General features: G+C 50.4%; 407 protein-coding genes, 10 tRNA genes, 1 other RNA gene, 3 pseudogenes and 1 riboswitch (1 of these 422 cut by a window edge). Of the genes and pseudogenes, 210 read left to right on the forward strand and 211 right to left on the reverse strand.

Features of this window, described 5'->3' with window-relative positions:
- Window positions 1-24 precede the first annotated feature (24 nt).
- A complete protein-coding gene (gene rdgC, locus KKH3_RS04045; protein ID WP_039356068.1) occupies window positions 25-954 on the reverse strand; it encodes a recombination-associated protein RdgC in 930 nt (309 codons plus the stop codon).
- A 418-nt stretch (window positions 955-1372) separates the two neighbouring features.
- Between rdgC and mak the strand changes: the two genes are divergently transcribed.
- Entirely contained in the window at window positions 1373-2284 is a 912-nt protein-coding gene (gene mak / locus KKH3_RS04050; protein WP_039356070.1) for a fructokinase, read from the forward strand.
- 3 nt (window positions 2285-2287) lie between these two features.
- Here the strand turns inward: mak and KKH3_RS04055 are convergent, their stop codons facing one another.
- A complete protein-coding gene (locus KKH3_RS04055; protein ID WP_039356074.1) occupies window positions 2288-5971 on the reverse strand; it encodes an AAA family ATPase in 3684 nt (1227 codons plus the stop codon).
- Complete coding sequence (sbcD, locus tag KKH3_RS04060) at window positions 5968-7194, reverse strand: exonuclease subunit SbcD (RefSeq protein WP_039356076.1); 1227 nt, start codon at window positions 7192-7194, stop codon at window positions 5968-5970. The genes KKH3_RS04055 and sbcD overlap by 4 nt, the downstream gene beginning before the upstream one ends.
- A 295-nt stretch (window positions 7195-7489) precedes the next feature.
- Between sbcD and phoB the strand changes: the two genes are divergently transcribed.
- The 6 genes from phoB to proY all read left to right on the forward strand — a co-directional run bounded on the left by phoB (window position 7490) and on the right by proY (window position 15116).
- Window positions 7490-8179, forward strand: a complete 690-nt coding sequence (gene phoB / locus KKH3_RS04065) for a phosphate response regulator transcription factor PhoB (RefSeq protein WP_005975981.1) — start codon at window positions 7490-7492, stop codon at window positions 8177-8179.
- A 27-nt stretch (window positions 8180-8206) separates the two neighbouring features.
- Window positions 8207-9529, forward strand: a complete 1323-nt coding sequence (phoR, locus tag KKH3_RS04070) for a phosphate regulon sensor histidine kinase PhoR (RefSeq protein WP_039356080.1) — start codon at window positions 8207-8209, stop codon at window positions 9527-9529.
- Between the two features lie 15 nt (window positions 9530-9544).
- A complete protein-coding gene (locus tag KKH3_RS04075; protein ID WP_039356083.1) occupies window positions 9545-10483 on the forward strand; it encodes a PstS family phosphate ABC transporter substrate-binding protein in 939 nt (312 codons plus the stop codon).
- A gap of 242 nt (window positions 10484-10725) precedes the next feature.
- Window positions 10726-11832, forward strand: a complete 1107-nt coding sequence (locus KKH3_RS04080) for a cobalamin-independent methionine synthase II family protein (protein WP_039356086.1) — start codon at window positions 10726-10728, stop codon at window positions 11830-11832.
- Between the two features lie 452 nt (window positions 11833-12284).
- Entirely contained in the window at window positions 12285-13604 is a 1320-nt protein-coding gene (brnQ, locus tag KKH3_RS04085; protein WP_039356089.1) for a branched-chain amino acid transport system II carrier protein, read from the forward strand.
- A gap of 141 nt (window positions 13605-13745) precedes the next feature.
- Window positions 13746-15116: a proline-specific permease ProY gene (gene proY, locus KKH3_RS04090; RefSeq protein ID WP_039356093.1), complete on the forward strand. Its 1371-nt coding sequence runs from the start codon at window positions 13746-13748 to the stop codon at window positions 15114-15116.
- A gap of 187 nt (window positions 15117-15303) precedes the next feature.
- On the opposite strand, the gene KKH3_RS04095 is transcribed toward proY, so the two are convergent.
- From KKH3_RS04095 to KKH3_RS04105, 3 genes are all read right to left on the reverse strand, one after another.
- Window positions 15304-16578 (reverse strand): mechanosensitive ion channel family protein, encoded by a 1275-nt coding sequence (locus tag KKH3_RS04095; RefSeq protein WP_039356096.1) that lies wholly within the window; start codon window positions 16576-16578, stop codon window positions 15304-15306.
- A 223-nt stretch (window positions 16579-16801) separates the two neighbouring features.
- Complete coding sequence (locus KKH3_RS04100) at window positions 16802-17404, reverse strand: peroxiredoxin C (protein WP_010299049.1); 603 nt, start codon at window positions 17402-17404, stop codon at window positions 16802-16804.
- A 331-nt stretch (window positions 17405-17735) separates the two neighbouring features.
- Window positions 17736-18317: an acyl carrier protein phosphodiesterase gene (locus KKH3_RS04105; RefSeq protein WP_039356099.1), complete on the reverse strand. Its 582-nt coding sequence runs from the start codon at window positions 18315-18317 to the stop codon at window positions 17736-17738.
- A 178-nt stretch (window positions 18318-18495) separates the two neighbouring features.
- On the opposite strand from KKH3_RS04105, the gene queA reads away from it, so the two are divergent.
- The 5 genes from queA to secF all read left to right on the forward strand — a co-directional run bounded on the left by queA (window position 18496) and on the right by secF (window position 24123).
- Window positions 18496-19563, forward strand: a complete 1068-nt coding sequence (gene queA, locus KKH3_RS04110; protein ID WP_039356102.1) for a tRNA preQ1(34) S-adenosylmethionine ribosyltransferase-isomerase QueA — start codon at window positions 18496-18498, stop codon at window positions 19561-19563.
- Between the two features lie 96 nt (window positions 19564-19659).
- Complete coding sequence (gene tgt / locus KKH3_RS04115; protein WP_039356106.1) at window positions 19660-20805, forward strand: tRNA guanosine(34) transglycosylase Tgt; 1146 nt, start codon at window positions 19660-19662, stop codon at window positions 20803-20805.
- A 126-nt stretch (window positions 20806-20931) separates the two neighbouring features.
- Window positions 20932-21264 (forward strand): preprotein translocase subunit YajC, encoded by a 333-nt coding sequence (gene yajC / locus KKH3_RS04120; RefSeq protein ID WP_010282033.1) that lies wholly within the window; start codon window positions 20932-20934, stop codon window positions 21262-21264.
- Window positions 21265-21291: 27 nt separating this feature from the next.
- Window positions 21292-23139, forward strand: coding sequence for a protein translocase subunit SecD (gene secD, locus KKH3_RS04125; RefSeq protein ID WP_072034498.1), 1848 nt, complete (start codon window positions 21292-21294; stop codon window positions 23137-23139).
- 72 nt (window positions 23140-23211) lie between these two features.
- A complete protein-coding gene (secF, locus tag KKH3_RS04130; protein WP_052201365.1) occupies window positions 23212-24123 on the forward strand; it encodes a protein translocase subunit SecF in 912 nt (303 codons plus the stop codon).
- A gap of 72 nt (window positions 24124-24195) precedes the next feature.
- Here the strand turns inward: secF and KKH3_RS04135 are convergent, their stop codons facing one another.
- Window positions 24196-24765 (reverse strand): SadB/YajI family lipoprotein, encoded by a 570-nt coding sequence (locus KKH3_RS04135; RefSeq protein WP_039356115.1) that lies wholly within the window; start codon window positions 24763-24765, stop codon window positions 24196-24198.
- Window positions 24766-24982: 217 nt separating this feature from the next.
- On the opposite strand from KKH3_RS04135, the gene nrdR reads away from it, so the two are divergent.
- From nrdR to pgpA, 6 genes are all read left to right on the forward strand, one after another.
- Entirely contained in the window at window positions 24983-25432 is a 450-nt protein-coding gene (nrdR, locus tag KKH3_RS04140) for a transcriptional regulator NrdR (RefSeq protein ID WP_010282042.1), read from the forward strand.
- A gap of 35 nt (window positions 25433-25467) precedes the next feature.
- The gene (gene ribD, locus KKH3_RS04145; protein WP_039356118.1) at window positions 25468-26604 is read left to right on the forward strand and encodes a bifunctional diaminohydroxyphosphoribosylaminopyrimidine deaminase/5-amino-6-(5-phosphoribosylamino)uracil reductase RibD; all 1137 of its coding nucleotides are present in this window, start codon (window positions 25468-25470) and stop codon (window positions 26602-26604) included.
- Window positions 26605-26714: 110 nt separating this feature from the next.
- A complete protein-coding gene (ribH, locus tag KKH3_RS04150; protein WP_012773708.1) occupies window positions 26715-27191 on the forward strand; it encodes a 6,7-dimethyl-8-ribityllumazine synthase in 477 nt (158 codons plus the stop codon).
- Between the two features lie 24 nt (window positions 27192-27215).
- A complete protein-coding gene (gene nusB / locus KKH3_RS04155; RefSeq protein WP_010282066.1) occupies window positions 27216-27635 on the forward strand; it encodes a transcription antitermination factor NusB in 420 nt (139 codons plus the stop codon).
- A gap of 68 nt (window positions 27636-27703) precedes the next feature.
- On the forward strand, window positions 27704-28684 hold the full coding sequence (gene thiL / locus KKH3_RS04160) for a thiamine-phosphate kinase (RefSeq protein WP_039356122.1): 981 nt from the start codon (window positions 27704-27706) through the stop codon (window positions 28682-28684).
- Window positions 28659-29195, forward strand: a complete 537-nt coding sequence (gene pgpA, locus KKH3_RS04165; RefSeq protein WP_039356125.1) for a phosphatidylglycerophosphatase A — start codon at window positions 28659-28661, stop codon at window positions 29193-29195. The genes thiL and pgpA overlap by 26 nt, the downstream gene beginning before the upstream one ends.
- Before the next feature lie 68 nt (window positions 29196-29263).
- On the opposite strand, the gene dxs is transcribed toward pgpA, so the two are convergent.
- The 3 genes from dxs to xseB are packed head-to-tail and all read right to left on the reverse strand — an operon-like array spanning window position 29264 to window position 32304.
- Window positions 29264-31129: a 1-deoxy-D-xylulose-5-phosphate synthase gene (dxs, locus tag KKH3_RS04170; protein WP_039356128.1), complete on the reverse strand. Its 1866-nt coding sequence runs from the start codon at window positions 31127-31129 to the stop codon at window positions 29264-29266.
- 18 nt (window positions 31130-31147) lie between these two features.
- The gene (ispA, locus tag KKH3_RS04175) at window positions 31148-32059 is read right to left on the reverse strand and encodes a (2E,6E)-farnesyl diphosphate synthase (RefSeq protein WP_039356131.1); all 912 of its coding nucleotides are present in this window, start codon (window positions 32057-32059) and stop codon (window positions 31148-31150) included.
- Window positions 32056-32304 (reverse strand): exodeoxyribonuclease VII small subunit, encoded by a 249-nt coding sequence (xseB, locus tag KKH3_RS04180; RefSeq protein ID WP_005976008.1) that lies wholly within the window; start codon window positions 32302-32304, stop codon window positions 32056-32058. Before xseB ends, ispA begins: the two co-directional genes overlap by 4 nt.
- Window positions 32305-32556: 252 nt before the next feature.
- Here xseB and thiI point away from each other — a divergent pair, with 252 nt between their 5' ends.
- A complete protein-coding gene (thiI, locus tag KKH3_RS04185; RefSeq protein WP_039356134.1) occupies window positions 32557-34005 on the forward strand; it encodes a tRNA uracil 4-sulfurtransferase ThiI in 1449 nt (482 codons plus the stop codon).
- A gap of 266 nt (window positions 34006-34271) precedes the next feature.
- Here the strand turns inward: thiI and yajL are convergent, their stop codons facing one another.
- Window positions 34272-34862 (reverse strand): protein deglycase YajL, encoded by a 591-nt coding sequence (gene yajL, locus KKH3_RS04190; protein ID WP_039356137.1) that lies wholly within the window; start codon window positions 34860-34862, stop codon window positions 34272-34274.
- A complete protein-coding gene (gene panE / locus KKH3_RS04195; protein ID WP_039356140.1) occupies window positions 34825-35733 on the reverse strand; it encodes a 2-dehydropantoate 2-reductase in 909 nt (302 codons plus the stop codon). The genes yajL and panE overlap by 38 nt, the downstream gene beginning before the upstream one ends.
- A gap of 188 nt (window positions 35734-35921) precedes the next feature.
- Between panE and KKH3_RS04200 the strand changes: the two genes are divergently transcribed.
- On the forward strand, window positions 35922-36413 hold the full coding sequence (locus KKH3_RS04200) for a YajQ family cyclic di-GMP-binding protein (RefSeq protein ID WP_039356142.1): 492 nt from the start codon (window positions 35922-35924) through the stop codon (window positions 36411-36413).
- A gap of 56 nt (window positions 36414-36469) precedes the next feature.
- On the opposite strand, the gene KKH3_RS04205 is transcribed toward KKH3_RS04200, so the two are convergent.
- From KKH3_RS04205 to KKH3_RS04240, 8 genes are all read right to left on the reverse strand, one after another.
- Window positions 36470-37834, reverse strand: coding sequence for an MFS transporter (locus KKH3_RS04205; RefSeq protein ID WP_039356145.1), 1365 nt, complete (start codon window positions 37832-37834; stop codon window positions 36470-36472).
- A 178-nt stretch (window positions 37835-38012) separates the two neighbouring features.
- A complete protein-coding gene (gene cyoE / locus KKH3_RS04210) occupies window positions 38013-38903 on the reverse strand; it encodes a heme o synthase (protein ID WP_039356147.1) in 891 nt (296 codons plus the stop codon).
- A 14-nt stretch (window positions 38904-38917) separates the two neighbouring features.
- Window positions 38918-39250 (reverse strand): cytochrome o ubiquinol oxidase subunit IV, encoded by a 333-nt coding sequence (locus KKH3_RS04215; protein ID WP_010282099.1) that lies wholly within the window; start codon window positions 39248-39250, stop codon window positions 38918-38920.
- Entirely contained in the window at window positions 39250-39864 is a 615-nt protein-coding gene (locus tag KKH3_RS04220; protein ID WP_039356148.1) for a cytochrome o ubiquinol oxidase subunit III, read from the reverse strand. Before KKH3_RS04220 ends, KKH3_RS04215 begins: the two co-directional genes overlap by 1 nt.
- Window positions 39854-41845, reverse strand: coding sequence for a cytochrome o ubiquinol oxidase subunit I (gene cyoB, locus KKH3_RS04225; RefSeq protein ID WP_039356149.1), 1992 nt, complete (start codon window positions 41843-41845; stop codon window positions 39854-39856). Before cyoB ends, KKH3_RS04220 begins: the two co-directional genes overlap by 11 nt.
- A 4-nt stretch (window positions 41846-41849) precedes the next feature.
- A complete protein-coding gene (gene cyoA / locus KKH3_RS04230; protein ID WP_039356151.1) occupies window positions 41850-42812 on the reverse strand; it encodes a cytochrome o ubiquinol oxidase subunit II in 963 nt (320 codons plus the stop codon).
- Between the two features lie 423 nt (window positions 42813-43235).
- Entirely contained in the window at window positions 43236-44723 is a 1488-nt protein-coding gene (gene ampG / locus KKH3_RS04235; RefSeq protein ID WP_039356153.1) for a muropeptide MFS transporter AmpG, read from the reverse strand.
- Window positions 44724-44782: 59 nt separating this feature from the next.
- The gene (locus KKH3_RS04240; protein WP_039356154.1) at window positions 44783-45361 is read right to left on the reverse strand and encodes a lipoprotein; all 579 of its coding nucleotides are present in this window, start codon (window positions 45359-45361) and stop codon (window positions 44783-44785) included.
- A gap of 324 nt (window positions 45362-45685) precedes the next feature.
- Between KKH3_RS04240 and bolA the strand changes: the two genes are divergently transcribed.
- The 9 genes from bolA to KKH3_RS04285 all read left to right on the forward strand — a co-directional run bounded on the left by bolA (window position 45686) and on the right by KKH3_RS04285 (window position 56522).
- Window positions 45686-46000: a transcriptional regulator BolA gene (gene bolA, locus KKH3_RS04245; protein ID WP_039356156.1), complete on the forward strand. Its 315-nt coding sequence runs from the start codon at window positions 45686-45688 to the stop codon at window positions 45998-46000.
- A 316-nt stretch (window positions 46001-46316) separates the two neighbouring features.
- On the forward strand, window positions 46317-47621 hold the full coding sequence (gene tig, locus KKH3_RS04250; protein WP_039356158.1) for a trigger factor: 1305 nt from the start codon (window positions 46317-46319) through the stop codon (window positions 47619-47621).
- A gap of 558 nt (window positions 47622-48179) precedes the next feature.
- Window positions 48180-48803, forward strand: coding sequence for an ATP-dependent Clp endopeptidase proteolytic subunit ClpP (gene clpP, locus KKH3_RS04255; protein ID WP_010282141.1), 624 nt, complete (start codon window positions 48180-48182; stop codon window positions 48801-48803).
- 162 nt (window positions 48804-48965) lie between these two features.
- Complete coding sequence (gene clpX / locus KKH3_RS04260; RefSeq protein ID WP_039356160.1) at window positions 48966-50240, forward strand: ATP-dependent protease ATP-binding subunit ClpX; 1275 nt, start codon at window positions 48966-48968, stop codon at window positions 50238-50240.
- 191 nt (window positions 50241-50431) lie between these two features.
- Complete coding sequence (gene lon, locus KKH3_RS04265; RefSeq protein WP_039356163.1) at window positions 50432-52813, forward strand: endopeptidase La; 2382 nt, start codon at window positions 50432-50434, stop codon at window positions 52811-52813.
- A gap of 197 nt (window positions 52814-53010) precedes the next feature.
- The gene (hupB, locus tag KKH3_RS04270; RefSeq protein WP_005976031.1) at window positions 53011-53283 is read left to right on the forward strand and encodes a nucleoid-associated protein HU-beta; all 273 of its coding nucleotides are present in this window, start codon (window positions 53011-53013) and stop codon (window positions 53281-53283) included.
- 350 nt (window positions 53284-53633) lie between these two features.
- A complete protein-coding gene (gene ppiD, locus KKH3_RS04275; RefSeq protein WP_039356166.1) occupies window positions 53634-55514 on the forward strand; it encodes a peptidylprolyl isomerase in 1881 nt (626 codons plus the stop codon).
- A gap of 138 nt (window positions 55515-55652) precedes the next feature.
- The gene (locus KKH3_RS04280) at window positions 55653-56018 is read left to right on the forward strand and encodes a helix-hairpin-helix domain-containing protein (RefSeq protein ID WP_039356169.1); all 366 of its coding nucleotides are present in this window, start codon (window positions 55653-55655) and stop codon (window positions 56016-56018) included.
- A gap of 105 nt (window positions 56019-56123) precedes the next feature.
- Window positions 56124-56522, forward strand: a complete 399-nt coding sequence (locus KKH3_RS04285; RefSeq protein WP_039356172.1) for a YbgC/FadM family acyl-CoA thioesterase — start codon at window positions 56124-56126, stop codon at window positions 56520-56522.
- A gap of 80 nt (window positions 56523-56602) precedes the next feature.
- On the opposite strand, the gene queC is transcribed toward KKH3_RS04285, so the two are convergent.
- Window positions 56603-57298: a 7-cyano-7-deazaguanine synthase QueC gene (gene queC / locus KKH3_RS04290; protein ID WP_039356175.1), complete on the reverse strand. Its 696-nt coding sequence runs from the start codon at window positions 57296-57298 to the stop codon at window positions 56603-56605.
- Window positions 57299-57397: 99 nt separating this feature from the next.
- Complete coding sequence (locus KKH3_RS04295) at window positions 57398-58474, reverse strand: PLP-dependent cysteine synthase family protein (RefSeq protein WP_039356178.1); 1077 nt, start codon at window positions 58472-58474, stop codon at window positions 57398-57400.
- A gap of 344 nt (window positions 58475-58818) precedes the next feature.
- Between KKH3_RS04295 and KKH3_RS04305 the strand changes: the two genes are divergently transcribed.
- The 5 genes from KKH3_RS04305 (at window position 58819) to amtB (ending at window position 65049) form a co-directional block, all read left to right on the forward strand.
- The gene (locus KKH3_RS04305; RefSeq protein WP_005976040.1) at window positions 58819-59280 is read left to right on the forward strand and encodes an Lrp/AsnC family transcriptional regulator; all 462 of its coding nucleotides are present in this window, start codon (window positions 58819-58821) and stop codon (window positions 59278-59280) included.
- A 203-nt stretch (window positions 59281-59483) separates the two neighbouring features.
- Entirely contained in the window at window positions 59484-61253 is a 1770-nt protein-coding gene (locus KKH3_RS04310; RefSeq protein WP_039356184.1) for a SmdA family multidrug ABC transporter permease/ATP-binding protein, read from the forward strand.
- Entirely contained in the window at window positions 61246-63024 is a 1779-nt protein-coding gene (locus tag KKH3_RS04315) for a SmdB family multidrug efflux ABC transporter permease/ATP-binding protein (RefSeq protein ID WP_039356187.1), read from the forward strand. Before KKH3_RS04310 ends, KKH3_RS04315 begins: the two co-directional genes overlap by 8 nt.
- Window positions 63025-63384: 360 nt before the next feature.
- Window positions 63385-63723: a P-II family nitrogen regulator gene (gene glnK, locus KKH3_RS04320; protein WP_002208627.1), complete on the forward strand. Its 339-nt coding sequence runs from the start codon at window positions 63385-63387 to the stop codon at window positions 63721-63723.
- Window positions 63724-63762: 39 nt separating this feature from the next.
- Window positions 63763-65049 (forward strand): ammonium transporter AmtB, encoded by a 1287-nt coding sequence (gene amtB, locus KKH3_RS04325; RefSeq protein WP_039356190.1) that lies wholly within the window; start codon window positions 63763-63765, stop codon window positions 65047-65049.
- 135 nt (window positions 65050-65184) lie between these two features.
- On the opposite strand, the gene tesB is transcribed toward amtB, so the two are convergent.
- Window positions 65185-66048, reverse strand: coding sequence for an acyl-CoA thioesterase II (gene tesB, locus KKH3_RS04330; protein WP_039356193.1), 864 nt, complete (start codon window positions 66046-66048; stop codon window positions 65185-65187).
- Between the two features lie 213 nt (window positions 66049-66261).
- Here tesB and KKH3_RS04335 point away from each other — a divergent pair, with 213 nt between their 5' ends.
- The gene (locus tag KKH3_RS04335; protein ID WP_039356196.1) at window positions 66262-66843 is read left to right on the forward strand and encodes a YbaY family lipoprotein; all 582 of its coding nucleotides are present in this window, start codon (window positions 66262-66264) and stop codon (window positions 66841-66843) included.
- 19 nt (window positions 66844-66862) lie between these two features.
- Here KKH3_RS04335 and KKH3_RS04340 read toward each other — a convergent pair whose 3' ends face one another.
- Entirely contained in the window at window positions 66863-67183 is a 321-nt protein-coding gene (locus KKH3_RS04340) for an MGMT family protein (RefSeq protein ID WP_039356201.1), read from the reverse strand.
- 185 nt (window positions 67184-67368) lie between these two features.
- Between KKH3_RS04340 and ffs the strand changes: the two genes are divergently transcribed.
- An RNA gene (ffs, locus tag KKH3_RS21525) (signal recognition particle sRNA small type) lies at window positions 67369-67465 on the forward strand.
- A 459-nt stretch (window positions 67466-67924) separates the two neighbouring features.
- On the opposite strand, the gene KKH3_RS04345 is transcribed toward ffs, so the two are convergent.
- The 6 genes from KKH3_RS04345 to KKH3_RS04365 form a co-directional block, all read right to left on the reverse strand.
- Window positions 67925-68128, reverse strand: a complete 204-nt coding sequence (locus KKH3_RS04345; protein ID WP_005976087.1) for an HHA domain-containing protein — start codon at window positions 68126-68128, stop codon at window positions 67925-67927.
- Window positions 68129-68182: 54 nt separating this feature from the next.
- Window positions 68183-68551 carry an Hha toxicity modulator TomB gene (tomB, locus tag KKH3_RS04350; protein WP_005976089.1) on the reverse strand — a complete coding sequence of 123 codons (369 nt, stop codon included), beginning with the start codon at window positions 68549-68551 and terminating at the stop codon, window positions 68183-68185.
- Between the two features lie 625 nt (window positions 68552-69176).
- Window positions 69177-69320, reverse strand: coding sequence for a type B 50S ribosomal protein L36 (gene ykgO, locus KKH3_RS21530; protein WP_005976091.1), 144 nt, complete (start codon window positions 69318-69320; stop codon window positions 69177-69179).
- 17 nt (window positions 69321-69337) lie between these two features.
- Window positions 69338-69586, reverse strand: coding sequence for a type B 50S ribosomal protein L31 (locus KKH3_RS04355; RefSeq protein ID WP_039356204.1), 249 nt, complete (start codon window positions 69584-69586; stop codon window positions 69338-69340).
- 228 nt (window positions 69587-69814) lie between these two features.
- Window positions 69815-72943 (reverse strand): efflux RND transporter permease subunit, encoded by a 3129-nt coding sequence (locus tag KKH3_RS04360; protein WP_039356206.1) that lies wholly within the window; start codon window positions 72941-72943, stop codon window positions 69815-69817.
- A gap of 28 nt (window positions 72944-72971) precedes the next feature.
- Complete coding sequence (locus tag KKH3_RS04365; RefSeq protein ID WP_039356209.1) at window positions 72972-74165, reverse strand: efflux RND transporter periplasmic adaptor subunit; 1194 nt, start codon at window positions 74163-74165, stop codon at window positions 72972-72974.
- Between the two features lie 165 nt (window positions 74166-74330).
- On the opposite strand from KKH3_RS04365, the gene acrR reads away from it, so the two are divergent.
- Window positions 74331-74972 carry a multidrug efflux transporter transcriptional repressor AcrR gene (gene acrR, locus KKH3_RS04370; RefSeq protein ID WP_039356211.1) on the forward strand — a complete coding sequence of 214 codons (642 nt, stop codon included), beginning with the start codon at window positions 74331-74333 and terminating at the stop codon, window positions 74970-74972.
- 57 nt (window positions 74973-75029) lie between these two features.
- Here acrR and rsmS read toward each other — a convergent pair whose 3' ends face one another.
- The gene (rsmS, locus tag KKH3_RS21535) at window positions 75030-75200 is read right to left on the reverse strand and encodes a pleiotropic regulatory protein RsmS (RefSeq protein ID WP_072034499.1); all 171 of its coding nucleotides are present in this window, start codon (window positions 75198-75200) and stop codon (window positions 75030-75032) included.
- A 37-nt stretch (window positions 75201-75237) separates the two neighbouring features.
- Complete coding sequence (gene priC, locus KKH3_RS04375) at window positions 75238-75774, reverse strand: primosomal replication protein PriC (RefSeq protein ID WP_039356214.1); 537 nt, start codon at window positions 75772-75774, stop codon at window positions 75238-75240.
- 208 nt (window positions 75775-75982) lie between these two features.
- On the opposite strand from priC, the gene KKH3_RS04380 reads away from it, so the two are divergent.
- The 8 genes from KKH3_RS04380 to hemH all read left to right on the forward strand — a co-directional run bounded on the left by KKH3_RS04380 (window position 75983) and on the right by hemH (window position 84420).
- Entirely contained in the window at window positions 75983-76378 is a 396-nt protein-coding gene (locus tag KKH3_RS04380) for a DUF454 family protein (RefSeq protein WP_039356217.1), read from the forward strand.
- A 214-nt stretch (window positions 76379-76592) separates the two neighbouring features.
- Window positions 76593-77150 carry an adenine phosphoribosyltransferase gene (gene apt, locus KKH3_RS04385; protein ID WP_039356220.1) on the forward strand — a complete coding sequence of 186 codons (558 nt, stop codon included), beginning with the start codon at window positions 76593-76595 and terminating at the stop codon, window positions 77148-77150.
- Window positions 77151-77224: 74 nt separating this feature from the next.
- Window positions 77225-79288 (forward strand): DNA polymerase III subunit gamma/tau, encoded by a 2064-nt coding sequence (dnaX, locus tag KKH3_RS04390; protein WP_039356224.1) that lies wholly within the window; start codon window positions 77225-77227, stop codon window positions 79286-79288.
- Window positions 79289-79328: 40 nt separating this feature from the next.
- Window positions 79329-79658 (forward strand): YbaB/EbfC family nucleoid-associated protein, encoded by a 330-nt coding sequence (locus KKH3_RS04395; RefSeq protein ID WP_005976112.1) that lies wholly within the window; start codon window positions 79329-79331, stop codon window positions 79656-79658.
- Window positions 79658-80263 (forward strand): recombination mediator RecR, encoded by a 606-nt coding sequence (recR, locus tag KKH3_RS04400; protein WP_014914551.1) that lies wholly within the window; start codon window positions 79658-79660, stop codon window positions 80261-80263. Before KKH3_RS04395 ends, recR begins: the two co-directional genes overlap by 1 nt.
- Before the next feature lie 180 nt (window positions 80264-80443).
- The gene (gene htpG / locus KKH3_RS04405) at window positions 80444-82327 is read left to right on the forward strand and encodes a molecular chaperone HtpG (RefSeq protein WP_181939663.1); all 1884 of its coding nucleotides are present in this window, start codon (window positions 80444-80446) and stop codon (window positions 82325-82327) included.
- Between the two features lie 263 nt (window positions 82328-82590).
- Window positions 82591-83235 carry an adenylate kinase gene (gene adk, locus KKH3_RS04410; RefSeq protein ID WP_039356231.1) on the forward strand — a complete coding sequence of 215 codons (645 nt, stop codon included), beginning with the start codon at window positions 82591-82593 and terminating at the stop codon, window positions 83233-83235.
- A gap of 222 nt (window positions 83236-83457) precedes the next feature.
- Window positions 83458-84420 carry a ferrochelatase gene (hemH, locus tag KKH3_RS04415; RefSeq protein WP_039356235.1) on the forward strand — a complete coding sequence of 321 codons (963 nt, stop codon included), beginning with the start codon at window positions 83458-83460 and terminating at the stop codon, window positions 84418-84420.
- A gap of 104 nt (window positions 84421-84524) precedes the next feature.
- Here hemH and ybaL read toward each other — a convergent pair whose 3' ends face one another.
- Window positions 84525-86210 carry a YbaL family putative K(+) efflux transporter gene (gene ybaL / locus KKH3_RS04420; protein ID WP_039356238.1) on the reverse strand — a complete coding sequence of 562 codons (1686 nt, stop codon included), beginning with the start codon at window positions 86208-86210 and terminating at the stop codon, window positions 84525-84527.
- 668 nt (window positions 86211-86878) lie between these two features.
- Here ybaL and ushA point away from each other — a divergent pair.
- The 6 genes from ushA (at window position 86879) to KKH3_RS04450 (ending at window position 96239) form a co-directional block, all read left to right on the forward strand.
- A complete protein-coding gene (gene ushA / locus KKH3_RS04425; protein WP_039356242.1) occupies window positions 86879-88528 on the forward strand; it encodes a bifunctional UDP-sugar hydrolase/5'-nucleotidase UshA in 1650 nt (549 codons plus the stop codon).
- A 232-nt stretch (window positions 88529-88760) separates the two neighbouring features.
- On the forward strand, window positions 88761-90818 hold the full coding sequence (locus KKH3_RS04430; RefSeq protein WP_039356245.1) for a discoidin domain-containing protein: 2058 nt from the start codon (window positions 88761-88763) through the stop codon (window positions 90816-90818).
- A gap of 292 nt (window positions 90819-91110) precedes the next feature.
- Window positions 91111-93264 carry a carbon starvation CstA family protein gene (locus tag KKH3_RS04435; protein WP_039356247.1) on the forward strand — a complete coding sequence of 718 codons (2154 nt, stop codon included), beginning with the start codon at window positions 91111-91113 and terminating at the stop codon, window positions 93262-93264.
- Window positions 93265-93409: 145 nt separating this feature from the next.
- Window positions 93410-93613 carry a YbdD/YjiX family protein gene (locus KKH3_RS04440; RefSeq protein ID WP_005976130.1) on the forward strand — a complete coding sequence of 68 codons (204 nt, stop codon included), beginning with the start codon at window positions 93410-93412 and terminating at the stop codon, window positions 93611-93613.
- Window positions 93614-93629: 16 nt separating this feature from the next.
- On the forward strand, window positions 93630-94592 hold the full coding sequence (gene yjiA / locus KKH3_RS04445; protein WP_039356249.1) for a GTPase: 963 nt from the start codon (window positions 93630-93632) through the stop codon (window positions 94590-94592).
- Window positions 94593-94856: 264 nt separating this feature from the next.
- A complete protein-coding gene (locus KKH3_RS04450; protein ID WP_039356252.1) occupies window positions 94857-96239 on the forward strand; it encodes a glycoside hydrolase family 28 protein in 1383 nt (460 codons plus the stop codon).
- Between the two features lie 227 nt (window positions 96240-96466).
- Here KKH3_RS04450 and ybaK read toward each other — a convergent pair whose 3' ends face one another.
- Window positions 96467-96946 carry a Cys-tRNA(Pro)/Cys-tRNA(Cys) deacylase YbaK gene (gene ybaK / locus KKH3_RS04455; protein WP_039356254.1) on the reverse strand — a complete coding sequence of 160 codons (480 nt, stop codon included), beginning with the start codon at window positions 96944-96946 and terminating at the stop codon, window positions 96467-96469.
- 54 nt (window positions 96947-97000) lie between these two features.
- Window positions 97001-97834 (reverse strand): TraB/GumN family protein, encoded by an 834-nt coding sequence (locus KKH3_RS04460; RefSeq protein ID WP_039356256.1) that lies wholly within the window; start codon window positions 97832-97834, stop codon window positions 97001-97003.
- Between the two features lie 184 nt (window positions 97835-98018).
- Between KKH3_RS04460 and KKH3_RS21540 the strand changes: the two genes are divergently transcribed.
- A complete protein-coding gene (locus KKH3_RS21540; RefSeq protein ID WP_039485998.1) occupies window positions 98019-98201 on the forward strand; it encodes a type II toxin-antitoxin system HicA family toxin in 183 nt (60 codons plus the stop codon).
- A gap of 22 nt (window positions 98202-98223) precedes the next feature.
- Window positions 98224-98655, forward strand: coding sequence for a type II toxin-antitoxin system HicB family antitoxin (locus KKH3_RS04465; protein ID WP_039356258.1), 432 nt, complete (start codon window positions 98224-98226; stop codon window positions 98653-98655).
- A 92-nt stretch (window positions 98656-98747) separates the two neighbouring features.
- Here the strand turns inward: KKH3_RS04465 and copA are convergent, their stop codons facing one another.
- Complete coding sequence (copA, locus tag KKH3_RS04470; protein WP_039356260.1) at window positions 98748-101471, reverse strand: copper-exporting P-type ATPase CopA; 2724 nt, start codon at window positions 101469-101471, stop codon at window positions 98748-98750.
- Window positions 101472-101587: 116 nt separating this feature from the next.
- Between copA and cueR the strand changes: the two genes are divergently transcribed.
- Window positions 101588-101989, forward strand: coding sequence for a Cu(I)-responsive transcriptional regulator (gene cueR / locus KKH3_RS04475; protein WP_039356262.1), 402 nt, complete (start codon window positions 101588-101590; stop codon window positions 101987-101989).
- A 57-nt stretch (window positions 101990-102046) separates the two neighbouring features.
- Here the strand turns inward: cueR and KKH3_RS04480 are convergent, their stop codons facing one another.
- The 6 genes from KKH3_RS04480 to ubiG all read right to left on the reverse strand — a co-directional run bounded on the left by KKH3_RS04480 (window position 102047) and on the right by ubiG (window position 108428).
- Window positions 102047-102502 carry an NfeD family protein gene (locus KKH3_RS04480; RefSeq protein WP_039356263.1) on the reverse strand — a complete coding sequence of 152 codons (456 nt, stop codon included), beginning with the start codon at window positions 102500-102502 and terminating at the stop codon, window positions 102047-102049.
- On the reverse strand, window positions 102502-103416 hold the full coding sequence (locus KKH3_RS04485) for an SPFH domain-containing protein (RefSeq protein WP_010301277.1): 915 nt from the start codon (window positions 103414-103416) through the stop codon (window positions 102502-102504). The genes KKH3_RS04480 and KKH3_RS04485 overlap by 1 nt, the downstream gene beginning before the upstream one ends.
- Window positions 103417-103556: 140 nt before the next feature.
- Window positions 103557-103817 carry a class I ribonucleotide reductase maintenance protein YfaE gene (yfaE, locus tag KKH3_RS21545; protein ID WP_072034501.1) on the reverse strand — a complete coding sequence of 87 codons (261 nt, stop codon included), beginning with the start codon at window positions 103815-103817 and terminating at the stop codon, window positions 103557-103559.
- Between the two features lie 3 nt (window positions 103818-103820).
- Window positions 103821-104951 carry a class Ia ribonucleoside-diphosphate reductase subunit beta gene (gene nrdB / locus KKH3_RS04495; protein ID WP_039356267.1) on the reverse strand — a complete coding sequence of 377 codons (1131 nt, stop codon included), beginning with the start codon at window positions 104949-104951 and terminating at the stop codon, window positions 103821-103823.
- A gap of 122 nt (window positions 104952-105073) precedes the next feature.
- Entirely contained in the window at window positions 105074-107359 is a 2286-nt protein-coding gene (gene nrdA, locus KKH3_RS04500; RefSeq protein WP_039356270.1) for a class 1a ribonucleoside-diphosphate reductase subunit alpha, read from the reverse strand.
- 349 nt (window positions 107360-107708) lie between these two features.
- Complete coding sequence (ubiG, locus tag KKH3_RS04505) at window positions 107709-108428, reverse strand: bifunctional 2-polyprenyl-6-hydroxyphenol methylase/3-demethylubiquinol 3-O-methyltransferase UbiG (protein WP_039356273.1); 720 nt, start codon at window positions 108426-108428, stop codon at window positions 107709-107711.
- A 261-nt stretch (window positions 108429-108689) separates the two neighbouring features.
- Between ubiG and gyrA the strand changes: the two genes are divergently transcribed.
- Both gyrA and rcsC read left to right on the forward strand, forming a co-directional pair.
- The gene (gene gyrA / locus KKH3_RS04510) at window positions 108690-111410 is read left to right on the forward strand and encodes a DNA topoisomerase (ATP-hydrolyzing) subunit A (protein ID WP_039356276.1); all 2721 of its coding nucleotides are present in this window, start codon (window positions 108690-108692) and stop codon (window positions 111408-111410) included.
- Window positions 111411-111525: 115 nt separating this feature from the next.
- Window positions 111526-114381, forward strand: a complete 2856-nt coding sequence (rcsC, locus tag KKH3_RS04515; RefSeq protein WP_072034502.1) for a two-component system sensor histidine kinase RcsC — start codon at window positions 111526-111528, stop codon at window positions 114379-114381.
- Between the two features lie 37 nt (window positions 114382-114418).
- Here the strand turns inward: rcsC and rcsB are convergent, their stop codons facing one another.
- Genes rcsB through KKH3_RS04530 form a run of 3 tightly spaced genes read right to left on the reverse strand, consistent with a single transcriptional unit; the run spans window position 114419 to window position 118948 of the window.
- A complete protein-coding gene (gene rcsB / locus KKH3_RS04520; protein WP_005976164.1) occupies window positions 114419-115069 on the reverse strand; it encodes a response regulator transcription factor RcsB in 651 nt (216 codons plus the stop codon).
- Between the two features lie 8 nt (window positions 115070-115077).
- Window positions 115078-117762, reverse strand: coding sequence for a phosphotransferase RcsD (rcsD, locus tag KKH3_RS04525; protein WP_039356279.1), 2685 nt, complete (start codon window positions 117760-117762; stop codon window positions 115078-115080).
- 16 nt (window positions 117763-117778) lie between these two features.
- Entirely contained in the window at window positions 117779-118948 is a 1170-nt protein-coding gene (locus tag KKH3_RS04530) for an MFS transporter (RefSeq protein WP_039356283.1), read from the reverse strand.
- A 343-nt stretch (window positions 118949-119291) separates the two neighbouring features.
- Between KKH3_RS04530 and menF the strand changes: the two genes are divergently transcribed.
- The 6 genes from menF to menE all read left to right on the forward strand — a co-directional run bounded on the left by menF (window position 119292) and on the right by menE (window position 126597).
- Window positions 119292-120614 carry an isochorismate synthase MenF gene (gene menF, locus KKH3_RS04535; RefSeq protein ID WP_039356287.1) on the forward strand — a complete coding sequence of 441 codons (1323 nt, stop codon included), beginning with the start codon at window positions 119292-119294 and terminating at the stop codon, window positions 120612-120614.
- Between the two features lie 248 nt (window positions 120615-120862).
- On the forward strand, window positions 120863-122545 hold the full coding sequence (gene menD, locus KKH3_RS04540; protein WP_039356290.1) for a 2-succinyl-5-enolpyruvyl-6-hydroxy-3-cyclohexene-1-carboxylic-acid synthase: 1683 nt from the start codon (window positions 120863-120865) through the stop codon (window positions 122543-122545).
- Window positions 122533-123348, forward strand: a complete 816-nt coding sequence (gene menH, locus KKH3_RS04545; protein ID WP_052201289.1) for a 2-succinyl-6-hydroxy-2,4-cyclohexadiene-1-carboxylate synthase — start codon at window positions 122533-122535, stop codon at window positions 123346-123348. Before menD ends, menH begins: the two co-directional genes overlap by 13 nt.
- Window positions 123349-123353: 5 nt before the next feature.
- Complete coding sequence (gene menB / locus KKH3_RS04550; RefSeq protein WP_010301311.1) at window positions 123354-124211, forward strand: 1,4-dihydroxy-2-naphthoyl-CoA synthase; 858 nt, start codon at window positions 123354-123356, stop codon at window positions 124209-124211.
- Window positions 124211-125182: an o-succinylbenzoate synthase gene (menC, locus tag KKH3_RS04555; protein ID WP_039356295.1), complete on the forward strand. Its 972-nt coding sequence runs from the start codon at window positions 124211-124213 to the stop codon at window positions 125180-125182. Before menB ends, menC begins: the two co-directional genes overlap by 1 nt.
- Window positions 125170-126597, forward strand: a complete 1428-nt coding sequence (gene menE, locus KKH3_RS04560; protein ID WP_039356298.1) for an o-succinylbenzoate--CoA ligase — start codon at window positions 125170-125172, stop codon at window positions 126595-126597. The genes menC and menE overlap by 13 nt, the downstream gene beginning before the upstream one ends.
- A gap of 17 nt (window positions 126598-126614) precedes the next feature.
- Here the strand turns inward: menE and KKH3_RS04565 are convergent, their stop codons facing one another.
- Complete coding sequence (locus KKH3_RS04565; RefSeq protein WP_234991489.1) at window positions 126615-126815, reverse strand: catalase; 201 nt, start codon at window positions 126813-126815, stop codon at window positions 126615-126617.
- A gap of 238 nt (window positions 126816-127053) precedes the next feature.
- On the opposite strand from KKH3_RS04565, the gene KKH3_RS04570 reads away from it, so the two are divergent.
- The gene (locus KKH3_RS04570; protein ID WP_039356301.1) at window positions 127054-127593 is read left to right on the forward strand and encodes a YfaZ family outer membrane protein; all 540 of its coding nucleotides are present in this window, start codon (window positions 127054-127056) and stop codon (window positions 127591-127593) included.
- Between the two features lie 367 nt (window positions 127594-127960).
- Here KKH3_RS04570 and tyrP read toward each other — a convergent pair whose 3' ends face one another.
- A complete protein-coding gene (gene tyrP, locus KKH3_RS04575) occupies window positions 127961-129169 on the reverse strand; it encodes a tyrosine transporter TyrP (RefSeq protein ID WP_039356304.1) in 1209 nt (402 codons plus the stop codon).
- 219 nt (window positions 129170-129388) lie between these two features.
- On the opposite strand from tyrP, the gene KKH3_RS04580 reads away from it, so the two are divergent.
- On the forward strand, window positions 129389-130582 hold the full coding sequence (locus KKH3_RS04580) for a nicotinamide mononucleotide deamidase-related protein YfaY (RefSeq protein ID WP_039356307.1): 1194 nt from the start codon (window positions 129389-129391) through the stop codon (window positions 130580-130582).
- 427 nt (window positions 130583-131009) lie between these two features.
- Here KKH3_RS04580 and KKH3_RS04585 read toward each other — a convergent pair whose 3' ends face one another.
- The 3 genes from KKH3_RS04585 to tesA form a co-directional block, all read right to left on the reverse strand.
- The gene (locus tag KKH3_RS04585; RefSeq protein ID WP_039356309.1) at window positions 131010-131870 is read right to left on the reverse strand and encodes a co-chaperone YbbN; all 861 of its coding nucleotides are present in this window, start codon (window positions 131868-131870) and stop codon (window positions 131010-131012) included.
- 110 nt (window positions 131871-131980) lie between these two features.
- A complete protein-coding gene (locus KKH3_RS04590) occupies window positions 131981-132751 on the reverse strand; it encodes an SDR family oxidoreductase (RefSeq protein ID WP_039356311.1) in 771 nt (256 codons plus the stop codon).
- 28 nt (window positions 132752-132779) lie between these two features.
- A complete protein-coding gene (gene tesA, locus KKH3_RS04595) occupies window positions 132780-133463 on the reverse strand; it encodes a multifunctional acyl-CoA thioesterase I/protease I/lysophospholipase L1 (RefSeq protein ID WP_072034552.1) in 684 nt (227 codons plus the stop codon).
- On the opposite strand from tesA, the gene ybbA reads away from it, so the two are divergent.
- Window positions 133386-134117, forward strand: a complete 732-nt coding sequence (ybbA, locus tag KKH3_RS04600) for a putative ABC transporter ATP-binding protein YbbA (protein ID WP_010307452.1) — start codon at window positions 133386-133388, stop codon at window positions 134115-134117. The two genes, tesA and ybbA, sit on opposite strands and share 78 nt — an antisense overlap.
- Window positions 134114-136543, forward strand: coding sequence for a putative ABC transporter permease subunit YbbP (ybbP, locus tag KKH3_RS04605; RefSeq protein ID WP_039356318.1), 2430 nt, complete (start codon window positions 134114-134116; stop codon window positions 136541-136543). The genes ybbA and ybbP overlap by 4 nt, the downstream gene beginning before the upstream one ends.
- Before the next feature lie 331 nt (window positions 136544-136874).
- Here ybbP and speG read toward each other — a convergent pair whose 3' ends face one another.
- The 5 genes from speG to purM form a co-directional block, all read right to left on the reverse strand.
- The gene (gene speG, locus KKH3_RS04615; RefSeq protein ID WP_039356324.1) at window positions 136875-137450 is read right to left on the reverse strand and encodes a spermidine N1-acetyltransferase; all 576 of its coding nucleotides are present in this window, start codon (window positions 137448-137450) and stop codon (window positions 136875-136877) included.
- A gap of 167 nt (window positions 137451-137617) precedes the next feature.
- Window positions 137618-139768, reverse strand: coding sequence for a TonB-dependent siderophore receptor (locus KKH3_RS04620; protein WP_139338610.1), 2151 nt, complete (start codon window positions 139766-139768; stop codon window positions 137618-137620).
- Window positions 139761-140867 carry an ABC transporter substrate-binding protein gene (locus KKH3_RS04625; protein WP_039356328.1) on the reverse strand — a complete coding sequence of 369 codons (1107 nt, stop codon included), beginning with the start codon at window positions 140865-140867 and terminating at the stop codon, window positions 139761-139763. The genes KKH3_RS04620 and KKH3_RS04625 overlap by 8 nt, the downstream gene beginning before the upstream one ends.
- A 284-nt stretch (window positions 140868-141151) precedes the next feature.
- The gene (purN, locus tag KKH3_RS04630) at window positions 141152-141790 is read right to left on the reverse strand and encodes a phosphoribosylglycinamide formyltransferase (RefSeq protein WP_039356330.1); all 639 of its coding nucleotides are present in this window, start codon (window positions 141788-141790) and stop codon (window positions 141152-141154) included.
- Window positions 141790-142827, reverse strand: coding sequence for a phosphoribosylformylglycinamidine cyclo-ligase (purM, locus tag KKH3_RS04635; RefSeq protein ID WP_010286490.1), 1038 nt, complete (start codon window positions 142825-142827; stop codon window positions 141790-141792). Before purM ends, purN begins: the two co-directional genes overlap by 1 nt.
- Window positions 142828-143164: 337 nt before the next feature.
- Here purM and upp point away from each other — a divergent pair, with 337 nt between their 5' ends.
- From upp to hda, 3 genes are all read left to right on the forward strand, one after another.
- A complete protein-coding gene (gene upp / locus KKH3_RS04640) occupies window positions 143165-143791 on the forward strand; it encodes a uracil phosphoribosyltransferase (protein WP_010286492.1) in 627 nt (208 codons plus the stop codon).
- A 216-nt stretch (window positions 143792-144007) separates the two neighbouring features.
- The gene (gene uraA, locus KKH3_RS04645; protein WP_010286494.1) at window positions 144008-145297 is read left to right on the forward strand and encodes a uracil permease; all 1290 of its coding nucleotides are present in this window, start codon (window positions 144008-144010) and stop codon (window positions 145295-145297) included.
- Window positions 145298-145395: 98 nt separating this feature from the next.
- The gene (gene hda, locus KKH3_RS04650) at window positions 145396-146103 is read left to right on the forward strand and encodes a DnaA inactivator Hda (protein WP_039362136.1); all 708 of its coding nucleotides are present in this window, start codon (window positions 145396-145398) and stop codon (window positions 146101-146103) included.
- Window positions 146104-146153: 50 nt separating this feature from the next.
- Here hda and arsC read toward each other — a convergent pair whose 3' ends face one another.
- The 6 genes from arsC to KKH3_RS04680 all read right to left on the reverse strand — a co-directional run bounded on the left by arsC (window position 146154) and on the right by KKH3_RS04680 (window position 151209).
- Window positions 146154-146546, reverse strand: coding sequence for an arsenate reductase (glutaredoxin) (gene arsC / locus KKH3_RS04655; protein WP_052201290.1), 393 nt, complete (start codon window positions 146544-146546; stop codon window positions 146154-146156).
- A 14-nt stretch (window positions 146547-146560) separates the two neighbouring features.
- Window positions 146561-148024 carry a beta-barrel assembly-enhancing protease gene (gene bepA / locus KKH3_RS04660; protein ID WP_039356333.1) on the reverse strand — a complete coding sequence of 488 codons (1464 nt, stop codon included), beginning with the start codon at window positions 148022-148024 and terminating at the stop codon, window positions 146561-146563.
- 151 nt (window positions 148025-148175) lie between these two features.
- Window positions 148176-148838, reverse strand: coding sequence for a DUF4276 family protein (locus tag KKH3_RS04665; RefSeq protein ID WP_039356336.1), 663 nt, complete (start codon window positions 148836-148838; stop codon window positions 148176-148178).
- A 2-nt stretch (window positions 148839-148840) separates the two neighbouring features.
- Entirely contained in the window at window positions 148841-149938 is a 1098-nt protein-coding gene (locus KKH3_RS04670) for an AAA family ATPase (protein ID WP_039356339.1), read from the reverse strand.
- Window positions 149939-150136: 198 nt separating this feature from the next.
- The gene (gene bcp / locus KKH3_RS04675; protein WP_039356343.1) at window positions 150137-150604 is read right to left on the reverse strand and encodes a thioredoxin-dependent thiol peroxidase; all 468 of its coding nucleotides are present in this window, start codon (window positions 150602-150604) and stop codon (window positions 150137-150139) included.
- A 53-nt stretch (window positions 150605-150657) separates the two neighbouring features.
- Complete coding sequence (locus KKH3_RS04680) at window positions 150658-151209, reverse strand: glycine cleavage system transcriptional repressor (RefSeq protein ID WP_039356346.1); 552 nt, start codon at window positions 151207-151209, stop codon at window positions 150658-150660.
- Window positions 151210-151437: 228 nt separating this feature from the next.
- Here KKH3_RS04680 and KKH3_RS04685 point away from each other — a divergent pair, with 228 nt between their 5' ends.
- The 7 genes from KKH3_RS04685 to KKH3_RS04715 all read left to right on the forward strand — a co-directional run bounded on the left by KKH3_RS04685 (window position 151438) and on the right by KKH3_RS04715 (window position 158417).
- Complete coding sequence (locus tag KKH3_RS04685; protein WP_039356349.1) at window positions 151438-152250, forward strand: AraC family transcriptional regulator; 813 nt, start codon at window positions 151438-151440, stop codon at window positions 152248-152250.
- Window positions 152251-152326: 76 nt separating this feature from the next.
- On the forward strand, window positions 152327-152689 hold the full coding sequence (locus KKH3_RS04690; protein WP_039356352.1) for a cupin domain-containing protein: 363 nt from the start codon (window positions 152327-152329) through the stop codon (window positions 152687-152689).
- Between the two features lie 214 nt (window positions 152690-152903).
- Window positions 152904-153782 (forward strand): 4-hydroxy-tetrahydrodipicolinate synthase, encoded by an 879-nt coding sequence (gene dapA, locus KKH3_RS04695; RefSeq protein ID WP_039356354.1) that lies wholly within the window; start codon window positions 152904-152906, stop codon window positions 153780-153782.
- 16 nt (window positions 153783-153798) lie between these two features.
- On the forward strand, window positions 153799-154836 hold the full coding sequence (gene bamC, locus KKH3_RS04700) for an outer membrane protein assembly factor BamC (protein ID WP_039356356.1): 1038 nt from the start codon (window positions 153799-153801) through the stop codon (window positions 154834-154836).
- A gap of 143 nt (window positions 154837-154979) precedes the next feature.
- Window positions 154980-155693 carry a phosphoribosylaminoimidazolesuccinocarboxamide synthase gene (purC, locus tag KKH3_RS04705; protein ID WP_010301568.1) on the forward strand — a complete coding sequence of 238 codons (714 nt, stop codon included), beginning with the start codon at window positions 154980-154982 and terminating at the stop codon, window positions 155691-155693.
- A 199-nt stretch (window positions 155694-155892) separates the two neighbouring features.
- Window positions 155893-156345 (forward strand): DUF441 domain-containing protein, encoded by a 453-nt coding sequence (locus tag KKH3_RS04710; protein WP_039362141.1) that lies wholly within the window; start codon window positions 155893-155895, stop codon window positions 156343-156345.
- Window positions 156346-156362: 17 nt separating this feature from the next.
- Entirely contained in the window at window positions 156363-158417 is a 2055-nt protein-coding gene (locus KKH3_RS04715; RefSeq protein ID WP_052201291.1) for a tRNA(Met) cytidine acetyltransferase TmcA, read from the forward strand.
- Window positions 158418-158491: 74 nt separating this feature from the next.
- Here KKH3_RS04715 and KKH3_RS04720 read toward each other — a convergent pair whose 3' ends face one another.
- The 7 genes from KKH3_RS04720 to KKH3_RS04750 all read right to left on the reverse strand — a co-directional run bounded on the left by KKH3_RS04720 (window position 158492) and on the right by KKH3_RS04750 (window position 164299).
- Window positions 158492-158863 (reverse strand): hypothetical protein, encoded by a 372-nt coding sequence (locus tag KKH3_RS04720; protein WP_039356359.1) that lies wholly within the window; start codon window positions 158861-158863, stop codon window positions 158492-158494.
- A gap of 188 nt (window positions 158864-159051) precedes the next feature.
- Window positions 159052-160317, reverse strand: coding sequence for a thioredoxin (gene trxA, locus KKH3_RS04725; protein WP_039356362.1), 1266 nt, complete (start codon window positions 160315-160317; stop codon window positions 159052-159054).
- Window positions 160318-160585: 268 nt separating this feature from the next.
- A complete protein-coding gene (locus KKH3_RS04730; RefSeq protein WP_234991490.1) occupies window positions 160586-160867 on the reverse strand; it encodes an ExbD/TolR family protein in 282 nt (93 codons plus the stop codon).
- Between the two features lie 14 nt (window positions 160868-160881).
- Complete coding sequence (locus KKH3_RS04735) at window positions 160882-161622, reverse strand: MotA/TolQ/ExbB proton channel family protein (protein ID WP_039356365.1); 741 nt, start codon at window positions 161620-161622, stop codon at window positions 160882-160884.
- A 78-nt stretch (window positions 161623-161700) separates the two neighbouring features.
- Window positions 161701-162582, reverse strand: coding sequence for an energy transducer TonB (locus KKH3_RS04740; RefSeq protein WP_039356367.1), 882 nt, complete (start codon window positions 162580-162582; stop codon window positions 161701-161703).
- Window positions 162583-162799: 217 nt separating this feature from the next.
- Window positions 162800-163768 (reverse strand): FecR family protein, encoded by a 969-nt coding sequence (locus KKH3_RS04745; protein ID WP_234991491.1) that lies wholly within the window; start codon window positions 163766-163768, stop codon window positions 162800-162802.
- Window positions 163769-163777: 9 nt separating this feature from the next.
- Window positions 163778-164299 carry a sigma-70 family RNA polymerase sigma factor gene (locus tag KKH3_RS04750; protein ID WP_010301596.1) on the reverse strand — a complete coding sequence of 174 codons (522 nt, stop codon included), beginning with the start codon at window positions 164297-164299 and terminating at the stop codon, window positions 163778-163780.
- A 410-nt stretch (window positions 164300-164709) separates the two neighbouring features.
- Here KKH3_RS04750 and KKH3_RS04755 point away from each other — a divergent pair, with 410 nt between their 5' ends.
- The 3 genes from KKH3_RS04755 (at window position 164710) to KKH3_RS04765 (ending at window position 171689) form a co-directional block, all read left to right on the forward strand.
- Window positions 164710-167085: a TonB-dependent siderophore receptor gene (locus tag KKH3_RS04755; RefSeq protein WP_039356374.1), complete on the forward strand. Its 2376-nt coding sequence runs from the start codon at window positions 164710-164712 to the stop codon at window positions 167083-167085.
- A 74-nt stretch (window positions 167086-167159) separates the two neighbouring features.
- Window positions 167160-168941, forward strand: coding sequence for an ABC transporter ATP-binding protein/permease (locus KKH3_RS04760; RefSeq protein WP_039356377.1), 1782 nt, complete (start codon window positions 167160-167162; stop codon window positions 168939-168941).
- A gap of 33 nt (window positions 168942-168974) precedes the next feature.
- Window positions 168975-171689, forward strand: coding sequence for a M16 family metallopeptidase (locus tag KKH3_RS04765; protein WP_039356380.1), 2715 nt, complete (start codon window positions 168975-168977; stop codon window positions 171687-171689).
- 90 nt (window positions 171690-171779) lie between these two features.
- Here KKH3_RS04765 and KKH3_RS04770 read toward each other — a convergent pair whose 3' ends face one another.
- The 3 genes from KKH3_RS04770 to KKH3_RS04780 form a co-directional block, all read right to left on the reverse strand.
- A complete protein-coding gene (locus tag KKH3_RS04770) occupies window positions 171780-172544 on the reverse strand; it encodes an AAA family ATPase (RefSeq protein WP_039356382.1) in 765 nt (254 codons plus the stop codon).
- 29 nt (window positions 172545-172573) lie between these two features.
- Window positions 172574-172945, reverse strand: a complete 372-nt coding sequence (locus KKH3_RS04775; protein WP_039356385.1) for a hypothetical protein — start codon at window positions 172943-172945, stop codon at window positions 172574-172576.
- 263 nt (window positions 172946-173208) lie between these two features.
- Complete coding sequence (locus tag KKH3_RS04780; protein ID WP_039356387.1) at window positions 173209-176172, reverse strand: autotransporter domain-containing protein; 2964 nt, start codon at window positions 176170-176172, stop codon at window positions 173209-173211.
- 228 nt (window positions 176173-176400) lie between these two features.
- Between KKH3_RS04780 and KKH3_RS04785 the strand changes: the two genes are divergently transcribed.
- The 3 genes and pseudogenes from KKH3_RS04785 (at window position 176401) to KKH3_RS04795 (ending at window position 179439) form a co-directional block, all read left to right on the forward strand.
- Window positions 176401-176628: a DUF1272 domain-containing protein gene (locus tag KKH3_RS04785; protein ID WP_039356390.1), complete on the forward strand. Its 228-nt coding sequence runs from the start codon at window positions 176401-176403 to the stop codon at window positions 176626-176628.
- A 164-nt stretch (window positions 176629-176792) separates the two neighbouring features.
- Window positions 176793-177410 carry an esterase gene (gene ypfH, locus KKH3_RS04790; RefSeq protein WP_039356393.1) on the forward strand — a complete coding sequence of 206 codons (618 nt, stop codon included), beginning with the start codon at window positions 176793-176795 and terminating at the stop codon, window positions 177408-177410.
- A gap of 363 nt (window positions 177411-177773) precedes the next feature.
- A pseudogene (locus KKH3_RS04795) lies at window positions 177774-179439 on the forward strand (methyl-accepting chemotaxis protein).
- 305 nt (window positions 179440-179744) lie between these two features.
- On the opposite strand, the gene KKH3_RS04800 reads toward KKH3_RS04795, so the two are convergent.
- The 6 genes from KKH3_RS04800 to KKH3_RS04825 form a co-directional block, all read right to left on the reverse strand.
- Window positions 179745-180923: an acetyl-CoA C-acetyltransferase gene (locus tag KKH3_RS04800; RefSeq protein WP_039356396.1), complete on the reverse strand. Its 1179-nt coding sequence runs from the start codon at window positions 180921-180923 to the stop codon at window positions 179745-179747.
- An 11-nt stretch (window positions 180924-180934) separates the two neighbouring features.
- Window positions 180935-181582 carry a 3-oxoacid CoA-transferase subunit B gene (locus KKH3_RS04805; RefSeq protein ID WP_039356399.1) on the reverse strand — a complete coding sequence of 216 codons (648 nt, stop codon included), beginning with the start codon at window positions 181580-181582 and terminating at the stop codon, window positions 180935-180937.
- A complete protein-coding gene (atoD, locus tag KKH3_RS04810) occupies window positions 181582-182238 on the reverse strand; it encodes an acetate CoA-transferase subunit alpha (RefSeq protein ID WP_039356402.1) in 657 nt (218 codons plus the stop codon). The genes KKH3_RS04805 and atoD overlap by 1 nt, the downstream gene beginning before the upstream one ends.
- A gap of 166 nt (window positions 182239-182404) precedes the next feature.
- Window positions 182405-182704 carry an AtuA-related protein gene (locus KKH3_RS04815; RefSeq protein ID WP_039356404.1) on the reverse strand — a complete coding sequence of 100 codons (300 nt, stop codon included), beginning with the start codon at window positions 182702-182704 and terminating at the stop codon, window positions 182405-182407.
- On the reverse strand, window positions 182704-184044 hold the full coding sequence (locus tag KKH3_RS04820; RefSeq protein ID WP_039356406.1) for an acyclic terpene utilization AtuA family protein: 1341 nt from the start codon (window positions 184042-184044) through the stop codon (window positions 182704-182706). Before KKH3_RS04820 ends, KKH3_RS04815 begins: the two co-directional genes overlap by 1 nt.
- Before the next feature lie 61 nt (window positions 184045-184105).
- Entirely contained in the window at window positions 184106-185428 is a 1323-nt protein-coding gene (locus tag KKH3_RS04825) for a CitMHS family transporter (protein WP_039356409.1), read from the reverse strand.
- A gap of 609 nt (window positions 185429-186037) precedes the next feature.
- Here KKH3_RS04825 and KKH3_RS04830 point away from each other — a divergent pair.
- On the forward strand, window positions 186038-186937 hold the full coding sequence (locus KKH3_RS04830; protein ID WP_039356412.1) for a LysR family transcriptional regulator: 900 nt from the start codon (window positions 186038-186040) through the stop codon (window positions 186935-186937).
- A 63-nt stretch (window positions 186938-187000) separates the two neighbouring features.
- Here KKH3_RS04830 and KKH3_RS04835 read toward each other — a convergent pair whose 3' ends face one another.
- The 4 genes from KKH3_RS04835 to KKH3_RS04850 are packed head-to-tail and all read right to left on the reverse strand — an operon-like array spanning window position 187001 to window position 189372.
- Window positions 187001-187192, reverse strand: a complete 192-nt coding sequence (locus KKH3_RS04835) for a YpfN family protein (protein WP_039356415.1) — start codon at window positions 187190-187192, stop codon at window positions 187001-187003.
- Between the two features lie 2 nt (window positions 187193-187194).
- Window positions 187195-187869 (reverse strand): M15 family metallopeptidase, encoded by a 675-nt coding sequence (locus tag KKH3_RS04840; protein WP_039356417.1) that lies wholly within the window; start codon window positions 187867-187869, stop codon window positions 187195-187197.
- Window positions 187866-188993: a succinyl-diaminopimelate desuccinylase gene (dapE, locus tag KKH3_RS04845; protein ID WP_039356419.1), complete on the reverse strand. Its 1128-nt coding sequence runs from the start codon at window positions 188991-188993 to the stop codon at window positions 187866-187868. Before dapE ends, KKH3_RS04840 begins: the two co-directional genes overlap by 4 nt.
- Window position 188994: 1 nt before the next feature.
- Window positions 188995-189372: an ArsC family reductase gene (locus KKH3_RS04850; protein WP_039356421.1), complete on the reverse strand. Its 378-nt coding sequence runs from the start codon at window positions 189370-189372 to the stop codon at window positions 188995-188997.
- Between the two features lie 233 nt (window positions 189373-189605).
- Between KKH3_RS04850 and ypfM the strand changes: the two genes are divergently transcribed.
- Entirely contained in the window at window positions 189606-189665 is a 60-nt protein-coding gene (ypfM, locus tag KKH3_RS22590; RefSeq protein WP_137739554.1) for a protein YpfM, read from the forward strand.
- A gap of 210 nt (window positions 189666-189875) precedes the next feature.
- Here the strand turns inward: ypfM and KKH3_RS04855 are convergent, their stop codons facing one another.
- On the reverse strand, window positions 189876-191762 hold the full coding sequence (locus KKH3_RS04855) for an autotransporter outer membrane beta-barrel domain-containing protein (protein ID WP_052201292.1): 1887 nt from the start codon (window positions 191760-191762) through the stop codon (window positions 189876-189878).
- A gap of 389 nt (window positions 191763-192151) precedes the next feature.
- Window positions 192152-192850: an aspartate/glutamate racemase family protein gene (locus tag KKH3_RS04860; RefSeq protein ID WP_039356424.1), complete on the reverse strand. Its 699-nt coding sequence runs from the start codon at window positions 192848-192850 to the stop codon at window positions 192152-192154.
- 217 nt (window positions 192851-193067) lie between these two features.
- On the opposite strand from KKH3_RS04860, the gene cspE reads away from it, so the two are divergent.
- A complete protein-coding gene (gene cspE / locus KKH3_RS04865; RefSeq protein ID WP_005976270.1) occupies window positions 193068-193277 on the forward strand; it encodes a transcription antiterminator/RNA stability regulator CspE in 210 nt (69 codons plus the stop codon).
- A gap of 60 nt (window positions 193278-193337) precedes the next feature.
- Here the strand turns inward: cspE and crcB are convergent, their stop codons facing one another.
- Window positions 193338-193721, reverse strand: coding sequence for a fluoride efflux transporter CrcB (crcB, locus tag KKH3_RS04870; protein WP_039356427.1), 384 nt, complete (start codon window positions 193719-193721; stop codon window positions 193338-193340).
- Window positions 193722-193805: 84 nt separating this feature from the next.
- A riboswitch (Fluoride riboswitch) is annotated at window positions 193806-193910 on the reverse strand.
- 230 nt (window positions 193911-194140) lie between these two features.
- On the opposite strand from crcB, the gene tatA (KKH3_RS04875) reads away from it, so the two are divergent.
- On the forward strand, window positions 194141-194338 hold the full coding sequence (tatA, locus tag KKH3_RS04875; RefSeq protein ID WP_039356431.1) for a Sec-independent protein translocase subunit TatA: 198 nt from the start codon (window positions 194141-194143) through the stop codon (window positions 194336-194338).
- An 82-nt stretch (window positions 194339-194420) separates the two neighbouring features.
- On the opposite strand, the gene lipA is transcribed toward tatA (KKH3_RS04875), so the two are convergent.
- From lipA to leuS, 13 genes are all read right to left on the reverse strand, one after another.
- The gene (gene lipA, locus KKH3_RS04880; protein WP_039356434.1) at window positions 194421-195386 is read right to left on the reverse strand and encodes a lipoyl synthase; all 966 of its coding nucleotides are present in this window, start codon (window positions 195384-195386) and stop codon (window positions 194421-194423) included.
- 225 nt (window positions 195387-195611) lie between these two features.
- The gene (lipB, locus tag KKH3_RS04885) at window positions 195612-196295 is read right to left on the reverse strand and encodes a lipoyl(octanoyl) transferase LipB (protein ID WP_181939647.1); all 684 of its coding nucleotides are present in this window, start codon (window positions 196293-196295) and stop codon (window positions 195612-195614) included.
- 148 nt (window positions 196296-196443) lie between these two features.
- Complete coding sequence (ybeD, locus tag KKH3_RS04890; RefSeq protein WP_005976281.1) at window positions 196444-196707, reverse strand: DUF493 family protein YbeD; 264 nt, start codon at window positions 196705-196707, stop codon at window positions 196444-196446.
- A gap of 134 nt (window positions 196708-196841) precedes the next feature.
- Window positions 196842-198053, reverse strand: a complete 1212-nt coding sequence (dacA, locus tag KKH3_RS04895; protein WP_010284040.1) for a D-alanyl-D-alanine carboxypeptidase DacA — start codon at window positions 198051-198053, stop codon at window positions 196842-196844.
- Between the two features lie 166 nt (window positions 198054-198219).
- A complete protein-coding gene (rlpA, locus tag KKH3_RS04900; RefSeq protein ID WP_039356437.1) occupies window positions 198220-199341 on the reverse strand; it encodes an endolytic peptidoglycan transglycosylase RlpA in 1122 nt (373 codons plus the stop codon).
- 13 nt (window positions 199342-199354) lie between these two features.
- The gene (mrdB, locus tag KKH3_RS04905; protein WP_039356439.1) at window positions 199355-200467 is read right to left on the reverse strand and encodes a peptidoglycan glycosyltransferase MrdB; all 1113 of its coding nucleotides are present in this window, start codon (window positions 200465-200467) and stop codon (window positions 199355-199357) included.
- A gap of 9 nt (window positions 200468-200476) precedes the next feature.
- Window positions 200477-202381 (reverse strand): peptidoglycan DD-transpeptidase MrdA, encoded by a 1905-nt coding sequence (gene mrdA, locus KKH3_RS04910; RefSeq protein WP_039356442.1) that lies wholly within the window; start codon window positions 202379-202381, stop codon window positions 200477-200479.
- 33 nt (window positions 202382-202414) lie between these two features.
- Complete coding sequence (gene rlmH / locus KKH3_RS04915; protein ID WP_005976291.1) at window positions 202415-202885, reverse strand: 23S rRNA (pseudouridine(1915)-N(3))-methyltransferase RlmH; 471 nt, start codon at window positions 202883-202885, stop codon at window positions 202415-202417.
- A 1-nt stretch (window position 202886) separates the two neighbouring features.
- A complete protein-coding gene (rsfS, locus tag KKH3_RS04920; RefSeq protein ID WP_039356444.1) occupies window positions 202887-203204 on the reverse strand; it encodes a ribosome silencing factor in 318 nt (105 codons plus the stop codon).
- A gap of 194 nt (window positions 203205-203398) precedes the next feature.
- On the reverse strand, window positions 203399-204088 hold the full coding sequence (gene nadD / locus KKH3_RS04925; RefSeq protein ID WP_052201293.1) for a nicotinate-nucleotide adenylyltransferase: 690 nt from the start codon (window positions 204086-204088) through the stop codon (window positions 203399-203401).
- Window positions 204055-205080, reverse strand: coding sequence for a DNA polymerase III subunit delta (gene holA / locus KKH3_RS04930; RefSeq protein WP_039356447.1), 1026 nt, complete (start codon window positions 205078-205080; stop codon window positions 204055-204057). Before holA ends, nadD begins: the two co-directional genes overlap by 34 nt.
- Complete coding sequence (gene lptE / locus KKH3_RS04935; protein ID WP_039356450.1) at window positions 205077-205631, reverse strand: LPS assembly lipoprotein LptE; 555 nt, start codon at window positions 205629-205631, stop codon at window positions 205077-205079. Before lptE ends, holA begins: the two co-directional genes overlap by 4 nt.
- Window positions 205632-205645: 14 nt before the next feature.
- A complete protein-coding gene (leuS, locus tag KKH3_RS04940) occupies window positions 205646-208228 on the reverse strand; it encodes a leucine--tRNA ligase (protein ID WP_039356453.1) in 2583 nt (860 codons plus the stop codon).
- Between the two features lie 309 nt (window positions 208229-208537).
- On the opposite strand from leuS, the gene KKH3_RS04945 reads away from it, so the two are divergent.
- Window positions 208538-209020 carry a zinc ribbon-containing protein gene (locus KKH3_RS04945; RefSeq protein ID WP_010298779.1) on the forward strand — a complete coding sequence of 161 codons (483 nt, stop codon included), beginning with the start codon at window positions 208538-208540 and terminating at the stop codon, window positions 209018-209020.
- A 49-nt stretch (window positions 209021-209069) separates the two neighbouring features.
- Here KKH3_RS04945 and KKH3_RS04950 read toward each other — a convergent pair whose 3' ends face one another.
- The 9 genes from KKH3_RS04950 to miaB form a co-directional block, all read right to left on the reverse strand.
- Window positions 209070-209795 (reverse strand): amino acid ABC transporter ATP-binding protein, encoded by a 726-nt coding sequence (locus tag KKH3_RS04950; protein ID WP_039356457.1) that lies wholly within the window; start codon window positions 209793-209795, stop codon window positions 209070-209072.
- Window positions 209795-210469 (reverse strand): glutamate/aspartate ABC transporter permease GltK, encoded by a 675-nt coding sequence (gltK, locus tag KKH3_RS04955; protein WP_039356460.1) that lies wholly within the window; start codon window positions 210467-210469, stop codon window positions 209795-209797. Before gltK ends, KKH3_RS04950 begins: the two co-directional genes overlap by 1 nt.
- 3 nt (window positions 210470-210472) lie before the next feature.
- Window positions 210473-211213, reverse strand: a complete 741-nt coding sequence (locus tag KKH3_RS04960) for an amino acid ABC transporter permease (RefSeq protein ID WP_010285409.1) — start codon at window positions 211211-211213, stop codon at window positions 210473-210475.
- Window positions 211214-211432: 219 nt separating this feature from the next.
- A complete protein-coding gene (locus tag KKH3_RS04965) occupies window positions 211433-212329 on the reverse strand; it encodes an amino acid ABC transporter substrate-binding protein (protein WP_039356462.1) in 897 nt (298 codons plus the stop codon).
- Between the two features lie 434 nt (window positions 212330-212763).
- Window positions 212764-214293, reverse strand: a complete 1530-nt coding sequence (lnt, locus tag KKH3_RS04970) for an apolipoprotein N-acyltransferase (protein WP_039356465.1) — start codon at window positions 214291-214293, stop codon at window positions 212764-212766.
- A gap of 7 nt (window positions 214294-214300) precedes the next feature.
- Window positions 214301-215179, reverse strand: coding sequence for a CNNM family magnesium/cobalt transport protein CorC (corC, locus tag KKH3_RS04975; protein ID WP_010298789.1), 879 nt, complete (start codon window positions 215177-215179; stop codon window positions 214301-214303).
- A 323-nt stretch (window positions 215180-215502) separates the two neighbouring features.
- Complete coding sequence (gene ybeY / locus KKH3_RS04980) at window positions 215503-215982, reverse strand: rRNA maturation RNase YbeY (RefSeq protein ID WP_039356467.1); 480 nt, start codon at window positions 215980-215982, stop codon at window positions 215503-215505.
- Window positions 215979-217037, reverse strand: coding sequence for a PhoH family protein (locus KKH3_RS04985; protein ID WP_039356469.1), 1059 nt, complete (start codon window positions 217035-217037; stop codon window positions 215979-215981). Before KKH3_RS04985 ends, ybeY begins: the two co-directional genes overlap by 4 nt.
- Window positions 217038-217380: 343 nt before the next feature.
- A complete protein-coding gene (miaB, locus tag KKH3_RS04990; RefSeq protein WP_039356471.1) occupies window positions 217381-218805 on the reverse strand; it encodes a tRNA (N6-isopentenyl adenosine(37)-C2)-methylthiotransferase MiaB in 1425 nt (474 codons plus the stop codon).
- 227 nt (window positions 218806-219032) lie between these two features.
- On the opposite strand from miaB, the gene ubiF reads away from it, so the two are divergent.
- On the forward strand, window positions 219033-220199 hold the full coding sequence (ubiF, locus tag KKH3_RS04995; protein WP_039356474.1) for a 3-demethoxyubiquinol 3-hydroxylase: 1167 nt from the start codon (window positions 219033-219035) through the stop codon (window positions 220197-220199).
- Between the two features lie 22 nt (window positions 220200-220221).
- Here ubiF and KKH3_RS05000 read toward each other — a convergent pair whose 3' ends face one another.
- The 12 genes from KKH3_RS05000 to nagB all read right to left on the reverse strand — a co-directional run bounded on the left by KKH3_RS05000 (window position 220222) and on the right by nagB (window position 227929).
- Complete coding sequence (locus KKH3_RS05000; protein WP_039356476.1) at window positions 220222-220836, reverse strand: hypothetical protein; 615 nt, start codon at window positions 220834-220836, stop codon at window positions 220222-220224.
- Window positions 220837-221039: 203 nt separating this feature from the next.
- Complete coding sequence (locus tag KKH3_RS22195) at window positions 221040-221315, reverse strand: hypothetical protein (protein WP_131591571.1); 276 nt, start codon at window positions 221313-221315, stop codon at window positions 221040-221042.
- Window positions 221316-221936: 621 nt separating this feature from the next.
- Window positions 221937-222011, reverse strand: a tRNA-Gln gene (locus KKH3_RS05010).
- A gap of 6 nt (window positions 222012-222017) precedes the next feature.
- Window positions 222018-222094: transfer RNA gene (locus KKH3_RS05015), tRNA-Met, on the reverse strand.
- A 54-nt stretch (window positions 222095-222148) separates the two neighbouring features.
- Window positions 222149-222223 (reverse strand) — tRNA-Gln (locus tag KKH3_RS05020).
- Between the two features lie 35 nt (window positions 222224-222258).
- Window positions 222259-222333: transfer RNA gene (locus KKH3_RS05025), tRNA-Gln, on the reverse strand.
- Between the two features lie 56 nt (window positions 222334-222389).
- Window positions 222390-222474 (reverse strand) — tRNA-Leu (locus KKH3_RS05030).
- 7 nt (window positions 222475-222481) lie between these two features.
- Window positions 222482-222558: transfer RNA gene (locus KKH3_RS05035), tRNA-Met, on the reverse strand.
- Between the two features lie 219 nt (window positions 222559-222777).
- On the reverse strand, window positions 222778-224442 hold the full coding sequence (gene asnB, locus KKH3_RS05040; protein ID WP_039356483.1) for an asparagine synthase B: 1665 nt from the start codon (window positions 224440-224442) through the stop codon (window positions 222778-222780).
- 203 nt (window positions 224443-224645) lie between these two features.
- Window positions 224646-225869 (reverse strand): DNA-binding transcriptional regulator NagC, encoded by a 1224-nt coding sequence (nagC, locus tag KKH3_RS05045; RefSeq protein ID WP_039356485.1) that lies wholly within the window; start codon window positions 225867-225869, stop codon window positions 224646-224648.
- Window positions 225870-225964: 95 nt separating this feature from the next.
- Window positions 225965-227110, reverse strand: a complete 1146-nt coding sequence (nagA, locus tag KKH3_RS05050; RefSeq protein ID WP_039356487.1) for an N-acetylglucosamine-6-phosphate deacetylase — start codon at window positions 227108-227110, stop codon at window positions 225965-225967.
- An 18-nt stretch (window positions 227111-227128) separates the two neighbouring features.
- On the reverse strand, window positions 227129-227929 hold the full coding sequence (gene nagB / locus KKH3_RS05055; protein WP_039356489.1) for a glucosamine-6-phosphate deaminase: 801 nt from the start codon (window positions 227927-227929) through the stop codon (window positions 227129-227131).
- 358 nt (window positions 227930-228287) lie between these two features.
- Between nagB and nagE the strand changes: the two genes are divergently transcribed.
- Window positions 228288-229784, forward strand: a complete 1497-nt coding sequence (gene nagE, locus KKH3_RS05060) for an N-acetylglucosamine-specific PTS transporter subunit IIBC (RefSeq protein WP_039356491.1) — start codon at window positions 228288-228290, stop codon at window positions 229782-229784.
- Window positions 229785-229974: 190 nt separating this feature from the next.
- Window positions 229975-231633, forward strand: coding sequence for a glutamine--tRNA ligase (gene glnS / locus KKH3_RS05065; protein ID WP_039356494.1), 1659 nt, complete (start codon window positions 229975-229977; stop codon window positions 231631-231633).
- 67 nt (window positions 231634-231700) lie between these two features.
- Here glnS and fur read toward each other — a convergent pair whose 3' ends face one another.
- Both fur and fldA read right to left on the reverse strand, forming a co-directional pair.
- The gene (gene fur / locus KKH3_RS05070; RefSeq protein ID WP_039356497.1) at window positions 231701-232150 is read right to left on the reverse strand and encodes a ferric iron uptake transcriptional regulator; all 450 of its coding nucleotides are present in this window, start codon (window positions 232148-232150) and stop codon (window positions 231701-231703) included.
- 329 nt (window positions 232151-232479) lie between these two features.
- Window positions 232480-233007: a flavodoxin FldA gene (gene fldA, locus KKH3_RS05075; protein ID WP_039356499.1), complete on the reverse strand. Its 528-nt coding sequence runs from the start codon at window positions 233005-233007 to the stop codon at window positions 232480-232482.
- Window positions 233008-233893: 886 nt separating this feature from the next.
- Here fldA and KKH3_RS05080 point away from each other — a divergent pair.
- The gene (locus tag KKH3_RS05080; protein ID WP_039356501.1) at window positions 233894-235561 is read left to right on the forward strand and encodes a methyl-accepting chemotaxis protein; all 1668 of its coding nucleotides are present in this window, start codon (window positions 233894-233896) and stop codon (window positions 235559-235561) included.
- 115 nt (window positions 235562-235676) lie between these two features.
- Here the strand turns inward: KKH3_RS05080 and ybfE are convergent, their stop codons facing one another.
- Together ybfE and ybfF are read right to left on the reverse strand one after the other, a co-directional pair.
- Window positions 235677-235958, reverse strand: coding sequence for a LexA regulated protein (gene ybfE, locus KKH3_RS05085; protein WP_039356503.1), 282 nt, complete (start codon window positions 235956-235958; stop codon window positions 235677-235679).
- A gap of 289 nt (window positions 235959-236247) precedes the next feature.
- The gene (ybfF, locus tag KKH3_RS05090) at window positions 236248-237015 is read right to left on the reverse strand and encodes an esterase (protein WP_039356505.1); all 768 of its coding nucleotides are present in this window, start codon (window positions 237013-237015) and stop codon (window positions 236248-236250) included.
- Window positions 237016-237433: 418 nt separating this feature from the next.
- On the opposite strand from ybfF, the gene seqA reads away from it, so the two are divergent.
- Together seqA and pgm are read left to right on the forward strand one after the other, a co-directional pair.
- Complete coding sequence (seqA, locus tag KKH3_RS05095) at window positions 237434-237970, forward strand: replication initiation negative regulator SeqA (protein WP_039356508.1); 537 nt, start codon at window positions 237434-237436, stop codon at window positions 237968-237970.
- A 246-nt stretch (window positions 237971-238216) separates the two neighbouring features.
- The gene (gene pgm, locus KKH3_RS05100) at window positions 238217-239860 is read left to right on the forward strand and encodes a phosphoglucomutase (alpha-D-glucose-1,6-bisphosphate-dependent) (RefSeq protein WP_039356511.1); all 1644 of its coding nucleotides are present in this window, start codon (window positions 238217-238219) and stop codon (window positions 239858-239860) included.
- 307 nt (window positions 239861-240167) lie between these two features.
- On the opposite strand, the gene KKH3_RS05105 is transcribed toward pgm, so the two are convergent.
- The 7 genes from KKH3_RS05105 to kdpF form a co-directional block, all read right to left on the reverse strand.
- Window positions 240168-240596 (reverse strand): EamA family transporter, encoded by a 429-nt coding sequence (locus KKH3_RS05105; protein ID WP_039356513.1) that lies wholly within the window; start codon window positions 240594-240596, stop codon window positions 240168-240170.
- A gap of 82 nt (window positions 240597-240678) precedes the next feature.
- Window positions 240679-241359: a two-component system response regulator KdpE gene (kdpE, locus tag KKH3_RS05110; protein ID WP_039356516.1), complete on the reverse strand. Its 681-nt coding sequence runs from the start codon at window positions 241357-241359 to the stop codon at window positions 240679-240681.
- Between the two features lie 5 nt (window positions 241360-241364).
- Complete coding sequence (kdpD, locus tag KKH3_RS05115; RefSeq protein ID WP_039356519.1) at window positions 241365-244112, reverse strand: two-component system sensor histidine kinase KdpD; 2748 nt, start codon at window positions 244110-244112, stop codon at window positions 241365-241367.
- Between the two features lie 227 nt (window positions 244113-244339).
- A complete protein-coding gene (gene kdpC / locus KKH3_RS05120; RefSeq protein WP_039356524.1) occupies window positions 244340-244915 on the reverse strand; it encodes a potassium-transporting ATPase subunit KdpC in 576 nt (191 codons plus the stop codon).
- 19 nt (window positions 244916-244934) lie between these two features.
- Window positions 244935-247079 (reverse strand): potassium-transporting ATPase subunit KdpB, encoded by a 2145-nt coding sequence (kdpB, locus tag KKH3_RS05125; protein ID WP_039356527.1) that lies wholly within the window; start codon window positions 247077-247079, stop codon window positions 244935-244937.
- 15 nt (window positions 247080-247094) lie between these two features.
- Window positions 247095-248783 (reverse strand): potassium-transporting ATPase subunit KdpA, encoded by a 1689-nt coding sequence (gene kdpA / locus KKH3_RS05130; RefSeq protein WP_039356531.1) that lies wholly within the window; start codon window positions 248781-248783, stop codon window positions 247095-247097.
- Complete coding sequence (gene kdpF, locus KKH3_RS22070; RefSeq protein WP_039290783.1) at window positions 248783-248872, reverse strand: K(+)-transporting ATPase subunit F; 90 nt, start codon at window positions 248870-248872, stop codon at window positions 248783-248785. Before kdpF ends, kdpA begins: the two co-directional genes overlap by 1 nt.
- 421 nt (window positions 248873-249293) lie before the next feature.
- On the opposite strand from kdpF, the gene KKH3_RS05140 reads away from it, so the two are divergent.
- From KKH3_RS05140 to KKH3_RS05190, 11 genes are all read left to right on the forward strand, one after another.
- On the forward strand, window positions 249294-249500 hold the full coding sequence (locus KKH3_RS05140) for a YbfA family protein (protein WP_010299142.1): 207 nt from the start codon (window positions 249294-249296) through the stop codon (window positions 249498-249500).
- Between the two features lie 277 nt (window positions 249501-249777).
- Window positions 249778-250737 carry a YbgA family protein gene (locus tag KKH3_RS05145; protein ID WP_039356533.1) on the forward strand — a complete coding sequence of 320 codons (960 nt, stop codon included), beginning with the start codon at window positions 249778-249780 and terminating at the stop codon, window positions 250735-250737.
- A 21-nt stretch (window positions 250738-250758) separates the two neighbouring features.
- Window positions 250759-252225, forward strand: coding sequence for a deoxyribodipyrimidine photo-lyase (gene phrB, locus KKH3_RS05150; RefSeq protein ID WP_039356536.1), 1467 nt, complete (start codon window positions 250759-250761; stop codon window positions 252223-252225).
- Window positions 252218-252961, forward strand: a complete 744-nt coding sequence (locus tag KKH3_RS05155) for a type 2 GTP cyclohydrolase I (RefSeq protein WP_039356539.1) — start codon at window positions 252218-252220, stop codon at window positions 252959-252961. Before phrB ends, KKH3_RS05155 begins: the two co-directional genes overlap by 8 nt.
- A gap of 155 nt (window positions 252962-253116) precedes the next feature.
- Window positions 253117-253773 (forward strand): 5-oxoprolinase subunit PxpB, encoded by a 657-nt coding sequence (pxpB, locus tag KKH3_RS05160; protein WP_039356542.1) that lies wholly within the window; start codon window positions 253117-253119, stop codon window positions 253771-253773.
- Window positions 253767-254711: a 5-oxoprolinase subunit PxpC gene (gene pxpC, locus KKH3_RS05165; protein ID WP_039356544.1), complete on the forward strand. Its 945-nt coding sequence runs from the start codon at window positions 253767-253769 to the stop codon at window positions 254709-254711. Before pxpB ends, pxpC begins: the two co-directional genes overlap by 7 nt.
- A complete protein-coding gene (pxpA, locus tag KKH3_RS05170; protein ID WP_039356547.1) occupies window positions 254701-255438 on the forward strand; it encodes a 5-oxoprolinase subunit PxpA in 738 nt (245 codons plus the stop codon). Before pxpC ends, pxpA begins: the two co-directional genes overlap by 11 nt.
- Window positions 255439-255467: 29 nt before the next feature.
- Window positions 255468-256115 carry a pyroglutamyl-peptidase I gene (gene pcp, locus KKH3_RS05175; protein ID WP_039356550.1) on the forward strand — a complete coding sequence of 216 codons (648 nt, stop codon included), beginning with the start codon at window positions 255468-255470 and terminating at the stop codon, window positions 256113-256115.
- 50 nt (window positions 256116-256165) lie between these two features.
- A complete protein-coding gene (gene nei / locus KKH3_RS05180) occupies window positions 256166-256957 on the forward strand; it encodes an endonuclease VIII (RefSeq protein WP_039356554.1) in 792 nt (263 codons plus the stop codon).
- A gap of 15 nt (window positions 256958-256972) precedes the next feature.
- The gene (locus KKH3_RS05185; RefSeq protein WP_039356557.1) at window positions 256973-257398 is read left to right on the forward strand and encodes a bleomycin resistance protein; all 426 of its coding nucleotides are present in this window, start codon (window positions 256973-256975) and stop codon (window positions 257396-257398) included.
- A gap of 147 nt (window positions 257399-257545) precedes the next feature.
- Complete coding sequence (locus KKH3_RS05190; RefSeq protein ID WP_039356559.1) at window positions 257546-257968, forward strand: hypothetical protein; 423 nt, start codon at window positions 257546-257548, stop codon at window positions 257966-257968.
- Window positions 257969-258071: 103 nt separating this feature from the next.
- Here the strand turns inward: KKH3_RS05190 and KKH3_RS05195 are convergent, their stop codons facing one another.
- Window positions 258072-259352 (reverse strand): citrate synthase, encoded by a 1281-nt coding sequence (locus KKH3_RS05195; RefSeq protein WP_039356561.1) that lies wholly within the window; start codon window positions 259350-259352, stop codon window positions 258072-258074.
- Between the two features lie 651 nt (window positions 259353-260003).
- Here KKH3_RS05195 and sdhC point away from each other — a divergent pair.
- The 22 genes from sdhC to KKH3_RS05305 all read left to right on the forward strand — a co-directional run bounded on the left by sdhC (window position 260004) and on the right by KKH3_RS05305 (window position 280655).
- Window positions 260004-260393 carry a succinate dehydrogenase cytochrome b556 subunit gene (gene sdhC / locus KKH3_RS05200; RefSeq protein ID WP_039275597.1) on the forward strand — a complete coding sequence of 130 codons (390 nt, stop codon included), beginning with the start codon at window positions 260004-260006 and terminating at the stop codon, window positions 260391-260393.
- The gene (gene sdhD / locus KKH3_RS05205; protein ID WP_010284997.1) at window positions 260387-260734 is read left to right on the forward strand and encodes a succinate dehydrogenase membrane anchor subunit; all 348 of its coding nucleotides are present in this window, start codon (window positions 260387-260389) and stop codon (window positions 260732-260734) included. The genes sdhC and sdhD overlap by 7 nt, the downstream gene beginning before the upstream one ends.
- On the forward strand, window positions 260734-262500 hold the full coding sequence (gene sdhA / locus KKH3_RS05210; protein WP_039356563.1) for a succinate dehydrogenase flavoprotein subunit: 1767 nt from the start codon (window positions 260734-260736) through the stop codon (window positions 262498-262500). Before sdhD ends, sdhA begins: the two co-directional genes overlap by 1 nt.
- A 16-nt stretch (window positions 262501-262516) precedes the next feature.
- Window positions 262517-263233 (forward strand): succinate dehydrogenase iron-sulfur subunit, encoded by a 717-nt coding sequence (locus KKH3_RS05215; RefSeq protein WP_039356566.1) that lies wholly within the window; start codon window positions 262517-262519, stop codon window positions 263231-263233.
- A 275-nt stretch (window positions 263234-263508) separates the two neighbouring features.
- Window positions 263509-266316: a 2-oxoglutarate dehydrogenase E1 component gene (gene sucA, locus KKH3_RS05220; RefSeq protein ID WP_039356569.1), complete on the forward strand. Its 2808-nt coding sequence runs from the start codon at window positions 263509-263511 to the stop codon at window positions 266314-266316.
- A gap of 15 nt (window positions 266317-266331) precedes the next feature.
- Window positions 266332-267558: a 2-oxoglutarate dehydrogenase complex dihydrolipoyllysine-residue succinyltransferase gene (gene odhB, locus KKH3_RS05225; RefSeq protein ID WP_039356570.1), complete on the forward strand. Its 1227-nt coding sequence runs from the start codon at window positions 266332-266334 to the stop codon at window positions 267556-267558.
- Between the two features lie 186 nt (window positions 267559-267744).
- Entirely contained in the window at window positions 267745-268911 is a 1167-nt protein-coding gene (gene sucC, locus KKH3_RS05235; RefSeq protein ID WP_010299192.1) for an ADP-forming succinate--CoA ligase subunit beta, read from the forward strand.
- Window positions 268911-269783, forward strand: coding sequence for a succinate--CoA ligase subunit alpha (sucD, locus tag KKH3_RS05240; protein ID WP_010285005.1), 873 nt, complete (start codon window positions 268911-268913; stop codon window positions 269781-269783). Before sucC ends, sucD begins: the two co-directional genes overlap by 1 nt.
- 729 nt (window positions 269784-270512) lie before the next feature.
- Window positions 270513-272081: a cytochrome ubiquinol oxidase subunit I gene (gene cydA / locus KKH3_RS05245; protein ID WP_039356576.1), complete on the forward strand. Its 1569-nt coding sequence runs from the start codon at window positions 270513-270515 to the stop codon at window positions 272079-272081.
- Between the two features lie 13 nt (window positions 272082-272094).
- Window positions 272095-273234, forward strand: coding sequence for a cytochrome d ubiquinol oxidase subunit II (cydB, locus tag KKH3_RS05250; RefSeq protein ID WP_039356579.1), 1140 nt, complete (start codon window positions 272095-272097; stop codon window positions 273232-273234).
- 16 nt (window positions 273235-273250) lie between these two features.
- Window positions 273251-273367: a cytochrome bd-I oxidase subunit CydX gene (cydX, locus tag KKH3_RS21575; RefSeq protein ID WP_011092952.1), complete on the forward strand. Its 117-nt coding sequence runs from the start codon at window positions 273251-273253 to the stop codon at window positions 273365-273367.
- On the forward strand, window positions 273364-273657 hold the full coding sequence (gene ybgE, locus KKH3_RS05255) for a cyd operon protein YbgE (RefSeq protein ID WP_039356581.1): 294 nt from the start codon (window positions 273364-273366) through the stop codon (window positions 273655-273657). Before cydX ends, ybgE begins: the two co-directional genes overlap by 4 nt.
- A gap of 133 nt (window positions 273658-273790) precedes the next feature.
- Window positions 273791-274195: a tol-pal system-associated acyl-CoA thioesterase gene (gene ybgC, locus KKH3_RS05260; RefSeq protein ID WP_010299208.1), complete on the forward strand. Its 405-nt coding sequence runs from the start codon at window positions 273791-273793 to the stop codon at window positions 274193-274195.
- Complete coding sequence (tolQ, locus tag KKH3_RS05265) at window positions 274192-274878, forward strand: Tol-Pal system protein TolQ (RefSeq protein WP_039275589.1); 687 nt, start codon at window positions 274192-274194, stop codon at window positions 274876-274878. The genes ybgC and tolQ overlap by 4 nt, the downstream gene beginning before the upstream one ends.
- Window positions 274879-274890: 12 nt before the next feature.
- Window positions 274891-275316 (forward strand): colicin uptake protein TolR, encoded by a 426-nt coding sequence (tolR, locus tag KKH3_RS05270; protein ID WP_010285025.1) that lies wholly within the window; start codon window positions 274891-274893, stop codon window positions 275314-275316.
- A gap of 64 nt (window positions 275317-275380) precedes the next feature.
- Window positions 275381-276556: a cell envelope integrity protein TolA gene (gene tolA, locus KKH3_RS05275; protein WP_039356585.1), complete on the forward strand. Its 1176-nt coding sequence runs from the start codon at window positions 275381-275383 to the stop codon at window positions 276554-276556.
- 137 nt (window positions 276557-276693) lie between these two features.
- The gene (gene tolB / locus KKH3_RS05280) at window positions 276694-277986 is read left to right on the forward strand and encodes a Tol-Pal system beta propeller repeat protein TolB (RefSeq protein ID WP_039356588.1); all 1293 of its coding nucleotides are present in this window, start codon (window positions 276694-276696) and stop codon (window positions 277984-277986) included.
- A 40-nt stretch (window positions 277987-278026) separates the two neighbouring features.
- Window positions 278027-278539: a peptidoglycan-associated lipoprotein Pal gene (gene pal / locus KKH3_RS05285; RefSeq protein ID WP_039356591.1), complete on the forward strand. Its 513-nt coding sequence runs from the start codon at window positions 278027-278029 to the stop codon at window positions 278537-278539.
- Window positions 278540-278548: 9 nt separating this feature from the next.
- Window positions 278549-279325 carry a cell division protein CpoB gene (cpoB, locus tag KKH3_RS05290; protein ID WP_039356594.1) on the forward strand — a complete coding sequence of 259 codons (777 nt, stop codon included), beginning with the start codon at window positions 278549-278551 and terminating at the stop codon, window positions 279323-279325.
- A gap of 174 nt (window positions 279326-279499) precedes the next feature.
- A tRNA-Lys gene (locus KKH3_RS05295) sits at window positions 279500-279575 on the forward strand.
- 51 nt (window positions 279576-279626) lie between these two features.
- Window positions 279627-279702, forward strand: a tRNA-Lys gene (locus KKH3_RS05300).
- 236 nt (window positions 279703-279938) lie between these two features.
- The gene (locus tag KKH3_RS05305) at window positions 279939-280655 is read left to right on the forward strand and encodes a DUF554 domain-containing protein (RefSeq protein ID WP_039356596.1); all 717 of its coding nucleotides are present in this window, start codon (window positions 279939-279941) and stop codon (window positions 280653-280655) included.
- Window positions 280656-280669: 14 nt separating this feature from the next.
- Here KKH3_RS05305 and KKH3_RS05310 read toward each other — a convergent pair whose 3' ends face one another.
- Window positions 280670-281068: a YjaA family stress response protein gene (locus KKH3_RS05310; RefSeq protein WP_039356599.1), complete on the reverse strand. Its 399-nt coding sequence runs from the start codon at window positions 281066-281068 to the stop codon at window positions 280670-280672.
- Between the two features lie 227 nt (window positions 281069-281295).
- On the opposite strand from KKH3_RS05310, the gene nadA reads away from it, so the two are divergent.
- Both nadA and pnuC read left to right on the forward strand, forming a co-directional pair.
- Window positions 281296-282357, forward strand: coding sequence for a quinolinate synthase NadA (gene nadA, locus KKH3_RS05315; RefSeq protein ID WP_039356601.1), 1062 nt, complete (start codon window positions 281296-281298; stop codon window positions 282355-282357).
- Window positions 282358-282416: 59 nt separating this feature from the next.
- Window positions 282417-283142 (forward strand): nicotinamide riboside transporter PnuC, encoded by a 726-nt coding sequence (gene pnuC / locus KKH3_RS05320; RefSeq protein ID WP_039356603.1) that lies wholly within the window; start codon window positions 282417-282419, stop codon window positions 283140-283142.
- A gap of 7 nt (window positions 283143-283149) precedes the next feature.
- On the opposite strand, the gene zitB is transcribed toward pnuC, so the two are convergent.
- A complete protein-coding gene (gene zitB / locus KKH3_RS05325; protein ID WP_039356606.1) occupies window positions 283150-284100 on the reverse strand; it encodes a CDF family zinc transporter ZitB in 951 nt (316 codons plus the stop codon).
- A 295-nt stretch (window positions 284101-284395) separates the two neighbouring features.
- On the opposite strand from zitB, the gene aroG reads away from it, so the two are divergent.
- Entirely contained in the window at window positions 284396-285451 is a 1056-nt protein-coding gene (gene aroG / locus KKH3_RS05330; protein WP_039356609.1) for a 3-deoxy-7-phosphoheptulonate synthase AroG, read from the forward strand.
- Window positions 285452-285513: 62 nt separating this feature from the next.
- Here aroG and gpmA read toward each other — a convergent pair whose 3' ends face one another.
- The 10 genes from gpmA to modE form a co-directional block, all read right to left on the reverse strand.
- Window positions 285514-286266, reverse strand: a complete 753-nt coding sequence (gene gpmA / locus KKH3_RS05335; RefSeq protein WP_039356611.1) for a 2,3-diphosphoglycerate-dependent phosphoglycerate mutase — start codon at window positions 286264-286266, stop codon at window positions 285514-285516.
- A 137-nt stretch (window positions 286267-286403) separates the two neighbouring features.
- Window positions 286404-289541: an efflux RND transporter permease subunit gene (locus tag KKH3_RS05340; RefSeq protein ID WP_039356614.1), complete on the reverse strand. Its 3138-nt coding sequence runs from the start codon at window positions 289539-289541 to the stop codon at window positions 286404-286406.
- Complete coding sequence (locus KKH3_RS05345) at window positions 289538-291040, reverse strand: efflux RND transporter periplasmic adaptor subunit (protein ID WP_039356617.1); 1503 nt, start codon at window positions 291038-291040, stop codon at window positions 289538-289540. The genes KKH3_RS05340 and KKH3_RS05345 overlap by 4 nt, the downstream gene beginning before the upstream one ends.
- A complete protein-coding gene (locus KKH3_RS05350; RefSeq protein WP_039356620.1) occupies window positions 291037-292296 on the reverse strand; it encodes a TolC family protein in 1260 nt (419 codons plus the stop codon). The genes KKH3_RS05345 and KKH3_RS05350 overlap by 4 nt, the downstream gene beginning before the upstream one ends.
- A 12-nt stretch (window positions 292297-292308) precedes the next feature.
- A complete protein-coding gene (locus KKH3_RS05355) occupies window positions 292309-292662 on the reverse strand; it encodes a copper-binding protein (protein ID WP_039356623.1) in 354 nt (117 codons plus the stop codon).
- 74 nt (window positions 292663-292736) lie between these two features.
- Window positions 292737-293189 (reverse strand): hypothetical protein, encoded by a 453-nt coding sequence (locus tag KKH3_RS05360; RefSeq protein ID WP_039356624.1) that lies wholly within the window; start codon window positions 293187-293189, stop codon window positions 292737-292739.
- 138 nt (window positions 293190-293327) lie between these two features.
- On the reverse strand, window positions 293328-294374 hold the full coding sequence (galM, locus tag KKH3_RS05365) for a galactose-1-epimerase (RefSeq protein ID WP_039356627.1): 1047 nt from the start codon (window positions 294372-294374) through the stop codon (window positions 293328-293330).
- 125 nt (window positions 294375-294499) lie between these two features.
- The gene (galE, locus tag KKH3_RS05370) at window positions 294500-295519 is read right to left on the reverse strand and encodes a UDP-glucose 4-epimerase GalE (protein WP_039356631.1); all 1020 of its coding nucleotides are present in this window, start codon (window positions 295517-295519) and stop codon (window positions 294500-294502) included.
- 198 nt (window positions 295520-295717) lie between these two features.
- A complete protein-coding gene (gene modF, locus KKH3_RS05375) occupies window positions 295718-297193 on the reverse strand; it encodes a molybdate ABC transporter ATP-binding protein ModF (RefSeq protein WP_039356634.1) in 1476 nt (491 codons plus the stop codon).
- A 40-nt stretch (window positions 297194-297233) separates the two neighbouring features.
- Window positions 297234-298025, reverse strand: a complete 792-nt coding sequence (gene modE / locus KKH3_RS05380; protein ID WP_039356637.1) for a molybdenum-dependent transcriptional regulator — start codon at window positions 298023-298025, stop codon at window positions 297234-297236.
- A gap of 196 nt (window positions 298026-298221) precedes the next feature.
- Between modE and KKH3_RS21580 the strand changes: the two genes are divergently transcribed.
- The 5 genes from KKH3_RS21580 (at window position 298222) to KKH3_RS05405 (ending at window position 302142) form a co-directional block, all read left to right on the forward strand.
- Window positions 298222-298377, forward strand: a complete 156-nt coding sequence (locus KKH3_RS21580; protein WP_010285329.1) for an AcrZ family multidrug efflux pump-associated protein — start codon at window positions 298222-298224, stop codon at window positions 298375-298377.
- A 146-nt stretch (window positions 298378-298523) separates the two neighbouring features.
- Window positions 298524-299294 (forward strand): molybdate ABC transporter substrate-binding protein, encoded by a 771-nt coding sequence (gene modA / locus KKH3_RS05390; RefSeq protein WP_039356641.1) that lies wholly within the window; start codon window positions 298524-298526, stop codon window positions 299292-299294.
- Complete coding sequence (modB, locus tag KKH3_RS05395; protein ID WP_181939664.1) at window positions 299294-299983, forward strand: molybdate ABC transporter permease subunit; 690 nt, start codon at window positions 299294-299296, stop codon at window positions 299981-299983. The genes modA and modB overlap by 1 nt, the downstream gene beginning before the upstream one ends.
- Entirely contained in the window at window positions 299983-301041 is a 1059-nt protein-coding gene (gene modC / locus KKH3_RS05400; protein ID WP_039356647.1) for a molybdenum ABC transporter ATP-binding protein ModC, read from the forward strand. Before modB ends, modC begins: the two co-directional genes overlap by 1 nt.
- A gap of 237 nt (window positions 301042-301278) precedes the next feature.
- Window positions 301279-302142, forward strand: coding sequence for a sugar phosphate isomerase/epimerase family protein (locus tag KKH3_RS05405; protein WP_180783180.1), 864 nt, complete (start codon window positions 301279-301281; stop codon window positions 302140-302142).
- Between the two features lie 74 nt (window positions 302143-302216).
- Here the strand turns inward: KKH3_RS05405 and KKH3_RS05410 are convergent, their stop codons facing one another.
- From KKH3_RS05410 to KKH3_RS05425, 4 genes are all read right to left on the reverse strand, one after another.
- Complete coding sequence (locus tag KKH3_RS05410) at window positions 302217-303200, reverse strand: LacI family DNA-binding transcriptional regulator (protein WP_010302756.1); 984 nt, start codon at window positions 303198-303200, stop codon at window positions 302217-302219.
- Between the two features lie 125 nt (window positions 303201-303325).
- Window positions 303326-304477, reverse strand: coding sequence for a Gfo/Idh/MocA family protein (locus KKH3_RS05415; RefSeq protein ID WP_039356652.1), 1152 nt, complete (start codon window positions 304475-304477; stop codon window positions 303326-303328).
- The gene (locus KKH3_RS05420; RefSeq protein ID WP_039356655.1) at window positions 304474-305544 is read right to left on the reverse strand and encodes a sugar phosphate isomerase/epimerase family protein; all 1071 of its coding nucleotides are present in this window, start codon (window positions 305542-305544) and stop codon (window positions 304474-304476) included. The genes KKH3_RS05415 and KKH3_RS05420 overlap by 4 nt, the downstream gene beginning before the upstream one ends.
- A 136-nt stretch (window positions 305545-305680) precedes the next feature.
- Window positions 305681-306925 (reverse strand): MFS transporter, encoded by a 1245-nt coding sequence (locus KKH3_RS05425; RefSeq protein WP_010302766.1) that lies wholly within the window; start codon window positions 306923-306925, stop codon window positions 305681-305683.
- Between the two features lie 187 nt (window positions 306926-307112).
- On the opposite strand from KKH3_RS05425, the gene glk reads away from it, so the two are divergent.
- Window positions 307113-308078 (forward strand): glucokinase, encoded by a 966-nt coding sequence (gene glk / locus KKH3_RS05430; RefSeq protein WP_039356659.1) that lies wholly within the window; start codon window positions 307113-307115, stop codon window positions 308076-308078.
- A gap of 69 nt (window positions 308079-308147) precedes the next feature.
- On the opposite strand, the gene KKH3_RS05435 is transcribed toward glk, so the two are convergent.
- Entirely contained in the window at window positions 308148-308969 is an 822-nt protein-coding gene (locus KKH3_RS05435; RefSeq protein WP_039356662.1) for a pyridoxal phosphatase, read from the reverse strand.
- A gap of 273 nt (window positions 308970-309242) precedes the next feature.
- Here KKH3_RS05435 and KKH3_RS05440 point away from each other — a divergent pair.
- A tRNA-Ser gene (locus KKH3_RS05440) sits at window positions 309243-309330 on the forward strand.
- A gap of 100 nt (window positions 309331-309430) precedes the next feature.
- On the opposite strand, the gene KKH3_RS05445 is transcribed toward KKH3_RS05440, so the two are convergent.
- Window positions 309431-309793, reverse strand: a complete 363-nt coding sequence (locus KKH3_RS05445) for a DUF4186 domain-containing protein (protein WP_039356664.1) — start codon at window positions 309791-309793, stop codon at window positions 309431-309433.
- A 243-nt stretch (window positions 309794-310036) separates the two neighbouring features.
- Between KKH3_RS05445 and pgl the strand changes: the two genes are divergently transcribed.
- The gene (gene pgl / locus KKH3_RS05450; protein WP_039356666.1) at window positions 310037-311035 is read left to right on the forward strand and encodes a 6-phosphogluconolactonase; all 999 of its coding nucleotides are present in this window, start codon (window positions 310037-310039) and stop codon (window positions 311033-311035) included.
- A gap of 55 nt (window positions 311036-311090) precedes the next feature.
- On the opposite strand, the gene KKH3_RS05455 is transcribed toward pgl, so the two are convergent.
- From KKH3_RS05455 to metG, 6 genes are all read right to left on the reverse strand, one after another.
- Window positions 311091-312341 (reverse strand): LVIVD repeat-containing protein, encoded by a 1251-nt coding sequence (locus KKH3_RS05455; protein ID WP_039356668.1) that lies wholly within the window; start codon window positions 312339-312341, stop codon window positions 311091-311093.
- A 14-nt stretch (window positions 312342-312355) separates the two neighbouring features.
- The gene (locus KKH3_RS05460; protein WP_010309950.1) at window positions 312356-313432 is read right to left on the reverse strand and encodes a sugar ABC transporter substrate-binding protein; all 1077 of its coding nucleotides are present in this window, start codon (window positions 313430-313432) and stop codon (window positions 312356-312358) included.
- A 455-nt stretch (window positions 313433-313887) separates the two neighbouring features.
- Window positions 313888-314523, reverse strand: a complete 636-nt coding sequence (gene fdnI, locus KKH3_RS05465; RefSeq protein ID WP_039356670.1) for a formate dehydrogenase-N subunit gamma — start codon at window positions 314521-314523, stop codon at window positions 313888-313890.
- Window positions 314516-315424 carry a formate dehydrogenase subunit beta gene (gene fdxH / locus KKH3_RS05470; RefSeq protein ID WP_039356672.1) on the reverse strand — a complete coding sequence of 303 codons (909 nt, stop codon included), beginning with the start codon at window positions 315422-315424 and terminating at the stop codon, window positions 314516-314518. The genes fdnI and fdxH overlap by 8 nt, the downstream gene beginning before the upstream one ends.
- A gap of 12 nt (window positions 315425-315436) precedes the next feature.
- Entirely contained in the window at window positions 315437-318484 is a 3048-nt protein-coding gene (fdnG, locus tag KKH3_RS05475; RefSeq protein ID WP_072034505.1) for a formate dehydrogenase-N subunit alpha, read from the reverse strand.
- 280 nt (window positions 318485-318764) lie between these two features.
- Window positions 318765-320795 (reverse strand): methionine--tRNA ligase, encoded by a 2031-nt coding sequence (gene metG, locus KKH3_RS05480; RefSeq protein WP_039362156.1) that lies wholly within the window; start codon window positions 320793-320795, stop codon window positions 318765-318767.
- A 223-nt stretch (window positions 320796-321018) separates the two neighbouring features.
- Between metG and apbC the strand changes: the two genes are divergently transcribed.
- The 5 genes from apbC to dcuC all read left to right on the forward strand — a co-directional run bounded on the left by apbC (window position 321019) and on the right by dcuC (window position 327425).
- Window positions 321019-322128: an iron-sulfur cluster carrier protein ApbC gene (gene apbC / locus KKH3_RS05485; protein ID WP_039356675.1), complete on the forward strand. Its 1110-nt coding sequence runs from the start codon at window positions 321019-321021 to the stop codon at window positions 322126-322128.
- Window positions 322129-322579: 451 nt separating this feature from the next.
- Complete coding sequence (udk, locus tag KKH3_RS05490) at window positions 322580-323221, forward strand: uridine kinase (RefSeq protein ID WP_010281304.1); 642 nt, start codon at window positions 322580-322582, stop codon at window positions 323219-323221.
- Window positions 323222-323328: 107 nt separating this feature from the next.
- Window positions 323329-323910: a dCTP deaminase gene (gene dcd / locus KKH3_RS05495; RefSeq protein ID WP_005974037.1), complete on the forward strand. Its 582-nt coding sequence runs from the start codon at window positions 323329-323331 to the stop codon at window positions 323908-323910.
- A gap of 62 nt (window positions 323911-323972) precedes the next feature.
- The gene (gene asmA, locus KKH3_RS05500; RefSeq protein WP_039356678.1) at window positions 323973-325808 is read left to right on the forward strand and encodes an outer membrane assembly protein AsmA; all 1836 of its coding nucleotides are present in this window, start codon (window positions 323973-323975) and stop codon (window positions 325806-325808) included.
- A 264-nt stretch (window positions 325809-326072) separates the two neighbouring features.
- Window positions 326073-327425 carry an anaerobic C4-dicarboxylate transporter DcuC gene (gene dcuC, locus KKH3_RS05505; protein ID WP_039356682.1) on the forward strand — a complete coding sequence of 451 codons (1353 nt, stop codon included), beginning with the start codon at window positions 326073-326075 and terminating at the stop codon, window positions 327423-327425.
- Window positions 327426-327468: 43 nt separating this feature from the next.
- Here the strand turns inward: dcuC and hepT are convergent, their stop codons facing one another.
- The 3 genes from hepT to KKH3_RS05520 all read right to left on the reverse strand — a co-directional run bounded on the left by hepT (window position 327469) and on the right by KKH3_RS05520 (window position 329968).
- Complete coding sequence (gene hepT, locus KKH3_RS05510; RefSeq protein ID WP_039356685.1) at window positions 327469-327888, reverse strand: type VII toxin-antitoxin system HepT family RNase toxin; 420 nt, start codon at window positions 327886-327888, stop codon at window positions 327469-327471.
- Window positions 327885-328268: a type VII toxin-antitoxin system MntA family adenylyltransferase antitoxin gene (mntA, locus tag KKH3_RS05515; RefSeq protein WP_039356688.1), complete on the reverse strand. Its 384-nt coding sequence runs from the start codon at window positions 328266-328268 to the stop codon at window positions 327885-327887. Before mntA ends, hepT begins: the two co-directional genes overlap by 4 nt.
- 113 nt (window positions 328269-328381) lie before the next feature.
- On the reverse strand, window positions 328382-329968 hold the full coding sequence (locus KKH3_RS05520; RefSeq protein WP_039356691.1) for a TerC family protein: 1587 nt from the start codon (window positions 329966-329968) through the stop codon (window positions 328382-328384).
- A 732-nt stretch (window positions 329969-330700) separates the two neighbouring features.
- Between KKH3_RS05520 and wecA the strand changes: the two genes are divergently transcribed.
- The 30 genes from wecA (at window position 330701) to adrA (ending at window position 364731) form a co-directional block, all read left to right on the forward strand.
- A complete protein-coding gene (gene wecA / locus KKH3_RS05525; RefSeq protein WP_052201294.1) occupies window positions 330701-331798 on the forward strand; it encodes a UDP-N-acetylglucosamine--undecaprenyl-phosphate N-acetylglucosaminephosphotransferase in 1098 nt (365 codons plus the stop codon).
- 117 nt (window positions 331799-331915) lie between these two features.
- A complete protein-coding gene (locus KKH3_RS05530) occupies window positions 331916-333052 on the forward strand; it encodes a polysaccharide export protein (protein WP_039356693.1) in 1137 nt (378 codons plus the stop codon).
- Between the two features lie 8 nt (window positions 333053-333060).
- Window positions 333061-333495, forward strand: a complete 435-nt coding sequence (locus KKH3_RS05535; protein WP_039356695.1) for an arsenate reductase/protein-tyrosine-phosphatase family protein — start codon at window positions 333061-333063, stop codon at window positions 333493-333495.
- 15 nt (window positions 333496-333510) lie between these two features.
- Window positions 333511-335682 carry a tyrosine-protein kinase Wzc gene (gene wzc / locus KKH3_RS05540; protein ID WP_039356698.1) on the forward strand — a complete coding sequence of 724 codons (2172 nt, stop codon included), beginning with the start codon at window positions 333511-333513 and terminating at the stop codon, window positions 335680-335682.
- Window positions 335683-335993: 311 nt separating this feature from the next.
- Window positions 335994-336869 (forward strand): glucose-1-phosphate thymidylyltransferase RfbA, encoded by an 876-nt coding sequence (gene rfbA / locus KKH3_RS05545; protein WP_039356701.1) that lies wholly within the window; start codon window positions 335994-335996, stop codon window positions 336867-336869.
- An 8-nt stretch (window positions 336870-336877) separates the two neighbouring features.
- The gene (gene rfbD, locus KKH3_RS05550) at window positions 336878-337750 is read left to right on the forward strand and encodes a dTDP-4-dehydrorhamnose reductase (RefSeq protein WP_039356703.1); all 873 of its coding nucleotides are present in this window, start codon (window positions 336878-336880) and stop codon (window positions 337748-337750) included.
- A gap of 10 nt (window positions 337751-337760) precedes the next feature.
- Window positions 337761-338306, forward strand: a complete 546-nt coding sequence (gene rfbC, locus KKH3_RS05555; protein WP_039356706.1) for a dTDP-4-dehydrorhamnose 3,5-epimerase — start codon at window positions 337761-337763, stop codon at window positions 338304-338306.
- 53 nt (window positions 338307-338359) lie between these two features.
- Window positions 338360-339976 (forward strand): aldolase catalytic domain-containing protein, encoded by a 1617-nt coding sequence (locus KKH3_RS05560; RefSeq protein ID WP_039356708.1) that lies wholly within the window; start codon window positions 338360-338362, stop codon window positions 339974-339976.
- Window positions 339960-340607 (forward strand): HAD family hydrolase, encoded by a 648-nt coding sequence (locus tag KKH3_RS05565; RefSeq protein ID WP_039356711.1) that lies wholly within the window; start codon window positions 339960-339962, stop codon window positions 340605-340607. The genes KKH3_RS05560 and KKH3_RS05565 overlap by 17 nt, the downstream gene beginning before the upstream one ends.
- A gap of 7 nt (window positions 340608-340614) precedes the next feature.
- Complete coding sequence (locus KKH3_RS05570; protein WP_039356715.1) at window positions 340615-341340, forward strand: 3-deoxy-manno-octulosonate cytidylyltransferase; 726 nt, start codon at window positions 340615-340617, stop codon at window positions 341338-341340.
- A 79-nt stretch (window positions 341341-341419) separates the two neighbouring features.
- Window positions 341420-342646, forward strand: coding sequence for an oligosaccharide flippase family protein (locus KKH3_RS05575; protein WP_072034506.1), 1227 nt, complete (start codon window positions 341420-341422; stop codon window positions 342644-342646).
- Window positions 342647-342680: 34 nt separating this feature from the next.
- Window positions 342681-343934: a hypothetical protein gene (locus KKH3_RS05580; protein ID WP_039356720.1), complete on the forward strand. Its 1254-nt coding sequence runs from the start codon at window positions 342681-342683 to the stop codon at window positions 343932-343934.
- 18 nt (window positions 343935-343952) lie between these two features.
- Complete coding sequence (locus KKH3_RS05585; RefSeq protein ID WP_039356723.1) at window positions 343953-344600, forward strand: acyltransferase; 648 nt, start codon at window positions 343953-343955, stop codon at window positions 344598-344600.
- A 7-nt stretch (window positions 344601-344607) separates the two neighbouring features.
- Window positions 344608-345738: an NAD-dependent epimerase/dehydratase family protein gene (locus tag KKH3_RS05590; RefSeq protein WP_039356726.1), complete on the forward strand. Its 1131-nt coding sequence runs from the start codon at window positions 344608-344610 to the stop codon at window positions 345736-345738.
- Entirely contained in the window at window positions 345735-346730 is a 996-nt protein-coding gene (locus KKH3_RS05595) for a WaaS/CpsH family glycosyltransferase (RefSeq protein WP_039356731.1), read from the forward strand. Before KKH3_RS05590 ends, KKH3_RS05595 begins: the two co-directional genes overlap by 4 nt.
- A gap of 36 nt (window positions 346731-346766) precedes the next feature.
- A complete protein-coding gene (locus KKH3_RS05600; RefSeq protein ID WP_052201295.1) occupies window positions 346767-347969 on the forward strand; it encodes a hypothetical protein in 1203 nt (400 codons plus the stop codon).
- Between the two features lie 49 nt (window positions 347970-348018).
- Window positions 348019-348894 carry a glycosyltransferase family 2 protein gene (locus tag KKH3_RS05605; protein ID WP_234991493.1) on the forward strand — a complete coding sequence of 292 codons (876 nt, stop codon included), beginning with the start codon at window positions 348019-348021 and terminating at the stop codon, window positions 348892-348894.
- A gap of 39 nt (window positions 348895-348933) precedes the next feature.
- Complete coding sequence (locus tag KKH3_RS05610; protein WP_039356734.1) at window positions 348934-349761, forward strand: glycosyltransferase; 828 nt, start codon at window positions 348934-348936, stop codon at window positions 349759-349761.
- 8 nt (window positions 349762-349769) lie between these two features.
- Window positions 349770-350723, forward strand: a complete 954-nt coding sequence (locus KKH3_RS05615) for an NAD-dependent epimerase/dehydratase family protein (protein WP_039356738.1) — start codon at window positions 349770-349772, stop codon at window positions 350721-350723.
- A gap of 355 nt (window positions 350724-351078) precedes the next feature.
- The gene (locus KKH3_RS05620; RefSeq protein WP_039356741.1) at window positions 351079-351975 is read left to right on the forward strand and encodes a sugar phosphate nucleotidyltransferase; all 897 of its coding nucleotides are present in this window, start codon (window positions 351079-351081) and stop codon (window positions 351973-351975) included.
- Window positions 351976-352202: 227 nt separating this feature from the next.
- On the forward strand, window positions 352203-353609 hold the full coding sequence (gene gndA / locus KKH3_RS05625) for an NADP-dependent phosphogluconate dehydrogenase (protein WP_039356745.1): 1407 nt from the start codon (window positions 352203-352205) through the stop codon (window positions 353607-353609).
- Between the two features lie 466 nt (window positions 353610-354075).
- Window positions 354076-354360 carry a hypothetical protein gene (locus tag KKH3_RS05630; protein ID WP_039356747.1) on the forward strand — a complete coding sequence of 95 codons (285 nt, stop codon included), beginning with the start codon at window positions 354076-354078 and terminating at the stop codon, window positions 354358-354360.
- Between the two features lie 75 nt (window positions 354361-354435).
- A complete protein-coding gene (locus tag KKH3_RS05635; RefSeq protein WP_039356749.1) occupies window positions 354436-355113 on the forward strand; it encodes a YjbF family lipoprotein in 678 nt (225 codons plus the stop codon).
- A gap of 9 nt (window positions 355114-355122) precedes the next feature.
- Window positions 355123-355905, forward strand: coding sequence for a capsule biosynthesis GfcC family protein (locus tag KKH3_RS05640; protein WP_039356752.1), 783 nt, complete (start codon window positions 355123-355125; stop codon window positions 355903-355905).
- Complete coding sequence (locus KKH3_RS05645; protein WP_039356755.1) at window positions 355902-358025, forward strand: YjbH domain-containing protein; 2124 nt, start codon at window positions 355902-355904, stop codon at window positions 358023-358025. The genes KKH3_RS05640 and KKH3_RS05645 overlap by 4 nt, the downstream gene beginning before the upstream one ends.
- A 525-nt stretch (window positions 358026-358550) precedes the next feature.
- A complete protein-coding gene (locus tag KKH3_RS05655) occupies window positions 358551-359108 on the forward strand; it encodes a chorismate mutase (protein ID WP_039356761.1) in 558 nt (185 codons plus the stop codon).
- A gap of 19 nt (window positions 359109-359127) precedes the next feature.
- Window positions 359128-360756 (forward strand): S53 family peptidase, encoded by a 1629-nt coding sequence (locus KKH3_RS05660; RefSeq protein ID WP_039356764.1) that lies wholly within the window; start codon window positions 359128-359130, stop codon window positions 360754-360756.
- A gap of 325 nt (window positions 360757-361081) precedes the next feature.
- Window positions 361082-362506, forward strand: coding sequence for a glycoside hydrolase family 1 protein (locus KKH3_RS05665; protein WP_039356766.1), 1425 nt, complete (start codon window positions 361082-361084; stop codon window positions 362504-362506).
- A 93-nt stretch (window positions 362507-362599) separates the two neighbouring features.
- Entirely contained in the window at window positions 362600-363436 is an 837-nt protein-coding gene (gene licT, locus KKH3_RS05670; protein WP_039356769.1) for a BglG family transcription antiterminator LicT, read from the forward strand.
- Window positions 363437-363669: 233 nt separating this feature from the next.
- Window positions 363670-364731, forward strand: coding sequence for a diguanylate cyclase AdrA (gene adrA, locus KKH3_RS05675; protein ID WP_039356771.1), 1062 nt, complete (start codon window positions 363670-363672; stop codon window positions 364729-364731).
- A gap of 115 nt (window positions 364732-364846) precedes the next feature.
- Here adrA and KKH3_RS05680 read toward each other — a convergent pair whose 3' ends face one another.
- The 3 genes from KKH3_RS05680 to KKH3_RS05690 all read right to left on the reverse strand — a co-directional run bounded on the left by KKH3_RS05680 (window position 364847) and on the right by KKH3_RS05690 (window position 367487).
- Window positions 364847-365950, reverse strand: a complete 1104-nt coding sequence (locus KKH3_RS05680; RefSeq protein ID WP_039356773.1) for an ABC transporter substrate-binding protein — start codon at window positions 365948-365950, stop codon at window positions 364847-364849.
- 326 nt (window positions 365951-366276) lie between these two features.
- Entirely contained in the window at window positions 366277-366582 is a 306-nt protein-coding gene (locus KKH3_RS05685) for a putative quinol monooxygenase (protein WP_039356774.1), read from the reverse strand.
- A 47-nt stretch (window positions 366583-366629) separates the two neighbouring features.
- Window positions 366630-367487 (reverse strand): MurR/RpiR family transcriptional regulator, encoded by an 858-nt coding sequence (locus tag KKH3_RS05690; RefSeq protein ID WP_039356775.1) that lies wholly within the window; start codon window positions 367485-367487, stop codon window positions 366630-366632.
- 439 nt (window positions 367488-367926) lie between these two features.
- Here KKH3_RS05690 and KKH3_RS05695 point away from each other — a divergent pair, with 439 nt between their 5' ends.
- The 11 genes from KKH3_RS05695 to iolB all read left to right on the forward strand — a co-directional run bounded on the left by KKH3_RS05695 (window position 367927) and on the right by iolB (window position 382159).
- Window positions 367927-369438 carry a CoA-acylating methylmalonate-semialdehyde dehydrogenase gene (locus KKH3_RS05695; RefSeq protein WP_039356776.1) on the forward strand — a complete coding sequence of 504 codons (1512 nt, stop codon included), beginning with the start codon at window positions 367927-367929 and terminating at the stop codon, window positions 369436-369438.
- Window positions 369439-369554: 116 nt separating this feature from the next.
- Window positions 369555-369728, forward strand: coding sequence for a hypothetical protein (locus tag KKH3_RS22200; RefSeq protein WP_167371719.1), 174 nt, complete (start codon window positions 369555-369557; stop codon window positions 369726-369728).
- 118 nt (window positions 369729-369846) lie between these two features.
- Window positions 369847-371778: a 3D-(3,5/4)-trihydroxycyclohexane-1,2-dione acylhydrolase (decyclizing) gene (gene iolD, locus KKH3_RS05700; RefSeq protein WP_039356778.1), complete on the forward strand. Its 1932-nt coding sequence runs from the start codon at window positions 369847-369849 to the stop codon at window positions 371776-371778.
- Between the two features lie 752 nt (window positions 371779-372530).
- Entirely contained in the window at window positions 372531-373517 is a 987-nt protein-coding gene (gene iolG, locus KKH3_RS05705; RefSeq protein WP_010308440.1) for an inositol 2-dehydrogenase, read from the forward strand.
- Between the two features lie 74 nt (window positions 373518-373591).
- On the forward strand, window positions 373592-374530 hold the full coding sequence (locus KKH3_RS05710; protein ID WP_039356780.1) for a substrate-binding domain-containing protein: 939 nt from the start codon (window positions 373592-373594) through the stop codon (window positions 374528-374530).
- A gap of 66 nt (window positions 374531-374596) precedes the next feature.
- The gene (locus KKH3_RS05715) at window positions 374597-376144 is read left to right on the forward strand and encodes a sugar ABC transporter ATP-binding protein (RefSeq protein WP_039356783.1); all 1548 of its coding nucleotides are present in this window, start codon (window positions 374597-374599) and stop codon (window positions 376142-376144) included.
- Window positions 376145-376156: 12 nt separating this feature from the next.
- Window positions 376157-377188: an ABC transporter permease gene (locus KKH3_RS05720; RefSeq protein WP_039356785.1), complete on the forward strand. Its 1032-nt coding sequence runs from the start codon at window positions 376157-376159 to the stop codon at window positions 377186-377188.
- A gap of 41 nt (window positions 377189-377229) precedes the next feature.
- Entirely contained in the window at window positions 377230-378363 is a 1134-nt protein-coding gene (locus KKH3_RS05725) for a Gfo/Idh/MocA family protein (RefSeq protein ID WP_039356788.1), read from the forward strand.
- Between the two features lie 40 nt (window positions 378364-378403).
- The gene (locus KKH3_RS05730) at window positions 378404-380308 is read left to right on the forward strand and encodes a bifunctional 5-dehydro-2-deoxygluconokinase/5-dehydro-2-deoxyphosphogluconate aldolase (RefSeq protein ID WP_039356792.1); all 1905 of its coding nucleotides are present in this window, start codon (window positions 378404-378406) and stop codon (window positions 380306-380308) included.
- A 33-nt stretch (window positions 380309-380341) separates the two neighbouring features.
- Window positions 380342-381232: a myo-inosose-2 dehydratase gene (gene iolE, locus KKH3_RS05735; RefSeq protein ID WP_039356796.1), complete on the forward strand. Its 891-nt coding sequence runs from the start codon at window positions 380342-380344 to the stop codon at window positions 381230-381232.
- A gap of 90 nt (window positions 381233-381322) precedes the next feature.
- Complete coding sequence (iolB, locus tag KKH3_RS05740; RefSeq protein WP_039356798.1) at window positions 381323-382159, forward strand: 5-deoxy-glucuronate isomerase; 837 nt, start codon at window positions 381323-381325, stop codon at window positions 382157-382159.
- Between the two features lie 114 nt (window positions 382160-382273).
- On the opposite strand, the gene KKH3_RS05745 is transcribed toward iolB, so the two are convergent.
- The 10 genes from KKH3_RS05745 to KKH3_RS05790 form a co-directional block, all read right to left on the reverse strand.
- Window positions 382274-382594 carry a type II toxin-antitoxin system RelE/ParE family toxin gene (locus KKH3_RS05745; RefSeq protein ID WP_039356801.1) on the reverse strand — a complete coding sequence of 107 codons (321 nt, stop codon included), beginning with the start codon at window positions 382592-382594 and terminating at the stop codon, window positions 382274-382276.
- Window positions 382594-382872 carry a ribbon-helix-helix domain-containing protein gene (locus KKH3_RS05750; protein ID WP_039356804.1) on the reverse strand — a complete coding sequence of 93 codons (279 nt, stop codon included), beginning with the start codon at window positions 382870-382872 and terminating at the stop codon, window positions 382594-382596. Before KKH3_RS05750 ends, KKH3_RS05745 begins: the two co-directional genes overlap by 1 nt.
- Window positions 382873-382949: 77 nt before the next feature.
- The gene (locus tag KKH3_RS05755) at window positions 382950-383639 is read right to left on the reverse strand and encodes an ABC transporter ATP-binding protein (protein WP_039356807.1); all 690 of its coding nucleotides are present in this window, start codon (window positions 383637-383639) and stop codon (window positions 382950-382952) included.
- Between the two features lie 21 nt (window positions 383640-383660).
- Window positions 383661-385358 (reverse strand): ABC transporter permease, encoded by a 1698-nt coding sequence (locus tag KKH3_RS05760; RefSeq protein ID WP_039356810.1) that lies wholly within the window; start codon window positions 385356-385358, stop codon window positions 383661-383663.
- Entirely contained in the window at window positions 385342-386388 is a 1047-nt protein-coding gene (locus KKH3_RS05765) for a Fe(3+) ABC transporter substrate-binding protein (protein WP_039356813.1), read from the reverse strand. Before KKH3_RS05765 ends, KKH3_RS05760 begins: the two co-directional genes overlap by 17 nt.
- Before the next feature lie 234 nt (window positions 386389-386622).
- A complete protein-coding gene (locus KKH3_RS05770; protein WP_039356818.1) occupies window positions 386623-387462 on the reverse strand; it encodes a PRD domain-containing protein in 840 nt (279 codons plus the stop codon).
- 95 nt (window positions 387463-387557) lie between these two features.
- A complete protein-coding gene (locus tag KKH3_RS05775) occupies window positions 387558-389021 on the reverse strand; it encodes a glycoside hydrolase family 1 protein (protein WP_039356820.1) in 1464 nt (487 codons plus the stop codon).
- Entirely contained in the window at window positions 389021-390883 is a 1863-nt protein-coding gene (locus KKH3_RS05780) for a beta-glucoside-specific PTS transporter subunit IIABC (RefSeq protein WP_052201296.1), read from the reverse strand. The genes KKH3_RS05775 and KKH3_RS05780 overlap by 1 nt, the downstream gene beginning before the upstream one ends.
- 343 nt (window positions 390884-391226) lie before the next feature.
- On the reverse strand, window positions 391227-391565 hold the full coding sequence (locus tag KKH3_RS05785; RefSeq protein ID WP_039356823.1) for a DUF1869 domain-containing protein: 339 nt from the start codon (window positions 391563-391565) through the stop codon (window positions 391227-391229).
- 10 nt (window positions 391566-391575) lie between these two features.
- Window positions 391576-391908, reverse strand: a complete 333-nt coding sequence (locus KKH3_RS05790; protein ID WP_039356825.1) for a TehB family protein — start codon at window positions 391906-391908, stop codon at window positions 391576-391578.
- Window positions 391909-392289: 381 nt separating this feature from the next.
- On the opposite strand from KKH3_RS05790, the gene KKH3_RS05795 reads away from it, so the two are divergent.
- Window positions 392290-392880, forward strand: a complete 591-nt coding sequence (locus KKH3_RS05795) for a flavin reductase family protein (protein WP_039356827.1) — start codon at window positions 392290-392292, stop codon at window positions 392878-392880.
- 95 nt (window positions 392881-392975) lie between these two features.
- On the opposite strand, the gene KKH3_RS05800 is transcribed toward KKH3_RS05795, so the two are convergent.
- Window positions 392976-394244, reverse strand: a complete 1269-nt coding sequence (locus tag KKH3_RS05800; protein WP_234991494.1) for an amidohydrolase — start codon at window positions 394242-394244, stop codon at window positions 392976-392978.
- A gap of 270 nt (window positions 394245-394514) precedes the next feature.
- Between KKH3_RS05800 and KKH3_RS21330 the strand changes: the two genes are divergently transcribed.
- From KKH3_RS21330 to KKH3_RS05840, 10 genes and pseudogenes are all read left to right on the forward strand, one after another.
- Window positions 394515-394832 (forward strand): helix-turn-helix domain-containing protein, encoded by a 318-nt coding sequence (locus tag KKH3_RS21330; protein ID WP_052201297.1) that lies wholly within the window; start codon window positions 394515-394517, stop codon window positions 394830-394832.
- Entirely contained in the window at window positions 394733-395275 is a 543-nt protein-coding gene (locus KKH3_RS21335; RefSeq protein WP_420892354.1) for an IclR family transcriptional regulator, read from the forward strand. Before KKH3_RS21330 ends, KKH3_RS21335 begins: the two co-directional genes overlap by 100 nt.
- Before the next feature lie 655 nt (window positions 395276-395930).
- Entirely contained in the window at window positions 395931-397115 is a 1185-nt protein-coding gene (locus tag KKH3_RS05810) for a dsDNA nuclease domain-containing protein (RefSeq protein WP_039356832.1), read from the forward strand.
- Entirely contained in the window at window positions 397112-397591 is a 480-nt protein-coding gene (locus KKH3_RS05815; protein ID WP_039356835.1) for a hypothetical protein, read from the forward strand. Before KKH3_RS05810 ends, KKH3_RS05815 begins: the two co-directional genes overlap by 4 nt.
- Window positions 397588-399339, forward strand: a complete 1752-nt coding sequence (locus KKH3_RS05820) for a hypothetical protein (RefSeq protein WP_039356838.1) — start codon at window positions 397588-397590, stop codon at window positions 399337-399339. The genes KKH3_RS05815 and KKH3_RS05820 overlap by 4 nt, the downstream gene beginning before the upstream one ends.
- 187 nt (window positions 399340-399526) lie before the next feature.
- Window positions 399527-399864: pseudogene (locus KKH3_RS05825) on the forward strand (transposase); the annotation flags it as partial.
- Window positions 399865-400113: 249 nt separating this feature from the next.
- Window positions 400114-400797, forward strand: coding sequence for a multiubiquitin domain-containing protein (locus tag KKH3_RS21590; RefSeq protein WP_080756519.1), 684 nt, complete (start codon window positions 400114-400116; stop codon window positions 400795-400797).
- Window positions 400772-401965, forward strand: coding sequence for a ThiF family adenylyltransferase (locus KKH3_RS05835; RefSeq protein ID WP_039356841.1), 1194 nt, complete (start codon window positions 400772-400774; stop codon window positions 401963-401965). The genes KKH3_RS21590 and KKH3_RS05835 overlap by 26 nt, the downstream gene beginning before the upstream one ends.
- Complete coding sequence (locus tag KKH3_RS21595) at window positions 401962-402369, forward strand: ubiquitination-like system serine protease family protein (protein ID WP_072034507.1); 408 nt, start codon at window positions 401962-401964, stop codon at window positions 402367-402369. Before KKH3_RS05835 ends, KKH3_RS21595 begins: the two co-directional genes overlap by 4 nt.
- A 1071-nt stretch (window positions 402370-403440) precedes the next feature.
- Window positions 403441-404388, forward strand: a complete 948-nt coding sequence (locus tag KKH3_RS05840) for an ArdC family protein (protein ID WP_039356844.1) — start codon at window positions 403441-403443, stop codon at window positions 404386-404388.
- A gap of 375 nt (window positions 404389-404763) precedes the next feature.
- Here the strand turns inward: KKH3_RS05840 and KKH3_RS05845 are convergent, their stop codons facing one another.
- Window positions 404764-405729 carry a hypothetical protein gene (locus KKH3_RS05845; protein WP_039356847.1) on the reverse strand — a complete coding sequence of 322 codons (966 nt, stop codon included), beginning with the start codon at window positions 405727-405729 and terminating at the stop codon, window positions 404764-404766.
- An 839-nt stretch (window positions 405730-406568) separates the two neighbouring features.
- On the opposite strand from KKH3_RS05845, the gene KKH3_RS05850 reads away from it, so the two are divergent.
- Both KKH3_RS05850 and KKH3_RS05855 read left to right on the forward strand, forming a co-directional pair.
- Entirely contained in the window at window positions 406569-407483 is a 915-nt protein-coding gene (locus KKH3_RS05850; protein ID WP_039356850.1) for an AbiJ-NTD4 domain-containing protein, read from the forward strand.
- 87 nt (window positions 407484-407570) lie between these two features.
- Window positions 407571-408899: a phage exclusion protein Lit family protein gene (locus KKH3_RS05855; protein ID WP_039356854.1), complete on the forward strand. Its 1329-nt coding sequence runs from the start codon at window positions 407571-407573 to the stop codon at window positions 408897-408899.
- A gap of 144 nt (window positions 408900-409043) precedes the next feature.
- Here KKH3_RS05855 and KKH3_RS05860 read toward each other — a convergent pair whose 3' ends face one another.
- The 8 genes from KKH3_RS05860 to virB11 all read right to left on the reverse strand — a co-directional run bounded on the left by KKH3_RS05860 (window position 409044) and on the right by virB11 (window position 417075).
- Window positions 409044-410384, reverse strand: coding sequence for a hypothetical protein (locus tag KKH3_RS05860; protein WP_139338614.1), 1341 nt, complete (start codon window positions 410382-410384; stop codon window positions 409044-409046).
- Between the two features lie 202 nt (window positions 410385-410586).
- Window positions 410587-411636, reverse strand: a complete 1050-nt coding sequence (locus tag KKH3_RS05865) for a DNA-methyltransferase (RefSeq protein ID WP_039356858.1) — start codon at window positions 411634-411636, stop codon at window positions 410587-410589.
- On the reverse strand, window positions 411629-412432 hold the full coding sequence (gene mobC, locus KKH3_RS05870; protein ID WP_039356861.1) for a MobC family replication-relaxation protein: 804 nt from the start codon (window positions 412430-412432) through the stop codon (window positions 411629-411631). Before mobC ends, KKH3_RS05865 begins: the two co-directional genes overlap by 8 nt.
- An 8-nt stretch (window positions 412433-412440) precedes the next feature.
- On the reverse strand, window positions 412441-414177 hold the full coding sequence (locus KKH3_RS05875; RefSeq protein WP_039356864.1) for a type IV secretory system conjugative DNA transfer family protein: 1737 nt from the start codon (window positions 414175-414177) through the stop codon (window positions 412441-412443).
- Window positions 414178-414956: 779 nt separating this feature from the next.
- Window positions 414957-415262 (reverse strand): hypothetical protein, encoded by a 306-nt coding sequence (locus KKH3_RS05880; protein ID WP_039356868.1) that lies wholly within the window; start codon window positions 415260-415262, stop codon window positions 414957-414959.
- A gap of 48 nt (window positions 415263-415310) precedes the next feature.
- Window positions 415311-415613: a TrbM/KikA/MpfK family conjugal transfer protein gene (locus tag KKH3_RS05885; protein WP_039356871.1), complete on the reverse strand. Its 303-nt coding sequence runs from the start codon at window positions 415611-415613 to the stop codon at window positions 415311-415313.
- Window positions 415614-415660: 47 nt separating this feature from the next.
- Complete coding sequence (locus KKH3_RS05890) at window positions 415661-416059, reverse strand: cag pathogenicity island Cag12 family protein (protein WP_039356874.1); 399 nt, start codon at window positions 416057-416059, stop codon at window positions 415661-415663.
- On the reverse strand, window positions 416056-417075 hold the full coding sequence (gene virB11, locus KKH3_RS05895) for a P-type DNA transfer ATPase VirB11 (protein WP_039356877.1): 1020 nt from the start codon (window positions 417073-417075) through the stop codon (window positions 416056-416058). Before virB11 ends, KKH3_RS05890 begins: the two co-directional genes overlap by 4 nt.
- A 37-nt stretch (window positions 417076-417112) precedes the next feature.
- Between virB11 and KKH3_RS05900 the strand changes: the two genes are divergently transcribed.
- Window positions 417113-418120 carry a hypothetical protein gene (locus KKH3_RS05900; RefSeq protein WP_039356881.1) on the forward strand — a complete coding sequence of 336 codons (1008 nt, stop codon included), beginning with the start codon at window positions 417113-417115 and terminating at the stop codon, window positions 418118-418120.
- Here KKH3_RS05900 and KKH3_RS21610 read toward each other — a convergent pair.
- From KKH3_RS21610 to KKH3_RS05980, 17 genes are all read right to left on the reverse strand, one after another.
- Entirely contained in the window at window positions 418051-418317 is a 267-nt protein-coding gene (locus tag KKH3_RS21610; RefSeq protein WP_234991496.1) for a hypothetical protein, read from the reverse strand. The genes KKH3_RS05900 and KKH3_RS21610 overlap by 70 nt on opposite strands.
- A 112-nt stretch (window positions 418318-418429) precedes the next feature.
- Window positions 418430-419671 carry a VirB10/TraB/TrbI family type IV secretion system protein gene (gene virB10 / locus KKH3_RS05905; protein WP_039356882.1) on the reverse strand — a complete coding sequence of 414 codons (1242 nt, stop codon included), beginning with the start codon at window positions 419669-419671 and terminating at the stop codon, window positions 418430-418432.
- Window positions 419672-419690: 19 nt separating this feature from the next.
- Window positions 419691-420596, reverse strand: coding sequence for a P-type conjugative transfer protein VirB9 (gene virB9 / locus KKH3_RS05910; RefSeq protein WP_039356884.1), 906 nt, complete (start codon window positions 420594-420596; stop codon window positions 419691-419693).
- Complete coding sequence (locus KKH3_RS05915) at window positions 420596-421279, reverse strand: VirB8 family type IV secretion system protein (protein ID WP_039356886.1); 684 nt, start codon at window positions 421277-421279, stop codon at window positions 420596-420598. The genes virB9 and KKH3_RS05915 overlap by 1 nt, the downstream gene beginning before the upstream one ends.
- On the reverse strand, window positions 421272-421409 hold the full coding sequence (locus tag KKH3_RS22205) for a putative periplasmic lipoprotein (RefSeq protein ID WP_039356888.1): 138 nt from the start codon (window positions 421407-421409) through the stop codon (window positions 421272-421274). Before KKH3_RS22205 ends, KKH3_RS05915 begins: the two co-directional genes overlap by 8 nt.
- Before the next feature lie 84 nt (window positions 421410-421493).
- On the reverse strand, window positions 421494-422558 hold the full coding sequence (locus KKH3_RS05925; protein WP_039356893.1) for a TrbL/VirB6 family protein: 1065 nt from the start codon (window positions 422556-422558) through the stop codon (window positions 421494-421496).
- A 10-nt stretch (window positions 422559-422568) separates the two neighbouring features.
- On the reverse strand, window positions 422569-422793 hold the full coding sequence (locus KKH3_RS05930; protein WP_039356896.1) for an EexN family lipoprotein: 225 nt from the start codon (window positions 422791-422793) through the stop codon (window positions 422569-422571).
- 11 nt (window positions 422794-422804) lie between these two features.
- Window positions 422805-423509, reverse strand: coding sequence for a TrbJ/VirB5 family protein (locus tag KKH3_RS05935; protein WP_039356902.1), 705 nt, complete (start codon window positions 423507-423509; stop codon window positions 422805-422807).
- 20 nt (window positions 423510-423529) lie between these two features.
- The gene (locus KKH3_RS05940) at window positions 423530-426274 is read right to left on the reverse strand and encodes a VirB4 family type IV secretion/conjugal transfer ATPase (protein ID WP_039356904.1); all 2745 of its coding nucleotides are present in this window, start codon (window positions 426272-426274) and stop codon (window positions 423530-423532) included.
- Window positions 426275-426284: 10 nt separating this feature from the next.
- Window positions 426285-426578: a TrbC/VirB2 family protein gene (locus KKH3_RS05945; RefSeq protein WP_039356906.1), complete on the reverse strand. Its 294-nt coding sequence runs from the start codon at window positions 426576-426578 to the stop codon at window positions 426285-426287.
- The gene (locus tag KKH3_RS05950) at window positions 426578-427285 is read right to left on the reverse strand and encodes a lytic transglycosylase domain-containing protein (protein WP_039356911.1); all 708 of its coding nucleotides are present in this window, start codon (window positions 427283-427285) and stop codon (window positions 426578-426580) included. Before KKH3_RS05950 ends, KKH3_RS05945 begins: the two co-directional genes overlap by 1 nt.
- 76 nt (window positions 427286-427361) lie before the next feature.
- On the reverse strand, window positions 427362-427595 hold the full coding sequence (locus tag KKH3_RS05955; RefSeq protein ID WP_039356914.1) for a hypothetical protein: 234 nt from the start codon (window positions 427593-427595) through the stop codon (window positions 427362-427364).
- Window positions 427596-427956: 361 nt separating this feature from the next.
- A complete protein-coding gene (locus KKH3_RS05960; RefSeq protein WP_039356918.1) occupies window positions 427957-428166 on the reverse strand; it encodes a TraR/DksA family transcriptional regulator in 210 nt (69 codons plus the stop codon).
- Window positions 428156-428740 carry a DUF2857 domain-containing protein gene (locus KKH3_RS05965; RefSeq protein ID WP_039356923.1) on the reverse strand — a complete coding sequence of 195 codons (585 nt, stop codon included), beginning with the start codon at window positions 428738-428740 and terminating at the stop codon, window positions 428156-428158. The genes KKH3_RS05960 and KKH3_RS05965 overlap by 11 nt, the downstream gene beginning before the upstream one ends.
- Before the next feature lie 14 nt (window positions 428741-428754).
- Window positions 428755-428949, reverse strand: coding sequence for an AlpA family transcriptional regulator (locus KKH3_RS05970; RefSeq protein WP_005967095.1), 195 nt, complete (start codon window positions 428947-428949; stop codon window positions 428755-428757).
- Between the two features lie 152 nt (window positions 428950-429101).
- Window positions 429102-430016: a hypothetical protein gene (locus KKH3_RS05975; RefSeq protein WP_039356925.1), complete on the reverse strand. Its 915-nt coding sequence runs from the start codon at window positions 430014-430016 to the stop codon at window positions 429102-429104.
- Window positions 430017-430691: 675 nt separating this feature from the next.
- Window positions 430692-431594 (reverse strand): AraC family transcriptional regulator, encoded by a 903-nt coding sequence (locus KKH3_RS05980; RefSeq protein ID WP_039356928.1) that lies wholly within the window; start codon window positions 431592-431594, stop codon window positions 430692-430694.
- 218 nt (window positions 431595-431812) lie between these two features.
- Between KKH3_RS05980 and KKH3_RS05985 the strand changes: the two genes are divergently transcribed.
- Window positions 431813-432406 (forward strand): NAD(P)H-dependent oxidoreductase, encoded by a 594-nt coding sequence (locus KKH3_RS05985; protein WP_039356930.1) that lies wholly within the window; start codon window positions 431813-431815, stop codon window positions 432404-432406.
- A gap of 310 nt (window positions 432407-432716) precedes the next feature.
- Window positions 432717-433394: an FMN-dependent NADH-azoreductase gene (locus KKH3_RS05990; RefSeq protein ID WP_039356933.1), complete on the forward strand. Its 678-nt coding sequence runs from the start codon at window positions 432717-432719 to the stop codon at window positions 433392-433394.
- 133 nt (window positions 433395-433527) lie between these two features.
- Here KKH3_RS05990 and KKH3_RS05995 read toward each other — a convergent pair whose 3' ends face one another.
- Window positions 433528-434523 carry an aldo/keto reductase gene (locus KKH3_RS05995; RefSeq protein ID WP_039356935.1) on the reverse strand — a complete coding sequence of 332 codons (996 nt, stop codon included), beginning with the start codon at window positions 434521-434523 and terminating at the stop codon, window positions 433528-433530.
- A 350-nt stretch (window positions 434524-434873) separates the two neighbouring features.
- Here KKH3_RS05995 and KKH3_RS06000 point away from each other — a divergent pair, with 350 nt between their 5' ends.
- The 5 genes from KKH3_RS06000 to KKH3_RS06020 all read left to right on the forward strand — a co-directional run bounded on the left by KKH3_RS06000 (window position 434874) and on the right by KKH3_RS06020 (window position 439844).
- On the forward strand, window positions 434874-435887 hold the full coding sequence (locus KKH3_RS06000) for a zinc-dependent alcohol dehydrogenase family protein (RefSeq protein ID WP_039362174.1): 1014 nt from the start codon (window positions 434874-434876) through the stop codon (window positions 435885-435887).
- A gap of 138 nt (window positions 435888-436025) precedes the next feature.
- Entirely contained in the window at window positions 436026-436664 is a 639-nt protein-coding gene (locus tag KKH3_RS06005) for a flavodoxin family protein (RefSeq protein ID WP_039356936.1), read from the forward strand.
- Window positions 436665-436967: 303 nt separating this feature from the next.
- On the forward strand, window positions 436968-438110 hold the full coding sequence (locus KKH3_RS06010; protein WP_039356938.1) for an NADH-dependent flavin oxidoreductase: 1143 nt from the start codon (window positions 436968-436970) through the stop codon (window positions 438108-438110).
- 204 nt (window positions 438111-438314) lie between these two features.
- Complete coding sequence (locus KKH3_RS06015) at window positions 438315-439076, forward strand: SDR family NAD(P)-dependent oxidoreductase (protein ID WP_039356941.1); 762 nt, start codon at window positions 438315-438317, stop codon at window positions 439074-439076.
- Window positions 439077-439100: 24 nt separating this feature from the next.
- Entirely contained in the window at window positions 439101-439844 is a 744-nt protein-coding gene (locus KKH3_RS06020) for an NAD(P)H-dependent oxidoreductase (RefSeq protein ID WP_080756520.1), read from the forward strand.
- 140 nt (window positions 439845-439984) lie between these two features.
- Here the strand turns inward: KKH3_RS06020 and KKH3_RS06025 are convergent, their stop codons facing one another.
- The 3 genes from KKH3_RS06025 to KKH3_RS06035 form a co-directional block, all read right to left on the reverse strand.
- The gene (locus KKH3_RS06025) at window positions 439985-440671 is read right to left on the reverse strand and encodes a DUF4405 domain-containing protein (RefSeq protein WP_039356944.1); all 687 of its coding nucleotides are present in this window, start codon (window positions 440669-440671) and stop codon (window positions 439985-439987) included.
- A gap of 20 nt (window positions 440672-440691) precedes the next feature.
- Window positions 440692-441351, reverse strand: coding sequence for a flavodoxin (locus tag KKH3_RS06030; protein WP_039356947.1), 660 nt, complete (start codon window positions 441349-441351; stop codon window positions 440692-440694).
- A gap of 105 nt (window positions 441352-441456) precedes the next feature.
- Window positions 441457-442581 carry an alpha/beta hydrolase gene (locus KKH3_RS06035; protein ID WP_039356950.1) on the reverse strand — a complete coding sequence of 375 codons (1125 nt, stop codon included), beginning with the start codon at window positions 442579-442581 and terminating at the stop codon, window positions 441457-441459.
- A gap of 304 nt (window positions 442582-442885) precedes the next feature.
- Between KKH3_RS06035 and bhsA the strand changes: the two genes are divergently transcribed.
- Window positions 442886-443140 carry a multiple stress resistance protein BhsA gene (gene bhsA, locus KKH3_RS06040; protein WP_039356952.1) on the forward strand — a complete coding sequence of 85 codons (255 nt, stop codon included), beginning with the start codon at window positions 442886-442888 and terminating at the stop codon, window positions 443138-443140.
- A gap of 90 nt (window positions 443141-443230) precedes the next feature.
- Here the strand turns inward: bhsA and KKH3_RS06045 are convergent, their stop codons facing one another.
- Window positions 443231-444619 (reverse strand): heavy metal sensor histidine kinase, encoded by a 1389-nt coding sequence (locus tag KKH3_RS06045; RefSeq protein WP_039356954.1) that lies wholly within the window; start codon window positions 444617-444619, stop codon window positions 443231-443233.
- Window positions 444620-444627: 8 nt separating this feature from the next.
- Window positions 444628-445323, reverse strand: a complete 696-nt coding sequence (locus KKH3_RS06050; RefSeq protein ID WP_012885296.1) for a heavy metal response regulator transcription factor — start codon at window positions 445321-445323, stop codon at window positions 444628-444630.
- Window positions 445324-445806: 483 nt separating this feature from the next.
- On the opposite strand from KKH3_RS06050, the gene KKH3_RS06055 reads away from it, so the two are divergent.
- From KKH3_RS06055 to KKH3_RS22425, 5 genes are all read left to right on the forward strand, one after another.
- A complete protein-coding gene (locus KKH3_RS06055) occupies window positions 445807-446700 on the forward strand; it encodes a LysR family transcriptional regulator (protein ID WP_039356958.1) in 894 nt (297 codons plus the stop codon).
- 190 nt (window positions 446701-446890) lie between these two features.
- A complete protein-coding gene (locus KKH3_RS06060; RefSeq protein ID WP_039356961.1) occupies window positions 446891-447268 on the forward strand; it encodes a DUF1330 domain-containing protein in 378 nt (125 codons plus the stop codon).
- 61 nt (window positions 447269-447329) lie between these two features.
- Window positions 447330-448406 (forward strand): alpha/beta hydrolase family protein, encoded by a 1077-nt coding sequence (locus tag KKH3_RS06065; RefSeq protein ID WP_039356964.1) that lies wholly within the window; start codon window positions 447330-447332, stop codon window positions 448404-448406.
- Window positions 448407-448553: 147 nt separating this feature from the next.
- Window positions 448554-448796 carry a Sec-independent protein translocase subunit TatA gene (tatA, locus tag KKH3_RS06070; RefSeq protein WP_039356967.1) on the forward strand — a complete coding sequence of 81 codons (243 nt, stop codon included), beginning with the start codon at window positions 448554-448556 and terminating at the stop codon, window positions 448794-448796.
- 13 nt (window positions 448797-448809) lie between these two features.
- Window positions 448810-449112, forward strand: coding sequence for a helix-turn-helix domain-containing protein (locus KKH3_RS22425; RefSeq protein WP_072034509.1), 303 nt, complete (start codon window positions 448810-448812; stop codon window positions 449110-449112).
- 135 nt (window positions 449113-449247) lie between these two features.
- Here the strand turns inward: KKH3_RS22425 and KKH3_RS06075 are convergent, their stop codons facing one another.
- The 8 genes and pseudogenes from KKH3_RS06075 to KKH3_RS06110 form a co-directional block, all read right to left on the reverse strand.
- Window positions 449248-450519, reverse strand: coding sequence for a tyrosine-type recombinase/integrase (locus tag KKH3_RS06075; protein ID WP_039356970.1), 1272 nt, complete (start codon window positions 450517-450519; stop codon window positions 449248-449250).
- Window positions 450520-450680: 161 nt separating this feature from the next.
- Window positions 450681-450756, reverse strand: a tRNA-Asn gene (locus KKH3_RS06080).
- Between the two features lie 142 nt (window positions 450757-450898).
- A complete protein-coding gene (locus KKH3_RS06085) occupies window positions 450899-452161 on the reverse strand; it encodes an MFS transporter (protein WP_039356973.1) in 1263 nt (420 codons plus the stop codon).
- Between the two features lie 340 nt (window positions 452162-452501).
- A pseudogene (locus KKH3_RS06090) lies at window positions 452502-455623 on the reverse strand (beta-galactosidase).
- A gap of 294 nt (window positions 455624-455917) precedes the next feature.
- Window positions 455918-456994, reverse strand: coding sequence for a LacI family DNA-binding transcriptional regulator (locus KKH3_RS06095; RefSeq protein ID WP_039356976.1), 1077 nt, complete (start codon window positions 456992-456994; stop codon window positions 455918-455920).
- A 461-nt stretch (window positions 456995-457455) separates the two neighbouring features.
- Window positions 457456-458514: a ferric ABC transporter ATP-binding protein gene (fbpC, locus tag KKH3_RS06100; RefSeq protein ID WP_039356980.1), complete on the reverse strand. Its 1059-nt coding sequence runs from the start codon at window positions 458512-458514 to the stop codon at window positions 457456-457458.
- A 5-nt stretch (window positions 458515-458519) separates the two neighbouring features.
- On the reverse strand, window positions 458520-460598 hold the full coding sequence (locus KKH3_RS06105) for an ABC transporter permease (RefSeq protein WP_039356983.1): 2079 nt from the start codon (window positions 460596-460598) through the stop codon (window positions 458520-458522).
- Window positions 460599-460967: 369 nt separating this feature from the next.
- Window positions 460968-461373, reverse strand: the final stretch of a protein-coding gene (locus KKH3_RS06110; protein ID WP_039356985.1) for an ABC transporter substrate-binding protein. It continues 629 nt past the right edge of the window; 406 of the gene's 1035 nt are visible here — the last part of the coding sequence; its start codon lies beyond the right edge, outside the window; it ends in the stop codon at window positions 460968-460970.

Consider the following 461373-nt stretch of genomic DNA (forward strand, 5'->3'; position numbering starts at 1 on the left):
CGATAGTATTAATAATCGACAGCATTAACGTTGGGCTTCTCCGCCCAACGCTTCAATCAGATTCGCAATCAATGCCGCCAGCTCGCTGGTCATCAGAATAAAATCGGCATCAAACCGCTGAGCAAAATCTTCCCGATCGATATCGTCGTTTTGTTCCCGCAGCGTATCGGAGAACTTCAACCGTTTTACTGAACCGTCCTCGGACAAGACCAACTGAATCCGTTCCTGCCAGTCCAGCGCCAGCTTGGTGACCAGTTTGCCTGCTTCAATGTGTACGGCGATTTCGTCGCAGACCAAATCCTGTTTTTTACAGCGGATAACGCCACCGTCTTCCAGAATGGCTTTCAGCTCTGCTTCGTCCTGTAGCGCGAAACCTGCCGCCGGTTCACCGGAGCGAACCCACTCGGTTAGCGTCAACTCGATGGGATTTTCCATCGTTAGCGGCACAACAGGCAGCGAGCCCAGCGTTTTACGCAGCAACGCCAGCGTATCTTCCGCTTTTTTGGCGCTGGCGGCATCGACCATAATCAGGCCGTTAACCGTATCGATCCACAACCAAATCTGACTGAAACGGCTAAATGCACGCGGCAAGAGACTATGCAGTACTTCATCTTTCAGCGAATCTTTTTCGGTTTTTTTCAGCTTGCGGTGCTGTTCCGCTTCCAGACGTTCAATCTTGGCCTGAAGGGTTTGCTTGATGACCGGGGAGGGTAGGATTTTTTCTTCTTTACGGACGCAGATAACGATTTGCCCATTCACGACGTGCGTTAATGCATCGCTATGGGATCCCATCGGCGATACCCAACCCGTCTTCATCATATCCTGACTGCCGCACGGGGTGAATGTGAACGCGCTGAGCCGTTTTTCCAGTTCATCCGCAGATAAAACGTTATCTTTGGACAGCACGCTGTCCCGGCTGAGGCGGTAAATCATTAAGTTCTTAAACCACAACATGGTGTTATCCCTGAGTGGGCGCGCAGGTTTGCACGCGGGTTTGTAATGTTGCGCGCATGATAACGAATTCGACGCGGTTATGTGGAATAAAATACCGGGATTCAGAGGAATACCTATCACGCTTTGAATTGCTGCTGATTGGTTTCTCTGGTTATACCCGTCATACTTCAAGCTGCATGTGTGTTGGCAATAACGGGCTCACTCTGGTCACTTACTGATGTAAGTTCCAGGGGATGAATGAGAGACATACAGTCTCTCACCGGAGGTCAGCTTTGGCTAAATTCGTCTTTAACGAATTTGTCGCTGTGTCGCTGCCTGCATGCAACTCGAATTATTTAGGGTACTTATCTATAAATAAGAACGTTTTCAGGTCGGTGACAGATTTACTCGGCCTATTTACAACACGCGGGGAGACATCATGAGAATCGGTATCGATCTAGGCGGGACGAAAACGGAAGTCATTGCGCTGGATGATGAAGGGCAGGAACGTTTTCGGCAGCGTATGCCGACGCCAAGAAATGACTACCCGGCAACGCTAAGGACTATCGCTGGGTTGGTGGAGATGGCTGAAAAAGCGACTGGCAGCCGTGGCAGCGTGGGGGTAGGAATCCCCGGTACGCTGTCGCCGTTTACCGGCAAGGTAAAAAATGCCAACTCCACCTGGCTCAACGGTCAGGCGTTGGATCTCGATCTCGCCGCACTGCTGAATCGACCCGTGCGGGTTGCCAATGACGCGAACTGTTTCGCGGTTTCAGAAGCGGTTGACGGCGCTGGAGCAGGGAAGCAGACCGTTTTCGCGGTCATCATTGGAACCGGCTGTGGGTCGGGCATTGCGCTGAACGGCCAGGCTCACGTCGGCGGCAACGGTATTGCGGGCGAGTGGGGGCATAACCCGCTGCCTTGGATGGATGACGATGAGTTGCGCTATCGGCAGACGGTGCCTTGCTACTGCGGTAAGTCCGGCTGCATTGAATCCTTTATTTCCGGTTCGGGGTTTGCGCAGGATTACCAGCGCCTGAGCGGTCAGCCGCACAAGGGTGAAGCAATCATTGCCTTAGCGGAGCAGGGCGACCCCATCGCAGAACTGGCGTTACAGCGCTATGAACATCGTCTGGCAAAATCGTTGGCGCATGTGATTAACCTGCTCGATCCTGATGTTGTGGTGCTGGGGGGCGGAATGAGCAACGTTTCTCGCCTTTATCAGACCGTGCCGGAAAAGATTAAGCCGTGGATCTTCGGCGGTGAGTGCGAAACGCCCGTGCGTCAGGCTCTACACGGCGACTCCAGCGGGGTACGCGGAGCCGCCTGGCTCTGGTCGAAGACGGAATAATGGCTAAACGGCGTACTGCGGTGCCAGCCTGCTGACGCCTAATCCGTTAACCTTCTGTACTTTGATCTGTACTGGAATACGCTCTTTCATGGCTTCGACATGGCTAATAACGCCGATGGTTTTACCGGAGGCGTTCAGGTTATCGAGCGCGTCCAGCGCGATATCCAGCGTCTCGGCATCCAGCGTGCCGAAGCCTTCATCCAGAAACAGCGAATCGATGCTGGCTTTATGGCTGACCAGATCGGATAGCGCCAGCGCCAGCGACAAACTTACTAAGAAGCTCTCGCCGCCGGACAGCGTACGCGTATCACGCTCGGCATCCGCTTGCCAGGTATCCATCACCAGCAGCTCCAGATCGTCACCGGGTTTCCGTTTCAGCATATAGCGCCCGTGCAGGCGCGAAAGCTGGAGATTGGCGAGATAAACCAGATGATCCAACGTTAGCCCCTGAGCAAACTTACGGAATTTATGCCCGCTTTGTGAGCCGATGAGCGTATTAAGACAGCTCCAGTCGTCATACATTTGCTGACTTTGGGCGATCTCATTGAGCAAATCCTGCTGGTTCTGACGCTGTTGTCGATCGTCAGTCAACTGACGCTGGAACTCGCCTTGCTGCCGCAGGTTGGTTTTCAGCGTTTCATCCAGCGCTGCTAACTGCTGCCGTACCGCTTCTTGTGTGGCGTCTTCCGTCAGGGAAGCGGGGCGCTTTTCTTGATGGGAGAGCAGATCCCGCTCAGCCTGCTGGTGAAGTGCCGCTGCCTGCTGCAAGTCTTGATACAGCTTTTCCTTCCATGCCTGCAACGTCTGACGTTCTTGCTCGTCAAGCAGCGCATTAAGGAATGTGGTTTCATCAGCGAACGTGCTTTGCTGTAAAGCCTGACCAAAACGCTCAGCCGCACTCTCATGCTGGCGGGTGCTCTGTTCATGCTGCTGTTGCGTGCTGCTCAGCTCTCCCGTCAGGCGGCTCAATGTCGTTTCGGTTTGCTGGCGAGCAGATTGGGCCACGCGAAGCGCATCGTCATACTGTTGGCTGGTTCGCTGTAGCTGTTCGCGTACAGCCACGATTTGCCCATCCCCAAACAGCGCCTGCCGCTCTTGTTGACTTGTGTTGAGCAACGCGAGGTGCTGTTCCAACTGCTGTTGCTGCGTTTGGAGCTGCTGTTTTGCCTCAGTCACGCTGCGATTCAGATGCTGAAGATCGCTGTCGAGCGTGGCTAATAGAGGAACTAAGCGAGATTGCTCCTGTTCTTTGGCTTTCCAGTCTTGCCATTCGCTTTCGCGCTGAGCTAGCCAGTCATCCTGTGTGTCAGCTTCCGGCAGCAGAAGCCCCACATTTTCCAGCGCCTGCGTGATTTCCTGAATGTGTTGTGTGAGCTGCTGCTGTACGTTTTGTAGCGATTGCTCGGTCTCTTGTTGCGTAATATTTAGCGACGTTTGTTGCTGGGTGTTGAGCGCAATTTTCTGGTCGAGTTCCCGCTGTAATGCCTCTGTGGCGGTCAGTAAATCCTTACTTTCCTGCCACTGTTTTTGCAATTGTTCGCGTGCGAAAATCTGCTGTCGAATAGCCTGTTCTTCAGCTTCATTTTGCGCCAGCCACGCTGCAACCTCGTCTGGCTGTTCCAGCGAGTAATTAACTTGTAAGCGCTCACTGACATCTTGCCATTGTTGCAGCAGGGTGTGATGCTCGCTATCGAGCTGAGCGATGTCCTGCTGCAACTGTTCCCGCTGTTGCTCTCGTGCGGTCAATTGTGCCGTCGTATTTGCCAGCGCCGTCGTTAACTGATTCACTTCCTGCTGTAGCGCTGTCAGGCGCTGTTGGGTTTCAGACGGCTGTAGTGCCTGATAGCGTTCGATGGCCGGATGCTCGGTCGAACCGCACAGCGGGCAAGGCTCGCCAGCCTGTAGCCGTTGCCGTTCGGCCTCCAGCTTAACGATATGCTCTTCCTGTCGGTGTAGCGTTTCCAGATCGGCAAGATGCTGGCTGCGCTGCTCATGCTCAGACTGCTGCTGTTTCTTTAAGACTTCTGACTGGCTGATATGCTCTTGTACCTCCCCCTGTTTGGCGAGGTATTGCTGCTTACGAATATGCAGACGCTGGAACTGGTCGCTGATGGTCGCGAGCTGTTGGCGTTCAGCGCGCTGGTCAATGCGTTGATTAAACTGCTGTTGCAGGACAGAAAGCGGCTGGTGCGCTTCCTGATGTTGCCGTGCTTCATCATGTTGTATGAACTGCTGACGCGCTGCATCAGCACCTGCTTGCTGTTCACGCTGCTGTGCCGCCAGCATCACAGCCTCTTGCTGTAACGTGGCTGACTGTTCGGTATGCTGTGCCTGTTTTTGTTTCAGCTTTTGCTGCTCGTCCTGAAGCTGGCACAATTGCCGAAACTGGGTGCGCCACAGAGGAAGCTGTTCTCCCCACTGCTGATGATGCGCGTATTGCTGGCGGTAAGACTGAATCTGTTCAAGCCGTTGCTTAGCCTGCTGCTGTTCCGCCGCTGCCTGTGTTTGTTTGCTTTCATCGGCGTGCAGGCGAGCCTGTGTTTTTGCCAGCTCGTCCTGTTGCTGCGTTTTTTGCTGCACCAGCGTGGTAATGCGATGGTCAAGTGGCACAACCTGTTCGTTGATCACCTGCTCTTGTTGCTGGCGTACCCGTTTGTGCTCACTCACATCCCGCTCTGCTTTTTCTTCCTGCTGGCGTAGCGCGGTTAACGTCACCTGCTCGGCGGCCTGCTTCCCGGTCAGTTGTTCAATACGCTGTGCCAGCGTAAGAGACTCCTGTCGATAGCGCTCGCGTTCCTGATGTAGCGGCCTCAGTTTTTCTGCCGGTTCGCTGTGAGTTAAGCGGTCGAGCTGCGGTTTAGCCTGCTGAATGGCAGATTCGGCGCTCGTATGCTGCGCCTGCGTGCTGCTTAACTGCGTGTGCTGCTGCGTCAGTTGCTCAAACCAGCGCAGCGTAGTCAGCGCTTGCTCACGTTCGATGTTGCCCCGTTGCTCCTGCTGGATCAGCTCGGCAAGCTGTTCTTCCACCTGCTGACGCTGCTCATCTGTTAACAGTTGAATGCCTGATGCGCGTGCCTGTAGCGTGTTCAATGCTACGTTTGCCTGTTTGTGTTTGTCATAGACGCGTTCGGAAATCAGGCCGTAAATATCCGTGCCGGTCAGCTCTTCCAGTAGTTCCGCTCTATCGTCTGCTTTCGCGTTGAGGAAGGCGGCAAATTGTCCTTGTGACAGCATCATCGAACGCGTGAAACGGCCGAAATCAAGCCCAGTGAGCTGTGTGATCATCTCTTTTTTATCATTGAGTTTTTCACACAGAATCTTGCCGTCTTCAATGAGGGCGAGTTCGGCCTTGGGGGACTGTAAGTTGCCGTCCGGAGCGTTTCTTGCCCGACGCTGGCTCCAGAAGGCGCGATATCCGATGCCTTTAACCTCGAATTCGACTTCGGCGAGACATTCAGCGGTATTACGCGTCATTAGGTCATTCTGGCTGGCGGAAAGCAGACCTAGCCGTGGCGTTTCGTGATACAGCGCCAGACAGATTGCATCCAGCAGCGTGGTTTTCCCCGCGCCGGTCGGGCCGGTAATGGCAAATAAGCCGTTGCTGGAAAACGGCTCCTGCGTGAAATCGATTTTCCATTCGCCTTTCAGCGCGTTGAGATTCTTTAAGCGCAGACTGAGGATTTTCATTGGGCTGGCTCGCTATTTTCCAGTTCATCAATAACCTGATTAAACAGCGTACGGACGCGCTGTTGGCGACTGTCTTCCATGTCTGTCTCCGTTGCCATACGACGTTCAAAAACGTCATGCACGCTCAGTTCGTTCAGCGTTTCCTTGTCCTGCCGCGTAATCGCTTGCAGGCGCTGTTCGCGCGTACGGCGCAGCAGCAGTACCTCAACGGGCAGATGTTCGGTCATCGCCTGAATGCGTTTTTGCATGTCGCTCAGATAATCCTGCGTGTTGAGTTCGATATCCAGCCACACGGACTTATCCCCCTGATAGTTCTGAAAGGCAGCCAACTGCTGCTCAATATCACTCAGGCTGCCTTTAATCAGCTGCATCGGCTGAGTGACGGGAATCGGCAGTATTTCTACTTGTGCTGGCGCGTCTGGTGCAAAACTCACCAGACAGACGGATTTCTCGCTGTTCAGTTCATCAAAACTTAGCGGGATAGGTGAACCGCTGTAGCGAATGTGCTCGCTTTGGGTCACACGCTGTGGGCGATGAATATGCCCCAGCGCGATATAATCCGCTGGCGGAAAAGCCTGAGCAGGGAAGGCATCGAGCGTACCAATATAGATATCGCGTACGGATTCTGAGGCGGTCGCGCCAATCGTCGTCAGGTGTCCGGTTGCAATAATCGGCAACGGTAAGCCTAGTTCGTCGCGCTTTTGGCAAGCCAGTTGGTAACACTGTTGGTAGTGCGCGGTAATCGCTTCCTGTAGCGCCAGCTGTTTTTCATCTCCGGATTGTCCGGCTTTGCTGGTTAACACATCACGCGGACGTAAAAAAGGAATGGCGCAGAGTAGGGCTCCGGGCTGCTGCTGACGGTTTTCCAACAGGATCACCTGTTGGGCAGGCTCATCACTGGCGCTGGCAATCACCTGCGTGTTCAGGCAGGCCAACAGCTCGCGGGATTCATTCAGCATGGCGACGGAATCGTGGTTGCCGCCGAGAATAACGAGCTGACAGCCCGTGCGTTGTAGTTCTACCACGAAGCTATAATACATTTCCCGTGCATAGCTGGGGGGCGAACCGTTATCAAAAATATCGCCTGCAACGATAATGGCATCGACCTGATGGTGTTCCACCTGAACGATGAGCCAGTGTAGAAAAGCCTGATGCTCAGCGCTTCGGCTTTTGGTATAAAAATATTGCCCTAAATGCCAATCGGCGGTGTGGATAATGCGCATCGTGTTCTCTCGATATTCATGCCGCGTGGCGGTGGATGACGTTGTCATTATTTATTATGTGAAAGGGTGTGTCGTCGCCAGAGTGCTTTGTCATCGTCATGCCATGATTATATATAGCAGGGACGGCGGCTGTCGCGGTGGAATCAGGAGTTTGGAAAGCGGCTCGAAAAATAGGATGTACGCGCTGTAACAATCGTGCGGAGAGGTCCGGGTGTTTTTCATAAATCTGTCATAAAACTGACGCATAATGCCTTTCGCCTGCTAACAGCGACGATGATTAACGACAGGATTAACAATGGCAAAACGCATATTAGTCGTGGAAGATGAAGCACCAATTCGTGAAATGGTCTGCTTTGTACTGGAACAAAATGGTTATCAACCCGTTGAAGCTGAAGACTATGATAGCGCGGTAACGCAACTGTCGGAGCCGTTCCCAGAACTGGTGTTGTTAGACTGGATGCTGCCAGGTGGGTCGGGCCTGCAATTCATCAAGCATATGAAGCGCGAGGCGCTGACGCGTGATATTCCGGTGATGATGTTGACCGCGCGTGGCGAAGAAGAAGACCGCGTGCGCGGGCTTGAAGTGGGGGCGGATGATTACATTACTAAACCGTTCTCACCCAAAGAATTGGTAGCGCGTATCAAAGCCGTGATGCGCCGAATTTCACCGATGGCGGTGGAAGAAGTGATTGAAATGCGTGGCCTGAGCCTCGATCCTTCCTCGCATCGCGTGACGACCGAAGAGCATGCGTTGGACATGGGGCCGACGGAATTTAAACTGCTGCATTTCTTTATGACGCATCCTGAGCGTGTTTATAGCCGGGAACAGTTGCTGAATCACGTTTGGGGCACTAACGTTTACGTTGAGGATCGTACTGTCGACGTTCATATTCGTCGCTTGCGTAAAGCACTGGAAACCAGCGGACATGACAAAATGGTGCAAACCGTTCGGGGAACGGGCTACCGTTTTTCAACGCGTTACTGAGGTGATCGTAACCGGAGAAATATTAACGTGCTAGAACGTTTATCCTGGAAAAGGCTGGCATTGGAGCTGGCTTTTTTTTGTTTACCTGCGTTGCTGCTGGGGCTGGTTTTTGGTTATCTGCCCTGGTTTCTGCTGGTCGCGGTATTAGGCCTACTCTGCTGGAATTTTTATAACCAGCTAAAACTCTCTTATTGGCTGTGGGTTGACCGCAGTATGACGCCACCGCCTGGTCGCTGGAGTTGGGAGCCGCTGTTTTATGGGCTTTACCAAATGCAGTTGCGGAACCGACGCCGCCGCCGTGAGCTGGCGCTTCTGATCAAACGGTTTCGTAGCGGTGCCGAGTCCTTGCCGGATGCTGTGGTGATCACTACCGAAGAAGGAACGATCTTCTGGTGTAATCATCTGGCGCAGCACCTGCTGAATTTCCGCTGGCCGGAGGATAACGGTCAGAATATCCTCAACTTATTGCGCTATCCCGAATTCACAAACTACATGAAAGGACAGGATTTTAGCCGTCCTCTCACGCTACAGTTGAATAATTCTCACCATGTTGAATTCCGCGTGATGCCCTATTCCGAAGGGCAGCTATTGATGGTGGTGCGTGATATTACGCAAATGCACCAGCTTGAAGGTGCCAGACGTAACTTTTTTGCCAACGTGAGCCATGAGCTGCGTACGCCGCTGACGGTGTTGCAGGGCTATCTGGAAATGATGCAGGAAGAAACGCTGGATGCGGCTCTGCGAGGGAAGGCGCTGAGCACCATGCAGGAGCAGACCCGACGCATGGATGGGCTGGTCAAACAGTTGCTGACCTTGTCCCGTATTGAGGCGGCGACGGCAATTGATCTGAATGAAAAAGTCGATATCCCATTGATGCTGCGCGTATTGCAGCGTGAAGCGCAGACGCTGAGTCAGGGGCGTCATGAGATCGTCTTTCGTGTGAATGAAAATCTCTGCGTGTTTGGTAATGAAGAACAACTGCGCAGTGCGGTATCCAATCTGGTGTATAACGCCGTCAACCATACGCCTGCGGGAACGCGTATCGAAGTCTGCTGGCAGAAGATCCCACAGGGCGCGCAATTTCAGGTCAGCGATAACGGGCCGGGGATTGCGGCCGAGCATTTACCGCGCCTGACGGAACGCTTTTATCGAGTGGATAAGGCGCGTTCGCGACAGACGGGCGGGAGCGGACTGGGGCTGGCGATTGTTAAGCATGCACTCAGCCATCATGATTCCCGTCTGGAGATCATGAGTGAGGATGGGCAAGGCTCACGTTTCGTCTTTACGTTGCCGAATCGGTTGATTGTCCCTGCCTCTCTGGCTGAAAATACGGTGAAACCTTCAGCTTGACGGAAAACGCTATCCATGACATCCGCCACTCGTATTGCGGGCGCTTTTTTACTGCTGCTCAGCGCGTTGTGCTCCGCACAGCCTCGCCAGATGTTGGCGGGTAATCTCTCCAGCGCGGGGTCGGATACGCTGGCTAACCTGATGGCCTTTTGGGCGGCGGATTTTGGCCAGCATTATCCGAACGTGAATTTACAGATTCAGGCCGCGGGTTCGTCCTCTGCACCGACGTCTCTGGCATCGGGAGCCGCGCAGCTTGGGCCGATGAGCAGGGCGATGAAGGCCAGCGAAATTGAGGCATTCGTCCAGCACTATGGCTATCCGCCGCTGGCGGTGCCGGTGGCAATGGATGCGCTGGTCGTGTTGGTCAATCAGGATAACCCGCTGCCTGGGCTGAACTTGTCGCAACTGGACGCCATCTTTTCGATTACGCAGCGCTGTGGTAACCACCAGTCGATAAAACAGTGGGGCGATCTCGGCCTGCATGGCAGTTGGGAAAAACGCACGCTACTGCGCTATGGGCGAAACTCTGCGTCGGGAACCTATGGCTTCTTTAAGCAAAAGGCGCTATGCCGTGGCGATTTCCTTCCTCAAGTCAATGAGTTGCCGGGGTCGGCGTCCGTTGTGCAGGCCGTTGCTGCGTCGAGCGATGCCATCGGCTATGCCAGCGTGGGCTTTCGTACTAGCGGCGTGAAAATGCTGCCGCTAGCCGCACAAGGCACCGACTACATTTACCCCTCGACTGAGAATATTCGCAGCGGTTTGTATCCCTATACTCGTTATCTCTATATTTATGTGAACAAAGCGCCCAACCAACCGCTGGAAGCGCTGACGGCGGCATTTTTAGCGAGTGTGCTGTCTGAAACAGGGCAAGCGTTGGTGAATCAGGATGGCTATTTGCCCTTGCCGGAAGAAACGCGTCGTCAGGCGCGCCAGTTGATCGGCCTGCCGGAATAATTCCTCTTTCCATCAAGAGTTGGCGACATTTTCACGTCACATGAACTTTCTTCATGTGACGTGAAAATTCTTCCATTGCTCTGCGATTCGCCACGTGACAGGATAGTTTTAAATTTAGACGTCCAGATGGCTAAATAAGATTAAATGTAACTATCCCTCTGGGCAAATATTTCATATTGAAACTATCTGTCAGTACGCTTCTTTCCTGAAGCGCCGTGCTGGCAACATGTCAGGAGCGACATATGGCGAATACCTTATCCCCTTTCCGTGCCGATACCGTTGGCAGTTTCTTACGTCCGGCAGCGATTAAGGAAGCACGTCTTCAGCATCAGGCGGGTGAGATTGATGATGTTGCACTGCGTAACATTGAAGATCGTGAGATTCTGCGGGTGGTAGAAAAGCAACGTGAAGCGGGCTTGCAGGTTGTGACAGATGGTGAACTGCGCCGTGCCTGGTGGCACTTTGATTTCTTTGCTGATTTGCACGGCGTGGAGCGCTACGAAGCCGACCACGGTATTCAATTCAATGGTATCCAGACCAAATCCCATGCGATTCGCGTCGTGGATAAAGTCAGGTTTAATCCTCAGCATCCGATGCTCGATCATTTCCGCTACCTGAACAGCATTTCTGGTGATGCGGTCGCGAAAATGACGATTCCGAGCCCTAGCGTGATGCATTTCCGTGGCGGACGAAAAGCGATTGATGCAACGGTTTACCCCGATCTGGCTGACTACTTCGACGATCTAGCGCAAACCTGGCACGATGCGATTCACGCATTTTATGATGCAGGCTGCCGCTTCCTGCAACTGGATGACACCGTGTGGGCTTACCTGTGCTCTGACGATCAAAAACGCCAGATTCGTGAACGTGGTGAAGATCCGGCACAGCTGGCACGGACCTATGCTGACGTGCTGAATAAAGCGCTGGCTGATAAGCCTGCGGATCTGGTTATCGGTTTACACGTCTGTCGCGGTAATTTCCGCTCAACCTGGATTTCTGAAGGCGGGTACGAACCTGTGGCAGAAATTCTGTTTGGCGAAGTGAATGTTGATGCGTTCTTCCTGGAATATGATACCGAGAGAGCGGGTGGGTTTGAGCCGTTACGTTTTGTTAAGCCAGGCCATCAGCAGGTGGTGCTGGGACTGATCACTACAAAGAACGGTGAATTGGAAGAGGCCGAAGTTGTGCAGGCGCGTATTGCGGAAGCGGCAAAATATGTCGATCTCAGCCAGATTTGCCTGAGCCCGCAGTGTGGTTTTGCCTCAACGGAAGAGGGCAATAGCCTGACGGAAGAGCAGCAGTGGAATAAGCTGAAGCTTGTCGTAGATATCGCCAATCGCGTGTGGTGATACCGAGAGTATAACCTTATCTCAACGATGGATATTACAAGGCTGGATCATATGATTCAGCCTTTTTTTATGGCCGTTATCCCGCTCTTCGTCTGCAACCTTTCTGTGTAATATGTTTTTTTTATGATCGAACAACGCATTTTGCTGCGGTTTTTGTCAGTTTTATTGCAATGAAATATCGATAAATGCGCAAATCATGTGTTATGCAAATCAGGACAAACCAATTTATATTCTTATTTTTTAGCATAATTAGGCTAAATACTCTGGTTTTTGGATCTCTGCTTGTCTTTTTACGCTATAAACGTTTTACTTAGCACCCAATATGGCTGTGAAAAAAAATAACTCCTCTTTACTCGTCATGCTTCGAGCTAGCCTTTTGTGAATGACTTCTGGCGGCGATAAACAGCACCGTTTTCTTTTTATCGATTTGATACAGGCAACACGACATAACTATGAGTCATCGTTTAACTTCCAAAGATATCGTGGCATTAGGCTTTATGACCTTTGCTTTATTCGTTGGGGCAGGAAATATTATTTTTCCGCCTATGGTGGGATTGCAGGCGGGAGAGCACGTTTGGACCGCAGCGATTGGCTTTCTGCTGACGGCGGTGGGTCTACCGGTGTTGACCGTGATCGCACTTGCCCGGGTTGGCGGTGGTGTTGATGCGCTGAGCTCGCCGATTGGTAAAAAGGCTGGTGTGGTTCTGGCGACTGTGTGCTATCTGGCTGTTGGGCCACTGTTTGCAACACCGCGCACGGCAACGGTGTCGTTTGAAGTCGGTCTGGCTCCTTTGGTCGGCAACGGCGCCTCTCCGCTGCTGATTTATAGCCTGATTTATTTTGCTATTGTGATCGCGATTTCCCTGTATCCGGGCAAATTGCTGGATACGGTCGGCCACGTGCTGGCACCGTTAAAAATTATTGCTCTGGCGGTACTGGGGATTGCGGCGGTGCTGTGGCCTGCCGGTTCACCTATCCCCTCGACAGAAACGTATGAGCAACTGCCGTTCTCTAATGGTTTCGTCAACGGTTATCTGACGATGGATACGCTGGGTGCAATGGTCTTTGGTATCGTGATCGTTAATGCGGCGCGCTCGCGTGGGGTGACCAGCTCTGTACTGCTGACGCGTTATACCGTATGGGCTGGGTTAATTGCGGGCATCGGTCTTACACTGGTTTATCTGAGCCTGTTCCAGCTCGGTTCTGTCAGTGGTGAACTGGTGCCGCAGGCGCAGAATGGGGCAGAGATTCTCCATGCCTATGTGCAACACACGTTCGGCAACATGGGAAGCAGTTTCCTGGCGTTGTTAATCTTCATCGCGTGTCTGGTGACGGCGGTGGGGCTAACCTGTGCCTGTGCTGAATTCTTTGCGCAATACCTGCCGTTGTCTTACCGCACGCTGGTGTTTGTGCTGGGAACGTTCTCGATGGTGGTGTCTAATCTGGGCCTGAGCCATCTGATTCAACTTTCTATTCCCGTACTGACGGCGATTTATCCACCGTGTATCATTCTGGTTTTATTGAGCTTTACGCTGCGCTGGTGGAATAGCGCTTCACGTATTGTGGCTCCCGTCATGTTAGTCAGCCTGTTATTTGGCATGATTGATGGTATAAAATCGTCGGCCTTCAAATCACTGTTGCCAGAGTGGAGCCTCAACTTGCCGCTGAGCGAGCAAGGGTTGGCCTGGCTGCCACCGTCGTTGCTGATTTTACTGGTAGCGGTGATTTACGACAGACTTTGTGGTCGTCAGGAAGTGACGGTACATCAATAATATCGTTAACACCTGATTGCGCTGGGGCGGTAGAAATAACGTACTACCTCAGCGCAACGTTGGGTTTCTGCACCACAGGTATTTGCCTGTGGTTTTTCTTTTTGTAATGTTTTTCTTTCTATAAGACAGGGTTGCTTATCAATGGAACAACCATCCTCTAAGCTCAAGCGTGGGTTAAGCACGCGGCATATCCGCTTTATTGCCCTTGGATCGGCGATCGGTACCGGTCTGTTTTATGGTTCCGCGAGTGCGATCCAAATGGCTGGCCCCAGTGTATTACTGGCTTATCTGATCGGCGGGGTTGTCGCGTATATCATCATGCGCGCACTGGGTGAGATGTCGGTGCATAACCCGCAGTCCAGCTCGTTTTCCCGCTATGCGCAGGACTATCTCGGGCCATTGGCGGGCTATATCACCGGCTGGACTTACTGCTTTGAGATGCTGATTGTCGCCATTGCCGATGTGACTGCGTTTGGCATCTATATGGGCGTCTGGTTCCCTGCCGTGCCGCACTGGGTGTGGGTTCTGAGTGTGGTACTCATCATTGGTGCCATTAACCTGATGAATGTGAAAGCCTTTGGTGAACTGGAGTTTTGGCTCTCTTTCTTCAAAGTGGCCACTATTATCATCATGATCGCGGCTGGGATCGGCATCATCATCTGGGGGATTGGCAACGGGGGCGAACCCACCGGTATCCACAATCTTTGGAGCAATGGCGGGTTCTTCAGTAACGGCGTGATGGGGATGATTCTCTCGCTGCAACTGGTGATGTTTGCGTATGGCGGCGTGGAGATTATCGGGATTACGGCTGGTGAGGCGAAAGACCCACAGAAGTCTATCCCTCGTGCGATTAACTCTGTGCCGTGGCGTATTCTGGTGTTCTATGTCGGCACGCTGTTCGTCATTATGTCGATTTACCCGTGGAATCAGGTTGGTACCAACGGAAGCCCGTTCGTACTGACGTTCCAGCATATGGGCATTACAGCGGCGGCAGGGATCCTGAACTTTGTCGTGATTACCGCGTCGCTGTCGGCGATTAACAGTGATGTCTTCGGCGTCGGCCGTATGCTGCACGGGATGGCGGAGCAGGGGCATGCACCGAAGGTGTTTAGCCGTATTTCCAAACGCGGTATCCCGTGGGTCACGGTGGTTGTGATGATGACGGCGCTGCTGGTCGCGGTGTACCTGAATTACATTATGCCCGGCAAAGTTTTCCTGGTGATTGCTTCGCTGGCAACGTTTGCAACGGTGTGGGTGTGGATCATGATTCTGTTTTCTCAGATCGCCTTCCGCCGCCGTCTGAGCTCGGATGAAGTGAAAGCGCTGGCGTTCCCGCTGCGTGGCGGTATCGCGACCTCCGTGTTCGGCATTATCTTCCTGTTCTTTATCATTGGTTTGATTGGCTACTTCCCGGACACGCGCGTGTCGCTGTATGTCGGCATCATTTGGATAGTGCTGCTTTTAGTCGGCTATGTCTGGAAGAAGAAGCGTCAGAACGCGGTAGCGGCATAGCATTAAGTTAGTCGCTTGCTATCAGAAGAAGCACTCCTGTTGGAGTAATACCGATCGTTTAAGGATCGAGATACCGGGGGCTACCACGGTGTGAGGCATCCCTACGGGAACCTCATCACCGTGTTTCCCCCTAAATCCAAGCTTAAGTGAGCGTTATTGCCACCTGAGCGCTTTTATTGAATCGATATTACGCTTTCGGAGCTGTCATTTGCTGGGCCATGACCCGCATATCGTGACCGGTTGGCGTTTGATGAACGCGGAGATCGAACTCCGGTAAGATCGCAAAGATATGGTCGAAAATGTCAGACTGAATACTTTCGTAATTGACCCAGGCAGTGGTGTTGGTAAACGCATAAATTTCCAGCGGTAACCCTTCTGACGTTGGCGCAAGCTGTCGCACCATCAGCGTCATCCCTTTATGAATGCCCGGATGGGTACGAAGATATACTTGAAGGTAGGCGCGGAACGTCCCCAAATTTGTCAGACGACGGCCGTTTAGCGGTGATGTCAGGTCGGAATCGGACTGTGCATTGTGCTGATCCAGTTCGCTCTTCTTATTCTGAATATAAGGCGATAGCAGCTTGCTGCGCAGCAATCGCGCCTGCTCGTCTTCCGTCATGAAATGCACACTGGTGGTATCAACATTGATACTACGCTTGATGCGCCGCCCCCCTGATTCCGACATTGATCGCCAGTTCTTGAAGGAGTCGGACACCAACGCATAAGTTGGAATGGTGGTGACGGTATTGTCCCAGTTTTTCACCTTCACTGTCGTCAGCCCGATGTCGATAACCGCACCATCAGCGCCGTATTTCGGCATTTCGAGCCAGTCTCCCAGCGTTAACATGTCGTTGGCGGAGAGTTGGATGCCCGCGACCAGCCCCATAATCGGATCTTTGAACACCAACATCAGGACGGCAGCCATTGCGCCTAACCCACTAATCAGAATCAGTGGCGATTTCCCGATGAGTAGCGACACCACCATAATGCTGATAACAATGGTGGCGATCAGTTTCAGACTTTGGAAGATACCGCGTAGCGGCAATTGGGTGGCGACTTTGGTTCGGGCGGAAACGTTGAGCAGAACATCGAGGAGCGAGAACAGGGACAGCAGCGCAAAAACCATGATCCACACTTGGGAACAGATGATGAGCGCTTCGCGGGTTTCACTCTGCGAAGGAAGCCACACAAAGACCTGAATATTCAGGATCACCCCTTGTAGCAAGAACGCCAGCCGGTTAAACAAGTTGTGTTGCGTCAGCGCCTGTTTCCATCCGCGCCCCTCGGTTTTTCCTGGCTTATTGAGTGAGCGCAGCACCATTCTTTTCAGCACAACCTGATGAAAAATCAGGTGGATGACGGCAGAAATGAGCAATATCAGCCCAAGAACAATCAGTAACGCAATGATGCTAGCGTGTTCTATCCCAGCTTCTCTGAGCCACAGCGCGAGATTTTGTTGCATGCGTTCTCCTTTTATTCCAATGAATCTGTCGTGCATTAACACGATGTGGCTTTAAGGCTAAGGATTTAGCGCCCCTAGTCAACCTTTTGTATTATTTAAGATATCGCCGGGAAGGTGGGGTGAGAGGTGAAGGAGAACAGAGGGATAAATTGCGGGCAAAGAAAAAGCCAACTGCATAGCAGCTGGCTTGGTCATCATATTACCATGTCGGCAGGATGAGGAATTACAGCTTGTCTGCGTTCTCAGACAGGTATTTCGCTACACCGTCTGGTGATGCGCCCATACCGGATTTTCCTTTTTCCCACTGTGCTGGGCACACTTCGCCGTGCTCTTCGTGGAATTGCAGGGCGTCAACGGTGCGCAGCATTTCATCGATGTTACGACCCAGCGGCAGATCGTTCACCACCTGGTGACGAACCACGCCGTTTTTGTCGATCAGGAAAGAACCACGCAGTGCAACACCGGCTTCTGGGTGCTCAATGCCGTAGGCCTTCTGGATTTCACGTTTAATGTCAGCAACCATCGCGTATTGCACTTCGCCGATGCCGCCTTTGTCCACAGGGGTTTTACGCCATGCATTGTGAACAAACTCGGAGTCGAAGGAAACGCCAACCACTTCTACACCGCGTTTCTTGAACTCGGCATAGCGGTGATCGAAAGCAATCAGCTCTGACGGACAAACGAAGGTGAAGTCCATCGGCCAGAAGAAGATCACGGCAGCTTTACCGTTGATGTGCTTCTTCAGGTTGAAATTTTCGACGATTTCGCCACTGCCTAAAACGGCAGCTGCGGTGAAGTCTGGGGCTTGACGAGTTACCAGGACCATAATTACTCCTGTAGATAGCGGTTAATGATCGGATGATATAAAAAACAGCGATCAGTATAGGGATTCTACCTGAGTGAATACAGGCAAAGAGACCAATCAATGAGATAGTTTTTGTCTATTGAACTCATCGCTGTTTCCTTTCAAGAAGCTACATTAGCCCTTTTGACGGAAAGGGCAATATCTCCGTTATATTTCAAGCTGCTTGTGCGGTTGCTGCGTTACATTGTCCTAAAGGACCAACGCAGAGCGTTGTTCAAAACGCTCACGTTTTGTCACGCAACTCGAATTATTTAGGGTATATATCGCGTAGAACAACGGAAAAATCGCGATCTTACAACTGCTGCGTTTTCGCTAATTGCATCATCCGTGGATAAAACTGCCAGAAGAGTGTTTCAAATTGGTGATAGTGCTGCTCGATATCCTGAAAAGAGCCGGACAGCGCGGCCAGTTTCGGGCGGCGTACCGACATTCTGTGCAGCACATCGGCGATAAACGGCAGCTCCGCATAGCGCGTCATCCAGCGTTCAGGCCACAGATAGCGATTGAGGTTCTGAAAGCGTTCAGGCGTTTGCGCCAGATGTGGCTCGATTTGTGATTGTGCATTGTCGATAAAGGCTTGCAAGGGGGTATCCGGCACCAACTGGAGCCAGTGACGTGCAAGATAGTGATCCCACAGAACATCCAAGGTAATTGGCGACACGCGGCGGAATTCATCGCTGAAATACTGTCGTGCCTGTTTGACTTCTGGCAGGCTGTCGGTCAGTGAATCAACACGACGGTGCAGACGAATACCCGCGACGATCTCGTCAGCGTAGCTATCCTGTGGATTGCCGCGCACGAAATCCGCCATCAGATTACCTAATAGAGAGCTGTCGGCCAGCGTGGCCAGATGGAGGTGAGCAAGAAAATTCATGGCGATAGTATATCCGCTTCTTCTTTATTGTGCAGGCCATCTTAGCGAGCAAAGTGGGAAGTCTCCGAGTGTGATTGTGATGTGTTACGCCCGCCGTGTGCTTATTTCTTGCAGCCATGCGCTTGCGGCTCTAGACTAGGCCGCCCATTTTTAATGTATTACAGCTAAGTGAATTGCCATGCGTGTTGCCGATTTTTCGTTTGAACTTCCTGAATCATTGATTGCCCATTATCCACAAGCGGAACGCAGTGGTTGCCGCCTGCTATCGCTGGACGGGGCGACGGGAAATCTGACGCACGGGGTGTTTACCGATTTGCTGGATAAACTGAATCCTGGCGATCTGCTGGTGTTCAATAACACGCGCGTAATTCCCGCTCGTTTGTTTGGCCGTAAAGCCAGCGGCGGTAAGCTGGAAGTGCTGGTAGAGCGCGTGTTGGATGAACATCGGGTGCTGGCGCACGTTCGGGCGTCAAAAGCGCCAAAGCCGGGTACGGAACTGCTGCTCGGCGATGACGAAAGCGTCAAGGCCACGATGGCCGCTCGTCACGATGCGCTATTTGAGCTGCATTTCGATGACTCCCGCGATGTCTTGTCGATTCTGAATGATATCGGCCACATGCCGTTGCCGCCTTATATCGACAGGCCTGATGAAGACGCCGACCGCGAGCTTTATCAGACCGTATATAGCCAACGTCCGGGCGCCGTAGCAGCACCAACGGCGGGCTTGCATTTTGATGAGCCGATGTTGGCCGCGCTGCGCGAGAAGGGCATCGACATGGCGTTCGTGACGCTGCACGTGGGGGCGGGGACGTTCCAGCCTGTACGCGTCGATACGATTGAAGATCACATCATGCACGCCGAATATGCCGAAGTACCGCAGGACGTCGTGGATGCGGTGCTCGCGTGCAAAGCGCGGGGAAACCGCGTGATCGCTGTTGGTACCACCTCGGTACGTTCACTGGAAAGTGCCGCACAGGCTAGCCAGAATGCGGCGATCGAACCGTTCTTCGGCGATACCAAAATTTTCATCTATCCGGGCTATCACTACCGCATTATCGATGCGCTGGTGACCAATTTCCATTTACCCGAATCGACGTTAATCATGCTGGTATCGGCCTTTGCTGGTTACCAGAACACAATGTCTGCTTACCGTCAGGCGGTGGCAGAGCAATATCGTTTTTTCAGCTACGGTGATGCGATGTTTATTACGCACAACCCGATGGCCGAACAGGAAAAAGTGGGATAAACCTGCTGTCCGCATAATAGGAACGTCACAGACCACGCTCTGTCAGGCGTTAATACATCATTACCATCAGACTGTTTTTCTGATGCCGGAGGCTAAGTGAAGTACGAATTACAAACAACGGACGGCCGTGCGCGACGCGGCAGATTGATTTTTGAACGTGGCGTGGTGGAAACCCCGGCTTTTATGCCTGTGGGAACGTACGGCACGGTGAAAGGCATGACGCCGGAAGAAGTGAAAGACACTGGCGCACAGATTCTGCTCGGCAATACCTTCCATCTGTGGCTGCGCCCCGGTCAGGAAATCATGAAGCTGCATGGCGATCTGCACGACTTCATGCAGTGGCACGGCCCGATTCTGACGGACTCCGGCGGTTTTCAGGTGTTCAGCCTCGGCGATATTCGCAAGATTACCGAACAGGGCGTGCATTTCCGTAACCCGATCAACGGGGACTCGATTTTCCTGAGCCCGGAAAAATCGATGGAAATCCAGCACGATCTCGGTTCCGACATCGTGATGATCTTTGATGAGTGTACGCCGTACCCTGCCGACTGGGATTACGCCAAGCGCTCGATGGAGATGTCACTACGCTGGGCGAAACGCAGCCGTCAGCGTTTTGATGAGCTGGAGAATAAAAATGCGTTGTTCGGTATTATTCAGGGAAGTGTTTACGAAGATTTACGTGATGTATCCGTAAAAGGGCTGGTAGACATTGGCTTTGATGGGTACGCTGTGGGCGGTTTGGCTGTCGGTGAGCCAAAAGAAGATATGCACCGTATTCTGGAACACGTTTGCCCGCAGATTCCAGAAGATAAACCGCGCTATTTGATGGGCGTTGGCAAACCGGAAGACTTGGTTGAAGGTGTCCGCCGCGGTGTCGATATGTTTGACTGCGTGATGCCAACGCGCAACGCACGTAACGGGCATCTCTTCGTGACTGATGGCGTAGTGAAAATCCGTAATGCGAAGCATAAGGACGACGTCAGCTCGCTGGATGAACACTGTGATTGCTACACGTGTCGCAATTATAGCCGCGCCTACTTGCATCATCTTGACCGTTGCAACGAAATACTCGGAGCACGACTCAATACCATTCATAACTTGCGTTATTATCAGCGTTTAATGGCAGGTTTACGTCAGGCCATTGAAGAGGGTAAATTAGAGCACTTTGTGGTGGATTTTTACCAACGCATAGGCAAACCGGTTCCGCCGCTTGCTGAAAAAAACGTTGCGGCAAGCAGCTGATAGCCCGTTTGCTATGCATTGTATTCTGTTATGAATTGTATTTTGCTGTGAAGCGTTTTTACGATTATAAGGTTGATAACTTATCTTTTTGATAGCTTATCTTTTGACAAAAAAGAGGATATTTACATGAGTCTTTTCATCTCCGATGCTGTAGCTGCAACCGGCGCTCCGGCTCAGGGAAGCCCGTACTCTCTGGTTATTATGCTGGCCGTTTTTGGTCTGATTTTCTACTTTATGATCCTGCGTCCTCAGCAAAAACGCGCCAAGGAACACAAAAAGTTAATGGATTCTATCGGCAAGGGCGATGAAGTCTTAACGACCGGTGGTCTGGTTGGTCGCGTAACCAAAGTGTCCGAAACTGGCTATATTGCGATTGCGTTGAACGAGACCAATGAAGTGGTTATCAAACGTGATTTCGTGGCTGCCGTGCTGCCGAAGGGCACGATTAAGGCCCTGTAATTTCCGATTTTCCCGAAGGGAACTGCCGTGTTAAATCGTTATCCTTTGTGGAAGTACCTGATGCTGGTCGTGGTGTTGTTTGTCGGCCTGCTCTACGCACTTCCTAACCTATATGGTGAGGATCCGGCGGTACAAGTTACTGGCGCGCGGGGAACCGCCGCCAGCGAAACGACGCTGATCCAAGTCCAGAATGTCTTAAAAGAACAAAATATTGCCAGCAAGTCGATTGCATTGGAAGACGGTGCAATTCTGGCTCGCTTCTCTAACCCTGATATTCAGATCCGTGCGCGTGAAGCGCTCGTTAATGAGCTGGGTGAAAAGTTCGTCGTCGCACTTAACCTGGCACCGGCTACGCCAAGCTGGTTGCGGTTGTTGGGCGCTGAACCGATGAAATTGGGGCTTGACCTGCGCGGCGGCGTTCACTTCCTGATGGAAGTGGATATGGATACGGCGCTGGGTAAACTGCAAGAACAAACCATGGACTCTTTGCGCAGCGATCTGCGTGAGAAGAACATTCCTTATGCCTCTGTGCGCAAGATTGATAATTACGGCGTCGAAATTCGTTTCCGTGATGCGCAAACGCGTGATGAGGGCATCAACTATCTGACGTCTCGTCATCGCAACCTGGTTCTCAGCAGCAGCGGCAGCAACCTGCTACGCGCAGTGATGTCTGATGAACGTCTGCGTGAAGCGCGTGAATACGCCGTACAGCAGAACATCAATATCCTGCGTAACCGTGTAAACCAACTGGGTGTTGCGGAACCACTGGTACAGCGTCAGGGTGCTGACCGTATCGTCGTTGAGTTACCGGGTATTCAGGACACCGCGCGCGCGAAAGAAATTCTTGGCGCAACCGCTACGCTGGAATTCCGTCTGGTCAACAGTAATGCTGATGCGACCGCAGCGGCGAACGGCCGCGTGCCGGGCGACTCTGAAGTGAAGAACATGCGTGATGGCTCACCGGTGGTGTTGTTCAAACGCGTGATTCTGACAGGCGACCATATTACCGATTCGACATCGAGTACGGATGAATATAACCAGCCTCAGGTGAATATTTCTCTGGACAGCGCGGGTGGCAACACCATGTCCAACTTCACCAAAGACAGTATCGGCAAGCTGATGGCGACGCTCTTTGTGGAATACAAAGACAGCGGCAAGAAAGATGCAACTGGCCGCTCGATATTGGAAAAACACGAAGAAGTGATCAACGTAGCGACGATTCAGTCGCGACTGGGTAACAGTTTCCGTATTACCGGTATTGATAACCCGAACGAAGCGCGTCAGCTTTCTCTGCTGCTGCGTGCGGGGGCGCTGATTGCACCGATCCAGATCGTTGAAGAACGTACCATTGGGCCAACGCTTGGGATGCAAAACATCACTCAGGGTCTGGAAGCCTGTTTGTGGGGCTTGATCGCATCGATCCTCTTTATGGTCTTCTTCTACAAAAAATTTGGTGTTATCGCGACCAGTGCATTGGTTGCTAACCTGGTGCTGATTGTCGGCGTGATGTCGCTGCTTCCAGGGGCGACACTGACTATGCCAGGGATCGCGGGTATCGTGCTTACGCTGGCGGTTGCAGTCGATGCTAACGTACTCATTAACGAACGTATCAAGGAAGAACTCAGTAATGGTCGCTCCGTGCAACAGGCCATTCATGAGGGCTACAAAGGTGCGTTCAGTTCGATTGTTGATGCAAACGTTACGACGTTGATTAAAGTCATCATCCTGTATGCGGTTGGTACCGGTTCTATCAAAGGGTTTGCGATCACGACGGCGATTGGGATTGCGACCTCAATGTTTACGGCGATTGTCGGTACTCGTGCCATCGTTAACCTGCTTTACGGCGGTAAACGTATCAACAAGCTGTCTATCTAGGAGTGCGTTGTGGCACAGGAACAGGAATACAACATTGAACAACTCAATCATGGGCGTAAAGTCTATGATTTCATGCGCTGGGACACATTGGCATTTGCCATTTCCGGTCTGCTGATCATCGCTTCTATCGTGGTTATGGGTGTGCGTGGTTTCAACTGGGGGCTCGATTTTACCGGTGGTACGGTTATTGAGATTAGCCTTGAGAAACCGATCGATCTCGATGTCCTGCGTAGTTCATTGGAGACCTCTGGGTTTTCAGAGCCGCAGGTGCAGAATTTCGGTAGCAGCCGTGACGTGATGGTGCGTATGCCACCGGTTTCTGGCAGCGAGAACGAAGCGCTTGGTAACAAAGTGCTGAAGGTAGTGAATGATACCTTCCAGCAGCATGCAACGGTGAAACGTATTGAGTTTGTTGGGCCGAGCGTGGGGAGCGATTTGGCTCAGGCGGGCGCATTGGCGCTGATGTCTGCGCTGATTGCGATCCTTATTTACATCGGTTTTCGTTTTGAATGGCGTCTGGCGATGGGAGCCGTGCTGGCTTTGGCGCACGATACGATTATCACAATGGGGCTGCTGTCTCTGTTCTCTATTGAGATTGACCTCACGATCATTGCGTCACTGATGTCGGTAATTGGTTATTCACTTAACGATAAGATCGTGGTATCTGACCGTATTCGTGAGAACTTCCGCAAGGTTCGTCGTGGCACACCTTACGAGATTACCAACATTTCTCTGACACAAACGCTGCACCGTACCATTATCACCTCAGCGACCACGCTGGCGATGATTGTGATCCTCATGGTCTTCGGTGGTGCTTTGTTGCATGGCTTCTCGTTGACGATGTTTATCGGTGTGATCATCGGTACGATCTCTTCTATCTATGTTTCTTCCGCACTGGCGTTGAAACTGGGTATGAAGCGTGAACACCTGATCGTTCAGAAAGTGGAAAAAGAAGGGGCGGATCAACCGTCTATCCTGCCTTAATCTGCTGACTGTAAACGTAAAAAACCCCGCATTGCGGGGTTTTTTGCATCTTAGGTCTGGGAAACGTGTTTACTAGGGGGACTCGGTTGCGGCAACGGGGGGCGGACTCTGTATTTCCTGAACCTGATGCACACGAACAAAGCCAAGTTCTTCCGGCGACAGGCCACTCAGGCGCAATTCAATAATCGCTTCGGTTTTTGGTAATAGTGTGGGGGAGACGACAAACGACTGTGTTTGCGTGTCGCCAGCTAAAGGCTTGCCGCTCACAGGATCGAGCCGTCCCCAGTCAAGCTGTGCGCCAAAGGCTGGTAGCCCCTTTGCGTCAAGCGTGCGAATGTGCAGCAACGCGCTTGTTCCGTTTGCTTCAGTCTCAATATTGCGTAACGAGACGTTGAGTCTGCCAATACTGCTCTCCAGCACGGTGTTGGTTTGTGCAGCAGGCAGTAAATAAACGCCGGAAGTGGACTGGGAATTCAACGCATTTTGTCGCTCTAATGCCGTGGCCTGATCGGTCAGCGTTTGTAATTGCTGATTGAGCTGACCTATCTGATTCTGCAATTTGGGCATCTGGCGCTGTTCAGCGCACCCTGCGAGCAAAACAAGCGCGGGCAGGAAGGTCAGTACGCGATATCGGGTTCTCATATCTGTGGTTCCCCTTTCGATGTTTTATTCATTGATCCGTTGATCCCTGTTGCTGAGTTTAGCTGCGATTAAGCCTAAGTCATAGGTGAGACAGCTTTTTTCATCCTATTACCGGAAGAGATGCGAAACCCTTCGCAACGTAGATCAGGAGTTTTGGTTAGTCCGTTAATTCAGGGTAAACTGTCGCTACGTTAAGGATTACTGGTCAGGACACATCATGCATTGCCCGTTTTGTTCCGCTGTTGATACCAAAGTCATTGATTCCCGTCTGGTCGGCGAAGGTTCGCAAGTACGTCGTCGTCGGCAGTGTCTGGTTTGTCATGAGCGCTTCACTACGTTTGAAGTGGCTGAACTGGTGATGCCGCGAGTCATCAAAAGCAATGAAGTGCGCGAGCCTTTTAATGAGGATAAATTGCGTAGCGGTATGCTGAAAGCACTGGAAAAAAGGCCAGTCAGTTCTGATGATGTCGAAATGGCGCTTAATCACATTAAATCGCATCTTCGTGCTACCGGAGAACGCGAGGTAACCACCAAGATGGTGGGGAACCTGGTGATGGAAGCGCTGAGAAAACTGGATAAAGTGGCTTATATCCGCTTTGCATCCGTGTATCGCAGTTTTGAAGATATCCGCGAATTTGGCGAAGAGATTGCGCGTTTGCAGGATTAAGTCGCGCCAACACGACGGAGATAAGAGGTTCGGGAATGAGTGCTTTTCAGGAGAATGGCCACTTGCCGCAGGATGAATTATACATGGCGCGCGCGTTAGAGCTGGCGCGCCGTGGCTGTTTCACGACAGCACCCAACCCCAATGTTGGCTGCGTGATCGTGCGTGATGGCGAAATTGTGGGTGAAGGCTATCATTTTCGTGCGGGTGAACCCCACGCAGAAGTGCATGCGCTGAGAATGGCGGGGGAACGTGCACGTGGCGCGACGGCCTACGTTACATTGGAGCCGTGTAGCCATCATGGCCGAACGCCGCCTTGTGCCGATGCATTGATTACTGCGGGTATTTCTCGTGTGGTTGCTGCGATGCAGGATCCAAATCCACAAGTGGCGGGTCGTGGTTTACATCGCTTACAGCAAGCGGGAATTGTTGTAAGTCATGGGTTGATGATGGCTGAAGCAGAGAAGGTGAATGTAGGCTTTCTGAAACGCATGCGGACAGGTTTTCCTTATGTGCAGCTCAAAATGGCGGCATCTTTGGATGGGCGTACTGCGATGGCGTCGGGAGAAAGCCAGTGGATTACCTCACCGCAGGCGCGGCAGGATGTGCAGCGTTTTCGTGCGGAGAGTGCCGCGATTCTGAGTAGTAGTGCGACGGTGTTAGCTGACGATCCTTCTCTCACGGTCCGCTGGTCAGAGCTGGGGGCTGATGTCCAGAAACGCTATGCAGAAGCGGATCTCAGGCAGCCCGTACGGGTGATTGTAGACAGTCAGCAACGTGTCACGCCGCAGCATCGTATTGTTAACCAACCGGGGGAAACTTGGCTGGCTCGCGTGCAGGCGGATGAACAAGCGTGGCCGCAGGGCGTTGAACAAGTGATGCTACCGCAGCACAATGGCGGCGTTGATCTGGTCGCGCTGATGATGGTACTGGGGAGACGGCAGATTAACTCTGTTTGGGTCGAAGCCGGAGCCAGTCTGGCTGGTGCGCTGCTTAATGCAGGTGTTGTTGATGAACTTATCGTTTATCTGGCGCCAAAACTGCTGGGTGAAAATGCCCGTTCACTGTGCCTCTTGCCAGGGCTGGATCAGCTGGCTCAGGCACCGGAATTTGATATTGCAGACGTTCGCCAGATTGGCCCAGATTTGCGATTGCGCCTGAAACCTAAATTCTGATGTGTATGTAAATACGTGGTGCACGTCCGACAAAACCGGATACGTGCCAACAAAAATTATGATAGAATCCGCCCCCCTGCGGGCCATAAAGACCAGATACAAGGAAAGCTATGAACGTTATCGAAGGTGTTGTTGCTACTCCTGATGCCCGTGTGGCGATTGCGATTGCGCGTTTTAACCATTTTATTAATGACAGCCTGCTGGAAGGTGCGATTGATGCATTGAAACGCATCGGTCAGGTTAAAGACGAAAACATCACCGTTGTCTGGGTGCCGGGTGCATACGAACTGCCATTAACGGTTCGTGCACTGACCAAAAGCGCGAAAAATGGCGGATATGATGCCGTGATTGCTCTGGGAACGGTTATCCGTGGTGGAACAGCGCATTTTGAATTTGTTGCTGGCGAGTGTAGCTCAGGCCTGTCCTCCGTTGCGATGGACAGTGAAATCCCTGTCGCTTTCGGCGTTCTGACGACGGAAAGCATTGAACAGGCGATTGAGCGTGCTGGCACGAAAGCGGGGAACAAAGGTGCAGAAGCCGCTTTGACCGCGCTAGAAATGATTAATGTATTGAAAGCGATTAAGTAAGCCTGATTAAGTAAGGGGAATTCCGTGAAACCTGCTGCTCGTCGCCGCGCTCGTGAATGTGCGGTTCAAGCGCTTTACTCCTGGCAGTTATCTAAAAATGATATTGCCGATGTTGAACACCAATTCCTGAGCGAGCAGGATGTCAAAGATGTCGACATTACCTATTTCCGTGAATTGCTGGCGGGTGTTGCCACTCAGGCTGAGAAGCTTGATCAACTGATGGCACCTTTCCTGTCTCGTCAAATTGAGGAATTGGGACAGGTTGAAAAAGCGATTCTGCGTTTGGCGATGTTTGAGCTGAGCAAGCGCGAAGACGTTCCTTACAAGGTGGCGATTAACGAGGCCATCGAACTGGCTAAAATCTTCGGTGCTGAAGATAGCCATAAGTTTGTGAATGGCGTGCTGGACAAAGCTGCTCCGAGTGTACGGAAAGGCAAGAAGTAAAATGAATCGAATCAGGGCCGGATATCCGGCCCTGATCGCTTTTGAATGATAGGCTGGCTGGAAAGGTTATGGTTGAAGGTGAGTTTGACCTTATTGCCCGCTATTTTAATCGGGTCCGAAGTTCACGTCGCGATGTTGAATTAGGCATCGGTGATGACTGTGCGTTACTGACGGTGGCAGATAAGCAGATGCTAGCGGTGAGTACCGACACGCTGGTGTCTGGCGTTCATTTCCTACCTGATATCGATCCCGCCGATCTGGGGTACAAATCTCTGGCGGTCAATTTAAGCGATCTGGCTGCGATGGGCGCCGATCCTGCCTGGCTTTCTCTGGCCATTACCCTACCTAAAAGCAATAGTCAGTGGCTATCCGCATACAGCGACAGCTTGTTTGAGTTGCTTGATTATTATGGCATGCAGTTGGTGGGGGGCGATACGACGCGCGGCCCACTGAGCCTGACGCTGACTATTCACGGTCTGGTACCAGCAGGTCGGGCATTGACGCGGCGCGGGGCCAGAATTGGTGACTGGATTTATGTTACCGGTTCATTAGGCGACAGCGCGGCGGGTCTGGCTATCCTCCAGAATACACTGCACGTTGATGATGAAGAGACGCGTCAGAGATTGATCCAACGTCACCTCCGTCCTCAGCCGAGAATCCTGCAAGGGCAGGCGTTGCGCGATCTGGCCAATTCGGCTATCGATCTTTCTGACGGCCTCATTTCCGATCTACAGCATATACTTAAAGCCAGCGAGTGCGGCGCGCGTATTAATCTGGACGCGATCCCCCAATCTGATTGGCTGCGGGGTTGCGTCGGTGAAGAGCAGGCGCTGCGTTGGGCGCTATCTGGCGGCGAAGACTATGAACTGTGCTTTACCGTGCCGGAAATTAACCGTGGTGCGCTGGAACTGGCCTTGGGGCATCTCGGCGCTGACTACACCTGTATCGGGCAAATCGGACCTTCCTCTGAAGGGCTACGCTTTTTCAGGGATAATAAAGCGACCGAGCTGAACTGGAAGGGGTATGACCATTTTAGCGAGCAAAACTGATTCCGCGAATAAGACGAAAGGCGCTGAAGTGGCAAAACGCCGCTTACGGCTAAGTAACCCGTGGCACCTGCTGGCGACAGGGTTTGGCAGCGGTCTGTCTCCCTGGATGCCGGGTACGGTAGGGTCATTGGCCGCGATTCCCCTGTGGTATCTCATGTCCTACCTGCCGCTTGAATTGTATTCGCTGCTGGTCATGCTGAGCATTTGTATCGGTGTTTACCTGTGTCATCAGACAGCGAAAGACATGGGCGTTCACGATCACGGCAGCATCGTCTGGGACGAGTTTGTCGGTATGTGGATTACCCTGATGGCGATTCCGGTGGATAAGTGGCAATGGGTGGCGGCAGGGTTTGTCGTCTTCCGCTGTCTGGATATTTGGAAACCCTGGCCGATTCGCTGGTTCGATCGCAACGTGCACGGCGGCATGGGCATTATGATCGATGATATCGTCGCGGGGGTGATCTCTGCGGGGATTATCTATTTTATCGGCTATCACTGGCCGGCATTCTGACGTTACTGTGTTATTGAATCACTCACATTATTGAACCGGGGCGATGTGCCCCGGTTATCGTGAGTTGCTTATTTCATCCACTGCGTGATTCTGCGCTCGATGCCTGTGGCATCCAAACCCAGATCGGCTCGGATTTCTTCCTGCGAGCCTTGTGGGATAAAGACGTCCGGTAGCCCAATGTTCAGCACCGAGACGGCAAGGCGTTTCGCCATCAGGAATTCATTCACGCCGCTCCCTGCGCCGCCCATGACCGCATTCTCTTCCAGCGTCACAAACGTGCTGTGGGACTGCGCCAGCTCTTCAAGTAACGCTTCATCCAGCGGTTTCACAAAGCGCATGTCGACGAGGGTGGCGTTTAACTTCTCTGCCGCAGCCTGAGCTTCCTGCAATAGCGTACCGAAGTTCAGAATCGCGATCGTTTCGCCCTGACGACGCACCACACCTTTACCGATTGGCAGCTCTGAGAGCGGCGTCAGTGCCGTACCGGTACCATTTCCCCGTGGATAGCGCACCGCTGTCGGGCCTTTCTGGTAGTGATAGCCCGTGTGCAGCATCTGGCGACACTCATTTTCATCGCTAGGCGTCATGATGATCATGTTCGGGATACAGCGTAAGAAAGAGAGATCGAACGCCCCCTGATGCGTTTGTCCATCCGCACCAACAATACCGCCGCGATCGATAGCAAACAGAACGGGCAGATTCTGGATCGCCACATCGTGGATGACCTGATCGTAAGCACGTTGCAGGAAAGTCGAGTAAATGGCGACAACCGGATGATAACCGCCGACAGCCAGACCGGCAGCAAACGTGACGGCATGCTGTTCGGCAATCGCTACGTCAAAATATTGCTGTGGGTAGTCGCGGGAGAATTGCACCATGCCAGAGCCTTCGCGCATGGCAGGCGTGATTGCCATGAGCTTGCTGTCTTTGGCGGCCGTTTCCTGTAACCATTGACCGAAGATTTTGGAATAGGTTGGTTGCGCACCTTCTTTGCTTTTCGGTAGCGTGCCGCTGGCAGGATCGAATTTCGGCACGGCGTGCCAACTGATCGGATCCTGCTCAGCAGGGGCGTAACCTTTTCCTTTCTTCGTCATGATGTGCAGGAGCTGTGGGCCTTTCAGATTACGCATGTTCTTCAGCGTATGTGCCAGCGCCTGAACGTCATGACCGTCAACCGGGCCGATATAGTTAAAACCCAGTTCCTCAAATAGCGTACCCGGCACGACCATGCCTTTAAGGTGCTCTTCGGTGCGCTTCACCAGCTCTTTGATGGGCGGCAGGCCGGATAAGACCTTTTTACCGCCTTCGCGCAGGCTAGCGTAGAGCTTGCCGGATAGCAGCTGTGCCAGATGGTTGTTCAGTGCGCCGACGTTTTCTGAAATCGACATTTCATTGTCGTTCAGTACCACCAGCAGATCGGATTTGATGTCGCCTGCGTGGTTCATCGCCTCAAAGGCCATGCCTGCGGTAATCGCGCCGTCGCCGATCACACAAACGGTACGACGGCCTTTGCCTTCACGCTCGGCCGCAACGGCCATGCCCAGCCCGGCACTGATTGAGGTGGATGAATGGCCGACGCTTAATACGTCATAGTCGCTTTCATCGCGCCACGGAAAGGGGTGCAAACCGCCTTTTTGACGGATCGTTGAAATACGATCGCGGCGGCCTGTGAGGATCTTGTGCGGGTAAGCCTGATGACCGACATCCCACACCAGATGATCGAAAGGGGTGTCATAGACGTAATGCAGTGCAACCGTTAATTCAACCGTCCCTAACCCTGAAGCAAAATGGCCGCTTGAACGGCTGACGCTGTCCAGCAGATATTGGCGCAGCTCATCGCACAGCTTTGGCAGGCTCTCTTTCGGTAGCAACCGAAGTTCATCCGGTGTTTCCACTAACGCCAATGTAGGGTACTTCGCGGTATCAAAACTCATTAGAGACTCATTAGGTAATTACTTATCGCGTTCAACGATGAAATTCGCCAGCGCTTGTAATGGGGCAATATTCAGGGGAATCGGGCTGGATGCGACAAGATCGTCCAGCGATGCCAGTGATTCCTGATAGAGCTCCTGTGCTTTTTTTCGTGCGTTATCTAACCCCAGTAAGCTGGGATAGGTGCTTTTACCTAGCTGCTGGTCTGCACCCTGACGTTTGCCTGTTGTCGCGCTGTCGCCAACAACATCGAGAATATCGTCCTGAACCTGAAAAGCGAGCCCAATCGCGTTAGCGTAGCGATCCAGATGGGGTAAAGCGGCGCGGCCTGTTTCACCGGCTGCCAGTGCGCCGAGTCGGACAGCGGCGCGAATTAATGCACCGGTTTTGTGGCGGTGAATCCGCTCTAACGCGGCCAGATCGACCTGATGGCCTTCCGCTTCCAGATCGAAAGCCTGACCACCGCACATGCCTGCTACACCACTGGCGTGAGCCAATTCTGAGATCATCGCCACTCGATCGCGGTCAGAGACCTGCGGCATTGGCGCGTCGGCCAGAATGGAGAATGCCAGCGTTTGCAATGCATCACCCGCAAGAATGGCAGTAGCTTCACCAAACTTGATGTGGCAGGTTGGCTGTCCGCGTCGCAAATCGTCGTCATCCATTGCTGGTAGATCGTCATGAATCAATGAATAAGCATGGATACATTCGACTGCCGCAGCAGGCGCATCCAGACTCTCTAACGACATGCCAAACAGTTCACCCGTAGTATAAACCAGAAACGGGCGCAGGCGTTTGCCTCCTAAGAGTGAGCCATACTCCATCGCATTGACCAGTGGACTACTCTGAAAGGGGAGGCTGGCGATGAAATGCCCCAACATACGGTTCGTGCGTTGGTAATGCGCATTCAGTTGCGTGCTGAAATCGGTCATAGCGAGTCGTTATCCGGCGTAAACGGTGACAGCGGCGCATCGGGATCGTCGCTCAGCAGGATTTGAACGCGCTGTTCCGCCTGTTGCAGTTTTTGCTGACCCTGACGAGCGAGCTGGATGCCATGCTCAAACTCATTTAGCGCATCGTCCAGTGGCAGTTCGCCTGATTCGAGGCGGGTAACGATTTTTTCCAGTTCGTTCAGCGAGCTTTCAAAGCTGACTGGCTGCTCGGTCTTCTTAGGCATAGTGGTTTCAGAATCCTGGTGTTATACGCCGTTGGCTTGTGGCGGCAGAGCGTGGTGTTGCGTGTGGTCATCCGTGGATGCGCAACAATTATACGGTTAAAGCGCACAGTATATCTTCATATAATGATATACTCCGCGCCCTGGATGCTATTGGTAAAATCATCTCTATTTTGGCTGATTTTACCGATAACGTGATTTTAGTGCTCAGGGTAAATTTATTTACGCCTTTCTGACCAAGTAACGACAGCCACCATGAAGTTTATCATTAAATTGTTCCCGGAAATCACCATCAAGAGCCAATCTGTGCGGTTACGCTTTATCAAGATTCTAACCGGAAACATTCGCAACGTATTAAAACACTATGATGAAGCGCTGGCGGTTGTCCGTCACTGGGATCATATCGAAGTTCGAGCCAAAGACGAAAGCCAGCGTGAGGCGATTCGTGATGCGCTGACGAGAATTCCGGGCATTCACCATATTCTGGAAGTTGAAGATCACGCCTACACCGATGTGCACAATATCTTTGAACAAGCGCTGGCGCTGTACCGTGAGCGGTTGGAAGGCAAGACGTTTTGCGTGCGAGTGAAACGCCGCGGTAAGCATGAATTCAGCTCACAGGATGTCGAACGTTACGTCGGTGGTGGCTTGAATCAACACATTGAAACGGCACGGGTCAATCTCACTGCCCCGCAGGTCACCGTGCATCTGGAAATCGAGCAGGACCGTCTGCTATTGATTAAAGGGCGCTATGAAGGTATCGGCGGCTTCCCAATCGGTACGCAGGAAGATGTGTTGTCATTGATTTCTGGAGGTTTTGACTCCGGCGTCTCCAGCTATATGTTAATGCGTCGTGGATGTCGTGTGCATTACTGCTTCTTCAACCTGGGTGGCGCAGCACATGAAATTGGGGTGAAACAGGTCGCACACTATCTGTGGAACCGCTTTGGTAGCTCGCATCGGGTGCGTTTTATTGCTATCGACTTCGATCCCGTCGTGGGTGAAATTCTCGAGAAGGTCGACGACGGTCAAATGGGCGTTGTGCTGAAGCGCATGATGGTGCGTGCGGCCTCAAAAATGGCTGAGCGTTACGGTGTTCAGGCGTTGGTAACGGGTGAAGCGTTAGGGCAGGTGTCCAGCCAGACGCTGACCAACCTGCGTTTGATCGATAACGCCTCTGATACCCTGATTTTGCGCCCGCTGATTTCTCACGATAAAGAACACATTATCAAACAGGCTCGTGAATTGGGGACGGAAGATTTTGCCAAAACGATGCCAGAATACTGTGGTGTGATCTCTAAAAGCCCGACGGTGAAGGCGGTAAAAGCGAAGATCGAGGCTGAAGAAAGCCACTTTGATTTTGCCATTCTGGATCGCGTGGTGAGTGAAGCCCGTAATATTGATATCCGTGAGATCGCCGAACAGACCAAGCAAGAGGTGGTTGAAGTAGAGACAGTCGCGTCGTTTGCGCCAACGGACGTGCTGCTGGATATCCGCGCGCCGGATGAACAGGACGATAAGCCGCTTGAGCTGGAGCAGGTCGAAATCAAATCCTTACCGTTCTACAAGCTGGGTACGCAGTTCGGCGATTTGGATCAGAGTAAAACCTATCTGCTTTACTGCGAGCGTGGTGTGATGAGCCGCTTGCAGGCACTGTATCTGCGTGAGCAAGGTTTTACCAATGTGAAGGTATACCGTCCGTAATAGGAATAAGGCGCGCAAGCGCCTTAGACTTGCTGACAAAGTGCGCCGAGCGGTGGTAATGGATAGATCGTAAAGACGCTGCAAGTACCTCCCTGTAAGCTCGAGCCGCGCAGATATGAATCTCATCCATGAGATTCCCCCTTTCAGGGCCGTCGCAAGCGACGTTCAAAAACGTTCCTGACGTTTTTGTCCTTGGCGCGGACGCTTTACTCTTCTATTCCATTATCACCGTTTTCGTTCCCCAAATAGATTTATCAACGACAGAATTAATCGCGGTAATTATGAATGCCCGGCGGCAGGATGAGCTGCTCAGCAACCTCGGCGGCTTTTTCTTTCCCTAGCAGCAAATCGATGATCTTCAGCGCGAAATCCATGCTGGTGCCTGGCCCTTGTGTCGTTAATAGATTTACGCGCGGATCGTAAACGACACGCTTTTCCATCCATTTTTCTGGCGCAATCTTATCCTTAAACGCAGGATAGCCCGTCATGTTTCCTACGGGGAACAGCTGGTGATATTCCAGCACCAGTGCAGGCGTTGCACACATCGCGGCGACAATTTTCCCTTCCAGATGCGCTTGTCGAATGCATTCCACCAGTATTGGGCTATCACGGAAGCACTCCGCACCTTGCAGGCCACCCGGTAACACCAGCACATCGAAAGGCCGATCGGCAACGGTAGCCAGTGGAGCATCCGCCAGCAGCCTTACCCCACGTGAGCAGACGATTTCCAGATTGCCATCGCTGGCTACGCTGGCAAGCGTGACCTGAATACCCGCCCGGACAAGCAAATCGATGGTCGTGACGGCTTCAGTTTCTTCACTACCAGGTGCCAGACACACCAGTGCCGATGCGGTCATAATCATTTTCCTTTTGCTTAATGTAGTCAAACAGACGGGCATTTTCGGGGAGCGTCAGACCGTGGAGACGCGCACGGTGCAGTAAATACCCGGTAATGTAGTCAATTTCGGTATGTCGCTGAGCGATGATGTCCTGCAACATTGATGAGGTGTTTGCCGCGGTGTTCTGAATAATTTGATTCACATAGAGCAGCAGGCTATCTCGCGATGTATGGAAGCCTTCCCGTTCCATGACGCTGGTCACTTCCTGACAAAGCGACGCAATCAGTTCCGGGTACGCAGAAAGCTCGCCATTAGTGCAGTGATATTTCACCGTAAGCGGATTGATGACGCAGTTAGCCGCCAATTTCAGCCAGCAGGTGGCGCTAATGTTGGTGTGCCAGGCGACATCAGGCAAGGCCTGATGCAACACTTCAGCTAAATAGCTTTGGCTACTGTCACCGTTAAATGTGCCGATATGCGTTGTGCCTGCCGCAACGTGTACGACGTTATTTGCGTCGCGTCGGGCGGCGTGAGTGGTGATACCGAGTACGAGTGGTTGCTGAAGCGACGGCAATTCTTCTCGCGTGCCCATCCCGTTGTGTAAAAGCAGAATCGTGCAATGTGGGTTGAGCTGTGGCAACAGCATGGTGACGGCATCGGAAACCTGCCAGGCTTTTAGCGTCACCAGCAGAAGTTCGCTTTGGGCAAGATGATCGGGATCGTTCGCCGTCAGGTTGAGATTACAGTGCTGACCGTCCAGCAGGGTGACATTAACCGGACAATACGGTTGCGGAATGCGCAGCCATCCCTGGACATCATGCCCTTGCTGATGTAACGCGGCGAGCCAAAGTTGGCCCAGCGCGCCACAGCCAAGAACGGTGATTTTCATGTGCGTCTTCCTTATTTGATGCGGGCGCTGTCGTTCTGCCATCATAGGCTATCATTCACATCGTGATCTTGTGTTATTCGGCCTGTTTACCTGATGCCGCGTAAAAACCGGGATCGTGTCTGGCATCTTGCTTATCGCAGAAGAGCGGTTATTATGCTCGCCAGCCAAATTTGTCAGGAGAGCGAATTATGCCATCTTTCGATATTGTTTCGGAAATTGATATGCAGGAAGTCCGTAACGCGGTGGAAAATGCGACGCGCGATTTGAGCACCCGTTGGGATTTTCGTAATGTTCCGGCTAGCTTTGAACTGAATGAGAAATCACAGAGTATCAAAGTGGCCAGCGAGTCAGATTTTCAGGTACAACAGCTGGTTGATATTCTGCGCGAAAAGTTGCTGAAACGCGGGATTGAAGGCGGTGCGTTAGACGTCCCGGAAGCGTTCGAGCATAGCGGTAAAACGTACAGCGTGGAAGCGAAGCTGAAGCAGGGCATTGAGACTACGCAGGCGAAGCAAATCGTCAAGCTGATCAAAGACAGCAAGCTGAAAGTGCAGGCGCAGATTCAGGGTGAACAGGTTCGCGTCACCGGTAAATCACGTGATGATTTGCAGGGTGTGATGGCGCTGATTCGTGGTGGAAATCTGGGGCAACCGTTCCAGTTTACCAACTTCCGCGATTAATGCTTTTGAGTCATCCGCCTATTAATAGTAAGGCCAGCGAAAGCTGGCCTTACTATTTAGTTCTGTCCGACCAACTGCTCTAACTGCTGCCGATTGGTTTTCTTATTATCAATCTTCACATAGGCACTCTGCTCATCCAACACGACCACAACGTCGGCAACGCCGGGTTGGGTACGTATTTTCTGTTCCAATTCACTATCGCGTAGTGCTAAATCAGGCAGTGTAATTCTCAGGCTGCTGAGATAAGGCGGTTCTTGCATGGTGAAGCTGACCAGTAGCCAGATGGTCGAAATGGTTGCGCCAGCTATAAACACGGCAGAAGCACCATAAAGCTCAAACAGTCCGCCGCCGAGGCTCCCGCCAATTGCCACACCAATAAACTGCGTGGTGGAGTAAACGCCCATCGCGGTGCCTTTATATCCCGCAGGTGATTCCTTGCTAATCAGCGATGGCAGCAGTGCTTCCATGACGTTGAAGGCCAGAAAGAACAGCTGTATGCCGATGATAATCTGCCAAAGATGGTTACCCGCCGCCCACAAGACAACTTCTGCGGCGATCAACACCACGATACAGCCGATGAAGACCTGCCTCATTCGTCTTTTGACTTCGGCATAAATGATGAAAGGCACGACGCCGGCAAAAGAGATCAGCATGGTGGTCAGATAGACTTTCCAATGGTCCTGCGGCGCTAGCCCCACAGATTCCATTACGCGCGGTAGAGCGACGAAGCTCGACATCAATAAAATATGCAGACACATAATACCGATATTCAGTTTCAGCAGGCGGCTATTGCCGAGCACTTTGCGGAAACTGCCACGCACCATCGCTGATTCTCGATTCAGAATGTGCTCAGGTGCGGAAGGAATCAGTGTCAGGGTAATGACAATACCTGCGAGTGACAGCAGGGTGATGCCCCAGAAGAGCGCTTGTAAGCCGAAGGCATGGGTAATGATCGGCCCCACGACCATCGCGATAGCAAAGGTGACGCCGAAGCTCACGCCGATAAATGCCATCGCTTTAGTGCGGTTCTGTTCACGCGTCAGGTCGGAAAGCAACGCCATAACGGCGGCGGAGATTGCACCAGCGCCCTGCAACGCCCGGCCAAGGATGATACCCCAGATAGAATCGCTCAGTGCGGCGATGACGCTACCGAGAGCAAAAATCAACAGCCCCCCGACGATAAGGGGTTTTCTGCCGATGCGGTCAGAGGCAAGGCCAAAGGGAATCTGGAAAATAGCCTGCATCAGGCCATAAATACCAATTGCAATACCGATCAGCGCTTCACTGGCACCCTGTAAGGCCATGCCGTAAGTGGTCAGGACAGGCAACACCATGAACATGCCAAGCATGCGTAGTGAAAAAACGGCCCCCAAGCCCCATGTGGCGCGTAATTCGCCAGGGGTCATTTTATTATCGTTCATTCGTACCTCGGAAAACAATTGGCGCTATTTTAGTGCGTTATTGACCAAACAGTAAACGATAGGTTTGTTACGTGATTTGGCTGGGGGATGCAGGGGAGGGCAGGAGAAGAAACAGGTGGACGAGCCACCTGTTTTGCTTAGTAAATCTCTTTCTTAATGCATTTAACGCTGTTGGCGATTAACGCAGGTAGGTCAACATGATTTCATGCGCTGGTGCCATTGAATCCACAGACATCATGACGCTCAGTGACGTAATCGCGACAATGGAGAAAACAAACAGTTTTCTTGCCCACACGCGGTCATCAATCGCATTTTTATAGCCGGACAGCGCCATACCCAACCACCAGACGCTAACTGCTGCGGCAACGACCAGATATTTGTAACCAGCATAGCCGCCGAGAGACAGCATCAGCGTTGCAACCGCAAACGCCACGATGTACAGCGTGATGTGGTGTTTCGCAACGGAGATGCCTTTCACAACTGGCAGTACCGGGATATTGGCAGCCTGATAATCCTTAAAGCGGAAAATCGCAATCGCGTATGAATGCGGCATCTGCCACAGGCTAAAGATCAGCAGCAGGATCAACGCGCCAGCGTCGAACTGGTTGCTGACGGCGCAGTAACCGATAACCGGTGGTGCCGCGCCAGACAGGCTGCCAATCAACGTGCCATAAACAGAATGCCGCTTCATGTACAGGCTATACACACCGACATACACGATAAAGCCCATCACCGCCAGCCACATGGCCAGCGGGTTAGCCGCGATGTATAGCAGAGCAAAGCCCGCAATACCTAACAGCGATGCGTAAACCAGCGTTACCTTCAGTGAAATCAGTCCCTTTACCAGAACCCGATTTTTGGTTCTCTCCATTTTCTTGTCGATGTCGCGGTCAATGACGTTGTTAAACACGCAGCCAGATGCAACGACTAACGACACACCCACGAGGGTGGCGAAAAACAGGGGATAATCAATGCGGCCTTGAGCCGCAAGGAGAAATCCACCGATAACGGAAATCAGATTTCCGAAAATAATTCCTGGTTTAGTAACTTGCAGGTATTGCTTAATCATCTTTTACGGCTCTGTTACTGGATCATCATATTGTGGTGTGCGCTCATCATAATCCAGATGGAGCCCACGACGACAATAGCGATAATCAGGACGGCAAACACAAGAGCCACCACGTTCCAGCGCTCTTCTGAGGACGTATTCAGGTGCAGGAAGTACACCAGATGTACCAGAATCTGAACCACTGCACATCCCACCACCGTGAAAAGGATGGCGCTATGCGAGGCAGTACCGCTCATGACCATACTGAAAGGAATGACTGTCAAAATTACAGACAGAACAAAACCTATCACGTATGACTTAACGCTACCGTGGCTGGCACCTGAATGATCGGTTGTTGAATGACTCATTACATCGCCCCCAGCAGATAAACAACGGTGAAGACACAGATCCATACCACGTCGAGGAAGTGCCAGAACAGGCTCAGGCACATCAGACGTGTTTTGTTGGTTGCAGTCAGGCCACGTTTAGAGACCTGAATCATCATGATGACCAACCAAATCAGACCGCCCGTTACGTGAATCCCATGGGTACCGACCAGAGCAAAGAAGGCAGACAGGAACGCACTGCGATCCGGGCCATAGCCTTCCACGATCAGGTGATGGAATTCATAGATTTCCATCCCGATAAATACCAGGCCGAACAGGAAAGTCACGCCCAGCCAGGCATTAACCTGGGATTTGTTGCCCTTGTTCATGGCGATCATCGCCATGCCGTAGGTAATACTACTAAACAGCAGGGCGAACGTTTCCACTAATACGAAGGGCAGTTGGAAAAGCTCTTTCCCGCTTGGGCCACCCGCAGTACCGTTAACCAGTACCGCATAGGTTGCGAAGAGTGACCCGAAAATAATCAGGTCGCTCATCAGGTAGACCCAGAAGCCGAATACCTTGGTAGCGCCTGTGTCGTGGTGCCCATGCTCGGCATGGGCAGTATTGTGGTTAGTCAGAGTTTCAGTTGACATGTTTCACGCCTGCCTTACTGAGTTGATCAAAATTCTGATTCTCAATTTGCTCAATTTCTTTAACCGGTACGTAGTAATCCACGTCTTGATTAAAGCTATGCACAATCCAGGTCACAATCATGCCAGCGAAGCCTACGATGGCAAGCCACCAGATATGCCAGATCATGGCAAAACCGAATACCAGGCTGAATGCGGAGATAATCACACCGGCGCCGGTGTTTTTCGGCATGTGAATTTCTTCATAGCTGGCAGGGCGCTTGTAAGCTTCACCTTTCTCTTTTGCTTCCCAGAACGCATCACGCTCGTTGACGTGTGGCACGATAGCAAAGTTATAGAACGGTGCAGGAGAAGAGGTTGCCCACTCCAGCGTGCGTCCACCCCACGGGTCACCCGTCAGATCGCGGTTCAGATGACGGTCGCGGATACTGACGTAGAACTGGATAAGCTGACACAGTACTCCGAGGCCGATCAGCACGGCACCGATGGAAGCCACGACCAGTAAGGCGTGGAATTCAGGGTTGATTTGCTGACTCAGACGACGCGTCATGCCCATGAAGCCGAGAATATACAGCGGCATAAAGGCAACGAAGAAGCCGATAATCCAGAACCAGAACGCGCGTTTACCCCAAGTTTCATTCAGGGTGAAACCAAAGGCTTTCGGGAACCAGTAGGTAATACCTGCGAAGCAACCAAACACCACGCCGCCGATGATCACGTTATGGAAGTGAGCAATCAGGAACAGACTGTTGTGTAGGACGAAGTTCGCGCCCGGTACGGCCAGCAGTACCCCAGTCATCCCACCAATGGTAAAGGTGATGATGAAGCCCGTCGTCCACAGCATCGTGGAGTGAGACTGAATACGACCTTGATACATGGTGAACAGCCAGTTGAAGATTTTAACCCCGGTCGGGATTGAAATAATCATGGTGGCTATACCAAAGAAGGCGTTGACGTTCGCGCCGGACCCCATGGTAAAGAAGTGGTGCAGCCAAACGATGAACGACAGAACCGTAATCGCAATGGTTGCCCATACCAATGACGTGTAGCCAAACAGACGTTTTTTACAGAAGGTCGCAACCACTTCGGAGTAAACACCGAATATCGGCAGCACCAGAATGTAAACCTCAGGATGACCCCATGCCCAAATCAGGTTGATGTACATCATCATGTTGCCACCCATATCATTGGTAAAGAAATGGGTGCCGAGGTAACGGTCAAGCGTCAGCAGCGCGATGGTAACGGTCAATATCGGGAATGCGGCGATGATCAGCACGTTGGTACACAGTGCCGTCCAGGTAAATACTGGCATTTTCATCAGCGTCATGCCTGGCGCACGCATCTTCAGAATTGTCGCGAAGAAGTTAACACCAGTCAGCGTGGTACCGACACCGGATATCTGTAGACTCCATATCCAGTAATCGACCCCGACGCCGGGACTGTACTCCTTCCCTGAAAGCGGTGGATATGCAACCCAACCCGTCTGTGCAAACTCACCGACCCCAAGAGAGAGGTTGATCAAGATAACACCGACGACAAACAGCCAGAAGCTGAGGGAGTTCAGGAAGGGGAAAGCAACGTCACGCGCACCGATCTGCAAGGGAACCGCAAGGTTCATCAGGCCAACGACAAACGGTGTCGCCACGAAGAAGATCATGATGACACCGTGCGCGGTGAAAATCTGATCGTAGTGGTGAGCGTTTAGGAAGCCTTCTTGCCCGGCAGAAGCCAGCACCTGCTGGCCGCGCATCATGATAGCATCGGCAAAACCACGTATCATCATCACCAGACCGACGATGATGTACATGATACCGATTTTCTTGTGGTCGACAGAGGTGAACCATTCAGCCCACAGCCATTTCCACTTACCGAAATAGGTTATTGCCGCCAGCAGCGCAAGGCCGCCAACGATGATCGCCGCCACGGTGACCATAATAATGGGTTCGTGGTACGGAACCGCATCGAGTGTAAGTTTTCCGAACATCGTATTATCCCTCGGCTCCTTTGTGCGAGCTATGCTCGCCCATGTTCATACCCTCACTGTGTTGCATGTTTTCGTCGTGCTTCATGCCTTCACCATGATGTTGCATGTTCATGTCGTTGCCTGTGAATTTGCGAATAATATTATTAAACAAATCCGGCTGGACACTGGAGAAGTATTCAACAGGATGGAATTCACTTGGTTTAGCAAGAGTGTTGAATTCATCCATAGTATTCAGTGTCTTGGAGGACGCACGAACGTTCGCAACCCACTGGTCGAACTCTTGTTGAGTTGGCGTGGCGATTGCGGTGAACTTCATACCAGAGAAGCCTTTACCACTATAGCCGCCAGAGATACCGTCATATTTGCCCGGTTCGTTAGCGATCAAGTGGAGCTTCGTCTGCATTCCGGCCATGGCATAGATTTGTCCACCAAGACGAGGAATGAAGAAGGAGTTCATCACGGAGTCGGAGGTAATCTTGAACGCAACAGGCACGTTGGCAGGGAAAGCCAGTTCGTTAACCGTCGCGATACCCAGATCCGGGTAAACAAACAGCCATTTCCAGTCAAGCGAAACAACTTCGACATTGATAGGTTTGACGTCTGACACCAGTGGCTTATAGGGATCAAGCGAGTGGGTCGTCTTCCAGGTAATCGTGCCAAGAATGACGATAATGATAATTGGTACAGTCCAAACTACAGCTTCTATCTTATTGGAGTGTGACCAGTTCGGGGTGTATTTTGCCTTTTCATTGGAAGCACGGAACTTCCAGGCAAAAGCTATCGTCATAACGATAACGGGAATCACAACGATCAACATCAGCCCGATGGCAGTCAGTATTAACGATCTTTGCTCTAACCCGATCTCTCCTTTGGGGTTCATCAGCGCCATATCGCAACCGCTCAGTAGAGCAGTGGCTGCAAATAAAGACAGCATCCCAAAAATTGTATTGTATTTCTTGAGTCTCATCTAGCGACCTCAATAACAAGGGCTCTATTGTCATTTTACGCGAGCGGGCATTTTACGGGAAGGTTACTGCACTGTAAACATGATTAAGGTTATGTCAGCCGTTTGTTGCTGCTTTTTGCCCTTAATGTCACAAAGATAGCCAAAATAAAAATGATATTGAAAAACAGCAAATTATGAGGCTATCCAGATAAGAGTATGGAAGGATAATAAGAAATTACAACTCACCGTAACGCTTATTTTCTATTTTTAGTTTGGTGAAATTTTTGCTCAGCCTGCGTTTTTGGTAACAAATGAAATTAGTTCTGGAGAATTTTACAAGGAAATAAAATTCCTTCTAGCAAGATATTATGAGAAAAATAATTAAATAAAGGAACGGTGTAATAGGTTCAGGCAACAGATGGACGCTGCCTGAACGAATATTCGCTAGTGTACTGACGGTTTTGACGCCCGTCTGAGTGACAGATAATCCAACAAACTGCCGAAGAAAATGCCCAACAAGGAGAACGTGCCGCCTGCGGCGAGCAGGTATTCTGCTAGTTGAGGCAGTGAGGACCATTCCAGCGCATTACTGATTAGCAGCATGAGCCACAGCGTTAGCAAAATCACACCTAGTCCCAACACATGCAGGGCCTTCTTGTAATAGTTTTGGAAGTTTGTCCGTAACTGAAACGTATCGGTTTTCTGGGTAAATTCCAACGTCTCACGGCAGATCAGCAGGATGGCCAGACCTGGTAATGCGGCAAAAATCGAAAACAGATAGAACCATGCCCAGCCGTAGGATTCGACAAACCAGCCAGCGATAGGGCCAACGTAAACCCGTCCGACGGCGGCAAGGGCGGAAAGCAGAGCAAACTGTGTGGCTGAGAATGATTTATTACATAGCGTCATCAATAGCGCGACAAACGCAGCCGTTCCCATGCCTCCGCAGAGATTTTCCAGAAAAACCGCGCTGGCCATGGTGAACAGACTTTTATCCGTGATAGCCAGCAGCCAGTATCCCGCGTTGGACACGGCCTGAAGAACACCAAACAGCATCAGCGCTCTGAACAATGAGAGTCGCTGCATCAATAATCCGCCGTAAATGGCTCCCACGATGGTAGCGAATAGCCCGAGTGTTTTATTTACCAGCCCGACATCGCCCGCATTAAAACCAACGCCACGTATCAGGAAGGTTGTCGTCAAACTGATCGCAAAAGCGTCACCAAGCTTGTACAACACGATAAGCAGAAGAATGAGCCAGGCATTGTTACGTGCGAAGAAGTCGCGTAGAGGGGCTACAATTGCCTGCTCCATACTGCGCGGCGCTGGCTGGCTATTCACGGGTTCCGGTGCTAACAGGGTCGCGAACACACCGATCAGCATTAACCCTGCCATTAACCAATAGGTGGCCTGCCAGCCGAAATAGCGATCGGCCATCCACAGCGCCAGCCCACCAGAAACCAGCATCGCCAGACGGTAACCCAATACCGAGGTCGCTGCACCTGTTCCGCGTTCTTCTGGAGGAAGTAAATCCGTCTTATAGGCATCAAAAACAATATCCTGAGACGCAGAGCAGAACGCGACCAAAACCGCCAGTGCGGCCAGCCACCAGAGATCGCGTGCCGGATTCATCAATCCCATACCAATAATGGCCGCAATCAGCAGAAGCTGACTGAGAATCAGCCAGCCACGACGTCGGCCAAGGAACGGCGGGGTATAGCGATCCATCAGGGGGGACCACAGAAACTTGAATACGTAGGCTTGCCCCACCAAAGAGAAGAAACCAATGGTTTTCAGATCGACGTTCTCGACGGTCATCCAGGCTTGCAACGTGCCGGATGTCAAGGCCAGTGGTAAACCGGAAGCGAAGCCAAGTAACAGCATAAAAAGCGAATTACGTTGGCTGAACAAAGCAATGATGCGACTAAACATGAAGAGTCCTTTCCCTTGCTCCGCGAGCATTCAGGAGCAAGGGAAGCGGCGTACAGAAATTAACGGGCGTTTTCTTTGATAAAGCTACTGACTGTCGTGTCTTGCGCCATGTCGTTAATGACATCGCCTAACACCGTGTTAACGGCATTAGTAATGTTTTCATTATTGGCAGTAAACGCGCCCTGAACGTTATACGTTGAGCGGTAGTTTTTCACCTGTTTGTTGCCATTTGCTGCCTGAGAAATGATGGAGATATCCGCTTTGGTCGTGATGTTGTAACGCAGGTTTCCTTCGGAGACATCAGCGTACAGGTGATTAACCACGATCTGCAAGGCTACCGGGCCGCCGGTTCCGATCATGTAACCACGCGCGGTCATTTGTTTCTCCAGGGCTTCTTGCAACAAGAAACGCAGATCGCGAGAAGGCGTCAGCGTAATCAGTTGACCATCGCGATTCACTTTCGCCAGCGCTTGATCGGCACGCTGGTCTGCACCATTGATGCTAATCGTTACGCCCATCAGGGTCGGATCCTGGGAAGGTACGCTAATTTTTGGGGAGATGTTCAGTGTGTTGCTTTTTGCTGCACATCCTGCGAGCAGGATGACGGCCAGAAGAGGGAAAAATAATTTTTTTAACATTCGTATTTTCTCAGTAATGATTAGTGTGGTGAGCTGACAAATATTGTTGATATCATATCATCGCCACAGGCAGGAAAAAGAGCCGATAGCAGGTAAATTGTCCTGAAATTCATCTTTTTCATGCCGTTGACCCGGAAAAACCGTTTTTATCACATCAAGACCGGCGATGATATATCCACCCTTCGCGACCCCTTTTCCTCTTTGTTAAGCCGCTTTTGCGCATAACAGGTTGAAAAACGCTAAGGTTATAATGATTCGGGCATCGGTGAATGACAGCAATGTCGCGTTGATATCAAATTTTCCCCAAGCCGAAAGGGTAGCCGTATGATGCGTGAAACGATAGAAGAAAAGCTGCGTGTAGGTTTTGAACCCGCTCATTTAGACGTGACTGATGAGAGCTATCGTCACAACGTGCCTGCGGGAGCAGAAAGCCATTTTAAAGTTGTGTTGGTCAGCGATAAATTCATGGGAGAACGTGTGATTGGGCGTCATCGTGCCGTCTATGCCGTACTGGCAGCGGAGCTGGCGGGGTCGGTGCATGCATTAGCGCTACATACGTATACAACAAAAGAGTGGATCAGTTTGCAAAATGCCGTCCCTTCTTCACCGCCTTGCGGTGGTGCGGGCATTCTTTCGTAAGTCATTAATATGGCCCGTTCCTGACATATTCAGGGCGGGGTACTGACAAAAGTGTGAATCCGTTATTGTAATAGTCTGCCCGCCGTTCTCGACTCATCCCCTCTATATCGCTATAATGCTGCGTCTATTTTTTCCTGAATGTATTCGGGACGCTTCTGACTACAGGGACGGGGTTGGCAATTTCCCGGTTCTGCGAGGTTGAGTTGAACTTGTGCGCTTTGGTGCCAGCTCTGAATCAGCCTTGCTGTCGTGAAAGTTTTCGTCGCGAGAATAGTTTTGGGGTTGACCGATCACTGTGATTTTTTGAGGTAACAAGATGCAAGTTTCAGTTGAAACCACTCAAGGTCTGGGACGTCGCGTAACGATTACCGTTGCTGCTGACATCATTGAGAGTGCGGTGAAGAGCGAGCTGGTCAACGCGGCCAAAAAAGTACGTATTGACGGTTTTCGTAAAGGCAAAGTGCCGATGAATGTTGTTGCTCAGCGTTATGGTGCCTCTGTGCGTCAGGACGTATTGGGTGACCTGATGCAGCGCAACTTTGTTGACGCGATCATCAAAGAAAAAATTAATCCGGTTGGCGCGCCTAACTATATCCCTGGCGAATATGCTGTAGGCGGCGACTTCACTTACTCTGTTGAGTTTGACGTGTACCCGGAAATCGAACTGAAAGGTCTGGATGCGATCGAAGTTGAAAAACCGGTTGTTGAAGTGACTGATGCTGACGTTGATACCATGCTGGACACGCTGCGTAAGCAACAGGCAACCTGGAAAGAAACTGACCGCGCTGCGGCAGCGGAAGATCGCGCAACAATCGATTTCACCGGCTCTATCGACGGTGAAGTCTTTGAAGGCGGAAAAGCATCCGACTTCGTTCTGGCAATGGGCCAGAACCGCATGATCCCAGGCTTTGAAGATGGCATCGTTGGACACAAAGCAGGTGAAGAATTCACTATTGATGTGAACTTCCCAGAAGATTACCACGCTGAAAACCTGAAAGGAAAAGCGGCTCAGTTCGCTATCGTCCTGAAGAAAGTTGAAGAGCGTGAGCTGCCTGAACTGACTGAAGAATTCATCAAACGTTTCGGCGTGGCTGATGGTTCTCAGGAAGGTCTGCGTGCTGAAGTTCGTAAAAATATGGAACGTGAGCTGAAAGGCGCGGTGCGTAACCGCGTGAAAACTCAGGTTCTGGACGGACTGATCAACGCAAACGAAATCGACGTGCCAGTTGCACTGATCGATGGCGAAATCGACGTTCTGCGTCGTCAGGCTGCACAGCGTTTTGGCGGCAACGAGAAGCAAGCGCAGGAATTACCGCGTGAGCTGTTCGAAGAGCAAGCTAAACGTCGTGTTGTTATCGGTCTGTTGCTGGGCGAAGTGATCAGCAGCAATGAACTGAAAGCTGACGAAGCACGCGTTACTGCGCTGATCGAAGAGATGGCTTCTGCTTACGAAGATCCGCAGGAAGTTATCGAGTTCTACAGCAAAAACAAAGAATTGCTGAACAACATGCGTAACGTTGCTCTGGAAGAGCAAGCGGTAGAAACCGTGCTGGCTAAAGCGAAAGTCGTTGAGAAGTCAGTAAGCTTCAACGAACTGATGAATCAAACGACTACGGCATAAACTTTGTTGATATAACATTGTTTATTGCGTAGCGGGAATGCTTCCCTATCAAAAGCCCGTGCCTTATGGCGCGGGCTTTTTGCTTATAGCCTTACGCGATCTTGATATCGATACTTATCGTTTAGGTAGCACCTAACTCTGGCGTTGATTCACTGCTACTTCCGTCAGTGAGCCGACGAGAAATGGTCACCTGAAATTGCACTACTATTAAATCAGGTAGAGAATTTGTTAGGTCAGGCAACGAGTTAAACCACAGTGTTGCCGTGCCGATAACGTGTTAAGAATAAAATAATTGGCTCTTTAATAGAGAACGATTGATAGTGTAAGCTTGAAATACAATGCGTGTGCCCCCACTCACTGAAGAGGGAAAGTGGGCACAGCAGGTAAGGATTCTCGGCCGTATGAGTTGTTCAACTAGGGCGGGGCAGGGTTCCATAGTCATCCCTCTCTATCTCTAGTAGAATTGAGTAATACTATGATTGAACAGCGCAATGATTGAACAGCGCAATGATTGAACAACGCTAAGAGTGCCGGACGCATTTTATCTAGGAGACGTGAATGTCATACAGTGGCGAACAAGAAAGACAAGCACCTCATATGGCATTAGTGCCGATGGTGGTTGAACAGACCTCGCGTGGGGAACGTTCTTACGATATCTATTCCCGTCTGCTAAAAGAACGGATAATCTTCCTGACTGGTCAGGTAGAGGATCACATGGCGAATCTGGTTGTGGCACAGATGCTGTTTCTGGAAGCCGAAAACCCAGAAAAAGACATTTATCTGTACATTAACTCTCCAGGTGGCGTCATTACTGCCGGTATGTCCATTTACGACACCATGCAGTTTATCAAGCCAGATGTGAGCACGATCTGTATGGGACAGGCCTGTTCCATGGGCGCATTCCTGTTGACGGCGGGAGCCAAAGGTAAACGTATTTGCCTGCCTAACTCGCGCGTCATGATTCACCAGCCATTGGGTGGTTTCCAAGGGCAGGCAACGGATATTGAAATCCATGCCAAAGAAATACTGAAAGTGAAAGCCAAGATGAATGAACTGATGGCGAAACATACGGGTCAGCCTCTCGAAGCGATAGAGAGAGACACCGAGCGTGATCGTTTCCTCTCTGCCAGTGAGGCTGTAGACTACGGTTTGGTAGACTCCGTATTCACTAACCGTGGGTAATAATTCGCCATATTAGCGGTCTGGTGTAGCTAAAATCAGTGTTCGACCGATAGTCTGTTGTGCGGGGTTATTTTACGCGTATTGGCTATAAGTATCGGCGTTCGTTGTAGCGGTATCGCTGTGGTTAGCCTGCGGGCAAAAGACGAAAAAGAGGTTTAACTCATGACAGATAAGCGCAAAGACGGTTCAGGAAAGTTACTGTACTGCTCTTTTTGCGGCAAAAGCCAGCATGAAGTGCGTAAGCTGATTGCCGGGCCGTCGGTGTATATCTGCGATGAATGTGTTGACTTGTGTAACGACATTATTCGCGAAGAGATTAAAGAAGTGGCGCCACACCGTGAGCGCAGTGCGTTGCCGACGCCACACGAAATTCGCCGCCACCTTGACGATTACGTCATTGGTCAAGAACAGGCCAAGAAGGTGTTGGCTGTTGCGGTGTATAACCACTATAAACGCTTGCGTAATGGTGACAGCAGCAACGGGATCGAACTGGGTAAAAGTAACATCCTGCTGATCGGTCCGACAGGTAGCGGTAAAACGCTGCTGGCTGAAACGCTGGCGCGCTTCCTGGATGTTCCGTTCACCATGGCGGATGCGACCACGCTGACTGAAGCGGGTTACGTCGGTGAAGACGTTGAAAACATCATTCAGAAGCTGTTGCAGAAGTGCGATTACGATGTGCAGAAAGCGCAGCGCGGCATTGTCTATATCGATGAAATCGACAAGATTTCTCGTAAGTCAGACAACCCGTCGATCACCCGCGATGTATCTGGTGAAGGCGTGCAGCAGGCGCTGCTGAAGCTGATTGAAGGCACCATTGCAGCGGTTCCACCGCAGGGTGGCCGTAAGCATCCGCAGCAGGAGTTCTTGCAGGTTGATACTTCCAAGATCCTCTTTATCTGCGGCGGCGCGTTCGCGGGTCTGGACAAGGTGATCGAGCAGCGTACTGATACAGGACGCGGCATCGGTTTTAACGCAACGGTTAAAGGCTCGGCTGACAAAGCAACAGAAGGCGAGCTGCTAAGCAATGTGGAACCGGGGGACTTGATTAAATTCGGTTTGATTCCTGAGTTTATCGGTCGTCTGCCAGTCGTTGCGACGCTGAGAGAATTGAGCGAAGACGCATTGATTCAGATTCTGCGTGAGCCGAAGAATGCACTGACCAAACAGTATCAGGCGCTGTTCAATCTGGAAGGTGTTGAGCTGGAATTCCGCGATGAAGCGCTGACGGCGATTGCCAAGAAAGCGATGGCGCGTAAAACCGGTGCACGTGGCCTGCGTTCTATCGTTGAAGCTGCTCTGCTGGATACTATGTACGACCTGCCATCGCTGGAAAGCGTTGATAAAGTCGTCATTGATGAATCCGTTATTGCGGGTCAGTCCGAGCCATTGCTGATCTATGGCAAACCTGAGACACAGCAGGCTTCCGGCGAATAATTAATCAATTTGGCTGTATCAAAAAATAAAAATGGGGGATTTATCCCCCATTTGTTTTTTACACGCATGCTGGTCGTTGAATGTGAGACATTTATCCCCATATACTCAAATACCTATTTGATGAAACCCGTGAAAACCGCGTTTCATGAGATTCCCATAACCTGGCGGAAACGAAACTAAGAGAGAGCTCTATGAACCCTGAGCGTTCCGAACGCATAGAAATCCCCGTATTGCCATTGCGCGATGTGGTGGTTTATCCGCACATGGTCATTCCGTTGTTTGTTGGTCGTGAGAAATCGATTCGGTGCCTTGAAGCCGCAATGGATCATGATAAGAAGATCATGCTGGTGGCACAGAAAGAAGCCTCAACGGATGAGCCAAGTATTAACGATCTTTTCTCGGTAGGGACGGTAGCCTCAATTCTTCAAATGCTGAAACTGCCGGACGGCACGGTAAAAGTGCTGGTCGAGGGGTTACAGCGTGCGCGTATTACGACGCTTTCTGACAGCGGTGAGCATTTCGCTGCACACGCAGAATATCTTGATTCTCCTGCGATTGATGAACGCGAGCAGGAAGTGCTCATGCGTACGGCGATCAATCAGTTTGAGGGATACATCAAGCTAAACAAAAAGATCCCACCAGAAGTGCTGACGTCTCTGAACAGCATTGATGATGCTGCGCGTTTAGCCGATACCATTGCTGCGCACATGCCGCTGAAATTGGCTGATAAGCAGTCTGTACTTGAAATGTTCGATATCACTGAACGTTTGGAGTACCTGATGGCGATGATGGAATCTGAAATCGACCTGTTGCAGGTAGAAAAACGGATTCGTGGCCGCGTTAAGAAGCAAATGGAAAAAAGCCAGCGTGAGTACTATCTGAATGAGCAAATGAAAGCCATTCAGAAAGAGCTGGGTGAGATGGATGACGCTCCGGATGAACACGAAGCGTTAAAGCGCAAGATTGAAGCGGCGAAAATGCCGAAAGACGCGCGTGAAAAAGCTGAAGCTGAGCTACAAAAGCTGAAAATGATGTCACCGATGTCGGCAGAAGCGACGGTAGTGCGCAGCTATATCGACTGGATGGTGCAGGTGCCGTGGAATGCGCGCAGCAAAGTGAAGAAAGACTTGCTGAAAGCGCAGGAAATGCTGGATACCGACCATTATGGTTTGGATCGCGTGAAAGAACGTATCCTCGAATACCTCGCGGTACAGAGCCGTGTCAGCAAGATTAGAGGGCCGATTCTGTGTCTGGTGGGGCCTCCTGGCGTGGGTAAAACCTCGCTCGGTCAATCCATCGCCAAAGCGACCGGACGTCAATATGTGCGCATGGCGCTGGGTGGCGTGCGTGACGAAGCGGAGATCCGCGGGCATCGCCGTACCTATATCGGTTCAATGCCGGGCAAGTTGATCCAGAAAATGGCGAAAGTCGGTGTGAAAAACCCTCTATTCCTGCTGGATGAGATCGACAAGATGTCTTCCGATATGCGTGGCGATCCGGCTTCTGCTCTGTTGGAAGTGCTCGATCCTGAGCAGAACGTAGCGTTTAACGATCACTATCTTGAAGTCGACTACGATCTGTCCGATGTGATGTTTGTTGCGACGTCTAACTCCATGAACATCCCGGCACCGCTGCTTGACCGTATGGAAGTCATTCGTCTTTCCGGCTATACCGAAGACGAAAAACTGAATATCGCCAAACAGCATTTGCTGCCGAAGCAGATCGAACGTAATGCGCTGAAAAATGGCGAGCTGTCTGTAGAGGACAGTGCGATTGTTGGCATTATCCGTTATTACACGCGTGAAGCTGGCGTGCGTAGCCTTGAGCGTGAAATCTCCAAGCTATGCCGTAAAGCAGTAAAAACGCTGTTGATGGATAAATCGACTAAGCATATCCAGATTACGGGCGATAACCTTAAGGATTTCCTTGGGGTACAGCGCTTTGACTATGGTCGTGCGGACGATGAAAATCGCGTAGGGCAGGTGACTGGTCTGGCCTGGACGGAAGTTGGCGGCGATCTGCTGACGATTGAAACCGCATGTGTTCCGGGCAAAGGTAAACTGACGTATACCGGTTCGTTGGGTGAGGTCATGCAGGAGTCGATTCAGGCTGCGCTTACCGTCGTTCGTGCCAGAGCGGAAAAATTAGGCATCAATGCTGATTTTTACGAGAAGCGTGATATCCATGTTCACGTTCCAGAGGGTGCGACGCCGAAAGACGGCCCGAGTGCGGGGATCGCGATGTGTACTGCATTGGTTTCTTGTTTGACAGGGAACCCGGTGCGTGCCGATGTGGCGATGACAGGGGAAATTACCCTGCGTGGTTTGGTGCTGCCGATTGGTGGTCTGAAAGAGAAGCTGCTGGCCGCACACCGTGGTGGTATCAAGACAGTATTGATTCCAGATGACAACAAGCGCGATCTGGAGGATATCCCACAGAACGTGATTGCCGATCTGGAAATCCATCCGGTGAAACGTATTGAGGAAGTGTTAGCGTTCGCGTTGCAGAATGCGCCTTCTGGCATGCAAGTGGTCTCGACACCGAAAGCCAAGACCAAAGCCAAGGCAAAATAGTGACCTGTCGCAAAAACCCTTGAGAAAATCAGGGCTGGTGAGTGAAATCGTGCTTGCCAGCTTTTTTTTGTACCGCTAAGTTAGAGCACTGTTAGTTTTAGCCGTAACGGGCTGAGCATGACAGTATTGATAATAAGTTACGTGTCGCGTCTTGGGACATTGAAGCGCGATAAGAGAATTCCAGAGGGGATGACAGAGTGAACAAGTCACAATTGATCGACAAAATTGCCGCAGATGCTGATATTTCCAAAGCGGCAGCAGGGCGTGTGTTAGATGCAATTATTGGTTCCGTTACCGAATCCCTGAAAGAAGGGGATGATGTTGCTTTGGTTGGTTTTGGTACTTTCTCAGTGCGTGAACGTGCTGCTCGTACCGGCCGTAACCCGCAAACGGGTAAGGAAATCAGTATCCCTGCGGCGAAAGTACCAGGATTCCGTGCTGGTAAAACGTTGAAAGACGCCGTTAACTGATTATTACGTCACAGGTTTGGCTGATAACCACTTTGGGTGCCAAACAATACCTGACGCAATGATATTGGTAGGGTAAGATACGAGGCGCATCATTTTATGATGTGCCTTTTATTTATATAGGACTATACATACCCGACACGCGACAGAACGTAGCGAAGGCGACGTTAAAACCGATGGTATTGTTTTTTAAACATCAACATTGTTTCTAAACATCGTAGCTGGCCGTTCTGGTGGCGGGCAATAAGCTTAGTGCGCCCTAGCCTTGTATTGGGCTATAGCAATCGCAAGGATGCATGGCTCCGGCCAGCGCAGGGAGTTTTATCCATTCTACAGCGGAGTGTTGTCACATTATGATGGACAATTTACGTACGGCCGCGAATAACGTCGTGCTCAAAATTATTCTTGCTTTGATCATCGCATCATTCGTTCTAACTGGCGTTGGTGATTATCTTATTGGTGGTTCAGGAGATTACGCTGCAAAGGTGAACGGGCAGGAAATTACCCGCGCACAGCTTGAGCAGGCGGTACAGAACGAACGTAGTCGTCAGCAGGAAACCTTGGGTGAGAATTTCTCTCTTCTGGCGAGTAATGACGGCTACATGCAGCAATTGCGTAAGCAGGCACTCTCCCAACTCATTGATGAAACGTTGTTGGATCAGTATGCCAACAAATTGGGACTGAACATCAGTGATGAGCAAATCAAACAGGCAATCTTTGACGTTCCGGCGTTTCAGACCAACAACCGTTTTGATAATGAAAAGTATCTGGATCAGGTTCGTCGCCTTGGCGTAACGCCGGATATGTATGCTCTGATGCTGCGTAAGCAACTGACTTCACAGCAGCTGATTCGCGGCTTTGGTAATACCGCATTCCTGCTGCCGCAGGAGATCGATAATCTGGTGAAACTGGCGGCACAAGATCGCGTGGTTCGTGTCGCAACCATTGATATTGCTGCCAAGGCGAAAGCCCAGACGGTTGCTGACGATGAAGTCCAGAGTTATTACGATCAAAACAAAGGGAATTTCATCGCACCAGAAGAATTCAAAGTCAGCTATATCACGCTGGATGCGGCAAGCATCATGGACGGCGTGAAAGTAGACGATGCTGCCATCAACGATTTCTACGAACAGAACAAGAACGATTACTCCCAACCTGAGCGCAAAAAATTCAGTGTTATTCAGGTGAAAAATGAGGCTGATGCAACGTCTGTTCTGGATGCGCTGAAGCAAGGTGGCGATTTCGCTACGTTGGCGAAAGAAAAATCAACGGACGTTATCTCGCGTCGCAACGGTGGCGATCTGGGATGGATGGACGAAAACAGCACAATTGATGAGCTGAAGCAGGCAAAACTGACGGAGAAAGGTCAGGTTTCTGACGCGATTAAATCTTCTGTTGGCTATCTGATTGTGCGTCTGGATGATGTTCAACCTCAGCAGGTCAAACCGCTGAGCGAAGTGCGTGCCGAGATCGCTGAGAAAGTGAAGCATGAGAAAGCGCAGGATGGTTACTATGCGCTGCAACAAAAAGTCAGCGAAGCGGCAAGCAATGACAACGAATCTCTGGCCTCAGCAGAAGAAGCTGCCGGTGTGAAAGCCACGCAGACCGACTGGTTTACGCGTGAGAAAGTTCCTGCTGCGCTGAACTTCCAGCCGGTAACGCAGGCTATCTTTAGCGGTGCACTGTTGGGCGAAAACGGTGCTGCGGGCAACAACTCTGATGTGATTAATGTCGACGGCGATCGTGCTTTTGTTCTGCGTATCACGGAGCACAAGCCTGAAAGTACTCGCCCTCTGGATCAGGTGCGTACTGAGATCGTTGAGGTGTTGAAACGTCAGAAGGCTGAACAGCAGGCTCGTGTAGACGCTGAAAAAATTCTGGCTGAGCTGAAGCAAGGTAAAGACGATGCGCTTAAAGCGGCAGGTCTGAGCTTTGGTGAAGCAAAAACGATGTCTTCTATCTCTCAGGGTGATGCAACGGCCGAGGCAATTTTTGCTATGCCTCATCCAGAAAAGGATAAGCCATCTTATGCAATTACTCAGGATCAGGCTCGTAATGTCGTGCTGGTGGCGTTGGATAGCGTGACACCACATCAGCTAAACGACGAGCAGAAAACACAGTTTGCCAGCCAGGTTCAGCAAGGTTCTTTGGGCGCACTGTTTGATTCTCTGCTGTCCAGCTTGCGTAGTGAAGCGAAAATCAAGATGGGCAATGCGGCGCAAGAACAGCAATAAGCTCCGCAAAAATTTGCAAATCGTTGCAACAACAGAAGGCCGCTTTCGCGGCCTTTTCCACATTTAAATTCTGCTGTTTGCGGTGTTGATGGGTCTGCGGCAAGGTAGCGGTGCTGTCACACACAAGGAGGAAACAGCATGAAAAAATCAGGAATAAAAGCACTGTGCTTAATCATTGGAATGAGTTTGTCTGGGTTGCCATTGCTGGGTCAGGCGGCACCTAAATCGGCCGACAGTACGGCGACAGCGGTGAAGTCTGCGCCAGCAGATCAGAAAGCGGAAAAAGCAACGCTTCCTGATGGTGATGAAGATAAGGTGAGCATTAATGCCGCAAGCGCCGCTGAATTGGCGGAAATAATGAATGGCGTCGGCCTTAAAAAGGCAGAAGCGATCGTTAGCTATCGTGAGCAAAATGGCCCTTTTACCCAGGTCGATCAATTAACGGAGGTTCCAGGAATTGGGGCGGCGTTGGTTGAGCGAAATCTCACTCGTTTAAAACTGTGATATTAGTCGCAGCCCAGTCGAGCATTTCTTCTGGGCTGTGAACCTCTGCTAGGCTAATTATCAGGTCATACCAGTTATTGGTGTTGTCACAGGAGTATTACCGCTATGCAGACTTTCATTACCGTTCGTGGTTATCACATTGATGTTTATCAGCACGTTAATAACGCGCGCTATCTGGAATTTTTGGAAGAGGCGCGTTGGCAATGGCTGGAAACATTGCCTGCTTTTGGCTGGATGCATCGCAACAAGATTGCTTTCGTCGTGGTGAACATCAATATCAACTATCGCAAGCCTGCCGTTCTCGGTGACGTGCTGCGTATTGATAGCGAACTGCTACAGATGAATACGAAAAGTGGCGTGATCAGTCAGAAGATAACCCGGGTATCTGATGAAAGCGATGTGGCGGATGCCACGTTGACGTTTGTTTGCATCGATTTATCGACGCAAAAAGCACTGCTGCTGGAGGGCGAACTACTGGAACACTTAAATGAGATTCGCCGTTAACATGAAACAACAGGCCATTGCTGCACGGCGTGGCCTGTTTTTTTACTTGGTGTGGCGTTTCTGCGTGGTGACGTGAAGTATCAGCGTAACCCTGTTTTCTGTTTTAGTAATGCCATGACAGCGGCGGCGTCGTTTTGATATTGCGCGAGCCCATTTGCCCGTAAATGGCAGGCGGCACACTGACCACAACCATCACCCTTGATGCCGTTATAGCAGGTCAGCGTGTGGTAACGAACGGTATCGAGTTGCTGGTAATAATCCGCCAGCGCCCAGGTTTCAGCCTTATTAAGCCACATCAGCGGGGTTTCAAAACGAATATCGCGGGCAATGCCTAAAACAATGGCCTGATTCAGTGCCTTGACGAATTCGTCGCGACAATCTGGATAGCCGGAAAAGTCGGTCTCACATACACCGGTAATGACTGCCTCTGCACCAACCTGATAGGCGTAGATAGAGGCGAGCGTCAGGAAGAGAATATTTCTTCCTGGAACAAAGGTGTTGGGGATGCCCTGTGAATTGGCGTCGTAATCGGGGACTGGAATATTGTCACGCGTCAGGCTGCTGGTGGCGAGTTCATTCAGTAAACCGACGTCCAGAACCTTATGTGCTGTTGCCCCCAGTCTCTGGCTGAGTTCCCGAGCGACATCAATTTCAGCACGGTGACGTTGCCCATAATCGAAGGTGATGCAGTGGACGTCATCATAATCTTGCAGAGCCTGAATCAGGCAGGTTGTGGAATCTTGTCCACCGCTAAAAACGACAACAGCACGCTTCATTCTTCATTCACCTTAGTGCGGGGTGTGATGCAAAGCCGCTATGTTACCTGAAAAATAGCCCGTATTCAGCGCTGCGGCTGTGCGCTGAATACACCAGCCTTACACCGGGCTGAGTTCCGGCATGAGAGATGACATTTCTGGGGTGTTCAGGGCATCAAGGTACGGGGTTATGTCGCCGATATTTTTTTCTACCCAACTGCTGTTGTAGTAGGTGTCCAGATAGCGTTCGCCGCTGTCGCACAGCAGGGTCACAATCGCGCCTTTTTGACCTCGGTTCACCATCTCTTTGGCCAGTTGCAGCATACCCCAGACGTTGGTGCCGGTAGAGGCTCCCGCTTTGCGGCCTAACACGCTTTCCAGCCAGTGCAGCGTTGCGATGCTGGCAGCATCTGGCACTTTGATCATGCTATCAATGACGTCAGGAATAAAAGACGGTTCGGCACGCGGGCGACCAATACCTTCTATCCGGCTACCACATGGGCCAGTGATGGAGCGATCACGCTGTTGGTAACAGTCGTAGAAGACAGAATGTTCTGGATCGACGACGACCAGTTGCGTATCCAGCCCCTGATAGCGAATGTAGCGTCCGAGCGTGGCTGACGTTCCGCCAGTTCCTGCGCTCATCACGATGTAATCCGGCACGGTATGCGGTTCACGTGCCATTTGGCGGTAAATGCTGTCGGCAATATTGTTGTTGCCGCGCCAGTCGGTGGCACGTTCGGCGTAGGTGAACTGATCCATATAATGGCCGTTCATCTCTTGTGCGAGCTGTTCGGATGCGGCATAGATTTGTCCTGCCTGTTCGACAAAATGGCAGCGTCCGCCATAGAAAGCGATTTGCTCGATTTTTCTTTTTGCAGTGCAGGAGGGCATGACGGCGATAAACGGCAGGCCAAGTAAACGGGCAAAATAGGCTTCTGACACGGCTGTGCTGCCGGATGACGCTTCGATAATTGGCGTGCCTTCTTTAATCCAACCGTTGCACAGCCCGTAGAGAAATAAGGAACGAGCCAGGCGATGCTTCAGGCTACCGCTGGGGTGCGTGCTTTCATCTTTGAGATAAAAATAGATCCCGGGATAGTCCGGTAGGGTCAGTCGGATAAGATGCGTATCAGCCGAACGCTGAAAATCTGCTTCGATAGCGCTGATGGCATTTTTAACCCAGGCATTGGTCATGATGAAAACTCGGTTAGGCTGTGATGTAAATAGAGTAACGAGTTTTTAGGATAAAAAAATTACCTTTTTATCTCCTTATGGGTAATTTAAGGGAATTATTTACTCTTTTTATATCTAAGTATGGGGTATTTTTCCACATGCGGGGCATGGTGAGTTACTATCTCGAAATTGATGGGAACGGCGGGGTTTATGCAACGCAGGTCGGTAGGGTCATCACCATGCCAATGGTGCTATCGCCGCAATTTTTCGGCGGAAGAGTATTACTTTTCTCTTTTAATGGGGGAGAGTAGGAAACGTTTTCTATCGATGGCGCCATATTGGGTAAAACTATATTAGGTAGAACTATGCTGGATAAAATTGATCGCACACTGCTGAATATGTTGCAACAGGATTGCACGCTTTCGCTACAGACGCTGGCCGATGCGGTTAACCTGACATCTACGCCATGCTGGAAACGGCTGAAACGTCTGGAGGAGGAAGGGATCATCCGGGCTCGGGTGGCGCTGTTGGATAATGAACGTCTGGGTCTAGGGCTGACGGCGTTTGTCTTATTGAAGACGCAGCAGCATAACCGTGACTGGTATCAAACCTTCACCCGTGTAGTGTCTGACATGCCGGAAGTGCTGGCTTTCTATCGCATGGCTGGTGAGTACGACTATCTGATGCAGGTTCAGGTTGCTGATATGAAAAGCTATGATGATTTCTATAAGCGGCTGGTGAATGGTATTCCTGGGCTGGTCGATGTAACATCAAGCTTTGCTATGGAACGAATCAAACATACCACGGCACTGCCTTTATCCCTGTGATTCATCGTTCATACTCGTCATACTTCAAGTTGCATGTGCGTTGGCAGCATTCAGTCACCCGAATCACTTACTTGAGTAAGCTCATCGGGATTCCTTCTCTTGCCGCCTTCCTGAAACTTGAATTATTTAGTGTATATCCGTCTTTTGTATAATCACCTTTCTGAGTCTGTCATGACCCGTCTGGCTATTGGAATGAAAACCGCGTGAGACTGTTTGCTCAACTGAGTTGGTATTTTCGCCGCGAATGGCGGCGCTATCTGGGCGCTATTGCGCTATTGATTGTGATTGCCATTCTGCAATTGCTCCCCCCTAAACTGGTCGGCGTAATTGTCGATGGCGTGACGCAACACGGCATGTCGATGACCGAAATGATGAAGTGGATTGGCGTAATGCTGCTCACGGCTATCATGGTGTATCTGCTGCGCTACGTGTGGCGCGTGTTCCTGTTTGGTGCGTCATACCAGTTGGCGGTTGAGCTACGAGAGGATTTTTACCGTCAACTGAGCCGCCAGCATCCGGCGTTTTACCAACGTCACCGTACTGGCGATCTGATGGCGCGTGCGACTAACGATGTCGATCGTGTGGTCTTTGCCGCCGGAGAGGGCGTGCTGACGCTGGTCGATTCGATGGTAATGGGCTGCGCTGTGCTGGTTGTCATGTGTACGCAGATCAGTTGGGAACTCACTCTGCTGGCGTTGCTTCCGATGCCGTTTATGGCGATTTTCATCAAACGCTACGGCACACAGCTGCATAACCGTTTTAAATCCGCACAGGCGGCGTTTTCTTCGCTGAACGATCAGGCGCAGGAAAGTTTGACCAGCATTCGGATGATTAAATCCTTTGGGTTGGAAAACTATCAATCTGCACGTTTTGCGCAGGTTGCGGCGGACGCCGGTGCTAAAAATATGCAGGTCGCCCGTGTTGATGCCCGCTTCGATCCCACCATTTATATTGCCGTTGGGCTTTCGAATTTGCTGGCGATTGGCGGCGGTAGTTGGATGGTGATTAACGGTTCGCTGACGTTAGGTTTATTGACCAGCTTCGTTATGTATCTGGGATTGATGATCTGGCCAATGCTAGCGCTGGCCTGGATGTTTAATATTGTTGAGCGTGGTAGCGCGGCATATAGCCGTATTCGACAGTTGCTTGCGGAAGAACTCGTGGTGAAAGACGGTGAGGAATCCTTGCCTGCCGAGCGAGGCGTGCTGGACGTGAATATCTCTGCGTTTCGCTACCCGGATAATACCCGTGATGCGTTACAACATATTCAGTTTACGCTGGCGCCGGGCAATATGCTGGGGCTATGTGGGCCGACAGGTTCGGGTAAAAGTACGCTGCTGGCGTTGATTTTGCGTCATTTCGATACCCAATCGGGAGAGATTCGTTATCACGATCGCCCATTGAGCGCTATTCGGTTGGATGAGCTTCGGAGTCGTTTTGCTGTTGTAGGGCAAATGCCCTTTTTGTTTTCCGATACGGTGGCACAAAACATCGCACTGGGTCGGCCTGATGCTACCCAACAACAAATTGAACAGGCAGCGCGGCTTGCCAGCGTTCATGACGATATTCTGCGTTTGCCTCAGGGTTACCAGACTGAAGTCGGAGAGCGCGGCGTGATGTTATCAGGCGGTCAAAAACAGCGGATCGCGATTGCCCGAGCATTACTGCTGGATGCAGAAATTCTGGTGTTGGACGATGCGCTGTCTGCGGTTGATGGGCGAACGGAACACCAGATTTTGCAGAATCTCAAAACGTGGGGCGAAAAACGGACGCTGATTATTAGTGCACATCGCCTGTCAGCCCTAACCGAAGCGAATGAAATCGTGGTATTGCAGCAAGGGCAAACCGTGCAGCGTGGTACACATCGGACGCTGGCGGCACAGCCTGGTTGGTATCGGGATATGTACCGTTATCAACAGCTGGAGGCGGCGTTGGATGATGTGCCGCAGTTGGAAGGAACGAAAAATGAATAGCCCTCAACAGTTTTGGCCAACCCTGAAACGTCTGCTGGCCTACGGTTCACCCTGGCGAAAACCATTGTTACAGGGTGTCCTGATGCTGTGGATTGCTGCAATCGCTGAAGTCTCAGGCCCCGTATTGGTGAGCTATTTTATTGACGACTTGGTAGCAAAAGGCCAGTTCCCGCTGGCGATTGCGGCTGGCCTGGCAATAGCTTATATCCTGCTGCAAATTCTGGCGGCCTCGTTGCACTATTTTCAGACGCTGCTGTTTAATCGTGTTGCGGTGGGTGTCGTTCAGCAATTGCGTATTGATGTGATGGATGCGGCGTTGCGCCAGCCACTGAGTACATTTGATACGCAACCTGTCGGGCAACTGATTTCACGCGTCACCAATGACACTGAGGTGGTGAAAGACCTGTACGTCATGGTGGTGTCAACGGTGTTACGCAGTGCGGCGCTGGTTGGGGCGATGCTGGTGGCGATGTTCAGCCTGAACTGGAAGATGGCGCTGGTTGCGCTGATGATTTTCCCTGCGGTCGCCACGGTCATGGTGCTGTACCATCGTTTTAGTACGCCGATTGTGCGCAAAGTGCGGAGCTATCTGGCCGACATTAATGATGGTTTCAATGAAGTGATTAATGGCATGGGCGTCATTCAGCAGTTTCGCCAGCAGGCTCGCTTTGGCAAGAAGCTGGGTGCCGCTAGTCACGAACATTATGAAGCGCGGATGATGGCCTTGCGTCTGGAAGGTTTCCTGCTGCGGCCGCTGCTGAGCCTGTTTGCTGCGATGGTACTGTGCGGTCTATTGATCCAATTCGGTTTTAGCTCGATCGGAGCGGTTGGCGTTGGGGTCTTATACGCCTTTATCAACTATTTAGGCCGTCTGAATGAACCGCTGATTGAGCTGACAACTCAACAATCCATGTTACAGCAGGCCGTTGTTGCCGGTGAACGTATCTTTGAGTTGATGGATGGCGCAAAACAGGGGTACGGCGATGATGATCGTCCGCTTGCTTCGGGGCGCGTCGATATTGACGATGTTTCTTTCTCATACGGTACAGAAAAACGCGTGCTACAGAATATCTCGCTGACGATCCCGGATCGCGGGTTCGTCGCGCTGGTCGGGCATACCGGTAGTGGGAAAAGTACGCTAGCCAGTTTGCTTATGGGGTATTACGCGCCAGATGAGGGCGAGATTCGGCTCGATGGCCGTCCGCTATCGACGCTCTCTCATGCGGTTTTGCGCCAAAATGTGGCAATGGTGCAACAGGATCCGGTTGTGTTGGCGGAATCCATGTTTGTGAATGTGACGCTGGGGCGTGATATCAGCGAGGGGGACGTCTGGCGCGTGCTGGAAGTGGTTCAACTTGCTGAACTGGTTCGGGCTTTCCCTGAAGGATTGCATACGCGCATTGGTGAGCAGGGAAATAACCTGTCTACCGGACAAAAACAGCTGTTGGCGATTGCGCGGGTGCTGGTGCAAACGCCTAAGATCCTGATTCTTGATGAAGCGACTGCGAATATTGACTCAGGTACGGAGCAGGCGGTACAGAAGGCGCTGCGCATTATCAGGGAACAAACGACCTTGATTATTATCGCCCATCGGCTCTCCACTATCGTTGAGGCCGACACGATTATGGTGCTCCATCATGGGCAAACCGTTGAGCGGGGAACGCATGAGCAGTTGCTGCAACAGCAGGGTCGCTATTATCAAATGTATCAGTTGCAACTCGCGGGAGAGGATCTTGCTGCTACCAGTACTGAATCTTGCCCTGCGCACTGAGACTTACCTGAGGTAGTATCCAGGTCTGCACCGCCTTGTGTGGTGCAGACTGACAGTCTATTCATGGCTTCGCACCATCAATAAGCATCGTGATTCTGGTTTTCGCCCGAGTTGCACTGAAAATACTCTTCATGCACTTATTTGGTGCAATTCTTGCCCGAATTTTCCTACATTCCTTTCCCATACTGTTTTCTTTTTGCCCTGTCTTATCGTTAATAGCGTCCTCTTTCCTGATTTATGCCAGATAAATCATTTATGGCACACCCTTTGCTTTAATCATGACGTAGACCTACTTCATAGAGCATGTAATCGAACAAGTGACGGGCGAAAGCCTGAACGTAATGGCTAGGGGGAAGATAAATGAAACTGGTTACTGTGGTGATAAAACCATTCAAGCTGGAAGATGTACGTGAAGCGTTATCTTCTGTCGGCATCCAGGGACTCACCGTCACTGAGGTGAAAGGATTTGGTCGTCAGAAAGGACATGCGGAGCTATATCGTGGCGCGGAATACAGCGTTAATTTTTTACCCAAGGTGAAAATTGATATCGCCATTGCAGACGATCAACTGGATGAAGTGATCGACGTCATCAGCAAAGCCGCGTACACCGGAAAAATTGGTGATGGCAAAATTTTTGTTGCCGAGTTGCAAAGGGTTATCCGTATTCGTACGGGTGAAACTGACGAAGCCGCACTTTAAAAACACCTAGCGTAGATACGTAAATAGGGATGGATGAAAATGAAAAAACGACTCTCTTCATTAGGTCTCGGTGTGGCGGCATTACTCCCGTCCTGGGCAATGGCTGCGACACCGACGATTGATAAAGCGGATAACGCTTTTATTATGATTTGTACCGCACTGGTACTCTTTATGACTATACCGGGCATTGCATTGTTTTACGGCGGCCTGATCCGTTCTAAGAACGTTCTGTCTATGATGACGCAGGTGAGCGTAACGTTCGCGATGGTTTGTATCCTGTGGGTCGTTTACGGATATAGCCTGGCCTTCAGTGAAGGTAACGCCTTCTTCGGTGGCTTCAGCACGTTTATGCTGAAAGGCATCGGGATTGAGTCCATCAGCGGCACCTACTATCAATTTGTACATGTGGCCTATCAGGCTTCATTTGCCTGCATCACCGTCGCACTGATTGTCGGTGCGATTGCTGAGCGTATTCGTTTCTCTGCTGTGCTGATCTTCGTTGCGCTGTGGCTGACGTTCTCCTACCTGCCGATGACGCACATGGTATGGGGCGGTGGTTATTTGGCTCTGGATGGTGCGCTGGACTTCGCGGGCGGTACAGTGGTTCACATCAACGCCGCAGTTGCTGGGTTGGTGGGGGCTTACCTGCTGGGCAAACGTGCTGGTTTTGGCAAAGAAGCCTTCAAACCGCATAACCTGCCGATGGTATTTATCGGTACGGCGATCCTGTACATCGGCTGGTTTGGTTTCAATGCCGGTTCTGCGGGGGCTGCGAACGGTGTCGCCGCTCTGGCTTTCCTGAATACGGTTGTCGCCACGGCTGCTGCGATTCTGGCATGGGTTGGCGGTGAGTGGATGGTGCGCGGCAAACCTTCTCTGCTGGGCGCGTGCTCTGGTTGTATCGCCGGCCTGGTAGCAATCACGCCAGCGGCGGGTACGGTTGGTGTGGGTGGCGCACTGATAATCGGTCTGGCTGGCGGTATTGCAGGCCTGTGGGGCGTAACGGTACTGAAAAGATGGCTGCGTGTCGATGACCCATGTGATGTGTTCGGTGTTCACGGCGTGTGCGGTATCGTCGGCTGTATCCTGACTGGCGTATTCTCTTCGGCTTCGCTGGGTGGTACTGGCTATGCAGAAGGCGTGACGATGGCGCATCAGGTTTGGGTTCAGTTGTTCAGCGTCATTGTTTGTCTGGTGTGGTCGGGCGTGGTGGCATTCGTTGCCTTCAAAGTGGCGGATATGATTGTCGGCCTGCGTGTACCTGAAGATCAAGAACGCGAAGGTTTGGACGTCAACAGCCATGGCGAGAGCGCTTACAACCAATAAGCGCGCTAAAATTAGTCAGTGAGATGGCTTAATACAAGTAGACAGGCGTGGGATTGACTCCACGCCTGTTTTATTATCAGTCTTAAACCACCTCCTAATGAGGTGGTTTTTTATGTTACGAGGCTGCCGCAAGATTTACTGCTGGCGGCGACGTATGACGCCTTCCTGCACGCTGGATGCAACCAGCACGCCTTCCCGAGTATAAAATTGCCCACGTACGAAACCACGAGCACCGGATGCGGACGTGCTTTCCACGGTATATAACAGCCAGTCATCTAGCCGGAAATCACGGTGGAACCACATCGAGTGATCGATTGTGGCGACCTGCATACCCGGTTCCAAAAAGCCAACGCCGTGAGGCTGCAAGGCCGTAAGTAGGAAATTGCAGTCAGACGTATAGCCGAGCAGGTATTGGTGAATACGCTTATCGTCCGGCAGCGGGCTGCTGGCACGGCACCAGACGTGTCGCACTGGCTCATCCACTTCACCTTTTAGTGGATTATGGAATTTAACCGGACGCATCTCAATCGGGCTGGCCTGAATAAATTTATCGCGAAAGCGGGGGGGCAGAAGGTGCTGCATGTCTTGTGCGATTTCCTGCTCGGATTTCAGATCCTCAGGTGGTGCGACGTTTGGCATCACATTTTGGTGCTCAAACCCTTCTTCATGACTTTGAAATGAGGCCGTCATATAAAAAATAGGGCGACCATTCTGGATAGCCCTCACGCGTCTGGCGCTGAAACTGTTGCCGTCACGTAGGTTTTCAACGTCATAAATAATAGGTTTCTGACTGTCTCCTGGTAGTAAAAAGTAGCTGTGGAAAGAGTGAATGTTGCGCTCGACGGGGACAGTTTGTTTGGCAGCCGACATGGCCTGGCCGACGACTTGTCCGCCAAAGACCTGACGCAGTCCCAAATCATCGCTTTGTCCGCGAAATAGCCCTTCTTCGAGCTTCTCTAAATGCAGGAGGTCGAGAAGATGTTGTAGTGATTGACTCATGGTATCGGCCCCAATAGATGCGAATGGCTAGTCATCTGTTTGTTTTTTAATGTGTAAAATGTCTTCTTGTGAGTTTTTTACTACAATAAATGTGTGGGTTTCAGGAAAATATCAGAATATTGCACCATCATTATGGTGTTGGTTGAATCATACTATTTATTAGTACCGGTTTTCGATACCGGTAGTCTGACAATAATAAAGGAGACTGACCGAATGAAATTATGGCATATCTTAGGCGGTATCACGTTATCAATGACTCTGGCTGCATGCGCACAGAGGGGTGATTATGGCGTTTCTCCTCAGACAGGTGCACCTGTCACCTCTGCTTCTTCACAGCGCCCGGCTGTCGCGATGCCTGCGGTAACCGGTACTGTGAATATTCGTCAGCGTATTGCGCTACCTCACAACGCCGTTTTGACCGTTACCGTGTCTGATGCATCGCTGGCGGATGCGCCTTCAAAAGTGATTACCCAGCGTGTAACACGTACAGAAGGAAAGCAGGCACCTTTCCAATTCGAACTCCCGTATAATCCGGCAGATATTCAGCCCAACGCGCGCATTTTACTCAGCGCAGCTGTTGCGATCGATAATCGCATTGTGATGGTGACGGAGAACGTCTTGCCAGTTATTAGCAACGGGGTGAATAACGCCGATTTGGTGCTGGTACCTGTCGCCTCTGTTCCCTTACCAGCGAAAAATCAGGGATCAATGATATCTAATCCGGCGAATCAGACACCTCACATGCTTCAGGGGCAGTCTGGCGCATCATCCGTGGCTCCTCAGCCAGTCTGGTAATTTATCTGGATACGCGCCGTTATGGCGCGTATTGCCAGCGATATTTCGCAAGATCAACTTTCCCCTGATGATTGAAAATGATTCCCTCCGCCTGTAGCGCTGATTTCTGGCGTACATAGTCTCCACCGACCAGCGATATTTCGCCTTTACGATTAATTACCCGATGCCAGGGGAGTTTGCTGTCTTTCGGCAGGCGTTTTAATACCCCGCCGACTTGTCGGGATGCTCTGGGGGAATCGGCAAGCTGTGCAATGTCGCCATAGGTGGCTATTTTTCCGTAAGGAATCGCTGCGACGATTTGAAAAACGCGCTGGCGAAAATTATCGTGTTCTTCTGACATCAGCGGATGTTCCTGCTGTTCCTAAATCGATTGAACATCATAGTGGCACAGTGGGGTGGGTAAGAAAACAACGGTTAGTCTGTGTTAGCTTGCAATTGCTTATCCCATCGCCGATAATGCCCACCGCTTTGTGACACGTTGCGATTATCATGTGCATGCTGTTATAAAGTCGTCAATGGAGGCCCTGTCGGTTCTCCCGCAACACTAACCTGTGGATTCGGTCAGGTCCGGAAGGAAGCAGCCGCAGCAGGAGACGTGTGTGCCGGGATGTAGCTGGCAGGGCCTCCACCATTTCTGACTTCGTTAGCCACCTTCATCGTCAGGCTGGTCTTTATCTCCTGCACGTAAACCACATTCTCTGCCAAACCCGTTTTATGATATACATAAACGCCCAGCCGCCATTCTTTGCTCGATAGATGTCATTTACCGATCGCTGTTTCTTCAAGGAGATGAGCGAGCATCTTTACTCAGCGAGTAATAATTGTGGTAATTATTACCTCCTCTGTTTTCATCACGGGATATACTGTTAGTGGATCCTATCAATGCGATTGTTATAAACGATAATTGCAGGAGAAATAAGCGTGAGGTGTGAGGAAGAATTCGTTTTTACTTAATATGAAAAATACAATTTGTTACAAGTCTTATGCAATTAATACGTTAAAAAGATAATAAAAACAAAGGCCGATAATATTATCGGCGCAGTGTATTTAATGTCAGTTTTTGTATACGCTTTGTTAGGAATTAACGGACGTATCGCCATACTGCGGTAGGAACTTTATCGTAGAGTTTGTTCATTGTCAGTTCAGCCAGACGATGATCGGCTGCGGAAAAGAACATCTCCAGTTCATCATTAGAGAGTTCATACTTGTTTTTTTCTATAACGCGTTCGAGAGTGTCAATGGTTGTGCATTTACGCAAACGCATCAAATAGTCGATTTTTTTCATAATAGCCTATGCAAACAGTACCTGGTGGTTTAAAAAATATAAATAAATTATTGCTTAAGTTTTAGCAGGCGTACAGACGTTCTCCCCTGAGAACATTCCGAATAATTTTGCTTTGGACTTCTGCCAACGCCGTAGTTCCGCATCATTAATGCCGTAGTTGCTAAACAAGACGTAAGTATCATCCAAATACTTTTCAACCTGCTCTGAAAGTTCACTTTCGTTAGGGTATTTTATTTTAAATGTGAGAATAAACGTAGCGATATGCTCAATAAGTTCATTTAATTGGAGATTGATCGCAGATGTTGGATCATTGACCCAGCCGTGACTGCTATCGCCTAACGTCGCTATACTTTCGTCACACAGATTCTCACATAAGAATCTGAGTTGGGCAATATCATAATGTTTTGGTGTGTACTCATCCATATCAATCCCTCCGTTAAGCCGTTATTCAGTGTTACTGCGGTTAACACCTGGTAAACAGGTAGACTGATGAAGCTTGCAAGATAACAGGTAGACTGATGAAGCTTGCAAGATAAAGACATTAGCATTGTTTCGTATTCATGCTGTTACAAATAATGCGTCGAGCCATTGTGATTTGTTCAGCAATGAATGAGATAACAAAGATTTTGTACCTCCTACTATCTACTATGTCGCGAAATAGGGCTGGCGTAAATACCAACATATCATGACTTAACCTTAAGTATAGTTCTACCAAGCTGGCTACGATTACGTCATTCTATATATGACTATAGCAAAAGCGTCCGTAGAATTCGCGGATAATAGATAAGGTTTTTATTGCTATTTATTTTGATTAAAGCTCGGATTTTTTGTTGTAACAACGAGCATAGAATAAACTCGGCTGTTGCTTATTTAATTATTTCTATCTGAAAATCTGAGAAATGGCAGAAGGAATGCAAGGGATTGTTCAGTTGATAAGGCTGATTGATGCTCGTTATCTTATTGTTTCAGCAGTTTTTTCGTGCAGATTATCCCGTACAGTCTGGTTAGCGTCATAACACAGGCTGTATCGGGATATGGTCGAGAAAGATTAACCTTTTTTCTTTTTTCCGCCTTGCACGGCCTTAAAGCGCGGGTTTGATTTGCATATAACGTAAACTCGTCCGCGACGGCGGACTACAATACAATCCTTATGGCGGTTTTTTGCTGAACGTAGTGAACTAAGCACCTGCATTTAATAGCCCTCTCTGATTACTTGAAGAAGTTCCCAAAGCGCTGCTGGAAGCGCGCTGTGCTACCTTCTTTGGAATATTCTTTTTGCTTCCCGGTGTAATAGGGATGCGATGCCGAAGAAACGTCAATCGTGACGTAAGGGTAGTTGGTTCCCTCTAGTTCGATGGTACGATCGGTTTTAATCGTTGACCCTGTCTTGTAATAGACATCCGCGCTGGTGTCATGGAATACCACCGTGCGATAGTCAGGATGAATGCCTGCTTTCATAGTTACCTCATTTGTTATGTTATAACATATCTATTATGTTGCGCTTTTTTGACATCCGGATCAACCATTATGTTGTCGTGAGGCCGTAACATCCTCTGAGCCACTATGGGTACGGATAAAGATGTAATCAGAGCTACACGGCGTGAATCGATTTGAAAGGGGTAGGGTGCAGGAAAGTAAAAAAGGCCGCTAGGCGGCCTTTTAGGGGATATAGAAGGGTATTCTGTCTTAGTGTGCTGTTGTGTCGTCGACTTTCTTACCGAAACGACGGCGGACAACCACAAAGAACACTGGAACGAAGAAGATAGCCAGCACGGTTGCTGTAATCATCCCGCCCATTACGCCAGTACCAACGGCGTTTTGTGCACCGGAGCCTGCACCACTACTGATGACCAGCGGCATAACACCGAGGATAAAGGCAAGTGATGTCATCAGGATTGGACGCAAACGCATACGAACGGCATCGAGCGTTGCTTCTATGAGCCCTTTCCCTTCTTTTTCCATCAGATCTTTAGCAAATTCGACAATCAATATGGCGTTCTTCGCCGATAGCCCTATGGTTGTCAGCAGGCCCACCTTAAAGTAAACGTCGTTTTCAAGACCTGTCATATTCGCCGCAATTAACGCACCGATGATCCCCAATGGAACAACCAGCATGACGGAGAACGGTATTGACCAGCTTTCATAAAGCGCTGCCAGACACAGGAACACGACAATCAGTGAAATAGCATAGATTGCAGGTGCCTGGTTGCCTGATAACCGCTCTTGATAGGACATGCCCGTCCATTCGTAACCGATACCCTGCGGTAATTTGGTGACGAATTCTTCCATCAACGCCATGGCTTCACCGGTACTCTTACCTGGAGCTGCTTCGCCCTGTATCTGCATGGATGGTTGGCCGTTATAACGCTCCAGACGCGGTGAACCGTATTCCCAGTGGCTCTGCGTGAATGCGGAGAATGGCACCATTTGTCCGTTGCTACCGCGGATGTACCAGTTTTTTATGTCATCTGGCAGCATACGGAAAGGCGCATCGGCTTGAACGTAAACTTTCTTCACGCGACCGCGATCGATGAAGTCATTCACATAGGATCCGCCCAGCGTTGTTGCCAGCGTTGAACTGATATCCGACAGTGACACACCAAGCGCTTGCGCTTTTTCCTGATCGATATCGAGGCGGAACTGCGGTGTATCTTCCATCCCGTTAGGACGAACTTGCACCAGCGTATCAGGATGTTGTGCTGCCATACCTAGCAGTTGGTTACGTGCTTCTGTCAGTTTTGCATGGCCAAGGTTAGCTTGGTCAATCAACTGGAAGTCGAAACCTGTTGCGGTACCCAGTTCGATAATCGCAGGGACGTTGGCTGCAATCACGATAGCTTCTTTATATTGACTGAAGGCCGCGTTAGCCCTGCCCGCAATTGCCTGGACTTTATTCTCTGCACCGCTTCGTTCACTCCAGTCACTCAGACTGGCGAAGGCCAGACCGGCGTTTTGCCCACGACCTGAGAACCCGAAGCCCGTCACGGTAAACACAGATTTGACGTTATCTTTCTCATTTTCGAGATAGTATTGCGTCATTCTGTCCATGATTTTCTGGGTATTTTCCTGCGTCGCACCTGAAGGCAACTGAACAATGTTCAGCAGAACGCCCTGATCCTCGTCTGGTAGGAAGGAGGTCGGTAAACGTAAGAACAACAATGCCAGACCTACAACAATCAACAGATAGATGACCAGATAACGACCCGTGCTGCGCAGAATATTTGCCACGCTATCGGTGTAGTGACTCGTGCTTTTCTCGAACAGTCTGTTGAACCAGCCGAAGAAACCTGTTTTCTCACCGTGATCGCCTTTGGCAATCGGTTTCAACAGCGTTGCACAAAGCGCTGGCGTCAAAATTAACGCAACCAGAACCGACAGCACCATCGCAGAAACGATTGTGATGGAGAACTGGCGGTAGATTGCCCCTGTAGAACCACCAGTAAAGGCCATCGGGACGAATACTGCGGACAGGACCAGCGCAATACCAACCAACGCGCCTTGAATCTGTTCCATGGACCGTTTTGTGGCTTCTTTAGGCGGTAGACCTTCTTCCGCCATGACACGTTCCACGTTTTCCACGACGACAATCGCGTCATCCACCAGAAGCCCGATGGCGAGCACCATCGCGAACATCGTCAAGGTGTTAATGGAATAACCAAACGCGGAGAGGATAGCAAACGTCCCGAGCAAGACGACGGGCACCGCGATGGTTGGGATCAGCGTGGCGCGGAAGTTCTGCAAGAACAGATACATGACCAGGAATACCAGTACGATGGCTTCCACCAGTGTTTTCACCACTTCGTTGATGGAGATTTTAACGAAGGGGGTGGTATCGTACGGATAAACGACTTTCAGGCCAGCAGGGAAAAATTCTTCCGCTTTGGTCAGTGCATTTTTTACGGCGGTTGCGGTATCCAGTGCGTTCGCACCTGTTGCCAGTTTGATACCGATACCGGCAGCGGGCTTACCATTAAAACGTGCTATGACGTCGTAGCCTTCTGCACCCAGTTCAACGCGCGCGACATCTCCAAGGCGAACCTGAGAACCATCAGCATTGACTTTCAGCAGTATTTTAGAAAACTCCTCTGCTGAATTCAGACGGGTTTGCGCAATGATCGAGGCGTTCAACTGCTGACCGGGAACCGGTGGCGAACCACCCAACTGCCCTGCGGCGATCTGGTTGTTTTGCACTTGGATCGCAGTGGTAACATCGCCTGCTGTTAACTGGTAATTATTCAGTTTGTTCGGATCCAGCCAGATACGCATCGCGTACTGGGAACCAAACAGCTGTGCGTCACCTACGCCGGATGTACGGCTGATGGGGTCTTTAACGTTAGCGGCCACGTAGTCAGCGATATCTTCCTGCGACATTTTACCGTCTTCACTGATGAAGGCGGCAACCATGAGGAAGCTGCTACTTGATTTCTGAACGTTAACCCCTTGCTGCTGTACTTCTTGCGGCAGCAGCGGCATGGCCAGTTGCAGTTTGTTCTGCACCTGAACTTGCGCGATATCTGCATCCGTAGCAGCATCAAAAGTCAGCGTAATCTGAACCGTACCTGAGGAGTCGCTGCTTGATGACATGTACATCAGGTTATCGATACCGTTCATATTCTGTTCGATAACCTGCGTCACGGAATCTTGCAGCGTTGATGCATCGGCCCCTGGATACGTTGCTGTGATGTCAATCGCGGGTGGTGCGATCGTTGGATACTGGGCAATAGGTAACTTAACAATTGCCAGCAACCCCGTCAGCATCACCATGATGGCGAGTACCCATGCAAAAATGGGTCGATCTATAAAAAACTTAGCCATGAATTATACCGGCTCCTGTTAGAACGTCTTAAGACTTCGCGGGTTCTGCTGACGCTTGTTGCGCCTGCTGATTTTCTTGAGCGACTTCTTGAGCTTTCACCTGCGCACCAGGTCTGATTTTTTGCAGACCAGTGACGATAACGCGATCGCCCGCTTTCAAGCCTTCGGTAACCAACCATTTGTCACCAATTGCCTTACTGGTTTTAAGCGTGCGAGGTTCCACTTTATCGCCTTCCCCAACCACCATCGCCGTGGCCTGACCACGTGGATCGCGGGTAACCCCCTGTTGCGGCACTAATAAGGCACTTGGGTTAACGCCGGAATCGAGACGAGCGCGTACGAACATACCGGGGAGAAGGTTGTGCTGTGGGTTAGGGAAAATGGCGCGCAGCGTGATGGAACCGGTGGTTTCATCTACCGTAACATCAGAGAATTCTAATGTACCTGCTTCAGCATATTCAGTACCGTTTTCCAACAGTAGGCGGACATTTGCCTTGCCTTCGCTTTGTTTCAGCGTGCCGTTTTCCAGCTCTTTCTTCAGTTGCAGGAAATCGTTACTGGACTGCGTGACGTCAACATAGATTGGATCAAGCTGCTGAACGGTTGTTAATGCCGTTGCTTGTCCGGTTGACACCAATGCGCCTTCCGTCACAGTGGATTTACCCACACGGCCTTCGATTGGCGAGTTAACTTTGGTGTAAGCCAGATTGATTTGTGCGGTGTCTACTGCCGCTTTAGCGGCTTGAACCGCGGCATCAGCCTGACGAGAAGTCGCGACAGCCTGATCGTAATCTTGCTTGCTGACGTAGTTGGTGCCCAAGAGTGGTTTGTAGCGGTTAACTGTCAGGCGGGCAATTTCTGCCTGAGCCTGAGCCTGAGCGAGTGAGCCTTTGGCGCTATTGTAGCTTGCCTGATAGGTCGCAGGATCGATCTGATACAACGATGCGCCCGCTTTAACGTCAGAACCTTCAATAAAATTGCGTTTGAGGATAATTCCGCCGACCTGTGGGCGAACCTCGGCAATGCGGTAAGCACTTGTACGGCCCGGCAGCTCGGTCATCACATTCAGTGCTTCTGTTTTCAACGTAACAATACCCACTTCAGGCATCTGCTGTTGCGCGCCGCCTTGCTGATTATTGCCGCCATCACATCCTGCGAGCATTAAGCCGCCAGAAAGCATCAGAACTGCCGCCAGAGGCGTTAGCCCTCTGTTTTTGTTCATAGATAAACCTCAAGTGTCCGATTTGAAATTGACCAATGGATCACAAGCTCAAAAACCCATTGCTGCTATAGTCTTATGTTCGTGCTATGTTACATACATACTTGAATGTATGTAAATCTTACTTTCCTTCAAATACAGCGATATGGCACGAAAAACCAAATTATCATGGCACGAAAAACCAAAAAACAGGCTCAGGAAACCCGACAACATATATTGGATACTGCGTTAAGAGTCTTCTCTGAGCATGGTGTTTCCGCGACCTCATTGTCTGATATTGCGACTGCTGCTGGTGTGACACGGGGTGCTATTTATTGGCATTTTAAGAACAAAGCCGAAATCTTTGATGAGATTTGGGCGTTGGCAGAGTCAAAAATCAGCGAATTTGAAATAGAGTATCAGACAAAATTCCCTGATAATCCACTCCGCGTGATGCGTGAATTATTGATTTATATGCTGCGTTTAACCGTTAGTGATACACATTGGCGATCCATTATGGAAATCGTTTTTCACAAATGTGAGTTTGTCGGTGAAATGTTGCAATCGTACAATGCGCGCAAAGAGCTTTATCTTTCCTGCTACGTCGATATTGAAGAAAACCTGATTAAGTGCATCCGGGTGGGGATGTTGCCGACGGACATTCATCCCCGTCGTGCGGCGATCGCGATGCGTGCCTATTTTTCTGGCGTGATGGAGAATTGGCTATTTATGCCAGAAAGTTTCGATCTCAATCAGGAAGCCCCGGCGCTGGTGGATGCCTTTATTGATATGTTGCATTTTAGCCCGGCACTACGTAAACCCGCAGAGTAAGCCGTTGAACGACGGCGCTAACACCGCTTGCCTTTAACCACCTGAGCTATTTTTATCTTAGGCGGAGGATTTAGCGTCCTTCTCTTCTTGCGAAAGCTTTTTCTCAAAATCACTACGTACAATCTCCAAGGCGGCCAGTGCGATACGCGGTTCGATCTGGTTTTCTTCCAGCAACATAATCAAATCGACCGCCAGCTTGATCTCGGGTGGGGCGTTTTCAAGTGACATGAATGAGTTCCTCTTATTTCTTGGCGAAGCCGGTACGCTACAATCCTTGCTCACGGCGTTCGATCTGACGTTCCAGACGTAACAGCGCCTGACGGCAGCGTGACAGCCGTCCTTCCAGCGCTGCCAGCTCTTTTTGCAGCCGTTGCTGCTCGCGCAAGAGCGTCTGTGTGGTGAGCAGGCTTTCTCTATCCTGAATCATGGAAAGCAGGCGGCGTTCATAATCCTGATGTTCCGCGAGCTTGTGATACAGATCCTCCGGCTGTGGTACGTTACTTTGCTCCTGCCTGCGTAATGATTGCGTTGCCAGCTCACGCTGCAATGCGGCTATCTGGCTGACCAGTTTTTCGGCCAGAAACGCCACGCGATCGGTTCGCTGCTCTGCAACTAACTGCTTTATCGCGTGCAGATTTTGTTCCAATTCGGCGCGATAATCACGTAGCCGGGTGCCATAGCAGCTAAAAAGCTGACGATCAAAACGTGATTGCGGCACGGCTTTATCCGCCAGTGGTTCAAGCTCTCTCGCCAGCGTGCTAATTTGTTGTTCAAGCGCCAGCAGCAATCGATGCGTGTTCACTTTATTCCCTTACGCTAAGGCTGATGATTCAGCGAATTGACGCGTGGTAGATCGACATAGTAAATCTACGTCGCCTTAATATACTGCATGAGGATATCTTAACTAATCCATCGGGCAAGGTGGTGATAAAGTGTGATGGACATTGTCGCAGAAAAAATATATTGAGCAGACAAAAGATAGTGGTAGTGAACAAAGCAGAAAGGTGAATATGTATCGCGTGTTGCTGATGATATTGGGGTGGGTTTCCGTTGTGCTGGCAACGTTGGGGGTCGTGTTGCCTTTATTACCGACTACGCCTTTCTTGCTACTGGCCGCCTGGTGTTTTGCTCGCTCGTCCCCACGTTTCCATGATTGGTTATTGTACCGCTCCTGGTTTGGTAGCTATCTGCGTCATTGGCAGCAACATCGGGCGTTGCCGCCGGGGGCAAAATGGAAGGCTGTCACCATGATTCTGTTAACGTTCGCGCTTTCGCTCTGGCTGGTTAAGCTCGTCTGGGTCAGGATTTTGCTGTTGGTCATTTTGGCTATTTTGCTGACCTTCATGCTTCGTTTACCTGTCATTGATCCAGAACAACAAACGCAGGGCGCGAATCCGAAAAGATAGCGTAAGCGGCAGCCTCTGTGACGGGAATACAAAAAATACGCACCCAGAGTGCGGACAGTTGCATTTATCCGTCACTTTGACTAGATTTGACCGTTTTCGTGCACGGGTCGCCATTTTCCTCTTTGTCATAATGCCTCTTCATCACGTCATGCGATGATGGAAGCCTTGTGGCGACCGGCATTTGTATGTTCAGAACGTTTTATCAGGCACAACTATGACGACCGTAATAGCGCAGCAGCAGGCAGAATTGATTAAAAACAGTATCAAAAGCATCCCCGACTATCCGAAGCCGGGCATACTGTTCCGTGATGTCACCAGCCTGCTGGAAGATCCTGTGGCCTATGCGGCCAGTATTGAGATGCTGGCAAACCGTTACCGCAACTCCGGTGTGACGAAGGTTGTCGGGACGGAAGCGCGTGGTTTCCTGTTTGGCGCTCCAGTGGCTCTGGCGCTGGGCGTGGGTTTTGTTCCCGTGCGTAAACCGGGCAAGCTGCCACGTCCGACGATCAGTGAAAGCTATGAACTGGAATACGGTTCAGATACGCTGGAAATTCATGCGGATGCCATCTCCGCTGGCGATAATGTGCTGGTGATCGACGATCTGCTGGCAACAGGCGGTACGCTTGAAGCGACGGTGAAATTGATTCGTCGTCTGGGCGGTACGGTCAACGATGCCGCATTTATCATTAATTTGTTCGATCTGGGCGGCGAGCAACGCCTGACCGAGATGGGCGTCACCTGCTATAGCCTGGTTGACTTCCCCGGACATTAATCATAACAGTCTCGCCGATAGCGGCGTGGCTGTGTTAGCATGATCGCCTCAATAACTCGACTGTTGCGGTATTGATGAGCTATCAGGTTCTTGCCCGTAAGTGGCGTCCCCAAACCTTTGCCCATGTTGTCGGTCAGGAACATGTCCTGACCGCGTTGGCTAACGGCCTTTCTCTAGGCAGAATCCATCACGCTTATTTGTTTTCTGGCACCCGTGGTGTCGGGAAGACGTCGATTGCCCGTTTGCTGGCAAAAGGGCTGAATTGCGAACAGGGCGTGACGGCAACGCCCTGTGGTCAGTGTGACAACTGCCGCGAAATCGAACAGGGCCGTTTTGTCGATTTAATCGAGATCGATGCTGCATCTCGCACTAAAGTCGAAGACACGCGCGATCTGCTGGATAATGTGCAGTACGCCCCTGCGCGTGGGCGATTCAAGGTGTACCTGATTGACGAAGTACACATGCTATCGCGCCACAGCTTTAATGCGCTGCTGAAAACGCTGGAAGAACCGCCTCCGCACGTTAAATTCCTGCTGGCGACCACCGATCCGCAAAAACTGCCTGTGACCATTCTGTCACGCTGCCTGCAATTTCACCTCAAAGCGCTGGATGTCGAACAGATTCGCGCGCATCTGGAACAGGTATTACAGGCAGAAAACCTCGTCAGTGAACCTCGGGCGCTACAGCTTCTGGCACGCGCTGCCGATGGGAGCTTGCGTGATGCGCTGAGTCTGACCGATCAGGCCATTGCCATGGGGCAAGGACAGGTCACGACTGCTTCAGTCAGCCAAATGTTGGGCACGCTGGACGATGAGCAACCGCTGGCACTCATTGAAGCACTGGCGAAAGGCGATGGGGCTCAGGTCATGTCGCTGTTAGACCAGGTTGCGGCACGGGGAGTGGACTGGGAATCGTTGCTGGTGGAAACCCAAACGCTATTACATCGTATTGCTATGGTTCAACTGCTGCCTGCGGCGTTGGGTGATGATTACGCCGCAGTTGAAGCGCGTATGCGAGATTTGGCTCGTGCGCTGCCGCCCGCAGAGGTGCAGCTTTATTACCAGACGATGCTCATTGGCCGCAAAGAACTGCCTTTTGCACCCGATCGCCGGATGGGCGTTGAAATGACGCTACTGAGAGCGCTGGCGTTTCATCCCAGCCAGATTATCGCCGAACCGGTAGCGCCAGTGAATGCCGCGCCTGTTCAGGCTACGCGTGCGCCTTCTACTCAGCCTCCTGTGCAGCAACCCGTTGCTACGGGAGCGGCGACGGTTCGTGCGGGAGTGCCGCAAAATACAGCATCTCCCGAAGACATGCCGCCGCCATCATACTCTCATGAGCCGCCGATGGATGCCTCTGCCTATGCACCGCCGTTAGGGGAGGCACCAGCTCCCGCGGAGCAGCATGGTGAGAGCGAATTGCCTGATGCGACGTCTCAGTTATTACAGGCGCGTAGTCAGCTCTTGCGAAAACAGGGGAGTACGCCACCAAAAAAGGCTGATCCGGCAGCGTCTGACAACACGCGGCCGGCAACCTCAGCGCTGGAGCGATTGGCTTCGGTAACTGAGCGCAGCATTCAACGGCAAAACGCGAAAACCTCTCCCAACGAGCCTAAAAAGCCGGAAGCATATCGTTGGCGGGCGCAGAATAAAGTCGAAGAAGAGAAGGTCGACGTCGCAACGCCCAAAGCGTTGCGTTCGGCATTAGAGCACGAAAAAACGCCGGAGCTGGTGGCACGGTTGGCGGAAGAGTCACTGGAGCGAGATGCATGGGCGGCGGAAATTCATCGCCTGACGTTACCAAAGCTGGTACAACAGCTGGCACTCAATGCGTTTAAAGAGAGCGAAGAGGCAGACAAGATTCATCTGCATCTGCGTTCATCCCAGCGGCATCTGAATTCGCCTGCGGCGCAAAAGACGCTGGCGGATGCATTGACGGCTCACTACGGGCATCCTGTAGAATTACTGATTACTGAAGACGATAACCCGGCGGTGCGGACGCCGCTGGAGTGGCGTCAGGCTATATATGAAGAGAAGCTGGCGCAGGCGCGTCAGTCAATTCTGGCCGATACAACGATTCAAACGCTGCGGCGTTTCTTTGATGCGGAACTGGACGAAGAAAGTATCCGCCCTGTTTAACCGCTGCGAGTGCGCAGCCCGACGTGATAGAGAGAAAACTATGTTTGGTAAAGGTGGAATTGGCAACCTGATGAAGCAAGCCCAGCAGATGCAGGAAAAAATGCAGCAGATGCAGGAAGAAGTGGCGAATCTGGAAGTCACGGGCGAATCGGGTGCGGGTCTGGTGAAAATCACGATCAACGGTGCGCATAACTGCCGCCGTGTTGAGATCGATCCAAGCCTGATGGAAGACGACAAAGAGATGCTGGAAGACCTGATCGCTGCGGCGTTCAACGATGCAGCTCGTCGTATTGCTGAAACGCAAAAAGAGAAAATGGCGTCTGTTTCCAGCGGTATGCAACTGCCGCCGGGCTTCAAGATGCCGTTCTGATGCAGACCAGTCCGCTTCTTGAATCACTGATGGAAGCGCTGCGTTGCCTGCCGGGCGTTGGACCCAAGTCGGCGCAGCGCATGGCGTTTCAACTCCTGCAACGTAACCGCAGTGGCGGTATGCGTTTGGCGCAGGCGTTGACGCGGGCGATGTCCGAAATCGGTCACTGTAGCGACTGTCGGACATTTACCGAGCAGGACGTTTGTGCGATTTGCTCGAACCCGCGCCGCCAGCAAAATGGGCAGATTTGCGTGGTAGAAAGCCCGGCTGATATTCATGCCATTGAACAGACGGGGCAGTTTGCCGGTCGATACTTTGTATTGATGGGGCATTTGTCACCGCTGGATGGCATTGGCCCGGACGATATCGGTTTGGGGCGGTTGGAAGAGCGCTTGCAGGTGGAATCGATAAGCGAAGTTATTCTGGCTACCAACCCAACGGTTGAAGGCGACGCCACGGCAAACTATATCGCGGAACTGTGCGCGCAACACGGCGTGATGGCCAGCCGCATTGCACACGGTGTTCCCGTTGGCGGTGAACTGGAAATGGTCGATGGCACCACGCTGTCCCATTCTCTCGCGGGTCGTCAGCCTTTCCGTTTTTAATCTGTCGGCTGCCAGCATTATTATCTGGCAGCCGCAGTCTTGTTTTCCTCTTTCATCTCATCGTTTTCTTTTTTCGCTGAAATTTACCCCTTGAAATCCCCTTGGTTTATCCCCACTTGCTACTTATCGTCAGTTTAATCAGCCTGAATAATATTAGGATTGAGGTAAGCAATAATGAGTATGAAAGGCCAAGAAACTCGCGGGTTCCAGTCCGAAGTTAAGCAACTCCTGCATTTGATGATCCATTCGCTTTATTCCAACAAAGAAATTTTTCTGCGTGAATTGATCTCCAACGCCTCCGATGCGGCAGACAAGCTACGTTTCCGTGCGCTGTCCGCACCAGAGCTGTATGCGGGTGATGGCGATCTGCGCGTGCGTGTGTCTACGGATAAAGAAAAACGTACGCTGACGATTTCTGACAACGGTATCGGCATGAGCCGTGACGAAGTCATTGATAATCTGGGTACGATTGCGAAATCTGGCACCAAGGCCTTTCTGGAATCGATGGGTTCCGATCAGGTTAAAGATAGCCAACTGATTGGTCAGTTCGGTGTGGGTTTCTACTCCGCCTTCATCGTGGCGGATAAAGTGACCGTACGTACCCGTGCTGCGGGGGCAAATGCCGATCAGGGCGTGTATTGGGAATCTGCCGGGGAAGGTGATTACACCATTGCCGACATCACCAAAGACGATCGCGGAACGGAGATCACTTTGCATCTACGTGAAGGCGAAGACGAATTCCTGGATGACTGGCGCGTGCGTTCCGTTATCAGCAAATATTCTGACCACATCGCGCTGCCGGTAGAAATCCAATCCCAGACAGAAAGCGAAGAAGAAGGCGGTGAGTCCACTGTTAGCTGGGAAAAAATTAACAAGGCACAGGCTCTGTGGACGCGCAGTAAATCTGAAGTCAGCGATGAAGAATACAACGAGTTTTATAAGCATATTTCCCATGACTTTACCGATCCGCTGAGCTGGAGTCACAACCGTGTGGAAGGTAAGCAGGAATACACCAGCCTGCTCTATATTCCCGCGCGTGCGCCGTGGGATATGTGGAACCGCGATCATAAACACGGCTTGAAACTATACGTTCAGCGCGTCTTTATTATGGATGATGCCGAGCAGTTCATGCCGAACTACCTGCGTTTTGTGCGTGGCCTGATTGATTCCAACGATCTGCCATTGAACGTTTCCCGTGAGATTTTGCAGGACAGCCGTGTGACGCAGAATCTGCGTAATGCGCTGACTAAACGCGTGCTGCAAATGCTGGATAAACTGGCGAAAGACGACGCGGAAAAATACCAGACGTTCTGGCAACAGTTTGGGCTGGTGTTGAAGGAAGGTCCGGCGGAAGACGGTAGCAACCGTGAGGCGATCGCGAAACTGCTGCGTTTTGCCACGACACAATCCGACAGCTCCGCACAGACGGTGTCGCTGGAAGATTACGTTAGCCGGATGGTGGAAGGTCAGGACAAGATTTACTACATCACCGCAGACAGCTATGCGGCGGCGAAGAGCAGCCCGCACCTGGAGCTGTTCCGTAAGAAAGGTATCGAGGTATTGCTGTTGTCCGAGCGCATTGACGAATGGATGATGAGCTACCTGACCGAGTTCGACGGTAAATCCTTCCAGTCGGTTAGCAAAGCGGATGACACGCTCGACAAACTGGCTGATGAAGAAAACGATGCTCAGAAAGAAGCACAGAAAGCGCTGGAACCATTTGTTGACCGTGTGAAGACTCTGCTGGGCGAGCGCGTTAAAGATGTGCGTTTCACCTACCGTTTGACCGATACGCCTGCGATTGTCGTAACGGATGCGGACGAGATGAGTACACAGATGGCGAAACTGTTCGCCGCGGCGGGGCAGCAAGCACCGGAAGTGAAGTACATTTTTGAACTGAACCCGGAGCACGCGCTAATTAAACGTGCGGCTGATGTTTCTGATGAAGCCGAGTTTGGCGAGTGGGTCGAGCTGCTGCTGGATCAGGCTCTGTTGGCTGAACGCGGCACGTTGGACGATCCAAACCAGTTCATTCGTCGTATGAATCAGCTATTAAGTGCTTGATAGTCATATCCTCCAGACCCCGGAATCATCCGGGGTCTTCCCCTCGGTTTCATTCTTCCTTCCGCTATCGAGAGTTTCTTCGTCTACACTGAATGGCAACATTGGGCAGACGGCAAACCGTATTTTTAGGTATCTGGCTTTTTTTCATCTGCCTACGCGTTGCTGAAGCGAGCCCGTTCCTTGAGCATAAGCGTCTGGAATGGTATGGTTTAGCGTTTTTCAAATTTATTTTATAAATATTACATAGCAAGGGGATTTACGCGATGCGTATTATTCTGCTGGGCGCTCCGGGCGCAGGCAAAGGTACTCAGGCTCAATTCATCATGGAGAAATACGGTATTCCGCAGATTTCCACGGGTGACATGCTGCGTGCAGCGGTAAAAGCGGGTACTGAATTGGGCAAGCAGGCTAAAGAAATCATGGACGCAGGTAAGCTGGTCACTGATGAGCTGGTCATTGCTCTGGTTAAAGAGCGCATCGCCCAGGAGGATTGCCGTAACGGTTTTCTGCTGGATGGCTTCCCACGCACCATTCCACAAGCTGATGCGATGAAAGATGCAGGCATCAATGTGGATTACGTTATCGAGTTTGCCGTTCCTGACGAACTGATCATCGATCGTATCATTGGCCGTCGCGTTCATGCGGCGTCCGGTCGTGTCTACCATGTAAAATTCAATCCGCCTAAAGTTGAAGACAAAGACGATGTGACGGGCGAAGATCTGACTATTCGTAAAGACGATCAGGAAGATACCGTACGTAAGCGTCTGGTTGAGTACCATCAGCAGACTGCACCACTGGTTTCTTACTATCAGAAAGAAGCTGACGCGGGCAACACGCGCTATTTCAAAGTAGAAGGCACGCGTAAAGTGGAAGAAGTTCGCGCTGAGCTGGAAACCATTCTGGGCTAATTTTTCTACGCGAATCTGACCCAAACATCTGAATGCCAGACGACTGTCTGGCATTTTTTCGTTCTGAAATCCTCGTTTGCTTTGTTTCCTCTATTGATAGCATCGGCGTTATCCCTGCTATCTACCCGTATTTGTTTAGCTTTTTTTCGCTACAATAGACATCTGATGTTACGCACTGGCGGGCTGAGAGAAAGCCTGCTTCTCCATAAAAGGAAGACGGCGATGAAACAAGAGAAATACGGCGTGCTGATGGTGAACTTAGGGACACCCGATGCCCCGACGCCGCAGGCGGTGAGGCGTTATCTGGCGGAGTTTCTCAGCGACCGACGCGTGGTGGACACGCCGCGTCTGCTATGGTGGCCGCTGCTGCGCGGTATCATCCTGCCAACTCGCTCACCACGAGTGGCGAAACTCTATCAATCGGTCTGGATGGAAGGGGGATCACCTCTGTTAGTGATTAGCCGTCGACAGCAGCAGGCTCTGGCAGCACGTATGCCGGAAACGCCTGTTGAGCTGGGGATGAGCTATGGTTCGCCCAGTCTGCGTTCGGCGCTGGATAAGCTACTGGCGCAGGGCGTCACGCAACTGGTGGTCTTGCCGATGTATCCGCAATATTCCTGCTCAACGACCGCTGCGGTGTGGGATGGTCTCGCTGCACAGCTGCGTGATAATCGCCAGTTGCCTGCGATTCGCTTTATCCGTGATTACGCCGAGCATCCTGCTTATATTGCGGCGTTGAAGCATCGTGTCGAGCAGTCTTTTGCTGAACACGGTGAACCAGACAGATTAGTGATCTCCTATCACGGCATCCCTGTGCGGTATGCCAATGAAGGGGATGACTATCCGCAACGCTGTCGGGCGACGACGGAGGCGCTGATTGCCGCGCTTGGGCTGCCGGAAGGCAAAATAATGATGACTTTCCAGTCGCGTTTTGGCCGTGAACCCTGGCTGACGCCATACACAGATGAAACCATGCAAGGGCTACCGGCGCAGGGAATCAAGCATATTCAGATCATGTGCCCCGGTTTTTCCGCTGACTGTCTGGAAACGTTGGAAGAGATTCAGGAACAGAACCGTGAGATTTTCCTGCACGCAGGCGGAGAGGCATTCCACTATATTCCTGCGCTCAATGACGATCCGCTGCACATCGATCTGCTGGAACAGTTAGTGAGTAAAGCAGAGTAGGGGCAAGATAGTTTTTGTCTGGTGACGTTTGACGGTATATAGCACAACGTAAAAAAATGGCGGACCTAATAGGCCCGCCATTTTTGTCTCTAACGTGTAGGCATTTAAATAGGACACGCCTGAGGTGCAGGGGGAGTCTCATCCAGCCTCAACATCGTGATCATGCTGTTGGCGATTTCCCGTTCTCCCATTACCACTTCGTTGGCACCGTGCTCCATAATGTAGCTGACTTCATCGTCATAGTGCGCGCGGGCGATAATCTCCAGATCGGCACGCTTATCACGGGCCGCAGCGACGATTTCACCTGCTTCATAACCGTTCGGGATGGTCAGCAATAGCCAACGTGCACAGTCCAGACGCGCAATATCCATGATTTCAGGCTTGGTCGCATTACCTAATACGGCTTTAATTCCCTGTTCACGCAGTGCGTCAACGCGTGTACGTGAATTCTCAATGACAACGATGGGAATACCGGCCTGATGCAGTTTGGCACCAATCAGGCTACCAACACGACCGTAGCCGACCAGCAGGGCATGGTTGCACATATCGACAGGAATCTGTTTTTCTTCCTCAATGGCTTCTTCCACGATCTGCTCTTCGATGGTTTCATGTTTCGCCAGATAGCGTTCAAGCAGCGTAAACAGCAGCGGGTTTATCATGATGGAGAGGATAGCGCCGGCCAGTACCAGATTCCGTCCTTCTTCAGACAGCAGCCCCAGCACAATGCCGAGTCCAGCCAAAATAAAGGCAAATTCACCGATTTGCGCCAGACTGGCGGAAATCGTTAATGCTGTCCGCTTAGAGTGACCAAAAAGTCGAACCAGCACGAAAGCAGCGGCTGATTTACCGAACACGATAATAGCCAGAGTGATCAGCACGGAAATCGGGTCGTTCAGCAGGATCATTGGATCAAACAGCATCCCGACGGAAACGAAGAACAGTACGGCGAAGGCATCGCGCAGCGGCAGCGTGTCGTGCGCCGCACGCTGGCTGAGCTCAGATTCGTTCAGTACCACACCAGCGAAGAATGCGCCCAGTGCAAAGGAGACATCAAACAATTTCACCGCGCCAAAGGCGATACCCAGTGCCATTGCCAAGACCGCTAGCGTGAAAAGCTCACGTGAACCGGTGCTGGCGCTTTTTGCCAATACCCACGGTACCAGACGGCGGCCGACGACAATCATCAGGGTAATAAACGCAATCACTTTACCGATGGTCCAGGCCAAATCGGTTAGCAGTTTGCTGGTGTCGGCATGCTCAGAGCCGATCATGTCGCCGAAGGCTGGCAGCAGAACCAGCGTAAGGACCATTGCCAGATCTTCCACAATCAGCCAGCCGATGGCGATTTGACCGCGCTGGCTATCAATAAGCTGTCGTTCCTCCAACGCGCGTAGCAGAACCACGGTACTCGCGGTGGACAGGCAAAGGCCGAAAACCAGGCCGCTCGCCAGGCTCCAGCCCAGCATCGCGGATAGCCCCATTCCAAGCAGCGTAGCCACGGCAATCTGGGCTATCGCGCCGGGAATGGCGATGGACTTTACCGCCATGAGATCTTTCAGTGAGAAGTGTAGGCCGACGCCAAACATCAGCAGGATGACGCCAAGTTCAGCGAGTTCTGATGCCAGTGAGGTATCGGCAACGAAACCGGGGGTAAAAGGACCGACAAGTACGCCTGCGGCAAGGTAACCAACAAGGGGAGAGATACGCAGGCGGTTTGCCAGAATACCAAGGAGGAAAGCAAGAACCAGCCCCCCAGCGATAGTAGAAATTAGCGGTGTTGCAGCATGCATCCCAACTCCTTGTGCCATAGATGAAACGTAATTGAGCGGATTTACCCTTCTTGCCTTGAAGCTACAGCGTGGTGAGCGGCGCTTACGTACCCTTATCACTCTTATTATGCATCGAAAAGCGTATTGGGATTCGTTCGTTTGCTGTCTGGCTGCAACGCCAATTATTCTGGGTATACACAAATTCTATTGCATATAGCGAAATGTTGCTTGGATAAAAGTGGTATTTTATGAAAAATATCAGTTTACCCAACTAAAGGTAGTGTAACACAGATTTAAGGGTGGTTTCTCACGATAAGCATTGATAAACATGCGTAATTATTCTGATGGCGTGATGTTCTTGGCCGTAATGCCTCACTGCTCTCCTGTGTATTCAGTGGAATAATTTTACCCACCGGCGTAAAACACCGGAAAACAGGGAATAAACGGTGTGATGCCGAATTATTCCGATGAAGCATCCATATTAGCAAGAGTTCGTGACGGGACGACGACAGTGTCGAGTCAGCGCGATATCACGCTAGCGGTTAGACCTAATCTGATTTTATCGGCAATCGCACATTGCTGACGAACCGCGTGAATGCGCCTCGCGCATTGTTCATCTTGCTGTGCTAATTTGTGTGGTGAGTTTCTCAGTGGTTCCACTGGGTCGTTAAAATAAACGGAGATTTATCATGCGCTTTTCAATAAAAGCTCTGGGATGTGCGCTGGCGGTGTCCCTGGCGCTAACGCCTGTTATGTCAATGGCTTGGGAAAAAGATAAAACATACGCTATCACTATTTTGCATACCAATGACCATCACGGCCACTTCTGGCATAACGACCACGGTGAATATGGGCTAGCGGCGCAAAAAACGCTGGTCGATCAGATTCGTCAGGAAGTGGCGAGTAAAGGGGGCAGCGTACTGCTGCTTTCCGGCGGTGATATTAATACTGGCGTGCCAGAGTCCGATTTACAGGATGCAGAGCCAGATTTCCGCGGTATGAACATGGTCGGCTATGATGCCATGGCACTCGGCAACCACGAATTCGATAATCCGCTGTCTGTCCTGCGTCAACAGGAGAAATGGGCGAAATTCCCGCTGTTATCGGCCAACATTTACCAAAAAAGCACTCACCAGCGCTTATTTAAGCCTTATGCCCTGTTCGACAAGCAAGGTGTGAAAATCGCGGTTATCGGCCTGACAACAGACGATACGGCCAAATTAGGCAATCCTGAGTATTTTACCGATATCGAATTCCGTAACCCTTCTACGGAAGCCAAGCAGGTTGTTGAGCAATTGCGGAAGAGTGAAAAGCCAGATGTGATTATTGCCGCGACGCACATGGGGCACTATGACGATGGTAATCACGGATCGAATGCGCCAGGTGATGTGGAAATGGCGCGTAGCCTGCCGGCTGGCTATCTGGACATGATTGTCGGTGGTCACTCGCAGGATCCAGTCTGTATGGCGCAGGAAAATAAAAAACAGGTGGATTATGTGCCGGGCACGCCTTGTGCTCCCGATCGCCAGAACGGCACCTGGATTGTTCAAGCGCATGAGTGGGGTAAATATGTCGGCCGTGCCGATTTCACATTCCGCAATGGTGAATTGAAACTTGAGCACTATCAGCTGATACCGATCAACCTGAAGAAAAAGGTAGAGAAAGACGGCAAGACCGAGCGTGTTTTCTATACAGATGAAATCACGCAGGATCCTGATGTCATGAAAATGCTGACGCCGTTCCAGGAAAAAGGGCAAGCGCAGCTAGGTATCAAGATCGGTAGCGTGAAAGGGAAATTGGAAGGTGACCGCAATCAGGTGCGTTTCCGTCAGACCAATCTGGCACACGTACTGCTGTCAGCACAGCTTGAGCGTGCCGGGGCTGATTTTGCCATCATGAGCGGCGGCGGTGTGCGTGACTCGATTGAATCAGGTGATATCACCTATAAAGATGTCCTGAAGGTTCAACCGTTTGCCAACACGCTGGTTTATGTGGATATGAAAGGCAGCGACGTTGAGAAGTATCTGGCCGTCGCCGCCAATAAAAAGGTGGATTCCGGTGCCTATGCGCAATTCCTCAATGTCAGCCTGACGGCAGATGGGCAGGGCGTGCAGAATGTGAAAATCAAAGGTGAGCCGTTGCAGGCAGATAAGGTTTACCGCATGGCAACGCTGAACTTTAATGCGATGGGCGGTGATGGTTACCCACGCCTTGATAACCTTCCTGGCTATGTCAACACGGGATTCGTTGATGCTGAAGTGCTGAAACAATACATCGAGAAGCACTCTCCGCTGGATGCGGAAGCTTACGCGCCGAAAGGCGAAATTGTTTATAAATAACCAATAGTGATGGCGGTTTTTGTCTCCTAACTGATGACATAAACCGCCTTTTTTCTGGGCATTATTCTGAGACGCCGCGCTGCATTTAAGCCTTTCACTGCCAAAAAGGAATGAATCCAACTTTCTGATTTAATTCATTAAAAACTTATGTTTAGTAACGCGCTTTAAAATATCAGGCTTGCTAAATACACGATACTCCTGAAACACCTTCACCAACGGAGTAGTCGGTACGATGAAAAGCGTAAATATTGAAATTAACGTCTGCGGCAACGCGGAAAAACCAACCTGTACTGTTAATCCCCCCATTCAAGCTGATTCCCATACTTGTTGCCATGTGGATATGGATAATAAGTGCGAACCTCAACCCGGTGTTTCTGGCGTTACCTCTGTATTCGGACGTACCGGTATCGTGACTGCACAACCTGGTGACTATACCGCCGATCAGATTACCGAAACGGCCACCAGAAAATTTGCCTCGCCGGATGAAAAAGCAGTGTGGAATGCAAAGCAGGCTGAATTAATTTCTGGCACGACTATCCGTACGCTCTTTGGTCAATCGCTGCTGGGCAGTGGTGATATTTCACCGACGCCAGCGCAGATGGGGGTTGCGGCTGCGAATCACACTCACACCACATCAGAAATCACCGACTACACACAAAAAACGAAGCAGCTGATTCATTCCTCGCTGGAAGCTGGGGTAGGCGTGACGCTGAGCTATAACCCGGTGAATGAAAAAACCATTATCAGTGCAACAGGCGGGGGAGCCGGCGGCGGTTCTGGCTATATCGTCGCCGAGCGACTGGGCGCAACGGCAGGACAAAACCATGCGTTCAGCATTAATCCACAAAATGCATTTAATCTCGCGGCGTATGCGCTAAAAGAAGAAGCCGGAGCGGCGAATCAAACTTACGTTGTTGATGATTTTGACGCATCCAGTGAAGCCAATTACTATGCAACAGATGATGTTATTTTTGATGGTGTGGCCAATCTTTATACGGGATCAAACTATCAATTAACATCGGATGGAAAATTTTATTCTGCCGAAATAAAATCTGATGGTGAAGCGATAAGTATTTTTCAGAGAACGCCAACAACACCAGCAACGGTGGAAAATATTATCCCTGCAATGACGGCTAATAACGTCCCAACTGGCTATGAAGCCATCGCGAGTTCAAATAACAGAGACCCTGGCGCTGTGTCTGCGATATATAAAGCCTTTAATCGATCACAGGTAGGTGGATCTGATTCATGGACTAGTGATGCTGCTCCTTCAACCTCATCCCCACAATGGGTAGGAATAAAACTTCCCACACCTTTCCGCATACAGGGGTACTCTGTTGTTACCCGAAATCAATCTGGGTATTCAAATTCGCCGCGTACCTGGACGTTTCAGGGGAGCCACGACGGCTCCACGTGGACGGTATTGCATACTATTGCAAACGATACTCAAAATACCCCAGGCCAGAAACGTACGTATGTAATTAATAATGATGTTAGTTTTCAATATTATCGTATTCACATAACATTAGCGAATTATGGGGTTTTATCATCATTCGTTGGTGTTGAAGAACTGGAGATCTATGATTCTCTGGAAAAATTTGTAATTAGCCATGATGGTAAGAATTACAGTGTTAATAATGGTTTGTTATCAGAAATCGAGGGTGAATTAACAGCAGAAAAAATTAATATGCTGGGGGTGAGTAGTTTGAGTAACCTGCCATTATTGTTTACTAATCCAGTGAAAGTAATATCAAATTCGGCAATGAAGATTGAAACGCAATATACTCCATATTCACAAATCATGATCCAATCCGCGTCGGCTTCACTAGCGAGTTACAGCCAGATCAATTCCGCCACACTAACGGCCACGCAGACGGGTAACGGTAAAGTACGTATCGCTGTCACGCGTGATTTGGTTAATTGGCATGTATTGCAGAACGGGGCGTGGGTTGATGTTGGTATGCTGTCAGCAGATACCGCAGGTGCAGAAGCATTGGTTGCGGACGGTATGACGCCAGCAGAGCTCGGCGGTATTACTGAGGCACAATGGACGCAGCTGTTTTCATCCAATAACGGCGTGCCGGACTCGCTTGCGTTCGCGTTTGCACTCGATATCACCGACCCGGTAACAGACGTTGCGACCATTGACCGACTGGTGTTGAACGTTAACGATGCTTCCAACTGGAAAGTGCAATCTCCTGAGGAAGTGGAAATCCGCTGGCGCACCGACAGTGTGACATTCCGCACCGCGACGGCGGGTAATTACAAACTGGCATATCAGGTTCCGTAATCGCGCACTACATTTAACACTCTATTGGCCGCGGACGTCGCGGCCTTTTCGTTTTATACCGCCCAAATTATCCCCAGCCACTTACTGCGTCATTCTAACCGCTTAGCTCGCTATTCTGCCGCCTACCCAAATACCCACCACACGCGCGTACGCGATGGCGTAATGTGCCGCCATTATCTTCCTTTATCTGAAATACGCGATAACCCACGTTATCGCATGACGCATTACCAGGGTTTATTTTTCTATAGCTAACAAAATCAAACGATTGTGATTTTTAATTGAAGGATGTCTTATGAAGAGCAGTTCCATTCTTAAACACATCCCCTGGATGATTCTTGGAATCATTGGGGCTGCCTGCCTCGGCGTAGTCGCACTACGTCGCGGTGAGCATATCAGTGCATTATGGATTATTGTTGCTTCTGTCGCTGTTTACCTCGTGGCCTATCGATACTACAGCCTGTATATCGCACAAAAAGTCATGCAGTTAGATCCGACCAGAGCAACACCCGCCGTTGTGAATAACGACGGTCTTAACTATGTGCCAACGAACCGTAACGTCCTGTTCGGACACCACTTTGCTGCTATTGCAGGCGCAGGTCCGCTGGTTGGGCCGGTACTGGCTGCGCAGGTCGGCTACTTGCCGGGCACCTTATGGCTGCTGGGCGGCGTGGTGCTGGCGGGGGCGGTACAGGACTTCATGGTACTGTTTATTTCGACCCGTCGTAACGGCGCGTCGTTAGGCGAGATCGTTAAGAAGGAATTGGGCCCGGTACCGGGTACAATTGCGCTGTTCGGCTGCTTCCTTATCATGATCATCATTCTTGCCGTATTGGCACTGATCGTGGTTAAAGCGCTGGCAGAAAGTCCGTGGGGCGTCTTTACCGTGTGTTCTACGGTGCCGATCGCGCTGTTTATGGGCGTTTACATGCGCTTTATCCGCCCAGGTAAAGTCGGTGAAATCTCGGTGATCGGGATCGTGCTGCTGGTGCTGGCAATCTGGTTTGGTGGCGTAGTAGCACATGACCCGTACTGGGGGCCGGCACTAACCTTTAAAGATACCACCATCACCTACACGCTGATTGGTTATGCTTTCGTTTCCGCACTGCTGCCGGTATGGTTGATTCTGGCACCGCGTGACTATCTGGCGACCTTCCTGAAAATTGGTGTCATCGTCGGTCTGGCAATTGGTATCGTGATTCTGAATCCCGATCTGAAAATGCCAGCGGTAACACAGTTTGTGGATGGCACCGGTCCGGTCTGGAAAGGTACGCTGTTCCCATTCCTGTTTATTACGATTGCCTGTGGCGCGGTGTCTGGCTTCCACGCGTTGATTGCTTCCGGTACTACGCCGAAATTGATGGCTAACGAAAACGATGCACGTTTCATCGGTTACGGCGCCATGCTGATGGAGTCTTTCGTGGCGATCATGGCGCTGGTTGCGGCGTCTATCATCGAACCGGGTCTGTACTTTGCGATGAATACTCCGCCGGCGGCGTTGGGTATTACGATGCCGGATCTGCACCGACTGGGCACAGCAGATGCGCCGATGATTCTGGCACAGTTGCAGGACGTATCCGCCCACGCGGCAGCGACGGTCAGCTCTTGGGGCTTCGTGATTTCTCCTGAGCAGATTCTGCAAACGGCGAAAGATATCGGTGAACCTTCCGTTCTGAACCGTGCAGGCGGCGCACCTACGCTGGCTGTTGGTATCGCACACGTGTTCCACCAGATCATTCCAGGTGCCGACATGGGCTTCTGGTATCACTTCGGTATTCTGTTTGAAGCGCTGTTTATTCTGACGGCACTGGATGCAGGTACGCGTGCTGGTCGTTTCATGCTGCAAGATCTGTTGGGTAACTTCGTTCCGTTCCTGAAGAAAACCGATTCTCTGGTTGCTGGTATGATCGGTACGGCGGGCTGTGTCGGTCTGTGGGGCTACCTGCTGTATCAAGGTGTGGTTGATCCACTGGGCGGCGTGAAGAGCCTGTGGCCGTTGTTCGGTATCTCTAACCAGATGCTGGCTGCCGTGGCGCTGATTCTGGGTACGGTTATCCTGATTAAGATGAAACGTACGCAGTACATCTGGGTAACGCTGGTTCCGGCGATTTGGCTGCTGATCTGTACTACCTGGGCGCTGGGTCTGAAACTGTTCAGCGACAATCCTCAGTTGGAAGGCTTCTTCTACATGGCTAACATGTTCAAGGGCAAAATTGCGGAAGGTGGTGCCGAGCTAAGCGCGCAGCAGATTTCGAACATGAACCATATCGTGACTAACAACTATACCAACGCCGGTCTGAGCATTCTGTTCCTGATCGTGGTGTACAGCATTATTGCGTACGGTATTAAAGCGGCACTGGCTGCACGTAAAGTGGCTGAACGTACCGATCAGGAAACACCGTATGTTCCGGTTCCTGAAGGTGGCGTGAAAGTCTCTTCCGGCCACTAAGTGACTCGCGCCCGTCAGATTTTGCGAGACAGCTAGCAAGGCTGAACGTGAAAGATGACGGGTACAGATACCCTGTATAATGTATAACGTTATACAGGGTATTTTTTATCTAGCCGCTATTGCAGGCGATGGTCTGGAGGTAATGATGTTCGGCAATCTGGGAAAAGCAGGAAAATATTTGGGCCAGGCGGCGCGTATGCTGGTCGGTATGCCAGATTATGATACCTATGTGCAGCATATGCAGACTAATCACCCGGATAAACCTGCGATGACGTACGAAGAATTCTTCCGCGAACGCCAGCAGGCGCGTTACGGCGGAGACGGCAAAGGCGGGATGCGTTGCTGTTAACGACTTGGGATCTGTTATGACTCAACCACTTTATGTCACCATTCTGACCGGGTTTCTCGGTGCTGGGAAAACCACCTTATTACGGCATATCCTGAATGCCGAGCACGGCTACAAGATTGCCGTGATTGAAAATGAATTCGGCGAAGTCCCGATTGATAATACGTTGATCGGTGAACGTGCCAGCCAGATTACGACGCTGAGCAACGGTTGCATCTGCTGTACGCAGTCCAATGAGCTGGCCGATGCGCTGCTCGATCTGATCGATGGCGTGGATAACGGCACGTTGGATTTTGATCACGTCATCATTGAATGCACCGGTATGGCCGATCCGGGGCCGGTGGCGCAGACCTTCTTCTCGCACGACGTTATCTGTGAACGCTTTGTTTTGGATGGGATTATCACGCTGGTGGACGCAGTACATGCCCAGCAGCAGCTCGATCAATTCACCATTGCACAGTCGCAGATTGGTTACGCCGACCGCATACTATTAACTAAAACCGACGTGGCAAGCGAAGACGAGACGCTGCTACCACGTCTTCAGCGTATTAATGCGCGTGCACCGATCTACCCTGTGGTACATGGCGATATCGATCTGAGCGTGCTGTTTAACATCGACGGTTTTGTCCTCAGCGACAAGCTGGACGTGAAAACGCCAGTATTTCGCTTTGTTGCCCCTGCGCAGAATAACGTGCAATCAATCGTTGTGTATCTCGATAAGGCGGTTGAGCTTCAGTCTGTTTCTGATGTGATGGAAAACCTGCTGCTGCAATTCTCTGATAATTTGCTGCGTTATAAAGGCATTCTAGCCATCAACGGTGATGATCGCCGCCTGCTGTTTCAGGGCGTTCAGCGCTTGTATAGCGCTGACTGGGACAGAGAATGGCACGCTGATGAAGAAAGAAAGAGCGTTCTGGTATTTATCGGTGTGGATTTACCTGAACAGGAAATCCGTGACGCTTTCGCTCGCCTGACGGCATAACGCCATTTATCTTCTCTGTGCTGGTCGCTCAGGCCAGCACTATTCCCCTCGATCCTACTTTCTTTTACATTCCTTGTTTATGTGGCGCACAGCCTCTCTACCATAGGTAGATTTGCAGCATGGGAATTGTGCAATTGCATGAAAAAAATCCTACCTTATTGTAATTATTACGAATACATCTAAAACGTGATCGCCTCTCGTTTTTTAATGGAATAGGAGTGGTATTTTATTAAAACGATATTTCATTATTTAGTGGGGTTAAGTATGCGTAGTGGTCTTGCTCTGTCATTAATGGCTTCCTGCATCACATTGGGTATTCAGGCTGGTTCGGCACAAGCGGCCAGTTCAGTAAAATTCCCAGATAAAATCTGTGACGTCACGCAATACGGGGCCGAAGGCCACCGCCTACAGATCGCACTGAACACCCAGGCTTTCCAGAAAGCGATTGATGACTGTGCTGCGGCTGGCGGCGGAACGGTACACGTTCCTCGCGGTAACTATCTGGTTGATCCGCTGTTCCTGAAAAGTAACATCAGGCTGGATCTGGCAAAAGATGCGACCATCGTCGCGTCGACCGAAGAAACTGCCTATCGTGCGACGGAAAAAACCAAGTACGCAGAAGCGGAAAATGGCTGGCTTCCCTTTATCAGTATTGCCGATGCACAGAATGTGGCGATTACCGGCCAGGGAACCATTGATGGGCAGGGCGCTGTCTGGTGGGAGCGCTGGCGTGCCAATATTCGTGCAACCGGCAAGAAAGGCGGCACCGATCGTCCACGTCTGATTTATATCAAAAGCTCGAGTAACGTGCTGGTGGATGGCGTCACGCTCACGCATTCCCCGAGCTTCCACGTTGTAATGCGTTACTCGCATGATGTGGATGTGAACGGTACTCGGATTCTGTCGCCATGGCATGCGCCAAATACTGATGCTATCGACCCGATCGACAGCCAGAATATCCGTATTACCAACAACTATATCGACTGTAATGACGACCATATTGCGATAAAAGCCGAAAAGCCGGATAGCCGCTTCCCGAATGGCGTCGTGGATAACATCTATATCGCCAACAATATCCTGAAGCAGGGGCGCGGTATTTCTATTGGCAGTGAAACCTCTGGCGGCGTGAATAATGTGCTGGTTGAAAACAATCAGTTCGAAGGTTCCATGTACGGTATCCGCATTAAAACCTTGCGTGGTAAAGGCGGCGAAGTGAAAAACATCACCTACCGTAATATCAAAATGGTTGATGTCGAAATCCCGCTGGTTTTTGCTGCTTACTACAAAGCCGCACCGATTGTGCAGGCTGAAGTCGACAAGATGCTGGCCGAAGGCGGCTTCACGATGGGTGAGCAAATTTATCCGCCGGATACCGATCCAGAGCAGCCGTTCGATCAGTACAAGACGCCGCATTTTAGCAATGTGACGATCGAGAATCTGGAGTCGACCGGTAAGACCAAGGCTGCGGCCTATATTATCGGCGTACCTGAAGCCCCACTCAGTGGTTTCCACTTTCATAATGTGCGTATTGATGCGGACAAAGGCATTCGCGTAAGGAACGCTGAGCTGCAAACCAAAGGCCTGACGCTGAATGTGAAAGAAGGCCCGGTGATGCAGTTGGATAAAGGGGCGAAAGTCGATCAGTAATCGATTATACCCTAAATAATTCGAGTTTCGGGAAGGCGGCAAGGGAAGGAATCCCGATGAGCTTACTCAAGTAAGTGATTCGGGTGACTGAGTGCAGCCAACGCACATGAAACTTGAAGTATGACGAGTATATGAAGCGGTAGCAGGGGACACACTGGTCGTGGAGTCCTCTGCTACCTGCTTCGCTCTAATACTACATCGTCAGGCAGGTTGTTTAATGACGAGCCTTAATCATGCCTGGCGATATCGGCAAAGGTGGCGCGCAGCAGTCGCGCCAAATCGTCTGCCGATAGTTCTATATCCAACCCACGTTTACCACCGGAAATGAAAATAGTACCGAACTGGCGTGCTGGTTCATCGATCACGGTTGGTAACCGTTTCTTCTGCCCAAGTGGGCTGATTCCTCCTACCAGATAACCAGTGACACGCTGAGCGATGACTGGATCGGCCATATCCGCTTTTTTAGCCGACAGTGCACGGGCAACTTTCTTGAGATCCAGCATGCCGGCGACTGGCGTAACGGCCACGGCGAGATTTTTCGCATCACCATTCAGAGAAACGAGCAGCGTTTTATATACCTGTTCTTTATTCAGTCCCAGCTTTCTGGCCGCTTCCTCGCCAAAGTTGGTTTCATCGCTGTCGTGGTGGTAGCTGTGTAGCGTAAAGGCGACCTTGTTTTTTTCGAGCAGATTGACTGCGGGTGTCATGATTTCACTATCCTTAACCCTGTTGCGGGCCTATCTTACCGACGCGGCTACGCGTCATTGCATGTTCTTTGATGGGATTACGGTATGACCGTTTTTAAGCAGCGTGGGTAAATTCTCATCGCCATACAGATGCAGTGCGCCTACGGCCACAACGTAATTTCCGGGCGGTAGCGCCTGAAGTTGCTGTTGCCAGCGGCGGTTACGCTGGCCCATCAGCAGGTCGGTCATTTCATTGCTGAACGTCGCGGGGATATCCGGCGTATATTTGCCGGGCCTGCTGTCTAGCCACCAGCCCACCATCGTTTGTAGCAAATGTGCGTTAGTGCGCCAGTGTTTAATCGTATCCTCTAACAACAGTAGGCCGCCCTGTGGCAGTTGTTGTAATAAATCAACCTGTGTCTGCTGTCCTTCCAGCTCGATAACCTGAATACCGTGAGATTTCGCGACGTTAATCAACTGATAATCGATGCCGTAATCGGGGCGTAAGCCCAGCAACTGTGCCTGTCTCGCTTGGAGCATCAGTGCGGCCTGCCAGGCAGGGAGCGTACTGATGTTACTCTCATCGAAAGAGAGCGACTCGCAGATTTTTTGTAGCTGACGGTAATTTTCCGGGCTGAGGCGCTGTACGAGCGGTGGCTCGGCGTCATTGTGTCCGAAGGGGGAATGTGAATCGGATATATCGGCTTCGACAATGAGTGCGGTCGCCTGCCGGAGTTGTTGCAACAGCGTATCGGGTAGCGGTGCCATATCCTTGCTACCCATATGAATGCTACCGACCAGATGCAGTTGTCGTTCATTGTTAAGCCGAACGTCTATCGCTGGGTAGGCGTAAGCCAGTGGTGAGATAAAGCCAAGAAAAGTCGCGATTCTACGCAGCAGTTGCCCCATTGATTCCGTCTCCTGATGTGGAATAACTATGCTAAACGCTAGATGCGGAACAATACAAGGTATACCGATCTTAAGGGTATGGAGGCCTATGTGTTTGGTTACTCATTCTCTATTGATTCTCCCTATGCGTAAATATTGATGAGTGTGTATTGGTGTGTATAATAAAATCAGGTTAGGAGGATACATGAAATCAACTGACCTGATAAAGGAGCTGGCAGCGGCAGGTTGTGAGTGCAAACGGCATAACGGCGGGAGTCACCAAATATGGTGGTCACCCATTACTGGAAAAACATTTCCAGTGCCGCATCCAAAAAAGGATTTACCACTTGGAACTGTCAAATCCATCAAAAAAATGGCGGGGATCTGATCCCCGCCTTTTCGGAGGCAATATGTTTTTTTCAGTCGGTGTAGAAACGCCAAAAGATGATGCTACGGCATATGGGCTGATCGTTCCGGCGTTGTGTACTGATGATTATGGCTGTTTCTCAGCAGCTGACAGCCAACAAGATATTGCACGCATGGCGCGGGAAGCGATTTTAACGCTTATTGATGAAGCGATGAGCTGCGGAAATCTGGATATTAAACGACTTAATGACGCTGGACACCTTATCTATGCGGCGATGCCAGATTTTGCGGACTACGATAGTTGGTTCGTGCTGGATGTGGATTTATCGGCTTTTGAGGGAAAACCGCAGCGATTGAATATTTCTCTTCCCGATACGTTGATACAGCGTATTGATAATCGCGTGCGAGAGCAGCCGGGTACTTATCGCGATCGCAGCCATTTTTTGGCAGAAGCCGCACGCCATGAACTGGAGTAAGTGCGGCTGAATGGTCTGGTTGCAGTGATAAGATCACGATAATTTTCGGCAAAGGAAAACGCGGCACGTCTCAACAACGCGCCGCGTTTGTATTACTGGCTTTTAGGTTTAAAACGTAGCAGGCGGTTAGCGTTGCTGACCACCGTGATGGAGGAGAGTGCCATCGCCGCACCGGCCACCACCGGGCTGAGTAGCGTTCCGGTCAGCGGGTAAAGCATGCCTGCGGCAATGGGGATTCCCAGCGAGTTATAGATAAACGCGCCAAGCAGATTCTGCTTCATGTTGCGCAGCGTGGCATTGGAGAGCGCCAGCGCATCGGCGACGCCGTGCAGGCTGTGGCGCATCAGCGTGATAGCCGCGGTTTCAATCGCGATATCGCTGCCGCCGCCCATCGCAATACCGACATCGGCCTGCGCCAGCGCCGGCGCATCGTTGATGCCATCACCAATCATGGCGACGCGCTTGCCCTGAGCCTGTAGTTTTTTGATGGCCTCCGCTTTGCCGTCTGGCAGCACCCCTGCAATCACCTGATCGATACCCGCTTCTTTAGCGATGCTCTTCGCCGTGAGCGGATTGTCTCCCGTTAGCATGACGAGCTGATAGCCCTGCTGGTGGAGACGCTGCAAGGCGCTGACGCTATCCGCTCGCAGCGGATCGTGGATGGAGAACACCGCAATGATGTGACCATTCGCCGCAAGCAATACTGGCGTGATACCGCGCTGAGCCTGTTCGTCGATCAGCGTTTCGCCTGCGGTGGTATCGATCTGATGCTGTTTGAGCAGCACAGGATTCCCCAACAGCAAATGTGCATCACCGATCTTGCCGCTGACACCGAGGCCGCGCAGCGTGCGGAACTGTTCGGCTTGCGTGAGCGTCAGACTCTCTGCTCGTTCAAGAATCGCTTTTGCCAGTGGGTGATTCGAGCCTTGCTCCAGCGAGGCCGCCCAGGTCAGCGCCTGAGCTTCCGTCACGTTGGCGAAGGTATGAATCGCCACAACGCGCGGCTGTCCTTCGGTTAGCGTGCCGGTTTTGTCGAACACCAACACATCCAGCTTGCTGGCCTGCTGTAAGGCATCGGCATCACGCACAAGGACGCCAAACTCCGCAGCCCGCCCGACGCCAGAAATAATCGACATCGGCGTTGCCAGCCCAAGTGCACAGGGGCAAGCAATGATCAGAACGGTCGTGACGATAATGAGCGTGTAAACAATTTGCGGCTGTGGCCCTACGAAGAACCAGACTGCGCCGCTGAGAAGCGCGATGGCCAGGACGACAGGAACAAACACGGCAGAAATACGATCCGCCAACTGGCCGATCGCGGGTTTGCTACTTTGCGCCTGCCTGACCAGTCTGATGATTCGCGATAGGGTGGTTTGGTTGCCGATCGCATCCGCACGAAAGAGGACGCTGCCGTCGGAAACCAGCGTGCCTGCGTGAACCGTATCGCCGGATGTTTTGGCTTGCGGGATCGGTTCCCCGGTCAGCATGGCTTCATCCACCCACACTTCGCCTTGTAAGATCTCGCCATCGACAGGAATACGGTCGCCGGTTGTCAGGCGCAGCGTCATGCCGGACTGTACCTCGGATAGCGGAATGGCTTTTTCGCCTTCTGGCGTTACGACGCGGGCGGTGGGGGGCGTCAAATCCAGTAACCGTTCCAGCGCCCGCGAAGAGCGTTGACGGGCGCGCTGTTCCAGCGCATGACCGAGGTTGATTAAACCGATGATCATGGCGCTGGCTTCATAGTAAAGGTGACGCGCCGCCATGGGGAAAAGATCCGGCCACAGGTTGACGGTAATAGAGTAAAGCCAGGCAGCACCCGTTCCCAGCGCGACCAACGTATCCATGGTCGCGGTGCCGTTTTTCAGGCTGCGCCAGGCGTTACGGTAAAAATGACTGCCGGCGAACACCATCACCGCTAGCGTCAAAATACCGATGACCAGCCACGGCGTTTGGCTTTCCGGCGTCAGGCTCATGCTGCCGCCGAGAACACCCCACAGCATCAGCGGTACACCCAACAGTAATCCCAGCGCGGCCTGCCATTGGAAGCGGCGAATAGCCTGCTGAGAGGTTTGCTGCTGGCGCGCGCGGCGTGCGTCTTTGTCCTGAATAATTTCCGCGCCATAGCCCGCTTGCTCAACGGCGGCGATCAGTGCTTCTGGCTCGGCGTGACCGTTGACCAACGCGCTACGTTCGGCCAGATTCACCCGCGCCTGCGTGACGCCGCTGACGTTTTGTAGCGCCGTTTGTACGCGGTTCACGCAGCTGGCGCAGCTCATCCCTTGAAGCAGGAGCTGTACGCTATCGTCATCGCGGGTGGCGAGTGGTGTCATTGCCGGAAGAATACTCTCGGCCGCTGGCAGCGCTTCCGACGTCGTCGCTACCTGTGCCAGCGGCTCAGTTTTTGGGTGAACGCTCTCCTGTACGCTGGCGTGATAGCCGGCTTCTTCAATGGCACTAATTAGTGTTGTGGCTTCAACGTTGCCGTACACGGTTGCCTGCTCTGTGGTGACCTCCGTCGCCACGACGCCGGGAATGGCCTCCAATACTTTACGTGTAGCGGCGACGCAGTGATTGCAGCTCAGGCCGGAAAGCTGGAGTGAGACATCCGGCGTGGTAGCAAGCTGTGCTTCGTAGCCAGCCTGCTCAATAGTGTCAATCAACGTCTGGGAATCAACGTCACCGCTGACGCTGGCGTACTGCTGTGTGACATCGGTCTGTTCGACCGCAGGCAGCGCGTCCAGTGCTTTTTTCACGCGTTGGACACAGTGTCCGCAGGTCAGCCCCTGCAATGACAACAAGATGGTTTGTGACATAATAATTTTCTCCCGTGATCACAGCCGGCGGTGAAAGACGTTGACCGGCCATCTGATTTCTACTAGTTATTGAGTAAGGTAAACCTTCTAGCAAGGGGAGGGTCAAGGGGGAAATCATGAATATCAGTGATGTTGCGAAAAAAACCGGTCTTAGCAGTAAAACCATTCGCTTTTATGAAGAGAAAGAACTTCTGACTACGCCGCTGCGTTCTGAAAATGGTTACCGCAGCTACGACGACCATCACGTCGAAGAGCTGACGCTGCTGCGTCAGGCGCGTCAGGTTGGTTTTAATCTGGATGAATGCCGCGAGCTGGTGACGTTATTTAACGATCCGCTGCGGCGAAGTGCGGATGTCAAAGCGCGAACGTTGCAGAAAGTGCAGGAAATCGAGATGCATATCGAAGAGCTGAAAACGATGCGTGAACATTTGCTGGCACTGGCTGAACAGTGTCCCGGAGATGGGGGCGCGGACTGCCCGATAATCAATAATCTGGCGGGCTGTTGTCAAAAAAGATAGTGTCAAAAGGATAGCATCATAAAGGGGAGACCGGCTCCCCCCAAATAATGCGTTATGTTAGCGCTCAGCCGGGCGCACATGCAGCGTGATACCATCGATGGCAATCACTTCAACATGCGTACCGGCGGGCAGATCCTGTTCTGATTTCACTCGCCAACTGCTGTCACCGATGTTTACTCGCCCGAAACCGTTGATCACCGGGTCAGTCAGCGTTGCGCGCAGTCCAACTAGTTGTTGCCCGCGTTGGTTGAGCGTCGACTGTGGACGTGACAGCGTTCGTTTACGCAGCCAATACCACCAGAGTAGCGCAGTAACTATTGTCAGGATGGCGAAAATCGTTCCCTGCAACGGCCATCCCAGTGGCACCACCCACGTTACTAGCCCAACCAATACGGCCGATAAACCGCTCCACAGCAAATAGCCACTGGCACCCAGCATTTCGGCGGCCAACAGCAGACCGCCGAGCGACAGCCAGAACCAGTGCGCATTTTCCATCACCAGTTCAATGCCCATTATTGACCTCGGCTGTTTTTGCTATCTTTAATCAGTTCCGTGATGCCACCGATAGCCCCCATCAGGTTGCTGGCTTCCAGCGGCATCATGATCACTTTGCTGTTATTAGAAGAACCGATCTGCTGTAACGCATCGGTATATTTCTGTGCGACAAAGTAGTTAATCGCCTGAATGTTACCTGCCGCGATGGCTTCGGATACCATTTTAGTCGCCTGTGCTTCCGCTTCTGCTGCACGCTCACGCGCTTCCGCTTCAAGGAAGGCAGATTGGCGTTGGCCTTCGGCTTTCAAAATCTGCGACTGTTTTTCCCCTTCGGCTTTCAGAATCGCCGCTTGACGTACCCCTTCGGCTTCCAGAATATCGGCACGCTTGTTACGTTCTGCTTTCATCTGCGCGTTCATGGCAGCAATCAGTTCAGCCGGCGGGCGTACGTCGCGAATCTCGATGCGGGTGATTTTCACGCCCCACGGATTAGTGGCTTCGTCAACAATGTGCAGCAGGCGGGTGTTGATGCTATCGCGCTGAGACAGCATCTCGTCCAGCTCCATGGAACCCAGCACCGTACGGAAGTTGGTCATGGTGAGGTTCACGATAGCCTGTTCCAGATTGCTAACTTCATAGGCGGCGCGCGCCGGATCGATTACCTGAATAAAACACACAGCATCAATGGCCACATTGGCGTTATCGCGTGAGATAATTTCCTGAGAGGGGATATCTAATACCTGTTCCATCATGTTGATTTTACGACCAACGCGATCCATAAACGGCACGACCAGATTCAGCCCTGGCATCAGCGTTTTGGTATAGCGACCAAACCGTTCCACAGTCCATTGATATCCCTGAGGTACGATTTTGATGCCTGACCAGACGATGATGAGTGCAACAAAGATCAAAATAGGAATGACGGTGAGCATATTTTAAAACCTCCAGGTTGTTTTATTTCGGTCAAAAGGCTATTTCAGCGGATAGTGTAACTCACTTGAGTATGAAAGCGGGCAGTAAATCCGCCCGCCAGTAAACGCGGTAAGGAGAATGTCCTTTGAAGGATCGGGGGCTAGATATCGAGTTCGATGTCGCCTTGCGGCATACAGCAGCAGGGGAGAATTTCATCCTGTTGGATGCAGGCCAGCGGGGTTTGACGATATGCTACTCTGCCTTTTACCAGACGCAATCGACAGGAGCCGCAATAGCCGGAGCGGCACTGATATTCAATGCTGACTCGGTTAGATTCCAGCACATCCAGCAGGGAAGCGCCGTCGTCTGAACAGGAAAACTGCGCACCAGATGTGCGCAGTGTGATCGTTGGATTGTTCATCGATTACAGTTGGAAATCGCTCAGATCGTCGTCGCTGATTTCTGAATCGATTTGGCCGACCAGATAAGAGCTGACTTCAACTTCCTGCGGCGCGACCTGTACGTTATCGGACACCAGCCAGGCGTTGATCCACGGGATTGGGTTGGTGCGCGTCTGGAACGGCAGCGGCAGCCCAACCGCCTGCATGCGGATGTTGGTAATGTATTCCACGTACTGGCACAGAATATCTTTGTTCAGACCAATCATCGAACCATCACGGAACAGGTATTCAGCCCACTCTTTTTCTTGCTGAGCAGCGAGCACAAACAGGTCATAACACTCCTGCTGACACTCTTCGGCAATCTGCGCCATTTCTGGGTCGTCATGGCCCGAACGCATCAGGTTCAGCATGTGTTGCGTGCCGGTCAGGTGCAGCGCTTCATCACGGGCGATCAGCTTGATGATTTTAGCGTTGCCTTCCATCAGTTCGCGTTCTGCAAAAGCAAATGAACAGGCGAAGCTGACGTAGAAACGAATGGCTTCCAGCGCGTTTACGCTCATCAGACAGATATACAGCTGTTTTTTCAGCGTATGCAGGTTCACGGTCACGCTCTTGCCGTTAACCTGATGCGTTCCTTCACCCAGCAGATGATAGTAGCTGGTCATCTCAATCAGCGAGTCGTAGTAACCGGAGATATCTTTGGCACGTTTTAGAATCTCTTCGTTCGTGACGATATCGTCGAACACCAGCGATGGATCGTTAACGATATTACGAATGATGTGCGTGTAGGAGCGTGAGTGGATGGTTTCCGAGAAAGCCCAGGTTTCCACCCAGGTTTCCAGCTCAGGGATAGAAATCAGCGGCAGCAGCGCCACGTTCGGGCTACGTCCCTGAATCGAATCCAGCAGCGTTTGGTATTTCAGGTTGCTGATAAAGATGTGTTTTTCATGATCGGGCAGCGCCTGATAGTCGATGCGATCGCGGGATACGTCGACTTCTTCTGGACGCCAGAAGAAAGACAGCTGTTTTTCGATCAGTTTTTCGAAAATTTCATACTTTTGCTGATCGAAACGCGCGACGTTAACCGACTGGCCGAAGAACATCGGTTCTAGCAGTTGGTCATTTTTATTTTGTGAAAACGTGGTATAGGCCATGAGTCTCTCCAAAAAAATGCTGGGCGCATTTTTTAACGCCGCTTGTAAAGGCCCATAAGGGGCGGGCAGCGACGCCTGCTATAAAAGATGAAAGGCTGCATCGGCAGCCTTTCATTATTGGCTTAAATCTTACACGCGCCGCCTTCGCAGCCGTCGTCCTGTGGTTCTGCTAACAGATCGTCTTGTACATCTTCAGCGCCGTCACGGGTGTTTTGGTAATACAGCGTTTTAACACCGAATTTGTAGGCTGTGACCAGATCTTTCAGCAGTTGTTTCATCGGTACTCGACCTGATGGGAAACGTGACGGATCGTAGTTGGTGTTGGAAGAGATCGCCTGATCGACAAATTTTTGCATCAAACCAACCAATTGCAGGTAACCATCGTTGCTTGGCATATCCCACAGCAGTTCGTAAGCGTCTTTCAGTGTCTCGTACTCCGGCACCACTTGACGCAGAATGCCGTCTTTGGATGCTTTAACGCTGATGTGGCCGCGCGGCGGTTCAATACCGTTGGTGGCGTTGGAGATCTGAGATGAGGTCTCAGATGGCATCAGCGCGGACAGCGTGGAGTTACGCAGACCGTACTCTTTGATGTCGTTACGCAGCGCTTCCCAGTCGAGATGCAGCGGTTCGTTACAGATCGCATCCAGATCGCGCTTGTAGGTATCGATAGGCAGAATGCCCTGCGAATAGGTGGTTTCATTGAACCACGGGCAGGCTCCTTGCTCACGTGCCAGCACATTCGATGCCTTCAACAGATAATACTGAATAGCTTCAAATGTTTTGTGTGTCAGGCTGTTGGCGCTGCCGTCAGAGTAGCGCACGCCGTTTTTCGCCAGATAGTAAGCGAAGTTGATCACGCCAATACCTAATGTACGGCGACCCATTGCACCACGTTCTGCCGCGGTAATCGGGTAGTCCTGATAATCCAGCAGGGCATCCAACGCGCGTACGGCCAGCGTCGCTAGCTCTTCCAGATCGTCTAAGCTATTGATGGCACCGAGGTTGAAAGCAGACAGCGTACACAGCGCGATTTCACCGTTTTCATCATTCACGTCGTCCAGCGGCTTGGTCGGCAGCGCAATTTCGAGACACAGGTTGGACTGGCGAACGGGCGCAATCTGTGGATCGAACGGGCTGTGCGTGTTGCAGTGGTCAACGTTCTGAATATAGATACGGCCTGTAGAAGCACGCTCCTGCATCATCAGGGAGAACAGCTCGACCGCTTTGATGCGCTGTTTGCGGATGCTGTTATCCTGCTCATATTGCACATACAGGCGCTCGAATTCATCCTGATCGGCGAAGAAAGCGTCGTACAGTCCGGGGACGTCAGACGGGCTGAACAGCGTGATGTCTTCACCTTTTACCAGACGCTGATACATCAGTTTGTTCAACTGCACGCCGTAATCAAGGTGACGAACGCGGTTACCTTCTACGCCACGGTTGTTTTTCAATACCAGCAGGCTTTCTACTTCCAGATGCCACAGCGGGTAGAACAGTGTAGCAGCCCCGCCGCGTACGCCACCCTGAGAGCAGGATTTAACCGCCGTCTGGAAGTGTTTGTAGAAAGGAATACAGCCAGTGTGGAAGGCTTCACCGCCGCGAATCGGGCTACCGAGCGCACGGATACGTCCCGCGTTGATGCCGATACCGGCACGCTGGGAAACGTATTTCACGATCGCGCTGGAGGTCGCGTTGATGGAATCCAGACTGTCGCCACATTCGATCAGCACGCAGGAGCTGAATTGACGCGTTGGCGTACGCACGCCTGCCATAATTGGCGTCGGCAGAGAAATTTTGAACGTAGAGATCGCGTCATAAAAACGTTTAACGTAATCCAGACGCGTCTCACGCGGGTAGCCGGAGAACAGGCAGGCGGCGACCAGAATGTACAGGAACTGGGCGCTTTCGTAGATATCACCGGTGACACGGTTTTGTACCAGGTATTTCCCTTCCAGCTGTTTCACCGCCGCATAGGAGAAATTCATGTCACGCCAGTGATCGATGAAACCGTCCATTTGGGCGAATTCTTCGGCGCTATAGTCTTCCAGCAGGTGCTTGTCGTACTTGCCCAGTTCAACCATCTTGGTGACGTGAGTGAGCAGGGATGGCGGCTCAAATTGGCCGTAGGCTTTCTTACGCAGATGGAAGATAGCCAAACGCGCGGCCAGATATTGATAATCCGGGCTTTCGCGAGAGATCAGGTCGGCTGCGGCCTTGATGATAGTTTCATGGATATCAGAGGTTTTGATGCTGTCATAAAACTGAATGTGTGAACGCAGTTCGACCTGAGAAACGGAGACATTGTGTAAATCTTCTGCGGCCCAAGCAATGACGCGGTGGATTTTATCCAAATTGATTTTTTCTTTACTGCCATCGCGTTTGGTAACGAGCAAGCTCTGGTTCATGTTGGGATTTACCTGTTGGTGAAAATAAAAAATATCCCCTGTTTATTCACAGAAACACGCCTGTGACTAACTCTGTGGATAAATACTAGATATAGATATTTTTTAATAAATGGCTACTACATGGTGAGTATTCTAGTCTGGATTCGTTTGAGTACAAGGCTTGATTTTGGTGTTAATTTCAGGGTGCCGAAGCGTTGGTTTCTCGAAATCCTGATTTTGTAAGGGCTAAGAGGATGTCAATATTCTGTAAAAAAAATAAGTCGTGGTCATTTTGTTGGTTTTTCAGGTAAAACCTGGAAAATTGCGCGGTGAAAAACCACGCAATTTTTAAGAGTATTCTTAATCGGTTCTATTTGTCGTGCCGAGTGTGCAGCATGTAGTTCACGTCCACGTTTGGACCCAGTTTAAAGTGGTCCGTTAGCGGATTGTAGTGCAGCCCGGTGATATGCCTTTCACGCAGCGGTGTACTGTCAACCCAGTGCATCAGCTCTGCTGGGCGAATGAATTTCTTAATGTCGTGTGTGCCGCGCGGCACCATTTTTAGTATGTACTCGGCACCGATAACGGCCATCATCCACGCTTTCGCATTGCGGTTGATGGTGGAGAAAAAGACGTGTCCGCCGGGTTTGACCAACCTGGCACAGGCCTGCACCACGGACTGCGGGTCGGGAACGTGCTCCAGCATTTCCATACAGGTGACGACGTCGTAGAGGCCCGGATGCGCGTGTGCATGCGCTTCTACGGTTTCCTGCACGTAATCGACGGCGACACCGCTTTCCAGCGCATGCAAACGCGCGACCTGCAACGGCTCTGCGCCCATATCGAGCCCGGTGACGTCCGCGCCTTCACGCGCCATGCTTTCGGCCAAAATGCCGCCGCCGCAGCCAACATCCAGCACTTTCTTGCCGAACAGGCCTTCCGCGTGCTGCGAAATATAGCCCAGACGCAGCGGATTAATACGGTGCAATGGTTTGAATTCACCTTCTAAATCCCACCAGCGTGAAGCGATAGCCTCAAATTTGGCAATCTCCTGATGGTCAACGTTCGGAGTTTGATTCTCTACATTCATGTGTCATCACTGCCTTTCGTTATCTTCTACTGCGGCGAGTATACTCCCTTCGTGCTGCAACGTGCAGCGGTGTCCGTTTTCTCTGAGAGATATCCGGTGAATAAAAGTCCATTGGGAAAACAGTCTGTTCAGGGCGGAAGGGAGTTTCCCCCGAAACGGCGGTTTGTGATATAATTTTTCACCTTTTGAACAGTTCACCTAATCTGAACGGTTCACTTTTCTGAACACGGGTAGATGCCTAAATAGAGGGATAGCGGCTCCATGAGCGACCTTGCCAGAGAAATCACACCGGTCAACATTGAAGAAGAGCTGAAAAGCTCGTATCTGGATTATGCGATGTCCGTTATTGTCGGGCGTGCATTACCAGATGTTCGTGATGGACTGAAACCGGTACACCGCCGCGTACTGTATGCGATGAGCGTACTGGGTAACGACTGGAACAAACCGTATAAAAAATCCGCCCGTGTCGTCGGGGATGTCATCGGTAAATACCACCCGCACGGCGACTCTGCCGTTTATGAAACCATCGTACGTATGGCGCAGCCTTTCTCACTGCGTTACATGCTGGTTGATGGTCAGGGCAACTTTGGTTCGATTGACGGCGACTCCGCGGCAGCGATGCGTTATACCGAAATTCGCATGTCGAAAATTGCTCATGAACTGCTGGCCGATCTCGAAAAAGAGACGGTCGATTTTGTGCCGAACTATGACGGCACCGAGCAGATTCCTGACGTCATGCCTACGCGTATTCCGAACCTGCTGGTTAACGGTTCTTCCGGTATCGCTGTCGGGATGGCAACGAACATTCCACCGCACAACCTGACGGAAGTCGTGAACGGCTGCCTGGCGTATATCGACGATGAGAACATCAGCCTTGAAGGGTTGATGGAGCACATCAAAGGTCCGGATTTCCCGACGGCGGCGATCATCAATGGCCGACGCGGTATTGAAGAAGCCTATCGTACCGGGCGCGGTAAAATTTACATCCGTGCGCGTGCTGAAGTTGAAGCTGACGCGAAAACCGGACGTGAAACCATCATCGTGCATGAAATTCCCTATCAGGTGAACAAAGCACGCCTGATCGAAAAAATTGCCGAGCTGGTCAAAGATAAACGTATCGAAGGCATTAGCGCGCTGCGTGACGAATCCGATAAAGACGGTATGCGTATCGTCATCGAGATTAAACGTGACGCCGTGGGCGAAGTGGTTCTGAATAATCTGTATTCCCAGACGCAGCTTCAGACGTCATTCGGCATCAACATGGTCGCTCTGCATCAGGGGCAGCCGAAGATCATGCCGCTGAAGGACATTCTGGTCGCGTTTGTACGCCACCGCCGTGAAGTGGTGACGCGTCGTACCATTTTTGAATTGCGTAAAGCCCGTGACCGCGCTCATATCCTGGAAGGTCTGGCCATTGCGCTGGCGAACATCGATCCGATTATCGAACTGATTCGCCGCGCGCCATCACCTGCTGAAGCGAAAGCCTCGCTGATCGCACAAGCATGGGAACTGGGTAGCGTGGCGGCCATGTTGGAACGTGCGGGTGATGATGCCGCGCGTCCAGAGTGGCTGGAGCCAGAGTTTGGCATCCGTGACGGTCGCTACTACCTGACAGAACAGCAGGCACAGGCGATTCTGGATCTGCGCTTGCAGAAACTGACCGGTATGGAGCATGAAAAGCTGCTGGATGAATATAAAGCGCTGTTGGCAGAAATCGCCGAGCTGCTTTATATCCTCAATAGCCCTGAGCGCCTGATGGAAGTTATCCGCGAAGAGCTGGAAGCGATCAAAACACAGTACAGCGACGAGCGTCGTACGGAAATCACGGTGAACACCGCCGACATCAACATCGAAGATCTGATCAATCAGGAAGATGTTGTCGTCACGCTGTCTCACCAGGGTTACGTGAAGTATCAGCCGCTGAGCGACTACGAAGCACAGCGTCGCGGTGGCCGCGGCAAGTCCGCCGCGCGTATAAAAGAAGAAGACTTTATCGATCGTCTGCTGGTGGCCAACACCCACGACACGATTCTGTGCTTCTCTAACCGTGGAAAGGTTTATCAGATCAAGGTCTATCAATTACCGGAAGCCAGTCGTGGCGCGCGCGGTCGCCCGATCGTCAATCTGCTGCCGCTTGAAGCGAATGAACGTATCACCGCAATTCTTCCTGTACGTGAATATGAAGAAGGGCATCACATCTTTATGGCCACCGTTAACGGTACCGTGAAGAAAACAGCGTTGTCGGAATTCAAGAATCTTCGTTCAAATGGCATTATCGCCATTAAACTTAACGAAAGCGACGAATTGATTGGCGCGAGCCTTACCAGCGGTAAAGATGAAGTGATGCTGTTCTCTGCGGAAGGCAAAGTAGTTCGCTTCTCTGAAGATGCTGTACGCTCAATGGGCCGTAATGCTGCTGGAGTTCGTGGTATTAGGCTTTCTGATAGTGACAGCGTTGTTTCCCTGAATATTATTGAAAAAATGCCAGCGCCGACATTCTCTATAAATGTAGGGATTTATCGCTATGAAAATATTCGATATGACAGAGAAAAGGAAACTGGTGACATCCTCACAGTGACACAAAATGGTTTCGGTAAACGAACTGCCGTGAGTGAGTACCCGACCAAGTCGCGTGCGACGAAAGGGGTTATCTCTATCAAGGTCAGCGAACGTAACGGTAAAGTGGTTGGCGCGGTTCAGGTAGAGGAAATAGATCAGATTATGATGATCACCGATGCCGGAACCTTGGTGCGTACTCGCGTATCTGAAGTCAGCATTGTTGGCCGTAACACGCAGGGCGTTAGGTTGATTCGTACGGCGGAAGACGAACATGTTGTGGGGCTTCAACGTGTTTCTAAAGAAGATAAAATAGAAGATGAAGAGCTGGATGGCGTAGTAAAAGTTGAAGGCGAAGTTGCCGAAGACGATGATGCTATCGATGACATTGATGGCGATGATGATATCGCTGAAGATGACGAATAAGCCTTTTCATTAAACCGGAATGAGCAGAGTAAGCCAGCGCGATGCGCTGGCTTTTTTTATCGACACTCGGTAGTGTATCAGCCAACAGGTTCTTCCATTATTCAACGGTATCCACTTGAAATATCTCGCCTCATTCCAGACCACATTAAAAGTGTCCCGCTATTTGTTTCGGGTTCTGGCGGTCATGCTGTGGGTGTTGGGCGCGCTGATATCCGTTTTTTATGTCACTAAAGTATTGAATGAAAAAGAATCAGAGCTGCGGCAGGAGTATAACCTCAGCTTTGATCAGTCGCAGGGTTACATTCGACACGCGTCGGATATTGTGCGCGAACTCCAGTATCTGGCGGCAAATCGCCTCATGCTGGCAAGGGAAAAGGCCGAACCGCCAATGGAAGGGGGCCCCGGCGTCTCCGTTTATGCGTTGGCTCCCGGTGCAACCTGTTCCACGCAATATGGTGGAAATTCGGCGCTGCTCTCATTGAGCCATTTTTTCAATGGCTGGCAGGATAATTTCTCTGCCGTCTACGATCTTAATCGGGTCTTTTTTATCGGCGGCGATCGGCGCTGTATGGTTGATTTTGGTATCCGTAACCAGTCGCTCGACCGTGATAATTTGCTCAAAAACGTGCAGGATCGATTTCAGGAACAGAAGAAGAGTCGCACCCAAAGCGGACGCGATGAAACGGTCTATTGGATTACCCCTGCGTCTATCCCTGACGTCGGCTATTTATATGCGCTGACGCCGATTTATGTGGATAACAAGCTGGAAGTCATCATGGGGATTGAACAGACGATTCGTCTGGATGATTTCGTCACCATCGGTAAATTTCCGATCGGTGCCCGGCTACTGGATCAATATAATCAGGTCGTTTTGCAGTTTTCCGATGATAAGGGGCGTTACGCTTCGTCGGTAGACGGTTATCCCTCCGATCATAACTATTTTGGCTATGTGAATGGTTATGATGAACTCATTTTGAAGAAGTCGCTGCCGCCCACTTCATTCAGTATCGTGTATTCGCTACCGTTGAAGGTGCTGCTCTCTCATATCAGCGCACTGATGATCAACATGCTGATGCTGAATATGCTATCGGCTGTCTTGCTGTTTGTGCTGGCGCTGGTGTTTGAGCGGAAAATGCTGTTGCCAGCAGAAGTGAATGCGTTCCAACTGGAAGAAAACGAGCAATTCAACCGCAAGATTGTCGCGTCGGCACCGGTGGGCATTTGTATCCTGCGTATTAATGACGGCACGAACATCCTCAGTAACGAACTGGCGCACAACTATCTCAATCTGCTGACCCATGAAGATAGGCTGCGAATTACCCGCATCATTTGCGAGCAGCAGTCCAAGTTTGTGGATGTCATGACCAGCCGTAATCACCACCTGCAAATCAGCTTTGTCCATTCGCGCTATCGTAATGAAAACGTGGCGATTTGTGTGCTGCTGGATGTCAGCGCGCGCGTCAAAATGGAAGAATCGCTACAGGAAATGGCGAATGCCGCCGAGCAGGCCAGCCAGTCTAAATCGATGTTCCTTGCTACCGTTAGCCATGAATTGCGTACGCCGCTTTATGGAATTATCGGTAACCTCGATTTGCTGCAAACCAAATCTCTGCCGCAGGACGCCAACCGTCTGGTTGCGGCGATGAATAACTCTTCCGCGCTGCTGCTGAAAATCATCAGCGATATCCTCGATTTTTCCAAGATTGAGTCGGAGCAGTTGAAGATCGAGCCCTGTGAATTTGCACCGCATGAGGTCATTAGCCATATCACCAGCAACTACCTTCCACTGGTGGTCAAGAAACGTCTGACGCTCTACTGTTTTATCGATCCCAATGTGCCGGTCAGCCTGTTCGGCGATCCCGTACGTTTGCAGCAGGTGTTATCTAACCTGCTAAGTAACGCCATCAAATTTACGGACACGGGCTGCATCATTTTCGAAGTCGGCTGCCGCGATGGTTATCTGGAGTTTGTGGTTCGTGATACTGGCGTGGGCATACAACCTCGCGAGGCGGTGAAGTTGTTCGACCCGTTCTTCCAGGCTGGTAGCGGTGTTCAGCGGCATTTTCAAGGTACGGGATTAGGGCTGGCGATTTGTGAAAAGCTGGTCAATCTGATGGATGGAGACATTACCATCGAATCGGAACCTGGGCTCGGCAGCTTGTTTGGCGTCAGAATTCCGCTGTATAAAGCGCGCTATGCCCCAGCGGCGATCAACGCCAGTCTGCAAGGGAAAATGTGCTGGTTGAAGATACGCAATGCCCGGTTGGAGGCTTACCTGCTGACGCTGTTGCAGGAACAGGGTGGGCAGGTGGCGCGTTATCAGAATCAAACCGTGTCGCCTGATGATGTGATGATTAGCGATTCGGTGCCGGAAGAGGACGTTAACGTTCGGGCGCATATCGTGATGAGCGGCGCACATACCGGCTTGGCGCAGGAAGTGAGTGACGGGCTCTGGCTGCAAGGGACGTCCACACCTCAACATCTGCCTGATTTGCTGGAAAAAATTTATCGCTCCGAAAGCGAAGACAGAAATCGCATCGACATTTCACCGCCGCTGACTAGCTACGTACGGGCTGAGAATGGCGATATTATGATTCTGGTGGTTGACGATCACCCCATCAACCGTCGGCTGCTGGCGGATCAACTGGGTTCTTTGGGCTACCAAGCGATGACGGCGAATGATGGCGTAGACGCGCTGGGTGTACTGAGTAAAAATCATATCGATATCGTACTGACGGATGTCAACATGCCGAACATGGATGGTTATTTGTTTACGCAGCGTATGCGCGAGCAGGGGTTACGTTTCCCGGTTATCGGCGTGACGGCCAATGCGTTGGCGGAAGAACGAGAGCGTTGTCTCGGGGCTGGCATGGATCACTGTTTGTCAAAACCGGTTACGCTGGACACGTTGCAGCAGGCGCTGGCGCATTACAGTAATGTGGTGCGTCAGGCGAGAACCTCTGAGGAATGACCTGCACCAGCGGTGGCCGGTGCAGGAGAGGAAACCCTTAATCTACCTGCGTTGCGCCGCCGTTAACGGAGGACAGGTAGTTCAGCAGGGCGATATCGTTCTCTACGCCCAGCTTGGTCATCGCTGATTTCTTCTGGCTACTGATCGTTTTGATGCTGCGATTCAGTTTCTTGGCGATTTCGGTAACCAAAAAGCCTTCTGCAAACAGGCGCAGCACTTCACTTTCTTTCGGGGACAGGCGTTTGTCGCCGTAGCCGCTGGCGCTGATTTTCTCCAGTACTTTAGAGACGCTGTCTGGTGTGAATTTCTTCCCTTTTTGCAGGGCAGCCAGCGCTTTGGGTAAATCGGTCGGTGCACCTTGTTTCAGTACGATGCCTTCGATATCCAAATCCAGCACTGCGCTCAGAATCGCCGGATTATTGTTCATGGTAAGAACAATAATAGAGAGGTGGGGAAAATGGCGCTTAATGTATTTAATGAGGGTAATACCATCACCGTATTTATCGCCTGGCATGGATAAATCGGTGATTAAAACATTAGCGTCCAGCTTAGGTAGGTTATTGATCAGCGCTGTTGAGTCTTCAAATTCGCCAACCACATTGACCCATTCAATCTGCTCAAGCGATTTTTTGATGCCAAAAAGGACAATAGGATGGTCGTCGGCAATAATTACGTTTAAGTTACTCATCGTTTTGGTTACTCATCTTGTTGGCTACCTTGCTGCCCTTTAGGTTCTTCTGGGGATAGTAATGCACTGACAAACCAATCAATTTCACGAAGGCTAGCCTCGATCTGTTCACTATCATGCGCGGTAATATGCTGCTCAAGCTGTTCACACAACTGTTTACCAGGATGCAGGTTAAGCATGGCAAACACGCCTTTCAGCCGGTGTGCCGTCTGCGAAAGCGACGGGAAATCGCCTGCTTCCACTTCAGTATACAGCCTCTTTAAATCATCCGGTACTGTCTCCACGAACAGCGAATAATAGTCGCTTGATGCTAATTGCGCGGCGTAAAATTCGACATTATCGGGTTCCCTTTCCTGTAGCGTATCGGGTGATGTTTCCAGTTGTAGCTCAATCAGCTTAAGTAATGCCTCCAGCAGGAGGTGGCTGATATTGTAATTCACCCGCAAACGGCGCGAGCCCAAAGGTGTTATTGTGTCGTCATCATGACTCAGGAGCAGCGTATAATCTGCTTTTTTCTCCGGGTCGTCAGTCATGCAGATATCTGCTTCCTGATTAATCTGGCGTTCATCGCTAACCAGATAATTTGCGCCCCAGCCCGTCAGCATATTGCCGACAATGTGCTGTACTTCATCAGACGTCACATCCAGCAGAACGGTAATCCCATCCAGCAGTTTTTCTTCCTCAACGGGCAGCGCTTCCGGTTCCAGTTTTAGCGTCAGGATATAGTGTGTGCCTAACCCAGCCTTACTGTTGATGGTTAATGCGCCGCCCAGTTTATTACAGAGTTGATTACACAAAAATAAGGTCAATCCTGAATTTTGTCCGAAACGGTCAGAAGTTGCAGGGTGCAGGAAAGGGTGTCGAATATTTTCCTGCTCTTTGCCTGAGACATTCGTTCCCGTATCGCTGATCTGAATAATCAGCGTATCCGACTCATTATTTTTTCTATCAATCGACACCGTAATCTTGCCGTAATCCGTATTGGTCACCGAATAATTCAGCAGCAGCGCTAGCGTCTTTTTCAACAGCTCGGCATCGCCCACGTAGGTTTGATTCATATCCAGATTGTAATGATGGAATAGGGTCAGGCCTTTTTGATTCAATCGTGGCAGCAGCTCAAGGAGAACATGGTCGATAAGCGTCAGCAGTGAAAAACTCTCGTTGACCACGGTCCATTCCTGCGCTTCCAGTTTTTCATGCAAAGCGATATTTTCCAGCAGTTCGATCGCGCAGCGGGTATCTGCCGTTAGCTGATCCAGCATCGGTGTCGGTACGGTTGCTGTATCGCTGTGGCGTAGCGCATGAATATGCTGTCGCAGTGAAATTAGCGGCTGTTTGAATTCGCTGAGCAGGTTTTGGAATAACCGTTTTCTGGCATGAATGTTCTTTTCGTATTCACGCTGGGCGAGCAGTAATCTCCGCTGCACCAGAATCTCTTTATCCTGTTCACGCAGCAGGAAGAGACAATAGTCAGACGAATATTGGCTGCGGATTTGGCGTATTTCATACATCTCATTATTAATCGTGACCTGAATAACGCCCTGATGCTCTTCCGCCATATTGGTGATTTTTTGCAGACTCAGGTGCGGAAGCAACTGCTCTGCGCGCTCATTCTGTATGACGACTTTATTATTGCTGAAATCATAAACCAGTACGCCCATCGGGATTCTGCCCGTTGTTTCGCGGTAAATATTCAGCGTCTTTTCCAACTGGTGGGAGACATCCTCGCCGGGATGCGCATACTGCCGACGGAAAAGATAAAAGCCGATGATGGATAAACTCAGCAGAACCAGATTCAGCAGCAGAAGCCAGACGTTATTACGCAATGAATCCATAATCAGGACTTTTATCGGCATCTGAAAAACGATTTTTATCGGTGCATTAACAAGCGTGGCGGAGATTTCAAGATTGGAGCCATGAAGCTGAATGTCAGCCGTGCCTTCGCCATTACTGTTGTCCATATTGCTGGCCGACGGCGTATCCGGCTTCAGCATAAGATGCTCACGTGGAATGGTGTCTGGGATTAAATCGTTAATCGGTAAGTCGAATGCCAAAATCGTCGCCAGATGGCCCGGCTGATTGAATGTGGTGCGCAGCGTAAAATAATAGTCGTTATAGAAGCGTAATTTACGCAGCGGGGAAAAACTTTCGCGCTCGTCTAACACATTTGCCTGTTGCAGCATTTCCGTCCGGCGAGCTTCGGCGATGACCGTAATATAGTTCCCACGGAACTGCGAGGAGATATCTTTCAGCGTCTGTGTGGAAATCATCGTCAGGCTGTTGTCGATGCCATTCAGGTAATACATGGAATAGACGCTATTCTCCGCTCCCCAGAGAATATCGAGATAACGTGATATCCGGCGAACTGAGGTGAGTGTCCCTTTATCATGTTGCCCAAAAATCAGCGCGTCCGTTTTCTGACCGTTTTTTTCTACATAGAAAACATTCGGCATTAAATTAATGGCGGTAATGTTGGTGTCGCTAGTGGCTGGTTCGCTGTTCAGGCTGCCATATATTTGGTAGGTGAAAAAACGATAGGTATCGACGCGTTTTTGTATGCCCTGCGCAATGGTCGTCAGCGAATTTTTTTTTCCCGCCAGCAAATCGTTGATGTAGTTATAGCCGAACGTTCCGGTAATAAGGAACGATAGTACCGTGAGGAGTGAAAAATAACGCAGGATCATAGCTGGCATCAATTAACGCTCCTGATTAGCGGATAACGGCACGCGCACTGGCGCTAACGCCTAGCAATAGCAGTGCGACAAACCCGAATGCGGTAGCCAAATTGCTGAACTGTGCAATAAAGCCGAGAATGGTCGGGCCGATCAGAATACCGGCATAGCCCACTGTGGTAATGGAGGCGATGGCCAAGTTCGGCGGCATGATCTTTTGATTCCCTGCGGCGCTGAAAAGGATCGGAACCACATTCGAGGCGCCGATACCCACCATCACAAAGCCAATAATGGCGGTTATCGGGTTATCAATGCTGATCGTTAACACCAGACCGAGTGCGGCGCAGAGGCTGCCACCGGTCAGAATCGCGTAGCGACCGAGCGCATTAACGATGCGATCGCCGTTCAGCCTGCCCAGCGTCATCGCGACGGAAAACGCCGCATAGCCCATGCCCGCCTGCGCGCCGCTCAGGTTGCGTTCAACCGTTAAAAAGAGCGCGCTCCAATCCAGTATGGAGCCTTCGGCTAAGAACATGATAAAGCACAGTGAGCCAATGAACATCACCCAGCCGCGTGGGATGACAAACAGAGGGCTGTTGTCATCTTGATTTGTGGTGCGCAGCAGGTGTTTATGCGCCGTTGCCACAAATATCAGTATGAGTGCGACAATCGCCAGAATTGCCATCAGCGGAGACAGACCAAGCCACAGCAGGGCGCTGACGCCGCCCGCACCGACAATCCCCCCGATGCTAAAGAAACCATGAAAACCGGACATCATCGCCTGGCCGCTCGCCCGTTCTACGATGACGGCCTGAATATTCATCGCGACATCAATCATCCCCATGGACGCGCCGAAAAAGAGCAGCGTTATCGCCATCAGAGGCAATGTTTCTGCTTGTGTCAGCGCGGGCAAGACCAGACAAAGCAGCGCGCTTGCCAGCAAAATAACGCTGCGGCACCCCAGTTTGCTGGTGAGGAAACCGGTAAGCGGCATGGCTAAGAGTGAGCCGATACCAAGAGAAAGCAGCAACATCCCCAGAGAGGCATCGCTGATAGCCAGCCGCGTTTTGACAAAGGGCACCAGCGGCGCCCAGGAAGCCATAGCAAAGCCCGCAACAAAGAAAACGATGCGCGTGGCTGCCTGTGCTTTTTTGCCTGGCAGATTCTGATTAATGCATAACGGGTTGGAATTCAGCGTTGTACTCATCCTGAACGAGGCTATCCGGTCGACGTAACAAGGGCCTATTTTTACCATAATTAGCGGTCTGAATGGAAAGAATCCTGGTATGCGGTTTTGGCGTGAGGGAAGAAAAGAGATGTGGGGCCGTGGAGCAGGCAAAAAAATGCCGATTAGATAATCGGCAAAATAATCGGTCAATTGAAGCAATAATGATGATGTAAGAGGATTTTAGAGCGGTGCACGAGATCCGTTTTGCCGTTTGGTGCGATTTTAGTTCATGTTCACCGTTATGGTCTTGCGTAACCTCTCACCCACGGCGTGTTTTTTTCCCGTATAATCCCCTACTTTGTGTTAGGTCTCCGGGGTAACGGTGAAACAACTTTCCGACTTGCTGCGGCATATGCAGCAGGATTTACGCGAGCCACTGCCTGAACGCGCAGGTTTCAGACAAATAACGCGCTCGTTGGTCCTCAGCGACGCGTCTGAGCTATTGCCGTGGTTGGCTACCCAGCCAGTGTACCCCCAATTCTATTGGCAGCATCGTCAAGATCGTGAAGAAGCCGCTGTTTGCGGCAACGTGTGCGGGTTTCGCCACATTCAGGATGCCGAGGCGTTTCTTGCTCAGCAGCCGTGCGATTCCGATGTGCGTATCTGGGGGCTGAACGCGTTTAATCAAACGAAAGAGGGCGGTGTTTCGTCGCCTGGCTACCTGTTTCTGCCCCGTGTGGAACTGCGACGTCAGGATGATACGCTCAGCCTGAGTATTAACCTGTTCAGTGATACGTCATTGCAACAGGATGCCGTTGAAGCCTCGGCGTTTCTTAACCTGCTTTTGCCACCCGCCTCGCAGCCTCTTTTACATGCGGAAGTGCAGTCCGTCGGGCATCAGCCGGCGCGTCAGGGGTGGATTACTTTGCTCCAGCGGGCGCTGCATGACATCAATAATGGGTTGATGGAAAAGGTCGTTCTGGCGCGGGCAACCACGCTAACGTTGACGCAGCCGCTACAGGCAACCACCTTTATGGCTGCCAGCCGCGCGGCAAACCATCACTGCTTCCATTTCATGCTGGCGCACGACGCGCGTCATGCCTTTCTTGGCTCCAGCCCGGAACGGCTTTATCGGCGCCGGGGTAGTGAACTGGAAACGGAGGCGTTGGCGGGGACGGTGGCCAGCGATCGCGATGCACACAAAGCCGCTGAGCTGGCTGACTGGCTGATGAATGACACCAAAAACCAGTGTGAGAACATGTTGGTGGTGGATGATATTTGTCAGCGGCTACAGCAGTCCGCGCTGTCGCTGGATGTCATGCCGCCGGAAATTGTACGCCTGCGTAAAGTACAGCATCTGCGCCGTACCATTCACGCTACGCTTCGCAACGCGTCTGATAGCGTGTGCCTGAATGCATTACAGCCCACGGCAGCCGTCGCGGGTCTGCCGAGGCAAGAGGCTCGCCGTTTTATTGCCGAACATGAATCGTTTGAACGCAACTGGTATGCGGGTTCCGCAGGTTACCTTTCGCGTCAGCAGTCTGAATTCAGCGTGGCGCTACGTTCGGCTGAAGTGCGGGATCATATTTTAACGCTTTATGCCGGTGCCGGAATTGTGGCGGGTTCTGATCCAGAACAAGAATGGCAGGAGTTAGAAAACAAAGCAGCAGGGCTACGATCCCTGTTAGACGGTGATATGTCATAGTTTTGTTTTATGGTTGTTGTGCGAGGTACTGGTTTATATCAAAGTCAGCGTAATAAAAAAAAATATAATAAGGCTGATCTTGATGTTTGCTGAAGGGCAACCAGACTGCCAACAGTGTGATCATGAGTATTTGCTAAATACCCTAAATTATTCGAGTTGCGTGACAAAACGTTAGCGTTCTGAACAACGACGCTATGCGGCTTGAAGTATAACGGATATAACCTGCAACCTGAGTTGTTGAGTACAACATGTCAACAAGTGTATTTAATCGCCGCTGGGCTACATTACTGCTGGAATCGCTGACCCGCCACGGTGTCCGGCATGTCTGCATCGCGCCTGGTTCTCGCTCCACTCCGTTGACGCTGTCGGCGGCGGATAATCGCGCACTCATTTGCCACACGCATTTTGATGAGCGAGGGCTCGGGCATTTGGCATTGGGGCTGGCAAAAGCCTCGCGTGAACCGGTTGCGATTATCGTGACCTCAGGCACTGCCGCTGCGAATCTGTACCCAGCCATTATTGAAGCGGGGTTGACCGGTGAACGTCTGGTGGTTTTGACGGCCGACCGTCCGCCGGAGCTGATTGACTGCGGTGCGAATCAGGCGATTCGGCAACATGCACTGTATGCTTCACACCCCACGCTGGCGCTGGATTTGCCGCGTCCTACTCCCGATATTCCTGCTAGTTGGCTGGTTTCCTCTGTGGATAGCGCCATGGCGCGGCTGACGCACGGCGCGTTGCACATTAATTGCCCCTTTGCTGAACCGTTGTACGGTGCCGATGACGGCACGGCGTACCAGGACTGGCTGATGACGCTGGGCGACTGGTGGAATAGCCGTGAGCCCTGGCTACGTGAAATGCGCCAGAGTACGCTGGCGGTACAACCGGACTGGTTGCAGTGGCGACAGAAGCGGGGCGTCGTGCTTGCTGGGCGCGTGAGTCCTGAACAAGGGACGCAACTCGCCGCGTGGGCGAACGAACTGGGTTGGCCGCTGATTGGCGATGTCCTGTCGCAAAGTGGACAGCCGCTGCCCTGTGCGGATATTTGGCTGGCGCATCCTGACGCCGCGGCTCGCTTACAGCAGGCGGACATCGTCTTGCAGTTCGGCGGTAGCCTGACGGGTAAGCGCCTGCTGCAATGGCAGGAACAGTGCCAGCCGCAAGAATTCTGGTTAATCGATGATCTGCCGGGACGGTTGGATCCGGCTCACCACCGCGGACGCCGTCTGGTGGCGGACGTGGGCGAATGGCTGTCTGCGCATCCGGCACAAAAACAGGCATCGTGGGCAGATTTGCTGGCGGATATTGCCGACAGAACGCAGCGGCAGGTCGACGCACATCTGGCTTCCCGTTTTGGTGAGGCGCAATTGGCGCAGCGCATACCGGCGCTTTTGCCGCCGGACGGTCAGCTGTTTGTTGGCAACAGTCTCGTAGTGCGTCTGATCGACGCGTTGGCACAGCTCCCACAGGGATATCCGGTGTACGGTAATCGTGGTGCCAGCGGTATTGATGGCCTGATCTCCACGCTGGCCGGTGTACTGCGTGCCACGTCAAAAGCCACGCTGGGCATCGTCGGCGATCTTTCCGCGTTATACGATTTGAATGCGCTGGCGCTGCTGCGTCAGTCTCCCGCGCCGCTGGTGTTGATTGTGGTGAACAATAATGGCGGCCAGATATTTTCCCTGCTGCCGACGCCGGTTGCACAGCGTGAAGCGTTTTACTGCATGCCGCAAAATGTGGAATTCGGACACGCTGCTGCGATGTTTGGCCTGAATTACGTGCGCGCCGAGAGTTGGGAACAACTGGCGGGGAAGGTGGCGGACTGCTGGGCTCAGGGAGGTGTCACGCTGTTGGAAGTGGTGGTTGAGCCGAAAGACGGCGCGGAAACGCTCAATGAACTGGTCGCTCAGGTGGCGACGTGGGCGCACTAGATTCTCAGGGGATAGATTTTCAAGGGCTAGGCTGCCGGAAAGTGACGCATGGCGCGGTGGCTTCTGGGCAGCCGTGGCTGGTGTGTCTGCATGGTTTATTAGGGAGTGGTGAGGATTGGCTACCCATCCTGCCGTTTTGTCGTGACTGGCCCGTGCTGCTGGTGGATTTACCCGGGCACGGCGCGTCACGAACGATTTCCACAACAGATTTTGCCGATGTCAGTCGGCAGCTTAGCGCGACACTTTTAGAGCAGGGCATCGAGCGCTATTGGCTGCTGGGCTATTCGCTCGGTGGGCGTATAGCGATGTATCACGCCTGCAACGGGCAGCATGACGGCCTGCTCGGGCTGCTGGTCGAAGGCGGACATCCCGGCCTGGCAACGCCGGAGCTGCGTATGGAACGTATCCACCATGATGCCCGCTGGGCGCAGCGCTTTCGTCAGGAACCGCTGCCAGCGGTTTTGCAAGACTGGTATCAGCAGGCGGTCTTTGCCGATGTGGGTTCTACTCAGCGTGAACAGCTGATTGTGCGCCGCAGCGCCAATCACGGTGCGTCCGTTGCCGCGATGCTGGAAGCCACATCGCTGGGGCGACAGCCTTTTTTGGTGGAACGCCTCCGGCACCTGCCGATACCTTTTGTTTACTTATGCGGTGCCAGCGACGTCAAATTTCAAACGCTGGCGGCGCAATACGGCCTGCCGTTACTGAGCGTGGCTCAGGCGGGTCATAATGCTCATCAGGCGAATCCAACGGCCTATGCCGAGCGGGTTCGCTCTTTTCTTTTGCACCCCGTTAAGGATTGATAACTATGCTTTATCCGAGTGAAGACCTGCTTTACGCACCGATTGAATGGCACGATTGCAGCGGCGACTTCGCCGATATCCTCTACCATAAATCCATCGATGGTATTGCCAAAATCACCATTAACCGTCCTCAGGTACGCAATGCGTTCCGCCCGCAAACGGTAAAAGAGATGATTCAGGCGCTTGATAATGCGCGTCATGACGACGGTATCGGAACGATTATCCTGACCGGCGCTGGCGATAAAGCATTCTGCTCCGGTGGCGATCAGAAAGTTCGTGGTGACTACGGCGGTTATCAAGACGACAGCGGCGTGCATCACCTGAACGTGCTGGATTTCCAGCGCCAGATTCGTACCTGTCCCAAGCCCGTCGTCGCGATGGTGGCGGGATATTCCATCGGCGGTGGACACGTTCTGCACATGATGTGTGACCTGACCATTGCGGCAGAAAACGCCATCTTCGGTCAAACGGGGCCGCGCGTCGGTTCCTTTGACGGCGGCTGGGGCGCATCTTACATGGCGCGCATCGTGGGTCAGAAGAAAGCGCGTGAAATCTGGTTCCTGTGTCGCCAGTACGATGCTGCGCAAGCGTTGGATATGGGGCTGGTGAACACGGTAGTACCGTTGGCGGATCTGGAAAAAGAAACCGTGCGCTGGTGCCGTGAAATGCTGCAAAACAGCCCAATGGCGCTGCGCTGCCTGAAAGCGGCGCTGAACGCAGACTGTGACGGTCAGGCGGGCTTGCAGGAGCTGGCGGGTAACGCCACCATGCTGTTCTACATGACAGACGAAGGGCAGGAAGGCCGCAACGCGTTTAATGAAAAACGTCAGCCTGACTTCAGCAAATTCAAACGGAATCCGTAATGCGTCAGGTCACTCTCTATCGTTACAGCGTGCCGATGGAAGCTGGAGTGGTGCTGCGTAATCAGCGTCTGAAAACCCGCGATGGCCTTATTGTTCGCCTGCAAGAAAGCGAGCGGTTGGGGTGGGGCGAGATTGCGCCGTTGCCGGAATTCAGCGTGGAAACGCTGGCAGAGGCGGAATCAGCCGCGCTTGAACAGCTAAAATCATGGGCGGCAGGGGCGGCATTTTCTGATGATCTTCCGCCGTCGGTTGCCTTTGGCCTGAGCTGTGCGCAGGCCGAGTTGGATCGGTATCTGCCGCAGGCGGCGGACTATCGCAAAGCGCCGTTGTGCAGCGGCGATCCTGACGAGCTGTTTGAGATGCTACAGGCGATGCCGGGCGAGAAAGTGGCAAAGATCAAGGTCGGCCTGTACGAGGCGGTGCGTGACGGCATGATCGTTAACGTGCTGCTGGAAGCCTTGCCGGATCTGAAACTCCGTCTGGATGCCAACCGCAGTTGGACACGTGCCAAAGCGGACGGCTTTGCTCGCTACGTCGCGCCGTCATTGCGTTCGCGCATTGCCTTTCTCGAAGAGCCTTGCAAAACCCGTGAAGAATCTCGCGAGTTTGCGCGGGAAACGGGCATCAACATTGCCTGGGACGAAAGCGTGCGTGAGGCGGATTTTCGGGTAGAAGCCGAGCCGGGCGTGAGTGCGATTGTGATCAAGCCTACGCTGGTTGGCAGCCTCGCACGCTGCCAGCAACTGGTGCAAGAAACGCATCTGGCTGGATTAACGGCGGTGATCAGCTCCAGCATCGAGTCCAGTCTGGGCTTAACGCAGCTGGCGCGTTTGGCGCACTGGCTGACGCCGGATACGGTTCCTGGGCTGGACACGTTGGATCTGATGCAGGCGCAGGTGATTCAACGCTGGCCGGATAGCGCGTTGCCGCTGCTGACTACTGAGCAACTGGACGTGGTATGGCGCTCCTGACTGACTGGCCGTGGCGATACTGGGCAAGCCAGACGCCCCAGCCTGTCGCATTGATTGAAGATGAAATCCGCTGGAGCTGGCAGTCGCTGGCCCAGCGGGTGGACCATCTGGCCGATCATTTCACACAGCAAGGTGTTACGGCTGACAGTACGGTCGCGCTACGCGGGAAAAATAGCGTCCAGATGCTGTTCAGCTATCTGGCGCTGTTACAGTGCGGCGTGCGTGTACTGCCGCTGAATCCACAGTTACCTGATACATTAACTGAGACGCTGCTGCCCGCGCTGAATGTAACGTATGGCCTGTGCCTGAATGATAAATCGTGGCCGAATGCTGTACGCCCGCTTTCTTTGCCACCCATTTCTTTGTCATCAGATTCTTCGCCATCAGGTAATACCGAAGGAAGTTACTGCACTGACCGATTACGCTGGCAGGCTGAACGGCTGGCGACACTGACGCTGACATCCGGTTCCAGCGGCATGCCGAAGGCGGCGGTACATTCATTGGCAGCCCATCTCTCCAGCGCGCAAGGCGTGGTTGAGATGATGGCGTTTTCCGCCAACGACAGCTGGCTGTTGTCACTTCCGCTCTTTCACGTTTCTGGGCAGGGTATTGTCTGGCGCTGGCTTGCTACTGGGGCAACGATTGTTGTCCGTGCGCATCAGCCTCTGGATAGTGCGCTGCGCGATTGCAGCCATGCTTCTCTGGTTCCGACGCAACTGTGGCGACTGCTGTCGGAAGAAACATTGCCCATGGCATTAAAGGCCGTATTGCTCGGTGGCGCGATGATCCCGCAGGCGCTGACGCAACAGGCGGAAGCAAGAGGTGTCAGTTGCTGGTGTGGCTATGGTCTGACGGAACTGGCGTCCACGGTCTGCGCGAAACGTGCTGACGGGCGTTCGGGCGTCGGTATGCCGCTGCACGGGCGAGAGATCCGGTTGGTAGAGGATGAAATTCTGCTGCGTGGCAGCACGCTGGCTGCGGGCTATTGGCGTGACGGAGAACTGATTCCACTCGTCGATGATGATGGCTGGTTTCACACGCGGGATCGCGGGCTATTTGCCGAGGGCGAGTGGCACATTCTGGGGCGTCTGGATAATCAATTCTTCAGCGGCGGGGAAGGGATTCAGCCGGAGAATATCGAAGCCGTACTGTTGGCACACCCCGATGTTCAACAGGCATGCATTGTGCCCGTTGACGATGCGGAGTTCGGCCAGCGTCCTGTTGCGGTATTGGAGGTAGCACAAACCACGACGCTCGATGCGATACGTGAGTGGCTACAGCCGCAGCTTGCCGGCTTTCAGCGTCCGGTCGCGTATTATGCGCTGCCCGTTGAACTGAAAAATGGTGGGATTAAGCTTTCTCGCCAGCAGGTGAAAAATTGGGTGAATACGCTGTCTCACCCGTTTACAAGGTAGTGCGGCTCGGCGGGACGCTATTTATCAGGAGCATTGCTGCCGGAACCCGTCGTGCTTCGCTGGTGAGTGTTGCTGGTTTCGCGATCAAACTGCGCCAGTTTTTCCAGAAACCACAGATCCTGAAACTGTATTGGGCTGTGCCTCTCGTAACTCGTTGTGCGACGGTTATCCATCGCTGCGTTGTTCTTCGCTGTCGCTACTTCTTTTTCGCTCACCATCACGTCCTTCTGTTTATTTATTCATCATCCGTGATGAATACTATTATTCACTTTAGGTTTTCTGGGCAAATAGGTGGCGCTTATTACTGCTATTGTCAGCTGCGCTGAAAAGATTCTTAAAAGAATAAATCCCTGCTCAGGGTAATTTCATACTGGAGTGAAAGGGCGTTTCGGGTAGAATCGGCAGCGATAACACCTTTACACGCGCGTTTAACGACGGTTTTTAAGGATATTGAAAATGAAAAAATTTGTGATTGCCTGTGCAGGGAGCCTGTTGCTTGCAAGCGCTTCTGTACATGCCATTAGCCTTTCCGGGGAAGCGGGTCGCGATTACGTTGGTGCCAATGCGGGCTTCGGTCTGGGCATTCCTGGACTGGCGGGCAATGTGAGTTACGCCCACGGCGACAACAGCAATGATGTATACGGCTTCGGTCTGGGATACACCATTCCTGTTGGTCCACTCAAACTGACTGTGGGTGGTAAGGCACTGTATTTAAACCAGGATCACGGTAATGATGGCTATGGTGTTGCACTGGGCGGTGGCGTGCAGTGGCCGCTGAGCCGCCAGTTCTCGCTGTATGGCGAAGGCTATTATTCACCAGATGCTTTCTCCAGCCATGTTGACCACTATGTTGAAGGGAAAGCGGGCGTTCGCTGGCAGGTATTTGGACCGCTGAACGTTGATGTCGGCTACCGCTACATCAATATGGCGCGTGAGAACGGCCCGGATAATAGACTGGCGGATTCTGCCTATGTCGGCGTTGGTCTGAATTTCTGATATACCCGTCATACTTCAAGCCGCAGGTGTGTTGGCAATACTCGGCTCATATCTGAGCCTCGCCCTGAAGGGCCGCCGCCAGCGGCGTTCAAATTGGCTAAGCCAATTTGTCCTCGCTTACCCCAGTCACTTACTTGTGTAAGCTCCTGGGGATTCACTGCGTCGCCGCCTGCCTGCAACTCGAATTATTTAGGGTATAGTGGTTCGAAAGAAAAAAGAGCGTGAATGTTGAGTTCACGCTCTTTTTTTATGACGGACATCCTTGTCCGTCCCCCTTCGGGCTGTCGCAAGCGACGTTGAAAAACGCTCCCGGCGTTTTTTTATGGCGGACATCTTTGTCCGTCACCCAGCATTTTTATGCTCAAGATTAGCTGATTGATGGCAGCCAGCCTGCCGCCATCGCCAGTTGGATCAAGATGATGGCTACGCCGCTGGAAAATACCAGAGCCAGAATCGGTGCACCACCGCGCGTCGCGCGTATTTCAGGATGCTGTTTGCGTACCTGCCAGCTCAGCAGGACAGGAATAAGCAATGCCAGCACGGCCAGCGCAATCGCCGCATAGCCCAGTGCCATTACGAACCCTTGCGGATAAAAGAGGGCAAACACCAGCGGGGGAATAAAGGTCAGCAAGCCCGTTTGCGCACGCCCGATGCCACTATTTTTACGTTTAAACAGATCGGCTAAATAATCGAACAGTCCAAGTGCCACGCCGAGGAAAGAGGTTGCCAGCGCCAGATCGGCAAACAGGTGGACGGCCAGTTCAACGTGCGGTGAGGCAACCAGCGTGCGAATAGCCTGCATCAGCCCATTCAATCCCGCCTGATCGGCCAAAATCGCGTTGAACGTTGAAGAACTCAGGCTGCCCAACATCACGAGCTGCCAGAAGATATAGGCAATCAGCGGTATCACGCTACCGATCAGGAATATCCGGCGCAGCTTACCGCTGTCACCACCCATGTAGTGCACGATGCTGGGGATACTGCCGTGAAAGCCGAACGAGGTCAAAATCACCGGTAGCGCCGAGAGCGTCAGACCCTGTTGTAGAGGCAGCGTTAACAGGTTGACGCGCTGAATATGGGGAACCATGACGGCCAGCATGATGACGAGCATCAGCACTTTGCCGCTAAACAGGATACGGTTAAACAAATCGACGGAGGATGTCCCGATACAGACGATGCCGCCAGCCACCAGCGTGAAGAGCAGAATACCTGCGGACAGCGGAAGTGAGTAGCCACTCCACTGGCTGATGCTGCTGGCGAGTAGTTCGCCTGCGCCGCTGATATAGGCTGCGGTGAGCGCATACATCAGAAATAACATACTAAAGCCGGTAATCCACTGTCCCCAGCGACCGAGGTAGATTTTTGCCAGCGTGCCCAGCCCAGTGTGCGACGGCTGATGCTGATATACTTCAACCAGCAACAGGGCGCTGTAACACATTAGTGCCCACAGACCGATCAATATCATCAATGTAGTACCAAATCCGACACCGGCGGTTGCCAGCGGCATCGCCAACATTCCTGCTCCAATAGTGGTGCCAGCAACGATAAAAATGCTGCCAAGAGTGCGATTCTTCACCTATTCCTCTATATATAGCGCGGCTATCCAGATATTTTTGGCAGCAGGGTAGAGTATTGAGAGATTTCTGTCAAAACGCCGTTACGAGGGGTGTAATTTTATATTTACACCGAAGTGGGGGCATCGGAGGCGATACGTTATCGGACTGGCAGAAAGAATTATTGTGTTTGTTCATGCGACTTTTTAAAGTGGTTTCAGGATCGTCACGAGGAATAAAAAATGCTTAGGGTCGAGATGTTATGTACCGGCGATGAAGTGCTGCATGGTCAGATTATTGATACCAATGCGGCCTGGCTGGCGGATTATCTGTTTCAGCAGGGATTACCGATGACCAGCCGGATGACGGTGGGGGACGATCTTGATGCGCTGGTGACGGCGATAACGCAGCGTAGCCAGATAGCCGATATCCTGATCGTGAACGGCGGTCTGGGACCGACCAGCGACGATCTCAGTGCATTGGCGGCGGCCACCGCAGCAGGAGAAGGGCTGGTTGAGCATGCGGAATGGCTGGCGCGTATGGAGGCATTCTTTGCCGAGCGCGGCAGAGTGATGGCACCGAGCAACCGTAAACAGGCGCAAATCCCTGCCAGCGCGGAAATGGTAGATAACCCGGTGGGCACTGCCTGTGGTTTCGCGCTGCAATTGAACAAGTGCCTGATGTTTTTTACACCGGGCGTGCCGTCTGAATTTAAGGTCATGGTCGATCAGCAAATTATGCCGCGCTTGCGTGAGCGCTTTGCTGTTGCAGAGGCTCCGCTGTGCCTGCGCCTGACCACTTTTGGCCGTTCCGAGAGCGATCTGGCAAGCCAGTTGGATGGCATGACATTACCGCCGGGCGTGGTGCTGGGCTACCGTTCTTCTATGCCAATCATCGAGCTGAAACTCACTGGCCCGGCCGCACAGAAGGAAAAAATGGCGCAGCTGTGGGAAACGGTGCGCACTGTGGCTGGGGAAAATACCATTTTTGAAGGAACCGAAGGGTTACCGGCACAGCTGGCACGACGTCTGGCCGAACGTGATATGACGCTGGCAGTAAGTGAACACTTCACAGCAGGATTGCTCAACTGGCAGCTCCAGTCGGCGGACGTTCCGCTGGCGGGCGGAGAATTGCTGGCAAACGTTGACGATACCAGCTTGTCTGGACTCGTGGACCATGCGCGCCATCTGGCGGAACGTCAGGGGGCGTCGTTAGCGCTGGTTGTGGGTAACCGGAATGATGCGGAGCTGTCATTGGCGCTGCATACGCCAGAAGGATCTTTCGCCCAAACGATACAGTTCAACGTACAGCGCTACAGCCTGAAAACCCATCAGGAAGTCGTTGCGATGCTGGCGATGAACATGCTGCGCCGCTGGCTAAACGGCTGGTCTGTCTACGGCGGCCATGGCTGGATAACGGTGCTAAGAACGCGTTAGCGTAAAAAAACATTCTCAGATGAGAGACAGACAATAATCTGTATGCGTTCTGACTTTGTTGTTTTTTATTTTCCGGCGTCAAACGCTGTGCTGAGGTGGGCGTGACCGTCGGGTGAGCCGCATGGACGCGGCGAAAGTCAGTGCCGCGTCGGGAACGCGTCACTGACGGCCCGAATAACGGGCACGAACGCCGAAGGCACCGCGAAGCGGCGCAGCGTCCGCCAAAATAGCCAGAGGTCAAGGAGCTGCGGCGACTGAGCGCTCCTTGTCGGGCGAGTGATGAAATGACAGAAAAATAAGGTGGTTAGCACGCCCGAAACCATCACATCAATCTAGCATAAGACGATAAGTCTATAAGCCGATGGCTAATGCTTGCCTGCAAATAAAAAGGCCAGAATCAACGTTCTGGCCTTTTTCACAAGATAAATCAATATAATAACGAATAGAGCTGGCGGCGGTAGCGGGCGGCGAGGGCATCACCAGTGCCGAGGGCGGCCATGATGTCCATCAGCGTTTTACGTGCGCTGCCGTTAGCGACGGTCAGGTCTTTCTTCAGGAAGCCCATCAGCAGCTCAAGCGCTTCTTCATTACGACCGACCTGATGCAGTTGAAGCGCCAGTTGTACCGCGAGATCCGCATTTTGCGGATCGGCGTTTAATTGCTGCTGTAGATGCTGAATTTCTGGCGTATCTGCCGCCTGTTTCAGCAACTCAATCTGAGCAACGAGGCTGTGGTAACGCGTGTCTCGATCTTGCAACGGAATGGTGGCCAGCACGGCTTCGGCATCTTCACTGCGTTTAATTTGAATCTGCACTTCTGCCAGCATCAGGCCAATATCGCTGCGCTGCTGGCTGAGTTGCCAGGCGTCTTTCAGTAACTGCATTGCCTCTGGCAGTTTGTCTTCCTGAATAAGCTGCTGCGCCTGTGCGACTTTCAGCTCTTCTTCTTTCGGCAGCGCACGTTTCAGCAATTCTCGAATCGCTTCTTCCGGCTGTGGCCCTTGAAAACCATCCAGCGGCTGCCCGTCTTTAAACAGATAAACGGTTGGGATGGAGCGCAGGCCAAACTGGGCGGCTACGCGCTGCTCGGCATCACAGTCAACCTTCGCCAGAACAAACTGCCCTGCGTATTCCTGCGCCAGCTTGTCCAGCACCGGTTCCAGCTCCAGGCAGTGCTGGCTACGCCCCGACCAGAAGTAAAACAGGACTGGCAGTGTCGTGGAGTGTTCCAACACTTGATGCAGGTTGGATTCATTGACGTCAACGATAGTCGCTTGTTGTTCTAACATGAGTAGTCTCTCTTACTTCTTGAATTCATTTGACTCTTAGATGGGGCCTGTCGGTGTTACTTACAAGCCTTGTGCAGAGCCGAGTGCGTAATACATCGCCCTCTGCGGCCTTATCCTCGTAATACCTTATCCAGAAGACATCCCGGTAGCAAACGGCGCAGCCAGGTTAAGGCGTGAGCCACCAGCGTCACGGGATAGCGTAATTTTGGCCGTGAGCTTTCCAGTGCATGGTGGAGCTTCGGCAATATCGCTTCTGGCGGCAACGTGAAGCGTTTAGCGATGCTGGGGTTGGTGACCGGTTTGTCCGTCTGCGTCTGTGCGACGTTGTTGGTAAAGCGCGTAGTGATCGGACCGGGTTCGATCAGGCTGACACGCAAGCCGCTGCCGTGGAGCTCCATACGCAATGCATCTGACCAGGCTTCCAGCGCATATTTGCTGGCGGCATACGCACCGCGACCCGGAGTAGAAACCAGCCCCAGCACAGAACTGGTCTGGATAATACGGCCTTCGCCGTGTGGCAGCATTGCGGGCAACAAGAGCTGCGTGAGCTGATGCGTGCCGAACAGGTTGCTGGAAAACTGCCGTTCGAGCTGCTGACGCGAAATGGTATTCAGCGAGCCATACAGGCCATATCCGGCGTTGTTAAACAAGCCGAACAGACGGTTGCCGGTCAGTCTGATCACCTCCGCTGCGGCCTGTTCAACGCTGGCACTGTCATCCAGATCGAGCGTAATCGCTTCCAGACCCAATGTGGCCAGATGAGCGACATCCTCTGCGCGGCGGCAGGACGCAATCACACGGTAGCCGCGTTTTTGCAGATCCTGAGCGGCAATTAAGCCAATACCGCTGGAGCAACCCGTAATGAAGACCGTTTTTTGCATAACTTTACCTAATTCAAAAGCCTATTTATTAAGACTCATGGTTAACTAAGGGTTCCAGCTGCTTCGCCATCCATTCTGCGATAAACGGTTGGGCATCCCGGGTCGGATGGATGCCATCTTCCATCATCCACTCCGGTTTAAGATACACCTGCTCCATAAAGAAAGGCAGCAGAGGAAGCGCAGACTGCTCCGCGAGTTTGGGGTAGATATTGCTGAATGACTCGGTGTAGCGGCGGCCATAGTTGGTCGGCAAACGGATCTGCATGAGCAGCGGCTGGGCGTTAGCCTGTTTAACCAGCGTAATGATTTTCGTCAGATCCTGCTCGATATTGGGTGCAGGGAATCCCCGAAGCCCGTCATTGCCGCCCAGTTCAATCAACACCCAACGTGGCTGATGCTGTTTCAGCAGAGCAGGAAGACGCGCCAGAGCCTGTGTGGTGGTGTCTCCGCTAATGCTGGCGTTAACCACCGCGACGCCTTTTTTCTGCGTCTGCCACTGCGTGTTCAATAGCGTTGGCCACGCGTTAGCGATCGGCATCTGATAGCCGGCACTGAGGCTATCGCCCAGAATTAATAATGTGTCAGCGGCGAAAGCGCGTACGCTGCATAATCCCAGAAGCAAAAGGACGAAAACATGTTTGCGAAGACCAGCCCAGCGAGTGCTACGCCAAGCAAAACTGCGCACGTAGAAAACATTCTTGAAGTTCATCATCTTAGTAAGCACGTTGGTCAAGGAGAGAATCGGCTTTCCATCCTTACCGGAGTTGAGCTTATTGTCAAACCTGCGCAGACAATTGCCCTGATTGGTGAATCCGGTTCGGGAAAATCGACGTTGCTGGGGATCCTGGCCGGGCTGGATGATGGTACAGAAGGCGATGTTAGTCTGATGGGCAAATCGCTGAGCGCACTGGATGAAGAAGGCCGTGCGGCGCTGCGCGCTCAGCATGTGGGTTTTGTCTTCCAGTCTTTCATGCTGGTGCCGACGCTGAATGCGTTGGAGAACGTGCAATTACCCGCGTTGCTGCGCGGCGAAAGTGACAGCCACAGTCGTGGACAGGCCGAACAGCTTTTGCAGCAGCTTGGGCTAGGTGAGCGCTTACATCATCTCCCTGCTCAGCTTTCCGGTGGTGAACAGCAGCGTGTGGCATTGGCTCGTGCGTTCAGCGGTCGCCCTAACGTGTTGTTTGCCGATGAACCCACCGGCAATCTGGATCGTAAAACCGGTGAACGCATTGTTGACCTGCTGTTTTCCCTCAATCGCGACTATGCCACCACGCTGATTCTGGTGACGCACGATGAACAACTGGCGGCACGCTGCGAGCGACGTCTGCGGTTAGTCGACGGCAAGCTGCGGGAGGACGCATGATCTGGCGGTGGTTCTGGCGCGAATGGCGCTCTCCTTCCTTATTGATCGTCTGGCTGGCGCTAACGCTGGCGGTGGCCTGTGTGCTGGCGTTGGGCACCATCAGCGACCGCATGGAAAAAGGGCTCAGCCAGCAGAGCCGTGATTTTCTAGCGGGTGACCGCGTGCTGCGTGCGTCGCGGCCCGTCGCGGAAGCCTGGCTTTTGGACGCGCAGCAGCGCGGGCTGACGCTCAGCCGACAAATATCCTTTATGACCATGACGTTCGCGGGCGATACGCCGCAGTTGGCACAGGTTAAAGCCACTGACCAGCGTTATCCGCTGTACGGCAACTTGCAGACGCGCCCGGAAGGGCTGCATGCGCAAGCGGGAACGGTGCTGGTGGCGCCGCGCCTGCTGGCGTTGCTTGGGCTGAAAGTCGGTGACATGCTGGACGTCGGCGATACCTCGCTGCGCATCAGCGGCGAACTGATTCAGGAACCGGATGCGGGCTTCAATCCGTTTGAGACGGCGCCACGTATTCTGATGAATCTGGATGATGTTGAGAAAACCGGTGCGATTCAGCCGGGAGGACGCATTACCTGGCGCTACATGTTTTCCGGTGATGAGAAGCAGATTAGTGAATTCAGCAACTTCATCAAGCCCCAGCTCAAGCCCGATCAGCGCTGGTATGGCATGGAAGATTCCGAAGGTGCGCTGAGCCAGTCGTTAAAGCGGTCGCAGCAGTTCCTGTTGCTGTCGGCGCTGCTGACGCTGCTGTTGTCTATTGCTGCGGTCGCGGTGGCGATGGGGCACTACTGCCGCAGTCGCTATGATTTGGTCGCCATTCTGAAAACGCTGGGGGCAGGCAAACAGGCGCTGAGGCGATTAATTATCGGGCAGTGGCTTTCCGTGCTAGGGCTGGCAGCGGTTTGCGGCAGCGTGCTGGGCCTGGGGTTTGAGGCGCTCTTGATGAAAATACTGGCACCGGTGCTGCCTGCCGCATTGCCTGCCTCCGGGCTGTGGCCGTGGGTATGGGCGCTGGGATCGCTGGTGTTGATCTCGCTGCTGGTTGGGCTGCGTCCGTATCGGCTGTTGCTGGCGACACAGCCGCTGCGGGTGTTGCGTCAGGATGTGGTGGCGAACGTGTGGCCGCTGCGTTATTACCTGCCGATCGTTCTGATTATTGTTGTCGGGCTGCTGGCGGTATTGTCCGGTGGCGGCGTGCTGCTGTGGTCGCTGCTCGGCGGCGTGGCGGTGCTGTCGCTACTGCTGGGTGTCATTGGCTGGGGCGGTCTGCTGCTATTACGGCGCTTAACGGTTAAACGACTGGCGTTGCGTCTGGCCATTAATCGCCTGCTGCGTCAGCCGTGGTCGACGCTCAGTCAACTGGCGGCGTTTTCGTTGTCCTTCATGTTATTAGCGCTGCTGCTGGTCATGCGCGGTGATTTGCTGGATCGCTGGCAGCAGCAGTTGCCGCCGGGCAGCCCGAACTATTTCCTGTTGAATATCACGGCGGAACAGGTGCCGCAGGTGAGGGATTTCCTCTCTCAGCATGACGTGACGCCGGAGCCGTTCTTCCCGATTATTCGTGCGCGGCTGACGGAGATTAATCAGCAGGTTGCCACGGAAGTGATTCATGAGGACGATCCGGGCGGTAATACAGTGAACCGTGAGCTGAACCTGACCTGGATGAACGGGATCCCACAGCACAACGTCTTGGTGGAAGGTGAAGCACCGAAGGCGGGCGAAGTCTCGATGGAAGCGAAAGAAGCCAAAGAGATGGGCATCAAGATTGGCGATACGTTGACCTTCACCGGCGACACACAGCCATTTAGCGCGACGGTGACCAGCTTCCGTCAGGTAGATTGGGAAAGCCTGCGTCCGAACTTCTTCTTTATTTTTCCAGCAGGCGCATTGGATAACCAGCCGCAGTCTTGGCTGACCAGCTTCCGCTACGATGGCGATGAGAAGATGATCACACAGCTGAACCGCCAGTTCCCGACGGTGAGCGTGCTGGATATCGGCAGTATTCTGCGCCAGGTAGGGCAGGTCTTACAGCAGGTAAGTCGTGCGCTGGAGATTATGGTCATTCTGGTGCTGTTCTGCGGCGTGCTGCTGTTGCTGGCTCAGATCCAGGTTGGGATGCGTCAACGGCGTCAGGAGTTGATGGTATACCGTACGCTGGGAGCCGGGTTGCGCCTGCTGCGTACTACGCTGTGGTGTGAATTTGCGGTGCTGGGTCTGGTGGCGGGAACGGCGGCGGCGATTGGCGCAGAATCGGCTCTGTGGCTGTTGCAGCGTAAGGTCTTCAACTTCGCCTGGGAACCGAATATCGGGATGTGGATAGCACTTCCGTTAATCGCGGCGTTCCTCCTGTCGCTCTGCGGCGGCTGGCTGGGGCTACGGCTCTTACGCGGTAAAGCACTGTTCCGGCAATTCGCGGGTTAACATTGCGGATGAAATACGCCAATTTCTCTGATACGCATCGCTATGCAAACACAGAGAAAGTTTCGTGCGCAGCAGCGCCGCCACGTTTATGCAAAACCTTATAAGCGCCCGACGCAGGGCGCTCAAGCGCCGCAGCCCTGCGAACCCTGGCTTCTGGCTAAATTATGCCGCTACGCGGTGCCATTGGTGTGCATGACCGCTGATCGAGCCGCCAGTGACGCGTTCCCGACGCGGCACTGGCTTTCGCGACGTCCTGTCGCTCACTCGGCGGTCAAGCTCACCGCTGCATAATTTTTGATGCCGGATAACAGAGAAAGTCGACTTTCTTACCTTATTGGCTGAGAGAACTTCCCGGTGCTTCGCCGCCGGTTCCCGTCACGGTTTTATGCTTCGCCAGATATTGATGTTGGAAAATACACATGCGGATCGTGTTGCGGTATTCGCCGTTGATGAAAAACTCGTGGATCAGTTCGCCCTCGACCTCAAACCCCAGCTTGCTGTAGATGTGGATCGCTTTCTTGTTTTCCTTATCCACAATCAAATACAGCTTGTACAGGTTTAAGACCGAGAAGCCATAATCCATCGCCAGCTTGGCCGCCGCGCTGGCGTAGCCTTTGCCCTGATACGCGGGATCGATGATGATCTGAAATTCCGCGCGACGGTGGATATGGTTAATTTCCACCAGCTCAACCAGACCTACCTTGGTTTGCTCATGTTCAATAATGAAGCGCCGCTCGCTTTGGTCATGAATATGCTTGTCGTACAGATCGCTGAGTTCGACAAAGGCCTCGTAAGGTTCTTCAAACCAATAACGCATCACGCTGGCATTGTTATCCAACTGATGAACAAAAGTGAGATCGTCTCGCTCCAGCGGTCGTAGCCGAACGGCATTGCTCGTACCGGACATAGTGAATCCTTAATTGATAAAAGGGACGTGAACCGTTGTTACCGGAGTCACGCTGGCATGAATATGCCAACGCTAGTATAGCGGCGGGAAGGCGGGTGCTGAACTCCCAATATGGAATGGCGAATAGCAAGATGCCCCGTATCGATACGATACGGGGCGAAAGTGCATCAGAAATCGACGCTGGCGCGCAGCACCACCTGACGCGGCTCGCCGATGGCAACGCGCAGGTTGTTACCGCTGGATGGGTAATAGGTTTGATCGAACAGGTTCTTCACGTTGAGCTGCCATTTCACCTTGTAGCCGTTGAGCGGCAGGCTATAGGCGACAAACGCGTCGGCAACGGTATAGTCATCGAGATAGAAGGTGTTTGCTGCATCGCCTGCGCGGCGGCTGACGTAGCGTGCGCCTGCACCCGCACGCAGATCGTCACCGGCGGCCAGACCAATATTGCCGAAATCCTGCGTCAGGAACAGCGAAGCAGTATGACGCGCGGCGTTGGTCATCCGTTTTCCGGTATTTTCAGGATCGGCTGTGACGCGAGCATCGGTATAGGCATAAGAACCGATTAGGCTTAGTGAATCCGTGAGGCTACCCGCCAGATCCAGTTCGACGCCCTGCGAGCGCACTTTCCCTGCGGTTCGCGTTACGGTTTCTCCATTTATCAGTTCGCTTACCATAACGTTTTGTTTTTCAATATCGAACAGAGCCAGATTACCGGTAATACGATTCGGCAGATCCAGTTTGGCACCGATTTCGTAAGAACGTCCCAGCTCCGGCGGTAGTGAGTCTATCTGTGTTGAAATAGAGGAATTCGGTTTGAACGATTCGCTGTAGCTGGCATAGAGCGACGAGTAGGACGTCAGGCTGTAGATGACACCTGCACGCGGTACGACGCGGCTGTAGGTGCTATCTGTTCGCGTGACAAATGGACGACCTTTACCCGCCATCACATCGAAGGTGTCATAACGCAGACCACCCAGCAATTGCCAGCGATCGTTAAGACGAATGGTGTCCTGCATAAAAAACGCGGTACTGTCGATATTTTCGCGCTGGTCGCTGTCTGAGGCGATGACGCGTGTGGAGGCGGCTAACTGACCGTAAACGGGGTTATAGATATTGAAGGCCGTATTGTTTGTCCCACGGATCATATCACCACGGAATGTTCTGTCCGCTTCGTAATCAAAGCCAAACAATAACTGGTGATTGATACGTCCCCAGTCTACATCGCCATTTGCGGTCAGTTGCACGATCTGCGCCTGAGAATGTGCGTAAGCGGTAGCGTCGGCTCGACGGGTGAGTATTCCGCTATCGGCGTCATAGCTCATGGCCCGCGCCTGATTGTCGCTATAGCGGTTGCGGTTATATGAATAGGTCAGGCTGCTTTTCCAGCGGTCATTCAGGTTGCGGTCAACCTGCATGGTGACGCTGTCCTGATCGCCGCGTGTTGCATTGTAGCTTTCATCAAAACGACGGTCGCGCGGCGTATTAACTGGCTTGCCGGTGTTTGGATCGATAATCGTACCGCGATCGAAAGGCGTCAGGTATTCCATATGTTCGTAGGCGACGCGCACGGTGGTGTCTTCGCCGTACCACATCAGAGACGGCGCAATGGTCGTCTGGCGGTTACGTCCGAAGTTGCGCCAGTAGTCAGTTTCATCGTGATCGACCACCATACGGTAAGCCAAACCGGACGTACCCAACGGGCCGGTGACATCCAACTGCCCGCCGCCGCCCTTGAAACTGCTCCCCCAGCCTTCAATATGCGTTTTCTGTATCAGTTCGGGTTTCTTGCTGATGATATTGATGACGCCGCCGGGTTCACCCATGCCGTAGAGCATCGAGGCTGGGCCTTTCAGTACTTCGACGCGGTCGCTGCTGGGGGTAAAGTTGCGCGCCTGAATAGAACGCACGCCGTCACGAAAGATCGAACCGTCGCGGTTATCACCGAAGCCGCGTTTGATGATGGCATCCTGTGTGCCGCCTAGCGTATTAGATTGGGTGATACCGCTGACGTTATACAGTGCCTCATCAATGTTGCGTACCGCACGATCTTCAAGCACCTGCGTGGGGACAACGTTAACCGCCTGTGGGACATCCAGCAGGCGGCTTTCAGTGCGGGTGCCAGTCACGGTTTTATGCGGCTGATAGCCGGTCTCTTTTCCTACCTGAGCACCCGTGGTGGCATTCACCACCATGGTGTCTTCTTTGCCATCAACAGTTTTGTTATCAACAATGGCTGCCTGAATGCTAAACGGCAGCAGCGCCAGCAGCGGCCAGCCGTGACGGAACGTATTCTTTCTTATAACAAGCTTACTCATTCGAAATTTGACTCCAATAAATCCCTGAAAATTCAATAGGTAAAAACTGTTGATAGAGCTGTTGTAGCGTTAGTTGCGGATCGATATCGGCAAACCGATCGGGGTAAAGCGCCTTGGCAAACATCTCAACCATCACAACGTGGTACGGGCTGAGATAGAAGTTGTGCCACATGCTCCAGGCACGACCGGTTTGTACGGCGCGCAGGTGAGACAAAATAGGTTCCTGACGAATGAGCGTGTCGAAGCTCTCTTGCGCCTGTGCCGCGCTAACCCGCGGTCCGAGCATCAGACTGGAGAAGCGCTTGCCCTCAGGCCCAGCCATTCCGGTGGCGATGTAAACATCGGGGTTGGCGGCCAGCACGCGCTCCGGGCTCAGTTCGCCGTAGACGCTGTTGATAGTGCCGCTGGCAATATTATCACCACCAGCGAAAGTCAGCAGATCGCCAAGGCTGCCGCCGACTGCCGTAGTACAACAGGTGTCACGTCTGCCCAGATGCAGATGCAACATAACCGTCGGTTTCTTATCGTGGTATTGCGCGATGCGTTGGCGAATCACATCCATATGTTGCTGATAGAAATCGCTGAAAGCGCTTGCGCGCTGGGGTTGGTTCAGTACCTCACCGAGCAGACGAATGCTGGGCAACGTGTTATTAAGCAGGTCGATACGCAGATCGACATAAATAAAAGGGATCCCTGCACGGGTCAGCGTCTGTTGCAGAAGATCTTCATTGGTCGCGTTTTTTGCCAGCCGTGGAAGAATGACCAGATCGGGTTTTAACGGCAGCAGCATCTCTGCATTCATCGCTTGCAGACTGCCGTTACCTAACTGTGGGATCTGGTTCAGCTGTGGGAATTTCTCGGTATAACGTGACCAGCTCTGCGCATCGTAACGCGCCATGTCTCCCGGCCAGCCGACGACATGCTTTGCCGGGTTGTCGGGCTGGAGCAACGCCAGCGTATACAGCATGCGGCTTTCGCCCAAAATGATGCGCTGAGGGTTGTCTGGGATCTCCACCTGTCGACCTAAAAGGTCGGTCACGGTTTTTGCCTGCAAGAGCGGGCTGAGAAAAAGCAGGCAAAGCAGTAAGACGGTACGCATGATGGAGTTCACAAAAATTAAGATGGGGAAAGATAATCATTGTCATTTTTGTTTTCAACCGATGAAAAGTGTGTGTAATGTCGGCTGGTAGAAATATTCTTATTTATCTGAATCTTAGGTGGTTTTTTCGTAAAGATTAGTAAATATTTAAAGCGCAGGAAGGGAGAGATAAATGGTGATGAGTAATGAATAGGTGTGGAAAGGAAGAAGTGACAATAAGTTGTAAATAGTAAGGCTCCGAAGAGCCTTACTATTATGACGAGTCTATATATACGATGAACTCACTACTCGGCAGCATAGCCCTGTGGCGGAATGCGAACGCTATCCAGCCAGGCTTCATTATCACGCATCACCAGTCTGCCGTTGAGGAACCAGTTGATGACCATCGGATAAATCGTGTGCTCGTGCGTCTTCACGCGCTCGCTCAGACTTTCTTCGGTGTCGTCACTAAATACTGGCACTTTCGCTTGCAGAATCAGTGGACCGCCATCCAGTTCATCGGTGACGAAATGGACGGAAGTCCCATGTTCCCGATCGCCATTTTCCAGCGCCTTGCGGTGCGTATGCAGGCCGGGATATTTAGGCAGCAGAGAAGGGTGGATGTTCAGCATCTTGCCAGCAAACTGAGCAACAAATTCCGGGCTAAGAATCCGCATGTAGCCTGCTAAGATCACCAGCGCGGGTTCATATTGCTTAATTTCGTTTGCTAGTGCGGCATCAAATGCAGCACGGTCGGCAAAGTCTTTAGGGTTCAGGACGCACGTAGGAATATCCGCACTCTGTGCACGTTCTAGTCCGTAAGCCTCCGCATTATTACTGAATACGGCGGCGATCTTTCCCTTAAGGCGTCCGTTCTTACAGGCGTCAATTAACGCCTGTAAGTTGCTTCCATGACCTGAAATCAGCACAACGATGTTTTTCATCAGTTAATAACCACTGCGTCTCCGGCATCGGTTTGAGTAATGACGCCGATTTTCCATGCGTTTTCGCCGCTGCTGTTGAGTAATGCAACGGCCTCGTCTGCCTGTTCGGCTGGCAGTGCGATGATCATACCAACACCGCAGTTGAAAGTACGATACATTTCGTGGCGGCTGACATTACCGGCCTGTTGCAGCCAGTTGAAAACCGCAGGCCATTGCCAGCTGGATTCGTCGATTGTTGCCTGCATGCCTTCTGGCAGCACGCGCGGAATATTTTCCCAGAAGCCGCCGCCGGTCAGGTGAGAAATTGCGTGAACATCGACTTTCTCAATCAGAGAAAGGATAGACTTCACGTAGATTTTGGTTGGGGCCAGCAGGTGATCGGCCAGCGATTTACCTTCCAGCTCGAACTGCTCTGGATCGGTCTTGCTGACTTCAAGCACTTTGCGCACCAGCGAATAGCCGTTTGAGTGCGGACCGCTAGAAGCGAGAGCAACCAGAACATCGCCGTTCTGCACTTTGCTGCCGTCAATAATTTCTGATTTTTCTACGACACCGACGCAAAAGCCAGCAACGTCGTAGTCTTCGCCGTGATACATACCCGGCATTTCGGCGGTTTCGCCACCGACCAGCGCACAGCCTGATTGCTTACAGCCTTCCGCGATACCAGTAATCACACTAGCTGCGGTGTCGACATCCAGTTTGCCCGTGGCGTAATAGTCGAGGAAGAACAGCGGTTCAGCACCCTGAACAACCAGATCGTTCACGCACATCGCAACCAGATCGATACCAATGGTATCGTGGCGTTTCAGGTCCATCGCCAGGCGCAGTTTGGTGCCGACTCCGTCAGTGCCGGAAACCAGAATCGGTTCGCGGTATTTTTGCGGTAAGGCGCACAAGGCACCGAAACCACCCAATCCACCCATAACTTCCGGGCGACGGGTCTGTTTCACTACACCTTTGATACGGTCTACCAATGCATTACCCGCATCGATATCCACGCCTGCGTCTTTATAGCTGAGAGAGGTTTTGTCGGTCACTGCTGAGTCCCCACGAAGGTTACGGGTCGTATTCAGAAAACACGGTATTTAGAAAACATACTGTGGTAAAAATAATGCGCGCTAATTCTAACAGTGTAGGCAATCGTTTGCGAGTGATGAGTCGTTGGCAGGCTATTTTTCGTTAATGGCGACAATTTCTCTCCGCGGTTGATCTGGATCAGGCTTAATCATATGGCGCTAAGTAAAAAAGGCGGTATAATCCCGCGATTTTTTTTACGACGGGCTCTTGTGCCCGCCGCCCTGCGGGCCGCCGCAAGCGGTGTTTAAAAACGCGTTTAGCGTTTTTGTCCGTCCACTAGCCGATGGGGAGATAATGATGAAGATCGTCGAGGTGAAACACCCACTCGTCAAACACAAACTGGGTTTGATGCGTGAGAACGATATTAGCACGAAGCGTTTTCGTGAGCTGGCTTCCGAAGTCGGAAGTTTGCTGACTTACGAAGCGACGGCTGACCTGGCAACCGAAAAAGTCACCATTGATGGCTGGTGCGGTCCGGTTGAAGTCGATCAGATCAAAGGCAAAAAAATTACCGTCGTACCGATTCTGCGTGCAGGATTAGGGATGATGGAAGGCGTGCTGGAAAATGTTCCTAGCGCGCGTATCAGCGTTGTCGGCATCTACCGTGATGAAGAGACGCTGGAGCCTGTTCCTTATTTCCAGAAGCTGGTTTCCAATATCGAAGAACGCATGGCGCTGGTTGTTGACCCCATGCTGGCAACCGGCGGCTCAATGATCGCGACGATCGACCTGCTGAAAAAAGCGGGTTGCCACAGCATTAAGGTGCTGGTCTTGGTCGCGGCGCCAGAAGGGATTGCTGCACTGGAAAAAGCCCACCCAGATGTCGAGCTTTACACGGCATCTATCGATAAAGGCCTCAACGAGCAGGGGTACATCATGCCGGGCCTCGGTGATGCGGGCGATAAAATATTTGGTACGAAATAACAGGTAAGCCGACTTGATAGTCGGCTTTTTTTTGGCGTAAACCTAAGTATTGCGATCGTGCGCCACAGGCTGTGTTTCGTCACACGCGGTTCTTTTATACATCAGCAGTCAACAGGATCCTGCTTCACTACGGTGGGGGCGGGATGCGTCTGGCTGTCATAAGAAGTGCGGGTCTACCTGCACACATAAATAGCAACACTACAGAGGATATTGAAGATGACTCGTCGCGCCATCGGGGTAAGTGAACGACCACCCTTGTTACAAACCATCCCGTTGAGTTTCCAGCATCTGTTTGCGATGTTTGGCGCTACCGTTCTGGTGCCCATTCTGTTCAAGATCAATCCGGCCACCGTACTGTTATTCAACGGTGTGGGGACGCTGCTTTATTTATTCATTTGTAAGGGAAAAATCCCAGCGTACTTGGGGTCAAGTTTTGCGTTTATTTCCCCGGTTTTACTGCTGCTGCCGTTAGGATATGAAGTTGCGCTGGGTGGTTTCATTATGTGCGGCGTGTTGTTCTGTCTGGTGGCGCTCATTGTAAAGAAGGCGGGCACCGGTTGGCTGAATGTGCTATTCCCACCTGCGGCGATGGGGGCGATTGTCGCCGTTATCGGCCTTGAACTGGCGGGCGTCGCGGCAGGAATGGCCGGGCTGCTGCCTGCCGATGGCACATCTGTCGATTCCACTGCGGTGACGATTTCACTGGCGACGCTGGCGATCACTATTCTGGGTTCGGTGCTGTTTCGCGGCTTCCTGGCGATTATCCCGATTCTGATCGGGGTACTTGCTGGTTATGCGCTGTCGTTCGCGCTGGGCGTGGTCGATTTAACCCCGATTCGTGAAGCGCACTGGTTCGCGATGCCAACATTCTATACGCCACGCTTTGAGTGGTTTGCCATTCTGGCGATTCTGCCTGCGGCGCTAGTGGTGATTGCGGAGCACGTCGGCCATCTGGTGGTAACGGCGAATATCGTGAAGAAAGACCTGATGCGTGAGCCGGGGCTGCACCGCTCCATGTTCGCCAACGGCATTTCTACCGTGCTGTCCGGTTTCTTCGGCTCTACGCCGAACACGACCTACGGCGAAAACATCGGCGTACTAGCGATTACCAAAGTGTATAGCACCTGGGTGATTGGCGGTGCGGCGATCCTCGCGATTCTGCTTTCCTGCGTGGGCAAACTGGCGGCGGCGATTCAGGCTGTACCGGTTCCGGTTATGGGCGGCGTGTCGCTGCTGTTGTACGGCGTGATCGGCGCGTCCGGTATTCGCGTGCTGATTGAATCCAAAGTCGATTACAACAAAGCGCAAAATCTGATCCTGACCTCCGTGATTCTGATCATCGGCGTCAGCGGCGCGAAAGTGCATCTGGGTTCGACCGAACTGAAAGGCATGGCGCTGGCGACCGTTGTCGGTATCGGCATGAGTCTGGTGTTTAAGGTCATCAGCCTGTTCCGCAAAGAGGAAGAGATCCTCGATGCGCCGGAAGAGAACGACGCGCGTTCATAGCCGCATCATTCCCCCTGTTGAGGCCGTGCGTATCGCATTCTCAACAGGGCCCGGTTTCTGTGATAAACTCGATTCGTTTCCTGCCCGTTTTGCTTGAGGTGATTCTGAACACGCCGGCACAGCTTTCATTGCCACTCTACTTACCCGATGACGAAACATTTGACAGTTTCTATCCGGGTGAAAACGCGTCTCTTCTTGCCGCCGTCAATAATGCTTTATATCAAGAGCATGGTAGCTATATCTATTTCTGGTCACGCGAAGGGGGCGGACGCAGCCATCTGTTGCATGCTGCCTGCGCCGAATTGTCGCGCCAGGAACGTGCGGTGGGCTATGTGCCGCTGGATAAACGTGCCTACTTTGTGCCGGATGTGCTGGAAGGGATGGAGCAACTGGCGTTGGTGTGCATCGATAACATCGAATCTATCGCGGGCGATGAAGAGTGGGAAATGGCGGTGTTTAATCTGTATAACCGCATTCAGGAAACAGGACGTGCCCGGCTGTTGATTACCGGCGATCGTCCGCCGCGTCAGCTGAATTTACGTCTGCCCGATCTGGCTTCTCGTCTCGACTGGGGACAAATTTACAAGCTACAACCTTTGTCGGATGATGAGAAAGGGGAAGCACTACAGCTGCGTGCCAGACTGCGCGGGTTCGAATTGCCGGAAGACGTCAGCCGGTTTCTGCTTAAGCGTCTGGATCGGGAAATGCGCACGTTATTTATGACGCTCGATCAGCTTGACCACGCGTCCATCACCGCACAGCGCAAGCTGACCATTCCTTTTGTGAAAGAGATCCTCGGACTGTAATTGACGATCGCGATTAACGATCGTCGTTGAGGGTTGTCGTCGGAGATCGGTTACGACGACAGAATCTCCAGTACTTGCTCCGGCGGACGGCCAATACGCGCCTGACCTTGTGCCACGACGATCGGACGCTCAATGAGCTTCGGATTATCGATCATCGCCTGAATCAGCTGTGCTTCCGTTAGTGCGGCATCTGACAGCCCCAACTGCTGATAAATTTCTTCTTTGGTTCTCATCAATTCTCGTGCACCAGTAAAGCCCAACTGCTTGATAAGCTGAGCCAGCGTCGCGGCATCGGGCGGTGTATCGAGATAGAGCACGACGTTGGGCGTAATATGGTGTTCTTGCAACAGTGCCAGCGTTTCGCGGCTCTTGGAGCAGCGCGGGTTGTGGTAAATCGTCACGGCGGGTTGGGATGAATAAAGTTGGCTTGAAGACAGTGTCATCGTCATACTCCTTATCAGGATTTTTGGTACTGGCGGAAGCGCTGCTGCAACTGGCGGAGCTGGTCAATACGGGCGTCGTAACGTGCCTGTTCCAGACTCCCCAATTTAACCAGTGAACTTGCGTTGCTCAGTAACCGAATCGCTTGATCGAGCTGGCCGCTGAGTGCCAGACTCTCTGCTCGCGCGGCCAGTTCTTCCGCCCGCTGTCCTTGTGCTGCTGCGGCTTGCGCCAGCAGCTCCCAACCGTTCGAATCGTCTGGGTGCGCATAGGTATAGCGATACAGTATTTTGCTGGCAGCCGCAGGCTGTTTCCCTTCCACATAGGCATTCGCCAGATTAAGCTGAAGTACCGGGTTCGCCTGCGCTCCAGGCACGTTTTGTAAGCGGGCGATAGCCTGTGTCGCGCGGCTTTGCCCCAGATCGATGTCGGTCATCATATCCAGAAACCACGGATTATCAGGCGCGCTGCTTAGCAGTGGTTGCAGCACATTACGTGCTTCATCGTACTTCTTCGCCTGATAAAACTGGATTGCGCGGCCATACTTCGCAGCTAGCTGCTCCCGCACGTTGCCTTTTTCCCATTGTTCCAGCAGATCGTTGTTCAGCGGGCGCTCTGGTGAGCCATACATACCAAAGGTGCGTATTTTGGCGAACAAGAAATCCTGAGAGGATTGTACCGGCGTTGAACGCATTTGGTTGGCGCGGTTGCGCGCATCGGACAGGCGGCTTTCCGGCAAGGGGTGAGTCAGCAACATCTCTGGCGGCCTGGAAGCATAACGTGATTGGTCAGCCAGCTTTTGCAGAAAATTCGGCATGGCTTGTGGATCGAAGCCTGCACGCTGCAACACCTGAATACCGATGCGGTCTGCTTCTTGTTCATTCGACTGGGTGAACGTAATCATGCCCTGCTGCGCACCCGCCAGCGTGCCGCTGAGCGCCGCCATCCCCAACTGCGGGTTGGCCATCGCCAGCAGAATAGAACCGAGCGCGCCGACCCAGGTAAGCGGGGCGCTACGCTGCTGTGATTCCATGCTACGTGCCAGATGACGCTGGGTAACGTGAGAGATTTCATGCGCCAGCACCGAGGCCAGTTCGCTTTCGCTATCGGCATAGCGGAACAGCGCGGAATGCAGCACCACGTTGCCGCCGAAGAAGGCGAAGGCGTTAATGTCGTCATTGCGGATCAGGTAAAAATGGAACGGCGTACGCACCGAATCGGCTTGTTTTACCAATCTGTTGCCGAGCTGGTTAATGTAATTAGATAGCAGCGGATCGTTGATAAGCGGCGCACCTGCACGCAGCTGGCGGACGTAAAAATCGCCCATCGCCAGTTCCTGATTGATACTGAGCGTACCGCCTGCGGTGGTGCCGATATCCGGCAGCCGATCCTGCGTGTCGGCCTGAGCAGGGAGCAGGTTGCCAGCCAGTAACGCCCCAAACAGGACGGACATGACCGTTTTTCTTAACCGAATAGACATAACGGAAGATAACCTTATCAACAGCTAACGTGAAAACATTCTGCTGACTATCTTAGCCAGCGATGGCAGACAAAGAAATGCCCGAGCGGGAAAAACGTGGTGAAGGTGGTAGTCCGCATGGAAGAAATCTCATCTCACAGAGATCAATCTATCAGGACTGAGACGGTTTCAATGCTTCCAGACGCCGTAGCCAGTCTTCAAAATGAGGACATTGCTGACGAATCGTATCCAACCCAATATCTGCGGCAATCAGTGGTCCATGTAACGTTTTTTGATATTCTGGTATGGCAGCAAGAATACGTTTTGAGGGGGCGCTCTGTGGGCTATTATTAATGGATTCAGGAGAATCGAACGCAAGTTTAATACTGTTAAGTTGTTCTATCGCTCTTTTGTCCTCAAGCCAGTCTGCGAATTTTTCTGGTTCGCAAAACAGTAACGCTTCAAACTCATGTACTAAAAAATTAGGGATAAAATTAGGCTGAGCAATATCGGCATCAAAAGCATTTTCCAAATCTGAAACCCATGAATAAATATCACCGTTAACGGGCTTTCCCTGCCCAGCCTTAGGGAAATCCGTCGGTAAACCATAATAATCGATTAACGTTGTCACCCAAGCTTTCTTATCTTGCTGACAAAGTTTGGTAATTTGATGTTTCACTTTTCCATAGCTGACAATTCCACCTTTATGTCCCCGGCTGGTTTGTGCCAAGATCGCGTTAAGGTAAATATCTTGCTGCACAAAGTAGGGAGCTAGCGTATCGCGAACAAATGTTTCTTCTGTTTGCCCTTCAACAAACACATTAATCCTTGTCATGATTAGCGCTGTGGCCTCCCGCCAAGTATATTTTTCGTCCACAGCTCCCCTAAACTGTAATCTTCAAGCCAGTTTTGCAGCGTGTCTTGATCCAAACGTTTAAATGTTGAGGCGCCAAGGTGTTTATCGACGACGATAAGATCTTCGGCTTCAAATTCGTTAACCAGCTCAACAGATTGTGTTGAAACAATAAACTGGCGCTGTTCGCTGGCACTTCTGATGAGTGCGGCGAGCACGCTGATGGCATAGGGGTGTAGACCTAATTCTGGTTCATCCATGATGATGGCGCTGGGCATATAGATCTCTGGCTGGAGCAACACGGTAGCCAATAGAATGAAACGCAATGTGCCATCAGAAAGTTCATGTGCTTTAAACGGGATATCCTGAGATTTTTCAACCCATTCGAGCTGAATATTATCGGGATTATCCGGTGTTGCTCGGAGATAAAAATCGCCAAAGAAAGGAGCGACCATCTGGATCGTTTTCACAATACGCTGATAATGTGTTGTATGATTCTTTTGCAGACGAAATAGAAACGCGGCTAAATTCGCGCCGTCTTCCCGTAAATAGTCATTATCATTAATTCTGTGGATTTGTTTGACTCTGGCGCTTTCACTGGTGTCGTTTAAGTGATAAACCCTCACTGTTTCCAGCAAGGGAAGCACATCATCAAGTTTATTTGTGCCATTGTTAGAGCAAAATGTCTTATGTTGAGACTCAAAATGTCCATGGGTTATCGTGGTAGATCTGGCTTGGAGTATATCCTCAGATTCGAACATCATTCGATTATCGTTAGTGGGCTCCAAAGAAAAATGGTAACTAGTGTCTGTAAAAAATACTTCCCCTGCCAGATAAGGGCTCTTTTTGCGGCCAAAGTGCAGTAGCGCATCAGGTCCGCCATTCTTGCCTACAAAAAGTTGCAGGCGTTGAGCGAGCAGGTTTGTTATTAGGCGAAAGAAACTAATAAAGTTGGATTTTCCCGCACCATTCGCACCAATCAAAATATTCAACGTGCGCATTTCCACATCACAGTCGGCGATGGACTTATATCCTTTAATCACTATGCGGTTTAGATGATCGCTCTTAGCTACCGTTTTCATGATGGTGTTGTTGCCTTATATGACAGAGTTACTCGCATTTTACGATGACGTTGCATGTTGGTCTAATGTGGTATAGCAGAAAGAGAAGGTGAGGTCTTGTATCGCATATCTGATTTAACGAACTATTGTGAGCACTTTTCCATAATCAGAAAAACCGGCACGTATGACGGTGCCGGTGGAACATCTGAAAACCGTGAATCAGGCGCTTTTCAGATAATCGAGAACGATGTCGTGGTGGTTGCTGGTTTTGAAGTCGTCAAACACCTTCTCCACCTTACCGTTTTCATCGATCAGGAAGCTGATACGATGAATACCGTCATAGGTTTTCCCCATGAAGGTTTTTTCTCCCCAAACGCCAAATCCTTCTGAAACCTGATGATCCTCATCAGAAAGCAGCGTGAAATTTAAGACTTCTTTCTCGACGAAGCGGGACAATTTTTCTGACTTATCCGTGCTAATACCGAGAACTTCAACGCCATGTTTTTTCAAATCATCCATGTTATCGCGCAGGCCGCAGGCCTGAACGGTACATCCTGGCGTCATCGCTTTAGGGTAGAAATACACCAACACTTTCTGTCCCTGGAAGTCGGTTAAATTTACTTGTTCGCCATCTTGGTCGGGCAAGCTAAATTTCGGTGCAATATCACCGGCTTTCAGTGTGTTCATCACGACTCTCCGTCTTGTTTCTCTTCATGCTGTGGATATACCCATAATTTATACTATTGGGCATAGTTAACGACGCTAATACTGCCTTGTGCGTGCAATTCTGTACATAGCTGATGAAAGGCTGGCTCAATAATTGCGCTATCCAGCGTGGCAGAGCTGTGTGCGGCAATCTGAATATACAGCTGCGGCGGCTTGTCGCCCTCGGCGGGCTGGGTTTTTGAAACCAGCTCAGCAATGTTTAACTGGTGAGAATCGAACAAATCGGTAAAACGCTCGATGATGTGAGGGGAATCGGCAACGTCAACCTTCACCCAGACGGTTGAGGGCGTCGGCTGGCTGGCCTGTGACTCTGTTCGCTTCATCACGATCAGCAAATCCATCTCTGCGCCTTTCAGCGGCAGGGTCGATTCAATCAGCGTTATCGCGTTCCAACTGCCGGACAACAGCATAATGAAGGTGAACTCTTTGCCCAGCATAGCAAGACGGCTATCTTCGATGTTGCAGCCACAGCTACTGACGTGGCGGGTAATCGCATTGACAATACCGGGACGATCAACCCCCAGCGCGGTAATAACCAGATAGTGTTCTTGTGAGCTTGGCAACATCATGCTTCCTGTCTTTTTCCTCATTAATACATGGTAAACATAAAAAATTGCCTGGAGCAATTTTTAACGCCGCTCGCGGCGGCCCGAAGGGCGGTGGGCAGGGATAGCCCGCCGTAAAAACCTGGAGCAATTTTTAACGCCGCTCGCGGCGGCCCAGACACTATTTCGTGATTATGGACATTCGCGCTAAGGTAAGCGCTGGTAACCCGAGATAAAGCGCCTTTCATCATGCGACGCCATCAAACAACTAACGACTGGGTAAAACAGGCTCAGCATCCTGCCTCGTTCGAGCGAATTGAGGCTTTCTTCCGTGGGCATGGCTACGACCCCCATCGGCACGATACCTATGCGATTGGGCGGACGCTATCCGGCGTGCAGCGCTTTCACTACCGTGGCAGCCTGTGCAATAGCGTGCCGGGGGGAACGCTGGTGCTCCACCCTGATGAGATTCATGATGGCGAGGCCGGCTCTGTCGACGGCTTTCAGTACCGCATGATTTACGTTGAACCTGCGCTGATTCAAAAAATACTCGGCGGCAAACCTTTGCCCTACGTGAATGGCGGTATATCCAACGATCCACGTCTGTTTGCGGCAACGGAACCCTTGCTCAGAGCGATGGAAGAGGCGTTTGATGAGTTGGAAGAAGACGATGTGCTCTACGATCTGGCGCAGGCGCTGTCGGCCGTTGGTGGGCAGCGGCATCCGCGGCGCTTATTCGACTATCACGCTGCCGAGCGAGCGCGTGAATACATTCATGATGCCTTTGATAAAACGATTACGCTGGATGAACTGGCGCAGGTGAGTGGTCGGGATCGCTGGAGCCTGACGCGTGACTTCCGTGCGCTCTTCGGGACGACGCCGTACCGCTATGTCACTATGCGCCGTCTCGAACACTGTCGGCGGCTCATGCTGGCCGGTGACAGCCTCGTCGACATTGCTGCTCGGACGGGCTTCGCAGACCAAAGCCATATGACGCGCCATTTCGTGAAGGCATTTGGCATTTCGCCCGGTCACTGGCAGCGCATGTTCACCGCGCCTTAGCCAACTTGCACAATCGTTCAATACAGTCGGTACTCTGCTTCGCTAGTCTGAGGACGTCATCATAAGGAGAGACGATATGTATAAATCCATTAATTTTGCCCAAAAGTTAGCGTTATTTGACGATCGCTGGCAGCCAAAAGTAATCGCTGAGATGAATGACTATCAGTTTAAAATCGTTAAAATTCAGGGCGATTTTATCTGGCATTCCCATCCCGAAACGGACGAAACGTTCATCGTACTGGAAGGCCAATTGAGAATCGATTTTCGTGACGGTGATGTGCGCATCAGTGCCGGGGAAATGTATGTCGTTCAGAGCGGCGTTGAACACAAGCCTTATGCAGAACACGAAGTAAAACTGCTGCTGATTGAACCGAAAGGCGTGCTGAATACCGGTCATGAAGGCGGCGATCGGACGGCTGAAAATGATATGTGGATTTGATAGGTTGAGTGAAAAGCGACCTACAACGTCCCGTGAGTGACGCACAAGTCGCAGTAAACGGGCTGCTTTTACCCCAAAACGTCAGAAGCATTTTTAATTTCGTTTACTGCGTCATAAAAAAACCTGCGTCAGGCACCTACAACGCCCTTGTCCGCTTGCTTTTGCATAGAAGTCAAAAGTACCATGAAGCACTTGTTTGTGGAGGGGATGGCCAATGTTTACGGGAAGTATTGTTGCGCTAGTTACGCCGATGGACGCCAAAGGCGCCGTCGATCGGGCGAGCTTGAAAAAACTGATTGATTATCATGTCGCTAGCGGTACATCGGCGATTGTCTCTGTCGGCACGACGGGGGAATCTGCCACGCTGAGCCACGACGAGCATGGCGATGTCGTGCTGATGACGCTGGAACTGAGCGATGGACGCATTCCTGTCATCGCTGGAACCGGGGCGAATGCTACCGCTGAAGGCGTTTCACTGACTAAACGTTTTCATGGCACAGGCGTTGTTGGCTGCCTGACGGTCACACCGTACTACAATAAACCGACGCAGGAAGGCCTGTACCAGCACTTCAAGGCGATTGCCGAGCATACCGATCTGCCGCAAATCCTGTATAACGTACCTTCCCGCACCGGTTGTGACATGCTGCCGGAAACCGTTGCCCGTTTGTCCGAAGTGAAAAATATTGTCGCAATTAAAGAAGCGACGGGGAACTTAAGTCGGGTAAGTCAGATCCAAGAGCTGGTTAGTGAAGACTTTATTTTGCTGAGCGGCGATGACGCCAGCGGTCTGGACTTTATGCAACTCGGCGGTAACGGTGTGATTTCCGTTACGGCAAACATTGCTGCGCGTGAAATGGCGGAACTTTGCAAGCTGGCGGCACAGGGCAATTTTGTTGAAGCGCGCCGTTTAAATCAGCGCCTGATGCCACTGCATCAGAAATTATTTGTTGAACCCAATCCTATTCCGGTGAAGTGGGCCTGTAAGGAATTGGGACTCATGGCGACCGATACGCTGCGCCTGCCGATGACACCGCTGACCGATTCCGGCCGCACGGTGATGGGGCAAGCACTTAAGCAAGCGGGTTTGCTGTAATCGTTAGGGAGATTTAATGAGTTATTCATTACAAAAGTCGATGGTGGCGAAAGTTGTTGGCATATCACTCGTGATGTTGCTTGCGGCTTGTTCCACCGATCAGCGCTATAAGCGTCAGGTCAGTGGCGATGAATCCTATCTGAAGGCACCGGCGCTGCACGCGCTGAATACGCCTGCCGGGATGATTTTACCGGTGCAGAACGGGGATTATGATATACCGCCAGTTACCCTGAATGGCGCGGTCGGCAAGGAGCTAGATATTCGTCCTCCTGTGCAGCCATTGGCTTTGTTGAATGGTTCCCGTACCCAGATCTCAGGAGATACGGCCACGCTGTTGTTAGAAAACAGCGCGCAAAACAGCCAGCTCTGGTCTCAGGTTATCCGCGTGCTGCAAGACAAGGCGTTTACCATTGCCAGCCGTCAGGATGCCAACCAAACGCTAACGACCGACTGGATCTCATGGCCGCGTGAAGATGAAGATGTCCCGTATCAAGGGCGTTATCAGATTTCCGTGCAGCAGCAGGGATATCAGGTCGCACTGGTCGTGAAACTGCTGGGATTACAGCTGAACGGCCAGCCGGTAACGACGAGCGATCAGGCTCAGCGCTACACTGGCCTGATGCTAAATACGCTTAGCAATGGTCTGGATTCTCAGGCAACCGCACGAGAAAACGCACTGGCAAACCGCACCATCGGTTCGCTGGATGTGCAGAGCGGGGCGGATGATACAGGCTTGCCACTGCTGGTTGTGCGCGGCCCGTATACCGTTGTGTGGGATCGTTTGCCTGTCGCATTGGATAAGATCGGCATGAAGGTTAACGATCGTAGCCGTCCGCAGGGTTCTGTCTCCGTGACGTATCGTGCGCCGAGCGGCGGAACCTGGGATGATCTGGGCGCGAAAAATCCTGAACTGCCTAACGGCGATTACAAATTGCAGGTCGGCGATTTAGACAACCGCAGCAGTCTGCAATTTATCGACTCCAAAGGGCATACGCTAACCCAGTCTCAGAATGATGCACTGGTGGCCGTATTCCAGGCGGCGTTCAGTAAATAACGCATAAACCAAGGGTCGGATTATCCGGCCCTTCTTCATTCAACAATCTCTACCCGAATTGACGGGCGCTATCGGCAACCGTTCGGGGAAGCGTTAAATATCGGGTCGTACTTGTTGACCCTCACTGTGTGGAGTAATGAAAGATGCAAAAGCTAGCTGAGCTGTATCGTGGAAAGGCGAAAACCGTCTACACCACCGAAGATCCCGATCTACTGGTGCTGGAGTTCCGCAATGATACATCAGCAGGAGACGGTGCACGCATTGAACAGTTTGACCGTAAAGGAATGGTGAATAACAAATTCAACCATTTCATCATGAGCAAACTGGAAGAAGCTGGAATCCCAACGCAAATGGTGAGCCTGCTGTCTGACAATGAAGTCCTGGTGAAAAAGCTGGAGATGGTGCCGGTCGAGTGTGTCGTGCGCAACCGCGCGGCAGGGTCGCTGGTAAAACGTCTGGGGATTGAAGAAGGCATTGAGCTGAACCCGCCGTTGTTCGATCTGTTCCTGAAAAACGATGAAATGCATGACCCGATGGTAAACGAATCTTACTGTAAGACGTTCGGCTGGGTGAATGAAGAGAATCTGGCTCGCATGAAAGAGCTGAGCTACAAGGCGAACGACGTGCTAAGCAAACTGTTTGGTGACGCCGGGCTAATTCTGGTCGATTTCAAACTGGAGTTTGGTCTGTTCAAAGGCGAAGTCGTGCTGGGTGATGAGTTCTCACCGGACGGTAGCCGCCTGTGGGACAAAGAAACGCTGAACAAAATGGATAAAGACCGTTTCCGTCAGAGCCTCGGTGGCTTGATTGAAGCATATGAAGAAGTTGCGCACCGTATCGGCGTAAAATTAGACTAACTGCGCAATCGTTTACGTTCAGGCCGTCAGTTTGAAGTAGGCTGACGGCCTGAATATTTTCAATACTCCCTATCAGAACGCTGCCTTCTATTTTCTCTTTTCTGACCTGTGGTTTGCTGGCCTCCTCCCGATGCCGATTAATGTTATCATCGCGGTTTGCTTAACGCGCAACCCGACGACTTTCGGCAGACTCACATCCATGGCTTACTTCGATCCGACATTGTTAATTCTGCTCGTCCTGGCGGGGCTGGGTATCATCAGCCACAACATGACCGTCACGCTGGCGATTCTGGTTTTGCTGGCGATACGCATCACGCCTTTGAATAGCTATTTTCCGTGGGTAGAAAAATACGGCCTGAGCATCGGTATCGTCATTCTGACGATTGGCGTAATGGCACCGATTGCCAGCGGAAAAATTACCGCCAGTGAAGTGATGCACTCCTTCCTGCACTGGAAATCCCTGCTGGCGATCCTCATTGGTGTTGTCGTGTCCTGGCTTGGCGGACGCGGCGTGTCACTGATGAGTAACCAGCCTTCCGTTGTGGCCGGGCTGCTGGTGGGAACGGTCATGGGCGTGGCGCTGTTTCGCGGCGTTCCGGTTGGTCCGCTGATCGCCGCTGGCCTGCTTTCTCTGCTGATCGGCAAGACCTGATTAATCCGGCGCATGTGATGATGTTGCGTGATTTTTCCGACAGTCTATGCCAGCAGCAACGCTATGGTGTCCGGCGATTGCTGGTGTTGAGCGGTGACGCGAACTGGTGTGAAGAACAGGCGCTGACGCTTAGCCATCAAGCGTCTGGCGACTGGCTGTGGGTTAGCGAACACGCGCCTGAAACCGTTACCGCGCTGCCAGCCAGTCGAGTGCGGACGCTGCTGGGGCGAGAGTTTCTTCACGCGGTGTTTGATGCACGTATCGGCCTGGATGTCGAAGCGCTGGCGATGTTGTCAGGCACGCTACAGGCGGGGAGCTGGCTGATTATGCTAGTGCCGTCGTGGCAGACATGGCCGACGCAGCCGGATCAAGACAGTCTGCGCTGGAGCGAACAAGAACAGCCGATTGCTACCCCGCACTTTATCCAACATTTTCAGCGCCAGCTGTTAGCCGATGAGGACGTCGTTCTCTGGCGGCAGGATCAGGCGTTCGCGATGCGGCCATTGGCCGCGCGATCGGACTGGCAGCCAGCTAGCGGTGAGCCGACTGCGCGACAACAGCATATTTTGCATGAGTTGAGCGTTGCTGAATCTGGTGTATTTGTCATTACCGCATCGCGCGGGCGGGGGAAATCGACGCTGGCGGGCATGCTAACGCAGCGGAGTCGCGGGGCTTGCTGGATCACCGCACCTTCCCGCGCGGCAGCGGATATTCTGCAACAGCATGCGCGTGCCGATGCGCCATTCTGGGCACCGGATGCGCTGTTGGCACACTGCCACCTTCATGGCGCACCTGATATCGACTGGCTTCTGATTGATGAAGCGGCGGCGATCCCGTCTTCTGTACTCTCCGCACTGTTACCGTATTTCCCCCGTATTCTGATGACCACGACGGTTCAAGGGTATGAAGGTACCGGGCGGGGATTTCTTCTCAAGTTTTGTGCGACGCTGCCGCAGTGGCGGGGGTTAACGCTGGACGAACCTCTGCGCTGGGCTGTTAACGATCCGCTGGAGAGGGTGTTGGGTCAGGCACTGTTATTTAACGAACCTGAAGCGTTTCATTCCCCACCGCAGCGAGATCTACCCATTCCCTCTTCTGCGCTGGAAAGTCGAATCGAACGTGCTGAGGACTGGCTCATACATCCTGAACGCCTGACGTGGTGCTACGCGCTCTTATGCAGTGCGCATTACCGCACCTCGCCGCTGGATCTGCGCCGTCTGATGGATGCGCCGGGCATGCAGATTGCCAGTGCACAGGTGGCGGGCGAGATGTGTGGCGTATTGTGGCTGGTAGAAGAGGGCGGGCTGTCTGCCTCGCTTGCGCATGAAGTATGGGCGGGGCGGCGACGCCCACGCGGTAATCTGGTGGCACAGTCGCTGGCAGCGCATGCTGGCTTGTGGCGTGCGCCGATACTGCGCGCGCGTCGCGTGAGCCGGATTGCGGTGGCATCGTCATCTCGCCGACAGGGGATTGGTCGCGCGTTAATTGCAGAACAGATGCGCGAGGCACAGCGACAGGCGCTGGATTACCTGTCGGTTAGCTTCGGTTATCAGCCAGATCTGTGGGCATTCTGGCGGTCATGTGGTTTTCGACTGGTGCGTATCGGTAGTCATCTTGAAGCCAGCAGCGGTTGTTACAGCGTGATGGCGATACTACCGCTAAGTGAAGCGGGGCATAAACTGGTGGAGCAGGGAAGCCAACAGCTAGCGCGTGACTGGAGTTGGTTACAGCGTCTGATTCCGCTGAACCTCGCGCTGCCGCAAACAGGAAATACTGAGCTGAATGAAGACGACTGGCGTGAGCTGGCGGGGTTTGCGTTTGCGCATCGACCGATGGAGGCCAGCTTCGCTTCACTTTGTCGCCTGCTGATTCACACGACATTGCCGCTGCCTGCACTACGTCTGCTGGCGGAAACACCGGGGGAAGGCGAGCGGATAGCAACGGCGCTGGGGCTGACCGGCAGGAAAACACTTCTGAAGCGCTGGCGAGAAGAAACTGCCGCTGCGCTGGTCGATCTCGATGCGCAACGGTGTCAGTACTGGCGAAGAATCGCAATAGTCGGCGATGATTGACGGATGTTGCGTTATTGAAGGCTACAGAACTCGCAAATCGTACAGGTATGTCGAATAGAGGAAGATGAAGTGGATTACTGCGTCTCTAGCAGCCGGAAAATCAGCGGCGTTTTCCCCTGTTCGTCAGAGTAATCGGCAATTAACGTGAGGTCAGTTTTCCTCTTTCCAGACCAGAGCTGACATTCGAGTCGCTTTCGCGGAGCATCAGCCTCAATGTCGTAGCTGTACAGGGGAATTCTGCCTGTTTTATCGGATATAAAGGCAATGTCATAAGGGGGAAGCGTCAAATCAGCAACAGATTCCCCCGTGCTATCCAGTTCCTCAAGAATCTCTTCGTAAATAGCCGTGCTCACGCCAAAATCGAGTCGAACTGCGGGATCGTTATGCTGAATGCCCCTCAACAGATCGCCTGCGAGCCGATAAATTTCATCTCTGTCACGTGTCATCGCTCATCGCCTTATTTTCCCAAACTGTCCGACTCTACTCATCGGGTACGAGTGGCGAATGTTATCAGGCTCTGCCTGTTATCGCTTGCGGTTCTATTGGAAAGCGCTCTTGAAGTGCTGGCGAGAATGGGGGCTGTCTGTTCGGTCGACGAATGCTGCGCCTCATCCGTGAGACGCAGATTAGGGTATCAGTCCAACTGCGGTTTGAAGGCGGGGGCACGACGGAGCAATGCCCAAAGCGCTTCCTGTAAGGGAATTTTCTGCGCTTCTAATAGCTGAGGATAGCGCTGATAAAACGCGTCCTCTTTCGCGGAAAAATCCGGGTTCTCCTGAAGCCATTGCTTACGGAGCGCGGTAATTTGCTCGTCCGTTAGCTGTTTGTTAGGTGTGGCGTTTTCCTGTTCTTTAAACCAGCGGAAGCGTTTATCCGGCGTTGCGCGTTCTTCTCTGTTCCATCCGTCGTTAATTTGCAGTATCTGCGCCAGCGCGAAGCCGAGAGTGATACTGATACCCCGCCAGCTATCTACATCAGATGCGGCTGGCGGCGGCGATAGGCTCGCAAGTATTGCCGCAATGTTTTTTTCCAGGCCGAGTTCGCCGGAAGCTTTCTCTTCCCAACTTATTGCCTGCTGATGCAGCGCCGTCCAGTCGCTTTCTGCCACGGTTTCTCCCGCTAACCGTTGCGAAATCGCATGAATCCACTGTTTGCGCAGGCTGTTTACTGTGCTGTCTGCCAGCCAGTCTGACCACGGATTGCCCGCATCGTCTAACCATTGCTGTAACCATTGCAGCGCGACACCATCCACGGCTTTTCCCGGCGCGATGGCGGCAAAGAGGGCGTCAACCTGCGCTGGTGTGGTGCTCGGCAGCTTTTCCAACAGCAGACCGAGTGCGGCAGGTAGTCCGGTGATACGTTCAAAGATGTGAATATCCGCGCTGTGCGCCAGTACGGTAGAAACCGAGCCTTTGTTGTCCTGCCAGTAGGGAGAAAATGCCTGTTCAATATCGCCGTCCGCTGCATGCTGGCGCAGTCGCTGGTGGAGAAAACCGTGCAGCGACGCATCGCCATAGAACGCTCCCCACGTTACGCGAGTGTCTGCCAACGGCTGTGTGGTGTTTTGTATCGCAATCTGGTGCGATTCCAGCCAGCCACGCAGCTGTGCCAACGTTTTCACGCCGATTTGCCGGGATATTTCCTGTCCGTTTTTAAACAGCAGTAGCGTAGGGATGCCGCGCACGCCAAAACGCTGCATCAATGCCGGATATTGCTCCACATCCAGTTTGGCGACGGTCAGGTTGTCTGGCGTGTTATCCGCGATGGTGTTTAGCAGAGGAGCCAGCGTTTTACACGGCTGACACCAGGGGGCCCACAGGTCAAGCAGAATAGGCTTGTCGCTATGATTGAGTAAGGCATCCAGCGAGGTGTCGCTGGCAGTAATGATGGCGTCGGACATGGGTGTCTCCATTCAGAGAAAATCGTGAGTAAATGAGCGGGATGTGGGTCATTAACCGTAACGGCTCAGCTTATGGCGAGCCGTCACGGTTATGTTGTCGATTGGCTATCCGCATCAACACAGAAAATTAGGGGGCTTTGACGGGTTGCAGGACGAAATCAATCTTGCTCAGGCCGCGCTGTTGTGCGTTAGTCATGACATACGCTACCCGGCCATACTCGACGGCCTGATCGGCAAACAGCCTTATGTTCGGGTGAGAGCCGTCGGCTCAGGCCGCATCAAGTTTGGCGATCAGTTGGGCATCATCAACCGCTTCTTTATTCCAGTTAATCTGCCCCGTCGCGGTAATCGCGATATCCACGGCCTGCGGATCTTTCTTGATTTTCTCGACGCTGGCGCGCGGCAGCTCCACTTTAACAGCGTGGTTAATGACTGGCAGGGTAATCATAAACACGATCAGCAGCACCAGCATGACGTCGATAAACGGTGTCATGTTGATGTCGTTAAGTAACGCGTCTTCCTGACTTTCAAACGGGGATGACATACTCATGGCGGTGTTCCTCTTCAGGCGGAGCGTTCAACGGGTTGAGCCGCTTCATACCGCGCGGGGCTATTCAGGTCGGTAAGGTTGGTGTCCACGCGCGCGCCCGTCAGCAGGTAAGCGTGGAGATCGTGCGCAAAACGGTTCATGGCATGCAGGACGATACGGTTACGACGGTTAATGGCGTTGAACCCTAATACGGCGGGAATCGCCACGAACAAACCAAATGCCGTCATGATCAGCGCTTCACCGACCGGGCCAGCCACCTGCGCCAGATCGGGCTGGCCGATGGTGCTGATGGTTTGCAACGCGTGAAAAATCCCCCATACGGTGCCCAGCAGGCCGATAAACGGTGCGGTGCTGCCAATCGAGGCTAGCGTTCCGAGGCCGGATTGCAGTTTCCCTGAGTTGGTGTCCAGCGTGTTGCTCAGGCCGCGCACCAGCCAGTCGCTGAGATCGACGTGTCCGCCCAGCGTGGAAGAGAATTTGTGCGGGTGTTTCAGCAGCGCATGTCCTTCGATCACCAGATCGCGGAACGGATTAAAACGCTGTTTGCCGAACTTCTCGACGCTTTCTTGCAGGCTGGTCGCCTGCCAAAAGGTATTGCGGCTGTATTGCACGCTCTTGTTCAATGCAAACAGCTGCCGTGCTTTGAGCAGCATGACCGTCCATGACAGCAGCGACATGATGAGCAGAATGATGGCTACCGAGTGGGTGACAAGATCGCCCTGCTGCCAAAAATGGTGGATATCTAACGTGTTCATGTGTGACCTCTTATGCAATAACCTGATTCGGGCGTGTCTGCGAAACGGCGGATGTGCTATTTCAACGCGGATTCTTTCTTAATGAGTCAGCCGGAAATTGACTGGCTGAACCGTCATGACGGTAATGGCCTGTCCGTTTTCGCGGTAAGGCGTACAGCGCGCCTGTGCTACGGCGTTAATCGCGGCCTGATCGAGGGCGTCATAGCCGCTGCTGCGGGCAATGTCGTGCCGAATCAAGCGTCCCTCTGGGCTAATGACCAGACGAACCAGCACGTTGCCTTCCTGCTGGAGACGTTTGGCGCGGCGAGGGTAGTCAGGCTGCGGAACGACACAACCGACGGAGGCGACCTGTTTGGGCTGTGCACCCGGGCTGTTCTGCATCAGGTTGCCTTTGCTGGCGGTAGTCAGCGAGCCTGGCGTCGCTTCCGGTGCGGCGGGGGAAGGCTCCGGTGTAGAACGAGCCGGAGGCTGACGCTCGGCGATGGCTTTAGGGCGGACGGGCTTCGGTTTGACTACTGGCTTCACTGGCGGTTGGTGAACTTCTTTTTTGACCGGCGGGGGCGGCGTCTGTTGCTCCTCAACGACCGGTTTTTCAGGGACGGGGACAATTTCACGTTCACCCTGTTCTGACGTCAGCACAGGCGGTTCCGGCGACGGTTCGGGAATCGATTCGGGTTCTGGCGCTTCAACCATCGTGGCCTGAATGCTGATGCTGGCTGCCGGATTAAGCAGATTGATCGGTGTGTATTCGGTGGTACGCGTGATGAGCAACGCGGCGACACCCGCATGGATCAGCGCGACCGTCAGAAAGCTGAGCGCGATCTTCCCCATTTCTCCCCGAACGGGCACAACCATCGCCACACTTCGCGACGGCTGTGCGGGGGCGACGTCACGCCGTGCGGCGGGAGCCGCGTCGATGCGCGCGTTTAACGAAAGGTGTTGTACGGATGCCTGTTGCACGTTTTCCTCTGCTGCTCTGGCTTACGGTGTCGGGACGTTTCATCCAGCCCTGAACACGGAACTATGATGACCTCTATTAACGATGTGCAACGAGACAGAAAAAGTGTCACCACGCGCGCGAGATTTTTTTGTGGCAACCGTCCTTGGTTGCCACCCTGACGAGCCGTCACGTCGTGACGTCAAAAAACGCTCCCGGCGTCTTTTTGTGGCTTACCGTTTATGTCGGTCTGGCGGCGCGGATATGTATCCAGTAATCGGTGGTATGCACAATCGCGATAGGCATGGTTTGCGCCAGCGAATCCAACGTGTAATTCAGATTATCGAGCGGGAAATTCCCGCTGACGCGCAGATCGGCGATAGCAGGATCAAGCCGGATGATGCCGGGGGTGTAATCACGTAGCGTACTGATGACGGAAGCCAACGAACGATCGCGTACTTCCAGGCGACCGTGTAACCAGTCTGTTTCTGATTCCGGCGTAACGGCGACTTGATAGAGCGTAGAACGATCGAACCAGACACCCTGACCCGCGTGAAGGCGCAGGCTTTGTCCGGCGTGGTTGGTAATTTTGGCGATGTTGTCCAGCACGCCGACATGGATGCCACCGCTTTCATAACGCACGTTCACATTGGCCTGAAGTGCGACGATATCACCCATACCGGTGGCGATCACGAAGGGGCGCTGTGTATCTGGCTGAATATTGGCGAAGATACCACCGTTATGCAAAGCAACCTGTCGCACTGGCGTTTCCGGACGCACGTTGATATCGACAGCGGTACGCGCGTTCAACATGAGCATAGTGCCGTCACTGAGTGGAACCTGCTGGCGCTGTGCCGTTGCGGTTTTTACGTCGGACAGAAGCGGTGACAGAGGGTAGTGCTGATTAAGCAGCAGGCTGCTTAGCGACGCGACAGCCACCATCCCCAGCCCGTATTGCAGGACTTTCCGTCGGCCTGATGGTGCTAAGAGTGCCTGACGAATCGGCTCATGAGGCAGTGCCGCGAGAAGCGGCTGAAATTTCCCCAGCGTTCGCTCAATGCGTTGGCAGGCTCGCTCATGCAGTGGGTTTTCGTATCGCCAGCGGCGGTACTCATCATAATCGGTCTGGGTTGCTTCACCGGAACGCAGCAGCACCATCCATTCAATTGCCTCTTCGGCAATCGGGTCATCCATGTGTCGTCTTGCCATGCGGTTCACCTATAAGTCACTGCTGTCCTGCGTGGCCAGATAGCAGTTGGTCAGCGCTTTGGCGATATACTTCCTCACCATACTGGCGGAGACATCGAGTTGTACGGCAATGTCGGCATAGGTCATGCCATCAAGCTGGCTGAACAGAAAGGCCTGTCGTGCTTTGATGGATAGCCCATCCAGCGCCTGATCGATAGTGAGCAGCGCTTCCATCAAAAGCTGTTGTTCTTCCGGTGAGGGATGGTGAAATTCAGGTTTACTTGCCAGTGCCGTGAGATAGGCTTTTTCCAGATCGCGACGACGCCAGTTTTCATACAGTACGCGTTTGGCGAGCGTAGTGAGCATCGCACGCGGTTCTTGTACGTTGGCGAGATTCGGCAGAGACGCTAAACGTAAAAATGCCTCAGAGGCGACATCTTCCGCTTCACAGCCGTAGGCAATACGGCGGCGTAATTTTTCCGTTAGCCAGCGATAATCGCTGCGAAATATCAGCGACAGTAAGTCGGGTTTTTTAACAGCCTCTGTGTACATGGGCATCCTTAAATAGCGTAAATCACAACAATGCTTGAGCCGGGATACCCCAGGGCCGCAGAAAAAAAGGAACGATGCGTCCTGTGCTGTTTTTAAGTCAAAATTTGCAGGAGTCAAACCACGTTTTTTTTCTATGGTTAGTTAGAAATGTTCTGTTATTGCCTGGAATGGGTAAATGGCTATTTCCGGATACGTCTGTGAAAGGAAATAAAAAGAAGGCGCTTCGGAGATCGGTATTTCACAGAGTAAAAAATACAGAGAAAAAGTATTTTCCAAATCAATATGTTTGCTGCCGAAAAAAAATAATTACGGGAAAAAATGACTTCCTGCTGTCACTTTTTCATCGTCATTGCACAACTTATACGAAGACCAATAAAAACTGATTTGTTGAAGCAATTGACGAGGGAAAAATGAAAAAACGTAATACTGCCTCTCACGCTCTGGGGCTAAGTTTTAAGAAACGCTTATTTTTCACGAATATGTTGGCGATTCATTCTGCATTATTCGTGGGGGCAACGGCTGTTCCTATGGCCGTCTACGCGGCAGGTGAAAATGACACTGTGGCATTTTCTATTCCTGCGGGCGACCTGCAAAAAGGGTTATTGGCTATCGCCAATCAAAGCAAACAAACGCTCTCTTTTAATCCCGCGTTGGTGGCGAATTACGAGAGTCCGGCGCTGAATGGCAATTATTCAACGCGTCAGGCGATTCTGCGTTTATTACAAGGCACGCCTTTATTACTGACGACGACGGACAACGGTACGCTGACCATTGTTTCTTCCCGCGCCAATGATGCAGAAGTAGCGCAGGCCAGCGACAAAACACTGCCAGCAATTACGGTGAGTGCAGGCAGCGAAGATGAAACGGTATTAAACCCCGGCACGTCGTCTTCGGCATTACGCACCAGTACATCGTTGCAGCAAACGGCGCAGTCGGTTCAGGTTATCAGCAATAAGCTGATTAACGCGCGTCAGGCTACGTCGCTGGAAGAAGCGTTAAAAAACTCGGGCAGCGTCGTTACCATACAATCAAACCGCGGTACGCCTACATTCTGGATGCGTGGCTATGCTGTGACGTCTGGCGCGACGGATGGCCTGTCTGGCTCCAGCAACGCGGGGATCGGTCAGGGTACGTCAATTGAAGGTATCGAACGTGTCGAAGTGTTGAAAGGGCCACAGTCGGTACTGGCGGGGAGCAGTTCCGCCGCAGGGACGATTAACGTCGTGCGTAAAAAGCCGGTCACAGAGCCATTGCATGTTCTCAAGGTAGAAGCGGCGCGTTATGGAGAATTCAAAACGGCTATCGATCTGGGCGGCGCGATTACGGATGACAAATCGCTGAGCTACCGTTTGAATGCCTCAACCATGAAATCTCAGCATTCCTTTCCTGATTACAACGGCAACCACGGCGATTATTTAGCCCCTGCCTTGACCTGGCAAAATGACAAGACGCGGATCACGGTTGGCGCAGAAGTGAATCAGGCGCGTAAGTCAGGACCGGCAGGGACGATTTACGCCAATGGGAGAATACAGAAGCTGCCGGAATATCGTCTGGGAGATAAAGACGATCATAACAAGATGAAAACGACGAATGCGTATTATGAGCTGGAGCAAAAGCTCGTCGGCGATTGGACGTTTAATAGCAAAGCCGGTTTTCAGAGCGCCGCTTCTCAGATGAAGATGAACGAAACGCTGCTGATTGCCGCTAATGGCGACAAAGTCAGCCATCCACTGGCCTACAAGTCCACTAATCAGACGTGGAGCCAGCAAAATGACATTCGGGGAAAAATCGAAACCGGGCCCGTTACACAGACGCTGCTGTTCGGTCATGACTACAAGCATGAACGCTATGCCAGCTATGACGGCAACTTTATTCTGATGACCAATGGCAATGTCTATAACCCGGATTCATTAGTGTTCCCCAGCATCGGTGAACCGAACAGCCAGACGTATACCTCCAAACTGATTCAAAGCGGTTTCTTGTTCCAGGATCAGATTGACGTCTTTGACCGCTTGCATTTCCAACTGGCCGTTAAACGTTCGACGTGGAACAACAGCTATCTGGTGGGATCGCGCGCCTCGACGTATACCGCGACCAAATGGATCCCCAATTATGGCGTCAGCTTCGATATCACACCGGACGTGACAATTTACGCCAACTTGCTCAATAGCTTTAGCGGTAGTGCGCAGGTCTCGCGCTCTGGTGTCCAGCTTCCGCCAACGACGGGGCAGTCTAAAGAGGCCGGGCTGAAATTCAACCTGCTCGACGATAACCTGACGCTGACGACAGCCGTATTCAGTATTGAGCAAAAAAACCTGACGGTAACGGATAGTAGTGGTTTCCCGATTGCGACAACGGGACGCAAAAGTGAAGGCTTTGACGTGGATCTGAACGGCTCTTTGCTGCCGGGATGGGATGTCACGGCCAGCTATACCTACTCGGATAACAAAGACCCTACCACCGTTCGCAGCACGATTACGCCGCGCCACTCTGGAAACGTGTGGACGTCTTATGAAGTGCAGTCTGGGCGCTATCAGGGGGCGGGTGCCTCAGTCGGTATCAGCGGTTCATCGAAAACGCAGAATGGTCCGAGCAATAACGCCTTCAGTATCGGCAGCTCAGCGTCAACCGATGCATCGGTGTTCTATCGCCAGCCTGACTGGTCGCTGACGCTGGGAGTTAATAACGTCTTCGATCGCGATATCTACTACACCAGTACTACGCCGCTGTATATCGGGGTGAAAGAAGGGCGGACGTGGCGTCTCACCGGGACGTATTCGTTCTGATCATCCGCTCGACCAATCCGTTCGACAAATGACGAGAACGGTCATTCACACGAATCAGCAGGTAGAAACGGCGCATGAACGCAAGTGAGACGAGTACGACAAGACCGGGCATCGGGCAGATTCTGATGCCCTATTGGCAGACGCCGGAGAAATATCTGGCGCTGTTTATTCTGGTGGTGATTATTAGCATCAATCTGGGTACGGCCTACATCAGCGTGGAGGCGAACCGCATATCGGGGAAATTCACCGATGCGCTGATTGGGCTGGATTGGGAGCAAATAAAGCCACTGTTTATCTTCAGTTTCATCCTCGGTTTGAGTGCGATGATGCTGAGATGGGTAAACGTACTCGGTCAAGGCTATCTGGCGTTGCGCTGGCGTACCTGGATGACGCTCCACTATATCCGGCGCTGGACGGGGACATCGGCTTATTACGAAATAGAAAGGGACGGTGCGCTGTCGAATATCGATCAGCGTATCGCCGATGACGTTAACGAGCTGGTGTCCGCTTCGCTGAATTTTTTTCTCAGTCTTATCTCGGTCGTCATCAGTACCGTAACGTACACGGCACTGCTGTGGTCGGTGTCTGGGGTGCTGCGCTTCTCGTTTATGGGCAGTGACTGGGCGATATCCGGCTATATGGTCTATGCCCTTTATATCGAATACTTTCTCCAGATTTTGCTGTCGCACTGGCTCGGTAAGGCTTTGATCAAGCTGAACATGAACCAGCAGAATGCGGAAGGTGACTTCCGCTTTCTGGGCGTTCAATTACGTGAAAATGCCGAACAGATTGCCTTCTATCAGGGAGGGCCGCGAGAAGGCGAACGGCTCGCCCTGCGATTTGCGCGCGTGCGTGACAATGCGCTTTCCGTGCTGCTGCGCGGCTTTAAGGTGTCGTTTGGTCAGAGCCTGTTTAGCCATTTCCTCTCGCCGTTACCGACGCTTCTGGCGCTGCCGCTCTTATTAAGCGGTGAAATTACCTTTGGCGATATGACGCGAATTCAGATGGCTTACGGTTCTCTTGGTGCGACGCTGAGCTATTTTATGCAGGCGTATCAGTCCTTCACACGCTGGCTGGCGCTGACCAAGCGTTTGCAGGATATGGAAGAAGCGCTGAATAAAAGCGAACAGTCGCCATCGCCTATTCGGGTGACGGAACACGATGGATCTGAATTTTCCTGTCAGGGTTTACGGCTGCTCACGCCGGATGGTCGTGCGCTGACGGCATTACACGACTGGCAGGTTTTACCCGGTGAACGCTGGATGATCAACGGCGCGTCCGGCGTGGGTAAGAGCACGTTGCTGCGTGCCTGTGCCGGGCTATGGCATCACGGTAGCGGGGCGATTACGCGGCCTCGCCGCTGCCGCTATCTGTTTTTACCGCAAAAAAGCTACCTTCCAACGGGCTCGCTGAAAGCCGCGCTGTGCTACCCCGCTAACGAGCAGGACTTCACTGACGAGCAGTGTCGTCAGGTACTGATTGACAGCGAATTACCGGATATGGCCTCGCAACTGAATGTCGAAGATCGTTGGCAGCAGCGGTTATCCGGCGGCGAGCAGCAGCGAGTGGCGATCGCCCGGACATTGCTGCATCGTCCCGACTTTCTTTTTCTGGATGAAGCGACGAGTGCGCTCGATCCTGATACCGAGCAGCGGGTTTATCAGGCATTGGTCACTGGCTTGCCTGATAGCGCCATTATCAGCGTGGCGCATCGGGAAGCGCTGGCCGCCTTGCATACTCATCACCTGCATCTGACACCGTTAGCTGAAAGTGACAGCCGTCATGAAAGCGAGACTGCAACGGGTGATGAAGCGCCGCAGCCTCAGGCTTCGGATCGGGTTTTTTACGCGTCCTGACTAACCGTTCAACCAATCAATTGAGGAATACGTGTGACGACACAGCTTACCGCACAGCCGCGACCAGAAGACGATGAGCGTTATGACAATGTGGATATTCCGTCTACCACGTTTGTGCTGGACAATGGACTTACCGTTATTGTCCATGAAAATCATGATGCACCTTTGGTTTCGCTGAACCTGATTTATCAGGTCGGTTCAAAAGATGAACCATTAGGAAAAACGGGTTTTGCGCATTTATTTGAACACCTGATGTTTGAAGGAAGTGAAAATGCACCGGGCTCTTTTCTGGAAAATCTCCTGAAAGCCGGTGCGTCAAATCTGAATGCTTATACCGGACAGGATCGCACCACCTACCATGAAACTGTGCCGGTCGGGTCACTGGACTATGCGCTGTTTATGGAAGCGGATCGGATGGGACATTTCTATTCAACCATCAATCAAGACTCGCTCGATCAGCAGCGGCGTGTCGTGCTGAATGAAAAACTGCAAACGGAAAGCGGCCCTTACGGCAAACTCCACGAGCTGAAATTAAAAGGGTGTTTTCCTGCTTCACACCCTTATGCTCACACTGTTATCGGTGAAGTGAAGGATTTGCAAGAGGCGACGCTGGAAGATGTGCAGAATTGGTTCCGCACCTATTATTCGCCATCAAACGCCGTGCTGGCTTTATCCGGTGCGATTGATGAGCAAACTGCGCGGGAAAAAGTAACCGCCTGGTTTGGCCATATTCCTTCAGGCCCGCCGATCTCCCGACCCGCCGTGTGGGTGCCGGATATTCCTGAGAACCGACGCGATGTTTATCAGGCCAAAGTGCCGAATGGCAGCGTCATGCTGTCCTGGAACATCCCGCCTTATGGTGACAAGGCGACTGTCTTGCTGTCTATCGCCGCGGATGTGTTTGCATCGGGTATTGCTTCGCTATTCGTTAAGCATTTGGTGTATGAAGAAAAGATTGCCAGCCATGTCACGGCTAACATCAATTATGCCGAGCTGGTTAGCCAGTTCACCATTACGGCAACGGCAGTGCCCGGCGTCGCGCTGAGTCGAATTGAGCAGTCCATACACAACATACTGCAACGTTTTTTATCGCACGGTGTTGATGACGAGACGCTGGAGCTGGTGAAAATCACCGCATTATCTTCTTTCTCCAACGCTCACAAGACTTCTGCGCCAATCGCAGGGCTACTGTCCCATTCGCATGTGCTGTTAGGGGATGCCGATCGCTATCGACAGATTATCGCGATCATCAAGCAGGCTGATGTCGACAGCGTGCAGCAAGCCGCGCAGCATTGGTTAGCGCGCGCATGCCATACCCTGCACATCGTTCCGTTTACCTCAACAACGACCACCGTGCAGCCCGCCGGACCGATAACACCGCCTGCGATTTTATCTCCAGCGCCTTTCCAGCTTCCCGCCGTGCAACACGCTCGATTAGATAACGGATTACCGCTGGTTCTGATAGCGCGGCACAGCCATCCCACCGTCAATATCGAACTGGTATTACCCCGCGTGGAAGAGAATACGCAGAGTGAAGCGGCGTTACTGTTTGATTTGCTTAATCAGTCAGGCGCTGGCGAGCGTGATGCGTTTGAATTCTCAAGCGCGGTTCGTCGGTTAAGCGCCTCGATTAATGTGTGGCGACGCGATCAAACCACAACATTGTCGCTGTCATGCCGACCCTCGCAGCTATCCGCGTTGCTTCCTCTCTTTCTGGATCGCTTTCAGCATTCCACGTTAGCGCTGAGCGACTTTGAACGTCAACGTGGCGTGATGCGGGACACCCTGACTGGATTAAAACACAACGTAAGTGGAATGGTGAGCCGCTTGCTGCCCGCGGTGATGTACCCGCAGGGGCATCCTTATCGTAAACCGTCAGGGATTGAAGGAACAAAAGCGAGCCTGGAACGAGTGACGTTTGAAAACGTTCAGCAGTACCAGTCACGCGCGATCCAGCCGGTTGGGGGCACGATAGTTATTGTCGGTGATACCACGCTGGAGCAAATCGTCCCGGTGCTGAATGCGTCGATCGGCGCGATCCCGTGGTCTCAGGGAACCGAGCAGGACAGCGATCGTCAGTTGAGCCCGGCGCGGAAAAGTCAGGTATTTATATTTGATGTTCCCGGTGCGGAGCAGTCTGCTATCGCCGCGTCGACCATCATTCCCGGCCTTGAATGGCCGCATGAAGCCCGCTTCACGATGTTGAATGACGTGCTTGCCAACGGGTTTACCTCGCGCATTAACCTTAATCTTCGTGAAAACAAAAATTGGACTTATGGCGTACACGGCCAATTGTTAAATGATGTGGGCTCACGGATTCATTCGGTACAAACCTCGGTTCAGGCCGATCGCACCGCGGCGGCCATGCAGGAAATCTTTGATGAATATCGTGCGCTTCTCAGCGATCGCCCTGTTACGGCAGACGAATTACAGGAAGTGAAGAACGCGGCGTTGCTGAGGTTGCAAAGTTCTATTGAAGGACTGGGCGGCCTGAACAGTATGTTGTCTCATCTTGTGCGTTATCAACTGCCGGACGATCACTGGCAGCGCCATCAGGAACGTATTAGCAGTACCACGGTTGATGACGTGAACACGCTGGCAAAAGAACTCTTTCATCCAGAAACATTAACGTGGCTGATTGCGGGAGACTGGACGTTAATTCAAGCGTCGATTCAGGCATTAGCGTTGGGTGATATTCACGTCATTGCAGGCAACGGCGACGACTTATATGAAACGCATGTCGCTTGAGCGATTGCCTGACGGTATTCGCCGATCTCGCTGTATGACTATTTTTTTGATGTTGGAGTGGTTTTTGGTATTAGAAAATATGGCGACAGGCTAAGTGCTTTCGCCAGTCTCATCCTCATCGTCGAGTAATATCTTAATCATGCCCTGCGGATTATTTAAAAGTTGCCGCGTGATTTGATAGTGCTCCGTATCCTGCCATGCGACCTGCTGAATACCGTTTTCATTGAATTGATAGATCACTGCATTGGGGTAGGCCAGCATAATAGGCGAGTGGGTGGCGATGATGAACTGACACCCCGCGTTCACCAATTGATGGATACGCGCCAGTGCGGTGAGCTGTCGAGTGGGAGACAGCGCGGCCTCTGGTTCGTCCAGCAAATAAAACCCGTTGGCATCGAAGCGGTGATTTAACAGCGCCATAAACGATTCGCCGTGCGACTGCTGATGTAGCGAAACGCCACCGTAAGCCAGTTGAATCAGGCCAGGATCGATATTTTCTATCTCTGTCGCGACATTGAAAAAACTTTCTGCTCGTAAAAAATAGCCGGTACGCGGGCGTTTTATGCCTTTGACGATGCGGAGGGAGTCACTCAGCCTGGAATGGGAATCTCGGGTGCTGAAATTGAAGTTACGCGAACCGCCTTCTGGGTTGAACCCCATAGCGATGGCCACGGCTTCTAATAGCGTCGATTTCCCAGAGCCGTTCTCGCCAACCAGAAAGGTGACATCAGGGTGAAAACGGATCTTTTCGATATCGTTTATCGCCGGAATGGTCAATGGATAAGTATGCGGGTCGAGTGTTTTTTGCGGATGGAAATAGACGCGCTGCAAATAGGGCTTATCACTGTGATCCACGTTAGTTCCCCGCTGATACTGAGAAGGTGTTATTCGTTGCCAGAGGTTGTGCTTTTATTCGAACGATGAAAGAGGTTGAGCGCAATAAGGCCACCTGCCAGCAGGATGGCACTGGTTATTAATGCTTTAATTAACGGGGCTGAATCTGACAGAAACAGGCCGGAAATGGCGGTGCTGAGAGAGAGTAATACCGTAAAGGCGGTAATCGCAGAGACATCATATTGTGAGATTTTATGCTTAAAGAATATCGCTTTAGCTGCCAGAACGATGATGGCGCCAATAAAACAGCCAACGATGGACGTCGCGATGTCTGAATAGGGATTATCTGTGACGGCAAGGTAACCCGCGACGAGTAGGATAAGAAAATTGGAAATAAAAAATAATAGAGTTTTCCCTTTCACGATTTTTCCTTGTGTTGAGAATAATGGTATTTGAGGTGGGGATTAAATCTGTCGTTTGATTATTTTACGCGGTTTACGGCATGTGGCCTATTTTATGTTTCATAATTAAATTGGCATAGAATAGATAAAATATGGATATATGAAGCGCATGACGATAATAATGGATGCATGGGGAAATAGTGGATTCTTCCCGTTTAAATAATGCGTTATTTCCGGTGATAACGTGTTGACGCCGACGGAGACATCGCCGGCGTCATGCATTATCAGAAGGAAACGTCGACGCCGCCGCGCAGCACTTCTTCGTTACCACGATCGGCAAAGTGTTTGTCAGCACGCAGGAAGAAACGGGCATCCGCCGCTTTACCGACGTCCAGTCTCACGCCCGCCCACTGCGAGTCTTTATCCAGTCGAATGCCTGGAATATCGAGACGTTCTCCTTCGCGGCCCAGTCCGCTCCAGCGGGCGGAGACATCAAGCGATGGGTTGGTGAACGCATGCTGATACTCGCCGCTCACGCCGACGCTGCTCCACCATCCCTGATTCCATTGCAGCAGGGCGCGCAGGTTAAGCCCTGTCAGACCTACGGTACGCGAATAATCGTTGCCTTCACCCGTCAGACCCAATGCGCTGCCAGTATCCGTAAAGCCGCCGGTGGACAGGTAGCTGTACTTGAGTCCTGCATAGGGCTGCACGCTAAAGATATCGTTGAGCGCCAACTCGTAGCCGGTTTTGAGCAGGCTCTGCCAGCTATCGCTTGAGGTGCTGCTTGAAACGGCTTCGACATTGTTCAGCAGAATAGCGCGCTTCAGCTTGTCGCGGCCGTGCTGATAGCTCAGGTTGCCCTGAACGTACCATTCTGGCGTGAGGTTATAGCGCGCATAGGTCATCACCCCGTGCAGTTCATTCTCACTGCTGCCGCCGCTACCGTCGTAGTCTGCTTTGATCTGGCTGTTGGTATAGGCAATCCCGGCGCGTAGCCCCGGTGTGTTGAAGTCGGTGTCCGTACCGATGGCGGTCAGAGTGATATCGTAATGGCTGCCCAGATAGCCAGACTGTTTCAGGTCGCCGCGTAGCTTGCCGGTTTCAATCCACAGCCCGTAGTTTTTCCCATTCCCTAACAGATCCAGCCGGTTGTTCAGCAGTTGGTTCTGATAATCCAGACTGTTAAACAAAATGGCATTGCTGGAGGCGTGCGCCTGACCGGATAGCGAATCCAGCGCGGTAGCGGCAGCACTCGCACTGCCTAACTGCTGGAAGGCGGCCGCTTTCGCCAGCAAACTGGATTGCTGCTCGTTGGTTGAGGACAACGTTGACCAGCGGTCGGCAACCTGTAGCGCCGATTCGATATTGGCGGCGGTCTGCAACTGTGCGGCGCTGTGCAAGCCGCTGCTGGTGGCTGCCTCTACGGTGTTCAGGCGGCTGAATGCGCCTGTGACATCGTTGCTGCCGTAAGTCAGGTTCCCCGTCAGGAATAGCCCAAGATCGGTAGTGCGAAACGTGCCGCTGATGCCCTGATTGCTGTGCAGCAGTGTTTCCTGCGTTTGGACGATGTAGGTATTGCTGGGCAGGCCAATGCGCAATGTGCCATCCAGTGCTGCACTGCCTTCAACGGTGAACGGATTTGCTAGCGTCACGTTCAGCAGGCCGTTGCTGCCTTGAGTGTAATTGCCTGCGACGGTCAGCCCGCCATCCGCAGTGGTGGCAACGAGACCCGTGTTACTCACATTACCGCCAATGCGGCCTTTTCCTGCCAGCGTGCCGGAACCGGATACGCTGGCGTTGCCCGCAATGGAGCCGTCAACGTACAAGCTGTTAGCGGTGATTTGCGTATCGCCTTTATAGGTGTTGTTGCCAGTTAAATGCAGAACGCCTCCTGCATTGCTGGCACCGTTAACGATCAGGCCGTAATCGCCGCTGATATTGTTAGCGAACGTGTAGTCGCCTGCGGTTAAACGCGCGGTGAAGTTATCGGCATAAAACATGGCCGGGCCTTTCACCGCTTTTTCGACGTTCAGATCGCCCCAGCCAAAGGTATCGTTATAAGGGCGTCCGTTGGCGGTGTCGGCTACCGAAATATAGGCCGGATGGAAAACACTTCCTGTGACGTTGCCATCGCTGTCTCGAATGATTTCGTAGTAAGAGTTCTCTGCATCGTAGCGAGTATACCCATCGGTGTGGTAGGTCGCGGTAGTGAGCAACGTCTGTTGCAGGTTATATCCGGTCATCCACGGGTAGACGGCCTGTACTCGTGAAGCCCCGCCTGCAACGCGTGGAGCCGCGAAGGAGGTACCGTGCGAACGCTCTGAAGCGCTGCTGCCCGCAACGGGATAATCAACATAGCCCGGTGCGCTCATGCAGTAGACGGCGACATTGCCGCATTTATCAAAAAGATACATTTCAGCAGGGCGCTCATTGCCTTCCTGACCAACCCATTCGGGGATGTAGCCCGTGACGGCCAAAATGCCTTTTTGCAGCGAGGTCTCGCCAAAAATCAGCGGGATCTGGGTATTGGGTGACGGCGTGGAACCCGCATTGTTCCCCGTGGCGACAATACTCAGCGCTTCGGCATCGACGATGCTTTTCAATTCGTTACGCACTAAGAGATAGCTAAAATTGTTTCTGGCGCTGTTAAATGTCTCGGTGGTCGTCAACCGCTCATCTTGTCCATAGGACATATTGATGATTTTCACGCCAGAATTGAGCAGCCAATTTACGGCAGACGTGGTGTTTTGGTAATCGAAGCGGTTATTTAACGACGTTTGCGCAATATAGAGTTCGCTGTCCGGTGCGACGCCTCCCGCATAGCTTTCCGTCGCCAGACCTGCCAGCGCCAGTGCCACCAGTGTGCCGTGGCCGTTAACGCCCTGATTATCGTTAAGCTGTGAACCGCCGACAAAAGAGGTGAAATGTAGATTGCTGTAATTAAATTCCGGGCGAGCCGCTTCCAGCCCGGAATCAATAATCCCGACTTTAACGGCGGATGCTGTCGGCGTATCCGGCGTATCCGGCGTCGTAGGTGTGGTTGGCGCTGTCGGCGTAGTCGGTGTCGTTGTGGGCGGCGATGTTGGCGCGACGCTGGCGGTTTCACCGCCGCCACCTCCACCACTGCCACAGCCTGCCAACATCAGCAATGCGAGACTGATATTGGCCGCGATGATTGACTGCCTGAATACGTGATTTTTTAATGAAACGGTTCTTTTTAATGAGAATCGCCGCGCTGCTGTCATTTTATTTTCCCTGTATTTTTAGAACATGGAACCGCCTCCCAAAGAAACAGGGATTTGGAAAGCCAATTGCCGCTAATAAGAGGCGTTATTCTGGTGAATAAACCTTATTTTCATGAAGGGCAGTTTCTGGTAGAAAAGAGCTTCATTCCCCTTCACTGATCTTTGTGCAAGAACCACAGGAAAGTGACAGCGAGAAACCCATTATTTTTGCTGAGTCAGGATAAGCCGATGCTGGAATTACGCCCCAACTGTGAGCACTGCGATTGTGATTTACCGCCGGATGCCGAAACGTATATCTGTTCCTATGAGTGCACGTTCTGTCCTGACTGTGCGGATACCGTCTTTCACCACGTCTGCCCGAACTGCGGCGGCGAACTGGTTAAACGACCCGTTCGTCCAACACGCTGTTTGACGAACGATCCGGCTTCAACGATCCGGATTATCAAACCGCACTGACAGGAAGGGGCGAGTATCCCTGTCTGTCGTTGCAAAAAATGGAACATCTCGTTCAGTAATTCCCGATTTCTCCTGTTAGTGCACGGCGTATAGTGAGGCTTAACCGTACCTTATGACGAATATCGGCAGGTGACGCCTTCGTCGCATGCCTTCAGGAGAGAAACGTGAGTCAAGATTATGTTGTTGTTCAGCAGCCTTCGGAAGCAAATCGGTTAATCCTGCTGTTTCATGGCGTGGGCGATACCGCCGCGGGTATGGCGCAGATTGGGCGCTATTTTGCTGCCGCATTGCCACAGGCGATGGTGATCAGCATCGCTGGACCGTTCAGCAGTGGCTATGGCGACGGTCGGCAGTGGTTCTCTGTTCAGGGAATCACGGAAGAGAATCGTTTCTCCCGCATTGAAGCAAACCTGCCACGTTTTATTGATACCGTACGCCACTGGCAGGATCAAAGCGGCGTGAGTGCGGAAAACACTGTGCTGGTAGGCTTCTCGCAGGGCAGTATTATGTCGCTGGAGGCATTGAAGTCTGAATCCTCGCTGGCTGGGCACATTATTGCATTTAGCGGTCGCTTTGCTGTGTTGCCAGAAAAGGCATTTACCGATGTCGATGTGCACCTGATTCACGGTGATGCGGACGGCGTGATTGTGGTTGGGCATGCTCACGCTGCCGCTCAGCGTTTTCAGGAAATGGGGACGTCGTTTACGTTGGATATCGTCCCCGCTGTCGGACACGGCATTGATGAACGGATGTTGAAGCAGGCGTTGGCCTACCTCAAATAAACATCTCTCTCGCTATACCCGTCATACTTCAAGCTGCATGTGCGTTGTGTTCCTTAAATGCCCGATCCTTTAGGGGGACTATACAGGAGCAACGCCTTGCGCTGTTCAACCCGTTCACGTTTTATCATTTCGCTCGAATCATTTTTATTCCATAAAATTATCTTATTACCTATTTCCACATTTATATATTCAAAGTGGAGATTCTATTTTTAGAGATGAGATTTTATCCATATTAAAAATAATATAATCCATATTTGAATGTTAAATAATATCGGCAATGTTTTTATTTGTGTTGAGTGTTCAATATTTATCTTATTTTTTCATATATAAATATCGCATCCTTATGGAAAAAGAGGGTGTGCCATGTTTAAACGTATTAAAGTCATTACCATCCTTGTTATCTTATTGTTTGTTTTAGGGATATCTCAATTTTTAACCGGGGCGCTATCCGTTCGCGCACTGATTAACGACAGAGAGGGATTCCTTGTTTCCCAACGTTCTAACCAGAATGTAGCCGCATTTACCGATGCATGGATTATGATGAATCAGACGCGCATCGCTATCGGTTCTATTATACAAAACATGATGATGGGGAATGCGGATAAAGAGGCTATGCAGGCTCTCTTACAGCAAGCAAAATCGCAGTTGGCCGCCTCAGAGAGTAGCTATAAACATTATTTGTCTCTGCCTAATCCGCTTGGGTTAGATGAGGCATTATCTAAAAAACTTGAAGAGAGCTATACCGCTTACGACAAACTACTGAATGATATTGTGGATTCGCTTTCCGGTGGGTTAGCGGGGGCAGCGATGAAATTGAGTAGTGGAGCGACGCCGTATAATGTAGCCATGCAGGACGCCTATATTACGTGGCGAGCGGCGCAAAACCAGCTGTCGGATGACGGCTTGCAGGAAAACCACGCTGCGTTTGAAACGATGCTGTGGCTTTTGGGGGCACTCTCCGTGGTCGTCGTTCTGGTGATTATCCTCAGTTGGATCGGGTTGCAGCGTATTCTTTTGCATCCGCTGCGTACGCTCATGCGGCATATCAGCGCGATCGCGGAGGGCAATCTGACACAGCCTATTGATGCGACCGGTCGCAATGAGATGAGCCAGCTTGCGGCGGGGCTACATCATATGCAGCAGTCATTAATCCGCACCGTAAGTCTGGTGCGCGACAGTTCTTACTCTATCCACGCCGGAGCCAGCGAAATTTCGGTTGGCAGTAACGATCTGTCTTCGCGCACGGAGCAACAGGCCGCATCACTACAGGAAACGGCGGCGAGCATGGAGCAACTGACCTCAACGGTGAAACAGAACTCAGACAACGCGCGTCAGGCTACGCTGCTGGCAAAAAATGCGTCGGAAACGGCTAATAAAGGCGGTACTGTCGTTGATAATGTTGTGAAAACGATGAATGAGATAGCCGACAGTTCACAAAAGATTGCTCACATTACCAGCGTGATTGATAGCATTGCTTTCCAAACCAATATTCTGGCGCTGAATGCGGCGGTAGAAGCGGCGCGTGCCGGGGAGCAAGGGCGAGGTTTTGCCGTGGTAGCGGGTGAAGTACGAACGCTGGCGCAGCGCACAGGCTGCCAAAGAAATCAAAACGCTGATTGATGATTCGGTGAGCCGCACCAATACCGGGTCTTTGCAGGTGAAAGACGCGGGCGATACGATGAAAGAAATCGTCGGTGCTGTGAGTCGGGTAACGGATATTATGGGGGAAATCGCGTCGGCGTCCGATGAACAAAGCCGGGGGATCGATCAGGTCGGGCAGGCGGTTAATGAGATGGATCGTGTCACCCAGCAAAACGCCTCGCTGGTGGAAGAATCCGCTTCTGCCGCAGCGGCATTGGAAGAGCAGGCGCGATATTTACAGAACGCGGTGGCGGTGTTCAAGATTGATCAGGCAGCTGCGCAGGAACATCGTGCCGAGAGCGCCCCTTCTCTTGCTGCATTACCAAAATCATTGTTACCTAAACCCGCTCATGCCGGGTCATCGAATGCGAATTGGGAAACGTTTTAACCGAGGCGTTGAGTTATTTTTAGTCGAAACGAGTATCTGAGGATAAAGTCATCAAACCGTTGGTAAACATATTTGCTGAACGGCAACGGTAGTAATGGAATAGAAGAGTAAAGCGTTTGCGCCAGGGACAAAGGCGTCAGGAACGCCTTTGAACGTCGCTTGCGACGGCCCTGTAAGGGTGAATCTCAGGGATGAGATTCATATCTGCGCAATCCGAGCTTACAGGGACGTACTTGCAGCGTCTTTACGATCTATCCATTACTACCGCTCTACTGCCTTTATCGTTTTCGCAAAAATAAGCCCGTTTAAACGCGCTCAACGATCATCGCAATACCTTGGCCGCCGCCGATGCACAGCGTCGCTAATCCCAACGTTTTGTTATAGCTATGCAGCGCGTGTACCAGCGTGACGAGAATACGCGCACCGCTCGCACCGATAGGGTGACCCAGTGCAATCGCACCGCCGTTAACGTTCACCTTTTCGGGATCGAGTTGGAGATCGCGTTGCACGGCCAGAAACTGTGCGGCAAAGGCTTCGTTAGCTTCAATCAGGTCGATATCACCGATCGTTAGCCCTGCTTTGATAAGCGCTTTTTGCGTCGCGGGAATTGGACCCAGCCCCATGACTTCACTCGGCACGCCAGCAGAAGCCCAACTGCGGATGCGCGCCAGCGGGGTAATACCCTGTTTTTTCGCTTCGGATTCACGCATTAACACCAGCGTCGCGGCAGCATCGTTAATGCCGGATGCATTGCCTGCGGTAACCGTGCCGTTCGTGGAAAAAGCTGGACGTAACGCCGCCAGCGACGCCAGCGTAGTGTCTGCACGGGGGAATTCATCCTGCTCGAAAATCCGCGTCTCTTTTTTGCTGCGCAGTGACAGCGGGGTAATTTCGGCTTTGAAGCGACCCGCGTCAATCGCAGCAACGGCTTTCTGCTGTGATGCCAGCGCCACCCGATCTTGCTCTTCACGCGTGAGCTGATAGCGCTCGGCGATATTTTCTGCCGTGGTGCCCATGTGGTAATTGTTAAACGCGCACCACAGGCCGTCGTTAATCATGATGTCAACGAGCTTGCCATTCCCCATGCGGTAACCGTGGCGCGCTTTGTCCAGCAGATAAGGCGCTGCACTCATATTTTCCATTCCGCCCGTCACGCAGACCTGATTGTCGCCGGACAGAATAGACTGTGCGCCCAGCACGACGGCCTTCAGGCCTGAGCCGCAGACTTTGCTGACGGTCAACGATGGCGTTTCAAAGGAAAGCCCTGCGGCATGGCTGGCCTGATGCGCGGGGTTTTGCCCCAGGCCGGCTTGCAGCACGTTGCCGAGAATCACCTCATCAATTGCCAGCGTGTCTGGCAGCGTCGACAGGCAGTCACGGATGGTGGCAGAGGCCATCTCGATAGCAGACGTATTGGCCAGACTGCCTGCGAATTTACCAATCGCGGTGCGCTTGGCATTAACAATAACAACGGAATCGTTCATGGTCGCCTCGATTAATGAATGCTAAATGGTTTTAAATCGGCGGACACGATGAAGTTCGCCTCGGTTTTTTGGCGTAGTTCGTCCACGGTGATGTCAGGGCTGATTTCGGTCAGCACCATTTGTCGGTCAATAAATTGGAAGACCGCCAGTTCGGTGACGACCATGCTGACTTTATTGGCGGCGGTCAGCGGGTAGGTGCAGTGGTGCAGTAATTTTGCATCGCCATTTTTGGCGCAGTGTTCCAGCGCGATAATGACCTTCTTCGCGCCGACGACCAGATCCATCGCGCCGCCCATGCCGGGCACCATTTTCCCTGGCACCATCCAGTTAGCGAGGCTGCCGTGTTCATCGACCTGCAAGCCGCCCAGCACGCAGACATCGACATGGCCGCCGCGAATTAGCGCAAAGGAAAATGCGCTGTCGAACATGGCGGCACCCGGCACCATGCCGCATGCCTGCCCCCCGGCGTTAACCAGATTGCCATCCGGCTCGGTAACTGCTCCGAGGCCTAAAAAGCCGTTCTCTGATTGGAAAGTGACTTCGATGCCGTGCGGCACGTAATTCGCGACTTTGGTGGGTAAACCAATGCCTAAATTCACCACGTCACCATTTTTCAGTTCCAACGCGACGCGGCGGGCAATTAATTCTTTCGCATCCATTATTTTTCTCCCAAATAAAGGTGATCGACCAGCGCCGCTGGGGTGACAATACATTCCGGTGCAAGTTGCCCAACCGGAATAATCTGCTCGCATTGCGCCACGACTTTCTTCGCTGCAAGCGCAATGATCGGGTTAAAATTACGGGCAGTGAGGTGGTAAATAAGGTTTCCGCTCGTGTCGGCAATGCTGGCCTGCAATAGGGCGAGATCTGCTTTAATGGGAAGTTCTAATAAATAGGTAATATCGTTAATGGTTATTTTTTGTTTATTCTCTTCGACGATAGTGCCAACGCCCGTTGGCGTCAGAAAACCGCCTAAGCCAGCGCCGCCGCTGCGAATACGTTCCGCCAGCGTCCCTTGCGGCACCAACTCTACGTCAAGTTCACCGGAGAGCATGCGGCGCCCGGTTTCCGGGTTCGTACCAATATGTGAGGTAATCAGTTTTTTTACCTGACCGCTGACAATTAATGGCCCAACGCCGGTATCAATAAATCCGGTATCATTTCCGATGAGTGTTAAATCAGAGACGCCGGATTTAATGATTTCATCTACCAATAATTTCGGTGTTCCGACGCCCATAAAACCACCGAACATAATTGTCATTCCGTCAAATAAATAAGAACGGAAATGGCTGGCATCAATGACTTTATTATTCATTGCGTATTTACTCTTAAATGATGACTCAGAAAGTGATGGCGCTGAAAAATGGCCGCACGATTCCCCACAGGTAAATAAATACCGGTTAATCGTGGCGGCGGATGTACGTTATTTAGGAAATAAGGTGGAGAATTAATAAACTCCACCCACGATCCCTGTTATCGAATTAAATATCGATATCCAGTATGGCTGAGCTTAATCCTTTGCCGTGCATGTCCAGCGCCAGCGAGCGGGTGACACCGCCGCCGAGTGCGCCGTACATGACGAAGTTCAGTGCGCCAATGCTGGGTAACTCATAGCGGACGACATCTCCCGTCACGATATCGGCAAACCAGTCCTTCACTTTTTCGGCAGTGATCTTTTCTTTCAGCACGTCGTAATCTTCCGCACGGTAAGCAATGAGCGAAATATTGGAGGTATTTCCTTTATCGCCGGTACGAGAGTGAGCAATTTCACGTAGTTTCATTATTTAATCTCCAGATAATCAACGGCTGGTGTGACGCAGGCGCGAGACAACAGGGTGGAATCCATTGCCAATATTTCTTTCACCGCTTTATTCACACCGCCACCGCCTGCCGGGCCATTGGTATAGAGCGTTTCAACTTCGTTACCCACTTTCACCGCTTGTGCTCTGGAGGTGCAGCGTGCTGCGACGCGAGCGCGAACTTCATACGGTTCGCTGCGTTGCGACCGCTTTGCACCGTGCAGTGAATCAACGCCGATCAGGTCGTAACGCACTTCCTGAGGATCAAGCTGGCACAGCGCAAAACGCTTTTTGACGATATCCAGCGCTAAACGGCCACGCGCCACGGCACCGGGACCAGCGTAAGAAATTTCACCTTCACCGATAAACCCGTCCTGATAGCCGACAGACACTTTCAGCGTGTCGGTTTTTGCCCGTCCGGTTGCCCCCTGTACGCGCACGCGGTTCTCGCCGTCTTGCGTAAATGTCACGTGACTGAAATCGGCAATGACGTCCGGGGTGATGTAGCTGTCCGGGCGGTGGATTTCGTACAGCAGTTGTTCTTTACAGGTGTCTACGCAGACGCGGCCGCCGGAACCTTCAACTTTGGTAATCACGGCGCTGCCATCTTCGCTAATTTCTGCGATCGGGAAGCCCAAACGGTCAAGATTAGGAATATCTTTAACGCCGGGATCGGCGTAGTAGCCACCGGTGATTTGTCCCGCACACTCCAATAGGTGGCCGAGGCAGGTGCCTTTGCCCAAGTGATCCCAGTCATCGGCAGCCCAGTCGAATTCATACATCATGGCGGACAGGAACAGAGATGGATCGGAAACGCGACCGGCAATAATCACATCTGCACCCTGACGCAACGCTTCAACCAGCGCATCCGCACCCAGATAGGCGTTGGCGGAAAGAATGTCTTTACCGCAGCGTGAAACGGGCAGACCAATCTCATCCAGCTTGGAATCCTGGGCGATCAGCACCGAATGCACATCGTCACCGGTAACGACCGCGATCTTCAGCTTGCTTGCGCCGAGCTCTTTGGCGATTTCCAAAACGCGCTGACCTGCGGCGACAGGGTTAGCCGAGCCCATATTGGTGATGATTTTGATGCCTTTTTCCAGACAGAGTGGTAGCACGGCGTGCATGCGGTCGGCCAGCAGCTCGTTGTAGCCTTTTTCTGGATTCTGCTGCTTCTGTTTTTGACCGATAGCGATAGTGCGTTCTGCCAGACATTCAAATACCAGATATTGAATGTCACCTTTTTGAGCCAGTTCTACAGCCGGTTCAATGCGATCGCCCGCATAGCCAGCGCCGGAACCAATACGAATTGTTTTCATAAACTTACCTTTATCAATGAAATGTGTCTGTTGGCGTTATCAATGGAGAACGGTGCGTTCCCTATAAGGGGAAGACTCCGAAGATGACGCAGGCGAACGTCATGATGACGCTGGCGGCCCAGAGCACAGGAATCGAGAATTTCTGGTGGTCGGCGAGATCGACCCCCGCGAGGCTGACCAGCAGGAAGGTGGCTGGCGTCAGCGGACTAACCGGGAAACCGGTGGTCATCTGGCCTAAGACGGAAGCCTGTGCAACCTGAATCGGCGGTACGCCCAGCATGTCCACGGTGTGAGCAATGACTGGCATGATGCCGAAGTAATACGAATCGGGGTCAAACACCAGACTCAGCGGCATGGAAATCAAGCCGACAATAAACGGAATGTGGGAAGCAAAAGATTCTGGTACAAAGCTGACTGCGGAAAGCGACATGGCTTTCAGCATGCCGGTGCCGCTCATAATGCCGGTGAAGGCACCCGCAGCGAACAGGATGCTGGCCATCATCAGCGCGGCTTTGGCGTGGGCGTTGATGCGCTCTTTTTGCATTTCAACGTTGGGATAGTTGAACATCAGTGCCAGCGTCAAGGCGATCATGAAGGCGACCGTCGGTGAAATTTTGGTAAACACCATGGTGCCGATAACGGCAAGCACCAGCGCGATATTGATCCAGAACATTTTCGGACGACGCAGGGCTTTTTCCGCATCGGTCAGCTCTTTCACATGCTTTTCAGCCGTGATGGATTGCGTACCGCCAGCCAGTGGATTACCCGCTGCCAACCCCAGACGCTTCTCTTCTTTCTTGCCCCAGTAATAGCCCATGAGCACCATGAAGGTCAGGCCGCAGATCTGTGCCGGGATGAGCGGAATAAACAGATCGTGGGTGGTGGTGTTTAACGCGGCGGCGGCACGGATCATTGGCCCAGTCCATGGCAGGAAGTTAACACCAGCGCTGAGTGCGGTGATGCCGACCAAAATGCGCTTATCCATACCGAGCTTATTAAACAGCGGCAACATCGCGGGAATGGTGATTAGGAAGGTGACGGCACCGTTACCGTCCAGGTGGGCAATCAGTGCTAATACACCCGTACCGATAATGATTTTGACCGGGCTGGTGCCGACCATGCGTAAGATCCCTTTGATAATAGGATCAAACATGCCAGCGTCAGTGATGACACCGAAAAAGGCGATGGCGAAAACAAACATCGCCGCCATTGGTGCCAGTTTGGTGATGCCGTCCACCACATATTTTGCGGTATCGGTGCCGCTACCTGCCGCGAGCGCACCGAGAACGGGAATAACGATAAGTGCCACCAGAGGCGACATTCGCTTTGTCATGATGAAAAAGAGCAGGGTAGCTATGGTGAGTACCCCGATGAGAGCCAGCATAAAAACTCCTCATTAGTATAATTGTATGTTGTTTATTTGTTTTATTTACAATAAATCAAACAACTTAATAACAATTTATGTGGTAATTAATAAATAAAAATTAATGATTATATCCGTCATACTTCAAGCTGCATGTGCGTTGGCTACGTTCATTCACCCGAATCACTTACCTGAGTAAGCTCATCGGGATTCTCTCTCTTGCCGCCTTCCTGCAACTCGAATTATTTAGGGTATATTCCAGAGTCATTTGATTTTTTCGTCTGCACTATTTTTATCACTCTCACCCCTATTTATACTAACTTGTAATTGAAATGGTTTTATTCGTAAATTTAATGGGTTTATTTTATTTGTTAATGGTATTAACTATTCTGGTTTTCTTATTAATGTCTAATTGATTGATTTGGTTTGTTTATCTTGGTTTTTTATGTGATTGTTTTTTTTATGATGTGTGATGTTTATCTGGAATGTTCATTTTGATGAAGGGTTGGCGTTGTTTTAACGAAATTAAATAAATGCGGGGATGATCATAAAAATAGCAGAGACTGTTATTTTTCTATTGAATTTGCTCCTTTCTTACTGGAGACTTCGTTTTATTTATATAAAAACATTATGAACTTATCGATAAAACAATTACGAGCGTTTATCGCGCTGACTGAAACTGATAATTTCACGCGCGCTGCTCAGAAAATAAATCTCTCTCAGCCTGCATTTAGTTCATTAATTGCCGGGCTGGAAGAAGAGGTCGGTTATCGGTTATTTGACCGCGATACACGTAAAGTGCAGCTCAACGCTGACGGCCTCCATTTCATCGATATTGTCCGTCGGCTGGTGCAAACCCATGATGATGCCGTCGGTGAGATCAAGTCGTATGCCACGGGGTACAAAGGGAAGATTGTGCTGGCAGTCCTACCGTCAATGGCCGTGGAATGGTTGCCTCAGGTGCTGGCACAATATCACCGCGCTTACCCCAAGATTAAGGTTGAGCTGCTGGATACGCAGTGGGATCGCTGCCTGAAAGCGGTGCTGGATGGCCGTGCCGATCTGGCGCTGACGGCAGGGCAACCGTCGCCGGGAACGTTCAGTTCCCGCATGCTGTTTGCCGATAGATTTTATCTGATCTGCCAGAATTCTCACCCGCTGGCGCAGCGCGACAGCGTTGATGTAGCCGATGTAGCGCAATACCCATTTGTCGGGTTCTGCAAAGGCACCAGCATCCGGCAGTATACCGATCAGCTTATCGAGCCGGAGGGCTTTAACTACGTGCTTGAAGTACGTCAGTTGACCACCATGATGGGGCTGGTGGCAGCAAATTATGGTGTGAGTATTGTGACGGGGTTGACGCTGTTTCAGTTCCAGCACAAAGACATTGCGATTATTCCGTTCCGGGATTTATTACTACAGCGCGGCATCTATCTGGTGACGGATAAAGAACGCCAACTGTCGGTGTGCGCGAAAGAGTTTTATGATTTTCTTCTGGAGCGGGCGGAAAGTTTTGTTCCCACGGCGTGAGAATCCAAACCGCCCACAGCGCGGAGCGTTGCTGGCATGCAGGCGGTTTGGCGATGATAGGTGTCAGGGTTTTTTCTTCGGCCAGTCGTCGTCTTCCTTGTCCCACTTGTCGTTGTTGTCACGGTGCGGGGGCAATTTCGGTTTGTTGAGCAGAAAACGCGTATGGTCAACGTTGCGCAATTCTTTGATGCCGTTAATCAGCATGCCTATCAGGATAATCAGAATTATCCACCAGTAATCAGCCAGCCATGCCATGGTTACGCCTCATCAACATTATGAATATAACGGGTAAACAGCTGCGGCAAGTTCTGGCAAAGCCAGTGGTAGCCTGCAATGTCTTCATCTTGCCAGGCGGCAAGAATGAGGTCGGGTGTAAGCTGTTCTTCCGCATACTGTGCTAATGGATAATAGCTGATATGCCAGAGTTCGGCTGCGACACCGCCGAGATCGTGCGCATAAGGCCGATAAAAACCGTATTCATGCATGTGTGTACTCAGCCACGCGTTCAGTGCGGCAAAGTAACCTCCCTCCTCATATTCCCACGGTTCCAGTTGGAGCGAACGGCCTGCGGGTAATAAATCGGGATCGTAGATATCGAGATCGCTACCCCAATGGTGGCGGCTGGAACCAGGCATGGCGGACCAGCGCAGAATCGCTTCACAGCGCTCGCCGTCGTCCAGCGATAACACGTCCAGAGGCTGGCTGTTGGCATCCATAACGGGACGCTCGCCGCGAAATTTGCCATTCCAGATTTGACGCTGGCGCTCGAAATCACGAAATGTGCTGGCGGGCTGTAGGTTAAATCCCGCCGTTTTTGCCGCCTGCTGTAGCGCCAAAAACGCGGTTACCGCCTCCGGCTGAAGACGATGATGACCGTGTAAAGCGACCAGATGCTGGTCGCTTTTACCGGTTAACATAGCTGACGTCATCATGCGATGAGCTGCTCCATAATGCGTTGGTACATGCGGCTCAGCAGTTGCAGATCTGCTGCGCTAACGCATTCATCTACTTTATGGATTGTAGCATTGACGGGGCCCAGTTCAACGACCTGCGCACCCATGCGGGCAATGAAACGGCCATCGGAGGTGCCGCCATTAGTCAGTAGCTCTGGGGTGACCTCATTGTAATGTTTGACGGCATTCACCACCGCATCGACCAGTTCGCCACGTGCGGTCAGGAATGGTTGGCCGGAGAGTTTCCAGTCGATGGTGTAATTAAGCTGATGGCGATCCAGCAATTCTGCGACGCGCTGCTGGATTAACACATCGGTTAATTCAGTGCTGAAGCGGAAATTAAATTGGACAAACATTTCGCCGGGGATGACGTTATTGCTGCCAGTGCCTGCCTGAATATTGGCGATTTGCATGGTGGTTGGCGGGAAGAAGGCATTGCCCTGATCCCATTCGGTGGCGATCAGTTCGTTAATTGCTGGAGCTGCACGGTGAACGGGGTTGTCCGCCAGATGAGGATAAGCAACGTGCCCTTGCACGCCGTGTACGTGCAGATTCGCGGTGATAGAGCCGCGACGGCCATTTTTTACCACATCGCCCACCACATGCGTACTGGACGGCTCGCCGACCAGACAGTAGTCCAACCGCTCGTTGCGTGCCATCAACGCCTCAACCACTTTTACGGTGCCGTTAACGGCGCTGGCTTCTTCGTCCGAGGTAATCAGGAACGCCAGACGCCCTTGATGGTTAGGATGGGCAGCGACAAAGCGCTCGGCGGCAATCACCATCGCAGCCAGTGAACCTTTCATGTCCGCCGCGCCGCGACCGTACAGCATGCCGTCACGAATGATGGGTTCAAACGGGGGATGCTGCCAGTGGCTTTCATCACCGCTGGGAACCACATCGGTGTGTCCGGCGAAGGCCAGCGTTTTCCCCGTGCCGCGCCATGCCCAGAAATTCTGGGTATCGCCAAAATCCATCGCTTCGACGGTAAAGCCTATCGCCGTCAGGCGTTCAATCATGAGCGCCTGGCAACCCTCGTCATGCGGGCTGAGGGAAGGGCGTTTAATTAACTGTTGAGCGAGTTCTATGACTGGGCAAGACACGTTATTGGTTCTCCGCAATAAATTTCTGGTAGCTGTCGATACTAAATCCAAGCAGCGCATTGCCGTCATCGCTCATCAGCAACGGTCGTTTAATCACCGCTGGCTGATCCAGCATCAGGTTTTTTGCGGCCTCTGCGCTATCGTGGGTATCGCTGTTGATTAATTCACGCTGTTCTTCACTGAGCTTACGCCAGGTTGTTCCACGCGTGTTGAGTAAGGCCTGAAACCCCAGTTGGTTGATAAAACGCTGTAGTAGCTGTTCATCCAGACCGTCGGCACGGTAATCATGGAAGCGATACGCCACCTGTTGATCGTCCAGCCAGCGGCGCGCTTTCTTGATAGTGTCACAGTTTTTGATGCCGTACATGGTCAGCGCCATAGGGGTAAAATCCTTTCTGCTTATTGGGTTGCATGACGATCGCTGTTCTCGACAGCGCGGCCTGACGAGGCCTAATCGGGCGATAGCCCAGCATGCCGAAAAAAGGCGGGGAGATCTACTGTGAACTGTGTTGCAGAAATTAGGGGTAGTACACTTTTTATACTTTCATAATACTTTTGCCTGATTAAAAAGTGTGCATATAATGCGTCGCCGTTAATCACCAAGAGGTTCGCATGGTAGAAGTAGAAGTGAGTACTTGGAAAGATTTTATTGAAGCAATGTTACGTAAATAATAACGAGAAGTACTGTTAGTCATTGCATACCAGGAATAAAATCATACGAATAAGCAGTATTGAGTCTCTCAATACTGCTTTTTTTCTATGTGAAAAGAGGGAACTTGAGTAAATAAGCGAGAGTTCGTATTGTCTTTCCTCTCCACCCTTATCTGGCTGGGCTAAAGAGAGCGTGGCTGTCATTTTCATCAGATATACGTAACGGTACGTTTAGAATGCGTACTCCAAGCCGAGGCTAGTGCTATAGCTGCCTTTTCTGGGGTTACCACCAAACTCATTGGAATATTGCAACCATGTATGCAGGTTGGTTGTAAGATTGACCATCACTCCAGCATCTGCCACACCCCAGTCTTTTTCTGAAGCCGCGCTCGGCATAGAGAAACTCCCTCCCATAGAATTCAAGCCTGCGGTGACCTGTCGCACATCATCTGCCATGTAATCATGATTCCATGCCATTCCTATGTAAGGGCTAATATCTAAACTGGTCACAAGTAAGTGACCTTGAGTTTGCCAACCAAGACTGGAAACCAGGGAGTGACGATGTTGTTCTGAAAACCACATAGCCGAGCTATTATTTCCGCGTTCGTTATAGCCTTCTACTTCAACAAATTGACGTTCCAAACGGGCAAAAGGCCCTGTCTTGACAGCGGTTCCCAGATCGAACCACCAGCCAGCATCAATACCACCACCAATATGGTGCCCTTTCACTGAACCTGATTCTGTGCGCGTTGCTGGGCCGATGTGAATGGTGCGATAAACATCATCAAAGTGAGAAGAGCCAGCATTAACGAATGCGCTCATCCAGGGATGGTCGGCGTGGTAGACTTGATAAAATGCGACGCTGTGGTCATTTAACGTGTAGCCTGCATCATCAAGTGCGGTCTTTTGATTAGAGACCGTTACCATCGCCCCAATGTTAAGATTATCACTTAATTTCACGTCGCCGCCGACCGAAGCAAAGTGGTTATTACTACTGCTTGAAAAGGTATCGTGGGTTGAGTTGGCCTGATGGCGATAATCACCACTGACGAATACCCGCGTATCGCCGCTATAGGTATCGGTAAGGATTTCTTTGCGTAGCAAATTGTACTGAGATTTTGTTGTTGTCAGAGGGGCTTTGCTCAGTAGTGAAATTTTACCTGGCGCTGAAATCTCAGATAAAACGACGCTGGCAAGCATCTTGTGAACACCCGTTGTAGGGTGAAGATTATCAGCAAAAAGATAGCTGTATTCTGTTCCGGCAGTATAGTTGCCTTTGTTACAGAGCAGCGATGATGATGTATTGCAGGCCGCGCTGGTCGTATTGATAATGCCATAGGTTGATGGAGTAGCCATAATTTCTGACAGAAGAGCATAAGTATTTACGGGGATGATATTAAGTCCATTTTTACTCAGCGTCGTAAGGCCGTTATTTAAGGTGTGATTGTATTGGTTTACGACTTCCTGATATTTTCCCTGTAGGTTGTGGTTTGCTGCATCAGGGGTCTTCCCAAGATTAGTGAGATTATAAACAACAACGTATTTTCCTCCTGCGTGATATAAATTATTGAGTAGAGATATTTCCGTGTTTGCTACGGGAATAATTTTACTGGTTGCGGTTGAGGGTGCAGATTCATACATGGCATAGATATCATTAGAACCGCCCCAGACTTGATAAAGTGTTGACGCGTTAACCTTATTGTTTTTCAAATAATTGTTAATCTGAGATTGGATGGTCGGCGAAAATATAATTCCCAAGGAATAATTATGAGCAATACCAGCACCGCCCGATGCATAGTTGGTTCCACCTGAAAATGAATCTGTCGCTGATAGCCCTAAGCCGTCTGCAACATACATCGTTGCAGTTTCCCCTGGATTAGTGGTAAACCTTGATGTTCCGATTCCTAATGCATGCGAAAGATTACCTGCATCACTTAAACTATCACCAAAAACTACCGTATTGTTAAAAATTTCCGCTTCCGCTGATAATGTGTAAATAAATAATGCAGAAATAATCAATGGGAAAAATAATTTCGATTTTTTCCACAGCGATATTTTTATGCCGTTGACATTATTAATTTTATTGATCATCGCTACGAGTGTGCGGATAAGTGGCATAATTCTGATACTCCCGGAATTGTGATAAATGAATATCTTCAGACAGATTAATACGAATGGTAAATAATCGACTATTTGCTTTCGGGACTGAATAATAACGTACAAAGATTATTATTATCGAGATGGTGGTATATAAGGTATGTCTTACATGAGAAATAATGAGATGTTTCTTAATTGGGGCTTATCTTTGGCTCCTTGCATTGGCTGGAGATAGGGCGAAGGGGCATGTGTTAGCTTTTCTTGAATGAGCGAGCCTGCTGGGTGGCCCTTGCACATAAAGAGCCAACACAAGTGTTATTCTGTGGAAAAGAGGAAACTTGAGTAAATAAAAGAGGCTATTATTGATTTACATATGAATCTTATTTTATCTAATTAATTCATAGTGATGGCTAGTTGAGCGAAAATTTCGCCGCGGCAATCGCGTGGAGCTTACTGGTATCAAAAAGAGGAACCTTCGCATCACTGGCACCAATCAATAGCGGGATCTCCGTACAACCCAGAATGATGCCTTCCGCGCCTTGCTGTTCAAGCTGTTGGATAATATCCCTATAGACCTGCCGCGATGCGTCGTTAATGTTCCCCAGACACAGCTCGTCGTAAATGATGCGATTAACGGCTTCTTTCCCCTCATGGTCAGGAACCATCACCTCCACGCCGAATCGTTCCTGGATGCGCTGGCGATAGAAATCCTGCTCCATTGTGTAGCGGGTTCCGAGCAAACCGACTTTCTTCAATCCATGTTGTTTCAGGCTGGTACCGGTGGCATCGGCAATGTGCAAAAGGGGAAGCTGGCAGGCCCGTTCAACGTCATCGGCGACTTTATGCATGGTGTTGGTACAGATGACGATAGCGTCTGCGCCTGCCTGACGTAATCCTACCGCGATATTACCCAGTACGGCGGCTGCCTGTTCCCAATCACCTTGTGACTGCAACCGTTCGATCTCATGGAAATCCACACTGTGCAGGATGATTTTGGCGGAGTGCAGGCCGCCAAGTTGACTTTTCACATACTCGTTGATGATGCGGTAATACGGAATCGTGGATTCCCAACTCATGCCCCCGATCAGACCCAGCGTTTTGCTTACCATGGTGCTTCCCCTCATATCGTAAAAAGTGATGAATTGCTCAGAACTGAACTCTCTGTGTTCTGCATCGGGTTAAAATAGGGCAGCGAAGTCTTCCGGTATACATTTTTAGCGACTTTTATCACTTTTTATCCAACTTCAACTGGACAAAAGGCCAATCTATTGTTGTACTGTACCTGACACAGATTTTGTGTCTTTCATTCATGTAAAGGTAAGTTTGATGTCTAAGATTAAAGGTAGTGTTAAGTGGTTTAATGAGTCCAAAGGCTTCGGTTTCATTACTCCTGAAGATGGCAGCAAAGACGTGTTCGTACACTTCTCTGCCATCCAGAGCAATGGTTTCAAAACTCTGGCTGAAGGTCAGCGTGTAGAGTTCGAAATCACTGACGGTGCCAAAGGTCCTTCTGCTGCTAACGTTAACGCTATTTAATTATACCGATTTCGTGAAAAACCCGCCATTGGCGGGTTTTTTTTGCTTCATTTTCATACATCAGTGTGTTGTCACCCACGTGACCAGGGCAAACGCCAGTGCAGTCATGAGTAACGATCCCGCCAGATTCAACAACACATGTAACCCCGCTGCCGCTAGCTGCCCGCTTTGTAGGAACATGACGACTTCTGCAGAAAAGGTCGAAAACGTCGTTAAACCGCCGCACAGTCCGGTGGTAATCAATATTTTCCAGTCCTGATCGAGATGGGGATGGCGCAGGAAGAAGGCGAGTGCACCGCCAATAACGAAAGCACCAATCAGGTTGGCAAGCAGCGTGCCTAGCGGCAGCGTTGGATACAAATTGTTAAACTTAATACCTAGCTGCCAGCGTGCCACACTACCGACTCCGCCACCAATAAATACCGCGAGTAATGTACTAAACATAGAAACCTTTCTTGGGCTGTTTTTACATAGATTGTTTTGCGATCTCGGAGAGTGTTAGGCAGCATGCTACGCCCTCTCTGCGAGGTGGACGTAGACATCATTAGCCGAGTGGCGGTTGTACCCTGTTTTTAAGGCTGTCAGCGTTTTGGCTGCGTGAGGGTAGGGAGGAATGTCATCTCCGCTTTAATGAGGAAAGTGTACGCCGTCAGACGGGATTTTTGTAGTGATGCCGGGGGAAAGTTGTAAAGCAATCTGAATGCGTGCGGAAGCACTGTTGCCGCGTCTTACTTTGTTACAGATGGAGATTGTGTCCTGCTGCGTAAGGTTTTACATAGAAGGCATAGGGTAAGAAGAATTGTTTCGACAAGAATAGTCTCGTTTGCTGGCGTCTCCAGCCTCTGTAAATCAGGTAGGTTTGTATGGAAGGTATCAGTATTGCCAAGCTGTTGGTGATTGGCGCATTAATCATTCTGCTGTTCGGTACGAATAAACTTCGTAGCCTCGGCGGTGATTTGGGCGCGGCGATTAAAGGCTTCAAGAAGGCGATGAATGACGATCAACCGATGAAGACGGATGATACGACAACGCTGAATGATTCTTCTCGTAAAGAATCTTGACCGCACCTCACACAGCAAAACGGACGGCAATCGCCGTCCGTTTTTTACTCCACACAGAAAATGTGTAAATATGTATGAGCGCTTATTTTACTTCGATGCCTTTTGCCTGTAGGTCGGCATGGTAGGATGAGCGAACAAATGGACCGCAGGCCGCGTGAGTAAAGCCCATCGCCATTGCTTCGGCTTTCATCTCATCGAACTCATCTGGGCTAACGTAGCGCTGTACCGGCAGGTGATGACGGCTCGGCTGTAAGTATTGCCCCAGCGTCAGCATCGTCACCCCGTGGCGGCGCAGATCGCGCATCACTTCCACGATTTCCGCATTGGTTTCCCCCAATCCCACCATCAGGCCAGATTTGGTTGGGACATCTGGATGCGCTTTTTTGAAGTTTTCCAACAGCTTCAGTGACCACTCATAGTTCGCACCAGGGCGAACCTGACGGTAAACGCGCGGTACGTTTTCCAGATTGTGGTTGAACACATCGGGTGGTGTAGCAGTCAAGATCTCTAACGCGCGATCCATACGGCCACGGAAGTCTGGCACCAGCGTTTCGATGCGGATACTCGGGTTCTTGCGACGAATGGCGCTAATACAGTCTGCAAAGTGCTGGGCTCCGCCGTCGCGCAGATCATCACGGTCAACGGAGGTGATCACGACATAGCGCAAGCCCATGTCATGGATGGTCTGTGCCAGCTTCTCAGGTTCATTGGCATCCGGCGTAAGCGGACGGCCGTGGGCAACGTCACAGAACGGGCAGCGGCGCGTACAAATCGCGCCCAGAATCATGAACGTGGCAGTACCGTGGTTAAAACACTCCGCCAGATTCGGACAGGACGCTTCTTCGCAAACTGAGTGCAACCCGTTTTTGCGCATGGCCGCTTTGATTCCCTGAATACGGCTTGAATCCGCCGGAAGTTTAATCTTCATCCATTCAGGTTTGCGCAGAAGCTCTTGGCGTTCGGTGACGACGGTACGTACCGGGATTAGCGCCATCTTATCGGCATCGCGGTATTTGACGCCGCGTTCGATCTGAATCGGTTTACTCATGTTTGCGTAAGTTCCAGTTCTGAATCGTTTCTTTAAATTTGTAATTCAAATTCAAAGGATTATGTTTTTAGTTAAACTTTTTTTAAAAAACTATAAAAATTATATCATCTTGCCTAACCACAATCAGCCTTTGCGCGATCAAAATGAAGAAATTATGTGAATAAAATGTAATTTATCAAAAAGCAATCGTCTAACTGACTGTTTTTATTAACAGGATGAAATGCGTTAACCAAGAAGCGGCTCACCCTGGACGTCCAGATTCCACGAGACAAATTCGGGTGTGGAATAGCCGACTAACTGTAAAAAGGTGTTCACCAGCACGGGTGCGGTATCATCCAGCGTGACGCCCGGCAGCAGATCGCTGATTTGTGTCATCTCCATACCGGCGTACCCACATGGGTTGATTCGCAGGAAAGGGGAGAGATCCATAGCGATATTGAGCGCCAGTCCGTGAAACGAACAGCCTTTGCGAATACGCAGCCCTAACGAGCAGATTTTACGCTCGCCCACATAGACGCCGGGGGCATCAGGGCGCGCATGCGCTTCGATCTGGAAGTGTGCCAGGGTGCCAATCACAGTGTTTTCGATGGCGGTGACGAGCTGACGAACGCCGAGCTTGCGGCGCTTTAGGTCAATCAGCACGTACATGACCTGCTGGCCGGGGCCGTGGTAGGTTACCTGACCACCTCTATCGCTCTGAATCACGGGAATATCACCGGGCATGAGGATATGTTCGGCTTTGCCTGCCTGACCCTGCGTGAATACGCGCGGATGCTGAACCAGCCAGATTTCATCTGGGGTTTTATCATCACGTCGGTCGGTAAAATGATGCATCGCCAAAGAGACGGGCTCATAAGGCTGTACGTCGAATTGGCGTACGATGATCTTATCCTGTAGCAAGTGTGTCATCTTCAGGTTAAGGAAAGGTGGGGAAGATTATAACGGCGGGAAGCGTCAGCGAACAGTCCTATGCACAAGTCTGCCGTGCAAAACCATGTAGCATAAAACTATTTAGTACTCGCCAATTTTCCCGCCCGTTCTTCTTGCTGGACGATTCTTACAGAACCATGCGCACGATGTCGATGTTGCCCAGTTCTTCGTACAGTGTTTCCACCTGCTCAATGTGAGTCGCCGTGATGGTGATGGAAACGGAGTGGTAATTCCCTTTGCTGCTGGGTTTGATCTGCGGCGTGTAGTCGCCAGGCGCATGACGCTGTACCACTTCAACGACCAGATCGACTAACTCTGGTTTTGCTTCGCCCATGACTTTGTAGGTAAAAACACAGGGGAATTCAAGCAGTTCGTTTAATTTGGTTTTCATTTGCGCTCCAGAGAGGGTAATACATCGGTATTAGCACTGACATAACGACATTATACTAAAAATATAACTCCCGCGTGGTGCGGGAGTTATGGATGGTATTTATATGGGGGCGTTTTGGCCCCATACAAGGGGGATTAGCCGAACCAGTGATGGAACATCAGTTTGATGTAGTCGATCATGCGGCCAAAAATTCCGCCTTCTTTCACTTCGTTCATGACGACCAGCGGGCGCTGGTCGATGGTTTTGCCATCTAACTGGAAGTTGATGGAGCCTACAACCTGATTTTTGGCTAACGGCGCATGCAGTTCTGTGTTGTCCAGCACATAGCTGGCTTTCAGATCTTTCATACGACCGCGCGGAATGGTCAGGTAGGCATCTTTCTCTACGCCCAGCGCAACGCGGTCGCTGTCGCCAAACCAGACGGGCTCGGAAGCGAATTCTTTGCCTGCTTTCAATGGCGCGACGGTTTCAAAGAAGCGGAAGCCCCAGGTCAGCAGTTTCTTACTTTCTGATTCGCGACCTTTGGCGTTACGTCCGCCCAGTACCGCCGAAATCAGGCGCATCTGGCCTTCTGTTGCCGAGGCGACCAGATTAAAGCCGGCTGATGACGTATGACCCGTTTTGATGCCGTCAACATTCAGGCTGGAATCCCACAGCAAACCGTTACGGTTAGGCTGGCGAATATTGTTGAACGTGAACTCTTTCTCTTTGTAGGTCGCATACTCTTCTGGCACATCACGGATTAGCGCCTGACCGATCAGGGCCATATCACGCGCTGAACTGAACTGGCCCGGTGCATCAAGGCCGTGCACGGTTTCAAAGTTGGTATTTTTCAGTCCCAGAGCTTTCACGTAACCGTTCATCAGGTTAACGAAGGCATCCTGACTACCCGCAACATAGTCTGCCATCGCGACACAGGCATCGTTACCGGATTGCAGGATAATGCCGCGATTTAGCTGGGAGACAGGAACGCGGTCGCCCGGCTTCAGGAACATCAGAGAAGAGCCCTGGAAAGTCGGGTTGCCGGTTGCCCAGGCATCTTTACCGACGGTAACGATGTCGTTCGGGCTGATTTTTCCTGATTTAATGGCCTGACCAATCACGTAGCTGGTCATCATTTTCGTTAAGCTGGCCGGATCGCGGCGCGTGTCGGCATTCATTTCCGCCAACACTTTCCCAGAGTTGTAATCAATCAGGATGTAGGATTCAGCATCGATTTGCGGGACACCGGGGATCATCGTTTTAAGATTGATATCTTCGGCGTAGGCAAAGGAAGAGGCGCTAATGGCGAGCAGTGCGCCAAGCGCAGTACGTTTAGTAAAACGAGACGTGTTTACAGTATTCATGATTGGAACAACAACATCCGTGGGTATGAGTTAAAAAACGAGCCACACTATAGCAGATGGCAAATAGGCAGGCATCAGACATTACGTTACGTGATTTTGCAAAAGGGCGGTATGTTCAATGCCATAGCCGCCGTTTTCGCTGCGTGAGTCTGCCGATTATCCGTTACTAGAGGGTACTGGGTGCGGCGGTAATAAACGACTGCTGCTGAGCTTCGACTGACAAACGTTGTTGAAGTTCAGCGGCTTGCTGACGATTCTGGAATGGCCCCAGTTGGATGCGGTACAGCCCGCCGCTCGCGGTGACGTTTCCAGACACGCGGAAACGTTCGCTCAGGCTGCGCTGCCAGGTTTGTGCGCGCTGCTGATCGCTTAGAGCACCGACCTGAACCACATAGCGACCCGTGGCGGAAGGCGTGACAGCCGCAGGAGCAGTAATCGCAGCCGCTGCTGGCGCGACGTTCATTGGCGCAGCGGATGACGATGGCGTTGCTGTTGGCGTCACGCTGGATTCAACCACGCCAGCAGGTAAGGCGGAAGGTGCACCCAAAAAACCGCCGCTGTGCGACGGCGCGCTGCTCTGCGGCTGTGTGTTTTCTGCGGGTGCACTCAGGCTGCTATTGCTGATCGGCCGCACGGCGCTGTTAGAGGTGGGGGAAGTCGTTTCCATCATTGGCGTCCCCAAGCCGCTGGCGCCGAAGCTCGGGCGTTCCGGCAGGGCGAAGCTTTGCTTGGCGACGGTGGTGCCGACGGTTCCGGGACCGGAGAGCGTGCCGTCTGGCGCGACGTTGATGAAATCCACTTTTACTTTGGTATTGTTCGAGATGTTCAGTCGATCGCCTGCGGCCTTCGACAGATCGATAATTCTGCCCGGCGTGTACGGCCCGCGATCGTTCACACGTACTACCAGACGGCGGCCATTACTCAGGTTGGTCACGCGGACATAGCTTGGCAGCGGCAGCGTCGGGTGGGCGGCGGTTATCGCATTAGGGTCAAAGGTTTCGCCGATTGACGTGCGGTTACCGCTGGCTTCTTCGCCATACCATGCCGCTAAGCCTGTCTCGCTAAAGTTTTGCGGATTTTTGACAATCTTATAGGTCTTACCTTTGATGCTGTAGTCTTGCAGCGTACCCTGGTTATAGGGTTCATAACGCGGTTCTGCGCCACCGATCTCTTCCGTCGGTCCGCTGTAAACCTGAGTCACGGGCGGTGTAGGCTGCCGTTGTTCCGTTGTGGTACAGGCCGCAAGCGCCAGAGTTGCTACGCCGACCCAAAGCCAATCCTTACGCATTGCTCACCTCGTGTTATAAATTCTTAGATAGCAGTTTGCGGTGAGTATGTATCGACATGACGATACCGAACCCCGCCATTAAGACGACCAGCGCCGACCCGCCGTAGCTGACTAGCGGCAGCGGCACGCCAACGACGGGAAGTATACCGCTGACCATCCCGATATTGACGAACACATAGAAAAACAGAATCAACATTAGCCCGCCGACCATAACCCGGCCGAACGAGGTTTGCGCATTCGCAGCGATGACCAGGCCGCGCATAATCATGAACAGATACATAGCGAGTAGAATCAACACGCCGATTAACCCGAGCTCTTCTGACAATACGGCAAAGATAAAGTCGGTGTGGCGCTCTGGCAGAAACTCTAACTGAGACTGTGTGCCATGTAGCCAGCCTTTGCCAGACAGGCCACCAGAGCCTATCGCAATTTTCGACTGAATAATATGGTACCCGGCGCCGAGCGGATCGCTTTCTGGATCGAGCAGCATCATCACCCTGGCGCGCTGATAATCATGCATCAGGAAAAACCAGAGTATAGGAATAAACGCGGCGAGTAGCAGGACGGCGATACCAATTAAACGCCAGCTCATGCCAGCAAGGAAAAGCACAAACAGCCCCGATAGCGCGACCAGAATTGAGGTGCCTAAATCCGGCTGTGCGGCAACCAGCAGCGTAGGAACAAAAATCAGCACCAGCGCGATTGCCGTATTTTTTAGCGACGGTGGACACATATCACGGTTGATAAAACGGGCGACCATCAGCGGTACGGCTATCTTGGCGATTTCCGACGGCTGGAAACGGATAAAGCCCAGATCCAGCCAGCGCTGTGCGCCTTTACTGATCTGCCCAAAAATATCCACGATGAGCAGCAATATCACGCAAAACACATAGAGGTAGGGAGCCCAGCCTTCATATACGCGCGGAGGGATTTGTGCCATCACGATCATCACCGTAAAACCCAGCACGATTTGAACGACTTTTCGCTCCATCATACCAACGTCTTGTCCGCTGGCGCTCCATAAGACAAATAGGCTATAGCCCAGCAGTGCCAGGATGCAGAGAAGAAACGGGAGATCGATGTGGATTTTCGCCCAGAACGATCCCTTTTGTTGGCTATCGGTCATGACTGTCTGTTACTCACTCTCGCTACCCGGCGGCGCAGGAGGCGCGCTGGGTAAATCGGTATTGTTGTCACCCAACAGAATATGGTCAAGGATCTGGCGGGTAATGGTGCCAACGGTCGGGCCTGCTCCACCGTTTTCCAGAATAATCGACATCGCTACTTTAGGGTCTTTATACGGGGCAAACGCAACCATTAATTTATGGTCACGTAGATGTTCTGCGATCTTGTGCGCATTATAGGTTTCGTTTTCTTTCAGGCCGAAAACCTGTGCCGTGCCAGATTTTGCCGCAATTTTATAAGGTGCATCCTCAAAGCTTTTGCGGGCAGTACCGTTAGGTCGATTAGCCACGCCATACATGCCGTCTTTCGCCACTTCCCAATAGCCAGAATGGATGTTGCCAATTTGCTGATTCTCTGTCTGTCGGAAAGGCACAATCTTGCCATTTTCCCGCGAGCTATAAAGCAGGTGCGGCGTTTTGATCTGACCGTCGTTGATCAGCGTCACCAGCGCTTTAGTCATTTGGATAGGCGTTGCGGTCCAATAACCTTGACCAATCCCGACCGGGATCGTATCCCCTTGATACCAGGGCTTTTTGAATCGTGCCAATTTCCACTCGCGCGTTGGCATATTGCCCCTGCTTTCTTCCGAAATATCGATACCGGTTCTCTCGCCGTAACCAAATTTGTTCATCCATTCGGACAGGCGATCGATCCCCATGTCATAAGCGACCTGATAGAAGAAGGTATCCGCGGATTCTTCCAGCGATTTGGTGAGGTTAAGACGGCCATGTCCCCACTTTTTCCAGTCGCGGAAGCGCTTTTCGGAACCCGGTAATTGCCACCAGCCGGGATCGAACAGGCTGGTGTTAGTCGTGATCACACCCGCCGTCAGGGCAGAAACTGCGATATAAGGTTTCACGGTGGAAGCGGGGGGATAAATCCCCTGAGTTGCACGATTGATCAATGGACGATTGGGATCGCTTTGCAGTTTTGCGTAATTTTTGGTGGAAATCCCGTCGACAAAGAGGTTGGGATCGTAACTGGGCGTGGAAACCATCGCCAGAATACCCCCGTCGCGTGGGTCGGTGACTATCACGGCGGCACGGCTGCCTTCCAGCAGTTTCTCGATGTAGATTTGCAGGCTTAGATCCAGCGTCAGATAAATATCACGGCCAGCCTGCGGTGGCTGTTCGTGGAGTTGGCGGATCACGCGGCCACGGTTGTTAACCTCAACTTCCTCATAACCGGGCTTGCCGTGGAGCAGATCTTCGTAATGACGTTCAATCCCCAGCTTACCGATGTCACGCGTGGCGGCGTAATCGGCAATTTTTTCTTCTTTGGTTAACCGCTCCACTTCTTTATCGGTGATTTTGGAAACATAGCCGATGACGTGCGTCAGTGCAGAGCCGTAAGGATAATAGCGGCGCTGGTAGCCTTTAACCTCAACGCCGGGGAAGCGGTATTGGTTGACGGCAAAACGGGCAACCTGAATTTCATCGAGCCCGGTTTTTACTGGAATGGAAGTAAAGCGGCGTGAGCGCTTGCGCTCTTTTTCAAAATTTTCCAGATCGCTATCAGTCAGATCGACGACGGGACGCAGGGCTTCCAGCGTATCTTTAAGGTTATCGACTTTGTCGGGCACCAGTTCTAACTGATAGATCGTGCGGTTCAGCGCCAGCGGGATGCCGTTACGGTCGTAGATAATACCGCGACTGGGCGCGATAGGAACCAGCTTAATGCGGTTCTCGTTAGAACGCGTGCGATAGTCATCAACACGCAAAATTTGCAGATGATAAAGATTAGCGACTAATACACCAGAAAGCAGCAAAATGCCCAGAAATGCCACCAAAGCACGGCGCACGAACAGGGCGGACTCAGCCGTATAATCACGAAAGGGTTTACGTTCTACTTTCATCCAGCGTTATTTCACACGTTTCATCGTATCGCCTTACTCCCGATGGTAAGGGTGATTAGTCGTAATGCTCCAGGCACGATACAGGCTCTCGGCGACCAGTACACGAACCAACGGGTGTGGCAGCGTTAATGGCGAGAGTGACCAGCTTTGTTCCGCTGCGGCTTTGCATTCCGGCGAAAGCCCTTCAGGCCCACCAATCAGCAAGCTGACGTCGCGCCCGTCCTGTTTCCAGCGCTCTAGCTGTTGCGCCAACTGCGGCGTCTCCCAGCGAGTCCCTGGAATATCCAGCGTAACAATGCGGTTGCCTTTGCCCACTGCGGCTAGCATCTGTTCGCCTTCGCGCTCCAGAATGCGTTTAATGTCCGCATTTTTACCCCGTTTCCCCGCCGGAATTTCGAGTAATTCGAAAGGCATGTCCTTTGGGAAACGGCGCAGATAATCGGTAAAACCAGTCTGCACCCAGTCGGGCATTTTGGTGCCAACGGCGACCAGTTGCAGTTTCATACTAGCCCCACAGCTTTTCTAATTCGTACAACTGGCGGCTTTCTTCTTGCATGACATGAACCATCACGTCACCTAAATCGACAACAACCCAGTCAGCAGCGCTTTCACCCTCGACACCGAGTGGGATGAGACCCGCAGCGCGTGAAGACTGCACGACGTGATCGGCAATAGACGCGACATGACGCGTAGAGGTGCCCGTACAGATAACCATGTAATCGGTGATGCTGGACTTACCCTGCACGTTAAGTGCAACAATATTCTGGGCTTTTAAGTCATCGACCTTATCAATAACGAAGTCTTGGAGTGCTTGGCCTTGCAAAGGTTCCCCCTCAATGGCGTTTTGTCAGTAACTGACGAACGCGTGTGGCGCTGAATGATTTAGGAAAAAGGTGAATCACCGAATAATTGCCGAGAATTTCCGCTTTTCCCGGTGATTGAAACCAGCCGCGGAGTATATCACGCACTTTTACCGAGTGGTATAAAGCCCGTGGTTGATGGGCAGGAAAAGCGGCGTTATTGGTACAGGCCGCTTTCGTCGATGTAGCTGAGCACGGCGGGAGGCAATAAATCCTGGCAGTCCAGGCCTTGCTGACGGCGTTGGCGAATGTCCGTTGCGGAAATGGTGACCAGCGGTGTGTCTGCCAAAAAAATCCGCCCATGAGGTTGCTGATGAAGCGCGTTCGGCGTGTGCGTCTGATGATCGTCCAGCCACTGTTGTAATTCGGGCGTTTCCAGCGTCGAGCGATAACCGGGCCGAGCGCATACCAGCAAATGACAAACGTTAAGCAGATCTTTCCAGCGGTGCCAATGGTGTAGCGTCAGCAGCGAATCCTGCCCAATGATAAAGCCCAGCGGCGCATCTTGGCCTTTTTCAGCCCGCAGCGCTTCCAGCGTATCGATGGTATAGGAGGGCGTTTGCCGTTGTAGCTCACGATCGTCCACGGTAAAGAGCGGGTTGCCTTCAACGGCCAGTTTAGCCATATGAAAACGCTGTCGGGAACTGGCTTCGGGCTGCGGACGGTGTGGCGGAACGTTATTGGGCATCAGGACAATCTGAGTTAGCCCCACAAGTTTTGCCAGTGCCGCCACTGGCTGAAGGTGACCGTAATGAATCGGATCGAACGTGCCGCCAAAAAATGCGGTCAGCGATGGCGTAGCGGGTAACGTATTCAGATGAATGCCTCCGGCAAGGCTTTGCCGCACAGCAACATGGCAAGCGATTCCAGTTCTGACCAAACGGACTGCCCATAGTCTTGCTTTAACGTTATTTCCACCTGCGTTAGCAATCGTATGGCCTGCTGTAGCTGTTGAAGAGAAAGCCGCTGTAGTGCCTGAGTGAGCAGGTCACGTCGGTTTTGCCACACTTTTTGCTGATCGAATAACGTACGCAACGGCGTGTCTGACATGCGCCGTTTCAGCGCCAGCAGCTGTAGCAATTCACGCTGTAGCGTGCGCAGTAAAATAACAGGCTCGCAATCTTCCTGTTTTAACTGCTGTAAAATGTGCCAGGCGCGTTTGCTTTTGCCTGCCAGCAGCGCATCAAGCCAATGGAACGGCGTGAAGTGAGCAGCATCATTAACTGCGCTTTCCACACGGGGCAGAGTCAGCTTGCCATCGGGATACAGCAGCGCCAGCCGTTCTAACGCCTGAGACAGCGCGAGCAGATTGCCTTCATAGCAATAGCAAATGAGCTGTGTGGCCTGTTCATCCAGCGCCAACTTCATGGATTTAGCCCGCTGGGCGACCCAGCGGGGGAGCTGTGCTTGTTCCGGCGTCAGGCAATTGATATAGACACTGTTTTGCGCCAGCGCTTTGAACCAGGCGCTGTTTTCCTGCGCTTTGGTCAGTTTATGACCGCGCAGAATCAACAAAATATCGGGGTGTAATAATCCCGAGAGCTTAACCAGGTTTTCACCCATCGCGGCGTTTGGGCCGTTTTCTGGTAAAACCAGTAAGAGCGATTGGCGTGAGGCGAACAGGCTGAGCGCCTGACAGGTGCTGAAAATCGCATCCCAGTCGGTATGAAGATCCAGGATGAAACTGAAATGCTCGCTGAATTCGTGTTGTTGAGCGACCCGCTTGATGCTGTCGAGACTTTCCTGAAGCAGGAGCGGGTCTGAACCAAAGACCAAATAACAACCGCGCAGCCCCTCATGGAGCTGCGCGGTGAGTTGTTCGGGGTAAAGCCGAATCATGAACGCGTGGCGGCAGTAGTGGAGTCGGTGGACTGCAATCGATTTTTGACTTCCTGACTACCGTTGATGGTTAGCAATTTACGCACCAACTGCTGGGCAGCCTGCTCGCGCATTTCCTGACGGACGATGTCCTGTTCGGCATCTTTCGCCAGTGCAGCCAGCGGGTTATCAAAGAACGTGCGGAACACCGTTACGCTGAGCGGATAAATATCTTCACCCGGCATCAGCACCTGTGCCTGCAACGTCAGCACCATCTGGTACTCCGCTGTTTTACCGTCCTGGAAAATAGAGACGGTATCGCGCGTTTCACTTGAGCCCAAAACCCGTAGAGACGGGATATCCTGACGCGTCGCATCGTCAACGATTTTTACATCGCTAAGACGGAGCTGCTCACGTACCGCACGCGTTAGCGGACCATAAGGATCGCTGCTGTCGAGCACCAGTGTTTGTAACTGCGCAGGCACTTGTGTCGTGCCGCGCAGATGAAAACCGCAGCCAGCGGTGATTAACACCGCTAACCCCAGCAACAACGTGAATAAACGATGTCGCACAGTTCCTCCTTGCCTTAACCCACAACCAGGTTAAGCAGTTTGCCAGGGACATAAATCACTTTACGAACCGTGACGCCGTCCAGATATTTCGCGACCAGCGGTTCCTGAGCAGCGCGTGCGCGAACCTGTTCTTCGCTCGCGTCAGCGGCAACGGTGATTTTACCACGAACTTTACCGTTAACCTGAACAACGACCAGCTTGGAATCTTCAACCATTGCGTTTTCATCTGCAACCGGCCACGGTGCAGTATCGACGTCGCCTTCACCTTGCAGTGCCTGCCACAGCGTGAAGCAGACGTGCGGCGTGAACGGATACAGCATACGAACGACGGCCAGCAGCGTTTCTTGCGTCAGGGCGCGATCCTGATCGCTATCCTGCGGTGCTTTCGCCAGCTTGTTCATCAGTTCCATGATGGCGGCGATCGCGGTGTTGAAGGTCTGACGACGGCCGATATCATCGGTCACTTTCGCGATTGTTTTGTGCAGATCGCGGCGCAGTGATTTCTGATCTTCAGTCAGTGTAGCGATATCCAGCGCCGTTACCGCACCTTTCTCGGTATGCTCGAAGGCTTGTCTCCAGACACGTTTCAGGAAGCGGTTTGCGCCTTCTACGCCGGATTCCTGCCATTCCAGCGTCATTTCTGCCGGAGAAGCAAACATCATGAACAGGCGAACGGTATCTGCACCGTATTTCTCTACCATGACTTGCGGGTCGATGCCGTTGTTTTTGGACTTCGACATTTTGCTCATGCCCGCGTAAACCACGTCATGGCCTTCGTTATCGACGGCTTTGACGATGCGTCCTTTCTCATCACGCTCAACGGTCACATCGGTCGGAGAAACCCAGACGCGCTCGCCGTTATTACCGAGATAATAGAAGGCATCGGCCAGCACCATGCCCTGACACAGCAGGCGTTTAGCAGGCTCATCAGACGTCACCAGACCAGCATCGCGCATCAGTTTGTGGAAGAAGCGGAAATACATCAGGTGCATGATGGCGTGTTCGATACCGCCAACGTATTGGTCAACGGGCAGCCAGTAGTTGGCGGCAGCCGGATCCAGCATCCCCTGATCGTACTGCGGGCAGGTGTAGCGCGCGTAGTACCAGGACGATTCCATAAAGGTGTCGAACGTGTCGGTTTCACGCAGCGCTGGCTGACCGTTAACGGTTGTCTTCGCCCATTCTGGGTTAGATTTCAGTGGGCTGGTGATGCCATCCATCACGACATCTTCCGGCAGGATCACCGGCAACTGATCTTCAGGTGTTGGGATAACGGTACCGTCTTCCAGCGTCACCATTGGGATTGGTGCGCCCCAATAACGCTGGCGAGAGACACCCCAGTCGCGCAGGCGATAGTTGACTTTACGTTCGCCGATGCCTTTTTCTACCAGCTTATCGGCAATGGCATTGAATCCGGCTTCGAAATCCAGACCGTCAAACTCACCAGAGTTGAACAGGTTGCCTTTTTCCGTCATCGCCTGAGCGGACAGATCGGGCTCGCTGCCATCGGCATTCAGAATAACCGGTTTGATGGACAGATCGTATTTGGTGGCGAATTCCCAGTCGCGCTGGTCGTGACCCGGAACGGCCATCACTGCGCCTGTACCGTATTCCATCAGAACGAAGTTGGCGACCCAGATAGCGACTTTCTCACCGTTCAGCGGGTGAATGGCATACAGGCCAGTGGCCATGCCTTTTTTCTCCATCGTCGCCATATCGGCTTCGGCGACTTTGGTATTACGGCATTCTGCAATGAAATCGGCCAGCGCTGGGTTGGTTGCGGCAGCTTGTGCAGCAAGAGGGTGACCAGCGGCAACGGCAACGTAGGTCACGCCCATGAACGTATCCGGACGCGTGGTATAGACCGTCAGTTTCTCTGCGCTGTCCGCCACGTCAAAGGTGATTTCCACACCTTCGGAACGACCAATCCAGTTACGCTGCATGGTTTTGACCTGCTCAGGCCAGCTTTCCAGCGTATCCAAATCGTTCAGCAATTGGTCTGCATAAGCGGTGATTTTGATAAACCACTGCGGAATCTCTTTGCGCTCAACCTTGGTATCGCAGCGCCAGCAGCAGCCGTCAATAACCTGTTCGTTCGCCAGTACGGTTTGGTCGTTCGGGCACCAGTTAACGGCGGAGGTTTTTTTATAAACCAGACCTTTCTCGTACAGCTTGGTGAAGAACCACTGTTCCCAGCGGTAGTAGTCTGGTTTACAGGTCGCGACTTCACGGTCCCAGTCATAGCCAAAGCCCAGCAGTTTGAGCTGGTTTTTCATGTAGTCGATGTTGGCGTATGTCCAGGGGGCAGGCGCGGTGTTGTTTTTAACCGCTGCGCCTTCTGCCGGCAGACCAAAGGCATCCCAACCGATCGGTTGCAGAACGTTTTTTCCCAGCATGCGCTGATAGCGGGAGATCACGTCGCCGATGGTGTAGTTACGGACGTGGCCCATATGTAGTCGGCCAGAAGGGTAAGGCAGCATGGAAAGGCAATAGTATTTTTCCTTGCCGGGCTGTTCGGTGACTTTAAATGTCTGCTTCTCTTGCCAGTGAAGCTGGACGTCCGCTTCTATCTCTTCTGGGCGGTATTGCTCTTGCATGGCTGCCAGGGGTCCTGTTTAGTGAAGAATCGCTACGTGAGTAGCCTGTTCTGATTCATAACAAAAGATCCGCATAGCATAGCCGTAAGCGACGCGGGCAACAACACCCAGCGCCCGACTGAGGAATATTTCTGATTTGTGAGCGATAGACTGCGAGCTGTTGCGCAAATTAGCGACAATTCGCCAGAAGAATGGCAAAAATAATCTAAAATAGAGAGAGATAGGCAACGTAGCGGTTTTTGGCCTGTTGTGCCAGACGGCGAATATGCGTTCTTTATCACCCTTCGACCCGCTTATTCAGGAGGAAGCATGAATAAACTAGCCCGCTATTACCGCGAGTTAATGGCTTCAGTGACGGCTCGGCTGAACAACGGTGAACGCGATCTCGACAGTCTGGTGCTGAGCGCTCGTAAAACCTTGCAGGAAAGCTCGGAGCTGACGCAGAAAGAAATAGAGCAGGTGATCCAGGCCGTTCAGCGCGATCTGGAAGAGTTTGCCCGCAGCTATAACGAAAGTCAGGATGAGTTTACCGATAGCGTGTTTATGCGAGTCATCAAGGAAAGCCTGTGGCAGGAACTGGCTGATATTACGGATAAAACACAGCTAGAGTGGCGCGAGATCTTTAAAGATGTGAACCATCACGGGGTGTACCACAGCGGTGAAGTCGTCGGGCTAGGCAATCTGGTATGCGAGAACTGCCATCATCATATTGCGTTCTACACGCCGGAGGTTTTGCCACTCTGTCCGAAATGCTCGCATGATCTGTTCCACCGCCAGCCATTTCAGCCGTAGAGCTGTTGGGGATAAATAAGCGTGCCTTGCGGCACGCTTTATCTGAGTATTAATGCAGGATTTTCGCCAGGAAGTCTTTCGCGCGTTCGGACTGTGGGTTATTGAAGAAATCATCCTTACGGGTGTCTTCAACGATTTTGCCCTCATCCATAAAGATCACGCGGTGCGCTACTTTACGTGCAAAGCCCATTTCATGGGTGACGACCATCATGGTCATGCCTTCCTGTGCCAATTCAACCATAACGTCCAGTACTTCGTTGATCATCTCTGGATCAAGCGCGGATGTCGGTTCGTCAAATAACATCGCGATAGGATCCATGCACAGCGCGCGGGCGATGGCGACACGCTGTTGCTGACCACCAGAAAGCTGCCCTGGATACTTATTGGCATGTGCTGCCAGCCCAACGCGTTCCAACAGCTTCTGTGCTTTGGCTTTGGCTTCTTCACGCTTGCGTTTCAGCACTTTCACCTGCGCCAGCGTCAGGTTCTCGATAATCGACAGATGTGGGAACAGTTCAAAGTGCTGGAACACCATCCCGACTTTGGATCGCAACTGGGCCAGATTGGTTTTTTTATCGTTCACGGCAATACCGTTGACGGTAATTTCACCTTTTTGAATCGGTTCCAGACCGTTTACGGTTTTGATCAGGGTTGATTTACCAGAGCCAGAAGGCCCGCAGACGACTACGACTTCACCTTTTTTTACTTCTGTGGAGCAGTCGGCTAGCACCTGAAATTGGCCGTACCATTTAGAAACATTTTTCAGGGAAATCATCAAACCGTCCTTTTTTTCAGGTAACTGACCAGCATTGAGGCAGTAATGCTGAAGAGAAAATAAATGAACCCAGCAAACAGGATCATTTCAACTTGTGTTCCGTCACGCTCGCCGATGGTTGAGGCGGTACGGAAGAAATCAGCGAGGCTGAGCACATAAACCAGTGAGGTATCCTGGAACAGAACAATCCCCTGCGTCAGCAGCAGCGGAACCATGGCGCGGAATGCCTGCGGCAGAATGACCAGCTTCATGGATTGCCAGTGCGTCATGCCTAATGCTAACGCCGCGGAGGATTGACCGCGTGACACGCTGAGAATACCCGCACGAATGATTTCCGAATAATAGGCTGCCTCAAATAGCGAAAAGGCTACCATAGCTGAAATCAGTCGAATATCGGTTTTAGGCGATATCCCAAGCACATTTTGTAATAAGCTAGGAACCACCAGATAGAACCACAGCAGCACCATGACGAGCGGAACGGAGCGGAACAGGTTTACATACAGTTTGGCGAACCAACTGATGGGTTTAATCGGCGACAGGCGCATTACTGCCAGAATCGTGCCCCAGATAATCCCGAATACTACCGCCGTTAGCGTAATTTTGAGTGTAACGACCATCCCCTGAAGCAGGTACGGCATGCTTGGCCCAATTGAGCTCCAGTCAAATTCATACATGATTTATTTGCTCCCCATATTGCCCGGCAAACGGGTTTTCCGCTCAACGACCTGCATGATCAACATAATGATGGCGTTGATGCCAACGTACGCCAGCGTGATGGCGGTAAAGGATTCATACGCGTGGGCGGAATAGTCCAGTAGTTTTCCCGCTTGTGCCGCCATATCAACCAAACCAATCGTGGAAGCGATGGCCGAGTTTTTTACCAGGTTCAACATCTCTGACGTTAACGGCGGAACAATCACGCGGTACGCATTCGGCAGTAATACATAACGGTAGGTTTGCGGTAACGTCAGACCCATCGCCAGCCCGGCGGCTTTCTGCCCGCGTGGTAAAGACTGAATCCCCGCACGCACCTGCTCACAAACGCGTGCTGCGGTGAAAAGCCCCAGACAAATCATTGATGACAGGAAGAATTGAATATTGGGATCTAGCTCGGCTTTAAACCACATGCCGATGTTGACGGGAAGCAGCTCGGGAACCACCAGATACCAGGTAAAAAACTGGACAATCAGTGGGACGTTGCGAAATAGCTCGACGTAGCAGGTACCAATGCCCGCAAGGAAACGGTTTGGGACGGTACGCAGGATTCCAAATAAAGAACCAATGAGAAAAGCGATAATCCAGGCACAGATAGATAATGTGACGGTCACTTGCAGACCGGACAAAATCCACCCGAGGTAGGTTGTGTTGCCGAAGGGGGCGGCTTGTAGAAATATGCCCCAGTTCCAATCTATTGACATAACGAACTCCGGTAAAAAAAGGGTAGCGAAGCTACCCTGAAGATTGATGAGCGGCCATATTCCCGTTCTGTTTCAAACTACAGGCGTATTGTTTATTGTCCTGCTTATCGAAATGTCTCGGGGCAACATGTGATGGGGAACGACCACCACATGCCTGTCTGTCCTGCCACGAATCAGCAATCAGAGGGCAGGTAACTCTGCCCTTATTTTCATTATTAATTAGTTTAGCGCTTTGTCATTTGGCGCTTTGAACAAGGCCTTCATTTCATCTGACAGTTCAAAGTTCAGGTTAAGATCTTTTGGTGGAATAGGCTGTTTAAACCAGCGATCGAACCATTTCTCAGCTTCACCGGAGGTCTGAACCTCGGCGATGGTGTCATCAACCAGTTTCTTGAATTGCGGATCGTCTTTACGCAGCATACAGCCGTAGGCTTCTTCCGACTGTGCTTTGCCGACGATGTCCCACTGATCGGCGCTTTTCGCTTTCGCACGTTCGCCAGCCAGCAGAGCATCATCCATCATAAAGGCCACAGCACGTCCGCTTTCCAGCGTACGGAAGGAGTCACCGTGGTCTTTCGCACTGATGATGCGCATCTTCATCTGTTTTTCTTCATTCAGCTTATTCAGCAGAACTTCAGAGGTGGTACCGGAGGTCACGACGACGGTTTTACCCGCCAGCTCTGGGAAGTCTTTTACGCCGGAGTCTTTTTTGGTTAACAGGCGCGTACCGACCACGAAAATGGTGTTAGAGAACGCGGCTTGTTTCTGACGTTCCAGGTTGTTGGTCGTTGAACCACATTCAAAATCAAAGGTACCGTTCTGCAACAGTGGGATACGATTCTGAGAGGTGATAGGGAGTAGTTTGACCTGTAGATTAGGCGCATCCAGTTTTTTCTTAACCGCTTCGACAATTTTGTCAGAGTAGGCTTGAGAGTAGCCGACCACTTTTTGCGTGTTGTCATAGTAAGAAAAAGGCACGGACGATTCGCGGTGTCCAATGACGATCACGCCATTATCTTTGACCTTTTTCAATGTACCGGCCAGATCTTCAGCCTGAGCTACGCTGGCGGCGGTGCCAAGCAGAAGCAGTGATAATGCCAGTTTACGCATTTGCATGTTCTAACTCCTTTGCTGTCGTTGCTGCAATAGTTATAGCGCTGTCGTGAATAACCGTATGGTTAATATGTCGCCATCTTCAAGTTAACGTGTATCGCTGCATGACTCATACATAACGCTTTGCGACTTCTCAGTGATAACGCTGCACCGTTAAAGCGCGAAGTTACTGTCTATACAGTTAAAAAGTAGCTGATTGTAAATAGATTGAAATGGAAATGTTTGTTTTTTGCGATATCCGCCGCACCAAATGGCAGCAATGTCAGAGTTCAGCACCAATTTGGTGCGTTACTTGCTCCAATAGAGAGCTTGAAGCCGACGTAATATCCAAAAAAATACAGAAACAACCTTTTACAGGGTAATAACAGGCAAATACCGTGCCATAAATAAAAAAAGGCATGCAAAAGCATGCCCTTAGGGAAATGAGAAGTGGCTGGTTAGCGGCGACGTAAACCGAAGAAAACGGTAACGATGCCGCCCAGTAGCGTAATGATCCACAGCGGCCAGGAACCGAAGCGTGCATAAGGCGTGACCCCGGTAGCGGGCACAACCTGCGTGTTCAGCACCGCACGCGTAAACTGCGGCAGGCTGGCGCTGACCTCGCCATCTGGCGTAATTACGGCTGTGACGCCGTTATTGGTACTACGAACCAGAGGACGTCCTAATTCCAGCGCGCGCATTCGTGCCATCTGGAAGTGCTGCCACGGCCCGATTGAATGACCAAACCAGGCATCGTTCGAGATAGTCAGCAACATATCGGTGTCTGGTCGGAAATTATCCCGCAACTGCTGGCCTAAGATAATTTCATAACAAATGGCGGCATTAAGCCTGAAGCCATGAACCGAGAGTTGAGGCTGAACGTAGTCTCCCCGACTGAACGACGACATCGGGAGATCGAAGAACGGTGCCAGCGGGCGTAACAGTGTTTCCAACGGGACAAACTCGCCAAAAGGCACCAGATGATTTTTGTTATAACGATTTCTTGTCGGGTAGTGATAGGGATCCTTGTCGCCTAACACGATAACCGAGTTATAAAAATCGGTTTTATTACCCTCACGCCGAATATCGACGATACCTGTAATCAGGCTGCTATTGCGGCTACGCAGGATATCGTCAATCTGTTTCAGATAAGCGCCCTGACGGCTTTCAATATCTGGAATCGCCGTTTCCGGCCAGATCACGATAGGTGCCTTGTCCATATAGGGCAAGCTGTTATCCAGATAGATCTTCAGCGTGTTCAACAGCTCATCTTGTTCCCATTTCATGGCCTGCGGGATATTGCCCTGTACCAGTGCGACATTGACGGCGCGCTCAGGTTGCAGGGTGTACCACTGAATACCGCGCAGTGGCCATGATAAAACGAAAACGCCGATAGCAATGGCCGCCGGAATGACTTTACGTTGGTGGATGGCATAAACGAGCAATCCGCTGAGGCTCATCAGCAGGAAGGTAATGGTGTCGATGCCCAAAATGGGCGCAATACCTTTTAGCGGGCCGTCAATTTGGCTGTAGCCGAATTGCAGCCACGGAAAACCGGTGAGCACCCATCCACGCAGAAACTCGGTGAACTGCCAGAGCACGGGGGCGGCCAGTGCCAAACGCCACAGCGTTGTCTTTGGACTGAAACGTGAGAGCAGGGCAGCAAACAGCAGTGGGTAGAGCGACAAATACGCCGCGAGCAGAATGACCAGTGCGATATTGACAGGGCCTGGCATTCCGCCAAATTGCGCGATGCTGACGTAAACCCAGTTAACGCCGCTACCGAACAGACCCAATCCCCAGCAAAACCCTATCCAGGCTGACTGGCGACTCGTACGGTTGAGTATCAGCGCCTGTAGACCCATAAGCGAGATAATCGCCGCGGGCCAGAAATCAAAGGGAGAAAATGCCAGCGTGCCACAGGCACCAAATAAGAGCGCCAGCAGGGCTTTAACCTGCTGGCGTTGTAGAAAAGAAGCGACAACCATTGCCAAATTATTCTTCCAATTTTGGTTGAGGGGCATTGTCAGGGATTCTGACATGAACCTGAATAATACGGCGGCTGTCTGCCATCGCAACCTTAAACAGGTAACCTTCTATGTCGATGGTTTCGCCACGGGCAGGAAGATGGCCGAAAGACTGCATAACCAAGCCGCCAATAGTGTCGACCTCGTCATCGCTGAACCGTGTGCCGAAAGCCTCGTTAAAATCTTCGATATCGGTTAACGCACGCACGGTGTAAGTCTGGCGATTAAGCTGACGAATATCTCTGTCTTCTTCATCGTCATATTCGTCTTCAATTTCGCCGACAATCAGCTCAAGAATATCTTCAATCGTGACCAGGCCGGATACGCCACCAAACTCATCGATGACAATTGCCATGTGATAGCGCAGTGAGCGGAACTCATTCAGCATTCTATCAACACGTTTGCTTTCCGGCACAACCACGGCGGAACGCAGAACTTTATCCATACTGAACGGTTCGGAGTCGCTGCGCATAAACGGCAGCAAATCCTTCGCCATCAGGATGCCTTCAATATGGTCTTTATCTTCGCTAATGACGGGGAAACGAGAGTGGGCGGATTCGATAATCACGTCCAGACACTCTTCCAGCGTTTGATCGCGCTTGAGCGTAATCATCTGCGAGCGGGGGATCATGATGTCGCGTACACGCTGGTCGGCGATATCCATGACGCCTTCGAGCATATCTCGTGTTTCAGGATCGATCAGGTCATTCTGTTCGGAATCACGAATCAGAGTGAGTAAACCGTTACGATCTTTTGGCTCGCCGTGAAAAAGCTGATTAAGAATAAGAGAAAAGAAGCCCTTTTTGGGACTGGGTGCATCGCTGTTTTGAGAATGGTCGTCGCTCATGCGTTTTTATTAACATCACTCTTGGTAAAGGATTATTGCCAGCAACTGGAAGCGGCACAGTGGCTGATGTGTGAAGATAAATGCCCGTTATCTTCCCGATTTCGGGCTATACCCGTCATACTTCAAGCTGCATGTGCGTTGGCAATACTCAGCTCATTTCTGAGCCTCGCCCTGAAGGGCCGCCGCAAGCGGCGTTCAAATCGGCGAAGCCAATTTGTCCTTACTCTCCCCAGTCACTTACTGGTGTAAGCTCCTGGGATTCGCTGTGTCGCCGCCTTCTTGCAACTCGAATTATTTAGGGTCTATACAAAATGTATTTCTATTTATTCAGTGAGGCCATCTTTTTCTGCAAGGTAGGGATCGGCATAACCCATGCCCTGCATAATCTCGGTTTCCAGCGCTTCCATTTCTTCGGCTTCGCTGTCCTCAATATGGTCGTACCCTAGCAGATGCAGGCTACCATGGACAACCATATGCGCCCAGTGCTCTTCTACGGTTTTTTCCTGCTCGGCGGCTTCACGCTCGACAACCTGACGGCAGATGATTAAATCGCCAAGCAAAGGAAGCTCAACCTCTGGCGGTGCTTCAAAAGGAAACGACAGCACGTTGGTCGGCTTGTCTTTACCGCGATAGGTGTTATTCAGGTCGCGGCTCTCTGCCTCATCCACGATACGGATGGTGACTTCAGAGACTTCCTGAAACTGTGGCAGAGCGCCTTCCAGCCAGCGCTGAAAGTCTTTTTCTTCCGGTAGTCCCTGTGCTTGCTCGCTGGCGATTTGTAAATCCAGAATCACCTGACTCATTTTTGCTCCTGATCTGATGCCGCAGCCTGTGCTTCACGCTTACGCTGTTCTGCTAGGGCGTCTTTACGTTTCTGTTCGGCATTTTCCCATGCTTCATAGGCATTCACAATCCGTGCAACCACCGGATGGCGCACTACGTCCTCGCTGTGGAAAAAGTTAAAGCTGATCTCTTCGACATCGGCCAGCACTTCTATCGCGTGGCGTAAGCCGGATTTCAGATTCTTCGGCAGGTCGATCTGCGTGACGTCACCGGTGATGACCGCTTTTGAGTTAAATCCGATGCGCGTCAGGAACATCTTCATCTGTTCGATGGTGGTGTTCTGGCTTTCATCGAGAATAATGAAAGCATCGTTCAGCGTTCGGCCACGCATGTAAGCCAGCGGCGCGACTTCAATCACGTTGCGCTCGATAAGCTTTTCGACGCGCTCAAAGCCCAGCATTTCAAACAGGGCATCATAAAGTGGGCGCAGGTAAGGATCGACTTTCTGGCTCAGATCGCCAGGCAGGAAGCCCAGCTTTTCACCCGCTTCGACTGCCGGGCGCGTGAGAAGAATGCGGCGAATATCCTGACGCTCCAGCGCATCTACGGCGGCAGCGACGGCTAAGTAGGTTTTCCCCGTTCCCGCAGGGCCAACGCCGAACGTGATGTCGTGATCGAGGATGTTGGCGACATACTGTGCCTGATTCGGTGTGCGGGGTTTGATTACGCCGCGTTTGGTGCGGATATTGACCACTTTGCCATAGTCAGGAACGTGTTCCGCAGACTGCTCCAGCACTCGAGATTCTTTAATCGCAAGATGAATTTGCTCAGGCTCGATATCACCAATGACGCCACGTACCGGGGCTGTATCGACATACAAGCGTTGCAGGATATCGGCGGCAGCTTGCGTCAGCAGGCTTTTGCCGACCAGTTTGAATTGATTATCCCGGCGATTGATCTCGATGCCTAAGCGGCGTTCTAACTGTTTAATATTGTCATCAAACGGGCCGCAAAGGCTGAGCAGGCGTTGGTTATCGGCGGGTTCAAGGGCAATCTCTTGTGTCGTTACGTTCAAATTATTCCTCTTGAGCGTTAACTGTGCTGGCTCCATCCTGCCCGCACAAAGTGAACAGTTGTCAGACGGTCTGATGTGTCCGCCCTATGAATGAATTATTCATCGTGAATGCCCGATGGTGCAAGTCACAATAATGATATTGGGATGCCGCCTCGCAAAAGCAAATGTAAGTAGCATGAAATTGAAACGGATTATTGAATGGATGGCCTGCCATAAAAAAACGCAGGAACGTTTTTCAACGTTGCGAAGCAACGGCCCGGAGGGTGGCAGGCAGGGATAGCCTGCCATAAAAAATGGGTGGCAAAGCCACCCATCATCATGCTGAGACTGGAATGAACGTCGGTTACGGCTGATAGAACCCGACGCCGATGTCATTCTCTTTGCGGGTACGTGCAATCACGGAAGACGGTGATTCATGTACGCGCAGATCCATTTGATCTTCGGTGCGCACCACGATCCCGCGCAGCGAGTTGGTATAAACATCAACGATTTCCACATCGACGAATTTACCGATCATATCCGGTGTACCTTCGAAGTTGACGACGCGGTTGTTTTCCGTACGACCAGACAACTCCATTACGCTCTTACGTGAGGTGCCTTCTACCAGAATACGCTGGACGGTGCCGAGCATGAGGCGGCTAAACCGCATCGCCTGCTGGGTGATGCGTTCTTGCAGAAGATACAGACGCTGTTTTTTCTCTTCTTCTGGCACATCATCAACCATATCCGCAGCCGGTGTTCCTGGGCGGGCGGAATAGACAAAGCTATAGCTCATATCGAAATTCACATCGCTAATCAGCTTCATCGTCTGTTCAAAGTCAGCCTGCGTTTCGCCAGGGAAACCGACGATAAAGTCAGAACTGATCAGGATGCCCGGACGCGCATTGTGCAGTTTACGGATGATAGCTTTGTATTCCAGTGCGGTATGACGGCGTTTCATCATCGTCAGCACGCGGTCAGAGCCGCTTTGCACGGGTAAATGCAGGAAGCTGACCAACTCCGGCGTGTCTTCATAAACGCTGATAATATCGTCTGTGAATTCAATCGGATGGCTGGTGGTAAAGCGGACACGATCGATCCCGTCAATAGCGGCGACCAGACGAAGCAGCTCAGCAAAGGAGCAGATTTCACCGTCATAGGTTTCGCCGCGATAAGCGTTGACGTTCTGTCCCAAAAGGTTAACTTCACGCACGCCTTGCGCGGCCAGTTGAGCGATTTCGAACAACACATCATCGCACGGGCGGCTGACTTCTTCGCCGCGGGTATAAGGCACAACGCAGAATGTGCAGTATTTATTGCAGCCTTCCATGATGGAGACGAAAGCCGTCGGCCCTTCGGCGCGCGGTTCTGGCAGGCGGTCGAATTTTTCGATTTCAGGGAAACTGATATCAACGATGGGGCTACGCGTGCCCTGAACGTGATTAATCATTTCCGGCAGGCGGTGCAAGGTTTGCGGGCCAAAAATAACGTCAACGTAGTGCGCACGTTCACGAATATGCGCGCCTTCCTGTGAGGCCACGCAGCCACCGACACCAATAATCAGGTTCGGATTGAGATCTTTCAGCGTTTTCCAACGGCCAAGTTGATGGAAGACCTTTTCCTGCGCCTTTTCACGGATCGAGCAGGTATTGAGCAGCAGGACATCGGCTTCTTCAGCGATTTCAGTCAGCTCATAGCCGTGCGTACTTCCCAGTAAATCAGCCATCTTCGATGAGTCGTACTCATTCATCTGACAGCCCCAGGTTTTAATATGCAGTTTTTTTGTCATCGACTTGCCATTACTCAGTGCGGATAAGAAAGATTCCCCTCATTTGGGGCGGGTATTGTAATCGTTCGCTGACGTTGTGACCAGCGCCGGAAACCACGCTGATTTGATAACCCCTTACTTTCTATAAAAATGCGGCTTTTCTGAAAAGTTACTCGCAAATCCAGTACACTATTTTCATGCATTTTTACTGGTGTGAATAAACGAGAACCAGAGAGGATAGAGCCAATATGCATTACGATGCGATTGTGGTTGGCGGTGGCATGGTCGGCGCGGCCGCGGCGCTTGGTCTGGCACAGCAAGGATTTCAAGTTGCAGTGGTCGAGCAGGAAATGCCGACGCCGTTTGATGCAGCCAGTCAGCCTGATTTACGGATCTCGGCGATTGGCTATGCGTCGGTTGCGCTATTGAAAGAGCTGGGCGCTTGGTCGCGGGTGCAGCAGATGCGCAGCGCGCCTTACCGTCGGTTGGAAACCTGGGAATGGGCGAATGCTAGAGTCGTTTTTGATGCTGCCGACATCCACCTGCCCGAACTGGGGTTTATGGTGGAAAACCGCGTGCTGCAACTGGCGCTCTGGGAAAGTTTGCAGGAAGAGGCGCGCTGCCACTGTTTTTGCCCGGCTACGCCGCAGAACCTGCAACGCACAGATGATGGCTGGTGTTTACAGCTTGCCGATGGGCAGACACTGACAGCTTCGCTGGTGATTGGAGCCGATGGCGCGAATTCTCAGGTTCGCCAGTGGGCAGGGATTGGCATCAGCGGCTGGCAGTATCGTCAGTCTTGTATGTTGATCGGTGTAGAGACCTCGCAACCCCAGCAGGATGTGACCTGGCAGCAGTTCACACCGAGCGGCCCACGTGCGTTTTTGCCGCTGTTTGACCAGTGGGGATCGCTGGTATGGTATGACAGTCCTCAGCGCATTCGTCAGCTTCAGGCGATGCCGCTTACACAGCTGGATAAAGAAATTGCGGCTGCGTTTCCTGAGCGATTGGGCTCGGTCAAGGCGCTTTCCGCTGGGTCATTCCCGCTGGTCAGACGCCATGCGCAAACCTATATCAAACCGGGTTTGGTACTGCTAGGCGATGCGGCGCATACCATTAATCCGCTGGCGGGGCAGGGCGTTAATCTCGGATATCGTGACGTTGAGGCGCTGCTGGATGTGCTAATTAACGCGCGCAATGCGGGAGAAGAATGGGCTTCTGAGCGCGTATTACGCCGCTATCAGTGTCGCCGTATGCCGGATAACCTGATGATGCAAAGCGGGATGGATCTCTTCTATAACGCGTTCAGTAATGCGTTACCGCCGCTGAGCTTTGCACGCAATATGGCGCTAATGGTTGCACAGCGCGCTGGCGTGTTAAAACAGCGCGCGTTGAAATATGCCATTGGCGTCTGATGAATAATGAGGACGCCGCCCGTTACGGCATGGGCTCGGCGGTGAAGATAATATCGGTGTCCTCATTGGTTGTTGCTGTAAAGCGAACCTTTTCTACTTGCCGAACGCCTTTACCTGAGGTTTGGCTATCCTGAAGCAGGCCGAACATCATCTCAGTTACCTCGGGGCTTTCAAGGTTGTTCTCGCCCAATAGCGCAGAAAACGCGGCTGCAACGATTTGCAGATTCTGTCTTGTTGTTTCGGCGGGTTCTGACGCGGCGCTGAGTAGCACAATTCCATTTAGCTGTTGGCTTTTACTTTCTACTGACCCAATTAATCCGACGTACTCGTTAAAAATGTGCTGAAAGTCATCGACGGATGTTCCCTTTTCCAAATTAATGGTCAATTTAAGAGGGATATTGAGTTTCGTCAGATTAGCATTCATCCGGTCAGCGAACGTTTGCGATGAAATTTTAAAAGATGCGGTGCTGCCTGCATAAGTCGGTGTAATGAAGCATAACAGCAACGCCACGCTGAGCATCAATGCCGCTAACTGCGTGAGCATGATAGATTGCCGCGATTGGTTGATGTCGTTCTGATGTGGCAGCACAACGTGGCTAAAACCATGAGTAACAGAGGATGTAGATAAAACCTTCATGCCCGCCCTTTTAGGAAAATCGAATGATTGGTGTGCATATGTTAGCACCGGATGATGTTAATACCAGACATAACAAAACGGGGGATAAAAGTTCATTTGTCTCTCAAAGGAGCAATATGTGGGCATTGAGAGAAAACAAGAAGGCTGCAATTCCTTAAAAAACTTAGCTTGGAGATGTATAAAGTACACTCTGGCAGCTGAATTTATCCTCCAAAAAATTCAACGATCGCTTGATTTGCTCGGTTGAGCCATCCAATCGTCTTCTCTGGAATCTGTGGCTCTTTTGATAATTTCATATATTCGTATTTAAACACACATAGAGAATTATCGCTTGGCGAGTATGCAAATCCATTGCTTGATAAAGTAGATATGTATCTGAATTTTTGTTCTTTATTTGGTGAGCAACTGACGTTAGATTCTACTAAAAAGGTGTTCTTTCCTGAAAGGATATCTTTTGCATCTAGAATCCCTTTATTCATAAAAATCAATGGTAAAGTGCAAATTAGAAATAACATGAAAGCTCGGTATCTTCCAAGATCCAAAAGAAATTTGCTTTTGTAAGTCAGAAAGCAGACTACCAATGCTGTTATCACTCCTATGCATAGGTACTTTTCAGCTTTGGTTCCGTAGAAAAAGCGATAACCTAACCCATACAAACCCGATACTAACATTAGAGCAAGGAGTCCGTATTGTAAGTACACGACGTATTTATACCCTCCCCCAGCCTTCATAAGCCCCTTCGAGTTACTAGAGGTAGGATTATTTATATGATTCATTCCACACTGGAACAAGAACAGAAATAGTGAAGTTAACATCGGTAGTAAAGTGGCTTTGACTATGTCAGAAATTTCAACAAACTGGAGAATGTTAAGATCAAAATGAAGCCAAAATCCCCACAGATATAACGAACCACAACCCAAGAGATAAGCCGTAACGATAGCGCTGGATAAGATATTTATCTGCATTTTCAGTATGGTGCCTCATGACTAACCCGTTGACTAAGTTTTTATATCTGTCGCCACTTTGTCGCCATGCATAACAAAACGGGGCGACGTCTTTCGACTGTCGCCCCGTTTCTTTGCTGTTTTACCAGCTTTATTTGGCTGGGGTACGAGGATTCGAACCTCGGAATGCCGGAATCAGAATCCGGTGCCTTACCGCTTGGCGATACCCCAATAATATGGTGGCTACGACGGGAATCGAACCTGTGACCCCAGCATTATGAGTGCTGTGCTCTAACCAGCTGAGCTACGTAGCCAAATGTACTGCTAGTGTTACTTCACTTCAACAACATCTTCTACTATCAAGTAGATGGCTGGGGTACCTGGATTCGAACCAGGGAATGCTGGTATCAAAAACCAGTGCCTTACCGCTTGGCGATACCCCAATAGGACAACGAATTTTTCAGCATATGTTTTGAAATGGCTGGGGTACCTGGATTCGAACCAGGGAATGCCGGTATCAAAAACCGGTGCCTTACCGCTTGGCGATACCCCAATCACTACAAAACACTAACAGGCTTCGAAAAGCGATGTCAGACCGATAAGATGATATGGTGCGGGAGGCGAGACTTGAACTCGCACACCTTGCGGCGCCAGAACCTAAATCTGGTGCGTCTACCAATTTCGCCACTCCCGCAAAAAGATGGTGGCTACGACGGGAATCGAACCTGTGACCCCAGCATTATGAGTGCTGTGCTCTAACCAGCTGAGCTACGTAGCCATCTTTTCCGCGTCACCTTCATCGGCGTTGCGGGGCGCATTATGCGTAGTTGGCCTAATTGCGTCAACTAGTTTTTTCCCGAAAAGCGCCCTCAATGTATCGTTTGTTTGGGTTGTGAACAGTATGGTGAGAAAAACGTCAAAAAGCACGCATTCCCAGTCAATTAAGCGTAAAAAAACGGGCCATGAAAGGCCCGTTGACTGAAGAAATTAAATCGAATTATTTGTAGGCGGACTGGTGTACGCCAACCGCGCGGCCTGATGGATCATCCAGTTTCTTGAAAGATTCATCCCACTCAATCGCTTTCGCAGACGAACAGGCGACTGACGGGCCACCTGGCACGCATTCTGCGGCGCTGGGAACCGGGAACAGCTCTTCGAAGATTTCACGGTACAGATACGCTTCTTTGGAGCCTGGCGTGTTGTACGGGAAGCGGAAGCGTGCTGTTTCCAACTGTTGATCGGTAACCTGATTAGCCGCTACTTCTTTCAGCGTGTCGATCCAGCTGTAGCCCACGCCGTCAGAGAACTGTTCTTTCTGACGCCATGCAACGCTGTGCGGCAAGTAGGATTCAAAGCACTCGCGCAGAATGTGTTTCTCCATCTTGCCGTTGCCACACATTTTGTCGCGCGGGTTGATGCGCATCGCGACATCGAGGAAGTTTTTGTCCAGGAACGGTACGCGAGCTTCCACGCCCCAGGCTGACATCGCTTTGTTGGCGCGGGCGCAGTCGTACTGGTGCAATGCCAGCAGCTTACGCACGGTTTCTTCGTGCAACTCTTTGGCGTTTGGCGCTTTGTGGAAATAGAGGTAACCGCCGAATACTTCGTCAGAACCTTCACCGGATAGCACCATCTTGATGCCCATCGCTTTGATTTTACGCGACATTAGGTACATCGGCGTTGAAGCGCGAATCGTGGTGACGTCATAGGTTTCGATGTGATAAATCACGTCGCGAATCGCATCCAGTCCTTCCTGCACGGTGAAGTGAATTTCATGGTGCACGGTACCCAAATGGTTAGCAACTTCCTGCGCGGCTTTCAAATCTGGCGCACCTTCTAAACCGACGGCGAAAGAGTGCAACTGAGGCCACCAGGCTTCACTGCGCTCGTCATCTTCTACGCGACGTGCCGCATATTTTTTGGTAATCGCAGAGATAACAGAGGAGTCCAGACCGCCAGAGAGCAATACGCCGTAGGGCACGTCAGACATCAGATGGCTTTTCACCGCTTCTTCCAGCGCATCGCGCAGCGCTTCTTTATCCGTCTCGTTGTCTTTTACTGCGTCGTAATCAAACCAGTCGCGCTGGTAATATTCGCGAATTTCGCCGTCTTTGCTCCACAGGTAGCTGCCAGCCGGGAATTCTTTGATGGTGCGGCAAACCGGTACGAGCGCTTTCATTTCAGAAGCGACGTAGAAGTTGCCGTGCTCATCGTAACCCATATACAACGGGATGATGCCGAGGTGGTCACGGCCAATCAGATAGGCGTCTTTCTCGCTGTCATACAGGGCAAAGGCGAACATGCCGCGCAGTTCATCCAGGAATTCTGGGCCTTTTTCCTGATACAGCGCCAGAATCACTTCGCAGTCGGAGCCAGTCTGGAATGCGTAACGGTCGCCGTATTGCTGACGCAATGCCTGATGGTTATAAATTTCACCGTTAACGGCCAGAATGTGGGTGCGCTCGGCGTTGTAAAGCGGCTGTGCGCCCGTGTTGACGTCAACGATAGACAGACGTTCGTGAGCCAGAATGGCTTTGTCGCTGGCATACACGCCAGACCAGTCTGGCCCGCGGTGACGCATCAAACGGGATAACTCCAGCGCTTTCTTACGCAGTTCAACAGGATCGCTTTTCAGATCAAGCACACCAAAAATAGAACACATACATGACTCCCAGTAATGACAGATTCGAACTCAGTGCCATTGATTTAGCATCAAAGTGCCATAGGAATTCAATATTATTTAATGAAAAAAGCTATCGGCGTGGTATTTCGTTAATTTATGCGGTTTTTTGGTGTTGATTCGTCAAATTCATAGAAGAGAAAAGCCAGATTTTTAGTGATTACATAATCCGGCCAGAAAGCGATTCAGGCGTTTTCGAGTAATTGCTGTAGCAGCACGCCGTTTAGCATCGCCCGTTTGACCAACGCAAACGCGCTGATAGCGGAAAGATGGTTGAGGCTGGAGACCTCAATCGGCAGGTTATGACGAAATTCTTTCAGCACCTGCGCGTTGATGCAGCGTTGGATTGCAGGAAGCAGGGTTTTTTCTGCTTCGGTGATTTCACCAGCAATCACGACTTTCTGAGGATTGAACAGGTTGATCGCAATGGACAGCGCTTTGCCGAGATTGAGCCCGGCCTGTTCGATGACTTCACGGGCGAGGGCATCACCTCGGTTTGCTGCTTTGCAAATCGCAGAAATCGTACAGTTATTGATAGAAAGCTTGCTGGGGTAGCCCTGACCCAGCAGGTGTTGTACGCGCTGTTCAATGGCGGCGTTGGCGACGACGGTTTCCAGACAGCCGAAATTGCCACAGTGGCAGCGATCGCCAAGCGGATCGATCTGAATATGGCCGATCTCGCCCACGTTGCCGTTGCTGCCAAGAAAAATCTGCCCGTTGACGAGAATACCCGCGCCTGTGCCGCGATGGACGCGTACCAGAATAGAATCCAGCGAATCATGTGTAGCACCGAAATAGTGTTCTGCCAGCGCCAGGCTGCGGATATCGTGACCAACAAAGCTGGTAACATTGAATTGGCGTTGCAGGTTTTTGACCAGTTGCCAGTTATCCACGCTGATGTGTGGCATGTAGCGGACGATGCCCGCAATGGGATCAACCAGCCCCGGCAGCACAACAGAGATTGCAATGAGCTCGCGTATGCGGCGTTGATGGCTGGTGATAAAACCGCCGATGGCCTGAAAGAGTGCGGCTTCCAGCGACTCCTGCGTTTTTTCTTGTAGTTCGTAGTGCGCTTCTTCCAGCGCTTTTCCCTGCAAATCGTACAGCGCAATAGTGGCGTCGTAACGGCCAAGGCGTACGGCTATGGTATGGAAAGGACGGTTTTCGGTAATAATCGAAATGGCGCGTCTGCCGCCGGTGGAGGCTTGCTGATCGACTTCTTTGATGAGCCCACGTTCTAGAAGCTGGCGGGTGATTTTGGTGACGCTGGCGGGTGCAAGCTGGCTCTGTTCTGCTATCTGAATGCGTGAGATCGGGCCCTGCTGGTCAATCAGGCGGTAAACCACCGCACTGTTTAATTGCTTAACCAGATCGACATTCCCTATCTGCGCTTGTCCGCCTGTGGTCATTAAGAAGTTACTCGCTTAGGTTTAACTCAACGTTGGGTAAACCTTATCTCAGTGTACCCAACGTATTTCCGCGTTACCCCAAGGCGTTTCTCGTTTTATCCCCAAACAGGATTACCGTTAACAAACGTCTTGAGAATGTGATAGTCACGGTTAAAGACGGTCAGGTTGGCCACTTTACCGCTTTCAATACTGCCTAACTGCTTATCGATGCCGATGGCGCGAGCGGGGTAGAGCGTTGCCATCCGAATCGCTTCATCCAGCGCGATACCCGCGTGTTCGACGCTATTACGTACGGCGTCAATCATGGTCAGTGCCGAACCACTCAAGGTGCCGTGTTCATCGACACAAATGCCATCGCGGTAGTATATGGTTTTACCAGCAAAAATGAACTGGTCAATATCCGCACCGGCCGGTGCCGTAGCGTCGGTAACGAGCACCAGCTTATCGCCCTTGATGCGTTTACTGTTGCGAATATTGGCCCAATCAACGTGTCGTCCATCCGCGATAATGCCGCAATAGACTTCCGGGGCATCGTAAATCGCGCCGACCAAACCGGGTTCGCGGCCGGTCAAATACGGCATGGCGTTGAACAGATGGGTAGCGAAACGAATACCGGCGGAAAAACCCAGCTTAGCCTGTTCCCAGGTGGCGTTGGAATGTCCCGCAGAGACGATAATGCCTGCCGCTGTTAGCTGACGGATAACTGACGGTTCGACTTCTTCCGGTGCCAGCGTGATTTTCGTAATGGTATCCGCATTGGCGCACAGAAAGTCGACTAACTCTTGCGTTGGTTTGCGGATAAAAGCAGGGTCATGCGTGCCTTTTTTGATCACATTCAGCCAAGGGCCTTCGAGATGTAGCCCAAGCGCCTGATGCTGATTTTGTGCCAGCCAGTCTCTCATCACGCAGATGCTGTGCTTCATAAACGCATCGCTGGAAGTAATCAGCGTAGGTAAAAAGCTGGTACAGCCTGAACGCTCGTTTGCCTGCTGCATGAGCTCCAATGTCTTGACGGAGATCGTGTCCAGCGAGTCGTTGAACTGCACGCCGCCGCAGCCGTTCAATTGGAGATCGATAAACCCTGGGGTGAGGAATGCACCACCCAGGTCGTGTTGTTCAATGCCGGCAGGAAGTTCGGCAAGTGGACAGACTCGTTCGATCAGCCCATCGGCAATCACGACGGCGTGATTATCCAAAATCTGATGGCCGGTGAAAATCCGGCTATGAGTTAACGCGTACATCATCGACTCCCGCATCGGTTAGATATTTTTCATACTTTCCGTTTCTAATTCACGGAAGTATTTAACGGTTTTTACCTTCAGCTCCATTGTTGAAGGCTCGTCACAAACCATGATGGCTTTGGCATGAAGTTGCAGACAGCTGATGGTCCACATATGGTTAACATTGCCTTCTACCGCTGCCTGTAGCGCCTGCGCCTTGTTACGACCAGTCACCAGAATCATCACTTCTTCGGCATCCAGCAACGTACCAACGCCAACGGTCAGCGCAAATTTAGGCACCAGACTGACGTCCCCGCCAAAGAAACGAGAGTTCGCGATACGAGTTTCTTCTGTCAACGTTTTGATGCGTGTGCGGGAAGCCAGAGAGGAGGCGGGTTCATTGAAGGCGATATGTCCATCGTTGCCCACGCCGCCCATGAAAAGATGAATTTTCCCGTAGGACTTTATTTTCTCTTCATAGCGGCGACATTCTGCTGTGGTGTCTTCTGCGTTGCCGTTCAACAGGTTAATGTTTTCACGCGGAATATCAACGTGATTGAAAAAATTCTGATGCATGAAGGTATGATAGCTTTCTGGATGATCGGTCGGCAGACCAACATATTCATCCATATTGAAGGTGATGACGTATTTGAAGCTCACCAGTCCTGCTTTGTGCATGGCGACCAGCGATTTGTAGGCCTCTAGCGGCGAACTGCCTGTCGGTAATCCCAGAATAAAAGGGCGCTCTGCGCTGGGTTTGAAAGCGTTAATCTTCTCAACGATGTGGCGGGCGGCCCATTTTCCGACGTCGGCGGCGGTAGTTAAGGGAATGAGTCTCATCAGCGCTCTCCTGGTTTTAAGTGGAATTAAATTCGTTATTGCGTCAATCGCGCCAGCTGCGCGTTTTGTCTATGCATTAAAATTAGTCTACTCCGTTTTTTTTAATCTTGAAATAAGTTGGGGTTTTATTCAGGTATAAACTTTTAATATGCAGTTTTTTAGTGATTTTTATCACATAATTATGGGGTTTAATTTGTGTAGCGAATTATTTTTCTTACACTCCCCCTAAGAACCACCGCTGCCATGTTTTCTCGACAATGCAGTTTTTCGACAGCGACGTTCTTCGGCAGTGAAATTTATTGGCAGGTTTGTTTGCCCCACAACATTTCATTACCTCGCAAAGGTAAGAGAGGGAAAAGTGAGTACTCTGAGCTATTTACAAAAAGTCGGTCGGGCATTGATGGTGCCTGTCGCGACGCTGCCTGCTGCCGCTATCCTGATGGGGATAGGTTACTGGATTGATCCGGTTGGCTGGGGAAGCGAGAACGCGTTGGCGGCACTCCTCATCAAATCGGGTGAGGCGATTATCGGGCATATGGCCGTGCTGTTTGCCGTCGGTGTCGCGTACGGTATGTCTAAAGATAAAGATGGTGCGGCGGCATTGACCGGTTTTGTTGGTTATCTGGTGCTGACCACGCTGTGTTCACCGGCCGTTGTTGCCATGATCCAACGGATCCCTGTTGAACAGGTACCCGCTGCGTTTGGCAAGATTGAAAACCAGTTCATCGGGATTCTGGTCGGTGTCATGTCTGCTGAGCTGTATAACCGCTTCAGTCAGGTTGAACTGCCTAAGGCGCTGTCGTTCTTCAGCGGACGCCGCTTGGTGCCGATTCTGGTTTCTTTCCTGATGATTCTGGTCGCGTTCATTTTAATGTACGTCTGGCCAGTCATTTACAATGCGCTGGTCGCGTTCGGTGAACATATTCAGCAGTTGGGTTCGGTTGGCGCTGGGGTTTATGCCTTCTTTAACCGCTTGCTGATTCCTGTTGGGCTGCACCACGCGCTGAATTCCGTGTTCTGGTTCGATGTGGCGGGCATCAACGATATTCCTAACTTCCTGGCTGGCCAGCAGTCTATCGATTCTGGCAAAGCCGTAGTGGGGATCACCGGACGTTATCAAGCGGGCTTTTTCCCGATTATGATGTTCGGTCTGCCGGGCGCGGCGTTGGCGATTTATCACTGCGCGCGCCCTGAGAACAAAAGTAAAGTGGCCGGGATTATGCTGGCGGCGGCCTTTGCCTCCTTCTTTACCGGGATCACCGAGCCGCTGGAATTCTCCTTTATGTTCGTCGCACCAGTGCTGTATTTCCTGCATGCGCTGCTGACCGGTTTTTCCGTCTTTATCGCGGCGAGCATGCATTGGATTGCCGGATTTGGTTTCAGTGCTGGCCTGGTGGATATGGTGTTGTCTTCACGTAACCCGCTGGCCACACAGTGGTACATGCTGCTTGCACAGGGACTGGTATTCTTCGTCATTTATTATGTGGTGTTCCGCTTTACTATCACTCGCTTCAATCTGTTAACGCCGGGACGTGAGCTGGCAGTGAGCGGTAGCGAAGTCGATGGCTATGACGTGAGTACGGCGTCTGCGGGCGAAAAATCAAGCGATGCAGCGGTGCTGGCACAAGGCTATTTGCAGGCGCTTGGCGGAAAAGCCAATCTGACTGGCATTGATGCCTGTATTACACGTCTGCGTTTGAACGTGGCAGATTCCTCTCTGGTTGATGATGCACAGGCAAAACGTCTTGGTGCGGCGGGCGTCATTCGTTTGAATAAGCAGAGCGTACAGATTGTTGTGGGTACGCAGGCTGAATCGATAGCGACCGCGCTGAAAGCGGAGTATGAAAAGATATAGTATGACAAGGCACAATATGACGGCGTTACTGGTTTAACGCGATGTTATGTCGATGAAAGTGGTAGGGCGAGATAGCAATCTCGCCCTTTTTTTTCGTTATGAATAATTAAATGAAACTAACGGTTGTTTCCCAGCCTAGCTTGTTGGATCATTGTCGGTTATACGTCGTTTTAGCATTGAGGAATGAAGAATGAGTGAGGCTGAAGCCCGCCCAACCAACTTTATCCGTCAGATTATCGATGAAGATCTGGCGTCCGGTAAACATGAGCATATTCAGACGCGTTTCCCGCCAGAGCCGAACGGCTATCTGCATATTGGGCATGCAAAATCTATTTGCCTGAATTTTGGTATCGCGCGTGACTATCAGGGGCAATGCAACCTGCGTTTTGACGACACCAATCCGGTAAAAGAAGATATCGAGTACGTTGAGTCGATCAAACGTGACGTCGAGTGGCTGGGTTTTTCATGGAGCGGCGACGTTCGTTATTCTTCTGATTATTTCGATCAACTACATGCCTATGCGGTTGAATTGATTAGTAAAGGGCTGGCTTACGTCGATGAGCTGACGCCTGAGCAGATTCGTGAATACCGTGGTACGCTGACGGCACCAGGCAAAAACAGCCCTTATCGCGACCGTACCGTGCAAGAAAACCTGGCGCTGTTTGAAAAAATGCGCAACGGCGGGTTTGCGGAAGGGACGGCCTGTTTACGTGCAAAAATCGATATGGCATCGTCTTTTATCGTGATGCGCGATCCGGTGTTGTATCGTATTAAATTTGCCGATCATCACCAGACGGGCAACAAGTGGTGCATCTATCCGATGTATGACTTCACCCACTGCATTTCCGATGCGCTGGAAGGGATCACGCATTCACTGTGTACGCTGGAATTCCAGGATAACCGCCGTCTATATGACTGGGTGCTGGATAACATCACTATTCCTTGCCACCCGCGTCAGTACGAATTCTCCCGCCTTAATCTCGAATACGCGATTATGTCCAAGCGTAAGCTGAATCAGCTGGTTGTGGAAAACGTCGTTGAAGGATGGGACGATCCGCGTATGCCGACCATCTCTGGTCTGCGCCGTCGTGGTTACAGCGCGTCATCTATCCGTGAGTTTTGTGTGCGTATCGGCGTAACGAAGCAGGATAACAACGTGGAAATGGCCGCGCTAGAGTCCTGTATTCGTGATGACCTGAATGAGAATGCTCCACGTGCAATGGCGGTGTTGGATCCGGTCAAAGTCGTAATCGAGAATTTGCCAGCTGAGCACGAAGAATTTGTCGCGATGCCAAACCATCCGAACAAGCCGGAAATGGGCTCACGTCAGGTCGCATTCAGCCGCGAAGTTTACATCGATCGCGCTGACTTCCGCGAAGAGGCCAACAAACAGTACAAGCGTCTGGTGCTGGGTAAAGAAGTGCGTCTGCGTAATGCCTATGTGATCAAAGCTGAGCGTATTGATAAAGATGAGCAGGGCACCATCACTACGATCTACTGTAGCTATGATGCGGAAACGCTGAGCAAAGATCCGGCTGACGGCCGTAAAGTGAAAGGTGTTATCCACTGGGTTTCTGCGGCACACGCGGTACCAGCAGAATTCCGCTTGTACGATCGCCTGTTCAGTGTGGCAAATCCAGGGGCGGCGGAGGATTTCCTGTCGACGATTAATCCAGATTCACTGAAAATTACGCAAGGCTTTGTGGAAGCGAGCCTGACGCAGGCGGAAGTAGAGAAAGCGTATCAGTTTGAGCGCGAAGGCTATTTCTGTGCGGACCGCGTTTACTCCAGTGCCGAGCATTTGGTGTTTAACCGTACGGTTGGACTGCGAGATACCTGGGTAGGCTAAGGCCACGGGTAAGAAGACAAAAATAAAACCGCCTTGGCGGTTTTATTTTTTTATGCGGTCGATTTATTTATCGCGTGGAATCGTGCAGGGTTTCATCCTCTCGGCAATCCCCTTCACTGCAATGCCCATAGAGATACAGACTGTGGTTGGACAGTTTGATGCCGTGTCTTTCTGCGATCTCACGCTGACGCGCTTCGATAGACTCATCGCGGAATTCAATGACTTTGCCACAGTCGAGGCAAATTAAGTGATCGTGATGATGCTGCTGCGTCAATTCAAAGACGGATTTTCCACCTTCGAAGTTATGACGAGTGACGATACCCGCATCATCAAACTGGTTGAGTACGCGATAGACGGTAGCAAGACCAATCTCTTCGCCCATATCAATCAGTTTCTTATATAAATCTTCCGCACTGACGTGATGGCAGACAGGGTCCTGTAACACTTCCAGTATTTTCAGTCTTGGAAGAGTGACTTTCAGGCCGGCCTTCTTTAATGCGGTGTTGTTGTCAGTCATGCGGGTTTAATCCTGTTGCTTACTTATCAATGGAGGCTGCCTAGCCTATGACATCGGTCGGCTCAAAAAATGCAAAAGCGTCTCAATTATAGAACCGCGCATACAAAATGAAAACAAGCGAATGTTAACAATATTGTCCCTATTCACACTATTGGTATACAACGCAATTCGTTGTTGGTGAATGAGGAAATGATGATGCACGTACAAAGCCGATGGGATTATTGTACAGGTTTACTGATAGAAGTTAAAAAAATGTATCAATTATTATGAAAGGTTTTACCTATCAATACTGTTTTGGCTCTGATAGCGCTTATCAGAGCCAAAATGGCTTAGCCAACCAGCTCTTTCAGGTTCAGCTCATCGCTGATCTGGTTCACCCACGTTGTCACGCGTTCGCTGGTCAGTTCAGGCTGACGATCTTCATCGATAGCCAAGCCGATGAAGTGATTGTCGTCGGCGAGTCCTTTAGAGGCTTCAAAGTAATAGCCCTCTGTTGGCCAGTGACCGACAATCGTCGCGCCGCGTGGCTCAATAATGTCACGGATGGTGCCCATGGCATCACAGAAGTATTCTGCATAGTCTTCCTGATCGCCGCAGCCAAACAGAGCAACCAATTTTCCTGTGAAATCCACTTCTTCCAACGACGGGAAGAAGTCATCCCAATCGCACTGAGCTTCACCGTAATACCAGGTTGGAATACCCAGCAGCAGAATATCGAAACCTTCGAGATCTTCTTTGCTGCTTTTAGCGATGTCATGAACATCAGCAACGTTGGTGCCTAACTGCTGTTGAATCGTTTTGGCGATGTTTTCAGTGTTGCCAGTATCACTGCCAAAAAATATTCCGATGAGTGCCATGAATTGAATAACCTCTTGATTCCTAATGGTATGGTGTAATATTTCACCCACTTATCTGTTAATAATAACAGACACTCACATCGGGAGAAACTCGTATCGGTAAGGATGCGTAAATCAAGAGTATGTGAAATGCGAAGGTAAGTAAGAAAACGAAAACATCCCTACGGAGACTAAAATCCCTATGATAAATAGGGATTATGCTCTCGGTCTGAGATTACGCGCACATTTCCTTAATGGTGTTGAGGTTATTTATTTATAACTGCGTTTCATTTTTTATGAATTCACTTTTTATTTTATTTTTTGTTTCGATTGTAATTAAAAGCAGACTTCTGTTTGTGAAGAATAAAAATCACGGAGCGGTACATTGCTATTCGTGGGAATTAAAGTGCTTACAAAAGATAATGTTTTTATAGAATTAAGATTTTGTAACATTTCTTGGGAATATTCTTAATTAATGAAAATAAGAACTATAACCATTTGCAACTGAAACGATGCAAGTGTTAAGGGAAGGTTTTATTCTTTTGATGTTAAAGAATAAAATGAAATTTCATTCAAGTTGCCTTTTCACCTAATCGCATATTCATGCCAACGCACGCAGGACGTGGGTAAACGATGTATTCGTTTGCAAGCCTATGATTAAAAGACTCATATCTATAAAAATAGGTGCGCTTATTCTCAATATGAAAAATTATATTAAGAAATATAGCGAGAGCGCTAAATATTCTCTGTGTTTAGCCGATGAGTTAGCGTGGTTTTTGAGTTTTCAACTCGGTGAAATGTAAACACTAGGGAGAAGTGACTTGTTTCATGGTGTGAATTTTCTGATTCATATCGGTTGATTAGCGATAAAAATCTTTTTAACCATTTTCCTGATTTGGAGTAAACAATGAAACTTATAAAAAATATTGCTATCAGAACCGCTATGCTATGGGTGCTGGGCATTTTTTGTATTCTCTGGGGGGGCGTATCGATATATACCATGTTCTCTTTTAAGGAGATGACGGCGACCTCGAAAACCAGCACCTTGCTGGTTCAGAACATGAATTTTATCAACCAGGGTAACGATCAATATTTCCGTATGGTAACCCGTCTGGCGCGTGCAGTTGACGCTCGTCGCAGCGGTGATAATGCCACCGCAGATAAAGAGCAGGCTTCTGCACTTGTCGCGCTGGATAAACTGAAGTCTGATTTGGTGGCGTTTAATGCTATCGATCATGCAGGTTTGGATGCTGCGCTGGTACAGGCCGTTAGCCGTGATTGGGATAATCTGGTTACCCAAGGCGTTGAACCACTTTACCAGAAGGCCGCTGCCAATGCGCTGGATGACTACCAAAATCAGGCCAAAAACGTTGTGCCGCCATTGAGCCGTCAGTTTGGCGCTTCTCTCTCCGCATTCAGTAAAGCCAGCGCGGAAAAATTCGATGCGGCGGGTGTCCGTTTTGAACAAATCACCACGATTGGACAGAACATTTTGCTGAGCGGGTTGGTTATCGGCCTGATCATGCTGTTCCTGACCGACCGCTATCTGGTGGTGTGTCTGGTTCGTCCGTTAAATGACCTGCGCTATCACTTTAGCGTGATTGCTTCCGGCCACCTGGGCAAGCCAATCCTGGACTTCGGTAACAACTGCGTGGGTCGCCTGTTCCCTCTGCTGCGTGAAATGCAGGGGAGTTTAGCCAGCACGGTTAGCACGATCAGAAACAGCACGGATTCCATCTATCAGGGCGCTTCTGAAATTGCCGCAGGCAACAACGATCTGTCTTCACGTACCGAAGAGCAGGCTTCCGCGTTGGAAGAAACCGCAGCGAGCATGGAGCAACTGACGGCGACGGTGAAACAGAATGCCGAAAACGCCAACCATGCCAGCCAACTGGCATTACAAGCCTCTACAACGGCGAAGAAGGGCGGTGAAATCGTTGAGAACGTGGTGAAAACCATGGCGGAAATCTCCGGCAGCTCAAGAAGAATCGCAGAAATCACCACTGTGATTAATGGCATTGCGTTCCAGACCAACATTCTGGCGTTGAACGCGGCGGTAGAAGCCGCGCGTGCAGGCGAGCAAGGGCGTGGGTTTGCTGTCGTAGCGGGTGAAGTACGCAGTCTGGCGCAGCGCAGTGCGCAGGCGGCGAAAGAGATTGAAGGGCTGATTTCTGAGTCTGTTCGCTGTGTAGATACCGGTTCCAATCTGGTTAGCGACGCGGGTGACACCATGCAGGATATCGTCCGTGCGGTGACTAACGTGACGGATATCATGGGTGAAATTGCCTCTGCCTCGGAAGAGCAGAGCAAAGGGATTGCGCAGGTTGGTCAGGCTGTGGCGGAAATGGACAGCGTAACGCAGCAAAACGCCGCGTTGGTTGAACAGGCCTCTTCGGCAGCCTTGTCGCTGGAAGAGCAGGCGGCGCTGTTGAACCAGACTGTGTCGCTGTTCCAACTGTCCGAGACGCAGTCAGGGCTGCAAGTGGCGGCAAAGCCGGTGCAGAAAGCGCCAGCGATTGCACCGCGTGCAGCCAAAGCACTGCCACCCAGTAACGACAACTGGGAAAAATTCTAAGCGTCGTTTTAAACCAGGGTAGTGTGTTTAAGCTTGGTTGAGTGTTCAGGCGGCGTCAGGAATGGCGCCGCACAAGATGTGAATACTGCATTATGTGAATATCGCGTTAAGCCAATCAGGTCTGTTGTTCGGCCAACTGTGCCAGCAGCATCTCTTCAATCAATTCACTGCGGCTAATGTTCCGCTCTTCAGCAAGGCTGTTCAGGATATCGACGGCGTCGCTGTTAATCTTTAATTCAACACGACGCAAGCCACGAACTTTATCGCGACGTAGTTGATTACGCTTGTTGATTCTTAGTTGTTCGTCACGCGTGAGCGGGTTGGTCTTGGGGCGGCCCGGACGACGCTCGTCTGCGAACAGATCCAGTGTGGTGCGATCCGTTTGTTCTTTTGCCATAAGTAATGATACTGCAAGGTATTCGGACCAAAATACACGGCGCTGCCGTTTTGCTCTACAGATAAAACCGATGCCTATCATCACCCTGTTACGGGATTGTCAGGTTGCGGTTTTCTATCTATGAAACATGTCGGGGAGTTATGCGTGCATTCTGATGAAGTGGTTACAATGCTTGTGGCTGAATCAGCCGTCCCTCTACTGCGAGCGCCATCATACCCTAGCCGCACTGGCGGCGACAACGGTTAACTGCCGCCGTTATCATGAATCCGCCAGTGTCAGTGTCGTCTGGTTAATTCGTGTCCAGAAAACGATGGATTGCACGCAAAACTGCATCGGGCTTTTCTGAGTGAACCCAGTGTCCAGCACCGCTGACCACATGGGCACGCGCCGCCGGGAATTGACGCAATAGCGAATCGCGGTAGCTATCGTCGAGATAGGGAGAATCGCCGCCGCGAATGAACAGGATTGGCCCTTGCCAGGCCGGAACCTCTTGCCAGCCGACGATGTTTTCGTACTCATCCCACAAAACAGGTACGTTAAAACGCCACTCTCCCTGTTGGAAGGATTTCAGCAAAAACTGAATCACGCCGTCTTCTTTTATATGTTGTCGCATTAATGCTGCCGCTTCCGTGCGTGATGTCAGGCCAGCTTCCGTTACGGCACGCAGCGCGGTGAAAATCGTGTCGTGGCGACGCACCTGATAATCCACCGGCGCGATATCAATGGCAACCAGCTTGTCCAGCCGCTCGGGAATGAGTGCGCTGAGCGCCATGGCGACTTTTCCGCCCATCGAATGTCCAATAACGATAGCGCGTTCGATATTCAGTTCATCCAGTAATGCCAGCACATCCTGCGCCATCGCAGGGTAGTTCATTTGCGATGAACGTGGCGACAAACCGTGATTGCGTAAATCGATTTGCAGAATATCATGCGTGTTTTGCAAATCCCGGCCCAATACGCCAAGGTTATCTAATGTGCCAAACAGGCCATGAATCAGGACGACAGGGAGCTTATCTGTGGGCTGGTGCGCATTTTGCCAGCGATGATTCAATTTCATGGTGAAGTTCATTCAGAGAGACATGGGCTTAGGGTATCATGACTTTAGAATCAATGTTGTCACCGAAGGAATCGATACATACCCTAAATAATTCAAGTTTCAGGCAGGCGGCAAGCGAAGGAGTCCCGATGAGCTTACTGGAGTCAGTGATTCGGGTGACAAATCTGCCGGGAGCAGATTTGAACGCAGCCAACGTACATGCAACGTGAAGTATGACGGGGATAGCACTTGAAGAGATGTGAAAGACATTGGGGCATAGTCTGACTTTTGGTATTGTCCCACTATGCCGCTGTTCGATAACGTTTGAACGCCTGTATAATCCTTTTGATTTGAGTCATCTACCCAGAGGTGTCGGGTTACAGAAGGGAAATGTCTCTGTAATTTGCACGATAATGGGTAAACACAGCACTGGATAAAGATGAAAACTATTGAAGTCGACGAAGAGCTTTATCGTTATATTGCCAGCCACACACAGCATATTGGTGAGAGCGCATCGGATATTTTACGGCGCATGCTGAAATTTACCGCTGGGCAGCCTGTCACCGCACCTGCGGTAGAGGCGACGGCAACGGCGATGTCTCAACCTGCCGCTGCACCGAGCCCGCGCGATCGGGTACGAACCCTGCGTGAGCTGCTGCTGTCGGATGAATACGCTGAACAGAATAAAGCCATCAATCGCTTTATGCTGGTTCTGTCCACGCTGTATACCTTATCGCCGCAGGAGTTTGCTGCCGCGACAGAATCCCTTCATGGCCGCACCCGCGTCTATTTCGCGGGCGACCAGCAAACGTTGCTTCAGCATGGCACACACACCAAGCCCAAACATATTCCGGGCACGCCATACTGGGTGATCACCAACACGAATACCGGTCGTAAACGTAGCATGGTTGAGCACATTATGCTGACGATGCAGTTCCCAGCGGAACTGACAGAAAAAGTGTGCGGAACCATCTAATTATTGATCTATACCCTAGATAATTCGAGTTGTGTGAAGGCGGCAACCGCACGAATCTCCAGGATCTTACATAAGTAAGTGATTGGGGTGAGTAAGGACAAATTGGCTTCGCCGATTTGAACGCCGCTTGCGGCGGCCCTTCAGGGCGAGGCTCAGAAATGAGCTGAGTATTGCCAAGGCACAAGCAGCTTGAAGTATGACGGATATATTAACTACTTATCTAACTAGTGTTAGGGAGAAGCGCCAATGGCTAATCACCCAAGGGCCGGACAGCCTGCCCAGCAGAGCGATTTGATTAATGTGGCACAGTTAACGTCACAATATTATGTGCTGCGCCCGGAAGTCGGCAACACAGCGCACGCGGTGAAATTCGGTACGTCTGGCCATCGCGGTAGCGCGGGGCGTCATAGCTTTAATGAACCGCACATTCTGGCGATTGCGCAGGCGATTGCCGAAGAGCGTAAAAAGCAAGGCATCAGCGGTCCGTGCTATGTCGGTAAAGATACTCACGCACTCTCCGAGCCTGCGTTTATCTCCGTGCTGGAAGTGTTGGCTGCCAACGGCGTGGATGTGGTCGTTCAGTTGGATAATGGCTTTACCCCAACGCCTGCGGTGTCTAACGCGATTCTGGTTCACAATCGTCAGGGCGGTGCGCTGGCGGACGGTATTGTGATTACGCCGTCCCACAACCCGCCTGAAGATGGCGGCATTAAATATAATCCGCCGAACGGTGGCCCGGCAGATACCAACCTCACGAGCGTGATTGAGACGCGCGCCAATGCGCTGCTGGCAGATGAACTGCGTGGCGTGAAGCGTATTACGCTGGATCAGGCGTTGAAAAGCGGACACGTCCATGAACAGGATCTGGTTCAAGCCTATGTAGAAGGGCTGGCTAGCGTGGTGGACATGGCGGCGATTCAACGCGCGGGTCTGAAACTGGGTGTCGACCCGCTGGGTGGTTCTGGCATTGCCTACTGGCAGCGTATCGCAGAGCACTACAAGCTGGATTTGACGCTGGTTAACGATGCCGTCGATCAGACATTCCGCTTTATGTCGCTGGATCACGACGGTGTGATCCGTATGGACTGCTCGTCAGAATTCGCTATGGCTGGGCTGCTGGCGCTGCGCGACAAGTTTGATCTGGCGTTTGCCAACGATCCTGACTATGACCGCCACGGTATCGTCACGCCTTCTGGGCTGATGAATCCGAACCACTATCTGGCGGTGGCGATCAACTATCTGTTCCAGCATCGTCCACAGTGGGGACAGTCTGTTGCCGTCGGCAAAACGCTGGTATCCAGCGCAATGATCGATCGTGTGGTCGCTGATTTGGGTCGTAAGCTGGTGGAAGTACCGGTGGGCTTCAAATGGTTCGTTGACGGTCTGTATGACGGTAGCTTTGGCTTCGGTGGTGAAGAGAGTGCGGGGGCTTCTTTCCTGCGTTTCGACGGCACGCCGTGGTCGACGGACAAAGACGGCATCATTCTGTGTCTGCTGGCGGCGGAAATTACCGCCGTGACGGGTAAAAACCCACAGCAGCACTATGATGAGCTGGCACAGCGCTTTGGCGCACCGAGCTACAACCGTATTCAGGCTTCTGCGACACATGCGCAAAAAGCCGTTCTGTCCAAGCTGTCACCTGAGCAGGTATCGGCCAGCACGCTGGCGGGCGATCCCATTACCGCACGCCTGACTGCCGCGCCGGGCAACGGGGCGGCGATTGGTGGCCTGAAAGTGATGACGGAGAACGGCTGGTTTGCCGCGCGTCCTTCTGGTACGGAAGAAGCCTACAAGATCTACTGTGAAAGTTTCCTCGGGGCGGAACACCGCGAGCGAATCGAGAAAGAAGCGGTAGAGATTGTCAGTGCGGTTCTCGCAACGGCTAAATGAGTGGAAAGGCGCTGCTTGCAGCGCCTTTCCGACTGCTGACAAAGTCCGCAGAGCGGATGTAACGGATAGATCGTAAAGACGCTGCAAGTACGTCCATGTAAGCTCGGGTTGGGCAGATATGAATCTCATCCCTGAGATTCACCCTTGCAGGGCCGCCGCAAGCGACGTTCAAAAACGTTCCTGACGTTTTTGTCCCTGGCGCAAACGCTTTACTCTTCTATTCCGTTACACCCGTCTTCATTCGGCAAATCGGTTTTTCAACGGTCTGCTTTTTTAATCTTGCACGGACAGAAAACGTAGCACGCCTTTATCCCAACGCGACCAACAACGCTCCCACGGAAATCAGCGCAACGCCAGCTCCTGCCATCAGCGAAATTTTTTCTCCCAGCAGTATGACCGCCAGCACGACGGCGAAGACCACGCTGAGCTTATCGATCGGTGCGACCTGAGCGACGTTACCGTTCTTCAACGCGACAAAATAAAACAGCCACGATAGCGCACCTGCAACACCGCTGAGCACAATGAACAACAGCGCTTTCTTATTGGCGACAATCTCCCCGACCAGCGCCAGCTTACCTTGCGCGACCACCACGCCCACCAGAAAAAGTGCCATGATGACGGCACGAATCGCGGTCGCCGTATTGGCGTCCAAATTCTGCAAACCAATCTTGCCAAATATCGCGACCAGCGCGGCGCACACAGCAGACAGTAAAGCGTAAATTAACCAACTACTCATGACGACGTATTCCTGAAGAAATGACAAGCGCGTACCGCAGGAGAGATTCTCCACGGACGTCGCCTGATACAGAAAGATGATTTTACGGCATAAAACGATAGCCGATAGCGGTTTCTGTCAAGAGATGACGCGGTCTCGCCGGGTCGCTTTCCAGCTTCTGGCGCAGGTGCCCCATATAAATGCGCAAATAGTGACTGTGCTCGACGGCGTTCGGCCCCCAGACCTGCGTCAGCAGTTGGCGCTGTGTCAGCACTTTGCCGGGGCTGGCGAGTAACGTTGCCAGCAGGCGGAATTCGATAGGCGTCAGGTGCAGTTCCTGACCATCACGATTGACCTGTCGGTTAAGCAAATCAACGGTGATATTACTGAAACTCACCAGCGGCGTTTCCTGCTGTGTATTACTGTGGCGACGCAGCGCGACGCGCAACCGTGCCAGCAGTTCGCCGATGCCGAACGGTTTTGTCAGATAGTCATCGGCACCGGCATCCAGCGCGTCTATTTTATCCTGCTCGTCGGTACGGGCAGACAGCACAATCACGGGCAGGCTGCTCCACTGACGTAAATCGCGGATGTAGTCGATACCGTTGCCGTCCGGCAGGCCCAAATCGAGAATAATCAGATCGGGTTTACGCGTGGCTGCCTCCAGCAAACCGCGTTGCATCGTTTCGGCGTCAAACACGCGACAGCCTTCGCTTTCCAGCGCTTGACGAACAAAACGACGGATCTCTTTTTCATCTTCAACGATCAGAATAGTGGCCTGCAATGGATTCAGTGCTCCTCAATATCTTCTGGTGCGAGATCCGGTGGTGCCGATAGCGGTAGCGTGAAATGGAAAGCGGCACCGCCGTTTTCTGCATTCGTTGCCCAGATACGGCCACCGTGAATTTCCACAATTGCCCGACAAATCGCCAGCCCCAGCCCCACGCCGGGAATCGATGATTCTTTGTGACCGCGGGAAAATTTATCAAAAATCATGCTTTCCTGGCCGTGCTCAATTCCCGGACCATTGTCCCGCACGATGATCTCCAGCGCGCTCTCCTGTGCATCGGGTTGCGAGGCTGTGCTCTCTGAAGTAACGCTTGCTGAAATCACTATTGTGGCCTGTTCGCCAGCGTACTTCAGCGCATTCTCCAGCAGGTTAATGAACACGCGTTCCACCAGCCCGGCATCACAATAAACCAGAACCATCTCGTCAGGTAGATTAACCTGAATGGTGTTTTTTGCCAGTGCGCTTTCCAGCTGTTGCAGGGCACTGCCGATAAGCTCCTCCGGCGTTTGCCACTCTTTGCGCAGGTTAAAACCATCCGACTGAATGCGCGCCATATCGAGCAGATTATTCACCAGTCGCGTGGTGTTCAAAATGTGCTGGCGAATCTGGTTAGCCTGTTGGGCATAAGGTGATCCCTCGCTTGCCAGATTCAATGTCAGGATTTCTGCCTGACCAAAGAGTACGGTCAGCGGTGTACGAAGGTCGTGCGAGAGTGCGGCGAGCAGCGAGTTACGCAACTGCTCACGTTCGGCGTCCAGCCGGGCATTTTCCGTACTTTGCATCAGATGCAGACGCTCCAACGCATTGGCAATCAGCACGGTAAAGGTTTCCAGCAGGCGCTGCTGTTCAGGAATCATCAACTGCCGAGCGTTATTAGGCTCGATCGCCAGAACGCCGAAGATTTGCTGCGTGGTGGCGAGCGGCAGGATCTGATACGACACGCCGGGCAGAGTGGAGGTTCCCGCTCCGGCCGGTGCGCGGTGATCGACGCTCCAGCGGGCGATAGCATGATCGACAATCAACTGTTGATTATCCCGTGCGGGCTGCGCGATCTCGGGTGACGTATGATGCAGGCTGTCGGTGAGCAGAACCGCGATCCTGGCCTGAAACGTCGTGCTGAGAAAATGCTGGCTGGCTTCGACAATATCGGTGCTGGACAGGCTACGGTTCAGCGCTTTGGACATCTCATACAGATGGCGGACGCGCTGCTCGCGATAGCGGGCGACTCTGGCCTGATAGCGCACGCCGGCGGTCAGATTACCGACCAACAGGCCGACGCCGAGCATTACGGCAAAAGTGACCAGATATTGGGCGTCCGATACGGCAAACGTGCCGCGCGGCAGGATAAAGAAGAGATCGAAGCTGGCAACGTTGATGACGGCAGCGAATACCGACGGCCAGCGGCCAAAGAAGAGGGCGACCACCACCACGGCCAACAGATAAATCATCACCAGATTGACCGGTTCCAGCATGGCAAACGGCGACCACGACGCGAGCAGGGTGATCAAGGCGCACAGCAGCGTTGCCAGTCCGCAGCCGACGAGCTGCATGCGCCATTTCTCTACCAGCCCGCGGGCATCAGGCGTTTTAATCGGTGCGGCTGGCGTATCATCCTGCACGGCCACCACGACCAGATCGAGATCCGGCCCCAGCCTGCCAAGCCGTTCGGCAAAACGCGTGCGCCACCACCAGCCAAAACGCTGCTCCACATGGCGACCAATGACGATTTTGCCGAGATTATGCTCACGCGCATAGCGCAGGACGGCAAGCTCTTCGTCGGGTTCGGATAGCGTAACGGTTTCTGCACCGAGATCCTGCGCCAGCTTTAATGCTCGCAAGATGGCGCGCCGCTGTGGCTCGGGCAAACGGTGTAGGCGCGGCGTTTCGACGTAAACGGCGTGCCAGGCGCTGCCCAGCCGTGCCGCCAGCCGCGCTGCCGTACGCACCAGTTTTTCATTGCCCGTGCCGTGGCCGATGCATAACAGAATGGCATCGCGCGTATGCCAGACCTGCTCGCGGCCTTTCCCGGCACGCATGGCGCGCATTTGATCGTCAACCCGATCCGCCATGCGCCGCAGCGCCAGCTCACGCAGGGCGATCAAATTGCCTTTACGGAAAAAATTCTCGACGGCACGCTCGGCCTGAAGCGGCAGATACACTTTGCCTTCATTCAGGCGCTGGCGCAGATCGTCCGGCGGCAGGTCCACCAAAATAACTTCGCTGGCCTGATCGAAGATCGGGTCTGGCACGGTTTCTCGTACGCGAATTCCCGTGACGCCACCGACCACGTCATTCAGGCTTTCCAGATGCTGAACGTTCACTGTGGTCAAGACATCGATACCGGCATCGAGCAGTTCCTGCACGTCCTGCCAGCGTTTGGGATGACGAGAGCCGTTAACGTTGCTGTGCGCCAGTTCGTCAATCAGAATCAGCGCCGGACAGCGCGCCAGTGCTGCATCCAGATCGAACTCAACCGTGTGGCGACCGTGATGGCGAAAGTGCCTGAGTGGCAGCAGCGGTAAACCCTCCAGCAGCGCGGCGGTCTCGCTGCGGCCGTGGGTTTCGACCACGCCGACAAGAATATCTAATCCCTGTGCCCGCAGCCGCTGAGCTTCCTGCAACATAGCATAGGTTTTCCCGACGCCTGCGCAGGCACCAAAAAAGATCTTCAGCTTGCCACGCGGCGGTGCACCGACCTGAGCCAACAGGCTATCGGGATCCGGGCGACGATCTTCACCGTCAATCATGTTCTATCCCTTATTGGCGCGGCCTGAACCGTGGTCAGGCCGCAGCAAAGACGGCGGGGAGTCTGGCTCCCCGTATATACCCTAAATAATTCGAGTTGCATGAAGGCGGCAACCGCGTGAATCCCCAGGAGCTTACACAAGTAAGTGACTGGGGTGAGTAAGGGCAGCCAACGCACAAGCAGCTTGAAGTATGACGGGTATAATGATTAATAGTAACGCACTGTCGATTAAGGCAGGACTTTTTCCTTATCCAGCGCCAAATTCAGCAGCAGGACATTGACCGTCGGTTGCCCAATGAACGCGGGCTTACTCGTTTCGGTAAAGCGATCGATCAATTGCTGTACCTGCTGGAGCGACAGCCCTCTGGCCTGCGCGATGTGGAGCGCCTGATAGCGTGCCGCCTCTGGGGAAATCTGCGGATCCAGCCCGCTGCCGGAAGCCGTCAATAGCTCGGCAGGTACAGGTTGCTGATGACCGACAGCCTGATGCCAGTAAGCGGCACGTTCACCGATCAGTTTATCCAGTGCCGGATTGCTGGCGGCTAAATTGCTACCGCCGGATGCCAGTGCGTTATACGGCGCATCTGACGTGGCAGAGGGGCGTCCCTGGAAATAGCCCGCCTTGCTGAATGCCTGCCCAATCAGGGATGAGCCGACGACGGCATTCTCACGGTAAATCAGCGATCCATTTGCCTGTGTGGGGAACAGCCACTGTGCCAACACCGTTGTCAGTAGCGGATAGGCCAGACCGGTAAACAGCAGTAGTAATAAGAATAAAAACAAAGAAGAACGTAAATAGCGCATAGCGTATACCCGTCAGTCCTTAAGCCAAATTCAGCCCGGTCAGTAACATATCGATGAGCTTGATACCGAGGAACGGTACCAACAGCCCGCCAAGACCATAAATCCACAAATTGCGACTTAACTGTGCCGCCGCGCTCATGGGGCGATAGCTAATCCCTTTGAGCGCCAGCGGGATCAGAAACACGATAATCAGCGCATTGAAGATCACCGCAGACAGCATGGCTGACGTGGGAGAATGCAGTTGCATCACGTTTAGCGCATTGAGCTGCGGATAGGTGGCTGCAAAAGCCGCTGGGATAATGGCGAAATATTTCGCCACGTCGTTGGCGATACTGAACGTGGTCAGCGAGCCGCGCGTCATCAGCATCTGTTTGCCGATATGCACCACTTCGATCAGCTTGGTCGGGTTGGAATCCAGATCGACCATGTTGCCCGCTTCTTTCGCTGCCTGCGTACCGGAGTTCATCGCCACTGCGACATCGGCCTGTGCCAGCGCGGGAGCATCGTTCGTGCCGTCACCAGTCATCGCCACCAGTCTGCCTTCGGCCTGATACTGGCGAATCAGCGCCAGCTTGGTTTCCGGTGTGGCTTCTGCCAGAAAATCATCGACGCCTGCTTCTGCGGCAATCGCTGCCGCCGTGAGTGGGTTGTCGCCGGTGATCATCACGGTTTTGATCCCCATGCTGCGCAGTTCGGCAAAGCGCGCCTTGACGCCACTTTTCACGATATCTTTCAGCTCCACCACGCCAAGTATGCGTTTGCCTTCTGCAACCACCAGCGGTGTGCCGCCGCTGCGTGCGACGTTGGATACCGCTTCCTCGACCTGATGCGGGAAATCGCCATTGTTTGCTTCAATGTAGCGACGCAGGGCATCGACGGCGCCTTTACGAATGGTGCGCTGCCCAAAATTGACGCCACTCATGCGCGTCTGGGCGGTAAAGGGAACAAAGGTGGCGTCCAGCGACGTTACGTCCTGCTCCGGCAGGGTAAAGCGCTGCTTTGCCAGCACCACGATGCTGCGGCCTTCTGGTGTTTCATCGGCTAAAGAGGCAAGGCGTGCGGCATCAGCCAGTGCCTGCTCGGTGACGCCCGGCGCGGGCAGGAAAGCGGAAGCCTGACGGTTACCCAGCGTAATGGTGCCAGTTTTATCCAGTAACAGAACGTCGATATCACCCGCCGCTTCGACAGCACGGCCGCTAGTGGCGATCACGTTAGCCCCCAGCATCCGGCTCATCCCCGCTACGCCGATTGCTGACAGCAGGCCGCCAATGGTGGTCGGGATTAGACAGACGAGCAGGGCGACCAGTACGGTCACGCCGACGACATCGCCACTGTTATTCGCCTGTACGCCGAACCAGGAGAAAGGGTAGAGCGTGGCAGTTACCAGCAGGAAGATGAGCGTAAGCTCGATCAGCAGAATGGTTAAGGCGATTTCGTTCGGCGTTTTCCGACGCTGCGCCCCTTCAACCATCGCAATCATTCGGTCGAGGAAGGTTTCGCCGGGATTGACGCTGCACTGAATCACCAGCCAGTCGGACAGCACGCGCGTGCCGCCTGTAACGGAAGCGAAATCGCCGCCGGACTCGCGGATCACCGGGGCGGATTCCCCGGTAATAGCGCTTTCATCGACGGATGCACCGCCTTCCAGCACTTCGCCGTCGCACGGAATGGTTTCACCCGCGTTTACCAGCACGATATCGCCTTTACGCAGGCTGTCTGCTGGTACCGATTCCGAACTGGCATCGTGATGCGGCGCGGAGAGCTTGTTAGCCCAACTGGTTTTCTTGACGCCTTTCAGCGCGTTGGCCTGCGCTTTGCTGCGACCTTCCGCCAGCGCTTCGGCTATATTGGCGAACAGGACGGTAAACCATAACCAGAGTGACACCAGCCCGGTAAACACGGCATTCCCTTCCGTTTTACCCGCCAGAATAGTCAGCCAGACGAGGGTGGTCAGCATACTGCCGAGATACACCACAAACATGACCGGGTTGCGCCACTGCACGCGTGGATCGAGTTTCTTCAACGCATCTTTCAGCGCCGAACGGATTAACGTTCTGTCAAACAGCGTTTGCTGTTTGCGTTTGCCAACGTGGCGGGAGGCCTCACCCTGTTGGGCTGAGGTCGGTTCATTTGTTGCCTGATGATTCATCGTGTGACGAGTCATAAAAAGTCTCCAGCCTTAGTGAGTCAGGCCGAACTGTAAATGTTCAGCGACTGGCCCTAACGCCAGTGCAGGGATAAATGTCAGCGCACCAATCAGCAGTACGATGGCAATGAGCATGCCGATAAATAGCGGACTACGGGTCGACAGTGAGCCTTTGCTTTCCGGCTGGCGTTTTTTCACCACCAGCGAACCTGCGATAGCCAGCACGGGTACCATGACGGCAAAGCGGCCCAGCAGCATGGCGACAGCGAGCAGGACGTTATAGAACGGCGTATTGACGCTCAGGCCGGCAAACGCGCTGCCGTTGTTATTCGCGGCGGAAGACACCGCATAGAGCACTTCACTAAAGCCGTGTGCGCCGGGGTTCAGAATGCCGCTGCGTCCCGCTTCCGTACTCAGTGCCAGCGCGGTGCCGAGCAGCACCAGTGCGGGCGGAATCAGAATCGCCAGTGCCGTCATCTTCATCTCATAGACTTCGATCTTTTTGCCCAGATATTCCGGTGAGCGACCAATCATCAGGCCAGCAATAAAGACGGTCAGAAGCACGAACAGCAGCATGCCGTACAGGCCAGAACCGACGCCGCCGAACACGACTTCGCCAATCTGCATCAGCCACATGGGAACCATACCGCCGAGTGCCGTGAAGGAATCGTGCATAGCGTTCACCGCGCCCGTCGAGGTGGCCGTGGTGACAACGGCATACAGGCTGGACGTCAGGACGCCAAAGCGCGTCTCTTTGCCTTCCAGGTTTACGGCGCTGTCCGCGCCTAAGGCCAGCAGATGCGGGTTACCGGTGACCTCCATTTTCATCACCACGGTCGCCGCGACGATAAAGATCAATGCCATCGCCCACAGCAGCGCGTGGCCTTGCCGCTTATCGCTGACGGCTTTGCCAAAGGCGAAGCACAGCGCCGTAGGGATCAGCAGGATCGCCAGCATTTGCACGATGTTGCTCAGCGCCGTCGGGTTTTCAAACGGGTGCGCCGAGTTGGCGCCAAAGAAACCGCCGCCGTTGGTGCCCAGCAGTTTAATCGCTTCCTGTGAGGCAACCGGCCCCATCGGCAGCGTTTGGGCTGCGCCGTCCAGTGTGGTCAGATGTTGGTAAGGCAGCAGATTTTGTAATACGCCCTGACTGACAAAGAACAGTGCTAGTAACAGAGAAAGCGGCAGTAATACGTACAGCGTGATACGAAGCAGATCGAGCCACGCATTGCCCAGCGTATCGACACTGCGACGGGAAAACGCGCGGATTAACGCGAAAGCCACCGCAATGCCGCTGGCGGCGGAAAGGAAATTTTGTACCGTTAGCCCGACCATCTGACTCAGGTAGCTCAACGTGTTTTCACCGCTGTAGGCCTGCCAGTTGGTATTCGTGACAAAACTGATCGCCGTGTTTAACGCCAAATGCCACGACAGTCCCGGCATATTTTCTGGGTTAAGCGGCAGTGCCCCCTGCGCCATTAACAGCACAAACAGCACGAGAATGCCGATTAGGTTGAGCGTCAGAATGGCCGCCGCATACTGTTGCCAGCGCATTTCCGTCGTATCCAAAGCGAAAAGGCGCGCAGTACCCGCCTCAAATTTTTGCAGGCGCGTACCCGTCTCGCCCTCAATCAGACGGGCCAGTACGCTGCCCAACGGCTGGGCTACGATCAGCACCGTGATCAGCAGACCAAAGATCAGTAAAAAAGCGTCAGCGGCCATCAGAATTCCTCCGCCTTCAACAAGGCATAAACCAGATAGGCCAGTAATAGCAGCACGAGTAGGCCGCCTAAGACGATGCTAAGCGTCACAACACACCTCCAGAACAGAATAGACAGCGTCAGGGTAGGAAAACGCAGGAAAAGAAGGTGCAAATTTCCCGTCTGTGGGCGTAAAAAAAGTATAAAAATGGAATGAAAAGTAAGCAGTAACGCGATAAGAGCGTTATGGCGTGAGCAAAGCTGAAGGCGGCGAGAAGAGATAATTAGCGAAGAGGAACTCAAGTGATCCAATCTAAAACCATAAATTAACTAATGGTAAGTTTATTTTTAACCTTGCTGTAACTTAATGACGTAATGACGAAAAAAATTGGCGATTATTTCATCTTTTACTGGTCAGATGAGTAGTAAACTTTCAGAAAAGGCGGTAAAATTTTAACCAATATCACAGTTCTTATTTATCGTTATGAAAAGCGCCGCTGAACAAGGGCGCTTATCCCAGAGGAGGATCGTTATGTCGCTTTATACTACTTATCCCTTGCACCGTATTCTCCTGCGTCGCGCTGCCGTGGTTGCCATCGGTGTGCTGGCGTTACCGGTGATGCTGTTCCGCCGCGATCGGGCACGTTTTTACAGCTATTTACACCGCGTCTGGCTGAAAACCAGCGATAAACCGGTATGGATGGCGCAGTCCGAAGCCGCCGCTTGCGATTTCTATTAAGGCCAACGTTTAAGGTCTCTCGTGTTTATCTGCTGTATCCCTAAAACGGGAATGGCAGATAAACACAAAAAATGAACCGGCGAAGTATCGGTTTAAAGATGTTTTGACGCGATTTACTCTTTTCCCTTCCCGACTGTTCTTCCGCTATTTCTCCCCAATCTCATGATTTATTACTTTATTCTTCACTGCGACTGCACAGAATCGTGGTGAAATCCGCTATGCTGGTCAGAGGGTTTGCAGAATGCAGCTTGAAATATGACGGGTATAAGGATAAATCATGACGCTCGAACTCATCCCTGTTGGTATCAGTGCCTGTCTGCTCGGTAATCCCGTGCGATTTGATGGCGGACATAAACGTTTGACGTTTGCTGCTGAACAGCTGGCACCCTATTTTCGTTTTGAACCTGTCTGCCCGGAAATGGCGATTGGTTTACCGGTGCCGCGTCCGGCGCTCAGGCTGGTACGAGAAGGGGAAAACCACATCACGCTGCGTGCCAGCAATGGTTCACCGCTGGATGTCACCCAGCAGATGGTGGCGTTTTCCGCTGACAAAGTCAGCCAGCTTCAGCACTTATGCGGTTATATCGTCTGCGCCAAATCGCCAAGCTGCGGTATGGAGCGCGTGAAGGTTTACAATGAAGCGCAAAAGGATGCGCGTAAAAGTGGTATCGGCCTGTTTACGCAGGAGCTGATGCGGCAAATGCCCTGGCTACCGGTTGAGGAAGACGGACGTCTACAGGATCCCGGCCTGCGGGAAAACTTCATTGAGCGCGTTTATGCGTTACACGAATTGAATCAGCTATGGCAAAACGGGCTGAGCCGTGGCGCGCTGATTGCCTTTCATAGCCGCTATAAACTCCTGCTGCTGGCGCATTCCCAGCCGGAATACCGCGAACTGGGGCCGTTTGTTGCGGCGATCGATAAGTGGGAATCGCTGGAAGATTACATCATTGAGTACCGGAAGCGGCTGATGAAGCTGCTGGCGACGCCTGCGACGCGGCGCAACCACACCAATGTGCTGATGCACGTGCAGGGCTACTTCCGACGGCAGCTTAATGCTCAGCAGCGACAGGAGTTGGCGCAGCTCATCGACCGCTATCGGCAGGGCTTGCAGCCGCTACTGGCACCTATCACATTGCTAAAACATTACATGGCGGAATATCCCGATGCGTATCTGGCTCAGCAGCGTTACTTTGAGCCGTATCCAGAGGCATTACGCCTGCGTTATGGACACTAGTTTGACTGCCCGAGGAATTTCATGACCACGCATGTAGTCTGGCTACGCAACGACCTACGCGTGACCGATAATCTGGCGCTGTACTCGGCCTGTCAGGATCCGAACGCCACTGTGCTGGCCGTCTTTATCGCGACACCCGCGCAGTGGGAAAAGCACGACATGGCACCGCGTCAGGCGGCTTTTTTGCTGGAAAACCTGACGCTGGTACAGCATGCGCTGGCCGAAAAAGGTATCCCGCTGCATTACCACGAATGTACTGACTTTGCGGCATCGGTTGACTGGCTGGTGCAGTTTTGTGCGCAGCAGCAGGCCACCGATCTTTTCTACCATTATCAGTATGAAATCAACGAGCGCCTGCGTGATAAGCAGGTGAAAGATCGGCTGGCGGATAGCGTGGTTTGTCACGGTTATCATGACAGCCTGTTGCTGCCGCCGGGTAGCGTGCTGACGGGGAATGGCGAGATGTATAAAGTGTTTACGCCTTTTCGTCAGGCCTTTATCAAACGCCTGCTGGAGTCGGATACGACGTGCGTGCCAGCACCGGATGCGCGCGGTGAGCCGATCGATAACACGGTGGGACTGGCACCGTTCAGCTATCCGCAGCGCGAAGTGGATGGTGAGGATTTTCCTCGCGGCGAACGCGCGGCATTGCAGCAACTGCGGCGCTTTTGTCGCGAACAGGTGCAGGATTACGACCAGCAGCGGGATTTTCCGGCACAGCCTGGCACCAGCAAACTTTCTCCGTATTTGGCGCTGGGGATCGTATCGCCGCGCCAATGTTTTAACCGCCTGCGTGCCGAATGCCCGGATATGCTGGAACGGCGTGAGGGCGGAGCATTCACCTGGTTTAATGAACTGGTCTGGCGTGAGTTTTACCGCCACCTGATTGTGTCCTGGCCGCAGTTGTGTAAACACCGACCGTTCACCGCGTGGACGCAGTGGGTGAAATGGCGGGAATCACCAGAGGATTTAGCTGCCTGGCAACAGGGGAAAACCGGCTACCCGATCGTGGATGCGGCGATGCGTCAACTGAATGAAACGGGATGGATGCACAATCGCTTACGTATGATTTGCGCCAGTTTTCTCGTCAAAGATTTACTGATCGATTGGCGTGAAGGCGAACGCTACTTTATGTCGCAGCTGCTGGATGGCGATCTGGCGGCGAATAACGGCGGCTGGCAGTGGGCGGCGTCGACAGGCACCGACGCGGCACCTTATTTTCGTATTTTCAACCCGACAACGCAGGGCGAGCGCTTCGACCCGGAAGGTCGGTTTATTCGTCACTGGCTGCCCGAACTGGCCGCCGTGCCGGATAAAGATATTCATCAGCCCCATCGCTGGGCTGACAAACACCACCATCAACTGAATTATCCGCTGCCAATCGTCGACCATAAAACTGCGCGTCAGGATACGCTGGCGGCGTTTGAGGCGGCAAAAAATATCGGTATGGCGAATAACGATCAAGAAGAGAAAAGTAAGTATGCGTAATGTGGAACTGGAAAGAATCATTAACGAGAAACTGAGTACCGAGACGTTTCAGGACTACGCGCCGAATGGGTTACAGGTTGAGGGGCGCGCAGACGTAAAACGCATTGTGACAGGCGTAACGGCATCACAGGCGCTGCTGGATGCGGCGGTAGAAAAGCAGGCCGATGCGATTCTGGTTCACCACGGCTACTTCTGGAAAAACGAACCGCAAATTGTGTGTGGTATGAAACGTAACCGCCTCAAAACGCTGCTGCTTAATGATATCAACCTGTATGGCTATCATCTGCCGTTGGACGCACACCCAGAACTGGGGAATAACGCACAGCTGGCGGCGCTGCTGGAGATTCAGGTACAGGGCTCGATTGAGCCGCTAGTGCCGTACGGCGAACTGGCACAGCCCATGACAGCAGACGCCTTTTGCCGCCGTGTAGAAAAACGGTTGGGGCGTAGTGTGCTGCATTGTGGTGATAATGCACCGCAACAGATACAGCGCGTGGCCTGGTGTACTGGTGGTGGTCAGGGCTTTATTGAACAAGCGGCCCGCTTCGGGGTCGATGCGTTTATTACCGGTGAAGTGTCTGAGCAAACGATCCATATCGCGCGTGAAATGGGGCTGCATTTCTTTGCTGCTGGACACCATGCCACCGAACGCGGCGGCATTCGGGCGTTGGGTGAATGGCTGGCAGCGCAGCATGGTTTTGATGTGACATTTATTGATATTCCCAACCCCGCGTGATGAGGTAAAAATCTCTGTGCCGCATAGAAATGATGTCACATTTTGTATGTTGGCATCGTTGTTGCTTGGCTGTTGAGAAGAAAATAAAACCGTAAGTTATGCTAATCATTTGGCCATGTTCACCATGACGGATAAACGCGATTCAGGAGGAAAGATTGCAACGAGCACGGTGTTATCTTCTGGGCGAGAGAGCGGTCGTTCTGGAACTGGAACCGCCCATGTCGCTGGAGAGTCAGCAGCGGATATGGGGGCTTGCCGAACGCCTGAACCATCATGAAGAGGTGTTGGAAGCGATTCCGGGCATGAATAACCTGACGGTGCTGTTGGCGCATCCACAGCAAGTGGCGCTGGATGCGATTGAACGCTTGCAGCGCTGGTGGGAAGAGAGCGAATCGCTGGTGTTTGACGCACGCGATATCGACATCCCCGTCGTGTATGGCGGAGAGGCAGGACCGGATCTGGCAGACGTTGCCGCTCATAGTGGCCTAAGCGTGAGTCAGGTTGTGGAAGCACATGCAGCCGCACCGTATGTGGTTTACTTTTTGGGTTTCCAGCCGGGTTTTGCCTACCTCGGTGGATTAAACGAGAAGCTGCACATGCCGCGTCGTGCCGAGCCGCGCCTGCGTGTGCCGGCGGGATCGGTCGGGATTGGTGGCGCGCAGACGGGGATTTATCCGCTGGCGACGCCGGGGGGGTGGCAGCTGATTGGCCGCACCTCGCTACAATTGTTTACGCCACAAACGATGCCGCCAACGCTGCTGCGTCCTGGGGATAACGTTCGGTTTTTGCCACAGAAGGAGGGCGTATGCTGAAGGTTATCCATGCCGGATTACATACGTCGGTGCAGGACGGTGGTCGCGTCGGTTTTCGCCGTTTGGGGATTAGCCAGTCAGGCGCGCTCGATCTGCCTGCCCTGAAAATGGCCAACCTGCTGGTGGGCAACGCGGAGAATGCTGCCGCGCTGGAAATTACGTTAGGCAAGTTTACCGCAACATTCGCCACCGCCTGCTGGGTGGCGCTAACCGGTGCGGACTGTCATGCCGAACTGGACGGAAAACCCCTTTGGACAGGTTGGCGTTTCGCGGTGAAGCCGGGACAAACATTGAAAATGCGTATGCCACGTAACGGGATGCGCAGCTATCTGGCATTGTCCGGTGGTGTGGATGTGCCGGAAGCGCTCGGTTCGCGCAGTACCGATTTGAAAGCCGGTTTTGGTGGTTTTGACGGACGTTTACTGATGGATGGCGATGAACTTCCGCTGGGAACGCCGACGCGCGAACTGACACGAGAGGTTGGAATCAAGCAGTTGTTATTCGGCAATCGCGTGCGGGCATTACCGGGGCCGGAATATCAGGAATTCAGTGAAGAGATGCAGGAGCTGTTCTGGCGAACCGCCTGGCAACTCAGCCCGCAAAGTAACCGCATGGGCTACCGTTTGCTGGGCGCTGAACTACAGCGTGCCGCATTAGCGGGCAGAAAACCGCGCGAACTGCCATCGCATGGTTTGCTGCCGGGGGTCGTACAGGTTCCGCACAATGGTCACCCTATCGTACTGCTGGCAGATGCGCACACAACCGGTGGTTACCCGCGAATTGCGACGGTGATTGAAGCGGATTTATTCCACCTGGCGCAAATTCGACTCGGCGAGCCAATACATTTTATTCACTGTACGCAGGCACAGGCGCAAAAAGCGGGCGAAGAACAGCGACGTTACCTCGAACAGCTGGCGTGGAGGCTGCATGATTATTGATCTGAATGCCGATCTGGGTGAGGGAGGCGAGCATGACGAAGCGCTGCTGAAACTGGTGACGTCTGCCAATATCGCCTGTGGCTTCCATGCTGGTGATGCACAAACCATGCGTCAGTCGGTGCGTTGGGGGATCGGCTATGGGGTCGCGCTTGGCGCACATCCGAGCTTTCCCGATCGTGAAAATTTTGGCCGTAAGGCGATGAATGTGCCTGCGGAAATTGTCTTTGCACAGATGGTGTATCAGCTTGGTGCGCTGAGTGCGATTGTGGCGGCTGAAGGGGGCACGCTGTCGCACGTTAAGCCTCACGGTATGCTTTACAATCAGGCGGCGTGTGAACCGGCGCTGGCCGAGGCGATAGCCAAGGCGGTGAAGGTGGTGAATCCGGCGTTACGCCTGGTGGGTCTGGCGGGCAGCGAGTTAATCCGCGCAGGGCAACGGCTGGGGTTGGAGACGCGTCAGGAAGTGTTCGCCGATCGCTGCTATCTGCCTGACGGGTCGCTGGTGCCGCGTACTCAGGCGGGAGCGTTGATTAACAGCGATGAACTGGCGCTGGCGCAGACGCTGGAGATGATTCAACGTCAGCGGGTTAGGGCGATCGACGGTTCCTGGGTTAACGTACAAGCAGATACCGTGTGTATTCATGGAGATGGGCAACACGCGCTGCTGTTTGCTCGCAAATTGCGTAACTGCTTTAGCCAGCATCAGATCGCTGTTGCGGCGGCATAATCATTATTTTTGTATGGCGGGGATAACCGATGAAAACCGTTTTGATCACGGCGTTTGAACCTTTTGAGGGCGAAGCGATTAATCCCTCATGGGAAGCGGCAAAAGTACTGCATCAGCGAGAAGTTGGCGGTGCGCGCGTGGTGGCCTGCCGTTTATCTTGCGTCTTCGATCTGTCGCTGGAGCAGCTTTACCGCGCGATAGCCGAATGGCAGCCGGAAGTGGTGATCGCGGTGGGGCAGGCGGGTGGTCGTACTGATATTTCTGTCGAGCGGGTGGCGATTAATATGAATGACGCCCGCATTGCGGATAATCAGGGCAACCAGCCGATTGATACGTCGGTGGTGGAAGGTGGGCCTGCGGCATATTTTTCGACGTTGCCAGTGAAAGCGCTGGTGCAGGCACTGCGCGTGGCGGGTATCCCCGCGTCGGTGTCACACACGGCAGGGACGTTTGTCTGCAATCATGTGATGTATGGGCTTTTACACCAGTTACATCAGCAGGGCGATGTGGTGCGCGGCGGATTCGTTCACATTCCCTATTCGCCAGAACAGGCCGCACGACACCCCGGTGAACCGAGCATGCCTACACCGTTAGTTACGGTAGCGCTGGAGGTGATGATCAAGCAGTCGCTAGTGCAGCAGGTTGATGTGGCGGTTACTGGTGGCGCGTTGCATTAGTGTAGTGAAGCGTGCAATACGCCATCCGTCTGATTTTCAGGGAGTAAAGTATGCCGGAAGGACCGGAGATTCGCCGGGCGGCCGATAAACTGGTTGAGGCTGTCGTGGGCAAAACGCTGACGCGTGTCTGGTTTGCGTTTCCAGAACTAAAGCCATACGAGGCAGAATTGATCGGGCAACAGGTCAGGCTGATTGAAACGCGTGGGAAGGCGCTGCTGACCTATTTTAGCAACGATCGGGTGTTGTATAGCCACAATCAACTCTATGGCGTGTGGCGAGTCGTGAAGGCGGGTGAATCGCCGGAAACGAAGCGTGATTTACGCGTCCGGCTGGAAACGCAGGATCGCGCTATTCTGCTTTACAGTGCGTCCGATATTGACATGCTGACGTCCGAGACGCTCTCAACGCATCCTTTCCTGCAACGTATTGGCCCTGATGTCCTGGATCTCTCACTGACGCCGGAACAGGTGTGTGAGCGTTTGTTATTACCGCGCTTTCGCCGTCGCCAGTTTAGCGGACTGCTGCTGGATCAGGCTTTTCTCGCCGGACTGGGAAATTATCTGCGCGTCGAGATCCTCTGGCATGCACGGTTAGCCCCCCAACACACGGCAGCACAGCTGAATGAGGAACAGTTGCAGACGTTAAGTCATGCGCTGCTGGAGATTCCCCGCTTGTCCTACAACACGCGTGGCACTGTTGATGAGAATCGACATCACGGGGCTATTTTTTCGTTCAAGGTTTTCCATCGAGAAGGGGAACGTTGCGAGCGCTGCGGCGGAATCATTGAAAGAACGACGCTGTCATCACGCCCGTTCTATTGGTGCCCGCACTGCCAGAGGTAATAATGTGAGTGATTTATGCGCAAGATGAATACGTTAATCCCAGAAATGATTGTCTCTGACTTACAAAAGAGTCTGGCGTTTTATTGCCACGTTTTGGGATTTCAGGTTGAGTACGACAGGCCTGAAGATAAGTTCGCGTTCCTTTCTTTTCATGGGAGCCAACTGATGCTGGAACAGGATTATTTAACCGAATCGCCCTGGCGTGTGGAGCCTTTAGAACCGCCGTTTGGCCGTGGTATGAATTTATCGATTGAGTGCCCGGATGCTCAGGCGCTGGCGGCGGCGATTGAACGTGCGGGTTATACGCTACGCAGACCCGTGGAAACGTGTTGGTATCGCGATCATGAGGTGTACCACGGGGAAAGTAATTTTCTGGTACAGGATCCAGATGGCTATTTATTGCGATTCACGCAAAGTTTAAGTTGTAAGTCATCCCTTTAGTGCCGTTATGAGAATGCTAACCCTACCGGGGCTGCCCTGAATGGTTCAAACGAAGTTGCGTTGGGTGAACACTGGCATAGTTAACATTCTAACGGACGATGGGACAACGCTAGAATTTAACAAACCCAAAGGTGGAAGAATTCGGGCATGAAAGTAATCAAATATCTATTACTGCTTATGGTTCCTGCGGCAATGGTTGGGATGTTATTTGTATTTATTGTGGCATCGAGTTCTACGGAGATAAGAACGTATACTGAAAATGAGTATTTTACCTACTATGCGTTCACCGATGAAGATATCCGTAACGCCCCGAGAATATCGGGCAATTACGCTTTTGAATACGTGCCTGGTGATGGCTACGCGCCATCAAACGCCATCATTTTTAATGACACCTCTGACGCTACCTCGCTAAAAACGTACCTCACAACATTAGGATATGAACAGCAGAAACGTAAGCAGGGGGAGGAAGAGGTGTGGAAAAAGCGTACTGAGATTGAAGGGGCAACCTTCTATATCTGGGTTAATAAAGACGCTAAACAGGTTTACCTTACGAAAGTATTCCATAACTAACTGCGCTGATTATCCGTATTTCAATCACCATTGAAAATCAGTGTAGGGTAAAAAAACAAAGGCCGGATATCATTCCGGCCTTTTTGTGTAGGTACTGAATGGATTATTTCAGATTGGACGTAAAGTCACGTTTGTCGTAGCCGGTATACAGCTGACGCGGACGGGCAATCTTGATGCCGTCGTCGTGCATTTCGTTCCAATGTGCAATCCAACCCACAGTACGCGCCATCGCGAAGATAACGGTAAACATTGAAGACGGAATACCCATCGCTTTCAGGATGATGCCTGAATAGAAGTCGACGTTCGGGTACAGCTTCTTCTCAATGAAGTACGGGTCGTTCAGCGCGATATTTTCCAGCTCCATCGCCACTTCCAGCAGGTCGTCTTTTCTACCCAGCTCTTTCAGCACTTCATGGCAGGTTTCACGCATGACGGTGGCGCGCGGATCGTGGTTTTTGTACACACGGTGACCGAAGCCCATCAGGCGGAAGGAATCGTTCTTGTCTTTAGCACGTTCGATAAACGCAGGGATGTGCTCCACGCTGCTGATTTCTTCCAGCATACGCAGGCAGGCTTCGTTCGCGCCGCCGTGTGCCGGTCCCCACAGCGAGGCGATCCCCGCGGCGATACAGGCAAACGGGTTTGCACCAGACGAACCCGCAGTACGCACGGTAGAGGTTGAAGCGTTTTGTTCGTGATCGGCATGCAGGATCAGAATGCGATCCATGGCGCGTTCCAGCACCGGATTCACAACATATTCTTCACAAGGGGTGGAGAACATCATGTGCAGGAAATTACCCGCGTAGGACAGGTTGTTTTTCGGATAAACAAACGGCTGTCCCAGTGAATATTTATAGCACATGGCTGCGACGGTCGGCATTTTCGACAGCAGGCGATAGGCCGCGATTTCGCGGTGGCGCTCAATATTAATGTCGAGAGAATCGTGGTAAAACGCCGCCAGTGCACCAGTGACGCCGCATAAAACGGCCATTGGATGTGAATCGCGACGGAAACCGTGGAACAGACGGGTAATCTGCTCATGGATCATGGTGTGGCGAGTCACGGTGGTCTTGAAGGTTTCATACTGCTCTACCGTCGGGACTTCACCAAACAGCAGGATGTAACACACTTCAAGATAATTTGATTTTTCAGCCAGTTGGGCAATCGGGAAGCCACGATGTAGCAAGATGCCTTCGTCACCGTCGATATAGGTAATTTTTGATTCGCAAGATGCGGTAGAGGTAAAGCCAGGGTCAAATGTGAAGTAACCTTTAGAGCCGAGGGGACGAATATCAATCTCATCATACCCCAATGTACCTGATAGGACATTTAGCTCAATTGGATCTTTACCATCTAGGGTAAGTGTTGCTTTTTTATCAGCCATTTACAGTCTCCTTAGCGCTTTAATTTTAAAAATTTTCACTGAAGAAATACCGTCATGCCTGTGCACCGGACACATAATGACCAGTGAAACTCTGTTGTGACACAGCCGTCAAATAGGATACAGAGTAAGGCGGATAGCCGCATTCAGGATGAAAAATTCGTTCTCCAGGTAATTAACAATCTCCAGGTAATTAACAACGCTCTGAATAGATTGTAGTCATTACCTATGATTTTTACGTGGACTCTCTTCACTGTTACATAAGTTACGCCAGTGTGGAAGTGTCGCCGTCGTGCTTTAACACATCATAAGAAATTCAATCCACTAGTTGTAATTGAAATGTTGAACTTTTGTCAAATCAGATAATTAATTTTATATAAATTGTGAAATCCGTGATCTAAATCACTGTTCGGGGCAAATGTCACCAAACAGTTTGTATGGGAATTGTAATAGGAATGTGAAGTACCTATACTGCCGACAGGTCTCCGGAATCACCCTGCAGTAGGAGCACCCAGTATGAAAGGATCATGCGCTGTTTAGACACCGGAATGTCGATGTTTGAGCGCGTATCGTAAACCCACTTTTCAGGGCTGTAACTTTCATGCTGTCTGACCTCACATCAGGCCCGGAGGAAGAAACAATAATAAAAGCTGTGTGGGCAAATCCGTGAAAAAACAAAGACCTGTCAATCTGGAATTGCAGACGATCCAGTTTCCTGTTACTGCGATAGCATCTATTCTTCACCGCGTCTCCGGCGTTATCACCTTTGTCGCTGTCGGTATTTTACTGTGGCTGTTAGGCACTTCTCTTTCTTCAGAGGAAGGGTTCCTGCGCGCTGCGGAAATTATGGACAGCTTCATCGTTAAATTTATCGTTTGGGGCATCCTCGTCGCGTTGGCTTATCACATTGTTGGTGGTATACGTCACCTGTTGATGGATTTTGGCTATATAGAAGAAGACCTTGCCGCAGGTAAGCGTTCTGCAAATATCTCCTTTATTATTACTGTCGTGCTTTCAATTCTGGCTGGAGTCCTCGTATGGTAAGCAATGCTTCTGCGTTAGGACGCAATGGCGTACACGATTGGTTACTGATTCGCGCTTCTGCCATCGTCATTGTTCTGTATGTAATTTATATTATTGGTTTTATTGCCACGGCTGGCGACATCACGTATGAAATCTGGCGTGGTTTCTTCGCGATGGCCCTCACTAAAGTATTCACACTGCTAACGTTATTTTCCATTCTGGTTCATGCCTGGATAGGGATGTGGCAAGTGCTGACCGACTACATTAAACCGCTGGCCTTACGCCTGACTTTGCAGTTGGCGATTGTCGTAGCGCTGTTGGTGTACGTCATTTATGGAACTATTGTGGTGTGGGGTGCGTGATGAATTTGCCAGTCAGAGAATTTGATGCTGTTGTTGTGGGTGCGGGTGGCGCAGGTATGCGCGCCGCGCTGCAAATCTCCCAAATGGGCCTGTCCTGTGCCCTGTTATCGAAAGTGTTCCCAACCCGTTCCCATACCGTGTCCGCGCAGGGCGGTATTACCGTTGCGCTGGGCAACACCCATGAGGACAACTGGGAATGGCATATGTACGACACCGTAAAAGGGTCGGATTACATTGGCGATCAAGACGCCATTGAATATATGTGTAAAACCGGCCCAGAAGCGATTCTGGAACTGGAGCACATGGGGTTACCATTCTCCCGTCTGGATGATGGCAGCATTTATCAGCGTCCATTCGGTGGTCAATCCAAGAACTTTGGTGGCGAGCAGGCTGCGCGTACGGCGGCGGCGGCTGACCGTACGGGTCATGCGTTGCTGCATACGCTGTATCAGCAGAACCTGAAAAATCATACGACTATTTTCTCCGAATGGTACGCCCTCGATCTGGTGAAGAATCAGGATGGCGCGGTTGTCGGTTGTACCGCGATCTGTATCGAAACCGGTGAAGTTGTCTATTTCAAAGCGAAAGCGACCGTGCTGGCAACCGGCGGCGCGGGCCGTATCTACCAGTCCACCACCAACGCACACATTAATACAGGTGACGGCGTAGGCATGGCATTGCGTGCTGGCGTTCCGTTGCAGGACATGGAAATGTGGCAGTTCCACCCAACCGGTATTGCTGGTGCGGGTGTGTTGGTGACTGAAGGCTGCCGTGGTGAAGGTGGTTACCTGCTGAACAAGCACGGTGAACGCTTCATGGAACGTTATGCGCCGAACGCGAAAGATCTGGCTGGCCGCGATGTGGTTGCCCGTTCCATTATGATCGAAATTCGTGAAGGTCGCGGCTGTGAAGGCCCGTGGGGACCACACGCCAAGCTGAAGCTGGATCATCTGGGTAAAGAGGTTCTGGAATCCCGTCTGCCGGGTATTCTGGAGCTGTCTCGCACATTTGCTCACGTCGATCCGGTTAAAGAACCGATTCCTGTTATTCCAACCTGCCACTATATGATGGGCGGTATTCCGACCAAAGTGAGCGGACAGGCGCTGACGGTGAATGAGAAGGGCGAAGATGTGGTGATTCCGGGACTGTTTGCCGTGGGCGAAATTGCCTGCGTCTCGGTTCATGGTGCTAACCGCTTGGGTGGTAACTCGTTGCTCGACCTGGTGGTGTTCGGCCGTTCAGCCGGTATTCACCTGCAAGAATCGCTGGATGAGCAGGGCGCAAGCCGTGATGCCAGCGATTCTGATATTGAAGCTTCGCTCGACCGTCTGAACCGCTGGAACACGACCCGCTCAGGGGAGGATCCGGTTGAAATCCGTAAGGCGTTGCAATCCTGTATGCAGAACAACTTCTCGGTCTTCCGTGAAGGCGATGCGATGGCGAAAGGGTTGGAAGAGCTTAAAGTGATCCGTGAACGCCTGAAGAACGCGCGTCTGGATGATACCTCAAGCGAGTTCAACACCCAGCGTATCGAATGTCTGGAGCTGGATAACCTGATGGAAACCGCGTATGCGACGGCGGTATCCGCAAACTTCCGTACCGAAAGCCGTGGCGCACACAGCCGCTTCGATTACCCAGAGCGCGACGATGAAAATTGGCTGTGCCATTCGTTGTATCTGCCGCAAACCGACAGCATGACGCGCCGTGAGGTGAACATGCAGCCTAAACTGCGTCCGGCGTTCCCGCCGAAAGTACGTACTTATTAATCGCGGAGATCAAACGATGAAACTCGAATTTTCTATTTATCGTTACAACCCAGATATTGACGATGCTCCGCGGATGCAGGATTACCAGTTGGAGGCGGAAGAAGGCCGCGACATGATGCTGCTGGACGCGCTGATGCTGCTGAAAGAGCAGGATCCGACGTTGTCATTCCGCCGTTCCTGCCGTGAAGGTGTCTGCGGTTCTGATGGCGTCAACATGAACGGCAAAAACGGGCTAGCCTGTATTACGCCGGTTTCTGCGTTACGTCGCGGAAACAGCAAAATCGTCATCCGTCCTTTACCGGGATTACCGGTTGTTCGTGATTTGGTAGTGGACATGGGACAGTTCTATGCTCAATATGAGAAAATAAAGCCTTACCTGTTGAATAATGGGAAAAATCCGCCGGCGCGTGAGCATCTGCAATCGCCTGAACAACGTGCCAAGTTGGATGGGTTGTATGAATGTATCATGTGTGCCTGCTGTTCAACGTCTTGCCCGTCGTTCTGGTGGAACCCGGACAAGTTTGTCGGGCCTGCGGGGCTACTGGCAGCATACCGCTTCCTGATTGACAGCCGTGATACGGAAACCACGCCACGACTGGACGATCTGGACGATGCATTCAGCGTTTTCCGCTGCCACGGCATCATGAACTGCGTCAACGTGTGTCCAAAAGGGCTGAACCCAACCAAGGCTATTGGTCATATTAAATCGATGCTGTTGCATCGTAGTGCGTAATCACTAGCAAGTATGTAACGTGTTATTGCATAAAGATTAAGTAGTAAAACATGTATCTCCCTCTGAAGTTGCTATTCTTCAGAGGGAGCGCAGGAAACCTTTAAAAACCGGCTTACGCGCCCGAACCGGTTTTTAAAGGTTCCTTAGGGGGGATGGATACCCTAAGCGCGTACCGAAGTACGACAAGTGAACCGTTTTTACGGCGAACGATATACGGACACTAATTACATGTTAACCACGGCGAAAACTGAAGCTTATTAGCTTAAGGGATCATAATGCAGAACGGCGCGATGAAGGCCTGGCTGGATTCCTCCTATTTGGCGGGTGCGAATCAGTCCTACATAGAGCAACTCTATGAAGATTTTTTAACCGATCCTGACTCGATCGAACATAGCTGGCGCTCGATCTTCCAGCAATTGCCTACGAGTGGGGTCAAACCGGATCAACTCCATTCTAAAACGCGTGAATATTTCCGCCGTCTGGCGAAAGACTCTTCGCGCTTTACCTCGTCAGTCACCGATCCCGATATTGATGCTAAGCAGGTCAAGGTATTACAGCTGATCAATGCGTTCCGTTTCCGTGGACATCAGCAAGCTAACCTGGATCCGATCTTCCTGCGCCCGCAGGAACCCGTTGCAGAATTGGATCTGGATTACCACAACCTGACGCAGGATGACCTGCAAGAATCCTTCAATGTGGGGTCTTTTGCCATCGGCAAAGACACCATGAAACTGGAAGATCTGTATGATGCGCTGAAACGCACCTATTGCGGTTCTATCGGTGCGGAATACATGCACATGACCAGCACGGAAGAGAAACGTTGGATCCAGCAGCGTATCGAATCGGTAATGGGGCAGCCGTCATTTTCTCTCGAAGAGAAACGCCGTTTTCTGAAAGAGTTAACCGCAGCCGAAGGGCTGGAGCGTTATCTGGGTGCCAAATATCCTGGTGCCAAGCGTTTCTCGCTGGAAGGCGGTGATGCACTGGTTCCGATGCTGAAAGAGCTGATTCGCCATGCGGGTGCAAATGATACTCGCGAAGTGGTATTGGGGATGGCACACCGTGGCCGCCTCAACGTGCTGATCAACGTATTGGGCAAAAAGTCTCAGGATCTGTTCGACGAGTTCGCTGGCAAGCATAAAGAACACTTGGGCACCGGTGACGTGAAATACCATCAGGGCTTCTCGTCTGAATTCGAAACTGCTGGCGGTCTGGTGCATTTGGCGCTGGCGTTTAACCCATCGCACCTTGAGATCGTCAGCCCGGTAGTGACTGGCTCGGTACGTGCGCGTCTCGATCGTCTGAATAGCCAGAGCGGCCCGCGTGTTTTACCTATCACCATTCACGGTGATGCGGCAATTAGCGGTCAGGGCGTGGTGCAGGAACTGTTGAACATGTCGACGGTGCGTGGCTACGAAGTTGGCGGCACGCTGCGTATTGTGATCAACAACCGTATCGGCTTTACCACGTCTAACCCGCTGGATATTCGCTCAACCGAATACTGTACCGATATCGGCAAGATGGTGCAGGCTCCGATCTTCCACGTTAACGCAGATGACCCAGAAGCGGTGGCATTTGTTACGCGTCTGGCGTTGGATTTCCGTAATGAGTTTAAGCGCGATGTGTTCATCGATCTGATCTGTTATCGCCGTCATGGTCATAACGAAGCTGACGAGCCAAGTGCAACGCAGCCGATGATGTACCAGAAGATCAAAAAGCATCCTACGCCGCGTAAGGTCTATGCCGATCGTCTGGAGCAGGAAAAATCCATCACGCTGGAAGATGCCACCGAGATGGTCAACCTATACCGCGATGCGCTGGATGCGGGTGAATGCGTGGTGGAAGAATGGCGTCAGATGGATATGCAGTCCTTTACCTGGACGCCGTATCTGAACCATGAGTGGGATGAACCCTATCCGCACGCAACAGAAATGAAACGTTTGCAGGAACTGGCTAAGCGTATCAGTGAAGTGCCGGAGGGGATTGATATCCATCCTCGCGTTGCCAAGGTTTATAGCGATCGTGCCGAAATGGCTGCGGGTAATAAACCGTTCGACTGGGGCGGAGCAGAAACGCTGGCTTACGCCACGTTGGTTGACGAAGGCATTCCGATTCGCTTGTCTGGTGAAGACAGTGGTCGTGGCACATTCTTCCATCGTCATGCTGTCGTGCATAACCAAAAAAATGGTTCCAGCTATACGCCGTTGAACCACGTACATAACGGTCAGGGCGAGTTCAACGTCTGGGACTCCGTGCTATCCGAAGAAGCGATTCTGGCGTTTGAATACGGCTATGCGACCGCAGAACCGCGCACCCTGACCATCTGGGAAGCGCAGTTTGGTGACTTCGCCAACGGTGCCCAGGTCGTTATCGACCAGTTCATCAGCTCCGGTGAGCAGAAGTGGGGCCGCATGTGTGGTCTGGTCATGCTGCTGCCGCACGGTTACGAAGGTCAAGGTCCAGAGCACTCGTCTGCCAGACTGGAACGTTATCTGCAACTGTGCGCTGAGCAAAATATGCAGGTTTGTATTCCGTCAACGCCAGCACAGGTGTATCACATGCTTCGCCGTCAGGCGCTGCGCGGTATGCGCCGCCCGCTGGTGGTTATGTCACCGAAATCTCTCCTGCGCCATCCGCTGGCGATTTCTTCACTGGATGAACTGGCAAATGGTTCCTTCCAGCCGGCGATTGGTGAGGTAGAAGAATTAGATCCGGCAGCCGTGAAGCGTGTCGTGCTTTGTTCCGGTAAGGTCTACTATGATTTGGTGGAACAGCGCCGCAAGAACGAGCAAAAGAATGTCGCGATCGTCCGTATCGAACAGCTTTATCCGTTCCCGCATCAGTCCGTTCAAGCTGCGCTGGAACCGTTTGCCCATGTTCACGATTTCGTGTGGTGTCAGGAAGAACCGCTGAATCAGGGAGCCTGGTATTGCAGTCAGCACCATTTCCGTGAAGTGATTCCATTTGGGGCTTCTTTACGTTACGCAGGACGCCCGGCGTCTGCATCACCCGCCGTTGGCTATATGTCCGTACACCAGAAACAACAGCAAGATCTGGTCGATGACGCGCTGAACGTTGATTAAATAAAAGGATAGATAATGAGTAGCGTAGATATTCATGTACCCGACCTGCCTGAATCCGTCGCTGACGCCACTGTGGCGACCTGGCATAAAAAACCAGGCGATAGCGTCCAGCGCGATGAAGTACTGGTTGAAATTGAAACTGACAAAGTTGTGCTGGAAGTGCCTGCCTCTGAAGCGGGCATTCTGGATGCCGTGCTGGAAGAAGAAGGCGCGACCGTAACGTCTCGCCAGCTACTGGGTCGCATTCGCCGTGGCGATAGCTCCGGTAAAGAAACCAGCGAGAAGTCACAGAGCAAAGAATCAACACCCGCACAGCGCCATACGGCTGGGCTGGAAGAAGAGAGTAGCGATGCGCTCAGCCCGGCAATCCGCCGTCTGATTGCAGAGCACGATATCGATGCCTCTGCAATCAAAGGCAGCGGCGTAGGCGGTCGAATTACCCGCGAAGACGTGGATAAGCATTTGGCTGCCCAGAAGAAAGAGCCAGCTAAAGCACCTAAGTCTGAGGCTACGGCGGCTTCTCCTGCACCAGCTTTGGGCGCGCGCAGCGAAAAACGCGTACCGATGACGCGCTTGCGTAAGCGTGTTGCAGAACGTCTGCTGGAAGCGAAAAACAGCACGGCAATGTTGACGACGTTTAACGAAATCAACATGCAGCCAATCATGGATCTGCGCAAGCAGTACGGCGAGGCATTTGAGAAGCGCCACGGCGTGCGTCTGGGCTTCATGTCCTTCTACATCAAAGCTGTGGTCGAAGCGCTGAAGCGTTATCCAGAAGTGAATGCTTCTATTGATGGCGAAGATGTGGTTTACCACAACTACTTCGATGTCAGCATCGCGGTATCTACCCCGCGTGGTCTGGTTACGCCAGTACTGCGTGATGTGGATGCGCTGGGCATGGCCGACATCGAGAAACGTATCAAAGAGCTGGCTGTGAAAGGCCGTGACGGCAAATTGACGGTTGAAGAATTGCTGGGCGGTAACTTCACGATTACCAATGGCGGCGTCTTTGGCTCTCTGATGTCTACCCCGATCATCAACCCACCGCAGAGTGCGATTCTGGGTATGCACGCCATTAAGGATCGCCCGATGGCGGTTGATGGTCAGGTCGTTATTCTGCCGATGATGTATCTGGCACTGTCTTACGATCACCGTTTGGTCGATGGCCGCGAGTCCGTTGGCTTCCTGGTGACGGTGAAAGAGATGCTGGAAGATCCAGCGCGTCTGCTGTTAGACGTTTAGTCCGACAGGTAGGCTATCGGGCGGATAACCCTGACGGTTTCCGCCCAATATGTGCTATGCAGGCCGTTTTTCTCAGCGGCGTTATCCAAATATATCAGAGAGTTAATGGCGCTTTTCTCTACCGAAAGACTCGGTGATGAAAAACCGTCTGCCGACTTATCTCCAAACCTAAATGGATAGAACATCATGAATTTACACGAGTATCAGGCAAAACAACTCTTTGCTCGATATGGTTTACCGGCACCGACCGGTTATGCCTGTACCACACCGCGTGAAGCGGAAGAAGCCGCATCTAAAATTGGTGCGGGTCCGTGGGTCGTAAAATGTCAGGTTCACGCCGGTGGTCGCGGTAAAGCGGGCGGCGTTAAAGTCGTCAGCAACAAAGAAGATATCCGCGCGTTTGCTGAAAACTGGCTGGGTAAAAAACTCGTTACTTATCAAACTGACGCGCAGGGCCAGCCAGTTCATCAGATTCTGGTTGAAGCGGCAACGGATATCGACAAAGAGCTTTATCTGGGCGCGGTTGTTGACCGTGGCACGCGCCGCGTGGTGTTCATGGCGTCCACCGAAGGTGGCGTAGAAATTGAAAAAGTGGCGGAAGAAACGCCAGAGCTGATTCATAAAGCGGCGATCGATCCACTGGTCGGCCCGCAGCCTTATCAGGGGCGTGAGCTGGCTTTTAAACTGGGTCTGAGCGGTAAGCAAGTGGCTCAGTTCACCAAAATCTTCATGGGTTTGGCGACGCTGTTCCTTGAGCGCGATCTGGCTCTGGTAGAAATCAACCCGCTGGTTATCACCAAGCAGGGCGATCTGATCTGTCTGGATGGCAAGCTGGGTGCGGACGGCAATGCGTTGTTCCGTCAGCCTGAGCTGCGTGAAATGCGTGACCCAAGTCAGGAAGACTCCCGTGAAGCGCATGCAGCGCAGTGGGAACTGAACTATGTTGCGCTGGACGGTAACATTGGCTGTATGGTGAACGGTGCGGGTCTGGCGATGGGCACGATGGACATCGTGAAGCTGCACGGTGGCTCTCCTGCTAACTTCCTCGATGTCGGCGGCGGCGCGACGAAAGAACGTGTTACTGAAGCGTTCAAAATTATTCTGTCTGACGACAAAGTAAAAGCCGTCTTTGTGAACATCTTTGGTGGCATCGTACGTTGCGATTTGATCGCCGACGGTATCATCGGAGCAGTAGCCGAAGTGGGTGTTAACGTACCGGTTGTTGTACGTCTTGAAGGAAACAATGCGGAACTGGGTGCCAAGAAACTGGCGGATAGCGGCCTGAATATTATTGCCGCGACCAGCCTGACGGGTGCGGCTCAGCAGGTTGTTGCAGCAGTGGGGGATAAATAATGTCCATTCTGATTAATAAAAATACCAAAGTTATCTGTCAGGGTTTTACCGGTAGTCAGGGGACATTCCACTCTGAGCAAGCACTTGCTTACGGTACGCAAATGGTCGGTGGGGTCACGCCGGGTAAAGGCGGCACGGAACATCTGGGTTTGCCTGTATTTAATACGGTGCGTGAAGCGGTAGAAGCAACGGGCGCAACGGCATCTGTTATCTATGTCCCCGCTCCGTTCTGTAAAGACTCCATTCTGGAAGCGATTGACGCAGGTATCGAGCTGATTATCTGTATCACCGAAGGTATCCCAACGCTGGATATGCTGACGGTGAAAGTGAAACTCGATCAGAGCGGCGTGCGGATGATCGGCCCGAACTGCCCTGGTGTAATCACGCCGGGCGAATGTAAAATCGGTATTATGCCGGGCCATATTCACCTGCCGGGTAAAGTCGGTATCGTTTCTCGCTCAGGTACACTGACGTATGAAGCGGTGAAGCAAACGACCGATGCCGGTTTAGGTCAGTCCAGCTGTGTGGGGATCGGCGGTGACCCGATTCCTGGCTCTAACTTTATCGACATTCTGAAGCTGTTTGAACAAGATCCGCAGACGGAAGCCATCGTGATGATTGGTGAAATCGGTGGTACGGCAGAAGAAGAAGCGGCGGCGTACATTAAAGAGCACGTGACGAAACCCGTTGTCGGTTACATCGCGGGTGTGACGGCACCGAAAGGTAAGCGCATGGGCCATGCTGGCGCCATCATCGCTGGCGGTAAAGGTACCGCTGACGATAAATTCGCAGCGTTAGAAGCGGCGGGTGTTAAAACCGTTCGTAGCCTGGCGGATATCGGCGATGCTGTGAAAGCGATATTGTCGCGTTAATCGATGAGTCGATTAACTATACCAGCCACCTTCGGGTGGCTTTTTTACGTAAAAAATGATGGAATTCAATAGGATCAAATATGGCTAAATGTTGTTAATATCTGCAACAATTATAAAACAATAAATAAACGAAAGTATAAGTAATAAAATAAGAGAAATCATACAAAAAAAAGAATAAAGATAACTCGTTTTATTGTATGTGAATAATCGAACACCAAAGTAAAGAATACATTGCTGAATTAATTTTAATTAAACCTAAAAGTCACATTGCATTAACAATGAGTGTAATAAATAAATTAATGCAACGCGATAATCACGATAAAAGCGTTAAATTGTTTTAGATCAAAAAACGCCTCTGGATATAATTTCTTAAATAGGCTTAAATTGCGCGAGGTCAATTATCGTCTTTCACGCCGTTTAGTGGAAAAGTTGATTTGAAGCCAAAAACCTAGTCTGGGTCACGTAAAAACCTATTTATTGTAGGGGATTACAGGCGTAATATACGGCTACCTCCCTATGGGGTACGCGATTTGTAATACTTGTGATTTATCTTGAGCTTGCTGTCGGGTGTCGCGGTGCGACTGCCCTGGTGAACGGTATTTCTAGCGTTCATTACAGCCTGTGTTAAAGCAATTCTTGTTGTGTTCTTTTTGGGTGTAATGGCCGGATGTTTGGCGGCTTGTCAGCGTTTGCAAGCTAATCCCTTCCTGCGAGGAGCAAGGAGTCAAAATGTTTGATGTAGTCGAACTGTCACGTTTACAGTTTGCCTTAACTGCAATGTACCATTTTCTATTCGTACCATTAACGCTGGGGATGGCGTTTTTGCTGGCGATTATGGAAACGGTATATGTGCTGTCCGGCAAACAAATCTATAAAGATATGACCAAATTCTGGGGCAAGTTATTTGCAATTAACTTCGCTCTGGGGGTCGCTACCGGATTGACCATGGAGTTTCAATTCGGGACCAACTGGTCATATTTCTCTCACTACGTCGGGGATATTTTCGGCGCGCCGCTAGCGATTGAAGGCCTGATGGCATTCTTCCTCGAATCGACCTTTGTTGGCTTGTTCTTCTTCGGCTGGGACCGTTTAGGAAAAGTACAGCATATGGCCGTTACCTGGCTGGTTGCGCTGGGCTCTAACTTCTCCGCACTGTGGATTCTGGTTGCCAATGGTTGGATGCAGAACCCCATCGCATCGGATTTCAACTTCGAAACCATGCGTATGGAAATGGTGAGTTTCGCCGATCTGGTACTGAACCCGGTTGCTCAGGTGAAATTCGTTCACACGGTAGCAGCAGGTTACTGTACCGGCGCAATGTTCATTTTGGGTATCAGTTCTTACTATCTGCTGAAAGGTCGAGACATTGCGTTTGCCAAGCGTTCATTCGCCATCGCGGCAAGCTTCGGTATGGCGTCGGTTCTGTCTGTTATCGTACTGGGTGATGAATCCGGCTATGAAATGGGCGACGTGCAGAAAACCAAACTGGCAGCGATTGAAGCCGAATGGGAAACACAGCCTGCTCCGGCATCCTTTACGCTGATCGGCATCCCGAACCAGGATAAGATGGAAAATAACTATGCCATCAAGATTCCTTATGCTCTGGGCATCATTGCGACGCGTTCTACTGACAAAGAAGTCACCGGCCTGAAAGAGCTGATGGAAATGCACGAAGTGCGTATCCGCAATGGTATGAAGGCTTACCAATTGCTGGAAGAATTACGCGCGGGCAATACCGACCCAGCAGTAAGGCTGGCGTTTGAACAGTCCAAGCAGGATCTTGGTTATGGCATGCTGCTGAAGCGCTATACGCCGAAAGTCTCTGATGCGACAGACACGCAGATTAAACAAGCCGTCAAAGATTCTATCCCACGCGTTGCACCACTGTACTTCTCTTTCCGTATCATGGTGGGCTGTGGCGTTCTGATGTTGTTAATCATCGGCCTGTCTTTCTGGTCTGTTCTGCGTAACAAAATTGGTCAGAAACGTTGGTTACTCCGCATTGCGTTGTACGGCATTCCGCTGCCGTGGATTGCGATTGAAGCCGGCTGGTTTGTGGCTGAATATGGCCGTCAGCCTTGGGCTATTGGTGAGATTCTGCCGACAGCTGTTGCGGCGTCATCATTGACCGCTGGGGATATTCTGTTCTCTATGGGACTGATCTGTGGTCTGTATACGCTCTTCCTGATTGCAGAAATGTATCTGATGTTCAAATTCGCACGTCTGGGGCCGAGCAGCCTGAAAACAGGGCGCTACCATTTTGAACAACCTATAGCGGCTGCGCAGGAAGCACGGTAAACAGGAGTCCACTATGTTTGAATATGAAGTCTTACGTTTTATCTGGTGGCTGTTGATCGGCATTTTGCTGATTGGCTTCGCCATCACTGATGGTTTTGACATGGGCGTGGGCATTCTGGTGCGTCTGATGGGACGTGGTGATACCGAACGTCGCGTCATGATTAATAGCATTGCGCCGCACTGGGATGGTAACCAGGTTTGGCTGATCACCGCAGGTGGTGCGCTGTTTGCTGCCTGGCCGATGGTTTACGCCGCTGCGTTCTCTGGTTTCTACATTGCCATGATTCTGGTTCTGGCCTCCTTGTTCTTCCGTCCTGTCGGCTTCGATTACCGTTCAAAAATCGAAGATCCGCGCTGGCGTGGCATGTGGGACTGGGGCATCTTCATCGGTAGCTTTGTCCCACCGGTGGTGATTGGTGTGGCATTTGGTAACCTGTTGCAGGGCGTGCCGTTCCACGTTGATGAATATCTGCGTCTGTACTACACCGGAAACTTCTTCCAACTGCTGAACCCGTTTGGCTTGTTGGCGGGTGTGGTTAGCCTGACGATGATCCTGACTCAGGGGGCAACCTACCTGATGATGCGAACCACGGGCGATCTGCACGTGCGCTCCAAATCTGCCGCGCAGATTTCCGCGCTGGTGATGATGGTGACGTTTGCTCTGGCTGGTGTATGGGTCGTTTACGGCATTGATGGTTATGTAGTGACGTCGGCAATTAACACCGCTGCTGAATCTAACCCGCTGCGTAAAGAAGTCGTTCAGCAGGCGGGTGCCTGGCTGATCAACTTCAATAACCATCCGGTATTGTGGGCTATCCCTGCTCTGGGCGTTGTACTGCCAGTGCTGACGACCCTCATGGCACGCGCAGAGAAAGGGGCTTGGGCATTCCTGTTCTCTTCTCTGACTATCGCGTGTGTGATTCTGACCGCAGGGATCGCCATGTTCCCATTCATCATGCCATCAGTGACTGTACCTAACGTCAGCTTGACGGTCTGGGATGCGACATCAAGCCTGCTGACGCTGAAAGTGATGACAGTGGTTGCGATTATTTTCGTTCCTATCGTGCTGTCTTATACCGCGTGGTGTTATTACAAGATGTTCGGTCGCATTACCAAAGAGCAGATTGAGCAAAACACTCACTCTATGTACTAAGTAAGGAGCTTAATTTATGTGGTATTTTGCCTGGATACTCGGAACGCTTCTTGCTTGCTCACTGGGGATCATCACGGCCCTGGCTATTGAGCAGAGTGAGGCAAGCAAAGCGGCTGAAGAAGATAAGCAATGAGTGATCTGGTCGATAAACTCTATCGCCTGATGGATAAGAGCCCGTTAAGGGCTCTTTCCATTATCATGGCGTTGCTGCTGGCTGGTTGTGTATTCTGGGATCCGACGCGCTTTGCGGCGCGGACCAGTGAACTCGCGGTTTGGCAGGGGTTGCTGTTGATTTGGGCCGTTTGTGCTGGCGTTGTTCATGGCGTTGGTTTTCGTCCACATCGCCTGCTCTGGCGCGCGTTTTTCGCACCACTTCCCGCCTTTGTGATCCTGTGCGCAGGATTGTACTATTTCTTCGGCTAAAATAGCCTCCTATTCCATTTAGTTATGGGTTGCTTGCGGCCCATAATTATTTTCTTTCCGTTGTCACAATCCATTCCAAACCTCATTTCTCTTGCGTATAGTAGCGAGGTTTAATGCATTACTGGGATGTAGAGTGAGTAATTCGTTGTTTCGCTGGCCAGTTCGAGTCTACTTTGAAGACACTGATGCAGGTGGCGTTGTCTACCACGCTCGCTATATTGCCTTTTATGAAAGGGCAAGAACCGAGGCGTTGCGTGAGCGCAACTTTCACCAGCAAGCCTTGCTAAGTGAGCATGTCGCGTTTGCTGTTCGTCGAATGACGGTGGAGTATCTTGCCCCTGCGCGCCTCGACGACATGCTGGAAGTGCAAAGCGAGATTATCTCGCTGCGTGGTGCTTCTCTGACTTTCGCCCAGCGTATTCTCAATGCTCACGGTACCCTGCTGAGCCATGCTGAAGTTTTGATCGCATGCATCGATCCACATCAAATGAAGCCAATTGCGCTTCCTAAGTCTATTGTCGCGGAGTTCAAGCAGTGACTGACATGAACGTTTTTGATTTGTTCCTGAAGGCAAGCCTTCTGGTCAAACTAATCATGCTGATTTTAATCTGTTTTTCTATCGCTTCCTGGGCGATCATCATTCAGCGTACCCGAATTCTGAACTCGGCGACGCGTGAGGCTGAGGCGTTCGAGGACAAATTTTGGTCGGGCATCGAACTGTCGCGTCTCTATCAGGAAAGTCAGACTCGTCGCGATAGCCTGACGGGCACTGAACAAATCTTCCATTCAGGTTTCAAAGAATTTGCACGGTTGCATCGTGCCAACAGCCATGCGCCGGAAGCCGTAGTGGAAGGGGCGTCCCGTGCAATGCGTATTTCAATGAATCGTGAATTGGAAACGCTGGAAACGCACATTCCCTTTTTGGGAACCGTGGGTTCTATCAGCCCGTACATCGGCCTGTTCGGTACCGTTTGGGGAATTATGCATGCTTTCATCGCGTTAGGCGCAGTGAAGCAGGCAACCTTGCAAATGGTTGCCCCGGGTATTGCCGAAGCCCTGATTGCAACGGCAATCGGTCTGTTTGCGGCAATCCCTGCGGTCATGGCGTATAACCGTCTTAGCCTGCGGGTGGGCAAACTGGAGCAGAACTACGACAACTTTACGGAAGAGTTTATCGCTATCCTGCACCGTCAGGCGTTCTCCAGCGACAACAGCAAGTAATCAGGGGGGATCATGGCACGAGTACGCAGAGGCCGTCGTGAGCTGAAATCCGAGATCAACATTGTCCCGTTACTGGACGTGCTGTTGGTGCTGTTGCTGATTTTTATGGCGACAGCCCCGATTATTACGCAGAGCGTTGAGGTGGATCTACCGGATGCGACCGACTCAAAAACGGTCTCCAGCAACGACAATCCGCCCGTGATCGTAGAGGTTTCAGGCATAGGGCAATATAGCCTGGTTGTTGAACAAAACCGTATGGAGCAGCTCCCAGCAGAGCAGGTGGTTGCTGAAGCGCAATCACGGCTGTCAACCAATCCCAAGACGGTCTTTTTGATTGGTGGCGCGAAGGATGTTCCTTATGATGAGATCATTAAAGCGTTGAATTTGTTACATCAGGCTGGCGTGAAATCCGTTGGTTTGATGACACAACCGATTTAAATGAGCGCATCACGGTAATGATCGTTAAGCCTATTTCTGGCAACACTGTTTTTGGGAATCGCTTGTGCTAAAGGCAAACGAACAAAACGATAAGCTAAAACGCGCCGTTATTATCTCGGCTGTTTTGCACATCATACTGATTGCTTTGCTGCTTTGGAGTTCGTCGACGCAAACGATGGATGCCAGCGGGGGCGGCGGAGGCTCGTCCATTGATGCCGTCATGGTCGATCCAAGCGCAGTGGTGGAGCAGTATAACCGCCAACAGCAGCAGCAGACCGATGCGAAACGTTCTGAACAGCAGCGTCAAAAGCAGGCTGAACGGCAGGCCGAAGAGCTCCAGCAGAAGCAAGCGGCTGAACAGCAGCGGCTGAAAGAGTTGGAAAAAGAGCGTCTGCAAGCGCAGGAAGAGGCGAAAAAGCAGGCTCAGGAACAGGCTGAACAGCGTAAGCAGTCTGAAGCGGCGGCTCAGCAGGCAAAAGAACAGCAGAAGCAAGCCGAAGCGGCCGCAGCAAAAGCGAAGGCTGAAGCTGAACAGCAGGCGAAAGCAGCGGCAGACGCTAAAAAGAAAGCGGAAGACGAAGCGAAGAAACAGGCCGCTGCTGCCGCTGCGGCTAAGAAGCAGGCGGAAGAAGAGGCTAAAGAAAAAGCCGCTGAAGCCGCTAAGCAGAAGGCAGCAGAAACCGCTAAAGCAGAAGCGGCAAAGGCAGCCGCAGAAGCTGAGCAAGCTAAACAAAAAGCAGCAGCCGAGGCGGCTAAGCAAAAAGCCGATGCTGAAGCAGCGAAGAAAGCAGAAGCAGCCGCAGCAGCTAAGAAAGCCGCTGATGATAAAAAGAAAGCGGCAGCAGAAGCGGCTAAGCAGGAAAGCGCCGTTGATGATTTGCTGGGCGGGTTGGCTTCATCGAAAAATGCGCCGAAGTCTGGCGGCGGTGCGCCTGCGGGCACGGGTAACAATAAAAAGAGCGGTGCATCAGGTGCAGCGCTTGATAGTTATGGTAGCCAGGTGCGTTCAGCTATTCAGAGCAAGTTTTATGACTGGCAGCTCTACAAAGGACGTACTTGTACATTACGGATTAAGCTGGCACCAGATGGTCTGCTGATTGATGTCACTGCTGAAAGCGGCGATCCGGCGTTATGTCAGGCGGCTATTGCGGCTGCCAAACAGGCCAGAATACCGAAGCCACCGAGTACGGATGTTTATGAGGCTTTTAAAAATGCGCCAATAGACTTTAAACCGCAGTAACCGGGCTGTTTACCCATAGGTTTAAGATTATTACGATGGTAAATAAACCAGGTTATGTTGTTTTGTTGACATTGGTTTGTTTTTGTTAAAATTCTGCTAATTTATCGTAGACTTCGCGTCTGGATAAGGGAGATGAGATGAAGCAAGTACTGAAAGTTGCAGTAAGCTTTTTAATGCTGTGGGCAGCGGCGCTGCACGCGGAAGTACGTATAGAGATTACCCAAGGGGTAGACTCTGCACGTCCTATCGGTGTGGTTCCGTTCAAATGGGCTGGTCCAGGTGCTGCGCCTGAAGACGTAGGCGGCATCGTGGGTGCTGATTTACGTAACAGCGGCAAATTCAATCCGATCGACGCAAACCGCATGCCGCAACAGCCTGCAACGGCATCTGAAGTAACACCTGCTGCATGGACGGCACTGGGCATTGATGCGGTTGTAGTTGGTCAGGTTCAACCAAGTGCTGATGGCAGCTATCTGGTTTCTTACCAGCTCGTTGATACCTCGGGTAACCCGGGTAACGTATTGGCGCAGAACCAGTTCAAAGTGACCAAGCAGTGGTTGCGCTATGCTGCGCACACAGCCAGTGATGAAGTGTTTGAGAAACTGAGTGGTATCAAAGGGGCGTTCCGTACCCGTATCGCTTACGTTGTTCAGACTAACGGTGGTCAGTTCCCTTATGAACTGCGCGTTGCGGATTATGACGGTTACAACCAATTTGTTGTTCACCGTTCGCCACAGCCGCTGATGTCTCCGGCCTGGTCCGCAGATGGCAGCAAACTGGCCTATGTCACGTTTGAAAGTGGCCGTTCTGCGTTGGTTATCCAGACGCTGGCAAATGGCGCGATCCGCCAGGTTGCTTCCTTCCCGCGTCACAACGGTGCACCTTCTTTCTCTCCCGATGGCAGCAAACTGGCTTTTGCTCTGTCTAAGAGCGGTAGCTTGAATTTGTATGTGATGAATTTGGGTTCGGGGCAAATCAGTCAGGTGACTGATGGCCGCAGCAACAACACGGAACCAACCTGGTTCCCAGACAGCCAGACCTTGGCCTATACTTCAGACCAGGCTGGTCGTCCTCAGGTTTATAAAGTGAATGCTAACGGCGGTGCGCCACAACGTTTGACCTGGGAAGGTTCTCAAAACCAGGACTCTGATGTGAGCGCCGACGGGAAATTTTTGGTAACGGTGAGTTCTAATGGTGGAGCTCAGCATATTTCCAAACTGGATCTGGTAACGGGTGCCGTACAAGTATTAACGGACACGTTCCTGGACGAAACGCCAAGTATCGCACCGAATGGCACGATGGTGATCTACAGTTCCAAACAAGGGCTGGGTTCAGTGCTACAGTTGGTTTCGACAGATGGACGTTTCAAAGCGCGTCTTCCGGCTACTGATGGACAGGTTAAATTCCCTGCCTGGTCGCCGTATCTATAAGTACAGATATGTACAATAAACTCGTCAAAGGACATAAGAAATGCAATTCAATAAAGTGCTGAAAGGCCTGATGTTGGCTCTGCCGGTACTGGCAGTGGCCGCTTGTAGCTCCAACAAGAACGCGGACAATGACCAATCTTCCATGGGTGCTGGCGGCAACAACGGCATGATGGATGGCGGTAACATGTCTTCTTCTGAGCAAGCTCGTTTGCAGATGCAAGAATTACAGCGCAACAACATCGTTTACTTCGGTCTGGACAAGTACGATGTGAGCTCTGAATTCGCTCAGATGCTGGACGCACACGCTGCATTCCTGCGTAGCAACCCGTCTTACAAAGTGACTATCGAAGGTCACGCGGACGAACGCGGTACGCCAGAATACAACATCGCTCTGGGTGAGCGTCGTGCCAACGCGGTACAAATGTACCTGCAAGGTAAAGGCGTTTCTTCCGATCAGATCTCTATCGTTTCTTACGGTAAAGAGAAACCAGCTGTTCTCGGTCATGACGAAGCGGCTTATGCCAAAAACCGTCGTGCCGTTCTGGTATATTAAGAGAATCGCATGAGCAGTAACTTCAGACGTCACCTGTTGGGTCTGTCGTTACTGGTTGGCGTAGCGGTCCCTTGGGCCGCTACTGCCCAAGCGCCAATCAGTAATGTCGGCTCAGGCTCGGTCGAAGACCGTGTCACTCAATTGGAGCGTATTTCTAACGCTCACAGTCAGCTTTTAACCCAACTTCAACAGCAGCTCTCTGATAATCAGCGTGATATTGACAGCCTCCGTGGGCAGATTCAGGAAAGTCAGTATCAGTTGAATCAGGTTGTTGAACGACAGAAACAGATCTATCAGCAGATTGATGGATTAAGTTCGCAATCATCCTCTACACCGACGACAGACGGCGCACCTGCCGCTGCGGCGGGTACTGATACTGGTGCTGCCAATACGGCGGCACCGGCCAGTACGGGTGATGCGAATACGGATTACAATGCCGCAGTCGCGCTCGTGCTGGAGAAAAAACAGTACGATCAGGCGATCAGCGCATTTCAGGCATTCGTCAAAAAGTACCCGGATTCAACGTATCAACCTAATGCTAACTATTGGCTTGGTCAGTTGAATTACAACAAAGGGAAAAAGGACGATGCGGCGTACTATTTCGCCAATGTAGTCAAAAATTATCCCAAGTCACCAAAAAGTTCCGAGGCGTTGCTGAAGGTTGGGGTGATCATGCAGGAAAAAGGTCAGGCTGATAAAGCCAAGGCCGTTTACCAGCAAGTTGTAAAAATGTACCCCAATACGGAAAGTGCAAAGCAGGCTCAAAAACGTTTATCTGCATCGTAACCCCGTCTTAATTGGCACAAAAATTGCGCATCATGAGCGATTTTTGTGCCTAAACGTCTTAAGAGTAAGCAATCAAAAAGTTATTTAAGAAAATAGGTTGCGCCGAAAATTTAAATCAGTAATATGTGCCGCCGTTGCCAAGGCAAATAGCAAAACGCTAAAGCAGCATGAATTGGGTCGTTAGCTCAGTCGGTAGAGCAGTTGACTTTTAATCAATTGGTCGCAGGTTCGAATCCTGCACGACCCACCAATTTCAAGTGCAGTTGTAACAGCATTCAGCGTCAAAGTAGTTCCGCATTGCGGGTCGTTAGCTCAGTCGGTAGAGCAGTTGACTTTTAATCAATTGGTCGCAGGTTCGAATCCTGCACGACCCACCACTCCAAGTAGTAAATCTCCCTTTTAGAACAAATTCATTTTAAATCATATATCGCACGTGTCGTGTCGATGAGATAAAACCCATCATCATTTCCTACTCGTTAAGACTTTGCGGTATATTAGGTTTTTGCCCCTCTCTATGGACGATATAACCCGTCAGGAACTGTTTTCTAATCCTATCGAGCAGGGTGGAGTCATTGCCACAGGGAAGCGTGTATAGCCCTGTTTAGGAAGATATATGATTGGTCCGTTGATTAATGGTGCCGCTATCTTGATTGGTAGTGGTCTGGGTATCGCTTTGCGTCGTTTTATCCCTCAGCGTTTGCAAGATGGCCTTCCGCCAGCATTTGCAATGGTGTCGATTGCAATGGGGGTGACGCTGGTTGTGAAAGTCCAGCAACTGCCTGCTGTGGCGCTGGCTATTGTGATTGGCGTTGCATTAGGCGAGCTGCTGCGTATGGAGTCTGGCGTGCAGTGGGCTGGCATGATGATTCAGAAAGGGTTAAACCGCGTGCTGCCTGCACAGGAACACCGCTTGCCTCAGGATATCTACACTCAGAACTTTACCGCGTTAATCGTCCTGTTTTGTGCCAGCGGAACCGGTGTGGTTGGGGCGTTGACGGAAGGGCTAACGGGCGATTACCAACTGTTGATCATCAAATCTGCTTTAGATATTTTCACCGCGTTGATTTTCTCCATCACGCTTGGCCTTGCTGTGATGTCGATTGCGATACCGCAGGTTATTGTCCAGACGCTGTTGTTCTTCTCCGCCAAATTGATTATGCCCTTTATGACAGACATCACGATGGGCGATTTTTCTGCCTGTGGCGGGATTATCATGATCGCTGTAGGACTTCGGATCGCGCAGATCAAATCATTTGCGGTGGTTAATTTCCTGCCGGCGTTGGTTCTGGTTATTCCCATCTCTCTGTACTTGCATCGCTTCTTTGCCTAAAGCATTGCGTCTGATTAGCGGCTGACGATAGAAGGCATGACGCCGCTAAAAATTTGTATCACTTCCTGGTCGGTAAGCGGCACATTCTTACTACAGACATAAATATGCTTTCCTTGCGGACTGATGCTCTTGGCTAGCTCTATGTAGCTGGCAAACTCGACCTGACTGTGTCCGCCTTCATTCATCTCCATGGCATGGATGATGACGTTGTGTGACGAGAACAGATCGATCAGTCGTTTTGGGGCTACCTTGCGCGTGAGCCGATCCAATAGCTTCATTGCTGGGATCATCTGTCCGAGCAGTAAGCGCGTGGTGGTAAAAGGCGTTTCTGATTGTTCCGTCACCTCTTGTTTAGTGTCCACGTTTCTGACGGTCAGGGTATCGCGATATAGCCTAATATAGAGGCTGGCCATGCCATTTCTCTCCTTGTCTCTTTTCTGCGTCTTTTGTAAGAGTCATGCTACTTACGCATTTCTAGTTCATCATTTTAAACATATTAAACAAATTGGCGGGTTTTATGGAAAATACACCGCGACTTTAGGGCGTGTTTTCGGTATTTTGTTTAGGATAAAAAACGTCGATACTGGTGATTAATGAGTATCAGGTGTTACAACCCGAGTTGTCATCGTGGAAATTTATAATGAGTATCCTTTTTGATAGCAATGAGACCATTTATCCTTTCCCGCCGAAGCCCAAACCCTTATCGGCTGATGCAAAACAGCACTATCGTAGCAGGATAAAAACGCTGCTTCGGGAAAGAAATGCCGTTATGGTCGCCCACTATTATACCGATCCTGAAATTCAGGCGCTGGCGGAAGAAACTGGCGGCTGTGTGGCGGACTCGCTGGAGATGGCACGGTTCGGCAGCACCCATTCGGCATCAACGCTGCTGGTGGCGGGGGTTCGCTTTATGGGGGAGACCGCTAAGATACTCAACCCGGAAAAGACGATTCTGATGCCCACGCTGGAAGCAGAATGCTCGCTCGATCTCGGTTGTCCTGTTGATGCGTTCAGCCGTTTTTGCGATGCGCACCCGGATCGAACGGTGGTGGTGTATGCGAATACTTCCGCGGCAGTGAAAGCACGTGCTGATTGGGTTGTCACATCCAGCATCGCGGTGGAATTGATCGAGCATCTGGATAGCCTGGGAGAAAAAATTATCTGGGCGCCGGACCGTCATCTGGGAAGCTATGTACAAAAGCAGACAGGGGCGGATGTACTATGCTGGCAGGGCGCGTGCATTGTGCATGACGAATTTAAAACGCAGGCGCTACAGCGCATGAAGATCCTGTACCCCGACGCGGCAATTTTGGTCCATCCCGAATCGCCGCAGAGCGTGGTAGAGATGGCTGATGCCGTTGGGTCAACCAGCCAACTGATTCAGGCGGCGAAAACGCTGCCACAGCGCGAACTGATTGTGGCGACCGATCGCGGTATTTTCTACAAGATGCAGCAGGCCTGCCCAGAGAAAACATTGCTAGAAGCGCCCACCGCGGGCGAAGGGGCAACTTGCCGCAGCTGCGCCCACTGTCCGTGGATGGCGATGAACGGGCTAGAGGCGATTGCTAATGGTCTGGAGCAGGGCGGTGATGCACATGAGATTCATGTTGATGCAGCCCTGCGAGAAGGCGCGTTAATTCCGCTGAATCGCATGCTGGATTTTGCGGCTTCGCTAAAATTACGTGTAAAAGGGAATGCCTGACGGAGATCCAGGGCATCTTAATAGCAATTTCTTACAATAATTGAGACAGGGTGGGTGAGATGGACTTTTTGAGTACCAGCAATATTTTAATTCATATCCCTTTGGGAGAAGGGGGATACGCGCTTTCCTGGATCGAGGCGATTGGCACGCTGTTTGGCCTGCTGTGTATCTGGTTCGCGAGCCAGGAAAAAACCATCAACTATCTGTTTGGATTGATTAACGTCACGTTGTTTGCTGTGATCTTTTTCCAGATTCAGCTTTACGCCAGCCTGTTGCTGCAAATCTTCTTTTTTGCCGCCAATATTTATGGTTGGTATGCCTGGACGCGCAAGACAGATTCGCAGGAAGTGGAATTACGCATCCGCTGGCTACCAGTGCAGAAGCTCATTGGCTGGTCGGTAGCGTGCGTTGTCGCGATTGGCTTGATGACGTTCTACATTGATGCGGTGTTTGCTGTGCTGACGCGTATTGCCGTTTCCGGTATGCAGGGATTAGGGTTGTCTGTGCAGATGCCGAATCTTCAGCCGGATGCGTTCCCATTCTGGGATTCCACGATGATGGTGCTGTCGATTGTGGCGATGATCTTGATGACGCGTAAATACGTTGAAAACTGGCTGCTGTGGGTGGTGATTGATGTAATTAGTGTGGTGATTTTTGCTTATCAGGGCGTGTATGCGATGGCGGTAGAGTACGCGATCCTGACGCTGATTGCCCTGAACGGTTCCTGGCTGTGGATTAAAAGTGCGCAGGAAAACCGCGCCAGCGCGGTTTCACACGGCGCGTAATCCAAATTTAATGCCTGTGGTGGTGGCCTTCTGCATCATGGCTTTCATGATGATGGCTTTCCTGAGAGTGGAAAGCACAGTGGTCATCATCACAGCGTTGATACTCCATCTGAATAGTCGCGTGTTCAATCTGGTAGTGCTTCCGTAAATATTCCTGAATACGTCTTAACAACGCATCGTGATCGTGAGGCGGAACCACCTGTGCATGCAGCGTCATCATCGGTTTCTCGCCTACCTGCCATAAATGCACATGGTGAATGTTCCTGACTTCGGGAATATTCAGCGTCAGATCTTTCTGTAGAACCTCAACGCTGAGCTGGCTCGGTGTGCCTTCCAATAGTTCGTGTATGCTCTCTTTTAATAACGTCCATGCGCTACGCAGCACCAGACACGATACCAGAATAGAGAGAATCGGGTCGATGGGTGTCCAGTTGGTATAAAGGATGATGACGGCGGCAGCAATTGCGCCGACGGATCCGAGCAGATCGCCCAGCACATGCAGGGCCGCCGCGCGAACGTTAATATTTTTCTCTTCGCTGCCGTGGTGTAACAGCCAAAATGCCACGATATTTGCCACCAAACCCGCAACGGCGACAAGCAGCATTGGGACGCCAGCGACCGGCTGGGGATCATAGAAGCGTTGGATGGCTTCCCAGAAAATAAAGGCGGTAATCAGTATCAGCGTCAGCGCGTTCACAAAGGCTGCGAGGGTAGTGAACCGCAAATAGCCAAAGGTATGGCGTGCATTGGGCTTGCGCTGCGCGAAACGTACGGCGACAAGCGCGACAAACAGCGCGGCGGCGTCCGTCAACATATGACCTGCATCCGCCAGCAGGGCGAGGGAGCCGGAAAGCAGGCCGCCAATGACTTCTGCCACCATAAATGTGGCGGTGATAATAAAAGCAGACAGCAGGCGTTTACTGTTGCCTGATTCTGTGTGACTGTGGTTATGTGCCATAGATGACCCTAAATTGCGATTTTATTCCACTTTACTGAAACCCACAGACAAAACCTATTCTGCGGTTCACCGACCTGTCTGTTGAGCTATTTCCTGATGAAAATAGGACGGATGCGGCATCTGAGAGCATTTGATCGCGTAAATCCCGCTGATTTCAGCGCCCTGACAACACCAGCTTGACATATAATAACCAATCTTCAATATGAAACATCCCGTTTCTCAGGCGACCTGTGCAGGCGGGATGGCGCGTATTGAATGGGATTAACATACCGTTTCGGAACCGATGGATGTATTTATGAATTACCAAAATGATGATTTAAGAATTAAAGAGATTAATGAACTTTTGCCGCCGGTTGCTTTGCTAGAAAAGTTTCCAGCCACGGAGAAGGCAGCGGAAACGGTATCGTTCGCGCGTACTGCCATCCATAAAATTCTTAACGGCAATGACGACCGCCTGCTGGTGGTGATTGGTCCTTGCTCGATCCACGACACGAAAGCAGCAAAAGAGTATGCCGCGCGTCTGCTGACGCTGCGTAATGAGCTGAGTCACGATCTGGAAGTCGTCATGCGGGTTTATTTTGAAAAGCCACGCACCACGATTGGCTGGAAAGGGCTGATCAACGATCCGCACATGGACAATAGTTTCCAGATCAATGACGGCTTACGCATTGCTCGCCAGCTGCTGCTGGAAATTAACGACATCGGTTTACCGGCTGCGGGTGAGTTTCTGGACATGATCACGCCGCAATACATGGCGGATTTGATGAGCTGGGGTGCTATCGGCGCACGTACGACAGAATCTCAGGTACACCGTGAACTGGCATCTGGCCTGTCATGCCCTGTCGGCTTTAAAAACGGTACTGACGGCACGATCAAAGTCGCGATTGATGCGATCAATGCTGCCAGCGCACCACACTGCTTCCTGTCTGTGACTAAATGGGGCCATTCGGCTATCGTGAATACCAGCGGTAATAACGATTGCCACATTATTCTGCGCGGCGGTAAAACGCCAAACTATAGTGCTGAGCACGTTAAAGACGTGAAAATTGGTCTGGAAAAAGCGGGTCTGACACCGCAGGTCATGATCGATTTCAGCCATGCGAATAGCAGTAAGCAGTTTAAAAAGCAGATGGATGTCTGCACTGATGTTTGCGGGCAGATCGCGCAGGGCGAGAAAGCAATTATGGGCGTGATGGTTGAAAGCCATCTGGTCGAAGGCAACCAGAATCTGGAAAGCAGCGAGCCGCTGGTATATGGCCGCAGCGTGACCGATGCTTGCATTGGCTGGGAAGACACCGAATCCTTGCTACGCCAACTGGCCTCTGCGGTACGTGAGCGCCGTAGCAAGTAATATCGAATAGCGTGCTATAAAAAAACCCGGCACAGGCCGGGTTTTTCTCATTCAGGGGAAAATTACTTCGCTTTACCCTGATTCGCTACTGCGGCAGCTTTTGCAGCGATTTCGTCTGCGTTGCCCAGATAGTAACGTTTGATAGGCTTGAAGTTCTCGTCGAACTCATAAACCAACGGTACGCCAGTTGGGATATTCAGTTCCAGAATTTCGTCTTCGCCCATATTGTCCAGGTATTTCACCAGTGCACGCAGTGAGTTACCGTGAGCCGCAACGATCACACGCTCACCGCTTTTGACGCGTGGCAGGATAGTTTCGTTCCAGTAAGGCACAACACGTTCGATGGTCAGCGCCAGGCTTTCAGTCAGCGGCAGCTCTTTGTCGCTCAGAGCAGCGTAACGCGGGTCGTGACCTGGGAAACGTTCGTCATCACGCGTCAACTCTGGAGGCGTAATCGCAAAACCACGACGCCATTGTTTAACCTGCTCGTCACCGTATTTTTCAGCGGTTTCGGCTTTGTTCAGACCTTGCAGTGCACCGTAGTGGCGCTCATTCAGTTTCCAGGATTTCTCAACTGGCAACCAGGCTTGATCCAGCTCGTCCAGTACATTCCACAGTGTATGAATGGCACGTTTCAGCACGGAGGTATACGCGAAATCAAAGGCAAAACCTTCGTCTTTCAGCAGCTGACCTGCGGCTTTGGCTTCTGAACGGCCTTTGTCGGATAGATCGACATCGTACCAGCCTGTGAAGCGGTTTTCGTTGTTCCACTGGCTCTCACCGTGTCTTACCAGTACCAGCTTAGTTACAGCCATAGCTAAACTCCTTCCTATCCTAAGATTTCTGTGATAACTGATTTCATTATAGGGGGGGAGAACGGTTATCGGCAATCGATAGTCGATGGCAAGCGTGATTTATCCGCAGGTTATTTGCGTAAAATCACGCTCTGGCTTTACCGTTTCAGCAAACCGGAATCCCCCTTGTGTAATAACAGATAGACCGCTGGGATCACCAGCATCGACAGCAGAGGGGCACTTACCATCCCACCTATCATCGGTGCAGCAATTCGCTGCATGATTTCGGATCCGCTACCGCCCCCCCACATGATGGGGAGCAACCCCGCCATAATCGTTGCCACGGTCATCATTTTCGGGCGAACGCGCAGAACCGCCCCTTCGTGGATGGCATCCATCAATTGCTGGCGTGACATCATCTGGCCTGCCACGCGGTGTTTCTCTACCGCATGATTGAGGTACAGCAGCATGATGACGCCGAATTCCGCCGACACGCCAGCCAGTGCAATAAAGCCTACGGCACCGGCCACAGAAAGATTATAGCCAAGGAGATAGAGCAGCCATACGCCGCCAATCAGTGCGAAAGGTAACGTTGCCATGATCAGCAATGCATCTCTGATACGGTTGAAGGTGACATACAACAGTACAAAAATGATTAGCAACGTAAATGGCACGACAACTTTCATTTTCTCCGTGGCGCGTTCCAGATATTCAAACTGACCCGACCAGCTCAGGGAAACGCCTTCCGGTAGCGTGACCTGTTGGGCAACGGCCTGCTGCATGTCTTCAACGGCAGATTTCAGATCGCGTCCGCGTAGGTCGACATAAATCCAGTCTGACAGGCGGCTGTTTTCACTTTTCAGCATCGGTGGCCCTTCGCTGACGCGAATATCAGCCAGTTCTGCCAGCGTCACTCTACTGCCGTTGGCCGTCACGATGGGCAGGTCACGCAATTTTTGCAGCGAATCGCGTAATTCACGCGGGTAGCGGATATTGATGGGATAACGCTGGCGGCCTTCAATGGTTTCGCCAATATTTTGCCCGCCGATTAGCGTAGCGACCACCGACTGAAGTTCCTCGACGGACACGCCATAGCGTGCGGCGTGCTGACGATCGATATCAATATCGATATAGCGCCCACCCGCCAGCCGTTCCGCGAGTGCAGACGTCACGCCCGGAACCCGTTTTACTACCTGCTCGATTTGTGCAGCCGTACGTTCTATGTCTTCCAGATTGTTGCCGTTAACCTTGATGCCTACCGGGCTTTTGATGCCGGTGGCCAGCATGTCCAGACGGTTACGGATAGGGGGAACCCACACGTTCGCGATACCCGGCAGGCTCACGGTACGATCCAACTCGGCAACCAGCTTGTCCATGGTCATGCCCTCACGCCACCGATCGCGTGGTTTAAGTCGAATGGTGCTTTCTAGCATGGTCAACGGTGCTGGGTCGGTTGCCGTTTCAGCACGGCCCGCTTTGCCGAAGACTGATTCGACTTCGGGAACGGTTTTAATCAGCCGATCCGTTTGTTGCAGCAGTCGGCCAGCTTCCCGTGAAGAGATGCCGGGCAGGGTGGAAGGCATATACAGCAGATCGCCTTCATCCAGCGGTGGCATAAATTCGCTCCCCAGACGGCTGAGTGGAAAGAGCGTCAGTAGCAACAGCAGGCCGGAAATCAACAGCGTGGTTTTCGGGTAGCTCAACACCTTTTGCAACACCGGGTGATAGGCTGCAATCAGCCAGCGGTTAATCGGATTCGCCTGTTCGTCCGGTATCTTGCCGCGTACGAAATACCCCATTAATACCGGTACCAGCGTAATCCCTAATCCGGCGGCGACGGCCATAGCATAGGTTTTGGTGAAGGCCAGCGGTGAAAACATGCGGCCTTCCTGTGCCTCCAGTGAGAACACCGGGACAAACGACAGTGTAATGATCAGCAGGCTGCAAAACAGCGCCGGGCCAACCTCCACCGCAGCCCGTTCTGCCAACTGCCACCACTCGTTATTTTGCGGCTGTTTCCCTGGGTTTTCATGCCGCCACTGTTCAATGACTTTATGCATGTTTTCTATCATCACAATCGCGGCATCGACCATCGCGCCGATGGCAATCGCGATACCGCCCAGCGACATAATATTCGCGTTCACCCCTTGATAGCGCATGATGATAAACGCCCCCAGAATCCCTAACGGCAGGCTGATGATGGCCACCAGCGCCGAGCGGAAGTGAAACAGAAACAGGGCACAAATCACGGCGACAACGGCAAACTCCTCCAACAGTTTGAAGCTAAGCGTGTCGATAGCGTGTTCAATCAGCTGCGAACGATCGTAGGTTGGGACGATCTCCACGCCTGCGGGTAGGCTTTTCTGTATTTCCTGTAACCGCGCTTTGACGGCATGCAGCGTATTCAGCGCATTCTTGCCATAGCGCAGGACGATGATGCCGCCCGCTACTTCACCTTCGCCATTCAGTTCGGCGATGCCGCGCCGCATCTCCGGGCCTTCTCTCAGCGTTGCGACATCCTGCAACAGCACGGGAATGCCGTTGCGGGTGGTAATCACCACGTGATTAAAGTCTTGCGCGGTTTTCAGGTAGCCGGTGGTGCGCACCATGTACTCTGCTTCGCCCAGCTCCAACACGGAACCGCCGTTTTCCTGATTGGCGGCCTGAACCGCACTGACGATTTGCTGATGGGTGATGCCCTGCGTTCGCATGCGTTCTGGGTCGACGACGATCTGATATTGTTTGACCATACCGCCCACGCTGGCAACTTCGGCTACATCAGGAACCGTTTTCAGCTCATATTTCAGCAACCAGTCCTGAAAGCCGCGCAGATCGGCCAGACTGTATTTGCCGCTGCGATCGACGAGCGCGTACTCGTAGATCCATCCGACGCCGGTGGCATCTGGGCCGAGTGAGGTCTTGGCGTCGGCAGGCAGGCTGGATTGCACCTGACTGAGATATTCCAGCACGCGGGAACGTGCCCAATAAGGATCGGTGCCATCTTCAAACAACACGTAAACGTAGGCATCGCCGAACATGGAAAAGCCTCGTACTGTTTTGGCTCCCGGCACGGAAAGCATGGTCGTCGTCAGCGGGTAGGTCACCTGATTTTCCACCACTTGCGGTGCTTTCCCTGGATAGCTGACGCGAATGATGACCTGTACGTCCGATAAATCAGGCAGAGCATCCAGCGGCGTTTTTTGCAGGGAAAGCAGGCCCCACGCTGCCATGAACAGCGCCGCCAGCAACACCAGAAGGCGATTGTTGAGCGACCAGCGAATGATGTAGGCAATCATGGATGACCTCCGTGGCTGGCATGTGGATCGTCAGCGGGTAAAAAATGCAGAACGTGAATCCCGCTATCGTCCATGTTGAACTGGAAACGCACGGTACTGCCGATCCCCACGCCTTGTGGCAGCCCTGACGGTGGCAGTGTGAAGTCCATCGTCATCGGTGACCAGTTGAGTGCCGGAACCGCGTCGTGTTCGATGGTGGCCTGATTACCGCTTATCGCTCGGATGACTCCCTGAGTGTGATAGCCAACGGAGGTCGTTGGCGTGGCTGGGTTTGCCGATGTCTCCGCATCAAACTGAGGTAAGGCACTGCGCAGGCTGGCTTCCGAGTCAATCAGGAACTGGCCCGAAGTGACTACATTGTCGCCTGCTTTCAGTCCATCGATGATTTCGACCCAGTCGCCCAGCGACGCGCCCACCGTGACGTTACGCGGGGTGAAATGGCCATTGCCATCGCTCAGCAAGACCCGATTTTGGCTACCACTGATCAATAGCGCTTCCTGCGGGATCGCCAGACGCGGCTGTGCCTGAGAGTGAGAAAGCTGCACGGTCAGGTACATGCCAGGTTTAAGCTGTTGTTGCGGGTTATCCAGCACGATACGGGCTTTTAGCGTGCGTGTGGTACTGTCCAGCACAGGCAGAAGTTCACTGATTTTTCCGTGGAAGGTTTTACCCGGCCAGGCACTGTTGGTTGCGCTGATGTCATTGCCAAGAGTGAGCTGCGCCGCCTGCGCTTCGGGATAATCGACATCGATCCACACCGGGTTCAGGCTGGCAAGCTCGAATAACGGCTGAGCGGGGCTTAACTGCATGCCTTGCCTTACCTCCAGCTTACTCACGTAGCCGTCTTCTGGCGCGGTAATCGCGATCCTGTCCTGCGGTTTGCCGCTACGCTCGACCTGTCGAATAATCGCTTCCGGCATGAATAACAGCGCCAACCGCTGGCGAGCCGATTGGGTGAGTATGTCGTCGCCTAACTGCCGTACCGCCAGATATTCGCGCTGTGCCGCCGCCCAGGTCGGGTTCCATAACGTGGCTAGCATTTCGCCTTTCTTCACCTGTTGTTGCAGCGCATTCACCGTGAGTTTTTCGACAATGCCGCCGCTAGGCGCGACCAGCGTGTGTAAGCCGCGTTCGTTGAGGACGACGGTGCCATAACCCGTGGTGCGGTCGGTCAGTTCACGCATTTCCGCGCGGGTAGTGCGAACTCCGAGATTTTGTTGCTGGCGAGCGCTGACGATGACGCCGCCATCCTTCTGCACGTCATCGGCGTAGCGAGGCACCAATTCCATCTCCATAAAGGGCGATTTCCCCGGTTTGTCGAAACGTTTATCCGGCACCATCGGGTCATACCAATAGAGAACGGCACGTTCTGGCTCTATGGTAGAAGGCGAGTGCGACGTTTGCTGTTTGCCAATCAGATAGCCCACGCCACCCGCGCTGAGAATAGCCAACGTCATCAGGCTAACCATCAGTGATTTGTTCGTGACTGTTTTGCTCATCGCGTAGGGCTTCCTTGTGGTGTCAGATAACGGATGGCTGCCCAGTATTGCGCCATCTCCCGTGCGGTATCCTGAACGGCAATCCGGCTTTCAAGTAGTGCCCGACGGGCATCCAGTACGGCGGAAAGATTACTGCTGCCAGATTGATACTGAGCCTGAATCAGTTTGATGCGTTGCTGTTGGAGGGGGAGAACCTCGTTGTGCTGACGTTGCCAGCGAGACTGTGCCGCTTGATATTGAGCAATCAGCGTGTTGAGCTGCGCCTGATGCTCTCGTTCGGTGAGCAATACTCTGTCACGCGCTTCCATACTGCGCGAGACGTCTGCGGCGTAGTCCTTATCCTGACGCTTGGATGTGAAGAGCGGTAGATCAACTGTCACCATCATGCCCGCCATATCGTCATAATCATCTCCACGTTTTGCGTAATAGACTTCAACATCAACATTGGGGATGGCGGCAACGGCTGACTGTGCGGAACGCGCCTGAGCAAGCTCGGCTTCTCGCTGTGCCTGCTGCATTTCTGGATGTTGGTGAATCGCGTTGTTCAGCACGTCCGGTGACGCTGGCAAGCGTTCAAAGCGGGGAAGTTCGCCGTTTACATTGATATCTGCGATGCCGGTAAGTTGCACCAGCCGGGCCTGTGCGATGCGCGTGTCCCGTTCTGCATCAGCCTGCCTGTCCTGCATGGCTGCCAACGTCAGGCGGGCATCCAGCACGCTACTGGCTTCACTACCTGCCGCCACTCTCGCTTTTTGTGACGCGATCTGCCGCTGGCTTTCTGTAACCAACGCGGTGACTTCGCTCAACGCCTTTTGTGAGAGCGCCAGATCCAGCCATGCCTGTGCCGTTTCACGTTGCAGGCGAGCGCGAATACTCTCGCTATTACTTTGCAGCGCATCGGCCTCTACCCGAATAGCCTGTGCTTTGCTATCACGTTTACTGCTGCTGACGTAGGTCTGCATGACGCCGATACGCTGCATCGTCATCCCTTCTCGCGTGAGGCGGCTACCGTTGTTGCCGCCTAATGGCAGATTTTCGACGCCAAATTTCAACTTTGGATCGGGAAGTTGCGTGGCAGAGTCGGCCATGTTCTGAAGCGCGTTAATCTGGTGTTGATTGGCTGACAGGTCGGCGGAGTAACGTTCCGCCGCCTGCAAAGCCTGTTCAAGATTCAGATCCGCCGCAAAGACAGCGGCAGGCAGCCACAGCAACATCGCCAGACACGCGCGCGCGGCGTCGTGTTTGGATAGGTTCATGTTGTGCTCCGGTTAAGGCTGCTGTGGCGTAATCGCGGTCAGGATGTAGCCGCTCTCATTCTGGATAAAGCTGAACGTGACTGGCGTATTGGCCGCTAGTGGCGTGAGTTCGCTACTGGATGGCAGTGTGAAGGCCATCGTCATGGCAGGCCACTTGAGGTCGGCAACCGGCGCGTGTGAGAGCGTGACACTGTTGGTATTCCACTGCTTAACAATCCCAGTAGTCTGATAAACGGCTGTCGTGGTCGCAGGGGGATTGGTCGGCATCATTGCGTGATGCTGGTGGTCGGTTGCCCACGCGGGGACGAGGGAGGAAGAAACAGAAAGAATCAGGCTGCTAATCAGCGCCATATAGGTGATACGCATAAAATAATCCCAATATAAATAATTGATAAACAAAATGTTGCGCCCGCTGGCGCAGGGGTTATCAATCGCTTGGGTTATTCTCTGAATCGACAGAAGCGGATCTCAGCCGGAGGGCCGACCGCAGGAGGCGAGAGCCAGACATCAGATGCAGGATTAAGGGTGGCAGCGTTATCCGCTAAAACCAGCTCACCGCTGACTGGCAGCGCTAATAATGCCAGCGAGCCATTATCCTGCTTCACACTATCCGGCACGCAGTGTTTTTCGCACAGCGGCGTTTGCTGGTCGGCAGCGTAAGCTGCTTTAGCTGAGTGATGAGCGTGAGATGATAATGGCTGAATGTCAGCCTGTTGCAGATGTGCCTGATGCTGGATAGTGGGAGAGGTCTGGCTGAGTGTCATGTCGCATTGATGACCTGCGATAGCCAGTTGTGCATTCAGGAGAAGCCAGCACAGTGCCAATAGCCATCCCCACCTGCCTTTATGGCGCAGATGATGAATGAATAATGGAGACCGTGATGATGCGGACATGGCATTTCCTTTTTGGACGTTTTGGCAGTGTATGCGTCTGAACGGGAAGGGGGCAAGCGGGGAATAGCATAGTTTTGTAAATTGGCAGAAAGTTATCTGCCAATGTTATCAATGAGTTAATTATGTTTTGCTGTTCGGTTACTGGATGAGGAACTGGTACGTGGTGTCCGAACGGTAGACTTTCCCAGGTTTTAGCCAGCAGTCGGGCTGCGGCCAGTGTGGGTGATTTGGGCTGTCCGGCAGGAATTCGCTTTCCAGTGCGACACCGGCATAGTTTTCATACTGACCACCATCTCGTGAAGGCGTTCCGGCCAGAAAGTTGCCACTATAGAGCTGTAAAGCGGGGGCGCTGGTGAAGACACTCATCAGCACGCGGCCATCGGATGACCATAAATTGGCGGCTGGGCTTTCGCTAGAGCCACAGGTGCGATGCAATAAATAAGCATGATCGTAGCCGCCGACCGCCATTTGATCGCTATCGCGCAGGAAATCTTCTTCCAGCGTCTTTGGCTGGCGGAAATCCATTCCGGTCGCGTTTACCGGTGTCAGGTCGGCGTTGGGGATCCCTGAACTGTTGACCGGTAAATAATAGTCGGCAAAAAGTTGCAATTGGTGTTTACGTACGTCAGACAGATCGCCATCAAGGTTGAAATACGCGTGGTTAGTCAGACAAACGGGGCAGGCTTTTTCTACGGTTGCCTGATACGAGATTTCCAGCGAATTATGTTCGGTCAGCGCGTACGTCACCTGTACGTTAAGGTGGCCTGGATATCCTTGGTCGCCATCCGGTGAGTGCAGTTGGTAAGTCACCTGCGCGGCATCCTGACTGACGATCCGCCAGCGGCGGGCATGAAAGCCTTCCGGGCCGCCGTGCAACTGGTGTTCATTCTGATTTGGAACCAGATGGAACGTTTCGGTTTCTCGACTGAATGTGGCTTTGGCTATGCGGTTGGCATAGCGGCCAATCGATGCGCCGAGATAAGCGCTTTGTTGCGGATATTGCTCGGGCGAGGCACAGCCTAGCAGGACTTCCCGTACTTCACCCTCAGGTAGCGGGAGTTCACATGAAAGCCAGGTTGCGCCCCAATCCATCAGACACACGCGCATACCTGCCTGATTCTGCAAGGTCGTTAATTGAAACGGCTGGCCATCTGGTGCCAGCGCGCTAAGACTTTCATTCAACATGACTTGCTCCTGTAGAGGCTCGACGAGATAGAGAAGGTTGGCCGATGTAGGCAAATAGGGGAAGGTTGCAGAAATCAGCTCTGCTTATCTTCCCCTAATCCGTCACTCGGTGTAAAAAAGCGCCGTCACGCTTCGTCGTACCCATTGGGGTGGTTGGATTGCCAGCGCCAGGTGTCCTGTGCCATTTCTTGCAGTGAGCGTGTGACTCGCCAGTTAAGATCTCTCGCTGCACGCTCGGCATCTGCCCAATAAGCAGGCAGATCGCCCTGACGGCGCGGGGCAAAATGGTAAGCCAGTGGCTTGCCACAGGCCTGACTAAAAGCTTCGACGACCTGTAATACACTGTAGCCTACGCCTGCGCCCAGATTGTAAATATGCACGCCAGCACGATTTTGCAGCGTGTTCATGGCGGCGATATGACCGTCAGCCAGATCGACGACGTGGATGTAGTCTCGTACGCCAGTCCCATCAGCGGTAGGGTAGTCATTACCGAAGATCGCCAGTGAGTCGCGACGGCCTACCGCCACCTGAGCAATGTAAGGCATCAGATTATTGGGTACACCTTGCGGATCTTCGCCCATCTCACCCGATGGGTGGGCACCAACTGGGTTGAAATACCGCAACAGCGTAATACTCCATTCCGGTTCCGCATGCTGTAAATCTTGCAGGATTTGCTCGACCATCAGCTTGCTGCGGCCATAAGGGCTGGCAGGGTGCCCTGTGGGGAAACTTTCCTGATAAGGGGTGTGAGGTTGATCGCCATAGACGGTGGCAGATGAGCTAAAAATCAGGTTTTTCACGCCAGCTTTCTTCATCGCCTCTACCAGTACGAGCGTACCGTAGACGTTATTGTCATAGTAACTCAGTGGTTCACGCACCGATTCACCCACGGCTTTTAAGCCAGCAAAGTGGATGACGGAATCAATGGAATGTGTAGCGAAAATGTCTTCCAGCAGCGCGCTATCGCGAATATCGCCCTGATAAAAGACGGGTGCCTTATCGGTTAAGCGTGTAATAGTTTTAACGACGCTAGCCTTGCTGTTGCATAAGTTATCGAGAATAACGGGAGTGTGCCCGGCAGCCAGTAATTGTACGCAAGTATGGCTTCCTATGTAACCGCTACCACCTGTAACAAGAACGTTCATAATGACCTCTATTATCGCAATACTGCAAAATAACATGGCTAGATGCTGAAAAAGGTGATCTACAGCGAGAATTTGCCTCTGTTATCGATGGTTTCTCTACGAATAAACTGAGTGAAGCATAGGCTACAGTGTAAATGAGCCTGGCTTTCTACCCTACATTTTATTTTGTGGTAGCGTTATCATCCCTGTTTTTAGGCGTTATTTACATAACACCTCAATCTGGTAGCGATAGATGTCGTTGTGGGGGACGAAAGTGAGTCGATGCGTAATGCACTCGGGCGCATCCTCCGCGTGGTGAGAGACAAACAGTAGTTGCGTTTCGCCCTCGCCAATTAAGATATCCAGCCAGCGGCGCACCAGTTGGCGATTGAGCGGATCAAGCCCCTGTAGCGGTTCATCAAGAATGAGCAGGGCGGGGTGTTTGACTAACGCGCGGGCAATCAGCGTCAGACGCTGTTGGCCCCAGGAGAGCGACTGAAATGGCGTATCGGCGATAGCGCCATTGAGCCCGAGCAGAGTGAGCCACTGTTCTGTCAGGTGGCGATGACGGTCGGAAACGGCCTGATAGATCCCGATAGAGTCAAAAAAGCCTGACAGGATAACGTTGCGCACGCTGGTGCTAACGCGGTAATCCAGATGGAAGCTGCTGCTGACGTAACCGATGTGGCGCTTGATGTCCCAAATGGTTTCACCGCTGCCGCGCTTACGACCAAACAACGTGAGATCGTTACTGTAGCCTTGCGGATGATCGCCGGTAATCAGGCTGAGCAGTGTCGATTTGCCCGCGCCATTTGGCCCGACGATCTGCCAATGCTGACCGGGCAACACTTCCCACGTCAGCTCGTGCAGAATAGGGCGATCGTTGTACTGCACCACGCCGTTACGCAGCCTAATGCGCGCCTCGTTAGCTGGCAGCGTCATGTAGCGCTGCGGATCTTCCGGTTCTGGCAACGAACTCCCCGACAGTTTTTCGCTAAACGCGAGCTGGGCCACCAGCGCTTCAGAGAGGATCGTTTCACGCTCGCCGATGCGGGTCAGCGTACAGTCTGCCAGTACACCGACATGGTTGATAAAGTCAGGGATGTCGTCAAAGCGGTTCAGAATAAGCACCAGCGTATAACCGGTGTCTGCCAGTTTCCTCAGTTCATCGGCAAGCTGCTGGCGGGAGGCAACGTCCAACCCATCGAAAGGCTCGTCGAGAATCAGCAGGTCGGGCTGGGGCATCAGCGCCTGACACAGCATCGCTTTGCGTGTTTCCCCCGTAGAGAGGTACTTGAAGCGACGCTCCAGTAAATGCGCAATACCAAACTGGTGTGCCAACTGTTGGCAACGCGCGGCATCGTTGAGGCTATCCTGAATCACTTCTGCCGTGGTGCGGCCAGTGTCGTCTTCACCTTCGCTCAGTAGGTCGGTGTTATTGCGTTGCCACTCGTCGGAAACCAGTTTTTGTAATTGTTCAAATGACAGGCGAACGGGGCGTTGGAATCCTGTTGTTCGTTCACCACTCAATAGCGGCAGTTCGCCGGATAGCGATCGCGCCAGTGCAGATTTACCACTTCCGTTGGCTCCGACAAAGGCCCAGCACTGGTTTTTTTCGAGCGTCAGTTCGTCCAGACGCAACATGCGGGTGTCGCTGAGACGAAACAATCCCTGAGTGATTTTTAACAATGACATCTTTTATCCTTCGTCAGATGGCGATAGCGCTAAAGCGGAATTAACAAAGCGTGGCGATGATGACCCGGTCGGCATTGAAGCAGGCCTTCACGTCCATTCCCTGTTGCAGCTTTTGCTGCTCAAGCAAGGCATTCGGCACCATGGCACACAGGGTTTCCCCCCCGGTTAGCGTAATCAGAATTTCGCTGTTTTCTACACCGTGCTGGATTGCCTGAATTTGCCCAGGCAAGACGTTATCAGCGGCAGGCGCGGCGGATGTAGCGGCGTACACGTCGATCCACGGCGCTTTAATCAGTGCCAGCACCTCTTTTCCTTTCTGTAATTGCAGGCGCTCGGCGCTTTGTTGCGTAATCAGGGCGCTGATCGTTGTTTTACCATCGGCGAGTAAAATATCCAGATGTTGTTGCACCTGTTCTTCGCCGCGTGCGAGCACGGTTCCAAAAAACTGATTACGTGCGCTGGTTTGCAACGAGAAACGCGCGATGGCTGCCAGCAGGCTATCTAACGGCAGACCGTCTTCCTGTAAGACATCAAAGGCTTTTTGCTGAATCTGTGCGAGTAAATCGTACAGTTGGAGAAGACGTTCGCCGTAGCGGGTGAGCTGAGCACCGCCGCCGCCTTTTCCGCCGGTCATGCGCTCGACGATGATCTGTTCGGCTAGCTGGTTCATCTCATTGATGGCATCCCAGGCGCTTTTATAGCTAATCCCCGCCAGTTTGGCCCCCTGGCTGATTGAACCGGTATGACGAATTTGCTTGAGCAATTCAATACGCCGCGGGTCGGCGAATAAACGCTGTTGGAGTTTCAGGGTGAGGAGAATTTCAGCCTGCATAGTGAGGGCACCATCGGTGAGTTTACTTCTCTGTATTGTCGCTATTTTCTTCATCAGGGGCAAATCGCACAAATAGACGCACTATTTTTTATTACTACGATAGACTACGTGGCAATTACGACGATCTCGGCTTACAGTGAAATAGCGCATTCGGCTGGCTAAAGTAGCGGTAACCGTTGCAATAAGTGAGGTAAGCATGTTGGAGTTGTTGAAGAGCCTGCTGTTTGCAGTTGCCATGGTTCCTGTGATGATGGTGGTTATCATGGGGGCGATTTATTGCCTGGGTGAAGTGTTTAACGTGTTGTCTCGCATTGGTCATTCTGACGGTCAGCGCGCTAAGAATCAGCACTGATTCACAATCCTTTTCTATTTTATGTCCGGCTTCTGGCCGGACATTTCTTTTTCTACCTCTCCACATATACCTCTTTAAAGCACATGACACTGCTTCATTATTCGTTATATCATTATTTACACAACGATAATTGTCAGGAGACAAGAATGAAGCAGCAATGGTTAAAATGGTTTGCCGCACTAACCCTCAGTGCAGGAATGGCATTGCCCGCTGTAGCAGAAGATAAAGTCACGGTGTTCGCCGCGGCATCACTGACCAATGCGTTGCAGGAAATCGCTACGCAATATCAGAAAGATAAAAACGTTGCTGTCGTCGCGTCTTATGCATCCTCCTCAACGCTGGCTCGCCAGATTGAACAAGGTGCGCCTGCCGATCTGTTCATCTCCGCTGACCAACAGTGGATGGACTACGCGCAGGATAAAAATCTGATGGATACTGCGACGCGTCACACGCTGCTGGGCAATGAGCTGGTGGTGATTGCACCGAAGGCGAGTGCGCAGAAAGAAATTAAAATTGACGATAAAACTGACTGGAAAAGCCTGCTGAAAGACGGACGTCTGGCCGTTGGTGACCCAGATCATGTGCCTGCTGGGATCTATGCCAAGGAAGCGTTGCAGAACCTGAAAGCCTGGGATGAACTTTCCCCGCTGATGGCGCGCGCCAACAACGTCCGTGCAGCAATGGCGCTGGTGGAACGTGAAGAAGCCCCGCTGGGCATCGTCTACGGTTCTGATGCGGTTGCCAGCGACAAAGTTAAGGTTATCGGTACATTCCCAGCGACGAGCCACAAGCCTGTCGAATATCCGATGGCGATAGTAAAAGAGCATAAAAACACTGCGGTTACCGGTTTTTATGACTATCTGAAAACGCCGGAAGCCGCAGCGGTATTTAAACGTTATGGCTTCGCGCCGCGTTAATCATGCTGAGTGATTACGAATGGCAGGCGGTTGAGCTGAGCCTCAAAGTTTCTGTTGTGGCTGTGGCATGCAGCTTGCCGTTTGGGGTACTGATGGCGTGGATTTTGGTGCGCTGTCGGTTCCCCGGCAAATCACTGCTGGATAGCATTATCCATTTACCACTGGTGTTGCCGCCAGTGGTCATTGGTTATCTGCTGCTCGTGGCGATGGGAAGGCGCGGCATAATCGGCTCCTGGCTCTATGACTGGTTCGGCTTCAGCTTCAGTTTTAGCTGGCGCGGCGCCGCATTAGCGTCGGCGATTGTTGCGTTTCCGCTGATGGTTCGGGCAATCCGTCTTTCGCTTGATGCTGTCGATACGCATCTGGAACAGGCCGCCCGGACATTAGGTGCCTCGCCCTGGCGCGTGTTTTTTACCATCACGCTACCTCTCTCTTTTCCTGGGATTGTTGTTGGAACCGTATTGGCGTTTGCCCGTTCGCTTGGCGAATTTGGCGCGACCATTACGTTTGTTTCTAATATTCCTGGCGAAACCCGCACCATTCCACTGGCGATGTATACCCTGATTGAAACGCCCGGCGCAGAGGCTGATGCGGCAAGGCTGTGTATTATTGCCATCGTCTTGTCGCTGGCTGCGCTGTTAGCATCGGAATGGCTAACAAACTGGAGCCGTAAGCGGTTGGGGGGATAATGCTGCAACTCGATTTTCATCAACAGCTAGGTAGCCTCGAACTTCGCGTTCAGTCTGAACTGCCTGCGAAGGGGATTACCGCTATTTTCGGCGTATCTGGGGCAGGGAAAACCTCTCTGATCAACGCTGTTGTTGGCCTGACCCGGCCAGATGGCGGGCGGATTGTGCTCAATAATCATGTGCTGGTGGATACGCAGCAGCGTATTTTTCTTCCGCCAGAAAAGCGGCGAATCGGCTATGTGTTTCAGGATGCTCGCCTGTTTCCGCACTATCGCGTGCGCGGCAATCTACGCTACGGTATGGCTGAAACAATGGCATCGCAGTTCGATGATATCGTCAGCTTACTGGGTATCGAGCCGCTGCTGAATCGCTATCCACGGACGCTGTCCGGTGGAGAGAAACAGCGTGTCGCGATTGGTCGGGCATTGCTGACCGCACCGGAATTGCTGCTCATGGATGAACCGCTGGCGTCGCTGGATTTACCCAGAAAGCGCGAGCTGTTGCCATATTTGGAACGTCTGGCGAAAGAGGTCAATATTCCTATCCTGTATGTCAGCCACAGTCTGGAAGAGATTGTTCGGTTAGCCGATCGTGTCGTGGTGCTCGATAAAGGCAAAGTGAAAGCGCAGGGGCTATTGGAAGAGGTGTGGGCTAGCAGCACGCTACGTCCGTGGTTACCAAAAGAAGAACAGAGCACGATTCTGAGCGCGCGCGTGTTGGCTCAGCATGAGCATTACGCGATGACGGCGCTGGCATTAGGTGACCAGCAGGTGTGGGTTGGAAAAGTCGAACTTCCTCAAGATGCCACATTGCGCATTCGCGTGAATGCCGCCGATGTTTCTCTGGTGTTACAGCCGCCGGAAAAAAGCAGTATCCGTAATGTGCTCTGTGCCAGCGTGGTGGAGTGCATTGATGTCGATGGACAGGTTGAAGTGAAACTGGCGGTTGGTCAGCAGACGTTATGGTCCCGGATTACTCCGTGGGCACGTGACGATCTTATACTTCATCCTGGGCAAACGATCTACGCGCAGATCAAGAGCGTGTCGATCACGGCGTAAGCACAGGCCGAGCGATGGAACAGTCGTTCATATCGCTCGGTCTATCTCGTGAATCAGTCGATATTCTGTGACTAAGATAACAAAATGAGTATTGAGAGTGATTTTCAATTCGTTTTTTCTACCGCGTGAACAAGGTAGTCAGATAAATTATCCCCGCATTATTATTTTTTCATCATAAAAAGTAATCGATTACTTTTTGTTTTCACCTGTGCAACGGGATAAAAATAGGAGAAGGACATGCCTTGTATGACGTTATTGCGCCGTGCGTTCGCTATACCGCTATTGTTGATAGTTTCATCGGGTTTGGCGCTTGCCGAACGTCCAGCAGAAAACCAGAAAATAGCCTTGCAGATGTATACGCTGCGCAGCTTGAATACGCTTGATGAGCAATTTTCCATGGCGCGAGACGCTGGATTTAAGGCGGTTGAGCTGGTGGGGACGCATGACATTAGTGCGTCAGAAATGAAGGGGTTATTAGGAAAGTATCAGTTGAAAGCCATTGCTGCGCATGTCCAGTTTGGCGAACTGAAAAGCAATATGGCTGAGGTTGTAGCCTTTAACAAAGCTATCGGTAACAGCATGATTATCGTGCCGTGGCTCAATGTTGAAGACCGCCCGGATAGCGCAGAGGGCTGGAAGCGCTTTGGCCTGGAAATGAACGATCTTGGCCGTGAATTGAATAAGCAGGGCATGAAGCTGGCTTATCACAACCATAATTTCGAGATGAAGAAGTATCGCGGTAAAACGGCGCTGGAAATCATGATGGATGCTGCAGAGCCAGAGAACCTGATGCTGGAAATGGATGTAGCCTGGGTATCTCGCGGAGGACAGGATCCTGTGCGTCTCCTGCGCCAGTACAAAGGGCGTATTTACTCAATTCATGCGAAAGACAATACATCCATCGGCATCCGCGATGATGAAATGAACTTTGCCCCACCGGGTGAGGGTATTTTGGCGTGGGAAGAGATTCTCCCTGCGGCGTCCAAAGCGGGTGCCCAGTGGTTTGTTGCTGAACATGACTTGCCGAAAGATCCACAGGCCATTGTTTCCGCAGCTTACCAATCGCTGTATGAAAAACTGAGTAAGGTAAAAAGTAAGTAAGGAAGAGATTCAACCTGAGGTCAGCGGACCGCGGGTTATCAGACATGAAAAAGGATCGGTTTATTCTGCCTGGGTTAGCTGGATGCCCGTTCGACAAACGTCCATTCCAGTAAGCGCTTTTCCGTTTCGCTGTCCGGCTGGTCGATTTGTTGTAATAACAACTTCACGGCCTCTCTGCCAATATGTGCGGATGGCTGTTGAATCGTGCTGAGCTGGGGCGAGGTGATGTAACCCAGCTCCGAGCCATCGAAACCGATCACTGCAATATCCTGCGGCGCACTCAGCCCCGCCTCACAGATTGCAGACAGTGCGCCCGCAGCTAACGTATCGGACACTACAAAGACGGCATCTGGCCGCTCTTGATGATCGTTAAGCAGCGCGTTCATTGCGGCTTTTCCGCCTGTGTAGCTCAGCGTGCTGGCGTACTCGACTTTGCCGTAATCAAACCCATTCTCCGCGATAACGTCGCGATAGCCTTTCTCTCGCTGCTGGGCGTAGAGGTAATTCATGTCGTGGTTAATCATGGCGATACGGCGACGACCTTTGCCAATAAAGTGATTAATCACAAAGCGGGATGCCTCTGCGTTATCAATTCCAACGGATGAAATGGCAGATGTATCGTCATGCTCGGCGCACTGTACCCAAGGTGCTGCACCAATCATGTCCTGAAGCGCAGAAAGCGTTGAAATGGCATCCATGGTGATCACGCCATCGACCATTTTACCGGACAGCAGTTGCAGGCTGGAGTGGGCGCGAACAATATCGGCGCCTGAATTGCATAGCAGAATACGGTAGCCATTTTCTTCCGCTTCTGCCTCAATGCCTTTCACGACATCGGCGCAGAAGGGGTTGGCAATGTTGGAAACCATGACTAATAACATCTGGCTGCGTGCAGTGCGTAGCTGTCGTGCCAGCAAATTTGGCTGATAATTACTGCTTTTTATCGCATTGAGAACTCGTTCCCGGTTTTGCGGCTTCACGGTATCAATGTTGTTCAACACTCGTGAAACGGTGGCGACCGAGACTCCAGCTATCCGTGCTATTTTTTGAATCGACATAATTCAGAAGGCACTCACGCTACTTATTGCTTGGCTGAGCAGATTACCATAAATATCTCTGGCTGCATCCCGCAGACGTCGCACCTGCGGGATGAATACCGTGAGAGAATGAACAGTCTAATGCCTTAATTGGCGACCTTCACCCACGTTTGCTGCTGATGGCTTTGCACGATGGCGTCAATAATGAACATGACGTTCGCACCGTCGTAGAAGGTGGCGAAGGTGAACGGATCGACGCCCGGCTGTTTGCCGTCGCGCAGATAGGTATAAAAGTTCGCCATCATGTTCTTGAACGCATCTGGCCAGCCTTCGATATGCCCACCGGGGAAGTGGACCGCGGCGGCGGCTTCTGGGTTCAGCAGTCCAGGATCGTCTGACAACACCTGATTCGGTTTATCGCGATGGCCGATCCACAGCTGCTGCGGGGTTTCCTGATCCCACGCCAGCGATTGTTCACTGCCATTCACTTCAAACGTCAGGTGATTTTTCCGGCCGGCGCTGACCTGAGAAACGGTAAAGGATCCGCGACTGCCATCCTCAAAGCGCAGTAAAACGGTCGCGTAGTCTTCAGTTTTGACCGGTTTGTCGTCGTACTCTGGCGGCGCGTCGGATGATGAGAATGTGGCTGTGCCGTTCCGATTGGATTTTCGGATCGGATGGACGATAGCTAAATCGGCGAAGACTTCGACAATTTTCCGACCGGAGATAAACTGCACCGTGTCGCACCAGTGCGAGCCGATGTCGGCCACCGCACGGGAAACGCCGCCGTACTCCGGTTCAACACGCCAGTTATAGTCGGTGTCGCGCAGCATCCAGTCTTGCAGATAGCCACCGTGTACGGCAAAGACGCGGCCGATCTCCTGGTGCTTAATCATGCTGGCAGCCTGCTGCACCATGCCAAACTGGCGATAGACAAAGCTGACCCCGTGAACAACGCCTTTTTCTTCCGCCAGCGCCACCAGTTCACGCGCTTCTTCGCTGGTCATACACAGTGGCTTTTCTGAAAAGACGTGCTTGCCTGCCTGAATAATCTGCTTATTGATCGCAGCATGGAGATGGTTCGGCGTGCAGTTATGGATCGCATCAATACCGGGATGAGCCAATAAATCAGCGACGCTGCCGTAGGCATGGGGAATGTTGAGCTGACGCGCTTTTTGCTGCGCCAGATCGAGCGAGTTTTCCGCCAGCGCCACCACCTCGACGAAACCAAGGCGACGAATCGCTTCAATATGTGCTGGGCCAATAAAACCGGAACCAATAATGCCAACGCGAATCATTCTGCGCTCTCCTCTTTTAATCCCAACATTTTTCTTACTAACGGACGATCGTCGCTGGTCGCGGCGAAATCGTCAAAAGCGCGTCCTGCGACAGGAATAATATGACGGTTGATGAACGCCGCCCCTTCTTTCGCACCGCAGTTGTTGTCTTTCAGGCAGCATTCCCACTCCAGCACCGCCCAGCCGTCGTAATCGTATTGGGCAAGTTTGCTGAAGATGCCGCCAAAATCGATCTGGCCATCTCCCGGTGAGCGGAAGCGTCCGGCGCGTTCAGCCCATGACAGATAGCCGCCGTAGACGCCGCTTTTGCTCGACGTGTTAAATTCTGCATCTTTCACATGGAACGCTTTGATTCGTGCATGGTAGCGATCGATAAAGCCGAGGTAGTCCATCTGCTGCAAATGCATATGGCTAGGATCGTAAAGAATATTGGCGCGCGGGTGATGATTGACGACATCAAGGAAGCGTTCAAAGGTCACGCCGTCGTGTAAATCTTCTCCTGGATGCAACTCGTAGCACACATCCACACCGTGCTCGTCAAAACAGTCGAGGATCGGCGTCCACAGGCGACCAAGCTCTTTAAAGGCTTCCTGAATCAGGACTTCTTTACGCGGTGGCCAGGGGTAAAAATAGGGCCAGGCCAGCGCACCGGAAAACGTAGCGTGGGCGTTTAGTCCTAAGCGTGAAGAGGCTTTTGCTGCCTGCTTGATTGCCGCGATAGCCCACTCTTGGCGAGCCTGCGGATTGCGGCGGTAAGCCGGTGGTGCGAAATCGTCAAAAGCATCGTCATATGCAGGGTGGACGGCAACAAGCTGGCCTTCCAGATGGGTTGAGAGTTCGCTGATGGTCAGCCCATGCTGTGCCAGTAGGCCTTTCACATCATCACAGTAAGTTTGGCTGTCGGCGGCCGTAGCCAGATCGAAAATGTGCGGGTGATTGCAGGGGATTTGTAGCGCTTTAAAGCCTAATCCGGCTGCCCATTGCGCCAGATTTTCCAGCGTGTTAAAGGGAGCCTGATCGCCAATATACTGGGCGAGAAAAACACCCGGTCCTTTTAACGTTTTCATTATTACCTCCTTTGGCAACAGGTGTGGTCATGAATACCGTTGCACGATTGTGATAGCTATAGCGGAGAATGCACTGGGATGAGATGCCATAGGCGACCTCATCCCGTTTTCTCCTTAAATAATCCGTCTCAAATGATTAAGCCTGCTCTTCTTTATATTTGAAGGAGAAGAGGAAAATGACGGCGATGATGGCGGCAGCAACCGCAGGGATCCACCAGAAGGTCGCCCAGATTTCAGGCGCGTTTAACGTACCGTTGTCGAAGAGGCGGTTATAAATGGCACCGGAAACCTGTGAGCCCAGCAGCATGCCGATACCGTAGGTGAACAGGACTACCAGACTTTGTGCCTGACCTTTGATTTTCTCTCCCGCGATGCGGTCGGTATAGATGAAGCCGATGACGAAGAAGAAGTCATAGCAAATACCGTGCAGCAGGATACCGATATAGAGCAACCAGCGCGTTTCTTCATTCACGCCCATCGCGAAGAGGGCATAGCGTACGAACCACGCCAGCATGCCGATGAACAGCATGTATTTCACGCCCAGCTTTCTAAACAGCAGCGGAATGATCAGCATGAAGACGATTTCGGACATCTGACCAAACGACATGGCGGTGCTGACGTCGCTGATACCCGCATTGCTCAGGAAGGACGCGGTGTAAGCGTAGTAGGTGCCCAGTGGAATAGAGATCAGCATCGCGCAGATGGCAAAGACCAGAAAGTGGCCTTTCTTCAGCAGCGCGAACGCATCAGCACAGAACAGATCGCGCACTGCCAGCGGCAAGCCTTTGGCTGGCGCTGGAGTATGCGGCAGCGTCAGGCTGTAAGCTGCAAGAATGGCAGAGCAGGCGGCAGCGACGTAGAAAATATTGACGCTTGCGGAGATGCCCGCTGTCCCGATGCAGACACCGGCAACGATCCAACCAATGGTGCCGAAGACGCGCACAACCGGGAAGCTCTTCTCACTGTTAGTCAGGTTATGGAACGCGATGTTGTTGGTTAACGCCAGCGTTGGCATAAAGCACAGTGTGTAGGCGAACAGCAGGATTAGCAACTGTGAACCGTCTTCGTTGATTAACGCGGTGGGCACAAACCACAGAATGACCGCGCCGATCAGGTGCAGCAGCGCCATGACTTTTTGTGATGGGAAGAAGCGGTCAACCACCATACCCAGTACGAATGGCGACAGGATTGAGGCGATTGGTCCGGCAGAGAAGGCGTCGCCAATCATGGCGGCCAAATTATACTGTGTCATAACCAGACCCAGGGTAACTGACCATGAACCCCAGATGAAGAACTCTAAGAACATCATGAGTGACAGTCTGGGAACCACGAAGGCCGGTTGTAACGATTTGGTAGCTGTGTTTTCAGATGAAGAAACCATGTGGTATCCCTCTTAAAAGTAATCGATTACAATTTGTGTTTTCTAAATGTAATCGATTACTTTTAACTTAACCGCAGCTTTTAGCCATAAATGAGATCCTTATCACTAGAAAGTGATATAGCCATAGCGTAGCGGGCTGCTTTCACGCAATGATCGGGTATCTGCTTTGTTTGAGGGAAAAAGAAGAATGACGCACTTTGTTTTAGTGGGCGATGTCGGCGGCACCAATACGCGTTTGGCGCTGTGTGACGCCATGACGGGAGAACTGTCGCAAATCGAGACTTATTCCGGGCTGGATTTCCCCTCTCTGGAAGGGGCAGTCCGCGATTATCTCGATTCACGACAGGTCACGGTGCAGGATGCCTGTATCGCGATTGCCTGCCCGATTACCGGTGACTGGGTGGCGATGACGAATCACACCTGGGCATTTTCCATCGCTGAAATGAAAGCAAGTCTGGGCTTACGCCATTTTGAGGTCATCAACGACTTTACCGCCGTTTCCATGGCGGTGCCAGTGCTAGGGAGTGAGAGTCTGCTCCAGTTCGGTGGCGGGGAGCCTGTACCGGGTAAGCCTGTTGCCGTGTATGGTGCAGGCACGGGACTGGGGGTTGCTCATCTGGTTCATGTTGCCAATCAATGGATTAGTTTGCCGGGTGAAGGTGGACACGTGGATTTCGCGCCGAATAGCGATGAAGAGGACAACATTCTGGCGGTATTGCGCCAGTCGCTCGGACACGTTTCCGCAGAGCGCTTACTCTCTGGGCAAGGGCTGGTGAATATTTACCGTGCTGTGGTGCTGTCTGATGAGCGCACGCCGGAGGCGCTGGAACCGAAAGATATTACCGAACGTGCCGTCAACAATACGGATGTGGACTGTCGCCGCGCGCTGTCGCTATTCTGCGTCATCATGGGTCGCTTCGGCGGTAATCTGGCGTTAAATTTAGGCACATTTGGCGGCGTGTACATTGCTGGTGGTATCGTCCCGCGCTTTCTGGAGTTTTTTAAAGCCTCCGGTTTTCGGGCGGCTTTTGAGGACAAAGGACGGTTCAAAGGCTATATGCAGGATATCCCTGTGTACCTGATTACCCATGAACAGCCAGGATTAATGGGAGCGGGGGCTTACCTGCGGCAGGTACTGGGCAGCGCGCTGTAAGTCTATTTGTTCGTCGAACGCAATCAGGAAAAGCGATAGCTCTCGCTTGCCTGATTGCGTGACTGTTGGTTATGCCAGAATGCGGGTGCGGATAACGTCGGCAATGCTGGGTTCTTCATTGCTGCCAATCACCAAATCGGCTCGTGCTTTGATCTCATCGGCACTGTTGCCCATCGCGACGCCTAATCCTACGCCTTCCAGCATGCTGATATCGTTGAAGTTATCGCCGAATGCTACGACGTCTTTCATGCTGATGCCCTGTTCGCCAAGCCATTGCTGGAGCAGTTTGCCTTTGCTGTTGCCAGTTTGGGCGATATCAACCTGATCCTGCCATGACCACTCGCAGGCCAATCCGAGCTGCTTTTCCACTTCTGCGGCGAAATGGTTCAGCGTGGGAACATCGGCGTGCGTGGTTGCGAATTTCCAGATAGCGTGGGACGCTTCAGTCTGACGCGCCAGATTTTCCACCTGAGCGAAACGAGGACGCTGCTGTTCCGGCAGGTTAGCAGCCCATGCCAGCGTGCGGACTACGTGCCCGGTAGGATACTGGTAATACATGTCGTCATCGGCATACATCAGCCCATGAATATCACATTCCTCTAGCAGCGTAATGACATTTTTGGCCTGTTCAACAGAGAGCGGATTGGTGTGCGACGCTTGACCCAACTGGTAATCATAGACATAGGTGCCGTTACAGCAGATGGCGGGCGTATCCAACTGCAAACCCTGATAAAAAGGGTGGATTGCCGAGTGGTGGCGTCCGGTGACGATCATCACTTTTATGCCTTGCTGACGGGCCAGCGCGAGTGCAGTCAGTGATTCGGGAAGGATTTTTTTCTGTTGATTCAATAGTGTACCATCAAGATCAAGTGCAATTACTCGGTAGGTCATCGTTGTCTCGCAAATAAAAATGTGGGTATCAAATTACGCCTACGATAAAGGACGCGGCGAAAAATAGACAGACAACAGCGAGATAAAAGTGTCTGAGGTTCATTTGATGACGAAGGCGTCAGTGAGGCCGTGGTAAATAAGGCTAAACGGACGATTTTACAACGCGATTGTCGATTTTCTATGCTTTCAACGGCTTATCATCTATTTTTTAAGCAGTTGACCACAACGTTGCTTTACAATGTGCGGCGTACTGTTTATAGTGCGCGTCATTGCGGAGGAGTGGCCGAGTGGTTGAAGGCACCGGTCTTGAAAACCGGCGACGCGAAAGTGTTCTAGAGTTCGAATCTCTACTCCTCCGCCACTTTCAATCTCGACCTTTCTTACGTCATTCTTTCTCTCTTCTTAAATTATCCTCTGACGATTTACTGTCGTAATATCTCTCCATGCATTATCGCTGTACCTTAGCGCCTGCTAATCAACGTATTTTCCAGCCAGTATAAAATCACGTCGACGACATAACGCTGTTCCTCATCACTTAGTTGACGATGCTGAGCAATATGGTGCCATTTTTCCAGACATCCCCGACAGCAGGTTGCGGTGGCATGTTGTGCAATAAACACGGGATGACCGCGCATCGGGGTCTGTTTACCATCATTGACTGGATCGGCCGGTGCCAGCCTGTGCGCGATAAAATCGGCGGCATGGGAGGCGATCGTTTCCTTACCCTTGTTGTAGCAATAGTCTCGTTCTTTGGCGCCCAACTTAAAACGCTGGCGGAAAGGGGAACGCGACAGCAGGGAAAACAGCGAATCAAACGTGGTCATAACCTAAAGTCCGTAAAACATGAGCGATGCAAGAATAGCGACGTGCGGACACTACCGTATCAATCATTACTTAAATCAGCCATTGCTTAAATCAATAGTAGCCTTGCGATGTCTCTGTAGAATAAAGTGATTAGTCATTTATGGTATACCGTGCGTCAGGTTGAGCAAGTTCGTTATCCTTCTGATGAACCTCTTTTTGAGCCTTCCTGAGCCGCTACATTCGCGTGAAACAAGGAGAATACGATGCAGCAAGTGGTTTATGTCGCCAGCCCGGAAAGCCAGCAGATTCATGTTTGGCAACTCGGTGCTCAGGGAAATCTGACATTATTGCAAACCGTTGAGGTTCCAGGACAGGTTCAGCCGATGGTGATCGCACCGAACAAGCGTCACCTATATGTTGGCGTTCGTCCTGATTTCCGGGTTCTGAGCTATCGTATTGATGAACAGGGTAAATTGACGCAAGCGGGTGTGGCATCTTTACCAGGCAGCCCGACGCATCTGTCGACTGATAATGACGGACGTTTCCTGTTCAGCGCATCTTACAGCGGCGCTTGCGTGAGTGTTAGCCCAATCGGTGCTGACGGCATCGTTGGCGAGCCGATTCATCAGTTGGATGGATTGGAAGGATGCCATTCTACCAATGTCGATCCAACCAACAGCGTTGTATGGGCACCTTGCCTGAAAGAAGACCGCATCCGTTTGTACGATCTGGGGGCGGCGGGCGAATTGAGCGAGCATCGTCAGGCTGAAATGACGACGGTAGCGGGTGCCGGTCCACGCCATATGGCTTTCCACCCGAATCATCGTTTTGCCTATTGCGTGAATGAACTGGACAGTTCAGTGGATGTGTATCAGTTGGATGCAGCCAGCGGCGACTTGCAGAAAGTGCAAACGCTGGATGCCATGCCTGCTGGTTTCAGCGATACGCGCTGGGCGGCAGATATTCACATTACGCCGAATGGTCGTTTCCTGTATATCAGCGACCGTACTGCCAGCTTGCTGAGTGTTTTCCAGGTGTCTGAAGACGGCAGCACGTTAACGCTGACCGGACATCAGTCGACTGAAACGCAGCCGCGCGGTTTCAATATCGACAACACCGGTGAGTTCCTGATTTCAGCAGGGCAGAAATCTCAGCACATTGAGGTGTATCACATTGACCAGAACACGGGCGCTCTTCAACCGCTGGCGCGTTACGACGTCGGTCAGGGGCCAATGTGGGTGTCGGTACTGGCGCTGGACTAAACAAGCCAAGCACAACATTACGCCCTGCATTGATCCGCAGGGCTTTTTTTTTCGATTAACCCCGATATTCGATAATCGACAAACCCGCGTTGTAGTCCGTGCTGTAGATGATTCCGTTGGCATCAACAAACACATCGCAAGACTGAATAATTTGTGGTCTGCCGGGGCGTTTGTCGACCATTCTGTCTGGCGCAGCAGGTACCAGTGCACCTGTTTCCTTCGGCTGATACGGATTACTGATGTCGTAAGCCCGCACCCCTGCGTTTTGGTACGTGGCGAAAATCAGTGACGAACTGATGAAGCTGCCGGGCCGATTTTCATGCAGGTTATGGGGGCCAAAGTGTGCGCCTTTCTTCACATAATCCGCTTCTTTCGGCTGAGGAAAGGTGGCAATACTTACCGGGTTACTCGGTTCACGAATATCGAACACCCAAATCAACTTCTCGCCATCTTCCTGATTATCCAATACGGCTTCATCCAACACGATTAGCAAATCGCGATCCGGCAGCGGCAGCGCCGTGTGTGTGCCACCGCCAAACGGTGGACTCCAGTTCCGGTGGCTGATGAGCTGTGGATTGGTGCGATCGCTCACGTCCAGCAGCGTCAAGCCGCCATCGCGCCAGCTACCATAGGCGGTGTCGCCGCTGATAATGGCGTGGTGCAGTGCATAACGCTTACCGTCTGGCCAGCTTGCGGTTTCTCCGCCAGCGGTATGCATGCCGGGTAGCCAGTAGCGGCCAGCAACCTCTGGGCGCTGCGGATCGGCCAAATCGATAGTCAGAAAAATGTAGTCGCTGTAGCCATCGAGCAGTGCGGAGACATAGGCCCAGCGCCCACCGACATACCAGATGCGGTGAATGCCGATACCGTCCAGCGGCAGGAAGCTGATCTCGCGCGGTTTATCCGGCGTCGAGATATCGAAAATCCGTAATCCCGCGCTCCAGTTTTTGTCCTGCTGTTTGGTACTGACCGTGTCGGCGACGGAGCGGGTGTAATAGACCTTTTCCTCGGCGAAGCTGGCGTCGGCAAACAGATCGCGCGCGTTGACGACAAGCAGCAGGTCATCGTGCGTTTGCAGGTGGATATTCCAGGTGCCGGGCGGGGCTGCAATAAACCCCGCCGGCTTGGGATTCTTGGCATCGCGCACATCCACAATCGACACACCTTGTGAAACCATATGCCCGATATAAGCGTAGCCGCGATGAACCATCACCTGTACGCCATCGGGTCTGCCACCTTGATCGCTGTGCCCAACCAGCCGCATGTTGCGGCTGTAATCGGGAGTGGGCAGAGGAGTCGATGCCATGAGTTATCTCCGTGTTATTTCGCCTGTTTGGCTTCCAGTGTAGCAAACCACGGTGCGATAAAATCATCCGTGTGGCCCCAGCCTGGGATGATTTTCGCCAATCCGGCGACGTTGACCGCACCTGGCTGGCTGGCTAACAGCGCTTGCGGAATCGCGGCGGCACGGAACTCATAGGTCGCAGGTGTCGCTTCACCGGCAATCTTGTTGGCAACCAGACGCAGGTTAACTTTACCGATCAGTTTAGGATCGACAGCTACGCTGACTTTCCACGGGCTGTTTGCTTCACGCATCAGCTGTAGATCCTGGTTAGAGATGTCGATGCTGTACAGTTTGATTTCGGTGCGGCCGTTTTCTTTCAACGCCTTATAAGCGCCCTGGCTGAAGGCATCCCACGATCCCCAAATTGCATCGATTTTGCCTTTCGGGTATTTCGCCAGTACTGCGCCGACTTTGTTGGCAGTATCGCCTTGTACATCAGAGGACACGGCACCAATCGATTCGAGTTCCTTGATGCCGGGGTTAGCTTTCAGGATCTGTTGATAAGCAAGCTGGCGGCGTTCCATCGGCGGGAAGCCTGCGACCCACAGTTTGATGATGTTGGCTTTACCGTTGAAATCCTTCACCAGTTGGCCGAAGGATTCGTTAGTCAGTGAGGCGTCATCCTGCTGGGTGACGGTCACGCCCGGAATCTCGCCGTTCACGGCGGTATCAAATACGGAAACAGCAATGCCGCTGTCGACGATGCGTTTAATCAAATCGGTAGAGTAGGGGTCACGACCCTGCGACAGGATGATGCCATCATATTTTTGGCTAATAGCCTGATTCACGAAATCCTGAAAACGGGCATCATCGCCGTTGCTCAGAAAAGTGCTGACCTTAAAGCCCAGCTTTTTGCCTTCTTCGAGCACGCCAGAAACAAATTGCGTGGTGTTGTCGTCTGAACCCAGGTTGCGGATAACCGCGATACGAACCGGGCCGTCATGATTGGCGATAGCGGCCGGAACGGGAGCAATAGTGGCATTTTGATTAGCCAGTGCCGGTAATGCAGTCAGTAGGCTCAGTGCAAGCAGGGCGGGCGTAAATTTCTTCATTATCAGCTCCATGGCGTTTTATAAATTGATGTTGTGTCGATTGCAGTATTGTTATGTTCTCTGCGTTATTACTTTATAGCTGTCTTTATGTCTGGATGTCTATTTAAAAATGATACTGCATCATAGCCGTTGAGCGACAGGCGAGAAAGAGGGGAGAGTTATGACTTTTGGATTTAAGTTATAACGATTCGTGCTGACTGCGGATAAAAAGAAAAATGCCCGCGAGGCGGGCATTCGAGGTTGCTGACAAAGTCCGTATGGCGGTAGTAACGGATAGATCGTAAAGACGCTGTGAATACATCCCTGTACGCTCGGATTGCGCCATCCCTGGCGCAAACGCTTTACTCTTCTATTCCGTTACTCCCGTTCTCGTTCGATAAATAGGTTTGTCAACAGCCTGAAATGCCCGCGAGGCACGGCATTTCAGGTGAGTGGCAGGATTAAGAAAGAGTGAATTATTTCTTCGCTTCTTTCTCTTCCACTTCACGCGCCCAGCGTGGGTGGTGTTTACGCGCCCAGCGTTTGGAGACTTTGCCTTCAATCATGCCCTTGATCGAGCCTTTGACCCAGAACGCCATGTACATATGGATCAGGATGGCATGGATGAGGACGATAGCCGCAACCGCATGAATCAGAATCGCGTAGCGCACGATATCAATCGGAAACAGGTGGGCAAAATAAGGACGCCACATGATAACCCCGGTGATCAGCAGGACCAGTGTCAGCCCCATGATGCTCCAGAACATCATTTTCTGACCTGGGTTGTATTTCCCCACTTCAGCGACTTCATGCTCATTGCCTTTTAATACCTCAATGATATTGAGGAACCACGGCAGATCGCGCTTTTTCGGGATGTTATGGCTAACAAACCGGAAGAACATTGGGATCAGGCAAATGACGATCAGCACGCCAAAAAACGGGTGCAGAATACGCCCCATTTGCGGCGTACCAAACGTCTGCGTCAGCCATTGCAGGGTGGGGAAAAACAAAGCAATACCTGAGAGCGCGACCAGGAAAAAGCTAATCACCACAATCCAGTGACAGATGCGATCGATAAACTTGGTGCGCAAAATCATTTTTGATTTACTCATGTTTGTCTCCCCCTTCTTTGTCTTCTCCCTCGTGCTCATGCTCCATTTCTTCTGTATTCGGACCCACACCGATGTAGTGGAACATTAACCCAGCGAACGTGGCGACAAACCCTAACGCAGATAGCGGTTTCAGAATGCCTTTCCACAGGTTGACCGGTGTGGAAATCTGCGGGTCATCCGGCAGATTGTTATAGAGCGATGGTCTGTCTGCGTGGTGCAGAACATACATCACATGTGTCCCCCCTACGCCCTGCGGGTCATAGAGGCCTGCATTCTTATAACCACGGCTTTTCAGATCGGCGATGCGCTCTTCTGCCAGATGCTTCATCTCTTCTTTCGTACCGAAACGAATGGCACCGGTCGGACAGGTTTTCACGCAGGCTGGCTCTTGCCCAACGCTGACTCTGTCGACGCATAGCGTACATTTATAGACGCGGTTATCTTCTTTATTCAGACGCGGAATATTGAACGGGCAGCCGGCGATGCAATAGCCGCAGCCGATACAGTGTTCGGACTGAAAATCGACGATACCGTTGGCGTACTGAATAACCGCACCAGCGGAAGGACAGGCTTTCAGACAGCCCGGATCGCTACAGTGCATGCAGCCATCTTTACGGATCAGCCATTCCAGACGATCGTTTTCTTCCACTTCGGAAAAGCGCATCAACGTCCAGGATTTAGCGCTCAGATCTGCTGGGTTATCATAAACCCCGAAGTTATGGCCGACTTCGTCACGAATATCGTTCCACTCTGAACAGGCCACCTGACAGCCTTTACAGCCGATGCAGGTGGTGACATCGATCAGTTTTGCCACTTCGCTTTTGTCATTACGCACATGCGGAGGCGGTGTAAAGCCGTTGGTGGCCGAACGTTTAATAATATCTTGTGATTGCATTGACATAGTTCGCTACCCTTACGCCTTCTCTACATTAACCAAAAACGCTTTGTACTCAGGCGTTTGTGAATTAGCGTCGCCGACGCTCGGGGTGAGTGTGTTAGCCAGGAACCCTTTACGCGTGGTTCCCTCAAAGCCCCAGTGGCAGGGAATACCAACGGTTTCCACGCTGCGCCCGGCAATTTGCAGCGTTTTGATACGCTTCGTAACCACCGCTTTGGCTTTGATATAGCCACGCTGGCAGGAGACTTTGACTTCATCGCCCGCTTTAATGCCTTTGCTCTTCGCCAGATTTTCACCGATCTCAACAAACTGTTCCGGCTGCACAATCGCGTTCAGACGCGCGTGTTTTGTCCAGTGACGGAATAATTCGGTAATCGAGTAGGTGGTCGCCACGTAAGGGAAGTCCTTCGCGGTGCCCATGGTTTTCGCATCACGCGCAAATAAACGCGCGACCGGGCTGGAAATCACCGCTGGGTGCAACGGGTTGGTGCCAATAGGTGATTCGATCGGCTCGTAGTGTTCAGGGAACGGCCCGTCTACCAGTTTGTCTACGGAGAACAGACGTGCCAGACCTTCCGGCAGCATGATGAACGGCCCCGTGTCTTTGCCCGGTGGTACCGTTGCGGCGAAGTCAGGCACATCAATGCCTTGCCATTTCTGGCCGGTCCATTCCAGCAATTTACGCTTGCTGTCCCACGGTTTCCCTTGTAGGTCGGCAGAGGCGCGGTTGTAGAGAATGCGGCGGTTTTGCGGCCAGCACCATGACCAGTTTGGCGTGCAGCCCAGACCGGCATCGGCGTTGTCGCGTTTATCCATCTGGTTACCGGCTTCTGTCCAGCTACCGGCATAGATCCAGCAGAAGCTGGACGTGGTGCCGTCATCACGCAACTGTGAGAAATCGGCGAGCTGCTGGCCTTTTTTCAGGATCAGTTTGCCGCTGTCGTCGTAGATATCAGCCAGCGCCATGCCGTTGGCCTCGCGGGCGATCTCTTCTGGATGTGGATCTTCCGGGTCTTTATAGTTCCAGTTGATGTTCATCAACGGATCGGGGTATGCGCCGCCTTCTTCTTTATACAGTTCACGCAGGCGCATCAGCAGTTTACCGAGGATTTTGCCGTCGTGATGGGCTTCTCCTGGTGGCTCAGCCGCCGCCCAGTGCCATTGCAACCAGCGACCAGAGTTGGCGATAGAACCATTTTCCTCGGCAAAGCAGGAAGAAGGCAGACGGAAGACTTCAGTCTGAATGGACTTCGTATCCACGTCATTGAATTCGCCATAGTTCTGCCAGAACGTGGAGGTTTCCGTGACCAGTGGATCGATGATGACCATGTACTTGAGTCGAGAGAGTGCTTCAGTCGCTTTGTTCTTGTTAGAGAACGCGGCAACGGGGTTAAAGCCCTGAACGATGTAGCCGTTCATTTTGCCTTCCACCATCAACTCGGTTTGTACCATGACATCGTAGCTACGATCCCACTTCGGCAACCAGTCATAACCCCAGTTATTCGCCGCCTGTGCATGATCGCCATAGAAACTCTTCATCATGCTGATAAAGAATTTTGGCGTGTTTTTCCAATAGTTAACCTGATCGGGCAACATGGCGGTGGGGGTTATTTGGCTCAGATAGGTATTCAGATCCGGCTGTTTTTCTGACGGCAGTGGCATATAGCCCGGCAGATTTAACGACAGCAGACCCAGATCGGTATAGCCCTGAATGTTGGAGTGGCCGCGCAGGGCGTTGATGCCGCCGCCTGCCATACCGATATTTCCCAGCAGAAGCTGGATCATGCCAGCGGAGCGGATAATTTGCGCGCCGTTGGTGTGGTGGGTCCAACCCAGTGCATACATGAAGGTTGCGGTTTTATTCGGTACGCAAGTTTCAGCCAGCGTACGGCAAATCTCTTCATAATCTTTTGCTGAGGTACCGCACAGGGATGTCACCATTTCTGGCGTATAGCGAGAAACGTGTTTTTTCAGCAGATTCCAGACGCAGCGTGGGTGAGACAGCGTGGTGTCGCGTTTGGCAAAACCGGCTTCATCCAGCTCATACTGCCAGCTGGATTTGTCATATTGGCGCTTTTGTTCGTCGTAGCCGCTGAACAAGCCTTCGTCAAAGCTGAAATCATCACGCACGATCAGGCTGGCGTTGGTGTAAGACACTACGTATTCGCGATGAATTTTATCGTTCGTAATAAGGTAGTTAACGATACCTAAGAGGAAGGCGGCATCTGAACCTGCTCGAATTGGCGCGTAGAGATCGGCAACGGCAGCGGAGCGGTTAAAGCGTGGATCGACAACAATCAGTTTCGCATTGTTGTGTGTTTTCGCTTCAACAGCCCATTTGAAACCGACCGGGTGTGCTTCCGCCGGGTTGCCGCCCATCACGATGATGACGTTGGCGTTTTTGATATCAACCCAGTTGTTAGTCATTGCGCCACGGCCGAATGTCGGTGCCAGTGCGGCAACGGTTGGGCCGTGACACAAACGTGCCTGACAGTCGATGGCAACCATGCCGAGTGCACGGGCAAATTTCTGGTCGAGGATACCCGTTTCGTTGCTAGCAGCAGAAGAGCACAGCATACCGGTAGTCAGCCAGCGGTTGACGGTTTCGCCTTTGGCGTTGGTGCGTTGAAAGTTGGCGTCGCGGTCAGCTTTCATCAGGCGCGCGATACGTTCAATCGCATCGTCCCAGCTGATTCGCTGCCATTTGTCTGAGCCAGGCGCGCGGTATTCAGGATAGAGCAGGCGGTTTTCGCTGTGGATATAGTCAACCAGGCCCGCACCTTTCGGGCAAAGGGAGCCGCGGCTGACTGGGTGATCCGCATCACCTTCGATATGAAAAACGGAAGGTTTCGCATTTTTGGCGCCATCGCCCAGGCTATACATGAGCACACCACAACCAACTGAACAGTATGTGCAGTTGTTACGCGTCTCTTTTGCCCGTAACAGCTTATATTGACGCACTGATGCCATTGCTTCCGTGGGTGTAAAGCCCAATACCGCGAGAGTGGTTCCAGCCATCCCCCCCGCGCAAACTTTAAAGAAACCTCTTCTATTCAGTTGCATTAGTTTCCCTGTGTAATTATGTGTCATTTTTGTTGCGAGCAATTTAACAACACATAAATTGTGGGCTTTGCGCAAAATCAAAATTTAAGTATTTAAACCCCCATAACACCTATAAAGAGGTATGTTTTTTATTCGTTATATACTGTAATGCATAACGATTTTGTTATTTCATGGTTACAAATAATGTGGAGCGATGAGCCAGCCGAAGAGGAATTTGCGGGGATTTGTGGAGGAATTGTTGCAAAAAAAAGCCGGATTAAAATCCGGCTTGATGTGGTGGTTATTTGACCTGCATACCCGGCTGAGCACCGCTGTCTGGGCTCAATAGGAAGATATCTTTCCCGCCTGGGCCTGCGGCCATCACCATGCCTTCTGATATGCCGAAGCGCATTTTACGCGGAGCCAGATTGGCGACCATAACGGTTAAACGGCCTTCCAGCTTAGCCGGATCGGGATAAGCTTCACGAATGCCGGAGAAGACCTGACGGGTTTCGCCGCCCAGATCTAGCGTCAGACGTAAGAGCTTGTCAGAACCGTCAACCAGCTCGGCCTGCTTAATCAGTGCGATACGCATATCGACTTTAGCAAAATCGTCAAAGTTAATAGTGTCCTGCACCGGGTTGTCTGCCAGTGGACCGGACACGACTTTTTGCGCGGTGACCATGTCTTCTTTAGACGCGTCAACCATTGCGTTCACTTTATCCAGATCGATGCGGTTGAACAGTGCTTTGAATGGACTAACCTGATGGTTCAGCAGTGGGGTGGTGATAGCATCCCAGTTCAGTTCCGTATTCAAAAATGCTTCTGTCCGCTGGGACAGCGCAGGCAGAACTGGCTTCAGGTACGTCATCAGTACGCGGAACAGGTTGATGCCCATTGAGCAAATGGCTTGCAGGTCTTCATCCCGACCTTCTGCTTTTGCCACAACCCACGGTGCTTGTTCGTCAACATAGCGGTTGGCGATATCCGCCAGCGCCATGATCTCACGAATGGCTCGCCCGGACTCACGGCTGCTGTAGGCTTCGGCAATGCTGGCTGCGGCATCGGTGAAGGTTTTGTACAGCTCGGCGTCGGCCAGCTTGTCCGCCAGCTTGCCGTCAAAGCGCTTGTTGATGAAACCGGCATTACGTGATGCCAGATTCACGACTTTGTTAACGATGTCAGCATTCACGCGCTGAACGAAATCTTCCAGATTGAGGTCGATGTCATCAATGCGAGAAGACAGTTTTGCCGCGTAGTAATAACGCAGGCAATCGGCATCCAGATGTTGCAGGTACGTGTCCGCTTTGATGAAGGTGCCACGTGATTTAGACATTTTGGCGCCGTTAACCGTGACGTAACCATGTACGAACAGGTTCGTCGGTTTGCGGAAACCGCTGCCTTCCAACATAGCCGGCCAGAACAGGCTGTGGAAATAAACGATGTCTTTACCGATGAAATGGTACAAATCCGCGTCGGAGTCTTTCTTCCAGAAATCATCAAAATTCAGATCGCCACGCTTGTCGCACAGGTTCTTGAACGATCCCATGTAGCCGATTGGCGCATCCAGCCAGACGTAAAAATATTTGCCCGGCGCATCGGGGATTTCAAAGCCAAAATACGGTGCGTCGCGGGTAATGTCCCACTGTTGCAGACCTGAATCGAACCACTCCTGCATCTTGTTAGCGACTTGCTCCTGCAATGCGCCGGAGCGCGTCCAGGCTTGCAGCATCTCGCTGAATGCAGGCAGATCGAAGAAGAAGTGCTCGGATTCACGCATTTCTGGCGTCGCACCAGACACCGCGGATTTCGGGTCGATCAGTTCCGTTGGGCTGTAGGTCGCCCCACACACTTCGCAGTTATCGCCATATTGGTCAGCAGCCTTACATTTCGGGCAGGTACCTTTGACGAAACGATCCGGCAGGAACATACCTTTCTCTGGATCGTACAGCTGAGAAATGGTGCGATTTTTAATAAAGCCGTTCTCTTTCAGCCGACCATAAATCAACCCTGACAGCTCACGGTTCTCTTCGCTATGCGTAGAGTGGTAGTTGTCATAGCTGATGTTGAAACCGGCAAAGTCCTGCTGATGCTCCTGACTCATTGCCGCAATCATCTGTTCCGGCGCAATCCCCATTTGCTGTGCTTTCAGCATAATTGGCGTGCCGTGAGCGTCGTCCGCACAGATAAAGTGAACCTGATTGCCGCGCATTCGCTGGTAACGAACCCAAATATCGGCCTGAACGTGTTCAAGCATATGACCGAGGTGGATCGAACCATTAGCGTAAGGCAGCGCGCACGTTACCAGGATTTTCTTTGCGACTTGAGTCATGAGGAACTTGCTTTCTTTTGTGAATAGAGGGAGATCGATGTTAACCGATAGCGCCTTGCTGCGTAAACCGCTGGCGTGAGTAAAAACGGCAGGAAACCCCATGGCAGATTTTATTTTGCGTAGCGTTTCCACGTTTTTGACGCCGAAGGGCGTCAGACTGTGATGGCTCTGGTATGCTGTACACGGTCTCAACGGTCAAATATGAGAATTTCAAGGAGCCGGAATGAACGCGACAGTCCCCGAACAACGCCCTGAAGCACTGCGTGCGATGGTCACCGGGGTTTTATCTACTTTTCAGCACCCGACACTGAAAAATAACCTGACGACACTGAATGCGCTGCGCCATTGTGCGCTGCTGGACAACGTGTTGCACATCGAACTGACGATGCCGTTTGTCTGGCTGAGTGGTTTGGCAGTATTAAAAGAAACGGTTAGCGATGAGCTATTACGTTTATCAGGCGCAAAGGCAGTCGAATGGCGCTTAACGCACGATATCGCTACCTTGCGCCGGGTTAACGATCAGGCCGGTGTGAAGGGCGTGAAAAACATCATTGCCGTCAGTTCCGGGAAAGGCGGAGTCGGCAAATCCAGCACGGCGGTCAACATGGCGCTGGCATTGGCGGCTGAAGGTGCCAATGTAGGCATTCTGGATGCCGATATCTACGGCCCTTCCATTCCGACCATGCTGGGGTCAGCCAGTGAGCGGCCAACCTCGCCGGACGGTCAACATATGGCGCCGATTATCGCACACGGTCTGGCAACCAACTCGATTGGTTATCTGGTGACGGACGATAACGCCATGGTGTGGCGCGGGCCGATGGCCAGCAAAGCGTTATTGCAGCTATTGCAGGATACCCTTTGGCCGGATTTGGACTATTTGGTACTCGATATGCCTCCGGGCACGGGTGATATTCAATTGACACTGGCGCAGAGTATTCCTGTTACGGGGGCGGTCGTCGTGACGACGCCACAGGATATCGCGCTGATGGATGCCATGAAGGGCATCGCGATGTTTGAAAAAGTCAGCGTGCCGGTACTGGGCATCGTTGAAAATATGAGCGTACACATCTGTAGCAACTGCGGTCATCTGGAGCCTATCTTCGGCACGGGGGGGGCGCAGAAGCTGGCGGAAAAATATCACTGTTCCCTGCTAGGTCAGCTCCCACTGCATATCTCCTTGCGTGAAGACCTTGACCGCGGTGAGCCGACGGTGGTCAGCCAGCCGGATAGCGAGTTTACTTCTCTGTACCGCGAGCTAGCGGGGCAGGTTGCCGCTCAGCTCTATTGGCAGGGTGACACGATTCCCGGCGAAATTTCTTTCCGGGCGCTGTAGCCTGCTATATACCCTAAATAATTCGAGTTTCAGGAAGGCGGCAAGGTAAGGACAAATTCGTCGGGAACGAATTTGACCAGCCAACGGCTGGCCTCCGGTGAGAGACAGGATGTCTCTCATTTCATCCCGATGAGCTTACTCAGGTAAGTGATTCGGGTGACTGACAAATCTGCCAGAGGCAGATTTGAACGCTGCTTGCAGCGGCCCCAGCGGGGCGAGGTCCACGTAAGTGGACCGAGTAACGAAGCCAACGCACATGCAACTTGAAGTATGACGTGTATAAAAGCCGGGCTCTGACCCGGCGTGATCCTACGCCAGCATGCAATTTCCCTAGAGCGCAATACGCGGAAAGGGTGGCGTGAAGGGGGGTAACTCCCTATAATTGCCGCGTCAAAGCGCCCGTTGGCGCATTCCCCTCTCTTTTATTTATATTAATCAGGTCGTTAATACCATGACTGATCAGTCTCACCAGTGCGTCATCATCGGGATCTCAGGAGCATCCGCTTCGGGTAAAAGTCTTATTTCCAGCACCTTGTATCGAGAATTACGCGATCAGGTTGGTGATCAGCATATCGGGGTGATATCGGAAGACAGTTATTATAAAGATCAAAGCCACCTGACGATGGAAGAGCGGGTAAAAACTAACTATGACCACCCGAGTTCGATGGATCATAGTCTGCTACTTAAACATTTGCAGATGCTGAAAGCGGGTCAGGCGATCGAAGTCCCTCAGTACAGCTACGTCGAGCACACTCGCAAGCAGGAAACCGTGCATATCGAGCTGAAAAAGGTCATTATTCTGGAAGGTATCCTGCTGCTGACGGATGCGCGCCTGCGCAGTGAGATGAATTTCTCGATTTTTGTCGATACACCGCTGGATATTTGTCTGCTGCGCCGTATGCGTCGCGACGTTAATGAGCGTGGGCGTTCAATGGATTCCGTGATGGAGCAGTATCAGAAGACCGTGCGCCCGATGTTCCTGCAATTTATTGAACCCTCTAAGCAGTATGCCGACATTATTGTGCCGCGCGGCGGGAAAAACCGTATTGCGATTGATATTTTGAAAGCCAAGATAAGCCAGTTTTTTGAATAGTCGCTACCCTAAATAATCCACGTGGCATCACTAACGTGCAGGCAACGTGAAGCATGACAGGTAGAGAAGGTTTATCTGTTAGAGACCGGCGTCGAATGGAGAATAAGATGAGACTGTGTGACCGTGACATTGAAGCCTGGCTGGATGATGGCCGACTGGTGATTACACCCCGTCCGCCTACTGAGAGGATCAGTGGCGCGACCGTTGATGTTCGTTTGGGAAATCAGTTTCGCGTCTTCCGTGGACACACTGCGGCCTTCATTGACTTGAGTGGCCCGAAAGATGAAGTCAGCGCTGCGCTGGATCGCGTCATGAGTGATGAAATCAATTTGCCTGAAGGCGAGGCGTTTTTCCTGCACCCGGGAGAGTTAGCGCTGGCAGTGACGTTTGAATCCGTTACGCTACCGGATAACTTGGTTGGCTGGCTGGATGGTCGTTCTTCGCTAGCCCGTCTGGGATTGATGGTTCACGTCACCGCACACCGTATTGATCCAGGTTGGCAAGGAAGAATTGTGCTGGAGTTCTATAATTCAGGTAAGTTGCCGTTGGCGTTACGCCCCGGCATGATGATTGGCGCTCTGAGTTTTGAACCGCTTTCCGGGCCGGCTGCTCGTCCTTACAACCGCCGTCAGGATGCCAAATATAAAGATCAACAGGGTGCGGTAGCGAGCCGGATCGATAAAGACTAAGCGTCTGGCGACAGGCCTGTAGGTAAAAAGCAGGTGGCCGTGCGTTTCGCAATGAGGATGGCATGAGAAGATTTCTGACGACGCTGGCAATTCTGCTTGTAGTGCTGGTGGCAGGAATGACGACTTTGGTCGTACTGGTTAATCCCAATGACTTCCGCGCCTACATGGTGAAGCAGGTTGAGGAACGTAGCGGCTATCGCCTTCAATTGGATGGCGATCTGCGCTGGCATGTGTGGCCGCAACTGAGCATATTATCTGGCGGGATGTCGTTAAGCGCGCCGGGATCCAGCGCGCCGATTGTCAGCGCAGAGAACATGCGTCTTGATGTGCAACTCTGGCCGCTTCTGTCGCACAAGCTTGCAGTCAAGCAGGTGATGCTGAAAGGTGCCATTATTCGCCTGACGCCGGAAAGTGAAGCCAAACAGGCCAACAATGCGCCTATTGCCCCGGCGGGATCGCAGGCTCCATCTGAAGAACGGCACTGGCGGCTGGATATTGATAAGATAAAAGTTGCCGATAGCCTGCTGATTCTGCAACGCAGCAATAATGAACAGATTAACGTGCGCGACATTAATCTGGCGATGGAACAGAACAGCGACCGTCAGGTCAACATCGAATTATCCAGCCGTATCAATCGCGATCAGCGCGACATTGCCTTCTCCCTTGCCGCAGATGTCGATTTGCTGCATTTCCCTCAGCAGGTTAATGCCAATATCACTAAACTGGATTACCAGCTTCAGGGAGCAGGAATACCGGCAAACGGTATCAGTGGAACGGGGAGTGTTCAGGCAAGTTACCAACAGCAGCCTGAAAAAGTCACGTTTAGCCAGCTTTCACTTAATACCAATAATAGCCAACTGTCAGGGGCCGGTAGCGTAATGCTGGGGGATATCCCACATTACGAATTGGACCTGTTGTCTGAGAAGCTGGATTTGGATTCCCTGTTGGGGATCGCGTCGGTGAAAGAGAACAATGTCGCTGTCGTGTCAGCGAAATCATCAGCCCCCGTTATCTCAAATGAAAGTGGGGCAAGCAAACCAGAAGATAGCTTACAGCAATTCACGGCGCGTCTGTCATTACGTGCCGCAACGCTGGTCTATCGTGGGCTCGATGTCCGCCAATTTACGCTACGGGCAGACAACCAGCCGGGGCTGCTGGATGTTACGGCCTTGAGCGGTGAACTAGGCGGTGGACATGTCTCATTGCCTGGTAAAGTCGTGACGAATTCATCAACCAACATCACGTTACGGCCGGAGCTCAAGGATGTTGAACTGTCGCAACTGATGACGGCGTTTGCGCTACCCGCCGAGACGGTGAGTGGTAAATTGTCGATGGTGGGGCAATTTAGCGGAAATAGTATTGCGCTACCTGCGTTGCTCCAGCAGTGGCAGGGGACGGCGACGTTGCAAGGCAATAACGTTCGTCTACAGGGTTTGAATATCCAGCAAATGGTGCAGATGGCCGTGGCGCGTAGCAACGGAAATGTACGAGGACAAGAACGTTACGAGCGTTATACCGAACTGCAACAGCTGACTGGGAAAGTACAACTCAATGCGGGTAAGTTGCGCCTTACCGATCTCAATGGCCGCTCAGAGCTGCTGTCGCTAACGGGTGCTGGCCAATTCGATTTGCCAGCTCAAACGTGTGACGTCAACTTGAATGTCTCTATCACGCAAGGGTGGCAGGGGGATGAGCAACTGGTCAGCGTGTTGAAAAACACGGCGATCCCGTTACGCATCTATGGCGAATGGGATAAATTGAATTACCAATTACAGGTGGATCAATTACTGCGTAAACGCTTGCAGAACGAGCTGAAAAAACGCCTGAATGACTGGGCCAGTCAAAATCAGCAAAGCCAGAAGGGTAAGGATCTGAAGCAACTCCTCGATCGTCTTTAATGTTCTGACATGCTGCGCTTTTAGCCGGTTTGATGGTTCCTGTCAGCAAACCGGCAGCTTCTCGCTAACGTTTTCCCTTAGTTTGTTATCCTCTTCTCGACTGGCTATGTGCCCGGTGTCTCTTTTTTAACGCTACAGGTTAATATTTTTCTCTTTTTTTATTTTCTAAAGCAGTAAACTTCGCTCCCTGCTTTCGGTGCGGCGCTATTCCGTTGCCGGGGAATGTCTGTCAGATAATTTATTACTCAGGTATCGAAACCCACTATGCTCGAACTTTTGATTGGTGTTGCTGTAACGATTTTAGTTGGTCGTTACATTATAAAAGGATACTCCGCGACTGGCGTGTTGCTGGTGGGAGGCCTCTTACTTTTGGCAATCAGTGCCATGCTGGGGAAAAATGTATTGCCAGCCAGCGCAAAGGCGACAGGCTGGAGCGCGACGGATATTGTTGAATACGTAAAAATTTTGCTGATGAGTCGCGGTGGCGATCTCGGCATGATGATTATGGTGCTGTGTGGATTTGCCGCTTATATGACGCACATCGGTGCCAATGATGTCGTCGTGAAGCTGGTTTCCCGTCCGCTGAAAATGATTAACTCACCTTACTTGCTGATGATCGCGGCCTATTTTGTCGCCTGCCTGATGTCGTTGGCGGTGTCATCGGCCACGGGACTCGGTGTGCTGTTGATGGCAACACTGTTCCCCGTCATGGTGAACGTCGGTATTAGTCGCGGTGCGGCTGCTGCAATCTGTGCCTCCCCGGTTGCGCTAATCCTGTCGCCGACCTCGGGCGACGTGGTACTTGCTGCACAGGCATCACAGATGAAGTTAGTAGATTTTGCCTTTAAGGCCACATTGCCTATTTCCATCATGGCGATCGTGTGTATGGCCGTCGCGCATTTCTTCTGGCAGCGCTATCTGGATAACAAAGCGAATGTCAGCCATGAGATTCTGGATGTCAGCGAAATCAAGACGGATGCCCCGCGTTTTTACGCTATTCTGCCGTTTACGCCGATCATGGGGGTGCTGGTGTTTGATGGCAAATGGGGGCCAGAGCTGCATATCATCACCGTACTGGTTATCTGTATGGTGCTGGCCGCGGCGCTGGAATTTGTCCGTTCGTTCAGTGCGCAAAAAGTGTTTGATGGGTTGGATGTGGCTTACCGTGGGATGGCCGATGCTTTTTCTAGCGTCGTAATCCTGTTGGTCGCAGCGGGTGTCTTTGCCCAGGGGCTGGGCACTATTGGCTTTATCAGCGGCCTGATTGGCCTTGCGCAATCATTTGGCAGCGGCGGACTGGTGATTATGCTCGTGTTGGTCGCGATCACGATGTTGGCTGCGATGACCACGGGCTCGGGCAATGCGCCGTTCTATGCGTTTGTTGAGCTGATTCCAAAGCTGGCGTCACAAATGGGGATCAACCCTGCCTATCTAGCCATTCCGATGCTTCAGGCTTCCAATTTGGGTCGTACGATTTCCCCTGTTTCCGGCGTAGTGGTTGCCGTTGCCGGGATGGCGAAAATATCGCCGTTCGAGGTGGTGAAGCGCACATCGGTTCCTGTTCTGGTTGGGCTGATTGTGGTGGTGGTTGCCACTGAAATTATGGTGCCTGCCTGATAGCAGAAATTAGGTAAACAGCAGCACCTTTAAGCTATCTGCTCTAAAGGTGCTGGTTGTCGCTGTACCGTGCTATTTGTTTGATAAAATGTTCAAAGTCGCTTAAACGATGAGAAATGACGTGGATGACAATATCCAGATTGAGCGCCTGATAGTCATGCATGGCAATATTTCTTAATCCCACCATTTTTTGCAAATTATCAGACAGATCAATCGTAATAATCTGGTTTGCAGCAAGAAGCGCGAAGCTATCGCGGCTACTTTGTGGTATGCCTAGCTGCTTGATACGGATAAGATAATTAGCGATATCAATAGCGGCTTCGCAGGCACGCTGTATGTTAAGTATGACGGAATCTTGCTTGGTGAAGTTTTGACGAAATCCTTCCTCAGTATCGAATTCTTCACGAATACGACGTAGGCATCTTTGTATGGTGGTGCTTTTGTTGAGCAAGATATCTATCATGCTTTTAGATCCTGATTAAAGCTACGAATGATATCCGCGCGCTCTATTTGCAGATGCTGGTACATCGAAAGTGTTGTCATTTCAAATTCCCCCGCTGCTGTTTCCGCATCATAAAGCAGCTTGCCGTTACGAACGATCTCCATTTTTAATACCGTTGAAGCCTGCAATAAATCGATAAGATCGACGTCATGACCCACTTCCTTTGCTAATTGATTAGATAGCTCCCAGCGTTCAACGGGATCCAGTGCTCTTGTAGCCATGATGGCGATATCAATGTCGCTGTCCGCTCTGGCATTGCCTGTAGCTTGGGAACCAAAGAGATAAATAATTTTGATGTCGGGCATCTGTTTTTTCAGTGTCAAAACGATCTTATCGAACATGTGATAGCCCCCATTCCTACGATTCTCTTATTGTCTGATAGGATTGCTCGAACATCAATGTATTGCCCGTTAGGGGAGGGGAACAGATAAGTCATCCCCCAGCCCCTATTTCATCACACTTCAAAATCAGTCTGTGGTTCGTCGTTCGGTGTGATACGAACTTCCACGATACGATGACTTTCTACTGCCAGAATAGTGAACTGATAGCCATCGATTGATAGTGTATCGCCCACCTGTGGAACTCGCTGCGCGTGCTCCATCAATAGCCCTGCCAATGTGTAGTATTCGCGCTTTTCATCCAGCGTCAGCGGAACATACATCGTCAAGTCTTCCAGTGGGATGTAGCCATTTACGATCCAACTGCCGTCGTCATTCTGCTGAATACTGTGGCGCGCATCGCGATCTTCTCCTTCGCGCGGCAGATTGCCAGCAATGGTTTCCATCACGTCGCTTAATGTCACTATCCCTTCCATCGAACCGAATTCATCAACGACAAAAGCAAAGTGCGTTCGCGCTTCTCTAAACTGTTCCAAAGCCTGTAAAAGTGAAAGCTGTTCAGGGAAGACCAGCGGCTGACGAATCAGAATGCGGGGATTGAACGGCTCGCGGTTTAGCTGCTGCTGTAGTAAATCGGCAACATGCACGATACCCAACGGTTCGTCGGAGGTATCGCTGTCGGTTACCACCAGTCGGGAATGCTGGTTGGTCGTTAACAGTTTAGCGAGCGCATCCTGCGTAATATTCAGCTCAACGGCGTCGATGTCATGCCGCGACGTCATAATGCTGCTGATGGTTCGCTGCGCCAGTCCTAATACTCGCTTTATCATCCGGCGTTCCTGAATATTGAAGACTTCCTGACCTGCCCGGGTGTTATCTGCAATCATTGATGAAGTTTGATTGTCCAGTTCAGCTTCTTCATGGTTACCGCGCAAGATACGCAGAACCACTTCCGCGGTGCGCTGGCGCAGTGGAACCGAGGATGAAAGAAAGCGTCGGCGGTTGAACAGGGAAACCTGATTCAACATCTCAATCATCACTGAGAAACCTATCGCTGCATAGAGATAGCCTTTGGGAATGTGATAACCAAACGCATCTGCCACCAGACTGAAACCAATCATCAGTAGGAAGCTGAGACACAGGATAACGATGGTCGGGTGTTCAGCGACAAAGCGGGTGAGCGGCTTGCTGGCTAGCAGCATCAGGAAGATAGCGATGGTCACGGCGGACATCATGACCAGCAGATGATCGGTCATACCGACGGCGGTAATCACGGAGTCCAGTGAGAATATGGCATCCAGTACCACGATCTGTGCAACTACTGGCCAGAAACGTGCGCCTTTACGTTGAGCTTGCTGCTCTTCATCTTTTCCTTCGAGACGTTCGTTGAGTTCCATGGTGGCTTTAAAGAGTAGGAATAGCCCACCAATCAGCATGATGACATCGCGAGCGCTGAACATATGCCCAAGGAACGTGAAGAGTGGGGTAGTCAAAGAGACTAGCCACGAAATGGACGTCAGCAGCCCCAGACGCATAATCAGGGCAAGTAACAGACCGACGACTCTGGCTTTATCACGTTGTTCTTTTGGTAGTTTCTCAGCCAGAATGGCAATGAAGATAAGATTATCAATGCCCAGAACCAGTTCCAGGACAACCAGCGTGGTCAACCCGGCCCATATTGTTGGATCAGCGATCCACTCCATATCTCTTTTTTCACCTTTGAATGAACATAACCCCGATAGCGTATCAGGGCATGCACAGATGAACCAGAATTTGCAGGGATATTCTTTAGCGTACGATATTGTGTGCAGAAATCATGACGTATTTTTGTACTTTTTTTATGTACAGCATGTCAGATTAAGGTCAATTAATGTTAAAAAATCCTATTATCGCCCTTAAACAAAATTTTATGCTTTATGGCAGTGATACAAGCCGTAACATTTGATCATGCTATGTATACGAGCATAGAATAACGCGTCGCTGCTAATCTCCACATATCATGTGGTTTTATATCTTAGGCCGTGATTTTTATGACTGAGATAGACTGGCTTTATTCTTTTAGTCGGTTTTTTATACTTATGGAGGTTTTGCCACAATGGATGTTCATAGTCTTATTCCTAAAAACCCCTCCCTAAACATCTTGTTCTTGTGCTCCCACTTGAGTGGTCAATACTATGTTAGTTCTTTGGGCTGAGTCAGAACCCTCACACTGAGGTGAGGATGTAGTTTGCCTAATGTACCTGTTGTCATGAGTGTATCGGGTTGACGGTATACTCTGTCAGCACAATAAAAATCATAATAAATACGTAACTTAACGCTTTAAAATTTAAACCACAGGACAGGTGCCGTACTTTGATAGTGCGTTGGTAGCTACAAGCCAAGGGCGGTAGCGTGCCTGATGCATAAACATACAACGGTTAATGATGGTGTAAAAAATGCAAGAATTCATAGTGATCTTCCTAAGCGCTTTTGTCGCACTTTTCTTAGCAAGAAAGGCGGCAATTCGTGTTGGTTTAGTCGATAAACCGAATGTACGTAAAAAGCACCAAGGGCATATTCCGCTTGTTGGCGGGGTATCTATCTATCTCGCGCTATGGGTTTTGTATGTACTGCAACCAGAATGGTTACCTGATTTCTCTCTGTATATGATTTGTGCCACCGCACTTCTGGTGGTCGGTGTACTGGATGATCGTTTTGATCTTCCTGTATTACCTCGTGTGGGATTACAAGCCGCTGTAGCTGGGTTAATGATGTATGCAGGGTTGTACCTGGAGACATTAGGACGCGTTCTCTTCGGGTATGAACTTTTCCTCGGTATCTTTGGCTATACTGTGACATTGTTTGCGGTATGGGGAGCTATCAATGCCTTCAATATGGTTGACGGTATTGATGGCTTACTGGGGGCGTTATCCTGCGTGACGTTTGGCGCGCTTGCTATTGTGTTCTACCTTGGTGGTCATCATGAATTAGCACTATGGAGTGCTTGTTTGTTGGCCGCAACATTGCCTTATATCCTCCTTAATTTAGGCATATTGTGGGGGCGGAAATTCAAGGTATTCATGGGTGACGCAGGCAGTACGCTGATCGGCTTTACGGTGATATGGCTACTGATGTTGGCGACACAGGGTGAAAATGCGGTTATTCGTCCGGTTACTGCACTTTGGTTTATCGCCATTCCACTTATGGATATGGTGACGATTATGGTTCGCCGTATTCGGCGTGGTGACAGTCCTTTTAAGCCCGATCGAGAACATTTACACCATATATTAATGCGTGCAGGACTGACGCCACATCAGGCACTGGTCGTTATTCTTCTTGCGGCGATGCTATTTTCTGCTATAGGCATTTTAGGTGAGCGTATTGGCGTCGCTGAGTCTATTATGTTTAGTGTATTCCTCATGGCTTTTTGTGGTTATTTCTGGATGATCAGTCGGATATGGCGTGTGCTGACATGGTTTCGTAGAACAACCCGAGACCCGCACTCCGGTGTAACGAGCGTCGATAAAAATGGTACTACACCACTAAAACGGTAAATAGCTAGTGTTTTATAACGTAGACCATGAGTTAATTTAATAATTTATTCTCTATAATGATGGGCTGTTTTGTAGGGATTTGCGCAATATTCAATCAAGAGCGATGGCATAGATAGGATGATAAAGCACAAACTAAAATTGATGCCCTTGATGGTGTCGGTAGCGCTACTCAGTGGTTGTACCTTAGTTCCTGGTTCCCACCTTTCTACTAGCGGTAAAAATGTAGTCGAGCAGCAAGATGCGGATTTCAATATCAATAAGCTAGTCAATGTTTACCCGCTAACGCCTTATTTAGTCGAAAAAATGCGACCTAAACCTTTGATAGCACAACCTAACCCTGCCTTAGAGAAAGAATTGCAGGGCTATGAATATCGCATTGGTGTTGGTGATGTCATCATGGTGACGGTGTGGGATCACCCAGAACTGACGACCCCAGCAGGAACATACCGCGCTGCGGCAGATACTGGTAACTGGGTACATTCCGATGGTACGATTTTTTATCCATACATAGGTAAGGTTAGTGTTGCGGGTAAAACTGTCACTGAAGTACGCGATCAAATTATGGGACGCTTAGCGCAATATATAGAGTCGCCACAAGTTGATGTCAGTATTGCCGCTTTCCGCTCACAGAAAGCCTATGTGACGGGTGAAGTGGCAACGTCTGGGCAACAGCCAATCACCAACGTACCCCTGACGGTGCTTGATGCGATCAACAAAGCGGGTGGGCTAACGGAAAATGCCGACTGGCGTAATATTGTGTTGACCCACAATGGCAAAGAACAACGCCTCTCTCTTCAGGCGCTGATGCAAAACGGCGATCTTTCACAAAACCAACTGCTTTACCCCGGCGATATCCTCTACATTCCACGTAATGACGATCTTAAAGTCTTTGTTATGGGGGAAGTCAAAAAACAAAGCACCCTCAAAATGGACCGCAGTGGTATGACGCTGACGGAAGCGCTGGGTAATGCAGAAGGGATGGATCAAACCTTCTCTGATGCTACAGGGATCTTTGTAATCCGCTCATTACGTGGCACGCAAGGCCCGAAACTGGCAGACATCTACCAACTTAATGCCAAAGATGCCACGGCGATGGTGATGGGAACAGAATTCCAGCTACAACCGTATGACATTGTTTACGTCACTACCGCGCCGATTGTTCGTTGGAACCGCGTTATCGGCCAACTGGTGCCGACCATTTCCGGTTTTAATGAGTTAACCGAAGGGACGTTGCGTGTTCGTAACTGGCCGTAGAGATCATTATGTTTGATTCAATTTTGGTGGTGTGTGTGGGCAATATCTGCCGTTCTCCAACCGGAGAACGGTTGTTAAAACGGGCTTTGCCAGCGAAAAAAATAGCTTCCGCTGGGTTAGGTGCTTTGGTAGGAAAGCCTGCCGATGGAATGGCAACTGAGGTGGCAAGTGATCACCACCTTTCTCTCGAAGGGCATGAGGCACAGCAGTTAACTTCTGCTTTATGCCGCCAGTACGATCTGATTCTGGTGATGGAGAAAGGGCATATTGATGGGGTGAGCCGTATCGCGCCAGAGGTGCGAGGTAAGACTATGCTATTTGGCCACTGGTTGAATCAGCAAGAAATTGCTGACCCTTATCGTAAAAGCCGTGAAGCATTTGAATTCGTTTACTCACAACTTGAGCAGTCTGCGCAAAAATGGGCGCAGGCATTAAATCGTTAATCGTCAGAGAATCCGATGACAGAGAAAACCTCAGTAAAAGTATCTGAAACCAGTTCAGATGAGATCGATTTAGGGCGTTTATTAGGAACATTGCTGGATAACCGCTGGTTGATCATTGGTGTGACGGCGGTGTTTACCGTTTTAGGCATTATGTATGCCATGTTGGCCACACCGGTTTACAAAGCCGATGCGTTAATTCAGGTAGAGCAAAGCTCTGGTAATTCGCTATTAAATGATATTTCTAGTATGTTGCCAGATTCCAAACCGCAATCAGCTGCAGAGGTTGAACTGATCAAATCCCGCATGGTGATTGGCAAAACGGTGAACGATCTGGCGCTTGATATCAGCGCTCAGCAAAAATATTTCCCGTTAGTGGGTAAAGGTATTGCTCGGTTAGCGGGCAATGAACCGGGAAAAATCGCGGTATCCCGGCTTGATGTACCGGAGTCTTGGCAGGATGAAGTATTGTCGCTCGAAGTGTTACCTAATCAGCAATATGCTGTGGATGCGGGTGACGCGGTGAAATTTACTGGCAGCGTCGGTCAGCTAGAGAATCATAATGGTATTACATTATTAGTCAGTGATATTTCCGCTGAAACAGGTACTATTTTTCGTATTCAAAAGCTGAATCAATTAACAGCTATTAATGGTTTGCTGGATAATTTTAGCGTAGCTGATAAGGGCAAAGACACGGGAGTTCTGGCGCTTAGTTTGGAAGGAGAAGATCCGGCGCTTACTACGAAGATATTAAGCAGCATTAGTCAAAATTATCTGCAGCAGAATGTTGAGCGTAAATCCGAAGAAGCAGGTAAGAGTTTAGAGTTCTTAAAAGAGCAGCTACCAAATGTACGTAGCTCACTCAATGACGCAGAAAATAAGCTTAACCAATTCCGGCAAGAGAACGAATCTGTCGATCTTTCCTTAGAAGCGAAAGCGGTATTGGATACTACCGTAGCGGTTGAAGCGCAGTTAAATGAATTGACGTTCAAAGAAGCGGAAATATCGAAACTGTATACCCGTGAGCACCCCGCCTACCGCGCCTTGATAGAAAAACGCAAAACGCTTGAACAAGAACGGGATAAGCTCAATAAGCGTGTAGGAGCAATGCCTAAAACCCAACAGGAGATTTTACGTTTAACACGGGATGTGCAGGCTGGGCAGGAAGTGTATATGCAGCTACTGAATAAACAGCAGGAGCTTAGCATCAATAAAGCAAGCACGGTGGGCAATGTTCGCATCGTGGATAATTCAGTGATTCAGCCAAGCCCGGTAAAACCAAAGAAAATGCTAATAATATTATTGGCAATGATTTTTGGGGGAATGGCATCCACTGCATTTGTTATACTAAAAACGCTGTTACATAAAGGCATTGAAAGCCCTGAGCAGTTGGAAGAGTTAGGTATTAATGTGTATGCCAGTGTACCACTTTCTGAATGGCAACAGAAAAAAGACCGAGCACTCTTAGGTAATGAAAATAAAAAAGGCAATACCCGGTCAACAGATTTGTTAGCAGTAGGTAATCCAGCAGATCTGGCGATTGAAGCTATTCGCAGCCTACGAACTAGTCTGCATTTTGCCATGATGGAAGCAAAAAATAATGTGTTGATGATCTCTGGTGCCAGTCCTGCTATTGGCAAAACGTTTGTCAGCGCTAATTTGGGGGCTGTTATTGCGCAATCAGGGCAGCGCGTGCTTATCGTTGACTGCGATATGCGTAAAGGCTACGCACATGAATTGATGGGAACCCATGGCACTGATGGTTTATCGGATATTTTATCTGGTCAGTGTGGTGCAGAAGAAAGTGTGCGTAAAACTGCTGTTGAGAACATGGACTTTATTCCACGTGGACAAGTTCCACCTAATCCTTCAGAATTATTGATGCACACTCGTTTTGCCGAGTTTTTGAAATGGGCTGGAGAGCACTATGATCTCGTGTTGTTGGATACACCCCCTATTCTTGCAGTAACAGATGCTGCTATTATTAGCCGTCATGCTGGCACGTCTCTGCTAGTGGCGCGCTTTGAAATGAATACTCTGAAAGAGATTGAAGTGAGTATTCGTCGTTTTGAGCAGAATGGTACTGAAATTAAAGGTGTAATCCTTAATGCTATTATGAAGCGAGCTGCGAGCTATTATGGGTATGGTAACTATAATTACTATGCTTATGAGTATAAGTCTGAAAAATAATGTAGTTATATAGCGCCTGCTGAGATATTTAGCAGGCGCTATTAGAGATAATTCATTTTAATCACGATGTCTACCCTCGCTTTCCCTCCTGTGATGCGTATATTCAGCATTTTCTTAAATATTGATTTTTCTTAATATTAAACACTCGTGTTTTGTGTTTGATATTAATTTTTTATTTAATTGAAAGACAGGCGTAGGGGAGTTTCTGATAGTGATTAATTTTTTGTCATAGAATAGTAAATGATGAAATATGGCAATAAGAGTGTTGAGTAATTCAGCTCTCGTCAATGCTTATATTCAGGAGATAACTAGTGAAAGGTATTATTTTAGCCGGTGGATCAGGCACGCGTCTTTATCCTATTACGCTTGGTGTTTCAAAACAGCTGTTGCCTGTTTATGACAAGCCAATGATTTATTACCCGCTGTCGACACTCATGCTTGCTAATATCCGTGATGTGTTAATTATTACAACTCCAGAAGACAGCGCTTCTTTTATTCGCTTGCTAGGTGATGGTTCAAAATACGGCATCAATATCGAATATGCGGTTCAACCGACTCCAGATGGATTAGCACAGGCTTTCATCATTGGTGAATCGTTTATCGGTAATGACAAATGTTGTTTAGTTCTCGGCGATAATATTTTCTATGGACAATCATTCTCACGTACCCTTGCACAAGCTGCTAGCCACGAGAGTGGCGCTACTGTGTTTGGCTACCGTGTGAAAGATCCAGAACGTTTTGGTGTTGTAGAGTTTGATAGTAGCAATAAAGTGATTTCTATCGAAGAAAAACCCAAAAAACCAAAATCAGATTGGGCAGTTACGGGGCTTTATTTCTACGATAATCGAGTAATTGATTTTGCAAAAGCGGTGAAACCGTCTAGCCGTGGTGAGCTTGAAATCACAGCTGTGAATCAAATGTATCTGGATGATGGCAGCCTTAATGTAGAACTATTAGGGCGTGGTTTTGCGTGGCTTGATTCTGGTACGCATGAAAGTCTGCATGAAGCATCTTCCTTTGTTGAAACGATCGAACATGTCCAGGGACTAAAAATTGCTTGTCTGGAAGAGATCGCCTGGAGAAAAGGATGGTTAAGTGCTGAAGAGCTGGTCAAACGTGCTGAGCCTATGCTCAAAAATGATTATGGAAATTATCTAATATCTTTGCTTAAACCTATTATTTCTTGAGAGCCAAAATGAAAATATTGATTACAGGTGCACATGGGCAAGTGGGCACACGCTTGGTCGAGCGCTTAACTGGCAATGCTGATATTTTGGCTATTGATCGTGACGTATTGGATATAACAGATCGAGACGCAGTTTTTAAAACTGTTACAAACTTCAAGCCTGATGTGATCATTAATGCTGCAGCGCATACTGCCGTAGATAGAGCAGAGCAGGAAATTGAACTGTCGTACAAGATAAATCGTGATGGACCATTATATTTGGCTGAGGCTGCACAAAGCATCGATTCTACAATATTACATATTTCGACAGATTATGTATTCAATGGCGAAAGTGATGTGCCTTATGTTGAATCTGACTGTGTTGACCCAAAAAGTGTATACGGAAAAAGTAAACTCGAAGGTGAGTTAGCCGTTGCTGCTGCATGCCCGCGCCATATTATATTAAGAACTGCTTGGGTATTTGGTGAGGATGGGAATAATTTTGTCAAAACCATGCTAAGGCTAGGAAAAGAGCGTGACTCATTAGGTATTGTGGCCGATCAGTTTGGCGGACCAACCTATGCAGGCGATATCGCTGATGCATTAATCCTTATCGCTGAAAAAACGCAGTCTCCTGATTTCAAAGCATGGGGCATTTTTCATTTTAGTGGAATGCCTTATATTAGCTGGTTTGGATTTGCAGATAAAATTTTTGACTTAGCAATTGAAAAGAAAATTTTAAATAATAAACCTGTATTATCTCAATTGACTACGCAAGATTATCCTACCCCAGCACAGCGACCTAGCTATTCAAAACTTAGTTGTGAAAAAATAAACTACGTTTTTGGTATTAATCCAAGTAATTGGATTAATGCTTTGGAAAATGTCCATTTATATAATTAAGTGATAAGTCATGAAAATTATTGATACAAAAATCACCGATCTAAAAATTATTGAGCCAGCTGTTTTTGGTGATGAACGCGGTTTTTTCTTCGAAAGTTTTAATAAGAAGAAATTTGAAGACGCAATAGGTTATTCAGTTGACTTTGTGCAAGATAACCACTCTAAATCGTCTCAAGGTGTTTTAAGAGGTTTGCATTATCAATTAGCACCACATGCACAAGGTAAACTTGTCAGATGTGTTGAAGGCGAAGTTTTCGATGTTGCAGTCGATATTCGAAAATCATCACCTACTTTTGGGAAGTGGGTAGGTGTTTATCTTTCTGCTGAAAATAAGCGTCAATTTTGGATTCCAGCAGGATTTGCCCATGGTTTTGTTACGTTAAGTAAAACCGCTGAATTTCTTTATAAAACGACGAATTACTACGCTCCACAAAGCGATCGTGGGATTTTGTGGAATGATGAGACGATTGGTATTGAATGGCCAATGAGCGTAGATCCTATTTTGTCTGAAAAAGATAAGAATGCTAAGAAATTCTCGGAAGCTGATGTCTTTTAGTTTTTAGATAGCTATTAGATATCAGACAACACTCATCTAAAGAGGTAATCGGAATGAAGATTCTTGACTGTACGTTACGTGATGGCGGTTATTATAACAAATGGGACTTTAACTTTGATGTAGTTAATGCCTATCTTGAGGCTGTTGCCGCAGCCAAAATTGATTATGTCGAATTAGGTTTGAGAAACTTTCCGCAAGAAGGATTTTTAGGCCCTTTCGCTTACACGACTGAGAGCTTGATTAATCGTCTCACCTTACCGGAAGGACCAGTATATGGGGTGATGATCGATGCTAAAACTATACTCTCTTCGGGTATGTCCGTTGAAGAGGCGGTCGATAAACTCTTTGTCGAAAAATCAGAAAGTAAATTGAGTTTAGTGCGTGTTGCTGCTCACTTTCATGAAGTTGAACACTCCGAACCCATTGTTAAGGCATTGAAAAATAAAGGCTACATTGTAGGCTATAATTTAATGCAATCGGGGGGGAAAGCGGATGACATCATCGCAGATAAAGCCCGTCAAGCGGTTGACTGGGGCTGTGTCGATGCTCTGTATTTCGCAGATTCTCTGGGAAATATGGATACGAAGGAAGTTAACAGAATAATAAAAGCCCTGCGGACGCATTGGAAAGGTGAACTAGGCATTCATACACACAACAATATGGCGAAAGCGCTAGATAATACTCTGGCCGCCTATGAATCCGGTGTGACGTGGCTAGATGTGACCGTCACGGGTATGGGACGCGGTGCCGGTAATGCTCAAACCGAAAATTTGTTAGCAGTATTGAGCAAAACGGAATCGCCTTACCAGGCTTCCCCTATCTATGACCTGGTCGTTCGCTACTTTGACAAAATGCAGAAAGAATACGGATGGGGTAGCAACTTTTTGTATTTTATCGGTGCTCAGAATGACGTCCATCCTACTTATGTACAGAATTTATTGTCTGATGAGCGTTATGGGCCGGATGAAATAGTTGGCGCTATTGAATATTTAAGTAATGCCAAAGCTTCTTCATACAATGGAAAAGTGCTTGAACAAGCTTTGAAATTGAACGATCAAATCGATATTGAAGAGGATGGTAGCAACGAGTTAATTGGACGTTTTGATAATCGTGAGGTTCTGATTATTGGCGGTGGTGAGAGTGTCCTAAAATATAAAAATGGCATTTTAGGTTACATTTCAGAACACAACCCAATTGTATTATCCATTAACGTAAATAAAAACGTTCCTGTAGAATACGTTGATTATTATATTATATCTCACAATGCAAAATTCTTGGCTGAGAGAAGTAAATATAAGGCTTTGACGAAACCAATTATTCTGCCGAAACACCGATTCAATAAAGATGAGTTGTCTTATCTCAATCCAGAAATAAAAGTTTTTGATTATGGATTGCGTATTGAGGAAGATATTTATGACATTGCCGACACTCGTTGTACTATTCCTTCAGAACTGACGGTCGGTTATGCCATTGCCGCGGCTTTTGTTGGTAATGCCTCTTCAATCAAATTAGTTGGATTTGATGGTTTTGAAAAAGGTGATAACCGTCAGCAAGAAATGGTTGATTTGTTTATTAAGATTAATGAATTTAAACAGAAAAAAGAAATTCTCTCTCTAACACCTACCTCCTATCCGGTGAAAGAAGGTTCTGTTTATGCACCTTTCATCTGATTATGATGTGTTTATCTTTGATTGTGATGGCGTTATTCTAGATTCAAATCAACTGAAATTGAATGCAATGGAAAATGCACTGGGCCAATACCCAGTGCAATATGTTCGGTCTTGTCTGGATTACTTCTCTAAAAATTTTGGGCGTTCGAGATATCTTCATGTAGAGCATTTCCTCAAAAATATCATCCAATGTAAGCCGGAAAATTATCAGGATGAATATGATGATATACTTAATAAATATGCAGGATATTGTACCCTTCTGTATAAAGAGGCAGAGATAAATACCGGATTTATTGAGTTTATTCAGCAAGTAAAAATAGATAAATTTGTAGCCAGCGGTTCAGATGAGGATGAGCTAAGGAATGTTTTCTCTGAGCGAGGGCTAGATATTTATTTTTCTGAAATATATGGTTCTCCTGAATCAAAGACTAATAATGTCAAAAAGATTCTCGAGCGTGGTTACACAAAAGCATTAATGTTCGGTGATGCTTTAGGTGACTTGGTTGCCGCTGAAAAAAATAAAATAGATTTTATTTTCCTTTCTGAACTCTCGACGGCTCCTGATTTAGTGAGAGAGTCTGCGTTTTTTAAAGGAAATGAAGTAAAGAATTTTTCTAATTTACTCTTATAGGTGATCTATGAATTATGCTGTCGTGATTCCAGCAAGATATAAATCAACCCGCCTACCAGGAAAACCACTGATTGATTTACATGGGATTCCTATGATTAAGCGCGTGTGGCTTCGCTGTTGCGAAGCGGTTGAAAAAAATAAAATTTATATCGCGACGGATGATGAGCGTATTTTTGATTTTTGCTTAACGTTCACTGAAAATGTCATCATGACCAGCAGCGACTGTAAAACGGGGACAGACCGAGTTTACGAAGCGTGTGAAAAAATTGGTGGTCTTGACTTCGTTATTAATGTGCAAGGTGATGAACCGATTATTAATCCGAATGACATTAAAACCATCATTGATGAATGCATCCGTAGTCCTGGAAATATCGTGAACGGTATGGCTCCTATTATTGATGCATCTGAGTATGAAAGTCGCACGATACCTAAGGTTGTGTTTCGTAAAGATGGACGATTGATGTATATGAGTCGTGCGGCTATTCCCGCTAACAAAACAGGAGTATTCAATAAATCGTGGAAACAGATTTGTATCTATGGTTTTCCTGTTCATGCGTTGGAAGAATTTTCTTCTTGTGAAGAAAAGACGCCATTTGAAAATGAAGAAGATATCGAAATTTTACGTTTTCTTGAGTTAGGGTATGACGTAAATATGGTCAATGTCAAAGGCGATAGCTTGGCAATTGATACGCCTGAGGACGTTGAAAAAATATTAAAAATTATGACTGAATAATGCTCTTCGAATAATTGATGCATATCATTTTTAATTATAAAAATTTCATCTTAGTAAACTATAAAGATAATATTAATTTATGTGTAAAATTCATCCTAAGCTTAATCTTTTTTTTAATATTATTGCAACAATAATCACTCAGGCAAGCTCAATTGTAGTCGGAGTGGTACTCACGCCATTATTAATTAACCGATTGAGCAAGGATGAATACGGGCTTTATGTATCAGGTGTTTCTCTATCCAGTTTTTGTTTCGTGCTCCTTGATTTGGGTATGGCTCTTTACTTAATTAAAGAAGTCTCTGTAAATAGAGATAACAAGCCTTATATTGGTAAGATATTATCTGCGTCATTTATTATAAAAGTCCCACTTTTGTTAATAAGCTTTTTTGTATTTGTTTTTTTTGCTCCTCCTAATCATATTATTAGTTATGCTGTCCCATTTTGGTTGTTTTTAGTGGCGATATCACTACAGCCCAACTGGCTTTTTTCCGGAATTGAAGCTCTGAAAGTAATAACGATGGTAACAATTATTACCAAGGTTATGATGTTGGGAATAGTGTTCTTTTTTGTCAAAACATCAGAAGATTTCTCTATTGTAACTTATGCATTTAGCCTTTCTGCCGTTGCGTGTATGTTATTTTCTTTGTTTTACAGCAAATTTAAAGGATATACATTTTACCCGTGTAGCCGTAACGACATCAGGGATATATTAAAAAATGCAATGGGTTTCTATGCACCACGAATTCTGGTTGCCATGTATACCCAAGCGTCGGTATTTATTGTATCGCGTGTTGCTGGTACTAGCGAAGCAGCTGTTTACGCAGTTGCTGATCAGTTTTATAAATTAGGGCAAATGGTTATTGCTGCTGTAACGCAAGCATTTTATCCGTTTATGGTTTTTAGGAAAGAAGTTCGTTTTTTGTTAATTACCTGTGGGGCTATTCTAAGTGCAGCTATTGTCACTTGTTTTTTATTGTGGGGATGGGTAGATCAAGTTATTTTTTGGTATGTTGGGGAAGGGTTTGAAACCGCAGCTATTCTCGTAAAAATATTTATGATAACGTGCCTGTTTGTTGTTCCGTCCTCTTTTCTAGGATTTCCTTTATTAGGCAGCTTGGGATTCCATAAAGTAGCGAATAAGACACTTATGATTGGTGCTTCTTTATATTCTGTAGGATTAGCAACACTATATAGTATTGGGCATATAACAGCCTTATATATTGCATTGTTAACTTTTTCCTCTGAGTTGGCCGTGTTTTTTTTAAGAGCATATAAATCTTATGTGATCTTGAAAAAAAATAACTAGCTTCACGGGTAATGCTTTTATAGAGAGATTTTACATGCAAAGTAAATTTAAAAAATATAAAGACTATAAAGAGAAATTATCTTTTTTTTATAGAGGATACCCTATAGAAAAAATTCTTTCTGTCGAAATTGCTTCTATTGCTTATGGTATGAGGAAATTTCGATTGAGAATATTGTGGGGTTTTTTCTCGTCGAGGAAAATTGTTTTTCCTGAGCTAAGAGAAAATGATGTATTATACTCTATGGGGAATTATAATCGGACGGATTATTATGAGTTACTTGGCTATGTTCGTCAGCATGTACCTGGGAATATAGTTGATGTAAATAAAAGTAAGCGAACTATAAAACTAAGTTTGAGTAATGTATTTACAGCACTAACACACGTTTTTAAAAAAGGAAAAGGAATAAAATTACAAGAAAAGATAATGCTTGCGATATCTTATACATATATTATGAACTATATCGATGATATAGAAAAAAATACTAATTCTTTGCCTGGAGCTTATGTGTCATTTTGCAGTTCTCATATAAACGAGGCTGTTATAGACCTATATTTTCAACAAAGATATATTCCAACATTTACTCTTCAGCATGGATTGTATTTCATTTTTAAGAACTCCCCGATTGATGCTATTTCATATGAAAATTTTATTTCTAAAAAATTGCTTTGTTGGGGGGAATATACAAAAATGGAATTTTTACGTTATGGGATTTCTAAGGAAAGATTAGTTGTTGCCGGTTATCCTGGTTTGGTTAAACCTCTTCACCTAAAATATAGTGAAAAGGGTGAGTTCAGACTTTTAATTTTACTTTCCCGATACTCATTTCACAAAAATAATATTAAAATCCTAGAAATGGTATCAGATTTAAAAGAAAAAATATCTGGCATGAAAGTTTTTGTAAAAATGCATCCATCATTAAATAAATCAGATTATAAAACTCTATTTGATAATTATTGTTTTATTGAATGTGAAAATAAAACAATCTCTTCTTTGCTTGAATCATCTCATTTTGATATGACAATTTCATATAATAGTACTGCATATTATGATAGCTATCTGAATAATTGCGTGAGTTTACGTTATATTGATCGTGATTTTGATGGAAGTATTTCTGTCATGGATGACAGTTTCAATGATAGTGTAACTTTGTTAGAGAAATTAGAGTTTTTTAGAAATGAAATGACCTTAAAGTCTTTTTGGGAAGATGTTGAAAGACGTTTAGAGTTTATAGTTGGTTATAAAATAAATAACTACAAAAGTGAAATAAACAACTCGATGCTAAGTTAATGACTTTATGAGGTGTTAATGTTAAAAATAATCGTGAAATTCAGACGATTTTATCAAGTTTCTTTTTCTAAAAAAATCCAATTTCTTTTTTTTACTTTAGCTAAAATAAGAGTGTTGTTTTTTTATAAATACCTACTCAAGTCTTGTGGAAAGAGAAATGTTATTTTAAAACCTATATTTTGGACGCCTGAAAATATTGCGATTGGTGACGATGTTATAATCTTTAACGGTAATAGAATTGAAGCTGTTTCAGAGTATGCTAATACTGTTTTTAGTCCAGAAATAATTATAGAAAGTAATGTATCTTTGCAGCAGTATTGTCATATTACTGCTGCAGGATGTTTAGTTATAGGCGCTGGGACTAGTGTATTACAGTATGTTGTTATTACTGATATAGACCATGAATATGAATCTTTAGGTATTTCACCATCATTACAACCTCTAAGTGTAAAAAAAACAAAAATCGGTAAAAATTGTTTTATTGGTGCTGGTGCGCGTATTCTTGCCGGCACGACATTAGGTGAACACTGTATTGTGGGTGCAAATGCTGTTGTGAAAGGACATTTTCCCGCGGGATGTGTAATTGCTGGCATTCCAGCAAAAATCATTAAAAGGTACGATCCCATGACAAACTCATGGTGTGCTGTTGATAAAAATAAGGAGTGAATTAGCTATGTCAAATCGTAATGTTCTGATCTCTGGTGGCGCGGGATTTATTGGTTCCAACTTATCGCTTGCTTTAATCGATAAAGGGTGGAATGTCACTGTACTGGATAACCTGTCTCCACAGATTCATAGCGACGAATCTCCACTTTACAAGAGCATTGAAGGAAAAGTTAATTTTATTCAAGGTGACGTTCGTTCAAAAGAAGATTGGAGAAGGGCACTCAAAGGTCAAGATTGTGTCGTGCACTTAGCCGCCGAAACGGGTACTGGCCAGTCAATGTATCAAATTCAACAATACATTGATGTCAACGTAGGGGGGACAGGGATCTTGTTGGATCTGCTGGCTAATGAACCACATAATGTGTCGCGGTTGGTCGTTGCATCTTCTCGAGCTATTTACGGAGAAGGCCGTTATTCTTGTGAGAATTGTGGCGAAGTATATCCAGATTCTCGCCATGCAGCGCACATGGAAGAAAGTGACTTTGAAGTTAAATGCCCTAAATGTGCTAAAAATGTCACCATGATGGCTACGCATGAAGAAAGTAAAATCCACCCTTCTTCTATTTATGGTATTACCAAACAGACGCAGGAACAATTAGTTTTGTCCGCAGGGCAAGCCTTAAATATTCCAGCGGTTGCGTTTCGTTATCAGAATGTATATGGTCCAGGGCAATCATTGTCTAATCCCTACACTGGCATCCTATCTATTTTCTCTACGCGTATTCGTAATAACAACGATATTCTTATTTTTGAAGATGGGCAAGAAAGTCGTGATTTTGTCTATATTGACGACGTAGTTAGAGCCACTATCGCTGGTATTGAGAACCCTGCAGCTGCGGGACAAGTTTTTAATGTTGGTGCAGGTGTATCAACGGATGTCACAACTGTAGCAACTACGCTAGTTAATGCATATGGCTCTAATGTTAATGTAAGAACAACGGGTAATTTTCGCGTAGGTGACATTCGCCATAATATTGCTGATTTGACGAAAATTAAAGAAGTCCTCGGTTTCGAACCTAAGGTTAGCTTTGAAGAAGGTATCAAAGCATTCACTGACTGGGTATTGACTCAAGAAACACAGACTGACAGTTACGAAGCTAGTATCCAGGAAATGAAAGAAAAAGGACTTTATAAATGAGCTTTTCTGGCCTAAGTATTTTATTTATTGGTATTGGTTTCTATGATTATGAGAATGCAATAGTAGAAAGACTTGAACAAAGAGGAAGTTATGTTGACTATTGGGCTGATACGCCCTCGATTTTACGAAAAAAACCATGGGGTGGTTTGATATTTAGAATCCCTAATTTGGCTAAATTCTTACAGAAAAGACATGAAGATAAAATATTAGCCAAAATAACTGATAAGAAATACAATAAGGTTTTTTTTATCAAGGGTGTTGATATATCTGAAGATTTTATTTTCAAACTTAAGCGAAAACTAGTTGATAGTGATTTTATTTTATATGAATGGGACTCTATAGAAAGAAACCCTGTTTTATTAGATAGATTCAAATACTTCGACTATGTGTATTCTTTTGATAGGAAAGATTCTGATGAATACTCTTTTATTAGGTTTAGACCTTTGTTTTTTAGAAGTACGGAGAAAAATGAAGATATAAAATACGATATCGTTTTTATAGGGTTAATGCATTCCTCTAGATTAGATATTGTTAGAGTCATTCAAAAGCAGGCGGAAAATTTAAATTTGAACATGTATGTGTATATGACAACGAGTATCTTAACATGGGTGAGATTATTTCTTATAGGTTCTGTCCAAAATTTACATATTAAAAGTTTAGCATATAAAAAAGTGATAGAGATAAACCGTGCAAGCTTTTGCGTACTAGATCTTCCCCATCCAGAGCAAACTGGCTTAACTATGCGTACTATAGAGTCTTTAGGGGCGGATATGAAAATTATAACGACAAATAATGACATTCGTAATTATGATTTCTTTGATGAATCTATGATAAATATCATTAGTAGTCATTCTCCTGAAATAGATTTATCGTTTTTATCATCTAGAGGAACTGAGAGAGGGTTTAATAAACATAAATACAAATATTCTCTGGATTCATGGTTAAATGACGTTTTTAATATAGAAGGGAATGAAAAAAATCACTTATTATAATATTTTACTAATTTTACCACTATACTGAGTCTTTACATGTATATACCAAATTTAAAAATAAATAATGATAGCTTTGTAGCTGTTCCTTTTATTGTTTTTTTGTTTATTTTATCTCGAATGTTTCCATTAATGTCATATTCATGGCTGATGAACATTGCTTTAATTCTCTTCTTCATTTTAAAAGCGCCGCAAATTTTTAGTGGTGTTAAGAATAATTATTTTACTTGTTTTTTTATAATATTATTATCAATTCATGGGTTGTATTCTTTATTTTTAAACAATGAACCATCTTTGGTGATTAAATTCTATTTTGTTTTGATTTTTATATTGTTTTCTTATTTTTGTGCATTTAATTCCTTGTTTGTTGTAAATGCATTTATTTTTATTATGTGTATTCAGGCTATTGTTGTTATATCAATAGCTACTTTTTTGATGGTGGTTTTTTGGGATGGTAACTATCTTGCTGTAAGGGCTTACTTTATTGATTCTGGGTATGGTGATGTTTATACTTACGGAAATGGATTTTATCGTGTCCAGATTAAAGGCAATGCGCTACTTCCCTTCGCTTTCATGATTTCAGAAATCCTGCGGTCTTTATATAAAGATAAATATAAGATCACTTCATCTTTACTTTTTGTTTCTTGTATTTTTGCTGGTAATTTCGCATTTTATATCTCTATTTTTATCTTTATTGTTTTTTCTACTTTTAGAAAAGATAATGATATTTATGGTGTTAACAAGAAAAAATTTATATTTATTTTAAAACTTGTACTTGGTGTAGTTCTGCTATTTTCTTTGCCATTTATAGCATCGTATACCGTCTCTATTATAGAAATGAAGTCTTTTGGCTCAGGTTCTTCTCTTGGTATAAGGTTCGATCAATTTTATGTATTGATTTTCGACATGCTAAAAACATGGCATAGCACAATATTTGGCTCGGGTCTAGGGAATCTAATAAATGTTCAAACAGCAGAAAGAGATTACTCAGATAATATATATTATGAATTGCAAACCTTTTACTTATTAAATCAAATCGGGATTGTTATTTTTATTTTGTTTATTTTAATAAATTTAATTCTTTCTATTCGTTATGTGAAAAGCAAAAAATTAATTTTTATTTATGTTTTATACTGTATTTATGCTGTAACAAACCCATATATTTTAGATTCAAATCAAATTGTTGTTATTGTGATTCTATGTACATTAAATAAATTAGGTGTATTTGAAAGTCGCGTATAATTGATTTCTCTATTTTCCTCTATGGTGAGTCATTATTGAAGGTGATATTATGGATGTTATGAATAAAGACAGAATCTATGCGGTATTAGTATTATATAATCCTGAAAACGAAGTTTTAGATGATTTGTTAATTAACTTTCTATATTGCTCTGATTTTTTTGTGGTTTGTAATAATTCAAATAACGGTTATGTTGCATCATCTAACTTTGATAATGTTCACGTTATAAATTTAGGCGAAAACTTAGGAATAGCTGCGGCCCAAAACATTGGTATGAAATGGGCTTTTGAAGATGGTGCCGATTTTGTTCTACAACTTGATCAAGATAGTATACCAGATTCCAATATGAGTGATGAATTGAAATTATGTTATTATGAAATGAAAGACCATGGTTATAAGATTGGATTGATAGGTGCACAGGATTATGATAAATATACAAAAAAAATCAATGTTCCTAGGGTTAATAAGGGGGTTCCTTTATTAAAGGAAAACTACTTAGATGTGAGTTGTGCTATTAGCTCTGGTAGTCTTATACCCAAAAATGTATATTTAGATGTTGGAGGAATGGATTCTGGATTGTTTATTGATGCAGTCGATTATGAGTATTGTTGGCGATTGAAAAACCACGGCTATAAAGTAATTAAAAACAAAAAAGCCTTGATTGCTCATCGATTAGGAGAAGGACGACACCAGCTTTTTCCTATCGATATTGCTGCTCCTGTTAGATCTTATTATATAACGCGAAATATTTTTTTATTAATTAGAAGGTCCTATGTTCCTCTCTTTTGGAAAATATCTAGCATGATAAAACTCCCTATCAGGTTATTTATTTATCCGATTATTCTTTCTCAGGGGGTGAAACGATTCTTCTTTACAGTAAAAGGTATTAAAGATGGTTTTTTGGGAAAGACAGGCATTGTGAAATGATTTCTAAATTTGTAGTTTTATTTTAGGTTTTTACTTATCATGAATAATGATTTTAAATTTAGTGTGTTGATGTCTATTTATAAGAATGAGACACCAGATAATTTTGATGAGTCTTTGGCTAGTTTATTTGAGCAAAAACTAAAGCCTGATGAGGTTGTTATTGTAATTGATGGCCCAGTTGAAGTTTCGATTTTTGATGTCATAAATAAATGGATGAATTATCTGGATTTAGTAGTTATTCCTCTCAAGGAAAATGTTGGCTTGGGTAAAGCGTTAAATGTCGGTCTTGACGTCTGTAAATATGAATTAGTGGCCAGAATGGATACTGATGACATTTCAGAACCTGAAAGATTTTTTAAACAAATAAATCATATGCGAAACAATCCAGATGTTTTTTTATTGGGTACAAGCGTTGAAGAATATGATGAAAGGATGAAGAACTCATTAGGCATAAAAAAAGTCCCTATTTCTCATAATGAAGCGCTGCATTTCTCAAAAAAAAGAAATCCATTTAATCACATGAGTGTGATTTTTAAAAAGTCAGCAATAATTAATGTTGGAGGGTATCAGGATCATAAGTTTATGGAAGATTATAATTTATGGTTAAGAGTTATTGCTGCAGGGTATCATATAGAAAACTTACCAGATGTTCTTTTAAAAGTTAGATTTGACCAAAAGTCAATTAATAGAAGGAGTGGTTTAAGTTATATTTTGAGTGAAATAAAATTATTTAAGCTCAAGTATAAATTGAAGGCTCAACCCCTTACTCCATTATTAATAACATGCTTTTTGAGATGTATTCCTAGAGTTTTGCCTGGTTTTTTATTATCGAAAATATACAAATTTAACAGAAAAAATACATTATAGGAGGGGGTATGATTGCTATTGTTGGTGGTTCTGGTTTTATTGGTACTGTATTGGCTATGCGTCTAAAAAAAGAAAATATAAATTTTAAAATATTGGATAAGAATAAATCTCTGGAGTTTCCTGGTGAGTGGGAATACTGTGATGTTACTGATTTCAATTCTTTGTCTTCTGTTTTAAACGATGTAAGTGCAATAATAAACCTTGCCGCAGAACATAAGGACAATGTACATCCTGTTAGTCTATACTATGATGTTAATGTTCTAGGAGCTAAGAATATTTGTGAGGCCGCGGTGGAAAATAATATTAAGAATATTATTTTTACTTCATCTGTTGCGGTCTATGGTTTTGTGGAGAAAGAAACCAGTGAAAATGGAGAATACCATCCATTTAATCACTATGGTAAGTCGAAGTTAGAAGCTGAATATGTCTATAATGCATGGTTTGATAAATGTGAAGACAATAGACTTATTACTATAAGACCGACTGTGGTTTTTGGTGAGAATAATCGTGGGAATGTTTATAATTTATTTAGGCAAATAGCGTCAGGTAGATTTTTAATGATTGGATCTGGTGATAATAAAAAATCAATGGCTTATGTGGAAAATATTTCCGCATTTATTCACTATGTGACAACAAATTTACCAGTTGGAAAATATGTTTTTAACTATGTTGATAAGCCTGATTTTACTATGAATGAGTTGACGGGGATAATATCTAAGGCTTTAGGGAAAAAAGAAAATAATGTTAAAGTCCCCTATGCTGTAGGTATGTTAGGTGGCTATATTTTTGACTTTTTAAGTAAAATGACTGGCAGAGAATTCCCAGTAAGCAGCATTCGTATAAAAAAATTCTGTGCAAGAACGCAATTTAAATCTGACACTATCAGTCATCTTGATTTTGTTGCACCCGTTCCATTAGCGGAAGGAATTTCAAAAACAGTCAGGAATGAATTTTTAAAGTAATATATAACAATATATGCTATCTCTTTATCAGGAAAAGTCGATACTTGAGAGCGCTTTGTGGCTGATTGGATGTAATCTAAAGGAATACCCCTTAACCTCCCTGCATACTAAAAAGTTCTGCAGGGATCATTTCTGAAATGTGACATTTGGCTGAATATTGAGCGTCTTCGGGTGCTCTTTATCGCTAAAAAGCGTTTTTTGCACAGTGCAACAACGTTGATCTGTACAAAATATGGTTACGGGATACACCCTAGGGTCATGCGTGCTGTGTGGCATTACCCTCGCAGGGTAAAGATGATCGGCCAGATCAAAACAGTTATCTAGATAAAAACCATTAGATTGAAGAGAGTCATCCATGACAGCATTGAAAGCTATTATCCCTGTAGCAGGTTTAGGGATGAATTTGTTACCGGTGACCAAGGCCATTCCTAAGGAAATGTTGCCGCTGGTTGACCGCCCGGTGATCGAGAAGATCGTCAACGAGTGTGTGAGAGCGGGTATTACAGAAATTGTTCTGGTGACGCATGCGTCGAAAAACGCAATTGAAAACCATTTCGACACCTCGTTTGAGCTTGAATCTCTGTTGGAAGAGCGGGCCAAGCGTCAACTGCTGGCCGAAGTGCAATCTATCTGCCCGAAAGGCGTGACGATTATGAACGTTCGCCAAGGGGAAACGCTGGGGTTAGGGCATGCCGTCTCCTGTGCTCGTCCAATCATTGGGGACAACCCATTTGTCGTGGTGTTACCCGATGTGGTGCTGGATGAAGGCACGGCCGACCAGACGAAGGAAAACCTGGCGCTGCTAATCTCCCGCTTTGAAGAAACAGGTCGCAGTCAGGTGTTGGTGAAGCATCGTCCTTATGAGGTGTTGCCAGAATACTCTGTTGTTGATTGTGAGAAACCGCTGGTGAATCCAGGTGATTCCGCAGCGATTACGTCTATGGTCGAGAAACCAGAAGCGCCGTCCGAAACGGGGTCCGATCTTTCTGCGGTAGGGCGCTATGTATTAACTGCTGATGCATGGCCATTGCTGGATAAAGCCGAGCCTGGTGCATGGGGACGTATTCAGTTGACGGATGTGATTGCCGATATGATTGCAACCCAGCAGGTTGATGCGGTGCAGATGTCTGGCAAAAACTTTAACTGCGGTCGTAAATTGGGTTACGCGCAAGCGTTTGTGTCTTATGGGTTACGCAATCCTGAATTCGGTGCCGAATTTAAAGAAAGTATTAAGGCACTGCTGAAAAAGTAATCTTGAGTGATAACTCACTGTAAAACCGCAGATCGTGAATCGTTCTGCGGTTTTTTCTTTTTCCCGCCATACGTTCCGATTGGGTGAGCTTTCGCTATCAAACCAATCACTATCCACTCACGCAAAGCTGAGTTACCATGTTGGCCTGTTTTTAATTGCTTGCGGGTCGCAACGCGAGTCGTTGTCGTCGTTGCAGGCAGGTTATCCTTCAGACAGGAGTTGCTTTAATGTCCAAACAGCAAATTGGCGTTGTCGGTATGGCGGTGATGGGGCGCAATCTGGCGCTGAACATTGAGAGCCGTGGCTATAGCGTTTCCATCTTTAACCGTTCTTCCGATAAAACCGATGAAGTTATTGCGGAAAATCCGGGTAAAAAACTGGTGCCTTCTTACACCGTTAAAGAGTTTGTCGAATCCCTGGAAAAACCACGCCGTATTCTGCTGATGGTGAAGGCCGGTGAAGCAACCGATAAAACGATTGAATCGCTGAAGCCTTACCTGGAAAAAGGCGATATTCTGATCGATGGCGGTAACACCTTCTATAAAGATACGATTCGCCGTAACCGCGAGCTGTCTGCTGAAGGGTTTAACTTCATCGGTACAGGCGTCTCCGGTGGGGAAGAAGGCGCGCTGAAAGGGCCTTCAATCATGCCGGGCGGCCAGAAAGAAGCGTATGAACTGGTTGCGCCGATTCTGGAACAGATAGCCGCGCGTGCTGACGGCGAAGCCTGTGTGACCTACATTGGCGCTGATGGCGCAGGTCACTATGTCAAGATGGTGCATAACGGTATTGAATACGGCGACATGCAGCTGATTGCAGAAGCCTATGCGCTGCTCAAACAGGCGCTGAATCTGGGCAATGAAGAACTGGCCTCAACGTTCTCCGAATGGAATAAAGGCGAGTTAAGTAGCTATCTGATTGAAATAACAGCTGATATCTTCACGAAAAAAGATGAAGAAGGTAAATATCTGGTTGACGTGATTCTGGATGAAGCGGCTAACAAAGGCACGGGTAAATGGACCAGCCAAAGTTCTCTGGATTTGGGCGAACCGCTGTCTCTGATCACGGAATCTGTTTTTGCTCGCTACCTTTCTTCTCTGAAAGATCAGCGTGTTGCGGCATCTAAAGTGCTGTCTGGCCCAACGGCTCAGGCATTCGGTGGCGATAAAGCTGAGTTTGTTGAGAAGGTGCGTCGTGCGCTGTATCTGGGTAAAATCGTGTCTTATGCTCAGGGCTTCTCACAGTTGAAAGCAGCATCCGATGAGAATAACTGGGATCTGAACTACGGTGAAATTGCCAAGATTTTCCGTGCTGGTTGCATCATTCGTGCACAGTTCCTGCAAAAAATCACTGATGCATATGAGCAGAAAGCAGATATCGCTAACCTGCTGTTAGCGCCTTACTTCAAGAAAGTGGCGGACGAATACCAGCAGGCGCTGCGCGACGTGGTTTCTTATGCTGTCCAGCAAGGTATCCCGACGCCAACGTTCTCTGCGGCAATCGCCTATTACGACAGCTACCGTTCAGCTGTGCTGCCCGCTAACCTGATTCAGGCTCAGCGCGATTATTTCGGTGCGCATACCTATAAACGTACGGATAAAGCGGGCGTGTTCCATACCGAATGGTTGGAATAATCGTTTCTTATGCGTAGATCGTGCTGTTTGTGAAATAAAACGCCAGATTGGGAAATATCTGGCGTTTTTTATATTGCGGAATGAAAGCATCGATATCGTGAAGATTTCTAAGACTTTTTTTCTGGAATACTGTAAATTTCATTAAAGAAATCTGCTTTTTTACCGAGATCATTACTGTTTATTACACCGAGATCTTGCTATTTTTAACAGTGTTGCAAAAATTGAGTTGTAGTTTGGCTTTCTGGCGTCTTCTAATAAGAGATGGCTTTATGTCATAGAGGGGCTATTCCCCATTGATGGTTTCACTGCCATTGAATTGTGACGCATTACTAGGTGGATCCTGGTAACGGCTGGTAGCGGGCAAATAAGATGTATTTGCCACTGTGCTAGCTGGAATAAAGGACGGGATATGGTCTTTTCGACGGTATCCCACCCTGAAGTACTTCATGTTAAAAAGGAAATCGTAATGAAGAAAACGTTAATCACGCTGGCTGCGGTACTGGCCATGTCGTCAAACGCGTTTGCTGTTGATGGCGTATCTAGCTCCACTTCTGGTACCTCTACTACCACGACAACCAGCGCTGCTGGTGCCGCGGGTGCAGGTGGTGCAGGCTTTGCTGCTGGTACTACTGGCCTGATCGCTATCGGTACTGCTGCGGCGGTTGCTGTTGCAGTTGCAGTTGCTGTTTCCAGCAACGATGACAGCTCTCCTGCGGGAACAACGACGGCAACGACTGGCACTGCTGGTTAATTTCGTTTCAATTCCAAGGCCACTTCGGTGGCCTTTCTTTTTCCAGGCTGCGCTGTTCAACGAGAACTGCATTTCATGACAAAAATAAAACGAACGGTAAAGGTGAAAGCGCTGATTGCCATACCTCTTTTATCAGTTGCGCTGACTGGTTGTTCCCAAAATGTGGATCAAGTGGGGAAAACATTTAAACTGGCGTTTTTCGGTCAGGCTGACACCCATGTGACCGCTACACAGGTTGCCAATACGCCCTATGCATCGGCCTATCTTAAGGTAGGGAAAGCGCCACAGGCGTTTGTTGTGCTCGCCTTTATCGAGCAAAATCAGTTGAAATGGATCGGGGCCGATAAAAATATGGTATCGACCCAACATGGGCGCTTGGTGAAAACGCAGGGCTTCGGCGAAGACATTACCTATGTGGATAACCTGCAACAAGATCCTCTGGCCTTAGGCTTATTGAAGACATCGACGCCAATGACATGGCAAAGCCGGGTTGAATGGGCTCAGGTCTTTCGTGGTGGTTACACGACTACGTCTGTTTTTCAGGCTCGCGGAAAAGAAAGCGTAAAGATTCTGGATACCTCGCGTGAGCTACTGCGCTTCGATGAAAAGGTTACTGTCCCCACTTTGAATGAATCTTATACCAACAGCTATTGGTTAGATCCGGCTAACGGAAGTGTGGTGCAAAGCCAGCAGTATATGGGGCCGGGTATGGCATTGGTCACATTCACCGTATTAAAACCCTACGTACAATAAGAGGCTGCAATGTTGGCACTTAATCGTATCGCTACCTTGTTGCTGCTGGTTTCCGGTGTTGCCACCTCCGCACAACTGACAGTGAAATCGCCTCAAGAAACGATCGCTGTCGTTAAACTGGACGACGGTACGCGTCTTGAAAAATTTTACGAACAGGTTTCCTGGCCACAGAATATCAACTGGCAAACGGCGTTTATTTCTGATTTCGCGACAACACAGAAGGTACGAGCACAGGGTGATGTCTTGCTGCAAAATCTGGCTGAGCTGGAAACGCGTTGGCGTAACTCTGGTGATGGAGATTTAGCTATTTCCGCCTGGCTTCTGAGAAAAACGCTGACTCCAATCAACGTTGCGGGTCGTATTCGTACCGAGCTGGATCCTGACCGCGTACGTGTTCATATAGAAAACAATCGCCCTCTGGTGGGGGAATATGCACTGTATGTGGCTCCCCATGATGACAGAGTGTCGCTGATCGGGTTGGTCAACACATCCGCCGATGTGGGTGAACTGGAGACCTCGGGGAAAGTGGCGCTGCGTGCCGGATGGTCGGTCGAGAATTATCTCTCTGGACGTCGGCTTCTTGCTGGAGCGGATAACAGTTACGGCTATCTGATTCGGGGGAACGGTCAGTGGCGTAAAGTACCGCTGGCGCTGTGGAATCGTCAGCATATCGAACCCGCTGCGGGCGAAACGATCTTTATCGGTTTTGATCCCTCGGATCTACCACAGGATATGTCATCACTTAACGATCAGCTTGCTGACTACCTTGCTAACCGGACTCCACTCGAATGACAAAGATCAGAAACGTTAAATTAAGCTGTCTGTCGTTGGCGATTGGCGGCATCTTGAGTGCGCAGGCAATAGCGGCCGAGACTGGAAGCAGCCGTACTGATACAAACCCAAATCTGCGCTTTCAGCCTGCGGGGGTATCGCAGTCTGATTTTGGTGGCACCGGCCTGTTGCAGATGCCGACGGCACGTATGGCAGAAACGGGCGAATTTAGCCTTAACTATCGCGACAACGAGGAATATCGACGTTATTCCATATCCCTCCAGCTCTTTGACTGGTTGGAAACGACAGTGCGTTATACCGATACGCGTACGCAGCCATACAGCCAAAGTACAGCTTTTAGTGGCGATCAGACGCAAAAAGATAAAGGTTTTGATATAAAAGCTAGATTGTGGCAGGAAAGTTATTGGCTGCCAGACGTTTCCTTAGGCTTGCGCGATATTGCGGGTACAGGATTGTTTGATAGCGAATATGTGGTTGCCAGTAAGAGTTTCGGTCCGTTTGATTTCACCTTGGGTATGGGGTGGGGCAATATGGCTGAGAGCGGCAATATTAAAAATCCCGCCTGTTCACTGAAAGCCAGCTTTTGCCAGCGTAGTGATTCTTTTAAAACGGGTGGAGGGCAGTTTGAGTTTGAGAACTTCTTCCACGGCTCGGCGGCGCTATTTGGTGGGGTAGAGTATCAGACGCCGTGGGATCCGTTGCGCTTAAAACTTGAGTACGATGGTAATGATTACAGTCGAGAATTTGCTGGTACTATCAAACACGATTCTCCATTCAACGTTGGTGCTGTTTATCGCGTCGGTGATGTGTTAGATACCACGCTGTCGTGGCAGCGCGGCAATACTTTGATGTGGGGCTTTACCCTGCGTACCAACTTTAACAGCCTGAAGCCGAACTATTTAGACGATACACCACCCGTCTATGCGCCAGTACAGGATGGCAAAGGGACAAATTGGCAGCTCGTTTCGAAGGAGCTGAATGATAAGGCTGGGTTTAAGGACGCCGATATTTACGCGGACCAAAAGCAGGTCACTATTGTTGCCGATCAGACAAAGTATCGTGATAGTGAACAGGCGACGCAGCGTGCGGCTACGGTACTGGCAAACCACGTACCGGGTAGTGTTGATGAATACCACCTTGTTCAGCGCAGTCAGCGTTTACCGATTGCCAGCACGAAAGTGGATGCCAAAGCCTTCCATCAGGTTCAACAAGCTGCCGTTCCGCTTGGTCAACCAGAACCAGACACGCATCGTAAAGAACCGGTATCCGACGTGCGTGGTCAACGCGTGCTACTCGCGGAGCCCGATCGTCTGACCTATTCATTAGATCCGACGTTGACGCAGTCTTTTGGTGGCCCTGAATCCTTCTACATGTATCAGGTTGCATTGAAAGGCAACGTGGACTATCGCCTGAGTGACCACTGGAGCGTAGGCGGAACGGCAACGCTGAATCTGGTGAATAACTACGACAAGTTCAATTATAAAACACCACCGGCGGATGGCTCAGCGCTACCGCGTGTCAGAACCTGGGTGCGTGAATACATTACCTCTTCCGATCTATTATTGACCAACCTGCAATTGACTCGCAGGGATAACCCCGCGCAGGACTGGTATACCCAGGTCTACGGTGGCTATCTGGAAATGATGTATGCGGGTGTCGGATCTGAAGTGCTGTATCGTCCGTTTGGCAAGAGCTGGGCGCTGGGACTGGATGTTAACTATGTCAAACAGCGTGACTGGAACGATATCATGAGAATGGCCGACTATGATGTGGTGACTGGCCATCTGACCGCATACTGGGAACTGCCGTTTGTCGAAGGTGCCGTTGCGAAAGTAAGCGTAGGTCGCTATCTGGCTGGGGATAAAGGGGTGACGCTCGATCTGTCTCGCCGCTTTGACAGCGGGATCGTTGCGGGTGCCTTCGCGACTAAAACCAACGTCAGCTCCGCTGAATATGGTGAAGGAAGCTTTACCAAAGGCTTCTACGTCTCGATACCGTTTGACCTACTATTCACCGAACCGACGGTGAAACGTGGCGCTGTTGGTTGGGTGCCGCTAACGCGAGATGGTGGCCAGATGCTACAGCGCCGCAGTTCGCTGTATGGTCTCACAGAACACTAATCGATATTCGTTCGTTTAGGGTAAATCAAGCCCGTCATGGCCAAGTGCCACGACGGGCTTTTTTACGTGCGTTGACTACCGATTAACATTGCTATTTGTAACTAGTGTGAACTATTTCATTTAGTTATTGTTTGTATCTTAATCATCGGATGGCGGAGGGGTTCGCTTCCTGAGCTTGACGCATAAATTATTTATAATTTAGTCAGTTAATAGCAACTATCAAGACGAGTTGAAGCGTTTTTAAGAACAAATGTTTCCTGTGGCTAACGGTTGAAATAGTTTCGTCATGGAATATTCATCTAGCGAAACCTATTATTTCCTGCCGCAACGGCGAAATAAAAATATATACCCTAAATAATTCGAGTTTCAGGACAAAAACGGCAAAGCGTTCTTGAACAGCGCTTGCGCTGACCCGAAGAGGTGAGGCCATAAGGCCGAATAACGCAGCCAACGCACATGCAACTTGAAGTATGACGGGTATAGCCATAGACCTTCATGGTGGTGCTGACAGGAGAATGTAATCCGATGAATTTGCCTATTTCCGCTGTTATCTCGTTAGTGATGAGCTCTGTTTGGTGTGTTCCTCTCTATGCTGCAACGCAGGATTATCCTCTTGGTATCTATCAACTGATTCAGGAAAGGATGGCGTTGATGAAAGATGTTGCGGGGTATAAGGCACGCCAACACCTGCCCGTTGAGGATCTGAAGCAAGAGGAACGTATTTTGAGTAAGGCGCGAGAACAAGCCGTTACCGTTGGATTATCCCCTCAGAGTACGCAACTGTTCTTTACCTCATTAATGAATGCCAGCAAAGCGATTCAGTATCGCTATATGGCGGACTGGCTTGCGACACCGGAGAACGATTGGACACCCCTTTCTCTGAATGACACGGTCAGACCCACGTTACTCACGATTGATGACCAGCTTCTGGTTAGCATTAAACGTTATCTCACGAATGGCGGGCATTTTGCGCCTCAGCAAGAGGCCACATTTCTTTCTTCTATTAATGTTGAGCATCTGTCACAGAACGACAAACGCCAGATTTATGCGGCATTGAGTCACATTGAACCAGACGGCAAATAGCTGAGTGGGAGAGAAGACGATGACTTACCAATTATTGAAAGGGAGTGAACGCGGAAATATCGCTGACGCTGTGTACCGCGAACGCTGCGATGTTAATGAAAACGTTAGAGTCATGCTGGTGTTGCGTTTTACAACGCCAGATGATGAGTATTACACCGAACTGCACGATAGTATTGATCCACAATTTGGCGGCATCTGCGCCAATAAACCGCTGTCGCGTGCCAGTTATGCCAGAAAGTTCGGCGCTGATGAGGCCGATCTAGAACATGTCCGTGCGTTTGCGCGGCATTATCGGCTATCCGTCGAGCGTGAACATGCAGCCAGCCGTACCGTCTTCTTGACGGGGACGGTGGAGCAAATGGAGCAGGCGTTTCGCGTGAGCTTGGCCCGGTATGACCATAAACACGGGGCATTTCGTGGCAGAGCAGGGGGAATTTATCTGCCGGGATACCTACAGGGCGTGGTTATCGCCGTACTGGGGCTCGATGAACGTCTGGCGTCGAACTGTTACCTGCGCATGAATGACGCGTTTTCTGCTACGGCAAAGCGCTTGTCGGGTTATACGCCGCTCGAGCTGGCAGAGCTTTACCACTTCCCAGAGCATGACGGCGCAGGGCAGTGTATTGGCATTATTGAACTGGGGGGCGGATATCGCTTACCGCAGTTGGCGCACTATTTTAAGCGAATGGGCGTCAAGCCGCCGCAGATCGTCGATGTTTGTGTGGGCGGCGCTAAGAATGCCCTTGCTTCGTCAGATGACGACAAAGAGGTGAACCCGATTGATATCGAAGTGCAGATGGATATCGAAATCGCGGGTACGCTGGCACCGGCCGCTAAAATTGTGGTGTATTTTGCTCCGAATACCGATGCCGGGTTTTTAGAGGCGATTAATACGGCGATTCATGATGAAAAAAACGCGCCGTCGGTGATTTCGATTAGCTGGGGGGCCAGTGAGTCAGAATGGACCGCGCAATCATTACAGGTGTACAACCAGGCCTTTCAGACCGCCGCTGCACTAGGGATTACGGTGTGCGTGGCGTCTGGCGATCACGGTTCACAGGATGGTGAACCCCATGGTTTGCACGTCGATTTCCCTGCATCCAGCCCCTACGTTTTAGCCTGTGGTGGCACTCGCTTGCAAAAAGCGATGGAAGAAACAACCTGGCATAACCGAGACGGCGGTGCGACTGGCGGTGGCGTCAGCCAGTACTTTGCGTTGCCCGGTTGGCAGTTAGGGATGTCTCTGGTCGACAAATATGGCGGTCATCATCCTTTGCAACACCGCGGCGTACCGGACGTCAGTGGTAATGCCGATCCCGAAACAGGCTATCTGATTGAAGTTAACGGACTGGAAGGCGTTGTTGGGGGAACCAGCGCTGTTGCACCGCTGTGGGCGGGATTGTTGGCGCGTATGCTGGCGTTGACCCACTCGGCCTCGCTGTTTATCCCTCCCTTGCTGTACCGTAATCGTAATAGCTGCAAGGATATTGTGCGGGGAAATAATGGGGCATTCGTTGCCTCTGAAGGATGGGACGCCTGTACGGGACTGGGGTCGCCAGATGGAATGAAGTTGCTAAGGCTGCTGAAGCGGCTCGTGAGGCTCAATGGTAACGGCGTGCGCGACAGCGACGATGGACACGAGCGGTGAGTCTGCATGTCTGGGGTGGCTGGTACAGGGACACTCCTGCTCAGGTGAGGAAATTATCGGTGATATTCATCACAGATCGCCCGACCTCGGTTTGAGTCTACGGCAGTTAGCAGATATAACCCGATAAGAAGGACGTGATCGGGCTAAGGCCCGAGCGAAACCTGATACGACACATGTTATTCAGACATGTTCGTATCAGGTTTTTTTTTGCCTGAATCCAGCCCGATCGCGCGCTACCCATAACATCAGTGATGTCTCGCTGACATTGTCTTGTTGATAAATTGTCTTGTTGAGAAATTATCTCGTTGAGAAAAGGAGAGAAACCGTGAAATACCGTCATCTTAAGCGTTTCCCAGAGGGGTTTTTATGGGGCGCGGCGACATCGGCTTATCAGGTTGAAGGGGCATGGAATGAAGACGGCAAAGGGCCATCGGTGATTGATGCCAGAACATCCTATCCTGAGGGCACAACGGACTTTAAAGTCGCCAGCGACCATTATCACCGTTACAAGGAAGATGTCGCCCTGTTTGCCGATATCGGCTTTAAAACCTACCGTTTTTCCATCGCCTGGAGCCGCATCATTCCCGATGGCAGCGGCGAGGTAAACCCGGCGGGCATTGCGTTTTACCACAATCTTATCGATGAATTGCTGCATTACGGTATTGTGCCAATTGTCACGATGTACCATTTCGATCTGCCACAGGCGTTACAGGAAAAAGGCGGTTGGTATAACCGGGAAACGGTGGAGGCATTTGAGCGTTTTGCCAACGTGCTGTTTGATGAATACGGCGACAAGGTGAAGTACTGGCTGACCATCAATGAACAAAATATGATGATTTTGCACGGTTCTGCATTGGGCACGCTCGATCCTACGCTGGAAAATCCGAAGCAGAATCTCTATCAGCAGAACCACAACATGCTGGTGGCGCAGGCGAAAGCGATGAATGCGCTACATGACAAAGTGCCCGGTGCGAAAATTGGTCCGGCACCCAACATTGCATTGATTTATCCGGCCTCATCGAAGCCTGAAGATGTCATGGCGGCGTTCAACTATAACGCGATCCGCAACTGGCTGTATCTGGATATGGCGGTGTATGGGCGTTATAACACCGCGGCCTGGCGCTATATGGAAGAAAAAGGCTATACGCCAGAGATTCTTCCCGGTGATATGGATATTCTGGCATCGGCCAAGCCCGATTTCATTGCATTTAACTATTACACCTCACAAACGGTTGAAGCCAGTAAAAATGACGGTCTGGATGAAATCGCTCGCGGAGGCGATCAGCACCTGAAATCAGGTGAAGAAGGCGTGCATCGCGGCGCAAGTAATCCGTGGTTGCAGAAAAACGCCTTTGGTTGGGAGATCGATCCGATAGGCTTCCGCAATACGCTGCGTGAGCTGCACGATCGCTACCATTTACCGCTGATCATTACGGAAAATGGGCTGGGCGCGTTTGATACGCTGGATGAAAACGGTGAGGTTCACGATGATTACCGTATCGACTACCTGCAACGCCACATTGAGCAAATCCAGCTTGCGATCACCGACGGGGTAGATGTCTTCGGGTATACGCCATGGTCGGCGTTGGATCTTATTTCCACCCATCAGGGATGCTCGAAACGCTATGGCTTTATTTACGTCAACCGTGAAGAGTTCGATCTGAAAGATCTGCGGCGTATCCGTAAAAAAAGCGCATACTGGTATGCTGATGTCATAAAAAACAATGGGCTGGATAGCTCAGAAGCGTAAAAATGAAAGAAGGTGCCTCGTCAATATCACGTTGAGGCGCTAAACGGTAGGGAAGGCCTGTGTGCCTTCCCGTCAGACAGGACGGCTGATGCGATGATAATTAAAAAAATACTGAGCAATAACGCCGTGCTGGTGCTGGCAGATGACCGACGGGAAATTGTGGCGATTGGCAAAGGTGTCGGTTTTGGCAAGAAAGTGGGCGACCCTATCGATCCGCAGCGTATTGAAAGCCAGTTCGTGAAGAAAAGCGACGGCATAGCGGATGTGCTGTCACAGCTACTGGCAGACATTCCACCTGACTGTCTGGCCGTAACGCAGCAGATCATGACTCTGGCGCAAAAAACGCTGCGACTTGATGTGCAAGACACGCTGTTTCTGGCACTAAGCGACCACATTAACTTTGCTATTCAACGCCATAAAAAAGGGCAGACGATCAAGAACCTGATGCTATGGGATATTCGCCAGTTCTATCGCAGTGAATTTGCCGTTGGGTTGGAGGCGCTGGAACTGATTCGCACCAGACTGGATATTGATTTACCGGAAGATGAAGCAGGGTTTATTGCGCTGCATCTTGCGAATGCGACGAATAACAGCGATATGCAGAGCACGATGCAAAGCGCGGGTATCATTAAAGATATTCTGACCATTCTGAAATACGATCTACACATCACGTTTGATGAACATTCTCTTAATTATCAGCGTTTAGTTACGCATCTGAAATTTTTCGCTCTGCGTTTGTTAAATCGGGAAACGGTGAACCACGGTGATGATTCCATCTATCAGGGGATTACCGAATTGATGCCACGAGCCTATAGCTGTGCAATGAAGGTATATGATTATGTGGAAAAAAATTACGGTTGCCAGCTAACAACAGATGAGATCATGTTTTTGACCATTCACATCAACCGGTTACAGCCTTCCTCGTCTTAATCGCACAGGCCAGCATGGTGGGTACACCCGCGGCAATAAACGATAGGGAACGACAGTCGCGGGTAAGACCGCCGCGTGTTAGCACTTGTGTTACTCTATTTCACTTTTATGACACGAAGTTCGTTTCGTTATGTAACAAAATAAATTCAAAAATTGCTCACTGTTGCTGACATGCTTTCAGCCATAATGTTCTTTTTTCTCGCTATTTGTTCGTGAACCGTATGGGGGTCGTTATGTCAGCCTCGTCGCCGATGTTTTTGACGGTAGATATACGTCGCTCAGGGCTACGCTTTTCCCTGCGAGTCTATATTCCACGGATTGTCGGGACGATCCTGTGCTCTTTCTTTATTTCCTCGGTACTGATTACCCGGTCTACGCCAGTGTTGCTGTGGGTGCTGCTCTTCCTTAACACCTTTATCTGGCCTCACATTGCCTACACGCTGTCTCTGCGGTCACGCGATCCGATGCAGTGTGAGAAGCGTAATTTATTGATTGATGTGGTGTTTGGCGGCATCTGGATAGGGTTTATGGGCGTCAATCTTCTGCCCAGCGCCCTGATTGTGGCGATGGTAGGGATGAACGGTACGGCTGGCGGTGGGATAAAGCTGTTTGTTCAGGGCATCGTATTACAGTGTGTCGCCTGTGTACTGGTACTTGTGCTGTTTGCCGTACCTGTTTCGCTGGATACGACACCGCTACAGCTTTATGCCTGTCTGCCGATGTTGCTGGTCTACCCGATTTTTCTGGGTTATGTCACTTACACCACCGCGCTGAAATTGGCAGAACACAAACGTATGCTGATGGAAGTCAGTATTCATGACGGGATGACCAGCCTCTATAACCGTCACCACTGGGAACGTCTGCTAAAGCATGAGCATGATATTTGCCAGCGTTATAAACGTACGGCGACGCTAGTCCTGTTTGATATCGACCATTTTAAAGCTTTTAACGATAACTTCGGGCATAACGTCGGCGATCAGGCGATATTGCTGCTGGCGCGTGAGCTGACATCCGGCTTTCGGGAAACGGATGTCATTGGGCGATTCGGCGGAGATGAATTTGCCGTTATTTTACCGCAGACGAGTGCGGGAGAGGCGCTGGACGCTGTGAATCGCATTCGGGAGAGCTTATCGTTGAAGTTCCTGAACCAGACGCCGCAGCTGGCGGTGTTTGTCAGCGTCGGTATTGCGGAGATTTCACCGGAAATGGATCAATATATTGATTGGTTAAAGGCCGCAGATATGGCGCTTTACCGGGCAAAAAACAAAGGCCGTCGCCGAACCGAAGTCTCCTGAATACACAAGACTACCGTCTGAAAGTGTTGTGTGCTGACGACGAATAACAAGAGGCCCTTATCGCCATCGATACAGTGATAAGGGCTTTTTCTATTATAAGGACGCGAATAACCTATTAATGCGGTAAGGCTTCTTTTGGATGCAGTCCTAAGTTACCCGGAGACGGCTCGCCTTTCACTTCGCCGAGATACAGACCGATTTGTGCACGGAATGATTCTACCGCGGCACGATCGCTCATGAAGTCGGCAAAGGCCTGCGGACTGGTGTTCTTATATTCCCAGATAGGCTTATAGCCAGCAGGTGGCGCAACGTCAGTACGCACTGACCACATATACCAGACATTGCTCTGCGTCTCTTTATCCAACAGCCAGCTCAGATAAAGCTTGGCGCTTTCCGGGTGTTTAGCCTGTTTGAAAATGGCCGCACGCTGCGCCCAGGAAACAAACGGATCGCTTTTTGGCAACACGAAACGCGAATTGGCGTTTTGATCGGGAGACAGCGCACCGTCGGTTGAGAATGTTGCCGCTGATTTACCGCTTTCCACATCGTCGGCGGGAGCCTGCGTACCGCGAACATAAACCGGGTTCTGTTCTTTGAATTTAGCGACATACTCCCAGCCGTATTTATCCACGACCTGTTTAAACCAGAACAGCACCGCATCGTCATCGTTCGGGTAGGTTAAAACAATGCTGCCTTTCAGATCGGGACGTAAATAGTCATTGGCTTCTGTTGGCCAGGCATTTTCAGCAATCAGCTTGGTATTCACTACGTTGCTGAACGCGTCGACAAAGACGCCGGTCCAGGCACCGTCTTTATCTTTAAACGCAGGGTAGACTTTGTCCCAGCCGATAGGTTTGTAGTTCAGCAGCACGCCCTCTTTTTTCCAACGCGGGTAATCCTGCAAGGTTTGTAACTGCACCACATCCGGCACCAGCGTTTTGGTCGCTAATTGATTATCAATACGCGCATCGTGGAATTTACTGTAATCCACAATAACGTTGAGCTTCATGCCTGGAAAACGCTTTTCAAACGCCTGCTTAATGCCATCCTGCTGACCCGGCGTGTCGCCACCGGCATAGACGGTAACAATGCCGCCTTCCCGGAGCGCGTTCTGATAAAGCTCGTTAATCGGGCGCTTATCGGCCTCTACTGCCGCATAGCTGGCCGCTGCCGTCGCCATCAGCGCCGTAAATGCGACCACCTGTTTTATTTTAAACATCGATTCCTCCTGAATGAGAGCCGGTATCTACCGATGCACCGCTCATCCACTATGACTGTTGGCTGAGATAAGAATGCATTAGCGATAGCATATAAATGGCTATCAAATTGTTTAATTTGTTTGATAGTCATTACCCTGCTGACTAACAGCTGGTTTTGCTGCTATCAGCGGGGTTTTGTATGTTATCTGGTTGTGGAAAATGTTAAATAAGAAAAAATTGAGATTTTAATTCAAAAAAAATGACTGAGAAATTGGCGTAAAAAAAGCAACATGCTGGGGGATCACGGCGATATTTAGGCCGTTCCACGACCTAAAATTGAATGGATTCAAACGGCAGGGGGATGACTATCAAACGGATCCATCAGCAGGAAGGTGCACTCGGCTCGCTGGTGGCTATTGATCATCGGAACCAGCCGCTGGAAGTGTTCGGTCTGGCAGTGAATATCCAGTGCGGCTCTATCCGGCCAGGTTTCGATAAAGGTAAAATGACCCGGATCTTTTTGATTGATAAAAAGCTCATAGGAGATGCACAGCGGCTCCTGTCGGGTTTTCTCTATTAACTCGCGGTACAGCGGCATGACGATTTCAATGTACTCAGGCTTAATAAAATCCTGTGCGATCACTTTAAGCATAAAACGGCTCTCCCTCTCTGTGAGTCCTGCTGATTAAACGATTCCGACTAGCCGCGCTGCTGTTTTTCACTCTGATCTGCGCCGTTTCCCTGCCGGTAGGCCAGCGACACCATAAGCGACTGCACCAGACATAGCGTGGCGGACTGTGAACGGAATGCATCAACCTGTGCCTCTTTCACGACAAAGCAAACGTCGCTGAGCGTCGCCAGCGGGCTGATCTGGCTGTCGGTAATCACGATTTGCCGCGCGCCGGCTTTCGCTGCCATCTCACTGACCATCACGGTTTCCTGTGAATAGGGCGAGAAGCTGATGGAAACCACCACGTCGCGTGAGCTGACACGGCTGAGCTGTTCACGAAACATGCCTCCCAACCCGTTGACCAGAATCGGGCTGCTTTCCAGATGACTAAGCGCGTAGGTCAGGTAAGTGGCGACGCTGAACGAGCGCCGCAGCCCTACGATGTAGATGGTATCCGCCTGAGCCAGCAGATCGACGGCTTTTTGCAAATCCTCTGGCGGTGTGCGTGCCGCCAACTGCTGCATGGCCTGCGCGTTTGAGCGAGCAAACTCATGCAGAATATCCAGCGGCGTTTCTGGTATCGCGTCAGCTTCCATCGCCCGAAACAGCCGCGCCCGGTCGGTATAGCTGGCGGTTTCTTCCACCAGATTCATTCGGAACAGCTGTTTCATTTCGTTGAAGCCGCTGAAATCAAAGGCATTGGCGAAGCGAATCAACGTTGAGGGGGGAACGTCAGCGCGTTCGGCGATCACCGCGACGGTATCGAAAGCGATGCTATTGGTATTATCCAGCACATAGTGTGCCACCTGCTGTAACCGCTTGCTGAGCGAATCATAACGCTCTCGGATCTGTTCCTGTAACTCTCTCAGGCTGGCTGCCATGGGCATAGCGGGTTATCTCCCAAAACGTATAAGAACCTATCCCATTAGGGCGATTTCATGACTGGCGCCTGAAACGGAACAGAAAATTCATTTCTGGATACGGTTGTTTTATTTGTACGACATTGTTGGCGGTACACCTTTTATCGATACGGCTATTTTCAGAGGCTGCTCGCCTAATTCTGGTGACTTAAGCCCGTTATTAGGGGAAACACAAGGGGAGGTTCCCGCAGGGAGGCCTCATCCCTGTGATCGCCCCGTGTATCTCGATCGGAGTTAGGCTTCTCACCTGTCTGTATGGACCGCTGTCTTCAAGTTTACATAAAAATTCGCAGCGGATCACAATAATCAATATTTATTTTATTTTTCCATTAAATGGAATATTCATTTCATATACTGTAATCCGATATCAGCCGTTTGTCTCCTCAAAACCCACAAAGGTGTAAACATGGAAACCGTATCTAACTTCATTCAGGGGGCGATTGCCTCCAGCAACAGCCAACGCTACGCCGCGGTGTATAACCCAGCGACGGGCGAGCAGATTCGCCAGGTTGTGATGTCTGATAAGGCGGAGGTCGAGCAGGCGATTGCCAGCGCGGCAGCAGCATTCCCTGCGTGGTCAAAACACTCTCCGCTACGCCGTGCGCGCGTATTGTTTCGCTTCAAAGCACTACTGGAAGAACGAATGGATACACTGGCCCGGCTGATTTCACAGGAGCACGGCAAGGTCTATTCCGATGCCGTGGGGGAGGTGACGCGCGGTCTGGAAGTGGTTGAGTTTGCCTGTGGGATTCCACATCTGCAAAAAGGCGAACACTCGGCGAATGTCGGCACCGGGGTGGATAGCCATTCGCTCATGCAGCCGCTTGGCGTGTGCGTCGGGATTACGCCGTTCAACTTCCCGGCGATGGTGCCGATGTGGATGTTCCCGATTGCGCTGGCGACCGGTAATACCTTTGTGCTTAAGCCGTCGGAAAAAGATCCGTCACTCTCGCTGCTGTTAGCGCAGCTGCTGAAAGAAGCGGGTCTGCCGGATGGCGTCTTTAACGTTGTTCAGGGCGACAAAGAAGCGGTCGATGTTCTGTTGACCGATCCGCGCGTGCAGGCGGTAAGTTTTGTGGGGTCGACGCCAGTCGCGGAATACATTTATCAGACGGCATCGGCGCACGGCAAACGCTGTCAGGCGCTGGGCGGGGCGAAAAACCACTGCATCCTGATGCCGGATGCCGACATGGACATGGCTGCCAGCGCGATCATGGGCACGGCGTTTGGTGCGGCAGGCGAGCGCTGCATGGCGCTGTCGGTGGTGGTGGCCGTTGGTGATGACACGGCGGACGCGCTGAATCAGCGTCTGAATGCACAGATCAACGCAATGCGCGTTGGGCCGGGTTTGGTGGACGGTCAGGAGAATGAAATGGGGCCGGTGATCAGCGCACCGCACCGGGCGAAGATTGCCGACTATATTCAAAGTGGCGTCGAGCAGGGCGCGACGCTGCGCATTGATGGCCGTACGCTGTCTGTACAGGGGCATCCGCAAGGTTACTTTATCGGACCGACGCTGTTCGATAATGTCACGCCGGAGATGAAAATCTATCAGGAAGAAATTTTTGGCCCGGTGCTGTCCGTGGTGCGCGTACCGGATTACCAGACGGCGGTGACGCTGATTAACAACCATGAATATGGCAACGGCACCGCTATTTTTACCCGCGATGGTGAAACGGCACGCCAGTTCTGCGAAGAGGTGCAGGCAGGCATGGTCGGCGTGAACGTACCGATTCCGGTGCCGATGGCATTCCACAGCTTTGGCGGCTGGAAACGCTCTATTTTTGGGCCGCTCAATGTTCACGGCAATGATGGTGTGCGCTTCTACACCCGCATGAAAACCGTTACCAGCCGCTGGCCCGCCAGCGTCCGTCTGGAGCACCACACCAGCAGCTTCGTCATGCCCACGCTGGAGTGAGGATGTGTCATGAAAGAACTAAACCTCCGGCTGGCTTATTACGATAAATAGTTGTGCAGATTTTTATTGTATTTCTTTTCACGTAAAAAATTGCGCTGAGGTGGCGTGACCGTCGGGTGAGCGACAAGGATGTCGCGAAAGCCAGTGCCGTGCTGGGAGCACGTCACTGGTGGCCCGGGCTACGGGCACGAACGCCGAAGGTATCGCGTAGCGACGCAATTTCCCGTGGAAAAGCCTGGGGTCATGGGGCAGCGGCGATTGAGCTGCCCCGTGTCGGGCGTGTGCGGTAGTGTGGAAAAGAAGTAGTTTGCGTAACACGCACGAAACTTTATGCCGACTGACATAGAAATCGTTTCTATGGCCAGCACGGTGGCTAGCCGTCTGGATAAAACAGGTAGGAGTGGATCAATGGATACGTGTCGCATCACCATGGCGCAGGCGCTGGTCAGGTTTCTCAACCAGCAATACCTCAGCGTAGACGGTGAAGAATCCCCCTTTGTGCAGGGCGTCATGACCATTTTCGGTCACGGTAATGTGCTGGGCATCGGTCAAGCGCTGGAGCAGGAGGCGAATCGTCTCACTGTGCATCAGGGGTGCAACGAACAAGGAATGGCGCATATCGCCGTTGGGTTCGCTAAGCAGCACAAGCGGCGGAAAATCTATGCGGTGACCTCATCGGTGGGGCCGGGCGCAGCAAATATGGTGACTGCTGCGGCGACCGCCACCGCCAACCGTATTCCGGTGTTACTACTGCCCGGCGATCTCTTTGCCTGCCGCCAGCCAGATCCGGTGTTGCAGCAGGTCGAGCAATATCACGATCTGTCGATTAGTACCAATGACTGCTTTAAACCGGTGTCCCGCTATTGGGATCGCATTAATCGCCCTGAACAACTTATGAGTGCACTGATTAACGCCATGCGCGTGCTGACCGATCCGGCTGATACCGGTGCGGTAACGCTGTGCTTACCGCAGGATGTGCAGGCAGAAGTTTGGGATTATCCGGCATCGTTTTTCCGCAAACGCGTCCATCATCTCGAACGCCGTCCGCCGGATGCGGCACGACTGGATGAGGCGGCAGCGCTGATTGCGAAAAAGCGTCGTCCGATGCTGATTTGCGGCGGCGGTGTGCGTTATTCCGGCGCACATGATGTGCTGGCGCAGTTTGCCGAGCAGTTTGCGATTCCGTTTGGCGAAACGCAGGCAGGCAAGGGCGCGATTGTTTCCTCACATCCGCTGAACTGCGGCGGCATTGGCGTGACGGGCGGGCTGGCAGCGAACCGACTGGCGCAGGAGGCAGATCTGATTATCGGCGTCGGGACGCGTTTAACCGACTTTACTACGGGTTCCAAATCGCTGTTTCAGAACCCGAACGTCGAATTTTTACTGCTTAACGTTGCCGAGTTCGATGCGTTAAAACTGGATGCGCTGCCTTTAATCGCCGATGCACGTGTCGGGCTGGAGGCGTTGGCCGAACGGCTGGAGACCGTGTCATATCGTAGTGACTGGCAGCAGACTGTCGAGCAGGCTCGTGCTGAATGGGAACGCGAGCTACAGCGGCTGTTTACCGTGCAGGATAACGGTGAATTGGTGCCAGAAGTGGTGGATGGTCTGGAAGACAAGCTGGATGAATACCGCCAGATGCTGAACACCCATCTGACGCAAACGCGCGTGCTGGGCATTCTGAATGAGAAACTGGAAGACAACGCGATTGTGGTGGGGGCGGCGGGTTCGTTACCGGGCGATCTACAGCGCGTGTGGCAGGTGAAAACGCCGGACAGCTATCATCTGGAATACGGCTATTCCTGTATGGGGTACGAGATTGCGGCGGCGATTGGTGCACGCCTTGCGGCACCGCAACAGCCGGTCTACGCGATGGTCGGCGACGGGTCTTATTTAATGCTGCATACCGAACTGCAAACGGCGGTACAGGAGGGCATCAAAATCACCGTGCTGCTGTTCGATAACGCGGGCTTCGGTTGTATCAACAACCTGCAAATGAGCCAGGGAATGGGCAGTTTCTGTACGGAAAATCGCTACCGCGATGCGGAGTCGGGGCAACTGCGCGGTGGGCTTATTCCCGTAGATTTCGCCAAGAACGCGGAAAGCTATGGTTGTAAAGCGTGGCGGGTACAGGATGAAATCTCGCTAAGGCAGGCGCTGGCTGAATCACGCGAACATCCGGGACCGGTGCTGCTTGATATCAAGGTGCTGCCGAAAACGATGACGCACGGCTACGAATCCTGGTGGCGCACCGGCACAGCGCAGGTTGCGGATAATCCAGAGATTGAGGCTGCTGCCAATAGCGTGAAAGCGGCGCTCTCACATGCCCGTCAGTATTAAATGATTTCCCCTACATCACTATCCTTTATCTACAAATAACGGAAGGCGAAAGTGGGGGGGGCTGTAATCCGGCGTAAGAAATTATGCTGAGGAGATAGCAGGTTTAGGATGAGCCGCATGGACGCGGCGAAAGCTTGCGCCACGCCGGGAGCGTGTCGCAAGCGGTCCGTTAAGCCTGATACCGACGAAGGCATCGCGTAGCGACATAATTTAGCCGGAAAGCCAGGGTTCGCAGGGCGGCGGCGACTGAGCGCCCTGCGTCGGGCGCGTGCTACGAGGTGGCATGTAATGACAGCATTGTGGCGCACGAAACCGTCTCCTCGTTCGCATAAAATGTGACGAAGAGAAAGCTTGTGCAGATGAAGTTTGCGATCTTTAGTGCTGCCTAATTCTTACTCTAGACACCCGAATCGAATTGAAACATCCATTTCATTTTCAAACCGCAGTTTCATTTTTCCTCCCGTTGAACGCCAGTACCTAACCGATCCCCTGATACTCATGTATATCCCCACAAACGTTCTCACGCGATGTGTGATTGGGGTTGCAGAAAACCGCGAAGATGTCATGAAAATGTTAACTCACGCGCAAAAACATAATTTTCAATTTATACAAAACTGAAATAAATGTTTTATTTTATCTATCAGGATTTGCGGTAAAGAGCGGGTGATGGGGCTGGGAAGAATGCGACTAGCCGTTATCCGTCACTTTTTCAGTCTGGCATTACACGCCACTCAGGCAGCAAGGGAGCATCTATGTTTAACATCGCTTTACTGGGCGCGGGCCGCATCGGTCAGGTCCATGCAGTGAACATCGCGGCACACAAAGAAACCAACCTGTACGCGGTGGTCGATCCCAACCCGGCAAATGCCACGGCGCTGGCAGAACGTTATCACACCAAAGTAAAAACGGTTGACGAGGTCATGAACGATCCGGCGGTACACGCCGTCCTGATTGCCTCCGCGACCGACACGCACGCGGACTTGATTGAGCTGGCTGCCAAACACGGCAAAGCCATTTTCTGTGAAAAACCGGTGCATCTGGATATTGCCCGTGTACGCGACTGCCTGACCGTCGTCAAACAGCAGAACGTGCCATTGTTTGTGGGCTTCAACCGCCGCTATGACCCGCAATTTCGCCGTGTCAAAACGTTGGCGGGCGAAGGCCGCATCGGCAAGCCGGAATCGCTTCTGATTATCTCCCGCGATCCGTCGCCGCCGCCTGCTGAGTATGTCCGCGTTTCCGGCGGTATGTTCCGCGATATGACGATCCATGATTTCGATATGGCACGCTTCATTATGGGCGAAGAGCCTGTGTCGGTCTTTGCACAAGGCAGTAATCTGGTCGATCCGGCGATTGGTGAAGCGGGCGACATCGATACCGCGTTTATCGTGCTGAAATTTGCTTCTGGCGCGATGGCAACCATCGTCAACAGCCGCCGTTCCGGCTACGGCTACGATCAGCGTCTCGAATTGCATGGCGCGAAAGGCGTGCTCAGCGCGGGCAACATCCGCGAAAACGTGGTCGAGCAGTGGACCGATGACGGCTGTCTGGCGGCGAAACCCGAATACTTCTTCCTGCAACGCTATCACGCCGCCTACGCGGCAGAGTGGCAGCACTTTGTCGATGTGCTGAATGGCCGCACGCAGCCGGAATGCTCCGGGCTTGACGGTGAGCGTGCGCTGAATCTGGCGGATAAAGCCTTTGAATCACTGGCTCAAGGCAAGGAGGTCGCCGTGTAATCCTATCGGCACATCGCGTTTTACCTGCTTTCAACCCTACACCCATACTCATAACAGAAGCAGAGAAAAGACATATGAAAAAGATCATCAGCGTTTCCGCAATCGCCATCGCACTGGGTCTGTCTGGTCTTGCTCAGGCCCAAAATGAACAAATCGTTTTCAGTACGCCGAATCTCGCTATGCCGTTTGAAGTTCACATGCAGCGCACCGCCGTTAAAGCCGCCAAAGAACTGGGCGTGAATTTGCAGGTGTTGGATGGACAGGGTAGCTCGCCGAAGCAGGCCGCCGATTTGGAAAATGCCATCACGCGTGGGGCACAGGGCTTCGTGGTGTCACCGAATGACGTCAACGCGGTTTCCAGTGCCGTGGCTGAAATCCAGGATGCCAAGCTACCGGTGGTGACGCTGGATCGTTCGGTAAAAACGGAAAAAGCGGTGCCGCACTTTGGTGCCAATAACTATAAAGGCGGTCAGGCGATTGCCGACTATGTCAAAACTAAATTCCCAAATGGTGCAGAGATTATTCTGCTGACCGGTCAGCCAGGTTCTTCTTCTAACATCGAGCGCACGCAGGGGATTCGCGACAGCCTGAAAGCGGGTGGGAGCAAATACCACATCGTCGCTGACCAGACGGGGAACTGGATGCGTTCCGAAGGGATGCGCATCGTGGAAAGTGTTTTTCCTTCGCTGCCTAAACGCCCGCAGGTGATCCTCTCTGCGAATGACGACATGGCGCTGGGGGCGATTGAAGCGTTACAAGGGCAAGGTCTGAAACCCGGTGACGTGATGGTGACTGGCTTTGATGCCGTGCCGGAAGCGCTGGCTCGCGTACGTGACGGCTGGTTGGCGGTAACTGCCGATCAGCGTCCGGGCTACGCGGTAACGACCGCACTGACGCAGTTGACCAATAACATCCGCACTAAAGCGCCTATCACCGGGGCAGACTACCAACCGACCATGATTACCAAAGATAACCTGAACGATGCCGAACGTATTGGCGAAGCGGGTAAATAAGTCGCTCTCTACATAACAGGTATTCAGCAGGCCGCGTCCGCGCGGCCTTGCGGGAGGAAGGTAAACATGACGGAACCCCTACTGAACATTACCAATTTGGCAAAGAGCTTCTCCGGCGTTTGGGCGCTGAGCAACGCACAGTTGACCGTACAGCCGGGAGAAATTCATGCGTTATTGGGAGAGAACGGCGCGGGCAAATCGACGCTGTTGAAGGCGCTGGCAGGGGCGCAGCCGCAGACCAGCGGCGATATCTGGTTTGGTGGCGAGACGCTAATGCCGCTCGAATCGCCCGTTGAGCGCCAAAAGCGAGGGATTATCACCATTTATCAGGAGTTTAATCTGCTGCCAAATATGAGCGTGGCGGAGAACATGTTCCTGGGACGCGAGCCGCAGCGTAGCAGCGTATTCGTGGACGCGATGGCGGTGAATCGCGAGGCGAAAGCGGTACTGGATTATCTGAAATTGAACATTGCGCCGACGACGCAGGTCGCGCGTTTGAGCGTGGCGCAGCAGCAGATGGTGGAAATCGCCAGAGCGCTGACGCTGAACGCCAAGCTGATTGTAATGGATGAACCGTCGGCGGCGCTGAGCGACAGTGAAGTTGACAGCCTGCACCGCGTGGTGCGCGAGCTAAAAGGGCGCGGTGTGAGCGTGGTGTATGTCACGCATCGGCTGCATGAAGTTTTCCAACTGTGCGATCGGTTTACCGTGTTTCAGGACGGTCGTTACACCGGTTCCGGGGACGTCGCCAGCACCAATGTGCAGGAGATTATTCGCCTGATGGTCGGCCGTGACGTGGTGTTTAACCGCCGTCCGCCTTCAGAAACGCATCATCAGGATAAGCCGGTACGGCTGGCTGTAAAGAGGTTAAGCCGGGAAAAACCGCCGCTGGATGCGCATGGCATCGCGCTAAAGGACATCAACTTTCAGGTGCACGCTGGCGAAGTACTCGGTATTGCCGGGCTAGTCGGCGCGGGACGTACGGAAATCGCGCGTTGCCTGTTTGGTGCAGACGCATTCTCTACCGGTGAATTTGTGCTGGATGACGAACCCTATTATCCCTCCACGCCGCTGCATGCGCTGTCGCAAGGTATCGCGCTGGTGCCGGAAGACCGTAAGAAAGAAGGCGCGGTGCTGGGGTTGTCGATCAGAGAAAACATCTCGCTATCTAATCTCTCGTCGCTTATGCGCTGGCGCTGGTTTGTCGATACCCGTAAGGAGGATGACCTGATCGAAGCCTACCGTCAGGCGCTGCACATCAAAATGGTGAACAGCGAGCAGGAAGTGCGCAAGCTGTCGGGTGGCAACCAGCAAAAGGTGATTCTTGCCCGCTGTATGGCGCTGAACCCCAAAGTATTGATCGTGGATGAGCCCACGCGCGGCATCGATGTCGGCACTAAGTCCGAAGTGCATCAGGTGCTGTTCGATATGGCTAAACGGGGCGTCGCCGTGATTGTGATTTCCTCCGACCTGCCGGAGATCATGGCGATTTCCGACCGCATTATCACGCTCAGCGAAGGGCGGATCAGCGGGGAAATTCATGGCGATGACGCCACAGAAGAAAAACTGATGACGATGATGGCCATTTGCCACGACGCATTACACGCAGCATAACGGAGGTGACGCATGTCCCAGCAGCCGCTTTCTAAGACCATTACGCCGTCCAATTCGCGTGGACGTTTTGACCCGATTGCCTTTTTTGAACGCTTTGGCGTGTTTATTTTCATGATTCTGCTGCTGATCTTCTTTCAGTCGCAGAACAGCAACTTCCTGTCCGAACGCAACATCACCAACATCCTGACCGAAGTCTCCATCTACGGGATCATGGCCGTAGGGATGACGTTCGTCATTTTGACTGCCGGGATCGACTTGTCTGTTGGCTCTATTCTGGCGGTGTGCGCCATCACCGCCGCTTCGGTGATTAAAGGCGACAACTTCACCACCGTCGATCCGGATGCCTGGTACGGCTTGAGCTGGCTGGTTGCATTGGGCGTCTGTCTGGCAATGGGCACCTTCATTGGTTTCCTGCATGGGTTGGGCGTGACCAAACTGCGTCTGCCGCCGTTCATCGTCACGCTGGGCGGGATGACCATCTGGCGCGGCTTAACGCTGGTGATGAATGACGGTGCGCCAATCGCTGGCTTTGACCCAGGCTATCGCTGGTGGGGACGGGGAGAAATTCTCGGTATCTCGGTGCCGATCTGGATCTTCGCACTGGTCGCCTTGCTGGGTTATCTCGCGCTGCATAAAACCCGCTGGGGTCGCTTCGTCTACGCCATCGGCGGCAACACCGAAGCGGCACGGCTGGCAGGGGTGAATGTGCAACGCGTACTGGTCAGCGTCTACGTGGTGATTGGCTGTCTGGCCGGGCTGGCAGGCTTTATTCTCAGCGCCCGCCTCGGCAGCGCCGAAGCGGTTGCGGGGATCACCTTTGAGCTGCGTGTTATCGCCTCGGTGGTCATTGGCGGCACCTCGCTGATGGGCGGCTACGGCCGGATTAGCGGCACGATCATCGGCTCGATCATCATGGGTATTCTGATTAACGGACTGGTGTTGATGAACGTATCGGCCTACTACCAGCAGATTATCACCGGGTTAATTATCGTGCTGGCCGTGGCGTTCGATACCTACGCCAAGAGCCGTCGCGGCGCTATCTAAGCCGTACCTATACCGACTCTTTTTTTCGCACCGAGGTGGATATGAAGGATGTACGCATTGGGTTAATCGGCACCGGCTATATCGGTCGTGCGCATGCCATTGCCTACGCACAGGCACCGACGGTCTTTCCGCTGAAAGGCAATCTGGTGAAGGCAATGCTGGCAGAAGTATCACCGGAACTGGCGGCCAAACGGGCGCAGGAGTTTGGCTTCCTGCGCTCCACGGGGGACTGGCAGGCGCTGGTGGCGGACCCAGACATTGATGTGGTGGATATCTGCGCGCCGAACTTTCTGCATAAGACGATGGCGATGGCGGCCATCCAGCATGGCAAGCACGTTTATTCGGAAAAGCCGCTGGCGCTGAACGCGCGTGATGCCCGAGAAATGGTTGATGCCGCGCAGCGGGCAGGCGTGAAAACGCTGGTGGGCTTCAACTATATGAAGAATCCAACCTCACAGTTGGCCAAAGAGATTATCGCCAGCGGCGAGATTGGTGAGGTGGTGCATTTTTACGGCACGCATAACGAAGATTATCTGGCCGATCCGAATAAACCCGCCGACTGGCACTGTTTCAAAGAAACGGCTGGGCTGGGGGCGCTGGGAGATCTGGCAGCGCATATCGTCAACATGGCGCAGTATCTGGTGGGCGATATCGCCAGCGTCTGCGGCGATCTGCAAACGGTGATTACGCAGCGCCCAACGGCACCGGGTAGTAGCAAGCGGGTGCAGGTGGAGAATGAAGATCAGGCGCATGCGATGGTGCGCTTCGCCAGCGGCGCTCGCGGCGTGATTGAAACCTCGCGTATCGCCTGCGGCCGCAAAATGGGGCTGACCTACGTGGTGACCGGAACGAAAGGCACGCTGAGTTTCACGCAGGAACGCATGGCGGAGCTGAAGCTCTATCGGCATGACGAACCAGAGAATCGGCAGGGATTCAAAACGTTGCTGACCGGGCCGCAGCATCCTGATTACGCGGCCTTTTGCGCCAGCGCCGGACACGGTATTGGATTCAACGATCAGAAAACGGTGGAGGTGCGCGATCTGATCGACGGTATTGCGGCTGACGTCCCCATGTGGCCGGATTTCGAAGAGGGCTGGAAAGTCTCACGAGTTCTGGATGCGATTGTGCAGTCACACGACACGGCGCGTTGGGTGAACGTGGACGAGGTGGGCTAATTACGTTTTTTTACGCGACTTTTTTACAGGATTGGCTGCTATGAGTAAGGAAAAGACGTTTGATGTGATTTGCATGGGGCGCGTTGCTGTCGATCTGTACGGGCAGCAAATCGGCGCGCGTCTGGAAGATATGGGCAGCTTCGCCAAGTATCTGGGCGGGTCGTCTGGCAACGTGGCTTACGGCACCGCGCGACAGGGGCTACGCTCTTCTATGCTGGCGCGCGTGGGCGACGAGCATATGGGGCGGTTCCTGCGTGAAGAGCTGAATCAGGTCGGCTGCGACACCAGCCATTTAATTACGGATAAAGAACGTCTGACGGCGCTGGTGCTGTTGGGCATCAAAGATCGCGATACCTTTCCGTTGATTTTCTACCGCGATAACTGCGCCGATATGGCGATTTCGCCGGAGGATTTCACCGAAGATTACATCGCGTCGTCCCGCTGTCTGGCGATTACCGGCACGCATCTCTCTCACCCTAACACGCGTGAAGCGGTGCTGACGGCGCTGCAATACGCGCGGCGCAACGGCGTGAAAACGGTGCTGGATGTTGACTACCGTCCGGTGTTGTGGGGACTGACGTCACTGGGCGATGGCGAAACCCGTTTTGTTGAAGCCCAAGTGGTTACGGAGCAGTTGCAGCAGGTGTTGTCGCTGTTCGACGTGATCGTCGGCACCGAGGAGGAGTTCCACATTGCGGGTGGCAGTACGGATACCTTGCAGGCGCTGGCTACAGTGCGTCAGCACACGCAGGCGGAACTGGTATGCAAACGCGGGGCGCTAGGCTGCTCGGTGTTTAGCGACGCGATTCCTGACCATCTGGATAAAGGCATTACGATCAAAGGCGTGCGCGTGGATGTGCTGAACGTGCTGGGGGCGGGGGATGCGTTTATGTCCGGACTGCTGCGCGGTTATCTCAACGGCGAAGGCTGGGAGAAAGCCTGTGCCTACGCCAATGCCTGCGGTGCGCTGGTGGTGTCACGCCATGGCTGTGCGCCAGCCATGCCAAGCAAGATCGAGCTGGATAACTATTTAGCCCGCGCGGCAAGCGTGCCGCGTCCCGATCTGGACGAAGAGCTTAACCATCTGCATCGGGTTACGACGCGTCGCAAACAGTGGCATGAGCTGTGCGTGATCGCGTTCGATCACCGCAGCCAGTTGGAAGATATGGCGCTGAACTGCGGTACTGAAATTAGCCGTATTCCGGCACTGAAAAAGCTGATTCTGCGTGCCAGCTATGAGGCGGCACAGCAGGCGGGACTGGAAGGTAAAGCCGGTCTGCTGTGTGACGGCACGTTCGGGCAGGATGCGCTGAACGACATTACGGGAAAAGGCTGGTGGATTGGCCGACCGATTGAGCTGCCGGGATCGCGCCCGTTAATGATGGAGCGCGGCAATATCGGCTCACAGTTGGTGAGCTGGCCGCTGGAGCACGTGGTGAAATGTCTGGTGTTCTTCCACCCGGAAGATGCCCACGCGCTGCGGCGCGAGCAGGAAATGAAGGTGATGGAGGTCTATCAGGCCTGTCGCCAGTCCGGCCATGAACTGCTGCTCGAAGTCATTCTGCCCGCGGGGATGCCGCACAGCGATGCGCTTTATCTGCGTGCGATTCAACGCTTCTACAACCTCGGCGTGCGGCCAGACTGGTGGAAACTGCCACCGCTGTCTGTCGCAGGCTGGGAACAACTCACGCCGCTGCTGGCGCAGCGCGATCCCTACTGTCGGGGCGTGGTGATTCTGGGGCTGGATGCGCCATTGGAAACGCTTCAACAGGGCTTCAGCGCCGCCGTGGGTTTCCCGATTGTCAAAGGCTTTGCCGTCGGTCGCACCCTGTTTGCCCAGCCCGCGCAAAAGTGGCTACGCAACCAGATCGATGACGCCGAATTGATTGAGCAAGTTAAACATAACTACCTGCAACTGATCGCCGTCTGGCGTCAGCGCGGTTAACCCGTTTTTGTGTATTTGAATAAGGGACATAATATGACTGTTCAACTTGGTATTAATCCACTCACCTGGACCAATGACGATCTGCCTTCTCTGGGCGCGGACACCCCGCTGGAAACCTGTCTGAGCGAAGGGCGACAGGCAGGATTCGTCGGTTTTGAATTAGGCAACAAGTTCCCTCGTCAGGCCAGCGTGCTGGGACCTATCCTGCAAGCGCACGATCTGCGCTTAGTCTCCGGCTGGTATTCTGGCGAACTACTGACTCGCTCGGTTGAAGAGGAGATTGAGGCGGTACAAGGACATCTGGCGTTGCTGCGCGATCTCGGCGCAACGGTGTTGGTGTTTGCCGAAGTGACGGGTGCGATTCACGGCGACCAACAGAAACCCGTTCATCTGCGCCCGCGTTTTCCCGAAGAACGCTGGTCGGAATATGGCAAAAAGCTGACCGAGTTTGCGCGCTATACGCAAAGTCAGGGTGTGCAGATTGCCTATCACCACCACATGGGCACAGTGATTGAAAGTGCGCAGGACGTGGATAATCTGATGGAACATACCGGGCCAGAAGTCGGACTGTTGCTGGATACCGGTCATCTGACCTTCGCGGGTGCCGATCCAGTGGCGGTGGCGAAGCGCTGGATTAACCGCATCAATCACGTTCACTGCAAAGATATTCGCCCTGATGTGTTGAAAGACGTGAAAAACCGCAAGACCAGCTTTCTGGATGCGGTACTGAGCGGCGTCTTTACCGTACCGGGTGATGGCTGCGTCGATTATCCGGCGGTGTTCAGCATCCTGAAAGCCAATAACTACAGTGGCTGGCTGGTTGTGGAAGCGGAACAGGATCCGGCCGTCGCGCACCCGCTGACGTATGCGACACTGGGCTATAATAATTTGCAGCGCTTCGCTCAGCAGGCGGAATTGATCTGATTGGTAGAGAGAGTCCCTGTGTATTCACGCTGCTGGCCGATCAATGTGCAAGCAGCTTGAAGCACGAGGGGGAGATAAGGAGGCCAAAAGATGTCCCGACTTTTATCACGCCATCATGCTCCTGACGAGCACGGACGGACGCAGCACATCACGCCGGAAACGGCGGGCTGGCGATATGTGGGATTCGAGGTGTATCAACTGGCACCGGAGCAGGTGTTATCGCTGCCCGCCAGCGATAACGAACGCTGTCTGGTGCTGGTCAGCGGCAAGGCAACGGTGGTCACGCCGGGCGAATGCTTCGAGCAGATTGGCGACAGAATGAGCCCGTTTGAGCGTAGAAAGCCCTATGCGGTGTATGTCACGTCTGGAGAGACGATCACGGTGACGGCGCACTCGGCGCTGGAACTGGCAGTTTGCGCCGCACCGGGATTCGGTACGCACCCGACCCGATTGATCGCGCCGCAGGATATTGATGCCGAGCAGCGTGGCGTCGGCAATAACCAACGCTATGTGCATAATATTCTGCCGGAAGATAAAGCGGCAGACAGCCTGTTGGTGGTTGAAGTGTACACCGATGAAGGCTGTACCAGCTCTTATCCCAGTCACAAGCATGACGTCGATAGTCCGCCGCAGGAAACCTATCTGGAAGAAACCTACTACCATCGGTTGAATCCAGATCAGGGGTTCTGCCTGCAACGCGTCTATACCGATGATCGTTCATTGGATGAATGCATGGCGGTCTACGACAGGGACGTGGTACAAGTGCCGCGCGGTTACCATCCGGTCGCGACTATCGCTGGCTATGACAGCTACTATCTGAATGTGATGGCAGGCCCGACGCGCCAGTGGCGTTTCACCTGGGAAGCGGATCATCAGTGGATCAACAGTCCCGAGTATGCGGATAAACACCGGCGGGGCAACGTGTAGCGATACTGGCAAACGAACGTAAGAATGGGCAGTGGCTTATGGGTAACCTGTAGGCTACTGCTATATTATCTGGGGAAATGTATTCTCGGAAAATAGTTGGTTAACCCAATATTCCTAATCAGTTTCATCTGCTAGTAGGTCGCTTTCATAGTCTTGCCCACCATGCCAAATGCCCAGAATCGTTACTGTTTTTTTCTCTTTTTCCACGATAAAAGCAATGAGTGTTCGTTTGCTATGGTGAGTGACACGCAGTCCAGGCGCAATATCATTGCGCTGGTTTCCCCTTTCAGGAAATAACTCAAGTGATTCACAGTAATTAACGATGCTTTCGGTATAGCTAAGTGCTGTTTTGGGTGACGAAACTCTCGCGATGTAGCCGTATAGTGCGGCGAGTTGTTCTTCCGCTTCCGGTGCGAATACTACCTTGTAATCCATTACTCTTCTCCGGTCATCTTCCTGAACTCGGCTTTTAATCTGTTCCTAATATCGCTGCTGCTGAGGCTTTCTGTTTCACCGCGTTGCAGCGCGTTCCAAGCGGGAACGACCTGTTCCTGCAACCAGTTCTCTACGAGATTATCGCGTGCGATTAGCGCTCGGAGACCTTCCCGAATAACCTCACTTTCTGAGGCGTATTCGCCACTAGCAACTCGCGCTTTCACTTGCGCAGCCATTTCATTCGGCAGTGTTATGCTCATCTGTTGTGTTGTTCTCATTGTTGCCCCCCTTACCACGTCGATAGGATTTAATCATACTCATTATTTACCATCTTGTCAGGGATGAACCATCTGAATCAGGCGTCTCGGTTCACCGACACACTGCTGAGTGTACCTTCTTTCAAATAGCCAATATGGCTAGCCATCAATTCGGCTTCCTGCTCGCTGTGGGTAACCAGAAGCGCGGTTTGTCCGGCGTCGCGCAGAATGTCGCGTACTTCCTGTCCCAGTCGTTTGCGGCTGTCGGGGTCGAGGCTGGATAGGGGTTCGTCGAGTAGCAGAACGGCAGGCTGTGGGGCGAGCGCTCGTGCGAGGGCGATACGTTGCTGTTGTCCGCCAGACATTTCATGTGGGTAGCGCTGTGCCAGCGCGGTGAGATCGACGAGTTCAAGCATGGTGCGGACGCGCGATTGTTGAAGATCTTTTGGCTGTTTTCTCAGGCCAAAGGCAATATTTTGCGCAGCGGTTAGATGGGGAAACAGGGCGTAGTCTTGAAACACCATCCCGACGTTACGCTGTTCCGGCGGCAGATGTACGTCTGGGCCGGCCACACAGCGTCCACCGACGTGAATGGTTCCCTGAGTCACCTGCTCGAAACCCGCAATCGCACGTAGCGCTGTAGTTTTACCGCATCCTGATGCACCTAGCAGGCAAGCCAACTCACCGGCGGCAACCTGCATGGAGAAACCGTTCAGCACATGGTGAAAATGATGCTTGTGCCCGTAAGAGACGTGGACATTATTCAGAACGAGTGTAGCCTCAGACACCTTGACTCTTCCTCATGATTTTCATTCTTTCTCAACCGACGTTTTTAGCTGACTGCGAGCCAGCAGCACAACGGGGAGCGTCCCCGCCAGCACAATCAGCAGTGCAGCAATCGCGCCTTCTTCGTAGGTGCCTCTGGCGGCTTCGGCATACAGAACGGTTGCCAATGTTTCGAAGTTGACCGGTCGCAGCAGCAGCGTCGCGGGAAGCTCTTTCATTGCGTCAGCAAACACCAGCAGCGCACTGGTCACCAGCGCGGGGCGCAGCAGGGGAAGATGTACGCGTAAAAACGTGATCAATTCGCTTTCACCCAGCAACCGTGACGCCTGTTCCATTACCGGAGGAATGCGCGTCAGCCCCGCATCAAGTGCACCAATCCCAATCGCCATAAAGCGAATGGCGCAGCAGATCACCAGCAGGATACCCGCGGAAAGCAGCGGCAATCCTTTGTAGCCTATCAATTCAGCGAGAAAATTATCTGTTGCCATACCGGGCGTCAGCATGCCAATCGCCAGTACTGTACCGGGAACGGCATAGCCCAGCGAGGCGATTCTCAATACCGTGCGGCGGCGCGCTGGCGAACGGTCGGTGATGGCCGAATGACGGGCGTACCACGCAATAATCAGGCTGACGAACGTGACGACTAGCGTGACGCCTACGGCCAACAGAAGCGAGTTGTGTAATGACTGTATCAGACCAGCGGAGATCGTCACGCTATCGCCCAGCCGTTTAGCGCTTTCCCATGCCAGAAAGAGGGCAGGGGCAATGAAGCCGAGTAGGATAGGCAACGCGGTCGCACAGGTCGCCAGCCAGGCGCGTACGCCTTTCAGCGGGGCGGGCAGGATGCCACGCATCTGTCGGCTGGTGCCGTAGCGCTGGTTTTTTCGGCCGTAATATTCCAGTGTCAGTAGCAGGATGACCACCGTCAGCATCGTGCAGGCAATCTGCGCGGCGGCGGGTAAATCCGAACGGGTGACCCAAGTGGTATAAACCGTCACAGTCAGCGTATTGACCCCAAGGAATTCGGAGGCACCAATATCATTCAGCGTTTCCAGCAAGGCCAGACTCGTGCCAACGGCCAGCGCAGGGCGCGCCATCGGCAAGGCGACGTGCAGGAAGGTGCCTGTTGCACTCAACCCCAGCGTGCGAGCCGCTTCCAGCAGGTGTGCAGGCTGGCTGATAAACATGGCGCGCATGGTCAGATAAACATAGGGATAGAGCACCAGCCCGAGCAACAGAATTGCGCCCGGCATGGAGCGCAGATCCGGTAGGCGGAACTGGCGCGGGCTGTCGTAGCCCAACAGGCTGCGAATGGCTTCCTGAATCGGCCCTATAGGATGCAGCAGATCGAGCCAGGCAAACGCGACAATGTAGGTTGGCATCGCCAGCGGTAGCAGCAGCGCCCAGCTAACGAACTGTCTGCCGGGGAAATCAAACGCGGTTACTAGCCAGGCGCAGCCTGCGCCAATCACTATGACGAGCACACCGACGCCGACGAGCAGGAGCAGCGTGTTGAGAGTGGCATCGGGCAGCACGTAGCGCATCAAGTGATCCCAATGGCCGATGCCAGCGCCAGCGGCTAGCCAAAGCAGGGAAACCAGCGGAGCCAGTACGCCGAGCGCAATGATGACGGCAGCGATGCGCAGCGGAGAAAAAAAGAGGCGCGGCCGCCCGAAGGTGCCGCGCATCGTTGACGAACCGGTCTTATTGATCGAATCCAACTTTATCTACCAACTGACTGGCCTGTTTACGGAATTTAACGATGTCGGTCAGCGGGATGCTATCCACATTCACTTCACCAATCGTGCTGCCAATGGTGGAATCCAGCGTGACGCCTTTGCGAACCGGATATTCGTAGTTCGCCTGTGCGTAGATCTGTTGAGCGGGAGCGGAGACCAGATATTCCATCAATTTAACGGCTTGATCTTTATGCGGCGCGTGGCGTGCAACGGCTGCACCGCTGATATTGACGTGTGTGCCGCCGTTTTCAAAGGTAGGCTGAATGACTTTGATGGCATCGCCCCATTTGCGGGCGTCGGTGCCTTCTTTGGCGTTCTTCATGTGGCCGACATAATAAGAGTTCGCCAGACCCACATCGCAGATGCCGCCGAGGATATCGCGTGCAACGTCGCGGTCACCACCGGTGGCTTTACGCGCCAAATTGTCTTTCACGCCGCGCAGCCAGGTTTCGGTTTTGGCTTCACCGTGGTGGGCAATCATCGCGGCAACCAATGCGGTATTGTAAGGGTGTTGACCCGCGCGGATACACACTTTGCCTTTCCATTTCGGATCGGCCAGATTTTCGTAAGTAATGCTTGTCAGCGGCAGTGATTTTTCCGCATAGAGCACGCGAGAGCGCATTGACAGACCAAACCATTGGTTATCTTTGTCGCGCAGCGCCGCAGGGATGGCTTCGGTCAATGCGTTGGACTGAATCGGCTGTGTGACACCCGCGTCCACCAGATCGATCAGGTTACCGGCATCAACGGTCATCAGCAGGTCAGCTGGTGAGTTTTGGCCTTCTGCCTTCACTCGTTCCAGCATCCCGTCTTTGATGAACACGGTATTGACTTTAACAGACGTCTCTTTGGTGAACGCATCCAGCAGCGGCTGAATCAGGCCGGGCTCACGCGTAGTGTAAAGTGTCAGAGAGTCGTCTGCGGCAGCAGGCAGTGCATAGGCCACCATCAGTGATGACGCTAACGTCAGCAGGCGCGCTTTTTTGCGCAGAACAGACAGCGTTTTTGACATGTTATTATCTTCTCCAGAGTAAAAATGACGCGTAAATGAATAAAATAAGGAGATATTTTCGGCAGGTAACTAAAACAATATATGATAATCACTCTTGTTTGCAATCTCATTAATGCGGTTTATTCACTATCGTGATGGGGGTCAACATACTCACTGCTCGGGAAAGATCTCGATTTTATTTGTCAGCCTATCGATAAAAACTGTGGTGATTGACTGTCTTGGGTAAGGCCATTGCTACGGCGTCTGGCTGTCGGCCAGCCTGCTGATATGCATAGTCAACCAGGTGAGTTCTTCTTTCGGCAAGGCTATTTGGTATTTTTCCTGCACGTAATCTCTGATGGCCCAGGAAATCGCCATCGCTTCAGGGTAGTGTTTCAGCAGTTCCTGATAGAAATCGTCCGTGCGTCCCGGTGCGATTTTGCGGGCAATCACCCGTTCGGAGAAATACCGCAGATGGGTGATAAAGCGCAGGTAATCGACGGCGTTGACATCAATATTCTTGTTTAGCTTATAGCGGACAATCTCTGCCAGACGGTTCACCAGTTGAACCTGCTGGTGGGCATCGGCAATTTCGGCGCTGCCCGCGGCATTAATGAGGTGAAACGCGATGTTGATGGCTTCGTCATCGGGTAGCGTGACGTTAAAGCGCGCCGACACGCGATCTTTTGCCTGCACCCCGATGGCGTACTCTTTTTGGTAATAGCGCTTCACTTCCCAACTGAGCTTATTGATGAAGTGATTGCCCGTTTTACAGCGTTCAACCGCAAAATAGAGATGTTCCGCCAGCGTAAAGAACAGCACCGAATTCAGTTTTTCGGCGTACTGACTTTGCGCCAGCGTAACGATCTCATGGGTGATGTCAAAAAAAGCCGCAGGGATCGTGTCGGTCAATGAAAGAAAATGCCGTGATTTCAGGTTCTCCAGCGGAATGAAAACCTGCTCAACGTGCGTCACATCAATCAACGAACCGGGTCTGGCACCAAATCCGATGCCTTTACCCAACAGGATCATCTCCTGCTGTTCATGATCGACTAACAGCATGCTGTTATTTAACGCTTTTTTCACTTTAATCACGTTTTTCTTCCAATCATGCTGGTTTTCTCATCAGGCTTTTCCAATCGCAGTCATTTCCTGCCATTGCACACGTAGTCTGCGGCTTAGTTGCGCTATCAGGTGAGATCGGCACCGTTGGTCGCGATGACTTTCTGATACCAGTAGAACGAATCCTTTCTCAGCCGTGCCAGCGAACCATTGCCTTCGTCATCCTGATCGACGTAGATAAAGCCATAGCGTTTGGACATTTGTGACGTGCCCGCGCTGATGATGTCAATCGCTCCCCAACTGGTGAACCCCATCAGTTCAACGCCTTCGCCAATCGCTTCACGCATTTGCTCGAAATGTGAACGGAAGTAGTCAACGCGGTAAGGATCGTGGATTTTGCCGTTTTCGACAACGTCTTTCGCACCCAGCCCATTTTCGACAATAAACAGCGGTTTCTGGTAGCGATCGTACAGCTCCAGCAGGGAGATTTTCAGCCCGACCGGGTCGATTTGCCATCCCCAGTCTGAGGCTGGCAGGTACGGGTTTTTCACGCCGAGAACGGTATTCCCTGGGATTCTCTCGGCGTCCGGCTGTGTGGATTCGGTAAGTGACATGTAATAGCTGAACGACACAAAATCAACGGTGTGTTGCTTGAGAATGGCCAGCTCGTCAGGCTGCATAGTGAGGTGAATGCCACGTCGTTCAAGGTCGCGTTTGATGAGCGGCGGATATTCACCGAACACCTGCACATCGGCATAAAAGTAGTTTTCGAGATTCTTTTTCAGCGCGGCTTCGACATCTTCCGGGCGGCAGGAGTGCGGATACGTCGTCAGCTTGGTCAGCATGCAACCGACCTGGCTACCTGGGATTTTTTCATGACAGTCGCGGGTGACGAGGGCAGAAGCGACAAACTGGTGGTGCAGCCCCTGATAAATATCCTGTTTAGCCTGCCCCGGTGCGCTTTTTTCTTCGCGAATCCCCGCGGTGGTGAAGGGGTGGCGATGGATACTGTCGATCTCGTTAAAGGTCAGCCAGTAGCGCACCAGATCCTTATAGCGATCGAAGCAGACATTGCTAAAGCGTACGAAGGCATCCAGTACGTTGCGGTGTACCCAGCCATTGTATTTCTCACTCAGCGCCAGCGGCATTTCGTAGTGTGAAAGCGTCACCAGCGGTTCGATGCCGTGCTTGCGTATCTCGCGGAATAGGTCGTCGTAAAACTGTAAGCCTGCTTCATTCGGCGTGCTGTCTTCTCCGGTCGGAAAGATGCGCGACCAGGCGATAGAGACGCGCAGCACTTTGAAGCCCATTTCGGCAAACAGTGCCAGATCGTCTGGGTAGCGGTGATAAAAATCGATGCCGCGCCGTTTGGGATAGAACGCGTCATTTTTTCCGTTGAACGCATCAGCGATATTTTCGTCTGTTAGCGCCATGTGGGCATGGTAATTTTTCAGATCGAGATTCGGCTTCCAGGTAATGGCGTCCGCGACCGACGGCCCCTTGCCGTCTTCATTCCATGCGCCTTCGGCCTGATTCGCGGCAATCGCGCCGCCCCATAAAAAGTGTTCCGGGAATGCGATGTTTTTATCCATTACACAGACTCCTTTAAGGTCATGATGATGGTGTGGGGATAGATGACGACGTCAGTGGCTTCCGGTATCACGCGAAAGCGCTCGCTGTTGGTGATAACCATCATGACCACGGGATCGTAACCCGCGGCGATGAGGCTATCGAGGTCAAATTCAACAAGGACATCGCCGGTGTTAACCTGTTGGCCGGCCGTGACTTTCGGCTGAAAGCCCTGACCATTGAGTTTGATGGTATCAATGCCGATATGGAAAATCAGTTCAGCACCGCTATCGGTGAGCATGCTGACGGCGTGGCCGGTTTCAAACACGTTCTCAATGATGCCGTTCGCCGGCGCGTAGAGCACACCTTTCTCTGGGATGATGGCGATGCCGTCACCCATAATGTGTTTGGAGAAAATTTCGTCATTCACGCTGTCCAGCGGAATCACTTTGCCTTCAATCGGGCTGGCGAACGGGTATTCGGTCACCGTGTGATGACGTTCTTCTACGACAACAGGCTTCTCTTCTCGCCAGAGGAACAGCGCAGAGAGAAAGGCGATGACAAAAGAGAGCACGGCACCAGCGATGGCATAGACGATGTTCCAGCTGTTTTCCGGTGAGATAAACATGGAGATGCTCGCCAGACCGGGGCCAACCAGCGCAAAGGCTTCAATCGCCATCCAGCCGATAAATGCACCGCCAACCAGGCTACCGGCGATCACGCTGTAGAGCGCCTTTTTATTCAGCAGCGTAATTCCGTACAGCGCGGGTTCGGTAATGCCGAACAGGGCAGAAATACCGGCTGAAAGCGCCGTCGATTTTAGCGTTTTGTCTTTACTCTTGAACGCAATCGCCATACAGGCACCTGATTCGGCAATGTTATGCGCGAGTGACGCAGGCAGATAGAGCATTTCCTTACCAAACTGGCTCATGGAGGAAACGGCATAGGGCAGCATGGGCTTATGCATCCCCGACGCCACCATGAAGGGCAGTGCTGCGGCGAGTAACCCCGTTGCCACAAAGCCCAGCTTGCCGTATAGCCAGAGGATCACGCTAGCCAGACCCGCTCCGAGTTCATAACCGAGCGGACCAAGAATCAGTAGCGTGACGGGAACGGTAACCAACAGCGACAGCATCGGTGACAGGAAAATGCGCAGCGCGCTCGGCGAATAGCGGTTGAAGAACTTTTCGGTTTGCGCATAGAAAATGACGCACAGAATTGCCGGGAAAACTTGTGAGGCGTAAGCGACGTTTTTCAGGTCGAAAGAGAGAAATTCTGCGCCTTCCGCCAGCTGTTTCGACATGGCAGGCAGCACCATGACAGAGACGGCAGAAACGGCGACCAGCACATTCACTTTCAGCTTCATTGCGGTGGTGATCCCCACCAGAATCGGCAGAAAATAGAGCGGGGCGGAACCGATGTTATCCAGCACTTTGTAGGTTGAGCTGTCTTTGGTCAGCCAACCGAGCAGGTCCAGCAGCAGTAACAGTGATTTGAGCACGCCGCCGCCGGCAATCGCAGGCACCAGTGGCTGAAAAACGCTGATGATAAAATCGATGACAAAAGCCGTGCGGTTGGTTTTTGCTGGCGCGACGCGGCCTGTTTCCTTCCGGCCTGCCGCGAGGTTCTGCACTGCTTCGTACACCTGCATCACTTCGCTGCCGATAATCACCTGACACTGCACGTTAACCCGAACGCCCAGCACGCCCGGCACCTTTTCCAGTTCGCGCTGGTTCACTTGACTGTTGTCGTAAAGGCTTAACCGTAGCCGTGTAGAGCAGTGTTCAATGTGCTCAATATTGTCGATCCCACCGACTAACGTGATGATTTTTTCCGCGGTGGTGGCATAGGCTGTCGCGTTATTATCTGTTGCTGTATGGCTCATACGACGATTCCCCTGATCCAGAAACGAAAAAAGACCTGAAGCCCTTCTCATGATGTTGAGTGGGAGAGCTTCAGGTCTTGCCTAGAAAACTAGTTACACGCCTGTGCTGCTGTTGTAATTCCTCGCACGCGGGAAAGTCAAACAGATCGTGCAGACCTGATAGGTAAGTGTGATGGCAATAGCAGAATGGAGGGATTAGCCTGATGAGCATGCTCAGGCACTTTGGGTTGTATATCGCGTGGGGAGGGGACAGAGGCGCTTGTTAAGTCAAAAGACATCCAGCGCCTTTTTTTAAATGCGTAGGGATATAACTTAAATAGCCCGAGCTGCGGGAAAGCCGATATTACCAGCCGCAGACATTGGTATCTTCATCCACATCGTAGCCACGTACGATATTAACCAGCTCTTTTACTGCATCAGCCGAAATCGTCTTGTCTTTTAATTCTTCTGCCGTAGCGAGATCTTTATCAACGGACACGCCGTTATTATTATTTGTGACTGTCAGTAAAAAACCTTTGTTATTTTCACTGGTTGAGGGAAGTTCGTTGAGTAATTCCACGACTGCACCTGCGGCGAAATCTGGTACATAAAAAGCCATGGGTTTAAGATAAACTTTTTCTGCTTTCTTATTATTGTCGCGGTTCAATAGTGTTAATGAATACCCTTTGTTTTCACTTGTCATTATGTTTGCCTCAACCTTCTATCAAAATTTTTGGATCGACATAAAAATCCACGTTAAATAGCGTATCGTCAGTTAACGCTTCGATTCTGTGCCATTTCTCTGGGGGAAATACGCCAAATTGTCCGGCTTCGATAGTTAGCGTGTCGACAGGGTCAGGACTTGTTCCATCCGCGTAACCATAATAACGAATTATCCCTTGCATCACGCACAGGCGTGGATAGACGCCTTGCCGTGTCCCTGCATCCAAATGGCGCTGCCAGATAGACGCCGGAGCCGTTTCTTTTGTCCAAAAAGGCGTTGTACGGGTATGAACATAATTCGCAGGTATAACAATTCGTTCCATGTTTAAACCTCATGCTTTACCCAGCCACATTGCAGGGCCGGAAGGAAAAAACTATATGGTGTATATCATATACCTCTTTTAATGTTTGTGAATTATTTTCTGCTCATTAATTTTTTAAAATATCGCAATATGTCGCTGGAAGACCGTATTATCAAGGATCAATGTTTCCCGCGTCAGTTATTTTCTTCGTCGATGTGTCGAGGTAAGCACTAACATCAATGAATAGTTACAATATGTTATTTTTTTGATGGTCTACTTATTAGGGAGGTTAAGTGTAATAAATCGCCTTCATCGCTACTCAATGAGAGTTATTGTTAAAAAGAAATCAAAAGAGTAGAAGTGGGGAATATAACGCCACTCTGTGATGAGGTCTGAACTCAAATGAAAAAGAACGTAAAACTCAGTTCGTTTTATTATGGTTTCCCGGTTTTTCTTGTTACGACGACGGATAATAACAACGGAGAAGTCAATGTTTCCGCTGTATCATCATCAATTTCTCTCGGCGATAAAATTATTATCGGTGTCACGAAAGGAAGTAAGACTTACAGTAATTTATTATCCGGCTCTGATGTTGTCATCAATATTCCTGATTACAAACTGTGGGAGAAGGTTGAAGCGCTTGGTAAGCTGACTGGAAGCAATACGCTATCTGAAGGTCAGATTAAATGGGGCATTCAGGTATGCCACGATAAATTCACCAAAGTTGGTCTTCACACTGAAGCCTCTACCGATATTACGCCACCTCGGGTGATTGAATGTCCTATTCAGGCAGAATGTAAAACCGTCAGCACGACGGACAAAGGGCGTTTTATTCTTGTCGAACTGGATATTGTTAATGTCTGGGTGGAAAGCGATCTATTAGGAACACATGATGTCATCGACTCGTCAAAATGGAAGCCTCTGATCTATAACTTCCGCGAATACGACACGACGGGTGACGCATTAGGTTTTAATTTTAAATACGGTCACTAAGGTTATTGAGAGAACGCTGCCGCGGTGTTACCAATGGCGGCGTTCTCTCTTTTCTCTACTACGGCGTAGACTGACATATAAAAATATGGATGCTGTTATTTATTTTCCGCATTTTTATCGATGGCACTGATTACCGCGAGTGTTATGGCTTCAACCCCGGTGCGAATGGTCGGTTCCGGTACAGGAGCAAACTGTGGGGAATGGTTGCTGGGTATGGCGACACCTTCATTTTCCCATTTTTTAATTTGCTCTGGCGAGTAAATACCGATGTTAAAATAGACAGACGGAATGCCATTGTTGACGAAGACAGAGAAATCTTCGCTGGCAGAACTGGGTTCTTTCGCCTGTATGAAATTTTTACCGAATCGTTGGCTAAATACTTTCGCGGTAGATTCGGATAGCATGTCATCGTTAATCACAGAGTCAACTTTGCTTTGACCAATAACAATCTCCGGCTTTGGTGCGTTGGCCATATCGGCAGACGCCTTGGCAAACCGAGTGATACCCTCAATCAAATTTTTACGTACGTTCTCATCGTACGTACGCAATGTTCCCTGAATATTCGCCATATCAGGAATGATATTGCCGGATGACCCTGCGTTAAACGCACCTATCGTCACAACGCCAAATGCGTTAGGGGACGTTTCACGGCTGACGAGTGTCTGGACGTCAGTAACAAATCGTGCAGCGATAATAATGGGATCAATGGTTTTTTCCGGCATGGAACCATGTCCCCCTTTCCCAGTAAATGTAATAGCGAATGAATCACCGTTGGATGTCTGAACGCCGGGTTTAAAAGAAACCAGCCCGTATTCCATTGGGGACGTGTGCAGGGCAAATGCGTAATCTGGTTTGCCAAACTTTTTGAAAATACCGTCCTGAATCATTGCGCTGGCACCCGTAATTTCCTCTTCAGCTGGCTGGGCAACAAACATTAAAGTCCCATTCCAGCTGTCTTTCATACTGACTAGTGCAGAAGCGGTACCGAACCACGATGCCATATGAATGTCATGACCACAGGCGTGCGCAACGAATGTCTCTTTCCCATCCCGGCCGATCTGCTTAGCGGTACTGGCGTATGGCAGACCCGTTTTTTCCTGCATGGGTAATGCATCAAGTTCAGTGCGCACCATGACGGTAGGGCTATCCCCATTCTTGAATATGGCAACCAGCCCTGTGCCACCGATATTTTCCGTCACCTGGAAACCGATTTTGCGCATATTATCAGCAAGAAGTTTGGTAGTTCTGACTTCCTGATACCCAAGTTCAGGATTTTTATGAATATCTTTATATAAGCTATCTAGCTGAGGGTAATGCTGATTGAGATAGAGAGTCGTTTTCTTACTGGTTTCCTGTATATCCACTGCGTTCGCCATATTGGGAATACAATTCATTGTTAGTAGAAGGCATAATGTCGCGTTAAGTTTCATGAAGTATCGTCCTTTTTGATTAAAGAGCAGTGCGGTTAATGCCTTGCTTGTTCCTGAGCTGAGAAATGCTTAGCCCTGTTTCCTGCGCCACTACGCAGTGAAAATATGAGGATGAAGAAAGGTAACGTATCGGCATGTAATACGCATGCTGTACCGCAATGAGATACACTTGCTGTACCATATAGTGATTCAGGGTGAGCTATTATGATCGATAAATCCGGGGGCGGTATTCAGGTTATCTCACGGGCTGCGGCTATCTTGCGTGAAGTTTGTGAGAGCCCCGACGGCCTCAGCCTGGGACAGCTTGCGGCGTTGACAGGGTTGGCTCGATCAACCGTCCAGCGGATTGTCGATGCGCTGGAAAGTGAACATCTTGTTCAGGCTGGTGCAAAGGGGTTCGCCCTGGTTGGGGGCTGCGACGTTTGGGGGAGATATCAGGTCCGGGGCCTGCTCACGATCTCCGTCCTGCGCTGTATCGACTGTATGAAAAAACAGAAGAAACCGTCGATTTATCAACGTTAGATGGAACGTCCGTTTTGTTTATGGATCGCTTTTTGTCAGAGCAGCGTATCCGAGCGGTTCCGGATGTTCGTGTGACCTATCCCGCTTATACAATGGCAAACGGAAAAGCATTACTTTCAACTTTATCTGATGATGACGTCTATGCGCGCTATGGAACGGATATTCTGGAGAGAGTCACGCCTCGTTCGGTTGCTAATGTTGATGATTTAATTGAGCAATTGAATACAATTCGTGCCGGGGGATTTGCCTACGATGTTGAAGAGCACGCAATGGGTTCATGCGCGATTGGTCTTCCTCTTGCGAACCCAGGCAAACTGACCTTAGCCATATCGGTTGTCGTTCCTATCAGCCGATTTCACTCACACAGAAGTGCCATAGAAGATGCCCTAAGGCATTGTGTTAGCGAATGCCATGATCAGTTGTATAACCACATAACAAAGTAGGCAAACGCAACTCGCTCCTATGGCTGAACGGTGGGCACAACTTTTAAATAACGGAGCCGTTAAACCTTTCCAGAGTGAATAACTACTCGTCAGAAATCAAAATGGGGGTCACGCCGTTATCGAACCAACGTGACCCTCAATCTGACCACCATATTCTCCCGATGCGGAGGGAAAACGGAATATGCATCGGGAACACTTTTCACGTTAAATTGTTGAATAAACGGCTAAAAGCAAAAATCCCGCTTAAGTTTCCTTAAGCGGGATTTTTTAAATTTGGCTCCTCTGACTGGGATCGCCTTCGCCAGTAACTGGCTGATAAAAATAGTGATCCATAATTCTCGAGTTGTCAAGACCACCAAAGTGACCCCATTTTGATCATGCGCTTAACCACATTCAACGTATGGAGTAAGGCTAATTCAACCAAATCAACTCTACAGTGGATTGTCTAAGAGTTCCCTTTTCTGTGAAATTAAGTTCGGACATTCGCATAAAATGAATTGACAGATCTTGAAGCATGGATAATTTGCATTTTTAACTGGATAAAAAAACAGTGTTGAATTAAGATGTTTGTGATTGATTTTCTGAATTTTTTGTTTCAAAAAATGATTTCAGCATTTACATTATCTATATGTTTTTTGGACCAATGTGGAATGTTATGGCTGAGTTACATGAGGTTAAACCGAGAGAACAAGCAGGCAGAGACACATTAGAACGATATAACGCTCAAATTCGAGCGGCCAGTATCGCGTGTTTATCAATTTTAGAAGGTAAAGATGTAAAACGTGTGTTTTGTGAATTTCACGACGATTTTGTGGTCGAGAGAGTTGTCGCTAATGATATCCATTATACCTTTGTGCAAGTCAAAACTAAGGAGAAATTACGTGAAATATGGAAACTTCGAGAAGTTTTTGGAATATTAAAAAGAAAAACTAAAAAAAACCCTCAAACAGATGAGATGATTAGAGATAGTTTTGTTGGTAAACTATTACAACACACTATAAATTTTGAAGATACCTGTAAGGAAGTCATTTTTCTTACAAATACCCATATTGACGAAGATATTGAGAATGTCATTGATGATATTATAACCGATGCGTTTTCCAGTGTACATTGTAAGCTGATTATTGATTCGTTTAATAACTGCTTCATTTCTATCAGAGACGGGAAGAAAAATCTCGAAATTGAAGAAATAAAAGAAAACCTCAAGAAATTAAAATTTGAAACCGATGTTGAATATATAAAAAGCAAACATGAAACATTTGAGATTCTTGCAAAGGAAAAAATTTTTAAATACAGCGAAATAGATTTATCACATATTGAAGCTAAGGAGATATTACTTTCTCTTTTAGCTCTTGTTAATAGTAAGTCAAGCGTAAAAATCAACGATTGCTCAAGGGGCAATATTAAGGATCTGTCTGGAATAGATATAGATGATTTATTGGATGTACTGAGTATCTCCAAAAATGCTTATTATGAGTTTCTTTATAATGGGGATGAGCATGCATTGAAATCAGCATCTGTGATTGAGAGATTGTTAAGAAAGGCTGGAGCTAGTGAAAGTCAAATTGATTTTTTTGCAAGGTGTAAAATAAAATGGGATCAGTGGTTAAGAAAAAACAGACATGTAATTTCTGACTTAGATTACATTACTATAGATAGTGAAATAAATTCAACATTAGATAAGCTGACATTTATGCATGGTGTTTTATTTCTCTCAGGCTTAAGATCGGTTGTTAATGAATTACATGATTCGTTATTTGAAAATAATTTACTTAATTCTTTAGATAAAGAAGCTTTGACTGGAAGCCTCTTTGCGAGACTTGTAGAGCGTTCAAAATGAATTACGATGAATTTTTCGATAGTATATCTCAAAAAGATATTAGAATAGATATAAAAAATATTGAAAGACAAGAAAGTGTTGGCCTTAATAATGAAGCTCTTTTTCAACTTCCTTTAATAGCTATGATAATACTTTTAATATCTAAAAATAGAGTGAAACCAAGAGTAAATGAAGTTGGAGGTTTGGTAGGGAAACTTTTAGAGGATGTCATGCTAGGTTTTAAAGGATCATCACAATTATTAGGATGGTCAGCAAATCTTAGGATACGAACCGTTACCGCTTTGAATTTCCTTGAGTCAGTATGTCTAATTATAATAGACGAAAGAAATAACAAGTTAAACATTACGAAATTGGGGAAGAAAGTTATTGACGAAGTGTTTATATATGAAAGTGATTTGTCTTATAATCTAGCCTTGATAGATAGAGCATACAGGAATTACTGCGTTGATTCAAAATTGGACGGTGAAATTTTATGAAATTATTAAGTCTCAAAATAAATGGAAGAGATTTTTCAGGTCTTGAATCAGATGAGCTTATTTTTGGGGAGCATATAACTGAGCTTTATGGCCCAAATGGATGTGGCAAAACTCCATTATTACAATCTATCTCCTATTGCTTAGGGTATCCATGTAAGTTCAGAGAGGATATTTATAAACTATGCAAATCGGCCACCCTTACTTTTACCATAGGAAATGATAATTTTAGGGCGACAAGAGATTTTGAACATACTGAGTTCATTTTATCATTAGTATGTAATAGCAAAAAATCAATGTTTTATAATCAAGCGGATTACTCTAAATATATCCTAGAAAAGCTATCACTAGCATATCCATCTCTTCTTACAACCCAAAATAAGCAATCATACCCGTATTTAGCAACTATTTTACCAATTTTTTATTTAGATCAGGATTTCGGATATTCAAAGTTTTATTATTCACCAAGTAATTTTATAAAAGATCAATTCTCTGAAATGCTTAGAATTGTATTCTTTTTGCCCGAAAAACATTCCTTCGATGTTAAGAAAAAATCCATTAATATAATGGAGGAAATTAAATACCTAGATAACTCGTTGGCTATACAAAGAAGAGATATTGAAATAGCTAAAGAGGCTAATAAAGATAAAGATATAGAATTTATCGATAATTCAATTATAGATCTAAAAAATGAACTTTCAGTATTGAAAAATAGTAAGTCATTGAAGAATGATTCCCTTCATAGCATTGATGAAATTATAAGAAGACAAAAAGAAAACTTGAGGGATTTAAACGAAGAACTGAGTTTTATCGCTAGAAGAGAGTCTTCATTAGTTCAGATAATGAAAGAAATTAATACAGAGATCAATACGTTAAACCTTAACGAAGAAGCTAAAAGAATATTTCGTTCTTTTGAAGAAATATGTCCGTCTCTTGATTGTAAAATGTTTTCGCGTAGTTCGGAAAGTTATGCAAAACATCTCTTATATCTTAAAGATCAAATCAAGGATATTGAAAGAAGCTTGAATTTGGATGGAGGACGATATGATCAAATCACACAAGAAATAGCTTATGTTAATAAAACTGTCGAAGACCTCAACTCTATGAGAAATGGAATCATAGAAGAAGAGGACCTCTCATCAGTAATTGATGCAATTTCTGCAATAACATCTATGTTGTTTAAATTACAGTTAGAAAAAAGTGAGTTACATAAAATATCAATTTTGGAGGATAAGTATGTCGAAATGCTTAATAAGCGGGAAAATGCGCTAGATAAACTGGAGGGGTTAGGTAAAAATAGACAGTCAATACCACGGCTAACGCGGGTTAAATCTACATTGAGAGAAAAGTACATCAGTTGGCTAAAAGTTTTAAAAACCCCAAATATAGATTTTAATATATCATTTGAGCAAGATTTTAGCCCTGTTCTAGGTTTTGAAACTTTAGAGCAACTCAAAGGAAGTACAAAAGTAAGAGCTATACTTGCTTATCGTAGTGCATTAATTGAAAGCATGCTTGAATTAGAAAATAAATCGTTCATGTTTGCTATATTCGATACGCCTAAACAGCATGAGATACATTACGAAGATATCAATAACTTCATTTTTAATTTGAAGAAGTTATCTCAAAAGTTTAATTTTCAATTTATATTCTCTTCCACAGAGTATAAGTATTTAGGTGATGAAAATGATATTTTGCTTACACCAAAATATCCTGGTGAACAGCATGAGATGTTTTTAAGAAGATACTAGTTTAATTTTTTCATGCCGTTTATTACGGCATGTGTCATTTTATTATGGCAAGTTATATATAATGATATGAGCACCTCCTTTAAGCATCCCTGCAAAACGAATCATCCACTTTTAGAGATCTTCCGACAGCCGGATTATGTTCCCTGAGGACATCGCTATGCGTTGAACCCTATTCACGGAACACCAGATCATCGCCGTTTTGAAGTCCGTCAAAGCCGTACGTACTGTCAAGTATTTCTGCTGTGAAGCAGGCATATCTGTGGCCTCGAACTACAACTGGGAAGCTAAGTACAGTGGGATGGAAGCCTCTGATATCAAAAAGATGAAAGGCCTTGAGGATGAAAACCGTCGTCTCAAAAGGATGTTTACCGAGCTTGGTCGTGAATATGGGGCACTGAAAGATGTCATCGAAAAAAGCTTTAAAACCAACGATAAAACGTGAACTTATGGGCTATCTGATCGCAAAAATTTGGCATGAGCATCTGCCGGGCATGCAGGAAGTTATCACTGAGTAGGGCAGTCTATTTTTAGCAGCCCGAACCCCCACCTAAATCCTCTCTTAGAAAAATTATTTGTCAGCAAGATGTAAATACTAATCGAAATTCGATTTTTAATCTTCATTCTTAAAAAATAATTGTTAAAAAACAATTACTTATAAAAATAATCCTAATTATTTCATGTTTACTTGACTGTCGTAATTTTCGGTAATAAATTGAAACATGAATTCGATTTAAAAAGTCAATGATGATTCCTCCTAAAAAAGATAGGTGAAAAATGAGTAACAATAACTACGTTGTTAAAATTTCCGATGATAAATTTGAATTTAGTGATTTCACCTTTGACGATGCCAAAGTTACAGGTGGAGAGTTGGCTGATGTTTTTGGTGTGCACCCAGTTGAAAATTATAGGGTTTATCAGCAGGTAAAAAATTTAGAGCTGGAAGAATTAAGGCCTAATGAAAAAATAGATATTTCCAGCCCTAGCGATATTTATATCATAGAAGGCGATGCTAGTTATAATTTTACTGTTGATGGTCTCAACTTGGTTTGGCCGAGGGCAATCAGGGGGGGTGATATAAAGAAACTTATCAAAAAAAACTCAAGCGATTTCGATCTGTTTTTAGAGTATAAGGATGAGGCTGATCAAATAGTTAATGATGATAGGCTTATAGATATTACCCAACCCAGTGTTGAACGCTTTTATACTAAAAAGAAGCCTGACTTATCATTTGATATTTTTGTAGAAGGAATTTTACATAAGTGGTACAAAAAAGAAATTAGTTATGAAGAGGTAGTCACATTGGAAGTGCCTGATTACGCTACCCACCCTGAAATAACGTATTCTGTTAAATATAAAAAAGGTCCAGGGGTAAAGCCTGAAGGCATTCTCACTAAAGGCGCTATCATTAATGTAAAAAATGGGATTGAATTCAATGTTTCAGAAACTGGTCAGTCATAATCAAGACTTAAACTTGTTAGTTGAAAAAGGTTATGCGGTAAGCTTCGATAGTAATTATCTGATAATTAGAGATATTCCTTACTTAAATGAAAGTAAGGAATTATTGTACGCTGCATTTATATGCAAAATCGTATATAAAGACGCAGAAACTGTTATGCAAGAAGATCATCAGGTTTTTTTTACCGGAGAATCTCCTTGTGATGTAAACGGCATGTTGATCCCGAATTTAGCAGACCGTCCTGCTACATTAACATTAAGCGAAAATTGTACAGATTTAATAGTTGAAAGACAATTTTCAAATAAACCCTATGTAAAAGGGGTACCTGGCAACTTTGAAGATTTTTTTAAAAAAATTGAAAGCTATACATCAATAATATCTGGACCAGCTATGGAATTATACAATGTTGATCCTTATACCTTTAATCATAAAATTGATATAGAAGAAAATAGCGTTTTTAAATTCCAAGATACTTTAACGAGCAGAGCCGAAATAGTTGAGTTGTCGAATAAATTTAAAAGTGAAATTGTAGCAATTATAGGGCTAGGGGGCACTGGTTCTTATATTCTTGATTTTTTGGTCAAGACTCCAGTCAAGGAAATAAGGGGGTTCGATTTCGACGATTTCTTCATTCATAATGCTTTCAGGTCTCCTGGGAAAACGGAAAATACCGAGTTTAAGAAAAAGAAAAGCACTGTATATCAGGAGCGATATGATAATTTCAGACATGGAGTTTTCCTTAAAACACAGAAGATTGGTACAGAATCATTAGAGTTACTACAGGGAGTGACTTTTGCTTTTGTCTGTGTAGATAATGGGGAGTCAAGAGCAGAGATATTTGAAGCATTAATTAGTTTAGGAATACCTTACATTGATGTTGGCATGGGCTTATCTAAGAAATCAGGAACCTTAAGCGGAATGATAAGAACTACTTACTATCCGGAGGGGAGCGCCCAAGAAGTGTTGGATAAAAATCTTTCTGACTTATCTAAACAAAGGGATAATTTATATCGCACTAATATTCAAATCGGCGAGCTCAATGCATTGAATGCCTGCTTGGCAGTTATAAAATTTAAGCAATATAAAGGATTTTACTCGAGTGAAGAAGACTTTTACCATACATTATTCAACATATCTGATTTGAAAATTGTATCTGAGTCAATATCATGAAAACTTTTACTATAAAGCTAGTTGAAGTTGATAGTATGCCTAGAGAGCTTGAGCCAAATACCCTTTATTACTCGGAAAGATTTGGTACGGCATCTCATTTATGTGCATGTGGATGCGGAGCAAAGATTAGAACCCCAATAGATGTCAACGAGTGGAGTATTGTTAAAACTGAGCAGGGGCCAACTTTACATCCCTCTGTAGGTAATTGGCAAAAAGAATGTAAATCTCACTATTATATTAGAAAAGGTAAGATAGTATGGTGCGGCGCTTGGACTGAAAAGCAAATCCAAGAAGGAAGGTATAGAGAGCAACAAGCCCGAATTGACCATTATAATCGCATTTACTCCAAGCAGAGCGTGATTAATAAAATTTGGTTGTGGATTAAAGATAAACTTGGCTTATAAGATTTGGGGTTTTGAAGTATTTATGGGGGCAATTAGATTGCCCCTCCCTAATATTTTATTGTGATTTTTTTAAATTAAATATGGATGTATGGTTAATAAATTTTTTGCAAAACGCAAGCTCAAAAGGTGAAGAGGCGGGGCCCTAGGTAATAGAACTCCTTAAAAAGCGGCCAGTAAACCTTGCATCGGCGGTGCTGGACAATAAAATGGCCAGAACCATTTGCTCTATTCTGCCTCACGATAAGCAGTATTTAAACCAGCCGGAAACGATGTAGCTGTTAAGGACTCAAAATCAGTAAGTCTCCTGCGATTGCTCAACTAGTCGTAAGTAATGACAAAATAGGTAAGGTCCAGGCGTACTAAACCTGAAAAAGTATCGAACTCTGGGTTCGTACAAGTAACGAGACATAAGCCAGCGAAGTTCATTAGGGCTCGCGTCAGCTTAGGCTGACACAACAAGGCCGGAAATATAACTGCAATCGCCTTAATGTTGTAACCACAACTGCCTAGCACATGGGAGGTGCTTATATATAATGATATGGCTAGTCGGGAGATCAATCTAGGAGAGGGATTTTAATTTTGACTGGCTTGGAGTGACTGTTAATTATTAGTTAATTCATGTTTTTATATTATTTTTTATACCGACTTGTTGTTTGGATTAATTTTTCTGAATAAATTTTAATTTAGCTATCATATATACGAATCAGAATGGCGGAGCGAGACTTTACAGAACAAACCATCTCCAGCGAACATGAATGCCTAACTCGGTTGATAAACATATTATCACCCACTATGTGATTCTATCAGGAAACCCCCAACCCCAACCCCAACCCCCAAATCCCTTTCACCACTCTGGAACAAGGGGCGCTACGCCCGCCTATGCAGGAGCAGTTTTTTCTCCCGCGTGATTTTCGTTCCCGTATCAGCTTCCGGTTAATCGTTTCCCAACACAACCCGTCCCGCAAGGGTAAATGGCACGCATTCTGCGCCCTTGCGGGACGGAACGATGCCGGGAAAGCGAACCGTCAGGCGATACGAAGACGAAAATCACACCACTGACGGAGAAAAAACATGACCATTTCCCTGCATACCACCCAGACTAGCGCCCCTAACACCGCAGCGGCGACCAGCGTATCCCCGCTGGAGCAGTCAGGCTCCTCAAAAACGAAGTTTTCTCAAACCAGAACAGATATTTATCAGACCGTCACCGACAACATCATTGCAGCGCTTGAAGTCGGTGTAAAACCATGGTCTTGCCCGTGGCAACGGGTGCCGGGCATGTCTGGGTTGCCTTGCAACTTCGCAACCGGTATCTCGTATAGCGGAATGAATATCATGCTGCTGTGGTGCAGTGCGTCAAAACAGGGCTTCGGTGATTCACGCTGGATGACCTACAAACAAGCACAGGCAGTAGGTGGGCAGGTTCGCAAAGGCGAGCACGGCACGACAGCCATTTTCTATACAACCTTAGAGAAAGAAAACGAAGACGGTGGAATCGACCAGATCCCGATGCTGAAAACTTTCACCGTGTTTAACGTTCAGCAAATTGACGGCTTGCCTCTGACAACTGAAACAGTCAGCCCGGAAGCAACCTTTGACCCATTGCCGAAGGCTGAAAATCTGTTCCAGAAGAGCGGCGCAAACATTATTGAGAAAGGACAAAACGCCTTTTTCAGACCCTCAACTGATGAAGTCTGGCTACCAGAGCGCTATCTGTTTTCAGATGCAGCCAATTTCTACGCCACTGGACTGCATGAACTGGTGCACTGGAGTGGTGGTAAAAGCCGCCTGAATCGCGAGATTAAAGGAAAATTTGGTAGTGAGGATTATGCTTATGAGGAGTTGATCGCCGAGCTGGGAAGCGCGTTCCTTATGGCGGATCTGGGAATTCTCGGAGAGGTTCAGCACGAAAGCTATATCGCTTCCTGGCTGAAAGCACTGAAAAACGACAAACGCTATATTTTCAAAGCCGCCAGTGCGGCATCAAAAGCACATCGTTATTTGATGGATAAAGCCTGAGGGCAGGGGCAAGAAGCCGCAAAGGAATGTGGCTTTGACAATATATTCTTGTGGGCAGAGTCGTGGTGGTGTTAAAGGTATAACCTCCCTACGAATTTTTCGTGGCACTGTGTGTCAGGAAAAATTCGCAGGCTGCGGGGGCGGGCGGCAAAGAGCCCGCTCATCACTTTAGATGTATAGGCTCAGACTTGATCTGGCCGTGTTCTTTGTTATAACACGATTCAGCATGACGGTCGGCAACGAGCGAAAAGCGGGCATTAACGCCCAATTAAAGTGTGAAGCACATATTCACCATACTCAATTTGAATACCTTAATCACTAAATTTGAACCAAACTGAAAATGCCAAGCGTGCTGAGCCATTCTTAAATTGTTTGTTATATTTCAAGCACGACAGAGTCAATAGACAACCTTGAGTTATCAGAAATATCCTCGACAAACTCAGCCCACGTACCTCTCTCGACTCTTCGACTGCAATAATGCGAAGTAGCCCTAATGAAGCCAATAGCGACGTCATACAAATCTTGGATAAATTTTTCTATAATAGCTTCGTTGTTGTCACCGTAGGATAAAAATATAGAGTCACGATAGTTCGCTTTACCACGGTATCTAAATGCCTGAATAAGGAAATTAACTTGTCCTTTTTCTAGTGCGTGATCGCGAACTTCGCGAGCAGCTTTCGTGCGAAAGTTGTCAACACCAAGAGCTTTGAAATCACGAGAAGTTCTCACCCTCTCTTCTGTTTCCCACTTTTTGTAGCCATGAGTCCCCTTTAGATAGGAAACCAGTGCACCATGAGCAGTTTCATTATCATAAGCTCTATCATTCAGGTCGAAACGGTTAGCACCTCTATATGCAGCAATCTCGGCATCAGCAGTGTTTGAAACTAAACTAGTTAGAAGAAGGTTAAATGGATATGGGATAAGTTCTTTTTCCGCGATATCTGACTGCCAAACTTTTGCTGTGGCTGTATGTGTCTCTTGAATAGAACCAGAAGATGCTGCAACCATCGCGCTAGCGGAAAAATAGATACTGTAATACCAAGAAATAATAGCTGAACGACATATGTCATATTTATCTTCGACATCTTTATTCATACTTTTCAAAGATGACAGATTATGTAAGGCCATCATTGTGTTCTCAAACACAAGCGTATCAGCTTCACGATTGACAGGTCTACGTTGTACCCGAGCATATAAATCATTTAGTTTATCATCGGCACAAGCGCCACCGTTAACGACTTCGGCAAGGGCCCTCATCCAATTTACAGTCCCCTGAAACGCAAACCGGGGCTCTGCCTGATCACCGGCTTCAAATAGCCTGTCTAATAGCCACTTACTCATGATAAACCTTTGGAAATATGCGGTTATTCAGAGGAAAAATCTGTATCTAAACACGGACTTTTCCACGTTTGTAAATTTAATGTGTGGAACACTACATCGCTTTTGTATAACTGACAACAGCTTATAGGTACAGCCGGGAATTGTATTTGTTATAAATACGGATTAATCCACCTAACAAGTGGTGGCGATACCTTGATCCGGACAAGATATTTTTGCAGTGCAACAACGTCTGCAATTGGCACAGAGCGGACCGGCCCGAAGAACGATGTCCGCTGTGAGCGAGGAGCAGAAGTTCGCTCATAGTAGTATCACTAACATTGTCATTTGGGGATCAACTGGGCGGTGGTCAAGGAATAATTCAGATATAACTAACTGGCCGTTGTATCAAATGGGAGTAGGTCAGCCAACCAGACATCGGATCCAAGCGTACTAATCTGTAGTGATAAAAGCATGCAAGGAGAGAATATGTCATTTGAAAACCTCCCCCGTCGACTTCAGAGATGGAAGGTGATCATCGTTAGAGGAGCTAAGTCTTACGAGTCATGGGATGAGATGGTCACTAGCAGAACTTCCCGTAATAAGTCCGACACAACTACGAGAAACACCGCATCAAGGCTATCGACCTAACGATAAAAAACCGGTTAAGGTAAACGGGAACGTAACAAAAGGCTCTCTGCCGTTAGACTCATGTGTGCAATCACGAACAGCTATTGTTTTCATGAGGTTCAGCATCACTAGTCATTTTTTAAGCCAGAACCCCACACTTCAATAGATTGATGCTTGCCCGACAGCACATTCAGACATAAATTTGTGAGGTCATTAAACCTACAGGAGCGGATGTGGAATATTTCAGCGACAAAGAAAGAGGCCCCGTTCAACGGATAAATAACGAAGTAACAACTAAAGTCTGGGCTGGGCTTGTTTCATACATTAATGTTCTGGTAAACAACGGATACTTCGGTAAAGACTTTCCTGAAGAATGTCCCGATGGGCAGGGATGCGTAGGCACCGAGGTCAAAGACCTCAAAGCCGCGTTACAGGCTGAGATACCAAATCTTGACTGGCCATTGGCAACAGAAGTTGAATCAGAGGAATCGTCATCTTGGTCTAGGGAGATGATACCTTTTGTTCCAAACTATCTGGATGTAATGGATTTACTCCAGTTCTGCTATAAACATGTGGCCATGCCTGTTAAAGGGGGCTATCACAGCTATTTCAGGCATTACCACTTTGACGATTTTCAAATTGAAGCTGGTAAAGAAGAATTTAGGGAAAAGGTAAACACAATATTTGCCAGAAACGGCCTTGCTTACGAGCTTCTTGTATCAGGTGATATCATTCGAATGCTAAGCCCGGAACTGAAGCAAATGATGGCAAGCATAAGCATTCCTGTAGAGAAAGAGTTACGCAGCATGCTCATGCGCGCGAATGAAAAAATAATCAACTATGATGTCACCATTCGTTATGATGCACTTAAAGAGCTTTGGGACTTTTGGGAGCGGCTCAAAAGCATATCTTATCCAACTGACAAAAGAGAGTCTGTGAAGAAGTTACTTGATGCGGCAGCCCATACATCGGAATTTAGATCGATTTTAGAAATAGAGGCAAAAGCACTTACAGATATTGGAAATAGTTATTTCATTCGCCATACCGAAATGAAACAGATCAAGATTCAGGAAAGTGTTCATATCGAATATCTATATCAGCGCATGTTCAGCTTGATACATCTTTTACTAAAAACACTTCCAAGTTGATATTATTGCTTTTTCAGCAGGCTATGGATATAAAGAAAGCTGATGAATATTTTCAGGAAGACAAGTTGCTTGATAGGAGAGAAGTGAATGGATGATCGTCCAGTCGTAGATTTTAACGCAATAAGTCATGCCAAAATAAGCACTGACTGGGATATCATTAGTCTAGTTATAAGCAAAGATGATATAGATGATATAGTAGTTAGAGCTGCTGCATTAACAATTCAAGCTGGTGAATCACCCCTTTTCATGGAAGCAACCATCCTAGATTTGGAAAGTTTATGCACACTAGACTATCGTCAATTGCCAGAGCTAACAAAAGACCAAGTAGTTTTGATGGAAAAAAGGTTATCAGGTGAGACAGACTCGGTAATAGACATGTTTTTTCTTGAGCTTAGATGTACAATCACACTCGGATGGAAGGAGCCAGAATCTAATGATGATATAAAATCTATTAGTTATCACAATAGCACTTTTAATAATCTCATCTACAGGAAAGCTAATTTTTTAGCATCTAATTTCGGAAGTAATAGATACAATATGCCTTATTGGCTGCGGCTCAGTCAACTCAGAATTATGAGTCACATACCAAATAAGTTGATCAATGAAGCACAACTTGATGAGATATTCTTTTTCCCTATCCACCGGAGAGGCCTCAATGCAACAAGTTGTTCAATCAACGGACAAAAATACGTTACAGCCAACTTTGGACTCAATGGGATCCTTCATGAACTTAACCGATTTATTTATCACTTCCAGTCAACAGAGATTTATAGCCTGGAGAATAGAGAGAAGCGTGCGTTACCTGAGATAATTCCAGTCGTCTTGTATTTTTTAACATCATGTAGCCCAAGGTATTTCTATCCACAATTTCTTTTTGGTAAATCGAGCTGGAAAGTAAAAACTTTCACTGATTATCAACTTGATTTCATAATCCTACATGAAATATCCCATCATATCCTTGAACACCCTCAACGAGTCAGTTTGATAAAGGATTATGTTGAACGTCAGAACAAAATTAAGCAGTTTGAATATGAAGCCGATACATTAGCAAATGTACTTATGGCTTCGTCGATTATAACGGAAGGAAATGACGAACCACGAAGTAAGCATTCAGTCATTGTTTATGCGGACGCAATTGAGGCGGTCGAGCTTCTTTTTGAACATATGAACTTCATTGAAGAAATGGAGGAGATCATACGTCATAGATTCGGGTCATTTATAAATATTTCATCAACTAAAGGTGCACATCCGGAAGCATATACTCGCCTTGAGTATTTTCATAGAATTTTTGATAAGAATAGACAACTTTCTGAAACTGCACTGTATGCAAGGAATTTATATAACAGAATGACCAATTATTGCCTTGAGCTTTCTAATGATGAATTGGCGTCATTGATGAGAGATTATCTTGTCTGATCTAGTGTGAGCTCAACTGTTGAATAAAAGTGTTGCATCCATTGGTTGAACTCACTGTACGAAGCGACAAGCTACTAAGTTGAAGATCCGCTGTAAGCGAGGAATGGGCATGCGACTCACACGCTTAACTAGCAGTTTTTTTCATCATCGCGATGAATTGGGATTGATGTTAAAAATTGAAAAGTTGATGTAATCCTCGGGATAAAGATGATAGGTAAATGCATTGAATGAATTATTTTCATCAAAGATCAGCGAATATTCATTTGATCTCAAACTTGATAAATCATTCGATATATTATCAATGCCTAGAGGCTTTAAAAATTTTTCAAATGTTTTTGTGTAAGAGTCTATCACGTCAAAATTAATTACTTCATATGATTTTCCTTCAACTAGGTTACTTGAGCCATTCATTATTTCACATCTCCCATTGCTAATGGCGCAGTATATCTTGGCATGAAAGTCATTTTTATTTTTTAATTCGCCAATCAACTCGGATCCCAAGTTAAAACTTTCCATCTGCTCATAGCTTATTTCATTTGTTTTTGAAAAGGACTCTTTAAACACTTTAGATTGACCATTCCTTACTAACATGGAGGTATTTTCTGGATTTAAACGGTTTAGCAAATTAAGCCAAGAATCTACTTTCCCTTGGCTTTTAAGGAACTGATGGCCAACAAAAGGAGATATTATGTAGATTTTCGCATAAAGGAAATTCCACCTAGCAATCAATTTATAAAGCCATGTCATTATGGTGGTTTTCGAATAAACGCCAAAAATCACATCTGATAGTTCTCTTGAACCAAATATATTTACAATTGAGAATGCTTGTGCTTCGAATGAGTTATTTTCTTGATATCGACTTACAAAATTTGCATCATGTTTTTTCCCGCATTTACATTCAAAAGCAAACTTAATCATGATATTATTTGGAGCCGGCCCTCTAGATTGAGAGAGGGACCAATTTGTGAACTCCCAGTGTTTTTTTGCTATTACTTCCCATTTACTCTTTAGAAGCTCAAATGAAATTATTTCCAGATTCTCTTCACAGTCATCACATATGTAAAGAGGGTGGTTGTAAAAATCGTAATCCGTATTCCTCTCTGTTAATACAGTGTTTTTATCAATGAAGTCTGTTAGCAGTGGTAGATCTTTGTATTTTAACAGTTTGGCTTCATCATTGTCAGAGTTTATATAAAAATCTGTTTTCTCCCAACCGCTACTAGGTCCAGAGTAGTCTGGATTTACGATATTAACTTTAAATATTCCAGCACATTTATCACAGGTCCCAATCATCACTCCATCCTCTTCTATATCAGGAATAATGATGCTCCTTCCTGGAAGTGTAGTTGAAGATGTGTGAACTTCATGATACTCAATCGTAGTTGTACAGTGAGGGCACTTACCATGAAAATGCATGGTTTTATCACGGTCTATAAGGTTAAATTTCATTCTCCGTAAGAATTCATGACTAATCTCAAATTCCATATTTACTCCGAAAATCCCGTATTAGTTATAGAGTGGTTGATTACCATATTCTGTTGATTAATGATGCCATAATCCTTAATCTATTTCCTTAGCTATGTCCGCTTCTGGCACAAAGCTGTCTGTCAGGTTAGGTTATGGCCTTGAGCCATAAAAATGTTAGCTCAAATCTTCGCTAACATTTTTAGAGGCATTTTACCCGAATTCAATTGTCAATGTGTATTCCTGCATCGCCAGAACGAGCCATGGTGCTACGTGCTGCCGCAATACGCCTGCGAGCAATTTCCACATAATCCGCTTCGCGCTCAATACCGATGAAACAGAAACCTTCCATCACCGCGGCTTTGCCGGTGCTTCCACTTCCCATAAAGGGATCAAGTACAGTGCCGCCCGGTGGAGTAATAAGGCGGCAAAGGTAACGCATCAGCTCCGTGGGCTTTACACATGGATGATTGTTACCATCACCACGGTCCTTTCTGTTGGCTTTCGCACAATAAAAGAACCGACTGGCGCTGCTAATTTCTATCTGCTGAGAGGTATCAGGGAACATAGCAAGTACTGTATCACTGCCATCATGGATAAGATTGGCAGGCCAGCGACCATCAGGGCTTCCTTGTCTGGCGATACCACCATCACCTTTACTTCTTCCGCGCCACATATGGTTGGGTTCAGATCCACCCGGTCCATTTGGATAATCATAGGGTGATTCCCCTTTTACCAGAGGGATCCTGCATTCGCTGATGTTCAGAGCGCCGGTACCATGCGCGCACAGATTCGATCCTATAGACCCCCTGAATGGCTTACGGGCAAGGGTAATCGGCTCCAGTGCGGGCTTTAACGCGTGGTGAGATTTAGGAAAACCCGAACCGTATACCCAACCCAGCATTCCGTCATGTCCAAATGCCGCGTCCAGCAATTTGAGCTGGTCCGACGATAAACTTTCAATTAGGGCATGAGCAGCATTATTGGTCTCATAGAGAAATACAATCATGTCACGTATTTCAAAGCCCGCATCCTCAATACGTGCTGCCATCCGGTGCTGAGTACGCGATCCCGCGAAGGACAGCAGATGACCACCGGGTTTGAGTACGCGCAGACATTCTTCCCAGATGGCTTGTGAAGGAACATCATAGTCCCATGCCTTACCCATGAATTTAATACCATAGGGCGGGTCGGTCACGATGCTGTCCACCGAGTTGCCCGGAATATTGCGCAGTACGTCAAGGCAGTCGCCATGGCTCAGAACGTCATGCATGGTATTCCCTCCCGTCATCTCCATGAGCTGATGAAGAAGGGGCTTCCTGCTTATAACTGATACTCCCTTCCAGTTCATCAATTGTGCGGAACAGAAACATCTCGCGGTGCTTCGCATCAAACGGAACGGGAACACTGTTTCTCATCACCGTCCTGATGCTGCCAAACAGCCTGACCAGTGATTCTTTCGTTTTATCATCCGGCATAACATACATCGCATAGTGCCAGCGTCCGGCGTCGCTGGCGGCAAGATGACTGTTAATAATGCTGATGTAACGGGCGCGGGTTTTCATTGAGCGCTCTGTTTCCACCGCAACGATGGCACCGCTGCTTAAGGTAATAATGCCGTCCGGTCGGTGCCGGATACCTTGGTACCGCGCCATAAACTCTCCCCGGTCGCCGTTAAGCCAGCCTGTGCCGCCTTTTTCCTCCAAGGCGATCCTGACCCGCTGGTTTAACAGGCGATGCTCCAGCGTCCAGTGTCTGAGTTTGCCCGGCTCAAAATAGGCAGGGAAAACCTTGTCATTAGCGCTGACCACCATCGCTAGTCCCTGCATGGTGATCCCCCACAATGATTTTTTTCCGGTCAATATCGGGTATTCATGTTTATTCAGGAAGCCCATCGCAACCGCTTTATTAAGCAGGTTATACATCGCATGGTTATGTTTTCCTTTATAGCCGACAACTTTTTTTAAGGTCCGGAAATCAGAGAACGTTTCTTCCTTGAGAAAATACAGTAAGGCCCGCATTCTCCGTTTTGCGGCTTCATTTCTTTCAGCAACGTTATGAACAAGCATTGATAGCCTCACAGGTTAATGGAGGGTTTGTGGATCTGGCTTTCTTTTTCGGTATGCAGGTTTTTTGTTTGCTCAAATGAAAGCAGGTCGATATATTGCTTTTTCGCCGGTATGTGGAATAGTTTGGTTGCCTTCGCCAGATCATTCTGGGTAAAAACAAAACCAACAAACTGGGGGAGGTTAAGCAACATGTTGCTGTCTATGTAATAGCGTTCAGCCTGGCGGATCATCCTGTCAGTTTCTATTTTCTCCGTCAGGGATATATCCGTTTTAACTTTTCTCATTTCATCGTCTACCAGAATAGAGCCTGTCATCCTTGCCACCCAGTCGGCGGTATCCGGATCGCGAAGGCGGTAAACCAGCATAAACTTGCAGTTCTCAATCACTGAACCGGCAACGGCGTCACCCTCCAGATCTGCCGGACAGTCATACAAATCTTTTACCGACTGGTGAGCCATGATGATATGCACGCCTTTATCCCTCGCTGCGCCAAGTCCTTCAAGCGCAGGGCGGGACAGGTGATACTTGAGTTCATCAAGGAAAATAGCGACCGGGCGAGGTTTGCCTTTTATCCGGTCACGCATTTCGGCTATCTGAATCAGGCGAGTTAAAATCATTCGCTGAGCCGATATGATTTTCTGATTACGCATTGAGCCGATGATGTAGCAACATCCGCCTTCATCAAAAATGGTCTTTAAGGAAAATCCGTTGCGGGCATTAATGGAACTCACTAAAGCGATTTCTTCAAGCTCGCCATAAAAAGCAGGCACATCTTCACTGAGTGATTTCACAAAGTCAGTGTTAAATAAGTCGCGTAACGTCATTCCCTTTTCGTAAATAGCTGCCGTATTTCTGGCTGCGCGACGGTCGGCGATACGGTAAAAGTCAGCACCTTCGCCTTTTTTACCCAGGCTGAAACCGGCATTAAACAGCTCCTCCAGTTGTTCATGAGAAATATCAGCCAGTAAATCAAGTTGGAAATTAAGGTCATTCAGGTTAATAAGAACAAATTGTTTTCCGGCTTTCTGACAGGCCTCCCGCAGAACATGTGGTGCCCACTCATCATTTTTTGGGTCCTCTACAAATACCCCTTCACCTGAAAGTATTGCCTGATAAAGCAGGATGCAGGCGCTCACCCCTTTACCGGAGCCGGTGGTGCCGATAAGATCAGCGTGTTGAGCTTGAAATTCTTCGGCGGTGATATATTGCGGCTGGTCATCTTTATCCAGCCCGATAAAAATACCGTTATTCAGCGCAATATAATCCAACGGATTATACGCAATGCTGTCAGGTAACATGTTTCTGACTTCACGAACATCTGTTCTGACATTTCTTTCCAGTTTGCTTTTTTTAATCATCCGATGTTTTAAACTGTCGATTTCACCCGCCAGCAGCCTTCGGGCAGAAATATGAAAAGCCAGACCGGCAAGGGTAAAACCGACCGTCAGTATCCAGAGTGATAATCTGAGCAGAATGTTATTGTCGAGTACTTTGAAGAAAAAACTCAGCCCCTGAATGGTCAGTGGTGACAGGGTGCCAAATATGAAAAAGAAGGTGGATACACCCGCTACCGATTTTAACCAGAGGGGGGCATTTTTTCTTTCTTCACGTGGCAGATGAAAGATGAATGGCAGCGTCAGCCCGGCAAATACGGACAATATTACCGGGTTGTGTTGTAGCCAGAGCAGAAAAAAAGAAAAGGCATCCGAAAAGGCATTCAGTCTTTGCATCAGATGGATTCCCATCGCAGTGATCTCCGGTCTGATTTCGGTGTGAAGGGCGCATCACATGGACGTCATCGATGGACGTTAAACCCCACGCCCATACGCTACGCCTATTGATGACGCCCATAAAAGGATGAAAAGAAATGAACGTCTCCGACGCTCATGCCCGTTATCCGCGCTTTCAGAAAACAGCCGACCAGTGGTCGTCAGTCTCCTGAAAAGCCCGAATGACGGGCAACGGCGTGTGACATTACGCTCGGGCTGGACGCTCTCCCTGCATGTCACATGGGGGTAATGTCGTGGCTGGACGCCGCGCCAAAATCCCCAGGGTCAAAGGCGGCACACCGTCGCCCGCTACGCGCGACCAACCCCTTTAAGACGCGCGTTTCGCCTGTTTTTTCTCGCAAGCTCCAAAAAACGGGAACGCTGCTTTAAAGGGGTTGGTCGCGCCTGATCGGTAATATTCCCCGCTGGGGCGGGAAATATTACCTGGCTTGACGGTGTGCGGGGCAAGCCCCCCAAATAAACCGCTGTCGTGGGCGACAGCTTTTCGCTCGCTGGGGCGGCGAAATTTATTCGGCTCCCCCCGGCCTGCTCAATTCGCTTTGGGCGAATGTTCGCAGGTGGGCGCGGTGCCTGAAAATTAGCAATTTCTGCGAAATTGAATTTTCTGTCCGCGCTCCACATGCTTATTTTACGGCTTAGCAATTTCTCCGAAATTGAAGCCAAAAATAAGCACGCCTGAAACCCGCTGTCTGCCAGTCTGTGGCGTCATTCGAGACATTATCAATGTTTGTGATTCACATCTGTTCGCGGGCTATTTCAGCCCGGCATTCCCGTTCCGCGTTTAATGCCGCATGGTACGTTTCATCATCGATTTTCGTTCCCTGACTTTCGGCATACCGTCTGAGCTTCTCTGCGTCCGATTCATTAAGCTGTGATAGCTGATCTCGCAATAAACCGACAAATCGGCTCTCATATATTTCGTAATAAAGCCCACATCCGTGATGTGCTCTTTTTGACAGAGAATCATAGATACACGTGACAGATATTCTGTCGTGATGAGTTGAGTGAATATTGGCAATAAACAGGTCTTCTTTATTCACTTTTGTTTCTCCATGCAGGGAATATATTAAGATAACGGCGAGGATTTATTACCCTCTGAACCTGCCAAAGCTGGAAAGGATTTTATTCACCGCCTCCGGGTCAGCACTGGCGCATTCTCCCAGAAAGGCTTTTCTGGCATTCAGTGTGTGGTTGGGTAAAAAACCGTGCTTATTTTTTTTAACGATATTAAAGAAAACATGCTCCGCAGAACGACATTCACTTCCTCCGCTGTTTCCGGTTGCTTTACCGTACATACAAAGCACCACTTCGCACGGGTCGGCTGCGAAAGAATAAACAGGTGTTCCGGCGACAATGCACAGCATTGCCGCCACAATAACGAAGTATTTCATGATGGATTCTTTAGCCTATGATTAATTTCAGAATGTGAGAGGAGGATTTAATGTGAAAAATAAATGCGGGTGTCGCTGCATGTCAGGCATCCAGAGACAGGTTGATATTCAATAACGCCTTTTGCGCCATATTGACGCAGCCAGTCTTTTGCAGTAAAGAATTCTGCGCCTGATGGCGCTGCAACAACAATACGTGCAGAGTGGGCGACCGCGTAAAATACGGCGGGCGTCCAGTGTGTCTCATTAAAATTCCGTGCGTGAATGGATAATAACCATTTATATTTAATCATCGGAGAAGGAATAATAACCGGGTTGTCCCGCCATTGCGGTAAACCGGTATTCACTGACTGGCCCGGTTTATCCCATTCAACAGGAACCGGTAGCGGGGGTGAAGAACAGCCAGAAATCACCAGTAAAAATAACAAAATATGGATAACTTTCATCATGCTTTCATCTCCTCAAAAAAGGTGCTGCGGTGCAGTGGCCGGAAATAAATATCATTCATCCGGCGCACATTACCGTCCAGGTCGATACTCACGATAACGTCCAGACTGTCCAGTACCTTGCGTAACATGAAGGTGTATGGGAGTCGGGCGCATTGCGGGTTTTCATAACAACGGGTAATAAACCCGTCTACCGCTTCCATTGCTGAACCGGCATGGACAGAGGTCATACTGCCTTCATGGCCGGAGCCAGTTATCTTGAGAAAATCCCAAGCCTCACCGCCACGCACTTCGGTTAATAGTATGCGGTCGGGATTCATGCGGTAATTCCAGCGCAGCAGGCTGGCGGGCGTCACAATTGACCCTTTTTCATCTGCCGATTCCGACGGATAAAAAAGGTGGACGTAGTTTTTATGAATAAATAAGGTGATTTCCGGATTATCTTCAATGGTCGTAATACGCAGATGGCGGGGGATATAACCAATCAGCATCTTCATATAGGTGGTTTTACCGGTACTGGTTTCCCCGGCCACCGCAATGGTTTTGCCGTATTCCACACATTTCTCCATAAAGCGCGGAATGTCCTTCGCGTTATATAATGCCAGTAATTCCTGATCGTGCGTCTGCGTTTTTTCCGTGCCCGTCACCCGATTATAAAACCCGGCGGCGATATAGTCCTGATGCGGGATTTGCACCTGTGAGGGTTTACGCAGGGTGATCGACACCGTGTTACGCTCGCAGGCCGGGGGCACAATAACCTGACAACGTTCGCCGGATTCCAGCGTGGCTGACAGCCCCGGCTTGATATCTTCGATATTGTCGCCGTGATGCTTCGCGAGGCATCTGGCAAAGTTGTAGCAGCCCTCATAATCCAGCGGAACGGTGTGCTGTTCCCAAATGCCGTTAATTTTGGTGAAAAGCTCACCCGGGCGGTTGACGGCGATCTCTGTCAGTCCCCGGCGATCCAAAAAATCGCCAAAAAATCGCTGCTTATAGCGGTCGAGAGAGAGGTTTTTCATGTGATATCCTTGAGTCGGATGAACGTATGGAGGGCGCATGTCGAAGACGAAGGTACTGTTCGCTTATTGCCATGAACTGGGGCGCTGCTTGTCCATTGATGAAGCGCGAACGGAATTTTTTTCCAGAAAGCCGGAAGAAAGAAAGCGGTTCACTTTTTCCTGTAGCGATCGCAACTGTAATGTCACCATTAGCGGCGTTAACTATCACGTCAAAGCTGAGGATGGCGAAAAATTCAGGGCTGCACACTTCCGTTCCCCCCATCCTCACAAGTTCGGATGTGAATGGATCGCGTTCTCCGAGGATGTCGATCAGGACAGACGTCCGGACGAATCAGAAGCTGATTTCACGGAAAGAAAAGCAAAGCAAAAGCTGACGGACTATATCAACTGCTTTGATCCTTCAATTGATGATCCTGATGATGAGCCAGCCGATCCCAATAAGCTTGTTACTCCTGCATATGTAAAAAAACCTGACGGGGCTGATGATAAGCCCGGTACAGGTGAAGAGCCCCGCTGGAGCCGCTATACGCGAACTAACCAGCTTCAGCGACTGATCGACACATGGCAGGAAGCGAAAGAGACGCTGCCTCAGGATGAGTTCAGGGCATTGAGACTCAGGATCATGCATCACGGTCAGGTTTATCTTCATGAATATTTAACGCATATTCAGCGAGGATTGACTAACCTCTACGCGGGCGTCATTTATGGCGGTGGGACGCTAATGCATCGGTATGGACGGGGTTTTCTTATTAATTTCTTTGATAAACATGAGGGTAAACCTGTTCGCCTGTATGTCAGTAAAGATCTGATGGCGAAAGGCCGGTTTGGTCATTATATCGATGAAATTCTGGACACAGATAACGTCAGGTATTTCCGTGTATTCCTGCTCAATCCGGTTGTTTCTGAACGGGAAAACAGCGCAGGAAAATCCGTTATCAACCTTGAAATATCAAAACTACGTCAACTGGCGATTTACTACGAGCTGAACTCCAGCAAGGCAGATGATTCTCCATCACCGGAGAAGGATGGGGATAGTCCGGCATAGCGGGCTAATGTCGTCGCAAGAATGATAATATCGGTGACGTCAGGCAGCGATATCTGCTTATGTGCCAGCCGGATATCGTCTGAGGTAAAAGGCGCTACATCCAGAGGACCTTCACAGATGGTGAGGCAGAACGTTTGTTCTTCCCCTGAGGAAATGATGAGCTCTGTCAATGCGCCCCCGGCACGATAGCATCTCATGACTATTCTCCTGATCCCGTTAAGGTGTGACATTACGTCGTTGATTACGGCATTGTTGTAATCGTCCCTTACGATGACGTCTGTCGCGGTGACGCCAAACAGAAACTTTCGATTATTCACTCTTCATCCTCAGCGTATAGATGCCGGAAAAATCAATATCCCGCCCTGTGATCAGATTGATGATCTCCCCCTGATTTTTGTCGAGGGTCGGTGGGATATTGATGCTGTTTTCCAGCGTGGTACGTGCCATATCCGCCATGGCCTGACGGCTGTTTTCGGTATAGTCCGTATTTCGATCTTTCTGACCAGCACTGTTGGATGCCCATGCACCAATATCAGGGATCATACCAACCAGTAATGCGCCGCCGAATCGCTCTCTGAAATGCGTGTCGATCCAGCCGTCAACGCCAGCCTCGCCCAGTTCTCCGGCAGCACGGGTATCGACCAGCGGAATATCAAGATAAGGAGGCAGGCGGGTACGCAGCTTTGTGATGATCAGAAAGGCGCGTCCCTGTCCGTGCGTCATTCCTGTTTCTGCGCCAGTCTGATAAATGCCTGAGGCACTAGTCCCTTTTTCAATCAACTTAGTATTACCGCTGGCACTCCAGATATCTTCGGCGATCGTGCAGCGGATTTTCCCCGCCCGATCCGAGACAAAGCGGTAATCCAGTGAACAGGGAATAGCGGTATTTTCCGGGACGTACAGATCCGGGTTGTAAGGAATACGCCGGACCGCTGCAGGGGAGGGTTCCGGTTGTGGCGCGGTGGTGTTTTGCTGATCCGTGGATGACGTTCCTAACGGTTGCCTGTCAGAGGTTGCCTGCGACATCTCCTGCTGCCGGGTCCGTACCAGGTTTTGGGCCGCAGCGGCTGAACCATCGCGCCGAACCAGAAAATGGGCTTTATCGAGTTGAGGCGGCATTTCAGGCTCCGGGGCTGTCGTCATGCGCGGGCTGTTTTCAGCCGGTTCCGATGATTCGACTCCGGTATCTTGCGTACCCAGATCGGTACGCTGTCGATAATCGCTGCGGTTTGTCTGTGGCGTAGCATCCTGCCGCTTCTCTTCACCGGGTTGCCAGAGTAGATTGCGGTATACCCAGTTGCCCGCCCATGCCAGCGCAATCAGCGCAACGGCGGCGATCGCCAGAAACGCGGTGGCTTTCCCGCGCCTGCGCTTTTTCAGTTTATTGACGGCGGGTTGTAGCGGGTCGTTCTCTTCATCGTCCTGCGCGGTGAGAAGCGTCGCTTCCCGCCTTGCACGGGCTTCGCGCTCCAGCGCGGCAATATCGTCATCCTGTTGCGAAGGAGAAGGCTCTGCACCATCAGGCACCGGATGCGGGTGTTCATCGTTCATCTGCATGACTCCTCAGTTGTCAGTGGGTTGCGGGCTTTTCCACCCGGTCAACATGCGGTGAAACCGTGGCACCATCAGCGGCCTGGACCTTACCGACACCACGATTTTCCAGGCCGACCACGGCGTTACCGGAACGCAGGACCAGACGGGGTGTGACCTCCTGAATGACCAATACGGTGAAGTTGCCTTTTCTGCGTATACTGCTGTTAACCACATGCTCCTGGCCGTTCAGCTCTTTTGTCACGGAGGGAATAGATTTGGCCGGGGAGAAGCCTACGAACGTAAAGCGGCCATCGTCATACGCGAAATCCGGCACGATACGGGGGCTGTCGCGCCCCGGATATTTGAGGTAGTCCCAGTTGCGCGGCGTCTGCGCGGCATTCAGGGCCTGCTGAATGTCAGCCTGCTGCTGTTTTTGCTCCCGCTCCAGCGTTCTGGCCGCTGTCTCACGGCTGGCCTTTTCCTGTGTTTCACCCGGATAACGGTAACTCACCTGGAAAGCGGGCTGCTGCGGTGACTTATCATCGATGACGTTCAGCTCGACGTTGTACAGCCGACGGGTGGTGACGACCAGCAGGTTGGTATGCCAGTCGCGGCTGCTGGGCGGGATAACCACCTGCGTGGTATTACCGTCCGCGCCGGGCGCGCCCTGAACGAGCGCCACCGGGCGGATGTTGACCCGGTTAGCGTCCGGTGTGGCTTCCCACGCTTCCTCAAAACCGGGTCTGGCGCTGATAACCGCCTCGTCGTTGTCAAAGACCAGTGTGGTCATGAAACCGGGACGGGTATTGACGACGGTAACGTTCAGCGGGTTATAGACAACCTGCTGAACGCGGGCATCATAGCGGCTGGCCTGCGGGGTGGCCGCGCACCATGCTGTGCCACATATCATCAGCGCCAGCGGGATAAGAATGATGCTTTTCATTATTCACCTCCCCGGATCTCACGGTCTGCCTGCCAGCTGGTCACGATAAAGCCGAACGGGTTAACCTCCCGCTCCGTATCGCTCATTTCTCTGCCAGGGTCGGAGTGAAACGTCAGACGGGCATCCCAGTATTCGGTGCGGGTGCTGTTGTCTGCGAGGCGGCGGATGGTCTTTTTGTAACGAAGGGTGGCAACTTTATCGGGGTCAGTGCCTGAGGTGATCTGGTTTGAAAGTATGTCGATTCGTACGGTATGCACCCCGTTCAGGTACACCTTATCCGGGGCGTCATTTCCAGCATAGAGTGCCAGATAGTCATCGTTGACCTGAGGACTGTTATAAACCTGTACCGTGGCGTAATCATCCTGCAGGGAAGGGTAAACATACCGTTCACGCAGCCTGACGTAACTGGACGTCATCGCTTTCTGATAAGCCGCCTCCGCCGTCAGACTGGTTTTCGACGCACGGGTGACGTGTTCCACTCGTCCGGTATGATTATCCACGGCGTAGAGCTCAATGACCGTTTGTTTCAGCGGCAACATCAGCACCACGGCGGTAAGCGCCAGTGCGGCGGTGAGCAGGCCCGCGACGCCCACCATAAACCCGGCTTTTGTGGCACGTTTGTCCCGCTCAATCATCTGCTGTTCAAAGGTGCGCGAATCCGCAATGAGGGTCTGTTCACTCATGATTGTTTAACTCCGCCATTATCTGAGGGGTGTTCACCGGGATGCCCTGACCACCAAAGGCACAGGGACGGGGGGACTGCGCGCATCCGGAAAGCGCGCACAGCAAAACCAGCGCAATCAAGCGTTTCATGGGATGTTTCCTTAGTGAGATGAAAACAAGGTTATGTTTTCGTCGGGAGGATTAACGGGAATATTTCAGCAGGGGATGACAGGTTTAACGATGGAATTTCTGAACGGCCGTTTCTCTTGATTGCGCCAGCCGCCGGGCTTCGTTGCGGGCGATCATCTGTTCAATCGCGTTCTTACGTGCCTGAGCTGCGCTGTATCCCGGACCACTGCCGGGTTTACCCGCACTGGCATCACTCCAGCCCTGGATAGTGTCCTGAAGGGTACGGGTAGTCTGCTTACCGGCTCCTGCTGCCAGTTTCCCGGCACCAAACGCCGCCGCGCCGATACCCACCGCCGCCAGCCCCTGCATAGACACGGTTGCACTGGCCCCGGCCAGCGCGCTGGCCAGTTTTGCGGAGAGGTAGACCAGTATTGCTGCGCAGATACCGGCCAGACAGACCTGTGCACCTAGTTCCACAATGTTGGATTGTGCAGACAGTTGTGTTGCAATATCTAACCGCGAGTTTAAATAATTAACGACAATGCGTAGCGACAACGCAGAAAACAGAACCGTTAATATGGCGGCGAAAACATTTTGCAGCCAGTTGTTAAACATGGGGCGTAAAAAGCCATACAGCAGACAAAAGATAAATACGGGAGCTGTAATACTCAGCAGTAAAACCATGACTTCCGCGATCATTGAAATAAAGGCGGTGATAATCATTAAAACGAATATCCCGAGCCAGACATAAAATTGAGCCGTCATACCCTCATCTTTTATGTATGTTGAGTTATCCATGTCGTGTAACGTTTTACCCAACACCTTCGCTTTACCCCATAAGCTATCCAGTAACTGCCAGATATTATCACTGCCGGAAAATCCCTCCTTCAGGCCATTAATGGCATCAATGACCCCATCAAGATAACCGCTGACATTTGCCACAAAGGACAGGATGATTGCCATCCTCATGATGTCCCACGTGACATCCTCCATAGGCATGGACAACTTACCTGCCAGGGTCTGGTATCCACGCCACATGATATAGAGCGTGGCTGACGTTGCCACCAGCCCCACCATCATGGAGGAGTATGACATCATCAGTCCCTTTGTGGCGTCAGTAATTCCTCCTATCAGGTGTTTTTCAACACCGATAAATACACCACCGGGCATATTAACCTCACTATGAGTTCAGGTCGGGAGTGGGGGCATTTAACTGCTGGATTTGATAATGGGCTTCATTGGCGTTTTTACAGTTATCCGAGGCATCGCCGGTTTTCTGGCATTTTTCATACACCGCTTTTAGCTCATCGGGATGATCTTTGTACCACTGAGTGGTTTTGGCTTCTTCTTTACAGCCACTGATGATAAATAATAAAGACAGGAAAGAGAGGGTTAATAAACGCATGTGAGACTCCTTTAGCCGTTTAAATCAGGGGTTGGTGCAGTTAACTGTTGCTGATTCCACTGTTTAATACGCATATCCTCCAGGACTTTTTCGCGCTTTTCTGCTGCCTTCACGCTCATTTCCCACTGGTCAGTGAGCGTGTTCAGCATCACTGATTTTAGCTGAATACTGTTGGCAAGGTCCTGAGATTCCTTTGAGTCTTTGGACAGTGCGATACGGTTCGAGAGGCCGTTAATCTCGCCCAGTGTCTGGCTGACCTGATTCTGGATTTCGTCAGTCTGCTCAAGCTGGATCGCCTTATTAATGACCAGTTGTTTGCAGGTATCTGCATAGCGTCCTGACTGTTCGGCATTGCAGGTATCGAAAACCCGGTACTTCGCGTACAGTGCATCGAACTGTCCTGAGGTGCCGCCGGAAAGTAGCAGGTCATTGAGTGTCTGGCCTGGCTTGCGCAGTTTTTCCAGATCAGATTTCAGACTCTTCGCCTGATCCACAAAGTCTGCAATATCCCGGACGCCGGTGGCCGTCGCTAACTGATTTTTGTACGCCTGGATCTGGCTCTGGTAATGTTGCGCGGTCTGCATCCAGCGCTGCGCTTCTTTCAGCCATTCGAGCTCACGCAGCGGGTCAGCATCAACAAGGACAGGAATACCGGCATGCGCCAGCGGGCTGACAATGACGCACGCGAAAATCAGAGCATGAAAATGCCTTTTCATCATGGATCTCCTTTGGGTTATCAGAGTGCCTGAGCCAGGTAGGGTTCCAGCCATTCATGGGGCTGCATCCCTTCACGGTACAGGGAATCAAAGATTTCGAGGTTATCGGCGCTGCCGCTCATCACTCGGGTGTATCTGCCGATACCTGAGAGGTCGAGCGTCACGCGTGCAGCAAAACGTTTTGTGTCGCCACGCCTGAACTGATTTTTCACTACCACATACTGGCGGGCCTGCGGATCCAGATTTTTCACCACATCGAACACTTCCGGTTCAAACTTCATCCCGTCAACATAGTGGGCCCGGTCGGCGCTGGGGTTCGCTGCCAGAATCTGCGTGCCACACTGCTCAATCACGGCGGGCGCAATCTCATCCCTGATGATCTCCGCCGGGGACTGGGTTCCCACAACCAGCATCCCGTTGAGCTTACGGATGGTTTTCAGTCGGTTATAGGCGAAATCCTTAAAGATCGGATCCCGCAGCCATTTCCAGAACTCATCCATGAAGATAACCAGTCGTCGTCCGTCGAGCAGCGTGGTGATGCGGTACAGCAGGTAAAAGGAGATCGGCGCACAGACGTTGACATCATCCAGAAACTCCGTGCCGTCAATGCCAAAGTTATCGCAGTGGCTGATATCGAAGGTATCCGATGCGTTATCAAAGACCCAGCCAAACTCGCCGCCCTGCGCCCACTGCGACAGCCGAATACTCAGGCCGTTTTCCTGTGCCTCCCGGGTGGCAGGCTCCGGCAAATTCTCCAGTAAACGGGTGATCCCATGGATGCGGTACTGTGGCTCATTACTCATCACCGCCTGAACGGCGTCATTCAGGCGGCGTTCATCACGGGGCGTGATGGTCGCGCCGTTACGCGTACACAGCAGTTTCATCAACTGACTGATGAAACTGATATTGCGTTTCGTGGGTAACAGTGAAAACGGGTTCCAACCTGTAGGGTCGCCATGCGTGATGCGATAGTAACGGCCTCCCAGCGCCCGGATATTCATTTCCGCGCCCCGATCCTTGTCCAGATAAACGGTGGTCAGTCGTTTGGTTTTCGCATCGGGAGAAAAACTGTCCATACGGCCGTATTTCTGCTGCATGTTTTCAAGGAAAGTCATCAGCATGGTTTTACCCGAACCGTTGGTGCCGAGAATGCAGGTACTGGCCGGGTTCTTCTCGTTGAACTCGTCCTTGTCCGCCAGCGTGTTATGCAGGTTCAGATAGTAGCCATCCCCTGACGGGGTGCGCAGTAAGGCCATCGCATCCCCCCAGGGTGCGTTATCGCGCTTGCCGGGATAGAAATTGTGCAGCGCGGCCAGCTCAACAAAGTTCTGACTGCTCAGCTCTCCCTTGCGTGGGCGCAGGTGATAATTGCCGGGCAGTTGCGCCATATACGCAGCTGAAAGCGAAAGCGCGGCGGGAACCGGTGTAATGCCGAGGTTGTTCAGGGCACTGCTGATTTCACTGGTATCGGCCACCAGATTGTCCAGCGAGCGGGAAAACACCATGATGGATAAATGGTGTTTTCCATAGGCGATTTTCCCCGAGGTCAGCAGGTCGAGCGCCACATCCAGATCCAGTCGCTGTGACACCGCATCATCATCTGAACTCATTAACAGACGTCGGGTACGTTTGATGGCCTTGCGGGCTTCTTCACGTGACATGCAGGTGTACGACTGGGTGATTATATAATCGCAGGGGGCGTACAGCAGCGAGTCCATCATCCCTGTCGCGGTCTCCTCCGGGAACTCCTTCACCTCCAGCCCCCGGAAATACTGTGTACCGCTGGCGTGGTTTATCTGCCCGGACTCCCCGGAAAAGAACAGCGCCGCCGACCCCATCATTGAATAGGCCGGAGCGCGGGTGACGGGCACCTTGCGCCAGTGGTGCGTCAACAGGTACTCATAAAAAGATAACTGGGAGGAGAATACCACGTGACCTTCGGTGAACGTGCCAAGAGGACGTGCGGCGTAGCGTGACAGTGCGGAATCGAGCGAGCTTTTGATTTCCAGCATTTCCCGCAGTGCAGCGTCAAGCTCCTTCAGTTTCTTGCCGTCATTCATGCGTCTGCGCCCGGCTTTTTCCAGGCTGACAAACGGACGGTAACAGATGGTCAGGAACAGGCGGTTACGGCGAAATGGATCCGCCGCCAGCGAGGCATAATACAGACGGCTGATTTCATCGGCGTAAGGGTTGCCGGACGGCTTGTGCAGCGAGTCGGTAAATGGCTCCCGCACGTTATGGATATAAAAGGTGACCGGCATCCCCTCGAATGAGCGGATGAGTCCGTGCAACTGGTTGCGGTCAATACTGAGGGTTTCGTCTGATTCGCAATCGAACGGGGTCCCCGTCAGTTCCCAGGTACAGTAGAGATCACTGTGTGGTGAGCGAACAACATGCTGATGAATATGCGATGAATACGGAATGTACTTCCTGAGCGTGGCACATTGATTCAGTTTCATGGCGTTGAGAAACTCCGTGATATCAACAGCATCATGCTCGACGGGCATAAATGTTGTTGCGCCAAACAGACGGTTTGCTGCCGGTTTTCCTCTTGCCCTGAGCCAGACGGCAATCAGGCTGAACCGCATGGGTTCATTCCGGGTGACGGATTTCATCACCAGAAATTCAACCGGGAGCAGGGCAAGGAGAGCGACGGAAGTCCAGACAGCGACGATGATGGTGATACCGGTGACACCCAGCAGGGGCACCATCGGCACCCCCCACAGTGCCGCCGGGCGTTTCATTGCTTTGAGCAGCTTTGCCATAGATGACCTCTCAGCTCATCAGCAGTGCGCCGATCTCACTGCCCCCGCCAATCAGGATCCCGCCGATAATGATGTAGGCGCACTGGGACAGGCTTTCGCCTTTCCAGAGGGTCTTGTAACCCACCCAGATCACGGCCACGGTGATGGTGATCGCCGCCAGACCATGAAGACCGGTGGAGACCTTTTCCATCACGGTATTTGCGCGAGTGAAACCATCGGCAAACGCCGGGGTTGTTGAAAAAACCATGAGCACACCTACGGAAACAGCACTGACAGCGGTCTTTAGCTTGCGAAAAAGTGTCATTATTCTTCCTCACGGGGTGACTGAGAGAGTCTGCGACGTACTGACGGCGCGGAGATCTGTGCGATGGCGATTTTCCCCTGACGGAGTTTTGCGGGGACGGCCCGGACAACTGTCCCCGGCCAGATCAGACGGGGAGGGGATGGCTTATCAGCAGGGATCGCTTCGAGGGGATTCGATGTTGTGGATTTATCCTCGCGGGTACCCGGTACGGCATAACGGGGAGATGCCGAAACATAACCCATCCGCTGCACATAGCTGGTCCCGGAAAAAGCCGCTTCAGGCTTTTGTCCGGTACGGAAATTGCCGGAGTAATAGCAGCTCAACGCTCTTTCTAGAGAACCGCCACGTTGGTAGCAGTCGCTGAGAATGCGTTCAAAAACGGACAAATTGGTGCAGGGATCAAGCAGGTCAGTGGCCGTCACACCGTAGTGACGGAAATTGGTGCTGGTGATTTGCATCAGTCCCACAGAGTAACGGCGGCCCTGTGTCACGAGGCGGCGAATAATGAGCTCAGCTTTGTCCCGGCTGGCGGGCTGATGGGAAATAACATTGTTATCTCCGAGGGAGCGAGTGGCCTTCGGGATAATTTCGGCGATGGCATAAGGGTTAAAACCGGATTCCACCCGTGCCACGTCGAGTGCAGTGGACGGATGAATGCTGGCGGCACACTGCATGGCCGCCGCCAGAAAGGCAGTGGTGGAAAGCATGATTGCCTCGGAGTTGAAGGCAGTGTGCCAGTCAGTCGACCCGGCACGCTGCGGAGTAAGGGGTAATAAAGAAGGGTTAAAGCGCCGTTTCGCCGGGCTCCGCACTCTGTGGCGGATTGTTATCCTCTCGTGGTTCAAGCAGGACCAGTTTGCCGGAAACCGCAATACCGGGTGTCAGGACAATATTCAGGCCGGGTTTGCCGTTATGGGCAAATGCCACGCCAACCCTGGTCCAGTAGGTGTTTTTTTCGCCCTGCATATCGGGCGGGCCTTCCTGGGTGACAAATACGTGGTAGATGGGTTTTCTCATGAATTATCCTCTCATCAGAACGACAACGAATGAAATAAACGGGTCACATCCCGATTCTGCATTCCGGTTTTAACGGGTCAGCGAGAACATTCAGCGGCACCCTGAATTGTGGTTGTGTGACAGCCCGAAGCACATTGTTAAAGAGCAATACTCGCCCTGGACGCATAAACGCCCATCAGGTGGACCATCGAATACTGGTGTGTTGAGGATGCTATTTCAGTCAGGAGGTGGAAATGGGAAAATCAAAACGTTGATGAGAGATAAAATAAATAAAGGTTATTATTGGAATGCGATTTTATATATGGGGAAATATAAAGACGCGCAAAGAAAATAATTTCTCCGCACGTCTTAATGATTATTTTTAGCGATTACGGCGTTCAATTATGGACTGACATTCAATACAGGTTGTCACTCCTGGCAATGATTGTCTTCGCTTCTCTGGAATGGGCTTACCGCAGAAACGACAGTCGGATAGTGAGGGAGTGCCAGCCGGTTTGAAACGGCTTTGTTCAATCATTTCTTCCAGTCGCTGCTCATTAAACTCCTGATCACGGTCGATCTCATCTGGCATGCGATGTCCTCCTGTTCAGTGCTTCTTTCTCACAAAGGGTGATGCAGTTCCAGACGGCGGTGAGGGAAGGCCCTTTTTCCCGCGAGGACAATGATTCAGTGACCTGCATCATCGCTTCCAGTGCTTCAGAAGTATCAAGGTTTTCATGACGGTTCTTTTGCCATGACAGCCAGATTTCGGCATCGATAGCTTCATCAGGGACAGGCGTTCGGCCATAAGGGATGGTGACACCCAGCAACCGGCGACGAGTACAGACCTCGTTTGAGGTGAGACCAAAAAAGTGATTAAGGAGCGCAATAGACCCTCTCAATCTTATGGCACGATTAATCTGTTGCTGATGTTGTACCTCCTCGCGTGAAAACGTCAGGAGCTCTTGTAAAGCGTCGTGATGGACTGTGATCGACATAAACTGTGTGGATGCACGGATGACGATGAAGAGTTCGTCGAGGGACAGCTGATTGAGGGCATTCAATTCGTCGTATGTGAATCCTAACGTTTCACAATAACGAAAGTTGCCTTCCTTGAGGGCGGCAAGGGCATTTGTTAATACTGCATAATTCAGTGAGGGGAACATAGGTACACCTCCCTTCAACGCGTCAAGCGGTTAGCTAACTTGAGGTTAATCCATTCGTCAATTTCAGATTCGAGCCAAGCTACGCTGGCAGGCCCAATCTTTATTGAAGAAGGAAAGGTTCCCTCTTTCATGTACAGGTAGATTTGTGAGCGCTTTAGTCCGGTTTTTACTTCCACTTGTTTCAGCCGTAATAACTGATGAGATGTCATAAATACCTCCAGTGCAGAAATGGGATATGCCCGGAGTGGGTAAAAAAACACAGATAGGGGAGGAGGGAAAGTTGATGAGCCCGCATTACGGACACCACAATCCTTAATACGGGTTTTTAGATTGAAGTATGTAGTGTCATTTTAACTGGGCCCTAAATGGACGTAGGAGAACCGCGTTCAAGCGCCGTTTTTAACGTATCGCCGCTGAATCGGTCGGTCATGCCTTCGGCTGATGCCCACTGTTCAAAGATGGATAGAAGTTTATAAGGTTGTCTTATTAGTGGTCTTATAGACTCATTATTTTTACAGGCAAGCCAAAACAGTCTAGATAATGGTGTAGATATACGCGTCGAGGATGTTTCGGAAATATCGTTTTTGGCATGTATACTAAGTAATTTGTCAAACTCGGCCTGTCTGATGACAAAACAAGCATCTTCTGGTAAATCATGAATCGGGAAATATTCACTATGGCTGTATTGATTCGTTTTTTGGTATGGTTTTTTTTCAGTAATATGCAATGCAATATTCTTAGGGAGTTTCATGAGTTGCAGTCTTATCCTTTCACGATATCTGATTTTTTCAAATATTTGAAAATGACAATCGTCAATGTTGACGGTAAGTCCATAGTTAATATTAGTTTCTCCGACTACCGGTAGTGGGATACCGAGGGACCTAGCCAATAAACGTTGAATTAGTATGTATTCATATCCGATAAGCGTGGTGTCAATCACTTTTTGCTTGAAGTGAATATATTCCCCTCCGGTGATGACGATTAATCTTCTATTATTGATAAAGCAGTTTTTTTCTAGAATGCATAGCTGGTTAATCAGGTTGCCTCCTATAGTTTTAAGTTTTACTTTAGCATTTGAAAACTTTATTTTTCGTAAGATTACTTGAGATTGAAAATAGATAGAAAGGTTGATGTATCCATATAAAGCATAGCGATAAATGTCAGCTTCTGTTAACTGTGATTTTCTTGTCTTCGTCGCTATAACGATTGCCTCTGGTATCGTAATCCAGTTATGATTATTTTTCGTGATATTTATTTTTCTATTTTTTATTGTCATGATTAATCTCCATTTATATGACGGCAATCTATTACCTGAAGATCCTTTCTCTCTTTAGTAATTTATGGCATATATTAGTCTCTAATAAATTTCCGGATAGATGATCGGTTTTGAAAGTCATAGTTTTGTCGATAAATTATTTAATTGTATTTTTTATTGTAGTTTTTATTTCATGAGTGAGTTTTTTTTCCTACTCATGCGCTATTTCATAATCAATCTAGACGTGGTGATCCTGTTGTTATAAATTGGCTACAGTGCTGTTGGTTATTTTAAAACCCCCTTCGTTAACTTTCCATTGAGGGGTGGAAATTAGCAAGTTCAACGAATTTTAGAGCTTATTTAATTTTTTTTAGACTGGCTGATTTCATGATGGAATTAGGAAGTACAGGCGGCCCTCGTCAGTGAAGATTTGGACGCCATTCTGGATACCATCATTTTACATCTATATCTGAAATATACTGATGTTGTTTAGTGTAGTGATGCGCTGATACTGAAAACTAAATATCCGTATTGTGAGGATAAACGTCTCGCTTTCGAGACGTTACTGGCTCAAGGGCGCTTAAAATTCTGAGTCCTATTAAGATGGAACTGACAATAATCTAAACGCCAAAATTTCTCGACTTGGGTCAGTTAGCATGTAGCTGATATCTATCTACACATTGGGGTGCCCCATTTTTATTTGCTTGAGGAATATTTCCTTAATTTTTTCATATCTCGGAGCGGAGGTGAGCCAAACAGTCGGGTATATTCACGGCTGAACTGGGATGCGCTTTCATATCCGACACGAACGGCAGCGCTGCTCGCATCAAGACTTTCGTTCATCATCAACTGCCGAGCTTCTTGTAATCGCAAATTCTTTAAATATTGCAAGGGACTCATATCGGTTAGTGATCGGAAGTGCTGACGGAAGGCCGAAGGACTCATATATGCTTTGGCGGCCAATTCCTCCATCGATAAGTCCTGGGTGAAATTGAGCTTTAGCCATGACAGGACTTTGGCAATTTGCTGCCCTGGTGACCCCAGTGTGACTAGATGTCTCAATGTTGGGCCATGTTGTCCGTGTAGTAACCGCGCGGTTATCTCCTGCTGAATTAAGGGGGCTATGTGGGGAAGTAACGTATGGTCATTCAATAGTCGAATAAGTCGACAGATGGCTTCCAAAAGGCTCTCATCAAGTTCAACTACCGATATTGCACTGGTGCTACACGTTTTTACTGTATGGGAAAAATCCATATCGGCCACCAGTTGAGAGATAAGCCGAGCATCCAGATTCAGACGAATTCCCAGATAGGGCTCATCTGCACTGGCTTTGGTGACATGGGAGACAACCGGCAAATCGACAGAGGTTACAAGAGATTGACCTGGCCCATAGTCGAAGATTTTATCACCCAGTGTTACCCGTTTCCCACCCTGAACGGTAATGCCTAGCCCCAGCCCGTAGATACAAGGCATGGGTGCGGTGGCGGCGCTTCTGCGATAAAGTGAGAGTGCAGGGATTGCTGTTTCGTAATCACCATCGATAGTTGCCATCTTGGCTACCAAGAGTGCCAATCTTTCACTGCCGTTTTGAGCTAGCATCTGCTCCTCCCCTTTTCGTAAGATTTTCCGATATGTTCAGTAATGAAAAGTCTAACATTGTTCTGTAATTATATTGCCGATATTGATAGCGGTTAATCGAATTAGGCAAAAAATCAATCATATCTGGCAAGCGTGAGTTTCACTCACCGAGCCATACTATCTGCCTACAAATACTGTCTTTCGCACGTCTCTTAAGGCAATCAAACGCAGGAAATATTATGAAGAACGTATTGATCATCAACGCACATCAGTTCTATGAAGGTATTTCGTCAGGGAGTTTAAACAAGACGTTAATTAGCGTGATTCAAGAGGCAATGGAAAAGCGCGGTTACACGGTGAAACTCACCGATATAGAACGAGGCTATGATATTAATGAAGAGGTTGAAAAGCATCTTTGGGCTGACATCATTATTACCCAATCTCCTGTGTACTGGTTCAGCACACCTTGGATTTATAAAAAGTATGTCGATGAAGTCTTTACTGCTGGTCTTATGCAACAGTGTTTCCTGGTGGATGATGGCAGAACGCGGCAAGATCCAAGTCGGCAATATGGTTCGGGGGGGAAAATGCAAGGTAAGCAGTACATGCTTTCGCTGACTTGGAATGCCCCGAGAGAGGCCTTTGATGACAAAGAACAGATCTTATTTTCCGGAAAATCGGTGGATGATGTGTTCGCTTACAATACGGTCAATTACAAGTTTTGCGGTGTCGAACCAGTGCCGTCATTTTCGTGTTTCGATGTAATGAAAGCTCCTGAGATCGAGAAAGATATCGAAAGACTGAAAGAACATTTGGCATATATTTTTTCCTAAAATAGATATCTGGTTGATTACCATCGGTTATGTTTTAAAAGAGCTAAAAAACCTAGACGGTACAATGCTTAAATCTATTAATAACTATTTTAAATAAATAGATGTATCTGGTTTGAATCTATAATGTCGTCTCCTCGTGATTTAGCAGTGTTAATCGAGGAGATAATATTAATATCTCCTTAGTCAGTAATCGGTTGTGCCAATTTTACAATAATCACTTATTTCTTGATAAATAGAAATTAATTGACTCAATATACTCTGATACCAGAATTCCTGCTAAATATTTAATGTTATCGAAAAGGATAAAAAGATGACAAAAATTCTGCATATTGATGCCAGTGCGCGCCCGGGTTTAGGCGGAATTGATTTACATGGTTCTTACAGCCGCCGCTTGACCCACGATTTCGTAAAGTATTGGTTATCACGTCAGCCTGATGCTGCCGTTCGTTATCGTGATGTTGGGCTGCAACCACCCGATCATATAAACCATTCTTGGATTGAGGCTGGATTCGGTTCGGGTCTTGAGCCGGTAGAAGTCGATCGCGTATTGGAAAAAAGTAATGAATTCGTCGATGAATTACTCTGGGCCGATTTGTTGGTTCTGGGGGTTCCTATGTACAATTTTGGTATGCCATCTAGCCTGAAAGCGTGGATAGATAAAATTGTTCGGCTGGGGCGGACACTGTTTTATACTCCCGATGTTCCTGGACATCCTTTCACTGGTGCCTTTTCTGAACGGCCACTACCGGTTGTACTTTTATCTTCACGCGGTGACCATGGAATGGATCCGGGGGGAGAATATGCACATATGAATCATCTTGACCCTGCTATAAAGACAGCTCTGGGTTTTATTGGCATCAATGAGATTCATTGCATTGCTGTTGAACATCAATCTGAAGGGGGAGACGCTTTATCCCATTCCCTAAAGAGTGCCTTGTCACGTACTACGGATCTGGCGGATACCCTATTGGCAACACGCGGTGTCTGAGGTTTTGTTAGGAGGCTGAAGTTTTTTCTTGGCCGATAGTGTGGAGATAAAAATATTTTCACCATGATGAAAATAATTAGGCCGAAACATCTTTTCGGCCTAATTATTTAGTCGTGTTTTGAAGCTACCGCGTTCACAGACCAACCATTTTCATTCCACTTTCCGGCAGACGTTCTCCGACAATTGATATTGTTGATAATGCTTCGTCGATTTCCATCTTGTTTTCAGCAGAAAGCTCAACGTTGACCGAGCCCAGATTTTCTTCCAATCTATGTGGCTTCGTTGTGCCTGGAATAGGAACAATCCATGGTTTTTGAGCAAGCAACCAAGCTAGCGATAATTGGGCTGGCGTTATCCCTTTACGCTGTGAAAGCGTTTTTAAAACGTCGACCAGAATGGCGTTAGCTTTGCGGGCTTCAGATGAAAAACGAGGAACCGCAACGCGAAAATCTGAGTTTTCAAATGCCGTATTCTCATCGATCTTTCCTGTGAGGAAACCCGCGCCTAATGGACTGAAAGGGACGAAACCAATGCCGAGTTCTTCGAGGACAGGTAATATTTCATTTTCAACACCCCGATAAAACAGTGAATACTCACTCTGAACCGCAGCTACAGGATAGACAGCATGGGCGCGACGGATTGTTTGGACCCCGGGTTCAGAAAGGCCAAAATGTTTGACCTTGCCTTCAATAACCAGATCTTTAACTGTGCCAGCGACATCTTCTATCGGTACGTTTGGATCAACGCGGTGTTGATAAAGTAGATCAATTCTATCAGTTTTCAGCCGCCTTAAAGATGCTTCGACAACAAGCCTGATGTGTTCGGGGCGGCTGTTGAGTGTACCGTGTCGATAGCCCGTATCTTGATCAATATCGAAACCGAATTTGGTTGCAATTACGACGTTGTCACGGATTGGCGCAAGCGCTTCACCGACAAGCTCCTCATTAGTGAATGGTCCATAAACCTCCGCCGTATCGAAGAAGGTGACACCTTGATCGAATGCACTTCGGATGAGGCTGATAGCCTGTTGCTTATCTATTGCTGTTCCATAAGCGTGGTTTAACCCCATGCAGCCTAGCCCTAAGGTAGACACTTCCAGCCCATTTTTGCCCAATAAACGTTTTTTCATTTTTCACCATTTTACTATGTCGCGGGTAGTTTTTACGTTAAACCAATCATGTTATTCGTAAATAATCGATATGTATCATCTTGGCTCAATTTGAAAGGTGAAACTAGATAGAGAATATTGCATTCTGTTATTAATCCTATTTATAAATCCGATTTATTAAAATTAGTATATCTCTTAATCTTTGCTATCGCTGGCATCATTGTAGTTGCGAACTGAAAAATAAAAAGCATTCTTAAATTCCTTATTACAGGAATGATTGGATTAGGCAATTAATGTGACATATTAGGCAATGATTTTTGGTGTGGTCCACGTATGGTTATGTATTTAAGGATGAGGGTGAGAAACATTACATGAAAGCATATCGTTTAGATAATTTCACAAGTATTGATGACCTGCATGTACAACAGGAGAGCATCCCACACCCACAACAAGGTGAGGTATTAGTTCGCATTCATGCGGTATCACTGAATTTTAGAGATATCGCAATCCTTCGCGGTCAGTATCCTGCTCCTCATTTAAAGGGATTGATCCCAACAAGCGATGGAGCCGGTGAAGTTATTGCCATTGGGGAGGGGGTTGATTATTTTAACGTCGGAGATCGGGTAATGGGGACGTTCCACCCCCGTTGGTTCGCAGGGCATATGCCGACTAATCTCTTCCATTATGGTTATGGCAGTATGTCTGATGGTTGGCTGGTTGAGCAGAAAGTCGTCAACCAGGAATCACTCGTTCGTATACCAAATAATCTTTCCTATGAAGAGGCTGCTACATTGCCTTGTGCTGCATTAACAGCATGGAGCGCACTTACCGACGGTTCTCCTGTTCGCTGTGGTGATACAGTCTTGATTCAAGGGACAGGTGGTGTCTCTATCTTTGCGCTTCAGCTTGCTAAGGCTGCTGGCGCTTCTGTTATTGCGACGACATCCAGCACGGAGAAAGCTAAACGTTTACGCGAGCTTGGAGCCGATCAGGTTATTAACTACCGCGAAGAACCGCGCTGGGGAGATCGTGTGCGGGATTTGTCTAACGGGCAAGGTGTGGATCGTATTGTGGAAGTGGGTGGGCCTGGCACAATAGCGGAAAGTCTACGTGCAATCCGTCCTGGTGGCGAAATAGCCCTTGTTGGTTTCGTGAGTTCTGGGGGCGCGGGCGTAGACTACATCAATATGTTTATGAGCGGTGCGACATTGCGGCATATTTCAGTTGGTAGTCGTGAAGCACTTAAGGAGCTCGTGCGTGCGATCGAGATGGCCGATATTAAACCAGTTATCAACCGCGTTTTTGATTTTGAGGAAGCTAAGCAGGCTTTTGTTCATCTTGACAGCAGAGCACACTTCGGAAAAGTCGTCATAAGATGTTCCTAGAAGCAGACCTACGTAGAGTGGCAAAACCATTCCACTGATCGTTCACGCTGCTGTGTAATGGTTGTTGCAAATCGGTTTATCACCTATCAGCTTCGCAGATTAACCCGTTAGTCTGCGCCCTATATAGAGGTAAGCAAGGTGAGCTGGAAGAAAAACATGTTTGTTTATGCAGCGGTGTTGGTCTTGGTTGTTGGGAGTATCCCTTTTATCGTTATGGTCGTAAAGGATCGGACTTATGTTCCAAGCCCTGTTTATGCGCCTACTGGTGAATCAAACCGTGCAGTTGCAGTCGTCTATTATTCTCGTTCAGGGCATTCTGAGGCTGTGGCGCGTGAAATTGCCCAGACATTTAATGCCCCGATTGCTCGTATATATGCTGAATATACTCTCGATATTGCAGGGCAAAGAAATGCTGTATCGGATGCAAGTAAGGAAATACACCCCAAAATCATTGTGGAACCTATCGAGTTAGCGCCAGTTAAGCGAATTTTTCTGGTTTCACCGACCTGGATGTTCCGCCCTGCAACACCTCTCTGGGCTTATGTTGAGCAGACGGATCTTACAGGAAAACAAGTTGTGCTTATTACCACGGGTAATAGCAGATTCAAACAAGAAGAGACGGATGCTTTTGCGGCGCGGGTGGCGGCCCACGGCGGTCATCTCGTTCACCATATCTTCCTGCGTCGTGGGCGTATTTATTGGCAGAAGAATCGTGAAGAATTGATTGAGGACGTCAGAGATCAGATACGTCAATACCAGCATGTCATATTATTGTAATTATACGCTAACTCATCAGCGGATGAATATTCCTTGTTTGAGCTATAAAACGCTACGCTACATTTACTATTTTCAAGAATGGACTTATTAGTTTAGGCAATAACCGGGGTGATTTTTCACAGCGTATTTTATCGTACTTAGGCGATACCGAATGTGTAAGAAAATATTATCATCTGTGCATATGTAAGGTGGTATTGAAACTAAATAGTCATGACTACGAATGATATCAGTGTACAGTCATTCTAGGAGCTGAATTGGTGGGATTATAGGACCGAGAACAATCTATTTTTAACAGGTAATCCTATGAATGAGAACTTTCATAAAATATTTGAACCCTTCGTTTTCCCCAACGGAATTACTCTACGTAACCGTATGGTGATGGCTCCTATGACAACGTGGGCCGGTAATACCGATGGAAGCATCTCTGATGAAGAGATTACATACTATCGGCGCAGGGTAAATGGAGTTGGCCTTGTCATTACCGGCTGTACTCACGTTCAGGAAAACGGTATTGGTTTCACCAATGAATTTGCTTCTTACGACGATCGTTTTATTCCGAGTTTGAAGCGGTTGGCTGACGCGGGGAAGGGCGGAGGATCACACATGATTTTGCAATTATTTCATGCGGGAAACAAAGCTATACCTGAGTTGATACCTAACGGTGATGTTGTCAGTGCCAGCGCGGTCAATACTGAGGCTGGGCCTTTCGGCGTGCCTGCGCTTACGCCGCGTCAACTTACTCACGATGAGATCAAAGAGGCCATCAGGGCCTTTGGCGATGCCACTCGTCGCGCCATAGAAGCCGGTTTTGATGGTGTTGAACTGCATGGTGCTCATAGTTTTCTGATTCAGAATTTCTTTTCACCAAAATTTAACCGCCGGACGGATGAATGGGGCGGATCGCTTGAGAATCGCCTGCGTTTCCCGCTGGCCGTGGTGCAGGAAGTAAAACGCGTCATCAAGACCTATGCTACTGGACCGTTTATTCTTGGCTACAGGCTTTCACCGGAAGAACCGGATAGGGAGGGACTGAGAATTGACGATACCTATGTACTTATCGATGAGCTAATTAACCACGGTATTGGCTATATTCACGTTTCACTCACAAATATCCTTGAAACCTTGCCTATAGATAGTGCTGAAGACAAAACGATAGCGATGCTACTTCTCGAGCGCATCAATGGACGTGCCCCTGTCATTGCCGCTGGGCAGATCAAAACCCCCAATCAGGCTGCTGAGGCCCTTGAGCTTGGCTTGCCACTTGTGGCGATCGGCAAAACTCTTGTCGTTAATCCCGATTGGATAGAGCTGGCAGAAAAGGGACATTCTGAAGAAATAGACATCGCTTTAGACCAGTCAAAAATCGCGTACAGTGATATCCCGAGTAAGTTGTGGGACGTGATTGACGCTACTCCTGGTTGGTTCGACATTAAAAACGCAAAGTAGAATATTTAGGCAATAGCTGACACGATCGATTAATTAAATATCGACACCCCCATTCGCTTTGCGGCTGGCGCTGATGCTGTACAGGCTTTTGAGAATAAGGCCCAGGTGCTTCTCGATCAGGCTGATGTTCACCGCAAGCTATCTTCATCGCTCGCGCATGGTGATGTTTAACGCTCTGTTTCATAATTCACTGAGGATATATTCATGACATCAAAACTTAACGGTACCGTCGCCCTTGTGACGGGGGCGAGTAGTGGAATCGGTCATGCCACTGCTTTGGTTCTTGCTGCACAGGGAGCATCAGTCGCACTGGTTGCCCGCCGACAAGAAAGGTTGGAAGCGCTTGTTAGACAGATTGAAGAGGTTGGTGGGACTGCATTTGCCATTCCTGCAGATATAACTGACCGTGGACAAGCAGAAGCGGCGGTCCAACAGGTGATCGATCGATTTGGACATCTGGATATTTTGGTCAACAATGCAGGGCTGATGTTGCTCGGCCCTATTGTTGGTGCAGATCCTGATGAATGGGAGCGTATGATCGCCATTAACCAGAAGGGTTTGCTCTATATGACGCATGCGGCTTTGCCTCATTTATTAGAAGCTGCGGAGAACGGCCCCCGCCGCGTTGCCGATATTGTAAATATCTCCTCAATTGCTGGCCGTGTAGCATGGGCGAATTACGGTGTTTACAACATGACAAAGTTCGGTGTTAACGGGTTCACCGAGTCGTTGCGCCAAGAGATCACCAAAAAACATGTTCGAGTTGGTGTGCTTGAACCAGGCGGTGTCAATACAGAATTAGGCTCGCACAATAGTGGGCCGATGCGCGAAAGCATCGATACGTTCTATAAGACTACCGAGGTTCTGCAATCGGAAGATATAGCCGAAGGCGTCGCTTATATGGTTACACGACCACGCCATACATCTGTCAGTGAGCTGTGGATCATGCCTACCGATCAAGCCTAACTCTTTCTTATAGGAACTATCCAAATGAGTAATCCACCGTTCAAAGAGGATGAAGATAAGGATGTGGGTAATATCGCGGGATATGAGCGCCGCACATTCATTAATATGGGGCTCATTGTAACTGCGGCGGCACTGTTACCTGGCTTTGTAGATAGTGCCGTTGCTGCCCCACAAAGCACGAAACAGAATGTTCTTGTGATCAACGCACATCAAAAATATCCCGGTATTAGCGAGGGAAAGCTTAATAATACGTTCACGGCCTTGATCAAGGATGAGATGACGAACAAGGGGTACGAGGTCCGGGAAACTTATATCGAGCAGGGTTATAATATTGATGAGGAAGTGCAAAAGCATCTTTGGGCAGATATTGTTATTACTCAGTCACCGATGTTCTGGTTCGGAGCGCCTTGGATCTATAAAAAGTATGTCGATGAAGTGTTCACCGCAGGTATGATACAGCAAAGTTTTATATCGGGGGATGGGCGGACATCAGATGATCCGAGTAGGCAGTACGGTAGCGGTGGGAAATTGCAGGGTAAAAAATTCCTGTTATCCTTGACAATGAATTCGCCAAAAGAAGCATTTAACGACAAGAATCAAAAGTTGCATGCAGGGCGCTCTCTCGAGGATCTATTTTCTGCGACCACATCTGTTTATAAATTTTGCGGTTTTGAAATTCTGCCTATATTCGGCTCTTATGATGTAATGAGAGCTCCGCAAGTTAGCCGTGATATGGAACAATTGAAACAGCAGTTGGCGACCTTGTAGTTTTATGTGTCAAAATAAGCCTGTTTTTTTAGAGTAAAAAAATCAAGTCACTGAAAAAATCAGTGACTTGATATTATATCTTTTTTTCGCGATTTAATACTGTTGTGTAACATATTCCAAGAAGGTATATCCTTCCATTATTATCCTCCTGTAGGCTTTTCTCTAAACAAAAATAGCCATAATAAATATCTTGTCAGGTAAGAGAAAAAAATGATGACAGCAAAAAAATCCCAATAAAATATTGCTTTCGACTCTTCAAAGTTGAAGAAGGCAAAATCCACCTGAATCAATAAATATGGCAGCATGTCTCGATAAATAAAGGTATAAAGGCCGTATATTGATATCACAATAAAAATAAGTGGCATTATTTTTGTGGCGAATAATGAAATTGGTGAAATACTCCATATCTTGCAGAAAAAATTAGCTAACATTTTCCAATGCAAACCTAAATGCAGGGCAATAATAACCTGCCCCCAATGTACACTGGTCATGTGTATTTTCCTGACAAGATCTGATGTGCTATGGATCGGCAAGTCAGGTAAGACATGCCGTGATAGCATTATTCCACTAAGTATTGCGGAAAGTAAAACCAACATTAAGAGAATATTCACCGATACTTGTAGGAAACGGAGTGCCGAATATTCCCCTTGAAAGAGTTTTTGGAACCAATGGCTATTTAAACCGTTATGCAATAAAATAATAAAGAAAAAAATAACACCAAGCCATTCATGTATATTTTCACCCCATAAATGAAACCCCATCAGTGATAACAAAATTAACAGCATCACCGTATCTTGAATGACCTGGAATTTATATTTTGCTTTCATTTACTACCCTGCGATTTCTGTTATTGAGGCAACTTATCCAGCCAATTGGTAACGTCTGTTACTGTCTCATCATCCGTCACATCGTTTCTTGAAATCGTGAGTCCTTGAGTAATGAGTTTGGCATTCGGTTGAAGGCGTGCAATTTCACTAAGTGAGTCTGAGAAACGGCTACCGCCATGCGTTGTAAAGGGAATGATGGTTTTTCCACGTAGGTCGTGTTGTTCTAAGAAGCTGTATAACACCATCGGCATTTTGTACCACCAAATGGGGTAACCAATAAATACCGTGTCATAATTATTAAGATTTTCAATCTTTGCTTTCATTGCTGGACGTGCATTTTCTTTTTGTTCTTTTTCAGCATATTGTAATAAAGGGTCATGCTGCAAAGGGTAAGGATTCACTGTTTCGATACGAAATAGGTCTCCGCCAGTTTGCTTCTGAATGAGCTGAGCAATATATTGCGTGCTACCGAGCCTCTCGTTATTTTTCTGTAATACGCTAGCCCCAGACACGCCATCAACGCCTTCTAACTTGACATCTTCAGGCTGAGAAAAATAGACAACTAAAATACGCTTTCCTTCCTGACTCTGTGGGGCGGCGATAGCCGTTAAACTGCTGACGGACATTGCCAGAAAAATAAATAACCGTACGGTAATGAGTCGCAAAGGGGAATTTCTCATACAGTAATCCTCATAGTATGTCTGGAATTTACGTTGATACTTATGTGCTGCGCCCACTGGAGTGTAGACAGTGGGCGGTTTTTTCCTGGTGTGGCAATGTTCAATCTACGCTAAATATTGTTGGTAAAAGGCCGTCAACTTTGTGACAGCTGGTGTAACGTATTGTGGTTTATCATACATATCAATATGGCTTGCACCCGGAACGAGGAAGAGTTCCTTAGGTTCCTGCGTTTTCTGATAAGCAAGCTCACTAAAATACAGGCTATCTGCTTTGTCACCAGCGATCATCAGTGCTGGGCGTGGTGAAATCGTTTCAAGTTGTTCAAACGCGTAATATGCCATCTGGGCAGGAAGACTTGAGAATACGGAACGAGCGGGCGCATTCGGGTGTTGGGCCCGCGCTGTACGGTAGTACTCATAGCCCTCTTTATACATAACAGGCGTGCTGTCTGTGAAATCCTTTGTTGATTCCGGCACTGCTGCGGTAAGGCGAATAGGTTCTCCCCGTGCTTCGCGAGTTCTTTGCTCTGAGGCTTCTTTCAGAAGTTTCATGCGTTGCTCGTAGGTGCGGGAATTTGCAAGACCGTTTCGCCGTAGATCGCCAATGTCAGCGGCGCTGACAGTAGCAACAGCTTTGACGCGTAGCTCAGTCTGAGCCGCGTTTAATACATATCCGCCGCCGCCGCATATACCGAGTGAACCGATACGATCTGCATCAACATAGGGAAGGGTGCTGAGAAAATCGATGGAACAACTGATGTCGTCCACACGGGAGGATGGTAATTCCATCAGATAGGGTTCACCACCGCTCTCTCCCTGATAGGAAGCATCGTACGCGAGTGTGACAAAGCCCTGTTCGGCCAATTTTTGGGCATAAAGGCCGGCAGTTTGTTCTTTTACTCCGCCGATCGGGTGAGTAACAACAATGGCTGCGTATCTTTTATTCTTATCAAAATCAGCAGGTTTGAATAGATTCGCAACGATATTTGTCTGTGTATTTCTGTTGGAATAAGTAACACGATCGATGGTAAGACCTTTCTCGTTGGCGTATCCAATCACGGTAGGCACTGTTACTGTCGCACGTGGGGAAGCTGAGGCCGTAGATTTTGCTGATGCAGCTGAGGCTAAAGAAGGCATCAACATGCTTCCCCCCATTGCAACGCCAGAGACTACCAGCGCGGATGTACCCAGAAACTTACGTCTTTGCTCGTTAAATACTTTATCGTTCATAGTAAACTCCGTTGTACCATATTTGTAAATTTGATCGCATTATTACTTTGGTAACTGTATTCGGTAGAAGAGCGATGAATGCGCCCCCCATGAATTAATGGTAATCCATTGATAGGGTCGAGATGCTGACATTTGGCTGACATAGCTGTCAGAATTTATACTGATAAGCGATTTTATAAAAAAATAATTTTTTTCTTCCTGACAAAAATGTTATTGGATGGTCATGCGTATGTCAGGTACGCGATCATATTATGGCTGCGTTAAATAGGTTTTCCTAGAATAGTGAATTTATTAAGGTGGTTATATGAATCGTATTAAATGTATCCTTTCTGCATGTGTTATTCTTTCTATTTCAACCAGTGCCTTTGCTGCTAAGAGCGTGACCTCGGATGAGGGCTTAACAAAGATTGGCGTTGTTTCAGTGCGTAGCGCTTCTACGCTGGATGATCTGGAGAATAAAGTTGCTGATAAAGCAAGTAAGGCTGGGGCTAGTGCTTACAGAATTATTTCTGCCCACGGGAATAATAGCCTACATGGCGTTGCAGTTATTTATCGATAGTTAGTATATATCTATTGAGTATGTATGATGCAAAGGCGATAACATTAGTTATCGCCTTTGCATTATTGGTGCTTGCAACGTAAATCTCTTTTACTGCTCTTTTTCGTGTGGAGCAATGGATAGAGAAAAGCCGAATGTATTGATACCATCCTTACTTTTAGCAAATACATCCCCGTGGTGCATTAACGCGATAGCGCGGACGATCGAGAGGCCCAGTCCATGATGCATATCACTGCGGGAACGTGAGGCGTCTACACGATAAAAACGTTCAAATAGACGGTTCAAATGCGTATTTTCAATAGGCTCTCCTTCGTTAGCGACGGCTATATGGGCCAACTCACCAACCTTTTCTATTGTTACTGTTATTTCGCTGTTTTCAGGAGCGTGTCGTGCGCTATTTTCTAATAAATTAGCAAGAGAACGATGAAAAAGTCTACGATCGACCTGAACCAATACGTCACCATCAATACTGAGGGTGAGGGCTTTTTCGGCAAAGGAAGGTTCCACGTATTCCGCAGTTTTTAACGTTTCCTCACGCAGCGACACCTCGGTTAATTGCTTAGCAAACTGGCCCGCCTGAGCATGAGAAAGGAATAGCATGTCATTGACAATCGAGGTCATTCGCTCGAGTTCTTCGAGGTTAGACTGGAGTAAATCCTCCCACTCGCGGGAGGTACGCTTTCGCGATAGTCCAAGTTGAGTTTGGCCAATAAGATTGGTGAGTGGTGTCCGTAATTCGTGGGCGACATCAGCGTTAAAACTTTCTAGCTGTTTCCAGGCTACCTCCTGACGGGCAAGAACACCGTTAAATGAGGTTGCGAGTTTTTGCAGTTCAACAGGTAGAGCTACGGTATCAAGGCGACGGCTATTATCTCCAGGGGCAAGGGTATGTGCTTGTCTGCTTAGGTAGTTAACTGGCCGCATGCCAATACGCGCAATAACGAAACCCAACACCGCAACTAACAGTACACCGAGTACAGTAATAATGATTAACACCCGAGTAAATTCGTTTAGCGTACCCAAGTAAGGGGTGGAATCAATCGCTACTGCGGAACGCAGAGCTGGACGTTCATCACGCGAGGGGATATCGGTAATCAATAGGTAAAATGAGCGGGTATCTTCGTTGTCGGGCATTTTGGTAAAACCACTTTTTAATTGTGCCCAATTGACGCCACTTGGGAGTGGGGAACCTATGCGATAGCGGGGATCCTCACTGAGGATCCAATATTGTGCTTTCCCACCTTCGACTTGAATGAGATTGTCGAATTTAGCCTGAATCATTTGCCAGTCTTTTGGCGTGGTTAGCGAGGTTAAATAGGGGGCGATTAGCGAGTGGCGAAATTGCAACTCTTTATGCATTTGGTTACGCAACGATTCATGCAAAGAGTTGTGGAGTAGGACGGCGTAGCCGGAAACGATCACCATAGCAGCCAAGGCGAACATCAGCGCTAGGCGGATGGATATAGAGAGTTTCGTCATGGTTTAGCTCATTGATCAGCTTGAGGCGTGGGGCGATTTTCTAACACATAGCCCATTCCCCTGACGGTATGGAGCAGTTTCACTGTATAGGGGGTGTCCACTTTGGCTCTTAGTCGCTTGACAGCCACCTCTACCACATTGGCATCGCTATCGAAATTCATATCCCATACCTGCTCGGCAATCATCATTTTCGACAGTATCTCGCCTTGATGTCGTGCTAGCAGGCTCAGTAACGCGAATTCTTTAGCTGTCAGTTCCAGACGTTGCCCTGCACGAGTTACGCGTCTTGCCAGAAGATCGAGATGCATATCATCAATATGTAGCTGTGTGACATCTGCACCGTCACTGACTCGGCGACGCAGTAGCGCCTGAATCCGAGCGACAAGCTCAATTAAAGAAAAGGGCTTTGACAAATAATCGTCAGCCCCATGCCGTAATCCTTTCACGCGCTCATCGACTGAGCCGCGAGCTGATAGCATTAGCACTGGTGTTTGTTTATGGAGGCGTAATCCTTCCAGTACTGAGTATCCATCTTTTCCCGGCAGCATAACGTCCAGAATTATGGCGTCATAGTCGTACTGAACTGCGAGATGTAAGCCTTCTATCCCGTCGGCAGCTATATCGACCATATAGCCTAGTTCGCTTAGCGCTCGGTAGATATAAGATGAGGTTTTCTCCTCATCTTCAACTAGTAGTAATCGCATGTTACCTTTCTCTATCATGTTATTTTTGCACCTATCTGCGTTTTTCCACAGTATAAATGCCTCAATCCAACGCCAGCCTGACTGTCCCCTGACATTTATGACAGCCAGGTTAAGATGTACCCAATTCAAGTAAAGGTAAGAGGGCGACTTCCTGTTTCAGGCAGATGACGATTTACGCTTAAACGCGAGAATATTGAGTCGCTGATGATGTAGCAGTATGCGGGGATAAAAAGGAATCGTATTGCCAGATTTGATTTAATTATTGCCTATTTCAGCAGGATTTAGTGAATCATGATCATAATAAAAAGAGATAAAACTAATCTTTTAGATGATTGATTATAGTGTCTTTTTTATGAGCTTGTTTATTTTTGAATGCATGTGAGAATATGGCACAATTTACGATAAAATATACAGAAGTTGATATACCTAAAAGTTTTGTTCAGTGTAGATCAGCATGTCGGCTTACTAAGGTAGGATATCTGAATGAAAAAAGGTGATTTTAGTGATTTTGCCGTCTTTATTGCTGTAGCTGAAGAGGGTAGCTTTACGCGAGCAGCTGCAAAACTTGGGCTGTCACAGTCGGCACTGAGCTACACAGTACGCATGCTTGAGCAGCGTCTTGATACACGCCTACTCTCCCGAACCACCCGTAGCTTATCGCTAACGGATGCAGGGGAGCGACTACTCCATGCGTTAAAGCCGGCATTTGAACATATCAACCATGAAATTGCGGCCCTCAGTTCCCAGCGAGGTAAGCCCGCAGGGACTATCCGTATCACCACGTTTCGACATGCCGCCAGAACGGTACTCCTGCCAGCACTGACTCCATTCTTACACGATTACCCAGATATCATGGTCGAGATCAGTGTTAACGAAGGGCTGACTGATATTGTTGCTGGTCGGTTTGACGCCGGTATTCGCATGGGGGAGCAGGTGCAGAAAGATATGATCGCAGTCAGAATAAGTCCCGATATTCGTATGGCTGTGGTTGGTTCTGCCTCCTACTTTACGGCACGAAAGCCCCCCAAAACGCCGCGTGAGTTGAGTGAACACCGTTGCATCAGTTACAGACAGAGTTCAGGTGGCGGTATTTATGCTTGGGAGTTTGAAAAGGAGGGAGATGCGCTGGAGGTTCGTGTTAACGGGCCGTTGATTATCAACGATAACGAAATGTTGGAGGATGCGGCGCTAAGCGGATTGGGCCTGGTTTACACTTTTGAAAGCCATGTTATTCAGCATATTACTGCAGGGCGTTTAATCCGAGTCTTGGAAGATTGGTGTCCACCTGTCTCAGGTTACCATCTTTACTACCCCAGCAGAAAACAACATACACCAGCCTTCGCCCTTCTGATTGACACACTTCGCTACAAAGGCTAGTAGAGTATGAACTCTCAGTTAACTAGGTTGTGAATCTGCGTACTGTAGCCTATTCATAAAATTCCTTTCTAAGTGCATGCAAATTATTGCCTCTAATCTAACCAATTTTTTCCGGTTATTCTCTCCTCAATTTACGACTACCGACGACCTATTTTCGTCGCATCAATAACCACACTGGGGAGTTTATATAATGAAAAAATGTTTTATCGGTGCGATTGCTGCTATGAGTTTGGTATTTTCTGCCATGGGACACGCACAGGAGATTCAACCACGCGGATATATGATCGCAAATTATGATATTAAAGATCAGGCTGGTTTTCAGAAGTATATGGATGCAGCCGGATCGTTGGCACCGAAATATCATGGCACCGTGACTGTTTTTAATTTAAATGCAACCGCTGTGGAAGGGCATCCAAAATCAGTCATGGCCATTGCTGAATTCCCAAGTCTTGCAGATGCACAGCGCTTTTATAATTCCCCTGAATATACCGCAGCCAAGAAATTTCGCATTGCATCGACGGAAGGGTCCGTAATCCTTACTGAAGGATTCGTGCCGCCGAAACAATAGAAGGCAATTGCCTCATGGTTTAACGGCAACTCACGTTTAGATAGGAAATAAGGAGACTAACATGCGTCATAATAACGATACCAAAACTGTACAGGAACGGTCCCTTTTACAAAGTCGTCGACAGATGTTGAAAACAGGTCTGTCTCTTGCTGCACTTCCGATTGTTGCTGCAGTCTCTTCGGGAGTGGTGGCCGCGAGTGCCTCTGCAGCCACCACCGTAACGACTACGAATGACGCTACGGCCGATACTGCATCCGATGCATTTATCAACGGATTGGCTGACTTAATGGCGCACTCGACTCGTACGCCTATTTTGAGATGGCCAAACGAATATGGTATGGAATTTGAGGAAATATTTTTCCCTGCCATCGATGGTGTCACTGTCGAAGGTTGGTTCATTCCCGCGAACTCGAATAAACTTATCATCTGTAACCACCCCATGCCGTGTAATCGTTATGGCTATCCTGGGCACTTAGAACCCTGGACCAATTTTGGCGGTTTCGAGGTGAATTTCCTGCCAGAATATAAAGTGTTACACGATGCAGGCTATAACATCATTGCTTATGATATCCGTAATCATGGGCGTAGCGGGTTGGGAAGCGGTGGTGTTAATGGGCATGGTGTACTGGAATATCGTGATGTGATTGGTTCTTTACGCTATGCGAAAACGCGTTCTGAAACGAAAAAAATGAAAACAGCGCTTTACAGCCGTTGCTTGGGCGCAAATGCCACGATTGTGGGGATGCACAAGCACCCGAAAGATTTTGCACACGTTAAAGCATTATTTGCTTTGCAACCTGTGACGCCGAGGGTGTTTGTTGAGAAAGCAGTGGAGGCACAACACATTGTTAATGGCGTAGAGAAATTCGATACCGCATTCCACAGAAGAACCGGCTATCATCTGGCTGATGTCTGGCCGATGGAATATGCTAAAGCAGTCACGGTGCCAACGTTGGTTGCGCAGGTTCGCAATGATTTTCTGACTAAGCCCTCGAATGTGCAGGAAATTTATGACACGATATCTGCCACGGATAAAAAGTTGTTCTGGATAGAAGGAACCGATCAGCGTTTTCAGGGCTACAACTATTTCGGTAAAAATCCAGAAGTGATGCTTGATTGGTTTAATAGTCATATCTGAATAAGTAACAGGATTTAAGTTCAGCGCAATATCATTAATAGCCTGTGCTAATTTAATTGGCTAGGTGGATTTTGGTTTTCGCGCTGACCCTGTTCAATATAGAGTTATGTTATTCCTGATTAAGGAAAGTTAACTGATGAGGTATCTATGGGTGGCATTAGTATCACGCAGCTATTAATTATCGCGGCAATTATTATTTTACTCTTTGGGACGAAAAAATTAAGCAGTCTGGGTGCTGATTTAGGGGCATCGATTAAAGGTTTTAAAAAAGCAATGGATGAGGAAAATGACAAAGCTACATCTGCTGATGAAAGTAGCAAGCTCCCCCCATCTTTGAGCGAGCATCATCTTAACGATCTACCGGACGAAACCTATAAAAAAGACAAGTGAAAATCACTTTCACTTGTTAACCTGCGAAGTCGGTAATGGCTCGATTCGTAAACGATTAACATTCGCTCGAGTGAATGTAGGATTAAAACAGGTCGAGCTCGGTTGTGTCGCTGGACTGGATGAAGAAACGTCGAGTTCCCGCGTAAGCCAATATGAAAGGGAAGTCAGTTCGCCGGATTTTAGTCTGGTTTGCCGATTTGCGGCTGTGCTGGAAGCGTATTTCTATGCTGTTGATGAGGATCTAGCAACGTTAATCTTGCAGTACCATCGTTATAATAAATGCAACCCTAATTCTACGTTGTTGATTACCCCGTAATAGACTTTTATTCATGTATCCAGTCTGAACAGTTTACTGACATTTCTCGATTTTTTTGAAATGCTGGGGAAAAACTTTCTCGCAGCCTTAAAAGCAGATCCTTCTATCAGGATCTGCTTTTAAGATAGTTATCGATCAGGCAGCTCCAGTTGTCTTATGTTGTTGAGCATAAATGTATGGCGCAACATATCTTTCTCGGTTGGTATCCAGATAATCCGACCACCACTGCATCATCGCTTTACGGGCATCGAGATATTCCGCTTTATGGATGTAAGCTGCTCGAACACTGTTGCGTTCCTGATGGCTCATCTGCCGTTCAACCGCATCCTGAGCCCACAGCCCAGATTCCATCAGCGCACTGCAGGCCATTGCTCTGAATCCGTGACCACAGATGTCGCTTTTTGTGTCGTAGCCCATCTGGCGCAGTGCCTTGTTGATCGTGTTTTCGCACATCGGCTTATACGGATTATGATCACCGGGAAATACCAGCTCCTGATGCCCAGATATTTCCCGTATCTGTTTCAGAATAGTGATGGACTGACTGGAGAGAGGAACGATATGCGGTGTGCGCATTTTAGCGCCACGCCCGGAATAGCGAACACTGGGGATAGCCTTGCGATTGGCAGGAATAGTCCAGATTTTGTTTTTGAAATCGATCTCAGACCAACGGGCAAAACGCAGTTCGCTGGAACGGATGAACAGATGCAGGGTGAGTGAGACTGCCAGACGGGTCAATTCTCGTCCTTGCTTATAGTCCTCGATGCGAGTCAACAGCTCCGATAGTCGCTCCAGCGGAAGGGCTGGGTAGTGGCGTTTAACCGGAGGGGCGATGATACCGTCCAGATTTGCCGCCGGATTGTTATCTATCAACTCCTGATGCACGGCATGGCGCATGATGTTGCACATATGCTGTCGGGAACGTGCCGCCACTTCCAATAGGCCTTTTTTCTCAATCCCTTTCAGCAGTTCTATAAAATGACGTGGTTTTAGTTCAGAGACAGGTAAATGCCCAATGATCGGAAAAATATGGTTATTCATGCTGGCGAGCAGACGGACGGCATGATTTTCAGACCATGCTTTGTTGCTTTTATGCCAGCTCAGTGCAACAGACTTGAAGGTTTCTTCTGGCAACGCAGTGGCTCTTTCAGCAGAGCGCTGTTGTGCCGGGTTGATATTCTGCACCAGTAGCTTACGGATACCGTCACGCTGTTGACGAGCATCAGCCAGAGAGACATCAGGATAGGCACCTAAGCCGAGGCGGGATTCTTTTTTATTGATACGATATTTGAGATACCAGAGACGTGAACCGCCTGGATTAACCAGCAGATACAGACCATGAGAATCGGAAACTTTGAAGGGTTTAGCAGATGGTTTTAAGTTGCGGATTTTTGAGTCGTTAAGAGACATTTGGGGGTCACTCCGTCATCGAACCAACTTGACCCCAAATCTGACCACCAAATTCTCCCGATGCAGAGGGAAAACTGAAAATGCATCGGGAAGACTTTTCACGCTAACTTATTGAATCTGAATCACATAGGGATTCGCAAAGCGGCATGAAAACAAGAATTTGGCTCCTCTGACTGGACTCGAACCAGTGACATACGGATTAACAGTCCGCCGTTCTACCGACTGAACTACAGAGGAATCGTGTGAACGGGGCGCATGATAACGGCGTGTGTCGTGCATGTCAAAGGCATAAACCACAAAATTGCACTGTTCGGCGATAGAGTGTGCAATCTGCCGATATTTTTGGCAAATATCGGCATTTTATCGCGCCCTGCCATCGCTAGAGTGTATTCAGCGGCGCTTTCTGTTTATCAGAAAAGGCATACAACGGCCCTTTTCCTGACAGGGTAAATAGGGATATCGCGGTAAAGGAGAGGGCGATGCCGCCTAAAATCAGGTAAGTGCCATGAAAACCGATACTGTCATACATATTGCCAGCAAAGATGGACATGAAAATGATGGATACCTGTTTAAAGAAGCAGAAGCACACCAGATAAATCGTCGCGGAAAAGCGGACTTCAAAGACCGTGGTGATGTATTTGAAGCAGCCGACAATCAGGAACGGCACTTCAAACATGTGCAGCGTTTTCAACACAATCACTTCCAGTACGGAACTGGCAAAGGCCGAACCGATAATGCGCACAGACATAATGGTACCGGCAATGAGCAGGGCGTTTTTACCCCCGATACGGTTCACAATCAGCGGTGCGAAAAACATGATGCTGGCATTAAGCAATTCACCCAGCGTGGTGACGTAGCCAAATACCCGCGTTCCTTCCTGCCGGGTCTCGAAAAACGAGGTGAAGAAGTTGGCAAACTGCTGATCGAACACATCATAGGTACAAGAAACGCCAACGACATAGAGCGTCAGGAACCAGATTTTGCGCTCTTTTAGCAATTCGACTGCCATCTTCAGGTTGAACGGTTTCTGGTTGGAGCCTACTTGATCGGCAACGAGAGCGCTGGAGGAGGCTTCTGGTTTAGCCAGCAGCAACAGGATAGCGAGGATAACAGCACAACCGGAGCCCAGCCAGAAAACAAACTGGTTATTGATGGTAAACATAATCCCGACGATAGACGCGCAGAGCGCCCAACCGAGGCAACCGAACAGGCGCGCACGGCCAAATTCAAACTGGCTGCGGCGGCTGACTTTCTCGATATACGCCTCAATCGCGGGTGCGCCACCATTGTTGATAAACCCCAGGTAAATTCCGCCGGCGATGGAACCTAAAACGATGTTGTATTTTAATAGCGGACCAAAAACATAGATAAAGAACGGAGCAAAAAACACCAGCATGATAGTAATAATCCATAGCAGGTGTTTCCTTAATCCTAATTTATCTGACAACAGGCCAAATATCGGTTGAAACAATAGCGCGAAGAAAGATATACAGGCGAAGATAATGCCCGTGTCGCTTTTGCTTATTTGATTAATATCGTGAAGCCAGATAGGAAAGAAAGGGAAATAGGCTCCCATGATAAAGAAGTAGAAAAAGAAAAACAGGCCGAATATCCAGAAATTTTTATTATGTAGGTAGTACATGTTATTTTCTCCGATATGTATATATCCGCAGCGTTTATTTTGACGGCGGATATATACTTGCTGGATACCATCACGATGGAAAGAGGCGGTATTCCCGTCATACTTCAAGCCGCAGGTGTGTTGGCTACGCTCAAATACTCGGCCCGTCGTGGGCATCGCTCTAAAGGGCCGCGGCTAGCAGCGTTCAAATCTGCTCCTGGCAGCGTTGTCACCGAATCACTTACTTGAGTAAGCTCATCGGGATGCCTTCTCTTGCCGCCTGCCTGCAACTCGAATTATTTAGCGTAGATACCCGCTCTCTTTCGTTGTTTTTTAATACTGTATTTTCATATCAATATGGTTAGCTTTGCTGAAGAGCGACGCGATAGTGATAATGCGTGGCCGTGAGTAAATCATCGCGATGAACGCTAGGGCTCCAGGAGTCATCGCCACCTATCCCCATGTGGAAGCCATCCAGATTGAGCCAAACGCCTTTTTCCTTTTCTAATAAATGATGGTGGGTACACGTCATCAATTGTGCTAGCCCGTAGCGGCTTAACCCAAAGTGGAAGTTTCCGGCGATCGTCCATTTGCCATAGGTCAGCGTGCGTGTATTGCAGCGCAGCCCGTTTTCCGTCGGGAAAATGTAAGGTGTGTGAAGATCATCCAACGGCAGATTCCAATGCCCATGCTGTGCCGCGAGCTGTCGGTCTGGGTAATTTTCATGTGGCCCAAGCCCGACCCAACTGACCTGAGGCGCGACGTCGGCTAACTGGCAGCTCAAGCCCACTCTGGCCAGTGACGGCAGCACCGTGGCGGCATCAACATCGACATCCACGGTCATCACGCCATGTGCATCAACCTGCCAGCGCTTTTTACTCCGTAGCAGGATCTGTCCGGCATGGCGGAATACGTGCTCAGTAACAATGTGCACGGTATCGGTGAGTTGTTCAGCCTGAATAGCAACACACTGCGTCTGTAATTGATAAAGCCCGGCTGATTTCCAACGTTCGGCCCAGGCGCGCGGATCGATACGATCGACCTCGCTGATACCGATGTCGTTATCAAGCGGTGCCCGAACAAACTGATCCTGCAAGGGGGTTAACAGTGTTGGAGTATCCGTCGTCCACCACTGTTCCAGCCAGCCGCTTTGTCGGTTAAAGCGCCAGTGCTGTTCGTCCTGAATGATGTCAACGTACGCCTCGGACGAGTGCAGAACAGGTGGTTTCTTCTGTCCAGAACAACGTGCTTCAGGAAGATGAAGCGGTGTAGGAAGTTGCCACTGATCCCAGGCGCAGCGGTGATTGGCTTCTGACCAGGCGGTGGCTTTCGGCTGTACGACTTCAACATTAAGCCAAAGCTCTCCTGCACGCTCGACAGTGGGAAGGGCTTCCAATAGCGTCAGAGTCTGAGTGGCCTGCGGAGCGAGCATCAACGGTAATGCACCTTCTGCGAGCGTCTTATCATTCAGCGTAATGCTCCAGTTCAACTGCTCGTTGTCCGTATGGCGAAACAGATATTCACTGGTGACGCGCAGCTCACATGGGGATTCTGCCTGCCAGGCGAATTGAATGTGCTGCTGTGCTCGCTGGGCTTCATACAGGCTGGGATGCGGGGTGCGATCGGGAAAAAGCAGTCCGTCCAGACAGAACTGGCGATCGTTAGGCATATCGCCAAAATCTCCGCCATATGCCCAGTAGGCGTTGCCTTGTTCATCATGGCGGGTCAGCGCCTGATCGACCCAGTCCCAGATGAATCCACCCTGTAACCGAGGGTACTGGCGGAATGCCTGCCAGTAGCGGGCGAATCCCCCCAGATATTGCCCATTGCGTGTGCGTACTCGCAGAGGATGAGTGGCCGATGTTCGTCCGGCATGCTGACCCATTTGGTAATTGACCATTTGGGTACGCTGGGGAAGGGCTGATCTTCATCAACGCGGGCGTACATTGGACACACAATGTCAGTCGCACGGCTATTCGCACCGCCGCCTTCGTAATGCACAGGGCGAGTGGGATCGTGGCGTTTGATCCACTGGTAGAGTGCATCATGATTTGCGCCGTAGCCGGATTCATTCCCTAATGACCAGATAATGATACAGGGATGATTGCGGTCGCGCTGTACCATCCTTGATACGCGCTCGCTGTAGGCCGCCAGCCAGACGGGATCGTCCGACAGACGATTCATCGGCTGCATGCCGTGTGTCTCAATGTTCGCTTCATCTACAACATACAGACCGTAGCGATCGCACAGCCGATACCACAGCGGGTGGTTGGGATAATGTGAGCAGCGTACGGCGTTAAAGTTATGCTGCTTCATCAGCATAATATCGTGCCGCATCGTGTCTTCATCCATGACCTGGCCGTGCTGAGGATGGTGTTCGTGACGGTTAACCCCGCGAATCAACAGCGGTTGACCGTTCAGCAATAGCAGGCCGCTACGGATTTCAACTTTTCTGAAACCGACATCATAGGCTTCCGCTTCGACCAGTTCGCCTTCTACTGTTTCCAGAGCGATAACGGCGCGATACAGGTGTGGCAGTTCGGCGCTCCACAGGTCGGGTTGTGGTACGTCGATACGGAGAAAAGATTTGTCATGATAGGCACCGCGTTCATCGACATTATCGCCGCCGAACGCCTGGTGCGTGTCGCCAATAAGTCTATTACCGCGCCAAAGCTGTGCGTGGATACGGTGGTTTTTAGCTTCGGCTTCAGAGAGCGTTGCCTTCACCTGAATATCCAGCGTACCGTGGCGGAAATCGGCGCTGAGCGGCGTAGTGAGCTGGATATCGCTGAGGTGAATCGTCGGTTTATGCAGAAGCGTGACGTCGCGGAAAATACCGCTCATACGCCACATGTCCTGATCTTCCAGATAGCTGCCGTCAGACCAGCGTAGCACCATCACCGCCAGCCGATTCTCTCCGGTCGTCAGATAGCAACCAATATCAAATTCCGCAGGCAGACGACTATCTTGCGAATATCCCACCCAATGGCCGTTACACCAGAGGTAAAACGCGGAGTTGACACCGTCAAAAATAATCCGGGTTTGTCCGCAACGGATCCAATCGTGATTGACCTTAAAAGTGAGCGAATAACAACCCGTGGGATTATCTTCTGGTACATAGGGTGGGTTAACGGGGATCGGGTATTTTACGTTGGTGTAAATCGGGGTGGCATAGCCCTGTAGCTGCCAATTGGCAGGCACTGGAATCGTACTTGAATCAGGCAGATCTTGCTGTAACCAGCTTTCTGGTACGGCTTCCGGGCGGGTGAAATAGCTAAACGTCCATTCGCCATTCAGACGACGAAGCCGCTGAGAAGGTTCATCTTGTTGTGCGGCAGCCATGCTGCGCCAGCTGTTGAACGGTGAATGTGCGGGTAGCCGCTGATAGTGGGTACAGGCTGGATTCTCCCAGTCGCGTCGGGCAAGGATTTCTTGCAGCGTAGCACGATGGCGTGCTGGATACGATAAAACGGTATCGCTCATGATGGCTTGGCTCCTGAACGTTTTTGAGTCTATTTCTGCAATTGAGTTTTAATATTGTTATCCGCTCACAATTTCTGTTGCTCATAACATATCGACTCGTTATGGCGAGTAAAGAGGAACGTGACAATAAAGTGGAAGCGATCACAAAGATCGTTTGTAAAATGAATGGAAATACAGTGAATTTGGAAAGCACTGCGCAATAGATAAACGGGGTGTGATAAATAACTTATTGTTTATCCGATTATTTTGTTAGGGTTTGGCATAAGTAGTGAAAAGGTACTGTTGTGTAATGGGTTACAGCCTTTGGAGCTGACGTGTAATGTCCAACAGGTTTTTAGTGAGTTCTTGCAGTGAGGCATGGGTTGATGAATGTACCGCGGTGCTGTGGCGTACGATCAGTTCGGTGGGTAACAGTAATGATGTGCTCTGGGTAGGATCGCGCAGCGTGGCAAGCAAGCGCGTGACGCCTTCTTTACCTAACAGCCTGAAATCCTGGCGAATGGTTGTGAGTGGCGGAGTGTAATACGCACTGTCCTGAGTATCGTCAAAACCGATCACTGACATCTGCTCTGGTACGCGAAGGCCATATTCGTGCAGCGCGCGTAGGACGCCAAGCGCCATTTGATCGTTCGCCACAACAATGGCGGAGACACGCAGGGATTGTCCCAGTAGTGCCAGCGTCTGGTGGTAACCGGACGCGGCGCTCCAGTCTCCGTGCAGCACCGACGTAGGGACGAGCTGCTGTTTTTTCAACTCTGCCAGCCAGCCTTCATAGCGTAGACGGGCGGAAATTGAGGTCATGGGGCCGGTCAGCAGGGCGATGTGTTGGTGCCCCAGTTGTACCAGATGTGTGATGGCTAAACGTGCGCCGTGATCGGGGTCGAACATGACGTTGAGTATGTCAGTGTGCGGATCGGCATCCATAAACAGTACAGGCGTGTCGGCACAGGTTTGGCTAATGTGGGCGACGTCATCCGTGGAGAGCGGAACATTCACGATGACGCCACTGACCCGCTGAGAAAGCAGGTCGTTAACGGCATTATTGCAGCTGTTGACATCCGGGCTACTTAGCATAGACATCACGATGTTAATGCCTAGCTGACTAGCGGTACTCTTAATTGCAGCGGCGATTTGTGACGGCGCGTGCAGTGAAAGATCGGTGGTGACCAGCCCCAGGGTGGTGATGGTTTTCCCTGCCAACTGCTGGGCGACGCGATTAGGCGTGTAGTTAAGCGCTGCCATCGCCTGTTCCACTTTACTGCGAGTGCGGGATGAAACATGAGGCGCTTGGTTCAGCACACGGGAAACTGTCTGATAGGAAACCCCAGCGTACTCGGCGACATCATTTAGTGTTATGGGTTTCTGTTTCATCGCGGTTATTCCGTGCGTGATTATGTACTTGAAAGAGCATTATCATAACAAATCGCGCAGGGAATCCGTAATGGGTGTACGTATTCCGGTGCAATCAACGCAGGCCGAAGAGAAGCGGACGTTTGTCGGCTTTTTAGGTGTGTGTAGAAAGTAAAACCGGGAGCAGACACTAACGGTCAGATTGATGACAAACCTATGTGCAGAATGAAAACGGTAGTAACGGAATAGAAGAGTAAAGCGTTTGCGCTATGGACAAAGGCGTCAGGAACGCCTTTGAACGTTGCTTGCGACGGCCCTGTAAGGGTGAATCTCAGGGATGAGATTCATATCTGCGCAATCCGAGCGCACAGGGATGTTTACAGCGTCTTTACGATCTATCCGTTACTACCGCTCGACGGCCATTGTCCACAAACCGGGAACAAGCGCTCCCGGTTTGTGGTAGATAGTGAGTTATCCGATGTTTACTGCTCCGACAACACAAACATGCCGTAAGGGTGAATTTGCAGATAGAAGCTGTCGCCCGGATTCGGTTGAAGCTGGGTCGCGTTAACCTGCAATAGCATCGATTGACCGTGCCAGTCCACCTGCACTTCGTACTGCGGCCCCATGTAGGCGACCTGCGTGATGGTGCAGCGCTGGCTTTCGTCACCCTGATGGCTGAGCGTAATGGCTTCTGGGCGAATACCGACGACAGATTCGTTTAATCCAGCAGCAAAACCCTGCGGACGCGGAATGAGGTAGCCGTAGATATTCACGCTCTCAGCCGTGAAAGTGGCAGGGAAAATGTTGGCATCCCCCATAAAGCTGGCCATGAAGCGGGAAGCCGGCTGGCGATAAAGCTCCTGCGGCGCACCCAACTGCATGATTTTGCCTTTGTTCATCACCAGAACCATATCGGATACCGCAAAAGCTTCGCTCTGATCGTGCGTAACATACAGCGAGGTAATGTTGAACTGCTGTTGAAGCTCACGGATTTTCTCACGCATGCTGCGGCGCAGGTTAGCATCAAGGTTACTCAGCGGCTCATCGAACAGCAGGACTTTAGGCTTAAGGATCAGCGCACGCGCCAGCGCGACACGCTGCTGCTGTCCACCGGAAATCTGGTCGACGTAGCGATCTTCGAATCCTTCCAGGTCGACCAGCGCCAGCGCTTCTTTTACACGCTGATTGATCTCTGCCTTCGGACGACCGAGCATTTTCAGCCCGTAGCCGATGTTTTCCCCCAGCGACATGTGCGGGAAGAGGGCGTAAGACTGGAACACCATGCAGATATCGCGCTGTTGAATGGAGCGCTCGGTGACGTCTTCGCCATCGATGAAAATCTGGCCTTCTGTCGGCTTTTCCAGACCGGCAACGGCACGTAGTACCGTGGTTTTACCGCAGCCAGACGGCCCCAGCAGCGTGACCATTTTTCCCTGTGGGATCGCCAGATTCAAATCATCAATGACAGTGTTGTTGCCGAAACGTTTAGTGATGTGCTTCAGTTCGACAAAGCTTTTTTCAGTATTCAAGGTAATCACTCCGCTTAGGCATTATTCTTGGCTTTCGTGCGGGAAATCCGCGCTTCACCGACCAGATAATCGAACAGGAAAATAATGGCCAGCATGACCACAATCAGGATGGAACCGTAGGCAATCGCCATACCGTATTCACCGTCTTCCACGCGGTTAAGGATGTAAGACGTGGCGACGCGAGTATCCGGTGTAACCAGAAAGATAATGGCGCTGACGGTGGTAATCGCACGTACGAAGCTGTAAATCAGCGCAGACAAAATGGCCGGACGCAGCAGCGGGAGCAGAATATAGAACACCGTGCGCATCGAACCCGCACGCAGGCTGAGCGACGCCTCATCGAGCGATTTATCCAACTGCCCCAGTCCGGCAATACCCGCACGGATACCAACCGGCACGTTACGCATCACCATCGACATGATGACGATCACCGCCGTCCCCGTTAAGTAAACCGGCGCGCTGTTAAAGGCCAGAATATAAGACACACCCGCAACCGTGCCCGGTACCGCAAAGCACAGCATGGTGGTGAACTCGATGGCTTTCTTGCCGTAGAACTGCTGGCGCACCACGATGTAGGCGATAAGCAGCCCAAACAGTGCCGTAATCGGCGCAGCGATACCCGCGAACAGCAGCGTATCCAGCAGGGAAGGCCAAGCGCCGTCGCTAAAGCCTTGTCCGAACAGTTTGCTGAAGTTTGCCAGCGTCAGGGTGTAATCCACGCCCCAGTTAACGGTAAAACTGCCGTAGAAAATGCTGCCGTACAGCAGGACGTTAAAGGCAATCCAGACATAAAGCAGGATGCTGACGATCCACACCAGCGAAACGGGGAGCGGCTGCACATCACCCCGAGAGGATTTACCGGAAATCGTCACGTAGGAGCGTTTACCGATCCACAGATATTGCACGCAGAACACGGCCAGGGAGAACACCAGTAGGACAACACCGAGCGTACTGGCTGACTGGTAATCCAGCTGTGCACCGGTGATATAGAAGTAAATCTGTGTAGCGAGTACGTCGAAGTTGCCGCCCAGCACCAGTGGGTTACTGAAGTCGGCCAGCGACTGGACGATCACGATCAGGAACGAGTTGGCGAGCGCCGGTTTCAGCAAGGGCAGGAAAACCCGCTGAAAGGTTTGATAGCGATTAGCACGCAGGGTGTACGACGCTTCTTCCAGTGACGGATGAATCGTCTTCATCGCGCCTTCCAGAATCATAAACGACATGGGCGTGAAGGCGAGCACTTGCGCCAGCCAGATGCCGGTAAAACCGTACAGCCAGTTGGTGTTCGTCAGCCCGAACCAATCCACCATCAGCTCGGTCATATAACCAGAGCGGCCCATCATCAGCGTCACGCCCAATCCGACAACAAACGGTGGCGTAACGATAGGCAGAATGGAGAAAATGCGGCCAATAATTGCGGAACGGCGGGCGATGCGCGAGGTGTAGATTGCCAGCACCATACCGAAGAAAGTACAGCCGATACCGACGGCAACCGACAGCAGGAATGAGTTCCAGATCACCCGTAAAATGTGCGTCTGACCCAAAATCTGCATAAATGCCAGCGGCGCGAACTCACCGCTGTCGTTGGTGAACATCGGGATGAAGATAGCGATGCTGGGGTAAAGAATAAAGACGCCAATGAGCGCGATGATGCTGATGAGCGAGCCGATGACGAAGCGATCGCCACCCAGCCAGTCCAGCCGCGATAGCGCCAGCGTAATAATCGCACTCAGCGCGACAAACAACGCAATAGTGCCATAGCCCATTCCGCGACCTTCCACCGTGGCACTGATGACCACGAAAAGGGCACAGAACAACGCGTAAGCCGCGTCAAAACGGTGGCGGCCACGCTGTTCCCGGCCGGGTGTAAGTAGCGGACGTGCCAACAATCCTACTGGGAGCAGGAACCACAGCAGGCTGATATTCAGGCTCGACCAGCTGTAAGCTGCCAGCAGTTCATCGCGTGAGGCATCCAGCAGGCCATAGTCCAGGCTCCACGCTGGCAGCAGCAAAAAGGTTGCCGCAATCAGCGCCAGCCACAGGAAAATAGGATCCCGCTTAGGCGTCGGTGAAAGAGTTAGTGTGTGTGACATATGGTTCCCTGGTGCGTGCAAGTTTTATACCCGTCATACTTCAAGTTGCCTGTGCGTTGGCTGCCCTTACTCACCCCAGTCACTTACCTGAGTAAGCTCCTGGGGATTCGCTCGGTTGCCGCATTACAAGGCTATAAATGAGCCTTGCCCTAACGGGCCAACGCATAGCGTTGTTCAAAACGCTAACGTTTTGTCACTCAACTCGAATTATTTAGGGATATTGAGTTGTTTTATGAGATTGAATCGTCACAGGTATTAGGTGGTGAATAATATTGAGTAATGGTTAATCAGCGATGCGGAGAACACAGCGTTAAGCGAAACGCCGTGTTCCCGTCATTTTCTCCGTGGATCAAGGGCAATAAATCGAGGTTATTGGCCCATTTTGACTTCGTTAACCCACTTGGAAATGAGATCCTTACGCACGTCTGCTGCGCCGTATTTGTCCATATCGTAGTTGATCAGTTTCAGATCCTGCAACTTCAGTGACAGCGGAGAGGCTTCCGCAGTGGTGTTGGTCAGAATCTGGTAGGACTGGCCTTTCTTCCAGGAAAGTTCCTGAGCTTCTTTTGACAGCGCCCAGTCAACGAACAGCTTAGCGTTATCCATATTGCGCGCACCTTTCAGGATGCTGACGCCGCCAATTTCATAGCCAGTACCTTCACACGGGGAGATCAGCGTCAGCGGTGCGCCTTTCTCTTTTTCCAGCGAGTAGTCATGCAGGAAGCCGATGCCGATAGCGGTTTCGCCACGAGCAGTGTTACGTGCTGGGGCAATA

Origin of the sequence: Pectobacterium actinidiae (genome assembly GCF_000803315.1) — a bacterium.
In the GTDB taxonomy this organism is placed as follows: domain Bacteria; phylum Pseudomonadota; class Gammaproteobacteria; order Enterobacterales; family Enterobacteriaceae; genus Pectobacterium; species Pectobacterium actinidiae.

Excerpts from the sequence above, each read along its gene's own strand:
- rdgC (WP_039356068.1), bottom strand. The coding sequence starts at position 954 with ATGTTGTGGTTTAAGAACTTAATGATTTACCGCCTCAGCCGGGACAGC.
- mak (WP_039356070.1), top strand. The coding sequence starts at position 1,373 with ATGAGAATCGGTATCGATCTAGGCGGGACGAAAACGGAAGTCATTGCG.
- KKH3_RS04055 (WP_039356074.1), bottom strand. The coding sequence starts at position 5,971 with ATGAAAATCCTCAGTCTGCGCTTAAAGAATCTCAACGCGCTGAAAGGC.
- sbcD (WP_039356076.1), bottom strand. The coding sequence starts at position 7,194 with ATGCGCATTATCCACACCGCCGATTGGCATTTAGGGCAATATTTTTAT.
- phoB (WP_005975981.1), top strand. The coding sequence starts at position 7,490 with ATGGCAAAACGCATATTAGTCGTGGAAGATGAAGCACCAATTCGTGAA.
- KKH3_RS04075 (WP_039356083.1), top strand. The coding sequence starts at position 9,545 with ATGACATCCGCCACTCGTATTGCGGGCGCTTTTTTACTGCTGCTCAGC.
- KKH3_RS04080 (WP_039356086.1), top strand. The coding sequence starts at position 10,726 with ATGGCGAATACCTTATCCCCTTTCCGTGCCGATACCGTTGGCAGTTTC.
- brnQ (WP_039356089.1), top strand. The coding sequence starts at position 12,285 with ATGAGTCATCGTTTAACTTCCAAAGATATCGTGGCATTAGGCTTTATG.
- proY (WP_039356093.1), top strand. The coding sequence starts at position 13,746 with ATGGAACAACCATCCTCTAAGCTCAAGCGTGGGTTAAGCACGCGGCAT.
- KKH3_RS04095 (WP_039356096.1), bottom strand. The coding sequence starts at position 16,578 with ATGCAACAAAATCTCGCGCTGTGGCTCAGAGAAGCTGGGATAGAACAC.
- KKH3_RS04100 (WP_010299049.1), bottom strand. The coding sequence starts at position 17,404 with ATGGTCCTGGTAACTCGTCAAGCCCCAGACTTCACCGCAGCTGCCGTT.
- KKH3_RS04105 (WP_039356099.1), bottom strand. The coding sequence starts at position 18,317 with ATGAATTTTCTTGCTCACCTCCATCTGGCCACGCTGGCCGACAGCTCT.
- queA (WP_039356102.1), top strand. The coding sequence starts at position 18,496 with ATGCGTGTTGCCGATTTTTCGTTTGAACTTCCTGAATCATTGATTGCC.
- yajC (WP_010282033.1), top strand. The coding sequence starts at position 20,932 with ATGAGTCTTTTCATCTCCGATGCTGTAGCTGCAACCGGCGCTCCGGCT.
- secF (WP_052201365.1), top strand. The coding sequence starts at position 23,212 with ATGCGCTGGGACACATTGGCATTTGCCATTTCCGGTCTGCTGATCATC.
- KKH3_RS04135 (WP_039356115.1), bottom strand. The coding sequence starts at position 24,765 with ATGAGAACCCGATATCGCGTACTGACCTTCCTGCCCGCGCTTGTTTTG.
- nrdR (WP_010282042.1), top strand. The coding sequence starts at position 24,983 with ATGCATTGCCCGTTTTGTTCCGCTGTTGATACCAAAGTCATTGATTCC.
- ribD (WP_039356118.1), top strand. The coding sequence starts at position 25,468 with ATGAGTGCTTTTCAGGAGAATGGCCACTTGCCGCAGGATGAATTATAC.
- ribH (WP_012773708.1), top strand. The coding sequence starts at position 26,715 with ATGAACGTTATCGAAGGTGTTGTTGCTACTCCTGATGCCCGTGTGGCG.
- thiL (WP_039356122.1), top strand. The coding sequence starts at position 27,704 with ATGGTTGAAGGTGAGTTTGACCTTATTGCCCGCTATTTTAATCGGGTC.
- pgpA (WP_039356125.1), top strand. The coding sequence starts at position 28,659 with ATGACCATTTTAGCGAGCAAAACTGATTCCGCGAATAAGACGAAAGGC.
- dxs (WP_039356128.1), bottom strand. The coding sequence starts at position 31,129 with ATGAGTTTTGATACCGCGAAGTACCCTACATTGGCGTTAGTGGAAACA.
- ispA (WP_039356131.1), bottom strand. The coding sequence starts at position 32,059 with ATGACCGATTTCAGCACGCAACTGAATGCGCATTACCAACGCACGAAC.
- xseB (WP_005976008.1), bottom strand. The coding sequence starts at position 32,304 with ATGCCTAAGAAGACCGAGCAGCCAGTCAGCTTTGAAAGCTCGCTGAAC.
- thiI (WP_039356134.1), top strand. The coding sequence starts at position 32,557 with ATGAAGTTTATCATTAAATTGTTCCCGGAAATCACCATCAAGAGCCAA.
- yajL (WP_039356137.1), bottom strand. The coding sequence starts at position 34,862 with ATGACCGCATCGGCACTGGTGTGTCTGGCACCTGGTAGTGAAGAAACT.
- panE (WP_039356140.1), bottom strand. The coding sequence starts at position 35,733 with ATGAAAATCACCGTTCTTGGCTGTGGCGCGCTGGGCCAACTTTGGCTC.
- KKH3_RS04200 (WP_039356142.1), top strand. The coding sequence starts at position 35,922 with ATGCCATCTTTCGATATTGTTTCGGAAATTGATATGCAGGAAGTCCGT.
- KKH3_RS04205 (WP_039356145.1), bottom strand. The coding sequence starts at position 37,834 with ATGAACGATAATAAAATGACCCCTGGCGAATTACGCGCCACATGGGGC.
- cyoE (WP_039356147.1), bottom strand. The coding sequence starts at position 38,903 with ATGATTAAGCAATACCTGCAAGTTACTAAACCAGGAATTATTTTCGGA.
- KKH3_RS04215 (WP_010282099.1), bottom strand. The coding sequence starts at position 39,250 with ATGAGTCATTCAACAACCGATCATTCAGGTGCCAGCCACGGTAGCGTT.
- KKH3_RS04220 (WP_039356148.1), bottom strand. The coding sequence starts at position 39,864 with ATGTCAACTGAAACTCTGACTAACCACAATACTGCCCATGCCGAGCAT.
- cyoB (WP_039356149.1), bottom strand. The coding sequence starts at position 41,845 with ATGTTCGGAAAACTTACACTCGATGCGGTTCCGTACCACGAACCCATT.
- cyoA (WP_039356151.1), bottom strand. The coding sequence starts at position 42,812 with ATGAGACTCAAGAAATACAATACAATTTTTGGGATGCTGTCTTTATTT.
- ampG (WP_039356153.1), bottom strand. The coding sequence starts at position 44,723 with ATGTTTAGTCGCATCATTGCTTTGTTCAGCCAACGTAATTCGCTTTTT.
- KKH3_RS04240 (WP_039356154.1), bottom strand. The coding sequence starts at position 45,361 with ATGTTAAAAAAATTATTTTTCCCTCTTCTGGCCGTCATCCTGCTCGCA.
- bolA (WP_039356156.1), top strand. The coding sequence starts at position 45,686 with ATGATGCGTGAAACGATAGAAGAAAAGCTGCGTGTAGGTTTTGAACCC.
- tig (WP_039356158.1), top strand. The coding sequence starts at position 46,317 with ATGCAAGTTTCAGTTGAAACCACTCAAGGTCTGGGACGTCGCGTAACG.
- clpP (WP_010282141.1), top strand. The coding sequence starts at position 48,180 with ATGTCATACAGTGGCGAACAAGAAAGACAAGCACCTCATATGGCATTA.
- clpX (WP_039356160.1), top strand. The coding sequence starts at position 48,966 with ATGACAGATAAGCGCAAAGACGGTTCAGGAAAGTTACTGTACTGCTCT.
- lon (WP_039356163.1), top strand. The coding sequence starts at position 50,432 with ATGAACCCTGAGCGTTCCGAACGCATAGAAATCCCCGTATTGCCATTG.
- ppiD (WP_039356166.1), top strand. The coding sequence starts at position 53,634 with ATGATGGACAATTTACGTACGGCCGCGAATAACGTCGTGCTCAAAATT.
- KKH3_RS04280 (WP_039356169.1), top strand. The coding sequence starts at position 55,653 with ATGAAAAAATCAGGAATAAAAGCACTGTGCTTAATCATTGGAATGAGT.
- KKH3_RS04285 (WP_039356172.1), top strand. The coding sequence starts at position 56,124 with ATGCAGACTTTCATTACCGTTCGTGGTTATCACATTGATGTTTATCAG.
- queC (WP_039356175.1), bottom strand. The coding sequence starts at position 57,298 with ATGAAGCGTGCTGTTGTCGTTTTTAGCGGTGGACAAGATTCCACAACC.
- KKH3_RS04295 (WP_039356178.1), bottom strand. The coding sequence starts at position 58,474 with ATGACCAATGCCTGGGTTAAAAATGCCATCAGCGCTATCGAAGCAGAT.
- KKH3_RS04305 (WP_005976040.1), top strand. The coding sequence starts at position 58,819 with ATGCTGGATAAAATTGATCGCACACTGCTGAATATGTTGCAACAGGAT.
- KKH3_RS04315 (WP_039356187.1), top strand. The coding sequence starts at position 61,246 with ATGAATAGCCCTCAACAGTTTTGGCCAACCCTGAAACGTCTGCTGGCC.
- glnK (WP_002208627.1), top strand. The coding sequence starts at position 63,385 with ATGAAACTGGTTACTGTGGTGATAAAACCATTCAAGCTGGAAGATGTA.
- amtB (WP_039356190.1), top strand. The coding sequence starts at position 63,763 with ATGAAAAAACGACTCTCTTCATTAGGTCTCGGTGTGGCGGCATTACTC.
- tesB (WP_039356193.1), bottom strand. The coding sequence starts at position 66,048 with ATGAGTCAATCACTACAACATCTTCTCGACCTCCTGCATTTAGAGAAG.
- KKH3_RS04335 (WP_039356196.1), top strand. The coding sequence starts at position 66,262 with ATGAAATTATGGCATATCTTAGGCGGTATCACGTTATCAATGACTCTG.
- KKH3_RS04340 (WP_039356201.1), bottom strand. The coding sequence starts at position 67,183 with ATGTCAGAAGAACACGATAATTTTCGCCAGCGCGTTTTTCAAATCGTC.
- KKH3_RS04345 (WP_005976087.1), bottom strand. The coding sequence starts at position 68,128 with ATGAAAAAAATCGACTATTTGATGCGTTTGCGTAAATGCACAACCATT.
- tomB (WP_005976089.1), bottom strand. The coding sequence starts at position 68,551 with ATGGATGAGTACACACCAAAACATTATGATATTGCCCAACTCAGATTC.
- ykgO (WP_005976091.1), bottom strand. The coding sequence starts at position 69,320 with ATGCAGGTGCTTAGTTCACTACGTTCAGCAAAAAACCGCCATAAGGAT.
- KKH3_RS04355 (WP_039356204.1), bottom strand. The coding sequence starts at position 69,586 with ATGAAAGCAGGCATTCATCCTGACTATCGCACGGTGGTATTCCATGAC.
- KKH3_RS04360 (WP_039356206.1), bottom strand. The coding sequence starts at position 72,943 with ATGGCTAAGTTTTTTATAGATCGACCCATTTTTGCATGGGTACTCGCC.
- KKH3_RS04365 (WP_039356209.1), bottom strand. The coding sequence starts at position 74,165 with ATGAACAAAAACAGAGGGCTAACGCCTCTGGCGGCAGTTCTGATGCTT.
- acrR (WP_039356211.1), top strand. The coding sequence starts at position 74,331 with ATGGCACGAAAAACCAAAAAACAGGCTCAGGAAACCCGACAACATATA.
- rsmS (WP_072034499.1), bottom strand. The coding sequence starts at position 75,200 with ATGTCACTTGAAAACGCCCCACCCGAGATCAAGCTGGCGGTCGATTTG.
- KKH3_RS04380 (WP_039356217.1), top strand. The coding sequence starts at position 75,983 with ATGTATCGCGTGTTGCTGATGATATTGGGGTGGGTTTCCGTTGTGCTG.
- apt (WP_039356220.1), top strand. The coding sequence starts at position 76,593 with ATGACGACCGTAATAGCGCAGCAGCAGGCAGAATTGATTAAAAACAGT.
- dnaX (WP_039356224.1), top strand. The coding sequence starts at position 77,225 with ATGAGCTATCAGGTTCTTGCCCGTAAGTGGCGTCCCCAAACCTTTGCC.
- KKH3_RS04395 (WP_005976112.1), top strand. The coding sequence starts at position 79,329 with ATGTTTGGTAAAGGTGGAATTGGCAACCTGATGAAGCAAGCCCAGCAG.
- recR (WP_014914551.1), top strand. The coding sequence starts at position 79,658 with ATGCAGACCAGTCCGCTTCTTGAATCACTGATGGAAGCGCTGCGTTGC.
- htpG (WP_181939663.1), top strand. The coding sequence starts at position 80,444 with ATGAAAGGCCAAGAAACTCGCGGGTTCCAGTCCGAAGTTAAGCAACTC.
- adk (WP_039356231.1), top strand. The coding sequence starts at position 82,591 with ATGCGTATTATTCTGCTGGGCGCTCCGGGCGCAGGCAAAGGTACTCAG.
- hemH (WP_039356235.1), top strand. The coding sequence starts at position 83,458 with ATGAAACAAGAGAAATACGGCGTGCTGATGGTGAACTTAGGGACACCC.
- ybaL (WP_039356238.1), bottom strand. The coding sequence starts at position 86,210 with ATGCATGCTGCAACACCGCTAATTTCTACTATCGCTGGGGGGCTGGTT.
- ushA (WP_039356242.1), top strand. The coding sequence starts at position 86,879 with ATGCGCTTTTCAATAAAAGCTCTGGGATGTGCGCTGGCGGTGTCCCTG.
- KKH3_RS04430 (WP_039356245.1), top strand. The coding sequence starts at position 88,761 with ATGAAAAGCGTAAATATTGAAATTAACGTCTGCGGCAACGCGGAAAAA.
- KKH3_RS04435 (WP_039356247.1), top strand. The coding sequence starts at position 91,111 with ATGAAGAGCAGTTCCATTCTTAAACACATCCCCTGGATGATTCTTGGA.
- KKH3_RS04440 (WP_005976130.1), top strand. The coding sequence starts at position 93,410 with ATGTTCGGCAATCTGGGAAAAGCAGGAAAATATTTGGGCCAGGCGGCG.
- yjiA (WP_039356249.1), top strand. The coding sequence starts at position 93,630 with ATGACTCAACCACTTTATGTCACCATTCTGACCGGGTTTCTCGGTGCT.
- KKH3_RS04450 (WP_039356252.1), top strand. The coding sequence starts at position 94,857 with ATGCGTAGTGGTCTTGCTCTGTCATTAATGGCTTCCTGCATCACATTG.
- ybaK (WP_039356254.1), bottom strand. The coding sequence starts at position 96,946 with ATGACACCCGCAGTCAATCTGCTCGAAAAAAACAAGGTCGCCTTTACG.
- KKH3_RS04460 (WP_039356256.1), bottom strand. The coding sequence starts at position 97,834 with ATGGGGCAACTGCTGCGTAGAATCGCGACTTTTCTTGGCTTTATCTCA.
- KKH3_RS21540 (WP_039485998.1), top strand. The coding sequence starts at position 98,019 with ATGAAATCAACTGACCTGATAAAGGAGCTGGCAGCGGCAGGTTGTGAG.
- KKH3_RS04465 (WP_039356258.1), top strand. The coding sequence starts at position 98,224 with ATGTTTTTTTCAGTCGGTGTAGAAACGCCAAAAGATGATGCTACGGCA.
- copA (WP_039356260.1), bottom strand. The coding sequence starts at position 101,471 with ATGTCACAAACCATCTTGTTGTCATTGCAGGGGCTGACCTGCGGACAC.
- cueR (WP_039356262.1), top strand. The coding sequence starts at position 101,588 with ATGAATATCAGTGATGTTGCGAAAAAAACCGGTCTTAGCAGTAAAACC.
- KKH3_RS04480 (WP_039356263.1), bottom strand. The coding sequence starts at position 102,502 with ATGGGCATTGAACTGGTGATGGAAAATGCGCACTGGTTCTGGCTGTCG.
- KKH3_RS04485 (WP_010301277.1), bottom strand. The coding sequence starts at position 103,416 with ATGCTCACCGTCATTCCTATTTTGATCTTTGTTGCACTCATCATCGTC.
- yfaE (WP_072034501.1), bottom strand. The coding sequence starts at position 103,817 with ATGAACAATCCAACGATCACACTGCGCACATCTGGTGCGCAGTTTTCC.
- nrdB (WP_039356267.1), bottom strand. The coding sequence starts at position 104,951 with ATGGCCTATACCACGTTTTCACAAAATAAAAATGACCAACTGCTAGAA.
- nrdA (WP_039356270.1), bottom strand. The coding sequence starts at position 107,359 with ATGAACCAGAGCTTGCTCGTTACCAAACGCGATGGCAGTAAAGAAAAA.
- ubiG (WP_039356273.1), bottom strand. The coding sequence starts at position 108,428 with ATGAATGTAGAGAATCAAACTCCGAACGTTGACCATCAGGAGATTGCC.
- gyrA (WP_039356276.1), top strand. The coding sequence starts at position 108,690 with ATGAGCGACCTTGCCAGAGAAATCACACCGGTCAACATTGAAGAAGAG.
- rcsB (WP_005976164.1), bottom strand. The coding sequence starts at position 115,069 with ATGAGTAACTTAAACGTAATTATTGCCGACGACCATCCTATTGTCCTT.
- rcsD (WP_039356279.1), bottom strand. The coding sequence starts at position 117,762 with ATGCCAGCTATGATCCTGCGTTATTTTTCACTCCTCACGGTACTATCG.
- KKH3_RS04530 (WP_039356283.1), bottom strand. The coding sequence starts at position 118,948 with ATGAGTACAACGCTGAATTCCAACCCGTTATGCATTAATCAGAATCTG.
- menD (WP_039356290.1), top strand. The coding sequence starts at position 120,863 with ATGTCAACAAGTGTATTTAATCGCCGCTGGGCTACATTACTGCTGGAA.
- menB (WP_010301311.1), top strand. The coding sequence starts at position 123,354 with ATGCTTTATCCGAGTGAAGACCTGCTTTACGCACCGATTGAATGGCAC.
- menC (WP_039356295.1), top strand. The coding sequence starts at position 124,211 with ATGCGTCAGGTCACTCTCTATCGTTACAGCGTGCCGATGGAAGCTGGA.
- menE (WP_039356298.1), top strand. The coding sequence starts at position 125,170 with ATGGCGCTCCTGACTGACTGGCCGTGGCGATACTGGGCAAGCCAGACG.
- KKH3_RS04565 (WP_234991489.1), bottom strand. The coding sequence starts at position 126,815 with ATGGTGAGCGAAAAAGAAGTAGCGACAGCGAAGAACAACGCAGCGATG.
- KKH3_RS04570 (WP_039356301.1), top strand. The coding sequence starts at position 127,054 with ATGAAAAAATTTGTGATTGCCTGTGCAGGGAGCCTGTTGCTTGCAAGC.
- KKH3_RS04580 (WP_039356307.1), top strand. The coding sequence starts at position 129,389 with ATGCTTAGGGTCGAGATGTTATGTACCGGCGATGAAGTGCTGCATGGT.
- KKH3_RS04585 (WP_039356309.1), bottom strand. The coding sequence starts at position 131,870 with ATGTTAGAACAACAAGCGACTATCGTTGACGTCAATGAATCCAACCTG.
- KKH3_RS04590 (WP_039356311.1), bottom strand. The coding sequence starts at position 132,751 with ATGCAAAAAACGGTCTTCATTACGGGTTGCTCCAGCGGTATTGGCTTA.
- ybbA (WP_010307452.1), top strand. The coding sequence starts at position 133,386 with ATGTTTGCGAAGACCAGCCCAGCGAGTGCTACGCCAAGCAAAACTGCG.
- tesA (WP_072034552.1), bottom strand. The coding sequence starts at position 133,463 with ATGATGAACTTCAAGAATGTTTTCTACGTGCGCAGTTTTGCTTGGCGT.
- ybbP (WP_039356318.1), top strand. The coding sequence starts at position 134,114 with ATGATCTGGCGGTGGTTCTGGCGCGAATGGCGCTCTCCTTCCTTATTG.
- speG (WP_039356324.1), bottom strand. The coding sequence starts at position 137,450 with ATGTCCGGTACGAGCAATGCCGTTCGGCTACGACCGCTGGAGCGAGAC.
- KKH3_RS04620 (WP_139338610.1), bottom strand. The coding sequence starts at position 139,768 with ATGAGTAAGCTTGTTATAAGAAAGAATACGTTCCGTCACGGCTGGCCG.
- KKH3_RS04625 (WP_039356328.1), bottom strand. The coding sequence starts at position 140,867 with ATGCGTACCGTCTTACTGCTTTGCCTGCTTTTTCTCAGCCCGCTCTTG.
- purN (WP_039356330.1), bottom strand. The coding sequence starts at position 141,790 with ATGAAAAACATCGTTGTGCTGATTTCAGGTCATGGAAGCAACTTACAG.
- upp (WP_010286492.1), top strand. The coding sequence starts at position 143,165 with ATGAAGATCGTCGAGGTGAAACACCCACTCGTCAAACACAAACTGGGT.
- uraA (WP_010286494.1), top strand. The coding sequence starts at position 144,008 with ATGACTCGTCGCGCCATCGGGGTAAGTGAACGACCACCCTTGTTACAA.
- arsC (WP_052201290.1), bottom strand. The coding sequence starts at position 146,546 with ATGACACTGTCTTCAAGCCAACTTTATTCATCCCAACCCGCCGTGACG.
- bepA (WP_039356333.1), bottom strand. The coding sequence starts at position 148,024 with ATGTCTATTCGGTTAAGAAAAACGGTCATGTCCGTCCTGTTTGGGGCG.
- KKH3_RS04665 (WP_039356336.1), bottom strand. The coding sequence starts at position 148,838 with ATGACAAGGATTAATGTGTTTGTTGAAGGGCAAACAGAAGAAACATTT.
- KKH3_RS04670 (WP_039356339.1), bottom strand. The coding sequence starts at position 149,938 with ATGAAAACGGTAGCTAAGAGCGATCATCTAAACCGCATAGTGATTAAA.
- bcp (WP_039356343.1), bottom strand. The coding sequence starts at position 150,604 with ATGAACACACTGAAAGCCGGTGATATTGCACCGAAATTTAGCTTGCCC.
- KKH3_RS04680 (WP_039356346.1), bottom strand. The coding sequence starts at position 151,209 with ATGTTGCCAAGCTCACAAGAACACTATCTGGTTATTACCGCGCTGGGG.
- KKH3_RS04685 (WP_039356349.1), top strand. The coding sequence starts at position 151,438 with ATGCGACGCCATCAAACAACTAACGACTGGGTAAAACAGGCTCAGCAT.
- KKH3_RS04690 (WP_039356352.1), top strand. The coding sequence starts at position 152,327 with ATGTATAAATCCATTAATTTTGCCCAAAAGTTAGCGTTATTTGACGAT.
- dapA (WP_039356354.1), top strand. The coding sequence starts at position 152,904 with ATGTTTACGGGAAGTATTGTTGCGCTAGTTACGCCGATGGACGCCAAA.
- bamC (WP_039356356.1), top strand. The coding sequence starts at position 153,799 with ATGAGTTATTCATTACAAAAGTCGATGGTGGCGAAAGTTGTTGGCATA.
- purC (WP_010301568.1), top strand. The coding sequence starts at position 154,980 with ATGCAAAAGCTAGCTGAGCTGTATCGTGGAAAGGCGAAAACCGTCTAC.
- KKH3_RS04710 (WP_039362141.1), top strand. The coding sequence starts at position 155,893 with ATGGCTTACTTCGATCCGACATTGTTAATTCTGCTCGTCCTGGCGGGG.
- KKH3_RS04715 (WP_052201291.1), top strand. The coding sequence starts at position 156,363 with ATGATGTTGCGTGATTTTTCCGACAGTCTATGCCAGCAGCAACGCTAT.
- KKH3_RS04720 (WP_039356359.1), bottom strand. The coding sequence starts at position 158,863 with ATGACACGTGACAGAGATGAAATTTATCGGCTCGCAGGCGATCTGTTG.
- trxA (WP_039356362.1), bottom strand. The coding sequence starts at position 160,317 with ATGTCCGACGCCATCATTACTGCCAGCGACACCTCGCTGGATGCCTTA.
- KKH3_RS04730 (WP_234991490.1), bottom strand. The coding sequence starts at position 160,867 with ATGAGTATGTCATCCCCGTTTGAAAGTCAGGAAGACGCGTTACTTAAC.
- KKH3_RS04735 (WP_039356365.1), bottom strand. The coding sequence starts at position 161,622 with ATGAACACGTTAGATATCCACCATTTTTGGCAGCAGGGCGATCTTGTC.
- KKH3_RS04745 (WP_234991491.1), bottom strand. The coding sequence starts at position 163,768 with ATGGCAAGACGACACATGGATGACCCGATTGCCGAAGAGGCAATTGAA.
- KKH3_RS04750 (WP_010301596.1), bottom strand. The coding sequence starts at position 164,299 with ATGTACACAGAGGCTGTTAAAAAACCCGACTTACTGTCGCTGATATTT.
- KKH3_RS04755 (WP_039356374.1), top strand. The coding sequence starts at position 164,710 with ATGAAAAAACGTAATACTGCCTCTCACGCTCTGGGGCTAAGTTTTAAG.
- KKH3_RS04760 (WP_039356377.1), top strand. The coding sequence starts at position 167,160 with ATGAACGCAAGTGAGACGAGTACGACAAGACCGGGCATCGGGCAGATT.
- KKH3_RS04780 (WP_039356387.1), bottom strand. The coding sequence starts at position 176,172 with ATGACAGCAGCGCGGCGATTCTCATTAAAAAGAACCGTTTCATTAAAA.
- KKH3_RS04785 (WP_039356390.1), top strand. The coding sequence starts at position 176,401 with ATGCTGGAATTACGCCCCAACTGTGAGCACTGCGATTGTGATTTACCG.
- KKH3_RS04800 (WP_039356396.1), bottom strand. The coding sequence starts at position 180,923 with ATGAACGATTCCGTTGTTATTGTTAATGCCAAGCGCACCGCGATTGGT.
- KKH3_RS04805 (WP_039356399.1), bottom strand. The coding sequence starts at position 181,582 with ATGGATGCGAAAGAATTAATTGCCCGCCGCGTCGCGTTGGAACTGAAA.
- atoD (WP_039356402.1), bottom strand. The coding sequence starts at position 182,238 with ATGAATAATAAAGTCATTGATGCCAGCCATTTCCGTTCTTATTTATTT.
- KKH3_RS04815 (WP_039356404.1), bottom strand. The coding sequence starts at position 182,704 with ATGAAACTACGTGAAATTGCTCACTCTCGTACCGGCGATAAAGGAAAT.
- KKH3_RS04820 (WP_039356406.1), bottom strand. The coding sequence starts at position 184,044 with ATGAAAACAATTCGTATTGGTTCCGGCGCTGGCTATGCGGGCGATCGC.
- KKH3_RS04825 (WP_039356409.1), bottom strand. The coding sequence starts at position 185,428 with ATGCTGGCTCTCATCGGGGTACTCACCATAGCTACCCTGCTCTTTTTC.
- KKH3_RS04830 (WP_039356412.1), top strand. The coding sequence starts at position 186,038 with ATGAACTTATCGATAAAACAATTACGAGCGTTTATCGCGCTGACTGAA.
- KKH3_RS04835 (WP_039356415.1), bottom strand. The coding sequence starts at position 187,192 with ATGGCATGGCTGGCTGATTACTGGTGGATAATTCTGATTATCCTGATA.
- KKH3_RS04840 (WP_039356417.1), bottom strand. The coding sequence starts at position 187,869 with ATGATGACGTCAGCTATGTTAACCGGTAAAAGCGACCAGCATCTGGTC.
- KKH3_RS04850 (WP_039356421.1), bottom strand. The coding sequence starts at position 189,372 with ATGGCGCTGACCATGTACGGCATCAAAAACTGTGACACTATCAAGAAA.
- KKH3_RS04855 (WP_052201292.1), bottom strand. The coding sequence starts at position 191,762 with ATGCCACTTATCCGCACACTCGTAGCGATGATCAATAAAATTAATAAT.
- KKH3_RS04860 (WP_039356424.1), bottom strand. The coding sequence starts at position 192,850 with ATGGTAAGCAAAACGCTGGGTCTGATCGGGGGCATGAGTTGGGAATCC.
- cspE (WP_005976270.1), top strand. The coding sequence starts at position 193,068 with ATGTCTAAGATTAAAGGTAGTGTTAAGTGGTTTAATGAGTCCAAAGGC.
- crcB (WP_039356427.1), bottom strand. The coding sequence starts at position 193,721 with ATGTTTAGTACATTACTCGCGGTATTTATTGGTGGCGGAGTCGGTAGT.
- tatA (WP_039356431.1), top strand. The coding sequence starts at position 194,141 with ATGGAAGGTATCAGTATTGCCAAGCTGTTGGTGATTGGCGCATTAATC.
- lipA (WP_039356434.1), bottom strand. The coding sequence starts at position 195,386 with ATGAGTAAACCGATTCAGATCGAACGCGGCGTCAAATACCGCGATGCC.
- lipB (WP_181939647.1), bottom strand. The coding sequence starts at position 196,295 with ATGACACACTTGCTACAGGATAAGATCATCGTACGCCAATTCGACGTA.
- ybeD (WP_005976281.1), bottom strand. The coding sequence starts at position 196,707 with ATGAAAACCAAATTAAACGAACTGCTTGAATTCCCCTGTGTTTTTACC.
- dacA (WP_010284040.1), bottom strand. The coding sequence starts at position 198,053 with ATGAATACTGTAAACACGTCTCGTTTTACTAAACGTACTGCGCTTGGC.
- rlpA (WP_039356437.1), bottom strand. The coding sequence starts at position 199,341 with ATGCGTAAGGATTGGCTTTGGGTCGGCGTAGCAACTCTGGCGCTTGCG.
- mrdB (WP_039356439.1), bottom strand. The coding sequence starts at position 200,467 with ATGACCGATAGCCAACAAAAGGGATCGTTCTGGGCGAAAATCCACATC.
- mrdA (WP_039356442.1), bottom strand. The coding sequence starts at position 202,381 with ATGAAAGTAGAACGTAAACCCTTTCGTGATTATACGGCTGAGTCCGCC.
- rlmH (WP_005976291.1), bottom strand. The coding sequence starts at position 202,885 with ATGAAACTGCAACTGGTCGCCGTTGGCACCAAAATGCCCGACTGGGTG.
- holA (WP_039356447.1), bottom strand. The coding sequence starts at position 205,080 with ATGATTCGGCTTTACCCCGAACAACTCACCGCGCAGCTCCATGAGGGG.
- leuS (WP_039356453.1), bottom strand. The coding sequence starts at position 208,228 with ATGCAAGAGCAATACCGCCCAGAAGAGATAGAAGCGGACGTCCAGCTT.
- KKH3_RS04945 (WP_010298779.1), top strand. The coding sequence starts at position 208,538 with ATGAATAAACTAGCCCGCTATTACCGCGAGTTAATGGCTTCAGTGACG.
- KKH3_RS04950 (WP_039356457.1), bottom strand. The coding sequence starts at position 209,795 with ATGATTTCCCTGAAAAATGTTTCTAAATGGTACGGCCAATTTCAGGTG.
- gltK (WP_039356460.1), bottom strand. The coding sequence starts at position 210,469 with ATGTATGAATTTGACTGGAGCTCAATTGGGCCAAGCATGCCGTACCTG.
- KKH3_RS04960 (WP_010285409.1), bottom strand. The coding sequence starts at position 211,213 with ATGTCAATAGATTGGAACTGGGGCATATTTCTACAAGCCGCCCCCTTC.
- KKH3_RS04965 (WP_039356462.1), bottom strand. The coding sequence starts at position 212,329 with ATGCAAATGCGTAAACTGGCATTATCACTGCTTCTGCTTGGCACCGCC.
- lnt (WP_039356465.1), bottom strand. The coding sequence starts at position 214,293 with ATGGTTGTCGCTTCTTTTCTACAACGCCAGCAGGTTAAAGCCCTGCTG.
- corC (WP_010298789.1), bottom strand. The coding sequence starts at position 215,179 with ATGAGCGACGACCATTCTCAAAACAGCGATGCACCCAGTCCCAAAAAG.
- ybeY (WP_039356467.1), bottom strand. The coding sequence starts at position 215,982 with ATGAGTCAGGTGATTCTGGATTTACAAATCGCCAGCGAGCAAGCACAG.
- miaB (WP_039356471.1), bottom strand. The coding sequence starts at position 218,805 with ATGACAAAAAAACTGCATATTAAAACCTGGGGCTGTCAGATGAATGAG.
- ubiF (WP_039356474.1), top strand. The coding sequence starts at position 219,033 with ATGCATTACGATGCGATTGTGGTTGGCGGTGGCATGGTCGGCGCGGCC.
- KKH3_RS05000 (WP_039356476.1), bottom strand. The coding sequence starts at position 220,836 with ATGAAGGTTTTATCTACATCCTCTGTTACTCATGGTTTTAGCCACGTT.
- KKH3_RS22195 (WP_131591571.1), bottom strand. The coding sequence starts at position 221,315 with ATGAATAAAGGGATTCTAGATGCAAAAGATATCCTTTCAGGAAAGAAC.
- asnB (WP_039356483.1), bottom strand. The coding sequence starts at position 224,442 with ATGTGTTCTATTTTTGGTGTGCTTGATCTGAAAAGCGATCCTGTTGAA.
- nagC (WP_039356485.1), bottom strand. The coding sequence starts at position 225,869 with ATGACCACAGGCGGACAAGCGCAGATAGGGAATGTCGATCTGGTTAAG.
- nagA (WP_039356487.1), bottom strand. The coding sequence starts at position 227,110 with ATGTACGCGTTAACTCATAGCCGGATTTTCACCGGCCATCAGATTTTG.
- nagB (WP_039356489.1), bottom strand. The coding sequence starts at position 227,929 with ATGAGACTCATTCCCTTAACTACCGCCGCCGACGTCGGAAAATGGGCC.
- glnS (WP_039356494.1), top strand. The coding sequence starts at position 229,975 with ATGAGTGAGGCTGAAGCCCGCCCAACCAACTTTATCCGTCAGATTATC.
- fur (WP_039356497.1), bottom strand. The coding sequence starts at position 232,150 with ATGACTGACAACAACACCGCATTAAAGAAGGCCGGCCTGAAAGTCACT.
- fldA (WP_039356499.1), bottom strand. The coding sequence starts at position 233,007 with ATGGCACTCATCGGAATATTTTTTGGCAGTGATACTGGCAACACTGAA.
- KKH3_RS05080 (WP_039356501.1), top strand. The coding sequence starts at position 233,894 with ATGAAACTTATAAAAAATATTGCTATCAGAACCGCTATGCTATGGGTG.
- ybfE (WP_039356503.1), bottom strand. The coding sequence starts at position 235,958 with ATGGCAAAAGAACAAACGGATCGCACCACACTGGATCTGTTCGCAGAC.
- ybfF (WP_039356505.1), bottom strand. The coding sequence starts at position 237,015 with ATGAAATTGAATCATCGCTGGCAAAATGCGCACCAGCCCACAGATAAG.
- seqA (WP_039356508.1), top strand. The coding sequence starts at position 237,434 with ATGAAAACTATTGAAGTCGACGAAGAGCTTTATCGTTATATTGCCAGC.
- pgm (WP_039356511.1), top strand. The coding sequence starts at position 238,217 with ATGGCTAATCACCCAAGGGCCGGACAGCCTGCCCAGCAGAGCGATTTG.
- KKH3_RS05105 (WP_039356513.1), bottom strand. The coding sequence starts at position 240,596 with ATGAGTAGTTGGTTAATTTACGCTTTACTGTCTGCTGTGTGCGCCGCG.
- kdpD (WP_039356519.1), bottom strand. The coding sequence starts at position 244,112 with ATGATTGACGGTGAAGATCGTCGCCCGGATCCCGATAGCCTGTTGGCT.
- kdpC (WP_039356524.1), bottom strand. The coding sequence starts at position 244,915 with ATGCGCTATTTACGTTCTTCTTTGTTTTTATTCTTATTACTACTGCTG.
- kdpB (WP_039356527.1), bottom strand. The coding sequence starts at position 247,079 with ATGACTCGTCACACGATGAATCATCAGGCAACAAATGAACCGACCTCA.
- kdpA (WP_039356531.1), bottom strand. The coding sequence starts at position 248,783 with ATGGCCGCTGACGCTTTTTTACTGATCTTTGGTCTGCTGATCACGGTG.
- KKH3_RS05140 (WP_010299142.1), top strand. The coding sequence starts at position 249,294 with ATGTCGCTTTATACTACTTATCCCTTGCACCGTATTCTCCTGCGTCGC.
- KKH3_RS05145 (WP_039356533.1), top strand. The coding sequence starts at position 249,778 with ATGACGCTCGAACTCATCCCTGTTGGTATCAGTGCCTGTCTGCTCGGT.
- phrB (WP_039356536.1), top strand. The coding sequence starts at position 250,759 with ATGACCACGCATGTAGTCTGGCTACGCAACGACCTACGCGTGACCGAT.
- KKH3_RS05155 (WP_039356539.1), top strand. The coding sequence starts at position 252,218 with ATGCGTAATGTGGAACTGGAAAGAATCATTAACGAGAAACTGAGTACC.
- pxpC (WP_039356544.1), top strand. The coding sequence starts at position 253,767 with ATGCTGAAGGTTATCCATGCCGGATTACATACGTCGGTGCAGGACGGT.
- pxpA (WP_039356547.1), top strand. The coding sequence starts at position 254,701 with ATGATTATTGATCTGAATGCCGATCTGGGTGAGGGAGGCGAGCATGAC.
- pcp (WP_039356550.1), top strand. The coding sequence starts at position 255,468 with ATGAAAACCGTTTTGATCACGGCGTTTGAACCTTTTGAGGGCGAAGCG.
- nei (WP_039356554.1), top strand. The coding sequence starts at position 256,166 with ATGCCGGAAGGACCGGAGATTCGCCGGGCGGCCGATAAACTGGTTGAG.
- KKH3_RS05185 (WP_039356557.1), top strand. The coding sequence starts at position 256,973 with ATGCGCAAGATGAATACGTTAATCCCAGAAATGATTGTCTCTGACTTA.
- KKH3_RS05190 (WP_039356559.1), top strand. The coding sequence starts at position 257,546 with ATGAAAGTAATCAAATATCTATTACTGCTTATGGTTCCTGCGGCAATG.
- KKH3_RS05195 (WP_039356561.1), bottom strand. The coding sequence starts at position 259,352 with ATGGCTGATAAAAAAGCAACACTTACCCTAGATGGTAAAGATCCAATT.
- sdhD (WP_010284997.1), top strand. The coding sequence starts at position 260,387 with ATGGTAAGCAATGCTTCTGCGTTAGGACGCAATGGCGTACACGATTGG.
- sdhA (WP_039356563.1), top strand. The coding sequence starts at position 260,734 with ATGAATTTGCCAGTCAGAGAATTTGATGCTGTTGTTGTGGGTGCGGGT.
- KKH3_RS05215 (WP_039356566.1), top strand. The coding sequence starts at position 262,517 with ATGAAACTCGAATTTTCTATTTATCGTTACAACCCAGATATTGACGAT.
- sucA (WP_039356569.1), top strand. The coding sequence starts at position 263,509 with ATGCAGAACGGCGCGATGAAGGCCTGGCTGGATTCCTCCTATTTGGCG.
- odhB (WP_039356570.1), top strand. The coding sequence starts at position 266,332 with ATGAGTAGCGTAGATATTCATGTACCCGACCTGCCTGAATCCGTCGCT.
- sucC (WP_010299192.1), top strand. The coding sequence starts at position 267,745 with ATGAATTTACACGAGTATCAGGCAAAACAACTCTTTGCTCGATATGGT.
- sucD (WP_010285005.1), top strand. The coding sequence starts at position 268,911 with ATGTCCATTCTGATTAATAAAAATACCAAAGTTATCTGTCAGGGTTTT.
- cydA (WP_039356576.1), top strand. The coding sequence starts at position 270,513 with ATGTTTGATGTAGTCGAACTGTCACGTTTACAGTTTGCCTTAACTGCA.
- cydB (WP_039356579.1), top strand. The coding sequence starts at position 272,095 with ATGTTTGAATATGAAGTCTTACGTTTTATCTGGTGGCTGTTGATCGGC.
- cydX (WP_011092952.1), top strand. The coding sequence starts at position 273,251 with ATGTGGTATTTTGCCTGGATACTCGGAACGCTTCTTGCTTGCTCACTG.
- ybgE (WP_039356581.1), top strand. The coding sequence starts at position 273,364 with ATGAGTGATCTGGTCGATAAACTCTATCGCCTGATGGATAAGAGCCCG.
- tolR (WP_010285025.1), top strand. The coding sequence starts at position 274,891 with ATGGCACGAGTACGCAGAGGCCGTCGTGAGCTGAAATCCGAGATCAAC.
- tolB (WP_039356588.1), top strand. The coding sequence starts at position 276,694 with ATGAAGCAAGTACTGAAAGTTGCAGTAAGCTTTTTAATGCTGTGGGCA.
- pal (WP_039356591.1), top strand. The coding sequence starts at position 278,027 with ATGCAATTCAATAAAGTGCTGAAAGGCCTGATGTTGGCTCTGCCGGTA.
- cpoB (WP_039356594.1), top strand. The coding sequence starts at position 278,549 with ATGAGCAGTAACTTCAGACGTCACCTGTTGGGTCTGTCGTTACTGGTT.
- KKH3_RS05305 (WP_039356596.1), top strand. The coding sequence starts at position 279,939 with ATGATTGGTCCGTTGATTAATGGTGCCGCTATCTTGATTGGTAGTGGT.
- KKH3_RS05310 (WP_039356599.1), bottom strand. The coding sequence starts at position 281,068 with ATGGCCAGCCTCTATATTAGGCTATATCGCGATACCCTGACCGTCAGA.
- nadA (WP_039356601.1), top strand. The coding sequence starts at position 281,296 with ATGAGTATCCTTTTTGATAGCAATGAGACCATTTATCCTTTCCCGCCG.
- pnuC (WP_039356603.1), top strand. The coding sequence starts at position 282,417 with ATGGACTTTTTGAGTACCAGCAATATTTTAATTCATATCCCTTTGGGA.
- zitB (WP_039356606.1), bottom strand. The coding sequence starts at position 284,100 with ATGGCACATAACCACAGTCACACAGAATCAGGCAACAGTAAACGCCTG.
- aroG (WP_039356609.1), top strand. The coding sequence starts at position 284,396 with ATGAATTACCAAAATGATGATTTAAGAATTAAAGAGATTAATGAACTT.
- gpmA (WP_039356611.1), bottom strand. The coding sequence starts at position 286,266 with ATGGCTGTAACTAAGCTGGTACTGGTAAGACACGGTGAGAGCCAGTGG.
- KKH3_RS05340 (WP_039356614.1), bottom strand. The coding sequence starts at position 289,541 with ATGATTGCCTACATCATTCGCTGGTCGCTCAACAATCGCCTTCTGGTG.
- KKH3_RS05345 (WP_039356617.1), bottom strand. The coding sequence starts at position 291,040 with ATGAGCAAAACAGTCACGAACAAATCACTGATGGTTAGCCTGATGACG.
- KKH3_RS05350 (WP_039356620.1), bottom strand. The coding sequence starts at position 292,296 with ATGAACCTATCCAAACACGACGCCGCGCGCGCGTGTCTGGCGATGTTG.
- KKH3_RS05355 (WP_039356623.1), bottom strand. The coding sequence starts at position 292,662 with ATGCGTATCACCTATATGGCGCTGATTAGCAGCCTGATTCTTTCTGTT.
- KKH3_RS05360 (WP_039356624.1), bottom strand. The coding sequence starts at position 293,189 with ATGTCCGCATCATCACGGTCTCCATTATTCATTCATCATCTGCGCCAT.
- galM (WP_039356627.1), bottom strand. The coding sequence starts at position 294,374 with ATGTTGAATGAAAGTCTTAGCGCGCTGGCACCAGATGGCCAGCCGTTT.
- galE (WP_039356631.1), bottom strand. The coding sequence starts at position 295,519 with ATGAACGTTCTTGTTACAGGTGGTAGCGGTTACATAGGAAGCCATACT.
- modF (WP_039356634.1), bottom strand. The coding sequence starts at position 297,193 with ATGTCATTGTTAAAAATCACTCAGGGATTGTTTCGTCTCAGCGACACC.
- modE (WP_039356637.1), bottom strand. The coding sequence starts at position 298,025 with ATGCAGGCTGAAATTCTCCTCACCCTGAAACTCCAACAGCGTTTATTC.
- KKH3_RS21580 (WP_010285329.1), top strand. The coding sequence starts at position 298,222 with ATGTTGGAGTTGTTGAAGAGCCTGCTGTTTGCAGTTGCCATGGTTCCT.
- modA (WP_039356641.1), top strand. The coding sequence starts at position 298,524 with ATGAAGCAGCAATGGTTAAAATGGTTTGCCGCACTAACCCTCAGTGCA.
- modC (WP_039356647.1), top strand. The coding sequence starts at position 299,983 with ATGCTGCAACTCGATTTTCATCAACAGCTAGGTAGCCTCGAACTTCGC.
- KKH3_RS05405 (WP_180783180.1), top strand. The coding sequence starts at position 301,279 with ATGCCTTGTATGACGTTATTGCGCCGTGCGTTCGCTATACCGCTATTG.
- KKH3_RS05410 (WP_010302756.1), bottom strand. The coding sequence starts at position 303,200 with ATGTCGATTCAAAAAATAGCACGGATAGCTGGAGTCTCGGTCGCCACC.
- KKH3_RS05415 (WP_039356652.1), bottom strand. The coding sequence starts at position 304,477 with ATGATTCGCGTTGGCATTATTGGTTCCGGTTTTATTGGCCCAGCACAT.
- KKH3_RS05420 (WP_039356655.1), bottom strand. The coding sequence starts at position 305,544 with ATGAAAACGTTAAAAGGACCGGGTGTTTTTCTCGCCCAGTATATTGGC.
- KKH3_RS05425 (WP_010302766.1), bottom strand. The coding sequence starts at position 306,925 with ATGGTTTCTTCATCTGAAAACACAGCTACCAAATCGTTACAACCGGCC.
- glk (WP_039356659.1), top strand. The coding sequence starts at position 307,113 with ATGACGCACTTTGTTTTAGTGGGCGATGTCGGCGGCACCAATACGCGT.
- KKH3_RS05435 (WP_039356662.1), bottom strand. The coding sequence starts at position 308,969 with ATGACCTACCGAGTAATTGCACTTGATCTTGATGGTACACTATTGAAT.
- KKH3_RS05445 (WP_039356664.1), bottom strand. The coding sequence starts at position 309,793 with ATGACCACGTTTGATTCGCTGTTTTCCCTGCTGTCGCGTTCCCCTTTC.
- pgl (WP_039356666.1), top strand. The coding sequence starts at position 310,037 with ATGCAGCAAGTGGTTTATGTCGCCAGCCCGGAAAGCCAGCAGATTCAT.
- KKH3_RS05455 (WP_039356668.1), bottom strand. The coding sequence starts at position 312,341 with ATGGCATCGACTCCTCTGCCCACTCCCGATTACAGCCGCAACATGCGG.
- KKH3_RS05460 (WP_010309950.1), bottom strand. The coding sequence starts at position 313,432 with ATGAAGAAATTTACGCCCGCCCTGCTTGCACTGAGCCTACTGACTGCA.
- fdnI (WP_039356670.1), bottom strand. The coding sequence starts at position 314,523 with ATGAGTAAATCAAAAATGATTTTGCGCACCAAGTTTATCGATCGCATC.
- fdxH (WP_039356672.1), bottom strand. The coding sequence starts at position 315,424 with ATGTCAATGCAATCACAAGATATTATTAAACGTTCGGCCACCAACGGC.
- fdnG (WP_072034505.1), bottom strand. The coding sequence starts at position 318,484 with ATGCAACTGAATAGAAGAGGTTTCTTTAAAGTTTGCGCGGGGGGGATG.
- metG (WP_039362156.1), bottom strand. The coding sequence starts at position 320,795 with ATGACTCAAGTCGCAAAGAAAATCCTGGTAACGTGCGCGCTGCCTTAC.
- apbC (WP_039356675.1), top strand. The coding sequence starts at position 321,019 with ATGAACGCGACAGTCCCCGAACAACGCCCTGAAGCACTGCGTGCGATG.
- udk (WP_010281304.1), top strand. The coding sequence starts at position 322,580 with ATGACTGATCAGTCTCACCAGTGCGTCATCATCGGGATCTCAGGAGCA.
- dcd (WP_005974037.1), top strand. The coding sequence starts at position 323,329 with ATGAGACTGTGTGACCGTGACATTGAAGCCTGGCTGGATGATGGCCGA.
- asmA (WP_039356678.1), top strand. The coding sequence starts at position 323,973 with ATGAGAAGATTTCTGACGACGCTGGCAATTCTGCTTGTAGTGCTGGTG.
- dcuC (WP_039356682.1), top strand. The coding sequence starts at position 326,073 with ATGCTCGAACTTTTGATTGGTGTTGCTGTAACGATTTTAGTTGGTCGT.
- hepT (WP_039356685.1), bottom strand. The coding sequence starts at position 327,888 with ATGATAGATATCTTGCTCAACAAAAGCACCACCATACAAAGATGCCTA.
- mntA (WP_039356688.1), bottom strand. The coding sequence starts at position 328,268 with ATGTTCGATAAGATCGTTTTGACACTGAAAAAACAGATGCCCGACATC.
- KKH3_RS05520 (WP_039356691.1), bottom strand. The coding sequence starts at position 329,968 with ATGGAGTGGATCGCTGATCCAACAATATGGGCCGGGTTGACCACGCTG.
- wecA (WP_052201294.1), top strand. The coding sequence starts at position 330,701 with ATGCAAGAATTCATAGTGATCTTCCTAAGCGCTTTTGTCGCACTTTTC.
- KKH3_RS05530 (WP_039356693.1), top strand. The coding sequence starts at position 331,916 with ATGATAAAGCACAAACTAAAATTGATGCCCTTGATGGTGTCGGTAGCG.
- KKH3_RS05535 (WP_039356695.1), top strand. The coding sequence starts at position 333,061 with ATGTTTGATTCAATTTTGGTGGTGTGTGTGGGCAATATCTGCCGTTCT.
- wzc (WP_039356698.1), top strand. The coding sequence starts at position 333,511 with ATGACAGAGAAAACCTCAGTAAAAGTATCTGAAACCAGTTCAGATGAG.
- rfbD (WP_039356703.1), top strand. The coding sequence starts at position 336,878 with ATGAAAATATTGATTACAGGTGCACATGGGCAAGTGGGCACACGCTTG.
- rfbC (WP_039356706.1), top strand. The coding sequence starts at position 337,761 with ATGAAAATTATTGATACAAAAATCACCGATCTAAAAATTATTGAGCCA.
- KKH3_RS05560 (WP_039356708.1), top strand. The coding sequence starts at position 338,360 with ATGAAGATTCTTGACTGTACGTTACGTGATGGCGGTTATTATAACAAA.
- KKH3_RS05565 (WP_039356711.1), top strand. The coding sequence starts at position 339,960 with ATGCACCTTTCATCTGATTATGATGTGTTTATCTTTGATTGTGATGGC.
- KKH3_RS05570 (WP_039356715.1), top strand. The coding sequence starts at position 340,615 with ATGAATTATGCTGTCGTGATTCCAGCAAGATATAAATCAACCCGCCTA.
- KKH3_RS05575 (WP_072034506.1), top strand. The coding sequence starts at position 341,420 with ATGTGTAAAATTCATCCTAAGCTTAATCTTTTTTTTAATATTATTGCA.
- KKH3_RS05580 (WP_039356720.1), top strand. The coding sequence starts at position 342,681 with ATGCAAAGTAAATTTAAAAAATATAAAGACTATAAAGAGAAATTATCT.
- KKH3_RS05585 (WP_039356723.1), top strand. The coding sequence starts at position 343,953 with ATGTTAAAAATAATCGTGAAATTCAGACGATTTTATCAAGTTTCTTTT.
- KKH3_RS05590 (WP_039356726.1), top strand. The coding sequence starts at position 344,608 with ATGTCAAATCGTAATGTTCTGATCTCTGGTGGCGCGGGATTTATTGGT.
- KKH3_RS05595 (WP_039356731.1), top strand. The coding sequence starts at position 345,735 with ATGAGCTTTTCTGGCCTAAGTATTTTATTTATTGGTATTGGTTTCTAT.
- KKH3_RS05600 (WP_052201295.1), top strand. The coding sequence starts at position 346,767 with ATGTATATACCAAATTTAAAAATAAATAATGATAGCTTTGTAGCTGTT.
- KKH3_RS05605 (WP_234991493.1), top strand. The coding sequence starts at position 348,019 with ATGGATGTTATGAATAAAGACAGAATCTATGCGGTATTAGTATTATAT.
- KKH3_RS05610 (WP_039356734.1), top strand. The coding sequence starts at position 348,934 with ATGAATAATGATTTTAAATTTAGTGTGTTGATGTCTATTTATAAGAAT.
- KKH3_RS05615 (WP_039356738.1), top strand. The coding sequence starts at position 349,770 with ATGATTGCTATTGTTGGTGGTTCTGGTTTTATTGGTACTGTATTGGCT.
- KKH3_RS05620 (WP_039356741.1), top strand. The coding sequence starts at position 351,079 with ATGACAGCATTGAAAGCTATTATCCCTGTAGCAGGTTTAGGGATGAAT.
- gndA (WP_039356745.1), top strand. The coding sequence starts at position 352,203 with ATGTCCAAACAGCAAATTGGCGTTGTCGGTATGGCGGTGATGGGGCGC.
- KKH3_RS05630 (WP_039356747.1), top strand. The coding sequence starts at position 354,076 with ATGAAGAAAACGTTAATCACGCTGGCTGCGGTACTGGCCATGTCGTCA.
- KKH3_RS05635 (WP_039356749.1), top strand. The coding sequence starts at position 354,436 with ATGACAAAAATAAAACGAACGGTAAAGGTGAAAGCGCTGATTGCCATA.
- KKH3_RS05640 (WP_039356752.1), top strand. The coding sequence starts at position 355,123 with ATGTTGGCACTTAATCGTATCGCTACCTTGTTGCTGCTGGTTTCCGGT.
- KKH3_RS05645 (WP_039356755.1), top strand. The coding sequence starts at position 355,902 with ATGACAAAGATCAGAAACGTTAAATTAAGCTGTCTGTCGTTGGCGATT.
- KKH3_RS05655 (WP_039356761.1), top strand. The coding sequence starts at position 358,551 with ATGAATTTGCCTATTTCCGCTGTTATCTCGTTAGTGATGAGCTCTGTT.
- KKH3_RS05660 (WP_039356764.1), top strand. The coding sequence starts at position 359,128 with ATGACTTACCAATTATTGAAAGGGAGTGAACGCGGAAATATCGCTGAC.
- licT (WP_039356769.1), top strand. The coding sequence starts at position 362,600 with ATGATAATTAAAAAAATACTGAGCAATAACGCCGTGCTGGTGCTGGCA.
- adrA (WP_039356771.1), top strand. The coding sequence starts at position 363,670 with ATGTCAGCCTCGTCGCCGATGTTTTTGACGGTAGATATACGTCGCTCA.
- KKH3_RS05680 (WP_039356773.1), bottom strand. The coding sequence starts at position 365,950 with ATGTTTAAAATAAAACAGGTGGTCGCATTTACGGCGCTGATGGCGACG.
- KKH3_RS05685 (WP_039356774.1), bottom strand. The coding sequence starts at position 366,582 with ATGCTTAAAGTGATCGCACAGGATTTTATTAAGCCTGAGTACATTGAA.
- KKH3_RS05690 (WP_039356775.1), bottom strand. The coding sequence starts at position 367,487 with ATGCCCATGGCAGCCAGCCTGAGAGAGTTACAGGAACAGATCCGAGAG.
- KKH3_RS05695 (WP_039356776.1), top strand. The coding sequence starts at position 367,927 with ATGGAAACCGTATCTAACTTCATTCAGGGGGCGATTGCCTCCAGCAAC.
- iolD (WP_039356778.1), top strand. The coding sequence starts at position 369,847 with ATGGATACGTGTCGCATCACCATGGCGCAGGCGCTGGTCAGGTTTCTC.
- iolG (WP_010308440.1), top strand. The coding sequence starts at position 372,531 with ATGTTTAACATCGCTTTACTGGGCGCGGGCCGCATCGGTCAGGTCCAT.
- KKH3_RS05710 (WP_039356780.1), top strand. The coding sequence starts at position 373,592 with ATGAAAAAGATCATCAGCGTTTCCGCAATCGCCATCGCACTGGGTCTG.
- KKH3_RS05715 (WP_039356783.1), top strand. The coding sequence starts at position 374,597 with ATGACGGAACCCCTACTGAACATTACCAATTTGGCAAAGAGCTTCTCC.
- KKH3_RS05720 (WP_039356785.1), top strand. The coding sequence starts at position 376,157 with ATGTCCCAGCAGCCGCTTTCTAAGACCATTACGCCGTCCAATTCGCGT.
- KKH3_RS05725 (WP_039356788.1), top strand. The coding sequence starts at position 377,230 with ATGAAGGATGTACGCATTGGGTTAATCGGCACCGGCTATATCGGTCGT.
- KKH3_RS05730 (WP_039356792.1), top strand. The coding sequence starts at position 378,404 with ATGAGTAAGGAAAAGACGTTTGATGTGATTTGCATGGGGCGCGTTGCT.
- iolE (WP_039356796.1), top strand. The coding sequence starts at position 380,342 with ATGACTGTTCAACTTGGTATTAATCCACTCACCTGGACCAATGACGAT.
- iolB (WP_039356798.1), top strand. The coding sequence starts at position 381,323 with ATGTCCCGACTTTTATCACGCCATCATGCTCCTGACGAGCACGGACGG.
- KKH3_RS05745 (WP_039356801.1), bottom strand. The coding sequence starts at position 382,594 with ATGGATTACAAGGTAGTATTCGCACCGGAAGCGGAAGAACAACTCGCC.
- KKH3_RS05750 (WP_039356804.1), bottom strand. The coding sequence starts at position 382,872 with ATGAGAACAACACAACAGATGAGCATAACACTGCCGAATGAAATGGCT.
- KKH3_RS05765 (WP_039356813.1), bottom strand. The coding sequence starts at position 386,388 with ATGTCAAAAACGCTGTCTGTTCTGCGCAAAAAAGCGCGCCTGCTGACG.
- KKH3_RS05775 (WP_039356820.1), bottom strand. The coding sequence starts at position 389,021 with ATGGATAAAAACATCGCATTCCCGGAACACTTTTTATGGGGCGGCGCG.
- KKH3_RS05780 (WP_052201296.1), bottom strand. The coding sequence starts at position 390,883 with ATGAGCCATACAGCAACAGATAATAACGCGACAGCCTATGCCACCACC.
- KKH3_RS05785 (WP_039356823.1), bottom strand. The coding sequence starts at position 391,565 with ATGACAAGTGAAAACAAAGGGTATTCATTAACACTATTGAACCGCGAC.
- KKH3_RS05790 (WP_039356825.1), bottom strand. The coding sequence starts at position 391,908 with ATGGAACGAATTGTTATACCTGCGAATTATGTTCATACCCGTACAACG.
- KKH3_RS05795 (WP_039356827.1), top strand. The coding sequence starts at position 392,290 with ATGAAAAAGAACGTAAAACTCAGTTCGTTTTATTATGGTTTCCCGGTT.
- KKH3_RS21330 (WP_052201297.1), top strand. The coding sequence starts at position 394,515 with ATGATCGATAAATCCGGGGGCGGTATTCAGGTTATCTCACGGGCTGCG.
- KKH3_RS05810 (WP_039356832.1), top strand. The coding sequence starts at position 395,931 with ATGGCTGAGTTACATGAGGTTAAACCGAGAGAACAAGCAGGCAGAGAC.
- KKH3_RS05815 (WP_039356835.1), top strand. The coding sequence starts at position 397,112 with ATGAATTACGATGAATTTTTCGATAGTATATCTCAAAAAGATATTAGA.
- KKH3_RS05820 (WP_039356838.1), top strand. The coding sequence starts at position 397,588 with ATGAAATTATTAAGTCTCAAAATAAATGGAAGAGATTTTTCAGGTCTT.
- KKH3_RS21590 (WP_080756519.1), top strand. The coding sequence starts at position 400,114 with ATGAGTAACAATAACTACGTTGTTAAAATTTCCGATGATAAATTTGAA.
- KKH3_RS05835 (WP_039356841.1), top strand. The coding sequence starts at position 400,772 with ATGTTTCAGAAACTGGTCAGTCATAATCAAGACTTAAACTTGTTAGTT.
- KKH3_RS21595 (WP_072034507.1), top strand. The coding sequence starts at position 401,962 with ATGAAAACTTTTACTATAAAGCTAGTTGAAGTTGATAGTATGCCTAGA.
- KKH3_RS05840 (WP_039356844.1), top strand. The coding sequence starts at position 403,441 with ATGACCATTTCCCTGCATACCACCCAGACTAGCGCCCCTAACACCGCA.
- KKH3_RS05845 (WP_039356847.1), bottom strand. The coding sequence starts at position 405,729 with ATGAGTAAGTGGCTATTAGACAGGCTATTTGAAGCCGGTGATCAGGCA.
- KKH3_RS05855 (WP_039356854.1), top strand. The coding sequence starts at position 407,571 with ATGGATGATCGTCCAGTCGTAGATTTTAACGCAATAAGTCATGCCAAA.
- KKH3_RS05860 (WP_139338614.1), bottom strand. The coding sequence starts at position 410,384 with ATGGAATTTGAGATTAGTCATGAATTCTTACGGAGAATGAAATTTAAC.
- KKH3_RS05865 (WP_039356858.1), bottom strand. The coding sequence starts at position 411,636 with ATGCATGACGTTCTGAGCCATGGCGACTGCCTTGACGTACTGCGCAAT.
- mobC (WP_039356861.1), bottom strand. The coding sequence starts at position 412,432 with ATGCTTGTTCATAACGTTGCTGAAAGAAATGAAGCCGCAAAACGGAGA.
- KKH3_RS05875 (WP_039356864.1), bottom strand. The coding sequence starts at position 414,177 with ATGGGAATCCATCTGATGCAAAGACTGAATGCCTTTTCGGATGCCTTT.
- KKH3_RS05885 (WP_039356871.1), bottom strand. The coding sequence starts at position 415,613 with ATGAAATACTTCGTTATTGTGGCGGCAATGCTGTGCATTGTCGCCGGA.
- KKH3_RS05890 (WP_039356874.1), bottom strand. The coding sequence starts at position 416,059 with ATGATGAAAGTTATCCATATTTTGTTATTTTTACTGGTGATTTCTGGC.
- virB11 (WP_039356877.1), bottom strand. The coding sequence starts at position 417,075 with ATGAAAAACCTCTCTCTCGACCGCTATAAGCAGCGATTTTTTGGCGAT.
- KKH3_RS05900 (WP_039356881.1), top strand. The coding sequence starts at position 417,113 with ATGTCGAAGACGAAGGTACTGTTCGCTTATTGCCATGAACTGGGGCGC.
- KKH3_RS21610 (WP_234991496.1), bottom strand. The coding sequence starts at position 418,317 with ATGAGATGCTATCGTGCCGGGGGCGCATTGACAGAGCTCATCATTTCC.
- virB10 (WP_039356882.1), bottom strand. The coding sequence starts at position 419,671 with ATGAACGATGAACACCCGCATCCGGTGCCTGATGGTGCAGAGCCTTCT.
- virB9 (WP_039356884.1), bottom strand. The coding sequence starts at position 420,596 with ATGAAAAGCATCATTCTTATCCCGCTGGCGCTGATGATATGTGGCACA.
- KKH3_RS05915 (WP_039356886.1), bottom strand. The coding sequence starts at position 421,279 with ATGAGTGAACAGACCCTCATTGCGGATTCGCGCACCTTTGAACAGCAG.
- KKH3_RS22205 (WP_039356888.1), bottom strand. The coding sequence starts at position 421,409 with ATGAAACGCTTGATTGCGCTGGTTTTGCTGTGCGCGCTTTCCGGATGC.
- KKH3_RS05925 (WP_039356893.1), bottom strand. The coding sequence starts at position 422,558 with ATGCCCGGTGGTGTATTTATCGGTGTTGAAAAACACCTGATAGGAGGA.
- KKH3_RS05930 (WP_039356896.1), bottom strand. The coding sequence starts at position 422,793 with ATGCGTTTATTAACCCTCTCTTTCCTGTCTTTATTATTTATCATCAGT.
- KKH3_RS05935 (WP_039356902.1), bottom strand. The coding sequence starts at position 423,509 with ATGAAAAGGCATTTTCATGCTCTGATTTTCGCGTGCGTCATTGTCAGC.
- KKH3_RS05940 (WP_039356904.1), bottom strand. The coding sequence starts at position 426,274 with ATGGCAAAGCTGCTCAAAGCAATGAAACGCCCGGCGGCACTGTGGGGG.
- KKH3_RS05945 (WP_039356906.1), bottom strand. The coding sequence starts at position 426,578 with ATGACACTTTTTCGCAAGCTAAAGACCGCTGTCAGTGCTGTTTCCGTA.
- KKH3_RS05950 (WP_039356911.1), bottom strand. The coding sequence starts at position 427,285 with ATGCTTTCCACCACTGCCTTTCTGGCGGCGGCCATGCAGTGTGCCGCC.
- KKH3_RS05955 (WP_039356914.1), bottom strand. The coding sequence starts at position 427,595 with ATGAGAAAACCCATCTACCACGTATTTGTCACCCAGGAAGGCCCGCCC.
- KKH3_RS05960 (WP_039356918.1), bottom strand. The coding sequence starts at position 428,166 with ATGCCAGATGAGATCGACCGTGATCAGGAGTTTAATGAGCAGCGACTG.
- KKH3_RS05965 (WP_039356923.1), bottom strand. The coding sequence starts at position 428,740 with ATGTTCCCCTCACTGAATTATGCAGTATTAACAAATGCCCTTGCCGCC.
- KKH3_RS05970 (WP_005967095.1), bottom strand. The coding sequence starts at position 428,949 with ATGACATCTCATCAGTTATTACGGCTGAAACAAGTGGAAGTAAAAACC.
- KKH3_RS05975 (WP_039356925.1), bottom strand. The coding sequence starts at position 430,016 with ATGACAATAAAAAATAGAAAAATAAATATCACGAAAAATAATCATAAC.
- KKH3_RS05980 (WP_039356928.1), bottom strand. The coding sequence starts at position 431,594 with ATGCTAGCTCAAAACGGCAGTGAAAGATTGGCACTCTTGGTAGCCAAG.
- KKH3_RS05985 (WP_039356930.1), top strand. The coding sequence starts at position 431,813 with ATGAAGAACGTATTGATCATCAACGCACATCAGTTCTATGAAGGTATT.
- KKH3_RS05990 (WP_039356933.1), top strand. The coding sequence starts at position 432,717 with ATGACAAAAATTCTGCATATTGATGCCAGTGCGCGCCCGGGTTTAGGC.
- KKH3_RS05995 (WP_039356935.1), bottom strand. The coding sequence starts at position 434,523 with ATGAAAAAACGTTTATTGGGCAAAAATGGGCTGGAAGTGTCTACCTTA.
- KKH3_RS06000 (WP_039362174.1), top strand. The coding sequence starts at position 434,874 with ATGAAAGCATATCGTTTAGATAATTTCACAAGTATTGATGACCTGCAT.
- KKH3_RS06010 (WP_039356938.1), top strand. The coding sequence starts at position 436,968 with ATGAATGAGAACTTTCATAAAATATTTGAACCCTTCGTTTTCCCCAAC.
- KKH3_RS06015 (WP_039356941.1), top strand. The coding sequence starts at position 438,315 with ATGACATCAAAACTTAACGGTACCGTCGCCCTTGTGACGGGGGCGAGT.
- KKH3_RS06020 (WP_080756520.1), top strand. The coding sequence starts at position 439,101 with ATGAGTAATCCACCGTTCAAAGAGGATGAAGATAAGGATGTGGGTAAT.
- KKH3_RS06025 (WP_039356944.1), bottom strand. The coding sequence starts at position 440,671 with ATGAAAGCAAAATATAAATTCCAGGTCATTCAAGATACGGTGATGCTG.
- KKH3_RS06030 (WP_039356947.1), bottom strand. The coding sequence starts at position 441,351 with ATGAGAAATTCCCCTTTGCGACTCATTACCGTACGGTTATTTATTTTT.
- KKH3_RS06035 (WP_039356950.1), bottom strand. The coding sequence starts at position 442,581 with ATGAACGATAAAGTATTTAACGAGCAAAGACGTAAGTTTCTGGGTACA.
- bhsA (WP_039356952.1), top strand. The coding sequence starts at position 442,886 with ATGAATCGTATTAAATGTATCCTTTCTGCATGTGTTATTCTTTCTATT.
- KKH3_RS06045 (WP_039356954.1), bottom strand. The coding sequence starts at position 444,619 with ATGACGAAACTCTCTATATCCATCCGCCTAGCGCTGATGTTCGCCTTG.
- KKH3_RS06050 (WP_012885296.1), bottom strand. The coding sequence starts at position 445,323 with ATGCGATTACTACTAGTTGAAGATGAGGAGAAAACCTCATCTTATATC.
- KKH3_RS06055 (WP_039356958.1), top strand. The coding sequence starts at position 445,807 with ATGAAAAAAGGTGATTTTAGTGATTTTGCCGTCTTTATTGCTGTAGCT.
- KKH3_RS06060 (WP_039356961.1), top strand. The coding sequence starts at position 446,891 with ATGAAAAAATGTTTTATCGGTGCGATTGCTGCTATGAGTTTGGTATTT.
- KKH3_RS06065 (WP_039356964.1), top strand. The coding sequence starts at position 447,330 with ATGCGTCATAATAACGATACCAAAACTGTACAGGAACGGTCCCTTTTA.
- tatA (WP_039356967.1), top strand. The coding sequence starts at position 448,554 with ATGGGTGGCATTAGTATCACGCAGCTATTAATTATCGCGGCAATTATT.
- KKH3_RS06075 (WP_039356970.1), bottom strand. The coding sequence starts at position 450,519 with ATGTCTCTTAACGACTCAAAAATCCGCAACTTAAAACCATCTGCTAAA.
- KKH3_RS06085 (WP_039356973.1), bottom strand. The coding sequence starts at position 452,161 with ATGTACTACCTACATAATAAAAATTTCTGGATATTCGGCCTGTTTTTC.
- KKH3_RS06095 (WP_039356976.1), bottom strand. The coding sequence starts at position 456,994 with ATGAAACAGAAACCCATAACACTAAATGATGTCGCCGAGTACGCTGGG.
- KKH3_RS06105 (WP_039356983.1), bottom strand. The coding sequence starts at position 460,598 with ATGTCACACACACTAACTCTTTCACCGACGCCTAAGCGGGATCCTATT.